Genomic DNA, 452,461 nt, shown 5'->3' on the forward strand with positions numbered 1-452,461 from the left:
CGGCACACGTTTGGAGTCGCCGCGAAACAGTTTGTCATGATATTTCCAGCACCAGGAAGGCGTATTCTCAATGAATATCGGGTCGGCTCCGGGGACATTCCGGGCAACATCGGCCCTCAAGATTTGAAGTACGGAGGAGCCGAACTGTTTCGATTCCTCCGCGTCTTTTGTTGCGTCCCCATTGCCGTTCAGGATCGACTTCCGGAGAGGGTCAAGCCGATGCGATTGATCAGGTTTGTGCTGGCGCTGATTGTGCTGGGGCTAGGTGCGTTGTGGTCGCTGCAAGGCCTCGGCTTCGTCAAGGGCAGCTTCATGACCGGCCAGACGCAATGGCTCTATATCGGGCTCGTCACCATGCTGGTCGGCGTGGTCGGGCTGCGCTGGGCAAGCCGCACCCGCGTCTGACCGGCATTGATGGCAAGCAGTGGCGTGCGTGCCGTACGATCAAGCCCGGCCGAACAGATGGTCCAGGATGGTCCCCTCGATATGGGCGAGCTCCGCCGAGCCGTGCCGGCGGGGCCGCGCCACGGGCACGTCGAGATCGAGGGCGATCCTGCCGGCGCCGATCACCACGACGCGGTCGGCGAGCGCCACGGCCTCGCCGACATCGTGCGTCACCAGCACGGCGGTGAACTTCTGGTCGAGCCATATCCGTTCCAGGAGCTGCTGCATCTCGATGCGGGTCAATGCGTCGAGCGCGCCAAGCGGCTCGTCGAGCGCCAGGATCTGCGGCTGGCCGACCAGGGCGCGGGCAAGCGCCACGCGCTGCTTCTGACCGCCCGACAGCACCGAAGGCCACTCGTCGGCGCGATCGGCCAGCCCGACCTCGTCAAGCATGGCAAGTGCCCGCTGCCTGGCCTCGATGCCGCCGGCAATGCCGGTGAGGCCGATCTCGACATTTTTCACCACGCTCATCCACGGCAGCAGGCGCGGTTCCTGGAACATGAAGCGCGTGCGGCTGTGGCCTTCCTCGCCTGAGAAGGTCAGCGAGCCGCTGCTCGGGCGGTCGAGCCCGGCCAGCAGCCGAAGCAACGTGCTCTTGCCGCAGCCGCTCTTGCCGATGATGGCCACGAATTGTCCGGCCCGCACGTCGAGGCTGATGCCGTCCAGCACGACCTTGTCGCCGAAGCGTTTTCCCACCTCCTTGAACGCGAAGGCCCGGCGGCCCTCGACCGAGCCGATCGTCCGGGCTTGCGCTGGCGTGGAGACGAGGGAACGTGCGGCGGTTAAGGTGGCGGCCGGCATCTTGTTCTCACCCTTTCTGGAAGGCGGGATGCCAGCCGAGCGACAGGCGCTCGAGCAGGCGGGCCAGGCTGTCGGCGAGCTTGCCGAGCAGCGCGTAGATCAGGATCGACAGCACCACGACGTCGATCAGCAGGAACTCGCGCGCCTGCATGGCCATGTAGCCGAGGCCGGAACTCGCCGAGATCGTCTCGGCGACGATCAGCGTCAGCCACATGATGCCCAGCGCGTAGCGCAGGCCGACGAAGATCGACGGCAGCGCGCCGGGCAGGATCACCCGGAAGAACAGCGCGCGCCGGTCGAGGCCGTAGACGCGGCCCATCTCGACCAGCTGCGGGTCGACGCTCTGGATGCCGAGCAGCGTGTTGACGTAGATCGGGAAGAAGACGCCGAGGGCCACCAGGAACAGCTTCGCCTCCTCGTCGATGCCGAACCACAATATGACCAGCGGGATCAGCGCCAGATGCGGGATGTTGCGGATCATCTGCAGCGTCGTGTCGGTCAGGCCCCGGCTCAGCGCCGACAATCCGTTGGCGAGGCCGAGCGCGAACCCGATCGCGCCGCCGATGGCGAAGCCGGACAGCGCGCGCAGGGTGGAGACGCCGATGTTGCGGATCAGCTCGCCCGACAATGTCAGCCGCCAGAAGGCCTCGGCCACCGCGCTCGGCGCCGGCAGCACATTGGCCGGGATCAAGCCCGCGCGCGAGGCGGCTTCCCAGCCGGCGATGATTGCCGCCGGCAGCAGCCAGCCGGCCGCGCCGTTGCGGGCGACGCGGGCGGCCAGGCTCATGACGCCGCCTGCAGGCGGCCGGCGCCGTGGAATCCGACGGAGAACTCGTTGGCGATATCCTTGTGCGCCCGCTGCCGCTGCGTGCCGAGGCCAAGACGCGGGAATAGCAATTCGGCCACGCGGTAGGCCTCCTCGAGATGCGGGTAGCCCGAGCCGATGATGGTGTCGATGCCGATTGCCTGGTATTCGCGGATGCGTTCGACGATCTGCTCGGGTGTGCCGACCAGCGCCGTGCCGGCGCCGCCGCGCACCAGCCCTACGCCGGCCCAAAGGTTTGGCGAGACGACGAGCCTGTCGCGCCGGCCGCCATGCAGTTCGGCCATGCGCCGCTGCCCGACCGAATCCATCTCCTTGAGGAAACGGGCCTGGGCATTTTCGATCTGCGCGTCGGTGACATGGCTGATCAGCCGCTCGGCGGCGCGCCAGGCCTCGTCCTCGGTTTCGCGCACGATGAAATGCAGCCTGATGCCGAAACGCAGCTTGCGGCCGCGCCGCGCCGCCTTCTCGCGCGCCGATGCGATCTTTGCGGCAACCTGCGCCGGCGGCTCGCCCCAGGTCAGGTACATGTCGACGAGGTCGGCCGCGAGCTCCTGGCCGGCATCGGAAGAGCCGCCGAAATAAAGCGGCGGCCGCTCCTGCAGCGGCAACAGGTCGAGGCGGCCGTTCTCGACGCGGTAATATTTGCCTTCGAAATTCACCCGCTCGCCAGAGACCAGCCCGCGCCAGATGCTGAGGAACTCCTGCGCCTGCGCATAGCGTTCGTCATGCGGCAGGAACACGCCGTCGCCGGCAAGCTCGGTCGGGTTGCCGCCGACCACGACATTGAGCAGCAGCCGGCCCTTGCTCAGCCGGTCGAGCGCCGCGGTCTGGCGCGCCGCGAAGGTCGGCAGCGTCACGCCGGGTCTCAGCGCGACCAGGAATTTCAGCCTTTCGGTCAGCGTCGCAAGGCCGGTGGCGGTGATCCAGGAATCCTCGCAGTTCTGTCCGGTGGGCAAGAGCACGCCGGGGAAACCAAGCCTGTCGACCGCCTGCGCGATCTCCTTGAAGTAGCCGAACTCGGGCGGACGCTGCTGCTTCTCGGTGCCGAGATAGGAGCCGTCGCCATGCGTCGGGATGAACCAGAAGAAATCGAGCGGGCTGGCTGATGCGGTCATGGCTGATACCCTGGAGAAGGCGGGAGAAAACGCGGCGGCGCCGGGCGTTCGCCGCCCGGCGCGTCAAGGAAAATCAGTTGCCCGGCGCGGTCCAGATGGCGTCGGAAATCCGGACCGCTTTCGGGATCAGGCCGAGCTTGAAGAAGCGATCGGCCGTCGCCTGCTGGCCGGCGACGATCTCGTCGGTGATCGGGAAGATACCGAACTTGGTCCGGTTGGCGGCGATCGTCTGCGCATCGAGCGGCACGCCGGTCACCTCATGCAGCGCCTCGGCCACCTTGTCGCGGTTCTGGTCGGCCCATTTCGCCGCGTCGCCGAGCGCGGCGATCGTCGTCGAGACGACATCCGGATGCGCCTTGGCGAAATCCTTGTTGGCGAGGAAATAGGTGTTGACCTTCAGCACGTCGCTGGAACGGACGAGCACGCGCGGCTGGTAACGGGTCTCGGCGATGGCGAAGAACGGATCCCACACCGCCCAGGCGTCGATCTGGTCGCTGGCGAAGGCGGCGGCCGCGTCGGCCGGACTGAGATAGACCGGCGTGACCTGATCGAAGGCGATGCCGGCTTTCTCCAGCGCCGCGACCAGGAGATTATGCGCGCTGGTGCCCTTGCCGACGCCGATGCGCTTGCCTTTGAGATCGGCCAGCGACTGGATCGGCGAGGCCGGCTTGACGAAGATCGCCTCGCCGTCGCCATTCGACGGCAGCGCCGCCGCATAGACGATGTTGGCCCCGGCCGACTGGCCGAAGATCGGCGGCGCGTCGCCCGTCCAGCCGACGTCGATGGCGCCGACATTCAAGGCTTCCACCAGCGGCGGGCCGGCGGTGAACTCGACCCATTTCACCGTGACGCCCTTGCCGGCCAGCGCCTTTTCGATGATCTGCCGCTGCCTGGCGATCACCGGCAGGCCGGTCTTCTGGTAGCCGATGTTGAACGCCTTGAGCTCTTGCGCCGCGGCGCCGAAGGATGTCGTCGCAATGGCAAAGGCCGCCGCTGCGAGCAGGCCGGTACCGAAAACGCGTCTCGTCAGATTGAACATGACCCTCTCCTTCGATGGCCCGGGGCTGCCGGGGGTTTGGAATGGGGTCAGGCTAGGTAAATCTATAAAATTAGTAGAGGAACGATCTTGCGAGTTCGACGGAATGGATGGAATTATTTTCTGCGTGTAACCCGGTGTCGTCATCCTAGTTGACGCCGCACAGGGATTTTGGCCGGTCGGCTCTGTTTGCATTGGCAGGTGGCATGCCTTGGAGATTGGCCGAAACGCCCATCGCGATCGTCATTCTAGGGCGGAGCAGCCGCGAAGCGGCGTCGCGTAGACCCTAGAATCCATGCCGTTACCTTCGCCAAGAAGTGCAACGGAGCAAAAATTCAGCACCGTGGCGGTGCTTCCAAGTCATGGCATGGATTCTATGGTCTGCGCGCGTCGCTTCGCTCCTTGCTCCGCCATAGAATGACGAGGTTCGGGCGGCTGCAACCAATCGACGCGGCCCAGACCCCAGGGTGACGAAGACGCGAGGGCTGGCGCAAAATTGCGACCCGATCATTGCGACCAGTACTGCCAGGCCCAGTAGAAGCTCTCGTCGCGCGGCGGCAGGCGGTCGCGTTCGCCGGCAAGCAGCACCGGCGTCGGCGATTTCGGCTCCTCCTCGGGCCGCTTGTCGCCCGGCGGCAAACGCAACAGCCATGTCCCGACATGGGCGAACAGCACCGCGGTGGAATGGGTCATCGTCCTTCTCCTTCGCTTCCTTTCATTCCCGACTCGCCCATGGCACCAGCACCCGCTCGATCCGGCGGATGATGAACTCCAGGGCAAAGGCGATGATCGCGATCACCAGGATGCCCATCACCACCACGTCGGTGACCAGGAACTGCGCCGCCGACTGGATCATGAAGCCGAGCCCGCGCGTCGCCGCCACCAGCTCGGCCGCCACCAGCGTCGACCAGCCGGCGCCGAGCGCGATGCGCAGGCCGGTGAGGATCGAGGGCAGGGCGCTCGGCAGGATCACGTGGCGGATGAGCTGGGCGCGGGTGGCGCCGAGCGATCGCGCCGCGTCGACGCGCTCGCGCGAGACGCCGCGCACGCCGGCGGCGGTCGACAGCGCCACCGGCGCCAGCATGGCGATGGCGATCACCAGGATCTTCGACGGCTCGCCGATGCCGAACCAGATGATGATCAGCGGCAGATAGGCGAGCGGCGGGATCGGCCGCAGGAACTCGAGCAGCGGATCGAACACGCCGCGCCCGATCCGGCTGATGCCGATGGCGAGGCCGACCGGGACGCCGACGACGATCGCGGCGATCAGCGCCGCGAAGACGCGCCAAAGCGACGCCAAGATATGCTGGAGCAGCGTCGCATCGACGAACCCGTCGCGGGCGGCGACGACGAACTTGGCCCAGACCGCGGCCGGCGAGGGCAGGAAGACTGGCGATACCAGCTGCAGCGAGGCTGCCGCCGTCCAGGCGGCCAGCAGCGCGAGGATGGTGACCGCGCTGACCAGCCGGGCCGAAATCGCCCGTCGTGGCTTTGGCCGCGGCCGCGACCACGGCACGGAAAACCCGTCATTCTCGCCGGCCTTCGCTCTCGCGCGTTCGCTATAGGCGCCGACGCTCATGCCGCCTCTCCTTCGAAGATCGCATCGGTCAGCTCCGCGCGGGAAGCGGCGAAGGCGGGATCCGCCTTGATTGCGCGGATAGGCTCGCCGGCCGCGTAGCGGCGGCCGAAATCAGTCTCGAAGGTCCGCACCACATGGCCCGGCCCCGGCGCCAGCACGACGATGCGGGTCGCCAGCACCAGCGCCTCCTCGATGCCATGCGTCACCATCAGCACGCCGACCTGGGCGGCGGCCCACAGATCGAGCAGCGTCGTCTGCATGCGCTCGCGCGTCAGCGCGTCGAGCGCGCCGAGCGGCTCGTCCAGCAGAAGGAATTCGGGTTCGGCGGCGAGCGCCCGGGCAAGGCCGACGCGCTGGCGCATGCCGCCGGAAAGCTCCCAGATGCGCTTGTCGCCGGCGCCGCCGAGCTTGACCAGCGCCAGCAATTCGTCGGCGCGCCGCGCTCTGCTGCCGGCCGGCACGCCGCGCAGCCTGAGCGCGAAGGCGACATTTTCCCGCGCCGTCAGCCAGGGAAACAATGCATCGTTCTGGAAGACCACGGCGCGGTTCGGCCCGGGCCCTGTGATCGGCCGGCCGCCGACCGTGGCCAGGCCGCCCGCGGGCTCGACCAGGCCGGCGGCGACGTTGAGCAGCGAGGTCTTGCCGCAGCCGGAACGGCCGACCAGCACGACGAAATCGCCCCTGCCGGAATCACCTTTGCCGACGTCGATCGAAACGCGCTCGACCGCCGGCGCCGGCTGGCCGTCATAATGAACGCTGACCTTGTCGAGGATGAGATGCGTCATCGGGATCTGGCCTCACTGCCAAGCAATTCCAGGAAAGCGGCTTTCCGTCCGGAATTGCGTCAAAAGAGAAAGGGAGCCTGCCCCGAAGTCGCGCCTCGTAAGCGGCTTCGGGACAGGCAAGCGCAAAGCCAGGGAAGAAGGCGCCGCGCTTCCGAGCAACCCCGGAAAGGCGGTCATCCTTCCGGGTATTGCATGGAGAAAGCTCAGTTCGAGGCGAGCGCCTCGCTGGCGTATTTCGCCGTCACATATTTCGAATAGTCGGGCAGCACCGCGTCGACCTTGCCCTGCTCCTTGAGGAAGGCGGACGTCGCCGCGACGGCCTGCACCGTCGCGCCGCCGAGGAACTTGTCCGAGGCCTGCTCCTCGAGCGAGGGGAAGACGTAGCCCTTGAGCAGCTCCGGCACCTCTTCCAGCTTGGCGCCGGTGAGCTTGGCGATCTTGCCGGCCTCCGGTGAGGACACCGACCAGGCCTCGGGCTTGGCGAGGAACTGCGCATAGGCCTCGCCGGTCACCTTGACGAAGTCGCGCACGGCCTCGGGGTGCTTGTCGGCAAAATCGGTGCGCACGATCCAGGCGTCGAAGGTCGGCGCGCCCCAGGCGGCCACCTGCGAGGAGTCCAGCACCACCTTGCCGGTGGTCTTGACCTGGCCGAGCGCCGGATCCCAGACATAGGCTGCGTCGATGTCGCCGCGCGCGAAGGCGGCGGCGATTTCCGGCGGCCTGAGATTGAGGATCTGGACCGACTTCGGGTCGACGCCTTCATGCTTCAGCGCCGCAAGCAGGCTGTAATGCGTGGTCGAGACGAACGGCACGGCGACCTTCTTGCCGGCGAGGTCGGCGACCTTCTCGATGCCGGCGCCGTTGCGGGCGACCAGCGCTTCCGACGGACCGATCAGGCCGACGACGAAGATGGTCTCAATCGGCAATTCGCGGCTGGCGGCCGCGGCCAGCGGGCTCGAGCCGACATAGCCGATATCGACCGAGCCGGAGGCGATCGCGGCGATGACGTCGGCACCGGAATCGAACTTGCGCCAGTCGATCGTTGCCTTGGTTGCCTTTTCATAGGCGCCGTCGGCCTGCGGCACCTTCGAGGGCTCGACCACCGTCTGGTAGCCGATGGTGATCTTGAGGCCCTCGGCGCTGGCCGGGCCGAGCAAGGCGGCGGCCGTAAGCGCCGCCGATGAGAAAAGCAGGATGCGTCGTGAAAGGATTGACATTGAAAGGCTCCATAAACCCCAACAAACTGGATTGCCTTTCTATCGTCCGTTAATTCTATCGGGTTTGTAGAGTTAAATCCTTCCAACGAAGGCCGCTTTGTTGGAAAAGTGTCGCCGGGTACCGGCGGCGGAAGCGCAAAAGGACAGTCGCGTTGGGGTTGGTGGGTGAGCCTTCGGGTTGCCCTCGGCCACTAGCGGAGCCGTCCGTCCGTTCGTCATTCCAGGGCGGAGCAAGGAGCGAAGCGACGCGCGCAGACCCTGGAATCCATGCCGTGACATAGAAGCGATGCTGCGGTGCAGACCTATCTTTCAGTGGAGTTGGACAAGGTTCCATTCTTTACCGCTGCATCTCTCGCGAAGGTCACGGCATGGATTCCAGGGTCTATGCGCCGCTTCGCGTCGCTCCGCCCTGGAATGACGAAGGTAGGTAGGCAGCCGCTCTCAGCTGAAGGAGTTTCCATGCTGTGACATAGAAGCGATGCTGCGGTGCAGACCTATCTTTCAGTGGGGTTGGACAAGGTTCCATTCTTTACCGCTGCATCTCTCGCGAAGGTCACGGCATGGATTCCAGGGTCTACGCGCCGCTTCGCGTCGCTCCGCCCTGGAATGACGACCGCGCGGGTGCGGCCCTCTCTCCAGCACCTCCGGCCGAACAAAAATTCTCCTGTCATCCGATCTCGGCAAATCCATGCTTCAAAAGGCAGTCGAATTGGAACCCGGGTTTCGTGCCCGGCGTGGTTAGTATAGTAATCTTATCAACATTGGGAGTGAGAGAACGATGCGCGACCTTCTGAAAACCGTTCCGGCGATCGTTCGTGGCTTGCGGCCGAAGCCGTCCGCGGCGGCGGCCGCGCGCTGATCGCCGCGTCAAGTTCCCGGCTCGCAACCATGGTTGGACGCGGCAACTCCATCATCATTGTCGGCGGCGGCGCCAGCGGCGTCGTGCTCGCCGCGCATCTGCTCAAATCGCCCAATCCGGACCTGCGCGTCACGCTGATCGAGAAGCGGCCGCATTTCGGCCAGGGCATGGCCTATTCGACGCTGCTTTCGGCGCATGTGCTCAACGTCAACGCCTCCGGCATGAGCGCCTATGCCGACGACCCGACGCATTTCGCGCGCTGGGTGCTGGAGCGCGGCCTGGCCAAGCCGGACCAGGGACCGTTCTATGCGCCGCGCAGCCTCTATGCCCGCTACCTGCAGGAACTGCTCGACGGCCTGATGGAGCGCGAGCGCGAGACCGGTCGTCTGCGGCTGATCCGCGAGGAGAGCCTGTCGATCGCGCCGACGCCGGCGGGCGTCGAGGTGGTACTCGCCAACGGCACCAGCGTCGTCGCGCATCTTGCCGTCCTGGCCACCGGTCACGACGAGCAACCCGGCGCCTTCCAGGGCCACGCCGTCCGCATGGGAGCGGAGGCCGACACCACGCTCGATCCGCAGGCCCAAGTGCTGCTGCTCGGCACGGGGCTGAGCATGGTCGACGCGTTTCTCTCGCTGGAACAGCGCGGCCATCGCGGCGCCATCGTCGCGGTGTCGCGGCGCGGGCTGCTGCCGTCGCCGCACCGCAAGGGCAACCCGATCAAGCTCGATATCGCCGACATTCCGCTCGGCACCCAGCTTTCCTATTTCGTCGGCTGGTTCCGCAACCTGATCCGCGAGACCCAGAAGGCCGGCGGCGACTGGCGCGACGTGGTTGATGGGCTCAGGCCCTTCAACCAGACGATCTGGCAGAACTGGCCGTCCTCGGCCAAGCGCCGCTTCGTCGAGCACACCAAGGCCTGGTGGGACATCCACCGCCACCGCATGGCGCCGGAAGTCTACGCGCGTGTCACCGAGGCGGTCAGGTCTGGCCGCATCCGCCTCGTCGCAGGTAGGGTCGTGAACGTCGAGGCGAACGGCGGCTTCGTCGTGAAAATCCAGCCGCGCGGCACGCAGGCTGTCGAGACCCTGCACGTCGCCCGCCTCTATGACTGCATGGGCATCGCCCGCGACATTTCGAGGACGTCGAACGGCGTCGTGCGCTCGCTGCTCGAACGCGGCGTGGCGCGTCCCGATCCGCTGCGCCTCGGCCTCGACGTCACCGGCAAATGCGAGCTGATCGCGGCCGACGGCACGGTGTCGTCGAAGCTGCTCGCCGTCGGCCCGCTGACGCGCGGCACCTTCTTCGAGATCGACGCTATTCCGGATATCCGCGTGCAATGCGCCAAGCTCGGCAAGCTGCTGCTGGGGTGAGCGCAGCTTTCTCGCTGCGACAAGAAATTTCTGAAACGCCGGCGGGACAGCACCCCCCTCTGCCCTGCCGGGCATCTCCCCCGCAAGGGGGGAGATTGGCAGCTCCGCCGGCGGCTCCTTTCCTGCAACGTCGATGATTGGCGAAAGCGGCCGCGACACCCGATCTCCCCCCTTGCGGGGGAGATGGCCGGCAGGCCAGAGGGGGGTGTGCAGGAACTCGACATCCAAGGTTTACGGCAACCCGCCTAGAATTCCATTCCCCCTCTCCCCGCCGGATTGGCACGATCTATCTTCTTTCCAGATGAAAAGGGCTGGAAAAGACACCTCGCGCCATCCGCGAAACCGGAATGGATTCCGGCGGTTCGGTGCGCGAGATTGCGGCTACCCGCATCGAACTGCTTCCACGGAGCATTTGAGATGAGCGAGCAGAAGAAAGCAGCGCCCGACAGCGCGGAAGGCGCCCTCTCCCGGCTGCGTCCGCCTTACGCCTCGGTGCTCGACCTGATCGGCCAGACGCCGGTCGTCGAGCTGACCAAGTTCGACACCGGCAAGTGCCGGCTGTTCATCAAGCTCGAAAGCCAGAATCCCGGCGGCTCGATCAAGGACCGCATCGCGCTGTCGATGATCGCGGCGGCGGAGAAATCCGGCGCGCTGAAGCGCGGCGGCACGATCGTCGAGGCCACCGCCGGCAACACCGGCCTCGGCCTTGCTCAGGTCGGCATCCCGAAAGGCTACCGCATCATCCTCGTCGTGCCCGACAAGATGTCGCGCGAAAAGATCCAGCACCTGCGCGCTTTGGGCGCCGAGGTGCGCATGACCCGCTCCGATGTCGGCAAGGGCCATCCCGAATATTACCAGGACATGGCCGAGAAGATCGCCGCCGAGCTGCCCGGCGCCTTCTATGCCAACCAGTTTGCCAACCCGGCCAACCCGCTGGCGCATGAGACCACCACCGGCCCGGAAATCTTTTCGCAGCTCGAGGGCGATGTCGACGCGGTGGTGGTCGGCGTCGGCTCCGGCGGCACGCTCACCGGCCTCGGCCGCTACTTCGCGAAGCACTCGCCCAAGACCGAGATGGTGCTGGCCGATCCTGTCGGCTCGGTGCTGGCGCCGCTGATCAAGACCGGCAAGATGGAAGAGGCCGGCTCATGGACCGTCGAAGGCATCGGCGAGGATTTCGTGCCGACCAACGCCGATCTCTCGCTGGTGAAAAAGGCCTATTCCATTACCGACAAGCAGAGCATGCTGGCGGTGCGCGATCTCTTGTCGCGCGAAGGCATCCTCGCCGGCTCGTCCTCGGGCACGCTGTTGTCGGCGGCCCTTCGCTACTGCCGCGAGCAGACGGTCCCGAAGCGCGTCGTCACCTTCGTCTGCGACAGCGGCAACAAATACCTGTCGAAGGTCTTTGACGATATCTGGCTGGCCGAGCAGGGCCTTGCCGACCAGGAACAGCATGGCGACCTGCGCGACCTTGTCATGCGCTCGCCGCGTACCGGCGACATCGTCACCGTCGGCCCGGACGAAAGCCTGCTCAACGCCTATGGCCGCATGCGCCGCTCCGACGTCTCGCAGCTGCCGGTGCTGGACGATGGCAAGCTGATCGGCATCGTCGACGAGAGCGATATACTGGCCAAGGTCGACGGCCCCTATGACGGCCGCTGGGACCGCTTCAACGGCCCGGTGCGCTCGGCCATGACCTCGAACCTGCATACGCTGCAGGCCAGCCAGACGCTCGACGCGCTTTTGCCTGTCTTCGACCGCAACGAGGTCGCCATCGTCTTCGATGGCGACGAGTTTGTCGGCCTGATAACCCGTATCGACCTGATCAACCATCTGAGGCGCCGCGCAAAATGACTTCGAACGGCAAGAACCGCCTGGCCTTTTCCACCCGCGCCATCCATGGCGGCCAGAGCCACGACCCGCTGACCGGCGCGGTGATGGTGCCGATCTACGCCACCTCCACCTACGGCCAGCAGTCGCCCGGCGTGCACAAGGGCTTTGAATATGCCCGCAGCCAGAACCCGACGCGCTTCGCCTTCGAGCGTGCCGTGGCCGATCTCGAAAGCGGCTCGGCCGCCTTCGCCTTCGCCTCCGGCCTGGCGGCGATCGGCACGGTGCTGGAGCTGCTCGACGCCGGCGCCCACATCGTCGCCACCGACGACATCTATGGCGGTTCGTTCCGGCTGATGGAACGGGTGCGCAAGCGCTCCGCCGGCCTGCAGGTCAGCTTTGCCGATTTCACCGACCTTGCCGCGGTCGAGGCGGCGATCCGTCCCGAAACAAAGCTGCTCTGGGTCGAGACGCCGACCAACCCGCTGCTGCGCATCGTCGATCTCGAAGGCCTTGCCGCGCTGGCGAAGCGCAAGGGCCTGCTCACCGTCGCCGACAACACCTTTGCCAGCCCTTACATCCAGCGGCCGCTGGAGCTCGGCATCGACATCGTCGTTCATTCGACGACGAAATATTTGAACGGCCATTCCGACATGGTCGGCGGCGTGGCGGTCGTCGGCGACAACAAGGACCTCGTCGCGCAACTGAAATTCCTGCAGAACGCCATCGGCGGCATCTCCGGCCCGTTCGACAGCTTTCTCGCGCTGCGCGGCATCAAGACCCTGGCGCTCAGGATGGAGCGCCACTCGGCCAACGGGCTGAAAATCGCGCAATGGCTGGAAACGCGAAAAGATGTCCGCCGGGTCATCTATCCCGGCCTCGCCAGCCACCCGCAGCACGCTATCGCCGTCCAGCAGATGCACGCCTTCGGCGGCATGATTTCCGTCGACCTCGACCGCGACCTGGCGGGAACGAAACGCTTCCTCGAACGCACGCAGCTCTTCACGCTGGCCGAAAGCCTCGGCGGCGTCGAAAGCCTGATCGAGCACCCGGCGCTGATGACGCACGGCTCGATCCCGGCGGAAAAGCGCGGGGCGATCGGCATTACGGATTCGCTGGTGCGGCTGTCCTGCGGGATCGAGGACGGCGACGATCTGATCGCGGATCTGGAGCAGGCGCTGGGCGGGTGAATGGGCTTCGTCATGTATGGACGGCCCCTCTTGGGCAAGAGGCAAAATAGCGGCGACGGCTTAAGTCTGGAGCGGTCATGTATTCGGCCTTTGATGCGGTCGATTTGATGACCGCTGGCCCTCAGGGGTTACGCGGATCGAGTTCCAATCATTCTAGCGCGCTTTTTAATCGCGATGACGAAGGCGGAGTGTCTCGACCCAGGTCCTGACCATTTTGCCGTGCTGCTATTTGCTCCTTACGCTGTTAAGGGCCTCGCTTTGCGGGTTATGCCGCAGCCGGCGCCCTGTATTGTTGTCCCGAGCTCAGCATTGCCCAGATGATGCGCGCGGTCTTGGCTGCCTGCGCCACGACCGCGACCTTGACCGGGCGCCTGGCCAGCAGGCCGCGTATCCAGGGCGAGCCTCTGTCGGGCTTGGCCCTGACCTGGCGCAGCCAGGAACTGGCGCCGAGAATGAGCAGCCTTCGCAGGTCTCTGTCGCCGGCGCGACTGATATGGCCCGTCAGCTTGTGCTTGCCGCCGGTGTCATGACTCTTGCGGGTCAGGCCGAGCCACGCCGCGAAGTCCCTGCCCGAGGCGAACTGGCGGCCGTCGCCAATGGCCGCGATGGTTGCATGTGCGATGATCGGGCCGACGCTCGGGATCGTCGTCAGCCGCAAGGCCGCTTGCTGCTGCCTGACCTGAGCCAGGATCTGCTTGTCCAGCTTGCCGATCTCGCCATCCAGCGCCCGCCATTGTCCGGCCAGCGGCGCCAGGCAGATCAGCAGCGCCGCGGGGATGGCCTCATCCGAGGTCTCGATGCGCTGCAGCAGCGCTTCCAGGCCCGCAGCCCCCTGGGCGCTTGTCTGGCCCATCTCATAGAGCAGGCCACGCATGGCGTTGGCCAACTGCGTGCGCTGGCGCACCAGAAGGTCACGCGTGCGGTGCAGGCCCCTGGCCCATTGCTGTTCGACCGTCTTGATCGGCACGAAGCGCATGTCGGGCCGGCTTACCGCCTCGCAACAGCCGTGCGCGTCGCGCACATCGTTCTTGTTGCGCGGAACATAGGGCTTCACATAGGCCGGCGGCATCAGCTTGACCTCATGGCCAAGCGCGCTGAGCGTGCGGGCCCAATGATGAGCCGAGCCGCAGGCCTCCATGCCGATCAGCGCCGGCGGCTGCGCGGCGAAGAACTTCTCCACCTGCGCGCGGCGCAGCTGGCGCTGCACCACCACGCGCCCGGCAGCATCCACGCCGTGCACCTGAAACACATTCTTGGCCAAATCGATACCAAATCTGATAGCTTGCATGACGGACGGTCTCCTTCCGCTGGAGTTAATCACAGCCCAGTTTGGCACATTCGATGCCGCAAGGGGCCGTCCACCCATCATTCTAGGGCGGAGCAAGGAGCGAAGCGACGCGCGCAGACCCTAGAATCCATTCCGTGACGCTAAGGCGTTGCTGCGGTTGCAGAATTCTGCACCGTTGCACCCTACGGCAGAGGTCATGGCATGGATACTCGGGTCAAGCCCGAGTATGACGACGTCATGGAGGGCTCGGGCTAATCTCCAACGTCGTCGCCAGAAGCGCTCACTACCCCACCGGCGCCTTCAACCAGAGCGCCTTTTTCGCCCAGCGTCGAGACGTCAGGGATTAGCGACGACATTCGTTCGATGCGCCATTTGCGATCGTCCTGCCGACGAGCGGCGCTGTCCCGCCGACATCTCCGCATGTGTGCCATTGCACACTGCAGTCCACCCTCTAAACTGCCCCCAACTTGCGATCTCCGGAGGCGCCATGCGCGTGATCGTGTTGGGTGGCGGCGTGGTCGGCGTCACCACCGCCTATCAGCTGCAGAAGGACGGGCACGAGGTCGTCATCCTCGAGCGCCAGCAACAGGTCGCCGCCGAGACCAGCTGGGGCAATGCCGGCATGATCGCGCCGGGGCATTCCTTCGTCTGGTCGTCGCCCAGGGCGCCAATGATCCTGCTTAAATCGCTGGTGTTGAAGGATCAGGCGCTGCGCTTCAGGCTCTCGGCCGATCCCCGGCTCTACAGCTGGTCGTGGCTGTTCCTGATGGAATGCACGGCGCAGAAGGCCCGACGCAACACGCTGCTCAAGCATCGCCTCGCCGTCTACTCGCAATCGATCCTGCACGAGGTCGTCGCCGATGAGGCGATCGACTACGACCGCAACGATCGCGGCATCCTCTATTTCTACCGCAGCCAGCAGGCGCTCGACAAAGGCGTCGAGCATATGCGGCTGCTCGAATCCGACGGCCAGCTGATCAAGGTGCTCGCCCGCGACGCCATCGTCGCGCTCGATCCGTCGCTGGCCTCCGCACGTGAAAAGATCGCCGGCGGCATCCATTGCCCGACCGACGAGACCGGCGACCCGGCGAAATTCACCCGGGCGCTTGCCGCCAAGGTGGTCGAGCGCGGCGGCGAGATCCGCACCGGCACCACCATCACCGGCATCGAGACGTCCGGCGACGGCGTCGCGCAGGTGATGACCGACAAGGGCGGGGTCAAGGGCGACGCCTATGTGCTGGCGCTCGGCTCCTACAGCCCGCTGATAGCCAAGACGGTCGGCATCAGCCTGCCGATCTATCCGATCAAGGGCTATTCGCTGACCATTCCTGTCGGCAATCGCCCGGCGCCGCCGACCATCGCGGCCATCGACGAGCACAATCTGGTCGCCGTGTCGCGCTTCGGCGACCGGCTGCGCGTCACCGCCACCGCCGAGTTCGCCGGCTACGACACCAGCCACAAGCCAGCCGATTTCGCCTTCATGAAGGGCGTGACCGAGGAGCTTTATCCCGAAGGCGCCGATTACGACCGCGCCGAAATGTGGGCGGGTCTCCGGCCGATGACGCCCAACAACCTGCCCGAGTTCGGCCAGCGGCGCCTGCGCAACCTCTATTTCAACACCGGGCACGGCCATATCGGCTGGACCATGTCGCACGGCTCGGCCCGCATCACCGCCGACCTGATCGCCGGCCGCAAGCCGGCGATCTCGATGGACGGACTTTTGAACTGAGAACATGATCCCGACGGGGTCGACCAGGAAAGGGAATGCCATGTCTGTCAGCGCGGCTGCCACCCGCCCTCAATCTTCGGGGCCTGTCGATTTGGGCGTGCTTCCATCCGAGATCGACGGCGGCCTCGCCTCGCGCGCGGCGATCGGGCTCGCGATCCTCGCCACCGACCAGACGCTGGAGCATGAGTTCCGTGCGCTGGTGCGCATTCCGGGCGTCGCCTTCTACGAGGCGCGCCTCTTCAACGACAACGACATCACGCCGGAAACACTGCGCGCCATGGGCCCACGCATCGCGCCGACCGTCGACCTCATCCTGCCCAGCATCCCGCTCGACGTCGTCGGTTTCGGCTGCACCTCGGCGACCATGACGCTCGGCGAGGAAGCCGTCTTCGCCGAGATCAGGAAGGCGCGGCCGGGCGTCGCCTGCACCACGCCGGTCACCGGCGCCTTGGCCGCCTTCAAGGCGCTCGGCGTCAAGGGCATCGGCCTGCTGACCCCTTACGCGCCCGAGATCAACCAGGGCCTTGTCCGCTATTTCACCGGACGCGACCTCGACATATCAGCCGTCGCCACCTTCGACCGGCGCGACGACCGCGAGGCGGCCCGCATCTCGCTCGCCTCGATCGAAGCGGCCGCCGAACGCATGGCGAAAGTCTCGGGGGTGGAGGCGATCTTCATCTCCTGCACCAGCCTGCGCGTCGCCGAGGCGGTGGCGGAGCTGGAGCGGCGCATCGGCGTTCCCGTCACCTCCTCGAACCACGCCATGGCCTGGCACTGCCTGCGCCTCGCCGGCATCGACGACGTCGTGCCGGCGGGTGGGAGGCTGTTCGCGCTGCCGGCTGTTTGATCGGCGGAGGCGGACTTTCAGGGGGATAGGAAGCGCATCCAGCGGGTCATCCCATAGGGCGCTCCCCTCTCCGTCTCGGCTTCGCCGAGCCACCTCTCCCCGCCTTTTGGCGGGGCGAGGAACCCAGGCTTGCGGAGACGCGGCCTTGGCGATTGGCGTTCCTCGCCCCCGCAAAGCGGGGGAGAGGTGTCCGCGCAGCGGACGGAGAGGGGGCTGCGCTGCCATGGGCGATTGATCTCGGCAGCCGCAGACGTCACTTACTCTCCCATGGCTGCGGGGTGTTCATGAGTCTGGACAGCTTCTCGTTGGATTGGGCCGGCGCATCGAGCAGAGCCAGGAATTCCGCATAGACCTCGAGCGGAACCTCGATACGGTTCATCAATGTCTCCCTGGAGGGAGGCTCGTCCTTACGATCGTTTTTCATGATCTCACAATAACAGATCGCCGCCCGTTAACCGAATCGGAAGGAGATGTTTAACGCTTCGTCTCTATGTCCCTCCCTGGGAGGCGCAGACAGAGCGAGCATGATGAAGGACGAAAAGCGAAACGAATGGCGTGCCATCTTCTACGTGCAGGCGCGCGTCGCCATCCTGTTTGTGCCGGTCGTGCTCAGCCTTCTCTTGATCGGCATCCTTGCCGGCAATGAGCGCAAATCCGTGCCCGACGCCGTCGATCCGACCGTGACGAGCTCGGTGCGCTAAACCGGACGCTTGGCCGCGCCGGCTTGCCCTGCACGCTCAAACAAACTTTGGGATAGGCCCGTTCTGCGGCGTGGTATCACCCTCGAGGTCGACAAAAACCTCGTCGACGAAGCACCAGCCCCAGCCTTCCGGCGGGTCGTAGCCTTCGATGATCGGATGCTGCGTGGCATGGAAATGCTTTGTCGCGTGGCGGTTGGGCGAGTCGTCGCAGCAGCCGACATGGCCGCAGGTCCGGCAGAGCCGCAGATGCACCCACCAGGACCCGCTCTTCAGGCATTCCTCGCAGCCGAGCGCGCTCGGCGTGACCTTTTTGATGTCCTTGGTATGCCTGCATTCGTCCATCACGCTCTCCTCGCCGGTTCATCGTTTCGCGCCAGATAGGCATGCAGCGCCGCGACCACCTGCGCGCCTTCGCCGACCGCTGCCGCGACGCGTTTGGTCGAGCCGCAGCGCACGTCGCCAATGGCGAACACGCCGCTTCGGCTCGTCTCCATCAGCCCGTGCCCCGGTGTGGTGTCCGGTCCGGTACGCACGAAACCCTTGGCGTCCAGCGCCACGTTGCAATTCGCCAGCCAGTCGGTGTTCGGATCGGCGCCGATGAACAGGAAGAGGTGATGGATGGCGCGCGTCGTCTCTTCACCGGTCGCCCGGTTGCGCCAGCGCAGCCGCTCGAGATTGCCTTCGCTGCCGTCCAGCGCCGCGACCTCGGTCTCGGTCAGCACCTCGATGTTGGGCTGCGCCGCGATGCGCTCGACAAGATAGCGCGACATGGTGGCGTCGAGGCTGTCGCGGCGCGCCAGCAGCGTCACCTTGCGCACCTGGCTCGCCAGATAGACGGCCGCCTGTCCGGCCGAATTGCCGGCGCCGACCAGCGCCACCTCCTGGTCCTGGCAAAGCCTGGCCTCGATCGGCGAGGCCCAGTAATGCACCGAGGTTCCCTCGAACTGCGCCAGGTTGGCGATGTCGAGGCGGCGGTAGCGCGCGCCGCTGGCGATCACCACCGCGCGCGAGCGCACCGTTTCTCCATCGCCGATGGAGAGCCTGTAGCGGGCGCCGTCGCCGGCGTCGTCGAGCAGCTTTGCCTCGTCGGGGATGACCATCTCGACGCCGAATTTCTGCGCCTGGTTATAGGCGCGCGCCATCAGCGCCATGCCGGTGATGCCGGTCGGGAAGCCGAGATAGTTCTCGATGCGAGCCGAGGCGCCCGCCTGGCCGCCGAAGGCGCGGCAATCGAGCACGATGGTCGACAGCCCTTCCGAGGCGGCATAGACCGCCGCAGCCAGCCCCGCCGGTCCGGCGCCGACGATCGCCACGTCATAGACCTTATCGGCATCGATCGGCCGCAGCAGCCCGACGCAGCGGGCAAGCTCGGTCTCGCCCGGATTGTGCATGAGCTTGCCGTTCGGGCAGAGCACGATCGGCAGATGGTGCGGATCGACATGGAACCGCTCGATCAGCGTTTTCGCGCAAGGGTCGGTGTCGGAATCGAGCGCCCGGTGCGGCAGCCCGCTGCGCCGCAGAAACCCTTGCAGTCGCAGCACGTCGCCATTGCCGGGCGGGCCGATGACGACCGGCCCGCCGGCGCCGCTTTCGAGCAGGCCGACGCGGCGCAGGATCAGCGCCCGCATGATGCGCTCGCCGAGGTTCGCCTCCTGCACCATCAGGTCGCGCAGCCGCTGCGAGGGGATGACGATGGCCTCGACCGGCGAGGCCGCCTCGGCATTGACCAGTGACGGCCGGTTCGACAACTGCGCCAGCTCGCCGACGAAATTGCCCGCGCCATAGCTGATGATCGGCTCGCGCGGCCCGATCCCTCCGGCCTGGGTGATGTCGACCTTGCCCGACAGGATGAGGATCACGCCTGGCGAAACCGCACCAGCCGTGACGATATGATCGCCGGCGGCATAGGCGCGCGCCTCGCCGAAGCGGCGCATGCGCTCGATATCCGCGTCGGTCAGGATGGGAAACATCTGGTCGCGGCGCGCGGCAATGGTCGGGCTGACGGAAGGGGCCATGGGCGGACCGTAGCGTCCGGGGCGGCGGGTTTGAAGCGGTTTGTTGGGGGACTGGCCGGAAGGGGAGGTGGATGGCGGCGCCCATCCGGTCGTCATCCACGGGCGGAGCAAGGAGCGTAGCGACGCGGCGCAGACCCGAGGATCCATGCCGTGACCTTGGCCTTGTCGTGCCACGGAGCAGAATTCTGGAATGCCGCAACGCTTCGACGTCACGGCATGGATCCCAGGGTCTCCGCGACGGAGCTTCGCTCCTGCTTCGCCCTAGGATGACGAAGCTCAGAGGCTACGGCCAATCGAACGTCGTAAATCTGGGAAGCGCTATCCCGTTGGCAGTCGGGATGAATGGCGACCCCTTCGCTCTTGGAACTTCGGGATGGCCTGCCATCCGAAGCTCGAAGAGCGAAGGATGGTGCCCAGAAGAGGACTCGAACCTCCACTCCTTGCGGAACACGGACCTGAACCGTGCGCGTCTACCAATTCCGCCATCTGGGCTGGTGGGCGCTCATGTAAGCGGGCAAACGATATGTGTCAACGCGCTTTTTTTCACCGGCGGCGATGCTGGATAGCCGGGGCTCCGGTTCTGGCTTTGAGCCCCGGACGAGTTAATTGCGGAAGCTGGCGCTGCCCCTCATCCGCCTGCCGGCACCTTCTCCCCGTATAGTGACGGGGAGAAGGAGGCTTGCCTCACCCCTCGAGCACGTCCTTCGACGCCACGGTGGAATCGGCGTTGAGCTTGTAGATGACCGGCACGCCGGTGCCGAGCTCGAGCTTGACGATCTCCTCGCCGCTCTTGCCGTCCAGCGCCATGATCAGCGCGCGCAGCGAATTGCCGTGCGCGGCGACCAGCACGGTCTCGCCGCGCAGCACATGCGGCTGCACATCGTGCAGGTAATAGGGCCACACCCGCGCGCCGGTGTCTTTCAGGCTTTCGCCGCCGGGCGGCGCGATGTCGTAGGAGCGGCGCCAGATATGCACCTGCTCCTCGCCCCATTTCTTGCGCGCGTCGTCCTTGTTGAGGCCGGAGAGGTCGCCATAGTCGCGCTCGTTGAGCGCCTGGTCGCGGATCGTCTTGAGATCGCTCTGGCCGACGACGTCGAGGATGTGCTGGCAGGTCACCTGGGCCCGCTTCAGCGCCGAGGTGTAGGCGATGTCGAATTTCAGGCCGCGCGCCTTGAGCTTTTCGCCGGCGGCCAGCGCCTCGGCGGTGCCTTGCTCAGTCAGGTCGACGTCGCGCCAGCCGGTGAACAGGTTCTTCAGGTTCCATTCGCTCTGGCCGTGGCGCACGAGCACGAGAGTTCCCGACATGTCAGCTCCTCTAGGGGTTGGGCAATTCCAACGGTTTCGTCCGGAACTGCCTAAGAAGGAAATACTTCAGGCTTGTGTCAGGAAAGTCCGAGCACATCCCGCATGGAATAGAGGCCCGGCTTCTTCGCGCGCGCCCAGAGTGCCGCCTTGACCGCGCCGCGGGCAAAGATCGCCCGGTCCTCGGCATGGTGGGAAAGCGTGATGCGCTCGCCGGTGCCGGCAAGGATCACGCTGTGGTCGCCGACCACCGAGCCGCCGCGCAGCGCCGCGAAGCCGATGGAGCCGGTCTTGCGCACGCCGGTGTGGCCGTCGCGCACCCGCACGCTGTTGTCCGCAAGATCGATCCCACGTCCCTTCGCCGCCGCTTCGCCGAGCAGCAGCGCCGTGCCGGACGGCGCGTCGACCTTGTGCCGGTGATGCATCTCAAGGATCTCGATGTCGAAATCCTCCGGGTCGAGCGCCTTGGCGGCCTGCTCGACGAGCACGGCAAGCAGGTTGACGCCGAGGCTCATATTGCCGGATTTGACGATCGTGGCATGGCGCGCGGCGGCGCCGATCCTGGCATTGTCGTCGGCCGAGCAGCCGGTGGTGCCGATGACATGGACGATGCGCGCCTGCGCCGCATAGCCGGCGAATTCGACGCTCGCGCCTGGAGCCGTGAAATCGAGCACGCCGTCGGCCTTGGCGAAGGCTGGCAGCGGATCGTCGACGATCGGCACGTTGATGATGCCGATGCCGGCAAGCTCGCCGGCATCTTTGCCGAGATGGGCCGAGTCCGGCCGCTCGATCGCGGCGGCGACGCGCGCGCCGGGCATGGTGTGGATGGCGCGGATCAGCGTCTGGCCCATGCGGCCGGCGGCGCCCACCACCACCAGGCCCATATCGCCGGCTTCACTCATGCGCTTCTCCTGACGGTCTTCTTGGCGCGGCTGCGCGGCGCCGGAGTTTGGCCCGAAGTTTGGCTTGCCTTGACGTCGTCGACAAGCCCCAGCCCCTTCTTGCCCTGGATCCGGTGGAAACGGGCATAGACGCTGTGCGGATCGGCCATCAGCGAGGCATGCGTGCCTTCCTCGACCAGCCGGCCCTCCTCCAGCACGATGATGTGGTCGGCATTGACCACCGTCGAAAGCCGGTGCGCGATCACGAGGGTGGTGCGCCCTTCCATCACATGGGTCAGCGCTTCCTGGACGCGCGCCTCTGCCTCGTTGTCGAGCGCCGAGGTCGCCTCGTCGAGCAGCAGGATCGGCGCCTGGCGCACGATGGCGCGCGCGATCGAGACGCGCTGGCGCTGGCCGCCGGAAAGGGTCGAGCCGCCTTCGCCGACCGGCGTGTCGTAGCCTTCTGGCTGCTGGCGGATGAACTCGTCGGCCGCCGCCTGTTTCGCCGCCTGCTCGATCTCGGCATCGGTGGCCGACAGCCGGCCGTAGCGGATATTGTCGCGGATCGTGCCTTCGAAGAGATAAGGCGCCTGCGCCACATAGGCGATCGATTGGCGCAGCGAATGCTTGGTCACCTTGGCGATATCCTGACCATCGACCTCGATCGAGCCCCTGTCGACGTCGTAGAAGCGCTGCAGCAGCGCCACCATCGTCGACTTGCCGGCGCCCGAGGCGCCGACCACCGCCGTCACCTTGCCGGCGGCGGCGGTAAAGCTCAGGTCCCGCAGCACCGGCGTGTCGGCGTTGTAGCCGAAGGTCACATTGTTGAAGCGCACCTCGCCGGTGGTGACCTTCGCCTCGACGGCGTCGGGGGCGTCACCCTGCTTCGGCTCGAGGTCGAGCAACTCGTAGATCATGCGCGCGTTGACCAGGGCGCGTTCCATGCCGACCTGCGTGCGCGCCAGGCGTCTTGCCGGGTCGTAGGCCAGGATCAGCGCGGTGATGAAGGAAAACACCGCGCCCGGCGGCTGCCCGAGCACCAGCGCCCGATAGCCGGAATAGGCGAGCACGGCGGTAACGGCAAGGCCGCCGAGGATTTCGGAAATCGGCGACAGCCGCTCCGCGACGCGGGCGATCTTGTTGTTACGCTGCTCGGCCGTGTCGGCCATGATGCCGATGCGGCGCGCCAGCTCGTCCTCCAGGGTGAAGGCCTTGACGATGGCGATGCCTTGCGTGGCCTCCTGCACCGACCCGTTCAGCCGTGAGTTGATCAGCACGGATTCCCGGTTGATCTTGCGCAGGCGGCGGGTGATGTAGATGACGGCCCAGATCAACGGCGGCCCGATCAGCAGCGAGCTGAGCGACAACACCGGATCCTGGTAGATCATCACGCCGACGAGGGCGACGAGCGAGACCGCGTCGCGGCTGATGGAGGTCAGCGTCAGCGACAAGAGGTCGCGAATGCCGCCGACATTCTCGTTCACCTGCGCCGCCAGCCGGCCGGAACGGGTCTCGTTGAAGAAGTTGACGCCGAGCTTCATCAGATGGTCGAAGCTGCGCTTCTGGTAGCGGGCGACCAGGTTGTTGCCGATCCTGGCCAGCGCCACCGCCTGGCCATAGCCGGCGAAGCCGCGCAGCACGGAGGCGCCCATGAAACCGGCGCAGATCCAGACGATCATGTCGCTGCGCCGTTCGTAGAAGATCTGGTTGATCATCGGGGCCATGATCCACGCCGTGAAGGCGGTGGTGCCGGAAACGATCAGCAGGCATACGACGGCGACGACATAGGTCCAGCGATATTCCTTGCCGTTTTCGGCCAGGATGCGGCGCAGCACCGCACTGACCTCGGTGGGCTGGACTTTCAGTTTGAGGGAACTTTGAACAGTCAAATCAGGGGCGCTTCGTGGTTTTCCGCGTGCAGGATGGGCCGCATTTCGGCATCCTCTTAGAGCAATTCCAGGAAAAGTGTGAGCGGTTTTCCGTCCGGAATTGCGTCAAAACAAAGGGATAGCCCCGGCTACGGCTTGCCTATGGCAAAACTTCGTCGCGGCGGCCGATCGCTACCCCCAAAGCCGGCGCGATCACGCCCGCCAGTGGCGTCCCGCCGTGTTCACGCCGAACAGCGACGGCGTCCTGGCATAGGCGGCAAGCCCGAGCAGCGCCGCCAGCGGATGGGTGATGACATAGACCGGCATTTCGCGCATCAGCGCGCTGTGCGGCGCCTTGTCCTCGAAGGCGGCGCGGAAATTGCCCGCTTTCAGCGCCGGCACGATCTTTTGCGCGATGCCGCCCGTCAGGAACACGCCGCCGCGGCCCATGAACACCAGCGCCAGGTCGCCCGCGGTGCGGCCGAGGCAGGTGACGAAGAGCGTCAGCGCTTCTTCAGCCACCGGATCGGATTTCGAAAGTGCGGCCGCAGTGACCTCGGCCGGCGTCGTCAAAGGCGTCGGCTTGCCGTCGGTCTTGGCCACGGCCCGATAGACGTTGACCAGCCCGCGTCCGCACAGGATCTGCTCGCCCGAGATGCGGCCTTCGAGCTTGTCGATATGCGGGAACACCTCGAAGTCGCGCGGCGTGCGCGGGCCGATGTCCATATGCCCGCCCTCGCCCGGCACCGGGATCCAGTGGTTGAGCGCATAGATCAGCCCGGCGACACCAAGACCCGTTCCGGGGCCGAGCACGACCCGGCTCGCATTGGGCTCCGGCGTGCCGCCGCCGATCTTTTCCATATGCTCCTCGCCGAGCGCCACCACGGCCAGCGCCTGCGCCTCGAAATCGTTGAGCACGACGACCTCGCCCAGGCCCAGATTGGCGAACATCTGCCGGGGCTTCACCACCCAGGGGCAGTTGGTGAGCGGGATCTCGTCGCCGTCGACCGGCCCGGCGATCGCCAGCACCGCCGAATTCGGCTGGATGGACGAGCGGTCGAGCACCGCCGCCTGGATCGCCTCGTCGATGGTCTTGAAATTGGCGGTCTGGACGATCTGCGGCTCGGTCGCTTCCGAATTGGCGTCGCGCACGATCGAGAAGCGCGCATTGGTGCCGCCAATATCGCCGATCAGGACCGGGAACCGCAGCCCCGTCTCGTTCTCGCCTGACATGCTCTTGATCGTCCTCGTTGCGGCGCCACTGCGCCGTTTCAATCGATTGACTAGCGCATGGCCCCGGAAAGGGGAAGCCCGCTTGCGCGTCAGTTCCCGGGCCGTGGGCGCGGCAGCGGGATGCCGATCTTTGGCGTCGGCGCGAAGGCGCTCGCCGCCGACGGCATCGCGGCGTTGCCGCTGGAGATCGTTTCCGCCGGCTCGCTCGGCTGCGGCTCGGCCACGGCCACCGCGGCGGCGCTGCCGCCATGATAGGTCACCGCCTCCAGCGAGGGCGCGTCCGGCGCATTGACAACATCCAGGCACTGCTTGGGCAGATTGGCCATCGTCATCAGGTCGCGCGCCTTGGGCGCGTCCGGGTTCTTGTTCGGCCGCCAGGGCTCCTCGGTGAACCACCAGGCCAGCGGCTTGCCGCAGCCATCGTCGTCCGGCGTCGTCTCCTGTGCCTTGCAGAAGGGCGAGCCCGGCTGGCAGCCGATGCGCATATGGAAATGATAGTCGTGGCCCCAGAACGGCCGGACCTTGCGCAGCCAGGAGCGGTCGCCAGTAACGGTGTCGCAGAGCTTCTTCTTGATGCCCGGATTGACCAGGATGCGCTCGACCTCCGGATAGCTTGCCGCGCGCTTGAGCAGCCTGGTGTGGGCCGGCGTCCACAGCGCGTCCTTCACCAGATGCGTCTTCTCGTCGACCATCAGCGTCGCGCTCATCGATTCGCGCTGCGCCATGCTCAGCGGCCGCTTCGGCATCGGCGTCAGCCAGATGTCGGCGTCGAGACCGATCTGGTGCGAGGCGTGGCCGGTCATCATCGGGCCGCCACGCGGTTGCGAGACGTCGCCGACCAGAAGGCCCGGCCAGCCATCGGCCTGGGCGTCGCGCGCCAGTTTTTCGATCAGCGCGATCATGGCCGGATGGCCCCAGCGTCGATTGCGCGACGGGCGCATCACTTCCCAGCCCGGACCCTCCATCGGCAGCGCCACGCCGCCGGTGAAGCAGCCTTTCGAATAGAAGCCGAAGGATTGGGCGGGCGCCACGGCCGGCAGTTTTCGCGCGCCGAACAGGTCCTTCGCTCGGGGTTCGGCCGAGATGGCGACAGCCGCCAGCGCGGCCAGCGTCACCAGCGCCAGGGCTGCGGTCAGGAACGGTTTGCGGTCAGGCAGAGATCGCAAATTCATCAGGCTGGGGCCCCTCTCCAGTCTATCCGTTTTGCCGCGCGGTCAGGCGAACCTGATCGGGAACGAATCATACCACGCCGCGCGTCCCGCATCGATCATGCGGCTCCAATCGAGGAAGGATGATGCCGAAAACCGCTTCACATTTTTCGGCATCATCCTCTCATCGGGCTGCGCGGCGCGCCGTCCCGCCAGTTGCCGCCGGCCCACATCCGCTCCAGCGCCACCCGGTAGTTCGGGAACCGGAAGCGATAGCCGGCCGCCTTGATCGCCTGATTCGCGACGCGCTTGTTCTCGCCATAGAAAGACCGCGCCATGGGCGAAAGTTGGGCGGTCTCGAAAGGAATTTCGGGCGGCGGTGTGAGGCCCATCAGCCCGGCGGCATAGGTAACGACGTCCTGCGGCGGCGCCGGCTCGTCGTCGGTGACGTTGAAGATGCCGCCGAGATTGTTTCCAGCCAGAAGCCAAAGCGCGCCTGCGATGTCGTCGCAATGGATGCGGTTGAACACTTGTTCCGGCTTGACCAGCCGCCGTGCCGTTCCGTCCTCGAGATTGGTGAGCGCGTTGCGGCCCGGCCCGTAGATCCCGGAAAGCCGCAGGATCGCCACCGGTTTGCCGATCTCGCGGCCAAGCGTCAGCCATTCCTGTTCGGCCGCCACCCGCATCACCGAGCGCTTCGACACCGGCCGGCAGTCGCTGGTCTCGTCCACCCAGGCGCCGCCATGGTCGCCATAGACGCCGACGGTCGAGAGATAGCCGATCCACTCAAGCGCCGGCATCTTTCTTCGCAGCGCATCGCCGGCGGCGTTGAGCACCGGGTCGCCGGCCTCGTCGGGAGCGACCGAGACGATGAGATGCGTGGTCTTGGCGAGCGCATCGCCGAGCTCGGGCGGCAGCGCGCCGTCGAATTGCAGCGGTTCGATGCCGGCCGATCGCAGCGCCTCGAACTTTTCCGGCGCCCGGGTCGTGCCGGAGATCGGCTCGTGGTGCGCGTTGGCCCGCGCGAAAGCCCTGGCCGAATAGCCGGCGCCGAAGATGAAGAAGCGTCTTTCGCTCATCGATGAACCTCCTTCAATCGGCCTTTGCCGGATGTGCCGGTGCCGCCAGCCATTCCTCGCGGACCACCGCGTCCATCTCGGACTTCGAGGCTGTGGCGGCAAGCTCGCCAAATTCGCGGTCCGAGAGCAGTCGCGACAGGGCCCAGATTGCCGCACCCCGCACCAGTGGCGCGGCGTCGCCGAGCAGACCGCGCACAATGGCGGCCAGCGACGCATCGCCGGAATTGCCGGCGGCGATCAGCACGTTGCGGATGAAACGGTCCCGGCCGATGCGCTTGACCGGCGAGCCCGAGAAGAAAGCGCGGAATGCCGGATCGTCGAGCGCGAGCAGCTGCGAAAGCGACGGCTCGCGCAAATCGGCGCGCGCGGCAAGCTTCGCCTCGGAAGCAGCACTTGCGAACTTGTTCCACGGACAGGCGGCCAGGCAGTCGTCGCAGCCATAGATGCGGTTGCCGATCGCCTCGCGGAACTCGCGTGGGATCGGCCCCTTGTTCTCGATGGTCAGGTAGGAGATGCAGCGCCGCGCGTCGAGCCGGTAGGGCGCCGGGAAAGCGTCCGTTGGGCAGGCGTCCAGGCAGGCGCGGCAGGAGCCGCAATGATCGATCTCGGCCTGGTCCGGCTCCAGCTCGGCCGTGGTGAAGATCGTGCCGAGGAACAGCCACGAGCCATGCGCGCGGCTGACCAGGTTGGTGTGCTTGCCCTGCCAGCCGAGCCCGGCCGCTTCCGCCAGCGGCTTCTCCATCACCGGCGCGGTATCGACGAACACCCTCACGTCGCCGCCTGCCTTGGCCACGATCTTGCCGGCGATCTCCTTCAGCCGGCCTTTCATCACATCGTGATAGTCGCGGTTTTGCGCATAGACCGAGATCGCCCCGCGGTCGGGCTTGGCGAGGATATCGCGCGGGTCGCGGTCCGGGCCGTAATTCATGGCGAGCACGATGATCGAGCGGACTTCCGGCCACAGCGTCGAGGGCTCGGCGCGCCGCTGAAGCGTCTCGGCGATCCAGTCCATCGAGCCGTGGAAACCGTCGGATACGAATTCGGCGAGCCTTGCCGGCGCCAGCGGGATCGCATCCGGCCGGGTCACGGCGACGGCCTCGAAGCCGGCGCGGCGCGCCTCCGCCTCGATCAGCGCGCGTAAGGTTTCAGAAATCGAGGTCCGCATAATGCGATACCGGCGACAAGCCGCGCACCCGGTCGGAGAGCAGCGGCCGGAATGACGGCCGCGATTTCACCCGCGTGTACCATTCGCGCGCGGCCGCATGTTCGCGCCAGTCGATCTCGCCCAGATAATCGAGCACCGACAGCGTCGCCGCCGCCGCGAGGTCGGCATAGGTCACCTTGCTGCCGGCCAGCCAATGGCGGGTGCCGGCCAGCCAGTTGGTGTATTTCATGTGCTGGCGGATGTTGGCGCGCGCGGCGCGGATCGCCGCCGAATCCGGCGAGCCGCCGCCGGCAGTTTCCGGCATGACCGGCTTCAGCACGCGCTCGCGCACCAGGTGCCGGGTGACCTCGCTTTCGGCCTTGCTGAGATACCAGTCGGTCAGCCGACGAATCTCGGCGCGCTGCATCGGGTCCTCGGCGAACAGCCGCTTGTCGCGCTTCAGCACCCCGCGCGTCTCGTCGAGATATTCGGCGATTACCATGGCGCCGACGATCGGCACGTCGCCTTCGGCCAGCAGGATCGGCAGCGTTCCGGCCGGGTTCAGCGCCAGAAACTCCTTGCGCCGCGTCCACGGCTTTTCCTCGATCAGCGCCAGCTCCTCGCCATACTCGCCGAAGGCGAGGCGGACGAACCGGCAGGTGGCGAACATGGGATGATGGAAAAGCGTCAGCATGGTTCCGCGATGATAGGGCGCACTGGCGAATCGCTAACGGCGCCGGTAAGTCTTGGCCGCCCGATTCCAGGGACTGTCATGGTGTTGCGACCTATAGGGGGACTTCCGCCCCATGACAAGCAAACCCTTCCCTTAGCCGTCATTCGAACCGAGAGGTTGCCATGGAAAGCCAGACCATCGTCGAAGCGCTGCTGCTTGGGCTGCTGGAGGGCCTGACCGAGTTCATCCCGGTGTCGTCCACCGGCCACATCCTGCTTGCCGGCCATTTCCTCGGCTTCCATTCCACCGGCAAGGCCTTCGAGATCCTGATCCAGCTCGGCGCGATCCTGGCCATTTTGAGTGTCTATTTCAGCAAGCTCTGGCAGATGCTGATCAAGCTGCCCAGCGATCCGCAGACCCGGCATTTCGTCATCGGCATCCTGATTGCCTTCCTGCCGGCCGCGGTCATCGGCGCGCTGGCGCATGATTTCATCAAGACCATCCTGTTTGAATCGCCCAGGCTCATCTGCATCATGCTGATCATCGGCGGCGTTGTGCTGCTCGTCGTCGACCGCATCAATTTCAAGCCGATCCATCACGACGTCGAGCGCTTCCCGTTGAGCGTTTATCTCAAGATCGGCCTGTTCCAGTGCCTGTCGCTGATCCCCGGCACCTCGCGCTCCGGTTCGACCATCGTCGGCGCGTTGCTGATGGGCGTCGACAAGCGCGCGGCAGCCGAATTTTCCTTCTTCCTCGCCATGCCCACCATGGTCGGCGCCTTCGCCTTCGACCTGTTCAAGAACCGCAACGTGCTGACCTCTGCCGACCTGCCGATCATCGCCGTCGGCTTCATCGCCGCCTTCGTCACCGCGCTCATCGTGGTGCGCTTCCTGCTCGATTACGTCTCGCGCAACGGCTACGCGCTGTTCGGCTGGTGGCGGCTTGTGGTGGGTGGCGTCGGGCTGGTGGCGTTGATGGTCTGGGGGTGAGGCGGGCTTCGCCCACACCGCTTTGTCGAGTTCCCGCCAACCCCCCCTCTGGCCTGCCGGCCATCTCCCCCGCAAGGGGGGAGATCAGACGCCATCGCGGCTTTTCGCCAATTATCGACGTCGAAGAAGGGCGCGGCGCCTAAGCTGCCAATCTCCCCCCTTGCGGGGGAGATGTCCGGCAGGACAGAGGGGGGTGCTGTCCCGCCGACGGTCCCGGAAGTAATCCTCAATTCCGTCCATAAAACGCGTTCTCGACATGCACCGGCCAGCGCCAGGGCAGCACGGCCACCATGTCGAAACGCAGCGAAAGCCGCCCGTAATCCGGTTGGCGCGACAGCCACAGATCCGCGGCGCCCTCGATGCGTCGCTCCGATGCATGGCCGATCGCTTCCATCGCCTCGATCAGCGTGCGGCGCGCCTTGACCTCGACGAACAGCACGAGGTCGCCGCGCCTGGCGATCAGGTCGATCTCGCCGAGCCTGGTACGATGGCGGCGGGCGAGGATACGGTAGCCTTTCAGCATCAGCGCCAGCGCCGCCAGCCATTCCCCGCGATGGCCGCGCCGATAGGCTTTTCGCCGATGGCCGGCCGTGCGCTCAGCCATCTTTTTGTTTGACCCTGATCTTTTCCAAAAACCGGTTTCCACTTTTTGGAATCATGGTCTGTCCCTAAGCTCCAGCAGCCGCCGGTAAAGCGCCTGCTTCTGCCCACCGGTCATCTTCGCCGCTTCCGCCGCCGCCTTGGAGGCCGGCATTTCGGCGGCGAGCGACAACAACAGCCGGTCGATGTCGGCCGGCTGGTCCGCCACGGCCTCCGCCGGACCGACGCAGATGACGATCTCGCCCTTGGGCGTGTCGGCGGCCGCATAATGGTCCGCCAACTCGGCCAGCGTTCCGGTGCGCATCTCTTCAAAAGTCTTAGTCAGCTCGCGGCCGATCGCGGCATTTCGGGCGCCGCCCAGCGCCTCGACCATGGCGCCAAGCGTCTCGGCCAGCCGTCTGGGCGATTCGAAGAAGATCAGCGTCGCCGGCACCGCCTTGAACGTTTCCAGCTTGGTCAGCCGCTGCCCGGTCTTCACGGGCAGGAAGCCGGCGAACAGGAAGGCATCGGAAGGCAAGCCGGAAGCTGTCAGCGCCGCAAGGGCGGCCGAAGGTCCCGGGATCGGCACGACGCGAATGCCGCGCTCCAGCGCCTCGCCGACCAGCCGGTAGCCCGGATCGGAGACCAGCGGCGTGCCGGCGTCGGAGATCAGCGCCACGCTCTGTCCGGCCGCCAGCGCCTCGATCAGCTTCGGTCCGGCCTCGCTCGCATTGTGCTCGTGATAGGCGGTGGTGCGCCGCCGGATGCCGTAGCGTTCGAGCAGCACGCGCGAGACGCGCGTGTCTTCGCAGGCGACGATGTCGGCGGCGGCAAGCGTCTCCAGCGCGCGCAGCGTGATGTCGGCGAGGTTGCCGATCGGCGTCGCCACCAGATAAAGCGCCGGCGCGAGCGGCCGCGCCGCGATCTCCGTCTGCCCGATCAGATAGCTGCGTTTGTCGCCGATCACCGAATGCCCCTCATTCCGAGCAATTCCAGGAAGAGCGGTTAGGCTCGGCGACTTCGCCGTAGCCTTCCGTCCGGAATTGCGAAAGAACCAAATCTGTTTCGCATGGCTGACGCCCCGTTGCAAAACGTGAGGTCGGCATAAAGGAAATCGCCATGCCTTTGCCACAGTGCGGAACGAAACCCACATCGGCGAATTTAACCCCTGATTCCCCGGGAGGAGGCAGGACCGAACGATGCCCAATCGCTTCGACATTTTTATCAGCCGACTTGAAAGCAAAACCGCCCGCGAGGGCATGCCCCCACATTCGATCGCCGCCCAGCCCGGCGCGCGCCGCGACAAGGCCGACCAGAAGCAGGCTCGCCACGGCGAGGCGCATGGCGAGAAGACCCGCGGCAAGCACCGCCAGAAGCACGACGCTTAAGATAACCAGCACCCTTCGCGATCTCGCGCCTCGTCATTCCAGGGCGAAGCAAGGAGCGAAGCGACGCGCGCAGACCCTGGAATCCATGCCGTTACATCGAAGCGCCGCCAACGGTGCAGGATTCTGCATCGTCGCGCCCTTCGCACAGGTCATGGCATGGATTCTCGGGTCAAGCCCGAGAATGACGAACGTGCTGGATTACCGCGCCAGATCCGCCACCACCGCATCCAGCACGATCATGCCGGCGGTTGTGGCACGCAGCCTCGCATTGCCGACCGGCGCCACCAGACCTTCCTCCTGCAGCACCGAAAGCCGCGCGCTGGATAGACCGCGCCCGGCGAGCGTCTCGTAACGCTGCAGGTCGATGCCTTCGGCAAGCCGCAGCCCCATCAGCAGGAACTCGTCGGCTTCCTCCGTGCGGGTCAGGATCTCCCCATCGGTGACGCCATGCCCTTTGGCCTCGACCAGATTGGCCCAGGTCTCCGGCATCCTTTCCGCTATCGTCACCGTGCGGCGGCCGTTCTCGACGAAACGGCCATGCGCGCCCGGTCCGACGCCGACATACTCGCCGTAGCGCCAATAGGTGAGATTGTGCCGGCTTTCCGCGCCCGGCCGGGCGTGGTTTGAAATCTCATAGGCCGGCAGCCCATGCGCCGCCGTCACTTCCTGCGTCAGCGCATAGAGGTCGGCGGCGTGGTCGTTGTCGGGCAGCGTGAATTTGCGCGCCGCGTAAAGCGCATGGAAGGGCGTGCCTTCCTCGATGGTGAGCTGGTAGAGCGACAAATGGTCGACGGCATAGCCGATCGCCTGCTCCAGTTCCGCGCCCCACGCCTCCGGCGTCTGGCCGGGCCGCGCATAGATCAGGTCGAAGGACAAGCGCGGAAAGATTTCGCGAGCGAGTCCGATGGCGTGCAGCGCTTCATCGACATTGTGCAGCCGGCCGAGGAAGCGCAGATCCTTGTCGCTCAGCGCCTGCACGCCGAGCGAGACGCGGTTGACGCCGGCGGCGCGATAGCCGCGGAAGCGCTCGGCCTCGACCGAGGACGGATTGGCCTCCAGCGTCACCTCGATGCCCGTCGGCACGGTCCAGTTCCTCGCCACCGCCTCCAGCACGGCGCCCACCGTTTCCGGCTTCATCAGCGACGGCGTGCCGCCGCCGAGGAAGATGCTGGTCACCTCGCGCGGGCCAGTGCGGTCGCGCATGGTCGCGAGCTCGGTTTCGAAGGCGCGGGCAAAACGCTCCTGGTCGACCGGCTGGTGGCGGACATGGCTGTTGAAGTCGCAATAAGGGCACTTGGCCGCGCAGAACGGCCAGTGGATATAGACGCCGAAGCCGGGGCTCCGGTCGAGCGGTATCGTAACCGAGCTCATGCCGATCCTGTTCGCGCCAGATCCAGTCGCGCCAAATCCAGACGTGCCAAATCCAGACGTGCCTGCGCGAATTTCTGGAAGGCGCGGGCGCGGTGCGACAGCGCCGTCGCCTGGCCGGGCTTCCAGCCATGCTTTTCTTCGGCGCTCATCTCGCCAAAAGTCTTGTCGAAACCATTGGGCAGGAACACCGGATCGTAGCCGAAGCCAAGCGTGCCGCGCGGCGGCCACACCAGCGTGCCTTCCGCCTCGCCGCGATAATATTCGGCCTCGCCGTCGGGAAAGGCCAGGCAGATGACCGCGACGAAGCGGCCGGTGCGCTCCGAGGGATCGGTCGCGCCGGCCTCCTCGAGCGCCGTTTCGGTCTTTTGCATAGCCATGCCGAAATCCCGGCTGCCATCTGGCTTCTCGGCCCAGTTGGCAGTGTAGACGCCGGGCGCGCCGTCGAGCGCGTCGACGCAAAGGCCTGAATCGTCCGACAGCGCCGGCAGGCCGGTCGCCTTGGCGGCCGCGTATGCCTTGATATAGGCGTTCTCCTCGAAGGTGGTGCCGGTCTCGTCGGGTTCGGCCAGGCCGTATTCCTTGGCCGATTTCGCCTCGAAGCCGAACGGCGCCATCAGGTCGGCGAATTCGCGCAGCTTGCCTTCATTGTGGCTGGCGACGACGATTTTCTGTCCGTTGAGGGAATGCATCAAAAACCCCAGATCCTTGGCTCGGCGAATTCGATCGAATTGCCCGATGGGTCCCGGATATAGATCGAATGCCCGCCCTGCGGCCACTCGAAATCGCTTTCGATGGCGATGCTCCTGGCCGTGAGATGCTTGCGCCATGCGGCGATCTCATCGGCGCTTGCGGCGAAGCAGAGATGTCCCTCGCCGGCCGTGCCATGCGGCGGCACTTTCAGGCGAGCGTCGGGCGCCGGCGGGATCCTCGTCGCCTCGGCGTTGAAGAGAAGCAGCACGCCATTGCCGCAGCGGAAGAAGACATGGCGGCCTTCGACCTTGCCGAGCGCCTCGAGGCCGATGATGTCGCGATAGAAGGCTTCCGCCGCGTGCAGGTCCGTGACGTAGAGGGCGGATTCGAGGATTGCGGAGGGTATCACGAGGCCCCCCTCTCTGCCCTGCCGGGCATCTCCCCCTCAAGGGGGGAGATTAGCTGCGGCCGCGCCGGCACCTCTCCTGCAACATTGGCGATTGGCGAAGGCCGTCGTGACATCCAATCTCCCCCCTTGAGGGGGAGATGGCCGGCAGGCCAGAGAGGGGGGCCCAGGCTCGGCATCCGAAAACCTACGCCACCGCCATCTGCTGCAGGCTCACCAGCCGCGAAATACCCTTCTTCGCCAGGCCCATCAGCGCCGCGAACTGCTCCTCGGAGAAGGGCTCGCCCTCGGCGGTGCCCTGGATCTCGACGATGCCGCCCTTGCCGGTCATGACGAAATTGGCGTCGGTGCCGGCCGAGGAATCCTCAACGTAATCGAGATCGATGACCGGCTGGCCGTCATGGATGCCGCAGGAAATCGCCGCGACATGGTCCTTCAGCACCTTGGCGACGCTCACCATCTGGCGCGCTTCCATCCAGCGCAGGCAATCGTAGAGCGCCACCCAGCCGCCGGTGATCGAGGCCGTGCGGGTGCCGCCATCGGCCTGGATGACGTCGCAGTCGACGGTGATCTGCTGCTCGCCCAGCGCCTGCAGGTCGACCACGGCGCGCAGCGAGCGGCCGATCAGCCGCTGGATCTCCAGCGTGCGGCCGCCCTGCTTGCCGGCGGAGGCCTCGCGCCGCATGCGTTCGCCGGTCGAGCGCGGCAGCATGCCGTATTCGGCCGTCACCCATCCCTTGCCGGAATTGCGCATCCAGGCCGGCACCTTTTCCTCCAGGCTCGCCGTGCACAGCACATGCGTGTCGCCGAACTTCACCAGGCACGAGCCTTCGGCGTGCTTGGAGACGCCGCGCTCGAAGGAGATGGCGCGCATTTCGTCGGCTTGGCGTTTGGAAGGACGCATCGAGGCCTCTTGTCTTTCTTCTTATTTCGGAATCGTGGCCGGCTTGTAGACGCATGCGACGCAAGTCGCAAAGGAAAATGGGGTCGCAAAGGAAAACGGGCCGGTTGACCCCAAACGCAGCACCGTGACCGCAACGCGGCACTGTGACCGCAGCGCGGCACCGGGTTGCGCCGGTGTGGCTTAAGTCTATATCTTTCAACAGGAGGTTTCTCGCCGGTATGAACAAACCAGTCGATCCGACGTCCCAGAGTCCCGGGTTTCAGTCGCCGGTCCTTCAGTCACTCGACATGCGCTCGCGCGATATTTTCCGGCGGATTGTCGATTCCTATCTGCGCGACGGCGAGCCGGTCGGCTCGCGCAGCCTGTCGCGCATCCTGCCCTCCTCGCTGTCGCCCGCCACCATCCGCAACGTGATGAGCGACCTCGAGCATCTCGGCCTGATCTACGCGCCCCATGTTTCCGCCGGGCGGCTGCCGACTCAGACCGGCCTGCGCTTCTTCGTCGACGCCTTCATGGAGCTCGGCGACCTTTCCGACGAGGAGCGCCGCGTCATCGAGGCGCAGGTGCGCGCCTCCGGCTCGGGCGCGACGCTGGAGCATATGCTGACCGAGGCCAGCCAGATGCTGTCCGGCATGTCGCGCGGCGCCGGCCTCGTGCTCGCCTCCAAGAACGAGGTGGCGCTGAAGCACATCGAATTCATCCAGCTCGAGCCCACCAAGGCGCTCGCCGTGCTGGTGTCGCAGAACGGCGATGTCGAGAACCGCGTCGTCGACCTGCCGGCCGGCACCACCGTGTCGCAGCTGCACGAGGCCTCGAATTTCCTCAACGCCCATATCCGCGGCCGAACGCTGGCCGAGGCGCGGGCGGAAATCGCCCGCATCAAGGACGAGACCAGGGCGGCCCTCGACACGCTGTCGCAGGATCTGGTCGAGAAGGGCCTCGCGGTCTGGGCCGGCGCCGAAAGCGGGCTGCCGGCGCGCCTCATCGTGCGCGGCCGCGCCAACCTCCTGGAAAACGTCACCGCCCAGGCGGACATCGAATTGCTTCGCCATCTGTTCGAGGACCTGGAAACCCAGGACGGATTGCTGCAGCTGCTCGACCTCGCCGAGGAAGGGCCGGGCGTGCGCATCTTCATCGGCTCGGAGAACAAGCTGTTTTCGCTGTCCGGCTCGTCGCTGGTCGTCGCCCCCTATCGCGACAAGGACGCCCGCGTCGTCGGCGCGCTTGGCGTCATCGGCCCGACCAGGCTGAACTACGCCCGCATCGTGCCGATGGTCGACTATACGGCACAGCTGATTTCGCGCATGCTGCGCTAGGTGTATCGATATCCAGGTGAGGCCGGCCTGACCTGAATCTCAACGCAGCTGAGGGCGCAAAGGAGAAAAACATGGCGCTGGAATCGCTCAAGGCCCAGATCAGCCTGCTGCTCGAGGAGATGGTCAATCAGCCCGAGGACGAGCACGAGATCCAGGAACAGTTGCGCGAGAAATTGCGGGAGCTGCGCGCCATGGGCCTGCCCTTGCCGGCCGACCTCGTCGAGCTGGAAAAGCGGCTCGACGACGACCTGGATGGCGAAGAGGTGACGGATCGCGAGGCGCCATGAAATCCGTTCGCCCCTCTTTTCAGAACACCCGTCGATCCTAGTTTCCTGACACGGAAATTGACGGGTCGGGCGGTGTTGCCTTGGCTGAGACGCTTTTAGCTTCGTCATCCTATGGCGGAGCAAGGAGCGAAAGCGACGCGGCGCAGACCATAGGATCCATGCCGTGACTTCCAAGCGTTGCAACGGTGCAGAATTCCGCTCCGCTTCGCTCTTCGGGCAAGGTAACGGCATGGATTCCAGGGTCTCCGCGACGGAGCTTCGCTCCTGCTTCGCCCTGGAATGACGACGGCGGGCAGGTGCAAGAAGACGGAGAACAGCATGATGCGGATCGCCGGCCTTGCGGGCCTCGCGCTGGTCCTTGCCACCGGCGCCTTCGCGCAGCAGGCCGATCAACCCTTGCTCAGCGGTGAAAAGGCCTTCGGCGACTGGAAGGCCGACCGTCCGGGCGTGCGCCGGCTGCTGAAGCCTCAGGACCTGCAGAAACCCTATGTGACGGAGTCCGCCACGAACGGCGGCGACGTCATCGATCGCCCCGAAGGCGCCAAGCCGAGACTTCCGCCGGGCTTCTCGGCCGAGCTGGTCGCTTCCGGCATCGACAGTCCCCGCGTCGTGCGCGTGGCGCCGAATGGCGACCTCTTCGTGGCCGACAGCCGGGCGAACCAGGTCCGCGTCTATCGCCTGGCCGAAGGCAGCGCCAAGCCCGCCGAGACGTCGACCTTCGCCAAAGGACTGACCCGGCCCTACGGCATCGCCTTTTATCCGCCGGCCGGCAAGCCGCAGTGGGTCTATGTCGCCAACAGCGACAGCGTCGTCCGCTTCCCCTACCGCGACGGCGACCTCGAAGCTTCGGCGAAGCCGGAGACCATCGTCGCCAAGATCCCGGCCAACCATCACTGGACGCGCGACATAGTCTTCTCGCCCGACGGCAAGACGCTCTATCTGTCGGTTGGCTCCGGCTCCAACATCGCCGAGGATATGGGCGCGAAGCCGACGGGCGGTGTCGAGGCGTGGGCGAAATCGCAGCCGCTGGGCGCGGCCTGGGGCTCGGAGGAAGGCCGCGCCGACGTGCTGGCCTTCGACCCCGACGGCAAGAACCGCAGGACCGTCGCCACCGGCCTGCGCAACTGTTCCGGCATGACCGTGCAGCCGGCGACGGGCGCGCTTTGGTGCGTCGTCAACGAGCGTGACGAGCTTGGCGACAATACCCCCTTCGAATACGCCACCGCCGTGAAGGACGGCGCCTTCTATGGCTGGCCCTGGTATTATATCGGCGACAACGAGGACCCGCGCCACAAGGGCGCGCGCCCCGACCTCGCCAGCAAGGTCACCGTTCCGGATGTGCTGATGCAGGCCCATTCGGCGCCGCTCAACATCGCTTTCTACGAGGGCGGCAATTTCCCTGCCGACTACAAGGGGGACGCCTTCGTCGCCTTGCACGGCTCCTGGAACCGCGATGTCCGCACCGGCTACAAGGTGGTGCGGCTGAGATTCAAGGACGGCAAGCCGACCGGCGAATACGAGGATTTCGCCACCGGCTTCGTCATTGCCGACGACGCGGTCTGGGGCCGGCCGGTCGGCGTCGCCGTGGCCAGGGACGGCGCGCTGATCCTCACCGAGGACGGCAACGGCACCATCTGGCGCATTAGCTATGGTGGGTAGCTGTTTGGGATGACTGCCGTTGTCGAGCGGCAAGGCATTCACCGCTCATTTCCATGAAATCAGCGCAAACGCTGGCGATTTGCCGAAGCCTCCCCAACCTCGTCATGTATGGACGGCCCCTCTTGGGCAAGAGGCAAAATAGCGGCGACGGCTTAAGTCTGGAGCGGTCATGTATTCGGCCTTTGATGCGGTCGATTTGATGACCGCTGGCCCTCAGGGGTTACGCGGATCGAGTTCCAATCATTCTAGCGCGCTTTTTAATCGCGATGACGAAGGCGGAGTGTCTCGACCCAGGTCCTGACCATTTTGCCGTGCTGCTATTTGCTCCTTACGCTGTTAAGGGCCTCGCTTTGCGGGTTATGCCGCAGCCGGCGCCCTGTATTGTTGTCCCGAGCTCAGCATTGCCCAGATGATGCGCGCGGTCTTGGCTGCCTGCGCCACGACCGCGACCTTGACCGGGCGCCTGGCCAGCAGGCCGCGTATCCAGGGCGAGCCTCTGTCGGGCTTGGCCCTGACCTGGCGCAGCCAGGAACTGGCGCCGAGAATGAGCAGCCTTCGCAGGTCTCTGTCGCCGGCGCGACTGATATGGCCCGTCAGCTTGTGCTTGCCGCCGGTGTCATGACTCTTGCGGGTCAGGCCGAGCCACGCCGCGAAGTCCCTGCCCGAGGCGAACTGGCGGCCGTCGCCAATGGCCGCGATGGTTGCATGTGCGATGATCGGGCCGACGCTCGGGATCGTCGTCAGCCGCAAGGCCGCTTGCTGCTGCCTGACCTGAGCCAGGATCTGCTTGTCCAGCTTGCCGATCTCGCCATCCAGCGCCCGCCATTGTCCGGCCAGCGGCGCCAGGCAGATCAGCAGCGCCGCGGGGATGGCCTCATCCGAGGTCTCGATGCGCTGCAGCAGCGCTTCCAGGCCCGCAGCCCCCTGGGCGCTTGTCTGGCCCATCTCATAGAGCAGGCCACGCATGGCGTTGGCCAACTGCGTGCGCTGGCGCACCAGAAGGTTGCGCGTGCGGTGCAGGCCCCTGGCCCATTGCTGTTCGACCGTCTTGATCGGCACGAAGCGCATGTCGGGCCGGCTCACCGCCTCGCAACAGCCGTGCGCGTCGCGGGCATCGTTCTTGTTGCGCGGAACATAGGGCTTCACATAGGCCGGCGGCATCAGCTTGACGTCATGGCCGAGCGCGCTGAGCGTGCGGGCCCAATGATGAGCCGAGCCGCAGGCCTCCATGCCGATCAGCGCCGGCGGCTGCGCGGCGAAGAACTTCTCCACCTGCGCGCGGCGCAGCTGGCGCTGCACCACCACGCGCCCGGTCGCATCCACGCCGTGCACCTGAAACACATTCTTGGCCAAATCGATACCAAATCTGATAGCTTGCATGACGGACGGTCTCCTTCCGCTGGAGTTAATCACAGCCCAGTTTGGCACATTCGATGCCGCAAGGGGCCGTCCACCCATCATTCTAGGGCGGAGCAAGGAGCGAAGCGACGCGCGCAGACCCTAGAATCCATGCCGTTACCTTGGCCGAAGGATGCAAACGGCGTAGAAATCTGCACCATTGCGGCGCGTCGAAGTCATGGCATGGATCCTCGGGTCTGCGCGCGTCGCTTCGCTCCTTGCTCCGCCCGTGGATGACGACTGGGTGGGCGTCTCGGCCAATCTCCAAGGTATGCCACGCCACCAACGCAGACATAGCCGACCGGTCAAAATTCTTCTCGCTGCGGAAACCAACTCCTTACATCGCTGGCGCAACGAATCCCGCCGTGAGGGAATTACCGTCGAACCGACATCATGATAAAAGCCCGGCTCTAAATCGGTTCCTACGGCCAGTTTCCAAAACCATGACACTCACCGGATTCCTCGCTTACAGCGCCGCGCTCGGCGTCGCCGCCGCCATTCCAGGCCCCGGCGTCACCGCCCTTGTCGCTCGCGCTCTCGGCTCCGGCTTCCGCTCGTCGCTGGCCATGTCGTTCGGCCTGATGCTCGGCGACCTCACCTATCTCACCGCCGTCGTGCTCGGGCTTGCTTTCGTCGCGCAGACCTTCGGCATGGTCTTCCTCGCCATCAAATGGGCCGGCGTCGCTTACCTGGCCTTCCTTGCCTGGCGCTTCTGGACCAGCGGCATCACGCCCGAGACCGTCGAGGCGCGAAAGGCCAAGGGCGGCCTGTTGTCGAGCTTCATTGCCGGGCTGACGGTAACGCTGGGCAATCCCAAGACGATGATCTTCTATCTCGCCATCACGCCGACCATTGTCGACCTGAAGACGATCACGCTTGCCGACTATGCCATCCTTGCGATGCTCACCGTGGTGGTGCTGTTCGTGGTGCTGGTGCCTTATCTGGCGTTGGCCGCCAAGGCGCGCTGGTTCCTGAAATCGCCGCGCGCGCTGAAGGTCCTGAACCGCACCGCCGCCGGCTTCATGATGGGCGCGGCAGCAGCCATCGCCGCCCGCCAGTAAGCTGTGTTGATATTCGGGTGAGGCCGGCCTGACCTGAATCTCAACACACCTTGGCGCGTGATCGCTTTAATTTCAGCCAAGCCATTCCGAAATCGGGCCATTTCGGAAAATGCATTTCCGGTCACGGGCGCTTTTGAGCAATCGCCCCACTCGGATATTTTCGGGCGCCGGCCTATCTTGCGCGGCTGAAAACCCTATTCTGTCTGCCTGTGCCTTTGCCTTGGGAGTGAAACCAATGAACAAGCCCGTCTCTTCCGCGCGCGTGCCCGGTCGCGGCCGCGTCTTCAATTCGATCACGGAGACGATTGGCGACACGCCGCTGGTCAGGCTGGACAAGTTCGCCAAGGAGAAGGGCATCGTCGCCAACCTCATGGCCAAGCTCGAATTCTTCAACCCGATCGCTTCGGTCAAGGACCGCATCGGCGTCGCCATGATCGAGGCGCTGGAGGAAGCCGGCAAGATCGCGCCCGGCAAGACCACGCTGATCGAGCCGACCTCCGGCAACACCGGCATCGCGCTCGCCTTCGCCGCCGCCGCCAAGGGCTACAAGCTGATCCTCACCATGCCGGAGACCATGTCGGTCGAGCGCCGCAAGATGCTGGCGCTGCTCGGCGCCGAGCTGGTGCTGACCGAAGGCCCGAAAGGCATGAAGGGCGCCATCGCCAAGGCCGACGAGCTCGCCGCGACGCTGCCCAACGCCATCATCCCGCAGCAGTTCGAGAATCCGGCCAATCCCGAGATCCACCGCCGCACCACGGCCGAGGAAATCTGGAACGACACCAATGGCGAGGTCGACATCTTCGTTTCCGCCATCGGCACCGGCGGCACCATCACCGGCGTCGGCCAGGTGCTGAAGAAGCGCAAGCCCTCGCTGCAGGTCGTGGCGGTCGAGCCGGAGGCCTCGCCGGTTCTGTCGGGCGGCCAGCCCGGCCCGCACAAGATCCAGGGCATCGGCGCCGGCTTCGCCCCGAAAATCCTCGACACCTCGATCTATGACGAGGTCGTCAGGGTCTCGAACGAGGATTCGGTCGCCAATGCCCGTCTGGTCGCCCGCCTCGAAGGCGTGCCGGTCGGCATCTCGTCGGGCGCCGCGCTCCAGGCGGCCATCGTCGTCGGCTCGCGGCCCGAGAACAAGGGCAAGAACCTCGTCGTCATCATCCCCTCCTTCGCCGAGCGCTATCTCTCGACCATCCTGTTCGACGGGCTGGGCGCTTAGGCGCGCATACCTCGGAGAGTGACTGCAACGGCCCCTCACGGTCGTCATCCCAGGGCGAAGCAGGAGCGAAGCTCCGTCGCGTAGACCCTGGGATCCAGTCCGTGACCGTGGCCAGGGAATACCACGGTCCAGAATGGATACCGTCTGTCGCCACAGTTTGCGGACACTAGCGGAGCTGCTGTTCGTCACAGAAAGATCCGCAACGCTGTGACGCCGAGACGTCACGGCATGGATCCTCGGGTCTGCGCGCGTCGCTTCGCTCCTTGCTCCGCCCGTGGATGACGAAGTCGGGGACTCCTCGGTCAATCCCAAGAGCTTGCGGACAAGCGGCACTCTCCGGATGATCCCTGGCTGGACTGTTCAAAAAGAACCCGTGGCCGGCGCTGCCCGGCTTGAGGCGGGCGCCGCTTCCGGCTCATATCGCCGCCGGCCCAATCGGCCGGCGGGAGGATTTCTCATGTACAAGCTTTATACGCGCCCGGGCAGCGGCGGCTTCGTCGTCGAGGCGGCGCTTGCCATGGCCGGCCTGCCCTTCGAGCAGATCGATGTGCCGAAGAAAGATCCACCCGATCCGGCCTTCCTCGCCATCAGTCCGCTGAACCAGGTGCCCGTGCTGACGCTGCCCGATGGTCATTCGCTGACCGAATCGGCGGCAATCTGCATCCTGCTCGCCGAACGTCATCCGCGGGCCGGCCTCGCGCCGGAAGCGGGCTCGCCCGGCCGCGCCGATTTCCTGCGCTGGCTGGCCTTCATGTCGTCGGTGCTCTATCCGGCGGTCCTGCGGCTCTATTACGCGCACCGCTACACCGCCGATGGCGAAGGCCTGCAGCCGGTGAAGCAGGCGGCGGTCGCCGAGATGGATCGCGGCTTTGCCATTCTCGACCAGGCGCTGGCCGGCCGCGACTGGCTGGCCGGCGAGACGCTGTCGCTGGCCGACATCTACCTCGTCATGCTGGTGGCCTGGCATCCCGAGATCGAGAAAGCGCGGGCCGCCTGGCCGAACATCGAACGCCTGTGGGCGAGGCTGCGCCAGCACGAGCTGATGCGCAAACTGAACGCAACGCATGAGATGTGGGCTTGAAAGTGCGCGGCGAATAGAGTCCGCGATGGCAGGCGGCACGCCTTGGAGATTGGCCGCAACGCCCATCACCTCGTCATCCACGGGCGGAGCAAGGAGCGAAGCGACGCGCGCAGACCCGAGGATCCATGCCGTGACTTCGAGGCACCGCAACGGTGCGGAATTCTGCTCCGCTGCGGTCTACGATCAAGGTCACGGAATGGATTCCAGGGTCTCCGCGACGCCGCTTCGCGGCTGCTCCGCCCAGGAATGACGAGGCTGAGAGGCTTCCGCCAATCCCCTCAATTCCCAACAAGCCTCGCCTTCTCGCCCTGCAGGAAACGCCGCAGCGCCGGGTCGCGCTCGAGGCCGATCGCCCGGTCGTAGGACTGGGCCGCCTGCTTCGTATTTCCCAGCCTGGCCAACAGCCCGGCGCGGGCGGCCCAATAGGGCTGGTAGTCCTGCAGCCGCTGGTCCTCGCCCAGCACGTAGAGCGCCGCCAATCCGGCCGTTGCGCCCTCGGTCTCGGCGATCGCCACCGCGCGGTTGATCGCCACCACCGGCGAGCCGGCCACGGCCTGCAGCGCGTCGTAAAGCTGGCGGATCGCCGCCCAGTCCGTGCCGCCGCCGCGCCGGCGCGCCGTATGGGCGGACTGCACGGCGGCCTCCAGCTGGTAGCGGCCGATGATGCCCCTTTGCGCGGCACGCACCAGCAGGGCTTCCGCCTCGTCGATCAGGCCGTCGTCCCAGAGCGCGATATCCTGCTCGGCCAAGGGCACGAAATCCCCTTGCGGGCCGCGCCGCGCCGAGCGGCGCGCCTCGGCGAACAGCATCAGCGCCAGGAGTCCCAGCGCCTCCGGCTCGTCCGGCATCAGCGAGGCGACCAGCCGTCCAAGCCAGATGCCTTCGGTGGCGAGGTTGCGGCGCCTGGTATCGGTGCCGGTCGCATCGGACCAGCCTTCGGCGAAGGTGGCGTAGATCGCCTCCAGCACGGCGCCCAGCCGGTCGCCGAGCTCCGCCTGCTCCGGCACGCGGAACGGAATTCCGGTCTCGCGGATGCGCGCCTTGGCCCGCACCAGTCGCTGCCCCATCGTCGCCGGCGAAACCAGGAAGGCCGAGGCGATCGTCGCAGCGTCGAAACCGAGGATGGTCTGCAGGATCAGCGGCGCGCGCACGCCGGCTTCGATCGCCGGATGGGCGCAGGCGAACATCAGCCGCAGCCGGTCGTCGGGCAGCTCCTCGCCGCTCATGCGCGCCTCCATCTCCTCGGCGATCAGCTGCAGATGATCGCGGGCCGCCTCGCCGGTCAGCCGCCGCCGCACCGCGTCCACGTCGCGCCGCCGCGCCACCGAAAGCAGCCAGGCCTCCGGCTGCGCCGGCACGCCGGTCCGCGGCCAGCGTTCGAGCGCCGCCGCGAAGGCGTCGGCCAGCGCGTCCTCGGCGCCGGCAACGTCGCGCGTGCGGGCCGCCAGCCAGGCGACCAGCTTGCCGTAGCTGCGCCGGGCGGCCGCCTCGGCCGCCGCCCGCGCGATCTCCGAGCGATCATCCATCACAAAGTTCGCTATGCGGCGGCTATGTACTCGGCCATTTCCCATATGGGCCGCACCTCGACCGTGCCGCTGCTGGACGCGGGGCAGCGCGCACCCCATTCGATGGCCGTGTCGATGTCGGCTGCCTCGATCATGTAGAAACCTGCCAATTGCTCCTTGGTGTCGGCATAGGGGCCGTCGAGCACATTGGTCTTGCCGTTCGCCATCCGCACCGCGGTGGCCGCCTGGGTCGGACGCAGCCGCTCGCCGGCGATGTAGGCACCGGATGTCTTCAGCGCCTCGGTATAGGCGCCATAGGCCGCGAGCACCTGCTGGGTCTGCTCCTTCGGAGCGTTCGCCATCGCGGCTTCGTCATTATAGATCAAAAGCATGTATCGCATGGTCTTCTCCCGTTTCTTGAAGGCCGCATCGTCGCGTGCCGGTCTATGTCGTGCGGCATCGGCCGATTTCGACAGGCGTCGGAAAAATCTTCGTCTTCGTCGCGCGATTCCGCAAGAACCAGGCTCTCGAGGCAACCACGGCCGATCGCGGAATGCTTGGAGCAACTGGCAGCGCCGCCGCTCGGCACTATCCTTATCTCTGGGTCGGGACGGATCGCGCGCGAGACGGGAGAAAGACCATGGAACTTGTGACCCACAAGAAATTCAAGAACGGCCGGCTGATGCCTTGGGGAAAAGGAACGGTCGTCAGCGGAGCGAAGGGGACCGTCTATCTGTGCGGAAACACGGCGACGTCGGACGACTACGATCCAATGGGCAAGGCCGGCGGTGGCTTCGTCGGCGATGCGGCAGCGCAATGGCGCGCCGTGCTCGGCAACATCAAATCCGATCTGGAGGAACTCGGCAGCGGCCTCGAACATCTCATCAGGCTGACTTTCTTCGTCAGAGGGCCGTTTCCCGATGGCGGCGTTCTCGATTCGCCCAATTTTCGCCTGGACGTGCTGGACGAGTTCTTCGCCGAGCATTGTCCCAAGCACTGCAGCTACAACAATCCGCCGCCCTCGGAGGTGATCGGGGTTGCGGCGCTTGCTCAAGCCGATATCGTCATCGAAATCGTCGCTGTCGCGGCGCTGCCGGATTGAGCTTCGCGACAGCCAGCTGCCAGCACAGGCTCGAGCCAGCCGCGGTAGCGCACGATCGGCCCGGCGAGCGGGTGCGATATCTCGACATGGAAGCGGAAGCGGCCGTCCTCCACGGTTTCGTATGCGTTCGAGCGCGGGCAAAGCCACATCGGCAATGGCAGGCCGAGAAGGCTCCAGCGGCGCAGCACGAGCGACAGGCGGTTCTCCCCGGCCACCAGCGCCATGGCGAAGGTCAGCGGTCCGAAACCCTCGCAAAGCAGCCGCTCCGATCGGCCGCGCCCGGCGAATTGCCGGCTCGAAAAGCCGTGCGTTCCAAAAGTCCGCGTCCAGGTCTCGCCATCCGCGCCGATGTCGAAGCGCACCTTGACCGCAACATCCGTCCCGGCGGGAGGAAAACCGATCAGCCGCGCGGCAAGCCGGCTAAGCAGGCCATCGCCGCGCTCCACGCTGGCGCGCCCTTGCGCCATAACCGCTCCCTCATGCATGGCGCGGATCTCGGCCGGAAGGTTTTTCCACGCATCGCCGAGCAGATCGGGATAGAGCGCCTTTCCCTTGCCGGTATCGTCCCTGAAGCCGCTATGGATCGTCTTGCCGGCGAAGAGCGCTTCATAGTCCTCCAGCTCGACGTCGCCCACCGCCGCCCGCGCACCCGGCGCCGGCATGCGGCCGTCGAGCGCCTTGCGGACGATCGCCGCGACCGCCATGGACGGGATCAGCGGCCCGTCATCGCCCTCGGCCAAAAGGTGCCAGGACCGCTTGATCGGCTTGCCGGCTTCGTCCGCGCCTTCGGCCGCGACGAACATGCCGCCGCGATGCTCGCCCCATGACAGCCGGTTGGTCGCCCAATGCATCAGCGGCGCCAGCGGCGACAGCGAGCGGATGAGGCCGATACGCGCCAGCCATGCCAGGCCGATCAGCGCCCGGTGCAGCACCTCGGGCACCGGCCCGGCGCCCATCCAGATCGTGCTCGCTTCCGGCCACAGCGCCTGCAGCGCGCGCAAATCTGGCACGTCGACCAGCGAAAACAGCGTGTTCCTCACCGGCACGCGTCCGGGCGGCGCGATCGTGTAGCGCATCTGCTCGGTGAGAGGGTAGCCCTCGGCCGGCCTGTCGTCGCGCAGCAGCCGCACCGGCCGGCCGGCATAGCTCGCGATGGCGCGGATGACGTTCTCGCCGACGCCGGCGAAAGGCGACGGCGCGATGCCACCGCGGATCGTGTCGACGCGCGCCATGCCGGCCGAAAGGCGCCGCACCACCCCTGCCGTCAGCACCGGGAAGCTCGACACGCCCGAGAGCACAAGGATACCGGCCGCCCTGGCCGCCGCATCGAAGCCGGCAACGCCGGCGACGAACTCCGAACCGTCGGCAAGGTCGAGATAATGGATGCGCGCTTCGATACAGGCTTCGATCAGCCGGTAGCGACCCTCGCCATAGGCCTGGAATGGGCCGCTGGCGTCGACGACAATGTCGGGCGCCAAGGCGAGTTGCGCGCCGAGGTCGCCGTCGCGGTCGAACGCCGCCGGCGCCAGCCGCGCCTTGGTATCGCCTCGACCCTTGCAATAGGCCGCTGCCTTGGCGAGCGACCGGCCGGCGATGATGAGCTCGAGGCGAGGCTCGTTCTCCAGGAGCTGGACGATGCGTCCGCCGAAGGTGCCGTAGCCGCCGACGATGAGAAGCTTCATAGCCTTGCCCCCAAGCCAGTCCTGCCGCAATTCCGGACGGAAAACCGTTTCACACTTTTCTGGAATTGCTTTAGCCGATCAGCCGCTCCCGCAACTCGGCCGAAGGAATGTCGCAACTGTCCTTGCGGCCGAACAGCGCGTAGCGGTTCTTGGCGATGCGGTCGTAGAGCCAGTCGCGCAGCGGCCGCGGCAGGATGAGCAGCGTGTTGGTCGCGCGCCATGGCCAGCCGAGCGTGGACATGACCGCGACGAAACTGTCGAGCTTCGTGAAGGCCGCGCCGTCGATGATGGCGAGGTTGCTGTCGTAATCGTCGGTCGGCAGGCCGTGCTGGCGAAACAGCGCCTCGCCGAGCGGCGATTGCGCCGTGGCGAAGCGGAAGCGTTTTTCCCGGTCGAGCCTGAGGATAAGCTGGACGAAGCCCGAGCAGAACACGCAGACGCCGTCGAAGACGATCAGCGGCAGGCTTGCGTCATAGGCCTGGCTTGGAGAGGCGGGACGGTTCGGTTCGGGCAGGTCGGTCATGGCGGCCCCGGCTGCTTGTGTCCCTAAAGCAATTCCAGGAAAAGTGTGAGCGGTTTTCCGTCCGGAATTGAGTCAAACTAGAGGGAGACACTAAGCCAGCCGGCGGCGGCGTCAAAGCCGCGGCGTTGTCGCACGCCAGTTGGCGGCGAGCGTCAGGCGCTCGGCGCGATAGGTGGTGGCGCGCTGGTCGGCGGCAGGCCGGCAGATGCGACTGTGGTGGGCGCGTTCGCGGGTCATGATCAGTTGGCGCTGACGCCCAGCGAGTTGCCGCGGCGCGCGCAAGCCGGGCCCGGGCCGCGCATGTAATAGCGCTCCGGCCGATAGGTCGGCGCGACGAATTCGCGAATGGCGGCGGCGTAGCCGGCGATGTGATTCCAGAAGTTCATTTTACTTGGTCCCTGTCCCGCTTTCGGATGTCCCGTCCGAATTGATCGAGAGCATAGCGTCGAGGCGTGAATAGTCGGTGAACGTGATGTTAATTTCTGGTCCGAAAGTCGTTGCATCGTGGCCGGATTGCGGCTGATTCGGGGTCTTTCGGTGCCTTTCGTCGCGATTCCGTTCCGTGTGACTTTTGCATCACATATGTTTCGTTCCGATGTCGCTTGGACGCGCTTCCGTTTCACGTTCGTCCGGCCCGGGGAAATTTCCTTTCGCGCGGCCCGATGGGCTGGAACCTGTCAAAGAAGACAACGTTGAGCCCGCAAGGCCAGGGCGAACCTGGCCATGTTGACGGCTGTCCGCCGCGCAACTTTCCCACAACGCGAAACATGGAAGGCAACCGCCATGGGCTTCTTTTCGAAAGACATCAAGACGCTGGACGACCTCTTCATCCACACGCTGCGCGACATCTATTATGCCGAGAAGCAGATCGAGAAATCGCTGCCGAAGATGATCGACAAGGCGACCGATCCCCAATTGAAGGCCGGCTTCGAGAAGCATCTCGCGCAGACCAAGGGCCACATCGAGCGGGTCGAGCAGGTGTTCGAGCTGCACGGTGTCAAGGCCAAGACTGTCAACTGCCCGGCCATCGACGGCATCCTTGCAGAGGCTGACGAAGTCAGCGGCGATGTCGACGACAAGGAAGTTCTGGATGCAGCGCTGATCGCCTCCGCCCAGTCCGTCGAACATTATGAGATAACGCGCTACGGCACGCTGATCGCCTGGGCCAGGCAGCTCGGCCGCAGCGACTGCGCCAACGTGCTGGCCAAGAACCTCAAGGAAGAAGAGGCGACCGACCGCAAGCTCACCGAGATCGCCGAAAGCAAGGTCAACCTGCAGGCCGCCGAATAACAGGCCGCGTGGCCAGCCTCCCCGGAACCCAAGCGAACCCCTGTCCGTTGCGGTTGAAACCGCATCGCGCAGGAGTTCGCAATGGCACCACGTCCGGCCTGGAAGGGCTATCTCAAGCTGTCGCTGGTCACATGTGCCATCGAGCTGACCAACGTCGTGACCCATGCCGAGAAAGTCTCGTTCCGCATCCTCAACCGAAAGACCGGCAACACCGTCAAACGCATCTATGTCGATGCCGGGACCGGCAAGCCGCTCGAAGAGGGCGACGAGATCAAGGGTTATGAGGTGAGCGACGGCGATTTCATTCATATCGAGGAGGACGAGATCGAGGCGGTGCAGATCGAATCCTCGCACACGATGAGCCTCGACGGTTTCGTCGAGAAATCGTCGATAGAGCAGATATATCTCGACACGCCCTATTATGTCTCTCCGGCCGACAAGGTCTCGGAAGAAGCCTTCGCCGTCATCCGCGACGCCATGGCGGCGAGGAAAATGGCCGGCCTCGCGCGCATCGTGCTCTACCAGCGCGAGCGCCCGGTGGTGATCGAGCCGCTCGGCAAGGGCATGGTGCTGACCACCTTGCGCTATGACGACACCGTGCGCCGGCCGGCGACGGTGTTCGAGGACATAGCGGCGGCGAAGACCGACAAGGAGATGATCGATCTCGCCCAGCATATCATCGACGGCAAGAAGACGAAGTTCGATCCGTCGAAATTCGAGGACCGCTACGAGGACGCGTTGCTCGAGCTGATCCGCGCCAAGAAGGCGGGCAAGAAGGCGCCCAAGGCCAAGGCGCCGCCGAAGCCCTCCAATGTGGTCAACCTGTTCGACGCGCTGAAGAAGAGCCTCAACGCGGAAGGCGGCGGCAAAGCCACATCGAAAGCGGCGGCCGGGAAAAGCAAGAGCAAGCCCGCGCCAAAACGTAAATCCGCATAGGAGAATGGCGCCATGGCCGGCCTCGAGCAATATCACGCCAAGCGCGATTTCAGGAAAACCGCCGAGCCGGCCGGCAAGGTAACGCGCGGCAAGCAGGCGGGCGGCATCTTCGTCGTCCAGAAGCATGCCGCCACACGGCTTCACTATGATTTCCGGCTGGAGCATGACGGCGTCTTGTGGAGCTGGGCGGTGACGCGCGGGCCGAGCCTCGATCCGCATGAGAAGCGGCTGGCCGTTCATGTCGAGGATCACCCGATCGACTATGCTTCCTTCGAAGGCACCATTCCGAAGGGCCAGTATGGCGGCGGCTCGGTCATCGTCTGGGACGAAGGCAGGTGGACGCCGGACGGCGATCCGGCCCAGGGCATGAAGAAGGGCCATATCGACTTCGAGCTCGAAGGCCACAAGCTCAACGGCCGCTGGCATCTGGTCAGGCTGAGGCCGCGCCCCGGCGAGAAGCGCGACAACTGGCTGCTGATCAAATCCGACGATGCCGCTGCCCGTCCCGGCGAGGATGTTCTTGCGGACGAGCCGAAATCGGTGAAGTCGGGTCTGACCATCGAGGAGGTCGGCGAAGGCAAAGCCGCCAAGGGCGAGAAGCCGAAGGTGTGGCAATCCAACAGGCCTGCCGCCGGCAAGGCCAAGGCCGGGCATGGCAAGCGTCTCGAATTCATTGAGCCGCAGCTGGCGACGCTGGAGAAGGATGCGCCTGCCGGCGAAGACTGGCTGCATGAAGTGAAGTTCGACGGCTACCGCATGCAGGCGCAGATCGAAGGCAGCGACGTCAGGCTGCTCACTCGCGCCGGCCTCGACTGGACCGGAAAGTTCGACGGTCCGGTGACGGCAGCGCTTGCCAAGCTGAAATGCCGCAACGCCATCATCGACGGCGAGGTCGTGGTGCTGGCTGACAGCGGCGTGTCGTCCTTCCCCTTGCTGCAGGCGGATCTGTCGGCCCGCCGCGCCGACCGCTTCGTCTATTACGTCTTCGACCTGATGCGGCTCGACGGCAGGGATTTGCGCCGCGAGCCGCTGGTCGAGCGCAAGCAGGCGCTGGCCGAGCTGCTCGGCAAGCAGCCCGAAAATTCGGCGCTGCGCTTCAGCGATCACTTTCATGAACCGGGCAAGGTCATGCTGCAGCATGTCTGCCGCATGGGCCTGGAAGGCGTGGTGTCGAAGCGGGCCGACGCGCCCTATCGCAGCGGGCGGGGGCTCTCCTGGATCAAGTCGAAATGCACGCTCAGGCAGGAATTCGTCATCGGCGGCTATCTGCCTTCCGACAAGACGGGACGCGGCGTGCGCTCGCTGCTGGTCGGCTTCAACGAGGGCGGCAAGCTGCATTACGCCGGCCGCGTCGGCACCGGCTTTTCCGGCAAGGTGTTGACGGATTTGAAAAAGAAGCTCGACGGGCTCACGGCGAAGACGTCGCCCTTTTCGGCCGCCGTGCCGAAGGGCAAGGGGCTCACCTTCGTCAAGCCGGAACTTGTCGGCGAGGTGGAGTTCCGCAGTTGGACATCCGACCGTATAATCCGCCACGCCTCGTTCCAGGGGCTTCGCGAGGACAAGCCGCCGGAGGAAGTCGTGCAGGAACAACCGAAGAAAGCCGGCAAGGCCGAAGGCGAAGCAAAGCCGGCCGCAAAGGCCGCGCCGAAATCCTCGGCCGGGGCGGCCAAGACGGCGATAAAGCTCTCGCATCCCGAGAAGCTGCTGTGGCCCGACGAAAAAGTCTCCAAGCAGGACCTGCTCGATCACTACGCGCTGGTCTGGCCGCGCATGGAGCCATTCGTCGTCAACCGGCCGCTGAGCCTCGTGCGCGCGCCGGACGGCATCCACGGTCAGCGCTTCTTCCAGAAACACGCCTCGCCCGGCATGAGCGACAAGATCGCCAGGATGAAGGATCCGACCGATGGCGAGGAGATCCTTTATATCAAGGATTTCGACGGCCTTGCCGCGCTTGTCCAGTATGGCGTGGTCGAGGTGCATATCTGGGGCTGCACGCTCGATGCGTTGGAAAAGCCGGACCAGATCATCTTCGACCTCGATCCGGACGAAGGTGTCGATGTCTCCAAGGTGCGCGAGGCAGCGCTCGACATCCGCAAGCAGCTCGACGAGCTGTCGCTGCCGAACCTGGTCAAGACCTCCGGCGGCAAGGGCTATCACGTGCTGGTGCCGCTGAAACCCTCGGCGGAGTGGGACGCGGTCAAGGATTTCGCGCATGATTTCGCCCGCGCGCTGGAGCAGGCGGCACCCGATCGCTACACGGCGACGCTGTCGAAGAAGGCGCGCACCGGGAAAATCTTCGTCGACTACCTGCGCAACGGTCGCGGCTCGACGACGGTCGCGCCCTATTCCTCGCGCGCCAAGAAGGGCGCGACGGTATCGATGCCGGTGACGTGGGCGGAGCTCGAGAAGGGCTTGGCGCCGAATGCTTTCCCGCTTGGCGATGCTTCCACGCTGGCACAGGTGAAGAAGGCTGATCCGTGGAAGGAGTTCTTCAAGCTGGGGAAGGTGTTGAAGCGGGGGTGATTCTTTCAACGTCGGCGGGACAGCACCCCCCTCTGGCCTGCCGGCCATCTCCCCCGCAAGGGGGGAGATTGGCAGTTTCGGCGCCTCGCTTGTCCTGCAACGTTGAAGGTTGGCGAAAGCCGGCGTGACATCGATCTCCCCCCTTGAGGGGGAGATGCCCGGCAGGGCAGAGGGGGGTGCCTCGCGCCGACATTGCGAGGTTATCGTTGCACCCGCCTACGCCAGAAACACCCTCTCGAACTCCTGCCTGCCCTTGGGCGAGAACACCACGGCGCGACTGTCCTTCTCGCGGCGCGCCCATTTCTCGGCAATGATCTTGTCGAGGATGGCGGCGCCCAGCGTGCCGGCGAGATGCGAGCGCCGCACGCTCCAGTCGAGGCAGGCGCGGCACACCGGCCGCCGCGCCTTGGCATGGGTCTCGATGCCGAGCGCGGAAAAATGCGAGGCGCCGGATGACGACAGCCTGATCTCATTGTCGTCGCGCAGCAAAAGCTTCCTGTCGAAGAGCCGGTCGAGCATCGCCACGGCCTGCTCGCCGGCGAGGTGGTCGTAGCAGACCCGCGCCACGCGCATGGCCGCATCGCGCGGTCCGGGCCGCACCCGCTTCGGGCCGACCGCCTCGGCGACGCCGATGATCGCCTCGATCATGCCGGCCACCTGCGCGCTGGCCAGGCCGTAGTAGCGATGCCGGCCCTGGCTGGCCAAGGTCAGCAACCCGCCATCCATCAGCTTCGACAGATGCGAGGAAGCGGTGGGCAGCGACACGCCGGCCTCCAGCGCCAGCTCCGACGCCGTCAGCGCCGTGCCGCCCATCAGGGCGTTCAGCATATTGGCGCGGGCCGGGTCGCCGACCAGGCTGGCGATGCGGGCGATGTCGGGTCCTTCACGCATGGTTCGATCCTCATCGAAGCATTCCCGTCAGGGAAGCACTATTCTGCGGTCATCTCAAGCAGCGCGGCAAGCTCTCCTGACAGGAAGATGCCTAGCACAATGACGCAAGCGATGTTTCGACCGGGATCGAACCGTCGTCGTCGAAAACCAACCAGACGAGGAGACCGACAATGACCATCACCTGCTTCATCCGCTACGAGATCGACCCGTTCGGCAAGGCGGCCTTCGAGCAATATGCGCGGGCCTGGGGCCAGGCTATTCCGCGCTGCGGCGCCGATCTGATCGGCTACTACGCCCCGCATGAAGGCTCTGCCACCACGGCCTACGCCGCCTACGACATCGAGAGCCTCGCGGCCTACGAGGCCTATCGCGCGCGGCTTGCCGCCGACCCGGCCGGCAAGGCAAATTACGAGTTCGCGCGGCGCGAGAAGTTCATCCTCAAGGAGGACCGCGTCTTCCTGAAGCTGGTGTCCGGACGGCATGGTCCGCGGCAGGTCTTTCGCACCGACGTGACGGTCAAGGAGGGAATAGAAGCATGATCGCTGTCATCTTCGAAGTGGAGCCGGCGGAGGGAAAGCGCGATGCCTATCTCGGAATCGCCGCCAATCTCCGGCCGCTGCTCGACGGCATCGACGGCTTCATCTCGGTAGAGCGCTTCCAGAGCCTTACCGATCCGAAGCGCGTGCTGTCGCTGTCATTCTGGCGCGACGAGGAAGCGGTGAAGGCCTGGCGCAACACCGAGGAGCACCGGCAGGCGCAGCAGGCCGGCCGTGGCGGAATCTTTGCCGGCTACCGTCTGCGCATCGCCCATGTCGTGCGCGACTATGGGCTGACAGAGAGGACGGAGGCGCCTGGAGATAGTCGCGCCGTGAATGGGTGAAGCGTGTCTCTCCTTCTCCCCTTGTGGGAGAGGTGTCGCCGAAGGCGACGGATGAGGGGTGCTCCAGCTTGGCGACGCCGGAGGAGACGGCAAGTTTGCCGGCGTCTCACTCCGCTGGAACACCCCTCATCCGTCTCGGCGCTGACGCGCCGATCCACCTTCTCCCACAAGGGGAGAAGGGGACGCCAGCCCTACGCATTCCCGATCAGCACGCCCGCGCCAAACACCAGCGCGCCGCCCAGCACCACCTGGAAGGCGGCGCGCCAGAAGGGCGTCTGCATGTAGCGGTTCTGGACGAAGGCGATCGCCCAGAGCTCGAAGAACACCACCACCGCCGCCACGGCGGTGGCCGTCCAGAAGTGCGGGATCAGATAGGGCAGCGCGTGACCGAGGCCGCCCAGCGTCGTCATCAGGCCGACCGTCAGTCCGCGCTTGATCGGCGAGCCGCGCCCCGACAGCTTGCCGTCGTCGGAGGCGACTTCCGTAAAGCCCATCGAGATGCCGGCGCCGATCGAGGCGGCGAGGCCGACCAGAAGCGTCTGCCAGGTGTCGTGCGTGGCGAAGGCGGCTGCGAAGATCGGCGCCAGAGTCGACACCGACCCGTCCATCAGCCCGGCCAGCCCGGGCTGCACGTAGGTGAGGATGAACTGGCGCTGCTCGGCGCTCGCCTCCTCGACCTGGACCGTCCCCGGCACGTGCTCCTGCTGCAAGTCATGCGCCGAGCTCTCATGGCCCTGTTCGGCCACGGCGAGATCGTCGAGCAGTTTTCGCGTCGAGGCGTCGGTGGTGCGCTTGGCCGCCTCGACATAGAAGCGATAGGCCTGTTGCTCCATCGCCTCGGCCTGTCGCCGCACATGCTCGATGCCGAGCGGCTTCACCAGCCAGTCGGGCTTGCGCTCGAAATAGCCTTTCACATGCTCGCGCCGGATCAGCGGGATGCGCTCGCCGAAGCGCCTGCGGTAAAGCTCGATGAGCGAATCGCGATGCCCGTCCTCCTCCTCGGCCATCGCCTCGAACACTTTTGCCGATTGCGGAAAGTCCTGCGCCAGGCCATCGGCATAGGCGCGATAGATGCGCCCGTCATCCTCCTCGGAAGAGATCGCCAGCGCCAGGATCTCCTGCTCCGACAGTGAATCGAACGAACGGCGGCCGAAGCCGAAAACACGGGAAAGCATGATGGGATCACTCTAGTTTAGAATAATTCTAAACTAGAGTCTTGGCCGTCGAACGTCAATTGTGAACGGCACGACTGCGCGCGCGAAAGAGTGATCCAGCGGAGCCGCGCCGCCTCTTCATTATCACCAAATGTTAGCCTATATAGTCGGCAACAGCCGAAATTGAAGGAACCAAAGGAATGACGCACAAGAAGCCTCCGCACGGATTCGATGCGAAGCCCGTTCTCGATCTCATCGCCAGCATCGAGGCCGACCTGCAGCGCCTGAAGGGCCTTGTCGAGGAGCAGCTCGAAAAATTCGACCCGGCCAACCCACACAACAAGACGCCGGACGGCAAGCTGACCGAGGAAGGCGCCGAGTGCTGTTACCGCATGTTCGACGAGGGCAAGTCGCGCTACACGGTTTCCCAGCAGATGAAGATATCCTTCGCTGCCGCCACCCACCGCTTCAACTCCTGGCGCAAGCTCGGCGGCAGCAAAAGGACGAAGACGCTGCTGGGGTGAGCCTCAGCCGTCACCGCCGCCAAGCAGGTCATCAGGGCGCCGGCCGAAGCTGCTAACCTCCCCCTTGGGCGGGCAGGGCAATCGCATCTGACAGCGTCAGCCCCCTGGAGACGTCGCCAAGGCGACAGAGGGGCATTGCGCGCGAGTGGCGCCCTATTCTTCGTCATGTATGGACGGCCCCTCTTGGGCAAGAGGCAAAATAGCGGCGACGGCTTAAGTCTGGAGCGGTCATGTATTCGGCCTTTGATGCGGTCGATTTGATGACCGCTGGCCCTCAGGGGTTACGCGGATCGAGTTCCAATCATTCTAGCGCGCTTTTTAATCGCGATGACGAAGGCGGAGTGTCTCGACCCAGGTCCTGACCATTTTGCCGTGCTGCTATTTGCTCCTTACGCTGTTAAGGGCCTCGCTTTGCGGGTTATGCCGCAGCCGGCGCCCTGTATTCCTGTCCCGAGCTCAGCATTGCCCAGATGATGCGCGCGGTCTTGGCTGCCTGCGCCACGACCGCGACCTTGACCGGGCGCCTGGCCAGCAGGCCGCGTATCCAGGGCGAGCCTCTGTCGGGCTTGGCCCTGACCTGGCGCAGCCAGGAACTGGCGCCGAGAATGAGCAGCCTTCGCAGGTCTCTGTCGCCGGCGCGACTGATATGGCCCGTCAAGTTGTGCTTGCCGCCGGTGTCATGACTCTTGCGGGTCAGGCCGAGCCACGCCGCGAAGTCCCTGCCCGAGGCGAACTGGCGGCCGTCGCCAATGGCCGCGATGGTTGCATGTGCGATGATCGGGCCGACGCTCGGGATCGTCGTCAGCCGCAAGGCCGCTTGCTGCTGCCTGACCTGAGCCAGGATCTGCTTGTCCAGCTTGCCGATCTCGCCATCCAGCGCCCGCCATTGTCCGGCCAGCGGCGCCAGGCAGATCAGCAGCGCCGCGGGGATGGCCTCATCCGAGGTCTCGATGCGCTGCAGCAGCGCTTCCAGGCCCGCAGCCCCCTGGGCGCTTGTCTGGCCCATCTCATAGAGCAGGCCACGCATGGCGTTGGCCAACTGCGTGCGCTGGCGCACCAGAAGGTCACGCGTGCGGTGCAGGCCCCTGGCCCATTGCTGTTCGACCGTCTTGATCGGCACGAAGCGCATGTCGGGCCGGCTTACCGCCTCGCAACAGCCGTGCGCGTCGCGCACATCGTTCTTGTTGCGCGGAACATAGGGCTTCACATAGGCCGGCGGCATCAGCTTGACCTCATGGCCAAGCGCGCTGAGCGTGCGGGCCCAATGATGAGCCGAGCCGCAGGCCTCCATGCCGATCAGCGCCGGCGGCTGCGCGGCGAAGAACTTCTCCACCTGCGCGCGGCGCAGCTGGCGCTGCACCACCACGCGCCCGGTCGCATCCACGCCGTGCACCTGAAACACATTCTTGGCCAAATCGATACCAAATCTGATAGCTTGCATGACGGACGGTCTCCTTCCGCTGGAGTTAATCACAGCCCAGTTTGGCACATTCGATGCCGCAAGGGGCCGTCCACCCATCATTCTAGGGCGGAGCAAGGAGCGAAGCGACGCGCGCAGACCCTAGAATCCATGCCGTGACATTGGCCGTAGAATGCAACGGTTGAGAATAGCCGTTGGCAATGGTGCCAACTGAGATCGCCACATGACAGGCTATGTTTACATGACCGCGAGCCAGAAAGGCGGCACGATCTATATCGGCGTCACCAACGACCTTGCTCGCCGGATGCCCGAGCACAAGACCGGCCAAGGCTCCAGCTTTCGACATCACCGACGCCATCCAGCGTGAGACGTCATTGAAGCGCTGGCCACGGCAATGGAAGATCGAGCTCATCGAGAAGACCAATCCGGAGTGGTTCGAGCTGTTTCGCGGAATTGGCTGGTGAGCGTTTTGCACCGTGGCGGCGCTCAACCGTCACGGCATGGATTCTAGGGTCTGCGCGCGTCGCTTCGCTCCTTGCTCCGCCCTAGAATGACGAAGGACAGGCCGGCGGGACAGCACCCCCCTCTGGCCTGCCGGCCATCTCCCCCGCAAGGGGGAGATCAGCACTTCGCCGCAGTCGCCATCACCGCCAAACCTTGTCTCCATCACATTTTTTCGTTGGCGCGACGCCTCGATTTGCGTGCACCATGCCGGGATCCATCCTGCGAGGCCCGCCATGACCACCCTCCCCGGCATCTCCGACATCCGCGCCGCCGCCGCGCGGCTTTCCGGCCTGACCGTCGAAACGCCGCTGATCGAATCGCCCGAGCTCAACAAGCGCTATGGCGGCCGCATCCTGTTCAAGCCCGAGACGCTGCAGCGCACCGGCTCCTTCAAGATCCGCGGCGCCTACAACAAGCTGTCGAGCTTGAGCGAGGAGGAGCGCGGCCGTGGCGTCGTGGCCTTCTCCTCCGGCAACCACGCGCAAGGCGTGGCGGCCTCGGCCGCCATGTTCGGCGTCAAGGCGGTGATCGCCATGCCGGCCGACGCGCCCGCGCTCAAAGTCGGCAATGTCCGCAAGATGGGCGCCGAAGTGGTGCCGTTCGACCGTTTCAAGGACGACCGCATGGCGGTCGTACGCCCCTATGTCGAGAGGGGCATGGTGCTGGTGCCGCCCTTCGACGATCCCGCCATCATTGCCGGCCAGGGCACGATCGGCCTGGAACTGATGAAGCAGGCGAAAGCGCTCGGCGTGGCGCTCGACGCCGTCGTCGTGCCTTGCGGCGGCGGCGGCCTGTCGAGCGGCATTTCCGTCGCCGTCAAGGACGCTTCGCCGCAAACCGCCGTCTGGGCCGTCGAGCCAGAGCATTTCGACGATACGCGCCGCTCGCTGGCCAAGGGCGAGCGGGTCTCGAACGAGCCGGGCCATAGCTCGATCTGCGATGCGCTGCTGACCGCCGAACCCGGCGCCATCACCTTCGAGATCAACCGCCGCAATCTCGCCGGCGCCATCGCCGTTTCCGACGAGGCCGCCGCCCAGGCGATGCGCGACGCCATGGCCTATCTCAAGCTTGTGGTCGAGCCTGGCGGCTGCGTCGCCTTCGCCGCGCTCTCCACCGGCGAGATCGACCTCGCCGGTAAATGCGTTGCCGTCGTCCTGTCAGGCGGCAATGTCGATTTCGGCACCTATGCGCGGATCATGGCTGCTGCGTAGAAGTGGCGATTGGTATCGCGGCACCCGGATGCGAATGCCTAGAGTGGTTCTCCGTTTCACGGAAACAGCTAACCCACTCTATCTCTTTGTTTTGACGCAATTCCAGACGGAAGGCTACGGCGAAGTCGCCGAGCATAACCACTCACACTTTTCCTTAATCACCCGACCGGCTGGCCTGCTCACTCACCGGTCGGGAGGAAGGCCGGATTGTGCAGGATTTCCCAGAGATGACCGTCGGGATCCTGAAAATAACCGGCATAGCCGCCCCAGAAGGTCTTGCGCGCTGGTATCGTGATACGCGCTCCCGCAGTTTCGGCCCGCGCCATCACTCGATCGACCTCGGCTTCGCTGGACACGTTGTGACCAATGCTGAATTCGGTGGGGCTGCGTGGTGTAGGATCGATGCCCGCGTCGAGCCCAAGGTCGCTGCGAGGAAACAGGCTAAGCACCATGCCGCCCTCCAAATGGAAGATGGCGATAGCTCCGTGCTCAAACTCTTGCCCGACGATGCCCTCCGTGGGCAATCCAAGGCCATCGCGGTAAAACTTCAGCGACCGCTCAAGATCGTCCACGCCGAGCGTCAATATTCCAAATCGCGCTCTCATTGCACTTCTCCTTTATTGTGTTCGTTTTGCGCTCGCTGACCGCGACCCGGTCGCGGCGCGGGCCATATGTCTGTCAAGATATCGAATGCGGGCTGTGCGGCGATTGAACGAATCGGCCAAATCAAGCCCAAACCGGAAGTGTGATTTGGGCGCGAACAAGCGCTGGAGCTGCTATCTCGGCTCGTGAGCTTCTTGCCTGTCTATGAATGCGATCAGTCCAGCGTCCGCCTGAACCGCACCAGCGCCACGCCGGCAAACAGCGCCACGAACACCACCAGCCAGCCGATCTCCGTCGCCACCGCCGGCAGCGCCGCGCCCTTCAGCATGACCGCGCGGGTGATGCGCAGGAAATGCGTCAGTGGGAAGATCTCGCCGAAAGTCTGCGCCCAGCCCGGCATGCCGCGATAGGGGAACATGAAGCCGGAGAGCAGCAGCGATGGCAGGAAGAAGAAGAAGGTCAGCTGCATCGCCTGCATCTGGGAGCGGGCCATGGTCGAGATCGTATAGCCGAGCAGCACCAGCGAAAGCACGAAGACCAGCACCGAGGAGAGCAGCAGCGTCAGGCTGCCGACGAAGGGGATGCCGAACAGGAGCTTCGCCGCCACCAGCACCACCACCACCTGCACGGCGCCGACGACGAGGAAAGGCAGCACCTTGCCCAGCATGATCTCGGCGGGACTGGACGGCATGGCGAGCAGGTTCTCCATGGTGCCGCGCTCGGTTTCGCGGGTCAGCGCCATCGCCGTCATCATCACCATGGTCATCTGCAGGATGACGCCGAGCAGGCCGGGCACGATGTTGTATTGCGAGACGCCTTCCGGATTGTAGCGTCGGTGCACGACGACATCGAGCTGGCCGCGCGCCGCTTCCCTGGCCGCGTCCTGGGTGCCCTGGGCTCTCAGCAGCGCCTGGCCGGCAATGGTGCCGAGCGTGGAGATGGCGCCGCTGGCAACGGACGGGTCGGTGGCGTCGGCCTCGATCAGGATCTGCGGGTTGTCACCGCGCTCCACCCGCCGGGCGAAATCGGCGGGAATGGTGACGACGAAAGAGACGTCGCCGCGCGCCATCAGGAATTCGGCTTCCGCCGCACTTTGCGCGACATGGTCGAAGCGGTAGTAGCCGGTGGTCTGCAACGCCGAGACCATGGCGCGCGTGTAGGGATCGCTGCTGGTCGCCACGAGTGCGGCCGGCAGGCTCTTCGGGTCGTTGTTGATCGCAAAGCCGAACAGCACGAGCTGCATCAGCGGCACGCCCAGCATCATGGCGAAGGTGATGCGGTCGCGCCGCATCTGGATGAATTCCTTGATCAGCAGCGCGCCAAGCCTGGCGAAGGAGAAGACCGCGTTCATGTCATGTTGTCCTTCGAGCCGGACATGAACTGGATGAACACATCCTCCAGGCTGGTCTCGCCCGGCGTCACCGTCACGTCCTTGTGCTCCTTTTCGACATCGGCCAGCGCCTTTTCCAGCGCCGCCTTGTCGGAGCCGACGACATGCAGCGTCGCGCCGAACGGCGCCACCTGGTCGACGCCGGGCCGACCTTGCAGCGCTTCGGCCACCTGGTCGAGCCGCGGCCCCTGCAGCACGAACGTCGTCAGCCCGGCATTCCTCACCACCTCGTCCACCGTTCCGGTGGCGAGCATCTTGCCGTAGGAGATGTAGCTGATGCGGTGGCAGCGCTCGGCCTCGTCCATGTAATGGGTGGAGACGAGCACGGTCAGCCCGCCGCCGGCCAGCCGATGGATCTCGTCCCAGAACTCGCGCCGCGCCTTGGGGTCGACGCCGGCCGTGGGCTCGTCGAGCAGCAGCAGCTTCGGCTTGTGCATGATGCAGGCGGCCAGCGCCAGTCGTTGCTTCCAGCCGCCGGAAAGCGTGCCGGCCAGCTGGTTGCGGCGGCTCGCCAGGCCGAGCTCCTCCAGCGTCCTCGCCACATACTGCTCGACCGGCCTCAGCTGGTAGAGCCGCGCCACGAATTCGAGGTTCTCGCCGATCGTCAGGTCCTCGTAGAACGAGAATTTCTGCGTCATGTAGCCAACTTCGCGCTTGATCTTGAGCGCGTCGGTGCGGATGTCGAAGCCCAGCACCGTGCCGTCGCCTTCATCCGGCGTCAGAAGCCCGCACATGATGCGGATCGTCGTCGTCTTGCCCGAGCCGTTCGGCCCGAGGAAGCCGACGATCTCGCCTTCGGCGACCGTCATCGTCACGTGGTCGACGACGGTCTTGTCGCCGAAGCGCTTGACCAGGCCGCGGACGTCGATGACGTTCATTGCCCGAGATCCGCGAGATCGACATCGACGATCTGGCCGGGCTGCAGCGGTCCCGCATTGCCCTCCGGTCGCGCCTCGACGAGATAGACCAGCTTCTGCCGGTTCTCGAGCGAATAGATCACCGGCGGCGTGAACTCGGGATCGGGCGAGACATAGCTGACGCGCGCTTTCAATCCTGCCCCGCAACCGTCGCAATGGACGTCGAGCTCGGTGCCGACCTTGACCGCCGAGAACGCCCTTTCCGGCACATAGACGCTGAGCTTCACGGCGCCGTCCGGCAGCATCGAGATCACCGGCGCGGCCGGCCCGGCGGTGTCGCCGGGGTTGCGGATGACGTCGTTGACGCGGCCGGGCGAGGGCGCGGTCAGCACCCGCTTCGACAGCCGCCACCGGGCCTGCTCCAGGCTCGATTGCGCCTGCTTGACCTGGTTGTCGGCGGCCTTGATGGTCTCGGCCCGCGCCGGCAGGTTGCCGACGGCGAGATTGGCTTCCGCCTGCCCGACCTGGGCGTTGGCCGTCTCCAGCGAAGCCGAGGCGGTGTCGTAGTCGGCCTGGGTGCCGGTGCCGCGTTTGTAGAGGTCGCTGGCGCGGTCATATTTGCGCTTGGCGTCGGCGGCCTGGGCTTTCGCCATGTCGACCTCGGCCTTGAGCACGGCGATTTCCTCGGGGCGCTTGCCGACCTGCAAATCGGCGAGCTGGGCCTGCGCCTGCGCCAGCGCGGCCTCAGCCTGCGCCACCTCGATCTTGGCGTCGGCGTCCTCGAGCGTCGCCACCGCCGCGCCGGTCTCGACGCGGTCGCCGCGCTTGACCGTCACCGTCGCCACCTGGGCCACTTCGATCGGCGCCATCAGCACATATTCGCCCTCGACATAGCCGACGGCCAAAGGTGCTGTCGGCGCGCAGGCGCCGAACAGTTGCGCCGCGAGCGGCAGCGAACAGAGGAAACTCATGATTTGCCCTTCTTGCCGGCGGCCGGCCCGCGCGCCGCCAGCATTGCCCTGAGGTTGTCGGTCGTGACCGCCACCACCTTGGCGGCCTCTTCATTGCCGATCCCGCGCCATCCCATCCGGCGCATCACCGCCTCGCGGCCGATGCGGAAATAGATGACCTGGCCGATCATGGTGAAGACGGTGAGCTTGGTCGCCTCGCTCTCGGCCGGTTCGCCGGTCGCCTGTTCCCAGATCTGGCACAGCCGTCGGTGCGTCGGCTCGAACACGCCGGCATAGATGCGGTCGAGCGCGGCGGTCGGATGCGAGAGCTCGCGAAGTACGAATTGTACGATCTCGCCGGCCTGCGGACTGGCCACGACGAAACCCACCATCCGCTCGAGCGCCGCGAAAAGCTGGGCCCGGGCCGCCTCGGGGTCGAGGGGTGCGGCTGCCTGCGCGCCGCCCAGCGCCTGGCCGGCAACCCCCTGGATGGTGTCGACGATAAAGTCGGCGGCTGCCGCGCGCAGGCCCTCCTTGCCGCCGAAATGATAGGCGATGGAGCCGATATTGGCCTTGGCCTCGGCCGCGATCTGGCGCGTAGAGGTGCCGTCGAAACCCTGCCGTCCGAACAGCTTGAGCGCGGCGTGCACAAGCGCCGTTCGCGTTTGCTCCGCAGTAGTGGCCTCGCGCTGCTGCCTTTTTATGCCTGGTTGCCTGTTCATGTCTCAACTTTAATCAATCGATTGATTAAAGTCAAATTTGACCCCTGAGTCGGCTTGCCTTCTCGGTCCTCACAGGCTTTAGTGCCCGGCCATGGGCAAGGAAGTCGAGCGTAAGTTCCTGGTCTCCAGTTCGGCCTGGCGCGACGGGATCGAGGCGGAGATCCGCATTCGCCAGTTCTATGTCGCCGCCCAGCCTGGCCGCACCGTGCGCGTGCGCATCAGCGACGGGCGTTCCGCCAGGCTGACGCTGAAGTTCGGCGACAGGGCGCGCGAGCGCGACGAGTTCGAATATTCGATCCCGCTTGCCGAGGCCGAGGAATTGACGGCGTTTGCCATCGGACGTGTCATCGAGAAGACACGCCACCATGTTAGACACCGCGGCTATCTCTATGAAGTCGATGTTTTCGGCGGCAAGCTCGCGGGGTTGGTGATCGCGGAGCTGGAGACGCCGGAGGACGTATCTGACGAAATGCTGCCCGACTGGCTCGGTCGCGAGGTCACCGGCGAGTCGAGATTCTACAACGCGTCGCTGGCCCTCGGGGGGATTCCGGAGATCGCCGCATGAGCTTCCGCATCGATCCGCGCTTGCCGCTGACCGGCGAGGTCAGGCGCATTTTGGCCGACGAGATCGGCAAGGCAATCGCCCATCTCGAGATGGCGCGCGAGAAGCCGGAGCAAGGGCTGCACAAATGCCGCAAGCGGCTGAAAAGCGTGCGCGCCTTGCTGCGCCTGGTTCGTTCCGGAGACGAACCGTTCTGCCAGACCGAGAACGAATGTTATAAGCAGGTATCGGCGCTGCTGGCCGGCCCGCGCGAGGCGACCGCCTTGATCGAGACCGTCGACCGCTTGGCCGATGCCTTTCCGGAGCAATCCGCGGGCGGCGGCCTCGACCCCGTGCGCGAGCGGCTGGTGCTGCGCCAGCATGAGCTCCATGCCGGTCCCGGCCTCGACGCCGCCATCAATGCGGCGATAGCCGCTTGCCGGGAGGGTCTGGAGCGCATCGACAGGCTGGCCCTGCCCGACCAGCCCGAGCAGGCGGCCGACATCCTCGCCGACGGCGCCCGCGCCACCTTGCGGCGGGCGAAGAAGGCGCTGGACAAGGCGGAGGCGCGCGGCGAGGACGAGGATTTTCACGATTTGCGCAAGGCGGCCAAGACGCATTCCATGCATCTGTCGCTGCTCGGCCGCTTGTGGCCGTCGCCGATCAAGGCGCGCCGCAAGGCGGTCGACAGGCTCGGCGAACAGCTCGGCGAATTGCACGACGTCTTCGTCATGCGCGCGCTGCTCGGTGCCGAAGGCGAGCCAGTCGGCCCGGCCGACGACACGAAGCTTCTGCGCAAGCTCTTGAAGCGCTCCGAAAAAAGCCTCACCAAGGCCTGCCTTGCCGAGGCCGCCGACCTGTTCGGCGACAGCCCCAAGCGCTCGGCCAAGAGGCTCGCCCGCAAGGCGCGCGACGACCTCGCGGGATCCCAGGAAGAAGCGAAAGCGGCGTGACGCCTTTACCTTCTCCCCTTGTGGGAGAAGGTGGATCGGCGCGCAGCGCCGAGACGGATGAGGGGTGCTCCAGCTTGGCCAGCGCGCTCGTCTAGAGTTGCAATCGCCAGCGTCTCATTCCCTGGAACACCCCTCATCCGTCCGAGCTTCGCTCGGCCACCTTCTCCCACAGGGGGAGAAGGAAAAGGCGCTCTGCTACGCCGGCAGCGGCCGTTTCCCCTTCGCAGGTCCGTTCGCCACCCGCGCCCCCGCATCCCTCGGGTGCGGGCCGATCGGCATGATTGCCGGAAACGGCGTCGCGCCGAAGGCGAAGGTCCATTTGTAGCCGGTGAGCTGGTCCTCGGGCGTGGTGTGCTGGTCGTGGTGGGCGAGCAGCCTGGCGCGTTCGGCGATCTCCTCGGCTTCGCGCCGCAGCATCTCCGCGGTTTGCGGCCGCATGCGCCTGGAAAAGCTGATGAAAGTCGCGCCCTGCTCCATATGGCCGAGCGCCCAGCCGACGAAATTCTTGTTGGTCATCTCGAAATGCGGCTTCAGCGGCCCCTCGAAATCCCACTGGATCGGCGTGTCGATCAGCAGCCTTGCCGACAGGCCGCGACCCAGCGCCACCAGCCCGAGCTCCTCGAGATCGCGCAGATAGAGGAACATCGAAGCTTCGCTCAAGCCCTGCGAGCGCATGATGCCCTCGGCCGTGAATTTCTCCGACAGCATGATGAAGACGAAAAGCAGCGCCGGCCGCGCCGCCAGGCGGCGCTCGATCTCCGGCCCGACGCGGTTGGCCGGGCCTGGCCCCCGGTTCATCGCGCCGAGCACGTTCTCCAGCTCGACATCGGCCGCGGCGCAGATCTCCATCAGCCGGTCGAGCTTGCAGTTCTGCTCATGGAAGATACGCTTCACCGTCGGCTCGGAAACGCCCATGCGCTCGGCCAGCGTCCGGTAGGTCAGGCCCTTGGCCTTCAGCGTCCGTTTCAGCGCCTCGAAGATCGGACCGTTCATGGAATGCGCCTCGTTCATCCGATTTGGTATCGAAGACCGATACTAGTCTCGTTCCACCTTCCAGGAAAGTATCGGAAATCCTAGCTCTCCGGCGTCATCACAGGAGAGCACCATGAAACATCTCATCGCTTCAACCGTCTTCGCCGCCATCGCCGCGGTGTCCGCCGCGCAGGCCGGCGAACTCTGGCGCGCCACCGGCTTCGAGCAGCCGGAATCGGCGCTTGTCGATGCCGCCCACGACCGCATCGTCGTCTCCAACATCGTCGGCAATCCCGGCGCGGCGGACGGCAATGGCTACCTGTCGCTCCTGTCGATGGACGGCAAGGTCATCTCGAGCCACTGGGTGGACGGCATGGACGCGCCCAAGGGCATGGCGATTTCCGGAGGCAGGCTTTATGCCGCCGACATCACCAAGGTGCGCGTCGTCGATCTCGCCAGTGGCAAGCTGGTCGAGACCATCGATGTGCCCGGCGCCGTGTTTCTCAACGATATGACGCAGGACAACGCCGGCAAGGTCTATGTCAGCGACATGCTGGCCGACGCGATCTACCGCATCGACGGCGACAGACCGGAGCTGTTCGTCAAGGACGCGTTGCTGGCCTCGCCGAACGGCGTCTTCGCCGATGGCGATAGGCTGATCGTCGCGTCCTGGGGCAAGGGCATCAACAAGACCGACTTCAGCACCGCGGAGCCCGGCGGCCTGCTGTCGGTCGACCTCGCCACGAAGAAGGTCACGCCGCTGCTGGGCGCGCAGAAATTCGCCGATCTCGACGGCGTCATCGCCATAGGCGACACCATCTACGCCACCGCCTACATGACCGGCACGCTCTACAGCTACAAGTCCGGCGGCGCGCCGACTGCGGTGGCGCACTTCAAGCCCGGCAGCGCCGACATCGGCACCGACGGCAAGCGCATCTTCGTGCCGCTGATGGGCGAGGGCGAGGTCGTGGCACTGGCGCTGGATTGAGAGGTGCAGCTGCGAATGTCAGAAAAGTGCTTAGGAGAACCGGCAAGGGTGCAGGCGACGGTCGCGCATCGTCCTCGACCACAGAGGGGCAAGACGGCCGCAGCCGCAATCGCTCTGAGCCATCGCTGATTGAAAGGTGGCGTTGGGCACGGCCTTCCGGCGCGAGAGAAGATAAAGCCCACCCGCGGCGACAACCACCAAAGCCAAGCCAAGCCGGCCGATCGATGCCAAGCCAACACCGACGGCCGCGAGGGCGGCGGTGATCGGCAGCGCAATCAGGGTTCCACAGCAAACTGCGCAGGCCACCAGAACAAGGCTGGTGCCTGCTGTTGTCTTGCCAATATTCATTGCGTGTCTTTCTCCATTCCTGGACCGGAAGCGGCCTGCCAGGCCAGCACGGCCAGGATAACGACCGCAGCGTGAGCAAGCGCCGTCAGCCCGGCGAGGCCGGAGACGCTTGCGTTGCCCCGAGCGAGTTGCAGGAAGACCTCGCGGCCGTCGAGAATTGCAGCAACACCCGCCAGCAGGATGGCCAGCAAGAGCGCCGCGTTGCCAGGCCGTGCAATGGACCCAAACCGGCTGACGGCGGCGGCGAGTAAGATTGAGACGCCGACGAACCCCCATACCAGCCAGGGGTTTTCGAGGTTGATGCCAAGGATCGTTTCTTCGGTGCGGCTGTCGGGTTCTCCAGCCTCAGCGTGACTACCCGTTTCACCGGCCTCAGCGCTCTTACGAGCTTGGTCCTCAGTAGGGCCTTCGGCCGCTTCATCATGGCCGCCCTGTTCCTGGGCTTTCACGCCCTCCTTTTGCGCGGCGATGCTCGCGGGCTCCCGATGCTCGCCCCCTTCCATCAAGACGGCGGCGGCAAATAGGAGCGCCGAGATGGCTAGCATTGCCGCCGTCCAACGGACGAGGACGACACGATTTCCGAAAAAGCCCATCAGCGAACTTTCCTCTCGCATCACCTTGAAGGCAGCGTACTCCTTCAAGTAACTTTAGGTTCAAGGAGTATTTTTGCGATGAATCTTCACGTCCGCGTGTTCACCATCGGGGCGCTTGCCAAGGCCACTGGCGTCACCACACCCACCATCCGCTACTATGAGGAGATCGGATTGCTGCCTCCGGCACCACGCACGGCAGGAGGTCAACGCACCTATGACGATGATGATCTGGGGCGGCTGACCTTCATCAAGCAATGCCGAGATTTCGGCTTCGGGATCGATCAGGTCAGGGTTTTGCTGGACCTGTCGATCAGCAGCAGGCGCGATTGCGTGGAGACGCGCGACATCGCCCAGGCCCACCTCGACGAAGTCCGCCAGAAACTCAACGAACTTCGTTTGCTTGAACGGCGGCTGGAGAGCTTCGTAACACGGTGCAACGCCGCGTGCGCAGGAGGACCCGGCCAAGACTGCGTGATCTTCAAGGATATGGCGACGTCGGCCAAAGGTGGCGGCTGCTGCGGACAGTAGCTAGCTGGCTGCAGGGATGCTGATATACGTCGTCACGGCGGCAACGACGCCGATCGGGATTGGACCGGCATATCCTCCCAGACTGCCTCTGGTTTCGCCGCTTGCGCCGGAATATGCGGCGGCAGATGAACCACGTGAAGACATCCAGCCTGAACGGCGCCGTTTCGCCGATGATCCCCGTGCTCATATGCGCGCTGGCGATATTCCTGCTGTCCGGCATGGATGCGGCAATGAAGTCTCTGGCCATCGCAGTCGGCGTTTATAACACGCTGCTGTGGCGCAGCGTGGTCGCCACAATGGTCGCCGGCGCGGCATGGTCGGCGGGGTCGCGTTCCAAGCCGGCCCTTCCGGTGCTGGGCCTGCATGCGCTGCGCGCCGCGATTGTCGGCATCGTCCTGGTCTTGTTCTTTTGGGGGCTGGCCAGGCTGCCGCTCGCCGAGGCGATCGGGCTCAGCTTCGTCGCGCCGCTGTTTGCGCTTTTGCTCGCGGCATTGCTGCTGGGCGAACGCATAAGGCGGCAGGCGGTCTGGGCGTCGCTGGCCGGCATGGCGGGCGTCGCGATCATATTGGCCGGCCAGTTCGGGGCGGCCAGCCATTCGCAAGATGCCCTGCTCGGCACGGTCGCGGTGCTCGTCTCGACGGTGTTCTATGCCTACAATCTGATCCTCTCGCGGCAACAGGCGCTGCTGGCCAGGCCGGTCGAGATCATGCTGTTCCAGAACCTCTTCGTCGCACTCATCCTTGGTCTCGCGGCACCTTGGCTCGCCGTTGCGCTGCCGAGCGATCTCTGGCTTCCCCTGGCGGGGGTGGCGCTGCTGTCGCTCGCCGGGCAATTTCTGATGAGCTGGTCCTACGCCCGTGCCGAAGCGCAATATCTGATCCCGACCGAATACTCGGCCTTCATCTGGGCGATCGCGCTTGGCTGGTTCTTCTTCGGCGAGAAAGTGGCCTGGACCACGCTGGCAGGGGCATGCCTCATCGTTGCCGGCTGCCTGATTGCCGCGCGCGCCAATCCGAAGCTTGCCGAGCCGATCGAAGCGGCGGTGTGAAGGATGGCTTAGACTAGCCTTGCGGGCTCTGCGCCGCGGTCGCCTTGAGGCGCACGCCCCTGCCGCCGCGCTCGCTGGCCTGGTTCTCGCCGATCAGCTCCACGCCGACCGCGTCGAGCGCCTGGATGACCTTCATCAGCGTGTCGACCACGCCCCGGACGACGCCGTCGCTCGCTTCCATGCGCTGGATCGTTGGAAGCGAGACCCCGGCGCGCTCGGCGAGCGTCTTCTGGTCGATGCCGGTCAACGCCCGCGCGGCGCGCATCTGTGCGGCAGTGATCATCGGCCGGAATCCGTTTTTGAAGCTATGGAAGATGTAAATTGTAAATATTACAATGTCTAAAGCGTCAATTTACATGCGTCAACCATCGGTCAATCGCTGTCGGCCACCACTTTGCGCCGCTGCAACAGCCGCGCCGCGAGCCAGCACAGCATGGCCCAGGCGAAGCCCGCGCACCAGCCGGCAAGCACGTCGGACGGCCAGTGCACGCCGAGATAGACGCGGCTGGTGCCGACCAGCACCGTGGTGAGGACGGCAAGGCCAAGCACGAAGACTTTCGACCTGCGGTCCGGCAGGAAGCGGGCCGCCAGCGAGCCGAGGGTCAGATAGGTCACCGCCGACAGCATCGCGTGGCCGCTTGGAAAGGACAGCGACGTCTCGGTGACGAGATGCGAGACGAGGTCGGGGCGCGGCCGGTCGACCTCGAGCTTGAGCAGGCTGGAAAGCACCTGCCCGCCCGCTACGGCCGCGAACATGAACAGGGCTGTCGCCGGTCTGCGGATCAAGAGCAGATAGACGATCGTCGCCGTCGTGATCAGCACCAGGACGGCGGTGCTGCCCAGCGCGGTGATGTCGCGCACCGCGCCCTCCAGCCAGGGCGGGCCGATCGGACTGTCCGGCTGCCCGGCGTGGCGGAAGGCAAGCAGGATTTCCGTATCGAAGGCGTGCGGGGTCGTGGCGCGCGCCACTTCCATCAATTCCTCGAAGCCCCACAGACAGCCGGCGATGGCCAGCCCGGCCAGGAGCAGGGGGAATTCTATCTTTGCAAACAGCGCGCCGGAGGATGGCTTCATGAGAGGCTCGAGGGTTAGAGCTTCTGCATATAGGGCCCGAGCGTGATCAGGGCGACGGCGGCGATCGCCAGAACCACCCCGGTCGCCTGGAGCGTGTTCAGCCGTTCGCCGAAGAAGACGAGCGCCACGGCATTCACCGCGACAAGCTGGATCACCGCCGACAGGCTGAACGATACCGACATGCCGAACTCGCGCACCAGCCGCAGCATGATCAGATTGCCCGCCGTGTAGAGCGCCAATGTCAAAAGCAGTTTGGCCAGGCTCGGCGCCATCCCCCAGTGCTTGGCCACCATCGCCGCCAGCAGGAACATCACCGTCGAAATGCCGAGCTGCGCCAGTCCCCAGAAACTCACTTGCCGTCCCTTCTTGAACGCCGTCGCCGCGCCGGCCGCCGCCCTTGTTTCCGAAGCGGGCGAAGCCGTCAAGCTGATCGCGGCGAAGCCTCCTTCTCCCCGTCACCGTACCTACGGCATGCACAGATTTCCAAGCGGCTGGTCTTTGGCGAGGTGGCGCTGCGAAGCAGCGACGGATTGGGGGAACCACGTGGCAATCAAGCCTCGGCCTGATCAGGCACGCCAATCACAGAAGATGTGTGCACGGTAGGCTACTGTACGGGGAGAAAGGGGCCGGCATCGACCACCAGCGATGGGCTACGCCGAATCCATGTCACGAAAATGTGATCGGCGCGCTTTAGGGGTCGAAAGGTCAAATCCCCAGCCACCTCAAGAAGCCAGAGGAACAACATGACCGTGACCCCTGAGACCCGTTTCCGGACCAGCCAGCTCGAGGAAAATGACGGCCCGCCCGTCAACCCGACCGACAACCGCACCATGGGCGAGATCATCGCCGCGCGTTTCTCGCGCCGCGGCTTCCTCATGGGTTCGCTGGCTGTCTCGGCCATCGCCGCCACCGTCAGCCCGCTGGCCCTGGTCGCCGCCGACGAGGCGCGCGCTGCCGAAGGCTCGGCCTTCAAATTCGACGAGCTCGAGACCGGCATCGACGACAGGCACCATGTCGCGCCGGGCTATGACGCCGACGTGCTGTTGCGCTGGGGCGATCCGCTCTTCGCCGACTCGCCGGAGTTCGATCCGACAAAACAGTCGGCCGAGGCACAGGCCAGGCAGTTCGGCTACAACAACGACTATGTCGGCTATATCCCGATCGACGGCTCGGCCGAGCACGGCATTTTGGTCGTCAACCACGAATACACCAACCCGCATCTGATGTTCCCCGGCATCGTTTCGGTCGTCGAGAAGGACGGGAAGAAGAAGGCCGAGGTCGCACCGCTTTCGAAGCAGCAGGTCGATGTCGAGATGGCCGCGCATGGCGGCACCATCGTCGAGATCCGCAAGCAGGACGGCAAGTGGCAGGTGGTGCGCGACGGCAAGCTCAACCGCCGCATCACCTCCAACACCGAAATGGCGCTGTCCGGTCCGGCCGCCGGGCATGATCGCCTCAAGACCAATGCCGATCCGTCCGGAACGAAGGTCATCGGCACCATGAACAATTGCGCCGGCGGCGTCACGCCCTGGGGCACCTATGTGATGGCCGAGGAGAACATCCACGGCTACTTTTCCGGCGACCTGCCGGCGGGCCACAAGGAGGCCGCCAACTACAAGCGCCTCGGCATTCCGGAAGGCGCTTATGAGTGGGGCGCGCATTACGATCGCTTCAACCTCGCCAAGGAGCCGAACGAGCCGAACCGTTTCGGCTGGATCGTCGAGGTCGACGTCAACGATCCCAACTCCGTGCCGCGGAAGCGCACCGCCATGGGCCGTTTCAAGCATGAGGGCGCCGAATCGATCGTCGCCAAGGACGGCCGCGTCGTCTTCTATCTCGGCGACGACGAGCGCTTCGACTATGTCTACAAATTCGTCACCGCCGGTAAGTTCAATCCCGATGACCGCGCGGCCAACATGAACCTGCTCGACGACGGCACGCTGCATGTGGCGAAGTTCGCCGAGGACGGTTCGGTCGAATGGATGCCGATCGTGTTCGGGCAGGGCCCGCTGACGGCGGAGAACGGCTTTGCGTCCCAGGCCGACGTGCTGATCGAGACGCGGCGCGCCGCCGACCTGCTCGGCGCCACCAAGATGGACCGGCCGGAGGATATCCAGCCCAATGCCGGCAACGGCAAGGTCTATGTCATGCTGACCAACAATTCCAAGCGCAAGGCCGAGCAGGTCGACGCCGCCAACCCGCGCGCCGACAACGCCTTCGGCCACATCATCGAGATCGTCGAGGATGGCGGCGACTTCGCCGCTGCCAAGGGCAAGTGGGAAGTGCTGTTGAAATGCGGCGATCCGTCGGTGGCCGATGTCGGCGCCACCTTCTCGACCGCGACCACCGCCCATGGCTGGTTCGGCATGCCGGACAACTGCGCCGTCGATTCCGCCGGGCGGCTGTGGGTCGCCACCGACGGCCAGGGCCCGAAGGCCACCGGCCGCACCGACGGCCTCTGGGCGGTCGACACCGAAGGCCCGGCGCGGGCGACTTCGAAACTGTTCTTCCGTGTGCCGATCGGCGCCGAAATGTGCGGCCCGCTCTTCGCGCCGGACGACCAGACGGCTTTCGTCGCCGTCCAGCATCCGGGCGATGGCGGCGAGGACTGGGAAGGCTTTGGCCGTCCGTCCTACTACGAGGATCCGTCGACCCGCTGGCCGGACTTCAAGCCGGACATGCCGGTGCGGCCTTCGGTCGTCGCGATTACGAAGCAGGGCGGCGGCAAGATCGCGGTGTGAGTTGCTGCCGCATCGGCATGCATGATCACGGACGTTGGGGATTGGCCGAAACCTCCCCAACGTCGTCATTCCAGGGCGAAGCAGGAGCGAAGCTCCGTCGCGGAGACCCTGGAATCCTGTGTGTTGGTTCTGGTGTATGGTTGAAGTGGGAAGGAGACCGAGTGGATCCTGGTCGTCCTTTCGGACAGGCCGTGGCATGGCCCGGTCCCTTCCCACAGGTGAACCATCAACCTGAACAGTTGCACGGGGCTGTTCGAAGCAGACCCCGCACCACAGGAAGAGGCGTGGACATGATAGCCCAGAACTATGTCGGCTGCGACATCTCCAAGCAGTGGCTCGACTTTTTTGATGAGACAAGCGGCCGTCTTCGGCGCATCGACAACCAGGCCGATGCGATCGCGGCCTATGTGGCGGGTCTTGATCCCAGTCGGGACTTCGTCGTCATGGAGGCGACAGGGGTGCATGACCGGCTCCTGCGCCATGCGCTGGCCAAGGCCGGCGTGCCGTTCTCGCGGCACAACCCGGCCCATACCCACCACTATTCGAAGTCGACGCGCCGGCGCGCCAAGACCGATCCTCTCGATGCCAGGATGCTGAGCGACTACGGCCGTCGCTATAGCCCTGAAGCCGAGCCGGCGCCGAGCGAAGAAGTCGAGCGGCTTCAATCGCTTGCCGGCCACCGCGATCACTTGGTCAATATGCGGGCAGCGCTGAAGAAGCACCTCGCCGAGGCTTTCGAGGAGGTCGTCATTGCCGATCTGGAAGAGACGATCGCCTTCCTCGACACGCGCATCAAGGCGTTCGAGAGCCAGATTGCCGAAGTCATTCGTCAAAACCAGGACACCGCTCGCGACCATGCGCTGATGGTCTCCGTGCCCGGTGTCTCCAAGGTCGGCGCGCTCTCGCTGCTGGCGCTCCTGCCCGAGCTCGGCCAGCGCTCACCCAAGGCGATCGCAGCACTCGTCGGCCTTGCCCCGTTCGACAACAAGAGCGGCAAGCTCAACCGCAGGAGCCAGATCCAAGGCGGGCGATCACGCGTGCGCCGCGCCCTCTATATGGCAGCCCTCACGGCCATCAGAACCTGCGACCGGTTCAAGTCCTTCTACACAGCCCTTGCTGCCCGGTCGGGCTCCAAGAAGCTCGCCATCATCGCCGTCGCAAGGAAGCTCTTGGTCGTCCTCAACGCTATCATTCGCGACAAAACTGCGTTTGCGTGAACACAGTTGCCATGCCGTTACCTTGGTCGTAGAGTACAGCGGAGCAGAATTCTGCACCGCTGCAGCGCCGCCTTAGAGTCACGGCATGGATCCTCGGGTCTACGTGTCCGCTTCGCTCCCGCTCCGCCCGTGGATGACGAAGTCACGGCGCCTTGAGCCAATCTCCTACGTCAATTATCCGGCGCGTTGAACCACCGCCATGTTCATTCTGTTCCTCGGGCGAAACCGATCGATTCGTAAAGCCGGTCGCCGCTGCATAGGCATGCGGGAACGCAACCTCGCCGCGTGCCGCGATCCGGCCCGCGACGAAGCTCGCGCCCTGTTGCGGTGGCCGACGGACGATACGGACGCTTTCGGACGTTTGCCCTTCATTCGCCGCCAATTGCATCCTATATCGCGCTGACGCGACGTGGCCGGCAGCGGTCACCAGCGATTCGCGACCTGAGGGCGGCAGGTCATCACTTCTTGGCACGCGGAGCTCATGGCGCCCCTGCGCATCTATTTTGACAGGCTTCTCGATGCCGTGGCGCCCAAGGTTCCGCGGCGCGAACTGGCCGATGAGGAGCGCCTGGCGCTGGTGCGCCGCCACGGCGATTTCTCGCTCGCCTATTCCACCGCCGTGCAGAAGAAACTGTCCTATTTCAGCGATGGCGACGGCTACATCGCCTTCGGCACCAAGATGAGCCGTCATTTTGCGCTGGGCGACCCGGTCGCCGATCCGGCCGACCGCCCGGCCTATATCAAGCGCTTTGTCGAGGCCGCCGGCCGCCCCTGGTTCGTCCAGATCGGCGCCGACACGGCCAAGGTGCTGGCCGGCCTCGGCTACCAGGTCAACCGCCTCGGCATCGACACCAGGCTGCTTTTGCCGGCGCATGATTTTTCCGGCAAGCGCAACGAGACCGTGCGCTATTCCGAGCGCTGGCTGACCAAGAAGAGTTTTACCCTCGCCGAGGCCAGGGGCGACATCCTGCAGGACGAGATCAAGCAGCTGTCCGCCGACTGGCGCAAGGAGCGCATCATCAAGCGCTGGGAGATGGGTTTCCTCAACCGCCGCTTCTCCGAAGAGCTCGGCGCCGACATGCGCCGCTTCTTATTGCACAGCCCCGAGGGTCGGCTTCTCGCCATTCTCGATTTCGACCCGCTGTTTCGCGACGGCAAGGTGATCGGCTACACCACCTCCTTCAAGCGCAAGCAGGTCGACGCGACGCCGCATGCCGAAATCGGCCTGACCAAATTCGCCGTCGACCGCTTTCGCGAGGAAGGCATCTCACAGGTGACGCTCGGCCTCTCGCCGCTGCTCGACATCGAGCCGAGCGGCTTCGCCGAATCGGATTTCTGGCGCAACGCCTTCCAGCGCGCCTACAACTCGCCCTGGGTCAACCGCTCGCGCTTCAACCTGCAGGGCCAGGCAGCCTTCAAGCGCCGCTTCCACGGCGTCGAGGAGCCGACCTATATCGCGTTCCGCAAGGGGACTTTCGTGGAGATGCTGGGGCTGTTGAGGTTGATCAAGGCGATCTAGCGGAGCTACTAAGAGAAGATCACTAGGCGCCGCCGGCATTTCGGATTTTCCTGGAACCACAGCTACGACGAACGTCGGTCCGGTCAGTTCCTCAACCGATACCCGGTCTTGAAGATCCAGGCCACGATCGCGATGCAGATGGCCAGGAACACCAGGGTCATGCCGAGGCTGACGCCGACCGAAACATCGGCCTTGCCATAAAAACTCCAGCGGAACCCGCTGATCAGGTAGACGACCGGGTTGAACAGCGTGATCGTCTTCCAGATGCCGGGCAGCATGTGGATCGAATAGAAGCTGCCGCCGAGGAAGGTGAGCGGCGTGACGATCAGGAGCGGCACCAGCTGCAGCTGCTCGAAGGTCTTTGCCCAGATGCCGATGATGAAGCCGAACAGGCTGAAGGTCACCGCCGTCAGCACCAGGAAGGCGATCATCCAGAACGGGTGCTCGATCCTGAGCGGCACGAACAAGGCCGCGGTGGCGAGGATGATCAGGCCGAGCATGATCGACTTGGTCGCCGCGCCACCGACATAGGCGATGATGATCTCCAGATAGGAGACCGGCGCCGACAGGAGCTCGTAGATCGAGCCGACGAATTTCGGGAAATAGATGGCGAAGGAGGCGTTCGAGATCGACTGCGTCAGAAGCGACAGCATCATCAGGCCGGGCACGATGAAGGCGCCGTAGGGGATGCCGTCGATCTCGTTGATGCGCGAGCCGATGGCCGAGCCGAAGACGACGAAATAGAGCGATGTCGAGATGACCGGCGAGATGATGCTCTGCAGCACCGTGCGGAAGGCGCGCGCCATCTCCACCCGGTAGATCGCCCATACCGCGCGCAGGTTCATGGCTCTTGCCTCAGGAGATTGACGAAGATCTCTTCGAGCGAGCTGTTCTTGGTGTCGAGATCGCGGAACTGGATGCCGGCCGCCTCGAGGTCGCGGATCAGTGAGGCGACGCCTGGACGGTCGCTCTGGTTGTCATAGGTGTAGGTGAGCTGGTTGCCGTCAGCGGACAGCTCCAATGAATAGCGGGAAAGCCCGTCGGGCATGGCGGCAAGCGGCGCGCGCAGCTCCAGTCTCATCTGCTTGCGGCCGAGCTTGCGCATCAGCTCGGCCTTGTCCTCGACCAGGATGATCTCGCCCTTGTTGATGACGCCGACACGGTCGGCCATCGCCTCGGCTTCCTCGATATAGTGCGTGGTGAGGATGATGGTGACGCCGTCCTCGCGCAGGCGCCTCACCATCGCCCACATGTCCTGGCGCAGCTCGACGTCGACGCCGGCCGTCGGCTCGTCGAGGAACAGCACGCGCGGCTCGTGCGCCAGGGCCTTGGCGATCATCAGCCGGCGCTTCATGCCGCCCGACAGCGTGATCGCCTTGGAATCCTTCTTGTCCCACAGCGACAGGTCGCGCAGCACCTTCTCGACGAACGCTGTGTTGGGCGCCTTGCCGAACAGGCCGCGGCTGTAGTTCACCGTCGCCCAGACCGTTTCGAAGGCGTCGATGGTCAGTTCCTGCGGCACCAGCCCGATCAGGCTGCGCGCCGCGCGGTAATCCTTGGAGATGTCGTGGCCGTCGACGCTGACTGAGCCCGACGAGCGGTTGACGATGCCGCAGACGATCGAGATCAGCGTCGTCTTGCCGGCGCCGTTCGGTCCGAGCAGTGCGAAGATCTCGCCGCGCTCGATGTCGAGATTGATTTCCTTCAGCGCCTCGAAACCGGTGGCATAGGTTTTCGTGACACCGGAGATCGAGATGATGGATGACATGCTGAAATTCGGCCGGCTGGAAAAGGTGACTTGATATAGGGCGGTTGCCGCCCGGTGCAACCGTGAATCGACGCCGCTGCTGACAGTTCTGGACAGTGACAGCCTGTTTCTCCCCGCATGCAGGGAGAAGGAAACTAACCCTGCGCCGTCCAGAACGCGATTTCCTGCGCCTTGGTCCTGAGCTCGGTCTTCAGCCACTGGTCGTCGTCGTCGAGGTAGCTCCACGGCGTCTTGCCTTGCGCCCGCATCTCGCGGATGTAGGAGCGGTAGCGATAGTGGCTGTAGACCGACATCGCGTAGGTGGCATAGGCGGCGGCGAGCTTCCGGTGGCCGCGCACGATCACCAGGTTCTCGTCGTTCTTCTCGCTCGCCGGCGCCGAGAAATTGTGGCTGCCGGTCACCACCACGCAGTCGTTCGAATGCGGGTCGGTCACCAGGATCTTCGAGTGCACGATGGCGTGGCCGATCTGCGACAGGAAGGTGCGCCGGTTGACCTCGGCGATCCACGGCCCGAGCGGCGCGTCGAGGCCTTGCGGCTGCGCCACCGCGTAGCGGTCGGGCGTGAATGTCCGGTCGCTGCTCACCAGGTCGATGTCGAGGAAGTTCTGTTCGGTGCCGCCCTCGTCCGCGCTCAGCGTCGAGACCACGCCGCGCACATACATGCCTTTTTCCCGGGCGCGCTGGCCGGCCAGCGTATGCAGCCCCTGCTTGCCCGGCGTGAACATCAGGAAAAGCACCGCTTGCTTGGCCGATGTGATGACGTCGCGCAACGCCGCCATGTCGGCGCCGTCGGAGGTGCGGGTGAACCAGACGGTCGTCTTGGCTGTCCCGACGGTGAAGGTCTTGGGGGCGTCGTTGTCCGCCATCAGCGCCGGCGTAAAATTGGCCGGGTCGGTCTTCGGCGGCGAGGCGTCCTTCAACAGGTCCCAATGCGTGCGGAAATGCGCCGCCACCGCCGCGTCCTCGATCAGCAAGCCGTTGTTGACCTGCGTGCACAGGCCCGTCGTGCTCCAGTTGGTGCTGCCCGTCCACACCATGTTCGGCTCGCCGTCCTTGGACACGACGACGAACTTGTTGTGGCCGAGGCCTTTCGATTTCAGCATCCGGTCGATGGTTGGAATGCCGTGATCGTTGAGGTTCTTGCGCGCATCCTGGTTGCCGTCGCCGCTCTTGTCGGAGCCGTTGGCGAGGATCAGGTTGAGCCGCGGCCCGAGCCCGATCAGCGCCGTCTCCAGCGTCGCGTCGCCGAGCTCATAGAGCGCGGCATGCAGCTCGTCGCCGGCGCCTTGCGTCAGTCCGACCATGCGCAGCCCGAGATCGCCTTCCAGGAAAGCGCGGAATTTCGCGTCGCCATTGGTCTGCAGGCTCTTCTTGAACGCCGCCGGCGAGAGCTTGTTCTTGGCCATGTAGCGGGCGACGAATTGCGACAGCACCAGGCCGCGGTTGAAATAGCAGGAGAAGCCGCCGCCGGCGTCGGTGGCAAGCGTGTGCCAGTCCGTCCAGTCGCTCGACACCCCCTTGGTCAGCGGCTTGCCGGGTCCGGCGCTCATCATCGCGGTCACCCGGTAGCGCACGACATTGCCGACATCGGCCGCATGGTCGGTCCAGTTGAAGCGTTGGAACGGCCACACGTCCGACGGCCGGTGGTCGCCCGATTTCGGCTTGTCCTTGGTGAAGCCGACGCGGTTCTCCACCGGCTCGATCTTCTCGGTGGCGCCGGCCTTGCGGCCGCGCTCGAGCAGAAAACCCCGGCATCCGGCGATGAAGTCGCTCGGCGCCCAGGCGACGAAGGCGTCGTCGCCATTGGTGTAGACGGATACTTTTATCTCGACAGCCATTTGTCGTTCCTCCGCATCTGCCGTTGTTCCCAAAGCGCGGCCGGCATGTCCGGCCCACCAATGCAGCCAACAAGTATCCGTGCCGGAAGCAGGGCCCTGAAACAGAATGTTCGAAAGGTGACAGCGATGATTATGCGGCGGCAGAAGATCGGATGTCAATGTTTTGCAGCGTCAAGTATAATTCTATGAACTGCTTCACACTGTGTTCTGTTTGCCAGCAAAACAAAGGGCGGATAGCTTTCCAAACCGAAAGTGCGAGCGGCTAGCTTGCCGTTTGTCGGCGGGGGGATTTTCACCGTTCCTTTTCGTGAAGTCGGCGCAAACCTCGGAGATTGGCGCAAGCCCCTCAGCCTCGTCATTCCAGGGCGGAGCAGCCGCGAAGCGGCGTCGCGCAGACCCTGGAATCCATGCCGTGACCTGAACTGCGGAATGCAGCGCAGCAGGATCTGCACCGCGGCAGCGCTCGGAAGTCACGGCATGGATCCTCGGGTCTGCGCCGCGTCGCTTCGCTCCTTGCTCCGCCCGTGGATGACGACTGGGTGGGCGTTTCGGCCAACCGCCAATGCAAGCCGCCGGCCAGCACAGGCATGGCCGGCGGTCGAAATCCCTGTGCCGGGAGACCAGCCTTCGTCAGCTCTTGCTGGAGGCCAGCACCAGCACCGGCTTCTCGCTGTAGAGCTGCGGGAACAGCGACTTCAGATTCTCGATCTTGGGCAGGTCGTTGTAGACGATATAGGGATAGGTCGGGTTCAGCGTCAGGAAGTCCTGATGGTAATCCTCGGCGGGGTAGAAGGTCTTGCCGGTCTCGAGCGTGGTGACGATCGGCTTCGGAAACACCTTGGCCTTGTCGAGCTGGGCGATGTAGCTCTCGGCGACCTTCTTCTGCTCCTCATTCTCGGCGAAGATCGTCGAGCGGTACTGGGTGCCTGAATCCGGCCCCTGGTAGTTGAGCTGCGTCGGATTGTGCGCGACCGAGAAATAGACCTGCAGCAGCTTGCCATAGGTGATTTTCGACGGATCGTAGGTGATCTCGACGGATTCGGCGTGCCCGGTGCGGCCGGTGCCGACCACTTCATAGACGGCGTTTTCGGCGCTGCCGCCGGTATAACCGGATACCGCCTTGCTGACGCCCTTGACGTGCTGGAACACGCCCTGCACGCCCCAGAAGCAGCCGCCGGCGAAGATCGCCTTCTCACTGCCGCTCGCCGCCTTTTCGTCCACTGACGGCGGCGGGATCACCACCGCGTCCTCGGCCGAGCGGGCCGGGCTCTGCCAGAAGACGGCCGCCGCCGCGCTCAGCGCCAGCGCCGCCAGCGCGCCACGGGTCAAGAATGGCCGCGCGGCTTTTGTCGTTATGCCGTTCATGTTGCGTCTCCTTGTTGTTGTTCCATTATATACGACTTGAAGCCGCCGGAAGGTTCTCACTTTGCCGTGCGGCGGTGTGTAACCGCCGACGGCGCTCCCCCTCTCCCCCGCCTTTGGCGGGGGAGAGGAACCAGGATGCGGAGGCCGCGCGCCCGGCGATTGGCGTTTCCTCGCCCCCGCAAAGCGGGGGAGAGGTGGCTCGGCGCGTAGCGCCGAGACGGAGCGGGGGCTGCGCTGCCCTATGCGATTTGCCCGACTTACTGTGCCGGCTTCATGGCGTCCGTGGCCGGCTTCATCGCATCCGTCGCGGGCTTCATCGCCTGGGTGCTCATCGCGTCGGGCTTCATGGCGTCGGCCGGTTTCATGGCGTCCGCCGCCGGCTTCATGGCGTCGGTCGCCATAGCGTTGGCGGGCTTCATGGCGTTGGTCGCGTCGTCGGCGCGGGCGCCGGCCACGAAGACGGCGGCGGAAAGCGCGAAGGCCAGCGCCGGCAGCGTGAGGAACTTGGTCATGATAGTCTCCTTGGGTTTTGGCGCGCGCGTATGCGGGCCTTGGTGAAGCGTTGCCGCTCCAATGCGGCCCCGCGCGAAGGGAAAAGAAAGATCAGTTGGCGGCCGCGGCCAGGATCGGCCCGCCGCCTTGCGCCTGCACCAGCACCGCGGTGCTCAAGCCGCCCGTGGCCGCCGGCAGCGGCAGCGTGGTGGCCGCGCCGTGCCAGCTGCCGAGCTTTGTCAGCGCATGCACGACATTGGCGTGCGGCAGCGTGCGGCCGGTGTTTTCGCCGCGCGCCACAGGCACCTCGACGACGCCTCTCGTGTAGCGCACCAGCCAGATGTCGGCGCCGCCGCCCGGCGCCTTGCCGGCGCCGATGCTGACCTTGGCCTTGTCGAGCGAAAGCTCGGGGCCCCGCGTCTGACCGCCTTTGGCGATCAGGCTTTGGATCTCGCCGGGCGCGGCGCCCACGCCGTCGCTTCTGCCGTTCACCACCACTTGCGGCGTGAACGGTCCGTCATGGCCGAGCGACGGCTCGTAGGTTACCTGGCGGTCGGTGAACTCCTTGCGGCCGAACGTGTCCTTCCAGCCGAGGTAGTCCCAATAGGTGACGTTGAACGACAGCGCCAGCACGCCGGGCTGGTCCTTGACCTTGATCAGGTTGGCGTTGGCCGGCGGGCAGGACGAGCAGCCCTGGCTGGTGAACAGCTCGACCACGGTCAGCGGCTGCGCGGCCGCGGCGCCGAGCGTGGCCGCAAGCATCGCGCCGGCGAGCAGGCTTGTCTTCAATCCGGTCATGGGAAGCAGTCTCCACTGTGGGGTCATGCTCCCATTTCGCCGCGGTGGAAGGCTTCGTTACAGCTTCACCGGTTTGTGATGGGGGCAGCGCTTCCCCTTCTCCCCTTGTGGGAGAAGGTGGCTCGGCGCGCAGCGCCGAGACGGATGAGGGGTGCTCCAGCTTGGCGTCGAGGTTGACCCAGCTCACCGCCAGGGCTGCAAGCCAGCATCTTTTACATACGCGATAATCGTATCACAGACGCCGTCCATATCCTTCAGGACATCGCCGTTCCAAAAGCGCAACACCCGAAACCCTTTCGCCTTCAGCTCAGCTCCGCGAGCCAAATCCGGTTCCGAGTCCGCGTGCTGGCTACCGTCAAGCTCGACGATGAGACGCGCCTCGAGGCAAGCGAAATCGGCGACGTATTTTCCAATGGGCACTTGCCGGCGAAACTTGATCCGATCAAGCCTACGGTCGCGCAGCTCCTGCCATAGCTTGTGCTCCGCTTCCGTCATTTCACGACGAAGCGTGCGGGCAAAACTGCGTTTGGCTTGAGTGACGGGTTGGTGCGGCATTGCGCCAGATTAGCTGGACGCTGAGCTCCGTCCAACACCCCTCATCCGTCTCGGCGCTGCGCGCCGATCCACCTTCTCCCACAAGGGGAGAAGGAGAGGGCGCCGCTACTGCGTCAGCACCGTCTCCGACGGGCGCTGGTTGTAGTCGCATTTGCCTTGCACGGTGTAGAAGAAGTCGGCGTTGGAGACCGGCGTCGGCACCGCGCTGCCGCCGTCTTCCCAGGCCTGGTAGCCGGTCTGGCCGCAGGGCACGGCGGTGAAGATATTGACGGTCTGGCCGGTCGCCACTTCCGGCATGTCGGTCGGGCTTGTGCCGATATAGAGCCGGTTCGAGGTGGTCGGATCGTTTGACTTGAGCACCTTCGGGTTGCCCGACGGCACGTCCATTTCGAGATAGAGCTGGTCCATCTGGCTGACGTCGATCACCGCGCCCGCGCCATTGGCCGGGGTGAATGTATCGACGCAGTAATAGGTCGTGCCGTAACCGTCGGTCTGGATGGTCGTCCCGGACGGCACGCTCTTCTGCAGGCTCTTCAGCGTGCCGGTGGTGCACGCCTGCGTCTGCACCGTCGTCGAGGTCGACCCGTTGACGGTGTTCACCACCGTGGTGCCGTAGCCTTTCGGATCGCCGTAGCCATTATAGGTGTAGCTGATCGTCATCAGCTTCTGGGCGGTGGTCTGGCCGAACTTGGTGCCCCACAGGATCATCGTCTTCGCCCAGTAGCCCGACACCTTCGTCACCTTGAACGAGGTCTGCACCAGCGCCGGGGTCTTGCGCACCGAGGAGCCGACGCCGACCTGCACGTTGTTGATGCGCGCGACCTGCATGAAGGTGGTCGGCATCGGGTAGCTGGCCGTGGCGGTGAAGGTCGCCGTGCCGAAACTGTCGACATTGACCCCGGTCAGCGTCGCCGTGCCCTGCCCGGCATTGGCGGCATAGGCCTGCTGCAGCGACGTCTGCCGGTCGGAAAAGCTTGTCGTGGTGGGCAGCGTGGTGATCGAGATGATTGCGGCGTCGAGCGCGTTCTGCATGTCGCTTCGGGTCGTCACCGCCGAGGTATAGTCGACCGAAAAGCCGATTGCCGCCACGATCGGGATCGTCAGGATGGCCATCATCGGCATGATCGAGCCGTCGCGGCATGCGAGGAATTGCATCGCCGCCCTGGCAAGCCGGAATCTTTGCACAAAACTGAACATTTCGAGGGCCTTCGTCATCTCGGGCGGCAAGCCGGTCTACCATCCGGAGCATCCGCCAAAGCGGTGCATGAATGTTTAAGCGCGTTTGAATATTTCGTGAGCGGTGCGTGATCTTCCCTTCCCCCCTTGTGGGGGAAGGTGGATCGGCGCGTCAGCGCCGAGACGGATGAGGGGTGTTCCAGCGGAATGGGACGTCGGCGAACTCCGACTGGATAAGCGGCGCCGCCAAGCTGGAACACCCCTCATCCGTCGCCTTCGGCGACACCTTCTCCCACAAGGGGAGAAGGGGGAGATTGCCCCGCCGCTTGCCCCTCAACCCCGCCCCTGCTAAAGCGCGCCGCATGACGACGCCCCTCGACCACATCCGCAATTTCTCCATCGTCGCCCATATCGACCATGGCAAATCCACGCTTGCCGACCGGCTGATCCAGCTCACCGGCACGCTGGAGGAGCGCGACATGAAGGAGCAGATACTGGATTCGATGGATATCGAGCGCGAGCGCGGCATCACCATCAAGGCCCAGACCGTTCGGCTGAACTACCGCGCCAGGAACGGCGAGGACTATGTGCTGAACCTCATCGACACGCCCGGCCATGTCGACTTCGCCTACGAAGTGTCGCGTTCGCTCGCCGCCTGCGAGGGCTCGCTGCTGGTGGTCGACGCCTCCCAGGGCGTCGAGGCGCAGACGCTGGCCAATGTCTACCAGGCCATCGACAACAACCACGAGATCGTCGTGGTGCTGAACAAGGTCGACCTGCCGGCGGCCGAGCCCGAGCGCATCCGCGAGCAGGTCGAGGAGGTGATCGGCCTCGACGCCTCCAACGCCGTGCTGATCTCGGCCAAGACCGGCCTCGGCGTGCCGGACGTGCTGGAGGCGATCGTCCACCAGCTGCCGCCACCGCGCGAGGGCGACATCAACGCCCCGCTGAAGGCGATGCTGGTCGACAGCTGGTACGACGCCTATCTCGGCGTCATCGTGCTGGTGCGCATCATCGACGGCGTGATGAAGAAGGGCCAGACCATCCGCATGATGGGCACGGGCGCAAAGTATCTCGTCGAGCGCACCGGCGTGTTCAAGCCGGCCCGCGTCAATGTCGACGAGCTCGGCCCCGGCGAGTTCGGCTTCTTCACCGGCTCGATCAAGGAAGTGGCCGACACCCGCGTCGGCGACACCATCACCGAGGACCGCCGCCCGACGCAAAAGGCGCTGCCGGGCTTCAAGCCGGCGCAGCCGGTGGTGTTCTGCGGCCTGTTCCCGGTCGACGCCGCCGATTTCGAGGACCTGCGCGCCGCCGTCGGCAAGCTCCGCCTCAACGACGCGTCCTTCTCCTACGAAATGGAAACCTCCGCCGCGCTCGGCTTCGGCTATCGCTGCGGCTTCCTCGGCCTGCTGCATCTGGAAATCATCCAGGAGCGGCTGGAGCGCGAGTTCAACCTCGACCTCATCGCCACCGCGCCCTCCGTCGTCTACCGTCTGAACCTCAATGACGGCTCGGTGAAGGAACTGCACAACCCGGCCGACATGCCCGACGTGGTCAAGATCGCCTCGATCGAGGAGCCGTGGATCCGCGCCACCATCCTCACCCCCGACGACTATCTCGGCGGCATCCTGAAGCTCTGCCAGGACAGGCGCGGCATCCAGGCCGACCTCTCCTATGTCGGCAAGCGCGCCATGCTCACCTACGATTTGCCGCTCAACGAGGTGGTGTTCGATTTCTACGACCGGCTGAAGTCGATCTCCAAGGGCTACGCCTCCTTCGACTATCACCTGACCGACTATCGCGAGGGCGACCTGGTCAAGATGTCGATCCTGGTCAACGAGGAGCCGGTCGACGCCCTATCCATGCTGGTGCACCGCACCGCTGCGGAAAAGCGCGGCCGCGCCATGTGCGAGAAGCTGAAGGAGCTGATCCCGCACCATCTGTTCAAGATCCCGATCCAGGCCGCGATCGGCGGCAAGGTCATCGCCCGCGAGACCATCTCGGCGCTGCGGAAGGACGTCACCGCCAAATGCTACGGCGGCGACGTGACCCGCAAGCGCAAGCTGCTCGACAAGCAGAAAGAGGGCAAGAAGCGGATGAGGCAGTTCGGCAAGGTGGATATCCCGCAGGAGGCGTTTATCCAGGCGCTGAAGATGGGGGATTGAGACGGGACGGCCTTCGGCCGGACGCATCGACACACCAAGTTGATGCGTCCGTAAATCCGGGTGGCATCTGCCGGAGGCAGAGGGTCGTCCCATCCCGGGGGCTGGGGCAGTGCGGTGATTTGATCTGACGTTCGCTCTCAGTACTCCTGCGACAACAGACTACCTGCCGATGCCCATGCTGCGCAGAGGGTCCATGAGTAGGTCTAGCGGCCCAAAAGTATCCTCTCTCATCCAGATATTGATGGGTTCGATGTCATCTGTTGGGAAGTAACTCACCATTGCCCAGCCTGAGTCGTCCCGGCGGACATACACGGGCCTATGTATGTCTAGGTCCAAGACCTCCATCGTTCCAAGGTGAAGTGCAGTGGGCGTGTCCCACATGACACCATGCAAAATGGAGCCGCCATTAATGCTCTCGATTCTTCTCACGATTAGCGGCAGGAAACCGTTCTCTTGTAGTACGGTTTTGAGCACCCTCAACTTTGGCCGGCCAGTACGCCCGAAGGGCGAATATTTGAGCCTTTTGTTGGTGCAAGGGTGTAACGTCCATGGTGGACCAAGGCAGTCGAAAAAAGCACCCCCGCCGCGCGACCCAGAAATGTAGTAGACGCCAACTTGACAGACCGGACACTTGGACCAAGGGCGATTGCCGTAACTGCGGATGGTGGCGCGCTTCCATCCTTTCCATTGGAATGTGTGTGATCGCGAATGTCGCCCACCGCTAAAGCCGCATGTGCAGTTAGGTTTGTGGTTCCGACCGTTGCAAGGCATGCTCGCCTCCAATCAAGCTCAGCGTACGCGAGTCGAGCACCAAGGGAAAATACTATAGCTATAGATCCGCATCATCTGGAGGCGCTTATCACGCCAAGTGACGTTATCAGAGGCGGCAGGGCCTTATATGGATGGGACCGTTGCCCGATCGGGTTTGATCGGACCCACTAACCAACAAGTCTACAGAGAACAACGCCCTCCACCTGAACTGCAGCGTCAATTGCCCGATGCCCTCCCGACAGTAGTACATGACACATCGTCGTCGGTTATCTAGAAATAGGAAATCGTGTCCGGGTCAATATCGGCCGAGTGTATTAACGTCGGCAAAGATGCGTCGGGCAATCTCATTGCAGCTAGAGCCAGCTTACCTTGTGCCACGGACTTCGATAGCGACTGCCCCTCAGCCAAGGCAACATACATGAATCGTGAGAAATACGTCGCAGCTAAGTCGTCTATATTTGATGACATCGCAACGACCGCCTTAACGGTTTTCAGAAATATTCGAGCACCTTTGACCGTGTCGCAGGCGTTGAGAACCAACAGATCCGGCTTGCTACCGGTTGCACCGATAAAACTGTTAAGGAGCTTGTAATCAATTTCTATCCCGCCGTCGTCATAGACGCTCTCATTATCGAAAAGAACTCCTTGGTCACCACCATGACCCGAGAAATGCACGATGTGAGGCTTAAATTCGTTCATCGTTGCCAAAAGATCAGCCCACTCTGCGGCCGGCACGTAGCGAATTTCAATTGAGTCGCGATTGGTAGTTGCTTTCAAAGCACGAGCTAAGTTTCGAGCCTCGATATCCGTCCGCAGAGGTCTTGATGATTCTGGGTTGGTCCCCAGGAAGGCGACTCGCAGAGCGGCCACCTTGACCTTTAAGCGGCCGCGAGTTCCTTTGACCGGCACAACTGGCTTTGCTTTGATAAAGGACACAATTTTGCTGGCTGACGTGCTAGGCCGCCTCATAGTAACTAACGTTGAAAGAGCGGATGGATTGTTCCTCAGACGGATTATTTTTCCCTTTAGAACGTCAATATCATGACGCTTTTCGTAGTAATTTTCAGTTCTTCCAGTATTAGGATTCTTGCCTCTACCCTTACTGATTATCCCTAAATTGGCCAAGCGAGCAGCAACTTGAGAGACTCTCACACTCGAAATTTTCATTTGAGCGGCTAGCTCGCTGACAAATTTCGGCTTTTTGTGGCCTTTGGACACAGTAAGGAACATGCTGTAAGCGTCATCCCCGCGAAGCGCTTTGGCAAAGAATTCAAGCTTTTCTGGAAGATGGCTCGCAGTCTGCGATGACACGACTTGCTCGATCATCTATTGGAATTTCCTTGCTTCGTGAGACCCTGCAAACTGACGCCTCAAAGTTCGGCTTCACCTGAGCCCTTTGAAATCGCAGGAACTTTCAACTTCTTCGCATTTACCCCTTTTGGAATCATTCTGCTCATGGTGGCTTCGCTAATTTCAAGCATGGATGCGATCTGCCTCTGAGAGATATCAGTTCTTAGCAACTGGAGAATAAGCAGCTTCTTTATCGAGCGCATCTCGGAGAGAAGATCATCCGCTTGCTTCTTGTCCATCATCGATATCCTGATTTCTGCTGAGTTTTTTGCTGGCTATTTCAGCTAATAGACCTTTGGGGAAGCAACGGCTAAGGCTGGTTCGATGCATACCAAGGGCGGAAGCTACTTGAGATTGTTTCAAGCCTTGCCTTACAAGGCCGAGAACTAAGAGTTTCTCTATCGAACTCAGTTTGCTGATCTCAGCATCATTCTTGGCCATTTTTCTCTCCAGTCCCTCGATTGGCCTTTGCGGCCGACCTCCTAAGGGCGCCATCCTTGCGCGCGTTTGAAAGCGCCACGCTAACGGTGTTTACTGTTGTTCCCAAAATATCAGCAATCTCGGCTGTACTGAGGCCCACTCGACCCAGAAACAAAATCTTCTGGTGCTGCGACCCTAATCCGGCAATCGCGAGGTGCGCTTGAAGGCGAATTAGCGTATCGATCTTCGCTGCAAGCGCGTCCTCAGCCATCTTTTTTCGTCCCATCTTTCTTCTTTGCGCTTTGTATGAAACGATCGGGAACCGGATAGACATGGACTGGCCTGTCCTTGCCACCTTCTGTCACCCTGATCATAACGCCTTCATCGATCCACCTCTTAATTGACTTACTGAGCTGGCCTGCATCTGTTTTGAGCAAATTTACTATTTCGGATTGGGTGCGCGTTCCGTCGCAAAGATTAAAAGCCTCATATGTCTTTGCGTTGGAAACTGGCGTCACAATCTCTGCCAACCGCTCTGGTGAGAATGTTTGCCGAGCCACCAGCGACATCATCGCCCGCAGATAGACCTCACTGTTTTCCATAGAACCCTCCGCTTCTGGAGGGAACATATGGGGAATATCGAATTTCAAACAATAGGCATTTTCTCGTAGTTTTCTCGAACGAGTTGGATGATAATCGGTGGTCAGTATCCGGTCAGTGAATTTCAGAGGATTATCATACGGTTAGGTGGGGAGACTTGAATCTCTCTTATCGGAGGGGCTGCCTGTGGAATCTGGGGATAGTTAAGGCCAAGACAATTAAATAACTTCTACGATTCCAAATTGCGCGGCTGATCTGGGGTACTAACCCTATGAGTCGAGTGATTCGATAGTAGGTTGAATGTTCGCTTATTCGACCCTCGATGATGCATCGCCAATATCGCCTGATTGACGAAGAGCGATCGGCTACAGAGAACTGTTGAGCCACAACTGTGATGGGCAAAGGAAACGCGGAACGCGCGATCCGCTGCATCCGGACAACTGACCACCCATTGAAAACGTCTCACCCTGGCGTATCCTCTCCCCGGCTAGGGGAGACATCACATGCGCTCCACTCTGGACACCATCTCCGCAATCGGCCTCGCCATCGGCGGCGCGCTGGGCATGGCGGGCACTTTCGTTGGCAGCGACGCGCTGCGCGAGACGCTGTGGGCCATCGATGGCGTGGCGATCGTTGTTGCCGCAGCACTCCTCACCATGAAATACCAGCGGCTGGGCAATGATCTCGTCGCGGCCGGCTTCCTGACTTTCCTGGCCGGCGAAAGCCTGCTTCTGGCCGGCAATGCGGCGGGGCTGCAGGCGAGCGTGCCTTCCTATGCCGGCGGCATTGCGCTGTGGGCGGCGGGGCTGGTCATGGTCAGCGCGCAAGCGACCTTCGCGCTCTGGATGCGGCTGACCGCTTTCGTCGCCGCGTTGCTCTTCGCCGTCTCGGTCTTGATGATCCTGTGGGGCGCGCCGCTTCTGCCCACCTCGGCGCCGCTGCCGGCGCTCGGCTATCCGTTCCTGGTCCTCACCTTCACCGGCTGGATCTGGACGCTGCTGAAAGCGGAGCGTTGAGTGGGAAGGCGATGGCCGCGCCGCTCGAAATCCGCAACAGCCCTTCGGGAAAGATCCTCCCCGCCCTCGGTCCATTTCTGCTTGGCGGCATTTTCGGCTTCGGCGCGCTGCAGGGCGTGGCGTCGGGCGCGGATGGCGGGCATGTGCTGTGGATCGCGCTGCTTAGCGCCGCCTGCCTGGGGCTCGGCGTCTTCATCGCGCGCGGCGCCTTCGACACGTCGGTCAAGGTGACGCTGAACAGCCAAGGTTTCCGCGATAGTCGCGCCGGCGATGTGCTGGTGCCGTGGAACAAGGTGCGCAGCGTGCGGCTCGCCGCCGGCGGCAAGGGCGCGGCGATGCTCAATTTCGAGCTCACCGAGGAGCCGCCCGACGCAATCCGTTACTCCTCCGCCAACGCCTTCGGCCTGATGCCCTTCGGCAAGACCACCGTGCACATGGAAATCTCCTCGCTCGACGTGCGCGGCGAGGATCTGGTGGATGCCGTGAAGACATTCGCGCCGCATGTGGTGGTGAGAAGGTAGGGCTCCCCCTTCTCCCCTTGTGGGAGAAGGTGGCCGCGAAGCGGCCGGATGAGGGGTGTTCCAGCGGAGTGAGGCGTCGGCCATGCGCACGTTGCGGCGAACGTCTTCGCCAAGCTGGAGCACCCCTCATCCGTCTCGGCGCTGCGCGCCGATCCACCTTCTCCCACAAGGGGAGAAGGGGAGGTCGCGCGGCTTCGCCACCCGTGCTCTACTCCCCGCGGGGACCTCGCCATGATTCGCGCTTTGCTCGCCGTTCTTTTCCTCACCTCGCCGGCCTTCGCCGCCGACATGTCGGTCTTCGTGCGCAACCAGCGCTCGGATGGCGTCGCGGTGGAGCTGTTCAGCCGCGACAGCGACAAAGTCTGGCCGGGCGACGACAAGGTGTTCCTCATCCGGCCGAAGGCGCGCAAATCCGTGCCGATCTCCTGCGAGCCGGGCGAGCGCATCTGCTGGGGCGCCTGGGTGGTCGGCAACGACCAGGTCTCCGCCGGCGTCGGCCCCGACAACGACCAGCCCTGCGACACCTGCTGCTTCATCTGCACCGAGCATTCCACCGAGACTGTAGATCTGGCGGAGTAGGCGAGGGCGCTGAAGAGCGTTTCACCGTTTCACGGAAACGGCGAACCGCTCTATCCCTTTGTTTTTACGCAATTCCGGACGGAAGGCTACGGCGAGTCGCCGAACCTGGCCGCTCACACTTTTCCTGGAATTGCTCCAGGCGGCCACTTCGAAACCAGCTTGACGGATCGTCATCTACCTTCTAGTAGGTAGGTAGCAAAACCAAAGGAAGATTATCGTCATGTCTGCACGAACGAACGGTCAGAACCGCGCCCAGTCCTCAAACGGCTGGCTCAAAAGCTACTATTATCTGCGCTTTGCCGTATCGGCTGCCTGGGTCCTGGCGGCCGTTACCGTCGCGAGGACAGTCCCGCCGCTCGCCGCAATCATGCTGGTCGCCTACCCCTTATGGGACGCGCTTGCGAACTACGTCGACGCGCGGCGCAGCGGAGGGCTTCGCGGCAACGGATCGCAGCTGCTCAATTTCGTCGTCAGCATCGTCACCGCGATCGCGGTCGCCATCGCGCTTGGCCGCGGCATGAACGCGGTGCTCGCGGTCTATGGTGTCTGGGCCGTCGTCTCCGGCGCATTTCAACTGCTGACGGCGGTTCGTCGCTGGAAGACCAACGGCGCGCAGTGGGCGATGATACTGAGCGGCGCCCAGTCGGCGCTGGCCGGCCTCTTCTTCGTCAAGATGGCGGGCGGCGCGGAAGCCATCGGCATCGCCAATGTCGCGCCCTATGCCGCGTTCGGCGCCTTCTACTTCCTGCTGTCCGCCGTGTGGCTTTCCGTCGGCGATATGCTTCGCAAGTCGCGGCAGGTCGCGAGTTGAGCTTTCTTCCGCCGGGCGTTAGGCATGATCCTGAAAAGTGGGAGCCGGTTTTCGGAGAAAGATCATGCCCCAACAAAAAGTTGGATCGTGATGGCGATTCAACGAAACGCCATCACGATCTAGGCATGTCCATGGATAAGCCCTCGAACACCGCCGATGACATCCTGGCCGCCGCGCGAAGCTTCATCGTCGCCGGCGGCTACAACGGGTTCAGCTATGCCGATATCGCCGAAGTGGTCGGTATCCGCAAGGCGAGCATCCACCACCATTTCCCAAGCAAGGTCGACCTCGTGCAAACCCTGGTCCGGCGCTACCTCGAGGATGCCGTGACGGGCATGACGGAGCTTGAGCGCAACGTGCCTGAGCCGCCGGAATTGCTGCGAACCTATGCCGGCTTCTGGGCGCAGTGCATCGAGGACGCGAGCAGGCCGATCTGCGTCTGCGCGCTGCTTGCCAGCGAGCTTCCCGCCCTTCCGCCGGAGGTTGCCGTGGAGGTCCGGGCGTATTTTCAGTTTCTGTCGGGTTGGCTGACCGGCGTCATCGAGCGCGGCGCCGCGCAAGGCTCACTGACGATCGCCGCCGCGCCGCGCGTGGAAGCGGAGGCCTTCATGGCGACCGTGCACGGAGCGATGATTTCCGCGCGGGCCTATGGCGACGTCCTGACGTTCGGCATGATCCTGGCGCCGACGCTGCAGAAGCTGATCCCCACGACCGATTGACGTGGGATCGGTCGGGGCGATCTGGCGTGGCTGCGGATGCGGCCCGACTAGAAACGCATAGGTCTAAAGCATGTCTCCCGAAAGTGGTCCCGGTTTCGGGACAAAGACATGCTTAAGATCAAAGACTTAAAGCAGGTTGCGTGAATCCTTTTTCACGCGACCTGCTTTAGGCCGCCTGCGCCATCCGCTCGGCGCTCATCCGGTAGGAAATCGCCTCGGCGAGATGGATGCGGCCGACCGTCTCGCTGGCGTCGAGGTCGGCCAGCGTGCGCGCCACCTTCAGCACGCGGTGATAGGCGCGCGCCGAGAAGCCGAGCTTTTCGCTGGCGTCCTTGAGCAGCGTCAGGCCGGCATTATCGGGCTTGGCGATCTCCTCGATGATCGAAGGCGGGCAATGCGCGTTGGTGGTGGCGCCGGCTCCCAGTCTTTCCAGCCGCTCGCGCTGCATGGCGCGCGCTCGCGCCACGCGCTGCGCAACCGCGCTACTCGTCTCGGCCTTGTCCGGCCGGATCAGGTCGCTTGCCGAGACCGCCGGCACCTCGATCCGAAGGTCGATGCGGTCGAGCAGCGGGCCGGAAATGCGCGCCTGGTAGTCGGTACGGCATCGCTCGCCGCGCAGGCAGCGATAGCCGGGCTCGCCCGACATGCCGCAGCGGCACGGATTCATCGCCGCCACCAGCTGGATGCGCGCCGGGTAGGTGACGCGGTGGTTGGCGCGTGCGATCATGCAGTCGCCGGTTTCCAGCGGCTGGCGCAGCGCATCGAGCGTCTGCGGCGTGAACTCCGGCAGCTCGTCGAGGAACAGCACGCCGTGATGGGCGAGCGAGACCTCGCCTGGACGTGCGCGCAGACCGCCGCCCACCATCGCCGCCATCGAGGCGGAGTGATGCGGGGCGCGGAACGGCCGCCGGTCGGTCAGCTTGCCCTCGCCAAGCTCGCCGGCGACGGAGGCGATCATCGACACTTCGAGCAGCTCCTTCGGCGCCAGCGGCGGCAGTATCGAGGGCAGGCGCTGCGCCAGCATCGATTTGCCCGAGCCGGGCGGCCCGACCATCAGAAGGTTGTGGCCGCCGGCCGCCGCCACTTCGACCGCCCGCTTGGCGCTTTCCTGGCCCTTGATGTCGGCGAGGTCAGGCAGGTCGCGCGCGGCGAGCTTTATGCCGGCCTCGGGCCGCGACAGCACCTGCGTGCCGCGAAAATGGTTGGCGACGGCGATCAGGCTGCGCGGCGCCAATATGTCGAAATCCTTGCCGGCCCAGGCCGCCTCCGGTCCGCAGGCGAAGGGACAGATCAGGCCCTTGCCTTCGGCATTGGCGCCGATCGCCGCCGGCAGCGCGCCGGCAACGCCTGCGATGGTGCCGTCGAGCGACAATTCGCCCAGCACCACATAGCCGGCCAGCATGTCGCCGGGTATGGCGCCCAGCGCCGCCATCAGGCCGAGCGCGATCGGCAGGTCGTAATGGCTGCCTTCCTTGGGAAGATCGGCCGGCGCGAGGTTCACCGTCACCTTCTTCGACGGCATCGACAGACCCGATGCGTGCAGCGCCGCCTGCACCCGCTCGCGGCTCTCGGCCACCGCCTTGTCCGGCAGGCCGACGATCTGCATGCCGACCTTGCCCGGCCCGACCATCACCTGGACATCGACCGGAACGGCCTCGATGCCCTGGAAAGCGACCGTGCGAACCCGCGCCACCATTTGTCTCAAGCCCCCGATATCGGCTCGCGTGATCCTGCGATCAGGCCGCGAGCGAAATCAGGCTAGACAACCACAGATTTTCGCCTTGGGCAAGAACATTACGAGAACGCGAGCAACTGCGCGCCTCGTTATTCTCCGGCGGCATTGACAAGCCCGATGCTTGGAGCGCCGCCTGCGTCGTGGCGAGAACTACCCCCGCTTCCCCTCCACGCAATCCCAGAACAGGGCAGCGATATCCGCGCCGCCGAAGCGCTGCACTTCGCGCACGCCGGTCGGCGAGGTCACGTTGATCTCGGTCATGTAGTCGCCGATCACGTCGATGCCGACCAGGATGAAGCCGCGTTCTTTCAGAGAAGGCCCGATGCGGGCGCAGATCTCGCGCTCGCGCTCCGTCAGCTCGGTCTTCTCGGCGCGGCCGCCGACATGCATGTTGGAGCGGGAATCGTGCTCGGCCGGCACACGGTTGATGGCGCCAACCGGCTCGCCGTCGATCAGGATGATGCGCTTGTCGCCCTTGCGCACGTCCTTGAGGTAGCGCTGCACGATATAGGGCTCGCGGAACAGCTGGCCGAACATTTCGAGCAGCGAGGCGAGGTTTCGGTCGGCCTCGTGCAGATGGAAGATGCCGGCGCCGCCATTGCCGTAGAGCGGCTTGACGATGATGTCGCCGAATTCCTTGCGGAAGGCCGCAACTTCCAGCGGATCCTTGGTGATCAGCGTTTCCGGCATCAGGTCCGGGAATTCGGTGACGAAGATCTTTTCCGGGCTGTTGCGCACCCAGGCCGGGTCGTTGACCACCAGCGTCTTCGGATGGATGCGCTCCAGTATGTGCGTGGTGGTGATATAGTTCATGTCGAAGGGCGGGTCTTGCCTCAGCAGCACCACGTCCATCGCGGAGAGGTCGGTGCGTACTTTTTCGCCCAGCGAATAGTGGTTGCCCTTCTCGTCGCGCACCTGCATCTCCTCGATGCGCGCGAAAACCTTGCCGTCCCGCAGCGACAGCCGGTCGGGCGTATAGTGGAAAAGCTTGTGGCCGCGCCGCTGCGCCTCAAGCGACAGCGCGAAGCTCGTGTCGCCGGCGATCGACACGGTGGAGACATGGTCCATCTGGACGGCGATCTTCAGCGGCATTTTTTCTCTCCGGCGTGCTCTGCCGCCGATATAAGGAAATCGGCGGCGTCTGCCAATCGTGCTCGCTTGGTGCAGACGCTTAGCGGTCGAAGACCAGCCTGGAATATCCGAGGAAGGACAGCGCCATCGCGACGATCGAGGCAAAGGCGAGCGCCGCCAGCGGCGGCAGCGCCGGCATTGCCAAGAGCAGCGCGCAATAGACCAGGTAGTTGACGATGCCGGTGGCGATGCCGACGCCGCCATAGCGCGCGCCTTCCTGCGCGATGCCCCGGCTCGACGGCGAGAAGGTCATATGGCGGTTGATCTGCCATGTGACGCAGAGCGCGAAGCCGATCGACAGCACGCGCGCCGAAAGCGGGCCGAGCGGCGTCGCGGCAAGCAGCAGCCAGAGCGCCGCCGCGTCGGCGACGAAGCCGATGCCGCCGGTAAGGGCGAAGCGGAGGAGGCGGCCCACTATGCCGCCCACTAGATCGTGATGGCGTTTCGTTGAATCGCCCTCACGGATCTAACTCTTTGTTGGAGCATGATCTTTCTCCGAAAACCGGTTCCCACTTTTCGGGATCATGCTCTAGGCCGCCCTTGGGGCCTTGCCCGGCTCGCTCTTCGGCGCGGCCTGCCCGGATATCCCGCGCTCGGCCCGGCCGGAGGAAATCGACAGGTAGAAGATGCGCTTCTGCTCGGCCCGGCCGCGCGATACCGAATCGAGGATGAGGCCGGTCATCATCGAGAGCATGGCCAGCAGCAGCATGCCGATCGACAGCACCCAGGTCGGCATGCGCGGCACCAGTCCCGTCTCCGCGAATTCGACCAGCACGGGGATCATCAGGCCGATGCTCGCCGCCAGGAAGAACAGCGCGAACGTGCCGAAGAAGCGCAGCGGCTGCGTCTCCTTCACCAGCATGGCGAACATCCACAGGATCCTGGCGCCGTCGCGGAAGGTCGACAGCTTCGACGACGAGCCTTCCGGGCGGCGGCCGTAATCGAGCGCCATCTCGCTTACCGGCAGCTTGAGCTGCGAGGCGTGCACCGACATCTCGGTCTCGATCTCGAAGCCGCCGGAAACGGCGGGGAAGCTCTTGACGAAGCGGCGTGAAAACACCCGGTAGCCGGAGAAGATATCGGTGAAGTCGGTCCCGAACAGGCCCTTGTAGAGGCGGTTGAAGACGCGGTTGCCGAAGGCGTGGCCGTTGCGGCCGGCATCGTCGGTCACGCCGCGCCTGGTGCCCACCACCATGTCGCAGCGCTCGGTCTGCAGCACGTTGATCAGCTGCGGCGCATCCTCCGGCGCGTAGGTGCCGTCGCCGTCGGCCATCACATAGATGTCCGCGTCGATGTCGGCGAACATGCGCCGCACCACATTGCCCTTGCCCTGGCGCGGCTCGCGCACGACGGTGGCGCCGGCGGCGCGGGCTTTCAGCGCCGTGAGGTCCTTGGAATTGTTGTCGTAGACGTAGATCGCGGCCGAAGGCAGCGTCTCGCGGAAGCGCCGCACGACATCGCCGATCGTCAGCTCCTCGTTGTAGCAAGGCAGGAGCACGGCGATGACCGGCTCGTGGCGGACTGCATGCGGCATGTCTGTCTCCGGACGCTCGATCAGCCTCCGGCCGCCTTTGTGCCGGCCCCTTCGAGCCGTTTTACTATTTATTGAAGCCGTTAAGGCTAGGTTTAAACCCGATCCTCTCCCTTCAAAGGCCATGGCAATGGGCACAGCCGAGAACGGCGCCGCCACCTGGAAGTCCGATCTGGTGCTGGCGCTGCTGGCCGCCCTGCTCGGCTTCGCCTTCAATGCATGGGCCGGCTTTGGCCAACTGACCGATGCGGGCGGCGACAACGACAACCTGCTGCGCCTCGTCGAGGTCCGCGACCTGCTGGGAGGCCAGGGCTGGTTCGACCTGCACCAGTACCGGATGGGGCTGGAAGGTGGTTTCGTCATGCACTGGTCGAGGCTGGTGGATGCGCCGATCGCCGCCATCGCGCTTGCCGCCTCGGCGCTCACCGGCAGCAGGCCGCTCGGCGAGGACGTGGCGCAGGTGCTGTGGCCGGCGCTGCTGCTTTGGTCGACCTTGTTCTTCACCGCCCGCGCCGCGCGCAGCTTCGGCGGCGGTGGCGCGGTGCTGCCCGCCATCCTGATCGGCGCGGCCGGCTATTATTTCATCGGCATCTACGACCCCGGCGCGCTCGATCACCACAACGTCCAGCTGATGCTCACCATGGCAAGCCTCGCTTTGCTGCTCGAAGCGCCCGCGCGGCACTGGGCCGCGCTATGGTCCGGCCTCTGCGCCGCGCTGACGCTCGCCGTCGGCATGGAAACCGCGCCCTACGTCGCCACCATCGGCCTTTGCGTGGCGCTGCTGTTCGTCGCCGATCCAAACGGCGAGCGGGCGATCGCCCGGGATTTCGGTCTCGGCTTCGCCGGCGTTGCGGCACTTGTCTTCGTCACCACCGTCTCGCCGTCCGCGTGGGGCGTGGCACAGTGCGATGCCTTCTCGGTCGCGCAGTTCGTCGTCGCGGCCATTGCCGGCGCGGGGCTGGCGGCAATCGCCTCCGTCGAGCCCGCCGCCGGCAGCTTGCGGCGCAGGTTGGTGTCGCTTGCGGCGCTGGGCGTCGCCCTCGGCGTGGTCGTGGCGGTTCTGTTCCCGCAATGCCTCTCAGCCCCCTACGCCTCCCTCGATCCGCGCCTCAAGGAACTGTGGCTCGACCATATCGACGAGGCCCAGTCGCTGTTCACGCTGCTTGTCCGCGATCCGGCGCGCGTGGCGGCGCGTTACGCCACGCCGCTGGTCGCGATCATCCTGATGGCGCTGCGTTTCCGCCGCGGCGGCTGGCGGCGGCAGGACAGCCTCGTCACGGCACTGCTCGCCGTCGCTTTCGCGGTCGGCGCCTGGCAGGTGCGCGGCACCACCTTCTCGATCGCCTTTGCGGTCGTTCCGCTGTCGGCCTGGATCGCCAAATGGCGGGCGCGGGCCGAAACCAGTTCCTCGCTCGGCGTGGCGCTGCGCCTTGCGGCCGTCTGGCTGGTCTCGATCAATCCGGTCTGGACGGGCGTCGCCGCGGCCGCCTCGGTGGCGTTGGAAAAAGGCAAGGCCGTCGCCGAGGGCGGCGCTGTAGACAAGACCTGCGAGAAGAAGGTCACCTTCGCGCCGCTCGGCGCCATGGCCGACACCACCGTGCTGACGATCTCCAATCTCGGGGCGCCGGTCCTCGCCTATAGCGGCCATCGCGCCTTCGCCGGCCCCTACCACCGCAATGTCGCCGGCAATCTCCTGGCGCTGGACGCCTTTCTCGGCTCGGCCGATGATGCGCGGGCAATCGTCGAGGCACATCGCGTCGGCGTCGTCGCCGTCTGCCCCGGCAATGTCGAGACCCTGATCCTGACCCGGAAGGCTCCGCAAGGCTTCCTCGCCGGCCTGCTGCGCGGCTCCGTGCCGGACTGGCTCGAGCCGGTCGGCGAGAAGGGCGGCCCGATCGAACTCTATCGTGTCAGGCAAGCCGGCTAGGCAATTCCCGAAAGCTCGAAACGGCCTTTCATCTGCAACTGCTTGAACGGAAGCTATATCTCGGGAAAAGACCGTTCGATATTTCCATTAGAAATTACGCATAAACGAATATTTGGGCTGGGTTGCCCTCTCTTGCCGTTAAGCTGAACAGCCGCCGGCGAGCCAAGCAACTCCCAGACGATGGAAAATCGATTTTCCGATACGTTTCCTAAACGCTTTGCTGCCAGTCTGGCCGAAAATACCGACATCAGAACAGAGGCATGATGCAAACGACGTTTGGCACCGGTCAGCCAGGCAAGGAAAACACGGATCTGGCCTTCACGGATTCGTTGACCGGGCTCGGCAACCATCGTCGCTTCTTCGACAAGGTCGATCGCCTGATAAGCGACCGCGCCGACGATCCCGCGCCCTTCACCGTCGGCATCCTCGACCTCGACGGCTTCAAGCCGATCAACGACCTGTTCGGCCACAAGGCCGGTGACGACATCCTGATCCAGGTGGCGATGCGGCTGCGCGCCTCGATGGATGGCTATTCCACCGTCTGCCGTATCGGCGCCGACGAATTCGCCTATCTCTACCCGATGGTGTTCTCGGAGGAGCAGGCGGCCGAGAAGTCGCGCATGCTGATCGAGATACTGTCGGCGCCCTATGATGTCGGCGAGCGCACCGCGAGGCTTTCGGCCTCGGTCGGCTGCTCGCTGTTCTATTCCGGCGACGAGACCACCGAGATACTCGTCAACAAGGCCGAGACCGCGCTCTATCACGCCAAGCGCTCGGGCCGCGGCCGCGTCGTCGTCTATACCCGCGAGATGGAGGAGGCGGCCAAGCGCGTCACCCGCATCGAGCAGGCGCTGCGCCGCGCCGTCTCGGCCGGCGAGGTCGAGCCGCATTTCCAGCCGATCGTCGACTTGAACAGCCGCCGCACCATCGGCTTCGAGACCCTGGCGCGCTGGACCGATCGCGACCTCGGCGTCGTGCCGCCATCCGTCTTCATCCCGATCGCCGAGGAACGCGGCATCATCGGCCCGCTGTCGCAGCTGGTGCTGCGCAAGGCGACCGAGGCGGCGCGTAGCTGGCCGAAGGAACTGTTCTTGTCCTTCAACCTGTCGCCCTCGCAGCTCGTCGACCAGAACACCGGCCTGCATATCCTGGCCATCCTCGACCGCACCGGCTTCGATCCGCGCCGGCTGGAGATCGAGATCACCGAGACCGGCCTGATGAACGATCCGGCCTCGGCCGAGAAGATCGTCGAGGATCTGCGCCGCGTCGGCATCCGCGTCTCGCTCGACGATTTCGGCACCGGCCAGTCGTCGCTCGGCCGCCTGCGCGAGTTCCATTTCGACAAGCTGAAGATCGACCGCGCCTTCGTCTCCTCCATCCTCGACGACCGGCCCTCCGAGCACATCATCCGCGCCATCCTCGCCATGTGCGAAGGGCTCGGCATGGATGTCGTCGCCGAAGGCATCGAGGACGAGGCGCAGGCCGATCGCCTCGTCCAGTTCGGCTGCGCCGGCGGGCAGGGCTATCTGTTCGGCAAGCCGGCCGACGCCGACGCTACGCTCGGCTATCTGCGCGATTCCTATCGTGGTGCGCTGCACGCCAAGGCGATCTGACTAAAGCATGTCCCCCGAAAGTGGGAACCGGTTTCGGGACAAAGACATGCGTAGAATCAAAAACCTAAAGCGCAGGGGAGCGAATCTGAAAGATCGCGACGCGCTTTAGTTCCCCAGCACAGGGATTTTGACCGGTCGGCTCTTTTTGCTTGGGCAGGTAGCATGCGTTGGAGATTGGCCGAAACGCCCCATCGCGATCGTCATTCTAGGGCGGAGCAGGAGCGAAGCTCCGTCGCGGAGACCCTAGAATCCATGTCGTTACCTTCGCCGAAGAGCGCAGCGGAGCAGAATTCTGCACCGCAGCAACGCTTCCAAGTCACGGCATGGATTCTATGGTCTGCGCCGCGTCGCATCGCTCCTTGCTCCGCCATAGAATGACGAGCTTGGGGCGGCTTCAACCAATCCCCGGCGTTTGCGCTGATTTCACGGAAATGAACGGAAAATCTTGCGCCAAAATAGCATTTCGCTGTTTCCGTGAAACGGAGAAAACGCTCTGGAGCTTTTCGACGGTTCGGAAGACCGGCGGCCGCTATCGTGGCGACGCGTCGATCATTTTGTCAGACATAAGCGAGGGAATCCGGCTTTTCGCCCTTGCCCCCTCGACCTGTCTGGCTAGGATGCGCGCCGGCCAAACGGGAGAAACAGATCATGATGCCATCGGCGCGTTTCGCCGACCTCGACGGCGCCTCGGTGCTGATCACCGGCGGTGGCTCCGGCATCGGCGCGGCGCTGACCGAAGGTTTCATGCGACAGGGCGCCAGGGTCGCCTTCATCGACATCGCCGACAAGCCAAGCACCGCCCTTGCCGACCGGCTGGAGAAGGAGCTTGGCCGCCGCCCGCTCTATCTCAAGGCCGATTTGCGCGACATCGAGGCGCTGCGCGCCGCCGCGGCCAGGGCGGCCGAGGCGCATGGCGACGTGACGACGCTCGTCAACAACGCCGCGCTCGATGACCGCCACGCGGTCGAGGACGTCACGGTCGAGTTCTGGGACAACAACCTCGCCATCAACCTGCGGCCGCATTTCTTCACCGCGCAGGCCGTGGCGCCCGGCATGAAGCGCGCCGGCGGCGGCTCGATCATCAACTTCACCTCCACCTCCTATCTGATCAACCACCCCGATATGCCTGCCTACACCGCTGCCAAGGCGGGCATACTCGGTCTCACCAAGGGCCTCGCCGGCAAGCTGGGCGCCGACCGCATCCGCGTCAACGCGGTGGCGCCGGGCTGGGTCATCACCGAGCGGCAGCGCGAGCTCTGGGTCACGGATCAAGGGCTTGCCGCCCATGTCGCCAAGCAATGCATCAAGGACGTCATGCAGCCCGACGACATGGTGGGCACGGTGCTGTTCCTGGCGTCGGACGCCTCGCGCATGCTCACCGCGCAGATGCTGATCGTCGATGGAGGTTTCCTGTGAGCCCGGCGCCCGCGGTTGCCGCGCTCGACTGGGGCACGACCAGGCTCAGGGCATGGCTGCTCGACGGCTCGGGCAAGGTGCTTGCAGAGCGGCGCGGCGACGACGGGCTGATCACCGCGCGCGAAAAAGGTTTTGCCAAGGTGCTGGAAGGCCATCTTGCCGCCATGGGCGCGCCGAAAACGCTGCCGGTCATCATCTGCGGCATGGCTGGTTCCCGCCAGGGCTGGATCGAGGCGCCTTACGTCACCGTGCCGGCGCCGATCGGCGCCATTTTGCGCGGCGCTGCCCGCGTCGACGGTGCGAGCCGCGACATCCGCATCGTGCCCGGCCTCGCGCAGCGCCTGACCGAGGCGCCGGATGTCATGCGCGGCGAGGAAACCCAGCTTGCCGGCGCCGGTTTGCCGGCAAAGGGACGCCATCTCGTCTGCATGCCCGGCACGCATTCCAAATGGGTCGCGGTCGCGGACGGCGCGGTCGAAGGTTTTGGCACCTGGCCGACCGGCGAATTGTTTTCGGTTTTAGCCACGCACTCGATCCTGAAACATTCGCTGGGCGAGCATCCCGCTCCGGTCGCCGCGGACAGTCCGTTCTTCCGCCAATGGTGCGAACGGGCGCTCGGCGAAGGCGGCGACGTCACCTCGAAACTGTTTGCCATCCGCGCCGCCGGGCTCTTGCAGGATCTGCAGCCCGCCGATGCGGCGGCATGCCTGTCCGGCCTTCTGATCGGCGGCGAGATCGCCTCGGCAAGGCGCCGCTACGGCGCGAGCGACGCGCCGGTTGCTTTGATCGCCTCCGGCGCGCTGGCGACGCTTTATGGCGCGGCGCTCGGCTTTGCCGGCCTTGCTTTTCGCACTGTCGACGCCGATGAAGCGGTGCGCGCCGGTCTCGTCGAGGCCGCGCGCGAGAACGGCATGACTGGAGGCGCTTCATGAGCCAGACCGCACCCTTCCCGAAATTGAAACGCGGCCTTGTCGCCATCCTGCGCGGCCTCAAGCCGTCCGAGGCCATGGCGATCGGCAGGGCGGTTTATGACGCCGGCATCGAGGCCATCGAGGTGCCGCTCAATTCGCCGGAGCCGTTCGTCTCTATCGCCGATCTGGTCAAGGCGCTTCCGCAAACCGCGCTGGTCGGCGCTGGGACGGTGCTGACCGCCGCCGATGTCGATGCCCTGCACAAGGCCGGCGGCAAATTGCTGGTCAGCCCCAACATCGATGTCGAGGTCATGGGTCGCGCCATGCACCACGGCATGGTGACGATGCCGGGCGTGTTCACGCCCACCGAGGCCTTCCAGGCGATCCGGTTAGGGGCCTCGGCGCTGAAATTCTTCCCGGCCAGCGTGCTTGGATCGAGCGGCATCGCGGCGATCCGCGCGGTGCTGCCGGCGGCGACTCTGGTCGGTGCCGTCGGCGGCGTTTCCGACAAGGATTTTGCCGGCTACAAGGCGGTCGGCGTCAGCGTCTTCGGGCTTGGCTCGAGCCTCTACAAGCCCGGCGCGACGGTCGAGGACGTGGCGCAGCGCGCCCGCGCCGCGGTCGCCGCCTGGGATGAAGCTTTCGGAGTGGCGTGATGGACGGCGTTTCGGTTTTTTCCGACCATATCTGCGAGCTTGGCGAAGGCCCGAGCTACGATCCCGCCACCGATACGCTGTTCTGGTTCGACATCGTCAACGGCAAGCTCCTGGAAAAGCCGCTCGCCGGCGCGCTGAAAGTTCATGACCTGGGCGTCATGGCGAGCGCAATCGCGGTCATCGACGCCGATAGCCAGCTCATCGCAACCGAGATCGGCCTTCAGGTACGTGACGTCAAGACCGGCAGGCTGACGCTGCACACGCCGATCGAGGCCGACAACCCGCTGACGCGCTCCAACGATTCCCGCGTCCATCCCTGCGGCGCCTTGTGGACGGGCACGATGGGCAAGGACGAGGAGAAGGGCGCCGGCTCGATCTACTGGTTCTTCAAGGGCGAATTGCGCCGGCTGTTTTCGGGCATCACCGTCTCGAACTCGATATGCTTCTCGGAAGACGGCAAGATCGCCTACTACACCGACACCGCGACCGGGCTTCTGATGCGTGTGGCCTGCGATCCGGCGACCGGTTTGCCGGCAGGCGAAGCGAAAGTGTTCGTCGATCATCGCTCCTCGAAAGGCTATGTCGACGGTTCGGTCGTCGACCGCGACGGCGTGCTGTGGAATGCCGTCTGGGGCGGCAGGGCGGTGAAGGCCTATGCGCCGGACGGCACGCTGCTGCGCGAGATCGCCATGCCGGTGACGCAGGCTTCCTGCCCGGCCTTTGTCGGCCAGAAAGCCGACCGCCTGGCGGTGACCTCGGCCTGGAAAGGCAAGGACGAGAAGCAGCGCGCTCTTGATCCGCAGGCCGGCATGACCTTCCTGCTCGATATCCCGGTCAAAGGCCGTTTCGAGCCGCGCGTTCTGATCGCTTAAAGCGCGTCGCGCCGAAACGGCTTCAGGCGACGCGCTTTAAGTCTTTGTTTTGATGCATGTCGTTGTCCCAGGAACCGCTGCGCACTTCTGGGCGACATGCATTAATTCTTCGATAGAGAGATTTTGAAAGATCGCCGTTTGTCGAGGGGCAAGGCTTTCACCGATCATTCCATGAAATCAGCGCAAACGCTGGAGATTGGCCGAAGCCTCTCAACCTCGTCATTCCAGGGCGGAGCAAGGAGCGAAGCGACGCGCGCAGACCCTGGAATCCATTCCGTGACCTCGGCCGAATGGCACAACGGAACAGAATTCTGCACCGTGAGCGGTGCTTCGACGTAACGGAATGGATCCTCGGGTCTGCGCGCGTCGCTTCGCTCCTTGCTCCGCCCGTGGATGACGATCGTGATGGGCGTTTCGGCTAATCTCCAAGGCATGCCGCCCCCAAGGCAAACATAGCCGGCGGTCAAACCCGTGCTGGGGAATTAGAGCGTTCCGGCCGGAATTGCATCAAACAAGAGAGGCGGCGGCCGGCTTACTGTCGCGCAACCGCCCGGCCCGGTCGGTTTCCCGCAAGCCGATTGCAGCAGCCATGCGATGGTACGCCTGATTTCGCCCGGAGCTTTCGATGCCGCAGCCGACGCTGATCCTTGTCTACGAACCGGAAAAGCCCTGTTTCGACCGGCTGGTCGCACAGGGCTACCCGACAGAGCGCGCCATCGAGATTTCGTCCTACCTGGCGCAGTCGACCGACCTTAAGCCGGAATTCAACCTCCTCGCGGCAGCTTGCGAGAAGTGCGGCCTCGCTTTCAAGCCTGTCGAGCTCGACGATGCGGCGCCGGTTCTGGCGAAAGCCAATCCCGAGACGACGCTGGTCTGGACGCTGACCGACGGCATCGCCTATTTCCGCGGCGGGGCGGCACCCGCAATGGCGCGGCTGAATGGCTTGCGCACCATCGGCGCCGACGATTCCCTTTTCGCGCTCTGCCAGGACAAGCTCCGCTGCGGCGCCGTGCTTGGCGCGCTCGGTCTTCCGGCGCCGCAAGCCGGCCTTGCCCGCAATGGCGAATGGCTCGTCGAGCCGCCGGCCTCGCCCAAAGGCTGGTTCGTCAAGCCCAACCGGCTCGGCGCCAAGATCGGCATCTGGCCGGATTCGCGCATCAGCGATCTCGGCCATGCGCTGGAGCTTAGCCGGCGCGTCTTTTCCCATTATCGCGACGATGTCGTCGTCCAGCCCTATGTCGCCGGCCGCAACGTGCGGGCGAGCTTCCTTGGGCTCAAGCACGAAACCGGCACCGATGCGCTCGGCATCGTCTTCGTCGATTCCGGCGGCGATTTTCAGACAATGGCCGATAGCATGGCGCTCTATGGCGAGACCGGCCAGGCCGCGAAGGATGCAGGGACTTATGTCGAGCCGGAGCTTGAGGCCGTGGGCGCCAGTCAGCCGGAGGCTGATCGGAAAATCCGCGCCATCGCGCAGAAACTGATAAGCGGTCTCGGCCTGAAAGATGTCTTTTCCGTCGATTTCAGGGTCGAGGCCGACGACACCGCGCACCTCATCGAGTTCGAAGTCTGTCCGGGCCTGCCTTGCTTCGATTTCCGCGATTATTGCCGGAGGCAGTGGGGCATGGAACTCGCCGACGCGATGGCGCAGACGGCGGCCAACAGGCTGTCGTTGTGACATTCATGATTGGCTAAGGCCTAACGGCTTCGTCATTCCAGGGCGGAGCAAGGAGCGAAGCGACGCAGCGCAGACCCTGGAATCCATGCCGTTACCTCGGCCGTGGAGTGCAGCGGTGCAGAATTCTGGACCGTAGCGGCGCGCTGAAGTCACGGCATGGATCCTCGGGTCTGCGCCGCGTCGCTACGCTCCTTGCTCCGCCCGTGGATGACGACAAGGTGGACGCCCGCGACGAACTAAACCCCCTCGACCAGGACGATCTCGCCGTCGGCCACTTTCTGGCGGATGGCGACGGCGCGCTGATATTCTGGCGAGTGGTAGCACTCATGCGCCGCCGCAAGCGATTCGAACTCGATGATCACGTTGCGGGCGCGTCCAGGTCCCTCGGCCTTTTCATGCTCGCCGCCGCGCGCCAGGAACTTCCCGCCGAAGCGCTCGAAAGCCGGCTTCGCGGCGGCGACATAGTCCTTGTAGCCCTCGGCGTCGCGCACATCGACACGCGCGATCCAATATCCCTTCGGCATTCTTTTTCTCCTGTTTGTTTTTTCGCGACCGAGGACGGGTCCTCAGGCGGATTGCATTTCGGCGAGTATCGCCTCGGCCGCGGCGCGGCGGTCCGGCGCCGCGACGATCGGCCGGCCGACGACAAGGTGGCTGGAGCCATTGCGGATCGCCTGCGCCGGCGTCACCACGCGCTTCTGATCGCCATGGTCGCTGCCCGACGGTCGGATGCCCGGCGTCACCACCGCCATGTCGGGTCCGACGATCCGGCGCACCGCCTCGGCTTCTTCAGCCGAGCAGACAATGCCGCCCATGCCGGCATGCAGCGCCTGTTCGGAGCGCCTGAGCACCAGCGTGTGCGGGTCGTATTCATAGCCGGCGTCGATCACGTCCTGCTCATCCATCGAAGTCAGCACCGTCACCCCGAGCAGGCAGAGCTCGCTGCCCCTGGCCGCCTCGACCGCCGCTCTCATGGTTTTGGGATAGGCATGCAGCGTCAGCATCGTCATGCCCATCTTGACGATGTTCTCGACACCCTTGGCCACCGTGTTGTCGATGTCGAGCAGCTTCATGTCGAGGAACACTTTCGTGCCGCCGCTGGCGAGTTCCCGCGCGAAATCGAGCCCGCCGGCGAAGGCGAGCTGGTAGCCGATCTTGTAGAAGGAGACTGCGCCCTCGAGCTCGCGCACCGCCTTCTCGGCCTCCTTGAGCGTCGGCAGGTCGAGCCCGACGATCAGCCGGTCGCGCATCGTGTCGGCCTCCGCGAAATTGATCACGCCTCGATCCGGGTGGACAGCATGCGCGAGGTTTCGATCAGTGTGCGGCATAGGCGCTCCATCGATTGGTGTAGTCTGGCGTCCCTGAATTGTCCGTCCTCGGCGAACGCCGTGTCGGCCTCGGCGACCGAGCATTCCGGCGTGATCACCTCCATCTGGCAGCGCACCAGCACCGCGCGCAGATGGTTGATGCAGCGTATGCCGGCGAATTTGCCCTCCGAGGACGAGCAGAGCCCGACCGGCTTGCCGGCAAGCGGCCTGAACGCGCGGCTGCCGTCGCGCCGCATTCGGCTCACCCAGTCGATCGAGTTCTTGAGCAATGGCGGGATCGAGCCATTATATTCGGGCGTCGCGATCAGCAGCCCGTCATGCGCCGCGATCTGGCGGCCGAGCTTGACCGCGTTCTCGGGGATGCCTTTTTCCTTTTCCAGGTCCTCGTCCATGATCGGCAGCGCATAGTCGCCGAGCGAGATGCGCGTCACCTCCGCGCCCTGCATGGCGAGTTCCTTCTGCGCCACATCGGCGGTCCGTCCGCTATAGGCGCCGGTCCGGACGGAGCCGGCGAAGACGAGGATTCTTGGGATCAATGCCATCGGCTCGCTTCGCTAAGGGAATAGGGGAGTAAGGGAGTAAGGCAGTAGGGATATCGCGGAAGCTGAACCGTTCATTCCCTATTCCCATACTGCCCTACTCCCCTATTCCCTTATCCCTAATGCGCCTCGCGCCGATAGATCCACAGCTGCGTCGGCGGGATGTTGCGGATGATGAAATCGAAATGCTTGACCGTGTAGTCGCCGCGGCCGGGCGGGATCGGCGACAGCGGGCCGTAGGTCAGCTGCACGATCGGCCTGCCGGCGGGAATGCGGTCGAGCAGGCTTTCGATATAGGCGATGCGCTGGGCGACCGGGAAGTTGAGCAGCGGCACGCCGGAGACAACCGAATCGAACACCATGTCGCGCTTGTCGCCGAGCGTGGCGTTGAGATTGAAGGCATCGCCCTCGATCACGTTGACGCCGGGATAGAGTCGGCGCAGATGGCGCACGAAGTCGGTCGAATATTCGACCGCGTAGAGGTTTTCCGGCTTCACGCCCTGGGCGAGGATGGCTCGGGTGATGACGCCGGTGCCCGGCCCGACCTCGAGCACAGGCAGGCCCGATCTCGGATTGACGATCGAGGCCATCTTGCGGGCGGTGATGGAACTGGTGGGAACGATCGAGCCGACCGTTTTCGGCTTGTCGATCCAGCCTTTGAAGAACTTCAGCTCGTCGTCGAATTTTTCGGCCAGCGCTTTGCGCAACCCGGGACTACGTGCCATGCGAGCTCTCCTCAATGCTCAGCCCCCGATCCGCTACTTAGCAGGTGGGTGGGACAAGGCAAGGCGTCAAGCTGGCATAAGATGTTGATGACGCTTGGGAACCGTCCGCACCGAAACGCGGGGCCGTAGTGATCAGCTCTCGCCGAACGACTCGAAAAAGTCCTTCATGCGCGCGAAAAAGCCGCTCGACTGGGGCGAATTGTCCTTCGAGGAGAGCTGCTCGAACTCCTCCAGCAATTCGCGCTGGCGGCGCGTCAGGTTCTGCGGCGTCTCGACCGCCGTCTGGATGTAGAGGTCGCCGACATTGGGCTGGCGCAGCACCGGCATGCCCTTGCCCTTGAGCCGGAACTGGCGGCCGTTCTGCGTGCCTTCCGTCACCTTGACCTTGGTCTGGGTGCCATCGAGCGTGGTGACCTCGAAGGAGCCGCCAAGCGCCGCCGTCGTCATCGAGATCGGCACCTTGCAATAGAGATCGGCGCCGTCGCGCTGGAAGAATTCGTGCGGCTTGACCGCCAGGAAGATGTAGAGGTCGCCGGAAGGTCCGCCGCGCAGGCCGGCCTCGCCCTCATTGGCCAACCGGATGCGGGTGCCGTCCTCGATGCCGGCCGGGATGTTGACCGACAGCGAGCGCTCCTCGGTGACCCGGCCTTGTCCGGCGCATTTCGGGCAAGGATCCTTGATCGTCTGGCCGCGACCCTGGCATTGCGGGCAAGTGCGTTCGATCGAGAAGAAGCCTTGCGTGGCGCGCACCTTGCCGTGGCCATGGCACATCGAGCAGGTCACCGGCTGCGTGCCGGGCTTGGCGCCGCTGCCGGAGCATTCCGAGCAGGAGATCGAAGCCGGGACGCGGATCTGCGCCGTCTTGCCGGAAAAGGCTTCTTCCAGCGTGATTTCCATGTTGTAGCGCAGGTCGGCGCCGCGTTCGCGGCCGCCGGAAGAACGGCGTTGCCGGCCGCCCATCATGTCGCCGAAAATGTCCTCGAAGATGTCGGCGAAGCCGCCGGCGCCAAAGCCGTGCGCAGCGCCGTTCATACCGCCTTGCTCGAAGGCGGCGTGGCCGAAACGGTCATAGGCGGCGCGTTTCTGCGGGTCCTTCAGCGTCTCGTAGGCTTCGTTGATTTCCTTGAACTTGTGCTCGCAGGCACCGTCGCCGGGATTGCGGTCGGGATGGAACTGCATGGCGAGCTTGCGGAAAGCGCTCTTGAGTTCCTTCTCGTCGGCGCCTTTTTGCACGCCCAGCGTTTCGTAGAAATCAGCTTTCATTTTTTCCCGCTGTCCGGATGCTCAATGTCTTCAAGCATTGTTGGCGACGTTTGCCGGCATGGTCTTGGATTTAGGAGCGATGTTTCCCGGATGCTAGTACCAAGCCGGGCTCGCTCCGGGTTTTTCCGTCACTTTTTCAGGCAAGGTTGCAAAAAAGCCCGGCTTCGCGCCGGGCTTTTGCACTTATTCGCCGTCAGCCGGCTCAAGCCGACTTCTTCTTGTCGTCGTCTTCGTCGATTTCCTCGAAGTCGGCGTCGACCACGTCCGAATCCTTGGCGGCATCCGCCTTGGCGTCAGCTTCGGCCGCTTCCTTCTGCGAGGCTTCGTACATGGCCTGGCCGAGCTTCATCGAAGCTTCGGCGAGCGACTGCGACTTGGCCTCGATGTCAGCCGGGTCGTCGCCCTCCGCAGCGGTCTTCAGCGCGGCGATCGCGTCGGAGATCGCGGTGCGGTCAGCTTCCGAGACCTTGTCACCATAGTCCTTGAGCGACTTCTCGGACGAATGCACCAGCGCTTCCGCCTGGTTGCGGGCCTCGACGAGGGCTCGGCGCTTCTTGTCCGCGTCGGCATTGGCCTCGGCGTCCTTCACCATCTTCTCGATGTCGGCATCGGACAGACCGCCCGAAGCCTGGATGCGGATCTGGTGCTCCTTGCCGGTGCCCTTGTCCTTGGCCGAGACGTTGACGATGCCGTTGGCGTCGATGTCGAAGGTGACCTCGATCTGCGGCACGCCGCGCGGGGCCGGCGGAATGCCGACCAGGTCGAACTGGCCGAGCATCTTGTTGTCGGCCGCCATTTCGCGCTCGCCCTGGAAGACGCGGATCGTCACCGCCGACTGCGAATCCTCGGCGGTCGAGAAGGTCTGGCTCTTCTTGGTCGGGATCGTCGTGTTGCGCTCGATCAGTCGGGTGAACACGCCACCCAGCGTCTCGATGCCCAGCGACAGCGGCGTCACGTCGAGCAGCAGCACGTCCTTGACGTCGCCCTGCAGCACGCCGGCCTGGATGGCGGCGCCAAGTGCGACGACCTCATCCGGGTTGACGCCCTTATGCGGCTCCTTGCCGAAGAACTGCTTCACGATCTCCTGGATCTTGGGCATGCGGGTCATGCCGCCGACCAGCACCACCTCGTCGATCTCAGCCGCCTTCAGGCCGGCATCCTTGAGCGCCGCCTTGCAGGGCTCGATCGTGCGCTGGACAAGGTCGTCGACCAGCGTCTCGAACTTGGCGCGGGTCAGCTTCATCGTCAGGTGCTTCGGCCCGGTGGCGTCGGCGGTGATGAAGGGCAGGTTGATCTCGGTCTGCGTCGTCGACGACAGCTCGATCTTGGCCTTCTCTGCCGCTTCCTTGAGGCGCTGCAGGGCAAGCTTGTCGTTCTTAAGGTCGATGCCCTGTTCCTTCTTGAACTCGGCCGCCAGATACTCGACCAGGCGCATGTCGAAGTCCTCGCCGCCGAGGAAGGTGTCGCCATTGGTCGACTTCACCTCGAAGACGCCGTCGCCGATCTCGAGCACCGAGATGTCGAAGGTGCCGCCGCCAAGGTCATAGACGGCGATGGTCTTGCCGTCCTTCTTTTCCAGGCCGTAGGCAAGGGCCGCCGCGGTCGGTTCGTTGATGATGCGCAGCACTTCCAGGCCGGCGATCTTGCCGGCGTCCTTGGTCGCCTGGCGCTGGGCGTCGTTGAAATAGGCCGGAACCGTGATGACCGCCTTCTCGACCTTTTCGCCGAGATAGGCTTCCGCCGTCTCCTTCATCTTCTGCAGGATCATGGCCGAGATCTGGCTGGGCGACTGCTTCTTGCCGCCGGCCTCGACCCAGGCGTCGCCATTGTCGCCCTTGACGATCTTGTAAGGGACAAGCTTCTTGTCCTTCTCCGTCACCGGGTCGTCATAGCGGCGGCCGATCAGGCGCTTGACCGCGAAGATGGTGTTTTCCGGGTTGGTGACCGCCTGGCGCTTGGCCGGCTGGCCGACGAGACGTTCGCCGTCATTCGAGATGGCGACGATCGAAGGCGTCGTGCGCGCGCCTTCAGCGTTCTCGATCACCTTGGGGTCCTTGCCATCCATGATGGCGATACAGGAATTGGTAGTGCCGAGATCGATACCGATAACTTTTGCCATTGTTCTAGTCTCTCCTCTAAGCAGGCTCTCAGGACCCTTCAAAAGGCGTTCCGACGAAAGCCCCTGTTCACAAGAAATCCCATCGCGGTCCCCGCTTTTCGGAGCCGGACGGCTGGCGCGTATATAAGAACAGGCGACACAAGGCGCAAGCATTCTGCGCAAGGTGTCCGTCGTCTCGGCGCGGGCCGGAAAGCGACACGCGGCGCCTGGCGGCGGGATCGGCGCGCTATCGCGCTATCGCGTTGTTCCAGATTGCTTTTTTGGGACAGGCGCCGTCGACGACGCGCAAAGTTGCCTTGCGGGAAGGGCAAGGCTCGCCCTGTCGGGCGTGACTTTCGGTCGCGAAAGGGCCGGAAATCCGCGTCGCCGCCATGGTTTTGGCACTTGGCGACGGGACTTGAGGAGCGCCCGGCGCTTGGGCAAAGCCCTGCCGGGCGCGTGGCCCGGCAGGGTATCCTCAGCTTAGAGCCCGTTGTCCTTGAGGATCTTGGCCGCGTTCTCCTTGGTGATCCTTTCCGTCGGCAGCGTGATGGTCTTCTCGACCTTCTCGCCGTTCAGGAACTTGATCGCCTGGCGCAGGCCCTCGGCGCCCGGCGTGACATAGGTGAAGGTCGCCGTCAGCTCGCCCTTGTTCACCATCTGCACGCCTTCGTTGGGCAGGCCGTCGATGCCGATGAACTTGATGTCCTTTTCGCGCCCGACGTCCTTGGCCGCGAGATAGGCGCCATAGGCCATCGGATCGTTGTGGCCGTAGACGAGATCGATCTTCTCGTTGGTCTTCAGCGCGTTGGCCATGATGTTGTAGGCCTGGTCCTGCTTCCAGTCGCCCGATTGCTGGTCGAGCAGGTATTTGATGCCCGGCTCCTTGTCGGTGAATTCATGGAAGCCGTCATGGCGGTCATGCGCCGGCTGTGTGCCCATGCCGCCCCAGATCTCGACAACGTTGCCGGCGGCCTTGCCCTTGCCGCCCAGGAGCTCGACGGCATATTCGCCCGCAGCCCGGCCGATCAGCGCGTTGTCGCCGCCGACGAACTGCGTGTAGTCCTTGGTGTCGACATTGCGGTCGAGCACGAAGACCGGGATCTTGGCGTCGATCGCCTGCTGCACCACGCCGGTGAGACCGGCCGATTCCTTCGGCGACACCAGCAGCGCGTCGACCTCCTGGCGGATCAGGTTCTCGACATCGGCGACCTGCTTTTCGGTCTTGTCCTCGCCGTCGGTGATGATCAGCTCAACTTCGGGATGCTTGGCGGCCTCGGCGATGATGTCCTTGTTGAACTGGGCGCGCCAGGGTTCGATGGTGGTCACCTGCGAGAAGCCGATCTTCCACTTCTTGCCATCGGCAAAGGCATGGTTGCTGGAAAAGAGCGCTGTCGTCGTCAGAAGTGCGGCTGCGAAAGTCGCAAGCTTCAGCATGTCACGTCGTTTCATGGTCCTGTTTCCTCCGGATTATAGAGACGAGGTCTCCTGTGACGGCCGCTTGGCCGCGGCCGTTTCCTTTTGCGCCGCCCGTCCGTTGGGCAGGCGCAGATAGCTGAGAAGGTCGCCGGCGTTGCGCTCCTGCACGAGCACGGTGCCGATGATGATCGCCCCCTTGAGCACCAGCTGAAGGTTCGAATTGATGTTGTGCAGTTGCAGGATGTTGGACAGCAGCCCGAAGATCAGCACGCCGCAGAAAGTGCCGATCAGGCTGCCGCGCCCGCCCATCAGGCTGGTGCCGCCGATGACCACTGCGGCGATGGCGTCGAGCTCCAGCCCGGCGCCGGCGTCCGGCTTGCCTTGCCGGTATTGCGCCACGTAAAGCACCGCCGCGATGCCGGCGAGCAGGCCGGAGACCGCATAGGTGGCGATCTTGACGCGCCCCGCGGCGATGCCCGAAAGCCGCGCCGCCTCCTCATTGCCGCCGATGGCGTAGACGTAGCGGCCGAAGGGCGTGAAGCGCAGCACCGCGCCGTAGATCACGATCGCGCCGAGGAAGAACAGGCCGGGCATCGGCACGACGCCGAACACCAGCGAGCGCAGGATCTCGAATTCGGCGGTGGCGTTGGAGCCGGTATAGACCGGCAGCACTGCATTGTTCTGGCCGGCGGTCAGCCTGGCGACGCCGAGCGCCGTCACCATCATCGCCAGCGTGACGATGAAGGGCTGCAGCCGCCCGGCGACGATGATGAAGCCGTTGATGGTGCCGAACAGAAGGCCGACGCAAGGCGCCACCAGCAGCACGCCGAGCACGCCGAACTTGGTCTCGACCTGCGGCAGCAGGTACCACAGCGAAAGGCAGCAAAGGATCACGCCGACCACGCCCGGAATGACCAGCCCGCGCACCCTGTCCAGCCGCAGCTCGCGGCTGGCGCCCGCCCCGGCGCGGGACTTCTCGACGTTGAGCAGGATGAAGCGGGTGAGAAGCGCGCCGAGGCAGAGAGCCACCAGCGCGGTTGTCGGCACGCCGAGCGCGGCCGACGGCGTGATGCCCGGCACGGTCAGCAGCATGGCGCAGACCACCGAGCAGATCGCCATCAGCGAGCCGACGGAAAGATCGATGCCGCCGGTCAGGATCACCGCCGTCATGCCGGTGGCGATCAGGCCGGTGGTCGACACCTGGCGCAGCACGTCGAGCAGGTTGCCGTAAGACAAAAAGATGTTGTTGCCCTTGGAGCTGATCGGCGAACCGAACACGCCGATCAGGAAGATGGCGATCAGCCCCCAGTAAAGCTTGGTGCGGGAGAGAAGGCTGATGAGGCTCATGCGGCAGGTCTCGCGGTCCTTCGTGGCGCGGCAAGCCGCATGATCGCCTCCTCGCTGGCTTCCGCTCGGGACAGGATTCCGCGCTGGCGGCCCTCCGCCATGACCAGGATGCGGTCGGCCAGATGCAAAAGCTCGGGCAGTTCGGAGCTGATCACGGCGATCGCCAGCCCATCGCCGGCCAGCTTGAAGATGAGGTCGTAGATTTCGCGCTTGGCGCCGACATCGATGCCGCGCGTCGGCTCGTCGAGCAGAAGCACGCGCGGCTGCGTCGCCAGCCACTTGCCGATCACCACCTTCTGCTGGTTGCCGCCCGACAATGTGCCGGCGGCCTGCTCGATGCTTTCGCAGCGTATGCCGAGCGCGCTCACCGCCTCGCGGGCCAGGCCCTGCTCGCCCGCCCGCGAGCGCAGCCCGAAGCGCGCCAATGCGCCGACCAGCGGCAAGGCGACGTTGTCGGTGATCGAGGCCTTGAGATGCAGGCCTTGCGTCTTGCGGTCCTCGGTCACCAGGGCGATGCCAAGCCGGCGGGCCTCGCGCGGCGAGCCGATCTCGACCGGCGCGCCGTCCAGCTGGATTTCGCCGCCGGTCCGGCCACCGCTGGAGCCGAAGATCGCTTCCAGGATTTCGGTACGGCCGGAACCCAGCAGCCCGCCGATGCCGAGGATCTCGCCGGCGCAGAGGTCGAAGCCGACGCCGTCGATCGCCGTGCGCCAGCCATGCCGGTCGGGCTTCGAAAGCGACAGGCCCCTGACCGAGAGCACCGCCTTGCCGCCGGAGCCGCGTTCGTGGCCGGAGGAAGCCAGAAGATCGCGCCCGACCATGGCGGAGATGATGGCGTCTTCGCTCAGTCCCGCCATGTCCTGCGTCAGCACATGGCGCCCGTCGCGCAGCACCGTCACCCGGCTTGCCAGATGCATGACCTCGTCGATGCGATGCGAGATGTAGACGATCGCAACGCCGCTTGTCGCGAGCTGGCCGATGATGCGGAACAGTCTCTGGCACTCGGCCGGCGACAGCGCCGAGGTCGGCTCGTCCATGATCAGGATGCGCGCCGACTTCGACAGCGCCTTGGCGATCTCCACCAGTTGCTGCTCGCCCACCCTGAGCGCGCCGACCCGCGCTTCCGGATCGAGCTCGATGCCCAGCCGCTGCAGCAGCGCGCTGGCCGTGCGGCTGCTCGCCTTGCGGTCGACGACCAGCCCGGCGATCAGCTTTTCGCGGCCGAGGAAGATGTTGTCGGCGACGCTGAGTTCAGGGACGAGGTTGAGCTCCTGGTGGATGATGGCGATGCCTGCGTCCTCGGCGTCGCGGACACCGGTGAAATAAACGGTCTGGCCGTCGATCGCCACGGCGCCTTCGTAGTCGGTATAGACGCCCGAGAGGATTTTCATCAGCGTCGACTTGCCGGCGCCGTTCTCGCCCATCAGCGCATGCACCTCGCCGGGCCTGAGATCCAGCTTCCCGTCGGACAACGCGGTGATGCCGCCAAATCGCTTGGAAATGCCTGTCGCGCTCAGGACGACGGCGGGACCGTCGGCGGCCGCATTGCCAGTCGTGTTGGAATCAGCGCGCTGCATGGCAAAGGACGGCCTCCCTCCGTCGTCTTCGATTGCCTGAACGCTAATCGAAACGTTTCGAACGTGTCAAGCGCATATCTGGTTGTTGAGGATTGGTGCATTTCAATTCTTGCGAAAAACGCCGGGTTTACGTAGGTTTAGCCAAATAAGGGTGGCTAAACGTTTCGAAAATGACGATGTCAGGGCGGAAAAAACAGCGGAAATCCACGGCGCCGACCATGCTGCATGTGGCGGAGGCGGCGCGCGTGTCCGTGGCCACAGTGTCGGCATTGCTCAACGGCACCGCCACCGTCAGTCCCGAGCTTACCCAGCGCATCGAGCAAGCGATCCGCGACATCGGCTACAAGCGCAACGCCATTGCCCGCAGCCTCAAGATGGGCACCACGCGAACCATCGGGCTGACCGTCCCTCACATCACCAACCCGTTCTTCACCGATGTCGTTTCGGTCATCCAGCAGGCGTTCGACCGCGCCGGCTATGCCGTCATGCTGTGCTGCACGGACGAGGACCTGAACACGCAGGACGAGCAGATCCGCCTGCTGCTCGATCGCATGGTCGACGGGCTGATCGTGGCGCGCGTCGGCGACGGCGGCATTTTGAAGGGCATCGTCGAGGACGCCAATGTGCCAGTGGTGCTGCTCGACCGCCTCTGCGAAGGCGTCGACACCGATGCGGTGGTGCTGGACAACCAGCGCGCCGTGTTCGACGCCATCACCTATCTGATCCATCTTGGCCACAGGCGCATCGGCTACATTACCGGCACCTCCGACATATCCACCATGCGAGACCGCATGACCGGCTACCGCGAGGCGCTGCAGGCGGCTGGCCTGCCGGTGGCGGAGGAGCTCGTGCGCTCCGGCAATTTCCACGAGATCGACGGCTACAACGCGACCATGCAGCTCTTGTCGCTGCACGACCGGCCGAGCGCGATTTTCTCGGCCAACAACCCGATGGTGATCGGCACCATGAAGGCGATCCGCGACATCGGCCTTAGCTGCCCCGAGGACATTTCGGTCGCTTGCTTCGACGATTTTCCGTGGTCGGACGTGTTCGTGCCGCAGCTGACCACGGTGGCGCAGCCGGTGCAGGCGATCGGCGAGCAGGCGGCGAACCTCCTGCTCGACCGGCTGGCCGGCAACCGCGACGCTCCGCCGCGCAAGCTCGTGCTGAAGGGCCGGCTGATGATCCGCAATTCCTGCCGGCCGCTCGGCGCGGTCGCGCAGACCGTCAGCGCGTAAATCCGAAGGAGGTCTCGCAAAGCAGCTGCAACCTGGGGAAGATGCGTCGGCCGCCGGCGATCACTTGCGTGCCCCGGCCGAGCACCGTCTTGGGGTCGGCTTTCAGCACAGTGCCGCCGGCCTCTTCGACCAGCAGCATGCCGGCCAGGCAGTCCCAGGCGTTCATATGCTCTTCAATATAGCCGAGCAGCCGGCCGGACGCCGCATAGGCAAGCATCAGCGCGCCCGAGGCGTTGCGGTAGAAGACGCCGCCCTCGAACATGATCCTGCCGATGAGCACGGCGACATGCTCGGTCGACGCCCGGTTTGAAAGCCCGGTGCCGACCGAGCCTTCGGACAATGACGCCGCGTTGCTGGCCTTGATAGGCTTGCCGTTGAGGAAGGCGCCGCCGCCGCGGCGGCCGTAGAACGTCTCGTCGGTCGAAGGCTCATGGATGACGCCGACCATCGTCTCGCCATCCTTGGCGCAGGCGATCACCACGCACCAGGCCGGAATGCCGCGCACGAAATTGGCGGTGCCGTCGATCGGGTCGATCACCCAGACATGACCGGTTGTTCCGGTTACCGCCGCGTGCTCCTCGCCGATGATGCCGTCGCCGGGATAGGCCTCGGCGATCGCCGCGCGGATGAACAGCTCGACCTCGCGGTCGCCCTCGGAGACCAGGTCCTGATGGCCCTTGCTCTCGACGGTCAGATTGTCGAGGTCGCGAAAATATTTCAGCCCCAGCTCGCCCGCGCGCCGCGCCAGGTCTATGGCGAAATGCATGCGGTCGTCGAGGTCGTGGGTCACGGGAAACTCTTGGCTGAGAACGGACGCCTGTGCCCTTAGCAGACCAATATGTCAGGCAAAAGCCGTGCGCGATCAGGCGGCCTTCGACATCGATTTGTGGACGTCGGCGAGGATCTCGAAGGAACGCACGCGCGCCGCGTGATCGAAGCACTGCGCCGTCACCATCAATTCGTCGGCGCCGGTGCGGCGTACGAAGGCGTCGATGCCCTGGCGCACCGTCTCCGGCGAACCGACGACGGCGCAGGACAGCGCCTGCGCAAGCATGCTCTTCGCCATCGGATCGAGATCGCGGTCGTAATTCTCGACCGGCGGCGGCAACTGGCCGGGCCGGCCGCTGCGCAGATTGACGAAAGCCTGCTGCAGCGAGCTGAACAGAAGCTTCGCCTCGGCGTCGGTCGGTGCTGCAAAGACGTTGAGGCCGAGCATCACATAGGGCTTGTCGAGCTGCGCGGACGGCTGGAAGCGCGTGCGATAGACGTCCAGCGCATGGTCGAGCTCGGCCGGCGCGAAATGCGAGGCAAACGCATAGGGCAGGCCAAGCAGTGCTGCGAGCTGCGCGCCATAGAGGCTGGAGCCGAGGATCCAGACCGGCACGGTCTGGCCCTCGCCGGGCACGGCGCGGATGCGCTGGCCCTCCTCGGCCGGCTGGAAATAGCCCATCAGCTCGACCACGTCCTGCGGGAAGTTGTCGGCGCTTTCGAGGTTGCGGCGCAAGGCGCGGGCCGTCAGCATATCGGTGCCCGGCGCGCGGCCGAGGCCTAGATCGATGCGGCCGGGGAAAAGGGCGGCCAGCGTGCCGAATTGTTCGGCGATCACCAACGGCGCATGGTTTGGCAGCATGATGCCGCCGGCGCCGACGCGGATCGTCTTCGTCCCTCCGGCGACATGCGCGATCACGACGGACGTCGCGGCGCTCGCAATGCCCGGCATGTTGTGGTGCTCGGCCAGCCAGTAACGCTTGTAGCCCAGCCGCTCGGCATGGCGGGCAAGGTCGAGCGAATTGGCCAGCGACTGTGTGGCAGTGCTGCCTTGCGTGATCGGCGACAGGTCGAGAACCGAAAGGGTCGTCATTGGTCAGGTCTCCACGATGCGTTTTTCCCGCAGCCTCGCCTCGAAGGCGGGGCGGTCGGGAATGACGATGGCGAGCTGGTTCTCCAGCACGTCGGCGAGTTCGTTGGCCGTCGCGATCTCGCGCTGCTCGCTGCGGCCGCCGGCATGGTGCGTCGACAGCCGGTTGTTGCGCAGCGCATAACGCCGGTCGGGCAGCGCCAGCGCGGCCACCAGTGTCGACAGGAAATGCGAGCTTGGATGCGTCGACAGGAAGTGGCTGGCGACCCGGTAGTCGACCTCATAAGCCTGGCTCATGTCGAAGCGGTAGAGCGTGCGCCAATCATCGCCGATATTGGCCTGCAAGCGGAAATGGTCGCCGGTCTCGACAATGCGAAAAGCTTCGTGCGGCGTGTCTTGCTCCAGCCCGGGTTCCAGCAGCAGCGGCGCCGTCAGCGTCAGGCCGCCGAAGCCGACATCGGCGATATAGATGCGGCCGCCAAGCTCGATGCGCAGCAACATGTGGCTGCGCGCGGTAATAGTGTCATCCGGCTGGCCCCACAGCACACGGGCGGCGAGCCCGCTGACGGCGAAGCCCAGCGCTTCAAGCGCGTGCATGAAGATCAGATTGTGCTCGAAGCAATAGCCGCCGCGACCCTGGCGAAAAATCTTGTCCTGCAGCGAGGCGATGTCGAGCCCGACCGAAACGCCCATCAAGGCATCGATGTTCTCGAACGCGATCGCCCGCGGGTGGGTGGCGTGCAGCGCCTGCATCGTGCCGAGCGAAACCTCGGTCGGCCCGCCGTAGCCGATGCGGGTGAAATAGCCATCGAGATCGAAGTCGCTCATTCAGGGGACAGGTCCGGCTTGACCGGTCCCATATAGGCACTGGTCATCGGTGTCGCAAACAACGGCCGAGGTTTGAGATTGGGCCAGTGTCAGGCTGTGGAAGTGTCAGGGTGTGGATTTGTGATTGTTTTCGGCCGGCTCTTCCTCGATGGCCATGGATTGCTGCGCCGCGAGGAAGTTGCCGACATGGCTCAAGCCCTCGAAATGGTCGCAGAAGACCTTGATGACGACCAGCAACGGCACCGCCATCAGCGCGCCGACGAAGCCCCATAGCCATGACCAGAAGGCGATGGCGATGAAGATCGCCACCGCGTTGATCTCGAGGCGCCGCCCGACCACCATCGGCGTCACGAACTGGCCCTCGACGATGTCGCACAACACCACGAAAGCCGGCGCCAGCAGCGCATAGGCAATCGTGTCGAAGCTGATCAGCGCGATGACGGCGACGAGCAGGATAGTCGTCAGCGCGCCGACATAGGGCAGGAAATTGAGCAGCGCCGCCGTCGCGCCCCAGACCAGCGGATTGGGCATGCCGAGCCCCCACAGGCCCAGCCCGATGACCGTGCCGAGGCCGGCGTTGATGACGGAGACCGTGAGCAGATAGTGCGAGATCTCGCGCTCGACGTCATAGACGACGCGCAACGCCCGCTTCTTCTGGGTCATGCTGGTGAAGGACTGGACGATCTTCTCGTAGAACAGCGTCCCGGAGGCGAGCAGGAACAGCGACAGCACGAAGACGATGGTGATCGAGGTGCCCGCTTCCAGAATATTGCTGGCCGCCGTGGACAGGAAGCCGGAAGGCGCCACCGTCACCCGCTGCACGCCCGGCTCCTGCGAGGTCTCGGTCAGCGCCTCGAGCTGATGCGCGAGATCCATTACCCGCTCGAGCGGCCGCTTGAACGGCGCCAGCCGCTCGGTCAGCTGCTGGCCGATCGAATAGGAGTTGTTGATGAGATCGATGACCGGGCCGCTGAGCAGATAGCCCGCGGCGGCGAAGACGAAGATGGAGAAGAGCACCAGAAACGTCGCCGAAACCACCTCCGGAACGCCATGCTTGCGCAGGAAGCGCACGATCGGTGTCAGCGTCAGTGCCAAAAGGAAGGCCAGCATCACCGGCATGAAAAATGCGCGGGCGAAATAGAGCGCTGCGATCGTCATCAGAATGAAGATCCCGATCACCAGCGACCGCGTGAGGCGCATGTCCGCGCGCGCATCGGCACGCGCATCAGGGCTTTCGGCAACGCTCGCGCCCGAAGCGATCGGTTCGGCTTTCATCGGTTCCCTCAGGAGCACCGCACCCGGTGCAATCGCCGAAGAAAACGTGCCCGCCGCGCCAAGGTTCCGTTAGCCGGCGGTCCTCACAAGGCCCGCGGCAGCCGCCGATCAGGCGGCCGGCGCCGCAATGGCGGGCGCGGCCTTGGCCGTTTCCTTGCGCACGATCGGCGCCACCCTGGTGCCATAGAGCTCGATCGCCTTCATGATCTTGGCGTGCGGCATGGTGCCGATCGCCATTTGCAGCAGGAAGCGGTCGTTGCCGAAGATCTTGTGCTGGGCGACGATCTTTTCCGCCACAGCCTCAGGATTGCCGACGAAGAGTGCGCCGTTCGGTCCGCGCGACTGGTCGAAATGCGCGCGCGAGGTCGGGCCCCAGCCGCGCTCGCGGCCTATGCGGTTCATCACCTCGGCCTGCGGTCCGTAGAAATCGTCGGCCGCCTGTTCGGTCGTCTCGGCGATGAAGCCGTGCACGTTGATGCTGGTGGCAAGCGTTGCCTGATCGGTGCCGGCGCGCCGCGCCGCCTCGCGATAGATGTCGAACAGCGGCGCGAAACGCGCCGGCTCGCCGCCGATGATGGCCAGCGCCAGCGGCAGGCCGAGCACGCCGGCGCGGGCGGCGGATTGCGGTGTTCCACCGATGGCGATCCAGATCGGCAGTTTTTCCTGCAACGGACGCGGATAGACGCCGCGGCCGTTGATCGGCGCGCGCAGCTTGCCCTGCCACGTTACTGTCACCTGATCGCGGATGGCGAGCAAAAGGTCGAGCTTCTCGGCGAAGAGCTCGTCATAGTCCTCGAGATTGTAGCCGAACAGCGGGAAGGATTCGATGAAGGAGCCGCGGCCGGCCATGATCTCGGCGCGGCCGTTGGACAGAAGGTCGAGCGTCGCGAATTGCTGGAAGACGCGCACCGGATCGTCGGAGGAAAGCACCGTGACCGCGCTGGTCAGGCGGATGCGCTTCGTGCGTTCGGCCGCCGCGGCCAGCGCCACGACCGGCGCCGAGGCGGCATAGTCGGGGCGGTGATGCTCGCCGAGGCCGAACACGTCGAGGCCGACCTGGTCGGCCAGCTCGATTTCCTCGATTAGGTTGCGCAGCCGCTCCTGCGGGCCGATCGCGCCGGCACCCGGCTCCGGGCTGACATCCGCGAAAGTATAAAGGCCGAGTTCCATTGCCGGTGTCCTTAGCTGTCATGTTCGCTTGGTGTTTCGGCGCTAGAGGTAGCGCCGCGCCGCGCCGCCCACCAGTGGCGCGAACGGTGAACAGTCCATCGACGCTGGGCGTAGCTCCACGGCAACAGCTCAGATTTTCATGGCTGGCATACCGTTTTGGCGCTTGAACTCCCCGGTTTCGCGCGTATGTAAGCGTCGCGAATAGACTGCAAGGAAGTGGACTTGGCTATCTACAGGGAAAAAGACATTTTCGAGCGGCGCAATGCCGCGAACGAGGCAAAGAAGGCGCTCCTGGAGCGCTTCAAGGCAAAGCCGGCGGCGGATGATCCCGCAGTGTTGGCCAAGCAGGCCGAACGCAAGGCGATCCTCGAGGCCCGCGCCATCCGCGAGGCGGAAAAGGCAAGGCTGAAGCAGGAAAAGCTGGCGCGCGAGGCGGCTGAGAAGGCCGAACGCGAGGCAGCAGCCGAAGCGGCGCGCATTGCAGCCGAAGAGGCGGCGCAGGCCGAGGCCAAAATCCGCGAAGCCGAGGAGAACGAGCGTATCTCCCGTCTGCTTTCGGATGAGGCTGAACGCAAGGCCAAGCGTGACGCACGCTACGCCGCCCGCAAGGCACGCGTCGGCCGCACGCCTCCGGGCTTCTCCGCCCGCTAAGTTCGGGTTCGTCCGGAAAAATGGTTCAGGGTCGCCCAAAGCGGCCCTGAACGCGTTTGTGCTACGGATAGCGAGCTAATGCATGTCGCCCAGAAGTGCGCAGCGGTTCTGGGACAACGACATGCATCAAAACAAAAACTTAAAGCGCGTCGCCTGAATCCGTTTGAGCGCGACGCGCTTTAGGCGACCAGTTTCAGGCCGACGATGCCGCAGACGATCAGGCCGATGCAGGCGAGCCGGACAATCGTCGCCGGCTCGCCGAGCAGCCAGATGCCGAGCAGCGCCGTGCCGACGGTGCCGATGCCGGTCCATACCGCATAGGCCGTGCCGACGGGCAGCGTCTTCAGCGCCAGGCCGAGCAGCCCGAGGCTGACGATCATCGAGGCAATGGTGAGAAGGGTCGGCAGCAGCTTGGAGAAGCCGTCGGTATATTTGAGGCCGATCGCCCAGCCGATCTCGAACAAGCCGGCGAAGAAAAGAAAAATCCACGACATCGAAAACACTCCGTCATTCCAGCATCGCTTGAGATGCTTGGTGGCGGGTCGTCCCGGCCGGTTTTTCGGGGAAGCGAGGTCGTCCTCGCTCCTTTGATATAGGGCGGCCTGTTTTCCGATCAACAAAACACCGGCAGCATTGTCATGCCGCCGGTTCAAAAGTCTGCCTTGAGCCGGATCGACCGAATTCGGCCGCTTACTTTTCCTTGATGCGCATCGCCTTGACCGGCGGCGCTTTCGGAGCCGGGGCCGCAGCGGGCTTCTTGGCGTCCTTCTTCGGCTTGCGGGCTTCCTTGCCCGCCTTCATCGCACCTTTAGCCATGATTCGCTCCTCCGATTATGGACGTGCAAGTGAAACAAGAGAAATGCTGGACCGCAAGAGGGTAGCGCCTGTCGCAGCCGACAGCCGCGCGCTTTCAACCGGTTTCTAATTTGCTCGTAAACCGCGTCGGTCCGTGCAATGGTCTTCTTCGCACTGCAGCAGCATCAGCCGGCCTTCGCCGGAGCGATGATCAAGCAGCCGGTCAGGGAGAAAATGCGAATTCACATCGGCTGCGAGATGGCCTTCGACTTTCCGCAAGAAGCGCCACTGATCGCCATGCTCAACGTCCACTACTCCCGCGCCTCCGATCTTGAGCGGCCGGATTTCCTGACCTCTACGCCGCCAGTGCCGATCCAGAGCTACCGCGACAGCTTCGGCAATTGGTGCAACCGACTGGTTGCCCCTTCGGGACGTTTTACCTTCGGCACCGATGCCGTCATCCGCGATACCGGTACCTTCGAGATGGGTGACCTGTTGGCCTCGCAACACGAGGTGCGTGACCTGCCATCGGACACACTCTTGTTCCTGCTGCCCAGCCGTTATTGCGAAAGCGATGTGCTGGCAAACGACGCCTGGCGGTTGTTTGGCCACACCCCTCTCGGCGTTCCGCGCGTCCAGGCAGTCTGCGACTTCGTTCACAACCATATCGTCTTCAATTACGGCAATGCGCGGCCCACGCGCACCGCGGCGGAGGCCTACCGCGAGCAGAGCGGCGTCTGTCGCGATTTTGCCCATCTCGCTGTCGCCTTTTGCCGTGCGCTTAACATTCCGACCCGCTATTGCACTGGCTATATCAGCGACATCGGCCTGCCAAAACCCTGGGCTTCGATGGATTTCGCCGCCTGGATGGAGGTCTATCTCGGTGGGCGCTGGCACGCTTTCGATCCGCGCAACAATGCCCCGCGCATCGGCCGCATCCTGATTGCCTCCGGCCGCGACGCGGCTGATGTGCCGCTGACCCATATCTTTGGACCGGGCACGCTTGCCGGTTTCAGAGTATGGACCGACGAAGTCGTCGAATAACAGTTTCGCGTCACGAGCCGCCTCCCGCTTTGAACGACCGGACCGTCAGCGCGTTGTGCATATCTGTGGAGCTTTGGCCGGCAGGCCACTAAGGTCGGTCGTATCGGACAGGTCAGGAACAGATGGCAGGCCACGCCGGCTCGAAAAAAGTGATTTACGCAGCGCTAGCCGGCAATCTGGCGATCGCCGTGACCAAATTCGCGGCGGCCGCCTTCACCGGTTCGTCCGCCATGCTGTCGGAAGGCGTGCATTCGCTGGTCGACACCGGCAATGGCGCGCTGCTTCTCTATGGCATGCACCGCGCCGCGCGGCCGCCCGACCGCACCCACCCGCTCGGACACGGGCGCGAGCTTTATTTCTGGAGTTTCATCGTTGCGCTCCTCGTGTTCGCGCTCGGCGCCGGCGTTTCCTTCTACGAAGGCGTCATCCACATCATGGCGCCGGAGCCGGTCGTCAACGCCAAGGTCAACTATGTCGTGCTTGGCCTGTCTTTCCTGTTCGAAGGGAGCTCCTGGCTGGTGGCGCTGAAGGAATTCCGACAGCAGAAGGGCGGCCAGGGCTGGTTCGAGGCAATTCACCGAAGCAAGGATCCGAGCGTCTTTACCGTGCTGTTCGAGGACAGCGCCGCCTTGCTTGGCCTGATCGTCGCCTTCGCCGGCATACTGGCGGCCGAAATCATGAAAATGCCCGAGCTCGACGGCGTCGCCTCGATCGGCATAGCGCTGATCCTGGGCGCGACGGCGATCTTCCTGGCGCGCGAAAGCAAGAGCCTGCTGCTCGGCGAGCCGGCCTCGCCGCAGGTGCAGAAGCGGGTGCTGGCGATCGCCCAGCAAGACCCTGCGGTGCAGCGGGCGAACGGCATATTGAGCGTCCATATCGGTCCGGAGGAAATCGTCGCCGGCTTGAGCATCGAATTCGAGGATCACCTCACCGCACCCGAGATCGAGGCCTGCGTCGAGCGCCTGGAGGCAAGGCTCAAGACGGAAATGCCGCAAATCTCAAGGCTCTTCGTCAAGCCGCAGGCGACTGGCACATGGGAGCAGCGGCGCAAGGCCATCGCCGAGGTCTCGCGGGAGGGTTAGGTTCAATGCAGCGAGTTTGTGAGGAGAAGGAACGATGAAGATCGACGGCGGATGCCATTGCGGCGCGATCGCCTACGAGGCGGAGGTCGATCCGGAAAAGACCTCGATCTGCCACTGCACCGACTGCCAGCAACTGACCGGCACCGCCTTCCGGGTTACCGTCCCGGCGCCGGAAAGCGACTACCGGATCACCCGGGGCGCGCCGAAGATCTACATCAAGGTCGTGGCAAGCGGCGCCAGGCGCGCCCAGGCTTTTTGTGCCGAGTGCGGCTCGCATCTTTACGCGACGTCAGTCGGCGATGGTCCGAAGGTCTATGGGATCAGGGTCGGGACCGCGAGGCAGCGTCAGGATTTGGTCCCGAGACAGCAGAAATGGCACCGATCGGCCCTGCGCTGGCTTCCGGAATTCGTGGGCATGGCGACGACGGAAGAGCAGTAAGGGCTATCGGATCGGCCCGCTGGCGCAAGCCTTGGCGATTGGCCGAATCCTGCGCGCCTTCGTCATCCTCGGGCTTGACCCGAGGATCCATGCCGTGACAGTAGCCGATGGTGCAACGGTGCCGAATTCTGCAACAGTTGCAACGCCTTAGTGTCACGGCATGGATTCTAGGGTCTGCGCGCGTCGCTTCGCTCCTTGCTCCGCCCTAGAATGACGAAGCGATGGGCGTTTGGCCAATCTCCGAGGTATGCGACCTTGCAAGCGAAGGAAGAATCGCTCGTTCCAACGTCCGCGTCGAGCAACTACTCGTCGCCTTCGACGACGCGCAGCCTCAACTGGCCGGCCTTTGAATCGGCCACGCGCGGACTGCCCTCTGCCTTTGGCGCCGCACTTCGCGCGGCCTCGGTCTCGCCCTCGGCGAATTCCAGCGCCTCGATCTTCTGGCCGCGCTTGGTCACCTTCGATGTCGAAACCAGGATGTCGTCGATGTCCCGCGCCGCCTGGCCGAAATGCGTCTGCAGCCGGCGCACGCGCTCGTCGACGCGCCCCACGTCCTCCATCAGCCGAATGACCTCGCCCTGGATCAGATGTGCCTGCTCTCGCATGCGGGCGTCCTTGAGGATCGCCTGGATGACCTGGATCGACAGCATCAGCAACGAGGGCGAAACGATGACGACGCGGGCGCGATGCGCCTTCTGCACCACCGCCTCGAAATTCTCGTGGATTTCGGCGAACACCGATTCCGACGGCACGAACATGAAGGCGGTGTCCTGCGTCTCGCCCTGGAGCAGGTATTTTTCGGCGATATCGCGGATATGCACCTCGATGTCGCGCCGGAAAGCCTGCGCCGCCGCCTTCTGCATGTCGGCGCCTTCGGCGGCACGGATGGCGTTCCAGGCTTCGAGCGGGAACTTGGCGTCGATGGCCAGCATCGGCGCGCCGTTGGGCATCCGCACCAGGCAATCGGGCCGGCTGCCGTTGGAGAGGCTCGCCTGGAATTCATAGGCGCCATGCGGCAGGGCGTCGGCGACGATCGCCTCCATACGCGACTGGCCGAAGGCGCCGCGTGTCTGCTTGTTGGAAAGGATCGCCTGCAGCTGCACGACCTGGCCGGCCAAGGACTGGATGTTGCCTTGCGCGGTGTCGATCACCGCCAGCCGCTCCTGCAGCTTGGCAAGGCTTTCATGCGTCGACTTGGTCTGCTCGGCCATGGTCTGGCCGAGACGGCCGGTCATGGCGTCGAGCCGTTGTCCGAGCGACTGGGTAAGCTCGGCCTGCCGCGTCCCGAACACCTCGGCGATCGCGCCCATGCGTCCGTGCATCTCGGCCTGCGACCGCAGGACGTCGGCGATGCGCGCCTCGGTGTCCCGGGCATGGTCGGCCGCTTCGGCCGCGGCCACCGCGCGCGCCTTGGCCGCGCGCCACAAGGCCACGGCCAATCCTACAAACAGCGACAGCAGCAGCAACACGCCGAAACCCAGCGCCTGGCCGAGCGTGATCGTGGAGGCGCCGAGCCGCGCGATCGGTTGTGAAAGGATGGTGGTCATGTCGTTCATTTGGCCAGCATAACCGATTCGGCCGCGTGGCACAGATCAAAACGTGAACAGGCCGATTCCACACCGGTTGACGCTTTTCCAACGACGTCTTAGGTGAGACGCCATGTCGATCAAGCCGCTCATCATTCTCCCCGATCCCGTCCTGCGCCAGCTTTCCAAGCCGGTCGAGCGCGTCGATGCCGATTTGCGCAAGCTGGCCGACGACATGCTGGAAACCATGTATGACGCGCCGGGCATCGGCCTTGCGGCCATCCAGGTCGGCGAGCCGCGACGGCTGCTGGTCATCGACCTCGCCAAGGAAGGCGAGGAGCCTCAGCCGCACGTCTTCATCAATCCGGAAGTGCTCGAGAGTTCCGACCAGCGTTCCGTCTATGAGGAAGGCTGCCTGTCGATTCCCGACTATTACGCCGAGGTCGAGCGCCCGGCCTCGGTGCGGGTGAAGTATCTCGACCGCGACGGCAGGCTTCAGGAGATTCAGGCGGAGGGGCTGATGGCCACCTGCCTGCAGCACGAGATCGACCATCTCAACGGCGTGCTGTTCATCGACCACATCTCGAAGCTGAAGCGCGACATGGTGGTGCGGAAGTTCAAGAAGCTCGCCAAGGACAAGGCGCCGGGCAAGATGGTAGGCTAAGGGCCGTTTCGGCCGCGCGAGCACCTGAGCCTACCGCAAGACAGGATCGCAGGACATCATGCCGCTTCGCGTCATCTTCATGGGCACGCCGGATTTTTCCGTGCCGACCTTGCGCGCCATCGCCGAGGCCGGCCACGAGATCGCGGCCGTCTATACGCAGCCGCCGCGAGCCGCTGGACGGCGCGGGCTGGAACTGACGCCGTCCCCGGTGCAGCGCGAGGCCGAGCGGCTGGGGCTCGACGTGCGCACGCCGACATCGCTGAAAAGCGACGCCGAGCAACAGGCTTTTGCCGCCTTGCAGGCCGATGTCGCGGTCGTCGTCGCCTATGGCCTGCTGTTGCCGAAAGCGGTTCTCGAGGCGGCCAGGCTCGGCTGTCTCAACGGCCATGCCTCGCTTTTGCCACGCTGGCGTGGTGCTGCTCCCATCCAGCGTGCGATCATGGCCGGAGATAGCGAAACCGGCATGATGATCATGAAGATGGAAGAGGGTCTGGACACCGGACCGGTGGCATTGGTTGAAAAAGTCGCCATCGCACCCGATATGACGGCCGGCGAATTGCATGACCGCCTGATGGCACAAGGCGCTTCGCTGATGGTCGAGGCCCTCGCGCAGTTGGGGATAAATTGTCTGACATTTACCCCGCAGGGGACGGCAGGGGTGACCTACGCCCGAAAGATCGATAAATCGGAGACACGCGTAGACTGGACGCGGCCTTCTGGCGAAGTCCACAATCACATTCGCGGCCTCTCGCCCTTTCCGGGCGCGTGGTGCGAGGTCGAAATTGGCGGCCGCATGGAGCGGCTGAAACTGCTTCGCTCGACGCTCTCGGATGGCGTCGGCGAGTCGGGAGGAATTCTCGATGACCGGCTGACGGTTGCCTGCGGGGCAGGCGCGGTCAGGCTGGTCGAAGTTCAACGGGCGGGCGGAAAGCCTGCCGCCGCGCAGGAGTTTTTGCGCGGAGCCAAGATCGAAAAAGGAATGAAACTCACATGAGCATGATGTCGATACGCGCGGCGACGCCGCGGGATCGCGAGGCGATCCGCCTCGTCGAAGAGCATGCCTTTGGCCAGCAGGCGGAAGCCGGCCTGGTCGACGCCCTTGTCACCGGCGGCGATGCCGTCGTCGAGCTGGTTGCCGAGGAAGACGGCCAGGTCGTCGGCCATATTCTTTTCTCGCGGCTTTTCGTGCGAAACGGCGCCAAAGAGTTCGCGGCTGTCGCGCTGGCGCCGCTGGCGGTCGAGCCCTCCTTTCACGGCACCGGCATCGGCGGCGCGCTGATCCGCGAGGCGCATGTGCGCCTCAAGGAAGCCGGCGAGAAATTGGCCGTGGTTCTGGGCGATCCGGTCTATTACGGCCGCTTCGGTTATAGCCATGCCCGCGCCGGGAAGTTCGAGAGCGAGTATCAGGGCGAGGCGCTGCAGGCGCTGGCCTGGGGCGACGCGCCCGAGACCGGCAGGCTGGTCTACGCTTCGGCCTTCACCGCTTTGGCCGCCTAGAGCATGATCCCGAACCGAAGGTCCGCGTTCGCGAAAAGTGGGAACCGGTTTTCGGGCAAGATGATGCTCTACCGAGAAAACACGGTCTCGTCTCAGACATCGGTCATTGTCTGAACATGCCGCGTTTTCGGCTCGATATCGAATATGACGGCAGCCAGTTCGCCGGCTGGCAGCATCAGGCCGACCAGCCCTCGGTGCAGCAGGCGATCGAGCAGGCGATCGAAAAGTTCTGCGGCGAAGACCTGAGAATACGTGCCGCCGGCCGCACCGATGCCGGCGTGCACGCCACCGCCCAGGTGGCGCATGTCGACCTCAGCAGGGACTGGCCGGCCGACAAGGTGCGCGACGCCGTCAACGCCCATCTGCAGGCGGCCGGCGCGCGCGTCGCCATCCTGAAAGCGGCCGTCGTCGCCGACGATTTCGACGCGCGCTTTTCGGCCACCGGCCGCCACTATCTCTACCGCATCCTCAACCGCCGGGCGCCGGCGGCGCTGGAAAAGGGCAAGGTCTGGTGGGTGCCGAAGCGCCTCGACGCCGAGGCCATGCACGAGGCGGCCAAGGTGCTGCTCGGCCGGCATGACTTCACCACCTTCCGCTCCACCCAGTGCCAGGCCGAAAGCCCGGTCCGCACGCTTGACCGCCTCGACGTCAGCCGCGTTGGCGATTTCATCGAGGTCCACACCTCGGCGCGCTCCTTCCTGCACAACCAGGTGCGCTCGATGGTGGGCTCCTTGCGGCGCATCGGCGACGGCTCCTGGGGTGCGACCGATCTCAAGGCGGCCCTCGAAGCGCGCGACCGCGCCGCCTGCGGCCAGGTGGCTCCGCCCGATGGGCTTTTCCTCGTCGGAGTCGACTATCCAGAAGACGTCTAAGCCGCGCTGCGTTTCACGGTTTCTTCTGCGACGTCGCGTGGCGCTTGCGCGCCCGTTCGGCCATTTCCTCCGGCGAAATGCCTTTGCCGGGAATTGCCTTCCACGCATCATAGGTCGAAGCGACTTCCTCGCGCAGCCAGCGCTCCACTGCGGCGTCACGCTCCTGAAGGGCGCGAAGCCCGGCGCGGATGACTTCGCTGCTGGTTGCATAGGTGCCGGAGCGCACAAGCTGATCGATGAAGGCGGCTTGCTCCGCCGGCAGGCTGAAAGTGCGTTTTTCGGTGGCGGACATGGGTTCGCGCTCCGCGAGGACAGCAGTATGAAATTATCATACCATTCCGGCTCGAAAATGAGAGGCGCCATCTGTTGGGCAAAGATCAGCCCGTGGTGCCATCCGGGAAGTCGATGCCGAGCAGCGCCTGCAGGCCGAACAGGACGAGCAGCGAGGCGATGAACATGCCGACAAAGACGGCTGTGCCCACGGCGGCGCCCTTGCCGATCGATGCATTGGTCATGCGCCACGTCAGCACCATCGACAGCGCGAACAAGAACAGCGACACCAGGCTGTTGACGTCGCTGGTGGAGGGCAGGAAAAGCCTAAGCAGCGCCGAGGGCAGCATCAGCCAGGCGATGATCGCCGATGTCCAGTTGGACGCGACGACATAGTGGACGAAGCGGCCGCCGATGCCGGCACGCGGCGCGACCAGCGCCAGCGCCACCAGCGGCAGCACCCAGGAGCCGATATCGACGGTCGCCAGCCGTATCAGCATGCCGAGACGCCCGGCGAAGGCGTCAGGGTCGCCGATCTCATTGGCGATGCCGACCCAGCCGACGATCAGCGCCGGCGCCGCCACGACGATGGCGAAGAAGGAATTCCAGAAACCGTCGGCCGAAAGGTCGAGCAGGCGCAAGCCGTCGGCCTTGCCGAACATCAGCCGCCAGGCGCCGGCCAGCGAAGCATAGGTTTCGTCCGCCGAAAGCATGGTCACGAAAGGCCTTGTCCGAACCAGTCTTCGATGAAGCGTTCGTAGATTTGCGTCAGCGTCTCGAGGTCGGCAAGAGCGACGCGCTCGTCCACCATATGCATGGTCTTGCCGACCAGGCCGAACTCGACCACCGGGCAATAATCCTTGATGAAGCGCGCATCCGACGTGCCGCCGGAGGTGGAGAGTGCCGGCGTCTTGCCGACCACCGCCTTGACCGAACCGCTCAGCTTATCGATCAACTTGTCGTCGCGGGTGAGGAAGACATGGCTCGGCCGGTCGCGCCAGACGAGCTCGTAGTCGACCGGCGTCTTCTTGTCCGGCCGGTATTTCTTGCGGCCCGCTGCCTGGTCGAGCCGGTTGTGGATCTCGGCTTGGACCGATTCGGCATCCCAGGTGTCGTTGAAGCGGATGTTGAAAATGGCCGTCGCCTTGGCCGGGATGACGTTGGTCGCCGGATTGCCGATGTCGATCGACGTCACTTCGAGATTGGTCGGCTGGAAATCCTTCGTGCCCTCGTCGAACACCGGATGGAGCAGCGCGTCGACCAGGCTCATCAGCCCGCGCACAGGGTTGTCGGCAAGCTGCGGATAGGCGGCATGGCCCTGGCGTCCGTTGACGGTCACGCTGCCCGACATCGAGCCGCGCCGGCCGATCTTGATCATGTCGCCGAGCGCATCCGGATTGGTCGGCTCGCCGACGATCGAGGCGTCCCATTTCTCACCCTTGGCCGCCGCCCAGTCGAGCAGCTTGGTGGTGCCGTTGATGGCCGGTCCTTCCTCGTCGCCGGTGATCAGCAGCGACACCGAGCCTTTCGGGCCGCCATTCTTCGCGACATGGCGCGCCACCGCGGCGATGAAGCAGGCGATGCCGCCCTTCATGTCGACGGCGCCCCGGCCATACATCTCGCCATTGGCGATTTCGGCGGCGAAGGGCGGATGCGTCCAGGCCGCCTCGTCGCCCACCGGCACGACGTCGGTATGGCCGGCAAACATCAGATGCGGGCCGTTGCCCGAGCGCCGCGCATAGAGGTTTTCGATGTCCGGCGTGCCGTCTTCCGAGAAGACCGGTCGCTCGATCGAGAAGCCGAGAGGCTTCAGCATAGCCTCCAGCGCGACGAGCGCCCCACCTTCGGCGGGCGTCACGGAAGGACAGCGGATCAGGGCGGCAAGATTGGCGGCGGGATCGGTCGGCAATGTCATGGGCAAAGCGATAGTCGAAAGCGTTTGTCGTGTCACGATGGCAGATCATCGCCGGTCATGCCGCCGACAATATGGTTTTCATGGCGTATAAATGCATGCCGCCCAGAGGTGTGCAGCGGTTCTGGGAGAAACGACATGCATCATGGCAAGTCGTGAGCCAAGCGAGGACGAATGCATGGGCGGTGCAACAAGCACGATCGCGATAGCTGGCGCCGGCAGCATCGGCTGCCATGTCGGCGGCTGCCTGGCGCTCGCCGGACGCAAGGTCGTCTTCCTCGGCCGTGGCCGCGTCGTCGAAGCGATGCGCGAAAACGGGCTGCGCGTCAGCGATCTTGACGGCCGCGACCGCCGCGTCGAGGCGCAGGCGATTTCGGCGACCGACGATCCGGCAACCGCGCTGCGCGACGCGGACGTCATCCTGGTGACGGTAAAGAGTGGCGCGACCGGCGAGATGGCCGGGCTGATCGCCGCCCACGGGCGCCCGGAAGCCGTGGTGGTCAGCCTGCAGAACGGCGTCGACAATGCCGACAGGCTGCGCGCCGCGCTCCCTGGACGGCGGGTGCTGACCGGCATGGTCATGTTCAACGTCGTCCAGTCGCCCGACGGCGAGACGCCGTTGCGTGCGCATCGCGCCAGCCAGGGCGAGGTGATGATCGACGACGGCGTCGATGGCCTTGTCGGTCTGCTCGACGTCGACGGGCTTGCCGTCGAAGCGCGCGCCGACATGAAGGCGGTGCAGTGGAGCAAATTGCTGATGAACCTCAACAATGCCCTGGTGGCGCTCTCCGACCTGCCGCTGGCAAGGCAACTCGCCGACCGAAGCTGGCGCGCCATCCTCGCCGCCGAGATCGACGAGGCGCTCGCCGCGATGCGGGCGGCGGGCATAGCGCCGGCGCGCATCACCGGCCTGCCGCCGTCGCTGCTGCCGAAAGTGCTGCGCCTGCCCGACTGGCTGTTCGGGATTCTGGCGCGCCGCATGCTGGCGATCGACCCTCAGGCGCGCTCGTCGATGTGGGACGACCTCAAACGCGGCCGCCCGACCGAGATCGACGAATTGCAGGGCGCGGTCATTCGCCTGGCCAAGCAAGCGGGCATCCCGACGCCGCTCAACGAACGCGTGACCGCGCTGGTGCGTCAGGCGGAAGCGGCAAAGCGCGGTCCGCCGGGGCTGACGCCGGACGAGGTCAGCGGCGGTCCTCGATCAGCGTGATCTTCTGCCAGATCTTGCGCGACAGGTTGGAGGACAGGTTTTCGATATCGTTGACGGCATTGACGACGACATCGTCATTGACCGACTGCGCGAACAGCGCCGCGATCTTGCCGGTGATCGACAGCATTTCCGAGCAATAGTCGAGATAGCGTGCCAGATCGGCCGCGTTGGTGATGCGGGCGGGCGAGTGCGAGGTCGGCTTGAAGTCGGCCGACAAGGTCGCCGGATCCTTGGTCAACTGGTGCATGTCGATGACATGGATCAGCGAGCGCAGCCCGTGCAGCTGCCGGAAAACCTGCTTGCGCTTGATCCGCTCTTCCGTGCGGATCAGCGCCAGCAGCCCGAGCACCGCCAGGATCACCGTATTGATCGTCGCCTCGATGCCCTGCATCGACTGCACGGCATCGTCGGCGCCCGAAATGCGGTCGAGCGGCAGGATGGTGCCGACGAACAGGAACATCGCCACGCCGGCGATGAAGGCCGCGACGATGACGCCGCGCAGCCACCAGATCGGCGCTTCCAGCTCCTTGGCGGCCTTGGCGAGATCTTGCGACAGCGACACCAGTTCGGCGGCGACGGCGCTGAGGCCTCTTTCCGGGAACCGCTCGGCGACACGCTCCTCCAGCCTTTGGGCGGTCTCGATGATCCGCGTCGGATCGAGCGTGCGGTAGCGCATGGCGACCTCAGCTATCGCCCGGCGCGTTGGTGCGCCTGCCATAGCGGTTCGGTCCGGGATCGCTGCGGAAACAGGCGAGGATGATGAGCAGGATCGGACCGATGATGAGCGAGATCAGCGCGAAATAGGTCGGCTTGCCGAAATCATGGAAGCGCTTTGCCGTAACCGCGAAGGTGGCCCAGGCCGAGATCAACAGCACGCCCCAGCATATCATGGCCCAGTTCTGGCTGGCGGTCGTGTTCAGCTCCACCCGCGCGAACTGGTAGAACGGGAAGAACTGGACAAGCACCAGCAAGATCCCGGCCAGCGCATAGGCGACCGGGCTCAGCCGCCCCGAAAGGCTGAAGAACAGCCAGAGGAATTGCGATCTCTCAGACAATCGCGTCCGCTCCGTTAAAGCAATGTCTCCCGAAAGTGGGAACCGGTTTCGGGACAAAGACATGCGCAAGAAAACCTAAAGCGCAGGGAGCGAATCTGAAAGATCGCGACGCGCTTTAGGCAGGATCAATCGCGCAGTAGTTCGTTGATCGAGGTCTTCGAACGCGTCTTGGCGTCCACGCGCTTGACGATGACGGCGCAGTAGAGGCTCGGGCCCGGCTCGCCATTGGGCAGCGGCTTGCCCGGCAGCGATCCGGCGACAACCACCGAGTTCGGCGGCACTTCGCCGTAAAACACCTCGCCGGTGGCGCGGTCGACGATCTTGGTTGACTGGCCGATGAACACGCCCATGCCAAGCACCGAGCCCTCGCGCACGATGCAGCCTTCGACCACTTCGGAGCGCGCGCCGATGAAGCAATTGTCCTCGATGATGGTCGGGCCGGCCTGCATCGGCTCCAGCACGCCGCCGATGCCGACGCCGCCGGAAAGATGCACGTTCTTGCCGATCTGGGCGCAGGAGCCGACCGAGGCCCAGGTGTCGACCATGGTGCCCGAATCGACATAGGCCCCGACATTGACGAAGGACGGCATCAGCACGGCGCCCGGCGCGACATAGGCCGAGCGGCGCACGATCGAGGACGGCACGGCGCGGAAGCCGGCCTTCTCGAAGTCGACGGCGCTCCAGCCGTCGAATTTGGACGGCACCTTGTCCCACCACACGGCCTGACCCGGACCGCCCTTGATGATCTCCATCGGATTCAGCCGGAAGGAGAGCAGCACCGCCTTCTTCAGCCACTGGTTGACGTGCCACTTGCCGTCGTCCTGCTTTTCGGCGACGCGGGCGATGCCGCGATCGAGCAGGTCGAGCGCCGCCTGGATGGCCTCGCGCGTCTCGCCGCGCGTCGCTGCCGAAATCGTGTCGCGCTCCTCGAAAGCCTTTTCGATGGTCTTTTCGAGGCTCGCCAGATCAGGCTTCGACATGATTTCGCTCCATTACCAAGCTGTTAAGGGGCTGCGCCTTAACCTGTTTAAAAGTCGCGCGGACCCTATGTTAAGGCTGAATGAGGGTCAATCGCGCCAGCGTCACGGGACGGCGCAAGTAAGGGAATTGGACGGGTGGATTCGATGACTCCCATGGAAAAGGCGGGATGGACGCCGCTGCCGCATTCGGACGAGGACCTGGAACGCTCGAAAAGCGTGCCGGATACCCCGCAGACACGAGCCGAAACCTACCGGCTGGCCTGGAACGATCCAGACTTCATGACCAGGCGCGAATTGCGCGCCGTGCGGCTGCAGCTCGAGCTGCTCAAGCCGGAAATGATCCTGGCCGAACGCGGCATCCGCTCGACCGTCATCCTCTTCGGCGGCGCCCGCCTGCCCGAACCGGGCGGCGAGGCCTGGGCGGCGAAGAACGAGACGCAGAGGAAGAACCTCGAGGCGAACAGCAAATATTACGAGGAGGCGCGCAAATTCGCCCGCCTGTGCTCGCAGCAGTCGGCGACGTCCTATTATCGTGAGTATGTCGTCGTCACCGGCGGCGGGCCCGGCGTCATGGAGGCGGGCAACCGCGGCGCCGACGACGTCGGTGCGCCGTCGATCGGCTTGAACATCGTTTTGCCGCACGAGCAGGCGCCCAACGCCTATGTCACGCCGGAGCTCTGCTTCAACTTCCACTACTTCGCCATCCGCAAGATGCATTTCGTCATGCGCGCCAAGGCGGTAGCGGTGTTTCCGGGCGGCTTCGGCACGATGGACGAATTTTTCGAGACGCTGACGCTCATCCAGACGGGACGCATGGAGCGCGTCCCGGTCATCCTGTTCGGCAAGGCGTTCTGGCAAAGGGCGATCGATCTCGACTTCCTCGCCGAGCAGGGCACGATCTCGCCCGGCGATCAGGACATCATCGATTTCGTCGACACGGCCGACGAAGCGTGGGACATCATCCGCCGCTTCTACAAGTTGGGGGAGTAGGAACTGATGAATTGAAGAATTGGAGAATTGGGGAAAAAGGACGTCCAGATCGTTCGCCTGTTCTCCAGCTCTTCAATTCCTCAGTTCTCCAATTCCTCTAGCCCGGAACGGCATCCGGCTCGGTCTGCTCATACGGGCAACTCGGCCAGCCAGCCATTCGAATGCGCGAAGCGCACGATGGCCGCCCGTGAGTGCAGCGCGAGCTTCTCGGTTGCCCTGGTGCGATAGGTCTCGATCGTCTTTATGCTGAGGTTGAGCCGGGACGAGATCTCCTTGTTGCTGTAGCCCTGCGCCACCAGTTGGATGACCGACCGTTCCCGTTCGCTGAGATTGCCGGGATCGCCCTGCGTGGCGCTGCGTGGACTCAATATGCGCGCCGCAAGCGCCGGATCGACATAGTTGTCGCCTGCCAATACGCACCGGATGGCCTGCAGCAGGTCCGTCGCCGTCGACCGCTTGACCACGAAGCCGCGTCCGCCGGCCGCAAGCACCTGGCGCAGGCAGCCCGGGTCCTCATGCGCCGTGAGCGCTATGCAGCTGACCTCGGGAAAGCGTTCGCCGAGCCGTGCGATCAGCGTCACCCCGTTGACGCCCGGAAGCGATATGTCGACCACCGCGACATCGGGCAGCGCCTTGCCGATCCCTTCAAGGGCATCCTCGGCGTTTCCGGCCAGTCCGACGATCGTCAGATCGTCCTGGCTGTTGATCATCGCGCCGACCCCCGACAGGATGATCGGATGGTCGTCGACCACGAATATGCGCCTGGAGCACACCTTAACCTCCATCAGTCTGCCAAAGGCCCTGTCACGCGGAAAGGGTCCTCTTTGTCCTTGATGGTCTAGGCAACTGCCCCGCCTGGCGCGGGACGCCCGTCTGTCTCAGGCCCTAAACGGCCGCAACGGGTAAGCCATCCCCCGCCTAATCCCATGAGGCCGAATTGTAAGTCGTGACTAATGTCCGGGATGTGCAGCGCTTCACGTAGACGAATTTTAAGAAAGGTGCGTCGCGGTTCTGCCATCCGGAACTGTGCAAAAACAGACACTTGGCAAAACGCGATGAACAGGCCCGAAGCCGAAGCGACCATTTCCCCACCCCTTCAGACTTTCGTTGGAAGGCGCAGCCTCCCACCCACTTTTCAGTGTGCCAACGGCACATCCGCATAAATGGTAGTTCCTTTCATCCTGGCGGTTTCGACCGTCAACTCACCGCCGACCAGCGCAAGCCGCTCCCGCATTCCGGCAAGTCCCAGGTGACCCGGGCCTGGTTCGGCGCGGCCGTCAAAGCCGCGGCCATCATCCTCGATCGTCAGGCGCATCCGGTCGGCCTGGATATGCGCCGTCACGCTTACCCGGCTTGGCTGGGCATGCTTGCCGATATTGGTAAGCGCCTCCTGCGCGACACGATAAAGCGTGAGCGCGGTCTCTGCGGGCAGTGGGTTCGAAAGGGCTTCGAGGTCCATCTCGCATGCAATGCCGAGCTGGCCGCAAAGCATTGTCGCCAGATCCTCGACCGAAGCGCGCAGGCCGGTGCGATCGAGGTCCGCGGGCCTCAGGTTCCAGGCCGCGTCATGCACCTTGGCGCTCAGCCGATCGATAAGCATCGCGGCACGCGCGAGACGCCCGTCCATCCCTTGCGTGCCGGCACGGACGTTGTGCAACTCCAGCGCGACACTGGCCAGCATCTGGCCGAGGTCGTCATGCAACTCCCGCGACAGCCGCAGGCGCTGCTCTTCCTGCACGGCGACCAAGCGCCGCGCAAGGCTACGGCGCAGGGCCCTATTGTCCTTGCTTGTAGTCATACCCGCCCACATCAACCTTTCTCTTCCCATTGCCGTCGCGGGGGTCGCAAGCCACCTGCGGGTCGGCGAGAAAAGGCATGAATGTCCGCGCAATATACACCCGCCAGATGCCTTTATGCCTGTCAGTTTTTTCCTGATTACTTCAAATTTTCCTGACATGGCGATCAGCAGAAAAACCGACAACCTCCGCTGAACATCCCGAATGTCTCGCCGCTATTTCTGCGTGCATCCTTAGAGCGTCCTCCCGGTCATCTTGAACTGGCCGGGAAGCTCAACACAAACCAAGGAGAACGTCATGAGAAAGATCATCCTGGCCGCGGCCGTCCTGTCGGCTCTGACTGGATCGGCATCCGCAACGTCGGTCGGTAGCGGCAATGGCAACGGCAATGGCAACGTCGGCGTCGGCAACGGCAATGGCAACGGCAACGCCAATACCGGCGCCTTCAACGGCAACTTCAACGGCAACGGCAATTTCGGCATCGGCAACGGTAACGGAAACGGCAACGGCAACTGGGGCGCCTTCAACGGCAACTACAACGGCAACCTGAATGCCGGCATCGCCAACGGCAATGGCAACGGCAACGGCAACTTCGGGTTCGGCAACGGCAACGTGAACGGCAACGGGAACCTCGGCCTCGGCAACGGCAATGCCAACGGCAACGGCAACTGGGGAGCCGGTAACGGCAACGGAAACGGCAACGCCAACCGCTAGCGCCGGTCCAACCGACAGCGTCGCCAAGCCGACGCTGACGTCTCTGGGATCGCCGAGCCACGCGCCCGTCCCCCGCGCAAGGCTATCGCGACATGTCGCCGGCGGTCCCAGTCCTTTTCGAAACAGGGGTCAATTTCAAAAGCCCAATTTCAAGCTTAGCCATGGAAGGAGCTCGCAGATGAAACGCTACGTCATATCGGCGCTATGCCTGGGGTTGTTGAGTGCAACCGCGGCGAAGGCCGACACCACGACGGGCAGCCAGGCCTTCGGCATGTCGGCCGTTCAGGGGGCGGTCGGCAAATACGGCAAAGCCATCGGCTCGGACGTCAGGGGCATGAACCCGCTCGGCAACTTCGGCGGCAATCTCGGCTACAAGAACAGCGGCACCGGCAATGTCGGCGCCTTCAACAGCGGCACCGGCAATGTCGGCGCCTTCAACGGCAACTCCAACACCTCGCCGACAAGCGGCAACGGCAACATTGGCGCCTTCAACGGCAACTCCAACACCGGCCAATACAACGGCAACAGCAACATCGGTGCCGGCAACGGCAACTTCAACGGCGGCAACTTCAACGGCAACGGCAATGTCGGCGCCTTCAACGGCAACTCCAACGGCCGGGGGAACCGCTGATGACCAGCGTGAGATCAGCCGCGTCCGTTCGGCTTCGCCGGTGCAGCGTGGCGGCGAGGCTGCTTGATGGAAACGGCCTCGCGCTCGGCACGCTGCTTGCCGCGATCCTTGTTGCCGACGCCTCGACCCTGGTCAGAATTGCCGACCTTCCGATCGGCGCCGGCGTGACCAACGGGCTCGGCAATACCGGAAATTTCAACGGCAACGGAAATTCCGGCAACTTCAACGGCAACGGCAACAGCGGCAACTTCAACGGCAACGGTAACGCCGGAAGTTTCAGCGGCAACTTCAATGGCGGCAGCTTCAACGGCAACGCCAATTGCGGCAATGGCCACGGCAACGGCTACTCGTCCGACGGCAATGGCAACGGCAGCGGAGCCGGAGGCACGCCGGCCTGGTGCCGGTATCTGAAGGAGCTAAATGGCCGATTGGGGCTGCCGCCCGGCACGATTCCGGATTTCGACTAGATCCTCAACGCAGAAGTTTTGACCGGTTGGCTGGGGTGCGTTGGCAGATCCCAGGCCTTGGCGATTGGCCGAGACGTTTATCGCGGTCGTCATCCACGGGCGGAGCAAGGAGCGAAGCGACGCGCGTAGACCCGAGGATCCATGCCGTGACTTGGAAGCGCCGCGGCGGTCCAGAATTCTGCACCGTTGCACACTTCGGTTTCGGTAACGGCGTGGATTCCAGGGTCTGCGCGCGTCGCTTCGCTCCTTGCTCCGCCCTGGAATGACGAGGTTCAGGAGCCTCCAGCTCGTCACCAGCGTTTGCGCTGGCTAGCCTTGCCCGACAAGCCCGCAATCTTTCAAAATCACTGGGGCAGAGGAACTAGATTCCGTCGTCCGCGCTAACAGTGCCCGTTGCGCGCGGACGGCGTACCGACAATCCAGGGTTGGTTCAGGCCATGACGTCGACGATCGCGGTCAGGAAGCCGGCGAGGTCGTCGGTGACGAAATCGACATCGTCCTCGTTTGCGGGGTCGCGTTCCCAGATCTCCGAAAAGGTCGGCTCGAAATTGCGCGGCACCACCAGCACGGTCGTCATGCCGAGCGTTTTCGGCACGGCCAGATTGCGCGCCAGATCCTCGAACATCACAGCATTGTGGCCGGTCACCGAGTGCAATTCGGCAAAACGCTCATAGGTCTGGCGCTCCGGCTTGGGATTCAGCCCCGCCGCGACGATGTCGAATATGTCGTCGAAATGCTCCAGTATGCCGAGCTGGCGCGCGGTGCGTTCGGCATGCCTGCGGTCGCCATTGGTGAAGATGAATTTGCGCCCGGGAAGCTGGCGGATCGCCGCGCCAAGCACAGGGTCCGGCACCAGCCGCGAATAGTCGATGTCATGCACCTTCTCGAGGAAATCGTCGGGGTCGATGCCGTGCCGCTTCATAAGCCCGTTCAGGGTCGTGCCGTACTCCAGGTAGAGTTCCTTCTGCAGCTTGCGTGCGTCGTCGCGCGAAAGCGTCAGCAGCTCGCCGACATAGGCGGTCATCTTCACGTCGATCTGCGCGAACAGGTTCGAGTGATGCGGATAGAGCGTGTTGTCGAGGTCGAACACCCAGTCAGTAACATGGGCGAAGCGGGCGGGATCGGGTGTCGTTGTCATGGTTTTCTTATGGCATGCCGACGCTGAGTTTATCCACAACTTATGCGCGTCACGAATTGTGAAAATGGCGGGTCACTTCAAATTTTATAAGTCCCGGAAAGGTCGCCTTTAACGCTTGCTGGCACAGAGGTTTTCCGTTGGGAGCAAGTGATGAGTCGCATATTTCTGAAGGCCGCTGCCGTGGCGTTCGCTTCGGTCGCCGTCTCGCTGTTGTTGACGCTGATTGTGGTTCCGGCAATGGGCTTTCCGATGAGCCGCACTGTCTGGCTGGCGTCGACGGTTTGCCCGCTCGTGCTCGCCTGGGCTGCCAGCGCCAGCAGCTTCTGGCAGAGCGACCGGTTGCAGAATGCCCATCGCGAGCTTGCCCGGGCCCACGCGCAGCTCGCGGCGGCGCACAGGCGCCTGTCGGACAAGGCAAGCCGCGACGACATGACCGGCATGCTCAACCGCGAAACCTTCTTCGCCGCGCTCGACGGGTCGCGGCGCAAGAGCGATCGCGGCGCGCTGCTCATCATCGACGCCGATCATTTCAAGCGGATCAATGACAGCTACGGTCATCTGACGGGAGACGAAGCGCTGCTTCTGATCGCCGGCGCCATCGAACGCGGCATTCGCAGTGGTGACGTGCTCGGCCGCATCGGCGGCGAGGAATTCGCGGCCTTCCTGGTCGGTGCCAGCGAAGTGGAAGCCAAGCATATCGCCGAGCGCATCCGCCGCGAGGTCGAGCTGATCCGTTTCCGCCCCATCGACGAGCGGACCGTGCCGCTTACGGTCTCGATCGGCGGCATAAGCTGCGGCGAGAGCGCGACCGTTTCCGATCTGATGCGCGCCGCCGACCGCAGGCTTTACGAGGCGAAGAACCGCGGCCGCAATCTTTCGATCCTCGACCGCGAACTCCCCGAGGCGGCATGAAGCCTGCCGCGGGCGTCATGCATGTCGCCCAAAGTGCGCAGCGGTTTGGGACAACGACACGCATCAAAACAAAGACTCGAAAAGCGCGGCGCCTGAATCGGGTTCAGCGCGACGCGCTTTAGGAAAGCCCTAACCATGTCCATATTCAACCGCGCTAAACTTCCGGGTGTAACGCCGTTTTCACCTAGGTTTGGCACGGAATTGGCCTCCTCGGCGCCACGTGTGCCGTTCAGGAACGGCATGCGTGGATCGAGGCCCCTATCGAGAGACGTGTCATGAGCAGGATCATAAGAAAGATGTCGCGCCGCGCGATCGTGCAGTCGCTGCTCGCGCTGCCCGCGCTGTCGCTGTTCCGCAGCCAGCAGCCCGTGGCCGACCCCGATGAAATCGTCGAGATCAATGGCTGGATCCTGCGGCGGAGCGATCTCGCATGATCTTCGACAGCTATGAGGCCTACAAGCAGGCTGGCTTCAAGCCCAAGGCATGCATCCTCGGCTCCGGCCCGGCCGGCACGACGATCGCCAGGAAGCTCGGCGCGGCCGGCATCCCGGTCGTCGTCCTGGAGGCGGGTTCGCGCGAATTCAGCGACGAGTCGCAGGATTTCTATCGCGGCAAGACGGTCGGTGATTTCTATTTCGACCTCGACATCACCAGGCTGCGCTTCATGGGCGGCTCGTCCAACCACTGGGCCGGTTGGTGCCGCGTGCTCGACAAGCAGGATTTCGAGCCCAAGGCCTGGGCGCCGGACACCGGCTGGCCGATCAGCCGCGCCGACATCGAGCCCTATCTGCCGGAAGTCCACGATATCCTCGAGCTTCCCGACTTCCGCCCCGATGTGCCGGTTTCGGACGACATCCGCTGGGTGCAGTTGATCAAGAGCCCGGCGGTGCGCTTCGGCGAGAAGTTCGCCGACGAGCTCGACCAGAGCAAGAACATCGCCGTGGTGCTCAACACCTACGCGACCGAGCTTGCCGGCGACGGCAAGCGCGTCACCGGCGCGAAGCTCTGGTCGAACGGGCAGGACGCCGGTACCTTCAGCGCGGACTATTTCGTCACCTGCACCGGCGGGCTGGAAAACTCGCGGCTGCTTTTGTGGTCGAATGAGCGCTCGAATGGTGGCGTGGTGCCGAACGCAGCGGCGCTCGGTCGCTACTGGATGGAGCATCCGACCTTCGAGGGCGGCAACGCCATCCTCGCCAACTACTCGGAGTTCGAGGTCGACGGCTCGAACGAAGCCTTTTTCTCGCCGACGCTTGCAGCGATGGAGCGGCTGCAGATCATGAATTTCGGCGTCCGCCTGATCGAGAGCCCTTATCCCAATGTGAAGAAGCTGATCGCGGATCTCGCCTGCACCGCGCCCAACATGGCGGAGTGGATGTCGTCCCAGCTCGACCAGAAGCTGCGCTGCGCCGCCCAGCTCTACGTCGCCTGGGAACAGGCGCCGCTTGCCTCGAACCAGATCGAGCTGTCGAAGGCCGATGTCGACCACGCCGGCGTGCCGCGCATCGAATTGCACTGGAAGAAGTCGCCGCTCGAACGCCGCACGCTGCTCGAGGGCCTCAGGCTGTTCGGCACGACCATGGCGCAGAAGAATCTCGGCCGTGTCCGCATCGACGACTGGATCAGCAATGGCGGCGACTATCCGACCAATGAGGAGACGGCCGGTCACCACCATATGGGCGGCACCCGCATGGGCGCCGATGTCTTGAAGAGCGTCGTCGATGCCAACTGCAAGGTGCACGGCATGGACAACCTCTATGTCGGCGGCTCCTCGGTGTTCTGCACCTCCGGCCAGTGCAACCCGACGACGACCATCACCGCGCTCGCCTGCCGCCTGGGCGAGCATCTCGGCAAGGTGATCGCCGTCTGATCTCCGAACGCCAGCGGCACCGGCGCCTGGAGTGGCAACCGGCCCTGTCTTAGCGCTCTTGGGGGATTGCGACCTCGCTCAAAGGCCGTAGACGGCGATGCGCACCAGCACGGCCGCGGCGGCCAGCGCCACCAGTAGGATGCCGAGGCCGATGGGCGAACCCCAGCCATACCATTCCATCGCCAGCTTGGCGTATTTGTACTCCTCCTCATTGGAGAGCGGGGTGCGTTGCTTGATCATGCTCATTTTATCACTCCTTGCCGGCGACCTGGCCCTTGCTTTGCAAAGAGCGTCGTCGCATATTTATACGATGGCCTGAATGTTAGGCAAATTAATAATTAGATGATCGAAACAAATCCGTCAAGCACGAAACGCGATGAAATGACCCGGGACCTCGGCCTCGCCGTCATGCGCTGGCAGGACGCTACGCAAGCCTATGACGAGGCGGTGGGGGCGCGGCTGGGCCTGATCGCGGCCGAGCGGCATTGCCTGGGCCTGCTCCATGCCGGACCGCAATCGGCGGGCGCCGTGGCGGCTGCGACGGGGTTGACGCCGGCGGCGGTGACGGCGCTGATCGACCGGCTGGAGGCGCGCGGCTACGTCACCCGGACGCGCAGCCTCGAGGACAGGCGCAAGGTGGTGATCGAGGCGACCGAGCGGACCAGGGAGCTGTCGGAGCGCTACTACGGCACGATCGCGCGCGAGGGCGAGAAGGTGGTGGCGAGCTTCAGCGATGCGGAGCTCGCAACCGTGCTGCGCTTCATCAACGCCGCGCTCGAGCTGCAGAGCGAGCAGCTGGCCAGAATCAAGGCCGAGCCCGGCAAAACGTAAACATCCAAAGAAGCAAAGCGGCTCAGCCGCCTGTCGGCAGCTGGACCGCCCTAGAGTATGATCCCGAAAAGTGGGAACCGGTTTTCGGAAAAGATCATACTCCAACAAAAAGTCAGATCAGGATGACGGTTCAACGAAACGTCATCCTGATCTAATGTCGGTTGGGCGAAAACCGACCACAGAGCAATTCCAGGAAAACTGCGTTGCGGTTTGGGCTCGGCGACTTCGCCGTAGCCTCTGTCCGGAATTGCGTAAACAACAATCAGACCGTCGCCGGGTCGAGCGCCGGCTGGCCCTTGAACCGCGCCACGATGCCGGCGAGATCGCCACTGGCGAACGCATCGCGCAGCGCATCGAAGGACGGCAGCACGAAATAGGCGCGCTGGAACTTGTCGATCTCATAGCCGGTGCGCATCACCGTCGCGAGATCGAACGGCACATGGTGGGCGTCCTTGCTCTCGACCGCGAACTGCAGCTCGGTGAAGGATGACATCAGCCCGGCGCCGAAGGCCTTCACCGGCTGGCCAGGCTCCTGGATGAGGCCGTATTCGGCGCTGTACCAGTAGAGCCTTGTGATCATCTCGTCGCCGCCGAGCGCGATCATGCCCTCGGCCTTCTCGCCATACATCTGCATGAAATCGGCGAACACCGGCTGGGTCAGGATCGGCACATGGCCGAAGAAGTCGTGGAACATGTCCGGCTCGACGATGTAGTCGAGCTCCTTCCTCGTCCGCAGCCAGTTGGTGACCGGGAAGCGCCGGTTGGCGAGATGATCGAAGAACGGGCCGGCCGGAATGAGCCCAGGCACCGCGACGATCTCCCAGCCCGTCAGCTTGGTGAGCTTTTCGCTGACGGCATCGAAATCTGGAATCTTGTCGAGCAGGCCGAGCGCCGCGACGCCGTCGAGATAGGAACGGTGCGCGAGCTTCCGGGTCAGCTTCGTCTGGCGATCGCACAGCGTGCGCCACACCGCCTGTTCCTCGGCCGAATAGTCGTAGCCCTGCGCCACGGTGAAATCGGTGCGGCACACCGAATAGTCGCCGCGAAGGCCCTGCGCCGCGCATTCGGCGGCGTAATCGGCAACGCTGATCGTCATCATGTCCTCCTCGAAGATAGTGATCCGCGGATCGTGAAGAGGAGTTTAGGAGCGATCGCTGAGGCAAATCAGCCTTGTTTGTAGCTCGCCGGCTGATTTCGAGGTAAAAGCACTCGGATCAATGTGAGATCGAGAAGACATGCCTCAGTTCGACGATTTCGAGATAAAGATGCTCGACATCCTGCAGCGCGATGGCCGCAAGCCCGTGTCGGAGCTGGCGCAGGAGATCGGCCTGTCGACCACGCCCTGCGCGCGCCGCTTCGAGGCGCTGCAGGAAACCGGCATCATCAAGGGCTTTGCCGCCGTGCTCAGCCGCCGCGCCGTCGGCCTGACGGTCGAGGTGTTCATCCAGGTGCGGCTGGTCAGTCACAGCGACGGCTCGCCAGAAAGCTTCATCGCCGCCGTGCAGCGTATGGACGAGGTCTCGTCCTGCTGGACGATGACCGGCGACCACGATTTCCTGCTGCATGTCATGGTGCCGTCGGTGGACGAGCTGAACGCCTTCGTCATGCACCGGCTGATGCGGCTGCCCGGCGTGCGCGATGTCCACACGCAACTGGTGCTGCAGAACATCAAGGGCCCCGGCCATGTGCCGCTCAGCCATCTGCGGCGCTGATTCGGTCAAATCTGGCCAAAAGCTGCGTGGAAACTGCTGAACCGCGCCAAGGCGACTTCGACATCGCCGGTTAGCAAAGCGGACCAATCTGGAGGTCCGCCATGAACATCGTGCTGATCAATCCGCCGCACACGGCCATCGGCAGCCGCGTGCCCGACGACCATCTGCCGCCGCTCGGGCTGTTGGCGATCGGCGGTCCGCTGATCGATTCCGGCCATGAGGTGCGCCTTGTCGACGCCGAGTTCGGGCCGATGCCGCTTGCCGTGCTTGTCGACGAGGCCCTGCGCCGCGATCCGGATTTCATCCTGATCGGTCATTCCGGCTCGACCTCGGCGCATCCGACCGCCTTGCGCATCGCCGAAATGATCAAGGCGCGCGCGCCGGGCGTCATCGTCATCTACGGCGGCGTCTTCCCGACCTATCATTGGCGCGACATCCTCGTCGCGATGGACGTCTTCGATTTCATCGTGCGCGGCGAGGGCGAGGCGACCGCGACGGCGCTGGTCGAGGCGATCGAGATGCGCCAGCCGGTGGCGAGCGTCGCCGGCATCGCCTATCGCGACGACCTTGGCCGCGCTGTCGCCACGCAGCCGGCGATGACCATCGCCGATCTCGACGCCTACCGCGTCGGCTGGGAGCTGATCGATCATCGCCGCTACTCCTATTGGGGCGGCAAGCGGGCGGTGGTGATGCAGTTCTCGCGCGGCTGTCCGCATCTGTGCAACTATTGCGGCCAGCGCGGCTTCTGGACCCGTTGGCGTCACCGCGACCCGGTCAAATTCGCCAGGGAGATCGCCTGGCTCCATCGCGAGCACGGCGTCGAGCTGATCAACCTGGCCGACGAGAACCCGACCTCCTCGAAGAAAGCCTGGCGCGCCTTTCTCGACGCCATGATCGCCGAGAACGTGCCGGTGCTGATCGTCGGCTCGACCCGCGCCGACGATATCGTGCGCGATGCCGATATCCTGCATCTCTATCGCAGGGCTGGCGTCATCCGCTGGCTGCTCGGCATGGAGAACACCGACGAGGAGACCCTGTCGCTGATCCGCAAGGGCGGCAGCACCAAGTCCGATCGCGAGGCGATCCGGCTGCTCAGGCGACATGGCATCCTGTCGATGGCGACCTGGGTGGCCGGCTTCGAGGACGAGACCTTGCGCGATCTCTGGCGTGGCTTCCGCCAGCTCATCGCTTACGATCCCGACCAGATCCAGGCGCTTTATGTCACGCCGCACCGCTGGACGCCGTTCTTCCGCATCGCCCGCGACCGCAAGGTGATCCAGAAGGACGTCCGCCTATGGGACTACAAGCACCAGGTCCTGCACATGACGCGGCTGAAACCCTGGATGCTGTTCTTCGCGGTCAAGCTGATCGAGGTCGCCGTGCAGTCGCGGCCGAAAGCGCTGGCGCGCATCCTGTTCCACCCCGATCCCGAGCAGCGCCATTCGATGCGCTGGTACACGAAGATGGGCCGCCGCGTCTGGTTCAGCGAGGTTTGGGGCTTTCTTGCCCGCGATCGCCGCGTGACGGACGGGCCGACGCTAGCCGAATTCTGGGGCGCGCCGCAGGACGCCGAGGAGGAATCGATGGCCGTCCGGCAGCCGGCCCGAAGGCCGGTCGCGCCCGCTATTGAAGACCGGCGCGCACCGAAGGAAGAAAAGTTAGCCGGCTGATTATGGCAGTTCACCGAAACGGTGAACTTGCCCTTTCTTACGGAACGATCAGTGTGCCGGCGCCGTGCTCGGTGAAGAGTTCCAGCAGCACCGAATGCGGCGTCTTGCCGTTGAGGATGACGACACCCTCGACGCCGCGCTCGATCGCCTCGATGCAGGTCTCGACCTTCGGGATCATGCCGCCGGACACCGTGCCGTCCTTGATCAGCGCCTTGGCCTCGGCGACCGTCAGCTCGTCGATCAGCTTCTTGTTCTTGTCGAGCACGCCGGGCACGTCGGTGAGGAAGAGCAGGCGCGAGGCGCGGCAGGCGCCCGCGATGGCGCCGGCGAACGTGTCGGCATTGATGTTGTAGGTGTGGCCGTCGCGGCCCGGCGCCACCGGCGCCAGCACCGGGATCATTTCGGAGCGCGCGAGAAGATCGAGCAGCGTGCGGTCGACCTCGACCGGCTCGCCGACGAAGCCGAGATCGAGCACCCGCTCGATGTTGGAGTCGGGGTCGATCATGGTCTTGCGCGCCTTTTCGGCGAACACCATGTTGCCGTCCTTGCCGCAGAGCCCGATCGCCCACTCGCCCTCGGCGTTGATCAGCGCCACGATCTCCTTGTTGATCGAGCCGGCCAGCACCATTTCGACGATCTCGACCGTCTTCTGGTCGGTGACGCGCAGGCCGCCCTCGAACCTGGATTCGATGCCCATCTTGCTCAGCATCGCGCCGATCTGCGGCCCGCCGCCATGCACGACGATCGGGTTGACGCCGGATTGTTTCAGCAGCGCGATGTCGCGGGCGAAGGCCTTGCCGAGCTCGGTATCGCCCATGGCATGGCCGCCATATTTCACCACCACCGTCTTGTTCTCGTAACGCTGCATATAGGGCAGCGCGCGCGAGAGCAGCGCGGCCTGCATTTCGGCGGTGGCGGCGATGTCCGTCATCGGTATCGATCCCAGTTGAGCATGTCTCCCGAAAGTGGGTACCGGTTTCGGGATGAAGACATGCTTGAAATCAGAGTTAAAGCTTGAATGGCGGCCTCTTAGCGGGAATTGCCGCAGGCCGCAAACGGCTTTCCGGTCACAATGACGAAATCGTGCGTGGGAGGTTCTAAGCGGGGCACCTTGAGCGGCGCGCGCCGCTTCAGCCATCCGACAGCTTCTCCATCTGCGCGGCGAAGGAACCGCGAGATAGAGTGGTTCGCCGGTTCCGTGAAACGGTGAAACGCTCCAGCGGCGCAGGATTTGCTTGGCAACGACCCAGCGCCGAACCGTCTCGGATCGGCCCGCAGCCGCTGCTGGACAACGCTTCCGGCACCCGTTGCAAATAAATCGCAATCTTCTAATTTGCCGCTATGGCGCCGCAGGACATCAGCAAGCTGATCGTCCGGACTTCGATGAAGGACCGGGCCGCGTTCGATCTGCTCTACAAGCAGACCAGCGCGAAACTTTTCGGCGTCTGCCTTCGTGTATTGCGGGACAGGGGAGACGCGGAAGAAGCGCTGCAGGAGGTCTTCGTCAAGATATGGACGAAGGCCGATCGTTTCGCGGTTTCCGATCTGAGCCCGATTTCCTGGCTGGTGGCCGTTGCGCGCAACCATGCGATCGATCGCATCCGGGCGCGGCGCAGTCCTTCTGCCAACATCGATACGGTCCTCGACGTCGCCGATCCGACGCCGGGACCCGAGGCCATGGCTGTGGCGGGCGGCGAGACCGAACGCATCTACCATTGCCTCGACGAACTGGAGAAAGACCGGGCGGCGGCCGTCCGGGGCGCCTATTTGAGCGGCGAAAGTTATGCCGAGCTGGCGGAACGCTTCAAGGTTCCGCTGAACACGATGCGGACTTGGCTGCGGCGAAGCCTGCTCAAGCTTAGAGAATGCCTGGAAAGATGACTCTGGCGGAAGACAACGGACCGGAACGTGGAGGCGACGACCTGCTCGCCGCCGAATACGTTCTCGGCGTTCTGGCGGCCGACGAACGCCAGATCGCTTCCCGTCGCATCGACTCGGAAACGGCATTCGCCCGCCTGGTCGATGCCTGGGAGGTCCACTTCGCGCCGATGGCCGCTGCCTATGTCGCGGTCGAGCCGCCGGCTTCCGTCAAGGTGGCGATCGACCGCCGCCTGTTTGCCTCGTCCGCGTCGACATCCATCGCGCCCAGTAGCAGCGTTTGGGCGAGCCTTGCTTTCTGGCGCGGCCTCGCTGCCGCAGCAATGGCCGCTTTGGCCGTCTATGTCGCCCTGCCTTATGTCAATCCGCCGGCGCCGCAGGCCGAGACCAGGCTGGTCGCCTCTCTGGCCGCCGACAACAGCAACGTCAAATACCTTGCCGTCTATGACGCCGCCCGCCACGAGGTCGGCCTGTCGCTGGTTTCCGGCGATCGCGGCGCCGGCAAGGATTTCGAGCTGTGGATGATCGAGGGCAAGAACGCGCCGGTCTCGATGGGCGTCATCCCCGCCGGCCAGACCGCGCGCATGGCCGTCACCCCGGCCGTCCAGCAGAAGCTGGCGCAAGGCGCCGTGCTTGCCGTCAGCCTCGAGCCTTCGGGCGGTTCGCCGACCGGCCAGCCGACCGGTCCGGTCGTCGCCGCGGGTGACCTCAAGGGCATCTGATACCGGCGGCACATTCTAAAAGTCTAATGAAAGTCTATCTCCTGACTTTGCCAGTCGGATAAAGTTCGCTGTCATCGTTGGCGGGGCGAGCGAAATAGATCGATCGAAGAAAAAATCTCCCGACGTTCGTGAAACTAACTTTTTCCGGGCCCGTATCTCCTCGCGTTCCCAAGGACGGGAAGAAACAACCCGAGGAGACTGACATCATGCGTAAACTCGTCACCCTTTTGCTCGCTTCTACGCTCGGCCTTTCGGCGCTCGGCGCCGTCGCCTATGCCGCCAATCCGATGGTCGGCGGCGCGCCGATGTATGCCAAGAAGAACATCATCGAGAACGCCGTCAATTCGAAGGACCACACCACGCTGGTCGCTGCGGTCAAGGCCGCGGGCCTGGTCGACACGTTGCAGACCCCTGGTCCTTTCACTGTCTTCGCGCCGACCAACGAGGCCTTTGCCGCGCTCCCCGCCGGCACGGTCGACACGCTGCTCAAGCCCGAGAACAAGGACAAGCTGACCAAGATACTCACCTGCCATGTCATCGCCGCCAAGGCGCTGGCCGCCGATGTCGCCAAGATGGCCAAGGCCGATGGCGGCGCCCACCAGGTCAAGACGGTCGGCGGCTGCGAGCTGACGCTCAAGGCGGAGAAGGGCAAGGTCACCGTCACCGACGAGAACGGCAATGTCGCCCACGTCACCATCGCCGATGTCCGCCAGTCGAACGGCGTCATCCACGTCATCGACAAGGTTCTCTTGCCGAAGATGTAACAAAGCGGACCTGGCCGGCGAAGACATGGCTGAGCGCCGGCCGCGACATCCAAGATCCGCGCCGCCGGCAAGGGTGTGCTCCGCGTCGTGCCGCAAGGGCGGCGCGGAGCAGCATCCGAGCAAGGAAACGGACAGAGCGTCACCGGCTTTTGATTTCCGGGCGGCGCTCTATCTTGGCAAAATGCATCAGGAGGAACGGCCATGAACCGTCGCGATTTTCTCTGGAGCGGGGCTGCCGCCACCGCTCTCATCGTCGGATCCGGGGCGATGCTGCGCGCCGGTGGACCAGGACCCGCTCTCGCCGCCGAGACCTTCGAGGTCACCAAGACCGACGCCGAATGGCATGCCATACTGTCGGACGAGGCCTTCGACGTGCTGCGCAAGCAAGGCACGGAATATCCCGGCACCAGCCCGCTGCTCAACGAGCACCGCAAGGGCATCTTCGCCTGCGCCGGCTGCGACCTGCCGGTCTATTCGTCGGAGACGAAATTCGATTCCGGCACCGGCTGGCCGAGCTTCTACCAGGAGATCGCCAATTCCATCGGCAAGACCGTGGACACTTCGCTCGGCATGACGCGCACCGAGGTGCATTGCCGGCGCTGCGGCGGCCATCTCGGCCATGTCTTCGACGATGGCCCGCCGCCCACCGGCCTGCGCCACTGCATCAACGGCGTGGCGCTGAGCTTCAAGCCGGCCGCCGCCTGAAAACTTCGATCTCTCTAAAAGAAATGACCCCGGAAATCGTCGCCGATTTCCGGGGTCACGCGTTGAGGAAGCCAGGCGGGGGTTCCGGCTCCTCAATGGCCTCCGCCGCCACCGCCGCCCTGCTGGGCCGGCTTGTTGATGAACAGCACGAAGAATCCGAGCGAGGCGAACAGCACCGTCAGCATCATGAACACGTCCATGAAGGACAAAAGCGCCGCCTGCTGATGCACCATGCCGGACAGTTTCGAGATCGCGGCGCTTGTGGCGTCGAGGCCGGCGGTCTGCCCGAAATTCTGCGTCATGTTCTGCAGCTTGGTCTGCGCGGCGGAACTGCCCCACTGCACATGCTCGGCGAGCCGCGCGTAGTGGAAGGCGTTGCGGTCGATCAGCACCGTGTTGATCAGCGCCAGGCCGACGGCGCCGCCGAGATTGCGGGTCAGGTTGAACAGGCCCGATGCGTTCTTCAGCCGTTCCGGTGGCAGCGTGCCCAGCGCGATGTTGTTGATCGGCACCATGCACAGCATCATCGAGCAGCCGCGCAGGATCTGCGGGATCAACAGCTCATAGAAATCCCAGTCGGCGGTGAGATGCGTCATCCACCAGGTGCCGGTGGCGAAGCCGAGGAAGCCGATCATCATCATCAGCCTGAGATCGATCTTGTTCGACAGGATGCCGGCAACGGGCGCGGTGAAGAACATCGCCATGCCGCTGACGAACAACGCCTCGCCGATCATCATCGAATCGTATCCGCGGATACGCCCCAGGAACACGGGATAGAGATAGGTGAGCCCGTAAAGCCCTATGCCGACGACGAAGGAGAACAGCGAGCCGAAGGCGAAGTTGACGTTGCTGAACGCCCTCAAATCGACGATCGGCTCCTCGGCGGTGAAGACGCGCCAGAAGAAGATGATGCCGCCGATGGTCATGATGACGGCGCAGGCGAACACCGCCGGCTCCTGCAGCCAGTCATGGTTCGGGCCTTCCTCCAGCACATATTCCATGCAGCCGAGGAAAGCGGCCATGCCGATCAGGCCCCACCAGTCGAACTTCGAGAACAGCTTCAGGTTGGGCTTGTCGAAATCGATCAGCGCCCAGGCCGCCGTCGCCACCAGGATGCCGGGCACGACATTGATCAGGAACAGCCAGTGCCAGGACATGGCGTGGCTGATATAGCCGCCCACCGTCGGGCCGATCGTCGGCGCCAGCGTCGCCACCAGGCCGATCATCGGCGAGACGACGGCGCGCCTGGAGGGTGGGAAGATGGTGAAGGCGGCCGCGAACACGCTGGGGATCATGCCGCCGCCGATGAAACCCTGGATGGCGCGGTAGACGATCATCTGGTCGATATTGGTGGCGGTGGCGGCGAGCGCGCTGGCCGCGGTGAAGCCGGCCGCCGCGGTGGTGAACAACACGCGCGTCGACAGCATGCGGCTGAGGAAGCCCGACAGCGGGATCATCACCACCTCGGCGATCAGGTAAGCGGTCTGCACCCACGGGATCTCGTCGGAGCTGGCGCTCAGCCCCGCCTGGATTTCCGAAAGCGAGGCCGAGACGATCTGGATGTCGAGGATCGCCATGAACATGCCGAACACCATCGCCAGGAAGGCGACGACGCGGCGCACCGGCATATGGTCCGCGGGCAGGGCCGGCGCGGCGGCAGCGACGGAGCGTCCCGGCGCTGATCCTGCGGTGATGGTTGCGGTTGCCATGTCATGGCCTCCCTAAGCAATTCTTGGCACAGCGCGCTTGGCGGTCCCGAATTGCGTCGAAACGGATAAAGCAGGCTGGGCGGCTCGGCGCTCGATTGGCCACCGAACCGCCCCCCAATTAGTTGGTCGTCGAGGCCGGCGCGGTGCGGCTGTCGACCGCGACGACGACGCTCAAGCCGGCGCGCAGCTTGCCGGTCTTCAGCACGTCGGCCGGCACGTCGATGCGCACGGGCACGCGCTGCACCACCTTGGTGAAGTTGCCGGTGGCATTTTCCGGCGGCAGCAGCGAGAACACCGCCCCCGAAGCCGGCGCCAGCGAGGAGACCGTGCCCTCGAAGGTCTGGCCGTCGATCGCGTCGACGGTGATGCGGACCTTCTCACCGGGCACCATGCGGCCGAGCTGCGTCTCCTTGAAGTTGCCGACGATGTAGAGCTTGTCCATCGGCACGACGACGGCGAGCTTCTGTCCGGGGCTGACGAGGTCGCCCTGTTCGACAGAACGGTTGCCGACGACGCCGTCATAGGGCGCCTTCAGCACGGTGAAGGACAGGTCGCGCTGCGCCTTGTCGCGGGTGAGCTGCAGCGAGGCGAGCGTCGAGGCCGATTCCGCGCGCTGCGCTTCCAGAACGCCGATATTGGCCTGCGCCGCGGCGATCTGTGCATCGGCGCCGACAAGCGCCGCCTTGGCCTGGTCGAGCGCGGTCTGGGCGTCGTCGAGCTGGGCCTGCGTGCCGACATGGGTCTTGAGCAGCTGCGCGGCGCGGTCCTGCGCGCGCGCCGCATTGTCGGCTGCGGCCTGGTCCGCGAGCTTCTGCGCATCGGCCTGCGACAGCGAGGCCTGGGCCGCCTTTGTCTGGGCGTCGATGCGGTCGAGCGTCTTCGCCAATGTGGCGATCTGCGCCTCGGCCTGGGCGACGGCTATTCTGTAGTCGCCATTGTCGATGGCGAACAGCGGATCGCCGGCCTTGACCTGCTGGTTCTCGCTCACCAGCACCTTGTCGATATAACCGGATATTTTCGGCGACACGAACGACATATCGGCCTGGACATAGGCGTCGTCGGTGGAGATCATGAAGCGGCCGTCGGTCCAATAGTTATACCCATACCAGGAGCCGGCGCCGAGCAGGGCAAGGCCAATGATCGGCAAAAGGAAAGAGCGCACCGAACGCTTCTTCTTGGCAGGCGCTTCGGCCGCCGGCGGCGCTACCGGGGTGGCGGGCTGTACGGGAATTTCCGGCGCTTCGGTCGAGGGTTGGACCTTGGCGTTGGGAAACGTGCGGACTTCGGCGGTGGCGGGCGCGTTCGAGGACATGGCGATCTCTCTGGAATGTCAGTCAGACTGAACCGTTCGGTTCGAATTGGTGATTGACATAGCGCGGAAAGAGGACCATATCAAGAGGAAATCGAACCGAGCGGTTCGAAATATTTTCTAAGGAATGACTTCCATGGTCGAAACGACAGCCGATAGCGATCTGCTCGACTTACGCAAGGGCCGTCCGGCCGCCGGACAGGACCCGGTCAAGCGCGCCCAGATCATCGAGGGTGCCCGCCGCGTCTTCATAGACAAGGGTTTCGAGGCCGCCTCGATGAATGACATCACCCGCGAGGCCGGGGTCTCGAAGGGCACGATCTACGTTTATTTCGAAAACAAGGAAGAGCTGTTCGAGGCTCTCATCGAGGAAGAGCGCGGCACCATCTTCAAGAACTTGTATGAGGTGCTCGACCACTTCGACGACTTGCGCAAGACGCTGGTGAAGTTTGGCATAGCGCTTTCGGTGAAGATCACCTCGGTCAAGGTCATCCAGGCGCAGCGAACCGTAGTCGGCGCCGCCGACCGGATTCCCGAGCTTGGCGCGCGCTTCTACGAGCGCGGTCCGAAGCGCGGCCACGACAGGATGATGGTCTTCCTCGATGAAGCCGTCGGGCGCGGCCTCTTGCAGATCGATGACGTTGATCTCGCCGCCTATCAGTTCACCGAGCTCTGCCTCGCCGGCCTGTTCCGCCAGTGTATCTTTTCCTACCGCACCAAGGCGCCGAGCCAGGCCGAGATCGAACATGTAGTGCGGTCGGGCGTCGACGTCTTCCTCAAGGCCTACGCCACGGAAAAATTCCTCGCCGAGGAAAAGGCGTTACAATCGGCCTGACTGCCCCGGGCACTTGAATCCCAAAGCGTGCGAAAGCAAGGCTGAAGGGCCTCGGCGCGCCTTTGTGACGTCGTCGAGATCGTCCGCAGACCCCTCTGAAAATATCGATAGGCATCGCTGCGGCATGCGCTTTCGGAAGGACCTGTTAACCATCGCTTCCTATGTCTCGGGAGACGTTCAATCGGCGAGTCTCGAGAATGACATCCATGCGTTTTCCCCGTGCCAATCTTTCCGGCGCTTCCGCCGAAGACGATCATCGCGCGGAGGATGTCGGGCGCCGTGGCGGGGTCTCGCAGCCGCAGGCGCAACCGGGGCAGGTGGTCGCCTTGCGCGCTGTCCCGGCAGGCGGATCGGACGCGGCTCGTGCCGGGTCGTCCGAATCGGCCGACGGCGGCGAATTCAACCGTCCCGCCTGGCAGAACTATTTCTTCCTTGCGCCCAATGTGCGTTTCACGCGCACGCCGGACACCGACCTCAAGCGCACTGCCTCTCATGCGGAAGATGTCACGCAGGGCAATGCATCCGCATCCGAACCCGTCCGGCCCGCGCCGCCGGCCCCGGCGGTTGCCAATCCAGTCCGTGCGATTCCCGCAGCGTCCGCGGCTCGCGCCGCTGCGCCGGCGCAGGCCAGACCGGTCCGCGCACCTTCCATGGTCGCTCCAGCTGCGGTCTCGGCCTCTCCAGCCGCGCCCTCCCAGGTTGCCGCCGCTGCGGCGCCCAAGCCGCGACCAAGCGGATTGCGCTGGTCCTATCTTTCCGACCACGCCTTTTTCGAATTCGGCATGCCCTTCCTCGCCGAGCGCCTGGCGCGGGCGCGTTTGAACGAAGCCGGTCAGGCGCCCGCCGTTCCGGCGCAACCGCAGGTCAAGCCGATGCCGGCGCATCGTCCGGCGGCCCAGTCAAGCCAAGCCCCCTTCATGAGCGAGGCGACCTCGTTTTACCGGGTCATCGAATGGCGCTCCAACGTGGCGAACACCGGCCCTGCTTCGACGCCGGCCCCGGCAGCCGTCCAGCCGACGCCGGTCGAGCCACCGGTTTCCGCCCCGCCGAGCGTAAGGACGGCCAGGCAGGCGCCTTCGCTGCCGATGGCCGGCGAGGTCATGCCGCTATCGGCGATGGTCGGCTACGAGCTGCCCTCCGAGGACCTTTTGCAGATGCCGCCGGAAGGCCAGGGCTTCTACATGTCGCAGGAGCGGATGGAGCAGAACGCCGACCTGCTCGAAAGCGTGCTCGAGGATTTCGGCGTCAAGGGCGAGATCATCCATGTCCGCCCCGGTCCGGTCGTCACGCTCTACGAGTTCGAGCCGGCGCCGGGCGTGAAATCCAGCCGCGTCATTGGCCTCGCCGACGACATCGCCCGCTCGATGTCGGCCATCTCGGCGCGCGTCGCCGTGGTGCCGGGCCGCAATGTCATCGGCATCGAATTGCCCAACGAGACACGCGAGACCGTCTATTTCCGCGAGCTGATCGGATCGGCCGGCTTCCGCAACACCTCCTGCAAGCTGGCGCTCGGCCTCGGCAAGACGATCGGCGGCGAGCCGGTCATCGCCGAGCTTGCCAAGATGCCGCATCTGCTGGTGGCCGGCACCACCGGCTCCGGCAAGTCGGTCGCCATCAACACCATGATCCTGTCGCTGCTTTATAGGATGAAGCCGGAGGAATGCCGCCTCATCATGGTCGACCCCAAGATGCTGGAGCTCTCCGTCTATGACGGCATCCCGCATCTCCTGACGCCGGTCGTCACCGATCCCAAGAAGGCCGTCACGGCGCTCAAATGGGCGGTGCGCGAGATGGAGGACCGCTACCGCAAGATGGCGCGCCTCGGCGTGCGCAACATCGACGGCTACAACCAGCGCGCGGCAAGCGCCCGCGACAAGGGCGAGGTCGTGACCATGCAGGTGCAGGCAGGCTTCGAGAGGAGCACCGGCGAGCCGCTGTTCGAGGAGCGCGTGATCGACCTCGCGTCCATGCCCTATATCGTCATCATCGTCGACGAGATGGCCGACCTGATGATGGTGGCCGGCAAGGAGATCGAGGGCGCCATCCAGCGCCTGGCGCAGATGGCCCGCGCCGCCGGCATCCATCTGATCATGGCCACACAGCGCCCGTCGGTCGACGTCATCACCGGCACCATCAAGGCCAATTTCCCGACCCGCATCTCCTTCCAGGTGACGTCCAAGATCGACAGCCGCACCATCCTTGGCGAGCAGGGCGCCGAGCAGCTGCTCGGCCAGGGCGACATGCTGCACATGGCTGGCGGCGGGCGCATTTCGCGCGTGCATGGTCCCTTCGTGTCCGACCTGGAGGTCGAGCAGGTCGTGGCGCACCTGAAGGCGCAGGGGCGTCCCGAATATCTCGACACCGTCACCGCCGACGAGGAAGAGGTTGAGGAAACGGCTGAAGCCGGCCCCGTCTTCGACAAGAGTTCGATCGCCGAGGAGGATGGCGACGCGCTCTACGAGGAAGCCGTCAAGGTGGTCAAGCGCGACAAGAAATGCTCGACCTCCTACATCCAGCGGCGCCTCGGCGTCGGCTACAACCGCGCCGCCTCGTTGGTCGAGCGCATGGAAAAGGAAGGACTGGTCGGCGCCCCCAACCATGTCGGCAAGCGCGAGATCCTCACCGGCCGGCGCGATCGTGAGCCCGAACGCGAGGAGACGGATTGAGCGGGGGAGTTTGGAGTTGGCCGAAACGCCTCCCCCAACATCGTCATCCACGGGCGGAGCAAGGAGCGAAGCGACGCGGCGCAGACCCGAGGATCCATGCCGTGACCTAGAAGCGCCGCGGCGGTCCAGCATTCTGCACCGTTGCACATTCCGGTCGATGCAACGGCATGGATTCTAGGGTCTGCGCCGCGTCGCTTCGCTCCTTGCTCCGCCCTAGAATGACGAGGTTGGGGAGCCTTCAGCTCATCGCCAGCGTTTGCGCTAATTACCCCAACGGACTTTGACAAACTTGCCCACGGTTGGGCCAGCGCGCCTTTCAAAATCCTGCACAGAGTCCTGTCTTATCTGACGCGGTTTCGGCGGACCTCAGCCGCCGTTCGCCACCAGGGCGATGGCCGCGCGCAACTCGTCCAGCCCTGCGGCTTTCTCCGATGAGGTGGCCAGCACGACCGGAAACGCCGCTGGCCGCTTCTTGATCTTGGCCAGCGTTTCCTCGATCAGCCTCGGCACGCCGGCGGCCTTGATCTTGTCTGTCTTGGTCAGCACCACCTGGTAGGACACCGCTGCCTTGTCGAGCAGGGTCAGCACTTCCTCGTCCTTGGCCTTGATGCCGTGGCGCGCATCGATCAGCACATAGACGCGCTTCAGCGTCACGCGACCCTGCAGATACTCGTAGATGAGTTTCGTCCACTCATCGACCTTGTCCTTCGGCGCGCTGGCATAGCCGTAGCCCGGCATGTCGACCAGCGCCATCGGCGGCAGGTCGGCGCCCTCGCCGGAAAAGCCGTCGGGCACGAAATAGTTGAGCTCCTGCGTGCGGCCCGGCGTGTTCGACGTGCGCGCCAGGCCCTTGTGCCCGACCAGCGCGTTGATCAGCGACGACTTGCCGACATTGGAACGGCCGGCAAAAGCGATCTCCGGCGGTCCTTCCGGCGGCAGGAATTTCATCGACGGCACGCCGCGGATGAAGATCCAGCCGCGGGTGAACAGCTCCGGGCTTACCGCAGTTTCGTTCGGGGTCTTGTCCGGCGCGTTCAAACCGCTGCCTCCAGCCTGGAAATATCGGCGCCGCGAATGGCATTGAGGTTGCGGCTGATCTTATCGACCGGCCAGTCCCACCAGGCCGCCTTGAGCAGCCGCCGCACCGTGAATTCGTCGAAGCGCATCTTCACCACCTTGGCCGCATTGCCGGCGACGATCGCATAAGGCGGCACGTCGTGCGTGACAACCGATTTCGCCGCCACGATGGCGCCGTCGCCCACCGTCACGCCCGGCATGATCACCGCATCCATGCCGATCCACACGTCATTTCCGATGATGGTATCGCCGCGGATCTCCTTCGACCACGTCTCAGGGTCGAAGCCTTCCTCCCAGCCATGGCCGAAGATATTGAACGGATAGGTCGAGAAGCCGGACATGGCGTGGTTGGCGCCGTTCATGATGAAGCGCGCGCCTTCGGCGATGGCGCAGAACTTGCCGATCACCAGCCGGTCGCCGATGAAGTCGTAGTGATGCAGCACGCATTTCTCGGCGAATTTGTCGGGGCCGTCGGGGTCGTCGTAATAGGTGAAGTCGCGGATCTCGATGTTGGGCGACGTCACCAATCCCTTCAGGAAGCCGACGCGCGGATGCATCGCGACAGGATGCTTGATGTTGGGATTGGGCCCGGTCATCGCCGTCCCTCCATGGTTCCATAGGCATGTTCTGGGCGCGGCCCGCACGCCCGCGCCCGATCAAACTAACGTGATCCTTTGATAGCACCAACCGTTCAATGGTTGCCGCGGCAGATCACGACCGGATTGGAAAGGGCGCTGTCGAAGCCGCTGCCCTGATAGACCTGGACGTTCGATGCCCCGGGCGGCAGCGAGAAGCTGCCCTCGACGATTTTCTGGTCGCCGGCCGTCGTGTGCAGCGCCCAGCTGAAGGTGCAGAATTGCGGCCGCGCCTTGGGTTGCACGTGGCTGCAGTTGAGCTGCGCGCCGCCCAGCATCGCCGCTCCGCTGCAGCTCACCGCGTCCTTCGCGGCGGCCGGAAAAGCGTATCCCATGAGCAGCGCCAGCATGATGATCTTGAGCCGGTTCATCGTCTTGTCCTTGCCGCAAACCAGGCCGGTCCGGCCGGGTTGTGGCCTATGCGATATTTTTACCAAGCGCCTTAGTCGGTCTTGCGCTCGGCGTCCAGCCGGATTATGTGCATGATGATAATAAGCATGCTCATGAAAGTTTGTCCGCCGACTCCGAAGTCCTCCCATGTCCGCCTCGCCCAATATCAGCTTCGTCCTGCACGATGTCGCGCGCCTGCTCAGGAAGCGGTTCGAGCAGCGGTCGCGCGCCTTTGGCCTGACCCGCGCGCAGTGGCAGGTGCTGGCTTATCTTTCGGTGCATGAGGGCATCCACCAGAACAAGCTGGCCGACCTCATCGAGATCATGCCGATCACGCTCGCGAGGCTGCTCGACAAGATGCAGGCGCGCGGCTTCATCGAGCGGCGGCCCAATCCGGCCGACCGCCGGGCGTGGCTTCTCTTCCTGACCCCGAAGGCCCATCCGCTCGTCGAAGTGATGCGCGGCAACGGCCAAAAGACGCGCGAGGAGGCCTTCACCGGCCTGTCCGCGGATGCGCAGCGGCAATTGCTGCAAACCCTTTGCCTGATCAAATCCAATCTGCTCGAGGCCTGCACCCAGCCGGCCATCGACCGGGAGAAAGTCCATGTCTGAAGGAACCTCACCCAGAAAGTCCGCCGACGGAGAAAATGCCGGCGAAAGAGCAAGCGACCAGGTCATCCGCCTGGACAGCCAGCGCGAGCAGAGGCGCGCCAATCCGCCTGTCGTCGAAGACGATGAGCTGGAAGCGCCCGTAGCGCCGGAGCCGGTAGCCGAGGCTCCCTCGGCCCAGCCGAAGCCGGCCGCCGTCACGGTGGCTGCGCCCGCTCCCGCCAGGCCGCGCCGCAGCCGGACGCGGCCGATCCTGTTTGCGCTGCTGCCGGTCGCGCTGGTCGCCGGCGGCTACTATTACGTCGTCGGCGGCCAGATCATGACCACCGACAACGCCTATATCCAGGCGCAGTCGCTCGGCGTTTCGACCGATGTCTCCGGCACCGTGCAGGAGATCGACGTGCAGGACAACCAGGCGGTGAAGAAGGGCGACGTGCTCTTCCGGCTGCGGCCTGCCTCCTTCGAAACCGCGCTTGCCGGCGCCAAGGCGCAGCTCGGCACGGTGCGCAACCAGGTGCTGACGCTGCAGGCGAGCTACCGGCAGTCGCTGGCATCGATCGACCAGGCGCAAGCGGACATTCCCTATTACGAGTCCGCCTTCCAGCGTCAGCAGGACCTGCTCAAGACCTCGACCGCCTCCAAGGCGACCTTCGACAGCGCCCAGCACGACCTCATAGCGGCCCGCCAGAAGGTGACCGTCGCCAAGGCGCAGGCGCAGGCGATGCTTGCCCAGCTTGGCGGCGACGCCAGCCAGCCGGTCGAGCGGAACCCGTTCTATCTGCAGGCTCAGTCGGCGGTTGACGACGCACAGCGCAACCTCACCGATTCCATCGTCAAGGCGCCGTTCGACGGCATCGTCACCAATGTGGACGCGCTGCAGGTCGGCAAGTACCTGCCGGCCTCGCAGCCAGCCTTCAGCCTGGTGTCGTCGAGCGACATCTGGATCGCGGCCGAGCCCAAGGAAACCGAGCTCACCTACGTGCGCCCCGGCCAGACGGCGACGATCAGCATCGACGGCTATCCGGGCGAGGTCTGGCACGGCACCGTCGGCTCGATCAGCCCGGCTTCCTCGTCGAGCTTCTCGCTGCTGCCGGCGCAGAACACCAGCGGCAACTGGGTCAAGGTCGTGCAGCGCATCCCGATGCGGGTGACGATCGACGATCCCCAAGGCAAGCCGCCGCTGCGCGGCGGCATGAGCGCCGTCGTCAGCATCGACACAGGCCACGCCCGCGGCCTGCCGGACTTCATCGCCGACCTCTTCAAGCAATCCGGATCAAAGTCATGACAACGGCTTCCGCGACAGGCGCGCCCGTGGTCGCCAATCGCGGCGCCATCACCGCTTGCGTGATCCTGGCGGTCATCATGCAGGCGCTGGACACCACCATCGCCAATGTGGCGCTGCCCTATATCCAGGGCAGCGTCTCGGCGAGCGCCGACCAGATCAACTGGGTGCTCACCTCCTATATCGTCGCCGCCGCGGTGATGACGCCGCCATCCGGCTATCTTGCCAACCGCTTCGGCCGCAAGCGCATCCTTTTGGTGGCGATCACCGGCTTCGTGGTCGCCTCGGTGCTGTGCGGCTTCGCCCAGTCGCTGCCGCAGATCGTCGGCTTCCGCCTGCTGCAGGGGCTGTTCGGCGCGGCGCTGGTGCCGCTGTCGCAGTCGATCCTGCTCGATATCTACAGCGTCGAGGAGCGCGGCTCGGCCATGGCGCTGTTCGGTGTCTCGGTCATGGTCGGTCCGGTGCTTGGCCCGGTCATCGGCGGCTGGCTGACCGAGAACGTCTCCTGGCGCTGGGTCTTCTACATCAACGTGCCGATCGGCGCGCTGGCTTTCATCGGCGTCTCGATGTTCGTCCAGGAAACCAAGCTCGACTTGAAGGCCAGGCTGGACTGGCTGGGCTTCGGCATGCTCTCGATCGCCATCGCCTCGCTGCAGATGTTCCTCGACCGCGGCGAGCAGCTCAACTGGTTCTCATCGGCCGAGATCATCGTCGAGGCCCTGGTCTGCGCGTCGGCCTTCTACATCTTCATCGTCCACACCTTCACCGCGCGCGATACTTTCGTGAATCCACGGCTGTTCCTCGACCGCAACTTCGCCGTCGGCATGGTGTTCATCTTCATCATCGGCATCACCTATCTCGCCTCGCTGGCGCTGATGACGCCCTATCTGCAGACGCTGATGGGCTATCCGGTGGTGACGGCCGGCATCGTCATGGGGCCGCGCGGCCTCGGCACCATGGCCTGTATGTTCGTCGTCGGCCGGCTGGTCGGCAAGGTCGACACGCGCTGGCTGCTGTTCATCGGCCTGGCGATCACCGCCTGGGCGATGTACGACATGACCGGCTGGACGCCGGACGTCTCGCAATGGACGATCATCAGCACCGGCTTCATCCAGGGCGCCGGCTTGGGCTTCCTGTTCGTGCCGCTCACCACCATCACCTTCGCCACGCTGGCGCCGGAGCGGCGCTCGGAAGGCACTGGTCTCTACAATCTGTCGCGCAACATCGGCTCCAGCGTCGGCATCTCGGTGGTCTCCGCGCTTCTGACGCAGAACCAGCAGATCAACCACGCCAACATCGCCGCCTATGTGACGCCCTACAACCCGGCCTTCAGCGATCCGGCGGTCTCGCAGGCGCTGAGCCCCTACACCGCCGCCGGCCGCGCCGCGCTCGACGGCCTGGTCACGCTGCAGGCGACGATCATCTCCTATGTCGACGACTTCAAGCTGATGATGATCCTGTCCTTGGCCGCCATCCCGCTGGTGCTTTTGCTGCGCAAGCCGGGCACGCCGGCCAAGGTCGATCACAGCGCCGTCATGGAATAAGGCTCGGAACCGTATCAGCCGCCGCCTGCGCGCGGCGGCGCGGATGCCTGCGGCATGGGCCGCTTCATTTGTAATAATCACCGGAGAATCTGACATTCGCGCCGCCGCAAATGCCGCCGTCCGTGACGTTGTCGCTCACGACGAGGGCCGCATTGTCCAACGCGACGATGACGCGGCAACTGTCAGGACCATGATCATCAGGATACGCAAACACGGCGACGTTGTTGTGCGGCGCCGCCGGCCCGGGCGGCATGTCGCCGGTATTGGGACCGCCGGGAGCTTCTTCTTTGGACGGGTGCGCCGAGGGATAAAATGCTTCGCCCTCGGCCCCAAGGGCATCGCCTTCGACGCGCAGCTTGATCCAGTTGCCGAATGCTTCGCGCCATTTGCCTTTCCACGCCTTAAGCGGCAGCGGCGGGCGCGGCGCGATGTCGGTCTGTTTGACATAGCCGCCGACATCCATGCTCGAGCCGGCAACATAAACGCAGACATAGGGTCCGCTGATACGGCTCGTCGTGAGCACCAGTTCGTTTTTCTTGAGATGTAACGACGACTTGCACAGGCCGCTGTCATCGGGGCAGGGCGCTTCTGTCTTGCGCAGATCGATGCCCTTCGAAGGTCTGACCTCCGCCAACCCCAAGCCGGCATTGGCAGGATCCCCGACCTGACATATGTCGGAGGCTTGAGCGGCCGCGGACAAAAGCGCACCCACGATAACCGCGCCGACAGCAGCGAAGCGCCACGCGGATCGGGGCAATCCGGCGGCGCGCGGCATCGAAGACATGTTCATCTCCCTGTTGAGCCGCTCTATGCCGGCTGAAGCACCGGCTGTTGCGATTTAGAGTATCGCTCCTGACGTGCGAGGTCTGCTGTTATATTCGACCGCCGCGTGCCATTTTTCATTGCAGCTTCGATGGCTGTTGCGATTTCGGATTTCTGTTCCCTCGCCTGTGGCTTGCCGGACCTGCGACGCAGCCGCCGACCTGTTTGGCAATGCATCATTCACAGATATCAGACATCGATCCGCGGAGAGGACCGGGGTCCCGCCGCGGGACCCCGGCCTGCCGGACAGCCTCCCAAACACCGGCGTCATTGCGCCGGAAGCCATCCGGCCTTTTTGGGGAGGACCAGAATGATACGAGGCTAGCCGGCGCGGAGTTTCAGGAATTCCGAATAATTTCCCGAAAAGCATTCTCGCCCCAGTGCATCGAAGGCAATAACGTATGGGTTTATCGGCGGCCCAACGCCGATCAAGGCATGCCGGCTATCTGAACGCGGAAAGCCGTACGCGATCACCTTGCCCGAATGGCGCCGACGTTGGAGATTGGCCGAAATCCCCCGGGACGTCGTCATCCTAGGGCTTGACCCGAGGATCCATTCCGTGACCTCTGCCGCAGAGTGTGACGGTGCAGAATTCCGTAACCGTCGCAATGCCTTAGCGTAACGGCATGGATTCCAGGGTCTGCGCGCGTCGCTCCGCTCCTTGCTCCGTCCTGGCATGACGATCGGGGTGTAGGCCACGGCCAATCGCGAATGTTGGCGCTGTCTCGTTGGCATCTCCAACAAAAAACCCGGCCGAGGCCGGGTTTTTGGTTTGGAGCTCGCGGAGCCTTCTATTCCGCCGGCGATGGTTTCTTGCGGAATAGCGCCGCCAGATTGTCCCACAATTCGATCTTGGCGCCCTGGCGCTTCATGATCACGCCCTGCTGCAGGATCGACAGCGTGTTGTTCCAGGCCCAGTAGATGACGAGGCCGGCCGGGAAAGAACCCATCATGAAGGTGAAGATCACCGGCATCCAGGTGAAGATCGCCGCCTGCGTCGGGTCCGGCGGCGCCGGGTTCATGCGCATCTGCAGGAACATGGTGATGCCCATCACCACCGCCCAGGCGCCCATATGCGGCAGGAAGGCGGGCGCCGCGAACGGCAGCAGGCCGAACAGGTTGAAAATCGACGTCGGATCGGGCGCCGCAAGGTCGTGGATCCAGCCGAAGAATGGCGCATGCCGCATCTCGATGGTGATGTAGAGCACCTTGTAGAGCGAGAAGAAGACCGGGATCTGCAGCGCCACCGGCCAGCAGCCGGCGAGCGGATTGATCTTCTCGGTCTTGTAGAGCTCCATCATCGCCTGCTGCTGCTTCATCTTGTCGTCCGCGTATTTCTCGCGGATCTCGACCATCTTCGGCTGCACCTTCTTCATGTTCGCCATCGAAGCGTAGGATTTGTTGGCCAACGGGAAGAAGATCGCCTTGACGATGACGGTGGTGGCGAGGATCGCCAGGCCGAAATTGCCGAAGAATTTGTAGAGCGTGTCGATGAGCCAGAACATCGGCTTGGTGATGAAATAGAACCAGCCCCAGTCGATCATCAGGCTGAACTGGCGGATTTGCCGGTCCTTTTCATAGGCGTTGATGGTCGAGACTTCCTTCGCTCCGGCGAAGATTTCGGACTCGACCGTCGTCGACTGGCCGGGCGCGACGCTGATCGCGTCGGACAGGTAGTCGGACTGGTAGCTGTGGCTGTGCGGTCCGTCCTTGAACTCGAAATAGGAGAATTTCGGCTGGAAAGGCTGCTTTTCCGACGGGATGAGCGTCACGGCCCAGTATTTGTCGGTGATGCCGAGCCAGCCATTGGTCGACTTGCTGGGCGTGTATTCCTTGTCCTTCTCGATCTTGGCGTATTTGTATTCCTGCAGTCCTTCGCTGCCGGTGACGCCGATCAGGCCCTCATGCAGCACATAGGTGCTGGCGACGGCCGGCTTGTCGAAACGCGTGACGCGCCCGTAATTGTAAAGCGAGACGGCGGCCGTTCCCGAATTCTGCACCGTGTCGGAAACGGTGAACATGTACTCGTTGTCGATCGAGATGGTGCGCTTGAACGTCAGGCCCTTGTCGTTGGTGAAGGTCAGCGTCACCGGGCTCGACGGCGTCAGCGTCGAATTGCCGTCGACGCTCCACACCGTGTCCGCGCCGGGAACAGTACCGGTGGTGTCGTTGCCGACGAAGCCGATCTCGGCGAAATAGCCATTGGGCAGCGACGAGGGGTTGAGCAGCTCGATCTCGGGCGAGTTCTTGTCGACCGTCTCGGTGTAGTGCTTGAGCTTCAGGTCGTCGAGGCGCGCGCCGGTCAGGTTGATCGAGCCTTCGAGGCTCGGCGTGTCGATCTTGACGCGCTTGGTCGCGGCGATCGCCTGGTCGCGGCTGGCCGCCGTCACGGTATCGCCACCGGGCGCGCCGGGAACGCTGCCGGCGGTCGGCGCCGGCGTTCCGGCCGCGCCGGAATTGGCGCCGCCGCCCGCTTCCTTCTTCTGCGCTTCGACGCGCTGCTGCTCTATGCGGGCCTGTTCGCGTTGCTGCTCCATGCGCGGGTTCATGTAGAACACCTGCCAGAGCGTCAGGATCAGCACCGACAAAGCGATGGTGATGAAGAAATTGCGGTTGTTTTCCATCGAAAGCCCTGGCCTATCGTGTTCCGCGCAGCCGGCGGGAGAGCTCGGCCTTCAACTGGCCGAACGGAATGGCAAGCACGTCTTCACGCCCGACGATGACATAGTCATTGCCGGGCGCCATGTCATCGGCGGCATGAACGCGCACGGCTTCCCGCAGCCGCCGCCGGACGCGGTTGCGCACCACGGCGTTGCCGACCTTCTTCGTGACGGTGTAGCCGACGCGCGGCGCAAGGTCGTCGCCGCGGTCGAGAACTTCAACGAGAAAAAGCCGTCCGCGGCGTTTCTCGCCGCCGCGCACAGCCAGGAATTCCGCGCGTTTCAGAAGCCGCCCGGGAGTTTTCCCCTTTGGCTTGCCGGTTGCGGGCAACGATCTCGTCTTTCGTTCAGGCGCTGAGCCGCTTGCGGCCGCGATTGCGGCGGGCGGCAACGACGCCACGGCCACCCTTGGTGGCCATGCGGGCACGGAAACCATGCCGGCGCTTACGGACGAGCTTGGACGGTTGGTAGGTACGCTTCATTTGTTTTAATACCGCGGGGTGCGGCCCTTCTTGATTCTGTCACTCTGTAACAGGAGCTTTGCCGGGCCGGCTTAGGCGCGATCGAAACCGCGCCGGGACGAATGGCCCGAGCGTGAGCGGCTTATAGAAAGAAGGTTTTTGGAAGTCAATCCGGGGTGCTCGCGAGGGCTTTTTTTGCTGGTCCAAGGTTGAAATTGGCAAAAAAGCCGCAAATCGCATAATCTTGGCCGATCAAGCCTTTGTGAATGCGCGTCAATGACGAGTGAAACTCTGCCCACGAACGAGAAGGCAAGGCCGGCGGCGAATTCGACGCGCCGGGTGCCGCTGTCGCGCGGCCTGTCCACCAAGCTTCTCTTCCTCACCATCGCCTTCGTGCTTCTGGCTGAAATCCTGATCTTCCTGCCCTGGATCGCCAGCTACCGGGTCAACTGGCTGAAGGAGCGGCTGAGCACCGCCGCCGCCGTGTCGATCGTGCTCTTGCAGGGCGAGCCCAACTCGCTGTCGCACAATGCCCAGAACGACGTGCTGATGGCGATCGGCGCCAAGGCGATCGCCGTGCGCGACGGCGGGGTGTCGCGGCTGCTTGTCGTTTCCGACATGCCGCCCCAGGTCGACGAGCATATCGACATCGCCGATGTCGGCCTGGTCAACGGCATGACCGGCGCGCTCGATACGCTGTTCTTCGGCGGCAAGCACATGCTGCGCGTCTTCGGCCCGGTCGGCGACAGCGACAAGGAATTCGAGCTGATCATGCCGGACTACCGGCTGCGCGACGCCATGCTTCGATATTCGCGCAACGTCGCCGTCGTCTCGCTGCTGATTTCGCTGTTCACCGCCATGCTGGTTTACGCGGCGATCGACCTGATCATGATCGGGCCGATCCGCACCATGACGCGCTCGATCCTGGCCTTCTCCGAGGCGCCCGACGATCCCGGCCGCGTCATCCGGCCCGCCGACCGCGCCGACGAGATCGGGGTGGCTGAGCGCGAGCTGTCGCAGATGCAGGACCGGCTGCAGAAGATGCTGTCGGAACAGAAGCATCTCGCTGACCTCGGCCTGGCCGTCTCGAAGATCAACCACGACATGCGCAACATCCTGGCGTCCGCGCAGCTGATGTCGGATCGCCTGCGCCAGGTGAAGGACCCGACCGTGCAGACCTTCGCGCCGAAGCTCTTGCGCGCCCTCGACCGCGCCGTCGCCTATTCCGAAGGCGTGCTTCACTATGGCCGCACGCAGGAGCCGGCGCCGTCGCGCCGCCGTGTGCGGCTGCGCCAGCTGGTCGACGACGTGCACGGCCTGCTCGACATCGAGGACGGCATCGAGTTCATAAACGGCGTCGAGACCGCCTTCGAGGTCGACGCCGATTCCGACCAGCTGTTCCGGGTGCTCACCAATCTGTGCCGCAACTCCGTGCAGGCGATGGCCGCCGATACCGAAAGCGCGGTGGTGCGCCGGCTGGCGGTCGCGGCCGAGCGCCACGGCAGCGTCAGCCGCATCATCGTCACCGACACCGGCCCCGGCCTGCCGCCCAAGGCGCGCGAGAACCTGTTCGCCGCCTTCCGCGGCTCGGCGCGCAGCGGCGGCACCGGACTTGGCCTGGCGATCGCGCACGAGCTGATCCGCGCCCATGGCGGCACGGTCGAGCTCGTCGAATCGATCGGCGGCCGCACCGTCTTCGCCGTCACCATCCCCGACCAGCCGGTGCGGCTCGACCAAGCGCGCAACGGCCTGCGCCGTCCGGCCTGAGGTGTGCCGATATTCAGGTGATGCCGGCCTGCGAACGGCGGCTTCCTGCGCTTCCGGCCTTCGCCGGCCGAAGCAATCATGATAGTGACGGGTGAGCAGATTAGGCTTCGGCCGGCATAGGCCGGTGCTCAGGTACTTCAAGTACGCTCCGCTCCGGCCTTCGCCGGCCGAAGCCCTCATAAGTGTTTCCGCTCTATGAAGGCTACGGCCGGCGTAGGCCGGTTCTCGTAAGCCACCATTCTCGGCTCGGCCTGACCTGAATCTCGACCCACCTCGACGCCGTTGAAGGGGCTGCGACAAAACTTTTGCCGGATCGACTTGCTTTTCGCAAATTCAGTCGTTAGGGAACACTCCACATCGCGGCCGGCCGTCTCGACCGGATCGCGGGGCCTGTTTCATGCACGGCCTGTTGCGCGCCCGTAGCTCAGCTGGATAGAGCACCAGACTACGAATCTGGGGGTCAGGAGTTCGAATCTCTTCGGGCGCGCCACTCCCACCCAGAGGCCTGGCCTAGAGGGTTGAGCGATCGCTCCCTCCGTCTTAGGTTTCCGTTGTCTATTCGCACTTACGCTTAACCGCTATCCAAGGACGCAACGTAAGCGCGGTACAGTGCTCGGCCGCGACTGGCGCCTCCCCGGTGGGCGTCGGCCAGATCTCATCCAGCTTCACCAACGTTTCATCCGAGAGCTTGAGCGATGGCGCCTTCAGGTTCTGCTGGAGTTGCTCGACGGTGCGCGGACTGCTGCCGCCATATCGTCTTCTTCATGCCGTTATGGGGAACTTGACTCATCTGCATTCTCCTCAAGCATGTTCTATGAGGTAAAAGAAAGCGATAGATCACGATAGGTGGAAAGCCTCATTTGATGCGGCACCGGGAGGGATGCTCGATTTGCCTCGCAACGACAGGTTCGAATTTTGAGAGGGTTTAGGGGCAAGCCACTTTCCGCCGAAAGTACGCTGATGCGCGGCGCAGACAAAATCGCTGAAGGAGAGACAGGGTAGACGCGGGGAATGGAAATAGTGAATACCTTCAACCTTTGTGTAGATGCCGTCCTCCTGGCAGCGCTTTATTGCGCGCGCTTGGAGGTATTGCGGTGAGCTTTGTCGTGCCGCGTTCGATCGTCGGCTGGTTCATCGTCTGCTGGAGCGCCTTCTTGCTGGCCGCCGTCACAGTGGGGGTCCTGCTTTGGTCGCTCTATCAAGAATCCGCCGTCGAGCAGGTTCGCCGCGCATCCGCGACGGTGACACTTGGCTGCGACATGATTGCCGACCGATACCAGTTCTTTATTGCCGGGACGTCCCGGACGCCAGCCGATCTGCGCGATCCCGCTCTTGCCCAAGGGCTGGCGGATGTCGTTCGTCTTGCCCTGCGCGACCTCCAGGGTGTCGAGGGCGGCGTCTGGCAGGCCGAGGCCGGCTCGCTTGCTTATGCCTTTCCGACCTATGAGGGCAGCGGAGAGAAGACCGATCTGCCGCAGGCAGAGCAGCCGAGCATCAAGGAGGCTGCGGAGGCCGCGGCACTCGATGGGTCTGCGGTCGAGCGGCGCCAGGAGGCCCGTTCGCAAGTCCTGCTTCTGCGAGCCTGCCCGCTTCCAGGGCCGATCCCCGATCTCGCCGGCTGGACGATGACGCGCGTGGTGACGACGGATGGCCGTGCCTATGGTTTGGCGATGGGCGGGCTGTCGGTGCTCCTTGTGGTGCTCGCTGGGTCGGCTACCTGGCTCGGCTACCTCCTTCTCGGCTGGTCGTCGCGTCTCAAGCGGCTCGAAGGCGCGCTCGCGAGAGGGGCGGGTGACCTGCCCAAGCTTGCGCCGACCGGTCAGCGCGATCTCGACCGCATCGTCGAGGCTATCAATGGTGCCGGCGCCCGCCTCGCCGAAGCACGTCAGAGGGAGGAAAGCCTCGCGCGACAGGTCGCGCAGAGTGAACGCCTTGCTGCCCTGGGTCGCGTGACGGCTGGCGTCGCCCACGAGATTCGCAACCCGATCGGCGCCATGCGTCTCAAGGCCGAGAATGCGTTGGCGGCAGACACCGACCCGTCCCGCAAAGAGAGTGCCCTGCGGATGATACTGACCCAGATCGGTCGGCTCGATACGCTGCTGCGCAACCTCCTGAACTCCGTGCAGAGCTCGCCGCCCAAACCCAGGCCGGTCAGCGACATTGGCGACTTTCTTCGGGAGCGCGCGGAATTCTTCCGTGAGCAAGCTGCCGCACAGGCAATCGACATCATCGTCGACACGGATATGCGGGAAGCTGGTTGCTTCGATGAAGAACAGGTGGCCCAGGCCCTTGGCAACCTTATCCTCAACGCGATCGAGAATACGCCGGCCGAAGGCACCGTTCGGCTCGCCGCGGAGCGGCATGAGAGCTCTCTCGTCCTTTCCGTCGCGGACACCGGGCGCGGTGTCCCTCAGGCATTGCGCGCGAATTTGTTCGAGCCTTTTGCAACAGGGCGGGCAGAAGGCACTGGTCTTGGCCTTGCCATCGTCCGCGAGATCATCGAGGCCCATAAGGGAACGGTGCGCGTCATGCATCGAAACGATGGGACGACTTTTGTGGTGGAGTTGCCATGGCGACCGTCCTGATCGTTGATGACGATGCGGCGATGCGCGAAACCCTTGCCGAGACCATCGCCGATCTCGGCCATCGCCCGGTCACGGCAAATGGCGGGCATGCCGCTCTTGCCATCGTCGAGCGGCAGCCGGTCGAGGCGGTTCTGCTCGACCTGCGCATGCCGGACCTGGACGGGCTTGAAGTTCTCCGCCGCCTGCGGGCAAGCGGTCCGGGAAGAGCGCTTCCCGTTGCCATTCTCACGGCCCATGCCGGCACAACGAACACGATCGAGGCGATGCGGCTCGGCGCTTTCGACCATCTGACCAAGCCAATCGGGCGTGACGACCTGGTCTCGCTCCTCGCCCGGATGGCGCGAACCGGGCCTTCGGCGCCGTCTGAGATCGCCGCACCCGGCGAGGAGGACATCGGCGAGGAACTGGTCGGCTCAAGCGGTGCCATGCGCGAGGTGCAGAAGACGATTGGCCTTGTTGCCGATAGCGATGCAACCGTCTTGCTGACAGGGGAGACCGGTACCGGCAAGGAGGTCGTTGCCCGCGCGATTCATCGATACGGCCGCCGAGCCGATGGACCGTTCATCCCTGTCAATTGCGCCGCGATTCCAGCGGATCTTCTTGAAAGCGAACTCTTCGGCCACGTCCGCGGCGCCTTCACCGGCGCGATCGCCGAGCGCCATGGTGCCTTCCGCGATGCGGACAAGGGCACGTTGTTCCTCGACGAAATCGGCGACATGGACTTTGCGATGCAGGCCAAGATCTTGCGCGCGCTCCAGGAACGGACGATCACGCCCGTTGGCGGCCGTCCGGTTCGGGTCGACGTTCGTATTGTCGCGGCCACCCATCGCGATCTCAGCGAGCGCATCGCCGCCGGTCGGTTCCGGGAAGACCTCTACTACCGGCTCACCGTGGTGCCGATCCATCTGCCAGCTTTGCGCGAGAGGCTTGCCGATATTGTGCCGCTCGCAGAGCACTTCCTGCGCTCGGCGGGAATGCCCTCGAAGCGACTGACGCCGCAGGCGGCGGTGCGATTGCTGGCTCATTCGTGGCCGGGCAACGTCCGCGAACTCAAGAACGCGATCGAACGTGCCGTGGTGCTGAGCCGGGGCGAGGTGATCGACGCCGCTGACTTCGATTTTCTCGGTGAGCTGCCTCCAAGCGATTCGGCGGCCGAGGACGATTGGATGGCCGGCGACCTCCCGGGCGCGGTTGCGCGGCTCGAGGCGCGAATGATCACGCGGGCGCTCCAGGAAACCTGCGGCAACCGCACCGAGGCAGCCCGTCGCCTCGGCATCCACCGGCAGCTCCTCTACACCAAAGCCGAAAAGTACGGGATTGCGATTGGAAGCCCGTCCGAAGACCAGACGACAGGTGTCGGGAAAGCGGACGTCGGCATACGGGTGGCCGACAAAAAAGATAGTTGATTCAATAACTAACAATCTGGCACGGCGCTTGCTGATGGTCCTCCGAAGCCAATGGTGGCTTTTGACGGAGAACCATATGGAAGCCCTGCTCAGAAAGTTGCTCATAGCCGGCTCGGCGTTAGTGGCATGCGAGTTCGCTGGACCTGCTTCGGCCCAGCCCGCGCCACCGCCTACCCCGCCCATCAGTGCGTTCCGGGGCACAGTGGCGCACTACACGCTCACGCCCCGCGGCGATGTCGACGGCCTGATCCTGGCCGACGGCACCGAGGTCCATCTGCCGCCGCATCTATCGACAGCGCTCGTTTTCGCCGTGAAGCTAGGCGATGCGGTTACCGTGAGGGGGCTACGCGCCTACAGCATCCCTATGATCGAAGCCGTGAGCGTCACCAATGATGTCTCGGGCCAGAGTGTCGTCGACACAGGTCCGCAAGGAGGCCCCGGCAGGCCGGGAGCGCCCGGCCAACCGATGAGCGTACAGGGCCGCATCAAATCTGCATTGCACGGCCCAGGTGGCGAGATCAACGGGGCTGTGCTGGACGACGGCACCATCCTTCGCTTGCCTCCGCATGAGGCCCAGGGCCTTACGGCGCTGCTGGCGCCCGGACAGAACGTGGTTGCTCAAGGCGACGGCCTGACGACTCCAATGGGCCGGGTCGTTGACGTTCGCGCCTTGGGGCAGGCCGCCGCAGCACTCACCAACATCCAGCCCCCCTTGCCGGGTCCTGTCCCACCCCCGCCGCCCCGGCCCTGAAACCCACTATCGCCAATCATAGAGGAAGCCATCATGCACCGGCTTGCGCCGCAATGCTGAGCGTTGCAAAAGGAGAAAGTACGGCGGTTGCGAAGGGCCGGGGACGCGGAAAGCGTTCTCGGTCCGGCGGCGCCCTGAAAGTGCTTGCGACTGCGATGTTGCTTGCCGCCGGTGTTTGGGCCGGCCGCCATGTCCAGGCCGGAGGGCTGATCGACGCGATCGGTGGTGCGTCCTTCAGGACCTTTGCAGCTGTCGCGATTTTCGTTGGGACCTATACCGTCGTGGCGCTCGGCAAGATCCCCGGCTATCACCTCGATCGCGCCGGAGCAGCGCTTTTAGGCGCGAGCCTCATGTTGGGGATTGGCATTCTCTCGCCCCAAGAGGCTTACAGCGTGATCGATTTCGATACGATCGTGCTGCTGCTCGGCATGATGATCGTCGTGGCGAATCTGCGCCTCTCCGGAGTCTTTCGCATCATCACCGCCTGGGTTGCGCGCCATGCGCGCCATCCCTTCGTGCTGCTCGCCGGAACAGTTCTTGTCGCCGGCGCTTCCTCCGCCTTTCTCGTCAACGACACCGTCTGCCTCGTCATGACGCCCCTCGTGCTCGACCTCGTTCTGCGGCTGAAGCGAGATCCAATGCCCTATCTCCTCGGCCTCGCGACCGCATCGAACATCGGCAGCGTCGCGACCATCACCGGCAACCCTCAGAACATGATCGTCGGCACCTTGTCGGGAATTTCCTATGGCCACTTCGCAGCAACGCTCGCGCCGGTGGCGGTGATCGGTCTCGTGCTCGCGACTGGTCTTCTGGTCCTGCTGTTCCCCGGCGAGTTCATGACGCGCGACGTCCTCACTGTCGAAGACGAAGCGGTTCGTTACCATCCCGCTCTGGCCGTCAAAGCGCTGGCTGTCACGGCGGCCATGATCCTGTTCTTCTTTCTCGGACAGCCCGTGGCCAAGGTCGCGATACTGGGTGGCGCAACGCTGCTGGTGACACGCCGGGTGCGGCCCGAAAAAATCTATCGCGACATCGACTGGCCGCTGCTCGTCATGTTCGCGGGCCTGTTCATTGTGGTCACGGGACTGGGGAAGACGGTCGTCACGACAGACGTCGTGGCTTGGGTCGGCGCGCTGCACCTCGACAATGTCGGCATGTTGAGCATCGTGACGGCCGCGTTGTCGAATATCGTCAGCAACGTCCCCGCGGTGCTCGTTCTCAAACCCTTCGTCGCCGGTCTTGCAGATCCTCAGCGGGCCTGGCTCGTCATCGCGATGGCTTCGACGCTTGCCGGCAATCTCACCTTGGTCGGTTCGGTCGCCAACCTGATCGTCGCCCAACGCGCCCGCGCGATCGGAATTGAAATGACCTTCTTAGGTTATTTGCGCGTGGGGGTGCCGCTCACCCTGGCGACCCTGCTTGTCGGCGTCCTCTGGCTGGGAGCCCTCTGACATGACCGGCCGAACCCTGAGGCTCCAGCCGCTCGATCTCATCAATTTCTTCCTTGCCGATGTCCGTGGCGCATTTGGCCCCTATCTCGGAATCTTCTTGCTGACCGAACAGCAATGGAGCCCGGCCTCGATTGGCCTGGTCATGACGATTGGCGGTCTCGCCGGCCTTGTCGTCCAGACGCCGGTCGGCGCCTTCATCGATGCGACCCGGTACAAGCGCGGCGCGATCGTTGCGGCCTGCGCTATCCTCGCAATTGGCGCCCTGGCGGTTGTCCTGATGCCAAGCTTCACGGTCGTGCTCACGGTCAACACCGTGATGGCCATCGTTGGCGCGGTGTTCGGGCCGGCCGTCGCCGCCATCACGCTCGGCCTCTATGGCCATGCCCAACTCGCTCGCCGCTTCGGCCGCAACGGCGCGTTCGACCATGCTGGTAACATTGCGATCTCGCTTCTCGCCGGGGCGATTGGCTGGATGGCCTCGCAAAGCACCGTCTTCCTGCTTGTTCCGGTCTTCGCAGCCCTGACCTCCTGCGCCGTATTGGCCATTCCGGCCCGCCAAATCGATCATGAACGCGCGCGAGGTTTGGATCACGCGCGGCGCGACGGCGGCGGATCTCCGTCGTCACTGGGGGTTCTCGTCACCTGCCGGCCGCTCCTGGTCTTCGCAGGCTGTGCGGCTCTGTTCCATTTCGCCAATGCCGCGATGCTGCCGCTCGTAGGGCAGCAGCTCGCGCTCGCACATCCCGGCAATGAAACAGTGTTGATGTCGGCCTGCGTCATCGCAGCCCAACTGGTCATGTTGCCCATTGCCCTCATTGTCGGTGCGAGAGCCGATCGTTGGGGTCGCAAGCCGCTCTTCCTCGCGGCCTTTGCCATTCTTCCTGTGCGCGGCGTTCTCTACATGCTCTCGGATAACCCCTACTGGCTCGTCGGGGTGCAACTTCTCGATGGCGTCGGCGGCGGACTGTTCGGGGTACTGACGCCGCTGCTTATCGCCGATCTCATGAAAGGGACCGGACATTACAATCTCAGTCAAGGTGTCGTTGGAACGGTTCAAGGTGTTGGAGCTTCGTTGAGCAACGTTGTTGCCGGCATGATTGTAACTCTCGCGGGGTATGACGTGGCGTATCTTGTCCTCGCGGCCACCGCTTTCGTTGCGTTCGCTGTTTTCTTCTTCGCAATGCCGGAGACATGCGAACCTTTGACCTCCAGGGAGCCTTCGGGTTTCCGCCAACAAGCTATGGCCCCATTCGATGGCGCGGACGCATCAAGGGAGCGTGCTTGAAAACCCGATCAGAGGACAGACGCGCTCGACGTTTGACATGGCGTTGCGTGTGAAGCGCTTAGTTCAATCGCCCTTGCTGCCGTTCGGAGGGTGACGAGTTAAGCAACCGCGTTCTCTGTACGATCCAATCACGTTCACAACCGACATGTTTCTTCAAGCATCGGTCCAGGCGTCGAGCGCCTCTACTGGTGAAGATGGATAACAGCTTCGTTGCTTTGGTCGTTCCAAATCCTCTACTCAACAGGAGGGAGGTCCTGGGATAGATTTGCGTCATCTTCGTTGCGTAGTTGCAGCCGCCGAGCACGGGAGCTTTCGAAAGGCGGCGATCGCGCTGGACGTTTGTGACCCGCGATCAGCCGACGCACTCGAGATATTGAAGACGAGATCGGCGCGGCGCTGTTCGTTCGCAAGCATAGCGGTGTTGTGCCGACCGGGGCGATTTCCGCTGGCATGACCGGACAACTTGCCATCGGCCTCATCTCCTCCACCGCCGGTAGCTTCCTCGCCGACCTGCGCGTCCTCCGCGCAGTCGCGAATATCGCCGCCAGTTTGGAGAACCGCTGCTGCGCGACATAGCCCGCCTGCGCGCTTCCCTGGGCTTGGCTGTGGTGGCCTGAGCAAAGCCCGCCGACGTCGGCGCATTAACGTTGTCCGGATATCGCCCTTAGGGCCGTTATTTCATAGGGTTGTGGAGTGGACATAATTGTCGCTTTCGTCCCGTGAGGTGTCATTCCTACGCTACGGGCACGCCAAGCCTTCGCGGCAACCGGAAGCCGCACGGGGCAGAGGCCGGGAAGTTGACGGGCGACGCGGGCCTCGAGTTGCTGGCTGGTCCAAGCTTCGCGCGGGCCAGCCAGGTTTCGCCTTCCGGTTCAACAGGACAGCCCCGGCCGTTAGGCCGAGGTCGCGATCTCGGTCGCGAAGTTGCGATAGGAGTGTAGCGGGCGGCCCAGGACCTTGGTCAGACGCTCGACGTCGCCAACCTCCGGGATCATGCCGTCGCTGACATAGCGTTCGGCCATCAGGCGCATCTCGTAGGCCATCCACTTCGGCATGAAGGTCGCCAGGTTCTGCTCGAACCCGGTGGGGTCATCGCCGCCGTAGTTGACCGGGCGGCCCAGCACATCCGACCAGATCGCGGCCACGTCCGCACCCGTGAGCGTGTCGGGACCGACCAGGTTGATGGTTTCTATCGGCAGCTTGCCTGGCGCCTGCTCGCGACGGATCAGCTCGATCGCCGCGACCTCGGCGATGTCGCGGGCGTCGACCATGGCAACACCCTTGCTGCCGATCGGCATCGGATAGACGCCGTAGTTGAAGATGACGTCCTTGATCATGTGCTCATTGTCGATGAAGTAGGACGGACGCAGGATCGTGGCGCTGAAGCCCATCTGCTGGATCATTCGCTCGGCGCCTGACTTCACCGCGAAGTGCGGCACGTTGACGAAGCGATCGGCATGGATCACCGACAGATAGACGACCCGTTCGACGCCGGTTTCACGCGCGACGTTCAGGGTGATGATCGCTTGCGTGAATTCGTCGCTCGCGACCGCATTGAGCAGGAACAGCGTGCTGACGCCGGTGAATGCGCTGCGCAGCGAGTCGATGTCGAGCAGGTCGCCTTGCGCGACCTCCACACCGGCCGGGAAATCGGCCTTCGAGGCATCGCGGGTGAGCACACGCACATTGGCGCCGCGCTTGACGAGTTGATCGACGACATGGCGGCCGACACGCCCGGTGGCGCCGGTAACAAGGATAGTCATGAGAGTCACTCCTGGTTGGGGTCGAAAGACACCCTGTAATTTATCGTTCCACATTCACCGCAGTAGGCGGTATATTTGGACAGGTCGTCTCACTGGTGGAACATATGGATCTGCTTGCTCTCGCCGATTTCAATCTCGTCGCCCGACACGGAGGGTTCGGACGGGCCGCTCGCGCAACTGGGCGCCCAAAGGCGACCCTGTCCCGCCGGGTCACGGAACTTGAAGCCGCGCTCAACCTGCGTCTGCTGGAGCGCGGCGCGCGTGCGCTGAGACTCACCGAGGAGGGGCGTGCGCTCCATGAACGAACGGGGGCATTGCTTACCGAGCTCGAAGAGACGGCGGCGGCGATCGCCTCGGGCGGAGAAAAGCCGCGAGGCAGGTTGCGGATCAGCGCGCCCCTGCTTTTCTCCCAGACCGCGATGGGGAAGCTGGCCGCCGGGTTCGCCTTGAAGTATCCGGAGGTAAGGCTCGAGGTCACGACGGAAGACCGGGCCGTCGATATGATCGAGGAGGGATTTGATCTGGTGATCCGGGTCAATCCGGATCCGGATGACGGCCTGGTCGGGCGAATCTTTCTCCGTGACCGGCTGGTGGCCGTGGCAAGTCCCGACTTTGTCCGGCCGACCGGGGATCTCGCTGTGCCCGCTATTGTGCGCTCGGAAGGCGATCGGCTGGCTTGGGACGTGAAGACGCCTACTGGCCTGTCGACAATTGCGATCAAGCCGGTTCTTGCCCTGTCATCGCTCCTCATGGTCCGTGATGCGGTCCGGGCGGGCGTTGGCGCCGGTCGTCTCCCCATATCGCTGGTGAGCCACGATCTGGCCGACGGCACCCTGGTCCACTGGGGAGATATCGACGGATCCGACATTGCCCTGTGGACGCTTTACCCCTCCAGGCGCCTGCTGAGCGCTCGGGTATCGGCATTCCTCGATTATCTGAAACGGGCCTTTCCCAAGGGGACGCCGGATGAGCTGGCGGCCTATATCGGCGAATGAGCAGGAAAACCGCGATCGAAGCACCGCCGACGGCGTTCATGATTCCAAAAACCAATTGCAAAACAAAATCGGTCGACCTAACCTGAACCGATTGCATAACGCAATCAGATCGCGCACATGCCATTTGAGGAACAGGCGATGGCCAAGCTCGTGTTCGGAATGAATCAGTCGCTGGACGGCTATGTCGACCATACGAAGTTTGGGCCGAGCCCCACGCTCTTCCGCCACTTCATCGAGGAGGCGCGGGGGCAGGCCGGCAGCATCTACGGTCGCCGCATGTATGAGATCATGCGCTACTGGGACGACGAGCATCCTGAATGGGATGCGGAGCGGCTAGCCTACGCGACGGCGTGGCGGAACCAACCGAAATGGGTCGTTTCGCGTTCGTTGCAGTCGGTCGGTCCCAACGCCACGCTTGTCGAGGGCGATCTCGCGGACGCGATCCGCAAGTTGAAGGCCGAGCGCGACGGCGAGATCGAAGTCGCCGGCCCGGATTTGGCGCGAAGCCTCACCGAACTGGGCTTGATCGATGAATATCGGATCTACCTGCATCCCGTGGTGCTCGGTCACGGCAAGCCCTATTTCGCAGGACCCCGGCCGCCGCTCCGCCTCGTGGCGCATGAGCGGATCGACGAGGATGTGATCAGGTTGACCTACGTCCCCGCCTGATCTTGCGGCCCTTGGGTCGAAATCGCAGAGGAACAGGGGGCTTGGACCCCAAGCGGCGGGAAGGGCCATCTCGCAGCGAAACCCAATGGCATGGCGTCGATGATTCTCTCGTTGACATATATTCAGTATAGATATATGTAGTGTGCATATTAGTAAGGCACATATCGATGAACGAGACCGATTTCCTCAAGGACTACGACCCCGCCGCATTCCAGCGCCCGTCGGTGGCGGTCGACCTCGTTCTGCTGGGAATTCGCGATGGTCGGCCGGCTGTGCTGCTCCTCAAGCGCGACCAGCACCCGCATGCTGGCCGCTGGGCGCTGCCGGGCGGCTTTATCGGCATCGATGAATCGCTCGATGCCGCGGCCGCGCGGGTTCTGCGCGAGAAGGCCTCCATGGCGCATGCGCATCTCGAACAGCTTTACACTTTCGGCGCGGTGGACCGCGATCCACGCATGCGCATCATCAGCGTCGCCTATCTTGCGCTGCTCACCGAGCAGGCCTTCGAAGCCGCGCTGAGCGCGATGCCCGCCTTGCTGCCGGCGGTGATCCAGGTGCCCTGGGCCGGCGAGGCCGGCGGCCCTGTCGACGCGCTCTCACCGGAAAACGAAAAGCTGGCGCTTGCCTTCGACCATGCCGGCATCCTGGCGACGGCGATGCTCAGGCTGCGCGGCAAGCTCGATTATTCCGACGTCGCCTTCGCGCTGCTGCCCGAGCTTTTCACGCTGCGGCAGCTGCAGGATGTGCACGAGGCGATCCTGGGCGCCGCGCTCAACAAGCCGGCCTTCCGCCGGCGCCAGCTCGACAAGGGCTGGCTGGCGCCGACCGGCGCCTATGAATCGGGCGCTGCTTTCCGCCCGGCTGAGCTTTACCGTTTCCAGCCTTCCACGGCCGATTGAGGGAGAAACCATCATGGCCACCATCCGCAGTTTCGGCTTCGTCGCCCAGCTTCGCAGCGAGGCAAGCAGCCACGTCATCCGCTACCGCAACGGCCGTGCCGTGCAGAGCGGCCGCGGCCTGGTCTTCTGGTTTGTGCCGGAGACCGCCAGCATCGCCGAGCTGCCGATGGACGACCGCGAGATGACCTTGTTCGTCAAGGGCCGCAGCCAGGATTTCCAGACCGTTGCCGTGCAGGGCACCATCGGCTGGCATGTGGTCGACCCGGCGCGGCTCGCCGAGCGGGTCGACTTCAGCATCGATCTTGGGAACGGCAAGCTGCGCGGCGAGCCGATCGAAAAGATCCAGGCGCGCATTGCCGGCATCGCCAACCAGGCGGTGCAGCAATATCTCGGCCAGGCGCCGGTGCGCGCGCTGCTCGATGCCGGCCCGGCGCCCTTGCGCGAGCGGCTGCAGGCGCTGGTCGCGGCCGATCCGGCGCTGACCGACATCGGCGTCGCCGCCGTCGCCGTGCGTCTCACCAATCTGACGCCGACCAGCGAGCTCGAGCGGGCGCTGCAGACGCCGACCTTCGAGGCCCTGCAGCAGAAGGCCGACGAGGCGACCTTCCAGCGCCGGGCGCTTGCGGTCGAGAAGGAGCGCGCCATCGCCGAGAACGAGCTGGCGAACAAGACCGAGCTGGCGCGGCGCGAGAAGCTGCTCATTGCCGAGGAGGCCGAGAATGCTCGCAACCGCGCTACCGGCGCGGCCGAAGCGCAGCAGATCGAGGCCGGCGCCGAGGCCGAGCGCATCCGCACCATCGAGAGCGCCAAGGCCGAGACCGAAAGGCAGCATATCGCCATCTATCGCGACCTGCCGCCCGCGATCCTGCTCGGCCTTGCCGCCCAGCAGCTCGCCGGCAAGCTGGACAAGATCGAGCACGTCAATGTCACGCCCGACCTGCTTGCCACGGTGCTCAGTGAATTCCGCAAAGGCCCGGCGGTGATCGAGCAGCGCTGAGGGGGTAACGATGGCCGCGAACCGTCCCCGCGCGGTGTTCGTGACGCGCGAGACCGACTACGAGCTTCTGATCGCGCATCACGCGACCCGCGGTCAGGCCCGCTTCTTCCTCGAGACGCGCGGCCAGCGGCTGGAAGACGTCGAGGCCCGGCACGACCGCTTCCACACGGTGTTGGGCACCGCCCGCGCAGCGGTGCCGGCCGACTGGCGCCAGACCCTGGTGAGCCGCGCCGACCTCAACCGTTTCCTGTTCGCGCCCGACGATGTCGTTGTCGCCGTTGGGCAGGACGGGCTGGTCGCCAACGTCGCCAAATATCTGAACGGCCAGCCGGTGTTGGGGGTCAATCCGGCGCCCGACCTCTATGACGGCGTCCTGGTGCGGATCGGCGTCAGCAGGCTGGCCAGGCTGCTTGTCGCCAGCACGGCCGGCGATGTCGACATGGAAGCGCGCACGATGGTCCAGGCCGAGCTGGGTGAGGGCGAGACGCTTCTCGCGCTCAACGAGATCTTCGTCGGCCACCGCAGCCACCAGTCGGCTCGCTACCGCATCGAGGCGGAAGGCGAGACGGAGGACCATTCCTCCAGCGGCCTCATCGTCGCCTCCGGCACCGGCGCGACCGGCTGGGCGCGCTCGATCATGGAAGCCACGCATCTGGAACTGTCGCTCGGCCGCGAGGAGCACGCGGTCGGCTTCTGGGTGCGCGAGCCGTTCCCCAGCATCGCCACCGCCACGAAATTGCGGGCCGGCAAGATCACCGAAAAACCGCTCTTCATCACCTCGCGCATGAATGATGGCGGCGTCATTTTCGCCGACGGCATCGAACAGGACTTCATCGCCTTCGACTGGGGCAGGCAGGTGCGGCTTTCGCCGGCGTCAAGGGTGCTGCGCCTGGTCGTCGACCGGTAACCGCGGGGCGACGGCTCAGGCAGAATTCGGCACTCTCATGCCGTATAAGCCAGCGCCAGAATTCTCGCGGAGACGGAAAAGCGCACCGTCAGACGACGGCCGAATGACGTGACTGCTTCGCCCGATTTGAAATCGACGGCGATGTCTTCAAAGCCAAGCACCAGACCGTCGAGCGGAAACGATGCCTTGTAGGCGGCTTCCTTCGCCGCGAACAGTATGCGGCCACCTATGTCCGGATCGAGATTGCCCAGGCGATCTTGCGGCGTGGTCACGATGGGCAGCAGGTCGGTCGGCAACGGCACGACGGGCTCGATGTCCACGCCGACGCTTCTTATGGCATTGGTTTGCGCAACCACCGCCACAGCCAGTTCGTCGTCATGCGCGATTGAACCGACGACATCTGCCGGCCAAACCGGGTCTCCCATCCGGCCTCTCGTTACGGCGAGATCCGCCCACCCCAGACGCTGCAGCAATTCATGTGCGATCTTGCGGCCCGCCCCACTGGCGTCGCGCGCCCTGTGTTCGCGCGTGGCGATGGAAGCGCGCTCAGCTGGAAGAAGAAATTGTTCGTCTCCGACCTGAATGGGGCGGCAGCCGGTCAGCAGGCCGGGTGGAGCAAGGCCGATCAGCGCCCGATCCAGGGCAGTCTCGATCGCTGGGGGAAAGCTGTCCGGCCGGGTGTGCAACGCGTTATCGGCTCAATTCGAGCGCGGCGATCATCTCGTCGTCCTCGTCCAACCCCTGCTCGATGAAACCGAAGCTTGCATAAAGGCGACGCGCTGCCTCGTTTCCCGGCTCATAGCAGATCGAAACGCGGCTTATGTGGCTAAGGCGCGCAATCTCTTCCAGTACCTTGGCGACAGCGGCGCGGCCGAAGCCTTTGCCCTGTTCGCGGCGGTCGATCATGAAACGATAGATGATCGCCTCGTCATCGTCTTCGGGCGCGCTGTACATCAGGAATCCGACGACGCGCCCTGCAGCGACCACGGCGCGAGGGACGGCCTCGTCATCCTGGCGAGCCTCGGCCAGCGATTCTGCGTTGGAGGCGACGAAGCTTTGTTGGTCGGGCGCGAGCTTCAGCGCCAGGATCGCCGCACGGTTGCCCTTGCCGACTGGCTCCAGGGCAACCGGCTGGTCACTCATGCCGGCGGCGCGCGTCACGGGGCATGCCCGATTTCCATCGCGCGGGCATCGATCGGCGTCACCACGCCATAGAGCTTCGCCGGATTGCCGCGCCAGACCGTGTTCGGCTCGAGCACCTCGCCCTTCATGACGAAGCAGTCGACGTCGGCCACGGATCCCTCGCCCATCACCACCGCGTAGTGGACGAAAGAGGAAGGCGCCAGCGTGCAGCCATTGCCAATACGGATGTAGTCGGACTTGAACGCGCCTTCCTCCAGCGAGTGCGGCTGGATCACGCAGCCCTCGTTCAGCGTTACATCGTCGCCGATCTCCACCAGCGAGCGCTCGGTTATGATGCAGCCGCCGTCATAGAGGCGAAGCCCGACCTTCACGCCCAGCATGCGCAGGATGATCGGCCGGAACGGCGTGCCGGTGAACAGGCCCATGATCGGAGAATCGGACAGCTTCCAGTGCCGCTCATGCCGCCAGAAGACCGGGTCGTAGATCGTGGCCATCCTTGGCTTCAGCCGGCTGAAGCCGAGGCTGGCGCGCTCGAGGAAGATGTAGAACGGAACACCGATCGCGGTCGTCAGCATCACCGCAACGAATAGGGCCGTCGCCCCCCATTCGGTATAGTAGTTGAGCGCCCGGTCCCAAATGGCGAGCGTCAGGAAGAGGATCAGCCACTGCGCGGCCACGAACATCAGCGCTGTGACGAGATTGTGCAGGTTCTTCAGCGGCAGGCGGCGGTTGCGCTCCTTGTCGGAGATCAATCCGAGAAGCTCCTTGTCGCGATTGACCATGCGCGGAATTTCGAAGGGTGGGGAGCCGAGAAGCCCGACATTCTCGCGCATCGGTCCGTCCACCGGAACGTGCACCTTGGTGCCGAGAAGGCAGTTGTCGCCGGCGCGCGAATCCGGCGAATAGACGATGTTGTTGCCGAAGAAGTTGCGTTCGCCGACCCGCGTGTGCTCGAGGCGGAAAGAATTGGCCGACTTTTGCATGTTGACCATGAACAGTCCGTCGGACACCATCGTGTGCGAGCCGATCTCGCTCAGTTGCGGGTTTTCGTGCCGCTGGTTGGTGCCGAAATTCGACCCGGTCTGGTCCACCTTGTTCAGCTTCCAGCCGATGGCGCGCAGATAGTAGACGACGGCCGAGCTGTCGCCGAACAGCACGTTGAGCAGCCGCACATTGCTGACCAGCTCCAACATCGTCTGCAGCCAGTAGTGGAAGCCGTAGAGCGAATAGTTCCGGCCGGGCTTCAGCACGAGGTTGAACAGCCGCGGCACGATCGCAGCCAGGAGCACGCCGCCGATGATGAAGCCGACCACTGTGACCGTCGTGCCGATCGCCACGATGCCGATGGTCTCGTCATAGTCGTCGCCGACATTTTCCCAGTAGCTGTGGAACAGAAGCGGGAATGGCGTGACGATGGCGAACAGGATGAAGAGCTGGATCGTCTCGTAGATGACGCGGCGCGCCCGCGACAGCGGCACGTTGGGGACGGTGCAATAATTCGCCTCGGTCGGGATCGCCGGCGATCCGTGCCAGCGCTCGCCGGCCGGGATCGACTGCCCGCGATGCAGCGACGAGGCATGGCCGAGCTGGGAACCGTCGCCCATGCGGGTGTCGATGTCGAGCGTCGATCCGACACCGACGAAAGCGTTGTTGCCGATGTCGACGGGGCCGGTATGGATGTAGCCCGCCTGCGCGCGGAAACCGAGGATCGTCGAATCCTTGCGCAGGATCGAGTTGTCGCCGATGGCAATCAGGTCGGTGCAGACCGGAACGGCCCGGCACTCGACGACCGCACGGCTCCCGAGCCGCGCGCCGAGCAGGCGCAGATAGAGACTGTAAAGCGGACTGCCGCGGAACAGCACCACCGGGGCGCTGCGCACCAGTGTCTTGACGATCCAGAAGCGGTAGTAGCGCCAGCCCCAGATCGGAAAGGATTCGGCCTTCCAGCGGCCGACCAGCAGCCATTTGGCGACGATGGCGAAGCCGCTCAACCCGAAGAACACGCCGGCGGACAGAAGAACGCAGCGCAGATAGAGAGACGCCGGGTCGTCCAAGGCGTCATAGACCCAGCTGAGGCCGTCATTGATCGCCCACAGCGCGAGATAGCTGTAGGCCGCATAGAAGAGCAATTGGCCGAACCCCGTTGCCCAGATGGCAAGATTGGAGGCCCGATGCGTCAGCATGGGCTCGCTCGCGACAACCGCGGCCATCTGCGGCGCCCGCAGGTAGTCGGCGAGCTTCGCCACCGTCGGGTGCAGGTAGATGTCGCGCATCGAAGTCGTCGACCAGGCCTTGCGCGAGCGGATGCGCGCGCAGAACCTGGCCATCAACAGCGAGTTCGCGCCGAGATCGTCGAAGAAGTGATCCTCGATCGAGATATCGTCGAACTTCAGCACATCCTGCAGCGTATCGACGAGGAACTTCTCGTCGTCGTTGCGCGGGTCGATCATCGCATGACCGGCGGCGACGCGGGCGCTCGTCGGCTTAGGCAGCTTCCGCAAATCGACCTTGTTGGAAACGGTCATCGGGATTGCAGGCAGCTGTTCCAGATAGGCCGGAACCATGTAGTCGGGCAGCCGCCGCTTGAGCTCCTGCACCAGCACGGTGCGGTCCACGCCATCGCCGCCGCTCTTGGGGGCATAATAACCGACCAGCTCGGTGCGCTCGGGCTCGATCTCCCATGTCGTGACCGCCGCCTGCGCGATACCCGGCTGATCCAGAAGCACGGCTTCGATCTCGCCCAGCTCGATGCGATAGCCGCGGATCTTCACCTGCGTGTCGATGCGGCCGTGATATTCGATATCACCATTGTCGTTGATGCGGCCAAGGTCGCCGGTCCGATAGATGCGGCCGCCGGGATTGTTCGGCAGGCCGATGAAATCCTCGATGAACCGCTGTTCGGTGAGTTCCGGTCGATTGAGGTAGCCGATCGCCACGCCCATGCCGCCGATGCAGACCTCGCCCAACTGGTCGCCGGTCAGCACCTGCGGCTTTTCGGGATCGAGAATGGCGATCGAATAGGTGGGCAGTGGCTTGCCGATGGTCACCGGCTCGTCGGGGGTCAGCAAGGCCATCGTGGCAGTGACCGTCGCCTCGGTTGGTCCGTAGGTATTGAGAATCTTGCGGCCGGGCTTCGCCCAGCGGGTGACGAGCTTCTGCGAGCAGGCTTCGCCGCCGACCAGGATCGCGCGCAGGCTTGGCGCATCGCTCTCGATCGATGACAGCAGCGTCGGGCTGCAGGCCATGCAGGTGATGTTATGCTCGCGCAGGAAGCTCGCCAGTTCCTCGCCGACCAGCGGTTGCTGGCCCGGCGCCGGCACGACTGTGGCGCCGGCGGCGAATGGCACCCAGATCTCCTCCGAGGAGAAGTCGAAGGCGATCGTCATGCCCTGGTACACGCGGTCGCCCGGCTGATAGCCATAGGACGCCGCCGCGACACGGATGAAGTTGCAGAAGCTCGGATGGGTGATCACCACGCCCTTGGGCTTGCCCGTCGTGCCCGAGGTGTAGAGGATATAGCAGGTCTGATCCTGGTCGCCGTCCGGCAAGGGCGCCGTTTCTGGCTGCAGCGCGATTTCGGACTCCGCCGAATCGATCGAGATATGCGGAACTGGCAGGCGCGCCACACGCGCCGCATAGCTGGAAACGCTGATCACCATCGTGACGCTTGCGTCCTCGATGATCATCACCATGCGATCTTCCGGGAACGCCGTGGCCAGAGGCACGAATGCCGCTCCGGCCTTCATCACGGCAAGCACGGCGATATAGGTTTCGGCGGAGCGGTCGAGCAAAAGGCCGATCCGGTCGCCCGGCTTCACGCCGCGCTCGATCAAGAGATGCGCGAACTGGTTGGCGCGGTTGTTCATCTCGCGATAGGACCAGGCACGGCCGTCGGAAATGACTGCGGTCGCGGCGTCGAAGCGGCTCGCCAGGTCGCCGAAGAAACGGTCGAGCCTCTCGTTCGGCTCACCCTTGTGAATGAAATCGGGGCCGACAAGAACCTGGTCGCGCGCCGGTGAGTTCGCTGCTGCTTTGGCGGTGCGAGAGCTTTGCCTGGCGGGCTTGCTTGCTTCATTAAGAGACATTGGAGATTCCCGCGAGCTCGTATTCGCTCGCACTATGCCGCCATCGGCGAAAAGACAATAAGCTGTGATATTGGGCCAGTTGATCTGCCTTTGCGGCCGAATTGAGATGCGGTGCGCTTTGATGTCGTCGCCCGAAAGTGCGCGGCGATTTCTGGCAGACGACATGCATCATGGGTCGCCGCCAGTGCGACACTTCAGAGCCAAGGAGGGTTCCACGACGCTCTCTGCTCAGCCCTTGGCGGTGCCCGCCTTCCCATTCGCCCCATCGAGCAGCGCGATCAATCCCTTGAGGATGTCGATCGGCGGAGGCGGGCAGCCTGGGATGTGCAGGTCGACCGGCACCACGTCGGACACGCCGCCCACGACGGCGTAGCTGCCGGCGAAGCAGCCGCCGTCCTTGGCGCAGCCGCCGAGCGCCACCACCCATTTCGGGTTGGGCGTTGCGTCGAATGTCCGCTTCAGCGCCTCGCGCATGTTTTTCGTCACTGGCCCGGTGACCAGAAGCACATCGGCATGGCGCGGCGAGGCGACGAAGCGGAAACCGAAGCGCTCGATGTCGTAGAAGGCGTTGTTGAGCGCGTGCATCTCGAGCTCGCAGCCATTGCAGGAGCCGGCGTCGACCGCGCGGATCGACAGGCTCCGGCCGAGCCGCTTGCGGGCAAGTCCGTCGAGCGCGCGCGCCAGCTCGTCGACGGCAGCATTGCTCGCTTGCGGCGGACGCTCGGTCAAGGGCGGGCGGATCAGGCTTTCGAAGAGCAGTTTTCGCATGGCGGTGTGCCTTGGCCCGGTTTGGAGCAGTTCAGCGTCTGATAGAATCGCCGACCTGCTCCAACTCTTTGTTTTCGCGCAATTCCGGACGGAAAACCGCTGCGCACTTTTCCTGGAATTGCTCTAGAGATCATGGCCGGAATAGGAGCAGTTGAACGATTTGTTGCAGAGCGGGAAGTCGGCGACGATGTTGCCTTCGATCGCCGCTTCCAGCAGCGGCCACTGGAACCACGAAGGATCGCGCAGGTGGCAGCGCTCGATCGAGCCGTCCTCGCCGATGCGCAGCCAGACCAGTATGTCGCCGCGAAACCCTTCGACCAGCGCCATGCCCTCGCGCGGCCCTTCCGGCGCAGCGATATCGACGCGGATCGGGCCGGCGGGCAGCCGCCCGAGGATCTGTTCGACCAGCGACAGGCTCTGCTCGACCTCCCGCACGCGGATCCAGACGCGCGCGTTGACGTCGCCTTCCTGGAGGACCGGCACGTCGAAGGTGAGTTCGTCATAAGGCGCGTAGCCCGGGGCGCGGCGCGCATCGAAATCGCGGCCCGACGCCCGCCCGACATAGCCGCCGGCGGCATATTGCCGGGCAAGCTCGACCTTGAGCCGGCCGGTCGCCACCGTGCGGTCCTGCAGCGAGGCGGTGTTGTCGTAGAGTTCCACCAGATGCGGGAAGCGCCACCTGATCTCCGCGACCAGCGATCGGATGGCGCTGGTCCCCGCCTCGCTCAGATCGCTTGCCGTGCCGCCGGGCAGGATGCGGTCGCGCATCAGGCGATGGCCGAAGGCCGCGTCGGCGGCGCGCAGGACGCGCTCGCGCAGCACGCCGCAATGCGCGTGCATGATCGCGAAGGCGGCATCGTTGCAGATGGCGCCGATGTCGCCGAGATGATTGGCAAGGCGCTCCAGTTCGGCCATCAGCGCCCGCAGCCAGATTGCGCGCGCGGGAACCTCGATCCCGAGCGCGGCTTCGACGGCGCGGGCAAAGGCCAGCGAATAGGCGACCGTGCTGTCGCCCGACGTCCTGCCCGCGAGTTTTGCGGCGCGGTCGATCGGCGCGCCGGCCATCAGGCCTTCGATGCCCTTGTGCACATAGCCCAGCCGCTCTTCCAGCCGCACCACCGTTTCGCCACCGGCCGTGAAACGGAAATGCCCCGGCTCGATGATGCCGGCATGCACCGGCCCGACCGCGATCTGGTGCAGGCTTTCGCCCTCCGCCGCCAGGAACCGGTAGGAGGCGGCGGCCGCCGGTCCGCCAGGCCGCGCGGCCAGCGGATGCGAGACGCCCCATTGGCCATGGTCGAGCCAGCGGCGGGTGTCGGGAAGGCCTTGCGGCGCCAGTCCGAACAGGTCCGCCGCGGCGCGCTCCAGCCGCAGGGCCGGCGGATGGTATTGGCCGACCGACGGGTAGCGGCCGCCGCGGCACTCCAGGCTGATGACGCCGATGTCGAGCGCGTCGTCGAGAAGCGCCATGTGCACCTTTTCCGGCTCCCCCCACAGGTCGAGCAGGCTCCAGCGCCCGCCGGCGAGCTGCTCGACGGCGATATTCCAGGCCTTCGGGGCCACCACGGCGCGCCGCCAGGGGGCGTGACGCTCGATCCGGCGGCCGGCTTCGATGAGATCGGCGAGCGCGGGCATGTTTTTCCTCGCCATGCGCATCACCCCAATATCCCGGCGACATGCTGGAACCACGCCACCAGCGGCGCCGGCAGGTAGATGCCGGCGGCGAACACCAGAGCGAGGTGTGAATACATCGGCACGTAGGATGCCTCGACCGGCGCCATGCCGCCGCGCGGCTCGCCGAAGGCAAGGCCGCTCAGCCGCAGCAATAGCGCCCCGAAGGCGATGAGCAGCCCGAACACCAGCGGGATCGCCAGCCACGAATGCCTGGCGAAGGTCGAGCTGACGACCAGGAACTCGCTCATGAAGATGCCGAGCGGCGGCAGGCCGGCGATCGCCACGACGCCGATGACCAGCGCCCAGCCGAGCCCGGGATGGCTTTCCGTCAGCCCTCTGATCTCGGAGATCTTCTGCGTGCCCTTGACCTGCGCGATATGGCCGACGGCGAAGAAGATCGCCGACTTGGTCAGGCTGTGCATGACCATGTGCAACAGGCCGGCGAAGTTGGCGAGCGGGCCGCCCATGCCGAAGGCGAAGACGATGATGCCCATATGCTCGATCGAGGAATAGGCGAACAGGCGTTTGATGTCGCGGCGGCGGTAGAGCATGAAGGCCGCGAAGATCAGCGAGGTCAGGCCCATCGTGACCATCAGCGGTCCAGGCCCGATCGCCTGCGGGCTTGCCGCGAGCAAAAGCTTGAAGCGCAGCACGGCGTAGAGCGCGACGTTGAGCAGCAGGCCCGACAGCACCGCCGAGATCGGCGTCGGGCCTTCGGCATGCGCGTCGGGCAGCCAGGCATGCAGCGGCGCGAGACCGACCTTGGTGCCGTAGCCGAGCAGCAGGAAGATGAAGGCGACGCTGAGCAGCGCCGGGTCGAAATGCGCCGCCTTCTCGATCAGCACCGACCAGACCATGGCGTTGGTGCCCTCGCCGACGACCGGCTGCGCGGCCATGTAGACGAGGATGGTGCCGAACAGCGCGAGCGCGATGCCGACGCTGCCGAGGATGAAATATTTCCAGGCCGCCTCCAGCGCCTCATGCGTGCGGTAGATGCCGACCATCAGCACGGTGGTCAGCGTGGCGAGCTCGACCGCGACCCACATCAGGCCGATATTGTTCGACACGAAGGCCAGGTTCATGCCGAACATCATGATCTGGTACATCGCGTGGTAGAACCGCAGGTTCGGCGCGGTCAGCCGCCCGGTTTCCAGCTCATGCGCGATATAGGACGCGCTGAACACGCTGGTGGTGAAGCCGACGAATGTGTTGAGCACGATGAAGACGATGTTGAGATCGTCGACGATGAGATATTGCCCCGGCGCCGGCCGGTCGGTGACGAACAGCGACAGCGCCGCGAGCAAGGTGAGCAGGCTGGCGATGACGTTGACGACGGACGATATCTTGTAATTCGGCAGCGCCGCCAGGATGGCCGCGGCGCCCGCCGGGATGAAAAGGATCGCGGCCACGGCGTCGAAGGAGAACCCGCTCACCGGCGTTCTCCCCGATAGTCGTCGAGCGCGCCGACATCGACCGAATCGAAGCGTTCGCGGATGCGGAACAGGAAGACGCCGATGACGATGAAGGCGATCAGGATCGAGAAGGCGACGCTGATCTCGACAACCAGCGGCATGCCCTTGGCGCCGGTGGCGGCCAGCACCAGGCCGTTCTCCAGCGACATGAAGCCGACGACCTGGCTGACCGCGTTGCGCCTGGTCACCATCACCAGCAGGCCCAGCAGGATGATCGACAGCGCGAAGGCGAGATCCTCTCGGGCGAGCGGGTCGGCCTCGGGCGTCACCCGAAGCATCAGCACCATGGAAAGCGTCACCAGCCCGATGCCGGCGAGCATGGTCGGGCCGATGCCGACGGCGGTCTCGATGTCGCGGTGGATGCCGAGCCGCTGGATGATGCGATGCAGCCCGACGGGAATGACGATCGCCTTGAAGACCAGAGCGATGCCGGCGGTGATGTAGAGGTGGTGCGCGTCCTGGATATAGGCCTGCCACGCCACCGACAGCGCAAGCACGACCGCATGCAGCGCAAAGACGTTGATCAGCGCGAACAGCCGGTCCTGGTAGAGCATCATGAAGGAGACCAGCACCAGGCTGCCGGCGAGCAGATGGGCGATGTCGAAGGTGAGACCGTTCATCACAGGCTCCGTGAGACGAACAGCAGGAGCGTGCCGAGCAGCGCCAGCATCAGCGCCGCACCCAGGAAGTCCGGCACGCGGAAGACGCGCATCTTGGCGACTGCTGTCTCGAACACGGCAAGCAGGATGGCGAGCACCGCGAGCTTGCCGAAATAGGCGGCGGCGCCGATGGCGAGTGCTTTTGGCCCGGTTCCAGCGGCCGCCAGACCCCAGGGCAGGAAAACGCAGGAGATCAGCGACATGTAGAGCAGCAGCTTGATGAAGCTGGCGAGCTCGATCATCGCCAGATGGCGGCCGGAATATTCCAGGATCATCGCCTCATGCACCATGGTGAGCTCCAGATGCGTGGCGGGATTGTCGACCGGTATGCGCGCATTCTCGGCGATCGCCACCATCACCAGCGCGATCAGCGACATGCCGAGCGACACGCGCAATCCGACCTCAGGCGAACCCATGAAGGCGGCGACCGTCGAAAGCTGCGTGGCGCCGGCCACCAGCGCCAGGCTGAAGACGATGAGCAGCATCGCGGGTTCGGCGAGCGAGGCGATCATCACCTCGCGGCTGGCGCCGATGCCGCCGAAGCTGGTGCCGATATCCATTCCGGCCAGCGCCTGGAAGAAGCGCGCGCTGCCGAGCAGCGCCACGATGACGATGAGATCGGCGGCCCAGCTGAACTGTAGGCCGGCGGCGAAGGTTGGAACCAGCGCCGCCGCGACCCATGTGGCGGCGAAGATCAGGTAGGGCGTGACGCGGAACAGCCAGGACGCGTTGTCCGCCAGCACGACCTCCTTGCGCATCAGCCTGACCAGATCGCGATAGGGCTGGATCACCGAGGGTCCCTGCCGCCTGACCAGCCTCGCCTTCACCTTGCGCACGAAGCCGATCAGAAGCGGCGCCAGCAAAAGCACCGAAAACATCTGGGCGCCCTGCACGGCGAGATCCAGGATCACGGCCATAGCGCAAGCACCAGGAGCAGGGTGACGAGGTAGAGGAAGACCAGCGTCAGGTAGCGGCGGATGGTCAGGAACTGCAGGTGGTTCAGTCGCTCGGTGGCGAAATCGATCGCGCCGGTGATCGGCTGATAGAAGATCTCCCAGGCCACGTCATGCATATCCACCTTGAGGCGCGCCGGCTCGAGGGAGCCCGGCGCCGGCATCTCGACGGTTTCGCGGGCGCGGAACGCGAAGCCACCGAAGACGCGGCGGATGGGCTGCGCAAAGCTGACCGCCGTGTATTGCGCGGCCGGTACTGCGTCGGCGAAGCCGCACCCCCATGCAATGCCCCGGCGCAACGCGTGCGAGGCGAAGCGGTGGATGAAGAAGGCCGCGAGCGACGCCGAAATGGCGATGAAGGCGAAGACCAGCAGGCCGTTATAGGAGCTGCGGCTCTCGGCGATCGGCACGATCGACAGCCAGGGCTCGGCCATCTGCACCGGCATGCGGTCGCCGATGAGCGAAAGCGTCACCGCCGACAGGCCGTCGAGGATGAAGCCGGGCAGGATGCCGGCGAGCAGGCAGAAGGCGGCAAGCACGGCCATTGCCGCCAGCGACCAGCGGTCGACCTCATGCGCGCGTTCCACCGCCGCCGATCGCGCCCGGCCAAGGAAGGTGATGCCGAAGGCCTTGACGAAGCAGGCCGCGGCCAGCGCCGCCGACAGCGCCAGCATGCCGCCGACCGCGGGCACGATGACCTTCAGCCCCCATTGCGGCAGCTCGGGGCTGCGCAATATGGCCTGGAAGACCAGCCATTCGGAGGCGAAGCCGTTGAAGGGCGGCAGCGCCGAGATCGAGACGCAGCCGACGAGGAAGACGAAGCTGGTGACCGGCAGGCGATGGATGAGGCCGCCGAGCTTTTCCATGTCGCGTTCGCCGGTCGAAGTCAGCACCGCGCCGGCGCCGAAAAACAGCAGGCTCTTGAAGAAGGAATGGTTGAGCACGTGGAAGAGCGCCGCGGTGAAGGCCAGCGCCGCGGCCGAGGGCATGGCGTTCGCCTTGAAGGCCAGCGCAAGGCCGAGGCTGGCGAAGATGACGCCGATATTCTCGATGGTCGAATAGGCGAGCAGCCGCTTCAGGTCTTTTTCCATCAGCGCATGCAGGATGCCGAGCGCCGCCGTCACGCCGCCGATGAGGAGCACGGCGACGCCCGACCACCATGTCGGCGCGCCAAGCAGGTCGAACACCACGCGGATGAAGCCGTAGATGGCGACCTTGGTCATGATGCCGCTCATCAGCGCCGAGACGTGGCTGGGTGCGGCCGGATGGGCAAGCGGCAGCCAGGCATGCAGCGGCACCAGGCCGGCCTTGGAGCCGGCGCCGAGCAACATGAGAACGAGCACCGCGCCGGCCGCGAGCGGGCCTGGATGCGCCATCCGCATCGCGTCGAACGCGTAGGTTCCCGCCGGTCCCGCCAGCAGGCCGAAGGCAAGCAGCAGCGCCATCGTGCCGAAGCTCGCCATCACCAGGTAGATGTAACCGGCGCGTCGGTTGGCCTCGTCGCGGTGGTGCGCCATGACCAGCGCCCACGAGGCGAGCGACATGAATTCCCAGGACAAAAGGAAGCTGAAGGCGTCGTTGGCCAGCACGACGAGGTTCATGCCGGCGAGGAACGCCGGATAGAACGGCAGCACGCGATGCGGCTGGGATTCGTGCCGGCCGTAGCCAAGAGCATAAAGGCTGGTGATGGTGCCGCCCAGATTGACGACGATGAGGAAGAACGCCGACAGGCCGTCGAGGCGGAACCGGGCGCCGGTCCAGGGCAGGCCGAGCGGCAAGGTGGCGGACGCCTCGCCGGGATTGCCGACGAGATGGCCGGCAACGATCGCGAGCAAGGCGGCTGAAATGACGAACGCGGCGCCATAGACAAGACGCGTCGCGGCGGTGTGCCGGCTGAAGGCTGCGGCCAGGATGGCTGTTGCCAGAAGCGCGGCAGGACCGCACAGCAGAAGCGCCACGATCGAGATCACGACAGGCTCCCACCGGACGCGGCATCGCCGGCATTGGATGCCCGGGCCGGATCGAATCCGGTCTTCAGCCTCACCCCGCGTCCGCCGCCCTGGCTGACCGCGCCTTCGCCGATCAGCTCGATGCCGGCCACCTCAAGCGCGGCGATCAGCTTCATCAGCGAATCGACATTGCCCCGGATGATCGAGCCGCTGGCTTCCATGCGCTGGATTGTTGGTACCGACAGGCCGGACAATTCGGCAAGCCGGCGTTGATCGATGCCGAGCAGCGATCGGGCGGCGCGCAATTGCGGTGCGGTTATCACCGAGGACTCTCTCGTTCAGTTCTGAGATATGAGGTCTCGGTGCTGTAGCCTACATTAAAATGTTCTATCGTCAAGGATTGATGTCTGAAACATGTATGTTGATGGCGAACGACCGCGAGTCTGGCGCTCAATTCGTTACGGGACGAAGCTCTGGTGTTCCGTCCAATGCTGTGCGCGGTGAATGCTGGCAGCGAGGGTGCCGCTTGGGTCAATCGGCAAAACGAATATCCGCGTCAGCCGCACAATAAGGCACATGGCGGAAATCGCGGATGCGCACGACCTCTTCGCCGCGCCAGTCGATCAGCACGAAGCCGCCCAAGGCATTGTCCGCTTGCGGGTTGCGGATCAGGATCGCCGGCCGGTCCTCGACGAAGCCCAGCGCCAGCGTCCAGTCGTTCATACGGTCGTAGTTGCCGAAATAGGTCGAGGCTTCCTTCTTGCCGCTGAGGCGGGCGCGGTTGACGACGTCGACCTGGATGTCTTCGGCGATCAGCATCCTGACACCGTCGAAATCGCGTGCATTGAACAGGTCGACATAGCGGCGCAGCCGGCGCTCCTCCTCAAGGTCGAGCTTCGGCATGGTCATGTCGTCGGGCAAAGCCGCCAACGCCTTCAACTCCGCCCGGCCGCGATGCAGCGCCGCCTTGCTGGCGGCTAAAGTCGCGCCCGTCACCTCGCAGGTTTCATGCAGGCTAAGGCCGAGCACGTCGACCAGGATCACGGCGCTGCGCTGCGCCGGCGTCAGCCGCATGAAGCTGCGCAGGCTCGCGGCAGTCGCGAGCCTCGTCTCGGCGCTGGCGGAGAGGTCCGCTATCGCGGTCATGTCGGCCTCGCTCATTCGCGAACGCTCCCGCTGGCGGCGGCGCAGATGATCCTGCGCCGCATTGTGGGCGATGCGGAATAGCCACTGCTCCGGTCGCTCGACCTGAGCGCCGCCGTCATATGCGGCAAGCGCCTTCACCACTGCTTCCTGCACGATGTCCTCGCCCTCGATCGCCGAGCCGGCCATGCGGGCGGCATAGCGGTGCAGTTTCGGCCGCAGGCCGACGAGCATGGCTTCAAGTTCCGCTCGGCCGAACCCTGCTGAACTCATCGTCCTCTTTCTCGCCTCGCCGATCACAAGCCGTGCCTCGGTCAGGCGGGCGCGGCTTCATCGGCCTTGGCCAGCATACGATAATTGCCGATGATCTTCGCCGGCGACCTAGCTAGCGGCGTCGACCGCCGATCGGCGTGATTGGCGCCGAAAACCTTGAAAGCGTCGAGTTCGGTCAGCGCCGAACTATCCCTGTCGTAGCCGACAAGGTGGACGAACTCGCCATTCTCCAGTTCGAGCACCAGATAGCGCACGGATTGCGGCTGCGTTTCGTCCAGCGCTTCGAACACCTTTGCCACCAGCGCCCGGTTCTCGGCGATGCCGGCATCCTTCACGCCGTAGCGGATGAGATTGTAGGTCATGGTCGTCTCCTGTTTGCGGATCTGCTTGAGGAAGACGTTCCACGGGCTCGAAAGGATTCTCGGGATCGGGTCGATCTTTTTGATCGTCTCCAGCTATCAGCCGGGTCCGCCGATCATGGAGACGATCATGTCGTCGCCGGCCGATTGCGGTCGCATCCGGCCGCTGGCCAGCTCGACCGACAGTTTGCATAGGGCCGAGTTGACGGGCGTAGCCATGCCGTGAAACCGCCCGAGAAGGACGATCTCGCCATTGAGGAAGTCTGTTTCGAGGGAGCCGGTCCCGCGCACGATGCTTTGCAGCGTCGAGGAACCCACGCGCGTTCGACCCGAGATGGCGGTTATGGTCAATTCTTCACGGGCCATGGCATCGGTCTTGTCCCAGTCGATCCCGGCCGCGCTTAGCACGGCCTCGGCCTCGGCGCGTGCCTTCGCATACCATTTCCGCTGAAGCTCGGTGTCGCCCAGCGCCGCGTCGATGATGTTTCGAAGGTTGGCCAGCAGCTTGCGGTATTTGCTGCTCATCACATTGTCCCTGGGGTCGACGATGAAACCGGACGCCTTGAGAACCCCGCACAGTTTCTCGACGGTGTCGTCGGTTCCGGACGGATAGCGGCCGATGTCGAAGGCGCCGATCTTGGGCGCGAAATAGGCAGCGACCTCGCCGGGCGTGTCGTAATCGGCCGGCAGCATGACCGTCGCGCCATAGACATTGGCGAAGAAACGCAAGGCCAGCGGCTCGTTGGCGACGCCGTTCTGGAAACAGAACAACGGCAGCGTCGCCGCACCGGCGGCGTTGAGCCGCTGCAGCGCGCCGAGCGTATCGGGGGTCTTCATCGTCAGGAGCACCACATCTTCCGGCCTGAAGGAAATCTCCGCCGGGTCGGCATGGACGGGAAAGCGCGCGGTCCTGGTGCTTTGCGGGGTGGAAAGCGTCAGCCCCGAGGCGCGAATGGCGTCGAGCTGCCTGCCGCGGGCAATGCCGATGACTTCATGTCCGGAAAAGCTCAGCTGGGCCGCGATGGCGCCGCCGATTGCGCCAATGCCATAGACGATGATGCGCATTCTATTCTCGTTTTGATTGGGACTTCGGTCGACAGCAGTTGATCGAAAAAGCCTACAGCGTTGTCGCTCAACCGGCGATCACCCGTACCCTCCATTCACGCAATCGTGGCCGCTGCCGCCCGTCCCGCGCTGCGCCCCGAAAAAATGCAGCCGCCGAGGAAGGTGCCTTCCAGCGCCGCATAGCCATGCACGCCGCCGCCGCCGAAGCCGGCGGCCTCGCCCACGGCGTAGAGTCCCGGCACCGCTTGTCCGGCGGCATCGAGCACGCGGCTGTCGAGGTCGGTCTGCAGGCCGCCCAGCGTCTTGCGGGTGAGGATGTTGAGACGCACGGCGATCAGCGGGCCGTTGGCCGGATCGAGCATCTTGTGCGGCTTGGCCGTGCGGATCAGCCTGTCGCCGAGATAGGCGCGCGCGCCGCGCAGCGCGGTGACCTGCGCATCCTTGGAGAACGGATTGTCGAGTTGCCTGTCGCGGGCGCGGATCTCGCGCTCGACCTGGGCGACCTCGAGCAGCGGCTCGCCGCCGGCCAGAGCGTTCATGCGCGCCACCAGCTTCGAGAGATTGGCCTCGACAATAAAATCCTCGCCCTTTTCCATGAAGGCTTTCACCGGGCCGGGAATGCCCGATGTCGCGCGGCCCAGCACCTGCCGCCAGCTTTTGCCGGTGAGGTCCGGGTTCTGCTCGGAGCCCGACAGCGCGAACTCCTTCTGGATGATCTTCCTGGTCAGGATGAACCAGGAATAATCGAAGCCGGTGCCCATGACGTGGCTGAGCGTGGCTAGAGTGTCGAAGCCCGGATAGAGCGGCACCGGCAGCCTTTTGCCGCGCGCGTCGAGCCAGAGCGAGGACGGGCCGGGCAGGATGCGGATCGCATGCTCGGTCCAGATCGGCGCCCAGTTCTTGATGCCCTCGACATAATGCCACATGCGGTCGCGGTTGATGATCGAGCCCCCGGCCTGTTCGGTGATCGCCAGCATGCGGCCGTCGACATGGTCCGGCACGCCGGTGATCATCCGCTTCGGCGGCACGCCCAGGCGCTGCGGCCAGTTTTGGCGCACCAGCTCGTGATTGCCGCCAATGCCGCCGGAAGCCACGATCACCGCCTGCGCATGGAGCTCGAAGTCTCCGACGACTTCCCGCGAGCTCTTGCGGCCGCGCTCGGCGCTGCTGGCTTCGAGAACGTCGCCGCGCACGCCGGTCACGGTATCGCCGGCGCGGATGATCTCGTTGACCCGGTGGCGGAATTTGAACGCGACCAGTCCGCGCGTCTGCGCCTCGCGCACGCGCTGCACGAAAGGTTCGAGTACGCCCGGCCCTGTGCCCCAGGTGATGTGGAAGCGCGGCACAGAATTGCCGTGACCGGTCGCATTGCCGCCGCCGCGTTCGGCCCAGCCGACCACGGGGAAGAATTTCAAGCCGCGCTCGATGAGCCAGGAGCGCTTCTCGCCGGCGGCGAAGCCGACATAGGCTTCGGCCCATTTGCGGGGCCAGAAATCCTCTGGGCGGTCGAAGGCGGCGGTGCCCATCCAGTCCTCGAGCGCCAGGTCATACGAATCACGGATGCGCATGCGCCGCTGCTCCGGCGAATCGACCAGGAACAACCCGCCGAACGACCAGAAGGCCTGGCCGCCCAGCGACTGCTCCGGCTCCTGGTCGACGACGATGATTTTCTTGCCGGCGTCGGCCAGCTCGGCCGCGGCGACGAGGCCGGCCAGCCCCGCGCCGACAATGATCACGTCCGCGTCAGCCATCTATTCCTCCCAGAAATTAGCCGGCAGCTTGTTGCGAAAACTCAGACGGGCTCCCAGCCGTCCTTTTCGCCGGCGCGGAAGATGGCGTCGATGACCTTCTGGTTGAGCACCGATTCCTCCAGCGTGAAGACGCGGTCCTTGCTGCCCTGGGCGGCGCGCACGAAGGCCTCGCATTCGAGCCGGTATTGCTGCGTGCCGGGGAAGCGGAACACCTGCGCCTCGGTGTGGTTCTGGTTGTGCAGCTCGATGCGGTGGTGCTCGTAGAGCCCGGCATTGAACGGCCCGAACACCTCGATGAAGCCCTTCTCGCCGTGGAACACCATCACCTGCCGCGCCGCCATCTGCGTCGAGAGATAGAAGGACAGTTCGAAGTCGCCGAAATCGGCGCGGATCGAGGAATAGATGTCGGTGCCGAAGGTCTTGTCGCGCTCGATCGTCGCCTGGACGCGGAGTGGCTCCTTGCCGGTCGAAAAGCGCGTCGACACGGTCGGATAGACGCCGATGTCGGGCAGCGCGCCGCCGCCGAGGTCGAGCTGGTTGCGCATGTTCTTGGGGTCGACATTGTAATAGGAGAACGCGCCCTGCACGTGGCGCAGCCGGCCGATGGCGCCGCCGGCGATAAGATCGCGTACCTTGATCCATTGCGGGTGGTAGACGACCATGAAGGCCTCGCAGACCAGTACCTTCTTTTCGTCGCGCAGCTTGATCAGCGGCGGGATGTCCTTGGCGTCGAGCGCAAGCGGCTTCTCGACCAGCACGTGTTTTCCCGCCTCGATCGCCTTCGCCGTCCACTCGACATGCTGCGATGTGGGCAGCGGGATATAGACGCCGTCGACCTCCTTGGAGGCGAGCAGTTCCTCATAGGAGCCGAAGGCATGCCGGGCGCCGAACCGCTCACCCAATGCCTTGGCCTTCGCTAGGTCGCGGCTGGCGATCGCCGACAGGATGCCGTTCTCCGACTCCACGATTGCCGGCAAAAGCTGCTCGCGGCCGATCTTCGCCGTCGACAGAACACCCCATCGGAACATCACGCTTCTCCATGTCGGTTACATCGATGGAGGTGTGCCCCAATTCTGGGGAAAAGCCAATCGCAGACGCTCCGTGCAGCTTGGCGCATGCATTGTCTGATGTAGCGCTGGTCGACCCCCACTCCGTCTCGGCTTCGCCGAGACACCTCTCCCCCGATCGACGGGGTAAAGGAAAGGCACCAAACTTTTTGCCGTCAACGCTCGTCCAGCAACGCTCCCTTCCTTTCCCTCCGGAGGGGGGGAAAGGTGGCGCTGCGAAGCAGCGACGGATTGGGGGAACCACGTGGCAATCAAGCCTCGGCCTGATCAGTCATGCCAGTCACACAACGTGAGTTCGTAGCGTAGCCCGCCTTCGCGGGGGCGAGGAAAAGGGCTGTGCCTACCCCCTCTTCCCCATCAGCGTCATGTCGAAGTCGACGACGTTGGAATAGAGCGGCGTGCCGACATCCATGCCGTAGCGCGACCGCAGCACCTTGCCGGTGACATGGAACTTGATGGTTCCGCCTTTCAATCCACCCAACTCGGCGGTGAATTTTTCAGGAAACGTCTTGCCGCGCGCCGTCAGCCGGCCGGTCACCAGCGCCGTCGTGTCGCCGGTGCGGGTGACGCTGGTCGAGCGGAACTGGATTTCCGGATTGTTGGCGGCATCGAACACCGCGTCGGAGCGCAGGAAGGCGTCGATGCGGCCCTGTCCGGTGCCGACGCTTTCGGGATAGATGGTGAGGTCGACCTTCGAGCGGCCGACATCGCCATTGTCGATGCGGATCGTGCCCTTGAAGCGGCCGAAGGCGCCGTCGAAGCCGCCGCCGCCGGCCTTGCCGATGGTGAAGCGGATCGAGGAGCCCGACGGGCTGATCGTGTAGCTGCCGGCGGCGTCGCTGAGCGCCACGGCGGCAACGGCAGGCACGACAAGGCTAGCGGCAAAAGCCGCCAATGCGAGGATGCGCGCTTTCATGGGTTTCTTCCTTCCGCAGATACGCTTCTTCTGCGTTCTCGCCCCACCAACGAAGGACGGGGCGGTTCTATTCCCCACCTGACGAAGGTGTGATCATGCGCCTGAGCACGCTGTCGCGCAGCAGGAAATGGTGGCGCAGTGCCGCCGCCACGTGCAACGCGACCAGCGCGATGCCGGCATAGGCGAGATACCAATGCGCGGCCGACCAGAAGCTTTCCGCGGCATCGGATTCGGCCAGCGGCAAATTGGGCATCACGAACAGGTCGAACGGCATGGTTGGGATTTCCAGCGTCGACACCGAGACCAGCGCCCAGCCGGATAAGGGGAGCGCGATCTGGAAAGCATAGAGCGCGAAGTGGGCGAGGGGCGCGGTCCGGCGCTCCAGCGTTCCGACAGAGCGCGGCAGAGGCGGCGCCGCATTGCCGAGCCGCCAGGCGATGCGCAGGACGATCAGCCCGAGCAGCAGGAAGCCGAAGGATTTGTGCAGCTGGATCAGCTCGAAGGACGTCCGCTGGCTTGTCGTGCGCACCATGACGAAGCCGAGCACGAACTGGCCGATGAAGACGATACCGATCAGCCAGTGGAGGACGATCATCGCCCAGCCATAGCGGGTTGGGGTGTTGGTGAGGGATTGCATGGCGGAAGAACGCCGCCGAGTTGGGCTTTCTTCCGAGATGCGCGATCCAATTTCGGATGCCGGCGCCGCCCCTCATTGCCCTGCCGGGCATTTCTCCCCGTAAACGGGGCGAAAGAGGCTCGCGCCGATGGTTTCGCCAACCTTCAGCGTTGCATGAAGGGCGCTGGCGTGCGGCCAGCCCCTTCTCCTCGTTCAACGGGGAGAAGATGCCGGCAGGCAGATGAGGGGCGGCGCTAACGTCGGTAGAGTGGATACGAGCCGTAGCGACGGCTTCCTTCCGCCATCGCCTCTCAGCCGCTCACCTTGAAGAAGTCCACGAACGCCCTCAGCGCCGGCCGCATTTGCCGGCGGCTCGGATAGTAGACGAAAAAGCCGTCGAAGGACGGGCACCAGTCCTCCAGCACGCGGATCAGCCTGCCGTCGGCGAGCGGCGCCCGCACATAGGGCTCGAAGACGAAAGCAAGCCCGGCGCCGTCGACCGCCGCTTGGGCGATCAGATGGTCCTCGTCGAGGATCAGCGGCCCTTGCGCGGCGATCTCGATCTCCTCGCCGTCCTTCTCGAACTCCCAGCGGTAGAGGATGCCGCTGGAGAAACGGAAGCGGATGCAGCGATGGTCCGCCAGCTCGCGCGGATGGCGAGGCTTTGGCATAAAAGCGAAATAGGATGGCGCCGCGACCACCGCGCCGCGAAGATCGGGGCCGATGCGTACCGCGATCATGTCGCGCTGCAGGCTTTCGCCGAGCCGCACGCCGGCGTCGAAGCCGCCTTCGACCACGTCGGTGAAGCGGTCCTCGATGACGATCTCCAGCACGATCTCGGGATAGGCGGCGGCAAAGGCGCCGAGCCGTGGCGTCAGCGTCAGGTGCGCAGCCGTGCGCGGCACGGTCAGCCGCAGATTGCCGGCCGGCCGGTCGCGCGCCTCGACCGCCGTTTCCAGCGCCAGGTCGATCTCGGACAGCGCGGGCCGCAAGCGTTCGAGCAGCTGCGCGCCCTCCTCGGTCGGCGCGACGCTGCGCGTGCTGCGGGCAAGCAACCGCACGCCGAGCCGCGCCTCCAGGCTGGAGACCGCGTGGCTGACCGCCGACGGCGCGATGCCGAGCTCGCGCGCGGCGCCGCGAAAGCTGGCGCATTGGGCGACGGTGGCGAGGACCGCGAGCTGCGAAAGATTGGTTCGGTTCATTGTTCTATTTTATAGAGCAAGCCGTGCGAAAGAGAACCGATTATCGAACGGAGTGCAAGAGGCTATCTCCTTGTCATCGCAACAAGGAGATGCGTGATGAAAACCCGCAAACTCGGAACTGAACTCGAAGTCTTCCCCGTTGGCCTCGGCTGCATGGGCATGAGCTTCGCCTATGGCGGCCAGCCGGAAGCGGAAGCCATCGCCACGCTGCGCCGCGCCGTCGAGATCGGCGTCACCTTCTTCGACACGGCCGAAGTCTATGGCCCATTCGAGAACGAAATCCTGCTCGGCAAAGCCCTGAAGCCGGTGCGCGATCATGTCACGATCGCCACCAAGTTTGGCTTCAAGATTTCCGAGCACGGCTCGGGCATCGACCGCATGGTCGGCGTCGACAGCCGCCCCGAGCACGTCAAGGCGGTAGCGGAAGCCTCGCTGAAGCGGCTCGATACCGATGTGATCGACCTCTACTACCAGCATCGCATCGATCCGAACGTGCCGATCGAGGACACGGTTGGCGCGATGGCCGAGCTGGTGCGGGAAGGCAAGGTGCGCGCGCTCGGCCTGTCGGAAGTGAGCGGCGCGACGCTGCGCCGGGCCCACGCCGTGCACCCGATCGCCGCTGTGCAGAGCGAATATTCGCTGTGGAGCCGCGATCCGGAAGACGAAGTCATCGCCGTTTGCCGCGAGCTCGGCATCGGTTTCGTGCCCTACAGCCCGCTCGGCCGCGGCCTGCTCACCGGCGCGATCGCCAAGCCCGACGCGCTCGGCGCCGACGACTGGCGCCTCACCTTGCCGCGCTTCCAGGCGGAGGCGATGGCAGCCAACAACGCCGTCATCGCGATGCTGGAGAAGATGGCGGCCGAAAAGGGCGTGACACCGGCGCAACTGGCGCTCGCCTGGGTGCTGCACCAGGGCGATTTCATCGTGCCGATCCCCGGCGCAAGGAAGATACGACACCTGGAGCAGAACACGGCGGCAGCCGGGATTGAGCTGAGCGTGGCGGAGGTCGCGGCGATCGGTGATGCACTGTCGCCCGACAAGGTGGTCGGCAAGCGCTATACGGAGGAATTGCTGGCGCTGGTGAATGGGTGAGCGGAAGGGACGTCGCCCTTTTTGTTGAGAGGTTAGCGCGAGACCCCCCTCTCTGGCCTGCCGGCCATCTCCCCCTCAAGGGGGGAGATTGGATGTCGCCCACGCTTTCGCCAATCACCGGCGTTGCAAGGGGAGCGCCGTCATCGAAACTGCCAATCTCCCCCCTTGAGGGGGAGATGTCCGGTAGGACAGAGAGGGGGGCCTCGCGCTGACGTATCTTATCTCCGCACCCCTACCACGGCACCACACTAATCTCCGGCCAATACTCCCGCGCCCGCTTCCCCTTCACCTCATGCGTCCGCTGATTATCCAGAGCCCGGTTCGGCGTGATGCGGAACGAAAAAATATCGTCGAGCCCGAACGGCGCCACCAGATCAAGATACCCGCTGGAATCGAACCGCACCCCGACCGCATGCGTCTTCGACGCAAAATAGCTCACCGACTCGCTGGAACTCGCGTATCTCGGGCATTCCTGCCCGAACTTCACCGGATACCACAGATGCACCCGCGCCTGGTTGCGCACCTCGACCGGCAGCTTCAATCCCTCGAAATGCCTCGCTGCCCGTCGGATCACCGCATCCTCGGCCTCGTAGGACAAATCGGCATCGTCGAAATAGAACAGGTCGACATCCTTGATGCCGTATCCCGGCGGCTTGCCGGTCAGATGGTTCCAGATGCTGTTGTAAAGCGCGCCGGAAACCACCAGCCAATCCGGCAGCGCAAGCTTCCGCACGCGCGCAAGCGCCTCGGCCAGCAGCGGATCCGCCGCGACGATCCTCAAGAACGCCGCGCGCTGTGCTTCGAAGGGAAGGCCGGAATAGCGGAGATGGTCCATCGCCCTTTGGAGGGCGATTCGCCATGCTCCGGCAATCCCAGAAAGCGTTAAGCCCGCAGCACGCCGCCCGTCTGCTTGTTGACGTTCTCGACGATCCGCTTGGCCAGCGCCTCGAAATCCTCGTCGGTCAGCGTCTTTTCGACCGGCTGGATCGACACTTCGATGGCGATCGACTTCTTGGCCGCGCCCAGTGCCGCGCCCTCGAAGACGTCGAACACCGAAACGCCGGTGACCAGCTTCTTGTCGGCGGCCAAAGCCGCCCGCACCAGCGTGCCGGCCTCGACCGTCCGGTCGACGACGAAGGCGAAATCGCGCTTCACCGCCTGGAAGGGCGACAGCTCCAGCTTCGGCTTGGTGCGCGTCGGCTTTGCCTTCGGCTCCGGCACGGCGTCGACGAAAACCTCGAAGCCGCAGATCGGACCCGATGCGTCGAGCCCGTCCAGCGTCTTCGGATGGAACTCGCCGAATGTGCCGAGCACCGTCTTCGGACCGAGCTTGATCGTGCCGGAGCGGCCCGGGTGATACCAGGCCGGGCCGCCGGGCTCGATCTGCAGCCGGTCGACCGGCGCGCCGCAGGCTTCAAGCGCCGCGATCGCGTCCGCCTTGGCGTCGAACACGCCGACAGGCCCGGCATTGCCGGCCCAACTGCGGCCGGAACCATCGAGCTTGGCGGTGCCGCGCCGCACGCCGGCGGCGACACGCCGCTGCTGGTCGGCGCCGTCGCCTTCATAGGTGCCCGAAACCTCGAACAGCGCCACGTCGCCGATGCCCTTGTCGGCATTGCGCTGCGCGGCCGCGATCAGCCCCGGCAGCAGCGAAGGCCGCATGTCGGACATGTCGGCGGCAATCGGGTTGGCGAGCTTCAGCGCCGCCTGGCCGCCGCCGAACAGCTCGGCGTGTTTCGCCGGAATGAACGACCAGGTGACGGCCTCCATCATGCCGCGCACGGCAAGCGCGCGCTTGGCCGCGCGGGTGCGCACCTGCAGCGTGGTCAGGATCTTGCCGTTGACCGCGTCATGCGAGGTCAGCGGCTGGGCCAAGATGTTGTCGACGCCATGGATGCGCATCACCTCTTCGACCAGGTCTGCCTTGCCGTCGACATCCGGCCGCCAGGACGGCACCTTCACCTTGACCGTGTCGCCCGAGCCCTGCGGCTCGAAGCCGAGGCGGGTCAGGATGCGCAGCGCCTCGGCCTTCGGCACCTCGATGCCGGTCAGCCGCTTCACTTCCGACAGCGGGAAGGTGACGACCTTCGGCTTGTGGCCGGTATAGCCAGCCACCTCGATTTCGCTCGGCGTGCCGCCGCAGAAATCGAGCACCAGCTTGGTCGCCAGCTCGATGCCCGGCACCATGAATTCGGGATCGACGCCGCGCTCGAAGCGGTAGCGCGCATCGGTGATGATGCCGAGCGCGCGGCCGGTGCGGGCGGTCGTGATCGGATCCCAGAGCGCCGATTCGATCAGCACGTCGGTGGTGTTCTCGTCGCAGCCCGAATGCTCGCCGCCCATGATGCCCGCGATCGATTCCACGCCATTGTCGTCGGCAATGACGCACATCTCCGGCGTCAGCGTGTATTCGCGCCCATCGAGCGCCAGCACGGTCTCGCCGTCCTTCGCCCGGCGCACCACGAGGTTGCCGGCGACCTTCTTCGCGTCGAACACATGCAGCGGCCGGCCGCGATCGAAGGTGACGTAGTTGGTGATGTCGACCAACGCGCTGATCGGCCTGAGCCCGATGGCGATCAGCCGCTGCTGCAGCCATTTCGGCGACGGGCCGTTCTTCACGCCCGTCACCAATGCCAGCGCGAAGCCCGGGCAGAGTTCCGGCGCCTCGATCGTGACCTTGATCGGGCAGAGGCCTTCGCCGGCATGCGGCATGATCCCGCCGCCGGTAAGCCGGCCGAGCCCGCTTGCCGCGAGGTCGCGCGCGATGCCGTAGACGCTGGTCGCATCCGGCCGGTTCGGCGTCAGGTTGATCTCGATCACCGGATCGTCGAGATGCGCGTAGGCAGCGAAGCTGGTGCCGACCGGCGCGTCTTCGGGTAGGTCGATGATGCCGTTATGCTCGTCGGAGATTTCCAGCTCGCGCTCCGAGCACATCATGCCATGGCTTTCGACGCCGCGTATCTTGCCGACCGAGAGCGTCACGTCGATGCCGGGAACATAGGTGCCGGGCGCAGCGAAGGCGCCGATCAGGCCCGCGCGGGCATTCGGCGCCCCGCATACGACTTGAACAGGCGGCGTGCCGTCGCCGGTGTCGACGGTCAGCACGCGCAGCCGGTCGGCGTCGGGGTGCTGCACCGCCGTCAGCACTTTGGCGATGACGAAGGGCTTCAGGCCGGCCTTGTCGTCGACATGTTCGACTTCGAGGCCGATCGCGGTCAACCGCTCGACGATCTCGGCAAGCGAGGCGTCGGTCTCGAGATGGTCCTTGAGCCAGGAGAGGGTGAATTTCATGACTGTCTTCCGTCGGGTCTTTGTTCTTCGGGCCGGGGTACGCTGGTCTTCAGATGTCTGGGCAGATCGTCCGGCATGTGCAGGAAGGGCAATTGCTCACGCACATAGGCATGCAGCGTCGGCTTGAAATAAGCCGGCATGTCCATGGCGCCGAGCATGAAATAGATCTGGTTGTCGAGCCGCTTGTCGGTATAGGCGATCGGCGAGCCGCAGATACCGCAGAAGCTGCGCTCCACCGGACCGTTGCGGTAGCTTTTCAGCGATTTGCCATTGAGCGCGGCCTGGTCGGCCAGGAAGCCGACAAAGGCCGACACCGGCGCGCCGCTGGCGCGCCGGCAATCGCCGCAATGGCAATAGCTGATGTGGTGCGGCTCGGCTGATGCCTCGAACCGCACCGCGCCGCAACGGCAGCCGCCGGTGTGAGGTGCCGTCATGCAGAGAGGCCCCCGAACAGCGTCGGCAGGTCGAGCGGCCTGAAGCCGTAATGCGACAGCCAGCGCACATCCGCGTCGAAGAAGGCGCGCAGGTCCGGCATGCCGTATTTCAGCATGGCGATGCGGTCGATGCCCATGCCCCACGCAAAGCCCTGATATTCGTCGGGGTCGAGCCCGCCGGCGCGCAGCACGTTCGGGTGCACCATGCCGCAGCCCAGGATCTCCATCCAGTCGGAGCCTTCGCCGAAGCGCACTTCGCCCGGGCGCGAGCGGTCGCACTGGATGTCGACCTCGAGGCTGGGCTCGGTGAACGGGAAGAAGGACGGGCGGAAGCGCATCTTGACGCTCGGCACCTCGAAGAAGGCCTTGCAGAACTCCTCCAGCACCCACTTCATGTTGGCGACGTTCGCGGTCTTATCGACCACGAGCCCCTCGACCTGATGGAACATCGGCGAGTGGGTGGCGTCGGAATCCTGCCGGTAGGTCTTGCCGGGGATGACGATGCGGATCGGCGGCTTCTGCCGCTCCATGGTGCGGATCTGCACGGGCGAGGTGTGCGTGCGCAACAGCTTGCGCTCACCCTTCTCGTCCGGCTGGAAGAAGAAGGTGTCGTGCATCTCGCGCGCCGGATGCCCTTCGGGGAAATTGAGCGCCGTGAAATTGTAATAGTCGGTCTCGATGTCCGGACCTTCGGCGATCGAGAAGCCGAGGTCGCCGAAGATCGCGGCGATCTCATCGATCACCTGGCTGATCGGATGGATGCGGCCGCGCTCGGCCGGCGACTGGCGAACGGGCAGCGTGACGTCGACCTTCTCGGCCTCGAGCCGGGCGGCGATCGCCACGTCCTTCAGCTCCGCCTTGCGCGCGGTCAGCGCGTCGGTGACGCGGTTCTTCAGGCCGTTGATCGCCGGGCCCTTCACCTGGCGTTCCTCGGCGCTCATGGCGCCCAGCGTCTTCAGCATTTCGGAGACCGAGCCCTTCTTGCCCAGCGCCGAGACGCGCACCGCCTCGATCGCGGCCTCGTCGGCCGCGGCCGCGATTTCGGCCATCAGCGAAGCTTCAAGGGTTTCAAGATTTCCAGCGGTGGCGTTCACGGCGAAACTCTCTCGATTGGATGACTGGCATTGCAGAGTGCGTCACCATTTTGGTTACGCGGGTGCCATTTTGGTTACATCAGGGGCAAAAAAGAACCCGCGCCAGCCGTGCCAGCGCGGGTTCCCCAAATCAGTACTAAAAATGCTTGGGAAGCGCTGGGCTCGGAGCCCGATCCCGAAAAGTTGCAGACTTTTCGGAAAAGATCGCGCTCCTCGCTAAATTCCCCTGGAGCATGATGTTGTCCAAAAAGTCAGAAACTTTTTGGCATCATGCTCTAGGCGACAGCGCTCTCAAAAGCATTCGGCGTGGTGTTCTTCAGGTATTCGAGCGCGACCTTGGCCTTGGCGACCAGCGCGGCGAAAGCCTGCGGCTCGTGGATGGCCATGTCTGACAGGACCTTACGGTCGATCTCGATGCCGGCCTTGTTGAGACCGTCGATGAAGCGGCCATAGGTCAGGCCGTGCTCGTGGGTCGCCGCGTTGATGCGCTGGATCCACAGCGCGCGGAACGAGCGCTTGCGGTTCTTGCGGTCACGGTAGGCGTACTGCAGCGACTTCTCCACCGCCTGCTTGGCGATGCGGATGGTGTTCTTGCGGCGGCCGTAGAAGCCCTTGGCGGCTTTCAGGACCTTCTTGTGCTTGGCGTGGGCGGTAACGCCTCTCTTTACGCGTGCCATGTCATGATCTCCTTAAAAACGCTGTTCCGGAACCGAATGCTCAGAGGCCGTTCGGCAGAAAATTCTTGATGACCTTCTTGCCGTCCGGTTCAGCCAGAACCATCGTGCCGCGGGCATCGCGAATGAACTTGTTGGAACGCTTGATCATGCCGTGGCGCTTGCCGGCGGCAGCCGACAGCACCTTGCCGGTGGCAGTAATCTTGAACCGCTTCTTGGCGGCCGATTTGGTCTTCATCTTGGGCATTTTGCTACTCCGTATTGGTGGCGCACCATCGCGCTTCTTTTCTCGCTTCGGGCCGACCAAAGCCCGAAAAGCAAATGAAACCGCCACGGCATGCCCTGCCGGGCGGTTTTTGTTTTTTGCTCTGCGTATCGTGCTTTCCGTAAATCAGGGATGACTTCCGGGCCGATACGCGGAACGGCGGTCCTATAGATCAAAGACGGCGCGGGCGCAACACCCCAGGCCAGGTCGTTGCGCCGAAGCCCGGCGACCCTCAACAAGAAGCAATTGCCCAATGATCGTGGCCAGCCGGACCTATGCGTTTGCGGGTACGACCTTAGGCATAAGAATTAGAGGTACCTAATATGCTATAAGCATAGATCGAGGGGTCTAATCCATGTCTTGGGTTCAACCGAACTTAGCCGTTATGTGCCTTGTATTGGCTGGTGATGCGTGCGCTCACGGTTGGTACACGGGCAAGACCGATCCTATGCTTCATCTCAAATGCTGCGGCGATCACGATTGCCATCCTGTCAATTCCAATGATGTCAGATCGACTGTAGAGGGCTACTACGTCAGACAACCGAAGCCCTATTCCCGCAACGATCCGCCAACCGGAGAGTGGTTTATCCCAAGAGATCGCGTTCAGGCTGCGCCGGATGATCAGTATCATATCTGCGAAACGCTATACCCGACGTTTCGAGTTGGCAGATACAGGATGCGCTGGACGTGCTTCTTCGCGCCGCGCGGGACCAGTTCAATTTCAAACTGAGGCACTACCGGCCATGCGACGCTCTCGTTCAGGGCAGGGTGAACCACACCGGCAGCATCCCCGACTGCTGCATGCCGTCGATCAGTTCGAAGGCCGGCAGCGCCACCAGGAACACCAGCCCGTCGAGCAGCGTGTTCAAGAGCAGGCGCGGCTTGAAGCTGCCGGTATCGCCTTCCTGGTAGAGCCTGAGGTTCGGGAAGAAACGCGGCACGCCGGCCAGATAGGCCGCGTAGGGCGCGCCGAGCAGTTCCTTGAGGTAACGCTCCTCGCGCAGGATGACGATATGGAAGGCGCCGGCGCACAGAAGCGAGAACAGGATGACGCCGCTAAACGAGCCGATCTGCGCGCCGACGCCGGCGGCGGCCACCGTCGAAAACAGATAGAGCGGGTTGCGGGTGATCGAGTAGGGACCGCCGGTGACCACTTCGGCCGATTTGCGCCCGCCTATATAGAGCGTCGACCACAGCCGTCCGACAATACCGAGGAAGATCAAGAGCACGCCGAACATCTCGATCGACTCGTGCACGGGCGTGTCCGGCGGAAAGGACGACTGGCCGAACAGCAGCGCGCAGAACAGCACCACGATCAGCATCGCCAGCACGATCCGGCGCATGTGCTGATAGCCGCCCAACCCTTCATTTCGGTTGTCGGCCGGGACCTTCACTTCATCGACCATGACCCATCCGATCGTCGATTTGCTCGCGATCGAGGAACTCGATCGTCGATTTGCTCGCGATCGGGAGGCCCCGATCGTCGAGGTTACTGGCGATCGGATAGAAAACAGGCGCCCCGCCGATCGTCGGGACGCCTTTCACCATGATTTTGGCGGGATTTTAGCGCGGCGCCAGAACCATCATCATCTGGCGGCCTTCGAGCTTCGGCTCCGCCTCGACCTTGGCGATCGTCGCCACTTCCTCGCGCACCTTGTTCAGAAGCTGCATGCCGAGTTCCATATGCGCCATCTCGCGGCCGCGGAAGCGCAGCGTCAGCTTGACCTTGTCGCCTTCCTCGAAGAAGCGCCGCACGGCCTTCATCTTGGTCTCGTAGTCATGGCTGTCGATGTTCGGGCGCATCTTGATCTCCTTGATCTCGATGACCTTCTGGTTCTTGCGCGCTTCGGCCGCCTTCTTCTGGTTGGCGTATTTCAGCTTGCCGAGATCGAGGATCTTGACGACAGGCGGCACCGCATTGGGCGATATCTCGACCAGATCGAGCCCGGCCTCTTCGGCGAGCAGCAATGCGTCGTTGATGGAAACATCGCCTCGGTTCTGGCCCTCGGCGTCGATAAGCTGGACCCGGGGCACCCGGATGTCTCGGTTGGAGCGCGGCCCGTCCTTGGTGGGTGCCGCTGCTTTGAAAGGTCTGCGAATGGTCGTGGTCTCCTCGGCCGTTTCGTTCAGGGTTTCGTTAGACAAAAATACGTGGACGCGCCTATGTGGTGAGCGCGGGGCGGGAGTCAATAGCATAGCCGCGCCGCAAAATCACCTGCCGCTTGGCAATTGTCTGCACCAAGCAATCAAACGCCGCGAGCACTTTTCGTTGAACCCCCGCCTGTGCCAAAAGACCGGCGGGGAAGGACAAGCTCATGGCCGCCAGCGCTCCGGTTTTCATCGATGTGGACGGGTCGAACATCGCCGTCAGGCAGATAGCGGGCGCGGCGCCCGGCATCGTCTGGCTCGGCGGCTACAAGTCCGACATGCTGGGCACGAAGGCGGAGACGCTAGCCGCCTGGGCCAGCGGCGAAGGCCGAGCCTATCTGCGTCACGACTATTCCGGCCATGGCGAGTCGGGCGGCGCGTTCGCCGACGGCACGATCTCCAGATGGCTGGCCGAAAGCCTTGCCGTCTTTAGCCGGTTCAGCAAGGGCAAGCAGATCCTGGTCGGCTCCTCGATGGGGGCGTGGATCGCGCTGCGCATGGCGCAGGAATTGCGCAAGGCGGGCGACACAAGGGTTGCGGGCCTGGTGCTGCTCGCCCCGGCGCCGGACTTCACCGTCGAGCTGATCGAGCCGGTGCTGACTGACGCGCAGCGCCGCGATCTTGAAGAAAAAGGCTTCTTCGCCGAGCCGTCGCACTATTCGGACGAGCCCTACATCTACACGCGCGCGCTGATCGAGGATGGCCGCGCCAACCGGATCATGACCGGGCCGATCGACACGCATTGCCCGGTGCATATCCTGCAGGGCTTGGCCGATCCAGACGTGCCTTCGGGCCACGCGCTGAAGCTGGCTGCGATGCTGCCCGCCGACGACGTGACGCTGTCGCTTATCCCGGATGGCGACCATCGCCTGTCCCGCCCCGAGGATCTCGACCTGCTCAAGCGGGCCGTCGGCGACATGGTCAAGCGGGCAGCCGCATAATGCGCATCTCCATCCCGGTATCCGCCTTCGTCGCGGCGATTGTCGGTTTCGGCGGCACGCTGGCCCTCGTCATCGCCGCCGCTCACGCGGTCGGCGCCACGCAGATCGAGACCGCAAGCGGCGTGACGGCGATCTGCCTCGCCATGGTCGTTGAATGCCTGTGGCTCTCCTGGCGCACCAAGATGCCGGTCATCACCGCCTGGTCGACGCCCGGCCTGGCGCTGATCGGGGCCTCCAGCGGTTTCACGATGCCGCAGGCCGTCGGCGCCTTCATGGTCACCGGCATCCTTTTGGTCGCCACCGGCCTGTTCAAGCCGCTGACCCGGCTGATCGCGCAGATCCCGGCCTCGGTCGCGTCCGGCATGCTGGCCGGCATCCTGGTCAGCTTCGCCGTCAATGCGGTGAAGGCCATTCCCGCCGATCCCTGGCTGATCCTGCCGCTGATCGCCGCCTTCTTCGTCATCCGCCTGTTCAATCCGGCTTTGTCGGTGCTGATGGTGCTGATCGGCGGCGGTCTCGCCGCTTTCCTCACCGGCCGCGTCGGCAGCCTGCCGGCGCCGGAACTGTCGACATTGACGTTCATCGCGCCGCAATTCACCGCATCGGCGGTCGTTGGCCTTGCCCTGCCGCTCTATCTGGTCACCATGGCTTCCCAGAACCTTTCCGGTCTCGCTGTGCTGCGCGCCGCGGGCTACCATCCGGAGCCCGGTCCGCTGATCGGCGTCACCGGGCTGTTTTCGCTGCTCTCGGCGCCGTTCGGTGCCGCCACCACCAATCTTGCGGCGATCTCAGCCGCTATCTGCACCGGCCCCGATGTCCATCCCGACCCGGCCGAACGCTGGAAGACCGGGCCGTTCTACGCGCTCGCCTATCTGGTCTTCGCGATCTTCGGCGCCTCGCTGGTGGCGATCTTCGCCGTCCTGCCGCAAAGCCTGATCGTGCTGGTCGCCGGGCTCGCCTTGACGGCGCCCCTGGCCAACGCGCTGTCGATCGCGCTGAAGGACGAGGCCGAGCGCATGCCGGCCACCGTCACCTTCGCCGTGACGGCTTCGGGGCTCACGCTCTTCGGCGTCGGCGCGGCATTTTGGGGGCTGGTTGCCGGAATGGCAGTGCTTTTCCTCGAGAAACTCAAAAAGCGATAATCATTTCAGGCGCTTCGCCGGTTTTGGCGGGATTTGCCTTGAATCGCCGATTTCGCCTTCCCATTTCGATTCCACGCAGCCGGTTTGGCTGTCTCCAACGGAAGGATTGGGAGAAATGAATACGAGTGCATTGATCCGTCCGGCCTGGACGCCGGCCACCATCGCGCTGATGGTCATCGGCTTCATGGTGTTCTGGCCGCTCGGCTTCGCCATGCTCGCCTACATCATCTGGGGCGACCGGCTGGAAGGCTTCAAGCGCGACGTCAACCGCGCCACGGACGGCATCTTCGCCGGCTGCCGCCGCGGTTCCGACAAGGCGGCCCGCTGGGGCCACGGCTCGGCCCGCACCGGCAACGTCGCCTTCGACGACTGGCGCGAGAAGGAGCTCGAGCGCCTCGCCGAGGAGCGTCGCAAGCTGGACGAGATGCTGAGCGAGTTCGACGATTACGCTCGCGAACTGCGCCGCGCCAAGGACCAGGACGAGTTCGACCGCTTCATGGCGAACCGCAACAAGTCGACCGCGCCGACCACCACCGGCTCGACCGAAAAACCCGCTTCCAAGCGCGGCAAGGGCACGAACCTGCTCGACGACTGAGATCCTGCGCATGGCCCCGAAAATCGACGCCGATTTTCGGAAAAGGTCATGCGCAAACTCAAAGCGCTGCAGCGTCCTTTGCGCGTCCAAAGGACGCGCGGCCTGCAGGGACAGGTCTCAGGATGATACAACGGCGTCGCGCGAGCGGCGCCGTTTCTTTTTTGTTCTCTTTGTAGCTTCCCTCCCACTGGCCGTTTTCTTCGAATCGCGTATCGTCCAGCCATGACCCTCGGCTTCTTTCGCAACCTGACCAAGCCCAAGGCCGCGCCTGTCGTGGAGCGCGAACATTGCGTCGCCGGCCGCACGCTGCCGCTGAAAATCGTCGAAAGCGCCCGCGCCAGGCGGCTTACGCTGCGCATCGATTCCGGCGGCCAGGGCCTGCGCATCACCGTGCCGCCCGGTCTGCGCCGGGGCGAGGTGGAGAAATTCCTCGACCGCCACCAGGACTGGCTGGAACAGCGGCTGGCCAAGGTGCCGACGAGGCCGCAGGTGCGGCCGGGCATCAGGATCCCGATCCGCGGCGTGCCGCATCGCATCGTGCATGAGCCTTCGAAGCGCGGCACCGTCACCGTGGCGCGCGACGAGCGCGGCCCGCTCCTGATCATCCATGGCGAGCGCATCCACCTGCCGCGCCGCATCGCTGACCACCTCAAGCGCGAGGCCAAGAAGGAGATCGAGAGGCTGGTGGTCAAGCACACCGAGGCGATCGGCAAGCGTGCCAAGGCAATAAGGTATAAAGATACCTCCAGCCGCTGGGGGTCATGCACCTCGGAGGGCAATCTCTCCTTCTCCTGGCGCATCATGATGGCGCCGCCGGCGGTGATAAACTACCTGGTGGCGCATGAGGTGGCGCATCTGAAGGAGATGAACCACGGCCCGAAATTCTGGAAGCTGTGCGAAAAGCTCTGCCCGGACACCGACCGCTGCAAGGACTGGCTGAAACGCAACGGCGGGGCCCTGCAGGCGATTGTGTTCGAGTAGAGTGTCTGGCGAACGGGGCACCGCCGCTAGCCAAGCAACACTGGAGATTAGCCGGGCCATCTCAGCATCGTCATTCTAGGGCGGAGCAAGGAGCGAAAGCGACGCGCGCAGACCCTAGAATCCATGCCGTGACGTGAGAGCGCCGCAACGGTTCAAGAAACAGCTATGTCTTTGGAGAGGAACGCTAATATCCTCCATCGTAGCGCCCCCCGGCCGAGGTAACGGCATGGATCCTCGGGTCAAGCCCGAGGATGACGACAGCGTGGTTGCCTCGCCCTGCGTAACCCCTCAATCGTCATTCGCCGCGTTCAGTTCCTCCGGCCGCAATCCTTCCTCTGAATGCGGCCACGGCAAAAAATTCCGGTCAAACGCATCGCTGCCGAAATAATCCAGCGCCCGGTGCGCCTCGGCGCCATTGTAGGCGGCCTTGTCCATCAGATGCGCGATCACCTCGCGCGCCTGCGCGATCTTCTGCCTGAGTTCGGCGACGGTCTGGTCGGCCATGCTTATCGTGCTCCCGCCTGTGGTTCCTATATCAACGTAGTGTTTTCCGCAGAGCCGGCAACAGCATGCTTTTTCTCGACTCTTTCCCCGTTTCGTGCCAATCCCGCGCCATGACGCCCGACATCAAGATCTGCGGATTGAAGACCGACGCCGCGATGGCCGCCGCGCTTGCCGGCGGCGCCAGCCATGTCGGCTTTATTTTCTTCGCCAAGAGCCCGCGCTATGTCGAGCCTGTCGAGGCCGGGCGCTTGCGCGAAGCGGCGCGCGGCAAGGCCAAGGCAGTCTCCGTCACCGTCGATGCCGACGATGCCTTTCTCGACGAGATCGTCGCGAAAATGCAGCCCGATATGCTGCAGCTGCATGGTTCGGAGACGCCCGGGCGTGTGGCCGGGATCAAGGCGCGCTACGGCCTGCCAGTGATGAAGGCGCTGTCCGTCAGCGAAGGGGCGGATCTCGACCGCATAAAGCCCTTCGTCGGCATTGCCGATCGCTTCCTTCTGGATTCCAAGCCGCCGAAGGGATCGCAACTGCCGGGCGGCAACGGCGTCGCCTTCGACTGGCGCGTCCTTGCCGGCCTTGACGCCGGCGTCGATTACATGCTTTCCGGGGGGCTCAACGCCGCCAATATCGGCGATGCCCTGAGACAGGCCAATCCGCCCGGAATAGACATCTCGTCCGGCGTGGAAAGCGCTCCGGGTGTCAAGGATCCGGCGCTGATCGAGCAGTTTTTCCGGGCCGTCGGAGCCGCGCGGGATAATCGCGCTGCCTGAGGAGTTTTCGAACCCGAGCATGCCCCGGAAAAGTGGGAACCGGTTTTCCGACAAGGACAGGCTCGCAAGTCAAGATTTAGGAGATCGGCGATGAACAAGCCGGCAATGCCCAATTCCTTCCGCACCGGACCCGACGAGCAGGGCATGTTCGGCATTTTTGGCGGCCGCTTCGTCGCCGAGACGCTGATGCCGCTGATCCTCGATCTGGAGGACCAGTGGAACAAGGCCAAAACCGATCCCGAGTTCAAGGCCGAGCTGCAGAACCTGTCGACCCACTATGCCGGGCGGCCGTCAAAACTCTATTTCGCCGAGGGCCTGACGAAACATCTTCGTGACGTTTCCTCGGCGAAGGGCCTCGGGGGCGGCGCCAAGGTCTATTTCAAGCGCGAGGACCTGAACCACACCGGCTCGCACAAGATCAACAATTGCCTCGGCCAGATCCTGCTCGCCAAGCGCATGGGCAAGAAGCGCATCATCGCCGAGACCGGCGCCGGCCAGCATGGCGTCGCCTCGGCCACTGTGGCGGCGCGCTTCGGCTATCCTTGCGTGGTCTACATGGGCGCCACCGACGTCGCCCGCCAGAGCCCCAACGTGTTCCGCATGAAGCTGCTCGGCGCCGAAGTGCGGCCGGTCACCGCCGGTCACGGCACGCTGAAGGATGCCATGAACGAGGCCCTGCGCGACTGGGTCACCAATGTCGAGGACACCTATTACCTGATCGGCACCGCCGCCGGCCCGCATCCCTATCCGGAGCTGGTGCGCGACTTCCAGTCGGTGATCGGCACGGAAGCCCGCGCCCAGATACTGGAGCAGGAGGGCCGGCTGCCGGATGTCATCATCGCCGCCGTCGGCGGCGGCTCCAATGCCATCGGCCTGTTCCATCCCTTCCTCGACGACAAGGACGTCCGCATCATCGGCATCGAAGCCGGCGGGCGCGGCCTCGACGGCGTCGAGCATTGCGCCTCGATGAACGCCGGCAAGCCGGGCGTGCTGCATGGCAACCGCACCTATCTCCTGCAGAATGCCGACGGCCAGATCCTCGACGGTCATTCGATCTCGGCCGGCCTCGATTATCCGGGCGTCGGTCCGGAGCATTCCTGGCTGCGCGACAGCGGCCGCGTCGAATATGTGCCGATCCTCGACGACGAGGCGCTGGAAGCCTTCCAGCTCACCACCCGGGTCGAAGGCATCATTCCGGCGCTGGAATCGGCGCATGCCATCGCCCATGCGGTGAAGATCGTGCCGAAGATGGACAAGGACCAGATCGTCATCGTCAATTTGTCCGGTCGCGGCGACAAGGACGTGCACACGGTGGCGAACATGCTGGGCATGGAGATCTGACAATGACCACCCGCATCGACCGCCGCATGGCCAAGCTCAAGGCCGAAGGCCGCCCGGCCTTGGTCACCTATTTCATGGGCGGCGACCCGGATTACGACACCGCCTTGGCCATCATGAAGGCTCTGCCGGGCGCAGGCTCCGACGTCATCGAGCTCGGCATGCCCTTCTCCGATCCGATGGCCGATGGTCCGGCGATTCAGGCGGCGGGTCTTCGGGCGCTGAAGGGCGGCCAGACGCTGGCCAAGACGCTGAAGATGGCGTCCGAATTCCGCGCCGGCGACGACGAGACGCCGATCGTTTTGATGGGCTACTACAATCCGATCTACATCTATGGGGTCGACCGCTTCCTCACGGATGCCAAGGCAAGCGGCATCGACGGCCTGATCGTCGTCGACCTGCCGCCGGAGATGGATGAGGAGCTTTGCATTCCGGCGCTGAAAGCCGGCGTCAACTTCATCCGCCTGGCGACGCCGACCACCGACGACAAGCGCCTCCCCAAGGTTTTGGAAAACACCTCCGGCTTCGTCTACTACGTCTCGATGACCGGCATCACCGGCTCGGCCCTCGCCGACACCACCAAGGTCTCGGCGGCGGTCACGCGCATCAAGGGCCATACCGCACTTCCGGTCTGCGTCGGCTTCGGCGTCAAGACCGCCGAGCAGGCGCGTGTCATAGGCGCCTCGGCCGACGGCGTCGTGGTCGGCACGGCGATCGTCAATGCGATCGCCAATGTGCTGGGGCCGAAAGGCGAGAAAACAGCCGATCCGGCGGAGGCCGTCGCCACTTTGGTCAGCGGCCTCGCCCAGGGCGTCCGCTCGGCCCGCCTTGCTGCCGCCGAATAGCCTGACTATTTGTTCTCAAGCAATTCCGGCCGGAAAACCGCCACAGACTTTTCCTGGAATTGCTTGAAGTCCTTTCCAGGACAGGAGCCGAAGCCATGAACTGGATCACCAATTACGTCCGCCCGAAGATCAATTCGATGCTCGGCCGGCGCACCGATATGCCGGAAAACCTCTGGATCAAGGATCCCGAGACCGGCGAGATGATCTTCCACAAGGATCTCGAATCCAACCAGTTCGTCATCCCGGCGTCCGGCCACCACATGAAGATCTCGGCCAAGGAACGGCTGAAATACTTCTTCGACGACGGCAAATACGAGGTGCTGGAAAACCCCAAGGTCGTCCAGGACCCGCTGAAGTTCCGCGACGAGAAGCGCTACACCGATCGCCTGAAGGAGGCCAAGGCCAAGACCAGCCTCGAGGATGCGATCCTCAATGGCGCCGGCACCATCGACGGGCTGCCGGTCATCGTCACCGTGCAGGACTTCGCCTTCATGGGCGGCTCGCTCGGCATGGCCGCGGGCGAAGCCATCGTGCATGCCTTCGAGGTTGCGCTGCAGCGCAAGCGGCCGCTGATCCTGTTCGCCGCCTCCGGCGGCGCCCGCATGCAGGAAGGCATCCTGTCGCTGATGCAATTGCCGCGCACCACGGTCGGCGTCGACCGGCTGAAGGAAGCCGGCCTGCCCTATATCGTCGTGCTCACCAACCCGACAACCGGCGGCGTCACCGCCTCCTACGCCATGTTGGGCGATGTCCAGATCGCCGAGCCCGGCGCGCTGATCGGCTTTGCCGGCCCGCGCGTCATCGAGCAGACCATCCGCGAGAAATTGCCCGACGGTTTTCAGCGCGCCGAATATCTGATGGAGCACGGCATGGTCGACATGGTCGTGTCGCGCCTCGAGATGCGCCAGACCATTTCCCGGCTGTTGAAGATGCTGCTCAAGATGCCGGAGGCCGAGAAGCCGCTGGAGCCGGAGATCCTGCCGCCGGCGATCGTCAATGCCGAGGCACGGCCGCAAGCCTGAGCCGAGGTCGGCCCGACGCGACATCGTTCGCCGCGAACCGAGATTTGCGCCGTCCGTTCTGTGCTGTAGCCTCTGATTTGCGCATGGCCGTTCCGAAACCGATTCCCGGTTTCGAAGCCGTGCGCCAAAGCAATTCCAGGAAAGTGTGAAACGGTTTTCCGTTCGGAATTGCGTCAACAAAAAGAGAGAGCGGTTCTGCATTCCATGAAATGATGAACCGCTCTAGGATTCCGCCATGACAACGCTTTCCGCCGAACGCGAAATCGAACATCTGATGACGTTGCATCCGAAAGGCTTCGACCTTTCGCTGGATCGCGTCACGCGGCTTCTCGAACGCCTCGGCAATCCGCAGGACCGGCTGCCGCCGGTCATCCACATCGCCGGCACCAACGGCAAGGGCTCCTGCGCCGCCTTCTCCCGCGCGCTGCTGGAAGCGGCCGGCCATCTCGTCCACGTCCACACCTCGCCGCATCTGGTGAACTGGCATGAGCGCTACCGGCTGGCGGCCGAAGGCGGCGGCAAGCTCGTCGACGATGACGTTTTCGCCGAGGCCATTGCGCGCGTCGCCGAGGCCAATGGCGGCCAGAAGATCACCGTCTTCGAGATCCTCACCGCCGTCACCTTCGTCCTGTTCTCGGAGCATCCAGCGGAGGCGGCGATCGTCGAAGTCGGCCTCGGCGGCCGTTTCGACGCCACCAACGTCATCAGGCAGCCAGCGGTTTCGGTGATCATGCCGATATCGATGGACCACGAAGCCTATCTCGGCGACCGCGTCGAGCTGATCGCCGCCGAGAAGGCCGGCATCATGAAACGCGGCTGCCCGGTGGTGATCGGCGCCCAGGAAAGCGATGTCGCGCTCCAGGTGCTGATCGAGACGGCCGAGCGGCTGGATTGCCCGACCGTGGTCTATGGCCAGGATTTCCTCGCCTTCGAGGAGAACGGCCGCATGGTCTATCAGGACGAGGATGGGCTGATGGACCTGCCCTCGCCGCGCTTGCCCGGGCGCCATCAATACGCCAACGCGGCGGCGGCGATCGCCGCCGTCAAGGCGGCCGGCTTCGAGATCAGCCATCGCGCCGCCGAACGGGCGATGACCCATGTCGCCTGGCCGGCGCGCATGCAGAAGCTGACGCAGGGCAAACTGGTGGACCTCGCGCCGAAGGGCGCGGAGATCTGGCTGGACGGCGGCCACAATCCCGGCGCCGGCATCGTCATCGCCGAGGCCCTGGCCGAGCAGGAGGAGAAGAACCCGAGGCCGCTGGTGCTGATCTCCGGCATGATCAACACCAAGGACCAGACCGGCTATTTCAGCGCCTTCAAGGGCCTCGCCCGCCATGTCTACACCGTGCCGGTGACCAGCAGCGATGCCGGCGTGCCGAATGACGAACTGGCCTTGCGTGCCGAAGAGGCCGGCCTGTCGGCCGAGCCGGTCAGCTCGGTCGCCAGCGCGCTGATGCTGTTGCGCGACTCTTGGGACGGCCCGGCGCCGCGTATCCTGATCGGCGGATCGCTCTATTTCGCCGGCGCCGTGCTGGCCGAGAACGGCACGCCGCCGACTTAAAGCCAATTCAAGATAGCGCTGCGGATTCGGCGGGGGCCGAAAGGAACCGGCCATGATCAAGGTGAAGCAGCTCGCCCATGTCTGCATTTTCGAGCATGACCTGGAGGCGACGCGACGCTTCTACAGCGACGTGCTCGGCATGGACACACGGTTCAATTTCCTGCGCGACGGCAGGATCTTCGGCTTCTATCTCGATTGCGGCGGCCGCAGCCATGTCGAGGTGTTCGAGAAGAGCGAGGCCCGCTACAGCGAGGCGAACCAGATCAATCACTTGTGCCTTGAGGTGGAAGACATCGATGCAGCCATCGCCCATATCCGATCGAAAGGCGTGGAGGTCACGCCGAAGAAGTTCGCCTGCGACGACACCTACCAGGCCTGGGTCCGCGACCCCAACGGCGTGAAGATCGAGCTGTTCGAGTATACGGACAGAAGCGCCCAATTCACCGGCGGCGATCGCATCGCCGACTGGTGAGCGACAGCTATTTCAGCTCGATCTCGATGAATGCGTATTCGCCGTCATTGGCGTTGATGACGTCGTGCTCGACGCCCTCCCGGCGGAAATAGGGCGCCCCCTGCTTCATCTCGGCAAAGGATTCGCCGTCCTTGGTCACCAGCCTCACCTTGCCGTCCATCAACGGCACGACGACATAGTCGTGGCCATGGCGGTGCCAGCCGGTGTTGGCGCCCGGCGCGAACCGGTACTCGGTGACGATGACGCGCTCATTGTCGACGTGAACTGTGGCCTTGGCTGTCCCGGTCATGGCGCTCTCCTTTTTTCTGAAGCAGAGAGTATGACGTGCCTGCGTGCGAGGGCCAGAGCGCCATGAGCGATGGCGCCAAAGAAAAGCCCGGCGCGACGGCCGGGCTCGTTCATTGAATATTCGGATTGGCTCAGGCGAGGTTGCCGTTGATCCAGTGCGACAGCGCGGTCTTCGGCGCGGCGCCCACCTTCATGTCGGCCAATTCGCCGCCCTTGAAGATCATCAGCGTCGGGATCGAGCGCACGCCAAACTGGGCGGCAAGCTCGGGATTCTCGTCGATGTTGAGCTTGGCGATCTTGACCTTGGAGCCGAGCTCGTTGGCGATCTCTTCCAGCGACGGACCGATCATCTTGCACGGACCGCACCACTCGGCCCAGAAATCCACCACGACCGGCTCCTTGGCGTTGAGCACATCGGCCTGGAAATTGCCCTTGTCGACCTTGACGGTGGCCATGCTGAAATCCTTTCGAAAACTCGGGTTGCACCAAATGTGGTGGTTGTGGTGGCGATGTTCAAGCAGTTCTTGTGTCACGCTCCCGTGAGTCGGGCAAGGGCGTCGTCCATGGCCGCCGCCGGCAGCTCGATCAGGCGTGGCGCCTCGGTGAACAGCAGCGCCGCCGTCACCTCGCGGCCCGGATAGAGCGGCTGAAGCAGCGCGCGGTAGAGCGCAAGCTGCAGCATATAGGCCGGTGGTACTTCGGCCAGACTGGTCGGCGCAGGCCGGTTGGTCTTGTAGTCGACGATCGACACTTTTTGCGGCGTGACGGCCAGCCGGTCGATCTTGCCGGAGATCGAGCGCAGCTTGCCCTTCACCTCGAGGCTGCCCATCACCGCGACTTCCGCGCGCGAGGACGGCGAGAACAGCGTGCCGAAGCGGCTATCGGACAGGATCGACAGCACCGCTTCCAGCGCCTTGTCGCGCTCGCCGTCGGGCCAGCCGGCGCCGGCGCGCGCCAGATAGCGTTCGGCCGCGCTCCGCCTATCCGCCTCGGCGATGCCGGGCAGCATCTGCAGCAATTTGTGCAGGGCAAGGCCGCGCATGACCGCGAAGCCGGGTTCGGCGGCGGCGTCGAGCACCGGCGAGCGTGTGTCGGGGACAGCGTCCTTCGCTTCGTCGATCAGCGCTGAGGCGCCGGAAGGCGAAAGCGGCCGCGGCAGCTCCTCATAGGGCGGCAGCGGCCGGAATAGGCCGTCCGGCAATGGTGCGGTATACTGGAACGGGCCTGCTTCGTCGACGCCGGTCGGCGCCACTGGCGGCAATTCGGTCATGTGGAAGCGATGCACCGTCACATCGGCCGTCGCGGGATGCCGTCGCTCGGAACTCTCGGGCGCACCGAGCAACGCGCGGCTGACGATCGAATGCCAGGTGCCGGGGCTGGGCTGACGCTTGCCGTGGTAGCCGCAGACGACCAGCCGGTCCTCCGCGCGCGTCATGCCGACATAGAGCAGCCGCCGGTATTCGTCGTCCGCCAGTTCGCGCGCTCGGACCGAAGCCGCCCTCGAGATGCCGTTGGCGACGTCACTGGCCGAGCGCCACAGATAGCCCTTGCCTTTCCATTGCCCGCCCGAGCTCTCGAACGGCATCAGCCGCGGCAGGTGCTGGTCGCTGAACGGCGCCGAGCCGCCATCGACCAGGAAAACCACCGGCGCCTCCAGGCCCTTGGCGGCATGCACGGTCATCACCCGCACCTCGTCGCGCGTCTGGTCCATCTCGCGCTTGATCTCGGGGCCGGCATTCTCCAGCGTCGACAGGAAGGATTCCAGCCCCGGCAGTCCGGTGCGTTCCTCGGCCAGGCAAAAACTCAGGAACTCGTCCAGAATGTCGCCGGCTTCGGGTCCGAGCCGCGCCGTCATCTTGCGGCGCAGGCCGTCACGCGCCAGCACCGCGGCAAAGAATTCGAACACCGGCTTGAACGCCACTTCGCTCGCCCAGCCGTCAAGCCGGCTAACGACAGCGGCGAGGGCCACGTCCTCGGCCGTATGCTGCCGCAGCGAGGAAATCAGCGACTGGCCTTTCGGCCTCGAGCCAGCGAGCGCCAGCAGCGTTTCCTCGGAGATTTCGAAGATCGGGCTGCGCAACACGGCAGCCAAGGACAGATCGTCTTCCGGCTGGATCAGCAAATGGCCGAGCGCGATCAGGTCCTGCACGGCGATATGGCCGGGCAGGCTCAGCCGGTCGGCGCCGGCGACCGGGATCTGCCGGTTCTTGAGGCTGCGCGACAGCGCATGGACGAAGCGGTCGCGCTTGCGCACCAGGACGAGTATGTCGCCGGCGGTCAGTTTCCTGCCCTTGCCTTCGATCGCCTCGCCATTGCGCAGCCAGTTCTGGATGGTCGTCGCGACATGCTCGGCGACGCGCACGGCCGGCGCGCTGGCATGGTTGACCGGCAAGGTCCAGTCGTCAGGCTCCTCGACCATTTCGGCGCCGACCGAGGGCCACACCTCGACATAGCCCGGCGCGTCATTGCGGATCGCCTTATGGCTCAATGGGTCGGGATCGTGGCTGATGCCGCGCCTGACACCCGGTTCGGCGAAGACACGGTCGACCGCGGCCAGCACGTCGTCGCTCGACCGGAACGACCAGGTGAGCTTGAGATTGGCGAAGGCGGCTTCTGCATCGCGCACGCGCCCGGCAAACAAAAGCCGGCTTTCGGCAAAGGAATCCGGCGCCGCGCCCTGGAAGGAATAGATCGACTGCTTCTCGTCGCCCACGGCAAAGATCGTGCGCGTCACCGCCTCGCGCTGGCCGAGCCCGGCAAAGAACTCTTCCGTCAGCTTCTTCACCACCTCCCACTGGTCCGGGCTGGTGTCCTGCGCCTCGTCGAGCAGGATGTGGTCGATGCCCTGGTCGAGCTTGAACTGCACCCAGGGGCCGGCATCGGGCCGCGACAACAGGCTGACGGTGCGGGTGATGAGATCGTTGAAGTCGAGGAAGCCCCGCCCACGCTTCAGCTGCTCGTAGCGCGCGATCAGCCAGCCGGCGACGGTCAGCGCCGCGGCAGTCCCTTCCAGCATGCGGAACAGCGCCAGCCGGTCGGTTACCTCGAGGATCGCCTTGGCCGCGGCCAGATAGCGGTCCGGCAGATCCGGCAGCCGGTCGACAAGCGCCTTCTTGAAGATCTTGGGCGGCTCATAGGGGTCGCCGTCGGCCTTGAGAAAGGCCTTCGCCAGCAGCCGCAACCGCCGGATCGGGTCGGCTTCGGCGAACGCTCCCTGCGCATAGGGGACGACATTGTTCAGCACCTGCCGCGCGTCGGAGGCCTCGGCGGCCTGGGTGAATTCGGCGAACTGGCCGGGGCCAAAGCCAGGCAGCGGCCACAGCGAAGCGGCGATGTCCTCGGCGCTCTGTCCAGGTTTGAAGCCGAATTCGGCGAAGAGCGGTCGAAAATCCCGGTCCTTGCCGAGCCTGGCGATGAAATCGCGCAGCTCGTCGCGCTTGCCGACGATTTCACCAAGCAGCGTGTCGAGCCCGAACTCGCCGCCGCGCTCCAGCACGGTGGCGAAGGCCTCCGCCAGGCCCTCGACGCCGGCGCCCGCCCCCGAGATCATGTCGCGGCGGGCATCGCCGAACAGCGAGGCTTCCATCTGCGGATCGAGCATCTCGAAATGCGCCGGGATGTTGGCTTCGAGCGGGAACTGGTGCAGCACGGATTCGCAGAAGGCATGGATGGTCTGGATCTTCAGCCCACCCGGCGTTTCCAGCGCCTCCGCGAACAATCGCCGTGCGCGCCGCATCATGTCGCGGTCGGCGCCGTGGCTGTCCAGCGCCGCGATCCTGATCGCCAGCTCCGCATCCGGCAGCGCCGTCCATTCCGACAGGGTCGAGAACACGCGGTTCGACATGTTGGCGGCGGCCGCCCGCGTATAGGTCAGGCACAGGATCTTCGACGGATCGGTGCCGTTGAGCAGAAGCCGGATGACGCGCTGCGCCAAGACATGCGTCTTGCCCGAGCCGGCATTGGCCGACACCCAGGCGGAGTAGGCGGGATCCGAGGCGCGCGCCTGGCTGGCGGCGGTATCGGAGGGGATCGGATATTTCATCCGTCCGCCTCGTCTTCGCTGGCCCCACCGGCCGACCATTCCAGCACGCGCGCCAGATGGTCGTAGTCGCCGTCCGCCTCGCCCTCGCGGAACGGCAGCGCGCGCGACAGGTAGCCGGTGGTCGGGTCGGCATAATGGAACAGCAGCCGCTCCAGCCGCGCCCAGGCTTCCTCGGACAGATCGTTGGCGGTGCGGGGCTTGCGGTTGTATTCGAGGATCGATTCCTCGAACACCTCGCCATTCGGCTTCAGCCGCACGAAGGCAAGCTGCGATGGCTCGCGAATGCCGAGCTCCTTGAAGGCGCCGCGCCTGAGCAAGGCGCCTTCCAACGCAAGCTGCGGCGCCAGCAGCGTATGCGCCTGCGCCTTCGAGGGCGAGGAGCCGGTCTTGTAGTCGAGTATGTCGGCCATGCCGCCGGCAAGCAGGTCGACGCGGTCGGCATAGCCGGACAGCGTCACGCCGGTGCGGCCGACCACCGTCTTGTCGGCACGTTCCTCGGCGTAGCGTCGCGTGACCGCATCGGCGCGGCCATGCTCCCATTCGATGATGTTTTCGGCGAGCTTTTCGAAACGCGGCCACCAGACAGCCTCGATATCAGGCGGAAGCTTTGCGTCGGCAAAGCAAATCCGTCCGGCTTCGATAAGGCTTGCCAGTGCATTCGGCGCCCTTGGATCCTCGACCTGCCGGGAGAACAGATGCAGGATTTCGTGGAACAGCGTTCCACGCTCGGCGGCGCCTGGATCGCGGATCAATGGCTCGAGCGGCGAAAGCCCCAGGATGCGCCGCGCGTAGACCGCGTAGGGGTCGCGGCGCAGCGTCTCGATCTCGGTGACCGAAAAATGCTGCGGGCGCATGCTGAGCGGCGGCTTGGGCTGCGGTCGAGGGGCAAAATCCTTCTTCTCGCCGGCATCGAGAGCGCGCGCCCAGCCAAGCAGCGCGTCGCCACGCCCGCGCAGCGCTGCCGCCGGTTCCTTGCCGATGAAGGTCAGGATGCGCTGCAGCCAGCGTGACGGCACCGCCGGCGCGTCGCCCGAACGGGCCGACCGCGTCAGCACCACTTCGCCGGCGCCCGTCGCCATCTGGAAATCATGCGCGGCAAGGCCGATGCGCCGTTCCGGCGGCTCGAGGTCGATGCCGGTCTTCATCAGCCGCGACATGAAGCGGTCGCTCTCGGGCTTGCGCGGCCAGATGCCTTCATTGAGCCCGCCGATGACCAGCGTGTCGACATTCTGAAGCCGCGCCTCCAGCGCGCCCCAGATGGCGATGTTGCGGTCCGTGCCTTGCGCCGGCTTCACCGTCTCCGGCGCGATCAGCGCCTCCATCACGTCGGGCCATTCCGAAGCGGCGAAGGTGAAGGGCGAGGCCGCCGCCACCAGTCCGCGCAGCAACTCGGCCAGCTTGTCGCCGGCATCGCCGGCATAGAGGCCGGCCAGACCGCCATCGGCCGTGCGGCCCAAATCCTCCAGCGCGACGACGCTCGCCCGCGTCAGCGTCGCGATGTCGGCGCCGTTCTCGTCGCGCATCGCGGTGAGCGGCAACAGCGCATCTGTAAGGCGGCTAAGCATGCCGCGCGCCTGCTCGATGCCGCGCACGGTCAGGCGCGAAAACCAGAAAGGCTGCCTTGTGTCGCCGCTCAGCTCGGCGAGCCGTGTCTCGAAAAGCGCGCCGAGCGAGGCGACATCGGGCCGGCCGGTGCCGCCGCGCAGCGCGACCAGTTCGACGAGTTCGGCCGCCTTGCGCACGATCTCGCGTTCCAAACCGAGCCCAAGCAGCGGATGCTTGAGCAAGGACAGCAGGCTTACCGGATCGCCGGGCCGGAACGCCGCGCTCAGCGCGAGCCTGAGCAGGCTGGCGGCCGGCGTGTTGATGAGCGGCGCGCCGCCGGAATCGTCGGCAACGACACCGAAACGCAGAAGCTCGGCCGAAACTCGCCGCGCCAGCGCCCGGTCGCCGGTGACGAGTGCGGCGCGCCTGCCCGGGATCTCCACGGCGCGCTTCAACGCGATGGCGATTGCCGCCGCCTCGTCGCGTTCGTTCGCCGCTTCCACCAACGTTACGCCGGCAAGCGCCCGTTCGATGTCGTGTGCCGTGAAGCGGGGCCGCGTCTCGGTCCAATATTCGGTGGTTTCGGCCGGCCGCAGCGCCTCGCCGACAAGGGCCGCGCGCAGCGCAAGCGGCGGCGGCGCGGCGGCGACGTCCTCGACATCGCGGCGCGCGATGCCAATGCCGCCGATCAGCTTGGCGAGGCCGTATTGCGGATGGCCGAGCGTTGCCGGGCGCGCGTCGGGTGCGGTGATCGCCGCAAAGGATGCGTCGTCCAGCTCGCGGTCGAGCCCGGGCAGCACGACCGCGCCATTGGGCAGTCCGGCGATCACGCCAAGCAGTTCGGCGGTGGCGGGGATCGAGCCCGTCGAACCGGCGGCGATCACCGGTCCGGCCGGTGGATTGCGCTTCAGCCGCGCCGCTTCCAGCCGGATCAGCGCGCTGCGATGCGCGGCCGGATTGGAGCGGTCGCGCTCCTTGAGCAGTTCCGGCCAGTTGTCGGTGACGATGCCGAGGAAATCGAGCGTCACCTGCCACCAGCCGGCGAGATTGCCGGTGACCAGCGTCGCGAGCTTCGCCCAGTCCGTGCCTTCGGTCTCGATCTCGTCCATCAGCCGAGCGAGGTCGCGCGCCAGCCAGATGGCGTCGGCGGCCGAGGTCGGCACCACGAATTCCTCGTTGAACCGCTCTCTGACATGCGCCGGCAGGTTTTCCTTCCAGGCGCGCACCAGCGGCGCCAGCAACAACAGCCGCTCCTGCGCGGCGATCGGCGGCGCAAGCTCTATTGCAGGTGCCGCCTCGGCGTCGAAGGCCGCCTCGTCCTCGTCGAACTCGCCGAGCGGCCGCACCGTCGGCAGGATGGCCGAGCGTTTTTTCCCGCCCATTTCAGAGAGAATGTCGACGAAGGCGCCGCGCAGCGCCCGCGCCGCGCGGCGCGTCGGCACATAGATGGTGGCGTCGGCGAGCTCCAGCGGATCGCCGTCGAAGCGGAAGGCGGGGATCAGACGCCCGTCGAGCAATGCTCCGGCCAGCGTCGGCAGGAACGGCGCTCCGGGCGGGATGGAAAGAACGCGGCGCGCGCCGCTCATACCGCTTTCGCGAGCGCGCCGGCCACCGCCGCTTCGGCGGCGGGGATCGCGTCCGGCGTGCCGACGGTGATCCAGCGGCCGTTCATCTTCATGCCGAACAGGCGCCCGGCGGCGATCGCCTTATCGAAATAGACATTGAGCGAATGCGACCCGATAGGAGCATCCTTGAAGATGCGCGGATGGATGATGGCGGCGCCGGCATAGATCAGGCCGGCGGGGTCGCCTTTCGAGCGCGTGAGCGCACCGTCCGGCGCCGCCAGGAAATCGGTGCCGACGCAATGCCCGGTGGCTGAGTCGAGATCGGTAAGCATCAGCAGAATATCCATTCTGGCGGCGTCCCATGCAAGGGCAAGACGCTCGAGGCTGGGTTGGCCGCTGTCGATCCAGAAGGTGTCGGCATTGATGATGTAGAACGGTTCGCTGCCCAGTAGCGGCAGCGCCTTGACGATGCCGCCCGCCGATTCCAGCAGCGCCTCGCGCTCGTCGGAGATGACGATCTTCGGTGCGCGCCGAGCGGCGACATGGGCGACGATCTGTTCAGGCAGGTAGTGCACGTTGACGATCGCCTTGGCGACGCCGGCGGCCTCCAGGCTGTCCAGCCCCCAGTCGAGCAAGGTCTTGCCGGCGATCTTCACCAACGGCTTCGGCATCGTGTCGGTGATCGGCCGCATGCGCTTGCCAAGCCCAGCCGCCAGCACCATCGCGGTCGTCGGCTTCATGGGACCCGTTCCTCGAGCAGGCCGTGGGCCATGTAGAAATCCTTCAGGCCAGCCAGCGCCGGATGCGCCAGAGCCCGCCTCAGATAGTCGCGGATGCGCGGCAGGTGCTTCAGATAGTAAGGCTTGCCGTCGCGCTTTTCGAGCCGCACGAAGATACCGAGGATCTTCGAATTGCGCTGCGCCGCCATGATCGCATACGCCTCGGCGAAGCCGGCCTCGTCGAACGCGCCGGCCGCGTGCCGGGCCGCGACATAGGCCGCGACCGTCCGTCGCTCGATCTCGGGCGAGACGGTGACGCGCGCATCCATGGCCAAGGAGGCGACGTCATAGGCCGCCGGCCCGATCAGCGCATCCTGCACGTCGACGATGCCGAGCCGGTCGAGGCCGGATCGCTCCGCCCGCCAGATGATGTTGGGCGAATGGAAGTCGCGCAGCATCAGCGTGTATTCGCTGCCGGCAAGGCGGTCGAGAAGGGCATTCCATATCTTGTGATAACCTGCCCGCAAAGCGTCGTTTGCCGGTTTGCCGGTGATCCATGGCACATACCAGTCGACCAAAAGGTCGGCCTCGATCAGCATGGCTTCCCGATCGAAAGGCGGCACGTCGTGGAACACGCCCGGTGCCGCTTCCATGCGCGTAAGCCAGGCCTTGCCATGCATCATGGCCAGCAGTTCCGCCGCCGCTTCGTAGCGCTTCGCGATGGGCTGGCCGTCGTGGCCGAGGAAACCTTCCGAGCCGAGATGTTCGATGAGCAGAAAGCCCTGGTCGAGGTCCTGGGCATGGATCGCCGGCACGCTGACGCCGGCCGCAAGCAGCGCCCGGTCGATGGCGACGAAGGCGGTGACGGACTGGGCCGTATGGGCGATCACGGCATAGGGCTTGCCGTCGCGTACCGGCGGCCCGAGCACGAGGCGCGGCGAGTTCATCAGCACGCGCGGCGCCTTGCCGGGCAACGAGACGATCTCGTAGGAGCGGGCGGAGGCATCGCCGACGAAATGGCGGCGGCTGGCTTCGCCCCATCCGGCCGAGGCCAGGAAATCGCGCATGGCCAGCGATCGAGCGACGCGTTCGTAGACCGGCCCCTGCCCCGACAGCCTTGCCACGCGGCCCTCGCCATGTTCGGCAAGGTCGACCCACAGCGCGCTTGCCGGCAATCGGTCTGCGGCCCGTTCCGGCCATTCGACCAGCGCCGCGCCCTGGCTGAGCGCATCGTCGAGGCCGAGCTCGTCGAGCTCGTCCGGTGAGGAGAGGCGGTAGAGGTCGAAATGATGCACCGGAACGCGCGTCTCGTAGCTCTGCACCAGCGTGAAGGTCGGGCTCGGCACTTCGAGGCCGGTATCGTCGGCAAGCGTCCGGATCAGCGCGCGGGCCAGCGTCGACTTGCCGGCGCCGAGATCGCCGTTGAGCGCGATCGCGTCGCCGGCGCGCAAAGCCATGGCGAGGTCCTCGCCAAGCCTTGCCGTTGCCGACTCGTCGGCGAGAAAACGCTCCACCACCGTTCCTGCCATCGGGCCGCGCTACTCGGCCGCGTCGCGGATGCCCGCCGGCGTATCCGGGATTCCGGAAGGCTTGTCCGGGAAGGTACAGATCACCGTGGTGCCCCTGTCCTCGCCGGTCTCGATGCGCACGGTTCCGCCATGCAATTCGACGAAGCTCTTGACGATCGAGAGGCCCAGCCCGGCGCCGCGCCGCCGTCCGCCATTGGCGCGCGGCTCGAAGCGGCGGAAGACCGATTCCAGCACGTCCGGCGGCATGCCGGGGCCGTCGTCATGCACCGAGAACTCGACGCTGTCGGCCAACCGGCGGCAGGTAAGCGTGATCGTGCTTGCCTCCGGCGCGTAGTTCGCCGCGTTGCTAAGCAGGTTGTAGAGGATCTGGCGGATACGGATCTCATCGCCATGGAAGCTCGCCGGCGCCTCCGCCGCATCGATATCGAGCTTGATCCGGTGCTCGTCCAGCCTGTCGGCGACCAGCTCGGCGGCCGCGGCGATGGTCCGGTCGATGTTCATTTCGGAGATGTCGAGCTGCATGATGCCGGCATCGACGGTGGCCAGGTCGAGGATATCGTTGACGATGGTGAGCAGCACCGACGACGACGAGCCGACATGCTCGACATATTCGCGCTGCTTCGGTGTCAGCGGCCCTGTCGCGGGCAGCGACAGAAGCTCGGTGAAGCCGATGATGTTGGTCAGCGGCGAGCGCAGCTCATAGGACACATGCTGCACGAATTCGTTCTTCAGCTGGTCGGATTTCTCCAGCGCCTCGTTCCTGTCCTTCAGCGCCCGCTCGACATTGACGGTGTCGGTGACGTCGACGAAGGTGATCATCACCTGGCCGTTGGGCAGGTGGATCACCGCGTAGCTCAGCACCGTGCCGTCGACGAGTTCGATCTGGCCGCGGCGGTCGCGGCGCTCGTCGTCGAAGCCGGTGATCGCGGCGACGAAGCCGCCCCACGGGCTGTTCGCGGCGCGCTGGTTGCACAGGTCGCGGATCGCCGAGACATGGACGTTCGGCTTGACCGCTTCCACCGTCAGGCCCCACAGCGCGACGAAGGCCGGATTGGAAAGGCGCAGCCGGCCGTCGGGACCGAACACGACCACGCCTTCGGCGAGGTTGTCCAGCGTCTCGCCCTGCACCCGCACGGCGGTCTGGTAGCGGCTTTCGAGGTCCATCTTCTCGGTCAGGTTCTCGAACACCCAGGTGACGCCGCCCTTCGGCTGCGGGTTCGCCACGACGCGGATCGTCTTGCCGTCCGGCAGGTGCCACCAATGCTCCTGCGATTCGACGGCGCGGTAGGCGCTGAGCAGGTTTTCCTTCCAGCGCCGCCATTCCGGCTGCTCGGCAATCCTGCCTTCTGAGCGCAGCCGGTCGAGCAGCAGCGTGTTGGAGGGAGCGCTGAGCAGGAAGCCCGGGTCGAGACCCCACAGCTTCTGGAAGGCCTGGTTGAAGAAGCGCAGCTTTTCCTCGGTGTCGAAGATCGCCACCGCGGTGTTCAACTGGTCGAGCGTGTCGGCATGGCTGCGGACGGTCCGCTCATATTCGGCGCGGATCGTCTCGGCCGCGCTGGTGTCGCAGGCAAGACCCGCCGAGCCGTCGGCGCCGGCAAAGTCGGTGACCGCGAACATGCGGCGGTCGCCCTCGATCACGGTGGAAAGCGTCTGCTCGAAGACTGCGCGCGTCTTGTGCTGCTCGGCGATCTGCTCGCGCGCCTGGCCGCCGAGGAATTCCTTGGCGTCGCGCAGGGCGGCGGCCGGGCTTTCGGCTTCCACCGCCTCGGCATAGGCGCGGTTGACCCATTGCAATCGCCCGTCCGCGCCGCGCAACCATGCCGGCATTTTCAACGCGTCGAGCAGGCCGACCAGCGTGTCGTGGTCGGCGCTAAGCCGCTGGTTCTCGATCTTCAGCCTGGCCTGGTTGCGCAGTGTCTCCGACAACGAGACGAAACGCACCAAGACATGCGCCGCGCTCTTGCGGCCATGCACTTCCAGCGGCACGCCGGCCTGCGTTTCGATGACCAGGTCGAAGGCCTTCGACTGTTCGCGCAGCGCCGCAACCGCGTGTTCCAAAGCCGCCGCCGAGCGTGGCATCAGCCAGCGGCCGAAGGCGAGGAAGGCCGACCTGTCGTCGGGCGCGCCGCTTTCCAGCGGCAGGTTGCCGATGAGTTCGGGTTTCTTGTTGTCCATTGCCCAGACGATCAGCCGCTGGTCGCGCAGGTTGAGCAGCGCCTCGGAACGCTGCAGCGCCGCGTTGACGTCCGCGATGCGGCCCCTGAGCTGGACATTTTGCGCGGCGGTGCGCGCGCGCTCGCGGATCAGGAAGATGGCCGAGACAAGTGCCGCGCCCATGACACCGACGAACATGGCGAGCTGCATGACCTCGACGGTGCTGACCGGCGCCGTGGCTTTTCCTGGAAGGCTTGTCTCGGCGTGCGCGGCAAACGCGAGCAGCGGGCTGGCGAGCGCCGAGGTGGCTAGCAGCGAGGCCAGCCGCAAGCCGCCACGAAAACCGCCGCCGCTCACGGCGGGGCCGGCCTCGTTCGAATCCTCATGGCCGCCGGAAACGGCCTTTCCCGCGCGTAGCGGGTAATCCCCCGGCATGTCTTGGTCCTCTTCGCCGCTTGAATGCAAGACCGCCCTGAATGCGTCCCCGGCCCAACATGTCCCCGGACCGCGAATCACAACAATAACGCCTGCCGGAATCGGCGTGAAGAATCATTGGCGCAAAAAATAAAGCCGGGCGGAAAGTCAACCGCCCGGCTTCAATATCTGGTAGATAATTTCGCTTTGGTTAATAGCGGTAGTGTTCCGGCTTGTACGGTCCCTGCGGCGTCACGCCGATATAGGCGGCCTGTTCGCCCGACAGCTCGGTGAGCTTGGCGCCGAGCTTGTCGAGATGCAGCCGCGCCACCTTCTCGTCGAGGTGCTTGGGCAGCACATAGACCTGGTTCTCATACTGGCCGTGCTTGCTGAAAAGCTCGATCTGCGCCAGCACCTGGTTGGTGAACGAGGCCGACATGACGAAGCTCGGATGTCCGGTGGCGTTGCCGAGGTTGAGCAGGCGTCCCTCGGACAGAAGGATCATCCGCTTGCCGTCCGGGAAGGTGATCAGGTCGACCTGCGGCTTGACGTTGGTCCATTTCAGGTTGCGCAGCGACGCCACCTGAATCTCGTTGTCGAAGTGGCCGATATTGCCGACGATCACCATGTCCTTCATCGACCGCATATGGTCGAGGGTGACGACGTCCTTGTTGCCGGTGGTGGTGATGACGATGTCGGCGGTGGGGGCCGCGTCTTCCAGCGTCACCACCTCAAAGCCGTCCATCGCCGCCTGCAGCGCGCAGATCGGGTCGACCTCGGTGACCTTGACGCGGGCGCCGGCGCCGCGCAGCGAAGCCGACGAGCCCTTGCCCACGTCGCCATAGCCGCACACCACCGCGACCTTGCCGGCCATCATCGTGTCGGTGCCGCGGCGGATGCCGTCGACCAGCGATTCCTTGCAGCCATACTTGTTGTCGAATTTCGACTTGGTGACGGAATCGTTGACGTTGATCGCCGGGAAGGGCAGCAGGCCCTTCTTCTGCAGCTGGTAGAGGCGGTTGACGCCGGTGGTGGTCTCCTCGGTGACGCCGCGGATCGCTTCGCGCTGCTTGGTGAAGAAGCCGGGTGAGGCCTTCAGGCGCTTCTTGATCTGGGCGAACAGGATCTCTTCCTCCTCGCTGCCGGGATTGGACAGCACGTCCTCGCCGGCCTCGGCGCGGGCGCCGAGCAGGATGTACATGGTGGCGTCGCCGCCGTCGTCCAGGATCATGTTGGAGGTGCCGCCGTCGGTCCACTGGAAGATGCGATCGGTGTAGTTCCAGTAGTCCTCGAGCGACTCGCCCTTGATGGCGAAGACCGGGATGCCGGCCTCGGCGATCGCGGCGGCCGCGTGGTCCTGCGTCGAGAAGATATTGCACGAGGCCCAGCGGATGTCGGCGCCCAGCGCCTTCAGCGTCTCGATCAGCACCGCCGTCTGGATTGTCATGTGCAGCGAGCCGGTGATGCGCGCGCCCTTCAGCGGCTTCTTGGCGCCGAACTCCTCGCGGCAGGCCATCAGGCCCGGCATTTCGGTTTCGGCGATCTCGATCTCCTTGCGGCCCCAGCCGGCAAGCGAGATGTCGGCGACCACATAGTCCTTGCTACCCGTCATGGCAGTGCTCCGGTGTGATTTTTTCTCAAAGGCGCGCCAACGCCGGGAGGCGCATGGGAGGGCGCGATTGCCGGCCTGACTAGCAGATCGGCCGTGACACGACAATGGGATATAAAGAAATCTTTATGCGCGCATGTCTTGGGAGGGCATGATATTCCCTGAAATCGGCGCAAACGCTGGGGATTGGCTGAAGCCGCCCCAACCCTCGTCATTCTATGGCGGAGCAAGGAGCGAAGCGACGCGCGCAGACCCTAGAATCCATGTCGTGCTTTCGAAGCGCCGCCAGGGTTGCAGAATTTTGCTCCGCTACACTCTTTGGCGAAGGTAACGGCATGGATTCCAGGGTCGCTGCGACGGAGCTTCGCTCCTGCTCCGCCCTAACGCATGTCGCGCAAAAGTGACCTCGGTTTTGCGGCAACGACATGCATCAAACAAAGGACCTAAAGCGCGTCGACTGAATCCTTTTCAGCGCGACGCGCTTTAGAATGACGATCGCGATGGACGTTTCGACCAATCTCCAACGCATGCCACCTGCCAAAGCAAAAAGAGCCGGCCGGTCAAAATCCCTGTGCTGAGAAACTAGATTTCCTCGCCGAAGCGCGAGGCAACAAGCCGCTCCAGCGCGTCCATCGCCGGCACGGCTTCGGGGCCGCTGGCGATGACGCGGATCGAATAGCCCGGGCTCGCCGCCAGCATCATCAGGCCCATGATCGAGGTGCCGCCGACCTTCACGCCGTCCTTCTCGACGTGGATGGTGGCGTCGAAGCCGCTGGCGACCTGGACGAACTTGGCCGAAGCGCGCGCGTGCAGACCGCGCTGATTGATGATCGGGAACTCCCGCACCACCTCGTCCGTCTGCGACGCCGATACGTTCATTTGCTGCTCAGGAGCTGGCTGGCGACGTTGATGTATTTGCGGCCCGCCGCCTGCGCTTCGTCGAGCGCGGCGGCCATGTTGTCGCCCTTGCGGATCGAGGAGAGCTTGATCAGCATCGGCAGGTTCATGCCGGCGATGACCTCGGTGCGGCCGGATTCCATCACCGAGATGGCGAGGTTGGAGGGCGTGCCGCCGAACATGTCGGTGAGCACGATGACGCCGGTGCCTGTGTCGACGCGCGCCACGGCGTCGACAATGTCGGCCCGGCGCCGCTCCATGTCGTCATCGGCGCCGATCGCCACGGTTTCGAAATTGTCTTGCGGCCCGACGACATGCTCGACTGCATGCCGGAACTCGGTGGCGAGTTGACCGTGCGTCACGAGCACGAGTCCGATCATTCTCTGGTGGCTCCCGTCATCGCCGCTTCACAGGCGTATCTTATGTTCGCCGGCCATTCCAGGCGGCGGGAGCGCTATCTTGTCGACGCGCGGCCGGTTGACAAGCCCAAAATTGCGGCAGCCCGGGCCATTTTGACGCATCGCAACAAAAAAACCCCGGCCCGATCATGAAAAAGGCTGGATCGACAACCGCGCCATTATCGCCGGCAAGGCGGTGGCTGCGTTGCGTTCGGCAAGGTCGATACGCGGCACCGGGCAGCCTGCCACCGGCTCGCTGGTTTCCTCCTGGAAACGGGACATCTCCGTCTTCGGCACCAGCCGCACATTGAGGTCGATTACGCCGCCCGGTTCGAACGGCAGCCGGCGCGGCATGAAACCTGGCACTTCGGCGAGGCCCGCTATCGTCGTCGGCACGCGGCAGACAAGCCGGCCGGCATGGGCCACGGCAAGCACTCTGTCGTCGCCGATCAGCCGCGAGAACAGCCCGCGCGTGCGGCAATGGTCCAGGAGGGTCAGCGCCAGCGTCGTTTTGCCGGCGCCGGACGGCCCGGTGATAAGGATGCCGCGATCGCCGATCAGGATTGCGGTTCCATGGATGTTTTCAGGCTTCGCGGCGGGGTCGGACATCATCGGGTCGGCGCCTGGGCTCAGCCTTCGGCCGGCAGCGTCACCACGAAACGCGCGCCCTTGATCTCGCCGGGCTTGGTGCCGGGGATGTTCTCGGCCGTCAGCGTGCCGCCATGCGCCTCGACGATCTGGCGGCTGATCGACAGCCCGAGCCCGGAGTTCTGGCCGAACGCCTCGCCGGCCGGCCGGTCGGTGTAGAAGCGCTCGAAGATGCGGTCGATGTTCTCGGCCCGGATACCCGGGCCGTTGTCGTCGACGGTGATGATGTTGAACTTGCCCGCGCGCGCCAGCGAAATGGCGATGTGGCCGTGCTCGTCGGGCACGAAGGAGCGTGCGTTCTCGATCAGGTTGGTGATGACCTGGCCGATCCTGAGGTCATGGCCGACGACGAAGAAGCCTTTTGCGCCGGCCGGCAGCTTTGCCACCTTGAACTCGATCTCGACTGCCTTCTTGTTGCGCGTCGTCTCGCGTGACACGGCGACGAGGTCGGTGATGAACTTCTTCAAATCCACGGTGCCGGCATCCTCGCGCGCCAACTCGGCGTCGAGGCGGGAGGCGTCGGAGATGTCGGTTATCAGCCGGTCGAGCCGCCTCACATCGTGCTGGATGATTTCCATCAGACGCGCGCGAGAAGCATCGTTTTTCGCCAAAGGTAATGTCTCGACGGCGCTGCGCAGCGACGTCAGCGGGTTCTTCAATTCATGCGACACGTCGGCGGCGAAACTCTCGATCGCCTCGATTCTCGCGTACAGCGCATTCGTCATGTCGCGCACGGCAATGGACAAATTGCCGATCTCGTCCTGGCGGTCGGAGAAATCGGGGATTTCCTCGCGGCTCTTGACGCCGCGCCGCACCCTGACGGCGGCCGCGGAAAGCCGGCGCAGCGGATTGGCGATGGTGGATGCCAGAAGCATCGACAGGATCGCGGTGACCAGAGCCGCCACGCCGAACACGCGCAGGATCGCCTTGCGCTCGGCCGCCACGATCTTGTCGATGTCGCCGCCTTCGGTGGACAGCATCAACACACCGAGCACGGCGCGGAAACGCTGGATCGGCACCGCGACGGAGACGATCTGCTCGCCTTGCTCGCTCACCCGCACGATGGTCGAGGGGCTACCGGTCAGCGCCTTGACCACTTCCGGGAAGGCCGCGCCATTGCCACCGGGCTGCTCGTGGTAGACGGGCAGGTCCTTGTTGCGGAAGAAGTCGAAGACGAATTTCTCGACCCGTTCCAGGAGGTCCGGCTGTTCGTCCTCGACCGGCGGCAGGTCGTAGCGCAGGATCTGGCCGCGCGAATAGAGATGGCGCGAATCGAGCAGCAGGTTGGCGTCGCGGTCATAGATGCGGGCGCGGGTGCGCGTCGGCGAGATCAGACGCCTCAGCACCGGCGCGACGCGCTCCGGATTGATCGGGAAATCGAGGTTGTCGAGCTGGTCGGAACCCGGCCCAAGGCTCTCGCCGGCCTGCAGCTCCAGCAGCTTTTCCGGGTCGATGCTGATCGAATCGGTCTCGACTGTCGCCGAGGCCGCGATCGCGCCGGCGATGATCTCGCCCTGCGTCATCAGGCTCTCGACGCGCGCGTCGATCAGCCCGTCGCGGAAGGTGTTGAGATAAAGGATGCCTGTCACCAGCACGGCAAGGCCGGCCAGGTTGAGGAACAGGATGCGCCGCGTCAGGCTGGAGAAGATGTGATGGCCGAGAAACCGGCGCATCGGCACCGTGAACTTCGACACGAAGGCGGGCACGATCCGCGACGGGCGCCTTGCCGCGCCCGCCCGTCTGCCTCGCTCTACTTCCACTGCCATCGAATAGCAGGCCCTGCTTAGTTAGTGAGTAGTGAGTAGGCAGTAGGGAAAGGTTGGCTGACTGCGGCTATGACTGGCCGCTCGCATCATTCAAAACTGACTACTGACTATTCACTACTGCCTACTGCCTATCTCATGCTTCCCGGAACCGGTACCCGACTCCGTAAAGGGTTTCGATCATCTCGAAGTCGTCGTCGACAGCCTTGAACTTCTTGCGCAGCCGTTTGATGTGGCTGTCGATGGTGCGGTCGTCGACATAGACCTGTTCATCATAGGCTGAATCCATCAGCGCATCACGGCTTTTTACCACGCCGGGGCGCTGCGCCAGCGAATGCAGGATGAGGAACTCGGTCACTGTCAGCGTCACCGGCTCGCCCTTCCAGGTGCAGGTGTGGCGTTCCTGGTCCATCACCAGCTGGCCGCGTTCGAGCGAGCGGGCCTGCTGGCTCGGCGCCTTGGCCGCCGCCTCGCGGGCGCTGGTGCGGCGCAGCACCGCGCGCACGCGTTCGACCAGAAGGCGTTGCGAGAAGGGTTTGCGGATGAAGTCGTCGGCGCCCATCTTGAGGCCGAACAATTCGTCGATCTCGTCGTCCTTCGAGGTCAGGAAGATGACCGGCAGATCCGACTTCTGGCGCATGCGGCGCAACAGCTCCATGCCGTCCATGCGCGGCATCTTGATGTCGAGGATGGCGAGATTCGGCGGCCGCGCCGCCAGGCCTTCCAGCGCCGACGCGCCGTCGGTGTAGGTTTCGACCCGATAGCCCTCGGACTCGAGCGCGATCGACACCGAGGTCAGAATGTTGCGGTCGTCGTCGACAAGCGCGATTGTTGCCATTTCAAGTGGCTCCCTCATGAGCTGTCCCTTCTGTCGTCGAGAAGGGGCTTTTGCAGGACAAATTGGGTACAAAATGTGGCACGGGCCTTGTCCGAAGTCACGCTCGGCCTGCCGTCACACGCCATCGCACCCATATTGGGATTGGACGAACCAAGCCTGCCAATCCTTTGGGCAACCTCTGCGGTTTTTTGCACATATAAACGATTTAAACAACTTTCAAATTTTTTAAATCGATTAATGATTTGATATCATTCGCCTTTTCTGGTTCTGAACCTGGCGGCCCCAGCGCGGGCTCCGGGAAATCACCCGTCAGATGCGGCCAATCCAGAGAGGAAATTTGATGTCGGAAGCCGGCAAACGCAACCCCGACTGCGCCATTGACGCGATCGGCCTGAACACCACGGGCATGGTCCGCTACAATTTCGGCGCGGCCGAACTCTATGAGGAAGCGATCCGGCGTGGCGAGGCGAGGCTGACCGCGCAGGGCGCGCTGGTCGCCGAGACCGGCCAGCACACCGGCCGTTCGCCGAAGGACAAATTCGTCGTGCGCGACGAAGCGACCGAGCCGCATGTATGGTGGGACAACAACAAGGCGATCTTGCCCACCCAGTTCGAGGCGCTGCTTTCCGACTTCCGCGCCCATGCGGCGGACAAGGACCTCTATGTCCAGGACCTCGTCGGCGGTGCCGACGCCGATCTGAACCTGCCGACCCGGGTCATCACCGAATTCGCCTGGCATTCGCTGTTCATCCGCAACCTCCTGATCCGCCCCGACGCCGCGGAGCTCGAGCGCTTCGCGCCGCGCATGACCATCATCGATCTGCCCTCCTTCCGCGCCGATCCGGCACGTCACGGCACCCGCACGGAAACGGTGATCGCGGTCGACCTCACCCGCAAGATCGTGCTGATCGGCGGCACCTCCTATGCCGGCGAGATGAAGAAGTCGGTGTTCACCATGCTGAACTATCTGCTGCCGGCAAAGGGCGTCATGCCGATGCATTGCTCCGCCAATGAAGGTCCGGACGGCGACACGGCCGTCTTCTTCGGCCTCTCCGGCACCGGCAAGACGACGCTTTCCGCGGATCCGTCGCGCACGCTGATCGGCGACGACGAGCATGGCTGGGGTCCGCACGGCATCTTCAATTTTGAGGGCGGCTGCTACGCCAAGACGATCAGGCTGTCGGCCGAGGCCGAACCGGAGATCTTCGCCACCACGCAGCGCTTTGGCACGGTGTTGGAGAACGTGGTGCTCGACGCCGGTCGCGTTCCGGATTTCAACGATGGCAGCCTGACCGAAAACACGCGCTGCGCCTATCCGCTGGACTTTATCCCCAACGCCTCGAAGACCGGCCGCGCCGGTCATCCGAAGAACATCATCATGCTGACCGCCGACGCCTTTGGCGTCATGCCGCCGATCGCCAGGCTGACGCCGGCGCAGGCGATGTACCACTTCCTGTCGGGCTATACCGCGAAGGTTGCCGGCACGGAAAAGGGCGTCACCGAGCCGGAGGCGACCTTCTCGACCTGCTTCGGCGCCCCGTTCATGCCGCGCCACCCGTCCGAATACGGCAATCTGCTGCGCGAGCTGATCGCCAGCCATGGCGTCGACTGCTGGCTGGTCAACACCGGCTGGACCGGCGGCGCCTATGGCACCGGCCGCCGCATGCCCATCAAGGTGACGCGCGCCTTGCTGGGCGCCGCGCTCGACGGCTCGCTGAACTCGGCCGAGTTCCGCACCGACGCCAATTTCGGCTTCGAGGTGCCGGTGGCGGTCCCGGGTGTCGAGAGCGCCATTCTCGACCCGCGCTCGACCTGGGCGGACAAGGCCGGTTACGACCGCCAGGCCGCGAAGCTGGTCAACATGTTCGCGACCAATTTCGAGAAGTTCGAACGCCACGTCGACGCCACCATCCTGGGCGCCGCGCCGCGCCTGCAGGAAGCAGCGGAATAGGTCGCCGTCTCAGGCATCGTTCCTCCAGGGCCCGGCCAGCGCAATTCCAGGAAAAGTGTGAAACGGTTTTCCGTCCGGAATTGCGTCAACAGAGAAAGCCAGAGAGGTCACCGTTTCCGTGAGGCGGTGAACCGCTCTGGCGCCGGGCCTTTTCTTTTTGCCGCAGCCGCGTCATGAGTGCAGGCATGGCGAGCGACGACGACATCATCATCTCCGGCGAAGCGGTCATCCGTGCGGGCGACCTGCATGAGGACTTCATCCGCTCGTCCGGCCCGGGCGGCCAGAACGTCAACAAGGTAGCCACCGCCGTGCAGCTGCGCTTTGACGCGGCGAACGCTTCCGGCCTGTCCGAGCGGGTGCGCGCGCGTGCCATCAGGCTTGCCGGCCAGCGCGCCACCAAGGACGGCGTCATCGTCATCGAGGCCGGCCGCTTCCGCACCCAGGAGCAGAACCGGGCCGACGCGCGGACGCGGCTGACGGCGTTGATCGCCAAGGCGGCCGAGCCGCCACCGCCGCCGCGCAAGAAGACCAGGCCGTCCAAGGGCGCCGTGGAGCGCCGCCTCAAGAGCAAGGCGGGCCGATCGACGGTGAAGAAGCTGCGCGGCCGGGTCGACAGCGACTGAGGCCGGCATACGGGAAGCGAGCGGCCGTTTTCGGGTCGCGGAGCTGTTTCTTCGGTGGCATGCTCTCTGGCCAATTGATCGGATCGATCCATGCTCGTTCTGCCCAAAGGCGTTCGCCATATGCCGGGCTACATTACCCGCCCGGCCCAGGAAATGCTGGTCGAGGAGATCAGGCGCGTCGTGCAGGCGGCGCCCCTCTACGTGCCGGCCATGCCGCGCACCGGCAAGGAGATGAGCGTGCGCATGACCAATTGCGGCGCGCTTGGCTGGGTGACCGACAAGGAGCGCGGCTATCGCTACCAGCCCACGCATCCGGTGACGGGCGAGCCCTGGCCGCCGATCCCGGAAGCCTTGCTGCAACTGTGGCGCGAGGTCTCGGCCTATCCGCATCCGCCCGAGGCATGCCTGGTCAACTTCTATTCGGCGGACGCCAGAATGGGCCTGCATCAGGATCGCGACGAGCAGGATTTCGCCGCGCCCGTGGTGTCGGTCTCGCTGGGCGACGACTGCCTGTTCCGGGTCGGCCAGGACAGGCGCGAAGACGGCACGAAGTCGTTCAGGCTGAAGAGTGGCGACGTCGTCGTGCTCGGCGATGAAGGACGCCTCGCCTTCCACGGCGTCGACCGCATCTATCCCGCGACGTCGGCGCTTCTGAAGAATGGCGGCCGCATCAACCTGACGCTGCGCCGGGTGACGGTCCCGGCCTGAGCTGCTTGGCGCCGAGGCAACGCGATCTTAAGGACACCGCGACTAAAAGGTCGGTTGCGAAATCGAGGTCGCCATGCAGCCGGACTGGATCAGGACCAGAAGCCTCTTGGACGTAGCCATCGTCACGGTGGTGTCGATCGTCGCGCTTTGGATGACCGAGGTTTACCTGAGCAGTTTGTGGACCCTGAACAGCAAAGGATTTTCCGAACTTTCGCACAGGCTTCCCTATTGGGACTTCACCAATCTCTGGGCTGGTTCGCGCATGGCCATCGACGGCCATGTTGCTACCCTCTTCGATGTGGACGCCTACCGCGCGGCGCTGCGCGCCATGCTCTCGCCCGATCTTCCCAATCAGGAATGGAGCTATCCGCCGAACATCCTGTTGCTCGGCGTTCCGCTTGCCACCTTGCCGATCTTGCCTGCCTATCTGGTCTGGACGGTTGGGACCGTGTTCTGTCTGTGGCTGGCGATCCGGCCGCTGAAGCTCGGAGCGGCCCTCGAACTGGCGATTGTCTTGAGCCCCGCGGTGATCTGGAACTCGGTATTCGGCCAGAACGGCGCGCTGACCACCGCGCTGTTGATCGGCGGCCTCGCCGTGGCGCCCAGGCGTCCGCTGCTGGCCGGGATCCTGTTCGGCCTGCTGACGATCAAGCCGCATCTCGGCATCCTTGTGCCCTTCTGCCTGCTCGCCAGCGGCAACTGGCGCGCCATTTTCGCGGCCATCGGGACCGCGGTCGTGATCGCCGTCGCCACCGGCCTGTTCTTCGGCTTTGATGTCTGGCGTCTGTTCCTGACCGAAACCCGTCCCTTGATGACGGCGATCATGCAGGCGCCATATCCGCAACCCTATCAGTACAACGCCATAACGGTGTTCTTCACGGCAAGGGCTGTCGGCCTCGGGCTGGCCCCCGCCTATGGCATCCAGGCTGTCGCGACCATCGCTTCCATCGCCGCGGCGATCTGGCTCTGGTGGCCGCGGCGCCTGGTCTCGCATCAGGAACGCGTGGTGCTTACCGCTGTCCTTGCGATCCTTGCCACGCCCTATGGCTACACCTACGACACGATCGGTGTGGCCGTAGCGGTCGCGATGCTCGCCGCGATGGTTTCGAGGCCGCCTCGACTGATCCTGGCGATTTGCTGGCTCGGGCCTTTCGTCGTGCATTTTTTCACCTGGGGCGGATATTGCGTCGCCGTCCTGATCCCGCTGTTTGTTGCCGCGTGGATGCTGCATTCGATATGGACGACAGGCCGCAAGGCTGAACTCTCGGGAGAACCGTCCCTGGCCTAAAGCATTCCAGGATACGTGCGCAGCGACGGGCTCGGCGACTTCGCCGCAGCCTTCCGTCCGCCGCGGGAATTAAAGCATGTCTCCCGTAAGTGAACCCGGTTTCGGGACAAAGACATGCTTAACATCAAAAACTTAGAGCAGGTCGCGTGCGCGCAAAAGTGACCTCGGTTTTGCGATGACGACGTGCATCAAACAAACACCTAAAGCGCGTTGTGTGAATCCGTTTTCACGCGACGCACTTTAGACGCGTCGCCTGAATCCGTCTCAGCGCGACGCGCTTTAAACCTTCCGCAGCGCTACCTCTTCGACCAGGTGGTTGGCGCCCTTGCGAAGGATGAGGTCGCCGCGCCCGCGTCGCTTCGGCGAAGTTGCCGAGACTGACCGCTCATACTTTTCCTCGCGACCTACCCAAAAAGGGCGGCAACGGATCACTCGGCCTGGCCAGTTCCTGGATTGCGCAGCAGCACCTGAAGGTCGTCATTCTCGGCAATCTGCTGGTAGCCGCGCAGGAAGTTAACGTAGTCCTGCCGCCGGACAAGCTCCGCAATCCAGCCCCTGTCTTTTTTCTCGATGATGATCACGGCGGGCTGTTTGGTTTCGAGTTCGGCGAGCTTGCTCTCGACGTAGCGATCGACGATCTGCCGGTAGTGCGATGCCGTCTCCCTGTCGCCCTCCAGGGTTGCGAGGCCCGAAAGATAACGCGCCGAATAACCCAGCCAATCGCTGCAATCGCGTGAAATCCACGTCCCGCCGAGCATGCGGGTAAGTGGATGGCCCCCCGAGATGTCGGCGCCGACAAGCGCGACAGTCGGCCGATCGGTCGCCGCCTCGATCTTGGCGACAAACTCGGCATTGAGCTTCTGTGTTTGCATGAACGGGATGGCGGCGGCGGCAATGATGGCAGCCAGCAGCGTCTTGCACCCCAGTTCCATTGCCGTCCCCGGCGACTTGTAGGTTGCCGGGGCCGCTTGCGCCATCCTCAACAGGAGCGCCGCCAGAATCAGGCTGAAGGCCGGAAATGCGTGATAGGCCCAGCCTTTTGCCTGGTAGATCAGCGGCACGGTCGCAGCCAGCGAAGCAAGCGTGAATACGCTGACCAGAGGCGACAAAGGCAATCCCGGCCGAACGAAGCGCAGCGCCACGAGCGCGACCACATAGATCGGCACATAGGTCGTCAGCAACGCATACATTTTCTGCATCCGCATATAGGTGTCGGCCAGCACCGGGTAGATGACGCTCAGGAATTCCGGATGGAAATACTGCACGGCGACGACATACGCGACGCACACCAGGCCGATCACCCAGTACTCGACGGCGAAAAGCGTCCGGATCGACCGGCGGCTCCACGCTGCGTAGAGAGCCGGAACGAGCACGACCAGTGCATAATAGGGCTTCACCAGAACCAGGATGCTGCCGCTCAATCCGGCAAGGAGGGCCACCGGCAGGCTGGGTGTTCGACCGTCAATTGGCGCCGCGCGCCAGGCCGTCAGCATGAGCAACGGCAAATACAGCGCGATCCCAAGATGCTCCCGCTCGCTGAAGGCATTGCCGGGGAAGATGACCAGCAGCGCCAGAAACAGGGGCAACATCGCAAACAGAGCGCGGTTCTCGGCAAGACCGGCCTGCCTGGCGATCCATGCGGCAAGGCCCAATCCTGCCAGGCAGATCGCATAGCTGTAGACATGAACCGCGATTTCCGGCGAGATACCGATCTTGTGCGCGAGCGCCACGGCCGGCATGAACATCCAAGGCGTGAAAGGCGGATTGACTTCGAAAATGTCGACATAGAGCCGTGACCCGGCAAGCATCTTCTCGCACAAGGTGATCACCCAGCTCGTGTCGGGTATGACGCCCCATCGCATCTGCCAGGGAACGGCGGCTGCCAGCACCAGCAAGCAAAGAACCACCGTCCATGTCCGCGTCTTGCGCGCTTCGCCGATTGGCGCGTCCGCAGATGAGCTGTCCAGAAAGGCGGTCATCGGCTCCTTCCTTTGGGGCAGGGGGAACTGCTGGAGCTCATGGGACCGCTTCCCGTGAAGACAAACTTGCGACGTTCAGCACCGGCACCAGGATGGAAGCCAGCGCCAGCACCGTCTCCCAGTTGGAGTCCGGCTGGCGAAGCTAGTCGGGATTGCCTAAGACGCCGTTAAGCGGGTCACAATTTCCTTAACGCCACTTCCTCGATCAGGTGGTTGGCGCCTTTGCGCAGGATGAGATCGGCGCGCGCCCTGGTCGGCAGGATGTTCTCGCGCAGGTTCTTCAGGTTGATGTTGGCCCAGAGCCCTTCGGCGATGGCCCGCGCGGCATCCTGCGAAAGCTGCGAATAGCGGTGGAAGAAGGAGTCCGGATTGCGGAAGGCGGTTTCGCGCAGCCGCATGAAACGCTGGATGTACCACTGATGGATCAGCTTCTCGTCGGCATCGATATAGATGGCGAAATCGAAGAAGTCGGACAGGAACGGCACGATCTTGCCGTCCTTCGGCAGCTTTCCCGGCTGCAAGACGTTGATGCCTTCGAAGATCAATATATCCGGACGGTCGATGGTGACGAACTCGCCGGGGATGACGTCATAGGTCAGGTGCGAATAGACCGGCGCGATGACGCTGCTTTGTGCCGACTTGATGCCGGACAGGAACCTGAGCAGCGCGCCGACGTCGTAGCTCTCGGGGAACCCTTTGCGCTCCATGAGGTTCTCGCGGCGCAGGATCTCGTTGGGCAAGAGGAAACCGTCGGTGGTGATGAGGTCGACCTTCGGGCTCGACGGCCAGCGCGCCAGAAGCTCCTTCAGCACGCGCGCCGTGGTCGACTTGCCGACCGCGACCGAGCCGGCAATGCCGATGATGAAGGGCGTCTTGACGACGTCCTGCGCCTTGAAGAAGGCCTGGCGCTGCCGAAACAGCAACTGGCTTGCCTCGACATGGGCCGAGAGTAGCCGCGACAGCGAGAGGTAGATGCGCTTGACCTCTTCGAGGTCGACCGGGTCGTTGAGCGAGCGCAGCCGGTCGATCTCGTCTTCCGTCAGCGTCAGCGGCGTGTCGGCGCGGAATTGCGACCATTGCTCGGCGGAGAAGAAACGATAGGGGGAATACTTCTCGGTCGGAGCCAACTGGTCCATCGGGTTTCCTACCCTCTTACCGGTCAGCCCTTTGACCGGGACGCCTTTTCGACAATGCCCGAGCGGCTGGTGCGGCCTTCGAGCTCTTTCAGCACGTCGTCCAGCGGAATGCCCGCTATGCCGAGGACGACCAGCCAATGATACAGAAGATCGGCACTTTCCGAAACGAGCGCCTGCCTGTCGCCACGGATGGCGGCGATCACGGTCTCGACCGCTTCTTCGCCGAGCTTCTGCGCCGCCTTGTCCATGCCCTTGGCGAACAGTTTCGCCGTCCATGAGTCAGCGTCGCCGGAATGGGCGCGCTGATGGATGATCGTTTCCAGCTCGGCGAGCGAAAATTGAGCCATAGCAGTGGTTTAAGTCCGATGGGCGGCCGAGTCCAGCCGCATCGGCAGGCCGGCTTTGGCCATATGCGCCTTGGCCTCGGCGATCGTGTAAGTGCCGAAATGGAAGATCGAGGCGGCAAGCACCGCACCGGCATGGCCGTCGCGGATGCCTTCGACCAGATGATCGAGCGTTCCGACGCCGCCGGAAGCGATCACCGGCGCGCGCACGGCATCGGCGATCGCGCGCGTGAGCGCAAGGTCGTAGCCGGCCTTGGTGCCGTCGCGGTCCATCGAGGTCAGCAGGATCTCGCCGGCGCCGCGATCGACCATCGTCTTGGCGAATTCGACCGCGTCGATGCCCGTCTTCTCGCGCCCGCCATGGGTGAATATCTCCCAGCGGTCGGTCTCGCCTTGCGCCGAGACCTTCTTGGCGTCGATCGCCACGACGATGCACTGGTTGCCGAACTTGTCGGCGGCTTCCGCGACGAAGTCCGGATTCTTCACCGCCGCCGTGTTGATCGACACCTTGTCGGCGCCGGCCAGAAGCAGCTTGCGGATGTCGGCCACTTGGCGCACGCCGCCGCCGACGGTGAGCGGCATGAAGCACTGCTCGGCCGTCCTGGCGACCACGTCGAAGATCGTCTCGCGATTGTCGGACGAGGCGGTGATGTCGAGGAAGCAGAGCTCGTCGGCGCCGGCCGCGTCGTACGCCTTGGCGGCCTCGACCGGGTCGCCGGCGTCGATCAGATCGACGAAATTGACGCCCTTGACCACGCGGCCGTTCTTGACGTCGAGGCAGGGGATGACGCGGGCCTTGAGCATCACTTGCCTTCCAGGGTCGAGAGCAGGTCGACCACCAGCTCGCCGACCAGCGGCGGCACGTCGCCCTTGGGGTCGAAGGCCGGATCGTAGGCGGAAATGGTCAGCCCGGCGATGGCGAGCGGCCCGGCGAGGCCGCACATCGCCATGCGCATCTGCTCCGGCGCCGGGCCGCCGGGCGTGGTGTAGCGGTTGGCTTGCAGCTTTTCGGGGTCGTGCACGTCGAGGTCGACATGCATATGCACCCGGGTTGCGCCGTCGACCTTCAGCCGCTGCGCAGCAGCCTTCCAGTCCGGGCACTCGGTCCGGATGACGGGCAGCGTGTTCAACAGCGCCTTTTCGGCCTCGTCGAGGTCGCGCGCATTGACCAGAACGCAGCGTGATGGATCGACCGGCTTGAAGCCGGGGATCTGGTTGGCCATCGGCCGCCAGCACAGGCCCAGCGCGACAGCCAGCGCCATGCCGTCGAGAAAGCCCGTCGTGGTGGTTTCCGGCGTGTTGAGGTCGCCATGCTGGTCGGCCCAGATGATAGCGTCGGCGCCGGCGCCGGCCACGGCGCCCGCGGCAGTCAGGCAGTTGCCCGCCAGCACGATCGGAAACCGCTTCCTGTCCAGCGCAATGCGGACCTGGCCGGAAACGGCGTTGCAGACGGCGAATCCGGTGCTGATCTCGCGCTCGTCTTCGTCCTCGACCACCTTGCCGATGTCATGCACCTCGACGTCATGGCCGGCGAGCTTCAGCGCCTCGGCCAGTCCGCCTGAGATCAGCGCGTCCGGGCCCTGGCCGCAGCCACCGTGGAAATGGCCGCTGTCATAGGAGGCCAGGATGATGGAAATGTTCACGCTCTTGCCTCCGCCCGCTCGCCGCGCAGGATCGCCAGCGCCTCGGCCGGGTCGATACGTCCGTCATATAGGGCGCGGCCGGAGATCGCGCCTTCCAGTTTCTTCGCGTCGGGCATGGTCATGCGCACGATGTCGGCGATCGAGGCGAGGCCGCCGGATGCGATCACCGGAATGGACACCGCCTCGGCGAGGTCGATGGTCGAATCCCAGTTGATGCCGGTCAGCACGCCGTCGCGATCGATATCGGTGTAGACGATGGCGGCAACGCCGGCCCCCTCGAATTTCTTCGCCAGCTCGACGACGCCGAGCTCGGAGGCTTCGGCCCAGCCCTCGACGGCGACCTTACCGCCCTTGGCGTCGATGCCGACGGCGACCTTGCCCGGGAAAGCCTTGCATGCTTGCTTCACCAGCTCAGGTTCGCGCACCGCGACCGTGCCGAGGATGACGCGGGCGAGACCGCGATCCAGCCAATCCTCGATCTGCGGCAGGGTGCGGATGCCGCCGCCGAGCTGCACCGGGTTTTTCGTCGCCTTGAGGATGGCGCCGACCGCGGCGGAGTTGACGCTCTGGCCCTTGAAGGCGCCGTTGAGGTCGACGACATGCAGCCACTCGAAACCTTGGTCCTCGAAGGCCTTCGCCTGCGCGGCGGGATCGTCATTGTAGATGGTGGCGGTGGCCATATCGCCGTGCTTAAGGCGCACGCATTGGCCGTCCTTGAGGTCTATCGCCGGAAACAGGATCATGGATCAGGCGCCCTCGACGATGACGAAATGGCCGGTCGAAGCGGCGAGCCGGAATTTTGAGGCTTCCTGGTATTCGGGCGACTCGTAGCAAGCGAGCGCCGTCTCATAGGACTCGAATTCCACCACCACATGGCGGTTGCCTGTCGGCCCCTCCGGACTGGTGTAACGACCGGGCCGGACCGGGAACTTCGCGCCATACTTGGCGAAGGCCTTCCCATTGGCCTCGATGTATTGCCTGTAGACGTCTGGATCGTGGACATCGATCAGCGCGATCCAATAGCCCTTCTTGCTCATCTCTAGGGCCTCCATTTCAGGAAATTGGTGATCAGAGCCAGGCCAAGCGCCTGGCTCTTTTCGGGATGGAATTGCGTGCCGGCAAGGTTGTCGCGGGCAACGGCGGCCGTCACCGGCCCGCCATAGTCGGCGGTCGCCAGCACTTCGGCGGGATTCTTCGCTTCGAGATGATAGGAATGGACAAAATAGGCATGCAGCCCCTTCGGGCCGGTCTCGATGCCGGAAAACAGCGGATGCTGCCGGGCAAGCTCGATCGTGTTCCAGCCGATCTGCGGGATCTTCAGCGCCGGATCCGACGGCGTGATCTCCTTGACGTCGCCGGCGATCCAGCCGAGGCCCCTGGTGACGGTCTTTTCGAGGCCGCGTTCCGACATCAGCTGCATGCCGACGCAGATGCCGAGGAAAGGCCGCCCCTTGGCGATGGCCGCCTCCTCCACCGCCTCCCACATGCCCGGCACCGCGTGCAGGCCGGCGGCGCAGTCGGCATAGGCGCCGACACCCGGCAGCACGATGCGGTCGGCGGAACGCACGCGCTCCGCGTCGGCCGTCAGCTCGATGGTCGCGGCAAGACCCGCCTCATGCGCGGCGCGCTCGAAGGCCTTGGTGGCCGAGCGCAGATTGCCCGAGCCGTAATCGATGATGGCTACCCGCATGTCAGGGCCTTCCAGGCGTATGGGTCAGCCCCAGCGCCATGCCGGTTTGCGGCGGACGGGCGAGCGATGCGTCCGGCACGATGCGCGGCATCGGTGCCGCCTCCTCGCCTTCCTCGCCGGCTTCCAGCGCCTGGCGCGTCTCGGCATCGCCAAGATTGCCGGCTTCGACGACGCCCCATTCCCGCCAGCCGCGCCGGCGCAGTGATGCGATGCGCAGGGCCTGGCCTTCGAACCCGACATAGAGCGAGACCAGCAGCGACAGCAACGACCCGGCCCCTTCGAGTCCGAGCTTCTCGCCGGTCACCGACAGGATCGCCATGACGACGAAGGTCAGGGCCGCCTCGATCCACAGACGGTGCCAGGCGAACCAGAGCGGCGCGGCCAGGAAGCCCAGCCAGGTGAAGCTGTCGCGCACGAAAATTGCGTCCCTGGCTTTGTTGTCGCCGGCCGGCGGCTGCATCACGACATAGATCGCCATAGGGCTAGCCTTTCAGGGATCCCTTGGTGGACGGCACCGCGTCGGGCTGGCGCGGATCGGGCTCCAGTGCTGCGCGCAGCGCCCGCGCCACCGCCTTGAAGCAGGTTTCGGCGATATGGTGGTTGTTGGCACCGTAATGATTGGTCACATGCAGCGTGATGCCGGCATTCTGCGCCAGCGCCTGGAAGAACTCGCGCACCAGTTCGGTGTCGAACGTGCCGATCTTCGGCGACGTGAAGGCGACGTTCCAGACCAGGAAGGGCCGGCCGGAGACGTCTATCGCCGCCCTGGTCAGCGTCTCGTCCATGGCAAGCTCGATCGAGGCATAGCGCATGATGCCGCGCCGCTCGCCCAGCGCCTTGCTCAGCGCCTGGCCGATCGCGATCCCGGTGTCCTCGACCGTGTGGTGGTCGTCGATATGCAGGTCGCCCTTGGCCTTGATCTTCATATCGATCAGCGAATGCCGCGATAGCTGGTCGAGCATATGGTCGAAGAAGCCGACGCCGGTCGAAATATCGGCTTTGCCCTTGCCGTCGACATGGACCGAGACCGAAATCTCGGTTTCCTTGGTCTTGCGGCTGACTTCGGCGGAACGCGTCATCGCTCTGTCCTTGTTGCCCGTTCGGAGCCCCGGGGCTTGAAAACGAGAGCCTTCTATCAGCATGATCCGGCGATTGCCAGTTGCCATTCCGGTCGTTATCGCCCTTGCCGGACGGCGGTTTGCAATCGTTCGCCCTATGCATACATATGGCCGATCAAAACTCACTCGTACCGCGCCAATCGCCTTCAAGGGATAGCGCGAATCGGAGCAGAAAATGTCGAATGAACTCACCATGCACGCCACGACCATCATCAGCGTGCGCAAGGGCAACAAGGTGGTGATCGCCGGCGACGGCCAGGTCAGCCTCGGCCAGACGATCATGAAGGGCAATGCCCGCAAGGTGCGCCGCATCGGCAAGGGCGGCAGCGTCATTGCCGGCTTCGCCGGCGCTACCGCCGACGCCTTCACCCTGCTCGAGCGGCTTGAGGCCAAGCTCGAACAATATCCCGACCAGCTGACGCGCGCCTGCGTCGAGCTCGCCAAGGACTGGCGCACCGACCGCTATCTGCGCCGCCTGGAAGCCATGATGCTGGTCGCCGACAAGTCGGTCTCGCTGGCGCTGACCGGCAATGGCGACGTGCTGGAGCCCGAGCATGGCGTCATGGCCATCGGCTCCGGCGGCAATTACGCGCTGGCCGCGGCCCGTGCCCTCATCGACACCGACAAGGATGCCGAGGAGATCGCCCGCAAGGCCATGCAGATCGCGTCCGACATCTGCGTCTACACCAACAACAATTTTGTCGTCGAAACGCTCGATGCCGCTTGAGCGGCTATGATCCCGAAAAGTGGTCACAGGTTTTCGGAAGAGATCATGGTCAATCAGGAACATAGCTACGAATTTCGGCCGGTGACCGAAGAAGACTTGCCGACGATTGCCCGGTGGCTGCGCGAGCCGCATGTCGCCCAGTGGTGGGACGATCCCGGCAAGGAGATCGCCGAAATCAGAGAGCATATGGATTCGGTCTCGGTGGAGCCGCTGATCGTCGAGCTGGACGGCAGGCCGATCGCCTACCTGCAGAGCTACGATCCGCATATGGAGGACGATCATCCCTATGCGGACCAGCCCTTCGGCACGCTGGGCATCGACCTCACGATCGGTCCGCCGGAGCTGGTCGGCATCGGCCATGGCTCGGCCATCGTGCGCCAGTTCGTCGAGGAGCTTTTCGAGGAAGGCGCGCCGCGTGTCATCATCGATCCGCATCCCGACAATGGCCGCGCCATCCGCGCCTATGAGAAGGCGGGCTTCAGGCCGATCGGCCGCAGGCAATCGCAATATGGGGACGTCGTGCTGATGGCCGTCGACGCCGATGACGACGACGAAAATCTGGGGGACTGACTGGATGATCGCGCCTGAAGGGGACAAGACGCTTTCCGCTTACGAAGACAGCTGGCGCATGGGCCTGCTGCTGGTGCTCGCCCTGGTCGTTTTCCAGGCCGGCGTGCTCTACGGCATGGGCCATCCGCCGATCTGCACCTGCGGCTACGTGAAACTCTGGCACGGTGTGGTCAACAGCCCGGAGAATTCCCAGCACATCGCCGACTGGTACACCTTCTCGCATATCATCCACGGCTTCCTGTTCTACGCGCTGGCGACATTCCTGTTTCCACGTTCGCCGGTGGGCTTAAGGCTCGCTTTCGCCGTCCTCATCGAGGGCGGCTGGGAGATCCTGGAGAACAGCCCCTTTATCATCGATCGTTACCGCGCCGGCACGATCTCACTCAACTATTACGGCGACTCGATCATCAACTCGGTGTCCGACACGCTGTTCATGGCGCTGGGATTTGTGATGGCGCGAAAGCTACCTATATGGGTGATCGTGGCCCTGGCGCTCATCTTCGAGCTCGGCACGGGCTACATCATCCGGGACAATCTGACGCTCAACGTGATCATGCTGCTGCATCCGTTCGAGTCCATCAGGCAGTGGCAGAGTGGAATTTGAGTCTTATGAGCACCTTTTCTCCCCGCGAAATCGTTTCGGAACTCGACCGCTTCATCATCGGCCAGAAGGACGCCAAGCGCGCCGTGGCGATCGCCTTGCGCAACCGCTGGCGCCGCCAGCAGCTGGAAGGCCAGATGCGCGAAGAGGTGATGCCGAAGAACATCCTGATGATCGGCCCGACCGGCGTCGGCAAGACCGAGATCTCGCGCCGCCTGGCGCGGCTGGCCGGCGCGCCCTTCGTCAAGGTGGAGGCCACCAAGTTCACCGAGGTCGGCTATGTCGGCCGCGATGTCGAGCAGATCGTGCGCGACCTCGTCGAGGTCGCCATCGGCCTGGCGCGCGAAAAAATGCGCGGGGATGTCGGCGCGCGCGCCCAGGTCAACGCCGAGGAACGCGTGCTGGAAGCCCTCGTCGGCAAGACGGCGAGCCCGGCCACCCGCGACAGCTTCCGCAAGAAGCTGCGCGACGGCGAGCTCGACGACAAGGAGATCGAGATCGAGGTGGCCGACACCGGCACCGGCGGCATGCCCGGCTTCGAGATTCCCGGCATGCCGGGCGCCAATGTCGGCGTGCTCAACATCAACGACATGCTGTCGAAGGCGATGGGCGGTCGCAAGACCAAGACCCGCAAGACCACGGTGCGCGATTCCTACGCGCTCTTGGTCAATGACGAGTCCGACAAGCTGCTGGACCAGGACGAGGTGGTGCGCAGGGCGCTGGAATCGGCCGAGAATGACGGCATCGTCTTCCTCGACGAGATCGACAAGATCGCGGCCAGGAGCGACATTTCGGGCGGCCCGTCACGCGAAGGCGTGCAGCGCGACCTGCTGCCGCTGGTCGAAGGCACCACGGTTGCGACCAAATATGGGCCGATCAAGACCGACCATATCCTGTTCATCGCTTCGGGCGCCTTCCACGTCTCCAAGCCGTCCGACCTTTTGCCGGAGCTGCAGGGCCGCCTGCCGATCCGTGTCGAGCTGCGCGCGCTGGAGAAGGCGGATTTCATCCGCATCCTCACCGAGACGGAAGCGAGCCTCATCAAGCAGTATATCGCGCTGATGAAGACCGAAGGCGTCGAGCTGACCTTCACCGACGACGCCATCGATTCGCTTGCCGGCATCGCCGTCGACCTCAATGCCAGCGTCGAGAATATCGGCGCGCGGCGCCTGCAGACCGTGATGGAGCGCGTGCTGGACGAGATTTCCTACGACGCCCCGGACCGCAATGGCACCGCCGTCACCATCGACGCCGCCTATGTCGAGAAGCATGTCGGCGACCTGTCGCGCAACACCGACCTGTCGCGGTTCATCCTTTAAGCCTGGTGCCGATTTCGGGCTGGCCTTCGAGCTGGCCCGAAAAACGCGCACACCATCAAGGTGTGGCCAAATGGAAGCATCTGGCCACCATTTTTGGTCGCCGTCGGCAGCCTTCTCTCGACTCTGGCGGGCGCTTTACCTAGGTTGCCGCGCATTCCGAAAGCAATTTCAAGAAAGCGGTTTTCCGTCTGAAATTGCGTTCAATCAAATGGTTGGGGTGGATCGGCGATAGCCGAGCCGCCCCAAGGCGGCGGCGAATGAAGAAGTACCTGTTTCTCCTTGTTGGTCTTGCGCTGGCGGCGGCGGTGGCGATCGCCGATGCCGCGACCATGGTGCCGCCGGGCAACCGCAACGCGGTGCAGCCGGATATTCCGGGCGCCTCCAGCCGGCGCACCCAGGCCACCAACACCACCTTCCAGGCCAAGTACCGCAAGGTCTACGCGCTGCTGCAGAACGATGCCGAGCTGCGCGGTAAGATCAGGAAGGTGGCTGCGGCTTACGGCATCGATCCTATGCATATCGTCGGCGCCATCGTCGGCGAGCACACCTACAATGTCGACGCCTATGACCGGCTGCAGACCTATTACGTCAAGGCGATGTCGTATCTGTCGAGCAAGCTCACCTTTGCCTATGACGGCGAGGATGTCAGCGATTTCGTCCAGCGGCCGGAATTCAAGAAATGCGCCGGCACGGACGACAGCTACGACCTTTGGGAATGCCGCGAGCAGGTCTGGAACCGCTCCTTCCGCGGCAAGACCGTCGGCGGCGAGGATTTCCCCAACGACCGCTTCGGAGCCACTTTCTTCCAGCCTTATTATGCCGGCCAGACCTTCGGCCTCGGCCAGTTGAACCCGCTGACGGCGTTGCAGATGAGCGACCTGGTGCACAAGGTCTCGGGCCTGCCCAGGCTCGACGTCGGCGATCCCAACACGGTCTACAAGACCATCATGGACCCGGATCTGACGCTGCCCTACGTCGCTGCGACCATCAAGAAGTCGATCGACGCTTACCGCAACATCGCCGGCTTCGACATCTCTAAAAATCCGGGCCTGACCGCCACGCTCTACAATGTCGGCAACCCCGAGCAGCGCGCCTATGCGCTGAAGGCCGAGAACGAAAAACGCCGCGCTGCCGGTGAACCGGAAAAGCTGCCCGAAGAGAACTATTACGGCTGGCTGGTCAACGACAAGCTGGATGAGCTGAAGGCGCTGTTTTAGAGCGTCAGGCTTCGGGAGGGAAGCCAGGTTTGAGCTCAGTTCAACCGTGTTTGCGCTGTCCCGCCAACCTTTCCTTCGTCATTTCTAGGGTCTGCGCGCGTCGCTTCGCTCCTTGCTCCGCCCCAGAATGACGAAGGATAGGTCGCCGCCTTACCTACGGCGCCCCCTGTCGACCTTTGACGATATCTCCAAGATGTTGGCACCGCGTATGCAATTGTCACGCCGGGGAGAAGATACCTGCAGGCAGACGAGGGGCAGCGCCGAGATCAACAGTTGGCGCGACAGCTTACGCCGCCAGCAGCGACTTCAGCTTGACCGCCTGCGAGCCGAGCGCCTCCGGCGCCGGGCTGGCCCGCTTGGCGATCAGCATTTCCGCCAGGCGGATGTCGCGCGCCACCGCATTGCCGGGGCCGATGCCGCTGGCCGCGACCAGCCTGCCGTTCTCGGCAAGGTGGAACAGGATGAAGGCGCCGTCATCGAGATCGCGCCTCACCGTCGAGCGGCCTTCGTCCGACAGCCCGGCGATCTGCAGCGTCAACCCGTACTGATCCGACCAGAACCACGGCACGGCGGCATGCGCCTCATCGGCGCCCAGCATGTTCTTTGCGGCGAGTGCGCCCTGCTCCTGCGCGTTGCGCCAGGCTTCCAGCCGAACCCGCCGCCCGCCATAGACCGCAAGCGGGAAGGAGCAGCAATCGCCGGCGGCGAAGATATCCGGGTCGGCGCTGCGCAAATGTTCGTCCACGGCGATGCCGTTGTCGACCGCAAGTCCGGCTTCGGCGGCAAGCGCCGTCACTGGCACCGCACCGATGCCGATCACCGCGAGATCGGCGACGACCTCCTGCCCGTCGGCAAGCGCGATGCGAACCTCGGCGCCGTCATCGGCAATCGCGGCGATCCCCTGGCCGATGCGGATCGCAACGCCCTCGGCCTCATGCGCCTTGTGGATGATTTCGGCGATCTCGGCCGGCACGCCGCGCATCAGGATGCGCGGCTGCGCCTCGATGACCGTGACCGCGACGCCAAGCCTGCGCGCCGCGGCGCCAAGCTCGAGACCGATGAACCCGCCGCCGATGATGGCGACACGGTTGCCGGCGCTGAGATGCGCACGGATGGCCAAAGCATCGTTGAAGGTCCTGAGATAGACGCAGCGGCCGCCCAGGCCCGGCATCGGCAGCTTGCGCGGCACGGACCCGGTCGCCAGCAGCAGCTTGTCGTAGGAAAGGGAGGATCCGTCCGACAGCTGCACGACATGCGCGGCGCGGTCGATCGCGACGGCCCGGACGGAATGGATGTGGCGGATCGAGCGATCGGCGAAAAGCGCGTCGCTGGCGATCGCCTTGATGGCCGGCGCCTCACCGGTCATCGCTTCCTTCGACAGCGGCGGCCGCTCATAAGGCAGATGCGGCTCGTCGCCCACCAGCGTCACCGGCCCCTCATAGCCGAGATCGCGCAGGGCGAGCGCCGCGCGCCCGCCGCACTCGCCCGCTCCGATGATCACCATCCCGGCCATTGTCTCACCGGACCTGGATCAGGACTTTTCCGGCGTCGACCCTGACCGGATAGGTTTTCAGGTTGACGCAGACCGGTGCGCCGCGCGCGTCACCGGTCTTGTAGTTGAAGCGGCCATTGTGCTTGGGGCATTCGATGATGTCGTCCATCACCAGACCGTCGGCCAGGTGCACCTTCTCATGCGTGCACAGGCCGTCGGTCGCGAAATATTCGTCGTCCGGGCTGCGGTAGATGGCGAAGGTGCGGCCACCATGGTCGAACCGCATCACATCCTCTTCGTCGATATCCCCGGCCGCGCAGGCCTCGACCCAGTCGCTCATCTCGTTCTCCTGGAATTCATGGTCAGTTGGTCGGGCCGCTCACTCGGCCGCTGCCGCAACCGGATTGTCGTTGTGCAGTTCTTCCCGGTAGGGCTTTGCCGTTGGCGGCAGCGCGCGCTTGAGGAAATAGTCCTCGTTGCGCAGCTGGCGCAGGAAGGCCGGGATCATCTCGCGATAGCCGGCCAGGATCGAAGGCGTCGGCGCCGGCAGGTCGTGCTTGATCATCGCATGCAGCTTCGGCAGCGCATGATAGGGCACCATCGGGAACATGTGATGTTCCACATGGTAGTTCATGTTCCAGTAGATGAACCGGCTGATCGGATTCATGTAAACGGTGCGGCTGTTCAGCCGGTGATCGGTGACGTTCTCGGCAAGCCCGCCATGCTGCAGCAGGCCGGTCAAGACGTGGTGCCAGGCGCCATAGAGCCGGGGCAGGCCGATCAGCATCAGTGGCAGCCAGGAGTGCAGGTAGAGGGCCAGGGCGATGGTCGCGATGTAGATGGCGAGCCATATGCGGGCCACGCGGATCGCCTTCGGCTGCTCCTGCTCGGGAATGAATGTTTTTTCGGCGGCGCTGATGACGCCGGCGGCGTTGCGCACCATGTCGACCATCGCGTGCCAGGCGTCGAGAATGCCGAAGAAATTCAGCACCACGCGCGCAAGGTCCGGCGGCCGCATGACGGCGATCTCGGGGTCGCGGCCGACGATGATGGTATCGGTATGGTGGCGCGTGTGGCTCCAGCGCCAGGTCACCGGGTTGCGCATGATCATGAAGCAGGCGAGCTGGTAGACGGCGTCGTTCATCCACTGCGTGCGGAAGGCCGTGCCATGGCCGCATTCGTGCCAGCGGGAATCGGTCGAGGAGCCGTAGAGCGTGCCATAGACGAACAGGAACGGCACGCACCACCAGCTGCCCCAGAACCAGATGCCGCCCGCGGCGCTGACGATGAAGGCGGCCAGCCAGATGATGGTGTCGCGGATCGCCGGCTGGTCGGAGCGCTGCATCAGCTCCTTCATCTGCTTGCGCGGGATCTCGGTGTGGTACCACTCGGCCGCCGCCAGCCCGTTCTCGACCGCGCGTTTTGCATCGCGGCCGGTCAGGCTGTAGTCGCGCGGCGACGCCGCCGAAGACGTCATGGCCGTCATTGAGGTTCCTCCAACAGCGCCTGGCGAACGGCTCCCGCAAGTCCGGGCTCGTCCATAGCCGGCTTCCACTTCAACATACCGCCAGCCTATGATAGTCTCAACATCAGGAAGATAGTTTCTATCATTTCCTATCAGATTGAGCTATCCTGAGCCGGATAAGCGATGGAGCATTCATGGCAAAGCGGCCGACCATTACCGATCTCGCGCGCGTCTCGGGCGTCAGCGTCGCCACCGTCGACAGAGTGCTGAACAGCCGCCTGCGGGTGCGCGAGGAAACGGCGCGCCGGGTCTACGAGGCGGCCACCGAGATCGGCTATCATGCGGCCGGGCTGATCAAGCAGCGCATGCGCCAGGAATTGCCGGAATACCGGCTCGGTTTCCTGCTGCTGAGGGGCAATGATGTCTTCTATGGCGATTTCGCCAGGGAGCTCGAGCTGGCGGTTTCGCAGTCGCAACGTTTCCGCGGCACCGCTGCGATCGACTTCGCCACGTCGCTGGCGCCCGATGAGATCGCCGACCAGATGCGCAAACTGGCGGCCAAATCGAGAGCCGTCGCCGTCGTCGGCCCGGATCACCCGACGCTGACGGCGGTCGTGGAGGCGCTGAAGGCGAGGGGGCAGCCGGTCTTCTCGCTGCTGTCCGATTTCGCCGCCGGCATCCGTGAGGGTTATGTCGGTCTCGACAACCGCAAGGTTGGGCGCAGCGCCGCGTGGATGATCGCCAAGGCGGCCAGGAAGCCGGGCAAGGTCGCGCTCTTCGTCGGCAGCCACCGCTTCCACGGCCATGAACTGCGTGAGATCGGCTTCCGCTCCTATTTCCGCGAGCACGCGCCGGATTTCACCGTGATGGAGACGCTGGTCAACCTCGAGGCCAATGACGTGACGCATGACGCCATGCTCGATCTTCTGGCGCGCCATCCCGATCTTGCCGGTTGCTACGTCGCCGGCGGTGGCATGGAAGGCGCCGTCTCGGCGCTGAGGACGGCGCGCCCGGCCGAGATGCCGGTCGTCATCTGCAACGAGATCAACGCCGTCTCGCGCGCGGCGCTCGCCGACAACATCCTCACCATGGTGATCTCGACGCCGCTCGCGGCGCTCTGCCGGGAACTCGTCGGGCTGATGGCGCATGCCATCGAAAGCGGCGCGGCCAATGCGCCCGGACAGACGTTCCTGCCCTTCGACATTTACCTGCCTGAAAACATCTAGGTCTCCAGCACAGGGGTTTTGATCGGTCGGCTCTGTTTGCGTTTGGCAGGCGGCATGCCTTGGAGATTGGCCGAAGTGCCCATCGTGATCGTCATTCTAGGGCGGAGCAGGAGCGAAGCTCCGTCGCGAAGACCCTGGAATCCATGCCGTTACCTTCGCCAAGGCGTGCAACGGAGCAAAATTCTGTACCGTGGCAGCGCTTCCAAGTCACGGCATGGATTCTATGGTCTGCGCCGCGTCGCTTCGCTCCTTGCTCCGCCATAGAATGACGAGGTTGGGGCGGCTTCAGCCAATCCCTGGCGTTTGCGCTGATTTCACGGAAATGAACGAAGAACCTTACACCAAGACAAACGGCAACCTTTCAAAAATCCCTGCGTCTGGGAACTGACCCCGGAGCAATGTGAAAGAATCCATCAGACTGATGGATTCTTTCATGGCGGTTTGCGGCGAATCCAGCCCATCATGGTCTTCGTCACGTCGATAGTGATCGAAAAACCGGCCGCCTCGGTCGGAATCACCCTTGACGTTTCCAAACGAAATGGAATAAATATTTCACTAGCTAGGCTTTTTGGTTCTTTCGTTCCGAAGCGTCTGTTTCGAGCGGAGGACGAGGCGCTCCATCGAATTGGCAGCGCCGCATGGCCGCAGGGAGAGATTCCCCGGGCAAACCGGGGATTCCGGTTCAAAATGGGTGCAGCCGGACACCAAGTGGAGGAGAGATAAAATGAAGAAACTGCTTTTGGGCGTCGCGCTTTCGGCGCTGATGTGTTCATCCGCCTTCGCCGCCAAGATCGGCGTCTCGATGGCGCGCTTCGACGATAATTTCCTGACCGTGCTGCGCAACGGCATGATCGCGCAGGCTAAGGGCATGAGCGGCGTCGAGCTTCAGGTCGAGGACGCGCAGAATGATGTAGCCAAGCAGCTCGACCAGATCAAGAACTTCGCCGCCTCCGGCGTCGACGCCATCATCGTAAACCCGGTCGACACCTCGGCCACGCAGGCGATGTCGGACGCGGCCGCCGCTGCCAAGATCCCGCTGGTCTACGTCAACCGCGAGCCGGTCAACGTCAACTCGCTGCCGGACAACCAGGCCTTCGTCGCTTCGAACGAGGCCGATTCCGGCACTCTCGAGACCAAGGAAGTCTGCCGCCTCTTCAAGGAAGCCGGCAAGAAGGAAGCCAATGTCTATGTGATCATGGGCGAGCTTTCCAACCAGGCCGCGGTGCAGCGCACCAAGGACATCGACAACGTGATCGCCACGCCGGAGTGCAGTTTCATCAAGATCATCGACAAGCAGACCTCGAACTGGCAGCGCGACCAGGCGCAGAACCTGATGACCAACTGGCTGTCGACCGCCAAGCCGTTCGACGGTGTCATCGCCAACAACGACGAAAGCGCCATCGGCGCCATCCAGGCGATGAAGGCCGCCAATATCGACATGAAGACCATGATCGTCGGCGGCGTCGACGCCACGCAGGACGCGTTGGCCTCGATGCAAGCAGGCGACCTCAAGGTGACCGTATTCCAGGATGCGGCCGGCCAGGGTGCTGGCGCGCTCGACGCGGCGCTGAAGCTCGCCAAGGGCGAGAAGGTGGACCACAAGGTCTACATTCCGTTCCAGCTCGTCACGCCGGCGAACATCGACAAGTTCCTGAAGAAGAACTGAGGCCACGGGCCGGTTCATAAGGAGCGGCGCTTCAGGATGGCGGGCCGAACCAGGCGTCCGAAGCCGATACACGAAGAACAGTGCCGCTCCTCGCTTCCACCCGCCCTCCCGGGCGGGTGGGCGAACGCGGCCCAAGGAGGAGAAAATCGTGGCACAGACATCGCATGGCGTTGGTGGGCTCACCTATGATGCCAAGAAGCGCCCTTGGCCGCCCGAGTTCAACGTTCTCCTGGCGCTCGTCATCCTGGTGGGCCTGTTCGAACTGATTGGCCGGGTCTTCCTCGGCGACAGCTTTCTGTTCAACACGCGTCCGAACGTCGACGCGATCTTCAACGAGCAGCGCCTGCAGATCATCATCCTGCAGGTGTCGATTGTCGGCATCATCGCCATCGGCGTCACGCAGGTCATCATCTGCGGCGGCATCGACCTTTCCTCCGGCTCGGTCGTCGGCGCCACCGCCATGATCGCCATGAGCTTCGCCCAGGTGGCGACGGTCAACGGCAACCCCAACCCCAAGGCCATGTTCCTGTCGTATGGCTGGATCGACCTTCCGGTCATCGTGCCGTTGCTGGTCGCGATAGGCTGCGGCCTCATCGCCGGCCTGGTCAACGGCCTGCTGATCGCCTACACGCGCATCCCGCCCTTCATCGCCACGCTGGGCATGATGGTCACCGCGCGCGGCATAGCGAAGTGGTGGTCCAAGGGCGAGCCGATCTCGTTTCCGACCGAAAGCTTTGCGGCAATCGGCAAGGGCCTGATGCCGGTCGTCATCTTCATTTCGCTGGCAATCCTGTTCCAGCTGATCCTGACCTACACCAAATACGGCAAGCACTGCTACGCCATCGGCTCCAACGAGGATGCCGCGCGCATGTCGGGCATCAAGATCGCCAACCACAAGGTGCTGGTCTACGTCATCGCTGCCATCCTCGCCTCGCTCGCGGCAGTGGTGCTCTGTTCCAAGAACCTCACCGCCCAATCCGGCATGGGCGTGATGTATGAGCTCGACGCCATCGCCATGGCGGTCATCGGCGGCGTTTCGCTGTCGGGCGGCCGCGGCTCGATCATCGGCACCGTGATCGGCTCGCTGATCTTCGGCGTCATCATTTCCGGCTTCACCTTCCTGCGCCTCGATGCCTACTATCAGGAGATGGTCAAGGGCGTGATCATCGTCGGCGCGGTCGTTCTCGATCAATGGCGCCAGCGCCGCCGCGCGATAGGAGCTTGACCATGTCCGACATCGTTCTGAAGACCGAAAACCTCACCAAGCACTATGGCGGCGTGCACGCGCTCCAGGAGGCGAATTTCGAGCTGCGCAAGGGCGAGCATGTCGCCATCATGGGCGACAACGGCGCCGGCAAATCGACCTTCGTGCGCCAGATCACCGGCGTCGAGCAGCGCACAGACGGCAAGATCTGGTTCGACGGCAAGGAAGTGAACTTCGCCGGCCCGATCGAGGCGCGCGAGGCGGGCATCGAGACCGTGTTCCAGAACCTCGCGCTGGCCGACGATCTCGACGTGCCGTCGAACCTGTTCCTCGGCCGCGAGAAGGTGCTTTTCAATCTCGGGCCCTTTTCGATCCTCGACCGCAAGGCGATGCGCAAGGCGACGGAGGCGGCACTTGTCCGCACGGCGGTGAAGATCCCGAACCTCTCCAGCACCATCCGCCACATGTCTGGCGGCCAGCGCCAGTGCGTCGCGATCGCCAGGACCGCGACCTTTGCCTCCAAGCTGATCATCATGGACGAGCCGACGGCGGCACTCGGCGTGCAGGAGACGGAGCAGGTCGAAAACATCATCCGCACGTTGAAGGAAAACGGCGAGCCGCTGATCCTGGTCAGCCACAACATGCGCCAGGTGTTCGACCTGGTCGACCGCATCGTCGTCTTCCGCCGCGGCAAGATCGTCGCCAACCTGCGCAAGCAGGACACCGACGGCAACGACATCGTCGCCTACATCACCGGCGCCAAGACCGGGCAGGCGGAGCTGCAGGCCGCCTGACGGGCGCCGCGACGGGATCACCAATCATCCGCGCCAAAAGGCGCGGACATCTTTCAGAACCGCCCTCAAAGGACATTCCATGACACTCCGCTTCGCTCTTCTCGGCGCCGGCCGCATCGGCAAGGTGCATGCCCGCGCCGTCGGCTCAAATCCGCGGGCCAAACTGGTCGCCGTGGCGGATGCCTTCGAGAAAGCGGCGACGGAACTGGCCTCCGCCTATGGCGCTGAGGTCCGCAGCATCGACGTCATCGAGAAGTCCGAGGACATCGACGCCGTCATCATCTGCACGCCGACCGACACGCATGCCGATCTGATCGAGCGCTTTGCCAAGGCCGGCAAGGCGATCTTCTGCGAGAAGCCGATCGATCTCTCTGTCAAGCGCGTCGAAAAATGCCTGGCGGTGGTGGAGAAGACCAAGGCCACGCTGATGGTAGGCTTCAACCGCCGCTTCGACCCGCATTTCGCCGCCGTGCGCAAGGCGATCGACGACGGCGCCGTCGGCACGGTCGAGATGGTCACCATCACGTCGCGCGATCCCGGCGCCCCGCCGCTCGACTACATCGCCAGGTCCGGCGGCATTTTCCGCGATATGACCATCCATGATTTCGACATGGCGCGCTTCCTGCTCGGCGAGGAGCCGGTTGCCGTCAGCGCCCACGCCTCGGTGCTGGTCGACAAGAAGATTGGCGAAGCCGGCGATTTCGACTCGGTCAGCGTCATCCTCGAAACCGCCTCCGGCAAGCAGGCCGTCATCTCCAATTCGCGCCGCGCCACCTATGGCTATGACCAGCGCATCGAGGTGCATGGCTCCAAGGGCATGGTCGCGGCCGAGAACCAGCGGCCGGTGTCGATCGAGCTCGCCAACGACAAGGGCTACACCCGCCCGCCGCTGCACGACTTCTTCATGACCCGCTACATCGATGCCTATGCCAACGAGATCGCCTCCTTCATCGCCGCGGCGACTGCCGGCAAGAAGGCGGCGCCGAGCGGCAAGGACGGGCTGGTCGCGCTCAAGTTGGCCGATGCGGCGCTGAAGTCGGCGAAGACCGGCAAGACCGTACGCGTCGATTGACCCGACGAGGCAGGTATTTCGATGGCGGTCGGATTGTCTGTCTCTAACGGTTGGCGATTAGCCGGAACGCTTATCAGGTCGTCATCCACGGGCGGAGCAAGGAGCGAAGCGACGCGCGCAGACCCGAGGATCCATGCCGTTACATCGAAGCGGTGTTAACGGTGCAGAATTCTGCTCCGCCGGGTTCTTCCGCCGGGTCACGGCATGGATCCTCGGGTCTTCGCGACGGAGCTCCGCTCCTGTTTCGCCCTAGGATGACGAAGTTGAGGACGCTTCGACCAAGTTAACGACGTTGCGGCAAGACATCGGGCAACCGATCGGAATCTCAATGAATCTTGAAAATGCACTGGTAGTCAAAAACACAGGAGCACAGCGATGAGCGGTTTGGCCGGTCGCAATTCACAAACGCGCGCCATCGTCACCGGCGGCGCGCAGGGCATCGGCTTCGCGGTTGCCGAGGCCTTGGCGGATGAGGGCTGCCGCGCGCTGGCGCTGATCGGCCGCTCGCAGGAGAAGGGCGACAAGGCGGTTGCAGTGCTCAAGAAGAGTGGCGTCGACGCCATCTTCATCAGCGCCGATGTCGCCAAGGTTGCCGACTGCAAGCGTGCCGTCGAGACAGCGATCAAGCATTTCGGCACGCTGAACGCGCTGGTCAATGCCGCCGCCACCTCGGCGCGCGGATCGCTGGTCGAGACGTCGGAAGAGCTTTTCGACCAGATATTCGACACCAATGTGCGCGGGCCGTTCTTCCTCATGCAGGGCCTCGTCGCGCATCTCCTTGAGCGCAAGGCGCCGGGCTCGATCGTCAATGTGCTGTCGATGTCGGCGCATGCCGGCCAGTCGTTCCTGACGCCCTATTCGACCAGCAAGGGCGCGCTGATGACGCTGACCAAGAATGTCGCGAGCTCGTACCGGAAGAACCGCATCCGCTGCAACGCCGTGCTGCCCGGCTGGATGGACACCGAGGGCGAGGATATCGTGCAGAAGAAGTGGCACGATGCGCCCGACGACTGGCTGGCAAAGGCCGAGGCCGCGCAGCCCATGGGCCAGTTGGTCAAGCCCGCCCAGCTTGCCCGGCTGATCACCTATATGGTCAGCCCTCAGGCTGGCGTCATGACCGGCTCGCTGGTCGATTACGACCAGAACATCGCTGGCGTGATTGGCGAGTAGTGACAAACATCTCCGCATCGACTATATGAGCCGCATGATCCACCTGACCGCCTCGTTTTGGTACTTTAGCTACGGTAGCTCGCTGGCGGCGGGAGGATTGCGCTCGATCTGAAAATTCCAGATCAAAATCCGACAAGCCGCCAGACCTGGCGGCTTTTTTGTTTCAGCCGGCAGGTCTCCTAACCAGGAGCAGAAAGCCGTGTTGACCACCACAGACGACCTTCGGGTCAGAGAACTCAAAGTCCTGAGCACGCCGGACGAGGTGATGCGCGAGATCCCGCGCTCGCTTACGGCGACACGCACCGTTGCCGCTTCGCGCAACGCCATCCATTCCATCCTCACGGGGGCCGACGATCGACTGGTAGTCATCGTCGGCCCTTGTTCCATCCACGATCCGGTCGCCGCCGTGGACTACGCCAGCCGTCTGGCGGCGCTGCGCGAGGCCCTGGCCGACCGGCTCGAGATCGTCATGCGCGTCTATTTTGAGAAGCCGCGCACCACGGTCGGCTGGAAGGGTCTCATCAACGATCCCGACCTCGACGGCAGCTTCAACATCGACAAGGGCTTGCGCATGGCGCGCAACGTTTTGTCGGCCGTCAACAATCTCGGCCTGCCGGCAGCGACCGAATTCCTCGACATGACCACGCCGCAATACATCGCCGACCTCGTCGCCTGGGGCGCCATCGGCGCGCGCACCACCGAAAGCCAGATCCATCGCGAGCTGGCCTCGGGCCTCTCCTGCCCGGTCGGCTTCAAGAACGGCACCGACGGCAATCTCAGGATCGCCGGCGAAGCCGTGAAGTCGGCCGCCCAGCCGCATCATTTCATGGCGGTGACCAAGGACGGCCGCAGCGCCATCGCGGCGACCACCGGCAATGAGGATTGCCACGTCATCCTGCGCGGCGGCATCACGCCGAACTACGATGCGGCAAGCGTCGAGGCCGCGGCTGCCGAGCTCGGCCGCATTGGTGTTGCGCCGCGGCTGATGATCGATGTCAGCCACGCCAACAGCGCCAAGAAGCCTGAGAACCAGCCCAAGGTCGCGCATGACGTGGCGGGGCAGGTGGCGGCGGGGGACGAGCGCATCATCGGCGTCATGATCGAGAGCAATCTCGTCGCCGGCCGGCAGGATGTCGTGCCCGGCAAGCCGCTCACCTACGGCCAGAGCATCACCGACGGCTGCATCGACTGGGCGACCACCGAGACCGTGCTGCACGGCCTTGCCGGCGCCGTCGAATGGCGCCGGTCGGTGAAGCGCGAGCTGCTCGCCAGCCGGCAGGGCGCGGCCTGAACAAAATCGAGAGGGCGGCGCTCACGCCGCCCTCAATCCTTCCCAGGCCGTGAATACCGAAACCGAGAACAGCAGCAAGCCCGCCGCGCGGCCTGCGAGTATGGTCGCTTGCGGATTGTCGACCAACAGCCCCCGGCTGCGCCCGGCCGTGACGGCAAGTCCGCCATAGACCGCGGCCTGGGTGGCGACGGTCAGCAATCCCATGATGGTCGCCTGCATCCAGATCGGACCGTAAGCCGGCTTCAGGAATTGCGGATAGACGGCAAGGATGAAGAGATAGGCCTTGGGATTGATCAGGCAGGTGATCATGCCTTGCCGAAAGGCCTTCCAGGCCGAGCGGCTCCCCGCGGGTCCGTTGTCGCCGACGGTGATCGAGCTGCGCATCAGCGAAATGCCGATATAGGCCATATAAGCGGCGCCGGCGAGCAGCAGCGGCGTGAACAGCATCGGCACGAAATGCATGAGCAGGCCGACGCCGATCGCGCCGTTCAACGTATGCACCGCGCCGCCGAGCATGATGCCGGCGGTCGCCGCCAGGCCTCGGTTGCTGCCGCCGGTCAGCGCGTTGGCGAGCACGAACAACATGTCCATGCCCGGCACGGCGATGATGCCGAACAGAAGCACGAAGAACAGCCAGAGGTTTTCGGCATAGCTCATGTCAGTTGCCCGTCGCATGACCCGCTTGCGCAAAAAGGAATCTGTTGATTTTCAAGCCGGTAGGCGGCCCTATAGGTCACCCCAACTGACGGGGATGTGTCAGTTGCGTTTCGTCGGATGGAAAAATGCGCAAGGCCTCGCGCCTGTTCGAGATCATCCAGATCCTGCGGCTGGCCCGTCAGCCGGTGACGGCGGCGACGATCGCCGGACAACTGGAGGTGACGGTGCGCTCGGTCTATCGCGATATTGCGGCGCTGCAGGCGATGCGCGTGCCCATCGAGGGCGAGCGCGGCATCGGCTACATACTGCGCTCCGGCTTCGACCTGCCGCCGCTGATGTTTTCCATCGAGGAGATGGAAGCGATCGTATTGTCGCTGGCGCTGCTCGAACGCACCGGCGACCAGGAGCTCAAGCAGGCCGCGAAGCGCGTCGGCGCCAAGATCGCCGGCGCCGTGCCGCCGCCTCTACGGCAGACGCTCGATGCCAACGCAATCCATGCCTGGGGCTTTGCGCCGCCGTCAGCCGCCGCTGTCGATCTTGCGCTGGTCCGCCGCGCCATCCGCGACGAGGAGAAGCTCGACCTTTCCTATCGCGACGAGTCGGGACGAGCGACCGACCGCATCATCCGTCCGGTCGCGCTGATCTACTATGCCGAGACCGCCAACATCGTCGCCTGGTGCGAATTGCGTCAGGCCATCCGCAATTTCCGCAGCGACCGTATCGAAGACTGCCGGCCAACGAACCTGTGGTTCAAGGGCGAGGGCGACCGGCTGCGGCAGGTCTGGGTCGACGGCTGGGAGATCAATGCCTCGACCGGCGGCAACTGATGCTTTGCCGGCTTAGCGATACTGCACGGTCGAGGTGGATTCAGGGCGCGATGCCGCGACAGGCCCAGGCGACATTGGCGAAGGATCGCGGGCCGTCGGGCCGGCCGGCCTGATAGGCATCGCGGACGGCGGCCTCGATGCGGTCCCGCTCGGTGGCATCCAATGTCATATATCTGCCGAGCGGGCCTTCCCCAGCGCCGATCGGCGCCCAGAAGTCGTCGAAATTCTGGTAATCCATGCGGATCATCAGCTCGACTTCGCTGACGTCGGCCAGGCCTTGCTCGACAAAGGTCCGCTTCATCTCGCCCGGCTGCATCATCGGCTGGAAGCAATAGCGGCTGCGCATCTGGCGCCCGCTTTCGCTGAGCGCCGCCACCGTGTCGATCATCATGCGCATGCCGGTCATGCCGCCGTAATGATCCCAGACCACGGCCGCGACCACGCCGCCAGGCCGCACGACGCGGCGCATCTCGGCCACAGCCTTGCCGGCCTCCGGCACGAAGTGCAGCACCAGCAGCGCCAGCGCGCGGTCGAACGCATTGTCGGCGAATGGCAGCGCCGTGGCGTCGGCCTGGCTGATGGTGACGCGCGGATCGCTGTTTTTCTCCTTAGCCGCCTCGACGAACACCGGTGAAAAGTCGATGGCCTGGATTTCCGCAAGATCGGCGGATTTTGCCAGCTCGAAGGTAAGACTCCCCGTGCCGCAGCCGACATCGAGGATCTTTTCGCCACCGGCCAGACCGGCGAAGTCGATGAACTTGGGCGCGAGCCTGCGGCTCCAGCGCCCCATGAGCTGCTCGTAACCGGATGCCGCATGGACGGTGAAGGTGGACGTCATCGGAGCCTCCCATTGATGAGCTTAGGCTAAACGACGGCGCAACTGCTGCATAGGCGCCGGGTGATCTGTAACATCGGCAGCAAAGGTAGCCTGACTGGGTCGGCGCTTTATGTGGGCGATCTCACGGTCGCGACCGACTCCCGCTCCACGAGCGGGCACTCCAGCTTGGTGATGGGATACCGGCCGCGGCCGGGCGTCGGCGGCGCTTCGAGCTGCTCGATTGCCCACTGCCCCATCGCCAGATGCGGCAGGATGGAGGTGGTCAGCGGCGGGAAGAGGTGGCGGGCGATCTCCTCGTCGTCATAGCCGACCACGGAAATGTCCTGCGGGATGTGCAGGCCGGCCTCCTTCAGCGCCTCGTAGCAGCCGATCGCGGTGCGGTCGTTCTGGCAGAAGATGGCAGTGGGCCGCTCCTTGAGTCCCAGCAGCTTGACCGTCGCGGCATAGCCGGCGCTGGCCGACCAGTCGCCCTCGACCACCAACTCGGGGTCGAACGGGATGTCGGCGGTGGCCAAGGCGCGGCGATAGCCTTTCAGCCGATCTTGCGCGGCCTGCATCCACGGCTCGCCGGTGATGGTGGCGATGCGGCGATGGCCATGGCCGATCAGGTGCCTTGTCGCGCTCTGGCCGCCGGCGATCTCGGAGGGAACCACCGCCGGGAAGGCATAGTCGGCCGTATAGCAGTTGAGCAGGATGACCGGGATATCGAGGCTGTAGAGGAAATCCGGCGCCGTGATCTCGCGCGTGAAGATGGTCATATAGATCAGCGCCGAGATGCCGCGCCGTGTCAGCGCTGAAATCGCGCGCGGCTCCATCACCGCGTCGCCCATGGTCTGCGCCACCAGAAGCACATTGCCCGCGTTCCACGAGGCCTGCCGCGCGCCCTCGATGGCGACCACCGCCTCGGGGCTGGTGGCGAGCTGGTCGACCGCGAAGCCAATGACGCCGTCCAGGCCTTCGAATGGCGTCACGGGCGGCCTGAGCGCCGAAAAGACCGGCGGCGAATAGCCCAGCGCCCGCGCCGCCTCGATCACCCGGTCGCGTGTCTGCTGCGACAGCCTGATACCTGGCGAATTGTTGAGCACGAACGAGACCGTAGCCTGCGAGCAGCCGGCGGCGCGCGCAATGTCGGTCATGGTGACGCGCCCCTTCGGCTTGGCCCCCGGCTTGCGGCGCCTGGAGGCTCCGGGGGGATCGCGCAGGTCCGTCGGTTCGCTCATGGTCGTTTCCCAAAACCCAGCCGGCTCTAAAGCAAAGGCGGCGGTAACGGCAAGATGGTCCAGGCCGTTGCGTTTATCGAGGCTGCGCCAGACTAATACATATTAGCAGGCAACACATGCAAATCGCCGGCTAAGCCGCTGCGCGACGAAACCAGTCAGACAAGGTCAGCAACGCTGACAATTCAGGTATTTCCCGCGCGGCCATAGACTCTGTCGCGCTCGCTCTCCTCACTCCCGGCGCGTCCTTCGACAAGCGTCTCCTCCGCATCGAAATCGCGCCTGGCGGCTTCATAACTAATAGTATTTACTAATAGCCGTAAGCGTTCTACTGTCAACTCGTCGTAACCGTCCGGGCTTCCGCTCGGTGCCGGCAGTGCGAAGGACGCTTGCCCGGAACTCGGCGGCATGCCGGATCGGGCGCGCACTCCATCTCACGAAAATGTCAGACAAATCGGACTATTTACGAACGCCACATGAGTGTCTAGTGTCTCGACCGCGGCCGGATCGGCACCGTTCTTAAGTCGGCGGACCTTTGCGCCACACCCTTGAGGAGGAGGGTTATCCAGGCCGCAGCCGAGACATCAGCGACGAGTTCCACAAGGCAAGTTCTACAAGGGAGGTTGAACTATGAAATCCACGATCCGTAACGCATCTGTCGCCGCGGCGGCCTTGCTCATCGGCCTGTCGGTAAGCGCCAGCGTGCGCGCCGACGACAAGCCGACGCTGGCCTTCGTCGTCAACGGTGCGTCAGACTTCTGGAAGGCGGCGGAAGCCGGCGTCAAGAAGGCGCAGGGCGAACTGCCCGACTACAATCTCGAGCTCAAATATCCGGAACAGTCCTCGGTCGCCATCCAGCAGCGGCTGATGGACGACCTGGTGACGGCAGGCGTCAAGGGCATCATGGTCTCGGCCGTCGATCCCAAGACCTCGACCGACGGGCTGAACAAGATCGCGTCGCAAACGGCGCTGTTCACCACCGACTCCGACGCCCCGCAGACCAAGCGCGTCGCCTATATCGGCTCGTCCAACGTCGACGCCGGCAAGCAGGCGGCCGAGATCGCCAAGAAGGCGATGCCGAACGGCGGCAAGTGCCTGGGCTTCGTCGGCCTGCTCGGCGCCGACAACGCCAAGGAGCGCATCCAGGGCATGAAGGACGGGCTCGCCGGCAGCAAGATCGAGCTGGTCGACGTGCGCGGCGACGACATCGACCAGGCGCGCGCCAAGAAGAATGTCGAGGATGCGCTGGTCGCCAGCCCCGACATCACCTGCATGGTCGGCTTCTACTCCTACAACACGCCGCGCATCTATGAAGCGCTGCGCGACGCCGGCAAGCTCGGCCAGATCACCGTCGTCGGCTTCGACGACGATCCGATCACGCTGGGCGGCGTCAAGGAAGGCACCGTTGCCGCCACCGTGGTGCAGCAGCCGTTCGAGTGGGCCTATCAGGGCATGAAGCTGATGGCCGCCTATCTCAAGGGCGACAAGTCCGGCATCCCGGCCGGCAACCTGATCATCATCCCGACCAAGATCATCGGCAAGGATGACGTCGACGCCTACGCCGCCAACCTGAAGGCGATGCAGGGCAAATAAGCCCAAAACAGTCGCGCCGGCTCAAGGGTCCGCCTTGAGCCGGCGTTCGTATTGACGGACCTGCCAAGGCCCGTCAGTCTGTGGGCCACCGGCTGCTGCCCCGTGCGGTAAACTATGGCGTGATGACCTCAACCGACACCACTCAACAGATCGCCGCTCCGTTCCTGAGCCTGGAGGCCGTGCGCAAGACCTATCCGGGTGTTGTGGCGCTGGACAGGTTCTCGATGGAAGTCCGTCCCGGCGAGGTCATCGGCCTGGTCGGCGAAAACGGCGCCGGCAAATCGACGCTGATGAAGATCCTCGGCGGGGTGACGCGGCCGGACAGCGGCACCGTCGCCGTCGATGGCGTGGCACATGACGGGCTGACCGTCGAACAAAGCATCGGCTCCGGCATCGCCTTCGTGCACCAGGAGCTCAACCTCTTCGAAAACCTCGACGTCGCCGCCAACATCTTCTTCGGCCGCGAGCCGCTGCGTGCCGGCCTGCTGAAGCTGGTCGACCGCGCGAAACTGCGCGAAATGGTGGCGCCGCTTTTGAAGCGGGTCGGCGCCAATTTCTCGGCCGACGCGCCGGTCGCATCGCTGTCGCTCGCCCAGCAGCAGATGGTCGAGATCGCCAAGGCGTTGTCTATCAAGGCCCGCCTGGTCATCCTCGACGAGCCGACCTCCAGCCTACCGATGGCGGAGACCGAAAAGCTGCTCGACGTCATCAAGGGGCTGAAGGCTCAAGGCATAAGCGTCATTTTCATCTCGCACCGCCTGCATGAGATCGAGCGCGTCGCCGACCGTGTCGTGGTGCTGCGCGACGGCACGTTGGCCGGCACACTGGCGAAGGACCACATCAATCACGACGAGATGGTCAGGCTGATGATCGGCCGCATGCTGAAAGAGCGCGAGAAGGCCGGCGAAGCCGCCCGCGCGCCGGGCAGCGTGGCCCTGTCGGCGGACGCGATCCGCACCAGCACCTATCCGGATCGTCCGGTCAGCCTGGAACTGAGGCGCGCAGAGATCCTCGGCCTCGCGGGCCTGGTCGGCTCCGGCCGCACGGAGCTGGCGCGCGTGCTGTTCGGCATCGACGAGCGGCTGGCCGGCAGCGTCACGCTCGACGGCAAGCCGCTGAACGTGACATCGGCCGCCGACGCGGTGGCGAACGGCATCTTCCTGGTGCCGGAGGACCGCAAGCTCACCGGCATCCTGCTCGATCTCTCGATCGCGCAGAACATCTCGCTGCCCAACCTGCCGGCCCACGCCAGGCGCTCGCTGGTTTCGACCGGCGCCGAGCTCGCGACGGCCGAAAAGCAGAAGAAAAACCTCGGCATCAAGGCGCCGTCGGTGCTGACCCGCGCCGGCACGCTGTCGGGCGGCAACCAGCAGAAGGTGGTTCTGGCCAAATGGCTGGCGATGAACCCCAAGGTGATGATCCTGGACGAGCCGACGCGCGGCATCGACATCGGCGCCAAGGCCGAGATCTACGGGCTGATGCGGGCGCTGGCCGATGCCGGCGTCGCCGTGCTGATGATCTCCAGCGACATGGAAGAAGTGATCGGCGTGTCGGACCGGATCGCGGTCATGCATGAGGGTCAGATCTCCGGCATCCTCGACAAGGACGATTTCAGCCAGGAGAACGTGCTCTTGCTGGCGGTCGGCAAGAAGCCGAAACTGCTGCAAGCGGCGGGAGGAGTTGAATGAGCAAAAAAGATCTCGGCCTGCTGATCCTGATCCTGGTGGTCGGCGCGGTGGTCACGGCCATCAACCCGCGCTTCCTGTCGGCGATCAATCTCGCCAACACCTCGAACCTGGTCGCGCTGTTCGGCATCCTGTCGATCGGCCAGGCCTTCGTCATCATCACCGGCGGCATCGAATTGTCGGTCGGTTCGCTGATCGCCCTGCTCGGCACGCTGTTCATCGACTTCATCGCGGTGCGCGAGGTGAGCTGGCCGCTGGCCTTCGTGCTGATCCTCGTGCTCGGCGCCGTCATCGGCTTCGTGCATGGCTGGCTGATCACGCGGCTGAAACTGCAGCCCTTCGTGGTGACGCTGTGCGGCCTCTTGATCTATCGCGGCGTGGCGCGCTTCTACACCGCCGACGGCACGGCGGGTTTCGCCTTCGGGCAGAATTTTCCGACGCTCGAATTCCTGACCGCCGGACGGTCGGGCGGCCTGCCGAACAGCTTCATCGCGCTGGTCGTCATCGCCGTCGTGATGTGGGTGGTGCTGCACCGCTCGGTGTTCGGCCGCTATCTCTATGCGATCGGCAAGAACGAGGAAGCGGCGAAATATTCCGGCATCCGCACGGGCCGCGTGATCATCGCGGCCTATGTCATCTGCGGCGTGCTGACGGCGCTGTCGGCGATCTATTTCGCCATGTACACGCGCTCGATCTCGCCGGCGAGCCACGGCCAGTTCTACGAGCTCTATGCCATCGCCGCGGCGGTGCTCGGCGGCTTCTCGCTGCGTGGCGGCGAGGGCTCGCTGGTCGGCGTCATCCTCGGCACCGTGCTGCTGCAGGAGTTGCAGAACCTCGTCAACCTGCTCGGCATCCCGTCCTCGCTCAACTTCGCCGTGATGGGCGGCGTGATCCTGATCGGCGTGCTGGTCGATCAGCAATGGGGCGTCTTCCGCGCGCGGCGCCGCATGATCGAAGCGACGCGCCAGAACGTTGCTGGCGCGCCGGCGGAGTAGCTTCGCTTCTCCATTCACGGTCCCGATTGGATCGATGCTCGCGGTGAAGCCGCCGGGCAAGCCCGGGCTCGTGGGCGGATTGCAACAACGCGTGAACCGGAAAACTGCCCTTGTCGCAGAATTGGGGCTGGGCTAAGCAATTGGTATCAGAGGGTTCCAAGAACAAAATAGGGGAGACACACCTGTGACATCATCACGTTGGATCGCGCTCGCAGCGCTGGCGTTGACTTGCTCGACCCCGGCACTGGCCAAGGACTGGAAGACCGTGACGGTCGCCATGGAGGGCTCCTACGCCCCCTGGAACCAGACCGATGCCAGCGGCAAGATCGTCGGCTTCGAGGTGGACATCCTCAACGACGTCTGCGCCCGCGCCAAGCTCGAATGCAAAATCGTCGCGCAGGATTGGGACGGCGTCATTCCCGGCCTCACGGCGGGCAAGTTCGACGTCGTCATGGACGGCATGTCGATCACCGAGGAGCGTATGAAGACGATCGACTTCTCGATCCCCTACGCCTCGTCGCCGGTCGCCTTCCTGGCCGACAAGAACGGCCCGCTGGCCAACCTGTCCAACAGCGGCAAGATGATCGACCTGTCGAAGGACGACGCCGAATCCAAGGCGGCGCTCGACACGCTGCGCAAGGAGCTCACCGGCAAGAATGTCGGCCTGCAGGTCTCGACCACCGAGGCGACCTTCGCCGACAAATATCTCAAGGACGTCGCCAACGTCCATGAATACAAGACCACCGACGAGCACGACCTCGACCTGATGGCCGGCCGCATCGACGTGGCCTTCGCCGACACCACCTATTTCCTCGGCACGCTGGCCAAGCCCGATGCCAAGGACCTGGAATTCGTCGGCCCGCAATTCAAGGGCGGCCCGATCCTCGGGCCGGGCATCGGCGCCGCTTTCCGAAAGACCGACAAGGACCTGCAGGACATCTACAACAAGGCGCTCAAGGCCGCGCTCGACGACGGCTCGGTGTCGAAATACTCCATGCAATGGTTCAAGATCGACATTACCAAGTAATGTCGCAACGGGAGCAGCCAAGGCTGCTCCCGTTTTGCATTGCATGTCGGCCAAAAGTGCGCAGCGGTTTTGGGAGAACGACATGCATCAAGGCAAGGCCTAAAAGCGCGTCGCCTAGTCCGTTTTGACACGCGCTTTAAGGCGGGCAACCCGTCGATGCCTATCTCGGCGCCCGCAGGAGCCGTAAGTGGAGTTTCTCAACGATCTCAAGGACCAGATGTCGACGGCCTATGAGCTGTTGGCCGCCGGCTGGGGCGTGCAACTGCTCTGGGGTATCGGCTGGACGCTCGCCGTTACCCTCGTGTCGATGCTGATTGGTGCGGTGCTGGGCTCGCTGGTGGCGGCGGCCAAGCTTTCGCATCGCGGCGGACTGAGGTTCATCGGCGAGAGCTACACCACCGTGTTTCGCGGCGAGCCGGAACTGCTGATCATCTACCTGTTCTACTATGGCGGCACGCAGGTTCTGACCGGCGTGGCGAGGTCCACCGGATCGATCGGCTCGACCGACATCTTGAACATGCCGAGCTTCCTCGGCGGCGTTCTCGCGGTCGGCATCATTTCCGGCGCCTACCAGGCCGAGGTTTTTCGCGGATCGTTCCTGGCGATCCATCGCGGCGAGCTGGAAGCGGCCCGCGCCTACGGCATGTCGGCCTGGCTGCGGTTTCGCCTGGTGATCGTGCCGCAGGTCCTGCGCCTCGCCGTGCCGGGGCTGGGCAATGTCTGGCAATTGACCATCAAGGATTCGGCACTGATCTCGGTCACCGGCGTCGCCGAGCTGATGCTCACCGCGAACAAGGCGGCGCGTTCGACGCATCATTCGCTGCTTTTCTACACGGTCGCCGGCATCCTCTACCTGGTGATGACCTCGGTCTCGACGCCGATCTTCGAGAAGGCCGAGCGCTACACCTCGCGCAGTTTCACGCGGCCGAAGTGAGAGGTGGCGGTGGATTTCGACTTCTACCTTTCGACCATGTGGAGCGTGCTCAAGGCGCTGCCGCTGACGCTCGAGATCTGGTTCTTCGGCATCGCCTTCGGGCTCATCATCGCCTCCGGCCTGACCTGGCTGCGGGCTTCCGGCTACAAGTTCGGTGAATATTTCACCCGCGCCTATGTCTTCGTCTTCCGTGGATCGCCGCTCTTGGTGCAGCTCTATCTGATCTATTTCGGGCTCTCCCAGTTCGATTTCGTGCGCCACAGCCCGATCCTGTGGCCGATCCTGCGCGATCCGATGTATTGCACGATCGTCGCCATGGCCTTGAACACAGCCGCCTATGAGAGCGAAATCTTCCGCGGCGCGCTGCGGGCGGTGCCCGTCGGCCAGATCGAGGCGGCCAAGGCGTTCGGCATGTCGGCCTTCACCCGCTTCCGCCTCGTGACGCTGCCGATCGCGCTGCGGCTCGCCTTGCCGGCCTATTCGACCGAAATCATCCTCATGACCAAGGCGACCGCGCTCGCATCCGTCGTCACCATCATGGAGATGATGGGAACGGCGCAGAAGATCCAGCACGACACGTTCCGGCCGATCGAGGTGCTGACCTGCGCCGGCGTGATCTACCTCCTGCTCAACCTGTCGATCGCCCGGCTGTTCGCCTGGGTCGAATACCGGCTTTCACCGCATCTGCGCCCGCCGCCTGAGCAGAGCCAGCAAATCAAACCCGTCCCGGAGGTGTTGTGATGTCGGCAAATGTCGCCGCTGCCGCGCAAGCGGCATCGTCTCCGGACGACAAGGCAGCCATCAGCGTCAAGGACCTGCGCAAGTGCTTTGGCGATCATGAGGTGCTCAAGGGCATTTCGCTCGAAGCCCACAAGGGCGACGTGATTTCGATCCTCGGCTCCTCGGGCTCCGGCAAGAGCACGATGCTGCGCTGTATCAATCTCTTGGAGACCCCGGATTCCGGCGAAGTGCGGGTGGACGGCGAGCTCATCCAGATGAAGCGGAGCCGCGACGGCCACCAGTTGCCGGCCGACATCCGCCAGGTGGAGCGGATCCGCGCCAATCTCGCCATGGTTTTCCAGAGCTTCAATCTCTGGTCGCACATGACGGTGCTGGAAAACCTCGTCGCCGCGCCGACGCATGTGCTGAAGCGGCCGCGCGCGGAGTGCCTGGAACAGGCAGAGGCCTTGCTGAAGCGCGTCGGCATATGGGAGCGCCGCAACTACTATCCGCCGCATATGTCGGGCGGCCAGCAGCAGCGCGCGGCGATCGCCCGCGCGCTGGCGATGAATCCCAAGGTGATGCTCTTCGACGAGCCGACATCCGCCCTCGATCCGGAACTGGTCGGCGAGGTGCTGCGCGTCATGCGCTCGCTTGCCGAAGAAGGACGCACCATGCTGGTCGTCACCCATGAAATGGGCTTTGCCCGCGACGTGTCGAGCAAGGTGATGTTCCTGCATAAGGGTGAGGTGGATACGGTTGGCGAACCGAAGGAGATGTTCGCCAGGCCGCCAACGCCGCAGTTCAAGCAGTTCATCGCCAACTTCAACAAGTGAGCGCGCCTTCCCTTCTCCCCCTGTGGGAGAAGGTGTCGCCGAAGGCGACGGATGAGGGGTGTTCCAGGGAACGCCGGCGTCTCACTCCGCTGGAACACCCCTCATCCGTCTCGGCGCTGCGCGCCGATCCACCTTCTCCCACAAGGGGAGAAGGACAAGGCGCTAGATCATGTCCGACAGGTCTGAGAACGCCATCGCCCTGCGCAGCACCTCGGCGAAGCGTTCGCCGGCGACCTCCTTGTCGCCGCCATTGTCGATCGACGTGACGTCCGGTCCCGTCAGCTTGACGTTCGTGCTGCGCGCCAGACGGGCAAGCACTTCGCCGCGCGATTCGCGGCCGCGCGCCGCCAGCCGCTCGGCGAGGATCTCCGGCGCCGCCGTGATCTCGACCACGGCCAGATTGGCGTAGCGTTCGCGCAGCGCCGGGATGACCGCGCGCGACACGTTGGCGACCGCCACATGGCCGTTCGCCACGGCCCAGTCGACATCGGCCGGCAGGCCGTAGCGCAGGCCGTGCGCGTCCCAGCACAGCGAGAAGGCGCCGTCGGCCTCGGCTTCGGCGAAGGCGGCATCGGCCAGCGTGTCGTGGTCCTCGCTTGCCGTGTCGCTCGGCCTGGTGATGACGCGGCGCACGAATTCCAGCCGCGTCTCGTCGGCAAAGCGCTGCTTGGCGTAGCCGATCACCGTATCCTTGCCGGCGCCACTCGGGCCAACCACCGCCACGAAGACGCCGTTGCGGATCGGCAGGCTCTCGGCCAGCTCGCGCTCGATGAGGGCCGACACCATCATGCGACCCGGCGGCCCTGGCGCCACACGGTGCGCACGACCGGCACGTGGTCGTCGACGCGCACCCGTACCAGATCGGCGCGTCGGCCCGGCTCGATGACTCCGCGATCGGCAAGGCCGACCGCTTCGGCCGGGTTCTTGGAGACCATGGCGACCGCCTGCGGCAGCGAAATCCCTTCGACGACGTCGCCGAGGAAGAAGGCCGACTGGATCAGGCTGAAGGGGATGTAATCGGAGGACAGGATGTCGAGCAGGCCGTCGGCGGCGAGCGTGCGCGCCGAAACGTTGCCGGAATGCGAGGCGCCGCGCATGACGTTCGGCGCGCCCATCAGCACGCCGAGGCCTGCGGCCTTCGAGGCCTTGGCCGCCTCTTCCGTCGTCGGGAACTCGGCGACCCGCACACCTTGCTCGATCGCTTCGTTCACATGGCCGGTGGTGGCATCGTCATGGCTGGCCAGCACGATGCCGCGCTCCTGGCAGGCGGCCGAGATGAAGACGCGGTTCGGACCGGAATTGCGGGCCGATTCCGCCATCCGCTTCTCGCAGAATTTCTTGAAGTCACGGTCCGTCAGCTTCAGTTTGCGCTGGTAGTAATAGGCATAGGTCTCGAGATTGACGAACTGGCGCTGTCCGGGCGCATGGTCCATCAGCGAGGCGAGCTTCACCCGGTCGTCGGTCTCGAAATTGGCGAAAGCCTCGAGGCAGTCCGGCGCCGAGACTTCGCAGCGCAAGTGGATGAAATGGTCGGCCCTGAGCCGATCGTGGCGCACGCTGTCCTCGATCGCGTCGGCCAGCTTGCGAACGTCGTCGGATTTCAGGTCGGCGTCCTCGTCCATGCCGACGCGCAAGGCGTCGAGCACGGTGGTGATGCCTGCGGTCGCCACCTGCGCATCATGGGCGAGCACGGCGGCGATCGGGTTCCAGCGTACTTTCGGGCGCGGCGCGTAATGACCTTCGAGGTGATCGGTGTGAAGCTCGACGAGGCCCGGGATGATATAATCGCCGCCCATGTCCTCGCCGGTTCGGGCAGCGCCCGGCTCGACGGCGGCAATCAGGCCGTCGCGCAACAGAAGCGAACCTTCGACGATTTCGTCGGGCAGCACGATGCGGGCATTGGTGAGAACGGTTTCGACGGTCATCTCAGGCGGTCCTATCTCAAGCGGTCGGTCGGCGGTCATCCAGAGCAATTCCAGGAAAAGTGTTTTTGCGGTTTTCCGTTTGGAATTGCGTAAAACAAAGAGATAGGGCGGTTCAGCGTTTCCGCTGATCCGCCCTAGGCGGTCTTGCGGGCAGGGCTGCGGCCAAGCGCATGGTGGGAAAGCGCCATGAACGGCGCACCGGGCTCGCTTTCGACGAACAAGGTCAGCGCATCCACCGGCACCGGCTGGCGCAGGATGTCGGCGAACAGGCCGTCTATCGCTGCCCGAAGACGTGGGCTTTCCTGTGGCCCGACGCGCCCCGACAGCGTCATGTGGAAGCGGAACGTGTCGAAGACGTAAGGATAGCCCCATTGGCAGAGGTTGCGGAACTCGTCCGGCTTCAGCGCATCGGGGCTGCGGCGCTCGATCTCGGTCTCGGTCAGCGGCGCGCGGAACGGATCGAAGGCGCGCACCACCTCGCCGGCAAAATCGTTGAGCGGCGCAAACTGCGTTTCCGGCACCAGCGCGAAGAAGCCGTCGATCTGCCCGACGACCAGACGCGGGATGACGACCGGCGGCGTCGCCTCGGCGAAAGTGTCGAGCGCGGCGCGCAGCGAGGCTTCCGTCTCGTTCGCCGCCAGCCGGAACGGCGCCTTCAGCGTCGCGTGGAACCCGTAACGCCTGGCGGAGGCGGTGTGGAAGGCGACTTCCGCGGCCGACAGGTCGCCCACGGCCTCGACCGGCCGCGTCGCCGCGCCGAACGGGTCGCGGCCCAGCCAGTTGGCGGCAATGCGCGCCAGCTTCTCGTCCTGTCCCGGGGTGTAGTAGATGGCGTAGCGCATGGGCGTTCCTCGTCAAGCGCTGCGCGCCCCGAAGGATCATGCGACACGCTTCAAGTCATTGTCCTGGCAGGTCGTGGCCCAAAAACGCCGGAGCGTTTACGGCGACATGCACCGGAACCGCTGCCATAGGTGATTTCCATGACGGATTGACGAAGCTTTCATGGGTTTTCGAAGGCAAGTCCAGCCGCCAGGTGCTTAGCCGACGATTTTTCTCAACTGGACCAACGGCTTTGCCGGCCTGCCGGTCAGGCCTTCATCAGCCACTCATGCTCGGCCGCGTTGTGGAATTTCCACGTCCGCTTCGGTCCGGCCATGACATTGAGGTAATAGAGGTCGTAGCCGTGGCAGGCCGCGCAGGGGTGATAGCCCTTCGGCACCAGCACGACGTCGCCGTCCTCGATGGCCATCGCTTCGTCCAGCTCGCGCACGCCGTTGCGGTCGGCATCCGTGTAGACGCGCTGGAAGGCAAAGCCCTGCGGCGGGTTGAGCCGATGGTAATAGGTCTCCTCGAGATAGGATTCCGCCGGCAGATTGTCCTGGTCGTGCTTGTGCGGCGGATAGCTCGACGTGTGGCCGCCGGGCGTGATCACCTCGACCACCAGCAGCGAATCCGCCGGCTTGCCCTCGGGCAGGATGTTGGTCACGTAGCGCGTGTTGGTGCCCTTGCCGCGCACCTCCTGGCCGAGATCGTCAGGCCCGATGACGCGCACCGGCAGGCTGCCGCTTAAGCCAGGCGCCGAGCAGACGGCGAGCTCCAGCTCGGTGTCGGCGGTCACCGACCAGTCGGCGCCTTGCGGCACATAGACCGACCACGGCTTGCCTTCGAAGGGCGACATGCGCTCGCCGAGCAGGCCAAGATCCTTGCCGCCGGCCGAGGCCTTGCCCTTGCCGGTGACGAAGACCAGGCAGACCTCGCGGTCGCCGGTCTTGCCGGACACCGTCTCGCCGGGCTTCAGCCGATGCAGATCGAAACCGACATAGGTCCAGCCGGCGCTTTGCGGTGTGACGTGAGCGACGTGGCCGTGGCCCTTGTCGGCCTTGACGAGCAGTTTCGACATTTTTTGTCTCCTATTCCTGGACGCCCGATTGGCGCAGCTAAGAATCCGATGGGCTATCGCGAAAACCTTGGAGATTAGCCGGTTCCCTCGCGACGTCGTCATTCTAGGGCGGAGCGACGCGAAGCGGCGCGCAGACCCTAGAATCCATGCCGTTACCTCGGTCGTAGAATGCAGTGGTGCAGAAAGAGGCTGTCTGGGCCGGCGTTCCGGCGCCATTGTCTACACCGTCGCAACACTTCAAAATCACGGCATGGATCCTAGGGTCTGCGCTGCGTCGCTTCGCTCCTTGCTCCGCCCTAGGATGACGAAGCGAGGGGCGTTCCGGCCAATCGCCGACGCATGCGATCCGTCATGCACGTAGCATCCGGTACACAAAACCTCCGCGCCGTGCATCCCAATCATTCCTTCGGCTCGGCCGGAGGTTTGGCCTCCTCCGCCGGCTTGTAGAGATAGAAAAACTGCCACACCGCATAGCCGGCGAAGCCGAGCGCGATGACGCCCCAGAACGGCGTGCCGGAGGCGAACTCGATCGCCGACCAGACCAGGCAGACCGCGACGACCGCGATGCGGCGCCACAGCGGCCGGAAGAAGGGATGCTCATAGTCTTTCATTGCGCCAATCCAGGATTTGTCCAAAGCGCAACGGATAAACCGAGCGCGCCGACTAATCCATCATTCATGACAAATCACCGTTCAGGCCGGAAACCCTTGTGTCTCCACCGTGTAGCCGGCAGCCGTCATCACCCGCATCAGCTCCTCGTGGCCGACCTGCGCCATCTTCAGCGGCGGGTTCTTCTTCGGATCCTGCTCGGCTTCCACCACGAACCAGCCTTCATAGCCGTGATCGGCGAAGCGCTGGACGATGGCGCCGAAATCGAGCGAGCCGTCGCCGGGCACGGTGAAGGCCCCGAGCGCCACCGCATCGAGGAAGGACTGCTTGGTACGATCGAGCCCCTCGATCACGCCCATGCGCACGTCCTTCACATGGACGTGGTTGATGCGCTTGTGGTGGTTGTCGATGGCGCGCAGCACGTCGCCGCCGGCAAAGGCGAGATGACCGGCATCGAGCAGAAGCGGGATGCCTTCGCCGGAATGGCGCATGAAGGCGTCGAGCTCCGGCTCGGTCTCGACCACGGCGGCCATGTGATGGTGGTAGGAAAGCGGCATGCCCTGTTCCGCGCACCATTCTCCGAATTCAGTGACGCGGCGGCCATAGGCCTTCATCTCGTCACCGGTGAGCTTCGGCTTGGTGGCCAGAGGCTTGGAGCGGTCGCCCTGGATGGAACGGCCGACCTCGCCATAGACGATGCAGGGCGCGGCGACCGCCTTGAACAGGTCGATCATCGGCTGGATGCGGTCCTTGTTCCTGGCCAGGTCCTCATTGACCAGCGTGCCGGAGAACCAGCCGCCGCAAAGCGTGACGTCGGCTTCCTTCAGGATCGGCAGCATCACCTTCGGATCGTTGGGGAAGCGGCGGCCCATCTCCATGCCGGTGAAGCCGGCCGAGCGCGACTGCGCCAAGCATTCCTCCAGCGACACGTCATCGCTCAACTCCACGAGATCGTCGTTCCACCATGCGATGGGGGACATGCCCAGTTTGGCTTTCAAGTCGTCACTCCACTGTCGGTTCGTTGCGAGCCCGGTTCAGCCCTTTCGGCTGCCCACGGCTTCCTCGTATTTCTTGCGCGCGGCGTTGACCTGGGGCCGCGACGAGACTTCCGGTACGGCGACGTCCCACCAATGACCGCCGGCATCGGTCGAAACCAGCGGATCGGTGTCGATGACCAGCACGGTCGTCTTGTCGTTCTTCTTCGCCTTGGCCAGCGCCGTCTCCAGCTCGGCGATGGAGGCCACCTTCTCGGCGATGGCGCCGAGGCTCGCCGCATGCGCGGCGAAGTCGACGTCGGGCATCACCTCGTGACGGGCGTCCTTCAGGAGATTGTTGAAGTTGGCGCCGCCGGTCGCCATCTGCAGCCGGTTGATGCAGCCATAGCCGCGATTGTCGAGCAGTACGACGGTGAGCTTCAGGCCAAGCATAACCGAGGTCGCGATCTCGGAATTCAGCATCAGATACGAGCCGTCGCCGATCATGACGACGACCTCCTCGTCCGGCTTGGCCATCTTCACGCCGAGCCCGCCGGCGATCTCATAGCCCATGGTCGAGAAGCCGTATTCGGCGTGGTAGGAACCCGGCGCGCCGGCCTGCCAGAGCTTGTGCAATTCGCCCGGCAGACCGCCCGCGGCATGCAGCAGCGTGATGCCCGAGCCCATGGCGCGCTGCACAGCGCCGATCACCTGCGCGTCGGACGGATAAGCGGCATTGGTCGAGGCCGTCACCTTGGCGGCGGCCGCCTGCCACTCCGTCTTGCCCTTCAGCGCATTGTCGGTCCAGGCGGCCGGCGCCTTCCAGCCCTTCAGCGCGGCGGAAAGTTCGGCAAGCCCTTCGGCCGCGTCGGCGACCAGCGGCAGCGCCCAGTGCTTGCCGGCGTCGAAGACCTGGCTGTTCAGGCCGATGATGGTGCGGCCGGCATTCTTGAACAGCGCCCACGACCCGGTGGTGAAGTCCTGCAGCCTGGTGCCGACGGCAAGCACCACGTCGGCCTCTTCCGCCAGCCGGTTGGCGGCGGAGGTGCCGGTGACACCGACAGCGGCCATGTTGAGCGGATGGTCGTCCGGCAGCGAAGACTTGCCGCCCTGCGTCTCGCAGACAGGAATGCCGGCGCCCTGCACCAGCTTGGCGAGCTCGTCCGAGGCCTGCGAATAAAGAACGCCGCCGCCGGCGATGACCAGCGGCTTTTTGGCCCCTTTCAGCGCCGCGACCGCCGCCGCCAGCTCATTGCGGTCCGGGCGCAGCCGGCGCGGTGTCCAGATGCGCTCGGCAAACAGGCTTTCGGGATAATCATAGGCCTCGGCCTGCACGTCCTGGCAGAGCGAGAGCGTCACCGGGCCGCATTCGGCCGGATCGGTCAGCACCTGCATGGCGCGGTTCAGCGCCGGGATGATCTGCTCGGGCCGCGTGATGCGGTCGAAATAGCGCGACACGGGGCGGAAGCAGTCGTTGACGCTCGCCGTGCCGTCGGAGAAATCCTCGGCCTGCTGCAGCACCGGGTCCGGCAGGCGGTTGGCGAAGACGTCGCCGGGCAGGAACAGGACAGGCAACCGGTTTACATGCGCAAGGGCCGCTGCCGTCACCATGTTGAGCGCGCCCGGGCCGATCGAAGAGGTCGCGGCCATGAAGCGGCGGCGGAAATTCGCCTTGGCGTAGGCGATCGCCGCATGCGCCATCGCCTGCTCGTTATGGGCGCGGAAGGTCGGCAGCTCGTCGCGCACCTGGTAGAGCGCCTCGCCGATACCGGCGACATTGCCATGGCCGAAGATCGCCCAGACGCCGCCGAAGATCGGCACTGTCTTGCCGTCGATCACGGTCATCTGCCGGCTAAGGAAGCGGGTCACGGCCTGCGCCATCGTCAGGCGAACGGTCTTGCTCATTGTCGTTTCCTCCGGCTTTCGTTGACGCCGTTTTCTTATGCTGCCCGTGTTTCTTATGCTGCTTTACGGCCGCGCGCGGCAAGCCAGGCCTCGGTCAGCTGCTCGAAGCGCGCGGCCATGTCGGCCACCGCCTCGTCATCCGACATCTTGCCGGCCAGCCATTGTTCGGCGGCGTTGATGAAGATGGTGCGACCGACCGCAAATCCCTTGACGATCGGCGCATTGCTCGTCGCGGCAAAGGCCGCGACCAGCTCGTCCTGCGGCGCCTCCAGCCCGAGCAGCACGACGCCGCGGCACCATGGATCGTTCTTGACGATCACCTGTTCGATCTTTGCCCAGGCGCCTGCCGAAGCCTGCGGCTCCAGCTTCCACCAGTCGGGCTTGATGCCCAGCGCATAGAGCTCCTCCAGCGCGCGCGGAATGGTGGTGTCGTCCAGCTTGCCATGCTTGCCGGCGATGATCTCGACCAGCAGCTCCCGGCCGACCTTCCGCGCCGCCTCGAACAGCGCGCGCAGCTTCTGCTGCTGCTCGACTTTAAGCGCTTCCGGGTCGTCCGGGTGATAGAAGCACAGGCATTTGATGCAGTGGTCGACCGGCCATTCGGTAAGCTGCGAGCCGATATCCTGCGAGAACTCGAAGCGCAGCGGCCGCGATCCGGGCAATTCGACCGGACGGCCGAGCCAGGCAAAGGGGTGGCGGGCGAATTCGAACATAGCGTCGCGGCCATATTTCTCGTCGATCAGCATGCCGTAGCCGTCGCGGCCAGCGGCGACCTTGGCCGCAGCCTTGACCGTCAGCACCTTGAAATCGGGAATGCGTGCAACGTCGGCGCCGACTTTCGCCGCGACGTCTTCCAGCTGGACGCGATGGTCGCAGGCCAAAGCCATCAGCGAGGGTATGTCCCGCCGCCGCGTCGTCGCCCAATGGATGTGGTTGATCGCCTCGTCCTTGCGCAACGCCAGATGCTTGCTGCCGTGCTTGAGGAAGAACTGCAGCTCCTCGAAGGTCGGATATTCCGGCGCGCAGAGCAGGCGCGAGACGGCAAAGGCGCCGCAGGCATTGGCCCAGGTGGCGGCGGTGGCAAAACTCTCGCCGCCCAGCCAACCGCGCAGGAAGCCGGACATGAAGGCGTCGCCGGCGCCCAGCACATTGTAGATCTCGATCGGAAAACCCTTGCCGACGATGCCGTCCTCGAGGTCGTCGCTGATCGGCCCGTCATAGACGATGCAGCCCTTGGCGCCGCGCTTGAGAACGATGGTGGCCGAGGACAGCGCGCGGATCGTCTTCAGCGCGCTCAGGCAATCGTCGGCGCCCGACGCGATCATGATCTCTTCCTCGGTGCCGACGATGAGATCGCAATCGGGCAGCACCGTCTTCAGCTGCGCCGATACCCGGTCCGACTTGACGTAACGCTCGAAACCCTCGGCATGGCCTGCAAGGCCCCAGAGGTTCGGGCGGTAGTCGATGTCGAACACCACCTTGCCGCCCTTGGCTTTCATCAGGCGGATCGCCTTGCGCTGCGCGGCATCGGAATTGGGACGCGAGAAATGCGTGCCGGTGACGACCACCGAGCGGGCCGAGGCGATGAAGGCCTCGTCGATATCCTCTTCGGCGAGCGCCATGTCGGCGCAGTCCGAGCGGTAAAAGATCATCGGCGAGACGCCTTCGCTCTCGACCGAGAGCAGCACCAGCGCCGTCAGCCGTTCCTTGTCGGTCTTCAGCCCGTCGACCGAGACGCCCTCGCGCCGAAGCTGTTCGCGGATGAAGCGGCCCATCTGCTCGTCGCCGACGCGCGTCAGCAGCGCCGAGCGCAGGCCGAGCCTCGCCGTGCCGACGGAAATATTGGCCGGGCAGCCGCCGACCGACTTGGCGAAAGAGGCGATGTCCTCCAGCCGCGAGCCGATCTGCTGGCCATAGAGATCGACCGATGCGCGGCCGATGGTGATGACGTCGAGCGGCGGGTATTTCCCTTCCACGGCTTCGCCCATTCGAACCTCCCATCAGCCTTGTTGTGCAGAGCAGCGTCGTTTTGGACAGCACGCGCCAAGGGCGGCGTGGTGCCGTCAATATGAAATATTAATTCCAATCCGTAGTCAATATGGAATGAGCGTTCCCGTGCCGAAAAGCGCTTCCCGGCGAGGGCTCAGCCCTTGCGCCGGCGCCCGGCTTCGCGGCGCTTCTCGCCGACGGCGACGGTTAGCGCCATGGCCAAAGCCATCGTCGCCGAAATCGAACGGAAGCCGCCGAAATCGGCCTCGGCGACCTCGAACCAGACCTTGGCGAACTGCGCCAGCGGCGAGAAGGACGAGTCGGTGATCGCCACGATCGGCACGCCCTGCTCCGCGATCGAGCGCGTCTCTTCGATGGTCGCGGGCGCATAGGGCGAGAAGCTGATGGCGATGACGGCGTCGCGCGGCGTGGCGAAGCCGATCATCTCGGCATTCAGCCCGGCGGCCGATTCCACCAGCTGGTTGCGGATCTTGAGCTTGCCCAGCGCATAGGCGATGTAGGAGGCGACCGGATAGGAGCGGCGCTTGGCCAGCACATAGATGGTCTCGGCTTTCGCCAGAAGCGCCACCGCCTCTTCGAAATGCGCATCGTTGAGCGAGCGCGAAATGTCGCCCAGCGAGGTGCTGGCAGCGGCGACGAAGCCGTCGAAGATCGCCCGATGGCCGCCGCCGTCCTCGGCCTTGGCGCGCAGCGCCGCCAGCCGCTCGTCATAGGAGGAATTGCGCTCGCGCAGGCGCTCGCGGAAAACCTGCTGCAGGCTGGTGAAGCCGTCGAAGCCGAGCTGCTGGGCAAAACGGATCAGCGTCGAGGGCTGAACGCCGGCCGAGGCGGCTATGCTTGCCGCCGTGCCGAACGCGATGTCGTCGGGGTTGTCGAGCGCATAGGCGGCGATCTGCGCGATGCGCTTGGGCAGGCTCGCGCGCCTGTCCAGGATCGTCGCGCGCAGTGTTTCGAAATCGCGAGGCACCCGTTCGTCCATCGTCGCTCCGCCTACGCCCATAAAGATCTATCCCTCTCCTGCCTCATCATAGCGAGTTCACGCAAGAACACCATAAAAAATGATTTGGATGTTCCATTCTCAGGTGAAATGGACTAATTCATCCATATAGACTCCTCTATTCTGGAGACAATCGACATGGTCGCAGTGGGCCTCATCGGCACGGGCTTCATGGGCAAGTGCCACGCCATCGCCTGGAACGCGGTGGGCACGGTCTTTCCCGATGTCGAGAAGCCGCGACTGGTGCATCTGGGCGAGGTCAATGACGAGCTTGCCCGGCGCAAGGCCGGCGAGTTCGGCTTCGCCAAAGGCTCCGGCGACTGGCGCGCCGTGGTCAACGACCCGGAGGTCGACGTCGTCTCGCTGACCACGCCCAACCAGTTCCATCCCGAGATGGCGATCGCCATCCTGGAAGCCGGCAAGCATCTGTGGTGCGAGAAGCCGATGGCGCCGAGTTTCGCCGAGGCCGAGACCATGGCGGCCGCGGCGAAGAGATCCGGCAAGGTCGCCGTGCTCGGCTACAACTACATCCAGAACCCCGCAATTCGCCACATCGGCGCGCTGCTCGAGGAGAAGGTCATCGGCGACGTCAACCTCGTGCGCATCGAGATGGACGAGGATTTCATGGCCGATCCGGAAGCGCTGTTCTTCTGGAAGCACGAGGCTTCGTCCGGCTATGGCGCGCTCGACGATTTCGCCGTCCATCCGCTGTCGCTGATCAAGGCGCTGTTCGGCCGTGTCAGCCGCGTCATGTGCGACATGGTCAAACCCTATGCCGATCGCAAGACCGCTTCCGGCGCCCGCCGCGCGGTCGAGACCTACGATATCGCCAGCGTCTTGATGCATCTCGAGAACGGCGTTGCCGGCACGCTGCTGGTCAACCGCTCGGCCTGGGGCCGCAAGGGCCGCATCGCCATCCAGATATTCGGCTCGAAGGGCTCGATCCTCTACGACCAGGAGCGGATGAACGAGTTCCAGCTCTACCTCACCGCCGACCGGCCGACCGAGCAGGGCTACCGCACCATCCTGGTCGCGCCGCATCACAAGCCCTATGATTCGTTCCTGCCGGCACCCGGCCATGGCCTCGGCTTCAACGACCTCAAGATGATCGAATGCCGCGAGCTCCTGATGCGCATCGCCGGCAAGCCGGCCCGCATCATCGACTTCGACGAGGGGCTGGAGATCGAGCGCACCGTGCATGCCATGGCGCGCTCGTTCCAGAAGCAGCGCTGGGTCGATGTGAGGTGATAGAGCCAGGCGTTGCCGCCGCAACCGGCGCCGGTGGCCAACCAATGCAAGATTGGACCCGAGCATTCAGGCCAGGTTGATGGCGACGTTGCGCAGCAGCGCCACGGATTTGCGCATGCCTTCCATCGGCGACAGCATCATGTCCTCATGCTCGATCGACAGCACGTCGTCGTAGCCGGCCTGCTTCAGCGCGGTGCAGAACTGCCGCCACCAGGTCTCGCCATGGCCGTAGCCCAGCGTGATGTAGTTCCACGCCCGTTCGGCATAGTGATTCGGCGGACGCGCATCGAGCACGCCGTCGATGCCGGCCGGCACCGGCTCGACGCGCGTATCCTTGGCGTGGACATAGTAGATCGCGGAGCCAAGCTTGCGCACCGCGGCGATGGGATCGGCGCCCATCCACATCGGATGGCTCGGATCGTAGTTCGCGCCCACGGTCTCGCCGACGGCATCGCGCAGCCGGAACAGCGTCTGGACATTGTAGACCGCCTGATGGCCGTGTAGCTCCAGGCAGAGTTTGCCGATGCCGAGATTGTTCGAAAATCTCACCAGATCCAGCCAGTAGGGGATGATGCAATCGTCCCACTGGTAGCGCTGGATGTCGGCGCATTCGGGCGGCCAGTCGGTGATGATCCAGTTGGGGTTGGCGTCGCCGGGGCCGCCGGGCAGCCCGGACATCATCACCACCCGGTCGATGCCCATCAGGCTCGCCAGCCGGATCGTATCCTCGGTCACCTGGCGGTGCTTCTTGCCCTGCGGCCCAGGATGCAGCGGGTTGCCCGAGCAGTTGAGCGCCGCGATCGTGAGCCCGTGGTCGCGGACCTTGGCGACGAATTCGGCGCGGGTCGCAGCGCTGTCCAGCATTGCCGCGAGGTCGATATGCGGCGCGGACGACCAGTTGCCGCAGGCGAACTCCAGCGTCTCCAGCCCGAGCTCGGCCGAGGCGCGCAGCATCTCGTCGAAGGACAGGTTGCCCAGGCTGTCGGTGATCATGCCGATCTTCATTTTGAGGACTCCCGCTTGCCTTCAGACCATCCGCTCACAGTTTTACCGGCTCGAACCTGCCGGACCGGGCCGACGCCAGGGCCGCCTCGCAAAGGATCATTGCCTTGCGGCCGTCGCTGGCGGTGACCGCCGGCGTCCTGCTCGTTTCGACGCAGGTGATGAAGTGATCGATCTCGGCGGCGTAGGATTCCGCATAGCGTTCGACGAAGAAGTAATAGGGCCTGTCGCGCGATATGCCCTTGCCGCCATGCATTTCCACCGAGGTCGGCAGCCGGTTGCCGGCCTGCAGCATGCCGTCGGCGCCATGCACCTCGATGCGCTGGTCGTAGCCATAGGCGGCCCTGACGCTGTTGTTGATGTGGCATTGCCGGCCCGACGCCGTTCGCAGGATGAACATCGCGGTGTCGTAGTCGCCGAGCTTCCTGTATTGCGGCGCCACCAGCGAGGAGCCGGTCGCGAACAGTTCCACCGGCTCCTCGCCGAGCATGTTCCGCGCCATATCGAAGTCGTGGATGGTCATCTCGCGAAAGACGCCGCCGCCTCCTGCCAGCGCTTCCTCGGTCTCGGGCTCGGGGTCGCGGCTGGTGATGATGACCTGCTCGACCGCGCCGATCTCGCCGCCGTCGAGGCGCTCCTTCAGCGCCCGGAAGCTCGGATCGAAGCGGCGGTTGAAGCCGATCTGGAACGGCACGCCGGCTTTCGCGACAGCGGCCAGGCACTCGTCCGTGCGCTTGAGGTCGAGATCGATCGGCTTTTCGCAGAAGATCGCCTTGCCTTTCGCCGCCGCGGCCATGGCGAGCTCGGCATGGGTGCGCGTCGCCGAGGCGATGAACACCATTCTCACCGACGGATCGTTCATCACTGTCTCGGTGTCCGCGATCTCGGCGCCGGTAACGGCGGCGACCTTTTCCGCCGCCTCGCGATTGGGATCGACGATGTAGCGCAGCCGCACCTTTGGATGGCGCGCCAGATTGCCCGCGTGCACGCGGCCGATCAGCCCCACCCCGAACAGACAGACATCCATCATGCGTTCGACTTTCCTATCGGGCCGCGCCATCGCGGCACGGCCGGTTCAGTGTTGCCCGCGCGGTGTTCATTTCACCGCGCCCATGGTCAGCCCGCGCACCAGATGCCGCTGCACCAGGAGCGCGAAGAAGACGATCGGCAGCGCGCCGATGACGCCGGCCGCCGACATCGACGCCCAGTCGGTATCGATGCGGCCGATCAGCGTCGCGGTGCCGCGCGGCATGGTCATGGCGCGCGGCGTCGCCGTCAGCGCCAGCGCGAAGAGGAACTCGTTGAAGGTGACCAGCACGGCGAAGATGGCGGTGGCCGCGAGCCCGGGTGCCGCCAAAGGCAGCGTGATGCGGCGGAAGGCGCCGAAGCGCGAATCGCCGTCGACCATCGCGGCTTCCTCGAGATCGACGGGGATCTCGCGGAAGAAGCTCTCCATCATCCAGACGCAGAAGGTGACGTTGAAGGCGGTGTAGGTGGCGATCAGGCCGAGCCAGCTGTCGAGCAGGCCGAGGCTGAGCATCAAGAGATAGACAGGGATCAGGATGACGACCGGCGGGATGATGCGCAGCGTGAGCAGGAACAGGCCGACCTTGCGCTCCGCGGCGAAGGGCAGGCGGAACCTGGCGATCGCATAGGCGCCCATCGCGCCGACGATGAGCGCGATGGCGACCGAGAAGAAGGTCACCACCAGCGAGTTCGTCAGGTAGGAGCCGAACTGCTTTTCGGTGAACAGCCGCACGTAGTTGTCGAGCGTCGGCACATGCGGGTAGAGCGTGCCTTCCTGGGTGATCTCGCGGTTCGATTTGAGCGAGGTCGAGACCAGCCAGTAGATCGGCAACAGCACGACGGCCAGCACGAAGACGGTGGTGAGGATGCGGGCCAGACGGTTGCTCATGACGCGTCGATCCTGCGCAGGAGCCTGATGGCGCTGAAGGCCAGCGCGAGCACGACGAGGCCGATCGTCACGAACAGCGCCGCCGCGTATCCGGTCTGCTGGAACTTGAATGCGGTGTCGTAGCCGTAGATCGAGATCAACCTCGTCGCTTCGCCCGGCCCGCCGCGGGTCAGCACGAAAACCTGGTCGAAGGTGCCGAAGGCGTCGATGGTCCTGAGCACGATCGCCACCGCCAGCACCGGCCGCATCATCGGAAAGGTGAGGTCGGCAAAGACGCGCCAGGCACCGGCGCCATCGACGCGCGCCGCCTCGAACGGCTCGTGCGGCAGCGATTGCAGCCCGGCAAGCAGGATCAGGAACATCAGCGGCGTCCATTCCCAGACGTCGAGCGCGACCAGGCCGATGAAGGCATTGAGCGGATTGCCGAGGATCTGCACCTCGCCGCCGCCCATGGCCTTAGACAGCGCGGTCAGCATGCCGGCGTCGCTGGCGTAGATCAGTCGAAAGACGATGGCGACGACGACGGGCGTGACCACCATGGGAATGATCAGCACGGTCCTGAGCAGCCGGATGCCGCGAAATTCGTTCAGGCAAAACAGCGCCAGCGCGAAGCCGAGCACCGCCTCGAAAGACACCGACAGCGCCACGAACTTCACCGTGACCCAGAGCGCGTTGAGAAACTGCGCATCGCTCCACAGATGCAGATAGTTCTGCAAGCCGACATCGGCGACCGGCGAGCCATAGCGGTAGGCCCTGGTGCTGGCGCGCAGCCCATCCCAAAGCGGATAGACCAGCACGCCGAGCACGATCATCAGGCCCGGCGCCAGCATGAGATAGGGGAGGGCGAGGTCGAGCCCCGCCCCCTGCAGGCGATATTTGCGCGCCTGCGTTGCCCCTTGCATCAGTAGTAACCGGCCGTGGTCAGGTAATCCTTGACCTGCTTGGCCGCCGTGTCGAGCGCGGCGCCGCCGCCGGAACCGGCCTGCAGCGCCTTGTTGAGTTCGATGCCGAGCAATTCCTCGACCTTCGCCCAGTCCGGCGTGCGCGGCCGCGGCAGCGCGCCGGCGTCGAGCTGCTGGAGCGCAACCGGGATCAGCCGGTTGCCCGGCTTGGCGATGCCGAAGGCGCTGCGCTTGACGGGAATAGAGCCCGCTTCCGAGAGCTTGGCCTGGGTTTCTGCGCTGACATACCACTTCAGGAACTCGATCGAGTTCGCCTTGTTGGGCGCCGATTTCGGCACCCCGGCGATGAAGATGCCCATCTGCGCGATCGCCTTCTGCTGCTTCGGCACGACGCCGAAATCGAGCTTGCCGGCGACCTTGGTCTGCGCCGGATCGTCGGCTTTCAGCGCATTGCCCGAATACTGGATGATCGCGCCGGCATCGCCGCCGAGGATCGCAGCGCCCTCCTGGTCGGAGTCGAACTCGACCACCCCGCTCGGCGCGTTCTGCTTCATCGTGCCGACGAAGAAATCGGCTGAAGCCTTGCCTTCGGCCGAATTGAAGATCGGGTTCCACTTGTCGTCGAAGAACGAGCCGCCGAACGACAGGAAGATCGGGTACCAGCTGGTGACGATCGGGTTGCCCGAGACGCCGCGGAAGACGACCGGGTATTTGATCTTTCCGGCGGCCACGCCTTCCTTGCCCTTGGCGATCACCTCGTCCCAGGTCTTGGGCGCGCCGCCGGTGAAGACGTCGTTGCGATAGGTGAGCGTCTGCAGGTCGCCGACGAAGGGTACGCAGATCAGCGTCGGCTTGGCCTTCTCGAAGCCCTTGACGCGCGGCCCCTGCTGCGGCGGCCAGTAGCCCATGTCGATCATCGAGCCGATCCAGTCCTTGTCGGACCCGTCGATGCCGCCGGCGCCGAGATCCTCGAGCACGTTGGCGGCGCCAAACTGCGGCACCCATGGGTCGTCGAGCAGATAGAGGTCATACTGGCCGGCGCCGCTCTGGGCATCGGCGAACCACTTCTCCAGCGTCACGCCATATTCGTCCTCGAGGAACTGGATGTCGAAACCCTGCTCCTTCGCCAGCGGTATGATTTTTTCCTTGAACGGCGTCAGCCCGCCATCGGCAAAGGCGCCGATGATCACCTTCTTGCCGGCGGCGCGGGCCGGCATCGGCAGGCCGAGCGTGGTGAGGGCGGTGGTCGCCAAAGCCAGGCCAAGCCCGCCCTTGATGACGGAGCGGCGAGTAAGTCTGCTGGAATGCATCATGTCACTCTCCCATTGTTGTTGACCCTGTGGACGGCGGTGAGGCCGGCCGAATTGAAGAAACAGGCGTTCGCCGGGTCGAAGGCGACGCCGATGCTTTCACCCACCACACCCCTGAAATCGCGGCCGGCCCGGACCGAGACGTTGCCGCCTTGGAGGCGGACATTGACCAGCGTCTCGTTGCCCATTGGCTCGACGACATAGATTTCGCCGGGCAGCGCATCCGGCGTGTCGGCCGGGGCGACGCTGCAGTCCTCCGGCCGCAGGCCGATTTCAGCGATGGAGGCGGCATGGCAGGCGGCGAGCCGCGCGGCCTCTAGCGGGATGGTCTTGCCAGCCACCATAACGCCTTGCTCGGAGAGCCCGGCCGGCAGGATGTTCATTGGTGGATTGCCGACGAAGGTGGCGACGAAGCGGTTGGCCGGGCGGTCGTAGATGTCGATGGGCGGCGCCATCTGCTGCAACTCGCCGCCATGCATGACGGCGACGAGGTCGGCCATGGTCAGCGCCTCGACCTGGTCATGGGTGACGTAGATGGTGGTGGCGCTGAGACGCTGGCAGAGCCGCTTGATCTCGCCGCGCATGGTGAGCCGCAGCCGCGCGTCGAGATTGGACAGCGGCTCGTCCATGAGAAAGGCCGCCGGATCGCGCACGATGGCGCGGGCCAGCGCCACGCGCTGGCGCTGGCCGCCGGAGAGCTGCCGCGGCCGGCGGTTGAGCAGATGGCCGATTTCGAGGATGGCGGCGACCTCGCCGATCTTGGCCTTGCGCCCGGCGTCCGGCGTGCCTCGGATCCACAGCGGGTAGCCGATGTTTTCGGCGACCGTCATCTGCGGGTAGAGCGCATAGCTCTGGAACACCATGGCGATGTCGCGGTCGCGCGGTTGCAGCCGGGTGACGTCGCGCTCGCCGATGAAGACCTTGCCCGCGGTCGGCATGTCGAGCCCCGCCAGGATGCGCAGCGCCGTCGTCTTGCCGCAGCCCGATGGACCGAGCAGGGCGAGGAATTTATGGTCCGGCACGGCGAGGTCGAGCGATCGCAGCACGTTAAGCGCGCCGAAATTCTTGACCACGTTTTGATACAGGACCGAACTCATCGCCCTCCCCGGCCCTCCATTCCGCCTTCAGGCCTTGCGCTCGTGCGCGTAGAAGCCCGCGCCCTCGGCCAGCCTTTTCAAATTGCGATACCCCATCGTGGCATAGGTCAAGGGGTGCGCTTTGGCCGGGTCCTGCTCGGCCTCCACGACCAGCCAGCCGGAATAGCCCTGGTCGGCGAGGATCTTGAGCAGCGTCGGGTAGTCGATCGCGCCGTCGCCAGGCACCGTGAAGATGCCTTCCATCACCGCGCCCATGAAGCTCATGTCGGCCTCGCGCGCCTTCTTCAGCATCGCCGGGCGCACGTCCTTGCAATGGACATGCACGACACGCTCGACATGCCGGCGCAGCAATTGCTCCGGGTCGCCGCCCGAAAAGGCGCAGTGCCCGGTGTCGTAGAGCAGGCCGACCGCCTCGCCGGTCGTATGCAGCAGCCTGTCGATCTCCGCGTCGGTCTCGACGATCGTGCCCATGTGATGGTGGAAGGCCATGCCGACGCCGAAATCGGAAAAGCGCTCGGCGAGCCTGGTGATCTTGGCGCCATAGGCCTTCCATTCCCCGTCCAGCAGCTTCGGCCGCTGCGAGATCGGGTCGTGGATCGCGCCATGCCGGCCGCGCGAGGTATCGGCATAGACGACGTGCCTGGCGCCGAGGTCGCGCAATAAAGTCAGATGCGGCCGGATCGCCTCGAATTCCTCGTCCACCTCTTTCTCGCAGATGCGCCCGTCATACCAGCCGGAGACCAGCGCCAGCCCGTAATGGTCGAGGATAGGCCTGAGCTGGCGGGCTTCACGCGGAAACTTCCCGCCAAGCTCGGTGCCGGCATAGCCGGCTTCCGCGGTTTCGGCGAGGCAGGTCTCGAGCGGCGTGTCGCCGCCCAGTTCCGGCACGTCGTCATTGGTCCAGGTGATCGGGTTGATGCCAAGTCGAACTGTCGTCATTGCTCGCTTTCCGCCCCGCAGCCGGGATGGCTGCGGGGTGTCTGGTCTCGGGAGGAGATGGCTGCGATTGCTGGCGACAGGGCGAAAACCCTGCCGTCTTCGTTCGGCAGGACGCCCTCCAAGCATTCCGCCTCACATGTCTTTTGTCGACGTCTTACCCCAACGTCAGTCAGCGAAGTCTACGCCGCTCTGTCTCCCTCGCGAGGGCCAGTTTTGCGGAAAATGAAGGAACCAGTTTGTGCTGGAAGGTGGGTATGGCAGGATGGGGGGATGGGAAATCTGGAAATCATCAAGCGGTGGCGCGAGGCCCCCTCTCTGCCCTGCCGGGCATCTCCCCCTCAAGGGGGGAGATTGGCAGCTTCGCCGTCGCGCCCCCCTTTGCGACGTAGGCGATTTGCGAAGGCCTCCGCGCCATCCGATCTCCCCCCTTGAGGGGGAGATGTCCGGCAGGACAGAGAGGGGGGCGAAGGAACTCGACCATGCCAGCCAAGCGTGTCTCGACAAGCCATTGCCAGCGCACCTATGGGCGGGTGTGAACCATGCGCCCCCACCCCAAACCGCAACCCTTCCCGCTCGACATGCTCACCGTGAACCGCGCCAGCCCCGAGCACCTGTCGCGCCAGCTCTATCACGGCCTTGTCGCCATCATCCGCGGCCGCGCGCTCCCACCCGGCTCCGAGCTGCCCTCAACCCGCGCCCTGGCCGCCGAGCTCGGCCTTGGCCGCAACACCATCGTCGCCGCTTACGACCAGCTCGTCACCGAAGGCTATCTCGCCAACCGCCAGGGCGCCCGCCCGGTCATCGTCGACCTGCCCGAAGGCCCGCGCGAGACGCCGGCGCAGGAGCCGCCTGAGCCGCTGCGCCCACCGTCGCTGCGCGGCCAGCTTCTGCTCAGCCAGCCCTATCATCACGGCAGGCCGGGGCACGTCGCCTTCCACCCCGGCATGCCGGATGCGGGAAGCTTTCCCTTCGGCGTCTGGGGCCGGCTGGTCGCGCGCCGCGCCAGCCATGGCGGCGAGACGCTGTTCGGCACCTATGACGTCACCGGCCACCCGGCGCTGAAGGACGCGATCGCCGGTTATCTCTATTCCGCGCGCGGCGTGCGCTGCCGGCCGGAGCAGATCGTCATCACCACCGGCGCGCAGGCCGCCTTCGATCTTCTGGCACGCCTGCTGCTCGACCCCGACGACACGGTGTGGATGGAGGAGCCCGGCTATTACGGCGCCAAGGCCGCCTTCACCGTGGCCGGGGCAAGGATCCTGCCCATCCCGGTCGACCAGGAGCGCGGCTGGTATCTCGAGCCGCCGGACCCGTTGCCCCGTCTCATCTATGTGACGCCGGCCTGCCAGCATCCGCTCGGCATCACCATGCGCATGGAGGAGCGGCTGCGCCTGCTCGACATCGCCGAGACCGCCAATGCCTGGGTGATCGAGGACGATTTCGACGGCGAGTACCGTTTTCAGGGCCGCCCCGTGCCGGCGATCCAGAGCATGGACCGCTCCGGCCGCGTCATCTATGTCGGCACCTTCGCCAAGCTCTTGTTCCCGGCGCTGCGCATCGGCTTCATGGTGCTGCCGCCGGAACTCGCCGGCCGCATCGTCAACGCGCTCTCCACCACCGGCCAGTTCGCGCCGCTGCTCTTGCAGGCCGCCCTGGCGGATTTCATCACCGAAGGCCATATGAGCCGGCATCTGAAGCGCATGCGCCGCATCTACGCCCAGCGCCGCCAGCTCTTCCGCGACATCGTGACCGAGCGCCTGCGCGACGAGATCACGCTGTCCCCCGCCGAAGCCGGCATCCAGGTGGTGGGCTATCTCAAGGCTGGCATCGACGACATCAAGGTCAGCCAGGCGGCGGCAAAAAGGGCCATCAACGTCTCGCCGCTGTCGAAATATTTCCAGAACACGGCGGCGACGCAGGGGCTGGTGCTGGGGTATGCGGCGTGTGACGCGGCGCAGATGAGGGATGGGGTGGAGAGGTTGGCGGCGGCGATAGGGGAGACGCTGGGGTGAAAGTTTCGCGGCACAGTAAGTGGCGCACCCGACAAGATTCGAACTTGTGACCTCTGCCTTCGGAGGGCAGCGCTCTATCCAGCTGAGCTACGGGTGCTTCCAGGCAGTCCGGAAACGAACCAGCCGGTAGGCCGGCCAGTAACGGCTTCTTAGCGGAAGCCGCCACGGGCTTCAACGGTCAATCGGAAGGAAACGAGGCCGGTAGTGCTCAGGCATACGACTGCCGAGGAGCGAACTTAGAACACGCGATGATCGTCTAGTCGCATAGAGGGCTCGATCCCCTCGTCAAAACGAAATTCCTATTCCACCACTATTGCCATTTTATCGATTTGCCCGGTATTTAAGCTATAAAGCACAATCGCGGCGCCAATTACTTAAGTCTGAAGTTTCAGATATGAATGACAGTGAATTGCGTGAGTTACAAAAACATGCCGAAGGAGCCTGCAAAGCCTTCGGATGGAAGTTCGGACTACTCCTGGGGTCGGGCGGGAGTTCGGCAGTTTTCCGGGTTGAAAGAACGAATGGCCCAGCCGCGCTAAAGGTCTATCTTCCACGCTTCATTAAAGGAAAGGAGGGTGAGGTTACAAGAAATCGTCTAAATATAGTAAAAAACAAAATAATAGGGCACAAATGCTCCGGCCTGGTTCAGATATATGAAATTGATGAATTTGACGATTCACCATTTATGCTCATGGAAGCTGTCCCGGGGGATATGTTAACGAGCGTCCTTAAGTTAGTGCCGCCAAATAAAATTGAAAGCGTTGTCCGACAAATCGCAGAAGCGGCCAGGTATTTAGACGAAATTGACGTTACTCACAGAGACATTAAATCGGATAATATTATAGTTAATTCAGATTTTTCGAAGGCCACCCTGGTCGATCTTGGCGTAGTTAGAATTGTCGATGACCAAATTGGGTCCGGAACTGATGATGACGGCCAACTCCCCTTCGTTGCAACTGCGCGCTACAGCTCTCCGGAATATATGTTCCGACTGCTGCCTCAAGGCCAGGAGCTATGGAGAGCCCTCAATTTCTATCAGCTTGGCGCGCTAATTCACGATCTCATCGTCGGAGAACCGCTTTTCGAAGAAATTGTAAGGCAGTCGACCAACAACAGATATTTGATAGCCTACGCGGTAGCTACCAAAATCCCACTTGTGCCATCCAGGAGCGAGGTACCAGACCGCCTAGTTACGTTGGCTCAAAAATGTTTGCAAAAGGACCCCACGGTACGCTTGGCGGCGGTAAGTTGGGAAGACTTCCTAACCCAGGACAGGCAGCGTGATAATGAGTCTTTTTTGGGCCTCCGAGGAAGAGCTGCACCAAGACGAGCGATAGGGTTGGTAGATGTTTCTGAACTTGCGCGCTTCATAAAGGTTTCTATAGATGAAAGACTTATGGCCAGAAAGGCGAGCTGCAGATACTCTATTGAGGTGCTCAATTACTCGAGTGCCCTCATTAACATAACCTGGAAGCCTGCAACCGACGAGCCCGCAACTAGCACCGAAATTGTGGTGGGGATAGAAATTAAAATATTGAATGAAAACATCCAAATTATCGGCAAGGCATCTTTTCTGGATGATGGGGAAATTTGCGCCAAAACAGGACCAGTAGACATTCCAGTTGGTCGCACTGAAGCCATCGAAGCGATCTGTATCCAGGCTTACGACTCGTTCTTAGAGGCGTCTGCGGAGTTGTTAAAGGCGTCGATGTCGGGGGAGACAAATGAGCCTGTTGTGGAGGCGTAGGCGGGATTTACATCCCGATCAAATAAGGGCAATTGAGGGGCTGTCTCCGCAAGGAAAATACCTCCTCCTTGGTCCGCCCGGGTCTGGCAAGACCAGCATTCTTCTTCACCGAGGGCAGTACCTCAGACTGCCACCTCACAGACTTGCGAACGTGAGGTTAGTTACGTTCTCTCGAACGCTACGAGAGTTCATTTCTATGAGTGGAGACGATCGATTCCCTTCCGAATTGATTGTAACAGTCAAATCGTTCGTTGATAATATATTCAGAGCTTATGGCGTTAGCCCACCCGTTGTAGAAGGTGATCTTAGCGATCAGAATCGGACTAGAGCGGTAACCGCGAACGAGTTAATTAGGGAGAAAGGGCGCCTCGTCAGATATGATGCTCTGCTAATTGATGAGATTCAGGATTTGTGCGAGGAGGAGATACGCCTGATGCTGTCCCTCTCTGACAGAGTTATGCTTGTCGGGGATGCGCGCCAACGCGTCTACTTGGACTCAGACTGTCTGGACGTGGCAGCATCCCTCTGTCAGCAGACAGTGGAGCTGAAACATCACTTCCGAATTTGCCGAGACATATGTTTGATCGCAGATCGAATCCTTCAGAATGACGATTTCTCCCTTGCGGAATACGAGCATTATCTGGGGCCTGCGCCGGCAGCCCCTTCGATCATTGGGCCGATATCGTATGAGCGGCAGATAGAAGCGTTGGTAGACGGTCTAGACCTGCAATTGGACACCTATAATGAGCCCTCTGATTTGATAGGTGTGATTGTCGGGCGTACAGACGACTGTGACGCTATCTATGAGCAACTGTCGAGCCTGCCGAGATTGGCCGGTCGGTGCGCCGTTTTCCACTCAGGTGTGGCAAACCGCCATTTTGATGGCGATTGCAAGATATGCATAACAACGGTTCAGTCATGCAAGGGCTTGGAATTTCGAGCTCTTCATTGGCTATTCGCCGATGAAACAGCCTATCTCACCCGTCAAAAGGCATATACGGTCGTAACAAGGGCCAAAACCTCCCTGACCTTGTATCGCTCCGGAGCGCTCCCAGCGATCTTATCTGGTGCATTTCCGCCATCACCGCAGAGGCTTTTTGAGGACGATGACTGAGACAGAGCTAGCTTTTGCACTGATTGAGCGCGAGCAATTAGGGGCTGCTCTGAGAGGAGAGGCTACGGCCCGTAAAGGCGCCTGGAGCGTGAGGCGTCCATTGTCTCGGCTCCATGACGGGCAGGTTCTGCTGGTCTGGGCTGGGGAATCGTTACAGCCGAATTTAGTTGTAGTCGCGGACCATGACAGGGAAGACCTGCTGTCATGGCTGATTACCTTCCACAGCGATCTGTCTCCTTTGTCGAGCTGGTGTCAGGTTATGACGCCCGCTGAATTTGATCGTTCTAGCATAGAAAGTCCAATCATTCCTCGATTGTTTGGTATGGAGGCAGCGTGGATTGGAGCAATATTTGCAGAAGCGATGATACTTTCGGGGCGTTCGTACGAAGAACTATCTTTGAATGCTCTTCTCGCGACTGAGAGCTTTGCCACCGCTCGAGCCGCCGCAGTATACGGTGCGAGAGCAGCAGCTACACTTATACCAGAGAGGTTCGAAAACATCCGCCGCCAGTTTCAGCGGTCCCCCGAAAAGAGAGAAGGTGGGTCGCGGGTGGTTGGGGAAGTTTTGCTGGGGCTTTTGCCAGATTCCGCGCGAGAAATGCAGGGAAATAAACGAATTCTTGTCGATGCATGCCGAGACTTACTATCTTCAGGCGAAGAAGACACAGATATTTTGAAAAATTCTGGTTACAGCTTTAAATCAGTTTCTCCCGAACTGGGGCCTATTACAGGGCTTTCGAGCATGTCGGCTGAAGAGAGAGTTCGCTACCTGAGATATATTCAAGATCGAATTTCCTACTCGTCGGCTAGCGACCGTGTTCTCTACACTTTTGCGGCCGGCTATGTGATAAGCCGAGTTGGAGGTGGAGAAAGAGACTTTCGTCTTGCCGATAGTTTCGGAAAGGACCGAGGGGAGATTCTTTCGTGGGCAGCTGTAACCGGTGGTTTAGGCGCGAACACTTTCTGGACCGATGCGTTCGCTGGACTCGGCAGATTTGTGGGGAGAGAACTTATACGCCCTGTCCATCTGCTTGATCCTCCTTTGTGCGATGCCTCCTATGACGAAGTCGGCCTTTTTGATGAGCGTCTAACACGACTCAAGATCAGGTCGGCTAACAGATCTGCGGTTGCGGTGTCACTGCTGCCCGGAGTAGTGGTGCACTTTAGTGCCGGTGAAGTTGAGCGCCCCGCCTCTCGACCTACGGATTCGGCACGGAGTGCGAATTCCGGCATTGATTTTTCATTAGTGACGATTGATCAACTTGATATTTTAGCAGAGCGTTTGCTTCCATTAATTCGATCACGGCTCCAACCAGCGGCAAAATCTGCCGCGAAGGATCGTCGAGGTCCCAAGGCGCCTCGCCTCCCTTTTAAGCCTGACTAGAAAGCTATATCCCTCACCCCTCCGCCCCGCTCTTCGCCGCCTTGCGCCGCACGGCCCGCCTTGCGGTGTGCTTCTGCTTCTTCGCGGTCAGCTCGTTCATCGCGTCGAGCTGCATCTGCTGCATTTCGGCCAGCCGCGTCCATTGGCGCGAGATCAGGTAGTCGAGCTTTTCGTGCAGGTGGCGCACTTCGAGCTCGGCCTTGAGGTTGACGCGGTATTCGTTGAAGGAGCGCAGGCGGTCTTTCACCTCCTGGCGCTTCTGGCTCATCATGATCACCGGCGCCTGGATGGCGGCGATGCAGGAGAGCATCAGGTTGAGCAGGATGAACGGGTAGGGGTCGAACGCCTTGGATTCGCCCTGGACGAGGTTGAGGCCGATCCACACCAGCAGGATGGCTGCGAAAGAGATCAGGAACCACCAGCTGCCGCCAAAGGCGGCCATCGAGTCGGAGACGCGGTCGGGAAACGTCCGGTGTTCCTCGAACTCCTCTTCCGAGTTTTCCGAGATCGTGTCCTGCTTCGCGATCGATTCCACCACCTGGCGGTCGAGCTCGGAGAATTCGCCGTGCTCCTGCTGCAGCAGTTCCTCCATGTAGCGCATGCGGTAGCGGCCGAGCTCCTCGCGGCTGACGCGGGCGCCGCGCGGCAGGTCGGGATGGTCGGAGCGGATGCGGTCGGCGAGGCTGGGTCGCAGATCATCGATGCGCACCAGGTCGCGCTTGCGGAACTTGCGGCCGCTGATCGCCGAGGGCTTCTTCTTCGGCTTGACCCTGGTCGTGCCCGGAACATGCGGTTCGGAATCCGGCACTTCCGGCGCTTCGAGGATTTCGTCGGCGGCGGCTTGCGCATCCTCCGGCACGGTTTCCGCCTCGAGATATTCGCCGGCGATGTCGTTCTCATTGTCGGCCTGGACTTGCGCGGATGTCTTCGGGTCGCCTGCCATGGTCGGTGCTCCTGTTCGCGGGCTTTGCGAGGTACGATACGCCAAGCCGGCGCGGCATATCCATGCTGAGTGTGAATCTCGTGTGACAGAACAAGTTCTTGTGATGGGGGCGGGGCGGACTGAGGCAACGCACAGGTCGGCGCAGCCCCCTCATCCGGCCGCTACGCGGCCACCTTCTCCCCGGCGGGGAGAAGAGACTGGCGCCGGCGCCGACAATCTCCTCTCCCCGCCGGGGAGAGGTCAGCCGAGCGAAGCGGAGGCTGGGTGAGGGGGAGCGCCGTTGGCGATTTCTCGCCCCCTGGCGCAATCGTCGCCCTCGCCTGGCCTTGATCCACATCAAACTGGCCCCTGTGGGAGGCCTGGTAGGCTGACTATATCGAAGCCAGGCCTGAGCGTTCAGGCTCCCGCCACCTGGGGCGCGTCGCCCCGCAAATGAGGGATCGCCACCATGTACAAGAAAATCCTGATCGCCACCGACGGCTCGGAATTGGCCCAGAAGGGCGTCGCCCACGGCCTCGAGCTGGCCAAGGGCCTCGGCGCCGCCGTCGCCTTCGTCACCGTCTCCGAGCCGTTCCCGGCGCTGGCCTGGGGCGGCGCCATGGCCGGCTATGTCGCCGCCGACGAACTGGTCAATTACGAGGAAAGCGCGCGCAAATACGCCCGCGAGGTGCTCGACAAATGCAAGGCCGAGGCCGCTGCGAAGGGCGTCGAGGCGAAGACCCTGCATATCGAGAACCGCACGCCCGCCGAGGCGATCCTCGAGGTCGCCGGTGCGGAAGGCAGCGACCTCATCGTCATGGCCTCGCACGGCCGCCGCGGCATCGGCCGCCTGGTGCTGGGCAGCCAGACCGCCGAAGTGGTGTCGCTGACGCAGATCCCGGTGCTGGTGGTCAGATAGAACGGTTGGTGGGGCGACGCCTCCCCATGAGGTCGTCATTCTAGGGCGGAGCGCCGCGAAGCGGCGCGCAGACCCTAGAATCCATGCCGTTACGCCGGCCCTGGAATGCAGCGGTGCAGAAAAGGCTGCCTAGGCTGGCGTTCCGGCGCCATTGTTTGCACCGTCGCGACGTTCGCAGGTCGCGGCATGGATTCTAGGGTCTGCGCGCGTCGCTTCGCTCCTTGCTCCGCCCTAGAATGACGAGCCGACAAGGGCGCCGCTACTGCGCCGGCAGCAGTGGCGCGCCGGGCGATGCCAGGTCCGGCGACGGAAAATCGGATGCCGGCTGGCTGGGCTGCGGCGACGCGGACGCCACGGAACCGGGTGGAGGCAACCCTGGCAAAGCCGAATCCGCCTGCGGCAAGCCGGGAAGCGGCGCGGCAGAGGGCTGTTGTCCGGAATACATGAGCTTGGGCTGGCTTGCATCGGCGATCGTCGGCCCCAGGCTCCTCTGGATCAGCGCCTCGACATGGTCGTTGCGCTGCCGCGCTGAGTCGGCGCCCATCACCACCACGATCAGGTGCCGCCCGTCGGCATTGTAGGAGGTGACGATGTTGTAGCCGGAGGCGCGTATATAGCCGGTCTTGATGCCGTCGACGCCGCGCACGCGCCCCAGCATGTCGTTATGGCCGCGCACCAGCCGGCCGCGGAACATGAAGTCGCTTTCGGAGAAATAGTGGAAATGCTGCGGGAAGCGCTTTTCCAGCGCCATGCCCAGCACCGCCATGTCGTGCGCCGTCGTCACCTGGCCGTCGTCGGGCAGGCCGCAGGCGTTGCGGAAACTGGTACCGCTCATGCCGAGCGAGCGCGCCTTGGCGGTCATCATGGCGGCGAACTGGTCCTCCGAGCCGCCGCCCAGATATTCGCCCACGGCCACCGCCACGTCGTTCGCCGACTTCACCACCATGGCGCGGATGGCGGAATCGACGTCGATCGTCTCGCCGCGCCTGAAACGCAGTTTCGTCGGCGGCTGTGAGGCGGCGTGGTCGGAAACCGGGATCCGCGTTTCCTTGCTGACACGGCCGCTCTCCATCACCTCGAACAGCATGTAGAGCGTCATCATCTTGGTCAGCGACGCCGGATAGCGCTGCGATCTCGAATTGACCTCGAACAAGGTCTTGCCCGACGAGGCGTCGACCACGATCGCGGCATATTTCTGCGGCTGCGCCGGCACGGCGAGCACGCTTTCCGGCGGCGCGGCCGTCGTGCAGCCGGCGACCAGCGCGAGCAATGCCAATATGGCGATGAGTTTCTGGAGGAAAGGGAAGGGACGGGGCAAGAACGTTTCTAAAGCTGTTGCTGAGACGCGGCGAAGCTAACGTAACCCATGTGCCGCGTCCAACTGGTTAACGGGGGGCAAGAAGGCATTTGCCCAGCTTTCGGAGGTTCGCGCCGCTGGCAACGCTGTCAATCTCCGCTCCTTGCGGGCCCTCAAGGGATGGCCGACGCCGCGCTACCGCTCTCGCTCCTTCAGCTCCAGCCGCCGCGCGTGCAGCACCGGCTCCGTATAGCCGTTGGGCTGCACCGTGCCCTTGAACACCAGGTCGCAGGCGGCCTGGAAGGCGATGGAATTGTCGAAGTCAGGGGCCATCGGCCGGTAGAGCGGGTCGCCGACATTCTGGCGGTCGACGATGGCGGCCATGCGCTGCAGCGAGTCACGCACCTGGATCTCCGAGCACACTTTGTGGCGCAGCCAGTTGGCGATGTGCTGGGAGGAGATGCGCAGCGTGGCGCGGTCCTCCATCAGGCCGACGTCGTTGATGTCAGGCACTTTCGAGCAGCCGACGCCCTGGTCGATCCAGCGCACGACGTAACCCAGAATGCCCTGCGCATTGTTGTCGAGCTCGCGCTGGATCTCATCCGGCGTCCAGTTCGGCCGCACCGCGACCGGCACCGAGAGAATATCGTCGAGCTTCGCCTTCGGCCGGCTCTTCAGCGCCGCCTGCACGGCGTGCACATCGACCTTGTGATAGTGCGTGGCGTGCAGCGTCGCGGCTGTCGGCGACGGCACCCAGGCGGTGTTGGCGCCGGCCTTGGGGTGCGCGATCTTCTGCTCCAGCATCGCCGCCATCAGGTCGGGCATCGCCCACATGCCCTTGCCGATCTGGGCGTGGCCGGCCAGCCCGCATTCGAGGCCCGTATCGACATTCCAGGCCTCATAGGCGGAGATCCAGGCGGCCTGCTTCATGTCGCCCTTGCGGATCATCGGGCCGGCTTCCATCGAGGTGTGGATCTCGTCGCCGGTGCGGTCGAGGAAGCCGGTGTTGATGAACACCACGCGCTCCTTCGCGGCGCGGATCGCTTCCTTGAGGTTGACGGTGGTGCGCCGTTCCTCGTCCATGATGCCCATCTTGATGGTGTTTTTCGCCATGCCGAGCAGCGCCTCGACGCGATCGAAGATCTCGACGGCGAAGGCGACCTCCTCCGGCCCGTGCATCTTCGGCTTGACCACATACATCGAGCCGGCGCGGGAATTCGCGCGCTTGCCGTTCTCCCCGACGTCGTGCAGCGCGATCAGCGCGGTGAGCGCGGCATCCATGATGCCTTCCGGCACCTCGTTGCCGTTGCGGTCGGTGATCGCCGGATTGGTCATCAGGTGGCCGACATTGCGCACCAGCATCAGCGAGCGTCCGGGCAAAAGCAGCTGGCCGCCATTCGGCGCCGTGTAGCGGCGGTCCGGATTGAGGGTGCGGGTAAAGCTCTTGCCGCCCTTGGTGATCTCTTCCGCGAGGTCGCCCTTCATCAGGCCGAGCCAGTTGCGGTAGACGACGACCTTGTCCTCGGCATCGACGGCCGCGACCGAATCCTCGCAGTCCTGGATGGTGGTGAGAGCCGATTCCAGGATGACGTCGGCGATGCCCGCGGCATCGGTCCTGCCGATCTGGTTGGCGCGATCGATGACGATCTCGATGTGCAGCCCGTTCTTCACCAGGAGCACGGCTTCGGGATTGGCGGCATCGCCGCGATAGCCGGCGAACTGTTTCGGGTCGGCGAGCGTCGTGGCGCCGGCGCCCTCGCCCAGCTTCAACGCGCCGTTCTCGACCGTCAGCCCATTGACGCCGGCCCATCTGCCCGTGGTCAGCGGCACCGACTGGTCGAGGAAATCCCTGGCCCAGGCGATCACCTTGGCGCCGCGCGCGGGGTTGAACCCCTTGCCCTTCTCGGCGCCGCCGGTCTCGGGAATGGCGTCGGTGCCGTAGAGCGCGTCGTAGAGCGAGCCCCAGCGCGCATTGGCGGCGTTCAGCGCATAGCGCGCGTTCATCACCGGCACGACGAGCTGCGGCCCCGCGACGACGGCGATCTCGGGGTCGACATGATCCGTGCTGACGCTGAAGGCCGGGCCTTCCGGCACCAGATAGCCGATCTCTTTCAGGAAACTCTTGTAGACTTCCATGTCAATCGGCGCGCCGTTTTCGCGATACCAGCCGTCGAGCTTTTCCTGCATGGCGCCGCGCTTGGCGAGCAGCGCGCGGTTCTTCGGCGCGAGGTCGTGGACGATCTCTGAAAAGCCTTGCCAGAACTTTTCTGGGTCGATGCCGGTGCCGACTGCGGCCTCTTCGGCCACGAAGTCATGGAGCTCCCGGGCAATCTGCAACCCGGCGATCTCGATGCGGTCGGTCATCTGCACGTCTCCAGATAGGTAGCTTGCCGGGCCTTTGGCATGTTTGGGGTTGCGGGGTCAATTCGGCTTAGGGTGTAGGGAGCGCTGCCTTCTCCTTCTCCCCTTGTGGGAGAAGGTGTCGCCGAAGGCGACGGATGAGGGGTGCTCCAGGGAAAACCAGCGTCTCACTCCGCTGGAACACCCCTCATCCGTCTCGGCGCTGCGGGCCGATCCACCTTCTCCCACAAGGGGAGAAGGAAAAAAGGCGCCCTCACACCGCGATCCGCGGCCGTCCCGACGCCACGGCCACCACATGCGCCTCGATGAACATGCGCTGGCCCTCGATGGTCGAGACCTTGAACTCGGTGGCGACGTCGATCTCGGCGCTGTCGGTGCCGGCATCCTTCGCGCGCTCGGCCGCGATCGCGCGTACATCGGCCTCGGCCGCCGCTATCGCCTTGTCCTCGTCGATGAAGTCGCGCACCGTCTGGCCGGAGGCAAGGCGGAAGAGGCCTTCCTTGGGCTGGCTGACGCGGGCTTCGGCCGAGACGCGCACCTGGCCGACCACGGCGCCGAGCGCGTTGGCGACGTCGGTGTCTTCCGGCACGATGCAACCATTGCCGACCAGCGGCGGCAGGCCGGCATAATGCAGCGGCGCCGACGCCCCGAGGCCGATGACCGGACGGTCGAGCGCGACGGTGAAGCGGGCGATGCCCGGATGGGCGTCGACCGCGCGCTGCACCAGCGCGTGCGCGACGGTGGCGGCGCCGTCCAGCCCGTCCTCGGCGAAGGCGGTTTCGAGGATGTATTCGGCCGACCAGCGGGTCAGCGTGACCAGCACGCGCTCGGCCAATGCTTCAGGTGTCGCCGCGATTGCCTGGCCGCGGCCGTCGCGGCGGCGCGCGAAGAGCTCGGCGCCGAGGCGGGCGGCGGCGGCGTCCCAATTGGCCTGTTTACCCACGACATGGGCGGCATCCGACGGGGTGAAGCCGCTGATGTGCACCAGCCCGCGCGCGACCAGCCGGTTCAGCGTGGCGTTCTGCGCATTGGAGGCGAGCAGCCTATCGAGCGCCAGCGGGGTGGCGCCGATCGTCTCGTAGAGTTTTGCTTCCGGCGCGGTGAGGCCGGCGGCGAGCCGGTCCGGCACGCCGGTGCGGACGGCAAAGCGCCCGTCCATGCGACCGGGGTTCGGCGCGCGCAGCTGGCGCTCCAGTTCCGACGTTACCGCCTCGCCATGCACCATGCCGGAAAGCGCCAGCGGCACCAGGCGGCGCGGCCCAAGCAGGATTTTCGGGTCGAGCGCGCCGTCTTCCAGCGCCACTTCCGAGTCGCCGCCGAGGCCGAAGGTGCGCATGGCGACCGCTTCGACCATGGTGCGGAAACCGCCGACCGTGGCGCCTTCCGGGTCGAGGCGCGGGCGGCCGCCATCGAGCACTGCGACGTCCGTGGTGGTGCCGCCGATATCCGAGACCATGGCGTCGTCCAGCCCGGTCATGTGACGGGCCCCGACAAGGCTGGCGGCGGGGCCGGAGAGGATCGTCTCGATCGGCCGCTGGCGGGCGAAGGCCGCCGACACCAGCGCGCCGTCGCCGCGCACCACCATCAGCGGTGCGGCAATGCCGCGCTTGGCGAGGAACCCTTCGGTCGCCGCGACCAGCCGGTCGATCATCGAGATCAGGCGGGCGTTGAGCAAGGTGGTGAGCGCGCGGCGCGGGCCGCCGAGCTTGGCCGAAAGCTCATGGCTGGCGGTGACCGGCAGGCCGGTCTTCTCGCGGACGAGATCGCGGGCCGCAAGCTCATGCGCCGGGTTGCGGGTGGCGAAATAGGCGCAGACGGCGAAGCCCGACACCGAGCCGCCGAGTTCGGGGAGCGCCGCCTCGAGGCCTGAAAGGTCGAGTTTTGCGGCATTGCCATGCACGTCATGGCCGCCGGGGCAGAACACCACGGGATCGGTGCCCAGCGCGGTCTTGAGCCCATCACGGGCAAGGTCGGCCTCGGAAAAGCCGATCATGACCAGCGCCACCCGCCCACCCTGGCCCTCGACCAGCGCGTTGGTGGCTAAAGTCGTCGACATCGAGACCAGCTTGATGGCGGCCGGGTCGGTGCCGGATTGCTGAAGCACCGCGTCCACCGCTCCGGAAATGCCGACGGCGAGATCGTGGCGCGTGGTGAGCGACTTCGCCTTGGCCAGAACTTTTCCCTTGGGCCCACCTTCCTCGGACCACAGCACAGCGTCGGTGTAGGTGCCGCCGGTGTCGATGCCGAGGAAGAGAGGGTGAGGTTTGGCGGTCATTTGGGGCGGCAGTCCGAGGTCGAGGGCTTTGTTGCGAAGCCCTTAGCCGATACGGGCTGCCGGATAAAGGTGGGAGGGATGGGCCAGGGGCGCTAAGAGACGCCGGCGCGAGGCCCCCCTCTCTGTCCTGCCGGACATCTCCCCCTCAAGGGGGGAGATTGGCAGCTTCAGCGCCGGCGCTCCCCTTGCGACGTTGGGGATTAGCGAAAGCCGGCGTGACATCTGATCTCCCCCCTTGAGGGGGAGATGGCCGGCAGGGCAGAGAGGGGGGCCTCGCGCCGGCGTCTCAAGGCTTGGGTTGCGGGCGCCCTCAGCGCCGCCTACTTCGCCGTGACGGTGCCCTTCATCGAGCTGTGGATGGCGCAGTGGAATGGGTGCGCGCCGGCGGCTGTTATCTTGACCTTGGCGCTCTTGCCCGTGGCGAGTTGGCCGGTGTCGAAGGAACCATCGAGCGCGGTGGCGGTGTGCGTCATCGGATCGGCATTGGTGAAGGTGATGGTGTCGCCAACGGCAACGCTGACCTTCGACGGGTTGAATTTCATGCCCTTGATCTGGACCGCGTGATTGGCGGCATAGGCGGGCATGGCCAAGGCAAGCAAAGCAAGGACGAGCATGGTGCGCATGATGGATATCCTCCCGAGCGCGAAACCTCATCCTTAACTAACGCCGGCGCGGCGCTTGTCATCCCACGAACCCCACCTTTTTATGGCTCCCATCGCAAAACGGCTTGTTGGCCGAATGCCCGCAGCGGCAGAGGAAGACCTTGGTGGTGCGGGCGATGGTGTGGCCGGTGCCGGTGACGATCTCGGCATTGCCTTCGACCTTGAGCGGGCCGTTGACGGTGGGCGTGACCTTCAGCGGGCCATCCCGTGCTTCCAGCACCTGCGCTTCCTTCGGCGGCGGCTCGCCGGTGGCGGTGAAGCCGCCCTTGATGTGGCTGTTGTCGCAGAACGGCTTGTTCTGCGACAGGCCGCAGCGGCAGAGCGTGGCGCGCAAGAGGGTTTCGTCGCCCAGCACGATCTCGGCATGCACCGCCAGCGGGCCGTTCTCCCTCAACCGCACGGTGTTGACCACCGGCGGCTTCTCCTGCGGGCCGCCGTCCTTACGGTTGTAGGTGATGGCGCCGGACGGGCAATTCTGCGCCAGCGCCACGACCTGCTCGACGCTGGCCGCCTCCGGGTGGATCCACTCGCCCGGAGCGTTGGGCACGAAGACATGCGGGTTGCCGAGCACGCAATTGCGCGAATGGATGCAGCGCTTGCCGCTGAAAGAAACGTCGATCTTCTCGCCTTCGACCGTGCCTGCCATGGGGCTCTCCTCTGGTGGGTTGAGGCAAGGCTAGGGCGGCGGTGCGAAGGGCGTCAAGCTGGGAGGATGGGCAGCCTTTCCCTTCTTCCACAAGGGGAGAAGGGGAAACGCCTCCCGCTACTGCTCCAGGTCGATCTCCTCGGTCTGGCCGCCACTGCAGGTGTAGCAGCAGTCTTCGCAGGTTTCCTTGTTGTTCGGGCCGACGCCCCAATAGGTGCTCTCGTCGCCGTCGACCCAGGCGCCGTAGCAGATCTTCTCGCCCTCGTTGCAGGAGATCGGCAATTGCTTGGTCTCTCCGTCGTCGAGGTAGAAATCCTTGCCCTCGCCCGGCCAGACATAGTCGCGGTCCTGGCTGTAGAGCTCGACGCGCATGGCGTTGGGATGGTTGTTCTTGATCTGGAACGTGACGTCGCCGGCATGCGCGGCGGGTGCGAACGGCACGGCAAGCAAAAGCGCGACGGCAGCGCGGCGCGCGAAAGAGATGGACATGAAGACCCCCGAGGTAGAATCGGCCTCCACAGCCGATGCGCGATGATGGCATGGCGCCAGCCAATGCCAAGGGGTGGGGATGAAAATAGCTGAGTGAATTTGGTTGGCGAGGCGGAGGCGCCGGCTGATCTCCCCTTGTAGGCCCCTTGGGGAAGATCGGATGCTGGTTAGGCTTTCGCCAATAGCCAGCCCCCGCTTTGCCATCCCCGCCCCCTTGCCGCTATGATGGCGCATCGATTTGGGGGGATCGGCATGTCGGAAATCGCCACGGGTACGACTTCGCTGCTCAGGGCCTCGCTCAACCGCACCGGCAAATGGGCGGCGAGCTTTGCCTTCATCAGCGGCGCGGTCGGCGACGTGCTCAACCCGCTCGGACCCTTCGCCGCCTATATCGCGCTCGGCGCCGCGGTCGCGGCTTTGATCATCGCCATCGCCATGGTGCTGCGCCTGGTGCTGGCGGCCAAAGCCATGCCGGCGCTGATCTTCGCCACCAGCGCCGCGACGATCGCCGGCGGCATCTACGGTATCCAGCAGGAAACCAATTCGCAGAACGGCGTGATCGCCAATCTCGTGCCGGCGGTCGCCGAGCTGCAGCAGTCGCTGGGCATCGTCTCCGAAAAAGTGGCGAAGATCGAAAAGACCGTCACCGAAACGCAAAAGACCGTCGAGGACGTCAAGAAATCCACCGACACGGTGGCAAAGACGACCGAAGAGATCGCGCAGACGCAGACCAGGCAGACCGCCCAGGCCGCTGAGACGCAGAAGACCGTCGAAGCGGTGAAGCAGGCGACCGATACGGTCGCGCAGAAAACCGAGCAGATCGCCTCCGCCCAGCAGCAGCAGGCTGGGCAAGGCGCTCAGACACAGAAAACCGTCGAGGCGGTCAAGCAAACCACCGACACGCTCGCCGCGGGCCAGCAACAGCAGCAGGCGCAGGCCGAAAAGCTGCAGGCGACGACCGAGCAGATCGCCGCTTCGATCGACACGATCGCCAAGGGCTTTGCGCAGCTTTCGGCCCAGGGAGGGGCGATCGCCGATCCCAAGCGCCCGGACGAGTTCTACCACAATGCCCGCGTCTATGAGCTGGCCGGCGACATGCTGAACGCCCGCCGTTCCTATCTCGCCTTTGCCGGCTTCGATGTCGACGCCATCGATCCCTATACGCGCTTCGCCACGCTGCTGAGGGTCCAGGACGGCAAGGCCGGCGCCCGCGAAGTGTTCGGCACGCTCGCCGAGAAGGCCAAGGCGCCGTCGATTAAGCTCGTCCATCTCCTGCAGTTCGACGATGCCCAGCGGCTCGACAAGCTCAACGCTTTCATTTCAGCCAATCCGGATTACGCGCCGGCTTACTTCCTGCTGGCGCAGGAGTTCTCAGAGGACCGCCTGGGCAGCCAGACGCTCGCCTACAAGCGCAGCGAGGCGCAGGCGTTGACCAAATTCGCCTCCTACGAGAAGGACGGCGGCCTGCTCAAATATTTCGTCGACCAGACGCAACTGGCCGACTGGCTCGACCGCAGCCGCAGCCGGCTGACCGCGCTTGGCGACGTGCTCGACCCATCGCGCTTCGTGCCGACGCTGACGCCGACCCGCTCCAACGCCGGCTGGTCGATGACGATCTCGCTGCCCGAGCCGGCGACGGCGATTTCCTGGCGGCTCGGCGATAGCGGCTCGTTCACCGATACCGGTCTGATGGCGATGAACGACCAGCGCACCGGCAAGCCGATGCCCAATCCGAGCTTCGAATTGCCGGACAGCACCGCGGCCACCAATATCGCCATCAAATATATCGACTCCAGGGGCCGCGAAACCGGCCCGTTCGACATCCGCTTCGACCCGGATTCGGCCCTCCAGCAGGGCAACAAGCAGATCCTCGACCAGTTCTGGACGTCGTGGATCGCCTTCGACGCCGGAGGCAATCGCGGCCTGGTCTATTTCACCCAGATGCTCTCCTTCCGCTGCGCCATCAAAGAAGTGCACTACAGCCTGAACGGCACGACGCTGGACAAGGAAATCAAGATGCCGCCCTGCGACGCCAAAGATCCCTACGCCATTCCCTCCGACTACCAGCCCTATTTCAAGGTGAAGGACGACGTGAAGTCGATGGCGGTGCAGGTGACCTATACCGACGGCACGAAATCGCCGGTCAGGGAGTATAAGAGGCAGTAGTATGCCTCTTTCTCCCCGTTTACGGGGATAAATGCCCGGCAGGGCACTAAGGGCAAGCGTCTGCGACCACAAGTGGCGGCTCCGGCCGCGTCTGATGCAAAATGCCGATTGCCCCGCTTGCGCGCCCTCCATCGGACAGGCTTTGCTACCCTCAAAGATTCGCGGGAGGCATTCATGGATACGGTCACGATCGGCGCAAAAGGCATCTCGGTCTCGCTCGATCTCGCGGTCGGCCATATCGCCGCGATGGATATCGAGGCCGACGGTCGCGTTCTAAAACCCCTGCATCGCGCCCCCTGGGTCGGATCGCCGCGCGAAAGCCTGCCGGAAAACCTGCCCGAAGGCACGGTCCGCCTGTCCGGCGATTTCCTCTGCGCGCCGTTCTCCACTAGCGATGTCGAGGCGGCACCCCTGCATGGGTGGTCGGCCAACAGTGCGTGGGACGTCGTCGAGAACGGCGCCATCGCGGGCGGCTGGCGCGCCGTCTTCCGGCTGCGCCGCAAGGTCATAGGCGCCACCATCGACAAGGTCTTCACGCTGCGCGACGGCCACCCCTTCCTCTACCAGGAACACATCTTTTCCGGCGGCTCCGGCGCGATCTCCGTCGCCCATCATCCGATGACGGTGATGAAGGGCGGCGGCCGGCTAGCCTTCTCGCCCAAGCGCATGGCGGTCACGCCCCCGACGCCGCCGGAGCCGGATCCGGCGCGCGGCCGGTCCATGCTGGCCTATCCGGCCCGCGCCGGCGATCTCGCGCGGTTCCCGCTGGCCGCCGGTGGCACCACCGACCTCACCGATTACCGCATGGAAGACCGGCGCGAGGACTTCATCACCCTGGTCGAGGCGGATCACGGCGGCCCGGGCTGGACGGCGATCGCCCGCCGCGCCGAGCAGGACCTTGTGCTGGTGCTGAAGAACCCGGCCGAACTGCCGGTGACCATGCTGTGGTTCTCGAATGGCGGCCGTGACTACGCGCCCTGGAGCGGCCGCCATATCGGCGTGCTCGGCGTCGAGGACGGCCGCACGGCCGTCGGCCACGCCGCCTCGCTCGGCGACAACTGGCTGAAGCATGAAGGCGTGGCGACGGCCTTCGCGCTCGCCGAGGGGCGGTCGGTCTCGTTCCGCCACGTCATCGGTGGGGTTCCGTTCGCCGAGGCCGAGCCGCCGGGCGGCCTGGAATCGGCGCCCGACCGCCTGCGCGTTCTCGCCGCCGGGGGCGCGGCGCGGGAGCTACCCTTCGACGGCGGGTTCCTGCGCATCGGGCGCACGGTTCCTGCCTGAGAGGTCGGGCCAGAGCGCCTGAGAGTTCGTCATTCCAGGGCGGAGCAAGGAGCGAAGCGCTTCGCTCCTTGCTCCGCCCGTGGATGACGATGGGATGGGCGTCTCGGCTAATCTCGAAGGCGGGAAAGCGGTCGAAACTTCGGCATCAAGAAACCAGGTTTGAAATTTCCATCCATACCCGCCAAGATGCCAGCCGAACCGCAGCCGGAAAGCCGCCGATGTCCGAGATCGCCCATATCACCGCCGCCATCTTCAAGCGCGCCGGCAAGGCCAAGCGCTTCGTCGTCGCTATCGCCGGTCCGCCCGGCTCCGGCAAGTCGACACTGTCCGCTTCACTGCATGAGCTTTTGCCGGAGGGCTCATCCGAGGTCGTGCCGATGGACGGCTTCCATTATGACGACATCATCCTCGACCGTCGCGGCCTGCGCCCTCGCAAGGGCGCGCCGGAGACTTTCGATTTCGCCGGCTTCGAGACGCTGTTGAAGCGCATCCGCTCGGGCGAGCCCGACATCGCCATTCCGGTCTTCGATCGCAGCATCGAACTGTCGCGTGCGGCCGCCGAAATCGTCGGCGCCGACGCCAAGTTCATCCTGGTCGAGGGCAACTACCTGCTGCTCGACGAGGAGCCGTGGTCGCGGCTGGCGCCTCTGTTCGATTTCACCATCTTCGTCGACGTGCCGCGGGCTGAGCTCGAGCGCCGCCTGATGGAGCGCTGGCGCGAGCATGGCAAGTCCGACGAGGACGCCCGCGCCTGGATCGCCTCCAACGACATGCCCAATATCGAGCGGGTGCTGGCGCGGCGCCGGCAGGCCGACATGGTCATTGGTTAATGACTGGTCATTGGTTAACCTGCTCAATTTTCAATAGTTTCCGGCGGGAACTTTAAGGTTTTCACGCCGTTATGCCCCTATCCCGAATTGTCCGGCGCCGGAGCAATTCCAGGAAGGCGAGCAGCGCTTTTCGTCCGGAGTTGCGAAAAGAAAAGAGCAGGAGCCGTCAGATGGCAACCAACAGCAGAAAACCCGCGCCCAAGAAAGGCAAGGCCAACCAATCCAGGACGACGCAGGCCAAGGCTGGCGCCGGCCCCGCAATCGCGGAGCGATCAAAAGACGCCAAGCCGAGTTTCGGCAAGGCGACGCCCAAGAGAGTGACGCCCGGCGCGGTCCACAAGGTCGCGGCCAAGGCCGCGAAGCACCCCAAGCCGGCGGCAAAGAAGTCAGGGCCGATCCGCACCGTGGCAGGCGTCGCCACAGGAGCGGTCGTTGCTACCGCACGCCTCGCGGCGTCCGTGTTCGGCCGCGGTGGCGCCAAGGCCAAGGCGAAATAGCCCTTTTACGCGATTCCGGACGGCGAAGTCGCCGAGCCGGACCTTCGCGATTGGCCGCCACGACAGCTCGGTCGTGATTCTAGGCGGAGCAAGGAGCGAAGCGACGCGCGCAGACCGTGGAATCCATGCCGTGACGCTAAAGCATTGCTCTGGTTGCAGAATTCTGCACCGTTGCCCTCTACGGCAGAGGTCACGGCATGGATACTCGGGTCAAGCCCGAGTATGACGACGGGGGTTTCGGCTAGTCTTCAACGTGAGCGCTAGCCGCGCCCACCGCCACCTTCCAGCCAAAGCGCCTTTTTGCCGAGCGTCGAAACCAGTCCGGCATGGGCCGCGCGATCGACCTCGGTCAAGTGCGCCCGCAGGGCTTTTTTGTTCCCACCACCGCACGCCTTTACCGGAACCGCCTTCAGCCCTTCGCCGGGATGGTGAGGCCCCGCTTCACCGCCGGCCGCGCCAGGCCGCGCTCCAGCCACTCGGCAACGATCGGGAAATCGTCGAAGCCGACCAGTTCCCGCGCCTCGTAGAAGCCGATCAGGTTGCGCACCCAGCCCAGCATCGACACGTCCGCAATGGTGTAGTCGTCGTCCATGATCCACTTGCGGCCCTTGAGGCGCGTCTCCAGCACGCCGATCAGGCGCCGCGATTCGTCGCGGTAACGCTCCAGCGGCCGCTTGTCGGCAATCTCGCGCCCGGCGAATTTGTGGAAGAAGCCGACCTGTCCGAAGATCGGGCCGATCGCCGCCATCTGGAAGAACACCCACTGGATCGCCTCGTAGCGCCGCGCCGGATCGGCGGGAATGAGCTTGCCGGTCTTGTCGGCCAGATAGAGCAGGATGGCGCCGGATTCGAACAGTCCGATCGGCTTGCCGCCAGGGCCGTCCGGGTCGATGATCGCCGGTATCTTGCCGTTCGGGTTGAGCGACAGGAATTCCGGCGTCCAGCTCTCATTCTTGCCGATGTCGACGTAATGCGGCTCATAGGCAAGGCCGATCTCCTCCAGCGCGATCGAGACCTTCACGCCATTGGGCGTCGTGGCGGAATAGAGCTGCAGGCGGTCGGGGTGCTTGGCCGGCCAGCGCTTGGCGATCGGAAAGGCGGACAGGTCGGTCATCGGAAACTCCGGATGCGGATCGGCGCCGGGCGGCGCTCATGGCGGGTGAGCAAAGAGTTAGGGTCCCGCCCGGCCCGGATCAATACACCGGCAAGCGGCTTGCCATGCACGCACAGTCGACGGACCGGCTGCGATCAGACCGCCTTGAAGGCCAGCACCGCATTGGTTCCGCCGAAGGCGAAACTGTTGCTGAGCGCGGCGCGCACCTTGCGTTCGCGCGCCGTGTTCGGCGTCACGTCGAGGTCGCATTCCGGGTCCGGCTCGCGGTAATTGGCGGTCGGCGGCACGATGCCGTCGCGGATTGCCATCACGCAGGCGATCATCTCCAGCCCGCCGGAAGCGCCGAGGCAATGCGCATGCATCGACTTGGTCGACGACACCGAAAGCGAACGCGCATGCTCGCCGAAGACGCGCTTGATCGCCGCGGTCTCGATCTGGTCGTTGGCCTTGGTGCCGGTGCCGTGCGCGTTGAGATAGTCGACATCTTCGGGATTGAGCCCGGCATCCGCCAGGCAGAAACGCATGGCCGCCTCCGGTCCCTCGACAGTCGGCGCGACGATGTCGGAGGCGTCGGCCGAAAGCCCGACGCCGGCGATCTCGGCCAAAATGGTGGCGCCGCGCGCCATCGCGTGATCGTAGCTTTCAAGCACCGCCATGCCGGCGCCTTCGCCGAGCACCAGGCCTGCGCGATCGGCCGAGAACGGCCGGCACGTGTCGGGCGAAAGCACCCTGAGCGCCTCCCAGCCCTTGAGCACGCCCCACACCAATGGCGCTTCGGTGCCGCCGGCGACCATCACGTCGGCGCGGCCGAGCCTGATCTGGTCGACGGCCGAGGAAATCGCATGGTTGGCCGAAGAGCAGGCTGAAGTGGCGCCGAAGACGGGGCCGCGCAGCCCGAGCGCCATGCTGACCTGGCCGGCGGCCGCGCCCGGCATCACTTTCGGCACGGTGAAGATGGCGGCGCGGTTGCGCCCCTCGAGCAGGATGGCGCGGTAATTCTCTTCGATGGTCTCGAAGCCCGCGACGCCGATACCGACGATTGCGCCCATCCGGTAGGTGTTGTCGGCATGCGCCGTCAATCCGGACTGCCGCATGGCCTCGCGCGCGGCGATCACCGCCAGCAGGCTGAAGCGGTCCATCGACACGACCTGCTTGCGGTCGATGCCATGGTCAGGCAATTCCTTGATCTCGCAGCCGGTCTTGACCTTGAGGTCATGCAGCGACGGGTTGTCGATGGGGCCGATGGCCGAGCGGCCGGCGCGCATGGCGTCCCACATCGCCGGCACGCCATTGCCAAGCCCGCAAATCCCGCCAATGCCGGTGATGACGACGCGTTTCTGCATGAAGTCAGGCTTTTTTCGCGATCAGTTCGCGAACCGCCTCGACCATGTCGCCGACGTTCTTGAGATTGCTCCAGGCGTCGACCGTGTTCATCTCGATCTCGATGCCGTATTTTTCCTCGAGATCGAAGATGATCTCGGTCAGCTCCAACGAATGGATGCCGAGCGTGCCAAGATCGGTGCTGGTGGTGATTTCCTCGCCGCCGGTATCGGCGTGTGCTTTGATCTTTTCGATGATCTCGGTCGTCAGTTGGTCAGCCATTCGGTTCCTTCCCCTGTCGTTGCCCGACGCCAACTGATCAGCGCCCCTTTTTGATTCCCGGACCCAACAAACACCGTCGCCCTTACCTCGCCAGGTACCGCGCGACCGCTCCAAGGTGGCTTCCCTCTATAGAAACCGAAACGATGTCAAGCAACAAGCGATATCGACAAAGCCGCCGGAGTGCTTAACCTGGATCATGGACATGATCGACGACACCTTGACATCCCAACCTGCCTCGCCCTTGGCACCCCTTTCCTTGCTTGCCGCGCAACGTGTTGCCGGCCTGGGCAGGCTTTTCTGCGGCAAAAACGACGGTCGGACGCGCCTGCAGCGGCTTTACCAGGACGGATCGGCCAAGATTCGCCTGCCGGCGGTAGAAGGCGATCCGCTCGAGGCGGTGCTGATCAACACGGCTGGCGGGCTGACCGGCGGCGATCGTCTCGGCTGGACGGTCGAGGTCGGCGCCGACGCCTCCGCCGCCATCACCACCCAGGCCTGCGAGAAGGTCTATCGCGCCGCCGCCGACAGGGCCGAGACAAGCGTCCGCCTGCGGGTCGGTCCGGGCGGCCGCTTGGCCTGGCTACCGCAGGAAACCATCGTTTTCGACCGCGCCGCCTTCGCCCGTACGCTGGATGTCGAGCTTGGCGACGATGCCGAGGCATTGGTGCTGGAAGCCGCGCTGTTCGGCCGGCTGGCGATGGGCGAGCGGACGGTTCGAGGCCGTTTCCATGACCGCTGGCGGGTCCGCCAGGGCGGCGCGCTGATCCATGCCGAGGATTTCCGGATCGGCCCGGATATCGCGGCAACGCTCAAGCGGCCGGCGGCGACCGGCGGCGCGCTGGCCGTCGCCACGTTGCTGCTCGTTTCGCCGCGGGCTGAAAGCCTGCTGGAGCCGGCCCGCGCCATCATCGGCGATCCCGCCATCGGTGGCCCCGTTATCGGCGGCGCCAGTTTCTGGAGCGTCGGCCGATCTGGCAAGCTTCTTGCGAGGCTTTGTGCCGGCGACGGTTACCTGCTCCGCAAGCGGCTGGTTCCGCTCGTCGAACTGCTCAATGGGCGGGCGGGTCTGCCTAAATTGTGGTCACTCTGATTTGGAATACCGGGACATCGCATGAACCTGACGCCGCGTGAAAAAGATAAGCTGCTCATCGCCATGGCGGCGATGGTGGCGCGCAAGCGGCTGGAGCGCGGCGTCAAGCTCAACCATCCCGAAGCCATCGCGTTGATCACCGACTTCGTCGTCGAGGGCGCGCGCGACGGCCGCCCGGTCGCGGAACTGATGGAGGCGGGGGCCCATGTCGTCACCCGCGCCCAGGTCATGGACGGCATTGCCGAGATGATCCACGACGTCCAGGTCGAGGCGACGTTTCCCGACGGCACCAAGCTGGTGACCGTGCACGAACCGATCAGGTGAGGAGAACGACCCGTGCTGGAGCTCAGGCCCAATTGCGAATGCTGCGACAAGGATCTGCCGCCGCAGGCGACCGATGCGCTGATCTGCACCTTCGAATGCACCTTCTGCGCCGACTGCGTCGACAATGTGCTGGGTGGCGTCTGCCCCAATTGCGGGGGCAATTTTGCGCCGCGGCCGATCCGGCCGGCGGCCAGGCTGACGAAGTATCCGCCATCGACCAGGCGCGTGCTCAAGGCCGAAGGCTGCGGTCCGCGCAAGGCCGCTTGAACAGGTCAATTGGAAGGGCAGAAAGATGATCCCCGCTTCGACGAAACGTGCCACACTTGCCGCGATCCTTTTCCTGGCGGCCGCCATGCCGGCCTACGCCCATGTCGGCGTCGGTACAACCTCGTCTTTCGCCGCCGGCTTCGCGCATCCGCTGTCCGGCCTCGACCACATGACGGTCATGATCGCCGTCGGCCTGTGGGCTGCGCTCAAGGGCGGCAAGGCGATCTGGGCCTGGCCGCTTGCCTTTGTCGGCGTGATGCTGCTCGGCGGTGGGCTCGGCATGCTGCATGTGCCGGTGCCCTTCGTCGAGCCGGGCATCCTCGCTTCCGTCGTGGCGCTCGGCCTGCTCGTGGCGCTGGCGATCGACATGCCGGTCTCGGCCGGTGTCGCCGTCATCGGCCTGTTCGCGTTATTCCACGGTCACGCCCATGGCACGGAAGTGCCGGAAAACGCCGGCGGGCTGGACTATATGGCGGGCTTCGCGGTGGCCACGGCGCTGCTGCACGGCATCGGCATCGCGGCGGCTCTCGGCCTCGGCCTGCGCTTCCGCCGCCTGGTGCGCGCCGCAGGTGCGGCATGTGCTGCGGTCGGCGTCGGCCTCGCCTTCGGCGTGTTGTGAGGGCGCGATGATCCCCGGCGAAGTCATTGCGGCCAAAGGCGAGATCGAGCTCAACAAGGGGCTGCCGAAGGTGACGCTCAAGGTCGCCAACAGCGGCGACCGGCCGATCCAGGTCGGCAGCCACTATCATTTCTTCGAGACCAATGAGGGCCTGAAATTCGACCGCGAACGCGCGCGCGGCATGCGGCTCGACATCGCCGCCGGCACCGCCATGCGCTTCGAGCCGGGACAGGAGCGCGATGTCACGCTGGTGCCGCTGGGCGGCAAGCGCGAGGTCTATGGTTTCCAGCAGAAGGTGATGGGCAAGTTGTGACGGTGGCCGGCGCGCTCAAATCACTTCGGCGGCCATCACTTCGGGGGTTTGGCGGCGGCATAGATGACGATCCTGCCGGGATTGTCGAACTCCACCGCGAGCACGTCCTCGGCCTGCAGGCGCCGCGAATCGATCGCGTTGAAGAGCAGGGCATTCGCCTCGATCTCCTGGCGCAGTTCGGCCACATCGTGATTATGCTGCTTGACCTTGTTCTCGATGGCCGGCGGCGGCCCGCCTTCGCTGCGCGCCGCATCGGTCAGGAACACGATGTCGACCGTGTCGAGCTTGGTGGTCTTGCGCACCGTGCCGATATTCTCGCGGGTGCGGTCGATAGCCGTTATGACCTTTCCGGCTTCCGTGCTGGAGAGCGTCTCTTCCTGACGGATGTGGGAATCGACGATCACCGCGGCAGGCTTGCCGCTGTCCAACGGCTGCGCCGCGGGTGCCGCGTGGGGCGCGGTCACCAAAAGCGCGGCGGCAGCCACGCAACTCCATTTTGCACGGCACTTCGCCATCGCTCGCTCCTGACTGAACTCGTGACGGGGCGAAAACAGCGAAACGGTCCTGCTTGGCCGCAGGTTCCCTTCAAAAGCGGGCAGGCGGCCCGCATTCCCTTCAAGATATGGTTGGCGGACCGCGATGCGGCCCGCCTGGGCGCGCAATCAGCTCGCCTTCTTGGTGATCAGCGTCAGCGCGCCGTTGGGCTGCATGCTGGCCGCGATCACCTGCGCGGAGGTCACGCCCTTGGCTTGAAGCGCGGATTTCACCTTGGGCGTCGAGTCGATCGACTTGCGCAAGGTCTGCAGGCCTGCATCGCCGCGCTGCGCCACGATCTGGTTGACCTGTGTCTGTGTGTCCTTGGGCAGTTCGGTGATGTCGACGACGTTGACGCTCTGGATCGCCGGCACCGCGGGCTGAGCTTTCGGTGCAGCCGGAGCGGTTGGCGCCGGGCTGGGCTGCGGCGTCGGCTGCTGCTGGGCATTCGCGGCGCCCGCCATCATCAGGGTGGCGGTCGCGGCGAGAACTATCGCTTTGCGCATGGATATTCCTTCCATCGGTTTTGGAGTGGTTTCGCCCGCCTCAAGCGCCCGAGAGGAACGTCCAAATGGGCGCTCAAGGTGTCGCCGAGCGGGTCATTGCGTGACCATTGGGTGGCGACAATGTGCAGCCCGCGCCCAAACAACGTTGGTTTTGGCAAGCTGAATTTCGGGAGCAATCGCTGATGGCCAGGATTAGCCGTGTCGCCTACGCGCAGATGTATGGACCGACGGTCGGCGACAAGGTGCGGCTTGCCGACACCGAGCTGTTTATCGAGGTCGAAAAAGACCTCACCGTTTATGGCGAGGAAGTGAAATTCGGCGGCGGCAAGGTCATCCGCGACGGCATGGGCCAAAGCCAGGTCACGCGGGCGGGCGGCGCGGTCGATACCGTCATCACCAATGCGCTGGTCGTCGACGCGCTCCTCGGCATCGTCAAGGCCGATATAGGCCTCAAGGACGGCCGCATCGCTGCGATCGGCAAGGCCGGCAATCCGGACACGCAGGCTGGCGTCACCATCATCATCGGCCCGGGCACGGAGATCATCGCCGGCGAAGGCAAGATACTGACCGCCGGCGGCTTCGACGCGCATATCCACTTCATCTGCCCGCAGCAGATCGAGGAAGCGCTGATGAGCGGCGTCACCACGATGCTGGGCGGCGGCACTGGCCCGGCGCATGGCACTTTAGCCACCACCTGCACGCCCGGCCCCTGGCACATGGCGCGCATGATCCAATCCTTCGATGCCTTCCCGATGAACATCGGCCTGTCCGGCAAGGGCAACGCGTCAAAGCCGGCGGCGCTGGAAGAGATGGTGCTGGCCGGCGCCTGCTCGCTGAAGCTGCATGAGGACTGGGGCACGACGCCGGCGGCGATCGACTGCTGCCTGTCGGTCGCCGACGCCTACGATGTGCAGGTGATGATCCACACCGACACGCTGAACGAATCGGGCTTCGTCGAGAACACGGTGGCGGCCATCAAGGGCCGCACCATCCACGCCTTCCACACCGAAGGCGCCGGCGGCGGCCATGCGCCCGACATCATCAAGGTCTGCGGCCTGCCCAACGTCATCCCGTCCTCGACCAATCCGACCAGGCCCTACACGGTCAACACGCTGGCCGAGCATCTCGACATGCTGATGGTCTGCCATCATCTGTCGCCGTCGATCCCGGAGGACATCGCCTTCGCCGAAAGCCGCATCCGCAAGGAGACGATCGCCGCCGAGGACATACTGCACGACATCGGCGCCTTCTCGATCATCTCCTCCGACAGCCAGGCCATGGGCCGTGTCGGCGAGGTGGCGATCCGCTGCTGGCAGACCGCCGACAAGATGAAACGCCAGCGCGGCGCGCTGCCCGGCGAGACCGGCGACAACGACAATTTCCGCGTCCGCCGCTACATCGCCAAATACACCATCAATCCGGCCATCGCGCATGGCCTATCGAAGGAGATCGGCTCGATCACGGTCGGCAAGCGCGCCGATCTGGTGCTGTGGAATCCGGCCTTCTTCGGCGTCAAGCCGGAGATGGTGCTGGTCGGCGGCTCGATCGCCGCGGCCCCGATGGGCGATCCCAACGCCTCGATCCCGACGCCGCAGCCGATGCACTACCGGCCGATGTTCGGCGCCTATGGCAAGGCGCTGACCAATTCATCGGTCACCTTCGTCTCGAAGGCCGCCCTCGACGCCGGACTGCAGGGCAGGCTGGGTGTCGACAAGGCGATGATCGCGGTCGAGAACACGCGCGGCGGCATCGGCAAGCGCTCCATGGTGCTCAACGACGCGACGCCGCATGTCGAAGTCGATCCGGAAACTTATGAGGTTCGCGCCGACGGCGAGCTGCTGACCTGCGAGCCGGCGACCGTGCTGCCTATGGCGCAGCGGTATTTCCTGTTTTGAATGTCCACCTGTCCTGTGCGGCATTTCTTTGCGATTTTCGCGAATTGGGGCATGATGCGCAGATGAACAGGATTGATCGTCTCAGGGCGTCGACGCCCTACGAAGCGGACTTCGTCCAGTGGTGTGCGGAGCAGGGCGCCCTGCTGCGCGAAGGACGTCTTTCCGAGCTTGACCGCGAGAATTTGGCCGAGGAGATCGAGAGCTTGGGGAGGAGGGACAGGCGCGAGATTCGCAGCCGTATGGAGGTATTGATTGCGCATCTCCTGAAATGGGAATTTCAGCCGGGGCACAGATGCCACAGCTGGCAGGCATCAATCTCCGAGCAACGCACCTGGATTCGCAATATCGTCAAGGATAGCCCAAGCCTTCGCCGATTTCCCGCTCAAGTTTTCGAAGAGGCGTACAAAGACGCTTTGCCCGTTGCAGTGCGAGAAACGGGATTAAGAAAGTCGCACTTCCCGATTGAACCTTCTTTCACGGCCAAGCAAGCGCTCGACGACCGATTTTGGCCCGGCGGACCGCTTTCGATGGATGATTTCCTGCGAGACTGACCTACCCGTGTCTCTCCTCCGCATTCCCAGCTAAGGCCATGGCCACCGAAATCGCCTCTCCGCACGATATCTTCCCGCATATCCGCATCGTCATGGGCATGGTTATCGGCCTCGGCGTCACCCGACTGCTTTCGGGAACCGCCCGTATCGTCCAGCATCCCGGCCAGTACCGGATCTACGCGGTGCACCTCGCCTGGGTCGGCTCGGTGCTGCTGATGCTGGTGCATTTCTGGTGGTGGGAGTTCGGGCTCTACGCCATCGAGACCTGGACCTTCGGCAAATACCTTTTCATCATCTTCTACGCCATCACGCTGTTCCTGCTCTGCGCGCTGCTGTTTCCGGATTCGATGCTCGATTACACCAGCTACGAGGACTATTTCTACTCGCGCCGTGCCTGGTTCTTCGGCCTTCTGGCGGCGACCTATCTGCTCGATGTGATCGACACGCTGCTGAAGGGGCCGGAGCATTTCGCCCGTTTCGGCAATGAGTATCTGTTCCGCACGCCGGTCTTTGTCGCGCTCTGCGTCGCTGCGATCCTGGTCCGCGACCGCCGCTTCCATATCGCCTTCGTCGCGGCGACGCTGATCTACCAGATATCGTTCATCCTGCGGCTGTTCGACACCATCGTCTAAGTGGGATTGGGCCGATGCCTGCGTTGGTCTAGGATTGGGAGATGCAGGATTCAATCATGTACAAGGCCGTCGGATCGCGCGGCTCCCGCGTCAGCAGGGTGCTCTGGATGCTCGAGGAACTCGGGCAGCCCTACGAGTTCGTCGAGGTCAAATTGCGCTCGCCCGAGGCCTTTGCGCTCAATCCTTCCGGCAAGGTGCCGATCCTGATCGACGGCGACCTTGAGATTACGGATTCGGCGGCGATCTGCGTCTATCTGGCGGACAAGCACGCGGAGCAGGGCATGGGCGCCACTCCCGGCCTTGCCGGCCGCGCCGAGATGGATTCCTGGATGCATTTCGCCCAGAGCGAATTGGAAGCGCCGCTATGGAACAAGCTGCGCCATCGCTTTCTTTTGCCCAGGGACGTGCGTGTGGATGTCGGGCCAGCCGCGGCCTATGACTTCGCATCCGAAATAAAGGCGCTGGACCGCCGGCTCGGCGACAGGCCCTTTGCGTTGGGCGACCGGTTTTCCGCTGTCGATGTACTGCTCGGCGACATGGGCGGCTGGGCGCGCGCCGGCCGTTTCCCGATCGAATCCGAACGGGTCGATGCCTATTTCGACCGTGTCCTTCAGCGTCCCGCCCGTGCCAGGGCGCAAGCCAATGCATCGGCCCGAAAATCGGAATCGATTTTCGGAAAGCACGATGCATAGATTCAAAAAGTGTTAGAGCGTCCTTTTGCGCGTCCAAGAGGACGCGCGGCGCTCTAATGGCGGAGCCATGAAATGAAGCTCAACATCAACACCGATTTCACCAAGTTCCCGCGCGCTGTGTCGGTTCTTGCAGCCGGCCAAGCCGGGGCAGCGAAGCCCTACGACAAGGCCGTGCTGCCGCATGACGAGCGGCATCTGCGCCGACGTGCTATCGAGACCGCGAGCGGCGACAAGGTGCTGGTCGACCTGCCCGAACCGGTCGCTTTAGCCAATGGCGACCGGCTGGTGCTGGAGGACGGCCGCCAGCTCGAGATCGTCGCGGCGCCGGAAGAGGTCTACGACATCCGCGCCCGCGACGCGGTTCATCTCACCGAGCTTGCATGGCACATCGGCAACCGCCATCTCGCGGCGGCGATCGAGGCGGACCGCATCCTCATCCTGCGCGACCATGTCATCAAGGCGATGCTGGAAGGCCTCGGCGCCACGGTAAGCGAGGTTTCGCAACCGTTCAGCCCGGTGCGCGGCGCGTATTCCGGCCATGGCCACGACCACGGCCGTTCGCATGATCACCACGATCATGACCACCATGACCATGATCATGACCACTCGCATGACCATGACCATCACGATCATGAGCACGGCCACGAGCATCATGATCACGACCACCACGACCATGGTCACCACCATCGCCATGACTGAGCAGCCTACCACCGTCGCGCTGCTGCGCCTGATGGCCTGGCTGTCGCCGGCCTTTCCGGTCGGAGGCTTCGCCTACAGTCATGGGCTCGAGCGCGCCGTGCATGACGGACTGATCGCTGATCGGAAAGATCTCGCCGGCTGGCTGGAGACGCTGGTCGAGCTGGGGTCGGGCTGGAACGACGCCGTGCTCTTCGCCGAAAGCTGGCGGCGTGCCCGCGACGGTGGCGGTCTCGGCGAAGTTGCCGCGCTGGCCGAAGCGCTTGCCGGGTCGCGGGAGCGGCACATGGAAACCATGCTGCAGGGCGCGGCCTTTCTGCGGGCGGCGTCTGCCTGGTCGTCTCCGGCTTTGGAGCGTTTGCCGGCCGATTGCCCCTATTGCGTTGCGGTCGCCGCCGTTGCCGGCAGCAGCGGCATCGATCTTTCGCAAGCGCTGTCCGCCTTCCTGCAGGCTTTCTTCTCCAATCTCGTGCAGGCGGCGATCAGGCTCGGCGTCGTCGGCCAGGTCGACGCCGTCACATTGTTAGCCGGCTTCGAACCTCTGGCGCTGGCGACCGCATCGCGCGCCGCAGCTTCCAGTCTGGACGATCTGGGCGGCGCGGCCTTCATGTCCGACATAGCGGCGATGAGCCACGAAACGCAATATTCGCGGCTGTTCCGCTCATGACCGTCCTTGCTGTCATCCTCTCTTTCGTCCTGCTCTTGATCACCACCTTGCATGTCTACTGGGGCATAGGCGGCATCTGGCCGGGTACGGACCAGGCATCCTGCGCGCGCGCCGTCGTCGGCTTCCGTGGCGTCGACGAGATGCCCTCGACGGTCGCGAGCTTCGCCGTCGCCGCTTGCCTGGCATTGGCGACGCTCTGGCCGTTGGCGCTCGCAGGCGTCTTTGCCACGCCCTTTCCAAGAGAAGGCCTGGCCGCCACGGCGCTGATGATCGGCCTCGTCTTCCTCGGTCGCGGCATTGCCGGCTTCACGCTCTGGTGGCGCCGGCTTGCGCCCGAGCAGCCTTTCGCGCGGCTCGACCAGCGCCTCTATTCGCCGCTCTGCCTGCTGATCGGGGCAGGCTTTGCAATCCTTGCCATCACGGAGTTCCCGGCATGACGTCGAAAAACGGTCCTCTTCGCATCGGCATCGGCGGCCCGGTCGGCTCCGGCAAGACCACGCTGACCGAAAAGCTCTGCAAGGCGTTGCGCGACGACTTCTCCATCGCCGTCGTTACCAACGACATCTACACCAAGGAAGATGCGATGATGCTCGCGCGGCTACAAGCATTGCCTGAAGAGCGCATTGTCGGCGTCGAGACCGGCGGCTGCCCGCACACCGCCATCCGCGAGGACGCCTCGATCAATTTGCGGGCGATCGCCGAGCTGAACAAAAAGTTCCCGGACCTCGACATCATCTTCATCGAATCCGGCGGCGACAATCTCGCCGCCACCTTCTCGCCCGACCTCGCCGATCTCACCCTCTATGTCATCTCGGTCTGCCAGGGCGAGGAAATCCCGCGCAAGGGCGGCCCGGCCATCACCCGTTCGGATTTCCTGATCATCAACAAGAGCGATCTGGCGCCCTATGTGAACGTCAACCTCGACGTCATGGAGTCCGATGCCGGCCGCATGCGCGGCAAGCGGCCCTTCGGCTTCACCGATCTGTCGCGGGGCAAGGGTCTCAAGGAGGTCGTCGACTTCATCGTCGAGCAGGGCGGGCTGCAATCGGAACGGCCTGCCGCCTGAAACCGCTGACCTACCAGTTTGCGGTTGCTGGCAGCCGTCAGGCACGGCATTCTCAGCCAAACAGGAGGATTTTCGATGAGCCTTGCCCGCCTGCACAAGGAACCGCTGAGCAACCTGCCCTATTACGAGGAGCGGGTCGATCTCGCCGCCGCCTTCCGCTGGACCGCCCGGCTCAACATGCATGAAGCGGTGGCCAACCACTTCTCGCTGTCCGTCAACGAGGACGGCACGAAATTCCTGATGAATCCCAACCAGGTGCATTTTTCGCGCATCAAGGCGAGCGACCTGCTTCTGATCGACGCCAACGATCCAGAAACGCTGTCCGGCCCCAACGCGCCGGACCCGACCGCCTGGGGCCTGCATGGCGCCATCCATCGCAATGTCCCGCATGCGCGCTGCGCCATGCATGTCCATTCGATCCACGCCACAGTGCTCGCTTCGCTCGCCGACTCGACGCTGCCGCCGGTCGACCAGAACTCGGCCATGTTCTTCAACCGCCATGTCGTCGATGCCAATTATGGCGGCCTGGCCTTCGAGGAGGAGGGCGAGCGCTGTTCGCAGCTTCTCACCGACCCCAAGGTCAAGGTGATGGTCATGGGCAATCACGGCGTCATGGTCATCGGCGACACTGTCGCCGACGCCTTCAACCGCATGTTCTATTTCGAGCGCGCCGCCGAGACCTACATCAAGGCGCTGTGGACCGGCCGCCCGCTGCGCACGCTCTCCGACGAGATCGCCGAGAAGACCGCCCGCGAGATGGACGATTATCCCGGCCAGGCCGAGCGCCATCTGGCCGAGCTGAAGGCGATCCTCGACGAGGAAGAGCCGGTCTATAGGAATTGACTTCGGCTTGTTCCTTCTCCCCCAGTTACGCTATGCACATCTTCTGTGACTGGCGCGACTGATCGGGGCCTGAGGCTTGATTGCCACGTGGTTCCCCCAATCCGTCGCTGCTTCGCAGCGCCACCTTTCCCCCCCTCCGGAGGGAAAGGAAGGGAGCGTTGCTGGACGAGCGTTGACGGCAAAAAGCTTGGCGCTTTCCTCTACCCCGTCGATCGGGGGAGAGGTGGCTCGGCGAAGCCGAGACGGAGTGGGGGTCGATCAGCGCGGCATTAGACAATGCACGCGCCAAGCTGAAGGGCGGATGGGGCGGCCCGGAATTAGAGTCCGAGCTGCGCCCGCAATTCCGCCGCGCTGTTGATGACGATGGCGCCGGGCGGACCTTCCATCGGCGCTTCCGGCCAGAAGATCGTCTTCATGCCCGCCGCCAGTCCGGCCATGGCGCCGGTCAGGCTGTCGTCGACGGCAAAAGCATCCGCCGGATCGACGCCGGCGAGATAGGCGGCGCGCAGGAAGGGTTCGGGAAGCGGCTTGCCGTCGATCACGTCGTTGCGGCTGACCGTCATCATGCCCGGATAGATGAGGCCGACGGCGCGCAGATTGGCATCGACGATCAGCCGGTCGGAGTTGGACACCACCGCCTGCTCGACGCCGAGCGCGCGCAATTCGTTGAACACTTCGATCGCGCCCGGGCGTGGCTTCAGCGTTTCGGCCAGCGGCAGATAGTGATCATATTTGCGCACGATCCAGTCGTCGAAGGGCAGGCCAAGGCCGAACTCGTCGCGCAGCATCTCGTAGACCGGCCATGCGGCGACGCCAAGCACACGCTCGTGCAGGTCGACCGGCGGCGCGACGCCGACGCTGCGCAGCGCCGCCACAAGCGCCGCCTCATGCAGCGGCTCGCTGTCGACCAGCGTTCCGTCCATATCCCAGAAAACGGCTTTCGGCGTCATGTGCGGCTCCCTTCGCCGATCCCCTTAATGGGTTTCCCGGTTGAGATAAACCGTCCCGTCGGCAAATGGTTGGGCAAGCGGCGGATTGGTCCTTCGGCAGCCTGCGACACTCCCAAGCAATTGCCCTTTCGATAGACAATTGCGCGCTGGCATATTCGCTGTAAGCTATGGCGCCCGTTTCAGCATCGCGCGGGCTGGAGGCAGGACGTGAATTCGCGACAGGAAACCGGCAGCACCAGGTTGGACGACGCCGCGCGCGCCGGCTGGCTTTATTATGTTGCCGGCAACACGCAGGACCAGATCGCGGCCAAGCTTGGTATCTCCAGGCAGACGGCGCAGCGGCTGGTGTCGCTCGCCATGTCGGAGGGGTTGATCAAGGTGCGCGTCGATCATCCGATCGCCAACTGCCTGGATCTTGCCGCGCGGCTCAAGTCACGCTTCGCGCTCGACCTTGTCGAGGTGGTGCCGAGCGACCCGACATCGAACTCGACGACGATCGGCATCGCCGAGGCTGCAGCGGCCGAAATCGAACGCCGGCTGCGCTCGGAGGCGCCCATCGTCATGGCGATCGGCACCGGGCGCACGCTGAAGGCGGCGATCGAGCAGCTGCCGCCGATGGAATGCCCGCAGCACAAGGTCGTGTCGCTGACCGGCAACATCTCGCCCGACGGTTCGGCCGCTTTCTACAACGTCATCTTCACCATGGCCGACCGCGTCAAGGCGCGGTCCTTCCCGATGCCGCTGCCGGTCATCGCGTCCTCGCCGGAAGAGCGCGAGATGCTGCTCAACCAGCCGATGATCCAGCCTACATTGGCGCTGGCGGCTGAGGCCGATGTCACCTTTGTCGGCATCGGCGATCTCGGGCCCAAGGCCCCGCTCTATGAGGACGGCTTCATTTCCGAAAGCGAGCTGAAGGCGCTGCAGAAGGCCGGCGGCATTGCCGAGATCGTCGGCTGGGTCTTCGACCGCGAAGGCCGCATGATTGAAGGCATCACCAACGACCGCGTCTCTTCCGCCGCGCTGCCGTCGCGGGAACGGTCGCTGGTCATCGCTTTGGCCATGGGCGAGCGCAAGCTGCCGGGCATCCTGGCCGCCGTGAACCGGCGGCTGGTCAACGGCCTCATCACCGACGAACGGACGGCCGAAGCCTTGCTTGCCGGCTGACTGCCCATAAAAAGAATGGGCTATTGCGAGGGGCCGCGCGGGTCGTTGCCGTCGAGAAAACCCATGTCGCGCTGCAGATGCTCGGATAGTTCCCGAACATCGATATAACCGCGCCTGCGGCCCGAAAACCGTGCAAATTCCCGCACGAGCGTGAAAAGCCAGCCGCGTGCCGGGGTGGAAACGAGTTTTTCCTGTACCGTGACCATGATCGTCAGCCTTCGTTGGAGCAATTCCAGGAAAAGTGTGAGCGGTTTTCCGTCCGGAATTGCGTAAAATCAAAGAGTTAGAGCGATTTGCCGTTTCCGTGAAACGGCGAAGCGCTCTAGCGCTTGAACTGGATTGATCGTCGACCCCAGATATCGGGTTGGCCGGTTCGTGCTTCCAATTAAACCTCAATCATGACCCATAAGGAGGCCTTATGCCCGATCTCAGCTCTCCGCAGCTTGCGCCGCTGCCGCCACTGCAGGCGATCCGGGTGTTCGAAGCGGTGGCAAGGCACCTGTCGTTCACCAAGGCGGCGCAGGAATTGGGCATGACCCAGGCGGCTGCCAGCTACCAGATCAAGCTGCTCGAGGAGCGCATTGGCGCGCCACTGTTCCTGCGTCGTCCACGGCAGATCGAGTTGACCGAGCCCGGCCAGCGCCTGGCGCCTGCCGTCAGCGAGGCCTTCGCCATCCTGGGCCAGGCCTATGCCGCGGCGCGCGGCGGCGCCGACGGCCTGCTCTGCGTCACCACCGTGCTGACCTTCGCCTCGAACTGGCTGGCGCAGCATCTGGGCTCGTTCCAGATCGCCCATCCGGCACTTGCCGTGCGGCTCGACACGTCGAGCCGCCTGACCGATTTCGCGCGCGAGGATGTCGATCTCGCCATCCGCTCGGGCGGCGGCAAATGGCCGGGCCTCGAGGCGCACAAGCTGCTCGACGCCGATTTCACCCCGATGCTTAGCCCCAAGCTCGCGGCGAGCATCGGCGGCGTCAACGAACCGGCGGATCTGCTGCGATTGCCGATCCTCGACCCCGGCGACATCTGGTGGACGCAATGGTTCGAGGCCGCCGGCGTGAGCGGGCATGATCTCGCCAAACGGCCGGGCTCAAGCATGGGCGCGCAGGCCTATGAGGCGAACGCGGCGATGGCTGGCCATGGCGTGGCGATCCTGACCAGGGCCCTGTTCAAGAACGAGATCGCCGACGGCCGCCTGGTCCAGCCCTTCGATCTGGTTGGCGACGACGGCCATGCCTATTGGCTGGTCTATCCGACGGCACGCCGCAACGTGCCGAAGATCCGCGCTTTCCGCGACTGGATCCTGGCCGAGATCGCCTGCCCTTAAGCCGACTGCCCGTACCTTCCACCGCCAAAGTGACCGGCCGCGTCGCCGGGCAGGGTCACGTAGCGTCATTTCTGCTGCGTTGCAGCATAGATTCAGGGTTGACATAAATCACGGCAGGTGAGTAATTGCTCAAAGCCAAGGCAAATGCTCATCTTGGTTTATGGGAGGAATTTGATGAAACTTCGCACGCTCACCCTGGGCCTGTTGTCGGCAAGCGCTCTCGCTTTCGCCGCGCACGCCGAATCCATCACCATCGCCACCGTCAACAATGGCGACATGGTCCGCATGCAGAAGCTGACGGACGACTTCACCAAGGCCAACCCCGACATCCAGCTCAACTGGGTCACGCTTGAAGAGAACGTGCTGCGCGAGCGCGTCACCACCGACATCGCCACCAAGGGCGGCCAGTACGACGTCATGACCATCGGCACCTACGAGGTTCCGATCTGGGCCAAGCAGAGCTGGCTGCTGCCGCTCGACAAGCTCGGCGACGACTACGACGTCAAGGACATCATCCCGGCCATTGCCGGCGGCCTTTCGGTCGACGGCAAGCTCTATGCCGCGCCCTTCTACGGCGAAAGCTCCTTCGTCATGTACCGCAAGGACCTGATGGAGAAGGCGGGCCTCAAGATGCCCGACGCGCCGACCTGGGACTTCATCAAGCAGGCCGCCGACAAGATGACCGATCGCGCCAACGGCGTGAACGGCGTGTGCCTGCGCGGCAAGGCCGGCTGGGGCGAGAACATGGCTTTCCTGACCGCCATGTCGAACTCCTTCGGCGCGCGCTGGTTCGACGAGAACTGGAAGCCGCAGTTCGACCAGCCCGAGTGGAAGAAGACGCTGCAGTTCTATGTCGACCTGATGAAGGCCGACGGCCCGGAAGGCGCTTCGTCCAACGGCTTCAACGAGAACCTGGCGCTCTTCCAGCAGGGCAAGTGCGGCATGTGGATCGACGCCACCGTCGCCGCGTCCTTCGTCTCCGATCCGAAGGCCTCGAAGGTAGCCGACAAGGTCGGCTATGCGCTGGCGCCCGACAATGGTCTTGGCAAGCGCGGCAACTGGCTGTGGGCATGGTCGCTGGCGGTCCCCGCCGGCACCCAGAAGGCCGCCGCCGCCGAGAAGTTCGTCTCCTGGGCAACCAGCAAGCATTATGCCGAGCTGGTCGCTTCGAAGGAAGGCTGGGCCAACGTTCCTCCGGGCACGCGCTCCTCGCTCTACGCCAATCCGGAGTACCAGAAGGCAGCGCCTTTCGCGAAGATGACGCTGGACTCCATCAACGCCGCCGACCCGACGCATCCGACCGTCAAGCCGGTGCCCTATGTCGGCGTGCAGTTCGTCGCCATTCCTGAATTCCAGGGCCTCGGCACCACCGTCGGCCAGCTCTTCTCGGCCGCCCTTGCCGGCCAGTCGAGCGTCGACGATGCGCTGAAGCAGGCCCAGGACGCAGCCACCGCGGCGATGACCGAAGGCGGCTACATCAAGTAAGGCTCCTCCCGGTGCCGAACGCCGGTCGCGCATCATGACCGGCAGGTGGCCGCCCGAAACCCAGTTCGGGCGGCCACTTCTCAAAACCAGGAAAATTCTGGCACAACTCTTAATCCGGCTGACCTTGGGAGGGTGACCGTCATGGCTACTCAGCAAACCCGTTCGCTTGCGCGCTTCATGATGGCGCCATCGGTGATCCTGCTGTTTGTCTGGATGATCGTGCCGCTCGTCTTCACGCTGTGGTTCTCGTTCCAGCAGTACAATCCGCTGAACCCGATCCGTGACGGCTTCGTCGGTTTCTCCAACTACGCGCTGTTCTACTCCAACCCGGCCTTCCTCTCCTCGATCCTCAACACGCTGACCATCGTCGTCAGCGTGCTGGTCATCACCGTTGTCGGCGGCATCCTTCTGGCGATGCTGCTCGACCAGCCGATCTGGGGCCAGGGCATCGTGCGCATCCTGGTTATCTCGCCGTTCTTCGTCATGCCGCCGGTCGCGGCCCTTGTCTGGAAGAACATGATCATGCACCCGCAATACGGCGTCTTCGCCGATATCGCGCGCTTCTTCGGCGCCGAGCCGATCGACTGGTTCGGCCAGCATCCGCTGACCGCCATCATCCTCATCGTCGCCTGGCAGTGGCTGCCCTTCGCGACGCTGATCCTGCTCACTTCCTTGCAGTCGCTCGACGGCGAGCAGAAGGAAGCGGCCGAGATGGACGGCGCCGGCTTCCTCAGCCGCTTCTGGTATCTGACGCTGCCGCACATGTCGCGGGCGATCACCGTCGTCATCCTGATCCAGACGATCTTCCTGCTCTCGGTCTATGCCGAGATCCTGGTCACCACCAATGGCGGCCCGGGCTACGCCTCCACCAATCTGCCCTTCCTCGTCTACCAGAAGGCGCTGCTGGAGTTCAAAATCGGTCAGGCATCCGCCGGTGGCGTGATCGCCGTCATTCTGGCCAACATCGTTGCCTTCTTCGCCATGCGCGCCGTCGGCAAGAACCTGGACAAATAAGGGAGGACAAGATGGCCCGCGCAGTCACCACCCAGCACAAGACCATCGCCACGGCCGCGGCCTGGATCGTCGCCCTGCTGATCTTCTTTCCGATCCTTTATACGATCATCACCTCGTTCAAGTCGGAGCAGGAGGCGATCCAGGGCTTCAACCTGATCCCCTCCGGGACCTTCGAGAGCTATTCCGAGGTGCAGGCGCAGAGCGGCTACTTCAAGTTCTTTTTCAATTCTGTGCTGCTCTCGGTCGGCTCGACCATTCTGGCCTTGCTGGTCGCGATCCCGGCGGCATGGTCGATGGCTTTCTCGCCGACCAAGCGCACCAAGGACATCCTGATGTGGATGCTGTCCACCAAGATGATGCCGGCGGTCGCGGTGCTTTTCCCGATCTACCTGATCTTCCGCGACACCGGCCTGCTCGACAGCCGCATCGGCCTGATGGTCATGCTGATGCTGATCAACCTGCCGATCGTGGTCTGGATGCTCTACACCTATTTCCGCGAGATACCGGGCGAGATCCTGGAAGCGGCGCGCATGGACGGCGCCTCGCTGTGGAACGAGATCATCTATGTGCTGACGCCGATGGCTGTTCCCGGCATCGCCTCGACCATGCTCTTGAACATCATCCTGGCCTGGAACGAGGCGTTCTGGACCATCCGGCTCACCACCACCAATGCCGCGCCGCTCACCGCCTTCATCAGCTCTTTCTCCAGTCCGCAAGGCCTGTTCTGGGCCAAGCTCTCCGCGGCCTCGACGCTGGCGATCGCGCCGATCCTGATCATGGGCTGGTTCAGCCAGAAGCAGTTGGTGCGCGGCCTGACCTTTGGCGCCGTGAAGTAAGAGCGCCCAAGCGGCGGACGACGAAGACCATCCCCGGGAGGAAACCATGGGAAACATCACGCTCAAGAACGTCTCCAAGTCCTTCGGGTCGACGGTGATCATTCCGAACATCGACCTCAACATCGAGGACGGCGAGTTCGTCGTGTTCGTCGGCCCATCGGGTTGCGGCAAGTCCACGCTGCTCAGGCTGATCGCCGGGCTCGAGGATACCAGCGGCGGCACCATCTCGATCGATGGCCGTGACGTCACCCGCGAGGCGCCGGCCAAGCGCAAGCTTGCCATGGTGTTCCAGTCCTACGCGCTCTATCCGCACATGACGGTCGCCAAGAACATCGCCTTCCCATTGAAGATGGCCGGCGAGGACCAGGCGACCATCGACAAGAAGGTGAAGGACGCCGCGCGCGTGCTCAACCTCACCAACTACCTCGAGCGCCGCCCCGGCCAGCTCTCCGGCGGCCAGCGCCAGCGCGTCGCCATCGGCCGCGCCATCGTGCGACAGCCCTCGGCCTTCCTGTTCGACGAGCCGCTGTCCAACCTCGACGCGGCTCTGCGCGGCACCATGCGGCTGGAGATCAGCGAGCTGCACCATCAGCTGAAGACGACGATGATCTACGTCACCCACGACCAGGTCGAAGCCATGACCATGGCTGACAAGATCGTCGTGCTCAACGCCGGCAACATCGAGCAGGTCGGCTCGCCGATGGAACTCTACAAGACGCCGAAGAACCTCTTCGTCGCCGGCTTCATCGGCTCGCCCAAGATGAACCTCATCGAAGGCGCGCCGGCAGACAAATACGGCGCCAAGACCATCGGCATCCGGCCCGAACACTTGAACATCTCGACCACGGCCGGCGACTGGAAGGCGACGGTGGGCGTTGCCGAGCATCTTGGCTCCGACACTTTCCTGCATGTCCAGACCGACGGCATCGGCACGATCAATGTCCGCGCCGACGGCGAGGTCGCGGTGAAGCACGGCGACACCGTCTACCTGACCCCCGACAAGACCAAGCTGCATCGCTTCGGCGCCGACGGCAAGGCGCTGGCCCAGTGACGACGGCAAAGTGAGGACGGGACAGTGAGGTTGAAAGGCAAATCGGCGCTGATCACTGGATCGGCGCGCGGCATCGGCAGGGCTTTCGCCGAGGCCTATGCGCGCGAAGGCGCGACGGTGGCGATTGCCGACATCGACCTCAAAGCGGCGGAAGCGACGGCGAAAGCGATCGGTCCACAAGCTTACGCTGTCCAACTCGACGTGACCGATCAGTCTTCGATCGAGGCGGCGGTGAAGGCGGTCGAAGCGAAGACCGGTGGGCTCGACGTGCTGGTCAACAACGCCGCGATCTTCGATCTCGCGCCGATCGTCGAGATCACCAAGGCAAGCTACGAAAAGCTGTTCTCCGTCAACGTTGCCGGCACGCTGTTCATGCTGCAGGCGGCGGCCCGTTCGATGATCGCGCGCGGCAAGGGCGGCAGGATCATCAACATGGCGAGCCAGGCCGGCCGCCGCGGCGAGCCATTGGTCGCGGTCTATTGCGCCACCAAGGCCGCCGTCATTTCGCTGACGCAGTCGGCGGGTCTCGACCTCATCAAGCATCGCATCAACGTCAACGGCATCGCGCCCGGCGTCGTCGACAGCGACATGTGGGACCAGGTCGATGCGCTGTTCGCCAAATACGAGAACCGCCCGAAGGGCGAGAAGAAGCGCCTGGTCGGCGAAGGCGTTCCCTACGGCCGCATGGGCAAGCCGGAAGATCTCGCCGGCATGGCGGTTTTCCTCGCCAGCGACGAGGCCGAATACATTGTCGCCCAGACCTACAATGTCGATGGCGGCCAATGGATGAGTTGACGGGGATGGGTTGAGGGGGGAGGCGCTTCTCTTCTTCCTCCGGAGAAGACGCCGCGGGGCAGGTGAGGGGCAGCATACTGGAACACCGGGTGTTGCCCCTCATCCTCGCTCTCCCGAAGGAGGCGTTAACAGTCGGGCTGCAGATCGGCCAAAGGGTGAATGAGATGACCGTGAAACTCTCCTCCTCGAACCTCGCCAGGCTGCCGGCCAAGGTCGCCGGCCCGAAATATGACCGCTCCGTCCTGAAGGCCGGCATCGTCCATTTTGGCGTCGGCAACTTCCACCGCTCGCACCAGGCGGTCTACCTCGACGACCTGTTCGGCACCGGCGAGGGCCATGACTGGGCGCTGATCGGCGCCGGCGTGTTCGAAGGCGAGAAGATCGGCCGTTCCAAGCTGCAGGAACAGGACTGGCTGACCACCGTCGTCGAGCAGGACCAGGGTCATATGAGCGCCCGTGTCACCGGCGCCATGATCGATTTCCTGACGCCCGGCGATGCCGCTGCGATCATCGAGCGGCTTGCCGATCCGGCGATCAAGATCGTGTCGCTGACCATCACCGAAGGCGGCTATTTCATCGACCCGGCCTCCGGCAAGTTCAACCCGGCTCATCCCGACATCGTCGCCGACGCGCAGCCTGGGGCCGTGCCGAAGACCGTCTTCGGCATCATCCTTGCCGGGCTGCTGCGCCGGCGCGCCGACGGCATCGTGCCGTTCACCGTCATGTCCTGCGACAACATCCCCCATAACGGCCACGTCACCTCCGACGGCGTCATCGGCCTAGCCCGGCTGATCGACGAGGACCTCGCCAAATGGGTGGAAGACAAGGTCGCCTTCCCGAACGGCATGGTCGACCGCATCACGCCGGCCACCAGCGACCGTGAGCGCAAGATCCTCGCCGACGATTTCGGGCTGGAGGACAACTGGCCGGTGTTCTGCGAGCCGTTCAAGCAATGGGTGCTGGAGGACCATTTCACCGCCGGCCGCCCGGCGCTGGAAAAGGTCGGCGTGCAATTCGTCAAGGATGTCTCGCCCTACGAATTGATGAAGATCCGCATCCTCAACGGCGGTCATGCCACCATCGCCTATCCTGCCGGGCTGATGGACATCCATTTCGTCCATGAAGGCATGCAGGAGCCGCTGGTGCGCGCCTTCCTGTCGAAGCTCGAGCATGACGAGATCATTCCGACCGTGCCGCCGGTGCCTAACACCGACCTGGAGGATTATTACCAGCTCATCGAGCGCCGCTTCTCCAACCCCAAGATCGGCGACACCATCCGCCGGCTCTGCCTCGACGGCTCCAATCGCCAGCCGAAATTCATCATCCCGACGATCGCCGACCGGCTGAAGGCGGGTGAGGGCGTCGCCGGTCTCGCGCTGGAATCGGCTTTGTGGTGCCGCTACTGCTTCGGCACCACCGACAGCGGCGCCGTCATCGAGCCGAATGATCCCAGCTGGGATCGCATGCAGGCCACCGCGAAGGCGGCGAAGGGCGATCCGAAGGCCTGGCTGGCGATGGAGGACATCTATGGTGATGTCGGCCGCTCGCCCGTCTTCGCCGAGGCCTTCGCCCATGCCTTGAAGGCGCTGTGGGCGAACGGCGCGCGCGAAACCCTGACGCGCTATCTCGCCGGCAAGCTCTAGAGCGTGATCCCAAAAAGTGGGAACCGGTTTTCGGCAAAGATCACGCTCCGACAAAAAGTTGGATCAGGATGACGATCCAACGAAGCGTTATCCTGATCTAACCGCGCTGGAAGCAACGCCGCGATGACGCCTGAGCTGGTCATCTTCGACTGTGACGGCGTGCTGGTCGACAGCGAGGCGCTTTCGGTCTCGGCGCTGCTTGGCATGATCGAGCTCGCCGGCGGCACGGTCAGCGAGGACGCCGCCTACGAGCATTTCCTCGGCAAGAGCATGAAGAGCGTGCGCGAGATCCTCGGCCAAGAGTTCGGGCTGGAGATCAACGACCAGCATCTGACCGCCATGCGCGTCGACCTGATGCGCAAATTCCGCGAGGAGTTGAAGCCGATCCCGGGCGTCAAGGAGGTGCTGCCGAAGCTCGGCCTGCCTTGCTGCGTCGCCTCGTCCGGCACGCTGGAGCGCATCCGCTACGCGCTCGACGTCACCGGCCTGCTCCCCTTGCTGGAGCCGCATCTGTTCAGCGCCAGCATGGTCGAGCGCGGCAAGCCGGCGCCCGACCTGTTCCTGCACGCCGCCGCCAGCATGCGGGCGCATCCGCGCGCGTGCCTGGTGATCGAGGACAGTCCCGCCGGCGTTGCCGCCGCCCGCGCGGCGGGCATGCGCGTCCTCGCTTTCACCGGCGGCTCGCATGCCTCCAATCCCGCCCTCAAAGCGCGGCTTGCGTCGACGGAACCGGACTTTATATTCGCTGACATGCTGCAATTGCCCGATCTGATTGCAGGCCTGGGAGCGAGAGTAAAAGCATCTTGACGAAAAGTTTCGTTTGCGCGGTCGATGTCGGCACCGGGAGCGCTCGCGCGGGCATTCTCGACTCCGAGGGCAACCTGCTCGGCCGCGCCGATCATCCGATCGCCATGCATCAGCCCAAGCCCGATCATGCCGAGCATGATTCGGAAGATATCTGGTCGGCGGTGTGCAAATCCGTGCGGTCCGCCCTGCAGAAATCCGGCGTCGCCGCCGGCGATCTCGCCGGCATCTCCTTCGACGCGACCTGCTCGCTGGTCGCGCGCGACAGACAAGGCGACCAGATCAGCGTCTCGGTCAGCGGCGAGAAGCGCTGGGACACGATGGTTTGGCTCGATCACCGTGCCATCGCCGAGGCCGACGAATGCACGACGAGCGGCCACGCCGTTCTCGATTACATCGGCGGCGTGATGTCGCCCGAGATGGAAACGCCGAAGCTGATGTGGCTGAAGCGTCATCTGCCGAAGACATGGAATGAAGCCGGCTATCTGTTCGACCTTGCCGATTTCCTGACCTGGAAGGCATCGGGCTCGCTCGCCCGTTCGCAATGCACGCTGACGGCGAAGTGGACCTATCTCGCCCACGAGGAAAAAAGCTGGCGGCACGATTTCTTCGAGCTGGTCGGCCTCGGCGATCTTTTCGAGCACGGCAATCTGCCGGAAAAGGCAAGCCCGGTCGGCGCCGATATCGGACCGCTGACGGCGAAAGCCGCCGCCGCGCTCGGCCTGACCGAGAAATGCCGCGTGGGCGCCGGCGTCATCGATGCCTATGCCGGCGCGCTCGGCGTTTTGGGCGGCTTTGCCGGCGACGAGAAGGACATCAGCCGGCATCTGGCGCTCATTGCCGGCACATCGTCCTGCGTCATGGCGATGTCGCTCGACCCGCAGCCCTTCGCCGGCGTCTGGGGTCCCTATTACGGCGCGGCCTTGCCGACGCTGTGGCTCTCGGAAGGCGGCCAGTCGGCCACCGGCGCGCTGCTCGACCATATCATCCGCTGGCATGGCGCCGGCGGCGAGCCGGACGCGGCCATGCACATGAAGATCGCCCGGCGTGTCGCCGAGCTGCGCGCCGAGGATGGCGATGCGCTTGCTGCAAGGCTGCATGTGCTGCCGGATTTCCACGGCAACCGTTCGCCGCTCGCCGACCCGCACGCGGTCGGCGTCATCAGCGGCCTGACGCTCGACGCCTCCTTCGACAGCCTGTGCAAGCTCTACTGGCGCACCGCCGTCGGCATCGCGCTCGGCGTGCGCCATGTGCTCGAGGCGCTGAACGAGAACGGCTATCTGATCGACACGCTGCATGTCACCGGCGGCCACACCAAGAACCCGCTTTTGATGGAGCTCTATGCCGACGCAACCGGCTGCACGGTGGTCGAGCCGCTGGCCGACGAGGCGGTGCTGCTCGGCACCGGCATGGTGGCGGCGACCGCCGCCGGGCTCTATCGCGACCTCAACGCGGCCTGCGTCGCCATGCAGCAGGGCGGCAAGACCCGCGCGCCCAACAAGGAAGCCGGCGCCCGCTTCGACCGCGACTACCGGATCTTCCTCGAAATGCACCGCCAGCGGCAGATGCTCGACGCGATCGGGTAGAGCGCTTCCAGCGACGCTCTGGCCGTCTTATTGTCGGCGCAGCGACTTGCCGGTCTCGGCGGCGAACAGATGGATGCTGTCCTCGTCAAACGTGTAGCGGACAGGCGCGCTCTGCTCAGGGCATTCGCGGGCCGGCACCAGTGCGCTGATCTCCTTGCCACCGGAGCCGAACGTCACCAGCGCGTCATTGCCATGGAACTCGATGAGGTCGGCGGTGCCTTGCAACAGGTTTCCTGTGCCGGCTTCCGCCGTCTTCAGATCCGGGGGCCGGATACCGAGCACCACGCGATCGCCATGCTGCAGATGGAAGTCGCCGCCTTGCAGCGATAGCACCGTCCCGGCGCCGGTCAGCGTCCAGCCATCGCCCTTCCGGCCGACCATGGCCTCGATGAAATTCATGTTCGGCGTGCCGATGAAGCCGGCGACGAACAGATTGCCGGGACGGCGATAGATCTCCGCCGGCGAGCCGATCTGCTCGATCACGCCGTCCTTCAGAAGCACGATGCGGTCGGCCAGCGTCATCGCCTCGAGCTGGTCATGCGTGACATAGACGGTTGTCGTCTTCAGCGACTGGTGCAGCCTGGCGATCTCGACCCGCATATGGTTGCGCAGCTTGGCGTCGAGGTTGGACAGCGGCTCGTCGAAGAGAAAAACTTTCGGCGTCTTGATCATGGCGCGCGCGATCGCCACGCGCTGCTGCTGGCCGCCGGAAAGCTCGGTCGGCTTGCGGCCGAGATAGGGTTCGAGGCCAAGCGTCTTCGCGACGGCTTCGACGCGCTTCTTGATTTCGGCCGCCGGCACCTTCTGCCGCTTCAGTCCGAAGGCGACATTGTCGAAAATCGTCATATGCGGATAGAGCGCATAGTTCTGGAACACCATGGCGATGCCGCGGTCACCGGGATCGAGATCGTTCACCACCTTGCCGCCGATCGACACCTCGCCGCCGCTGATGTCTTCCAGACCCGCCAGCATCCGCAGAAGCGTGGACTTGCCGCAGCCGGAGGGCCCTAGGAACACGACGAATTCATGCTCCTCGATCGCGAGGTTGAGGTCGCGGATGACGGACGTGGCGCCATAGGCCTTGTCGACATGGGAGCAGGTGATCGCGGACATCCCTTAATCCTTCTCGCCGGTCAGCAGGATCTGCAGCTTCACGTCCTGCGGCTGGCCTTGCGCGGCGCGCTCGAACGCCTTGATGCTCTCGGAAAAATCATAGGTGCCGGTGATCAGCGGCTTGAGGTCGACCTTGCCGGAGGCGATCAACTGCAGGGCACGATCGAAGATGTTGGCGTAGCGGAACACGGTCTCGATGCGCACTTCCTTGGAGATCGCCGCCGGCACATTGAGCTCGACCGTTTCCACCGGCAGCCCGACCAGCACCACCGCGCCGCCCGGCCGCACGATGTCGAACAGATTGGCGAAGGCCTTCGGGCTGCCGCTCGCCTCGAACACGATGTCGGCGCCCCAATTGTCGGTCGCCGACCGCACCGCCTCGACCAGGGACTGCTCGCCGATATTGACCGGCACGATGCCGGTATACTGTGCGGCGATCTCCAATTTGGGGGTGGAAAAATCGGAGATCAGAACCTTGGAGCACCCGCCCGCCAGCGCCGCGAGCGCGATCATGATGCCGATCGGGCCGCAGCCGACGACGACGGCGACATCGCCCGGCACGATGCGGGCGCGCGCCGCCGCCTGCATGCCGATGGCGAAGGGCTCGACCATCGCGCCTTCGGCAAACGAGACATTGTCCGGCAGTTTGTAGGTGAAGGCCGCGGGGTGCACGGCGTAGGGCGCGAGCACTCCATGCACCGGCGGCGTCGCCCAGAAGCGGACGTCCGGATCGACATTGTAGATGCCGAGCTTCGTCGCGCGTGACGAAAGGTTAGGCACGCCGGGTTCCATGCAGACGCGGTCGCCAACCTTCAGGCTCGTGACATTGGCGCCGACCTCGACGATCGTGCCCGACGCCTCATGGCCGAGCACCATGGGCTGGCGCACGATATAGCTGCCGATGGCGCCATGCGTGTAGTAGTGCACGTCGCTGCCGCAGACGCCGACCGTATGGATGGCGATCCTGACGTCGTCCGGCCCGACATCTTGCGGCAACGCGATCTCGCGCAGCGACAGTTCGCCTTTTTTCTCAAGCACCAGTGCTCGCATCGGGATAAGCCTCACTTCAACTTTTCTTTTGCCGGAACACGGAATTCAGGAAGCCGCTCAAGACGCCGAGGAACAGCAGCGGTGGCAGCGACAGGAGCACGACCGAGGCGTTGAGGATGCCCCACGGCACGTTCATGCCTTGCTGGGAGAGTTCCGAAGCGACGATCGGCAGCGTCTTGGCGTTGGAGCTCGACAGCATCAGCGCGATCAGGAACTCGTTCCAGACCAGCACGAAGCTGAAGGCGATGGCGCCTATGAGCGAGCGCGCCGCCACGGGAAGCGCGATCCGCCAGAACACCGAATAGGCGCCGTAGCCGTCGACGAAGGCAGCTTCCTCGATCTCCTTAGGCACGCCCTGGAAGGCAGGAATCGCCAGCCACATGATCACCGAGATGGTCAGCAGCGAATAAGTGACGATCAGCGCCGGCAAAGTGTCGTAGAGCCCGACCTGCAGCCAGATCACCATCAGCGGGATGGCCACCGCCACCGGCGGCAGGAAGCGCAGCGACAGCACGAAGAACTGGATGTCTCCGGCAAAGCGATTGGGATAGCGCGCCACCGCATAGGCCGCCGGCAACCCCAGTACGATGCCGATCAGCACCGCCGAGCCGCAGGCGACGACCGAATTGTAGAGGCCGGTCAGCACGCTGTCGCGGCCGAGGATATAGGTGATGTTGGCCAGCGTCGGCGTGAAGATCACCTTCGGCACGCGCGTGATGATGTCGACATTGTTCTTCAGCGCGTTGAGCGCCGTCCACACCAGCGGGAACACGGCCAGGAATCCGGCCAGCGCCAGGATGGCCTTGGCGATCAGGCGGCCCGGTCTTGCCCGAAACTGCCTCATGCCTGCACCCGCTTCCAAAGCATTGTGAAGGTGATGACGGTCGCGATCATCATCAGCACCGCCATCGCCGAAGCGTAGGAGACCTTGCCGGACTCGATGAAGCCTTGCGAGAAGGCGTACATGTCGAGCGTCTCGGTCGCGACGCCGGGACCGCCGCGCGTCATCACATAGATCAGGTCGAAGGAGCGCAGCGACTCGATCATCTTGACGAACATCAGGCTGATCAGCGGCGCTTTCAGCATCGGCAAGGTGACATAGGCGTGGATCTGCCAGCGCTTGGCGTGATCGAGCCGCGCCGCCTCGATCGGTTGCGGCGGCAGGGTTTCGAGCAGCTTCAGCACGATGACCGCGAAGAACAACCCCCATTGCCAGACATCCACCGATGCCACGGCAAACAACGCGGTCGCGGGCTTGGACAGCGGATCGAAGATGAGGCCGCCCGTCAGCAGCCGGTAGGGATAGGTGGCGATGCCGTAGAGCGGGTGGTAGGCGAACTTCCACACGAAGGCGGCCGAGACGCGCGGCAACAGCACCGGGATGATGAACAAGAGGCAATAGAAATTGCGCAGGCGTGGGCCGGCCACCTCGAACATCAAGACGCCCAGCCCGATCGCCACCACCATCGTCGCCACCACGGTGACGATCTCCCATTTCACCGAGACCCAGACGGCGTTGAGGAAGCGGCGGTCGAGGAAGAGATCGGCGAAGTTCGAGAACCAGACCCAGGAATAGCCCGTCGTGCTCAGCTCGCGGTTCTGCAAGGCGATGACGACGGCGTAGAGCGTCGGCACCATCGACAGCACCAGCAGGATGGCTAAGGTCGGAACCAGAAATGTGACCGGCAGGGAAGAGCGTCGGCGCATTGCCTATCCTCGGATTGGTGCTGCTGTCTGGCGAAGGTCCCGCGGCGCGCAGATCCGGCATTCCTTCGAATGCCGTGGACCGCGCGCCGCGGGCGGGAGGATTACTTCTTCTTCACCAACTCGTTGGCATAGGCCTCGAGCTCGTTGAGGCCGCCCTTGATGTCGGTGCGCGTGCCGGTGACGAGCTCTTCGAGGATAATGCCCCAGCGGTCGCCGAGATCGGGCCAGCGCGGATCCTGCCAGAAGTTCACTGCCGTCACCTTGCCGGTATCGGCCAGCGCCTTGCCGAGATCGGCGCCGTAGATGTCGGCGAATTCCTTGCTGGTGAGGATGCTGGTGCGGTTCAACTCGCCGAACTGATGCGCGTCGAGCCGGCGCTTTTCATTTTCCTTGGACGTTGCCCAGGCGATGAACAGGCCGGCGCATTTCTTGGCGGCGTCATCCGCATTGGCCTTGGTGCCGATGGCGAGCCCGTGGCCGTAGCCGCCGCCGGGCAGTGGCGAGGGCGGCGGCAGGAAGCCGACCTTGCCGACGACCTGCGAGGTCTTCGGGTCCACCGCCATGCCCGACAGCGGCGTCGATTCGACGAGGATGGCGACCTGGCCGGACAGGAAAGCGCCGGTCGATTCATCCCAGCTGCCGGTCTGCGTGCCGGGCGCCGAGTCCTTGAACAGCTTCAAATAGGTCTCGGTCGCCTTGACGGCAGCGTCCGAATTGAAAGCCGGCTTGTCGCCGTCGAACCACTTGCCGCCATAAGCCTTGAAGAACGGCATCCAGCGCCAGACATTGGCGCCCGAGCCGCGCGCGCCGCGCAGCGCAATGCCGTATATGCCCTTGTCGGGATCGTTCAGTTTCTGGACGTCGGCAATCAGCTCGTCCAGCGTCGTCGGTGGCTGGATGCCGGCGGCCTCCAGCACGTCCTTGCGATAGACCATCAGGTCGCCGCCGCCAGTCAGCGGCGCGAACCACACCTTGCCGTCATAGGTGGCGACCTTCTGGCGGCCGGGATCGAAATCGGCATAGTCGTAGTCAGCCGGATAATAATCGGTCAGCGGCGCGATCCAGCCGGAAGACGCGAACAGCGCCACATTGGCCTCGTCGACATAGTAGACGTTGTAGTTGCCGACGGTGGAGGCGTCGGCGCGCGACTTGGCGCGACGGTCGTTCTCGTTGAGGTAATCGATCTGGAAGGAGGTGCCGGAGAGTTTTTTGAACTCATCCTTGGAGTCCTCCAGAAGCGTCAGGCCGTCGCGCGGCTGCGCCAGTACCTTGACCGGCGCCGAGCACACCGGCGCCTGGGCAAGTGCTGCGGTTGATACGGAAGCGGTAAGCACGAAAGCTGCACCGAGGCTGGCAGCGAGCCGTGTTGATTTCATTGATGTTTCTCCTCCAGGAACAAGCAAGTCTGTGGGCTAAGCGATCCTCACCGTCGCCCGCATGACTGCGACCCGCCGCCAAAATGAGGAGTTGGAAGGGGCGAGACTAGAAGCCCCGTTGCAGCAGACCTGTACTTTTATGCATTGTGCGGCGCAAAAAATGGCACGGGCAGAGTCTGCCCGTCACACGAGTATCAGTGCCATCAGAAGTGGCCGGACTCCGGCCAGATCAGGCTCGCAGCGTCAACCGCTGCCGCGACAGTTTGCGGTAGGAGGAAGGCGTCATCTTGTGCTTGCGCAGGAAGGCACGGTTGAAGTTCGAGATGTTCATGTAGCCGACCTGGAAACAGATGTCGGTGATCGGGATCTCGGTATCGGCGAGCAGCTTGCAGGCCTGCCAGAGCCTGAGCTTGGCGACATGGTCGCTGAACGAGTTGCCGGTGTTCTTCTGGAAAAAGCGTGAGAACGTGCTTTCGCTCATCCCGGCCAATGCCGCCACGTCCGGCAGCTTCAAATCCTCGGCGAAATGCTGGAACAGATAGGTCAGCGAGCGCTGGATGATATCGAGTGATTCCGCGTCGAGCAGCGGGGAAAAATCCGGCGACGACAAAAGCGCGTATTCGTCGGTGGTGGCCAGAAGGTCGAGCAGTTCGAGGAACAGGCGGAACCTCGCCAGCCCATGCACCTCTCCCATCCGCTCCATCAGCTCGGCGCCGTCGAGCGCCGTCTGGCCGTGGAAGACCATGCCGCGCAGCGAGCGTTCCAGGAACGGTTCCAGCTCGCGCAGCTCCGGTAGCAGCCCGGACGAGCCGCGCAGTCGCTCGGGATCGAATTGCAGAACGATATCACGACCCTTGATCAGCTCGCCCGGCTGCACCGCGGTCACCCAGTCATGCGGCAGGCCGCCGCCGACGATGGTCAGGTAGCCCGGCCCGAATTCGCCGATATGATCGCCGACCAGCACCACGCCCGATGATTTCCGGAGCAGATGGATTTCATATTCGGGATGGAAATTCCAGACATTGCGCTCCCACGGATAGTCGTCCAGCCGCCATAGGAAACTGTCGCTTGCCTCGGTCACGATGTGCTCGAATGCGGGCACCGTGCGCGGGATCGCGGCGGTGTTCTTTCTGCGCCTGAACGGCATCATTTCCTCCCGGCACGGTGCGCCGGCTGCGCATGCCAAGGGCATCCGTAGCAGCCTGCGGCCGGCAAATGAAAGAGGCGTCGGGGATTCCCCGGCTCCGGCTGGATCAATCGCTAGCCGGACCTCCTCCCTTGCCAACATGTCGCATTTCGTTCACAAGGCGACGCAAATGGCGCCATTTTGCGCCGTTGTTGTACGGCTTCCGGCCCTTTGGCCGACGCGCCGTGTTCTGAAAGAGCGGAACAATGTCTGCGATCGAAGCCGGCGCTCGCGCGCCGGAAAATCTTTGGCGTCAGGAAATCAGGGCGACGATCGCGCTCGCCTGGCCGATGGTGCTGACCAATCTCGGCCAGACTGCCATGACCGCGACCGACGTCATGATGATGGGCCGCCTGGGGCCTGATACGCTGGCCAGCGGCGCGCTCGGCGCCAACCTCTATTTCATGCCGCTGATCTTCGGCCTCGGCCTGATGCTGGCGACCTCGCCGATGATGGCGACCGAGCTCGGCCGCCGCCGGCATTCCGTGCGCGACCTGCGCCGCACCGTGCGCCAGGGCCTATGGCTGGCGATCCTGATCTCGATCCCGATCTGGCTCGTCCTCTGGCATGGCGAAGAGGTGCTTTTGGCCATGGGCCAGAAGCCGGAGCTCGCGCGGGAAGCCGGCATCTACCTGCACTGGCTGCAATGGGCGGTGCTGCCCTTCTATTTCTATATCGTGCTGCGCTCCTTCATCTCGGCGTTGGAGCGGCCGGGCTGGGCGCTGATCATCGTTTTCGTCGCGGTCGCCTGCAACGCCGTCTTCAACTGGGTGTTCATGTTCGGCAATCTCGGCGTCAAGTCGATGGGCATCGCCGGCTCCGGCCTCGCCACCACTTTGTCCAGCACGCTGATGTTCGTCGGCATGGCGGCGGTGGTGATCAAGGAGAAGAAGTTCCGCCGCTACCATCTGTTCGGCCGCTTCTGGCGTTCCGACTGGCCGCGTTTTCGCGGCCTGCTCAGGCTCGGCATGCCGATCGCCGGCATCCTCGCCTTCGAGGTGACGATCTTCAACGCGGCGGCTTTGCTCATGGGCCTGATCGATGCGGATTCGCTGGCAGCCCACGCGATCGCCATCCAGATCGCCTCGATCTCCTTCATGGTGCCGCTCGGGCTCAACCAGGCGGTCACGGTCCGGGTCGGCCTGGCGCATGGCGCCGGCAACCCGGAAGGCGTTTCGCGCGCCGGCTGGACAGCCTTCGTCATCGGCGTCTCCTTCATGGCGCTGATGGGCCTGGTGATGGTCCTGTGGCCGCATGCGCTGATCAGCGCCTTCATCGATCTCACCGATCCGGCCAATGCCAGGGTGATCACGCTTGCCGTGTCGTTCCTTATGTTCGCGGCGCTGTTCCAGATTTTCGACGGCGCCCAGGCGGTTGCGGCCGGCATGCTGCGCGGCTTGCACGACACCAAGGTGCCGATGATCTATGCGGCGATCGGCTATTGGGGCGTCGGCCTGCCGCTCGGCGTGGCGCTCGCCTTCCATTTCGGCCTGAACGGCGTCGGCATATGGATCGGCCTGGCCTCGGGGCTGGCGGTGGTGGCGGCATTGCTGCTGGCGCGCTGGCTCAGGCGCGACCGCATCACGCCGGCGCTCTCCTTCGGGCATTGAAGCGGCGACGGTTCACGCTGCCTACTGCTTCAATACGGCGAGAAATTCCGGCACGTCCTTGAGCGCGGCCGCGCGGGCGGCCGGATTTAGGCCGGCATGGGCAATGCCGTTGTCATTGGCCGTGTAGGCCAGGCCATGCAGCTCGTGCAGCTTCTGCGCCTCATTGTCGAAGTCATGATAGGCGCCTGGATAGAGGATGAGTTTCACCTTGTCGGGATTGGCGTCCGCCAGTTGCTTGCACGGCGCGGCCGGCGTCCAGTCGTCCGCCTCGCCCATCACGATGAGCAGCGGCACGCGTGTCGCCCAATCGCCCTTGTCGGCCATGGCGGTGCAGCCCGGATAGAAGGCGACCGCCGCGCGAAAATCCGGCGAGCCAGCCTTGGGCCTGTCCTTGGGACGGACCGTATAGAGCACGCTGGAGCCGCCATTCGACCAGCCGAGCAGGGCGATCGCGTCGGGTTTTACATAAGGCAGCGTCTGCAGATAGCGGCGGGCGGCGTTCGCATCTTCCACGCGTTCGCGAAAAGGTTCGACCCGCCGGTCGTCGTTTTTGCATTGCGGGCCGAGGTCGCGCGAGCCGTAGCTGTCGGGAAAGAGCACGACGTAACCGAGGGCGGAGAGCCGTTTGCCCCAATCGGCATGGCGCGGACTGAGTCCTATGTTCTTGCTGCTCCACAGCCCGCTGCAGCCATGCATGGCGACGATCGCCGGAAATGGCCCCTGTCCCTGCGGCTTGAACAGCATCGCGTCCAGCTTCGCCGGCTGGTTCTCGCCGTCGGCCGGGATGCTGACGCTTTCCGGTGTCGGTTCGGCGGCCGTGGCCGGCTGTGCAGTCCAAAGGGCTAACAGGCCCGCAAGCGCGACCAGATGTTTCGTCCACATCGCCGGATGCTCCCCCGAAAGCGGTCGGTGAGGCTCAGAGTGAGATGCATCGCGGCCGGACTGCAAATCACAGTTGCGTGGCGAATGGCCCGCGCACTGGCGAGCATTGCCTAGGTCTAGCGGGCGGCCGCACGCTCGAGCCGCCGCGCATATTGCGTCAGCGGGAAGCACAGGGCGAAGAAGATCAGCGCCACCAGCCCGTAGACCTTGAACGGCTCGAAGGTCGCGTTGTTGATGGCGTTGGAGGTCCTGACCAGCTCCTCGAAGCCGATGATCGAGGTCAGCGCCGTCGATTTGATGAGCTGCACCAGGAAGCCGACGGTCGGCGCGCGGGTGATCGCGAAGGCCTGCGGCAGGATGATCAGCCTGAGCTCCTGCAGATAATGCAACCCGAGGCTGGCGCCGGCGTCCCATTGGCCGCGCGGCAGCGCGTCGACGCCGCTGCGCCAGATCTCGGCCAGATAGGCGCTGGCGAAGAAGGTCAAGCCCAGCGCCGCCGCCGTCCATGGCTCGATGCGCAGCCCCAGCATCGGCAGGCCGAAGAACATCAAAAAGAGCTGCATCAACAGCGGCGTGCCTTGGAACAGCGCGATGTAGCCCGAGGCGATCCGCTTCACCCATTTGTTCTTGGCGATGCGGAAGAACAGCACCACCAGCCCGACCAGCGCGCCGCCGATGAAAGCGGCGAGCGACAACAGCACCGTCCAGCGCGCGGCGAGCAAAAGGTTGCGGACGATGTCCCAGAAGGTGAATTCGATCATGATACACCTGCCCCCAGCGCCCGGCGTCCGCCGGCAACCAGCAGCCGGCGCAGCCCCATCGACAGGCCGAGATAGACCATGGTCACGACGAGATAGGTCTCGAAGGCGCGAAAAGTGCGCGCCTGCAGCATGTCGGCCTCATAGGTCAGCTCGCGCACCGCGATCTGCGACACCACGGCCGATTCCAGCATCATGATGACGATCTGGCTGGTCAGCGCCGGATAGATGACTTTCAGCGCCTGCGGCAGCACGATCTTGATGAACACTTGCCGGGGCCTGAGGCCGAGCGCCAGTGCGGCTTCCGTCTGGCCGCGCGGCACGGCGTCGAGCCCGGCGCCGACGATCTCGATCGTATAGGCCGCCATGTTGAGCGTCATCGCCAGCATCGCGGCCAGGATCGGATCGAGCCGGACGCCGAGGCTGGGCAGGCCGAAGAAGATGAAGAAAAGCTGCACCAGGAACGGCGTGTTGCGCATCACCTCGACATATGTGGCGATCGCCAGTTGAAGCGGCTTGGGGCCGTTTCTTTTGCCGGCAGCGCCCAGGATGCTGAGAACGGTTCCCACCAGCGTAGTGACGGCGATCAGCAAAACCGTCGTCGCCGCGCCGCGCGTGATCGCGCCCACGGCATCCGCAAGCCAGCCGAAGTCCAGGCTGTAGCCCATCGCGATTGACCTTGTTGGAACAGTCGGAGCGGTTCAGCGCTTTGTGCGAGCCGAACCGCTCAAGAGATCAATCCTTGAGGTTGTCGGGATTGAGCGGCGTCTTCAGCCAGGCCTTCGAGCTCTCGTCGAGCTTGCCGTCGGCCAGCATCTTGGCGACGGCGTCGTTCACCGCCTTCTTCAGCCTATCCTCGTTCTTGTTGAGGCCGATATGCGAGGGCGAGGTGAGCAGCTGGAATTTCTGCTCCGGCTTCAGCGCGTCCTGCTTGGCCAGCACCTGGGCGCCGACATCGTTGCCGACCACCATCAACTGGGTCTGGCCGGAGATGAAGGCCTGGATGACGGAGTTGTAGTTGTCGAAGCGGCGGATGTCGGCCGAGGCGGGCGCTGCCTGCGTGAGCGAGGTATCCTCCAGCGTGCCGCGATTGACGGCGATCGACTTGTCGGCAAGGTCTTCCTTGCCTTTGACGGCAAGCGCGGCCGGGCCGATGACGGCGATATAGTAGGGCGCGTAGGCGGCGGCGAAATCGATCACCTGCTCGCGTTCCTTGGAGTAGCCGACGCTCATCAATATATCGACACGCTTGTCTGTGAGATAAGGGATGCGGTTCTGTCCGGTGACGCTGACCAGGTTGAGCTTCACCTTCAAGGCATCGGCGATCGCCTGCGCGACGTCGATGTCATAGCCCTTGATGCTCATGTCGGCGCTGGCCGAGGAGAAGGGCGGGAAGTCGGAGAAGATGCCGACATTGATGGCGCCGGCCTTGGTGATGTCGTCGACGGCGTCGGCTTTTGCTGCTTGGGTGGCGAGACCAAACCCTGCCGTGGCGAGCATCATCGCAGCGGCAATGGATGATTTGAACTTTGCATGAAGAGTCATTGTTATTCCCCTGCTGGAAGCTTGTTGTTGCATCCGGCCGCCGGCTCCAGCGCGGCGGCCGTGTTGGTAGAGCAATTCCAGGAAAAGTGAGACCCGGTTTAGGCTTGGCGACTTCGCCATAGCTTCCGTTCGGAATTGCGTGAAAATAAAGAAATGCCAGTCTCAGTCCTTCTTGATTGCCGGGCTGAACACCATCAGGCTCAGGATCTCGAACAGGACCTGGGCGCCGACATGGGCGGTGTTGGTGGTCGAGTCATATTGCGGCGCCACCTCGACGACGTCGCCGCCGACGATGTTGAGGCCTTTCAGGCCACGCAGCAGCTCGAGCACCTCGCGCGTCGTCAGCCCGCCGACTTCCGGCGTGCCGGTGCCGGGCGCGAAGGCCGGATCGATGCTGTCGACGTCGAAGGAGATATAGGTCGGGCCGTCGCCGACGATCTTGCGCGCTTTCTCGATGATGGCGGGAATACCGAGCCCGGTCACCTCCTCGGCATGCACGACCGTCATGCCGGACTCGTAGGTGAACTCCCACAGATATTCGGCCGAGCCGCGGATACCGATCTGGATGGTGCGCGAGGGATCGAGCACGCCGTCCAGCACGGCGTTGCGGAACGGTCCGCCATGGTGGAACTTGGTCATGTCGAACAGCCCGCTGGTGTCGCAATGGGCATCGATATGGATCATGCCGACGGGAGCTTGTCTGCCGACCGCCTTCAGGATCGGATGGCTGATCGAGTGATCGCCGCCGACCGAGAGCGGCAGCACGCCGGCATCGACGATCTGGTTGGTGCGCTTTTCGATGTCCTCATGGCTGATCTCCAGCCGGTAGCGGCTGCGGAACGGCGTGTCGCCGATGTCGGCGACCCGCAGCTCATGCGTCGGCGCGCATTCCAGCACATGGTTGTAGGGCCCGATGCGCTCGATGGCGCGCAGCGCGCGCGGTCCAAAGCGCGAGCCGGGACGATTGGTGACGCCGAGATCCATCGGCACGCCGATCATCGCCACCTGCAGGTCGCCGAAATCCGGGTTCTCGGCGGCGATTTCGCGGTAGGGTGCGGCGAGGAAGGTCGGGATGCCGGAATAGGGCGCCAGCCTCGTGCCCGATTTGTTGAAGATCTTGTCGGCGACCTTGCGGAATTTCGGGTCGAACATCTCGCCGCCATGGCTCTCGCCATATTTGCGGCGCAACGCTTCGAGCTTGCCGCGATCGTAACCCATGTCCGGTCTCCTCTTCTTGCCTGCTTGCAGCGCTGTCCGCATGGACGATTTGCCAAGCCAGCCTGGTGTCCGGCTGGATCGTTGCCCGCCGGCTGCGCTGCGGATTTCACGTCTCTTGAAGCTGTTCCGGGCAAAAGTGTCGGGCAGCCGCATTGAAAAATCAATTGATATTGTTAGGGTCTTTTCTGTGAGAAAATCTCACAAAGTAGGAGCCCTTCATGGCCAAGCGCCTGCCGCCGCTGAACCCGTTGCGCGCCTTCGAGGCCGCGGCGCGGCACGCCTCGCTGACCAAGGCTGCGGGCGAGCTGAATGTCACGCATGGCGCCGTCAGCCACCAGATCAAGGCGCTCGAGCAATCGCTTGGCGTGAAACTCTTCGAGCGTACCGGTCAGCGCGTGAAGCTGACGCCGCATGGCGCCGAGTTCCTGCCGGCGGTCTCGGCTGCCTTCGACGGCATCGCCGCCGCGACCCAGCGCATGACGCGGCCGGCAAGCGCCGGCGCGTTGTCGGTATCCTGCGTGCCGGCGCTGTTGCTGCTCTGGATGACGCCGCGCCTCGGCTCCTTTACCGCGCAATATCCGGATATCCAGCTGACGCTGATCCCGTCCAACGACGCCCGCGACATCCGTGCGCCGGATATCGATGTCTGCGTGCATTATGGCGACGGCAGCTGGAGCGACTGCTGGATACGCAAATGGTCCGGGCTGGAACTTTTTCCCGTGGTCAGCCCGACGCTGATCAACAACCGGCCGATCCGCAGCGTCCGCGACCTTGCCGACCACGTCTTCCTGCACGGCGACGACGGCCGTGAGTGGCACACCTGGCTCGCCGCCGCCGACGCGCTCGATCTGGAGCGCGGCCGCCGCCATCATCTGGGCGATGCGCGCATGGCGACCGAGGCCGCCGTGCACGGCCATGGCGTGGCGCTCGGCGATTCCGTCACCGCGCGCGCCTTGCTGGCCAGGGGCATGCTCGTCGCGCCCTTTACATTGTCGGTGCCGGCGGTCGACGATTTCTACGTCGTCTGCCGCAACGAAATGCGCTCGACGCCGATCGTCCAGCTGTTCATCGACTGGCTGTTCGCCGAGAAGGAGCAGGACGAGGGCCGCGCCGACGCCCCGGTGGCCGGCCGCGTGCCCAGCCGGAGAAAACGCCCGGCGCTAAAGGTGATAGGGGCCAGAACGGCCTCTTGAAGGCTGGACTTGCATCGCTGCTTTTTGTCGGGCCAGCTTGCAAAGCGACAAGCGCGTTCGAAAATACAGTGCTAAGAGGCAGTTGGCTGAGGCAATTCCAGGAAAACCGCGCGAGGGTCTTCCATCCGGGATTGCTCGAACGAGGACTTGAAGCGTGGCGCCTGCGTTTCCGTGCGTCGTGCCTTATGGGTGAGGAAGAATGGCAAAGACCGATATAGCGCGGCGCGTCTACAACCACACCTGGAAGCTGGACCCGATCGTCCGCAGCCTGCTGGACACCGACTTTTACAAGCTTCTTATGCTGCAGATGATCTGGGGCATGTACCCCAAGGTCGACGCCACCTTCACGCTGATCAACCGCACCACCTCGGTGCGCCTCGCCGACGAGATCGACGAGGGAGAGTTGCGCGAGCAACTCGACCATGCCCGCACGTTGCGCTTCTCCAAGAAGGAGATGATCTGGCTGGGCGGCAACAATTTCTATGGCCGCAAGCAGATCTTCGAGCCGGAATTCCTAGCATGGCTGGAAGGTTTCAGGCTGCCCAATTATGAGCTCACCAGGCGCGACGGCCAGTACGAGCTCTCCTTCCCGGGTCCGTGGATGTACACCACGCTCTGGGAGATCCCTGCTTTGGCCATCATCAACGAACTGCGCTCCCGCGCCGCCATGCGCTCTTATGGGCCGTTCGCGCTCGACGTGCTCTATGCCCGCGCCAAGGCCAAGATGTGGGCCAAGACCGAGCGACTGAAGGCGCTGCCCGGCATCCGCATCTCCGATTTCGGTACCCGCCGCCGCCATTCGTTCCTGTGGCAGCGCTGGTGCGTCGAGGCGCTGAAGGAAGGCATCGGCGATGCCTTCACAGGCACCTCCAACGTGCTTCTGGCCATGGACAACGACCTCGAAGCCTTGGGCACCAACGCGCATGAACTGCCGATGGTCTTTGCAGCCCTTGCCAATTCCGAGGCGGAACTGCGCGAAGCGCCCTACAAGGTGCTGCAGGACTGGCAGCGCTATTATGGCGGCAATCTCCTGATCGTGCTGCCTGACGCCTTCGGCACGGATTCCTTCCTGCGCGACGCCCCCGACTGGGTCGCCGACTGGACCGGCTTCCGCCCCGACAGCGCCCCGCCGATCGAGGGCGGCGAAAAAATCATCGACTGGTGGCGCAAGAAGGGCAAGGACCCCAAGCAGAAGCTGCTCATCTTCTCCGACGGGCTGGAGGTCGAGACCATCGAGGAGACCTATAGGCATTTCCGCGGCAAGGTGCGCATGTCCTTCGGCTGGGGCACCAACCTCACCAACGATTTCGAAGGCTGCGCGCCGACCGAGACCGACAGCCTCGATGCGATTTCGCTGGTCTGCAAGGTCACCGAGGCCAATGGCCGGCCGGCGGTGAAGCTGTCGGACAACCCCGCCAAAGCAACGGGGGATACGAAGGAGATCAAGCGGTATCTGAGGATATTTGGCGAGAAGGGTCGGGTGGAGCAATTGGTGAAGGTGTGAGGGTCTTTCCCTGTGACCTGTGCGTATCCCGCATCGTCGAGCAATGCTGCGTGGCTGGATAGGTCGAGTTCCTTCGCCCCCCTCTCTGTCCTGCCGGACATCTCCCCCTCAAGGGGGGAGATTATCTTGCCGCCTCCGCTTTCGCCAATTGCCAACGTTGAAAACGGGGAGCCGGCGCCGAAACCGCCAATCTCCCCCCTTGAGGGGGAGATGTCCGGCAGGACAGAGAGGGGGGCCGTAGAACGCCGTCGCCACAGGTTAGCCCTCCCTCTAGCAGCCCTCGCCCTCCTCCCCACCCCCGCCTTCGCCCACGCCTCGGACCGCGGCCACGTCCTGCTTCTCCCGACCGGCTACTACCTCGTCGGCGGCGCGCTGGCGGTCGCCGTCAGCTTCCTCGTCCTGGCGCTGCTGCCGCCCGCCACCCTCGACAATTTCTGGCGCCGGCGCCTGCCGCTGTCCACCTTCGGCGACGCTCCGCGCACCCTCATCAGCCTGCTTTCCTTTGCCGGCTTCGCGCTGCTCGTCGCCGCCGGCGTCCTCGGCAGCCGTGATCCGCTCTCCAACCCGCTGCCGCTGATGGTCTGGACGCTGCTTTGGGCCGGCTTCACCCTGCTGCAAGGCATCTTCGGCGACCTCTGGGCGTGGCTCAACCCGTGGTATGGACCGTGGCGCGTCGTAAGCCGGCTCTTCGGCCGACACGGCGATGAAACACAGCCGTCGCGCCTGCCCAACGGGCTCGGCTTCTGGCCGACCTTCGTGCTGTTCTTCGCCTTCGCCTGGTTCGAGCTGATCGATCCCGCCCCCGACGATCCCGCGCGGCTGGCATACGCTGCCGGCATCTATTGGCTGGCCAGCTACATCGCCATGCTCGTCGTCGGCTACGACGATTGGAGCAAACGTGGCGAATTCCTGACTGTCTTCTTCGCCATGGTCGCCCGCTTTGCGCCCTTTGAGCGTCACGAAGGCCGCCTCTCGCTCGGCTGGCCCGGCGCCAAGCTGCTGGCAGCCGAGCCGCTGCCGCCAAGCGGCACGGCCTTTCTCCTCCTGGCGCTATCCTCGGTATCCTTCGACGGCCTGTCGAAGACCTTCTTCTGGCTGGGTCTCTTCGGCATCAACCCGCTGGAGTTTCCCGGCCGCACCGCGCTGATCGGCATCGGCAGCTTCGGCCTCGTCCTGACCTTCATCCTGCTCGCGGTGGTGTTCGCGTTGGCCGTATTTCTCGGCCAGCGCCTCGCCGGTGATGCGCAGTCGTTCGGAAAAGCCGCCGGCCTGCTGGTCTGGTCGATCGTGCCGATCGCGCTTGCCTACCACATCGCGCATTACCTCACCGTGCTGCTGGTCGACGGCCAGTACGCCCTGGTCGCGCTGTCCGACCCGTTCGCGCTTGGCTGGAACCTGTTCGGCACGGCCAACAGGATGGTCGAGGCCGGCGTCGTTGCCGGCGCCGAATCCGCCTGGTGGCTGTGGAATGTCCAGGCGGGTGTCATCATCGCCGGCCATGTGCTGGCCGTGCTCGTCGCGCACGGCCTCGCCTGGCGTCTGCACAAGCAGCCGTCGCGCGCGGCGCTCAGCCAGCTCCCTCTCACCCTGTTGATGATCGCCTACACGATATTAGGCCTTTGGTTGCTTGCCACGCCGACCGCCGGATGAGACAAGGGCGCGCCTCCGGTGCCGTCAGGTAAGCTCGCTTGCCACGTCGCGGCTTTGGTGATTTAGTTTGTACACATGCAATTTTTCCATCCTTCGGAAGGGGATGGTTTAGCCGCCTTATCGCTGGTCAAGACTGAAAAACAGGGGAACGGACATGGCTGACAAGAACGGATTTTTCGACCTCTCCAAGACGACGCTGTCGCGCCGCACGGCGCTGAAGGGCATGGCCGCCGGTGCCGGTCTCGCGCTGGCGCCGGGCTTCGTCCGCTACAGCCAGGCGCAGAGCTCGGCGCCGATCAAGATCGGCTTCCAGTCACACCGCACCGGCATCGGCGCCGCCTATGGCCGCTGGTATGAGAAGACGAGCGCCGCCGCCGTCAAGGCGATCAACGATGCCGGCGGCATCAGCGGCCGCCAGGTCGAGCTGGTGATCGAGGATGACGGCACCGATCCGGCGCGCGGCGCCGAGGTGGTCGCGAAATTCGCCAAGCAGCACAAGACCGACATCGTCTTCGGCACTTTGTTCTCGCATGTCGTGATAGGCTCGGCGCCCGCCGCCGGCGAGAACAAGATCCCCTATTTCGTGGTCAGCGAGGGCCACCACGTCGCCTCCACCAAGCTCAACCGCTACGTCTTCCAGCCCGGCATCACCGACGTGAAAAGCCAGATCCAGTCGATGGCCCCGTGGATCGCGACGAACGCCGGCAAGAAGGTGACGCAGATCTTCCCCGACTTCGCCTTCGGCTACGATCACCGCGACTACCTGCCGCCGGCGCTGAAGGCGCAAGGCGCCGAGGTGATCGCCCAGATCGCCATCCCGCCGACGGAGAGTTCCTTCACGAAGTACTTCCCGCAGATCCCGGCCGAGACCGAGGTGATCTACCACGTCATGGTCGGCCCAGCCGTGCTCACCTTCGTCAAGGAACTCGGCGAATTCTACGGTTCGCAACGGCCGCAGCTCTTCGGCTTCATGGATTCGCTGGAGGCCACCGACATCAACAGCCCCGGCCTCGAATTCCTCGACGGCAGCCATTTCTGGGAAGGCTCGCCGCGCTATGCGCAGCCGGATGATTCCGCCGCGCAGAAAGCCTATCGCGCCGCCGTCGGCATCGATGACAATGGTGCTGCCGTCGGCGATGCCAAGGACGTTTCCACCGCCTCGCATATGTTCGGCTGCTGGGAGACGCTCTACGTCGTCAAGAAGGCGATGGAAGATGCCGGCTACAAGGGACCGGAGGACCGCGCCAAGCTGGTCGAGGCGACCGAGGCGCTGAAGGAATTCGCCGAAGGGCCGGAACATCCGCAGGGACCGAAGACCTTCAACGGCAAGATCCACCAGTGCTTCGGCATCCAGAACATCTCCAAGGTCGAAGGCGGCAAGCTCAAGGTCGTGCACAAGACCAAGATCGAGGACGGCCTCTACGAGCCGGAAGGGGATTACACCACGCAGGCGCTGTAGGGTCATTCCAACCAGCGTGCGCGCCCAGGCCCCCCTCTCTGTCCTGCCGGGCATCTCCCCCTCAAGGGGGGAGATCAGCAGCTCATGCGAAGGCGGCCATCTGTCGGCCTTTGCGATTGGCGAAAGCGGTAGGGACAGCCAATCTCCCCCCTTGAGGGGGAGATGCCCGGCAGGGCAGAGAGGGGGGTCTCGCGCCTCCGTTGGCGTATAGTCCATGCACTTCGGACCCCATCTCCTCCTCGCCGCCCTCGAAGGCCTCGTCACCTCCGCCGTATTGGCGCTGACGGCGCTCGGCCTGTCGCTGGTGTTCGGCGTCATGCGCGTCGTCAACGTCGCCCATGGCGAGTTCTTCATGCTGGGCGCGGTGCTGGCCTGGGCAGTCTCGACGGCAATCGCGGGCCATCCGGCGATCGGTTTCGTGGCAGCACTTGTGATCGCGCCCTTGCTCGTCGGGCTGGTCGCGCTGATCGCCGAATGGCTGGTGCTGCGCCGGCTCAACTACAACCCCGAGAGCACCATCGTTGCCACCATCGGCATGCTCTACATCATCCAGCAGCTGGCGCTGACCTTCTACGGCCCGGAAGCGCGCCCGGTGGAGCCGCCCTTCAGCTACCGCATCCTTTTGCCGTGGTTCGGCTATTCCGGCTACAAGCTGTCAGTGGTTGCCGCTTCCGCCATTCTGCTCGTCATCACCTGGCTGGTGCTGACGCGCACGAAGATCGGCCTGATCATGCGCGCCACGCAATATGACCGCGAGACGGCGCAGGCCTTCGGCATTCCGGTCGAGCGCGTTTATGCCGGCGTCTTCGCCATCGGCGCCATGCTGGCGGCGATCGCCGCGGTGCTGATCGTGCCGATCAGCCAGGCACATTACCTGATGGGGCAGGACCCGCTGCTTTTGTCCTTCATCGTCGTCATCATCGGCGGCCTCGGCTCCCTGCGCGGCACGGTGGTCGCCGCCATCCTGATCGGCCTTTCCGACGGCATCATCTCGATGTTCTTCTCGCCGACCCTGGCCAAGATCATCGCCACGCTGGTGGTAGCCATGGTGCTGGTGTTCCGGCCGCAAGGCCTGTTCGGGACCACGTCCAGATGAAGGATGCTTCGCCGGCAAAGACCTACGCGCTGCATATCGGCGTCATCGCGCTTCTCTTCGCGCTGAACTTCGTCCTGCCGGACTACCACCAGGGCCTGTTCGCCCGCATCATGGCGCTGGCGGTCTTTGCCATGGGCTACAATCTGCTCTTCGGCTATGTCGGCCTGCTCAGCCTCGGCCACGCCATGTTCTTCTCGGCCGGCCTCTATGGCGCGGGCTTGACCGTCTATCACCTCGGCTGGGGTGTGCCGGAAGCCTTCGTCGCAGGGGTCGCCTGCGGCGCGCTGCTCGCTCTGGCCGTCGGCGTGCTGGCGCTGCGCACCTCAGGCGTGGCGTTCATGATCGTCACCATGATGTTCGCGCAGGTCTTCTTTCTGCTCATCCTCTATTTCGCCGCCTGGACTGGCGGCGACCAGGGCCTGGTCATCCAGCAGGCGTCACGAGTGATTTCGATCGGCGGCGCCTCCCTCGACCTGACGAATTCGACCGTGCGCTACATGAGCGCGCTGGCGCTGTTCTCTGTCGTGCTTCTCATCACCTTAGCCATCGTCCGCTCCCGCTTCGGCCGTGTGCTGGTCGCCATCCGCGAGAATGAGGAACGGACAAAAATGCTTGGCTACGACACAGTCGCCAACAAGCTCGCGGCGGTCGTGGCCTCCGGCGCCATCTGCGCGGCCTCGGGCGCGGCCTATGCCTTGCTGTTCGGCTATGTCGGATCGAGCTTCGCCTCGGTGCAGTATTCCATCCTGCCGCTGCTCTGGGTGCTGCTCGGCGGTGCCGCGTCCACGCTCGGGCCGCTGATCGGCACGCTGTTCATGTATTACGTCACCGACATCACCAGCGGATTCACTTCCGCCTATCTCCTGATCGTCGGCGTGGCGCTCATCCTGCTCGTCCTGTTTGCCCCGAAGGGCATCATGGGCAGCATTCGTGAGCGCTGGCTGGGGTGGCTGCCATGATGCCGCTGCTCACCACCAAAGGCCTGTCGCGCCAGTTCGGCGGCCTGCGCGCGGTCGACGGCGTCGACTTCACGCTGATGCCGGGCGAAATCCGCGCCATCATCGGCCCGAACGGCGCCGGCAAGACCACCTTCGTCAGCCTGCTCTCGGGCCGCATCCGGCCGTCGTCGGGCGCAATCGTCTTCGACGGCGCCGACATCACGACGATGCCGGCTTACAAGCGGGTTCGCCTCGGCGTCGCCTATACTTTCCAGATCACCAGCGTCTTCGCCAACCTCACCGCCTTCGACAATGTCGCGCTGCCGGTGCAGCGCACGCTGACGGACGGCCGCACGAAGGGGCAGGTCAGGACCGGCGTGATGGCGGCGCTCGAACGCACCGGCCTTGCCGACCGCGCCGGCACGCCGGCGGGGCAGCTTTCCTATGGCCACCAGCGCCTGCTCGAAGTCGCGATGGGCTTGGCGCTGAAGCCGCGCCTGCTGATCCTCGACGAGCCGACGCAAGGCCTTGCCGACAGCGAGATCGACAATTTCATCACGCTGGTGCGCGAGATCGCCAAGGGCGCAACGGTGCTCCTGATCGAGCACAACATGCCGGTGGTCATGCAGCTTGCCGGCCGCATCACCGTCTTCAATTCGGGAAAGATCCTCGCCGAAGGCACGCCGGAGCAGATCCGCGCCGACCGCCAAGTCCAGGACGCCTATCTCGGAGCGACCCATGGCTGAGTCCGTTAGAGCCGATGGCGGATTGCTCACCATTTCCGGGCTCGACTGCTTCTATGGCGAGGTGCAGGTGCTCTACGGCCTCGACCTGGCCCTGAACAAGGGCGAGGTGCTGTGCCTGTTCGGTCGCAACGGAGCCGGCAAGACGACGACGTTGAAGGCGATCATGGGTCTGGTGCCGGCGGCTGCCGGCTCGATCAGGCTGGACGGCAAGGAGCTGACCGGGCTCGCCGCGCATGAGGTGCCGAAGGCCGGCGTCGCCTATGTGCCGCAGGGCAGGCGGCTGTTCGCCGAGATGACGGTGGCGGAAAACATCGAGATCGGCCTGATGGCGCGTGGCAAGGGCAAGCAGACCCGCGAGAGCGTGCTCGATCTCTTCCCGCTGCTCATGGAGCGGCTGAGGCAGCGTTCCGGCACGCTCTCGGGCGGCGAGCAGCAGATGCTGGCGATGGCCCGGGCGCTCTGCCTCGAGCCGCAGGTGCTCTTGCTCGACGAGCCGACCGAAGGGCTGATGCCGTCGATGATCGCCAAGATCCGCGAGACGGTGGCGAAGCTGCGCGATCTAGGCGTCTCGACCATCCTGGTCGAGCAGCGCGTCGACGCGGTGCTCTCGGTCGCCGATCGGGTTTGCTTCATCGAGAACGGCCGCAACCGCGAGACGGTCGATGTCGAGGCTTTGCGGGCAGACCCGTCAGCCGTGCGCCGCTATGTCGGCGTGGGCTAGAGCAGTTCCAGGAAAAGTGTGAAACGGTTTTCCGTCCGGAATTGCGTAAAAACAATGAGATAGAGCGGTTCGGCGATTCTGTGAAATGCTGAACCGCTCTAGGCGCCCAGCGCGCCGACCGATTTCGCGCGCAGAAATGCAAGGCCGGCGATTGCGAGATCGCCTACCGCGATGCCGCGGAACGCGAAAGCGGTTCGCTCAGCTGCACTCTGGCGACCCGGCACATCGCCTCCAACCAAACCTGTCAGGTCGCCCACAATGAGTTCGGGCTTCACCATCGGTTTGCTCATCTGCGCCTCTTGCGCCAGGTCGTCTATGACGATGCGATCGAAGGCAGCCATGCTTTCCGGCAGCCAGGGCAGGGCCAGATCGGTCATGGTCACAAAAACGCCGGCCTTCAGCCAGCGCGCATCCAAAAATGGAGCGGGCTCAGGCACCAGGGTGACCGTCGTCACCACGATGTCTGCTGCTTCGACCGCCGCCTTGGCGGTATCGCAGGACGTCGCGGTAAGGCCGCGCATCTCAGCCATACGACAGAATGCGTCGCGGCTGGCTTTGCCCCGACTGAAGGCCCTGATCTCCTGCAAAGGGAAAAGGTCGGCCAGGACCTCGAGATGGCCGCGCGCCTGAACGCCGCATCCGATGAACGCGACGCTTGTCGAGCCGGCCCGGGCCAGTCGCCGTGCCGCCACGGCGCTCAGGCCGGCCGTGCGCTTCTCCGTCACCCAATTGCCGTCGACCACGGCAAGCGGCAGCCCCGTCTCGGCGTCGAGAAGGGTGACGATCGAGTTAAGGGTTGCAAGTCCGCGCTCGGCATTGCGAGGGTTGACCACCAGCGATTTGGTCGCCAGCACCCGGGGCTCGGTCGCGACACCGAGTGTGGCCATGATGTAGCGGTCGTCGCCTGGCCGCACCACCGCCTTCGGCGCGCACCATACCTCGCCTCGCCTTTGACCGCTGATCTGCCGCTCGATTTCGTCGACCACATCGGCGGTCGAAATCGCCAGGCGGTCCAGGAACCCGGCTGACAGATAGGGCAGGCTTTCAGCTTGAATGGTCATTATCGCCCCCACGAATGGCTTGCCTTGGATAAGCACTCCCCGGCGATGGTTTCCCAGCTCACCTGAAAAACAAGAACCCGGCAATCAAGAACGTCGGGATCAGCACCAGGCCGGACCACATCATATAGCCGAAGAAGCCCGGCATCTTGAAGCCGCGGTGCCTGGCGATGGCAAAGACCATGAAGTTGGGCGCGTTGCCGATATAGGTGTTGGCGCCCATGAACACCGCGCCGGCCGAGATTGCGGCCAGCGTCGAGGCGGCCTCCGTCATCAGGTGCCTGGCATCGCCGCCGGCAAGCTCGAAGAACACCAGATAGGTCGGCGCGTTGTCGAGGAAGGATGACAATGCCCCGGTCAGCCAGAAATAGGCGAGGTTGTTCGGCTGGCCGTCGGCGGAGGTGACCAGCGACACCAGCGGCGCCAGCGCACCGTCGTGGCCGGCGCGCAGGATGGCGATGACCGGCACGATGCAGACGAAAATGCCGGCAAAGAGTTTCGCCACCTCGGCGATCGGCCCCCAGGTGAAGCCATTCGCTTCGCGATGGCTCTTGTACGAGACTTTTAGCGACAGGAAGGCCAGCGCCAGGATGATGGCGTCGCGCACCAGGTTCTGCAGCTCGAGGCTGACGCCGAGGATCGGGATGCCGATGCCCGGCTTCCAGCTCGCCGAAAGCAGGATCGCGCCGATGACGCCGGCGAGCAGGGGCAGGTTGGCCAGGCCGCGCAGGCGCACTTTCGAATCAGGCGTCGGATCCTTGATCTTCGGCATGCCGCCCTCACGGCGGTGCAGCACGATATCGAGCGCCAGGAAGACGATGAGCACCAGTCCGCCGGTGAACAGCGTCTCGCGCCACAGGCTCGCGGTCGTCCAGAAGAAGTCGACGCCGCGCAGGAAGCCGACGAACAAGGGCGGGTCGCCGAGCGGGGTCAGCGAGCCGCCGATGTTGGAGACCAGGAAGATGAAGAAGATCACCACATGCGCGTTGAACGGTCGGTTGTCATTGGCGCGCAGCATCGGCCGGATCAGGATCATCGAGGCGCCGGTCGTGCCGATGACCGAGGCAAGGAGCGCGCCGATCAGCAGCAGGCCGGCATTGGTGAGCGGCGTGCCGTGGATGTTGCCGGCAAGCAGGATGCCGCCCGAGATCGTGTAGAGCGCGAACAACAGGATAATGAAGGACAGATATTCGGTGAGCAGCGTGTGCAGCACCGCTTCGCCTGCCGAAGCAAGGCCGAAGGCGACCGCCAGCGGCACGACCACCAGAGCGGCCCAGGCGGCGGCGATCTTGCCGTAGTGATGTTCCCAGACATGATGAAAGAGCAGTGGCCCGGTCGCGATCGACAAGAGCAGGCCGGCGAAGGGAAGTGCCCACCACAGCGACATCGCGGCGCCGGGCAGCTCGTGGAGCTCGGAGGCCGCCGCTTGTGCTGGAGATAGCAGCGCCATGGCGAGCGCGGCGAACGGAAGAAACCGGCTAATCCGGCCCCCGTGGGCCTTCCCTTCTCCCCTTGTGGGAGAAGGTGGATCGGCGCGATAGCGCCGAGACGGATGAGGGGTGCTCCAGCGGAGTGAGACGCTGGTGGCATCTGGAGCCCCCCTCATCCGTCGCCTTCGGCGACACCGCCCGGCCCTTCGCAGGCTCAGGGCGTTCGAAGCTCGAAAAACCAAGCAATTGGCTTTTCGTCCGCTGCGCGGACCGCTTCTCACCCCACAAGGGGAGAAGGGGGAGCCCGCATCCCGGCGCTGCAAGTTGACAATCCGGGTGAGGGGGTCTCCCCACGCGGAAGGAATCTTCGCCTTCCCCACAGCCCGGTCAGTCCGCCGAATGGTCTTCGAGCGTCACGCCGGCTTCGTCCATCCGCTTCAGCATCATCTCGACCGAACCGTTGAGGTCGATGCCGCGGCAGGCGTCGAGCCGCACCGTTGTCTTAAAGCCCTGCTTCACCGCGTCGAGCGCCGAGAAGGCGACGCAGAAGTCGGCGGCGAGGCCGACCAGGGTGATCGTGTCGATGCCGCGTTCCTTCAGATAGCCTCCGAGGCCGGTCGGCGTCGTGTGATCGTTCTCGAAGAAGGCCGAATAGGAGTCGATCGCCGTGCGGAACCCTTTGCGGACCACCAGTTCGGCCTTGGTCCAGGCAAGCCCGGAATGGAAATCGGAGCCGAGACTGCCCTGGATGCAATGATCCGGCCACAGCGTCTGCGGCCCGTAGGGCATCTCGATCGTTTCAAAGGCCTGCTTGCCGGGATGGCTGGAGGCGAAGCTCGAATGGCCGGCGGGGTGCCAGTCCTGCGTCAGGATCACATGCTCGCTGCGCCGGATCAGGTCGTTGACCAAAGGCACGATCTCGTCGCCGCCGGCAACCGCCAGCGCGCCGCCGGGACAAAAATCGTTCTGCAGGTCGATGACGATGAGCGCTTCTTCGGCCATGCGGCTCCCTCTCGTTTCAGCCCTCTCGTCCGGCTTGGGCTCCAGTCAAAAAGCCGCTCACGCGACCGGACACGGAACCTTGACCAGATGGCCGGCGGCGTCAACCTCCGGCGCCATAACAATCGCGTTGAGGTCTTGGCGGCGCAAACTCCGGCTTTGACAATTGCGACCGGCCTGATATCATTTGCATACGAATGAATTTGACCGGTCTGGAGACCGGCAAGAAGACCCGAAGCCGGCACTTCGGGAGGCCACGGGAAGGCCTAAGCTCTGGGAAGGCCCTTTTCGGGAAGGCAAAGCGTGATCCGTTACGCGAAACCCACCACGGTCGACGAGGCGCTCGCTTTGCTTGGCGAGGATCGCTGGCGCATTCTGGCCGGCGGCACGGATTTCTATCCGGCGCAGGGCGCCAAACCCTTCCGCGACAACATCCTCGACATCAACGGTCTCGCCGAACTGCGCGGCATCGCCGAGACGGGCGATCATTGGCGGATCGGCGCCCGCACGACCTGGACCGACATCGTGCGCCACTCCTTGCCGGCGTCATTCGACGCGTTGAAATCGGCCGCACGCGAGGTCGGCTCGGTCCAGATCCAGAATGTCGCTTCCGTTGCCGGCAATCTCTGCAACGCCTCGCCTGCGGCCGACGGCGTACCGGCGCTGCTGACGCTCGACGCCGACATCGAATTGCGCTCGGCGAAAGCCATCCGCCATCTGCCGCTCGGCGCGTTCATCCTCGGCAATCGTCGCACGGCGCTGCAGCCCGGCGAGATGGTCACCGCCATTCGCGTGCCGAAGCGTTCCGGCATCGGCGCCTCAGCCTTCGTCAAGCTCGGCGCCCGCCGCTATCTTGTCATCTCGATCGCCATGGCCGCGGCGCGGCTCGTGGTCGAGAATGGCGTCGTCGCCGAAGCGGCGATCGCCGTCGGCTCCTGCTCGGCGGTCGCCCGCCGTCTCGCCGGGGTCGAAGCGGCCCTGCGCGGGCGCCCGATCGATGAGGCACTCGCCGAAGCGGCGCTGTCCGCGCCGATCGACGAACTGTCGCCGATCGCCGATGTGCGCGGCAGCGCCGAGTACCGGGAGCAAGCGGCGCGCGAGATCGTCGCTCGCGCGGTGCGCGCCGCAATCGACCCCGGTGAAGGCAAGGTGGCCGCATGAGCATTGCCCAGTCCGGCATGACCCGATCCGGCGTGGCCCAGTCCGGGGTGGCCCAGTCCGGCATGGCCCAATCCGGCATGGAGCGCGCCGACATTGCCTTCGAGGTCAACGGCGCTGCTGTCAACGTGTCGGTGCCGCCGGTGCGCCGCCTGTCGCAGGTTTTGCGCGACGAGCTGCGGCTGACCGGCACCAAGGTCGGCTGCGATGCCGGCGATTGCGGTGCCTGCACCGTGCTGGTCGACGGCAATCCGGTCTGCGCCTGCCTGATGCCGGCGGCCTCGGTGTCCGGCGCTTCCGTCACCACCGTCGAAGGCCTTGCCAATGGCCGGCTGTCCGCCCTGCAGGCCTCGTTCCTAGAGCATGGCGCCGCGCAATGCGGCATCTGCACGCCTGGCCTGCTGGTCGCGGCCACCGCGCTTCTAGAACGCAACCCCACGCCGAGCGAGGCCGAGACGCAGGACGCGCTGGGTGGCGTGCTTTGCCGCTGCACCGGCTACAGGAAGATCGTCGCGGCGGTGATGGGTGCCTCGCGGCATATGAACGACATCGATCATCGTCTGCCCGAAGCCGGGCGTGCGGTTGGCGCCTCTCCCATCCGTCTCGACGGCGTGCCGAAAGTCACGGGCGACGAGATGTTCGGCGGCGATTCCTTTCCGGCCGATGCCCTGGCGGTGCTTGTCGTCCGCTCGCCGCATTATCATGCCCGCTTCAGCTTCGGCGACCTTGACGCCTGGACCAAGGCGCATCCCGGCATCGCCGGCGTCTTCACCGCCGCCGACATTCCTGGCAAGAATTGCTTCGGCGTCATCGGCCCCTTTGCCGACCAGCCGGCGCTGGCCGAGGGCTTTGCCCGTCTGCGTGGCGAGGCGGTGGCGCTGGTGGCGGGCGAACGCGAGGCGATCGTCGATCTCGACCTGACGGATTTTCCGATCTCATGGACGGAACTGCCGCATGTTCTGCAGCCTGGCGAGGCGAAGGCCGAGGGGGCCGCGCTGATCCACAGCCACCGGCCGGCGAACCTGCTCACCTCCGGCTATGTCGAGCGCGGCGATCCTGAAGGAGCGCTGGCGGCTTCCGCTGCCACCGTGTCGGGGACCATCGAGACCTCCTTTGTCGAGCACGCCTATATCGAGCCGGAAGCCGGCTACGCCTATATGGATGGCGACACGCTGGTCGTCGTCGCCTGCACCCAGGCGCCCTATATGGACCGCGACGAGACGGCGAAGGTGCTGGGCCTTGCCGTCGACAAGGTGCGCATCGTGCCGACCGCCACCGGCGGTGGCTTCGGCTCGAAGCTCGATGTCTCGCTGCAGCCGCTCATCGGCCTCGTGGCGATGAAGACCGGGCGGCCGGCGGCACTTGCCTACACGCGCAACGAATCGATGATGTCGACCACCAAGCGCCACCCGGCCGAGATGAAGGCGACCATCGGCGCCGATGCCGAAGGCCGCGTCACCGGCATGGTCTTCGAGGGCGATTTCAACACAGGTGCTTACGCAAGCTGGGGGCCGACAGTCGCCAACCGCGTACCGGTGCATGCCTCCGGCCCCTATCTGACGCCGAACTACCGCGCCGCCGGCTATGCCATCCACACCAACGGCCCGATCGCCGGCGCCTTCCGCGGCTTCGGCGTGCCGCAGGCGACCATCATGCAGGAAACGCTCTATGACGAGCTCGCCGGCAAGCTGGGCATCGATCGGCTGGATTTCCGCCTGAAGAACTGCCTGCGCGACGGCTGTGAAACGGTCACCGGCCAGCGCCTCGACTCGGGCGTCGGCATCGGCGAATGCCTAGAGCAGCTTCAACCGCATTGGGCACGTGCGCTGGCCGACGCTGAGACCTTCAATGCCAACAACACGGCAAGCAAGCGCGGCGTCGGCGTCGCCTCCTGCTGGTATGGCTGCGGCAACACCTCGCTGCCCAATCCCTCGACCATCAAGGTCGGCATCTCGGCCCTCGGCGACGTTGTCCTGCACCAGGGCGCCGTCGATATCGGCCAGGGCTCCAACACGGTCATCTCCCAGATCTGCGCCGACGCGCTCGGCCTGCCGCTGGACAGGTTCAGGCTGAAGAGCGCCGACACCGCCATCACGCCCGACGCCGGCAAAACATCCGCCTCTCGGCAGACCTTTGTAACCGGCAAGGCGGCGGAGAAGGCAGGCCGGGCGCTGCGCGAAAAAATCCTGCGCTTCGCCAATGTCTCCGATCAGGCGACGATCACGCTCGACGGCGCGAACCTATCCATCCGCGAAGGCGATGCCGCGCGGCGCATCGATCTTGCGGCGCTAAAGGCCGATGCCGACGGCCTGGTGTTCGTCGCGGAAGAAACCTACGACCCGCCCACGCTGCCGCTCGACGCCAAGGGGCAAGGCAAACCCTATGCCGTCTATGGCTATGGCGCGCAGATCGCCGAGCTCGAGGTCGACCTCAAGCTGGGCACGGTGAAACTGATCAGGATCACCGCCGCGCATGATGTCGGCAAGGCGATCAACCCGGTGCTGGTCGAAGGTCAGATCGAAGGCGGCATCGCCCAGGGCATCGGCATGGCGCTGATGGAGGAATACATCCCCGGCCGCACCGAGAACCTGCACGATTACCTTATCCCGACCATCGGCGACGTGCCGCCGGTCGAGCATATTCTGGTCGAGGTTCCGGATCCGGAAGGGCCCTTCGGCGCCAAGGGCCTGGGCGAACATGTGCTGATCCCGACGGCACCGGCGATCCTCAACGCCATCCGCCACGCCACCGGCGTCCTGGTCACCAAGGTGCCGGCGACGCCGAGCCGCATCCTGGCGGCGATCCGCGAGAAGGAGGCGCGCCGATGAGCGAGCTTGCCGAACGTTTCGAAACCCACGATCCCGGCGAGAAGCAGGTGGCGGAAAAGATCCGCTGCGATGCCTGTCCGGTCATGTGCTACATCGCCGATGGCCGCACCGGCGCCTGCGACCGCTACGGCAATGTCGGCGGCCGCATCGTGCGCATGGACCCGCTGACCATCCTCGATCACGCGGCCGAAACCGGCGGCGCCGTCGTGCCTTTCGTCGCCGAGGGCGAAGCCTGGAATGGCGAGCTGGTCAACACCGGCCGCCGCTTCGTCACGGCGATCGGTGCCGGCACCACCTATCCGGATTATAAGCCGGCGCCCTTCATCGTCAGCCAGGAGGTCGAGGGCGTCGATCTCGTCACCGTCGTCACCGAAGGCATCTTCTCCTATTGCGGCGTCAAGGTGAAGATCGACACCGATCGCCATATCGGCGACGAGACGGCGATCGTGCGCTCGCAAGGCGAAGCGATCGGCCATGTGACGACCGGCGAATATGGCTCGCAGATGCTGTCGCTCGGCGGCGTTCATCACCTCACCGGCGGCTCCAAGGCCGAGGGGCGCGCCACCTGCGACGCAATGCTCAATCTTTGCAACAGGAAGCCGGTCGAGCTCACTATCGACGGTGGCGCGACGGTCATCGTCGAGGCCGGCAAGGCGCCGGTCATCGATGGCAAGGTCGAGCACCGCATGCGCGTCGGCTGCGGCTCGGCCACCATCGGCATGTTCGCCACGCAATGGCGCGGGCTGGTCAACGAGGTCGTGGTGGTCGACGACCACATCACCGGCGTCGTCTCCGAGCATCAGGCCGGCAAGGTGCTGGGCTGGGAGGACACCGGGATAAAGATCATCGGCCGTCGCTCGACCCCCGGCCGCTATTTCAAGGTCTCGGAACCCGGCCTCGGCTGGGGTGGGACGACGATCTCCGACCCGCTGTCGATCCTCGGCGACTGGAACGCCAAGAAGGGCGCGCGTCCCGGCCTGTCCATGCTGATGGTGTCGACCACCGGCGAGCAGTTCGCCTATTACGAGCTGGACGACCAGTTGAAGCCGGTCCAAAAGCCATTTCCCGAGCGGCTGCAAAAGTCCGTCGGCCTGATCGAGGACAATTGCGAGCCGGCTTTGTGCACGGTTCTCTTCATCGGCGGCGCCGGCGGCTCGCTGCGCGCCGGCGTAACCGAAAACCCGGTCAACCTCACCCGCTCGGTGCAGGGCCTGAAGACCTATGTGACGGTCGGCGGCGCGCCGGTCTATGTCTGGCCGGGCGGCGGCATCACGCTGATGGTCGACGTCACCCGCGTGCCGGAAGGCGCTTTCGGCTATGTGCCGACGCCGGCGCTGGTGGCGCCGATCGAGTTCACCATGCGCCGCGACGACTATGTCCGGCTCGGCGGCTATGAGAGCGAGATACGCAGCGTCGAGGATATCCTCGCCAAGGGCGGCGAGTATCTCAATCCGCGCAGCAACACCGGCGCGCCGGCCGGCAATCCCTGGCCGCCGCTGGCGCAACTGCGGCGTTCAGCGGCGAACGGTGCCGGCTGATGAACGGCCCGCAGGCGCATTGGCTTGCCGACGGCAGGCGACTCCATCTCAACCACGGGCCGATCGACCTGGTCGTCGAGGCCTTTGGCGATGCGGATGAATGCCGCGCCGCTTACGAACAGGCAGTCGCCCGCTTTCAGACGATCCTGATCGAGGTGGTCGAAGAGCTGCCCGAACTGCGGCTTCCCGCCTTCTTCCTGGCGCCGCGCAGTTTTGCCGGCCCTACGGCGCGCCGCATGGAAGCGGCCGTCACGTCGCTGGCGGAATGCTTCATCACGCCGATGGCCGCCGTTGCCGGTTCGGTAGCCGACGAAATTCTTGGGGCCCTGCTCGCCGGCCGCCGGCTCGATCGCGCCTACGTCAACAATGGCGGCGATTGCGCCCTCCATCTCGGTGGAAGTCAGTCGATGACGGTCGCGATTGCCGGCACCGGCAATGGCATGGCCGATCGTGTCACCATTCGTGCTCAGGATGGCGTGCGCGGCGTAGCCACCAGCGGCTGGCGCGGGCGCTCGTTTTCGCTGGGCATCGCCGACGCCGTCACGGTGCTGGCGCGCACCGGCGCGGAGGCCGACGCGGCGGCGACGCTGATCGCCAACGCCGTCGACCTGCCTGGACATCCCGCCATCGCCCGCGCCGCGGCGCGCGACCTGGCGCCCGACAGCGATCTCGGTGAGATGCTGGTGACGCAGAGCGTCGGCGCGCTCACGCCCGGCGAGATTGCGCGGGCGCTGGACAACGGCCTTGCCGTCGCCGAAGATTTTCGCCGGCGCGGCCTGATCGCCGCATCGGCGCTGTTCCTGGCGGGCGAGGCCCGCATCAGTGGTTCGGTGGCGCTCGCCGCGCCCAACAAACATAAAGCGAAGGAAACTGCCCATGCCTGACTTTCCGATCCGCAAGGTCGCGGTCCTGACCGAGGAGATTTTTCATGATGGCGGCCCCGTGGCTAAAGAGCCGCGCTTGCGTGCCGCAGCCATGGCTGTGGTGAAAAATCCCTTCGCCGGCCGCTATGTCGAGGATTTGCAGGGCGCGATGGAGGACTTGAAGCCGCTCGGGCTGCTGCTCTCCGACAGGCTGGTCGCGGCGCTCGGCGGCGATGTGAAGAAGATCGACGGCTACGGCAAGGGCGCCATCGTCGGCTCCGCCGGCGAACTGGAGCACGGCGCGCTGTGGCATGTGCCCGGCGGCTACGCCATGCGCGAGCGCCTGGGTGACGCCAAGGCGATCGTGCCGTCGGCGAAGAAGGTCGGCGCCTTCGGCTCGCGGCTCGACGTGCCGCTCGGCCACATCAATGCCGCCTATGTGCGCAGCCATTTCGATGCCATGGAAGTGGGCATCAGCGACGGCCCGCGCCCCGACGAGATCCTGTTTTGCCTCGCCATGACCTGCGGCCCGCGCGTCCACGACCGCATGGGTGGCCTGGCGGCTGAGGACATCAAGGCATGGGACGGCCTGAGATGAGCGGCGAGGACAATCTGCTGCGGCTGGTGGAGGCCGAAGACGGCGACGAGAACAACTACCATCTGCAGGACCAGGTCGGCTTCATCCTGCGCAAGGCTCATCAGCGCCATGTCGCGATCTTCGCCTCGCAGATCGGCGACCTGACGCCGCCGCAATTCGCCGCTCTGGCCAAGCTTCACGATATTGGCGAGACCTCGCAGAACCAGTTGGGGACGCTCATCGCGATGGACGCCGCCACCGTGAAGGGCGTCATCGACCGGCTGAAGGCGCGCGGGCTGGTCGAGGTTTCCAAGCACGAGGTCGACAAAAGGCGGCTGCTGGTCAATCTGACGCCGGAAGGCCGCGCAGCGATCGAGCGGCTGATCCCTTTAGCCCGCACCATCACCGAGGAAACGCTGGCGCCGCTCACGGCCAAGGAAGCGGCGACTTTTCTCAGGTTGCTGGCGAAGCTTGCTTAGCCCCCAACTTCGTCATTCCAGGGCGAAGCAGGAGCGAAGCTCCGTCGCGAAGACCCTGGAATCCATGCCGTTACCTCAGCCGAAGAAAGCAGCGGAGCAGAATTCTGCACCGTGAGCGGCGCTTCTGCGTAACGGCATGGATTCTATGGTCTGCGCGCGTCGCTTCGCTCCTTGCTGCGCCATAGAATGACGACGCGATGCGCGTTGCAGCTAACCTCGAAACAGGCGGATCCAGCGGCGCAGGCATGTTCGCCAGCGCGTCGCCTACACCTCCACCCCAAACATCTTCCTGGCCTGCTCGGCCGTATAATAGCCGAGCCTGACATCTTCTGCGACCTGCTTCGGGTCGCGCTGGCGCGGATCGCCATAGCCGCCGCCGCCCGGCGTGCCGACGCGCACGCGGTCGCCGGCCTTAAGCGCGATGTCCTGCTCCTTGGAAAGATGGGGCGGCACATGCGCTTCGCCGCCCCGGAACACGGTCACGCTGTTCGGCGCGCCGTCCCGGCCGCCCAACGCGCCCTGCGGCCCGAAGCGGCCATGATCCATGACGAAGGACGCGCGCGCCTCGCCGCGCAATATCTCGACCTCATAGGCGAGCCCGAAGCCGCCGCGATGCTTGCCCGCGCCGCCGGAGCCTTCGCGCAGCGCATAATGCCGGTAGAGCACCGGAAAAGCCTGCTCCATGATCTCGACCGGCGGCGACTTCGAAATGCCGATCGTCGAGCAGCCATTGCTTAGTCCGTCGTGGTCGGCATTACCGCCATAGCCGCCGCCGGAGATCTGGTACATGACATAGTCGCGGCCGCGCGCCGGATCGTTGCCGCCAAGCGCGAAATTGCCGCTGGAGCCGGCGGGCGCCGCCGTCACCTTTTCCGGCAGTGCCTGCACCATCGCTGCGAACACCGCTTCGGCGATGCGCTGCGACACCTCGGCCGCGCAGCCCGACACCGGTCGCGGATATTTGGCGTCGAGGAACGTGCCTTCCGGCCGTTTGACGTTCAGCGGCTCGAAAGCGCCGGCACTGATCGGCACTTCCGGGAAGATGTGGCGCATGGCGAGGTAGACCGACGACAGCGTGGTCGCCAGCACGCTGTTCATCGGCCCGGCGCAGGGTTTCGACGAGCCAGCAAAGTCGAAGGTCAGCGTATCGCCCTTCTTCTCGACGGCAAGATCTATGGTCAGCGGCTCGTTCACCACCCCGTCGGAATCGACGAAAGCCTGCGAGCGATAGACGCCGTCCGGAATGGCAGCGATCGAGGCGCGCATCTGCTCCGCCGCGCGGCGGCGCAGTTCGGCAATCGCTTCGACGACGGTTTCGTCACCGTAACGATCCAGGATTTCGTTGAGTCTGTCCTGACCGATCAGCAACGCGGCGGCCTGCGCGCGGATATCGCCGATGCGCTGGTCGGCGACCCGGATGTTCGAGCAGATAATGGCGTAGATCTCAGGATCGAGCACGCCCTTCTTGAACAGTTTCACCGGAGGCAGCCTGAGCCCTTCCTGTTCGACCGCGGTGGCCGAGGCGGAGAAACCACCCGGCACCGAGCCGCCGATGTCCGGCCAATGGCCGGTGTTGGAAAGCCAGCAGAAGATCTTGCCGCCGCGGTAGACCGGCATGACGAAGCGCACGTCCATCAGATGCGTGCCGCCGAGATAGGGGTCGTTGACGATGTAAATGTCGCCCGGCTCAGGAGCGAGGCATCGGCCGTCGGCGATCATCTCGATCACGGTCTTCGTCGAATATTGCATGACCCCGACGAATACTGGCAGGCCCTGGCTACCTTGCGCGATCAGCGAGCCGTCGACGGCCGAATAGATGCCATCGGAGCGGTCGTTGGCTTCCGCGATGACCGGCGAGAAGGCCGCTCGGGAAAAGGTCAGGTCCATCTCGTCGCAGACCTGCTGCAGGGCGGCCTGCAACACCGAAAGCGTGATCGTGTCGAGCTTCGCCATCTTAGGCCTCGCCGATGTCGATGATGATGTTGCCGTCGGCGTCCGAGCGCGCCCGGTCGCCCGGTTCGAGCACGGTGGTGGCGTCCATCTGCTCCAGGATCGCCGGTCCCTCGATCACGGCGTCGAGCGGCAGCTTTTCGCGGGCATAGACCGGCGTGTCGTGCCATGTGCCGTGATACCAGACCGGCCGGATCTCGCGCCGCGCCTCCTCGAGCGTCGCCGTGCGGCCAGCCGGGTCGATCAGCTTCGACAGGTCGATCTGCGGCCGCACGCCGGTGACCGATGTGTTGAGGTTGACGAGATTGGCGCGGATCTCCGGCAGCTCGACCTTGAAGCGCGCGAAATAGGCTTTTTCGAACAGAAGCTGCAGCGTTTCTCGTGAAACCGATGAGGAGGGCAGCGGCACGTTGATGATGTGTGTCTGGCCGACGAACTGCATGTCGGCGGAATGCGTCACGCGGATCGCGTCCGGCTTCACCGCTTCCTTGGCGATCAGCGCCTCGCCTTCGTTTCGGTGCCGTTCCAACACCTCGCGAAGCGCAGCTTCATCGAGCAACTTGACCGGCTGGTTGATTGTGTTGACGAAGTCGTGGCGTAAATCCGCGACGACGCAGCCGAGCGCGTTGGTGATGCCGGGGCGCGCCGGCACCAGCACCCGGGGCAGGCCGAGCTCGCGGGCGAGCGCCGTCGCATGCAGCGGCCCGGCGCCGCCGAAGGCGAACAGCGCGAAATCACGCGGGTCGTGGCCGCGCGACACCGACACCATGCGGATGGCGCCCGCCATCTTCATGTTGCCGAGCCGAAGCACGGCACCCGCGGCCTCGACGCCGGAAAGGCCGGTACGCTTGCCGATCTTGTCCTCGAAAATGCCGGTCACGCGTTCAACGGTCACAGGGTTGTCGACCGCGAGCAGTTTCTTCGGCGCCAGCCGGCCAAGCACCAGATTGGCGTCGGTGATGGTCGGCTCCAGGCCGCCGCGCCCGTAGCAGATCGGACCCGGATTGGCGCCGGCGCTTTCGGGGCCGATCTGGATCAGCCCGGCCGCGTCGACGCGCGCGATCGAGCCGCCGCCGGCGCCGACCGTGTGCACCGCCACCATAGGCACATGGATCGGCATCGCATATTCGATCTCGATCTCGTTCGACACCGCGGGCTCCGCATTGCGGATTAGCGCCACGTCAGTCGAGGTGCCGCCCATGTCGTAGGTGACGAGATTGCCGAAGCCGGCGCGCTTGCCCGTGTAGGCGGCGGCGATGACGCCGGAAGCCGGGCCGGACATCACGGTCTTGGCCGATTCCAGCGTGACGAAGCGGGCCGAGATCATGCCGCCATTGCCGTTCATGATCAGGAAGTCGCGCGCGTAGCCTTTTGCCGCCAGCTCCTTGCGCAGCCGTTCGACATAGCGCTCCAGGATCGGCTGCACCGAGGCGTTGACGGCCGCCGTCACGCCGCGCTCGAACTCGCGCGCTTCCGAAAGCAGCGCATGTCCAGTGGTGATGTGGCCGTTCGGCCAGAGCTCCGCCGCGATCTCCGCCGCCCGCCGTTCATGCGCGGGGTTGGCGTAGGAATGCAGGAAGTGGATGACCAGCGACTCGCAACCGGCGTCGAGCAGCTTTTTCACCGCGTCGCGCATTTCGGCTTCGTCGAGCTGAATGCGCACCGCGCCCGAAGCCTCTACCCGCTCCGATACTTCGAGCCGAAGGTCGCGGGGAATGACGGGGACAAAAGTGCCCGTCATGCCATAGGCCTGCGGCCTTGTGCGCCGGCCAAGCTCGATCACGTCGCGAAAGCCGCGCGTGGTGATCATGCCGGTCCTTGCCAGCCGGCGCTCCAGCACGGCGTTGGTGGTGGTCGTGGTGCCGTGCACGATGAGGTCGATGCCGTCGATCGGAAAGCCTGTCGCGCCAAGTGCTGAGACCACGCCAAAGGCCTGGTTTTCGACCGTGGTCGGCGTCTTGGCGATATGGACTTTTCCGCCCGCCTTGCCGTCTATCAGCAACAGATCGGTGAAGGTTCCGCCGACATCGATGCCGGCAACGACACTTCCCGCCGATGCCGAAAATTTCTCATTCATTGCCGAAACCCGAAATGCCAGGACTACGGATATGCCTTGGTTTGGAAAGGCGTTTTACGCTGCCATCTTGACCTGGAGATCATTTGTATACTAATAAATTCCGGACACAAGAGCTTACCGCTTGGCAGTGTGCAGGGAGCACGCCGGAACCTGACCGTTCGGGCGCGCAGGAAAAGTTTGGCGCCCGGTGCGTTCCATCTGGGCCGGAAAGTTGGGTTGGAATGAACACGACATCCGCGTTGAACGTCGCCGGCTCGAAGCCGCTGCAGTTCCCCGTCCCGGCCAATGTCTATGCCGAGACCGTGGTGTCGGTGAAGCATTACACCGACCGGCTGTTTTCCTTCCGCATCACCCGGCCGCAGTCGCTGCGCTTCCGCTCCGGCGAGTTCGTCATGATCGGCCTGCCCAATGCCGAAAAGCCGATCTTCCGCGCCTACTCCGTCGCCAGCCCCTCCTGGGACGACGAGCTCGAATTCTTCTCGATCAAGGTGCCGGACGGTCCGCTGACCTCCGAGCTGCAGAAGATCCAGGTCGGCGATACCGTCATCATGCGCCAGAAGTCGACCGGCACGCTGGTGCTCGACGCGCTGACGCCCGCCAAGCGCGTGGTCATGATCTCGACCGGCACCGGCATCGCGCCCTTCGCCAGCCTGCTGCGCGACCCCGACACCTACGAGAAGTTCGACGAGGTCATCCTCACCCACACCTGCCGCGACAATGCCGAGCTCACCTACGGCCAGGAGCTGGTCGCGGCGCTGGAGAGCGATCCGCTGATCGGCGAGCTGACCGGCGGCCGCGTCACGCTTTACAATTCGACGACGCGGGAAGAGTCGGCGCGCATGGGCCGCATCACCGCGCTGATCGGCTCGGGCAAGTTCTATTCCGACCTCGGCATCGACAAGCTCAATCCCGAGACAGACCGCATCATGATCTGCGGCTCGATGCATATGCTGAAGGACGTCAAGGAACTCGCCGAGAGCCTTGGCTTCCAGGAAGGCTCCTTGAGCCATCCCGCCAGCTTCGTCGTCGAGCGCGCCTTCGTCGGCTGAGGCGCGCCGCCAGCCAGCTCTGTTGAAGCGTCTGAGATTAGCGACGACATTCGCGCTTCGTCGTTCTAGGGCGAAGCAAGGAGCGGAGCGACGCGCGCAGACCCTGGAATCCATGCCGTTACGCTAAGGCGTTGCGACGGTTACAGAATTCTGCACCGTTGCGCTCTGCGGCAGAGGTCACGGCATGGATACTCGGGTCAAGCCCGAGTATGACGAAGGAATGGGCGTTTCGGCCAATCTCCGACGCCGGCGCCTACCCAGCATGCTGCTTTGACCATATGGTCAAAAACAGGCTGCTTCCGCCGCCTTTTTCCGCTATGACCCACTGAAGGACTCGTGAAGGACAACTTCGCGGGTTATCTTCGGCTGAAGTCGCTGAGTGAAAGGGCAGGAGATGAGCACGATCCGCGAAGCAGGCGCTGGCGCCTCCAAGGTGATGCCGCTGCCGGCACGCGCCGCCGCCAACACGCCGCTGCCGCTGGAGCATGGCATTGCCCGCAATCCCGGCATGAAGCTCGATCTCGGCTTCCTGGAATCGGTGCGCAGCGTCAACCGCTCGGCGCTGGAGCGCCGGGTCGTCACGCTCACCAAGCGCCGCTCGATCAAGGCCGACAACCAGGCCGCCTGGCTGCTGCGGGCCATCGCCTGCATGGACCTGACCACGCTGAACTCCAACGACACGGACGAGCGCGTGCGCCGGCTCTGCGCCAAGGCGATCAACCCGCTGCGCCGCGATATTGTCGAAGGGCTCGGCATATCAGGCGAAACCATCCGTCCGGCGGCCGTCTGTGTCTACCATCCCTTCGTCGCCACCGCGGTCGACGCCGTGCGCGGCACCGGCATCCATGTCGCCGCCGTCTCCACCGCCTTCCCGCATGGGCTTGCGCCGCTGTCGACCCGCCTGCAGGAGATCGAGGCCTCGGTGAAGGACGGCGCCGACGAGATCGATGTCGTCATTCCGCGCGGCCTGGTCTACGGCGCCAAATGGCGCGAGCTTTTCAACGAGATCGTCGCCATGCGCGCCGCCTGCGGCGAGGCGCATCTCAAGGTCATTCTCGGCACCGGCGACCTTGCGACACTGCGCAACGTGATGCTCGCCTCCATGGTTGCGATGATGGCGGGCGCCGATTTCATCAAGACGTCGACCGGCAAGGAAAGCGTCAACGCCACGCTTCCCGTCGGCCTTGCCATGGTGCGCGCCATCCGCGCCTATTTCGAGGAGACGGGCTACCTCATCGGTTTCAAGCCGGCCGGCGGCATCTCAACCGCCAAGGTCTCGCTCGACTGGCTGGTGCTGATGAAGGAAGAGCTTGGCCGGCCCTGGCTCGAGCCGGACCTGTTCCGCTTCGGCGCCTCCAGCCTGCTCACCGACATCGAACGCCAGCTCGAACATCATTTGACCGGCCATTATTCGGCCAACCATCGCCACGCGATGGCGTGAGGCGAGTGAAGGCCGTGAACGCCGAGTTCCTTCGCCGGCTTCGCTAAAAATCCTCTCTTGCGAGTGCGCCCCATGAATATCCTCGAACGTTATCACGCCATGGAATACGGCCCTGCGCCGGAAGCCCGCAATGAGGCGGATGCCTGGCTGTCCGGGCGCGATTTCTCCAAGTCTTTGTTCATCGACGGCGCTTGGAAATCGGCGGCCAGCGGCAAGACTTTCGACACCAGCGAGCCGTCCTCCGGCAAGCTGCTCGCCAAGATCTCGGATGCGGGCGCCGCCGATATCGACGCCGCGGTGGCGGCGGCGGCCAAGGCGCTGCCGAAATGGAGCGCCAGTTCAGGCTATGCCAGAGCCAAGGTGCTCTACGCCGTTGGCCGGGCCATGCAGCGCCATCAGCGCCTGTTCGCGGTGCTGGAATCGATCGACAATGGCAAGCCGATCCGTGAGAGCCGCGACATCGACGTGCCGCTGGCGATCCGCCATTTCATCCATCACGCCGGTTGGGCACAGACGCTCGAAAAGGATTTTCCCGACCACAAGCCGGTCGGCGTCGTCGGCCAGGTCATTCCGTGGAATTTCCCGCTGCTGATGCTGGCCTGGAAGATCGCGCCGGCCCTGGCCGCCGGCTGCACCGTGGTGCTGAAGCCGGCCGAATTCACGCCGCTCACCGCCATCCTGTTCGCCGAGATCTGCGAGCGTGCCGGCGTGCCGAAAGGCGTCGTCAACATCGTCCAGGGCGGCCCTGAGGCGGGCGCTGCCATCGTCAATCATCCCGGTGTCCAGAAGATCGCATTCACCGGCTCCTCGGAAGTCGGCAAGATCATCCGCAAGGCGACGGCCGGCTCCGGCAAGAAGCTGTCGCTGGAGCTCGGCGGCAAGTCGGCCTTCATCGTCTTCGAGGATGCCGACCTCGACAGCGCCGTCGAGGGTCTGGTCGACGGCATCTGGTTCAACCAGGGCCAGGTCTGCTGCGCCGGCTCGCGCCTCCTGGTCCAGGAAGGTATCGCCGAAGCCCTCATCGCCAAGGTCAAGGTCAGGATGAGCCGGCTGCGGGTCGGCAGCCCGCTCGACAAGAACACCGATATCGGCCCGCTCGTCGACCGCACCCAGCTCGACCGCGTCAAGGGGCTGATTGCCGAGGGCGCGAAACAGGGCGCCGTCTGCTGGCAGCCGGACGCCACCTTGCCATCCTCCGGCTACTATCATCTGCCGACGCTGGCGACATCTGTTTCGCCGGCTAACATTCTGGCGCAGGAAGAGGTCTTCGGTCCGGTGCTGGCGGCGATGAGCTTCCGCAACACCGAGGAAGCAATCGAGCTCGCCAACAACACGCGCTATGGCCTTGCCGCCTCGGTGTGGAGCGAGAACATCAACCTTGCGCTGCATGTCGCGCCCCAGCTGAAAGCCGGTGTCGTCTGGGTCAACGGCACCAATATGTTCGACGCCGCCTGCGGCTTCGGCGGTTATCGCGAAAGCGGCTTTGGCCGTGAGGGCGGTCGCGAGGGCATGTTCGAATATCTGGCGGTAAAACTGCCGGTCGGCCCGGCCATCAAGCCGGCCGCGGCCGGCTCGACCCAGCCGGTCGAACAGGCCGACGGCTTGGCCATCGACCGCACGGCAAAGCTGTTCATCGGCGGCAAGCAGGTACGCCCGGACGGCAATTACTCGCTCGCCATCGCCAGTGCCAAGGGCAAGCTGGCTGGCGAAGTCGGCCTCGGCAACCGCAAGGATATCCGTGACGCCGTCGCCGCCGCGCGCGCCTGCAAGGCCTGGCCGGACGCGACGGCCTTCAACCGCAGCCAGGTGCTCTATTATCTCGCCGAAAACCTGTCCGGCCGCGCCGACGAGTTCGCCGCGCGCCTTGGCCTGCTGACCGGCGTTGCCGCCAAGGCCGCGCGCGAGGAGGTCGAGCAGTCGATCGAGCGGCTGTTCCTCTATGCCGGCCTCGCCGACAAGTTCGAGGGCCGCGTCCATCAGCCGCCGGCCCGCGTCGTGACACTTGCCCTGCATGAGCCCGTCGGCGTCGTCGGCATCGTCGCGCCGGACAACCAGCCGCTGTTGGGCTTCATCTCGCTGGTGGCGCCGGCGCTCGCCATGGGCAACACCGTGGTTGCGGTCCCGTCGGAACGGCACCCGCTTTTGGCCACCGACCTCTACCAGATGATCGAATATTCCGACATTCCGGCCGGTGCCATCAACATCGTCACCGGCCGCAGCGCCGAGCTCGCCGGCGTGCTGGCCAAGCATGACGATGTCGACGGGCTCTGGGTGTTTGCCGATGCCGACACCTGCGCCAAGGCGGAGGCCGACTCCATCGGCAACTTGAAGCGCGTCTGGACCGGCAATGGCCGCACGCTCGACTGGTCGTCGGAGGAGGCCGCCGGCGGGGCCTTCCTGCGCCGCGCCGTCGAGGTCAAGAACGTCTGGGTTCCCTACGGCGACTGATGCCTCTTGCCTGACGCACGCCGCGCCGGCGCCATTTTGGCTGCAGTGGCGAAGGTCATGGCGTTCGGGCTTGACGCTTGTGCGCGTGTTCTTTAACGAGAAAAAACATCTTTATCTGTGAAGCGGAAAATCTGACCGCATGATGCCCGGCTGTCTGGCACACGACGCCGAGGCCGGCCATGGATAAGGCGGACGCATCAGGCAGGCAGGAGAAAAGCATGGCGGATCTGACGGGCAAGGTGGTTGTGATCACCGCGGCGGCGCAAGGCATCGGCCGGGCGAGCGCGCTGGCCTTCGCCAAGGCTGGCGCGACCGTTCACGCCACCGACATCAACGAGGCGGCCCTGGCCGAACTTGGCAAGACCCCCGGCATTGCGACGCGAAAACTCGATGTGCTGAACGATGCGGCCGTCGCTTCAGCCTTCGCCGAGATCGGTCGCGTCGACGTGCTGTTCAACTGCGCCGGCTTCGTCCATGCGGGCTCCATCCTCGAAATGAAGGACGAGGATCTCGACTTCGCTCTCAACCTCAACGTCCGTTCGATGATCCGCACCATCCGCGCCGTGCTGCCCGGCATGCTGGAGCGCGGCGACGGCTCGATCATCAACATGGCGTCGCTGGCAAGCTCGCAAAAGGGCGTGCCGAACCGCTTCGCCTATGGCCTGACCAAGGCAGCGGTGGTCGGCCTCACCAAGGCGGTCGCCGCGGACTATGTCGCCAAGGGCATCCGCTGCAACGCCATCTGCCCGGGCACGGTCGAAAGCCCGTCGCTGCAGGACCGCATGCATGCGCAAGGCGACTATGAGGCGGCGCGTGCGGCTTTCATCGCCCGCCAGCCCATGGGCAGGCTTGGCACGCCGGAGGAAATCGCCGATCTGGCGGTCTACCTTGCCGGCGCCACCTACACGTCAGGGCAGGCCTATAACATCGACGGTGGCTGGTCGATCTGACGAAAGGCTCGGAAGGACTGTCGGCGAGGATCGGAGCCGATCCTGTGTCTGGGTGGATCGAAGCGTCTGAAAATCCTCCCGGTTGGCCGGCCCGAACAGATGGCAAGCTTGCCGCCGGCAGGGTCGGCGACTACGGTCCGCTGGCTTTGACGGAATTTGTGAAAACGGCCATTGGCCGCAAGGTGGAGAAGTTGAGATGAAGTTGTTGCGTTATGGCGAAGTCGGCAGTGAAAAGCCCGGCCTGCTCGATGCGGATGGGACGATCCGCGACCTTTCCGCTCATGTCGCCGATATCGCCGGCACGACGCTTCATCCGGCCTCGCTGGAGATGCTCTCCAAGCTCGATCCGAAGTCGCTGCCGGCGGTCTCCGGCAAGCCGCGCCTGGGCGCCTGCGTCGCCGGCACCGGCAAATTCATCTGCATCGGCCTCAACTATTCCGACCACGCCGCCGAGACCGGCGCCACCGTACCGCCGGAGCCGATCATCTTCATGAAGGCAAGCTCGGCGATCGTCGGGCCGGATGACGACGTGCTGATCCCGCGCGGTTCGGAAAAGACCGATTGGGAAGTCGAGCTCGCCGTCGTTATCGGCAAGACCGCGAAGTATGTCTCGGAAGACGACGCGCTGGATTATGTTGCCGGCTACGCCGTTGCGCATGACGTGTCCGAGCGTGCCTTCCAGGCCGAGCGCCAGGGCCAGTGGACCAAGGGCAAGTCCTGCGACACGTTCGGCCCGACCGGCCCGTGGCTGGTGACCAAGGACGAGGTCGCCGATCCGCAGAACCTGAAGATGTGGCTGACCGTCAACGGCAAGACCATGCAGAACGGCTCGACCAAGACCATGGTCTACGGCGTGAAGTATCTGGTGTCATACCTCAGCCAGTTCATGTCGCTGCATCCCGGCGACATCATCTCCACCGGCACCCCGCCCGGCGTTGGCCTCGGCATGAAGCCGCCGGTGTTCCTGAAGGCCGGCGACGTTGTAGAGCTCGGCATTGAAGGGCTCGGCCAGCAGAAGCAGACGTTCAAGGCGGACGTGTAGCGCAGACCTGGCCTTCTCCCCTTGTGGGAGAAGGTGGATCGGCGCGCAGCGCCGAGACGGATGAGGGGTGCTCCAGCGGAGTGCGACCTTCAAGATCGAAGGAATCCCGCGCGCTTATTTCTGCCGCGCCGCGATCCTTCCAACACCCCTCATCCGGCCGCTTCGCGGCCACCTTCTCCCACAGGGGGAGAAGGGGAAGCCGGCTCTACTTCAACACCTTCCCATCCGCGCCGAACCGGTACGTCTTCGCCGCATCCGGCGTTGCATAAAGCGTCGCGCCCGGCTCGGCATTGTAGACGCCGAAGATGCGCACCGTGATCAGCCCGGCCTTCTCGCAATCGAGATAGAGGTTGGTGTCGGCGCCGAGATGCTCGGCATGCACCACCGTGCCTTTCCAGGCGCCGGACTTCGTGTCGACCGTCAGGTGCTCCGGCCGCACGCCGATGGTCTTCGCCGTCTCGCCCAGCTGCGCGCCGTCAATGAAATTCATCTTCGGCGAGCCGATGAAGCCGGCGACGAATTCGTTGGCCGGCGAATTGTAGAGCTCCATCGGGCTGCCGATCTGCTCGATGCGGCCGGCATTGAGCACGACGATCTTGTCGGCCAGCGTCATCGCCTCGACCTGGTCGTGGGTGACATAGATCATCGTCGCCTTCAGCCGCCGGTGCAGCTGCGCGATCTCAAGCCTGGTGTTGACGCGCAGCGCCGCGTCGAGGTTCGACAGCGGCTCGTCGAAGAGGAAGAGCTTCGGCTCGCGCACCACGGCGCGCCCGATGGCGACGCGCTGGCGCTGGCCGCCCGACAATTCCGCCGGCCGGCGCTCGAGATAGGGTTCGAGCGACAGCATCGCGGAAGCGATCTTGATGCGCCGCTCGATCTCGGCCGCTGGCGTGCCGGCCTGCTTGAGGCCCAGCGCCATGTTGTTCTTCACCGTCAGATGCGGATAGAGCGCGTAGGTCTGGAACACCATGGCGATGCCGCGCTTCGCCGGCGGCGTGACCGAAACGTCCGCGCCGTCGATCAGCACGCGGCCGGAGGTCGAATCCTCCAGGCCGGCGATCACGCGCAGCAGTGTCGATTTTCCGCAGCCCGACGGGCCGACGAAGACGACGAATTCGCCGTCATTGACCTGAAGGTCGATGCCCTTCAGCACCTCGACCGGCCCGAAAGCCTTTTTCACATTCTCGATCTTCAGCGAGCCCACGGCAGTCCTCCAAATTGATGAGCAGGCGCCAAGGCACCCCCCTCTGTCCTGCCGGACATCTCCCCCTCAAGGGGGGAGATTGGCAGCTTCGAGGCCTCGCGCCACTCTGCGGCGCTGACAAGTTGCGAAGGCCGTGGCGACATCTGATCTCCCCCCTTGAGGGGGAGATGGCCGGCAGGCCAGAGGGGGGCGCCGTAGAGCGCAACCCCTGATGACAATTCCTTTGTCATAACCGCACCGCCTTGCCGCTGCGCACGCTCTCATCCGCGGCAAGGCAGACGGCGAGCGATTTGACGGCATCGTTCATGTGGCGGGTGAGGTCGATATCCTCGCGGATGGCCTTGAGCAGGAAGGCCTGTTCGAGGTCGCAGAGCTCCTGGTGGCCCGGCTCGCCTTCCATCGACAGCAATTGGTCTTCCCTGGCGAATTTACCGTCAGGGCCCGTCTCGGCGCTGTGTAGTCGGATCGTCGAGGTCTTGGTGTGGGTGTCGATGTCGTCGGACTTGACGCCCTCCTTCATCACGATCGAGACGCAGCCCTTTGGCGACATCACGTCCTTCACGAAGAAGGCCGTCTCCGAGATCATCGGCCCCCAGCCGGCTTCATACCAGCCGACCGAGCCGTCCTCGAACAGCACTTGCAGGTGCCCGTAATTGTACATCGAAGGCGAAACCTCATTGCTCAGCCGTACGCCCATGCCGCGCACTTCGACCGGACTGGCGTCGGTGATCTGCAGCATCACGTCGAGGTAATGCACCCCGCAGTCGACGATCGGCGATGTGGTCTGCATCAGCTGCTTGTGCGTGCCCCAGGTATGGCCGGAGGACTGCTGGTTGAGGTTCATGCGGAAGACGTAAGGGCCGCCAAGCTTGCGCGCCTCGGCGATCAGCCGGATCCAGGACGGGTGGTGGCGCAGGATATAGCCGATCACCAGCTTCCTGCCGTTGGCCTTGGCCGCATCGACGACGCGCTGCGCGTCGGCAACCGTCGTCGCCAGCGGCTTCTCGACGAAGACATGGCAGCCGGCCTCGAAGGCCCGCACCGCATAGTCGGCATGGCTGTCGGAATAGGTAGCGATCGCGGCGACGTCCGGCTTCTCGTCGCGCAGCGCATCCTCGAAGGAGCGCCTGATGCCGTAACGCCCAAGCCCCTCCGGCAGCGGCACGTCGGAGCGGTTGATCAGCGCCGCGATCTCGAAGCCTGGATTGGTGTGATAGGCCAGCGCATGGCTGCGGCCCATGTTGCCGAGGCCGGCGACCACAACGCGAAGGGGTCTCTCTGTACTCACTTCACAGCTCCCGACGTGATACCGCGGATCAGCTGCCGCGAGAAGATGACATAGAGGATCAGCACCGGCAGGATCGCCAGCGACAGCGCCGCCAGGATCGCGTTCCAGTTGGTGACGAACTGGCCAAGGAAGAGCTGGGCGCCGAGCGTCACGGTCTTGGTCTCTTCCGACGGCGCCAGGATCAGTGGGAACCACAGGTCGTTCCAGATAGGGATCATGGTGAAGACGGCAACCGTCGCCATCGCCGGCCGCACCAGCGGCAGCACCAGCCTGAAGAAGATCGTGTATTCCGACAACCCGTCGATGCGCCCGGCGTTCTTCAGGTCGTTGGACACCTGCTTCATGAATTCCGACAGGATGAAGATCGCCAGCGGCAGCCCCTGCGCGGTGTAGACCAGGATCAGCGCCGTCAGCGTGTTGACCAGCCCGCTCGCCACCATCAATTGCAGGATGGCGACGGTGCCGAGCCTGATCGGGATCATGATGCCGAGCGCAAGGTAAAGCCCCATCAGCGTGTTGCCGCGGAAGCGGTATTCCGACAGCGCGAAGGCGGCCATCGCGCCGAACAACAGCACGAAGAACAGCGAGGCGACGGTGACGACGAGGCTGTTCTGGAAATAGTGGAAGAAATCGCCCTGGCCGATCACCGTGGTGTAGCCGATCAGGTCGAAGGTTTTCGTCGTCGGCGGCGTCAGCGGCGCGCCGAAGATGCCCGCGCGGGACTTGAAGGAGTTCATCACCACCAGGATCACCGGAAACAGCGCGATCGCCGTGTAGGTCAGAAGGATCGCATGCGCGCCGATGGAGCGGGGGAGCGAATGGGTAGCTGTGCTCATGGCGTGCCTCAGAACTGGTAGCGACGCAGGCGCGTCTGCACGAGGAACAGGTAGACGCAGACGCCGGCGAGGATGATCAGAAACATGATCGTGGCGATCGCGGCGCCCATGTTGGGATCGCCGACCTGCAACTGGAAGCCGAAGAAGGCGCGGTAGAGGAAGGTGCCGAGGATATCGGTCGAATAGTTCGGCCCGGCCAGCGCGCCCTGCGCGGTGTAGATCAGGTCGAAGGCGTTGAAATTGCCGACAAAGGTCAGGATCGAGATGATGCCGATCGAGGGCAGGATCAGCGGCAGCTTGATCTTCCAGAACTGCGCCATGCCGGTGACGCCGTCGCATTCGGCGGCCTCGATCACCTCGTCAGGGATCGACAGAAGTGCTGCATAGATCAGCATCATCGGGATGCCGACGAACTGCCACACCGAGACCAGGCTGAGCGCGGTGAGCGCATATTGCTCCTTGCCGAGCCACGGCGTGAAGAAGCTCTTCAGTCCGACGAAATCCATCAGATGCGGCGCCACGCCCCAGATCGGCGACAGGATCAGCTTCCATGCGAAGCCGACGATGACGAAGGAGAGGATCGTCGGCACGAAGATCGCCGTGCGGTAGAACGCGGTGAAGCGCAGCCTGGGGCTGGAAAGCAGCGCCGCCAGCAGGATGCCGATCGGGTTCTGCACCAGCATGTGGATGATGAAGAACCAGACATTGTTCCTGAGCGCATTCCAGAAATTCACCGACCAGTTCGGATCTCCGAACAGCGTGCGGAAATTGCTAAAGCCCACAAAGACCTGGGACTGCTCGATGTTGCGGAACAAGGACAGCTGGAGCGTGCCGACCAGCGGCAGGATCATGAATGCGGTGTAGACCAGCACCGCCGGCGCCAGGAAGACGCCGACATGCCAGCGGATCGGTCTTTTCGCTCGCGTTTCTGCAGCCATAGTTTCGGTAGCCATGAGTTCGGTTCCCCGCCGTCTCTGGGTTCCAGTTCAGTCGATGCTAGCTGATGCCTCGATGCACGGCCCGCTTGTCCCCTGTGGGGGTAAGACAAGGCCAGCGACAGATCGGCTCCGTCTTCCCCGCAAGGTGAGGGTAAGACCGGGAGGCTGCGCCGACAATCGCTATCTGGAACTGTTTGAATGCCGGCCGGGCATGCGCCCGGCCGGTCCGTTGCCTGAGCTCTTACTTCGCCGGCTTGTACCAGCTGTCGAGGCCGGTCTGCAGCTTCTTGGCCGCGGCTTCCGGCGTATCGGTGCCGTTGATCACATTGGCCGATTCAACCCAGGTCTCGTTCTCGAGGTTCGGCGTGCCGCGCGACAGGATCTGGTAGGTCGAACGGATCGTCGACTTGCACTTGCCGCGCCAGGAGACGAATTCCTGAGCCAGCGGGTCTTCCATCTTCACCGGCGCGGAGTTCAGGCTGAAGAAGCCCGGCAGCGCGTTGGCGTAGATGGTGGCGAAGTCCGGCGAGGCCACCCAGGACAGGAATTTCTTGGCCGCATCCGCGTGCTTCGACGCCGCATTCAGGCCCATGCCGATGTCGGTATGGTCGGAGATGTAGCAGGTGTCGCCGGCCTTCTCGACCGGCGGCGGGAAGGCGCCCATCTTGAACTGCGCCTGGGTGTTGAACAGGCCGATCTCCCACGAGCCGGCCGGGTAGATGGCGGCGCGGCCGAGCGTGAACAGGTTCTGGCTGTCCGGATAGGTCTGCGCCTCGAAGCCGTCGCCGAGATAGGGTTTCCACTTCGCCAGTTCCTTGAAGGGTTCGACCCATTGAGGATCGGTGAGCTTCTGCTCGCCCTTGATCAGGGCAGCGCGGCCTTCCTCGCCCTTCCAGTAGTTCGGGCCGATGTTCTGGTAGCCCATGGTCGCGGCTTCCCAGAGATCCTTGGTGCCCATGGCCATCGGAATGTAGGTGCCGTCGGCCTTGATCTTGTCGAGCACGGCGAAGAACTCGTCCCGGGTCGTCGGCACCTTGAGGCCGAGCTTGTCGAAGGCATCCTTGTTGTAGATGAAGCCGTGGATGACCGAGGCCATCGGCACGCAGAAGCTCGACTTGCCGTCATCGGTCTGCCAGGCGGACTTGGCGACGGGCGAGAAGTTCTCCATGCCCGGCAGCGAGCTCAGGTCGGCGAGGTTGCCCTTCTTGAACAGCTCGAGCGACTTGTCGAAGGGGCGGCAGGTGATCAGGTCGCCCGCCGAGCCGGCGGCGAGCTTGGCGCCCAGCGCCGCGTCATACTCGGTCGGAGCCGAAGGCGCGAACACCACCTTGATGCCGGGGTTCTTGGCTTCGAAAGCCGGGATCAGCTTGTCCTTCCAGATGGTCAGGTCGTCGCCGCGCCAGCTTTCGATGTTGAGCGTCACGTCCTCGGCCAGCGCCATCCCGGTCGTGCCGAGGATGCTTGTGCCGAGCAGAAGGGCCGTCAGTAGTTTGGTCTTCATCTTCAGTCTCCCTGTTGACCTTTTTCAGGTTCCGTTTTGAGGACAGAGGCTCAGCGCCCCTTGCTCCCCTCGATCGCGGAAAGCGCCGGCCTGAGCTTCTGGCCGGTTCCTTCCAGTATCTTCTCGGCCGCGTCGGCGTTGGCAGCGCCGGCGGCGAGCAGAATGGCTGTCTTGACGACTCCGCCGCTTTCCTCGAGCAGGCGGGCGGCGTCGTCGCGGCTCTTGCCGCTGATGGCGGCGACCATGCGCACGGCGCGGTCGCGCAGCTTGATGTTGTCTGCGGTCAGGTTGACCATGTAGCCGTCATGGACATGGCCGAGATGGATGGCGGTGAGCGTCGAAAGCATGTTGAGCGCGATCTTCTGCGCCGTGCCCGCGCCCATGCGCGTCGAGCCGGCGATCAGCTCCGGCGGCGTTTCGAGCAGGATGGCGACATCGGCTCGGCTGAACAGCGCCGCACCCCGGTTGTTGGCGATGGCGATGGTGGCGGCGCCCCGGCGCCGCGCGTCCTGCAGCGCCTGGACCGCATAAGGGGTCGAGCCGCTGGCGGAAATGGCGATCAGGCAGTCGCCCTTGCCGATATCGGCCGCGGCAACGGCCTCCGAAGCCTCTTCGGTGTCGTCTTCCGGTCCGCCGGCCAGCGTGCGGAAGGCGTCGTCGCCGCCGGCGATCAGGATGGCGATGCGGTCACGTGCGATGCCGAAGGTGCCGGGCAGTTCCAGCGCGTCGGCCACCGCCATCAGGCCGGAGCTGCCTGCCGCCGCATAGGCCAGCTTGCCGCCGCTCTTCAATTGCTTGGCGATGAGTTCGGCGGCGACGGCGATCGCCGGAATGGCGCCGTGCACGGCCTTGCTGGCCTCGATCTGGGCATTGGCGAGGAACGCAAGGATGGCTTCCGGGGTCTGGACATCCAGCCCCTCGGCATTCTGGTGGAGCGCTTCCGTGCGCGTCTCGGCCATCCGTTTTCCTCCAACTGAGCGAACAATACCAAAAAAATACCACTTGTCCATACGCATTAACGAACTTCAGGCGGGGGAACTCGCTTGCCGGCAAATTACCGTGGGTTTTCAATAAAATACGGCATAATCTTTTTTGAACCGAAATTAACTCTTGGCTATTGGTATTTTATTGGTATTATCTCGGCCGAGGAGAAAATCGCGTGAAATTTGTGCTTGGTATCGATGGCGGCGGCACCAGCTGCAGGGCGGCCCTTGCGACCGTCGACGGCACCGTCGTCGGCCGCGCCAAGAGCGGCGCCGCCAACATCCGCACCGACCTCACCGGCGCCCGCGCCAACATCGTCGAGGCGGCCAGGCAGGCTTTCCTCGCCGCCGGCCATGATCCGGAGCTGATCCCGCGCACGCCTGCCATCCTTGGTCTGGCCGGCGCCAATGTCGGCACCTACCGGCAGCAGCTCGAAGCGATCCTGCCGTTCAGCAAAAGCCGCGTCGAAACCGACGCCGAGATCGCGCTCGAGGGCGCGGTCGGTGCAGGCGATGGCGCCATGGCCATTTTGGGTACCGGCACCGCCTATATGGCGCGCAAGAATGGCAAGTCGCGCGCCATCGGCGGCTGGGGTTTCCAGGTCGGCGACCAGGGCAGCGGCGCCCGTATCGGCCGCGACCTGCTCGAGCAGACGCTGCTTGCCTATGACGGCATCCGTCCGGGCTCGCCGTTGACGGACGCCATGCTCGCAGTCTTCCGCAACAATCCCGAAGACGTCGTCGAATTCACCACCAACGCCAAGCCGGGCGATTTCGGCGGCTTCGCGCCAAAGGTCTTCGAGCATGCCGAAAAGGGCGATCTCATCGCCAATTGGATCCTCGCCAAGGCGGTGGCCGATGTCGAGGCTTCGCTCGGCGCGCTCGATCTTGCCGACGATGCTCCGCTCTGTCTGCTCGGCGGTCTGGCGCCGCTCTACGCGCCGCGCCTGTCGGCGCGCTATCAGGCGCTGCTTAAAGCCCCGCTCGACGATGCGCTCGGCGGCGCCGTGCAGATGGCCCTGCGCATCTTCGCCAGGGGTTCGGAGGCCGGCCGATGAGCGCTGCCGACCAGATCTTCGCCATGCTGCGGGAATCTTCGCAGAGCGGCGCGCCGCTCTATTTGCAGCTGAGGAGAAGCATCGAGGAAGCGGTCAATCGCGGCCTCATCGGCCCCGGCGATGCGTTGCCGTCCGAGCGCGACATCGCCAGCAAGGCCGATATCTCGCGCGTCACCGTGCGCAAGGCTGTGCAGGACCTGGTCAAGGGCGGCATCCTCGTCCAGCGCCATGGCTCGGGCACCTTCGTCGCGCCGCGCATGGAGCGCGTCGAGCAGTCGCTGTCGCGGCTCACCTCCTTTACCGAGGATATGGCGCGCCGCGGCATGAACGTGCGCTCCGTCTGGCTCGACCGCGGCCTCTATGCGCCGTCGCCGGACGAGATGATGGTGCTTGGCCTGTCCTCGACCGAGCTGGTCGCGCGTGTCGCGCGCCTGCGCATCGCCAACGACACGCCGCTGGCGATCGAGCGCGCGGCGCTCTCGGCCAGCGTGCTGCCCGATCCCGAGGCGATAGGCTCCTCGCTCTATGCGGCGCTGGGCACGACTGGCAATCGGCCGGTCCGCGCCGTGCAACGTATCTCGGCCACCAATCTTGGCGACGCCGATGCGCGCCTGCTGGAAGTGCCGCCGGGGGTTGCCGGCCTGCAGATCGAGCGCATTTCCTATCTGGCGAGCGGCAAGGTGATAGAGTTCACCCGCTCGGTCTACAGGGGCGACGCCTATGATTTCGTCGCGGAACTCCGGCTGACCGGGCCGGGAGAGGAGATCCGGCCATGATGGCAAACATCACCCATATGCGGCGCGAAATCGATGAGATCCCCGAAGCCGCCGCCCGCCTTCTCGACGGTTCGGCCGTGGCGCTGGCCGAGGCGGGTCGCGGCCTGCGCGAACGCGACCCGCATTTCGTCGTCACAGTGGCGCGCGGCTCGTCCGACCACGCCGCGACCTTCATGAAATATGCCGTCGAACTGACCGCCGGCCTTGCGGTCGCTTCGGTTGGCCCTTCGATCGCGTCCATTTATGGCGCGAAGCTCAGGCTGCGCGGCTCCGCCTGCCTGGCGGTCTCGCAGTCGGGCAAGAGCCCCGACATCGTCGCCATGGCCGAAACGGCAAGGGCAGGAGGAGCGCTGACCGTCGCCATCACCAACACGGCCGACTCGCCGCTGGCGCGCGCTTCCGACTATGCCATCGACATTCTGGCAGGGCCGGAACGCTCCGTCGCGGCCACCAAGACCTTCGTCAATTCGGCCGTCGCCGGCCTTGCGCTGATGGCGCACGCCACCGACGACAAGCCGTTGCTTCAGGCGCTCGCCGGCCTGCCCGGCCATTTCGAGAAGGCGATCGCCTGCGACTGGATGGCGCTCGCCGGCGCGCTGGAAAATCCGCAGTCGCTGTTCATCCTCGGCCGCGGCCCGTCCTTCGCGATCGCCAGCGAGGCGGCGCTGAAGTTCAAGGAAACCTGCGCCATGCACGCCGAAGCCTACAGCGCCGCCGAGGTCATGCACGGGCCGCTGGCGCTGGTCGGACCGAGCTTCCCGGTTCTGGCGCTTGCCGCGCGCGATGCGTCCGAACTCTCGGTCGCCGAGGCGGCTGACGGCCTGACGGCCAAGGGCGCCGCCGCCTTCATCACCTCCGACAAGGCGAAGGCCGCGAGGCTTCTGCCGTATGTCGCCACCGGCCACCCGCTGACCGATCCGCTGCCGCTGATCGTGTCCTTCTACGGCTTCGTCGAGGCCTTCGCACGCCATCGCGGCCTCGACCCCGACACGCCGCGCAACCTGCGCAAGGTGACGGAAACCGTATGAGCGACCGTTTCGCACTCACCGGCGCCCGCATCTTCGACGGCGCCGACTGGCATGACAACGCCGCCCTTGTCGTCAAGGGCGACGCGGTCGAGGCCATCCTGCCCGAAGGCGCGATTCCGTCCGGCGTTCCGGCGGTCGAGACCGGTGGCGGCCTGCTGGTGCCCGGCTTCGTCGACATCCAGGTCAATGGCGGCGGCGGCGTCATGCTCAACGACCATCCCGACGTCGCCTCGATCGAGACCATCTGCCGGGCGCATGCGCCTTTCGGCACTACGGCACTGCTGGTGACGCTGATCACCGACACGCCGGCGATCACCGCCGCCGCCATCGCCGCCGGCGCCGAGGCCACCAGGCAGAAGGCGCCGGGCTTCCTTGGCCTGCATCTGGAAGGGCCGCATCTTTCCATAGCCCGCAAGGGCGCGCATGATCCGGCGCTGATCCGGCCGATGACCGATGCCGATCAGGCCGCGCTCATGGCCGCGCGCAAAGAGCTTCCCGTGCTGCTGACCACGGTCGCGCCGGAATCGGTCGAACCGTCTCGCGTCGCGGCGCTGGCCAAGGCCGGTGTCGTCGTCAGCCTCGGCCACAGCGATACCGATTACGCGACAGCCAGCGCCTTTGCCGAGGCGGGCGCCACGGTGGTGACGCATCTGTTCAACGCCATGAGCCAGATCGGCAACCGCGAGCCGGGCCTGGCGGGTGCTGCGATCGACACCGGCGGCTTGTATGCCGGCATCATCGCCGACGGCATCCATGTCCATCCGGCAACGATGATCCTTGCGCTGCGCGGCAAGCAGGGGCCGGGCAAGATCGTGCTGGTCACCGACGCCATGGCGACGATCGGCACCGACATGACGTCGTTCACGCTCAACGGCCGCACCATCTACCGTAAGGATGGCAGCCTCAGGCTTGCCGACGGCACGCTGGCCGGCGCCGATCTCGACATGATCTCCGCCATCCGCTTCGTCCACCGCGTCGTCGGCCTCGATCTCGACGAGGCCCTGCGCATGGCCTCGCTCTATCCGGCCGAGGCAATCGGCCAGGCGCACCGGCTTGGCCGTTTCCACAACGGCACAGCCGCTGATATTGTTGGTCTTTCCGACGATCTGGATGTCAGGAACGTCTGGATCGGCGGCAACAAGGTGTTTGGGGCTTAGGCCTTTCGGTCGTCATCCTTGGGCGTAGCGACGCGAAGCGGAGCGAAGACCCGAGGATCCATGCCGTGACGCCGGCAGAAGAAGACTGTCGACGCCGTCGTTCCGGTGCCATTGTTCGCACCGCTGTGACGCTCGCAGGTCACGGCATGGATTCTAGGGTCTGCGCGCGTCGCTGCGCTCCTTGCTCCGCCCTAGAATGACGATGTCAGGCGTCTTAGCTAATCTCCCACGTCCGCGATGCTCTCCCGGCAAGCCAGTCCAGATTCGGCCAACCGGTTATCCATTAGCCGGCTTTAGAATAGATATCCTTATATGCATCGCGCAGCACATTCTTCTGCACCTTGCCCATCGTGTTGCGCGGCAGTTCGTCGACGAAGATCACTTGCTTCGGATGCTTGTATTTCGCCAACCGGCCGGCGATGGCGTTCGCAATGTCGGCAGCATCGATCGCCGAGTCCGGCTTGCGCACCACGACCGCGGTGACGCCTTCGCCGAAATCTGGGTGGGCGACGCCGATCACCGCGCTTTCGCTGACGCCGTCGAGCGCGTCGATCTCGCTCTCGATCTCCTTCGGATAGACGTTGTAGCCGCCCGAGATGATCAGGTCCTTGCCGCGCCCGACGATGTGGACGTAGCCGTCGGCGTCGACGAGGCCGAGATCGCCGGTGATGAAGAAGCCGTCGTCTCGAAATTCGGCCCTGGTCTTCTCGGGCATGTGCCAATAGCCGGCAAAGACGTTCGGGCCCTTGACCTCGATCATGCCGATCTCGCCCTGGGCCAGCGGCTTGGCCGTCTCGGGCTCGGTGACGCGCAGCGAGACGCCGGGCAAGGGGAATCCGACCGTGCCGGCGCGCCGCTCGCCGTCATAGGGGTTGGACGTGTTCATGTTGGTCTCGGTCATGCCGTAGCGCTCAAGGATGGCGTGGCCGGTCCGGTCGCGCCAGGCCTTGTGCGTCTCGGCCAGCAGCGGCGCCGAGCCGGAGATGAAGACCCGCATGGCGCTGGCCGCCTCGCGCGTCAGGCCGTCCTGCTGCAACAGCCGCACATAGAAGGTCGGCACGCCCATCAGCGCGGTCGCACGCGGCATCAGCGAGAGGACGCGCGCGGGGTCGAATTTCCGCTCGAAGAACATTGTCGCGCCGGCCATCAGGATGACGTTGGTGGCGACGAACAGGCCGTGCGTGTGGAAGATCGGCAGCGCATGGATCAGCACGTCGTCGACGCCGAAGCGCCACTGCTCGACCAGCACGCGGGCATTGGAAGCAAGGTTCTCGTGGCTGAGCATCGCGCCCTTCGAACGGCCGGTCGTGCCGGAGGTGTAGAGGATGGCGGCAAGATCGTCCGGCCCGCGCGCGACATCGCTGAAGTCCGTCGCCTGCCGCGAAGCTTGGCTGGCCAGCGTTCCCTGCCCGTCGCGGCCGAGCGTGAGCACCGTCGCGCCGATTGCCGCGGCAAGCGGCTCGACGCCCGAAAGATGGTCCGGATCGCACACGATCAGCCTCGGCTCGGCGTCGCGGAAGAAATATTCGAGCTCCGGCAGCGTGTAGGCGGTGTTGAGCGGCAGGAAGACCGCGCCGGCGCGTAACGAAGCGAGATAGAGCAGAGCCGCCTCCGGGCTCTTCTCGACCTGGACGGCGACACGGTCGCCGGGCTCGACGCCGGCCTGCGCCAGCGCATGCGCCAGTTGCGCCGACTTCGCCAGCATGTCGCCATAGGTGATCGAACGGCCGTCATCCGCCTCCATCAGCGGCCGGCCGGGCGCCGGCATGCGGGAACGGAAAGCATCGAACAGATGGTTGGTCATGAATGTCCTCTAGAGCAATTCCAGGAAAAGTGTATGCGGTTTTCCGTCCGGAATTGCCTCAAGACAAGGAGATAGAGCGGTTCGCCGTTTTCGTGAAACGGTGAACCGCTCTAAGCGCATGCCGAATGGCGCATGCGTTGCGCTGCCTGAGCGAATACCAGATTTGGCGGCCGGAGCAAAAACTGCGCGGCAGTTTTCAGTCGCTATCTACGGCGCGGCTTGCTGATGCCGGCCCTCGGGTCATAGCCCTGTGCGAAGCGTTCCATGCACATCGCCGCGGTGAGGCGGTAATGATTGAGAAGCGCCTCGACCGCGCCGTTGGCGTCCCCATCCAGCGTGCGTTCGGCAATGATGCGGTGCTCGCTGAGATCGTCGCGTCCCATCCCCGGCGCGGTTTGCGAGATCAGGCGGTAGCGCGAGGCCTGATCGGAAAGCTGATCGCAAAAGCCGATCAGCCAGTGCGACCGGCACGCCGCGATCAGCGCACGATGAAAGGCGCGGTGCAGCTTCTCCCATTCCGGATTGTTGGTTGCCGGGTCGTCCGGCAGGCGGCGCTCGGCGCGCGCAAGGCGGTGCAGGGCAAGCACCAGCTGCTCTTCCCATTCGGCGGTGCGGTGGGCAATGGATTCGCGCAGCGCCCGCTCCTCCAGCCAGCAGCGCGTGCGCGTCAACTCCTCCAACTCCACGGCGCTGACCGGCATCAGGAAGAAGCCGCGTTGGTCGTGGCGGCCGAGCAGGCCCTCGGCGGCCAGGCGGTTTAACGCCTCTCGCACCGGCGAGGCGCCGGCGCCATAGCGGGAAACGACCCACTCGACACGCAGTTTCGTCTCGGACTCCAAGGCCCCGCGCAGCAAGTCGTCGCGGAGTTGCTGGTAGACCGAACTGGCAAGCGTGCTTTTGCCGCCCTTGCTCTCACCCGGCTCGGTACTTCCGTTTGTCAATCGAGCTCCTGTTGCTTTGCCCCTGGTTTGCCAGGGCTCCGCGGCGAAGCAATTCCCCTACATATATCATACAGCCGGGCAACGACGCCTCAAAGCGGAAGATGACGATATTCGACTTTAAGACGAGGCGGACCGTCTATTTATCGGATGAAGTAGATTCTCGGTGAAAAGCCGATATTCCTGCGCCGCTTCGTATATTGAACAGTCGTTCAATCGACCCGCGATTGTGCAACTTCCGCTAGAGGTCGGACGATTATACGTTTAACCGGCGGCTCTGTCGGCGGCCGTTCGAATTGCTTCGATATTTGCCCTATAGGCTTCGACGTTGCCGCCCTTGAAGACGGCGGCGCCCGCCACCAGCACATTGGCGCCGGCCGCGGTCACCAGCGGCGCCGTTTCGGCCGAAACGCCGCCGTCGATCTCGATATGGATCGGCCGGCTGCCGATCAGCGCCTTGACCCGTTTCACCTTGTCGACGATCGCCGGGATGAAGGCCTGCCCGCCGAAGCCCGGATTGACGGTCATGATCAGGATGAGGTCCAGCCGGTCGAGCACATATTCGATCGTCGTTTCCGGCGTCGCCGGGTTGAGCGAGACGCCGGCCTTCTTGCCAAGGCTCTTGATGGTCTGCAGCGAGCGGTCGAGATGCGGCCCGGCCTCGGCGTGCACGGTCATGCCGTCGCAGCCGGCTTCTGCAAAGGCCGCCAGGTAAGGATCGGCCGGCGCAATCATCAGATGGCAGTCGAAGAACGCCTTGGTGCGGTTGCGGATCGCCTTGATCACCGGCGGGCCGAAGGTGATGTTGGGCACGAAATGGCCATCCATCACGTCCAGATGGATCCAGTCGGCGCCGGCCGCCGCGACAGCCTCGACCTCGTCGCCGAGCTTGGAGAAGTCCGACGCCAGCACTGACGGCGCGATCAGGGTTTTGTTGCTCATGACGGTCTCACCCTTCCTCCAGACGCAATTTGAAGACTTCCTAGAGGAGGATGCCGGAAAGGGAAAGCAGCGGGCAAGAAAAACCCGCCGGATCGCTCCGGCGGGTCTGGGTCTTCAGCCGCAAGATTACGGCTTGAAGTTCTGGATGTTGGCGCCCGCCGGATCCTGCAGCACGCGCCGCGGCTGGCGCTGCGGCACCAGTTGCTGCAGCACGTTCGGGTTGAGCAGGATGCCGGGGTTGATCTCGACGCCCGGCCGCCTGCGGATCGGCGTGCAGTCCGGGAATAGTCCGGTCGTCCCGACCGGGCAGCGCCGCCTGGTCAGTATCGGCTGGCACTGGCCGTCGACAACGCGCGAGCCCGGCGCGCATTCCTGCTGCGGCTTGCGGCAGGCGCCGTCGCGGATTTCGGTCCCGCGCGGGCAGACGCAGTCGCCCCGCTTGTTGTGGACCTGACCGCGAATGGTGCACTGCTCCTGCTTCGGCCTTGGCGGCCTGCAGGCTTTGCCCTGCACCTCCAGGCCGTCGGGGCAGGCGCAGTTGCCGTTGGCATCGCGCACCTGGCCGCGTATCGGGCATTGCCTCGACACGACCGGCCGGCAGGCGCCGTCACGGACTTCCATGCGGTTCGGGCAGACGCAATCGCCATCGGCATTGCGGAACTGACCGCGGATGCGGCACTGGGCGGGCGGCTGCCTGTCGGGCACGCAGGCCTTGGCTACCCGGTCGAGATGCGTGCCGTCGGGGCAAGTGCAACCATTGCCGTCCGAAGTCGGCACCGCGCCGCGCACCGTGCATTTCGGCGGAACGACCTGGCAGATGCCGTCCACCAGCTCGCCACGGCGGCACACGCAGTTGCCGTCCTGGTCGCGGTACTGGCCGGGACGCAGCGTGCACTGCGGCTCCTGCGGCTGTTCGCCCCGCACGCATTTGCCGTTTTCCAGCTCCGTGCCGCGCGGGCAGACGCAGCGTCCGTCCTCGGTCCGGATCTGGCCCTGCAGCAGGACGCAGCGCGGTGGTGGCGGGAGAGGCAGGAGCTTGGTGCCGCCACCCGTGCCCCCAACACCCGAACATTGGCCGTTGCGGAAGATAGTACCTTCCGGGCAGACGCAGCGGCCGGCCGAGTTCAGCACCAGCCCAAACGAGCACTGGTTCTTCACCTCGTGCCTGATGGTGAAGGGGTGGCACGCATAGGCCTTGCCGCGATCGCCCTGGTTGGTGGTCAGGTCGCGCGACAGCACCTCGCCGCCCTGCACCGGTGTGTTCGGGGGCAGCACGCCGACGCAGTTCTGCCCGTTGACCGTTCCCTGCAGATTGGCGAGGCGCCCGTCATCGGGAAGGATCACGGTGACGTGGTGGGTGTGGCTCTCGCCGGCCCCCAGCGTCAGGTTGGCGATGCAGGACGCCGGCAGCGTCGTCGGTTCCAGCGAGCAGCCGAACGGCGGATCGATCGAGCTGATCTCAACGCCTTCCAGCCGGCCGAGGCCCTCCACGCCGATCGCATCGCCGATGCGGACCGGACCGGAGAAGGGATTCGGCCCGTCATTTGTGATGGTGATCTCGAACGAGCATGGCTGGCCGGGCTGGCACTCGGCATCGCCGGTCTTCTCGACGCGGATGGTCGAGGCGCCGCCGCCCTTCGCGCAAGCCTGGCCGATCGGGTAGACGATGTCGTCGCCCGGCGCCGGCCCGTAGGAGCCGCGCGCGCAGTTCTCGAACGCGCCGTTGCCGCTTACCGTCACGTCGAAGTGCCTGGAGGTTCCGGGCGTCATCACGGCGCCTGGAATCTGGCACGACAGCGTGTTGGCAGGCACTGGTCCGCAGCTCCACTCCGCGCCGTCGGGGGCCACGGTCTGGATTTGCACCGGAGCACCCCCCGACACCAGCGTCGCGGCGTCATTGACCCGCACCGGTCCGGTGGGGGCCGCGGTGCCGGCATTGGTGACGGTGATGCGGCAAGAGACCCGCCCGGCGGCAATGAGTCGATCGCCGCCGCATTCCTTGGTGATGCGCAGGCCGGGCCGGCCGCCATTCGGATGGCGGATGCGCTCGGTGGCGCAGGCCTTGTTGTTGGCGAGGTCGACCTCGCCGGGAATGGCCTTCACCTCGGCGCAGTTCTCCACCGTATCCGGCCGGTAGTTTGCCGGCATCACCGCCTTGACGACGATCGGCGTCGAGGCGCCCGGAGGCAGCGAGATGCCCGCATTGTCGCAACGGAACTGTCCAGGCCCATTCGGTCCGCAGGTCCATGGCGGGCTCGGCCCGAAGGTCGACGAGGTGGGTGCGCCGCCGGGGTAGTTGTCGATCACCGTCAGCGGCCCGTTATAGGTGTTGGTGCCGTTGTTGATGATGTCGATCACAAAGTAGCAGACGCCGTCGGCCGTGCAGACCGGGATGCGGGCGCGCTTCTTCAGGATCAGGTCCACCTTCTTTTCGACCGGGTTGCACTGCGGATCGCGGTCGCCACGGCGGCAGATCGGGATCGAGGCGCAGCCGCGGTCGTTGAGCTGGCTGCCGAACAGCGGCTTGCCGCTGGCGTCGTAGTCATAGGCGGCGCAGTTGCGCAGCACGCTGCCCTGCCATCCGCCTGCCGGCTTGAAGCCGAGCTTGAGGTTGACGGAGGCGCCGGGGTTGAGCGTCGTCACCGGATAGGTGCAGGTCATCGGCGTCGTGCCGGGCACGCAGACCCAGGGCGCATTCGGCCCGGAGGTCAGCACGGAGCCTGCCGGCAGCGTCACCTCGTCGAGCACGATCTTGCCGTTATAGGGCGCGTCGCCGACATTGGTGACAGTGATGGTGAAGTCGCAGCCACCGGCCATCGTGCATCGCGGCACGTCGGCATGCTTCTCGACCTTGAGGTCCGGCTCCTTGTCCTTCGGCGGGCACCTCAGGTCGCGCGGGATGACGATGTCTATCACCTGCGTGCAGCAGAGCCCCCAGCCTTCTTTCGGTCCGGCGTAACCCTCTATGCCGGTGACGATGAGGTGGATGGCCTCGCCGGGCGAAGCGCCGATGATCTTCCAGTTCAGCACGCCGCCGCCGACCGGCACTTTCTGCATGGCGGGCACGATGGTGATGCCGGGCGTCGTCGTCGACACCTGCACCCATTTGCCGCCGATCTCGGGACCGACCGGCATGTGGTAGATGAAGGCGCCCCCGCCGGGCACGCAGTCGACCGTGCCGTGCTCGACCTTGAAGCATTCCTTGCCGGGGGGTGGAGGCGGCGGGTTGCACTTGGTGACGTCGATATGGATCGTCGTCTTGGCGCCGGTCAGGATGTTGCCGTCATCGGGCTTGCTCGGGTCCTGCGACGGGATGATGGTCCCCGGGCCACCTCGCATCGACACCTTGATCTGACCCTGGTTGTCGACATTGGCCGGCGCGGGAAACGCCGCCTGGTCGATCTTGGCCAGGATCTGGAAGGTGATGACGCGTTCGTTCGGCGCGCCCAAGCCGTCGAGATCGGAGGCGGAGATCCGGAAGTCGGAAACCGTCGCCGTGTCATCCGGATTGGCCGAGCTGCTGATCGTGGCCGCCGGCAGCGCGCCGCCGGAGCCGTCCGTGCCGTCGCCCGTCACATGCACGCTGACGATCTTCAGGCCATGCGGTAGCTGGTCCTTGAACTCGATCTTGGCGTTCTTCAACGCGTTGACCAAAGCCGGATTGGCGAAAGCCTGTTCGTTGCCGCGCAGACCGAAAGTCAGCGTGTAGGAAACATAGTCGCAGCTTCGCTGGCCGCCCGTCTTGGTGAAGAAGGGCACGATGCGGCCGGGTTCGGGGTTGACGATGCGCGGGTTGTCCAGGTCGAGCCTGGGCTCCGGCCCGGCAACTTCCACAAGCTTGGCCGGCGCGGTGTCGTCGGCAAGCGCCGGCAGGGCCGGCATCATGGCGACCGCGATACCGGCCGCCATCAGCCAGCGCGCGCCGCGCCTGGCGTATGACAGGGGTTTCATGATCGTCTCCATGACGGTTTTGCGTGAGGCGAGGCGGGAAAGGGCGAGATTGTCCATCTGTCCCTCCCTCAACGTTCGCAGCTGACGGCTGGCGTTCTGAGCGGCAGCGTCATCTTGCAGCAAGGGTAGTAGCCACCCTTGTCCTGGTCGGACTTGCGATAGAAGCAAAGCCCGACATTGACGGTGTCGCCAGGATAATGGCCGGTGATATCGATCGTGTAGGGCCTGCCCGGAACATGCGACATGGGGGTTGTCACCCCGACGCCGGGCGTCCCGGACTGCGCCTTGATCGAATCGCCGCCAAAGCCGGCATGGTCATGGAGATAGAGATCGGCCTGGAGTCCGCGCGGCGTGCAGTAATAGTGCACGTCCTCGACATCCACGCAGGGTGGCAGGTTGCCGGGCGGTGGGAAGTCCGGCGGGTAGAAGGGAGGCAGATAGCCGCCCGGGATTTCCTCATAGTAGCCGGCGCGGCCCTCGCAGGGGCGCCAGACCCTGACGTCGCCGACATGGCCTTCGACCTCAGGGTCTTCGAAATAGCCGTCGAAATCGACGAACCAGGAGCCGAAGGGCGGCACGTTGGCCGGCTTGACCAGCGCGCTCGGCGTCAGCTGCACGCCATGCACGGCAAGCGGCCCGCCGGCGGCGAGCCGCTCGGCAAGCTCGGGGTTGTCGCGCAGCTTGTCGCCGGTGTTGACGACGGTGTCGGTACAGACGGAGGTGTCGAGATTGCCTTCGGCGTCATAGCCATATTGCAGATCGACCCCGCCGGCCGACTGGCGGTTGCCTTGCGGGAAGCCGACCGCATATTCCTGCGGCACCTCGACCCAGGCCGATTCCGTCGCCGGATCATCCGGGTCCTCGCGCCAGTAGCGGATCAGCTCGCCTTTGCCGGAATCGGCGAAGCGGCTGTAATCGTAACGGTTTTCGACCGGGCCGCGCTGGGCCAGATACATGAAGCCCTTGTTGTCGAAGGCGATGTCGGTGACGGCATAGTCCTTGTCGGCCTTGACCGTCAGTTCCCAGCGCGGATCGCCGGCGAACGTGCCGTCGCGCGCGATGCCGACCGACCAGATCTCGGACTTTTCGCCGACCGAATAATAGAGCCGGCCGCCATGATAGGAGACCGCCCAGACGCGGCGCTCGTCCTGCGTATAGCCCCAGGTCTCGGGATCTTCGGTGTCGAAGGCGGCGCCCTGGATGTCCATGACGGCGCCGTCGTCGGCGACGGGACCAAGCCCATGCGCCGGGCGGCCGGCGACACCATGGTCGAACGTGTCGATCAGATGGCCGTTGGCGTCGATGCGGTGGATGAGGCCGGTGTCGAGGTCCGAGGCGAAGAATTGGCGGTGGATCGGGTCGAAGGCGAGGTTGCCGATGCCCGGCCCGCTGTTGGTGTCGATGTCGGCGAATTTCGAGACGGCGCCGGTGATGCCGTCGATCTTCCAGATCGTGCCTGGTCCGCCGCCATTCTCGGTGCCGAACTGGCCGTCCATGAAGGCAGCGCCCGCGGTGCCGCGACGCTGCCGCTCCGGACGCCCGTCATCGTCGGCGTCGGGCGTGACGATCTCGACGCCATGCAACGAGGTCGCGGCGGCATAAAGGTTGGGGATGCCCGACGGCACGCCATCGCGCACGCCGTCGTCATAGGTGAGGCCGAACACCTCGCCGATCTGGCCGGCCGTCACCTCGAAGGGCGGCGGCGTGTTGACGAGCTGGCCCGAGGCCGGGCCGCCCAGATGCGAGACGTCGAAAACGCGCAACGTCGCGCGCGATGTGTCGATAAACGTTTCATCAACCGGGTCGACGCCGGGCGGCAGGCCTTGGTCGAAACCGGGGATAACGGTGCCCGGGAAGCCGGTGACCGCCATCGAGCCGGGATAGATGATCTGGGTTTCCTGCGCCTGGGCGGCGCTGCCGAACCAGAGGCCGGCGCTCAATGCCAAAGCAAGAATTCCGCTGGTTGCCTTGATTGCGCGGCGCAAACGGGATGCGCGCGTGGGCACGAACGAGCAAGACATTGAACTCCCCCCGAAGCCGCTGGGAGGGACATCCCGCCCTACCGCGCCAACCAGGGCAAGTCGCGGCGTTGCGGCACGTTCTTCCCCGATCGAATTGTCTGCTTTCCTCTGCGTAACGATACGCCTGCTCCTGGGCAGGGTCAACGGAATCAGCCGAAAGCCCAGCGCGTCGACCCCGTCCCGAAGGCGGTGATCGCGCTGGGCTCCCGTTGTTCCCGGAGACCGTGGAGTCTCTGGGTTTCTGGTCATGGGGCTTTCCCTTTCCGGGCCGCATCATTGCGGCGCCTGGCCATCAGTCGCCGGCCGGCGTGGAAAGGTTCATGTCAGGATAGCGGAGCGGAACGCGTTCCCGGCCGCTAGAGCAATTTCAGGAAAAGTGTGAGCGGTTTTCCGTCCGAAATTGCGCCAAAAGGAGATAGAGCGGTTCGCCGTTTCCGTGAAACGGTGAAAAGCTCTAGCGGCGTTACCAGATCCAGTCGCCCCGGCCGAGGGCCGATACCGCCTCGACGATGCGGGTGAAGCTCGTCCGTGCCCGGCCGACCATGTGCCGGGCTCTGAGGTAGCCATGCACCAGGCCCGGCTCCTCGAACCAGGTGGCGTGTCCGCCGGCTGCGACGATGCGGTCGCGATAGGCCTCGCCGTCGGACGACAGTGGGTCGCACTGCGCGGTGATCAGCACCGTCGGCGGCAGATAGGCGAAGTCGGCATCGGCAAGCGGGTAGAGCGTGATGTCGCCGGTACGGTCCACGCCGCCGGTGCGGATATGCTTGTAGAAGTCGAGGTCGCGCACGGTGAGCATCGGCGCCTCGGCATGCGTGACGTAGGAGCCGTTTGAGTGGTCGCCGCCGAGGCCGGGATAGATCAGCATCTGGCCGGCTGGCTTCTTCACATGGCCGCGCGTGGCGTGAGCGACCGCGGCGCAGAGATTGCCGCCGGCGCTGTCGCCGCAAAGCACGATCGCGCAGTCATAGGTCCTGGCAGCCCATTCGAAGGCGTCCATCGCGTCGTCGAAGGCGGCCGGATGCAGATGCTCCGGCGCCAGCCGGTAGTCGACCGAGACCACCTCATAGCCGGTGCGCGCGCAAAGCTCGGCGCAGACATCGTCATGGCTGTCCAGCCCGCCAAGGATGAAGCCGCCGCCATGGATGTAGAGCACCATCGCGGCTTTGTTCGGCGCCGCGTTGCGGTAGATGCGGACCGGCACGCCGTCGGCGATGGTCGTTGTCTCGGCGCTCACGCCTTGCGGATAGCCGGCAAAGAACTCCCGGCACATCCGGTCGTAGATGGCACGCTGCTGGGCGATCGTGTAGTCGATCGTATCAGGCGGATAATAGGAATTGGTCTTCTCGATGAAGGCCCAGGTCTCGGCGTCGATCAGGGTTTTGTAGTCGGTCATGAAGGGTGGCCAACTCTAGATGACGGCGCCCAGGCCCCCCTCTCTGTCCTGCCGGACATCTCCCCCTCAAGGGGGGAGATCAGATGTCGCCAAGGCTTTCGCCAATCTCCTACGTCCCAGGAAATGCGCCGGGTCAGAAGCTGCCAATCTCCCCCCTTGAGGGGGAGATGCCCGGCAGGGCAGAGAGGGGGGCCTGGCGCCGTCATCTCCGACGTTATCGACCCTTCCACACCGGGTCGCGCTTCTCCGCGAACGCTCGGAACCCCTCCATGTTGTCTTCCGACCCATAGAGGATATCGACCGTCGGCAACTGCCGGCGCGTCACCTTGTTCATGGCGTCCTGGAAGGTCAGTGCCTCGGCCACGCGCGCCGTCTCCTTGATCGACGCGAAAACCAGCGGCGGGCCGCCGGCGAGCAATCTTGCGATCTCCCAGACACGCTCCTCGAGCTTGTCCTTGGGCAGCACTTCGTTGACCAGGCCCCAGCGATGCGCCTCGGCGACATCCATCCAGCGGCCGGTGAACAGGAGGTCCATGGCGATGTGGTAGGGAATGCGCTTCGGCAGCTTGATGGTGGCTGCGTCGGCCAGCGTGCCGGCGCGGATCTCGGGCAGCGCGAAGGAGGAATGGTCCGAGGCATAGATGAGGTCGCAGGATAGCGCCAGCTCGAAGCCGCCGCCCACCGCCATGCCGTTGACGCAGGCGATCACCGGCTTGTTGAGGTCGCGCAATTCCTGCAATCCGGCAAAACCGCCGACGCCATAGTCGCCGTCGACGGCGTCGCCGGCGGCGGCCGCCTTCAGGTCCCAGCCGGCGCTGAAGAACTTGTCGCCGGCCGTCTTGACGATGGCGACGCGCAGGTCGGGATCATCGCGGAATGCCTTGAACGTCTCGCCCATCAGCCGCGAGGTCTTGAGGTCGATGGCGTTGGCCTTCGGCCGGTCGAGCGTGACCTCCAGGATCGTGCCTTCGCGGCGGGTGGTGATGACGTCAGCCATTCTTCTTTTCTCCAAGCACCAGCAGGGCGTCCGCGATCCAGGCGCCCTTGCCTTCGGCGCAGACGATCAGCGGGTTGATGTCTAGTTCCTCGATCTCGCCTTCGTTCTTCTGCACGAAGTCGGCAATGCCGGCGATGGCGTCGATGGCGGCGTTGACGTCGGCCTTCGGCCGGCCGCGATAGCCTTCGAGCAAGGGATAGAGCTTAAGCCCACGCAATGCCGCCTCGATGTCGTCGCGCGTCGCCGGCAGCATCAGGGTGACGCTGTCACGCAGGAGCTCGACCAGCACGCCGCCGGTGCCAAGCGTCATGACGGCGCCAAACATCGGGTCGCGGGTGAAGCCGACGATCAGCTCGGCGACGCCGTCGCGCACCATGCGCTCGGCATAGAGCCCGGTGCCGAGCGGCAGAAGGTCGTGCGCCGCGGTGCTGACGGATTCGGCGTCCTTGAGGTTCAGCCTGACCGCGCCGACCTCCGACTTGTGCGTCACGCCGAGCGCCTTCAGCGCCACCGGGAAACCCAGCGCCATGGACGAGATCACCGCCTCGACCGCGTTGGAAGCGCGCTCGCCCTTCGGCACCGGCAGGCCGGCCTTGATCAGCCTGTCCTTGGCCTCGGCCTCGTCCGGCGTCACGCGCTTGGCTTCAGTCACTCCCGCCGCCGTGGTGTCGACCGGCTGCGCCTGCGGCTCGCGCCAGGCCCAGCCGATGAAGGCGGCGGCCTGGGCAGCGTCCAGCGCTTCGGAAATGCCGAACAACGGCACCATGCCGCGCGCCATCAGGCCGGCTGTGTATTCCTCGGGCAGGTTTTCCGGCAGCGAGGAGACGATCGCGCCTTGCGCCTTGTTGGTCTTCAGCGCCGCCTCGAAGGCGCGCAGCGTCGCCCACCAGTCGACGTCCGAGCAGCGGTCGGGGCGCGGAAAGTCGAGCACCAGCATGTTGAGGTCGAAGCCGCCCGACACCATGGCGGTGAAGGTGGCGGTCATCGCCGGTTCGTTATTCCAGATGAAGGTGTGGTAATCGAGCGGGTTGGCGACCGCGACCAGCGGTCCGAGCGTCGATTTGACGTGCGCGCGGTGGTGATCGGTAAGCGTCGGGAAATGCACCCAGCGGCCTTCGGCGCTGTCGGCCATCACGGAAGCCTCGCCGCCGGAGCAGCTCATCGAGGACAGCTTGTAGCCAGGCAGTGGTCCGGTGATGTGCAGCAGCTTCAGCGCCTCGATGAAGGCCGGAATCGAATCGACACGCGCGATGCCGAGCCGCTTCAGGAACGCGCCGGAGGCGGCGTCCGAGCCGGCGAGCGAAGCGGTGTGCGATACGGTCGCCTGCCGCGCCTGTTCGGACCGCCCGACCTTCATGGCGATGATCGGCTTCTTCAGCTCGCGCGCTCGTGCCGCCAGCCTCTCGAAGCCGGCTACCGAGTCGAAAGCCTCGATATGCAGGCCGAGCGATGTGACGCGCTCGTCCTCTATCAGGCCCAACGCCATTTCCGAAAGGCCGGTCTGGGCCTGGTTACCGGCCGTCATCAGGAAGGCGATCGGCAGCCCGCGCTTCTGCATCGTCATGTTGATGGCGATGTTGGACGACTGGGTGATGATGGCCACACCCTTGCCGCCTTCGGCCAGCCGGATGCCGCCATGCTGGTCGGGCCACAAAAGAGCGCCGTCGGCATAGTTGATAAGGCCATAGCAGTTGGGGCCGATGATCGGCATATCGCCTGCAGCGGCGACGAGCTCCGCCTGCAGCCGCTCGCCGTCCTCGTCATAGGCCTCGGTTTCGAGGAAGCCCGCGGCAAAGCACACGGCGCCGCCGGCGCCGCGCTCGGCCAGCGCCTTGATCACCTCGATGGTCAGATGCCGGTTGACGCCGACAAAGGCGGCGTCCGGCGCTCCAGGCAGGTCGGCGACGGAGCGGTAGGCCTTGCGGCCGGCGACTTCGTCCTTGGTCGGATGCACCGGCCAGATTTCGCCGGCAAAGCCCATCTTGATCGATTGCGCCACGACGGCGGCGGCCTGCGCCCCCCCGAACACGGCGATCGATTTCGGGCGCAGGAGACGTTCGAGTTTATGCATGGTCATCTTTTCGTTTGAGCACGATCCCGTCCAAAGCCAGATCCTGGCTTTGGCGCATCATGCCCTAGGCTCCGAACGGACGCAGCAGCGCCCGCGAAATAATATGTCGCTGAATCTCCGACGTGCCTTCCCAGATGCGCTCGACGCGGGCGTCGCGCCAGATGCGCTCCAGCGGCAGGTCGTCCATCAGCCCCATGCCGCCGTGGATCTGGATGGCTTCGTCGGCGACGAAGGCCAGCATCTCGGTGGCCTTCAGCTTGGCCATCGCCATGTCCTGGTCGGTGACGGTGCCCTGATCGTACTTCCAGCCGGCTTCGAAGACCATCAGGTCGGCGGCCTTCAGTTCCGTCGCCATGTCGGCGAGCTTGAACGAAACGCCCTGGAACTTGCCGATCTGCTGGCCGAACTGCTGGCGCTGCGCGGCATATTCGATGGCGTGCGACAGCGCCCGTTCAGCGCGGCCGAGGCAGGTCGCGCCGACCTGCAGCCGCGTGGCGCCGAGCCAGGAATTAGCGACGTCGAAGCCCTTGTGCACTTCGCCGAGCACCTGTGAAGCCGGCAGCCGGCAGTCGTCGAACTCCAGAATCGAGTTGGTGTAGCCGCGATGCGAGACATTGCGGTAGCCGTCGCGCACCGAAAAACCCTTGCTGCCCTTGTCGACGAAGAAGGCGGTGATCTTCTTGCGCTTGCCGCGCGGCGAATCCTCTTCGCCCGAGGCCATGAACACGATGGCGAAGTCGGCGATGTCGGCATGGGAGATGAAGTGTTTGGTGCCGTTGAGCACCCAGTCGGACCCGTCCTGCACCGCGGTCGCCTTCATGCCGCGCAGGTCGGAGCCGGCGCCCGGCTCGGTCATCGCCAGGCAGTCCCATTTCTCGCCGCGGATGCAGGGGAAGAGGTACTTCTCGCGCTGCTCCGGCGTGCCGGCGAGCAGGATGTTGGACGGGCGCGCCACGCAGGTCCAGTGCAGCGCGTAATTGGCGCGGCCGAGCTCCTTCTCATAGAGCAGCCAGCTTACCGTATCGAGGCCCGCGCCGCCGACATCGGCCGGCATGTTGGCGGCGTAGAGCCCGGCTTCGATCGCCTTGGCCTTCAATTCGTCGATCAGCTCGCGGCGCAGTTCGCCGGTGCGCTCCACCTCGCGCTCATGCGGGTAAAGCTCGTTCTCGACGAAGGCCCGTGTCGTCTCGACGATGAGCTTCTGTTCTTCCGAAAGACCGAAATCCATCGCCTCAGCCCTTCTTCTTGCTCTTCTTCGCCTTGTCGGCCTTGGCGGGTTTTTCAGCCTTTGCCGGCTTTGCGGCTTTCTTCGCCGGCTTGGTCGCCTTGGTCTTTGCGGGAGCCGTGGCGGGGGCTTTCTTCGCCGCCAGCTTGGCGAGCTGCCTGGTATAGTCCTTGTGCAGCGCGCCGGCGCCCCAGCCCTTGCCCTTGTTCTGCTTCGACAGCGCTTCCATGATCGCGACCAGATTGTCGTCGCGGATCTTTTCCAGCTCGCGGATCGACAGGCCGTGCGCCTGCTCGTCCGACTGGGTGGCGATCAGGTCGACCAGCTCGTCGTTGAACTCCGGCACGTCCATCAGCTTGGTCCACGGCCATTTCAGGCACGGCCCGAACTGCGCCATGAAGTGGCGCATGCCGGCCTCGCCGCCGGCGACGCGATAGACCTGGAACATGCCCATCTGCGCCCAGCGCAGGCCGAACGAATAGCGCATGATGTCGTCGAGTTCCTCGACGGTGCAGATGCCGTCCTTGACCAGCCACAGTGCCTCGCGCCAGGCGGCTTCGAGCAGGCGGTCGCCGACGAAAGCCTCGATCTCCTTGCGCACCACCACCGGCTTCATGCCGATCGAGGCATAGAGCTCCTTGGCGACCTCGATCGCCTCCGGGAAGGTCTGTTCGCCGCCGACGATCTCGACCAGCGGCAGCAGATAGACCGGGTTGAACGGATGGCCGACCACCAGCCGCTCGGGATGCTTCTTCATCGCCACCTGCATGTCGGTCGGCTTGATGCCGGAAGTGGACGAGCCGACGATGGCATTGGCCGGCGCATGCGCGTCGATCTCGGCCAGCACCCTGTGCTTGAGGTCGAGCCGCTCCGGCACGCTTTCCTGGATGAAATCGGCATCGGCCACCGCCTCGGCGATGGTCTTGGCGTAGGTGAGCTTGCCTTCCTTGGGCAGGCCGCCGGGCAGCATCTGCTTATAGGCGCGGCGCGCGCCCTTCATCACCTCGCCTACTTTGCGCGACGCTTCCGGATCGGGATCGAAGATCGATACGTCGATGCCGTTCAAGAGCAGCCGCGCCACCCAGCCGGCGCCGATGACACCGCCGCCGATTGCGGCCGCCTTGTTGATGATGCTCATGCTTGTCAGGCTCCGGTTCTGATCTTGGCTGTATCGAGGTTGGTGAGGGCCACGCGCTCGCCGGCGCGGATCACCGCCGGGTCGTAGGCCTTGCGGGCGAAGACTTCGAGCACGAAGGGCCGGAAGAACTCGACCGGCAGCGTCTCGTAGTCGGGATCGAAACTCGACTGGTCCCAGCGCTCGCAGAACCGGTCGCAGTCGTCGAAATAAGGATGGCCGGCGCAGCGCTCGCGCGCGTGCCGGTTGCCGCCCAGGTGGTGCGCGTAATAGAGGCGCTGGAAGTCGCCGTGCTTTTCCACCACCCAGGTGCATTGCTCGCGCACGAAGGGTTTCAGGATCGCAGCCGCATATTCGTCGTGATTGTAGGGCGCGTAGATGTCGCCGATGTCATGCAGCAGCGCTGAGACGATCCAGTCGGTGTCGGCGCCGTCCTGCCAGGCGCGCGTCGCCGCCTGCAGCGAATGGCCGAGACGGGTGATCTTGTAGCCGGAAAGACCCTCGTCCAGCTGCACGAGCGCATCGAGCAGCCGATCGCCGGTCCTGGCGGCGTAGTCGATCTCATGGGCGGTCAGGAATTCGTAGTCTTCCTTGTCGCCGTCCTTCATCGCGGTGAATTTGACGGTAGCCATTCTCAGCTCCCGCTCAAGCCGCGACAGCTAGGGGCGCCCGCTTGGTGAGGTTGAGCTTCTTGCGCACTTCCTCCGGCCCGAGGATGCGGGCGCCGAGATTGGTGACGATGCTGGCCGCGCGTTCGACCAGCTGCGCGTTGGTCGCCAGCACGCCCTTGTCGAGCCACAGATTGTCTTCCAGCCCGACGCGGACATTGCCGCCGGCAAGCACGGCCGCAGCGGCATAGGCCATCTGGTTGCGGCCGATCGAGAAGGCCGACCAGTTCCAGGTCGAGGGCACGTTGTTGACCATCGCCATGAAGGTGTTGAGGTCGTCCGGCGCGCCCCACGGCACACCCATGCAAAGCTGCACCAGCGCATCCGGGTTGAGTACCTTTTCCTCGACCAGCTGCTTGGCGAACCACAGATGTCCAGTGTCGAAGGCCTCGATCTCCGGCTTGACGCCCAGCGCCGTCATCATGCCGCCCATGGCGCGCAGCATGCCGGGCGTGTTGGTCATCACATAGTCTGCCTCGTTGAAATTCATCGTGCCGCAATCCAGCGTGCAGATCTCCGGCAGGCACTGGCGCACATGCTCGATGCGGTTGGTGGCGCCGCCCATGTCGGTGCCTTTTTCGTTCAGCGGCAGCGGCGCTTCCGTCGAGCCGAACACCATGTCGCCGCCCATGCCGGCGGTGAGGTTCAGCACCACGTCGACATTCGCCTCGCGGATGCGCTCGGTCACCTCGCGGTAGAGATGCACGTCGCGCCTGGGCTTGCCGGTCTCCGGGTCGCGCACGTGGCAGTGGACGATCGCGGCGCCAGCCTTGGCCGCGTCGATCGCCGAATCGGCGATCTGCTTGGGCGAGCGCGGCACATGCGGGCTGCGGTCCTGCGTGCCGCCGGAGCCGGTCACGGCACAGGTAATGAAGACCTCGCGGTTCATCGCAAGCGGCATCTTGATCCTCCCAGATTCGATCGGCCAAGCATGCCACCCAGAAGCGGGAGCCGACAACGGCACGGCATGCACAGGAATTCATCAAGAATGCCCGACTTGCCGGAAACTGTTTTGCGTTTTACGAAGGCCTCATGATCAAAAGCGAAAAACCGACCATCTTTCGATCCGAACGCGAAACACTCAAGGTGACGTTCCTGGTGTTTTCGGGCTCGTCGATCATGTGCGTCGCTTCCGCTGTCGACCCGTTGCGCGCCGCCAACCGCATTTCGGGCGAGACGCTGTTCGATTTCAAGCTGGTCTCGGTCACCGGCGAGGCGCCGGTGACCACCTGCGGCCTGCCGGTGGCGGTCAGCGGCCGCTTCGATGCCGCCGAGCCGACCGACATGCTGGTGGTCGTCGCCGGCTTCGGCACGCAGAACTACGCTACGTCGGCATTGCTGGCGGGCCTGCGCAGGGCCGCGCGCGCGGCCCGCGCCTGCGGCGGTGTCGAGGCTGGCACCTGGCTGGTGGCGCGCGCCGGCCTGCTCGAAGGCCGCAGCGCCACAACGCATTGGGAGGATATGGAGGATTTTTCGGCTGCCTTTCCCGGCGTCGACGTGCGGCCGGACCGATATGTCATCGATGGCCCGGTCTTCACCTCCGGCGGCGCCTCGCCAACCTTCGACCTGATGCTGCATCTCGTCCGCACAAGGCTCGGCATGGCCGCCGCGCTCGATGTGGCGAGCGTCTTCATCTACGACCAGGCGCGCGCCGCGACCGACGCGCAGCCGCTGGTCTCGCTCGGCCGGCTCGACGGTTACGATCCGCGCCTTGCCCAAGCGATCCGGCTGATGGAAGCGCATGTCGATGAGCCGCTCACCATCGACGCCGTGGCGAAACGCGCCGGCGTGACGGCGCGGACGCTGGAAAGCATTTTCCGCAAGTCGATCGGCGAAACGCCTGGCGCCTATTATCAGAGGCTGCGCCTCGCCGCCGCCCGCCGCCTGGTGGTGGATACGCGTATCGCCATGGCGGATATTGCCGGGCGTACCGGCTTTTCGTCCGCCGCGGCATTTTCCAGGGCATTTTCAAGAGCGTTCGGCGAAGCGCCGGTCAGGCTGCGGCGCGGCTAATGCATGTCGCCCAAAAGTGCGAAGCGGTTTTGGGACAACGACATGCATCAAACAAAGGCTTAAAGCACGTCGCCTGAATCCGCTTCAGCGCGACGTGCTTTAAGTATCCAGTCGGTCGCTGCCGCAAGATCGTCGACCACAGCGGTAGGCGCCGGATCGAAGCGCGTTTCGTCGCCCGGGCGGTACTTGCCGGTCCGCACGAGCAGTGCCGCACCGAGCCCGGCGCGCAGCGCACCGGCGACGTCGCTCTCCGCATCGTCGCCGACCATCACCGCATCGGCCGCCGGGCAGTTCAAACCGGTAAGCGCCGACAGGAAGAAATCCGGCGACGGCTTGCCGAGCACGACAGGGCTGCGGCCGCTGGCGAATTCCAGTGCCGCGACGAAGGCGCCGGTGTCGAGGCTGAGCAGGCCATCGGCGTCCTTGAAGGTGCGGTTGACGGCAAGCGCCAGGAAATCAGCGCCGGCGACCAGTTCACGGAAGGCGCGGTTGAGGCTGGCATGGTCGAAGGCCTCGCCGGCATCGCCGACGACGACGGCGCGGCCGCTTCCGCCTTCAAGGCCGGAGAACTCGACCTCGAGATCGGGATGAACGAGCAGATGTGGCTGGCGGTCATGCTTGCGCAGCCATTCGACGGCGGCGCGCGCCGGCGTTAGCAATTCCTCGTCCTCTACCTTGATGCCCAGCCCGGCCAGCTGAGCGATGATCACGTCACGCGGCGAGCGCGTCGTGTTGCTGACGAAACGCAGTGGCAAGCCTGCGTTTCGCAGACGCTCGATAGCTGCGGCAGCGCCGGGAACCGGGGTGTCGCCGTTGTAGACGACACCCAGAAGATCGAGCAGCACCGCGCGTATCATCAATGCAGGATGGAGAAACAGTCTCCCTTCGTCAAACCAAGGAAGAACCAGGTCACTGAAGAATCAGGCCATGGAAGAGTCAGGCGGCGTCGCGGCCTTCGCCGACAATGCGCGAGCGCATGCTCCTGGCCAGCGCCGTCTCCAGCCGCGCGGCGACCGCGCGGTCCCATTCATTTGTTTTGCGGGCGCCGTCGTTCGAATGGGGCAGCGCCATCAGCCGATCGATGATCGAACCAGTCTCGCCGGGCGAGAGCAGAGCGTCGATTTCGCGTTCGTGCTGCATATCGGTTCGCCTCCTTCTTCTTCACCCGCCACAGGAGCCACGTTTATACGAGTTCCGTGACGGCTGTTTGAAGGCAAGAGCGAGGCGATTGAGGGGCAGGGCGGGGCAAAGTTTTGTCGCGTCATTCCGCCCTCGCGAATGCAATTTTCAGGCCTGCCCCGCGTCCCGATTGCTCGGGCGCGAGGCGGCCTGCCGTTGTTTAGACATACCTGTTGACGATGTTTTCGAGCAGTTCCTGCCGGCCGGAGCGCGGCTGCGGCTCGATCTTCTTCTTCACCACGCGTTCGGCGATTTCCTCCAGCGTGCGCTTGCCCGACAGCATCGCCTTGCCTTCGGCCGTGTTCCACCCGGCATAGCGTTCGGCAAGCGGGCCCGACAGCGCCTTGTCCTCGATCATCTTGGCCGCGGCCTTGAGGCCGCGCGCGCAAGCATCCATGCCGCCGATATGGCCGATCAGGAGATCGTCCGGGTCGAGCGACTGGCGCCGGAGCTTGGCGTCGAAATTGGTGCCGCCGGTCTTGAAGCCGCCGGCCTGCAGGACCTGGTAATAGGCCAAAGCCATTTCCGGCACGTTGTTGGGGAACTGGTCGGTGTCCCAGCCCGACTGGTAGTCGTTGCGGTTCATGTCGATCGAGCCGAAGACGCCAAGCGCATTGGCCAGGGCCAACTCATGCTCGAAGGAATGGCCGGCGAGGATCGCGTGGCCCTGCTCGATGTTGAGCTTGACTTCCTTCTCCAGCCCGAAGCGCTTGAGGAAGCCGTAAACCGTGGCGACGTCGTAGTCGTACTGGTGCTTGGTCGGCTCCTGCGGCTTCGGCTCGATCAGGATCGTGCCCTTGAAGCCGATCTTGTGCTTGTAATCGACGACCATGTTGAGGAAACGGCCGGCCTGCTCCTGCTCACGCGCAAGGTCGGTGTTGAGCAAGGTCTCATAGCCCTCGCGCCCGCCCCACAGCACATAGTTCTCGCCCTTGAGCTTCTTGGTGACGTCGATGCAGCTCTTCACCGTCGCCGCCGCATAAGCGAACACATCCGGATCGGGATTGGTGGCCGCGCCCGACATGAAGCGGCGGTGCGAGAAGAGGTTCGCCGTGCCCCAGAGCAGCTTGACGCCGGTCTCTCTCATCTTGGTTGCGAAATAGTCGGTGATCTCGTCGAGCCGCGCGGCGCTCTCCGAAAAATCCTTGCCCTCCGGGCGCACGTCGGCGTCGTGGAAGCAGAAATAGGGCGCGCCGAGCAGCGAGAACATTTCGAAGGCGACGTCGGCCTTGAGCTTGGCCAGTTCCATCGTGTCGACGCCGCCTGGCTTGGCGAACCAGGGCCGGTCGAAGGTCTGGCCACCGAACGGGTCGCCGCCCGGCCAGGCGAAGGAATGCCAGTAGGCGACGGCGAAGCGCAGATGGTCCTCCAGCCGCTTGCCGGCCACCACCTCGTCCGGATTGTAGAACCGGTAGGCCAGCGGATTGGTCGAATCCGGCCCCTCATATTTGATTGTCTTGATGTCGCCGAAAAATCCGCTGCTCATGGTTTCCTTCCTCTCCGAGTGCTTTTGCCCGATTACCTCAGGCGTAATTGGTTTCGCTCTTTTGCGGGGCGAAAAGGGTCATGTCGAAACGATCCAACGAAGGACCAAGACCATGACCGACCTCAACACGATCGCCCGCAACTACATCGCCGCCTGGAACGAGAGCGATGCGGCCCGACGCAAGACGTTGCTCGAAGCGGCCTTCACCAAGGATGTCAGCTATCGCGACCCTGTCATGCAGGGCGACGGCCACGCCGGCGTCGCGGCACTTATCGACGGCGTGCAGCAGCGCTTTGCCGGCTTCCGTTTCTCGCTGAAGGGTCAGCCGGACGGTTTCGCGGACCAAATCCGCTTCTCGTGGAACCTGGGGCCGGAGGGTGTCGAGTCCGTCATCGAAGGCACCGATATCGGCGTCATCGAGAACGGCCGGTTGAAGAGCGTCACCGGCTTCCTCGACAAGGTGCCGGCGCAGTGAGGCCAATTTCGGAGGGGCGGTGCGAGGCCCCCCCATCTGGCCTGCCGGCCATCTCCCCCTCAAGGGGGGAGATCGGCTGTCGCTTCGGCTTTCGCCAATCTCCCACGTTGCAGGAATGAGCGGGGCGCCCCAACTGCCAATCTCCCCCCTCGAGGGGGAGATGCCCGGCAGGGCAGAGAGGGGGGCCTCGCGCATAGTCACGCAGTTACCGACCTTACCGCCGGATAAAGCGCGCGATACCTCTGATAGGCATCCGCGAAAGCCCCACCCAGCCCGGCGTCCGGCTCGATCGTGGCGTCTGTCGCGGGAGCCGTGCACACGCCGAGCGGATCGGCGCCTGTCGCGGCAATCAACCCCAGCCTTGCCGCACCAAACGCCGCGCCAAAATCGCCGTCGGCGGGAATGTCGACCGGAACCTGCAGCGCGGTGGCGATCGCCTTCAGCCAGTAGCGCGAGCGCGAGCCGCCGCCGATCGCGGTCACCCGTGTCAGCATCGTGCCGGCTGTCTTCAGCGCTTCCAGACTGTCGCGGAAGGCGAAGGCGACGCCTTCCAGCACCGCCTGCGTCAGCACGGCCCGGCTCGACTGATGCGCCAGCCCGGTGAAGGAGCCGCGGATGGCGGAATCATTGTGCGGCGTGCGCTCGCCCGAAAGATAAGGCAGGAAAGTGACGCCCGTCGGCGCCTTCAGCGTATCGCCGAGCTCGCCGGTCAGGTCGCCTGCACTCTTTCCGGTGATTTCCGATAGCCAGTTGAGCGAATCGGTGGCCGACAGGATCACGCCCATCTGGTGCCATGTGCTGGGCAGCGCATGGCAGAACGTGTGCACCGCGCTTTCCGGATTGGGCAGATAGGAGGCGTTGGCGGCGAAGAGCACGCCCGACGTCCCGAGCGAGACGAAGGCGTGGCCGGCGCCGACAGTGCCCATGCCGCAGGCCGAAGCCGCGTTGTCGCCGGCGCCGCCGGCAATTGGAATGCCCGCCGCGATGCCCCATTTCGAGGCGAGCTCGCCGCGCAAGCCGCCGGCCTTCTCAGTGCCTTCGACCAGCGAGGGCATGTGCTTTTCGTCGAGCGACGTCGCTGCAAGCAGTTCGGGCGACCAGCGGCGCTTGCCGACATCGAGCCACGAGGTGCCGGCCGAATCCGACATTTCGGACATGTGCTCGCCAGTCAGCCAGAGCCGCAGGTAGTCCTTGGGCAGCAGCACCTTGGCGACGGCGGCAAAGATCCTGGCTTCGTGTTCCTTCACCCAGGCAAGCTTCGGCGCGGTGAAGCCCGGGAAAACGATGTTGCCGGTGAGCTGGCGGAAACGCGGATCGGCATCGAGCGCGGCCGCCTCGACATGGCTGCGCGTGTCGTTCCACAGGATGCAGGGGCGCAGCACCTTGTCCGATGCATCGAGCAGGGTAGCGCCATGCATCTGGCCGGAAAGGCCGATGCCCTTGACCGCCGCCAGCTCTTTCGGATGAGAAGCCTCGAGTTCGGCAATGGCCGTCTCGCAGGCCTCGATCCAATGCGCCGGATCCTGCTCCGACCAGCCCGGATGCGGCCGCGAGACGTCGAGCGATCCATGGCCGGAGCCGATGACCTTCTGGCCGTCGTCGATCAGCAGCGCCTTGACGCCCGAAGTGCCCAGGTCGAGGCCGAGATACATGATTTCCTCCCAATGCCGTTAATTTTTTCGGATCTCGAAAAAATCTGGCTTGGCCAGTTTTTAGGGCAAGATCCGTCCCGGGTCAATTCTCTGACAAATCGGCGGCGCGCCTCGAGAACAGCGCCGACAGCGGGCTGTCCGGCCGGGCCAGTTGCCGTTCGGCGGTCAATGCCCGCGCGAGCGCGGTATCGCCGGCGCGCAGAGCGGCCTCGATCAGCGTCAGGTCGATCACGTCGCGTTGCGCGTGGCTGCCGCCGAAACGATGCGCGATCGAGCGGATCGGCCGGATCAGCCGTGCCGCCTCGTCGTGCTTGCCCTCGCCGAAGGCCTTGATCGCAAGCGTCAGCGGATGGCCGACATCGCGCGTGAAGGCGGCATTGTCGTCGCTGCCGCGCATCGCTTCGCGCTGCGCCTCGAGCAGCGTCCCGGCTGGCGCCTCCAGCCCCGCGCCGACAAAGGCCATCATCGCATGCGCGTCGTTGAAGGCGTAATTGCCGGCGGCGGCTTTCGGGATCCAGTTGGCGGCAAGCGTCGCCCAGCGGTCGCCGACATCGACGCCGCCGAGGCTGAGGCGCCACAGGATCGCCGAGGCATCGACCATGTTGAGCGCCAAGGTCGAGCGGTCGCCATAGATCGGCCCGTCATAGAGCTTGAGCACCTCGTCGGTTTCGCCGAGATCGTAATGGAACAGCGCCAGGTGCCACCAATTGTGGATCTGGAGAAAGCTCTCCTTCGTCCATGCATCCGGATTGGCCCGCATCCAGGCGATACCGTCTCGCTGCCGGCTTTGCATTTCCATGACGTGGGCTACCGCGTGTTGCGCCCAGCCGTCGCGTGGCTCGATCTCGACGGCCTGCCGTCCGAGCGATTCGGCGCGCCCATAGTCGCCCATTTCCTCCAGCCCGAAGGCCTGCATGCCGAGAATGGCGTGGTAGCCCGGCATATCCTTTTGCCAGGCCGGCAGCGCCCGACCGATGCGGTCGCGCAGCATGCGGGCGTTGCCGGTGAAGAAATCGATCTGATGCCCCACCTGTAAAGCCAGCGCATCGTGCGGACTGTCGATCGCGATATCCTCGAGGATGCGCGCGGCCTCATGCCAACGCCCTTCGGCGAGATGGCCGAGCGCCGCGACATGCGCCTGTTCGCGCGTGGTGCCGGCCAGCGGCTGCGCCGCCGCATGACAGGATCGCACGACGGCCATCGCCTCCCGCTCCGTGGCAAGGCCGAACAGATAGCCTTTGAACACATGCGCCATCACGAAGCCGGGATCGTCGGCAATGGCGCGGTCGATCGATCCGACCGGGTCGCCGATGAAGCATTGCAGTTCATGCACGGCCCGGGCGTAGGACGAAAACCCGGCTTCGGTCGCGCCCGAATAGGTGAGGCCGAATGCGTCCTTCATAGCGTCAGTTGGCCGACCGCATCGCCACCGTAGCGATGCCGGCGCCGACCAGCAGCGTGCCGCCGGTGCGGTTGAAGATGCGGATCGCCTTTGGGTTGCGCACGATCGCGCGGGCCCTGGATGCGATCAGCGCGTAGCCGAACGCGTTGGCGAAGGCCAAGGTCAGGAACGTCGTCTCGAAGATCAGCATCTGCGACCAGAAGTCGGCGTGCCGGTCGAGGAACTGCGGCAGGAAGGCGACAAAAAAGGTGATGCTCTTCGGGTTGAGCGCCGTCACCAGCCAGGCATGCGCCATCATCTTTGCCGCCGAAACCGCGTCGGTGCGCGGCTCCGCCTTCAGCGCGCCGCCGGCGCGGAACAGCTTTATGCCGAGATAGATGAGATAGCCGGCGCCGATCACCTTGAGCATGGTGAACACCGTGGCCGAAGCCGCGAGCAGCGCGCCGATGCCGAGCATCGACAGCGTCATGGCGGTGAAGTCGCCCAGCGCCACGCCCACCGCCATCGGCAGCGCGGTGCGCCAGCCTTGCCCAAGCGCGTAGGAGACGACCAGCAGGATCGTCGGGCCCGGAATGACGAGAAGGATGGAAGAGGCGGCGGCGAAGGCGGCCCAGTTTTCGAAGGACATTTCCCTGCTCCTTGAGCGCAAAGAAAAGGATAAATCCTGGGGCCGGCGGTAATGTAAAGGGCCTGTTGGAAAAATCTTCGGGGGCCGTGCCGCAGGCCCACTGGCCGCCGCAACGATCCGTTAGGGTTAAGCCCGGCTTCCGCTCTTTCACCCTTTTTCAACCATGCGTGGCGAAAATGCCTGCGATCCGGCCGGACCGTGCTTCCCGCCGGCAGCGTAGGGTTTGGTGCATGCGCGAGTTGCCGCAACGTCTGACGCCGCCTTCCAACGGCGCCGCAATCGATACCGAAATTCAGTTCTCCCGCCGCGCCGTGCTTTCGGGCGCCGGCGCCATGGCGTTGCTCGGCCTGGCCGGCTGCAGCACCACCGACACGCTCGACCTGCCGCAAATGCAACTCGACAACACCGTCACCGGTTCCGTGCCGCCCATGCGCCCGGCGATCAGCGTCGACAAGAACATCACCGGCCCTGATGTCATGTACGCCTCGCTCACCGATGGCGGCTTCCAGGTGCCGGAGGTGCCGTGGCAGAAGGTCAAGCCGCAGTTTCGCCGTCAGATCGTCGTTGACAAGACCGGCGAGGCGCCCGGCACCATCGTCGTCCATTTGCAGGAGCGCATGCTCTATCTGGTCCAGCCCGGCGGCGACGCCATCCGCTACGGCGTCGGCATCGGCAAGGATGGCTTCCGCTGGTCGGGCCGTGCCAACATCCAGTACGGCCGCGAATGGCCGGTGTGGACGCCGCCGCCGGAAATGATCCAGCGCAAGCCCGAACTGGTGAAATGGCAGGGCGGGCAGCCCGGCGGCCTCACCAATCCGCTTGGGGCCCGGGCGCTGTACATCTACCAGAACGGCAAGGACACCGGCTACCGCATCCACGGTTCGCCCGAATGGTGGAGCATCGGCCAGGCGATGTCGTCGGGCTGCGTGCGCCTGATCAACCAGGACATCATCGACCTCTACAGCCGCGTCTCCAAGAAGAACCCGGTCGTCGTGGTCTGACGCACGCCGTCGGTCGTCTCTTCTGGCGCGTGCCGCCCAAAAACCGCTGAGCATTTTTGCGCGGCAGGCATGAGTTTCTTCCGTTGCGCGATGCCGCAAGACAGGCGAAGGTGCCATGAAAACCTTCGCCTGGAGCCGGATGACTTCAGGTCCAATGGACCTGAAATCTGAATCCGCCTCTACATCAAAGAGATAGAGCATGATGTCGCCCGAAAACCGCTTCTCACTTTTCGGCATCATGCTCTAGGGAGAGAAAAAGCATGGCTGGAACCTTCGTCATCGCGCAGGGCGGCGGCCCGACCGCCGTCATCAACCAGACGGTCGTCGGCGCCACGCTGGAAATCCGCAAGCGTCATCCCGGCGCCAAGGTGCTGGGTTCGATCCACGGCGTGCGCGGCATCCGCGACGGCAATTATGTCGACTTGTCAGGCATCCCGGAGGACAGGCTGCGGCTGATCGCCGGCACGCCGAGCGCCGCCCTCGGCTCGACCCGAGACAAGCCGGACGCCGCCTATTGCGAGGTCATCCTCAACGGCTTGAAAAAGGCCGGCGCCGACGCCTTCATCTATATCGGCGGCAACGACACGTCGGGCACCCAGCAGATCCTGACCGATGCAGCCGGCGGCTCGATCGCCTTCGTGCACGCGCCGAAGACCATCGACAACGACCTCGAGGAGAACGACCATACGCCGGGCTTCATCTCGGCCGCCGAATTCGTCGCCGGCGCCTTCCTCTCGGTCGATCTCGATTTCCGCGCGCTGCCCGGCATCTATGTCGGCATCGTCATGGGCCGGCATGCCGGCTTCCTCACCGCCGCCGCGGCCGCCTGGCAGCTCGATCCCGACAGCGGGCCGCATCTGATCTACGTGCCGGAGCGCGCCTTCTCGGCGAAACGCTTCATCGATGAAGTGCGCGAAAAGCTGGACCGCCACAAACGCTGCATCGTCGCCGTCTCCGAAGGCGTCAGCACCGCCGACGGCAAGGCGCTGGTCGAAAGCCTTGTGCCACCGGAAAAGCTCGAGCGCGACCAGCACGGCAATGTCAAGCTGTCCGGCAGCGACCTGCCGGCAGCGCTGGAGCGGGCTTTGGCCGAAGGCCTGCCGGGGAAGCGCGCGCGGGTCGACGCGCTGGGCTACATGCCACGCGGCTATGTCGGCGCGATCAGCGCTGTCGACGCCAGAGAGGCCTTCGACGCCGGCGCCTTCGCGGTTGCCGTCGCCGGTGAAGGCGGCGGCTCGGTCGCGATCCAGTATGACGGGTCGAAGACCGTGCTGAAGAAGGTGCCGCTGAAGGCGGTGGCCGGCAAGACACGGCATATGCCCGACGATTTTATGAAGCCGGACGCCAACCAGCTTTCGGAAGCCGGCATGGCCTATCTGAAGCGGCTGGTGCCGGAAAAATACAAGGTCGGGAAGCCGTTCGTCTGATGGGCGGTGGCCCGATGCCCGAGCTTGAGGTTGGCGACTGGTTCGGCAAGGCGAAAGTCGATGCCGGCACGACGATGCTGACCGAACCCTTCGTGCATGATTTCGTGCGTGCCAACATGTGGCACTTGAAGGGTCGCGACGCGGACCTGCTGGTCGACACCGGCATGGGCATCCGGCCGCTGGCACCCGAGATCGACACGCCGGCCGGCAAGCCGCTCATCGTCGTCGCCACGCACATCCATCTCGACCATGTCGGCTCGCTGCACGAATTCCCGCTGCGCATGGGGCCGAAGATGAGCGCGGCGCGGTTCGACGACATGGATGATGCCGTCACCTACGCCTACATGTTCCACAATCTCGACGGCGCCGTCTCGAAGCTGCCGGCGCCGGACTGGAAGGCGGCCGATTACCGCATTCCCTCCGCCCCGCTGATCCGCGCGCTGGACGAGGGCGATATCGTCGATCTCGGCGACAGGAAATTCCGCGTGTTGCATCTGCCTGGACACTCGCCGGACTCGATCGCGCTTTTCGACGAGGCCGACGGCCTCTTCTTCGCCGGTGATGCCATCTATGACGGCATGCTGATCGACGATCTGCCGGATTCGGATCGTACGGCCTATTGCCGCACCATGCAGCGCCTGCTCGACCTGCCGATCCGCATCGGCCATGGCGGTCATGGCCCGAGCTTCGATGCCGCCCGCATGCGCGAAATGGCTTCGTCCTACCTGCGTCGGCGGGAGCGTTTCGTAAGCGCCCTCTGAATTAAATCTTCGTAAGGTCGCCCAAAAACCCTAATTCGGGCCATTCCACGACCTAGATGCTTGTCTGTCGAGACGGCCGGCTGCCATGCACGGCGAGACAGGCAAATCCGGCCATCGGCACGTCGACGGACGATCCCGTGGGAGCGCCCGCGACGCTGGATCAACTCTCGCCCGGACAGAACGACCATGTCACCCTCAAGCATTCTTCGCAGACATCGCGTCGCCGCCCTGCTGGGCGCCGCGCTGATCATTTCGCCCGTCGTCGTTTCCTTCGCCCAAAGCAATGCCGGCCTCAGCACCGTGGCCGCGACGACGCAGACCCCCGTCCCCGGCATCACGGCCCCGAACGGCTCTTTTGCGCCGGTCATCGCCGTTACCAAGCCGGCCGTCGTCACCATCACTTCGGTGATGAAGGCGCAGGCCGAAGATGGTTCGCCGATGGGCGGCAATGTGCCTTTCGACCAGTTCTTCCAGCAATTCTTCGGCGACCAGGGCATGCCGATGCCGAAGACGCCGCCGCAGCAGCAGCCGCAGCGGCAGGAGGCCCTGGGCTCCGGCTTCATCGTCGGCGCTGACGGCACCATCGTCACCAACAACCACGTCGTCGACGGCGCAAGCTCGATCAAGGTGACGCTCGACGACGGTACCGAGCTTCCCGCCAAGCTCGTCGGCCACGACGCCAAGAACGATCTGGCGGTGCTCAAGATCAAGGCCGACAAGCCGCTGCCGACCGTCAAATGGGGCGATTCCGACAGACTGATGACCGGCGACCAGGTGCTGGCGATCGGCAATCCGTTCGGCATCGGCACCACGGTCACCGCCGGCATCGTTTCGGCGCGCGGCCGCGACCTGCATAGCGGGCCGTTCGACGACTTCATCCAGATCGACGCGCCGATCAACCACGGCAATTCCGGCGGTCCGCTTGTCGACGTCAACGGCAATGTCATCGGCATCAACACCGCCATCTATTCGCCCAATGGCGGCAGTGTCGGCGTCGGCTTCGCCATCCCGTCGGACCAGGCTGAGAAGGTCGTCGCCAAGCTGATGAAGGGCGGCGACATCGAATACGGCTATCTCGGCGTGCAGATCCAGCCGGTCACCCCGGATGTCGCCAGCGCCATCGGCCTCGATCATCCGGCCGGCGCGCTGGTTTCCCAGGTCACCGACGGGTCGCCGGCGGCCAAGGCTGGTATTGAAACCGGCGACGTCATCACCGGCTTCGGCGGCCAGGAGATCAAGGATCCGAAGGACCTGTCGCGCGCCGTGGCCGACGTGTCGCCGGGCGCCAAGGAAACCGTCGATGTCTGGCGCAAGGGCAAGGCGATGCAGATCTCCGCCGATGTCGGCCGCAACGCCGATGATCAGAAGACCGCCTCGAACGGCAATGAAGGCCGCAGCCCATCGGCCGAACAAGGACTTCGCGTTCCTTCGCTCGGCCTCGGCCTGACCGACCTCACGCCCGATATCCGCGACCAGCTCAATCTTGCCAACAACCAGCACGGCGCGGTGGTCGCGCGCGTCAATCCGGACAAGGCGGCCTCGGCCGCCGGCCTCCAGCCCGGCGATCTTATCGTCGCCGTCGACCAGACGCCGGTGAAGAATGCACGGCAGGCCAACCAGGCGATCGCCGAGGCCGGCAAGTCCGGCAAGAAGTCGGTGCTCTTGCTGGTCGATCGCGGCGATGCGCAGATCTTCGTCGCCGTGCCCTTCGCCACCGGCTGAGCGCGCGTGGCGACCCGCCGGATACTGGCGGGTCGCCGAGATTCCTGTTGCCCGCGGCGACATCTTCGAGAACACTGCGCCGATCGTTTCCGCCGGCGCAGGAGATGTCTCGATGGTGACCCGTGGTTTCTTTTCCGGACGGCGTCCTCCTTCCGACACCGACGCGCGCATTCCGCCCGGCCAGTATCTGGAGCAGGGTTTCCCGGTTCTGTCGGCCGGGCCGACGCCGCGGGTGCGCACCGAGGACTGGTCCTTCACCCTCAAGCAGGGGCCGCGGCCGATCAAGAAATGGAACTGGGCAGAGTTCAACGCCCTGCCGCAGAGCAAGATGACGCGCGACATCCATTGCGTCACGGCCTGGACCAAGTTCAACACGCCCTGGCAAGGCGTAATGGTCGACGACATCCTCGCCGACGCCGGCATCGAGCCGCCGACTGCCTACACGCTGGCGCTGTCTTTCGACGGCTATTCCACCAATGTGCCGACCAAGGACCTCGTCACCGGCAAGGCGATGGTGGCGCTGCTCTATGAGGGCAAGCCGATCACATCGGACCATGGTGGGCCGGCGCGGCTTTTGGTGCCGCATCTCTATTTCTGGAAATCGGCCAAATGGGTGAACGGGCTGCAGTTCACCGAGCGCGACGAACCGGGCTTCTGGGAGCTGCGCGGCTATCACATGTATGGTGACCCCTGGCGCGAGCAGCGCTATTCGAGCGATCCATGAGGGGCGATCTCCATGAGGGGCGATCCGTGAGCAGCAATCGATGAGCGTCGAGCCATCGCCGCAATCGCCCTGGCAGGCAGCCACGATCGCCCGCATCGAAAAGCGCACGCCGCGCGTCACCAGCTTCTGGTTCCGACCGTCGCGGCCCGTCGCCCATCTGGCCGGGCAGCACGTCGACATCAGGCTGACGGCGCCGGATGGCTATCAGGCGCGCCGCTCCTATTCCATCGCATCGGCGCCGGTAGCCGGTGCTGCTATCGAGCTGGCGATCGAGCGGCTAGACGACGGCGAGGTCTCGCCCTTCTTCCATGACGTGGCCGCCGTCGGCGACGAGATCGAGTTGCGCGGGCCGCTCGGCGGCCATTTCATCTGGCAAGAGAGCGACGGCGGGCCGATCCTGCTGGTCGGCGGCGGCTCGGGCGTCGTGCCGCTGATGGCGATGGTGCGCCATCGCACGCTGCGCAACAATGCGGTGCCCGTTGCGCTGGTGTTCTCGGCGCGGGTCTGGGACGAGGTGATTTTCCGTGACGAGCTGATCGGCCTCGACGATCGCCGCGACGGGTTCGATCTGGTGCTGACGCTGACCCGCGAACCGGCGAGGCGGCCGTCCGATTATTCCCGGCGCGTCGACGCCCGCATGATGGCGCAGGCTATCGAGCGCCTGCCGAAGGCGCCAAGGCTCGCTTATGTCTGCGGCTCGAACGCGTTCGTGTCAGCCGCCGCCGATGCCCTGATCGGCGCCGGCGTTCCGGCGGAAATCATCCGCACCGAGCGTTACGGAGTTTGAATTGCAATTGCGAGCCGTTGAAATTCGATCCAGAAAGTAATACCTTACTTGTATCTGGTATTACCGAGGGGGCGAAGATGGCCACCACCGTTACAGCAAAGGGGCAAGTGACCATCCCCAAACCGGTCCGCGACCTGCTGGGGATCGTTCCCGGAAGCAGGGTCGATTTCAGGCGCGCCGCCGATGGAAGCGTCGTGTTGGCTCCTGTCGACAAAAAACGGCCGGTGAGCCGATTTGCCAAGCTGCGCGGCCATGCTGGTGAGGGACTCACGACCGACGCAATCATGGCTCTGACGCGCGGCGAAACGTGACGCTTGTCGATACCAATGTTCTGCTCGACCTCGTTACGGACGATCCAAACTGGGCGGATTGGTCGCTTGCGCAGCTTGAGGCGGCAAGTCTCAATGGACCATTGTTGATCAACCACGTGATCTATGCCGAGCTTGCCGTTCGCTACGCCCGCATCGAGGATCTTGAGGCGTTTCTTGATGTGGCCGGTCTTGAAATGACTGCCATGCCAAGGGCGGCTCTTTTCCTTGCCGGAAAGGTATTCACACAGTACCGCCGGTCAGGAGGACACAAAACCGGCGTGTTGCCTGACTTCTTCATCGGAGCTCATGCCGCGGTCGGCCGCCTCCCGCTTCTGACCCGCGATGTCGGCCGATATCGGACCTACTTCCCCTCCTTGGAACTGATCACTCCGGACTCCTGAGCAACTGCCAGGCTGCCCTCGCCGAGCCGCCGACGCCGTAATCAACGCCAGCGGCCCGCCAGGGCTCATCCGGTCGGAGAAAATTTTGCTGAAACGAGCTGGAATGGCAGCGCGCCATAGGTGGCGACGGCCTGCTCGTTGTCCCAGACGCGAAACTGCCGTGACGGCCGTGCCTCCAGCACCAGGGCCTGTCCCGTCCGGTCAAGCATCAGTTTGCCGCGAAAGCGCAGCATCCGCTCCCCACCGGAACGACTGATCATCATCGAGCGCAGCCGCGCCACGTGCCGGTCGCCCGCATTGATCTCCATTTCGATGCGTCGCCTGACCGGCGGGACGACGATGCGCACGACGAGATCGAGCATCATCTCGCTGATTTCGCCCTGCGGCTCATCCAGCGCCTGGGAAAGCACGAACGGCGGCGGCGCGCCGGTTGCCTTCGCCGTTATGGACTTCCCGCGCCACACGATGTCCGGCTCGGTCTGCTTCAGCCGGCCTTTCTTGCGCCGCAGGCGCAACTGCTTCGCAAATCCCCGCGACAGCCAGGTCAGCGCGCCGAAATCAGTGCGCGGCTTGGCCTGCAGGACCGACGACAGCCGCGCCGCGCCGCGCCGGTCGGCCATATCCACCACCTTGGTCAGGATGGCCTCCGGCACCGCGATGCCGATCTCAAGCGCAAGGTAGGAAAGCGCCACGGCCGCGGCCACGGCGAGGCCGCGCCTGGCGATGACATCGAGGAATATGCCCCAGTCGACATCGCCGCCTTCGATGGCCACGGCGCAGTCGACCAGCCAATCGCTATGCGTATGCGCGTCGAGGCCGCCATGCGCGATGGCCAAAGCGATGCGGTCGGCGGGCGAGGGCACGACCACGCCGACGTCGCTGAATTTGGCGGCAATCGCGCGGTGCCAGATCGCCAGGTCGTCCTCGGCATTCTGCTGCGAGCCATCATAAGCGAGCTGATGCAGGTCGATGTCGCCGTAATTGCCCTTGAAGAAATTCATCGAGCGCAGCGACGCCAGCCTTGTGCGCAGATATTGCGGGGAAACGCCAGTGGCGATCTGCCAGCCACGGTCGCGCAGCACATCGAAAGCCGGCTGCATATCGTCGGGCCGCACCAGGATATCGATGTCATGCGCCACGCGCCCGCGCTGCGCGGCGGCGTCGAGCGCGATGCGGCTGGCGCCTTTGATCAGCATCACAGTGCAACCGGCATCGACCATCGCCTTCAGCGCCGGCTCGGCCTCCCGCATGGCCATGCGCGACTTGGTCCACAGCATCTTCTGCAGGCCGACTAGGCGCGGATAGGCGGCGTGGCCGGCAAGCTTGCGTCCGAACCTGTCGGAGATCGCGGCAAGCAACCGGTGTTCCCGGAAGGAGACATGGTCGATGTCGTTCTCGTCCAGCCAGCGTTCGGCGCAAAGGCGCGCCGCCTCTTCGTCGGGCAGAAGCGCTGCCTTGAGCAATTGGTCGAGCGAGCCGGTCGGCCACGACCAGCCATAGTCGGGAAAGCGCCTGCCGATGCGGCGGATTTTCGCCATCAGCTGGAGCCGGCCTTGCTTTGCGCCCGTCGCAGCATGGCGAGCCGTGCCACTTCCAGGTAACCGCGGTCGCGTGCCGCATCGCGCCCGTAGGACAGGCTTCCCGGTCTGATGCGCCGCAGCGCCAGGATGTCAGGCATCATGTCGAGGACAAAACCGCTTTCCCGCGCACGGGCGATCCAGTCGATCATCTCGCCACGGCCGCCCTGCGGGTCGACCATCGGTCCGACGCCCTGCGCGGCCGCCCGGCGTATCAGCATCGTCGAGCGCGACCAGCCGGGCGTCGCGGTCGGGGCCATCGCGGCGGGCTCTCCGTCGCGGAAACTGCGTATATGGGTGAAGACCCCGGATGTCGCCGGAAGCCGTTCGAGATGGGCAAGCTGCGCCGCTATCTTTCCGGGCAGCCAAAGGTCGTCGGCATCGAGCGTGGCGATGAAGTGCGTCGACAGCGCGGCGATGCCGCGCGTGGTCGCGCTGCCGGGCCCTGCATTGTCCTGGCGCAAAAGCTCGAGCGGCAGGTCGATGCCGCCGATCGCGGCGGCGAGATCGTCCGTCGAGCCGTCATCGACCACCACGACCAGTTCGGGGCGCGCCGTCTGCGCCGCTACCGACCGCAGCGTCTCGGCGATCGTGGCGCTGGCGTTGTAGGCCGGAATGACGACGCCGTATCCGCTCATCACATGAACCGCCAGTCCGCGAGTTTCTTCAGTTCGAAGATGCCTTCGATCGGCTTCAGCGACGGGTCGGCCCTGCGGCGCTTCATCGATTTGTAGATGGCGCGCATGAACTCGCGCGCCTGGACGTCTTCCTGCCTTGTCATGTTGCCGGCGTGCCGCCGGTAATAAAGCGCCAGCGTGTCCGGCAGCACGTATCGGGGGCCGACCTCGAAGCTGCGCAGCAGGAAGTCCGTATCCTCGGCCTGGGCGAAGTCCTCGTCGAAACTGCCGATCCGGTCGACCAGGCGGCGCGAGAAGATCGCCGCCGAGAGATGGATGCCGCGCACGGTGATGCTGTTGCTGTCGCGGGTTGGTTCGAGCGTCTCGTCGTCGAGCCTGTCGACCAGCATCATCCTGGAATAGGTGAGCTCGAGCGAGGGATCCCGCCTGAAAAGGTCGAGGTCCGCCGCGAAGCGCCCGGCTGGCGAGATGTCGTCCGAATCGAGAAAGGACACCAGTTCCGTCTCCGGCCTGAGCCGCCCGAGCCCGCTGTTGCGCGCCCTGGTCACGCCCATGTTTTCCTGCCGGAACAGCCGGATGCAAGATGCTTCGCCCATCATCGAGCGCACCGCTTCGGCCGAACCGTCGGTCGAGCCGTCATCGATGACGATGATGTCGAGGTCGGCGGCGTCGCGCTGCCTGATGAGCGAGCGAAGCGCCGCGCCGACATAGGTCTCGCGATTGTGGACCGGCATGATCACGGAGAGCTTCATCCGAAGCTCCTCGTTGGTCTTGCGCTGTCTCGCCCCCCGGCGCTCATCACATGACCTGCCAGTCGGGCGGGCTCTTGAATTCGAAAATTCCCGGAGCCTCGCGCAGCGAAGGATCCGCCCTGCGCCGTCTGATCGATTTGTGGATCGCCCGCAGGTGGTCGCGCAACCTGCCGTCATTCTCCCTGGTGGTGTTTCCCGCATGGCGCCGGTAGTAGATCGCGACGCTATCCAGCAGCTCGTAACGGGGGCCCGTTTCGAAGACGCGCAGCAGATAGTCTGTGTCCTCGGACAATTCGAACTCCTCGTCGAACCAGCCGATGCGATCGACAAGCGCCCGGCTGAACAGGGCGGTGCTCAAGGAGAGCCCGCGAAGCGTCATGATACGGCTGTTCGCGGCCGGCTCCAATGTCTCGTCGTCGATCCGGTCGGCCAGCGTCATAAGCGAGTAAGTCAGGTCGAGGGCGGGATGCGTTTCGAAATGGACGAGGTCGGCCTTGAACCGGCCGGGAAGCGAGATGTCGTCGGAATCGAGGAAGGACACGAAGCTGGCATCCGCCGGCAATTGCCGCAGACCTGCATTGCGGGCGCCGGCAACACCCGTATGAGCGTGCCGGAACAGGCGTATGCAGCTGTTTTCGTCCATCATCGAGCGCACCGCCTCGGCCGATCCGTCCGTCGAGCCGTCGTCGATGACGATGATGTCGAGGTCGGCGGCGTCGCGCTGCCGCAGCAGCGAGCGCAGGGCCGGGACGACGAAGCGCTCGCGGTTATAGACCGGCATGATCACGCTCAGCTTCATCGGGCACCCGCGCTAGGAAATCCGCAATCGTACCGGCAATCTCCTCCGGATGCGTCCCGAGGAAAAGCCGGTAGCACGGCAGCAAGCGTGTGAGATCGCTGAAGAAGCGAAAGCCGCTTTCCCGCTCGCCAGGCATCTGGGCAATGCCGGAGGGCGCCAGCGCGATGATGGCATCCTTGCGCGAAATCGGTGCGATCGAACTCGTCTTTCCGCCACTGACATGTGGCACCATCAACGCAGAAATGTCCAGAGTCGCACGCATTGGCCGAGGTGCTATCTCGTTAATGTGAAAGGCGTGCTTGCCTTGCCAGTTGATCGGGCGGTCTCCGCCCAGTCGTCTTTCCAACCCGAGCCGGGCAAAACCTTGGGGGTCCTGCTTCAGGACTGAAAACAGCGGCCGCGCGGTCACGCCGTTATCGAGGTCGATCAGCACATAGTCGTCGCCGACGCTGTCCAGCCCGTTGAGCAGGCCGGCAACGACGGTTCCGGATTTTCCCGCGCCCCCGGCGCCGGCCAGCAGCACGCCCTTGCCGTCGAGGCCCAGCGTGCCGGCATGGGCCAGGCGCATGCCGCGTGCGGCGTATTCCCAGTGCAGGAACGCGCGCAATGGCGCCCCCTGCTCCCAGGGTGGAAACGCGTCGGCGGACCGCATCAGCTGGACGCCGACCCGTCGGTCGGGATCATAGACCTGCCAGAAATCCAGATCGTGGAAATGATGGCCGCGCAGCCCCGCCTCGGCGAGTTTCTGGGCAAAGCCATGTTCGGTGAAATGCGCATCGCCCCAGCTTGCCGGCACCGGCATGTCGCCGACGCCCGGATGGCCGATGAAAATGCGGCATTGGCGCAAGTCCCGCCGACCGCCGTCGGCTTCCACGAACGCGTGGCCAAGGGCATCCGCGAGCGTGCCGGAATCGAGGTGCGCGATCAGTTCCAGCCCGGGCAGGCGGATGGTTCGCTGGACCGGGAATTGCGCGGCCGCGCTTTCGGCGGCGGCGAGGAGAAAGCGGGCGTAGTCCGGCAGGGTCTCGATCGTGACGCGTGGCATGGTCTGTTCCAGCCTGACCTGGCCCGTCGCCGGTCGCTCAGGAAACCTGCTTGACGGCGGGCCAGCCGAGCGGTTCCTCGACTTCGTGGATCGGGTCGACGGTGATGAGGTCGGCAAGATCGTCGTGGACGCTGACATTGAGCGGCTCGCGCGCCGACGCCAGCGCCGCCGGCAAATCGTCGGAAGAGGGCAGCGGCATTGCGTCGGAAGGGGCCAGCAGCCCAAACTCGACCAGCTGCCCAATGAAGGACTCGAGCGTTGCGACGTCGATCATGGCAGCGCCCGCCGCGGATCGGATCAGCGCCTCGGTGCCGACACCCGAGGACAGCGCCTGCCACACCTTGCTGCCGGAATCGGAGAAGCCGAAATACTTGCCATTGGAGAGGTCGAGCACGACGGCTTCGCCGTCGAAGGATTCGAAGACGATGTCCCTGCTCGCAACGGCATAGACGTCGGAAAGAGGCATGTCCTTGACCCCGCTCTGCAATTCCAGCCGGCCGGCTGCGCCGGTCGTATCATTGCCTGACCCCTGGACAACGCCTGTAAACGCTCGATCCTTGCTTGGCAAGGCAAGGGGTGCCGGCGCCGTCTCGACCATTTTGGGGTTTGGTTGGCGGATCGAGACTTGATTTCCAGCATGGACAAGCAGGCGGCTGCAACCTCTTCCGGCGCGAACGCGCTCTTGGTTCTCAGCCAGAACACGATCCCGCAGCGGGCCGAATCGGTCTTTGAAACAGGGGGTAGGATGATTAACAGTATCGAAAAGTGACTATTAGGAGATTCTAAAATCGAACTGAACGGTTCGTTTCTGTTGACGGTGCGTGCAGGACGGTGTGAACGTCGGGGCTCCGATACATTTTGTGAGCCAACTGCCGGATGCGCATAAGAGTATGACTTCATTCGATAAAAATAAAATCATAGGCATGCTTATCAAAATTTCAAGATGCGGAATCATGGTCCAGACGGAAAAACTTCGTGATTGGAATCAGGCAGCCGGTTCACCCAAATCAGCGTTGTCCGAACGACGCGATTTCATTCCCAAGACACGCCGCTAGACGGACTGAATAATGATACTGGAGTAGCAAAAAATGAAAAAGATTGTTCTCACTGCCGCAGCCCTTCTGGCAATTTCCGGCAGCGCCTTCGCTGGTAGCGACCATTACAACCCGAACGAAGCCAATCAGGCGGCCGCCAAGGTCGACTCGTCCTACACGGCTTCGGTCCACCAGTCCGCGCCGGCCACTCAGCAGCCTGCGACCACGGGCGCCGACCACAACCTTTTCGGCAACAACTAACAGCCGACCTTGAACCGGCGGCGGGCTTGCCCGCCGCATCGGTCGGATTTGAAATTCAGGAGTACTAAAATGAAGAAGATTGTTCTTGCCACTGCGGCCTTGCTGGCCGTTTCGGGCGCCGCCTTTGCCGGCAGCGACAACTACGGCAACAGCGGCGTCAACCAGCCGGCCCCGGCTGTCGACACCACACGCACGTCGTCGATCGGCACCGATTCGCCTGTCTACAAGCTGCTGAACTCGTCGCGCGACGCGCAGAAGTCGGCCCCTCAGGGTAGCGACCGGGACCACTTCGGCAACCGGTAACCAGTCGACTGTGGTTTGAAGGAAGGAGCGGCGGGCTTTGCCCCGCCGCTTTTTTATTTGCTGGGAAAGGCCAGTCATCCGAGAGGTGTCAGGCGGCCTTCGCTTCCTCGCGATGCAGCGTAAAGGAATGGCCGTCGGCGTCGAAGATGTGCAGATCGCCGCCGCCGGCGTTGAGCCGCAGCGTCTCGCCGCGCTTGACCTCGACATTGCCCGGCAGCTTGGCCACCAGCGGCAGGTCGGTCCGGCCGATATCGACATAGACGAGCTGAACCTCGCCGAGCTGCTCGATATAGTCGACCTTGCCTTCGAACAGATAGTCCGCACCGGTCGCGATGGCGAGGTCCTCCGGCCGCACGCCGAAGCTGACCGCGGCGCCATTCGCCGAGGCAGGCGTCGCGATCGGCACCGTCGCCTTGCGGCCGCCGACATGGCTGACCACGGTCGGATTGCCGGCCTTGTCTATCTTCGCCGGCAATATGTTCATCGCCGGCGAGCCGATGAACTGGGCGACGAACAGATTGCCTGGACGCTTATAGAGTTCCATCGGCGTGCCCACCTGCTCGACGACGCCTTCCTTCAGCACCACGATGCGGTCCGCCAGCGTCATCGCCTCGACCTGGTCGTGCGTGACGTAGATCATGGTCGTATTCGGCATCGATTCCTTGAGCTTGGCGATCTCGATGCGGGTGGCGACGCGAAGTGCCGCGTCAAGGTTCGACAACGGCTCGTCGAACAGGAACACCTTCGGGTTGCGCACGATGGCGCGGCCGATGGCGACGCGCTGGCGCTGGCCGCCCGACATCGCCTTGGGCAGGCGGTCGAGATATTTGGTCAGCTGCAGGATCTCCGCCGCCTGGCGCACGCGCTTGTCGATCTCGGCCTTGCTTTCCTTGCCGATCTTCATCGAGAAGGCCATGTTGTCGTAGACCGTCATATGCGGATAGAGCGCATAGGACTGGAACACCATGGCGATGCCCCGCTTCGAGGGCGGCACGTCGTTCACCACCTCGCCGTCGATCTTCAGCTCGCCCGAGGTGATTTCCTCGAGGCCGGCGATCGACCGCAGCAAGGTGGATTTGCCGCAACCCGACGGCCCGACAAAGACGATGAACTCGCCCGATTTGATATCGAGGTCGATGCCGTGGAGAATGTTGAGGTTGCCGTATGATTTCTTCACCTGGTTCAGCGTGACATCGGCCATGTTTTTCCTCTCCCGTTGATCTCTGTTTTAGAAGTTCAGTCGATGCGCCCGAACCAGGCGCCATATCCGCCGAGGCGGACCGGCCCGGTGCCAGTCTGTCCCGAAAAGCCATGCCCGGGCAAGGGTTGCAGCGAGCCTTTACCGAGATCGACCTCGGCGGGCTTGCCGCCGAGGTTGAAGGCGCAGACGATCCGCTCATTGCCTTCGCGGCGCGTGAAGGCGACGGTATCGCCATCGCTTTCGATGAAGGTGATGTCGCCCTTGGCCAGCGCCGGATGCTGGCGCCGGAAGGCGAGGAAGCGCCGGTAATGTTCGAGCAGCGAGCTTGCGTCGCCCTGCTGCACGTTGACGGCCTGCGACAGGTGCTTGCCCGGCACCGGCAGCCACGGCTTGGCGCTCGAGAAACCGCCATTCTTGGCGGCAGCGTCCCACACCATCGGCGTGCGGCAGCCGTCGCGGCCCTTGAACTCCGGCCAGAACCTTATGCCGTAGGGGTCCTGCAGGTCTTCGAACTTCAGCTCTGCCTCGCCAAGGCCGAGCTCTTCGCCCTGATAGATGCACACCGAGCCGCGCAGCGACATCAGAAGCGCCGAGATCACCTTCAGATAGGCGGTCGGATCCGCCTCGTTGGCGGCCCAGCGCGAGGCGACCCGCATCACGTCATGGTTGGAGAAGGCCCAGCACGACCAGCCGTCGCTGGCGACCGTGCCGAAGGCCTCCAGCACCGCGCGCACTTTCGCCGCGCTGATCTTCTCCGGCGCCAGGAAATCGAAGGAATAGCACATATGCACGCGCTTGCCCTCGGCGGTGTAGGCGGCGACCACCTCCAGGCCGCGCTGGGAGTCGCCCACCTCGCCGACTGCGGCCTGCGCCGGATATTCGTCGAGCAGCGCGCGGAAGCGCTCGAGGAAGCCGAGGTTCTCCGGCCGGCTCTTGTCGTAGAGATGGTCCTGGTAATTGTAGGGATTGACCGCCGGCGCCGTCTGGTCGTTGCGCTGTTCCGGCGGCAGCGGCGGATTGTCCTCCAGCCCCAGGCTGTGGAAGTAGAAATTGATCGTGTCGAGGCGGAAGCCGTCGACGCCGCGCTCCAGCCAGAAACGGGTGATGTCGAGCAGCGCGTCCTGGACTTCGGCGTTGTGGAAGTTGAGGTCGGGCTGTTCGGCCAGGAAGTTGTGCATGTAATATTGCTGGCGGCTGGTATCCCACTGCCAGGCCGAGCCGCCGAAGATCGACAGCCAGTTGTTGGGCGGCGTGCCGTCGGGCTTGGCGTCGGCCCACACATACCAGTCGGCTTTCGGATTGTTGCGGCTGGAGCGGCTTTCCTTGAACCAGGGGTGGATGTCGGCGGTGTGCGACAGCACCTCGTCGATCATCACCTTGAGGCCCAGCCGATGGGCTTCCGTCACCAGCGCGTCGAAATCGGCGAGCGTGCCGAACATCGGGTCGACATCGCAATAATCCGCCACGTCGTAGCCGAAATCCTTCATCGGCGATTTGAAGAAGGGCGAGATCCAGATGGCGTCGACGCCGAGCGAGGCGATGTAGGGCAGCCGCCGCACGATGCCTTTCAGGTCGCCGATGCCGTCGTCGTTGGAGTCCTGGTAGGAGCGCGGATAGATCTGGTAGATCACCGCGCCCCGCCACCAGTCGCGGTCGATGGCAGGGTCTGGGGCGGGGTCTGGTCTCGAAGTCGCCTTCAAAGCCGATTGCATGTCTTCAACCTCCTTTCACCGAGCCGGCAAGCAGCCCGCGGACGAAATAGCGCTGCAGCGAGAAGAAGACGATCAGCGGCACGATGATGGTGATGAACGCCGATGTCGTCAGGATTTCCCAGTTGCCGCCGCGCGAGCCGAGCAGCGCGTTGAGCTTGGCCGTCAGCACGATCTGATCGGGCGCCGTGCCGAGGAAAACCATCGCCACCAGCAGATCGTTCCATACCCACAGGAACTGGAAGATGGCAAACGAGGCAAGCACCGGGAAGGACAGCGGCAGCACGATCTTGACGAAGATCTCGAAGTCGCTGGCGCCGTCGATGCGCGCCGATTCCATGATCTCGCGCGGCAGGCCGGCAATGTAGCTCCTGAGCAGGTAGATGGCAAAGGGCAGGCCGAAGCCGGTATGCGCCAGCCAGATGCCGAGATAGGTCTTGGACGGCACGCCGAAGAAGGTGCCGACGCCGTTGTAGAGCTTGAGCAGCGGGATCAGCGACATCTGCAGCGGCACGACCAGCAGGCCGATGATGACGGCAATCAGCAGCGCCCGGCCCGGAAACCGCATCCAGGCCAATGCATAGGCCGCGAAGGCTGCGATCAGGATGGGGATGATCGTTGCCGGGATGGTCACCGTCAGCGAGTTCATGAACGAGCGGCCGATGCCCTCGGAAAACAGCACGGCATCGTAGTTGTCCGTGGTGAATTTCGGCGGCGCGGAAGAGGCGAAATAGACGCGCTGGCCGCGGTCGCCCTCGAAGGCTTTCGCGGAGGACAGGACAAACGTGCCGTCGGCATTCATCTGCAAGGCGACACCGTCGCCGAGATCGGCAGCCGTTCCGGCCTTGTACTGCGTCGGCGCGGACGATTTCACGCCGAAGGCGCTGATCTCGCGCTTGGGCCCGTCGCCGAAGATGTTGCCCTCGATGACGTATTTGCCGTCCTTCTGGGTTTGCGCCGACGCCGCGGGAAGACGCCCGGCCTCGCTCTGGCTGGAACTGGCGAAGGAGTTCCACCAGCCCGATGCGACGATCTGGTCCTTGTCGCGCAGCGACGAGACGAGGATGCCGAGCGTGGGGATGGTCCAGATGACCACGAAGACGAGCACGGCGATATGGACGCCGAAGCGGCCGGCGAAGGACTTTCCGGTGGACGCAGCCATCTCAATGCCCTCCCGTCTCTTTGTTGGCCTGGCGGATGTTCCAGACCATGATCGGGATGACCGCGATCATGATGATGATGGCGATGGTGGCGCCGCGGCCGAAATCGCCGCCGCCGCGGAACATCCAGTCGAACATCAGATTGGCCAGCACCTGGCTGTTCCATTGGCCGTTGGTCATGGTCAGCACGATGTCGAACACTTTGAGCACCAGGATGGTGATGGTGGTCCAGACAACGGCGATGGTGCCCCAGATCTGCGGCACCATGATCTTCCAGAAGATCTGGAACGGGTTGGCGCCGTCGATCACCGCGGCCTCGAGCGTCTCTTCGGGAATGCCGCGCAGCGCCGAGGACAGGATCACCATGGCAAAGCCGGTCTGGATCCAGATCAGGATGATCATCAGGAAGAAGTTGTTCCAGAACGGCAGCGATATCCACACCTGCGGCTGGCCGCCGAAATACTGGATGATGGCGTTGAGCAGCCCGATCTGCACCTGGCCCTCGCCGCGATACTCGTAGATGAACTTCCAGATCACGCTGGCGCCGACGAAGGAGATGGCGAGAGGCAGGAAGATAAGGCTCTTGGCGATCGTGCCCCACCAGATCTTGTCGGTGAGTACGGCGATGATCAGCCCAAGGAAGGTGCAGGCCGCCGGCACCACCGCCAGCCAAAGCACATTGTTCAGGATCGAATTGCGGAAATCGTGATCGCCGAGCGCCCATTCATAATTGGCGAGGCCGACGAAATTCGTGCCGCCGCGATCGAGGAAGGAGAGCCTCAACGTCTCGATGACCGGGTAGATCAGATAGATGGTGAGGATGATCATCGCCGGGCCGACGAACAGCCAGGGCCGCACCAGTCCCTGCCGGCGCAAATTGTCGACGGCGGCGGTCCCCGAGACGCCGCGCGACGGGAAGACGAGGTCGAGCAGTTTGTTGGCGCCCCAGAAATAGGCGACACAGCCGCCGACGCCGATGATGATGACGAATATGGCCGAGAAAATCTGAGCCGCCATGGGTCCCTCTCCCTGCGCATGACCGGCCAGCCGAGGCTGCCGATCGGATGCACCGACTTTCGGTTATTCGGAACAATCGAAACGCGAAGGCTTCCGGCGTCGACCGCCGGTCGGATCCGGGCCGTAGCCCGGATCCAGGTGGAGGATTAGGAGGATTTCAGGACGCCTACTTGATGGCATCCCAGCTTTTCTGGATGTCGGCGGCGACGTCCTGCGCGGACTTGCCGCCGACCAGGTCGATCATGCCGGTCCAGAACGAGCCCGCGCCGACCTTGCCGGGCATCAGATCGGATCCGTCGAAGCGGACCGTCGTTGCGCCGACCAGGATCTCGCCCTGCTTCTTCAGCGCGTCGCTGCCATAGGCGTCCTTGTTGGCCGACTTGAACGGGGTGACGAAGCTCTTCTGCGCCATCCACAATTCATGCGCGAGCGGCATTTCGAGGAACTTGATGAACTCGCGCGAGGCCTTGGAATCCTTGGTGATCATCACCAGCGTTCCCGCCACTTCCAGCGGCGTGCCCAGTTCCGGCTTGGAGGCGTAAGGCGGATAGGGGAAGAAGTCCGCGTCCTGGCCGAGCTTCACGTTTTCCGGGAAGAAGGAGGGGATGAACGATGCCTGATGGTGCATGTAGCACTTGGGCGGCACGGTGAAGAGGCCCTTCGGGCTGTCGCGGAAGTCGGTCGCCGCGACCGCCTTGGCGCCGCCATCCACCATCTTGTCGTCGGTGGCGATCTTGCCGAAGATGTCGATGGCGTTGACCACGGCCGGGTCGGTGAACGGGATCTCGTTCTTCACCCACTTGTCGTAGACTTCCGGCGGCTGCGTGCGCAGCATGATGTCCTCGACCCAGTCGGTCGCCGGCCAGCCGGTGGCGCCGCCCGAGCCCAGCCCGATGCACCACGGTTTGCCGCCGTCGGCGACGATCTTCTTTTCGAGATCGGCGAGCTCTTCCTGGGTCTTCGGCACCTTGTAGCCGGCTTCCTGGAAGTTGTCGGGCGAGTACCAGACCAGGCCCTTCACGTCGATCTTGTAGGGGAAGGCGTAGAAGCCCGGCTTGCCGTCCTTGCCATTATAGGTGCCGAGCTTGGCCCAGGAGTCGCCGGCGGCGTAGTTTTCCTTGATCCAGGCGGCAACGTCGTCGCCCAGCGGGGTCAGCACGCCCTTGGAAGCAAGATCCTGAATGAGGCCGGGCTGCGGCAGGACGGCGATGTTGGGCGGGCTGCCGGCCTGGGTGTCGATGACGATCTGCTGCTCATAATTTTCGGACGAGGAATATTTGACCTCGGCGCCGGTCGCTTCCTGGAAATAGTCGAGAACGGACCGCACAAGCGTCTCGTCCTCGCCACGCCACGGTCCGAAGATCGTCAGCGTCTCGCCCTTGAGGTCGACCTTCTTGAGGTCGTCGTAATTCGCCCAGTGAAACTTCGGATCCTCGCCCGGCTTGAATTTCAGCTCGGCATGTGCCGGCAGGCCAAGGGTGAGCGCAGCGAACGCGGCACCCAAGAGAAGCATTTTCTTCATCGCAGTCCTCCCAGTGTTGAAACAGTTCGGACGAAACCTCCATTTCGTCCGCCGACGCCCGCGGAACTGTGACTCAGCGAAAGGGCAACCGCAACCTTTCGAAGAGACTTCCAAAGCGCTTTGGCTGCTTTGATCTCGCCATTGAATTGCCTGGGAGTCAAGTAGGGGAGTTTATTAATCGATTTAAATCCGGCCGGATTGAGTAAAAAAGTGCGCTGCAGCATAGTTTTTTGGCGCCGCAGCAGCAATTTTGCTTCAAACGGCGCTGATCGCGCTCTAAGGTCATGATACTTGGCGATCACGCCAACAATCATCGGATCGATTCCTGTTTGAAAGCGCTTTGAGGCTGGAGGGCCTCCGATGAACCTCAAGCAACTGTCGCACATGCTGTCGCTTTCGCAGACTACGGTGAGCCGGGCGCTCAACGGCTATCCCGAGGTCAGCGAGGAAACCCGGCGGCGGGTCATGGACGCCGCCAAGCGCCACGGCTACCGGCCGAACCCCAGCGCGCGTCGGCTCGCCACAGGCAAGTCGGGAATGATCGGCTATGTGCTGCCGACCGGCGCCGCCGTCGACATCGATCCGCATTTCGTCGAATTCCTCTCCGGCCTCGGCGACTATGCCCGCGCGCACGAGCTCGACCTCGTGCTTTCGCCCGCCGATGCCGACGACGAGGAAACCACCTACCGGCGCATCGTCGCCAACCGGCAGGTCGACGCCGTCTACCTTTCCTCGCCGCGTCCGGCCGACAGGCGGCTGGCGCTGGTCAACACGCTGGGCATTCCCTTCATCGTCCATGGCCGCAGCGAAGGCTTCGACTTCGACTATCCCTATCTCGACATCGACAATGAGGGCGCCTTCCACGAAGCGGCGCGGCTGCTGATCCAGCTCGGCCACAAGCGCCTGGCGCTGATCAACGGCAACGAGCGCGAGACCTTCGCCATCCACCGCGAGCGCGGTATGCGCCGCGCGCTCGCCGCGAGCGGCCTGACGCTCGGCGAACGCCACATCCGCTCGATGACCATGACCGAGGAAAACGGCTATCGCGCCGCCCGCCGCCTGCTCGAGGAAGATGAGCCGCCGACGGCTATCGTCTGCTCCAGCCTGATCATGGCGCTGGGCGTCGTGCGCGCCGTGCGCGACCTTGGCCTGACCATTCCGGGCGACCTGTCGCTGGTCGCGCATGACGACGTCTTCCCCTGGTTGCGGCCGGAGAATTTCCCGGTGCCGCTGTCGACGACCCGCTCCTCGATCCGCCTTGCCGGCGCCCGCGTCGCCGAGCGCCTGGCGGCGCGGATATCGGGATTGGAAGAGGGCGCGCGCGGCGAGGTCTGGCCGGTGGATCTGGTGGTGCGGGGATCGGTGGCTGGGGCGCCGGTGTAGGTCACGATCCGACAGCTTCGCCGAGCGCTCCCTTCTGGACTGCCTTTGTCGTCGTGGGACAACGATCCGCCTTCGGCTGCTCCTGATCTCGGACGGTGACAACCGGTAAGCCATAACCGTCAACCAGTCCTTCAGAGTGCGCCATTTGCTCACGTTCCCGTTCACCGAAGCGGATCCAATCCAATACCCCGGGCCGCCGCCGAAGACGTCGCAGGTGGTGATTGTCGGTGGCGGCATCATCGGCGCAACCACGGCGCTCTTCCTTGCCTCCCGCAACATTCCGGTGACGCTGCTGGAGAAGGGCCGCGTCGCGGCCGAGCAGTCCTCCCGGAACTGGGGCTGGATCAGAAAGCAGGGACGGGACGAGGACGAGCTGCCGATTGTCATCGAGGCTATTCGTCTGTGGCGGCAACTGGCCGAGGAATGCGGCGAAGACATCGGGCTGAACCAGACCGGCGTGACCTATCTGGCGAATGCCGACAAGGACATGGCCGGCTTCGAGGCGTTCATGAAGATCGCCGCGGTCCATGATCTCGACACGCGCCTCCTTGACGCGAACGAGACCGCGAAACTCATTACCGGCATGTCGCGCAGGTTCGCGGGCGCGATGACGACGCCCTCCGACATGCGTGCGGAACCTTGGCTGGCGGTGCCAGCGCTGGCCAGGCTCGCCGTGCGAAAAGGCGCCAGGATCGCCGAGAACTGCGCGGCGCGAGGCCTCGACATCGCGGCCGGCAGGATCAAGGGCGTGTGGACCGAGGCGGGATATATCGAGACCTCCACCGTGCTGGTCGCGGGCGGCGCTTGGTCGGCCCTGTTCCTGGCGCGGCACGGCGTGTCCATCCCCCAGCTCAGCGTTCGGGTGACTGTGGCCGCAACGGAACCCCTGCCCGAGATCTATGCAGGTGCGGCCGCCGACAATCACATCGCTTTCAGGCGCAGGCAGGATGGCGGATACACGCTCGCAGGAGGCAGCAGCCATCTGCT

At 64.5% G+C, this 452,461-nt stretch carries 432 protein-coding genes, 3 tRNA genes and 1 pseudogene (1 of these 436 cut by a window edge); 193 read left to right on the forward strand and 243 right to left on the reverse strand.

The window, feature by feature from the left end:
* Window positions 1–219: 219 nt before the first annotated feature.
* The gene (locus WDX12_RS08920) at window positions 220–405 is read left to right on the forward strand and encodes a hypothetical protein (RefSeq protein WP_320298242.1); all 186 of its coding nucleotides are present in this window, start codon (window positions 220–222) and stop codon (window positions 403–405) included.
* Between the two features lie 39 nt (window positions 406–444).
* Here the strand turns inward: WDX12_RS08920 and WDX12_RS08925 are convergent, their stop codons facing one another.
* The 8 genes from WDX12_RS08925 to tauA form a co-directional block, all read right to left on the reverse strand.
* On the reverse strand, window positions 445–1,245 hold the full coding sequence (locus WDX12_RS08925; RefSeq protein WP_434724617.1) for an ABC transporter ATP-binding protein: 801 nt from the start codon (window positions 1,243–1,245) through the stop codon (window positions 445–447).
* Between the two features lie 7 nt (window positions 1,246–1,252).
* Window positions 1,253–2,032 (reverse strand): ABC transporter permease subunit, encoded by a 780-nt coding sequence (locus WDX12_RS08930; RefSeq protein WP_320298244.1) that lies wholly within the window; start codon window positions 2,030–2,032, stop codon window positions 1,253–1,255.
* Window positions 2,029–3,186, reverse strand: coding sequence for an FMNH2-dependent alkanesulfonate monooxygenase (gene ssuD, locus WDX12_RS08935; protein ID WP_434724618.1), 1,158 nt, complete (start codon window positions 3,184–3,186; stop codon window positions 2,029–2,031). The genes WDX12_RS08930 and ssuD overlap by 4 nt, the downstream gene beginning before the upstream one ends.
* A 73-nt stretch (window positions 3,187–3,259) precedes the next feature.
* Window positions 3,260–4,225 (reverse strand): sulfonate ABC transporter substrate-binding protein, encoded by a 966-nt coding sequence (locus WDX12_RS08940; protein WP_320298246.1) that lies wholly within the window; start codon window positions 4,223–4,225, stop codon window positions 3,260–3,262.
* A gap of 504 nt (window positions 4,226–4,729) precedes the next feature.
* Entirely contained in the window at window positions 4,730–4,915 is a 186-nt protein-coding gene (locus WDX12_RS08945; protein ID WP_434724619.1) for a hypothetical protein, read from the reverse strand.
* Between the two features lie 22 nt (window positions 4,916–4,937).
* Window positions 4,938–5,801, reverse strand: a complete 864-nt coding sequence (locus tag WDX12_RS08950; protein WP_434724620.1) for an ABC transporter permease subunit — start codon at window positions 5,799–5,801, stop codon at window positions 4,938–4,940.
* On the reverse strand, window positions 5,798–6,586 hold the full coding sequence (locus WDX12_RS08955) for a taurine ABC transporter ATP-binding protein (protein WP_434724621.1): 789 nt from the start codon (window positions 6,584–6,586) through the stop codon (window positions 5,798–5,800). The genes WDX12_RS08950 and WDX12_RS08955 overlap by 4 nt, the downstream gene beginning before the upstream one ends.
* 203 nt (window positions 6,587–6,789) lie before the next feature.
* Window positions 6,790–7,803 (reverse strand): taurine ABC transporter substrate-binding protein, encoded by a 1,014-nt coding sequence (tauA, locus tag WDX12_RS08960; RefSeq protein ID WP_434724622.1) that lies wholly within the window; start codon window positions 7,801–7,803, stop codon window positions 6,790–6,792.
* Between the two features lie 888 nt (window positions 7,804–8,691).
* On the opposite strand from tauA, the gene WDX12_RS08965 reads away from it, so the two are divergent.
* The 3 genes from WDX12_RS08965 to WDX12_RS08975 all read left to right on the forward strand — a co-directional run bounded on the left by WDX12_RS08965 (window position 8,692) and on the right by WDX12_RS08975 (window position 13,052).
* Window positions 8,692–10,032, forward strand: coding sequence for an FAD/NAD(P)-binding protein (locus WDX12_RS08965; protein WP_434724623.1), 1,341 nt, complete (start codon window positions 8,692–8,694; stop codon window positions 10,030–10,032).
* Window positions 10,033–10,449: 417 nt separating this feature from the next.
* The gene (locus WDX12_RS08970; protein ID WP_434724624.1) at window positions 10,450–11,886 is read left to right on the forward strand and encodes a pyridoxal-phosphate dependent enzyme; all 1,437 of its coding nucleotides are present in this window, start codon (window positions 10,450–10,452) and stop codon (window positions 11,884–11,886) included.
* Complete coding sequence (locus WDX12_RS08975; protein ID WP_434724625.1) at window positions 11,883–13,052, forward strand: trans-sulfuration enzyme family protein; 1,170 nt, start codon at window positions 11,883–11,885, stop codon at window positions 13,050–13,052. The genes WDX12_RS08970 and WDX12_RS08975 overlap by 4 nt, the downstream gene beginning before the upstream one ends.
* Before the next feature lie 265 nt (window positions 13,053–13,317).
* Here WDX12_RS08975 and WDX12_RS08980 read toward each other — a convergent pair whose 3' ends face one another.
* Complete coding sequence (locus WDX12_RS08980) at window positions 13,318–14,340, reverse strand: IS110 family transposase (protein ID WP_434724626.1); 1,023 nt, start codon at window positions 14,338–14,340, stop codon at window positions 13,318–13,320.
* Between the two features lie 487 nt (window positions 14,341–14,827).
* Between WDX12_RS08980 and WDX12_RS08985 the strand changes: the two genes are divergently transcribed.
* Both WDX12_RS08985 and WDX12_RS08990 read left to right on the forward strand, forming a co-directional pair.
* Complete coding sequence (locus WDX12_RS08985; RefSeq protein WP_434724627.1) at window positions 14,828–16,069, forward strand: D-amino acid dehydrogenase; 1,242 nt, start codon at window positions 14,828–14,830, stop codon at window positions 16,067–16,069.
* Between the two features lie 97 nt (window positions 16,070–16,166).
* Entirely contained in the window at window positions 16,167–16,916 is a 750-nt protein-coding gene (locus WDX12_RS08990) for a maleate cis-trans isomerase family protein (protein ID WP_434725597.1), read from the forward strand.
* Window positions 16,917–17,169: 253 nt separating this feature from the next.
* Here the strand turns inward: WDX12_RS08990 and WDX12_RS08995 are convergent, their stop codons facing one another.
* On the reverse strand, window positions 17,170–17,295 hold the full coding sequence (locus WDX12_RS08995) for a DUF1778 domain-containing protein (protein ID WP_320293787.1): 126 nt from the start codon (window positions 17,293–17,295) through the stop codon (window positions 17,170–17,172).
* Window positions 17,296–17,440: 145 nt separating this feature from the next.
* Between WDX12_RS08995 and WDX12_RS09000 the strand changes: the two genes are divergently transcribed.
* Window positions 17,441–17,617, forward strand: coding sequence for a hypothetical protein (locus WDX12_RS09000; RefSeq protein ID WP_434724628.1), 177 nt, complete (start codon window positions 17,441–17,443; stop codon window positions 17,615–17,617).
* A gap of 36 nt (window positions 17,618–17,653) precedes the next feature.
* On the opposite strand, the gene WDX12_RS09005 is transcribed toward WDX12_RS09000, so the two are convergent.
* The 11 genes from WDX12_RS09005 to WDX12_RS09055 all read right to left on the reverse strand — a co-directional run bounded on the left by WDX12_RS09005 (window position 17,654) and on the right by WDX12_RS09055 (window position 28,981).
* On the reverse strand, window positions 17,654–17,959 hold the full coding sequence (locus tag WDX12_RS09005) for a UBP-type zinc finger domain-containing protein (RefSeq protein ID WP_140681002.1): 306 nt from the start codon (window positions 17,957–17,959) through the stop codon (window positions 17,654–17,656).
* Complete coding sequence (locus WDX12_RS09010) at window positions 17,959–19,632, reverse strand: FAD-dependent oxidoreductase (protein WP_434724629.1); 1,674 nt, start codon at window positions 19,630–19,632, stop codon at window positions 17,959–17,961. The genes WDX12_RS09005 and WDX12_RS09010 overlap by 1 nt, the downstream gene beginning before the upstream one ends.
* A 407-nt stretch (window positions 19,633–20,039) precedes the next feature.
* A tRNA-Leu gene (locus WDX12_RS09015) sits at window positions 20,040–20,124 on the reverse strand.
* 192 nt (window positions 20,125–20,316) lie between these two features.
* Window positions 20,317–20,937: a 2,3-bisphosphoglycerate-dependent phosphoglycerate mutase gene (locus WDX12_RS09020; RefSeq protein ID WP_320293790.1), complete on the reverse strand. Its 621-nt coding sequence runs from the start codon at window positions 20,935–20,937 to the stop codon at window positions 20,317–20,319.
* A gap of 77 nt (window positions 20,938–21,014) precedes the next feature.
* A complete protein-coding gene (dapB, locus tag WDX12_RS09025) occupies window positions 21,015–21,836 on the reverse strand; it encodes a 4-hydroxy-tetrahydrodipicolinate reductase (RefSeq protein WP_434724630.1) in 822 nt (273 codons plus the stop codon).
* Window positions 21,833–23,704 carry an ABC transporter ATP-binding protein gene (locus WDX12_RS09030; RefSeq protein ID WP_434724631.1) on the reverse strand — a complete coding sequence of 624 codons (1,872 nt, stop codon included), beginning with the start codon at window positions 23,702–23,704 and terminating at the stop codon, window positions 21,833–21,835. Before WDX12_RS09030 ends, dapB begins: the two co-directional genes overlap by 4 nt.
* A 192-nt stretch (window positions 23,705–23,896) precedes the next feature.
* On the reverse strand, window positions 23,897–24,916 hold the full coding sequence (locus WDX12_RS09035; RefSeq protein ID WP_434724632.1) for a glucokinase: 1,020 nt from the start codon (window positions 24,914–24,916) through the stop codon (window positions 23,897–23,899).
* Between the two features lie 89 nt (window positions 24,917–25,005).
* The gene (gene mepA / locus WDX12_RS09040; RefSeq protein WP_434724633.1) at window positions 25,006–26,088 is read right to left on the reverse strand and encodes a penicillin-insensitive murein endopeptidase; all 1,083 of its coding nucleotides are present in this window, start codon (window positions 26,086–26,088) and stop codon (window positions 25,006–25,008) included.
* Window positions 26,089–26,240: 152 nt separating this feature from the next.
* Complete coding sequence (locus WDX12_RS09045; protein ID WP_434724634.1) at window positions 26,241–27,143, reverse strand: SDR family oxidoreductase; 903 nt, start codon at window positions 27,141–27,143, stop codon at window positions 26,241–26,243.
* A gap of 13 nt (window positions 27,144–27,156) precedes the next feature.
* Window positions 27,157–28,308 carry a tRNA epoxyqueuosine(34) reductase QueG gene (gene queG, locus WDX12_RS09050; RefSeq protein ID WP_434724635.1) on the reverse strand — a complete coding sequence of 384 codons (1,152 nt, stop codon included), beginning with the start codon at window positions 28,306–28,308 and terminating at the stop codon, window positions 27,157–27,159.
* Entirely contained in the window at window positions 28,289–28,981 is a 693-nt protein-coding gene (locus WDX12_RS09055; protein WP_320293796.1) for a glutathione S-transferase family protein, read from the reverse strand. Before WDX12_RS09055 ends, queG begins: the two co-directional genes overlap by 20 nt.
* Window positions 28,982–29,142: 161 nt before the next feature.
* On the opposite strand from WDX12_RS09055, the gene WDX12_RS09060 reads away from it, so the two are divergent.
* Window positions 29,143–29,949, forward strand: a complete 807-nt coding sequence (locus WDX12_RS09060) for an undecaprenyl-diphosphate phosphatase (protein WP_434724636.1) — start codon at window positions 29,143–29,145, stop codon at window positions 29,947–29,949.
* Between the two features lie 226 nt (window positions 29,950–30,175).
* On the opposite strand, the gene WDX12_RS09065 is transcribed toward WDX12_RS09060, so the two are convergent.
* From WDX12_RS09065 to rph, 7 genes are all read right to left on the reverse strand, one after another.
* Window positions 30,176–30,553 (reverse strand): YraN family protein, encoded by a 378-nt coding sequence (locus tag WDX12_RS09065; RefSeq protein ID WP_434724637.1) that lies wholly within the window; start codon window positions 30,551–30,553, stop codon window positions 30,176–30,178.
* A gap of 51 nt (window positions 30,554–30,604) precedes the next feature.
* On the reverse strand, window positions 30,605–31,495 hold the full coding sequence (gene rsmI / locus WDX12_RS09070) for a 16S rRNA (cytidine(1402)-2'-O)-methyltransferase (RefSeq protein ID WP_434724638.1): 891 nt from the start codon (window positions 31,493–31,495) through the stop codon (window positions 30,605–30,607).
* A 10-nt stretch (window positions 31,496–31,505) separates the two neighbouring features.
* Entirely contained in the window at window positions 31,506–31,928 is a 423-nt protein-coding gene (locus WDX12_RS09075) for a hypothetical protein (protein ID WP_434724639.1), read from the reverse strand.
* A gap of 186 nt (window positions 31,929–32,114) precedes the next feature.
* A complete protein-coding gene (gene hemW / locus WDX12_RS09080; RefSeq protein ID WP_434724640.1) occupies window positions 32,115–33,287 on the reverse strand; it encodes a radical SAM family heme chaperone HemW in 1,173 nt (390 codons plus the stop codon).
* Entirely contained in the window at window positions 33,284–33,976 is a 693-nt protein-coding gene (gene rdgB / locus WDX12_RS09085; RefSeq protein ID WP_434724641.1) for an RdgB/HAM1 family non-canonical purine NTP pyrophosphatase, read from the reverse strand. The genes hemW and rdgB overlap by 4 nt, the downstream gene beginning before the upstream one ends.
* On the reverse strand, window positions 33,976–34,386 hold the full coding sequence (locus WDX12_RS09090; RefSeq protein WP_434724642.1) for a VOC family protein: 411 nt from the start codon (window positions 34,384–34,386) through the stop codon (window positions 33,976–33,978). The genes rdgB and WDX12_RS09090 overlap by 1 nt, the downstream gene beginning before the upstream one ends.
* A 184-nt stretch (window positions 34,387–34,570) precedes the next feature.
* Window positions 34,571–35,287: a ribonuclease PH gene (gene rph, locus WDX12_RS09095; RefSeq protein ID WP_434724643.1), complete on the reverse strand. Its 717-nt coding sequence runs from the start codon at window positions 35,285–35,287 to the stop codon at window positions 34,571–34,573.
* Window positions 35,288–35,505: 218 nt separating this feature from the next.
* Here rph and hrcA point away from each other — a divergent pair, with 218 nt between their 5' ends.
* The 3 genes from hrcA (at window position 35,506) to WDX12_RS09110 (ending at window position 38,549) form a co-directional block, all read left to right on the forward strand.
* A complete protein-coding gene (hrcA, locus tag WDX12_RS09100) occupies window positions 35,506–36,603 on the forward strand; it encodes a heat-inducible transcriptional repressor HrcA (RefSeq protein ID WP_434724644.1) in 1,098 nt (365 codons plus the stop codon).
* Window positions 36,604–36,674: 71 nt separating this feature from the next.
* A complete protein-coding gene (locus WDX12_RS09105) occupies window positions 36,675–36,890 on the forward strand; it encodes a hypothetical protein (protein ID WP_434724645.1) in 216 nt (71 codons plus the stop codon).
* Window positions 36,891–37,208: 318 nt separating this feature from the next.
* Entirely contained in the window at window positions 37,209–38,549 is a 1,341-nt protein-coding gene (locus tag WDX12_RS09110) for a PQQ-dependent sugar dehydrogenase (RefSeq protein WP_434724646.1), read from the forward strand.
* 357 nt (window positions 38,550–38,906) lie between these two features.
* Here the strand turns inward: WDX12_RS09110 and WDX12_RS09115 are convergent, their stop codons facing one another.
* Window positions 38,907–39,929 carry an IS110 family transposase gene (locus WDX12_RS09115; RefSeq protein ID WP_434724615.1) on the reverse strand — a complete coding sequence of 341 codons (1,023 nt, stop codon included), beginning with the start codon at window positions 39,927–39,929 and terminating at the stop codon, window positions 38,907–38,909.
* Window positions 39,930–40,390: 461 nt separating this feature from the next.
* Here WDX12_RS09115 and WDX12_RS09120 point away from each other — a divergent pair, with 461 nt between their 5' ends.
* From WDX12_RS09120 to WDX12_RS09130, 3 genes are all read left to right on the forward strand, one after another.
* Window positions 40,391–41,008, forward strand: a complete 618-nt coding sequence (locus tag WDX12_RS09120) for a LysE family translocator (protein ID WP_320293808.1) — start codon at window positions 40,391–40,393, stop codon at window positions 41,006–41,008.
* A 235-nt stretch (window positions 41,009–41,243) separates the two neighbouring features.
* The gene (gene cysK, locus WDX12_RS09125) at window positions 41,244–42,224 is read left to right on the forward strand and encodes a cysteine synthase A (protein ID WP_320293809.1); all 981 of its coding nucleotides are present in this window, start codon (window positions 41,244–41,246) and stop codon (window positions 42,222–42,224) included.
* A 457-nt stretch (window positions 42,225–42,681) separates the two neighbouring features.
* On the forward strand, window positions 42,682–43,305 hold the full coding sequence (locus tag WDX12_RS09130; RefSeq protein WP_434724647.1) for a glutathione S-transferase family protein: 624 nt from the start codon (window positions 42,682–42,684) through the stop codon (window positions 43,303–43,305).
* Between the two features lie 278 nt (window positions 43,306–43,583).
* Here the strand turns inward: WDX12_RS09130 and WDX12_RS09135 are convergent, their stop codons facing one another.
* Together WDX12_RS09135 and WDX12_RS09140 are read right to left on the reverse strand one after the other, a co-directional pair.
* A complete protein-coding gene (locus WDX12_RS09135; protein WP_434724648.1) occupies window positions 43,584–44,831 on the reverse strand; it encodes an RNA polymerase sigma factor in 1,248 nt (415 codons plus the stop codon).
* Window positions 44,832–44,842: 11 nt separating this feature from the next.
* Window positions 44,843–45,211, reverse strand: a complete 369-nt coding sequence (locus WDX12_RS09140) for a YciI family protein (protein ID WP_320293812.1) — start codon at window positions 45,209–45,211, stop codon at window positions 44,843–44,845.
* Between the two features lie 239 nt (window positions 45,212–45,450).
* Here WDX12_RS09140 and WDX12_RS09145 point away from each other — a divergent pair, with 239 nt between their 5' ends.
* Complete coding sequence (locus tag WDX12_RS09145) at window positions 45,451–45,912, forward strand: RidA family protein (protein ID WP_434724649.1); 462 nt, start codon at window positions 45,451–45,453, stop codon at window positions 45,910–45,912.
* Here WDX12_RS09145 and WDX12_RS09150 read toward each other — a convergent pair.
* The 3 genes from WDX12_RS09150 to WDX12_RS09160 form a co-directional block, all read right to left on the reverse strand.
* Entirely contained in the window at window positions 45,861–47,594 is a 1,734-nt protein-coding gene (locus WDX12_RS09150; protein ID WP_434724650.1) for a DUF4166 domain-containing protein, read from the reverse strand. The two genes, WDX12_RS09145 and WDX12_RS09150, sit on opposite strands and share 52 nt — an antisense overlap.
* A gap of 70 nt (window positions 47,595–47,664) precedes the next feature.
* On the reverse strand, window positions 47,665–48,117 hold the full coding sequence (locus tag WDX12_RS09155) for a thiol-disulfide oxidoreductase DCC family protein (protein WP_320293815.1): 453 nt from the start codon (window positions 48,115–48,117) through the stop codon (window positions 47,665–47,667).
* A 239-nt stretch (window positions 48,118–48,356) separates the two neighbouring features.
* The gene (locus WDX12_RS09160; protein ID WP_108702809.1) at window positions 48,357–48,503 is read right to left on the reverse strand and encodes a hypothetical protein; all 147 of its coding nucleotides are present in this window, start codon (window positions 48,501–48,503) and stop codon (window positions 48,357–48,359) included.
* 397 nt (window positions 48,504–48,900) lie between these two features.
* On the opposite strand from WDX12_RS09160, the gene WDX12_RS09165 reads away from it, so the two are divergent.
* From WDX12_RS09165 to ligD, 3 genes are all read left to right on the forward strand, one after another.
* Entirely contained in the window at window positions 48,901–49,407 is a 507-nt protein-coding gene (locus WDX12_RS09165) for a ferritin-like domain-containing protein (protein WP_434724651.1), read from the forward strand.
* An 81-nt stretch (window positions 49,408–49,488) separates the two neighbouring features.
* On the forward strand, window positions 49,489–50,343 hold the full coding sequence (locus tag WDX12_RS09170) for a Ku protein (protein WP_434724652.1): 855 nt from the start codon (window positions 49,489–49,491) through the stop codon (window positions 50,341–50,343).
* Between the two features lie 12 nt (window positions 50,344–50,355).
* Window positions 50,356–52,866 carry a DNA ligase D gene (ligD, locus tag WDX12_RS09175; RefSeq protein WP_434724653.1) on the forward strand — a complete coding sequence of 837 codons (2,511 nt, stop codon included), beginning with the start codon at window positions 50,356–50,358 and terminating at the stop codon, window positions 52,864–52,866.
* Between the two features lie 216 nt (window positions 52,867–53,082).
* Here ligD and WDX12_RS09180 read toward each other — a convergent pair whose 3' ends face one another.
* Window positions 53,083–53,757 (reverse strand): ArsR/SmtB family transcription factor, encoded by a 675-nt coding sequence (locus WDX12_RS09180; RefSeq protein ID WP_434724654.1) that lies wholly within the window; start codon window positions 53,755–53,757, stop codon window positions 53,083–53,085.
* A gap of 170 nt (window positions 53,758–53,927) precedes the next feature.
* On the opposite strand from WDX12_RS09180, the gene WDX12_RS09185 reads away from it, so the two are divergent.
* A complete protein-coding gene (locus tag WDX12_RS09185; RefSeq protein ID WP_434724655.1) occupies window positions 53,928–54,296 on the forward strand; it encodes an NIPSNAP family protein in 369 nt (122 codons plus the stop codon).
* The gene (locus WDX12_RS09190; RefSeq protein WP_434724656.1) at window positions 54,293–54,637 is read left to right on the forward strand and encodes an antibiotic biosynthesis monooxygenase family protein; all 345 of its coding nucleotides are present in this window, start codon (window positions 54,293–54,295) and stop codon (window positions 54,635–54,637) included. Before WDX12_RS09185 ends, WDX12_RS09190 begins: the two co-directional genes overlap by 4 nt.
* Before the next feature lie 191 nt (window positions 54,638–54,828).
* Here the strand turns inward: WDX12_RS09190 and mbfA are convergent, their stop codons facing one another.
* Window positions 54,829–55,812, reverse strand: coding sequence for an iron exporter MbfA (mbfA, locus tag WDX12_RS09195; RefSeq protein WP_320293822.1), 984 nt, complete (start codon window positions 55,810–55,812; stop codon window positions 54,829–54,831).
* A 179-nt stretch (window positions 55,813–55,991) separates the two neighbouring features.
* Between mbfA and WDX12_RS09200 the strand changes: the two genes are divergently transcribed.
* Window positions 55,992–56,315 (forward strand): hypothetical protein, encoded by a 324-nt coding sequence (locus tag WDX12_RS09200; protein WP_320293823.1) that lies wholly within the window; start codon window positions 55,992–55,994, stop codon window positions 56,313–56,315.
* A 418-nt stretch (window positions 56,316–56,733) separates the two neighbouring features.
* Here WDX12_RS09200 and WDX12_RS09205 read toward each other — a convergent pair whose 3' ends face one another.
* Window positions 56,734–57,756, reverse strand: a complete 1,023-nt coding sequence (locus WDX12_RS09205) for an IS110 family transposase (protein WP_434724657.1) — start codon at window positions 57,754–57,756, stop codon at window positions 56,734–56,736.
* Window positions 57,757–57,958: 202 nt separating this feature from the next.
* On the opposite strand from WDX12_RS09205, the pseudogene WDX12_RS09210 reads away from it, so the two are divergent.
* Window positions 57,959–58,199 (forward strand): annotated as a pseudogene (locus tag WDX12_RS09210) (GIY-YIG nuclease family protein).
* A 273-nt stretch (window positions 58,200–58,472) separates the two neighbouring features.
* Window positions 58,473–59,450 carry a threonine/serine dehydratase gene (locus tag WDX12_RS09215; RefSeq protein ID WP_434724658.1) on the forward strand — a complete coding sequence of 326 codons (978 nt, stop codon included), beginning with the start codon at window positions 58,473–58,475 and terminating at the stop codon, window positions 59,448–59,450.
* A 179-nt stretch (window positions 59,451–59,629) separates the two neighbouring features.
* Here the strand turns inward: WDX12_RS09215 and WDX12_RS09220 are convergent, their stop codons facing one another.
* The 5 genes from WDX12_RS09220 to WDX12_RS09240 form a co-directional block, all read right to left on the reverse strand.
* A complete protein-coding gene (locus tag WDX12_RS09220; protein ID WP_434724659.1) occupies window positions 59,630–60,055 on the reverse strand; it encodes a VOC family protein in 426 nt (141 codons plus the stop codon).
* A 212-nt stretch (window positions 60,056–60,267) separates the two neighbouring features.
* Window positions 60,268–61,404 carry an ABC transporter permease gene (locus WDX12_RS09225; protein ID WP_434724660.1) on the reverse strand — a complete coding sequence of 379 codons (1,137 nt, stop codon included), beginning with the start codon at window positions 61,402–61,404 and terminating at the stop codon, window positions 60,268–60,270.
* Window positions 61,401–62,321 carry an ATP-binding cassette domain-containing protein gene (locus WDX12_RS09230; RefSeq protein WP_434724661.1) on the reverse strand — a complete coding sequence of 307 codons (921 nt, stop codon included), beginning with the start codon at window positions 62,319–62,321 and terminating at the stop codon, window positions 61,401–61,403. Before WDX12_RS09230 ends, WDX12_RS09225 begins: the two co-directional genes overlap by 4 nt.
* On the reverse strand, window positions 62,318–63,271 hold the full coding sequence (locus WDX12_RS09235; RefSeq protein ID WP_434724662.1) for an HlyD family secretion protein: 954 nt from the start codon (window positions 63,269–63,271) through the stop codon (window positions 62,318–62,320). Before WDX12_RS09235 ends, WDX12_RS09230 begins: the two co-directional genes overlap by 4 nt.
* Complete coding sequence (locus WDX12_RS09240; RefSeq protein ID WP_434724663.1) at window positions 63,268–63,972, reverse strand: CerR family C-terminal domain-containing protein; 705 nt, start codon at window positions 63,970–63,972, stop codon at window positions 63,268–63,270. Before WDX12_RS09240 ends, WDX12_RS09235 begins: the two co-directional genes overlap by 4 nt.
* A 91-nt stretch (window positions 63,973–64,063) precedes the next feature.
* Here WDX12_RS09240 and WDX12_RS09245 point away from each other — a divergent pair, with 91 nt between their 5' ends.
* A complete protein-coding gene (locus WDX12_RS09245; protein WP_320293831.1) occupies window positions 64,064–64,537 on the forward strand; it encodes a CYTH domain-containing protein in 474 nt (157 codons plus the stop codon).
* Window positions 64,534–65,466, forward strand: coding sequence for a CHAD domain-containing protein (locus tag WDX12_RS09250; protein WP_434724664.1), 933 nt, complete (start codon window positions 64,534–64,536; stop codon window positions 65,464–65,466). Before WDX12_RS09245 ends, WDX12_RS09250 begins: the two co-directional genes overlap by 4 nt.
* Before the next feature lie 195 nt (window positions 65,467–65,661).
* Here WDX12_RS09250 and WDX12_RS09255 read toward each other — a convergent pair whose 3' ends face one another.
* Entirely contained in the window at window positions 65,662–66,459 is a 798-nt protein-coding gene (locus WDX12_RS09255; RefSeq protein WP_434724665.1) for a helix-turn-helix domain-containing protein, read from the reverse strand.
* Window positions 66,460–66,571: 112 nt separating this feature from the next.
* Here WDX12_RS09255 and WDX12_RS09260 point away from each other — a divergent pair, with 112 nt between their 5' ends.
* Window positions 66,572–67,426 carry an SMP-30/gluconolactonase/LRE family protein gene (locus WDX12_RS09260; protein WP_434724666.1) on the forward strand — a complete coding sequence of 285 codons (855 nt, stop codon included), beginning with the start codon at window positions 66,572–66,574 and terminating at the stop codon, window positions 67,424–67,426.
* Window positions 67,427–67,456: 30 nt separating this feature from the next.
* On the opposite strand, the gene WDX12_RS09265 is transcribed toward WDX12_RS09260, so the two are convergent.
* On the reverse strand, window positions 67,457–67,774 hold the full coding sequence (locus WDX12_RS09265) for a hypothetical protein (protein WP_434724667.1): 318 nt from the start codon (window positions 67,772–67,774) through the stop codon (window positions 67,457–67,459).
* On the reverse strand, window positions 67,771–68,415 hold the full coding sequence (locus tag WDX12_RS09270) for a hypothetical protein (protein ID WP_434724668.1): 645 nt from the start codon (window positions 68,413–68,415) through the stop codon (window positions 67,771–67,773). The genes WDX12_RS09265 and WDX12_RS09270 overlap by 4 nt, the downstream gene beginning before the upstream one ends.
* 30 nt (window positions 68,416–68,445) lie before the next feature.
* Between WDX12_RS09270 and WDX12_RS09275 the strand changes: the two genes are divergently transcribed.
* Together WDX12_RS09275 and WDX12_RS09280 are read left to right on the forward strand one after the other, a co-directional pair.
* A complete protein-coding gene (locus WDX12_RS09275; RefSeq protein ID WP_434724669.1) occupies window positions 68,446–68,895 on the forward strand; it encodes a MerR family transcriptional regulator in 450 nt (149 codons plus the stop codon).
* A 125-nt stretch (window positions 68,896–69,020) separates the two neighbouring features.
* Entirely contained in the window at window positions 69,021–69,944 is a 924-nt protein-coding gene (locus WDX12_RS09280) for a DMT family transporter (protein ID WP_434724670.1), read from the forward strand.
* Between the two features lie 13 nt (window positions 69,945–69,957).
* Here the strand turns inward: WDX12_RS09280 and WDX12_RS09285 are convergent, their stop codons facing one another.
* The 3 genes from WDX12_RS09285 to WDX12_RS09295 all read right to left on the reverse strand — a co-directional run bounded on the left by WDX12_RS09285 (window position 69,958) and on the right by WDX12_RS09295 (window position 71,371).
* On the reverse strand, window positions 69,958–70,227 hold the full coding sequence (locus WDX12_RS09285) for a helix-turn-helix domain-containing protein (protein WP_434724671.1): 270 nt from the start codon (window positions 70,225–70,227) through the stop codon (window positions 69,958–69,960).
* A gap of 89 nt (window positions 70,228–70,316) precedes the next feature.
* Window positions 70,317–71,018: a phosphatase PAP2 family protein gene (locus WDX12_RS09290; protein ID WP_434724672.1), complete on the reverse strand. Its 702-nt coding sequence runs from the start codon at window positions 71,016–71,018 to the stop codon at window positions 70,317–70,319.
* Window positions 71,019–71,032: 14 nt separating this feature from the next.
* Window positions 71,033–71,371, reverse strand: a complete 339-nt coding sequence (locus WDX12_RS09295) for a hypothetical protein (protein WP_434725598.1) — start codon at window positions 71,369–71,371, stop codon at window positions 71,033–71,035.
* Between the two features lie 390 nt (window positions 71,372–71,761).
* Between WDX12_RS09295 and WDX12_RS09300 the strand changes: the two genes are divergently transcribed.
* The 3 genes from WDX12_RS09300 (at window position 71,762) to WDX12_RS09310 (ending at window position 76,495) form a co-directional block, all read left to right on the forward strand.
* Window positions 71,762–73,759, forward strand: a complete 1,998-nt coding sequence (locus tag WDX12_RS09300) for a PhoX family protein (protein ID WP_434724673.1) — start codon at window positions 71,762–71,764, stop codon at window positions 73,757–73,759.
* 290 nt (window positions 73,760–74,049) lie between these two features.
* Complete coding sequence (locus WDX12_RS09305; RefSeq protein WP_434725596.1) at window positions 74,050–74,976, forward strand: IS110 family transposase; 927 nt, start codon at window positions 74,050–74,052, stop codon at window positions 74,974–74,976.
* Window positions 74,977–75,457: 481 nt separating this feature from the next.
* Window positions 75,458–76,495, forward strand: coding sequence for a phosphatidylglycerol lysyltransferase domain-containing protein (locus tag WDX12_RS09310; protein WP_434724674.1), 1,038 nt, complete (start codon window positions 75,458–75,460; stop codon window positions 76,493–76,495).
* Between the two features lie 83 nt (window positions 76,496–76,578).
* On the opposite strand, the gene WDX12_RS09315 is transcribed toward WDX12_RS09310, so the two are convergent.
* From WDX12_RS09315 to WDX12_RS09350, 8 genes are all read right to left on the reverse strand, one after another.
* Window positions 76,579–77,340 carry an ABC transporter permease gene (locus WDX12_RS09315; RefSeq protein ID WP_320293843.1) on the reverse strand — a complete coding sequence of 254 codons (762 nt, stop codon included), beginning with the start codon at window positions 77,338–77,340 and terminating at the stop codon, window positions 76,579–76,581.
* The gene (locus tag WDX12_RS09320; RefSeq protein ID WP_434724675.1) at window positions 77,337–78,263 is read right to left on the reverse strand and encodes an ABC transporter ATP-binding protein; all 927 of its coding nucleotides are present in this window, start codon (window positions 78,261–78,263) and stop codon (window positions 77,337–77,339) included. The genes WDX12_RS09315 and WDX12_RS09320 overlap by 4 nt, the downstream gene beginning before the upstream one ends.
* A 134-nt stretch (window positions 78,264–78,397) precedes the next feature.
* Window positions 78,398–80,101 carry a phospholipase D-like domain-containing protein gene (locus tag WDX12_RS09325; RefSeq protein WP_434724676.1) on the reverse strand — a complete coding sequence of 568 codons (1,704 nt, stop codon included), beginning with the start codon at window positions 80,099–80,101 and terminating at the stop codon, window positions 78,398–78,400.
* A gap of 630 nt (window positions 80,102–80,731) precedes the next feature.
* Window positions 80,732–81,466, reverse strand: a complete 735-nt coding sequence (gene msrA, locus WDX12_RS09330; RefSeq protein ID WP_320293847.1) for a peptide-methionine (S)-S-oxide reductase MsrA — start codon at window positions 81,464–81,466, stop codon at window positions 80,732–80,734.
* Between the two features lie 257 nt (window positions 81,467–81,723).
* On the reverse strand, window positions 81,724–81,978 hold the full coding sequence (locus WDX12_RS09335) for a hypothetical protein (protein ID WP_434724677.1): 255 nt from the start codon (window positions 81,976–81,978) through the stop codon (window positions 81,724–81,726).
* Between the two features lie 91 nt (window positions 81,979–82,069).
* Window positions 82,070–82,756: a DUF1223 domain-containing protein gene (locus tag WDX12_RS09340; RefSeq protein WP_434724678.1), complete on the reverse strand. Its 687-nt coding sequence runs from the start codon at window positions 82,754–82,756 to the stop codon at window positions 82,070–82,072.
* A gap of 183 nt (window positions 82,757–82,939) precedes the next feature.
* On the reverse strand, window positions 82,940–83,311 hold the full coding sequence (locus WDX12_RS09345; RefSeq protein WP_434724679.1) for an endonuclease domain-containing protein: 372 nt from the start codon (window positions 83,309–83,311) through the stop codon (window positions 82,940–82,942).
* 105 nt (window positions 83,312–83,416) lie between these two features.
* Window positions 83,417–84,508, reverse strand: coding sequence for a TadE/TadG family type IV pilus assembly protein (locus WDX12_RS09350; RefSeq protein WP_434724680.1), 1,092 nt, complete (start codon window positions 84,506–84,508; stop codon window positions 83,417–83,419).
* Window positions 84,509–84,849: 341 nt separating this feature from the next.
* On the opposite strand from WDX12_RS09350, the gene lepA reads away from it, so the two are divergent.
* Complete coding sequence (lepA, locus tag WDX12_RS09355) at window positions 84,850–86,655, forward strand: translation elongation factor 4 (protein WP_320293852.1); 1,806 nt, start codon at window positions 84,850–84,852, stop codon at window positions 86,653–86,655.
* Between the two features lie 1,041 nt (window positions 86,656–87,696).
* On the opposite strand, the gene WDX12_RS09360 is transcribed toward lepA, so the two are convergent.
* Genes WDX12_RS09360 through WDX12_RS09380 form a run of 5 tightly spaced genes read right to left on the reverse strand, consistent with a single transcriptional unit; the run spans window position 87,697 to window position 89,798 of the window.
* Window positions 87,697–88,752: a CHAT domain-containing protein gene (locus tag WDX12_RS09360; RefSeq protein ID WP_434724681.1), complete on the reverse strand. Its 1,056-nt coding sequence runs from the start codon at window positions 88,750–88,752 to the stop codon at window positions 87,697–87,699.
* A gap of 44 nt (window positions 88,753–88,796) precedes the next feature.
* Complete coding sequence (locus tag WDX12_RS09365) at window positions 88,797–89,015, reverse strand: hypothetical protein (RefSeq protein ID WP_434724682.1); 219 nt, start codon at window positions 89,013–89,015, stop codon at window positions 88,797–88,799.
* Window positions 88,993–89,217, reverse strand: a complete 225-nt coding sequence (locus tag WDX12_RS09370; protein ID WP_434724683.1) for a helix-turn-helix domain-containing protein — start codon at window positions 89,215–89,217, stop codon at window positions 88,993–88,995. The genes WDX12_RS09365 and WDX12_RS09370 overlap by 23 nt, the downstream gene beginning before the upstream one ends.
* A complete protein-coding gene (locus tag WDX12_RS09375) occupies window positions 89,204–89,467 on the reverse strand; it encodes an RNA polymerase sigma factor (protein WP_434724684.1) in 264 nt (87 codons plus the stop codon). Before WDX12_RS09375 ends, WDX12_RS09370 begins: the two co-directional genes overlap by 14 nt.
* Complete coding sequence (locus tag WDX12_RS09380) at window positions 89,460–89,798, reverse strand: MarR family transcriptional regulator (RefSeq protein ID WP_434724685.1); 339 nt, start codon at window positions 89,796–89,798, stop codon at window positions 89,460–89,462. The genes WDX12_RS09375 and WDX12_RS09380 overlap by 8 nt, the downstream gene beginning before the upstream one ends.
* 501 nt (window positions 89,799–90,299) lie before the next feature.
* Between WDX12_RS09380 and WDX12_RS09385 the strand changes: the two genes are divergently transcribed.
* The 5 genes from WDX12_RS09385 to WDX12_RS09405 all read left to right on the forward strand — a co-directional run bounded on the left by WDX12_RS09385 (window position 90,300) and on the right by WDX12_RS09405 (window position 93,442).
* Window positions 90,300–90,812 carry a hypothetical protein gene (locus WDX12_RS09385; RefSeq protein WP_434724686.1) on the forward strand — a complete coding sequence of 171 codons (513 nt, stop codon included), beginning with the start codon at window positions 90,300–90,302 and terminating at the stop codon, window positions 90,810–90,812.
* 11 nt (window positions 90,813–90,823) lie between these two features.
* The gene (locus WDX12_RS09390; RefSeq protein WP_434724687.1) at window positions 90,824–91,333 is read left to right on the forward strand and encodes a hypothetical protein; all 510 of its coding nucleotides are present in this window, start codon (window positions 90,824–90,826) and stop codon (window positions 91,331–91,333) included.
* 231 nt (window positions 91,334–91,564) lie between these two features.
* Entirely contained in the window at window positions 91,565–91,912 is a 348-nt protein-coding gene (locus tag WDX12_RS09395) for a hypothetical protein (protein ID WP_434724688.1), read from the forward strand.
* A gap of 220 nt (window positions 91,913–92,132) precedes the next feature.
* Window positions 92,133–92,723 (forward strand): DUF308 domain-containing protein, encoded by a 591-nt coding sequence (locus WDX12_RS09400; protein ID WP_434724689.1) that lies wholly within the window; start codon window positions 92,133–92,135, stop codon window positions 92,721–92,723.
* 131 nt (window positions 92,724–92,854) lie between these two features.
* On the forward strand, window positions 92,855–93,442 hold the full coding sequence (locus tag WDX12_RS09405) for a TetR/AcrR family transcriptional regulator (protein WP_434725599.1): 588 nt from the start codon (window positions 92,855–92,857) through the stop codon (window positions 93,440–93,442).
* A gap of 166 nt (window positions 93,443–93,608) precedes the next feature.
* On the opposite strand, the gene WDX12_RS09410 is transcribed toward WDX12_RS09405, so the two are convergent.
* The 4 genes from WDX12_RS09410 to WDX12_RS09425 form a co-directional block, all read right to left on the reverse strand.
* Window positions 93,609–95,138 carry a YifB family Mg chelatase-like AAA ATPase gene (locus tag WDX12_RS09410; protein ID WP_434724690.1) on the reverse strand — a complete coding sequence of 510 codons (1,530 nt, stop codon included), beginning with the start codon at window positions 95,136–95,138 and terminating at the stop codon, window positions 93,609–93,611.
* Between the two features lie 189 nt (window positions 95,139–95,327).
* Window positions 95,328–96,269, reverse strand: a complete 942-nt coding sequence (gene gshB, locus WDX12_RS09415; protein WP_434724691.1) for a glutathione synthase — start codon at window positions 96,267–96,269, stop codon at window positions 95,328–95,330.
* 79 nt (window positions 96,270–96,348) lie between these two features.
* The gene (locus tag WDX12_RS09420) at window positions 96,349–96,723 is read right to left on the reverse strand and encodes a GtrA family protein (protein ID WP_434724692.1); all 375 of its coding nucleotides are present in this window, start codon (window positions 96,721–96,723) and stop codon (window positions 96,349–96,351) included.
* Between the two features lie 114 nt (window positions 96,724–96,837).
* Window positions 96,838–97,842 (reverse strand): glycosyltransferase, encoded by a 1,005-nt coding sequence (locus WDX12_RS09425; protein WP_434724693.1) that lies wholly within the window; start codon window positions 97,840–97,842, stop codon window positions 96,838–96,840.
* Between the two features lie 127 nt (window positions 97,843–97,969).
* On the opposite strand from WDX12_RS09425, the gene WDX12_RS09430 reads away from it, so the two are divergent.
* From WDX12_RS09430 to WDX12_RS09460, 7 genes are all read left to right on the forward strand, one after another.
* Window positions 97,970–99,766 (forward strand): GtrA family protein, encoded by a 1,797-nt coding sequence (locus tag WDX12_RS09430; protein WP_434724694.1) that lies wholly within the window; start codon window positions 97,970–97,972, stop codon window positions 99,764–99,766.
* A gap of 263 nt (window positions 99,767–100,029) precedes the next feature.
* Entirely contained in the window at window positions 100,030–101,379 is a 1,350-nt protein-coding gene (locus WDX12_RS09435; RefSeq protein ID WP_217578399.1) for a putative bifunctional diguanylate cyclase/phosphodiesterase, read from the forward strand.
* A 648-nt stretch (window positions 101,380–102,027) separates the two neighbouring features.
* On the forward strand, window positions 102,028–102,795 hold the full coding sequence (locus WDX12_RS09440) for an SDR family NAD(P)-dependent oxidoreductase (protein ID WP_434724695.1): 768 nt from the start codon (window positions 102,028–102,030) through the stop codon (window positions 102,793–102,795).
* Entirely contained in the window at window positions 102,792–103,727 is a 936-nt protein-coding gene (locus WDX12_RS09445) for a 2-dehydro-3-deoxygalactonokinase (protein WP_434724696.1), read from the forward strand. The genes WDX12_RS09440 and WDX12_RS09445 overlap by 4 nt, the downstream gene beginning before the upstream one ends.
* On the forward strand, window positions 103,724–104,362 hold the full coding sequence (locus tag WDX12_RS09450) for a 2-dehydro-3-deoxy-6-phosphogalactonate aldolase (protein ID WP_434724697.1): 639 nt from the start codon (window positions 103,724–103,726) through the stop codon (window positions 104,360–104,362). Before WDX12_RS09445 ends, WDX12_RS09450 begins: the two co-directional genes overlap by 4 nt.
* Window positions 104,362–105,234, forward strand: a complete 873-nt coding sequence (locus WDX12_RS09455) for an SMP-30/gluconolactonase/LRE family protein (protein WP_434724698.1) — start codon at window positions 104,362–104,364, stop codon at window positions 105,232–105,234. The genes WDX12_RS09450 and WDX12_RS09455 overlap by 1 nt, the downstream gene beginning before the upstream one ends.
* Before the next feature lie 625 nt (window positions 105,235–105,859).
* The gene (locus tag WDX12_RS09460; protein ID WP_434724699.1) at window positions 105,860–106,912 is read left to right on the forward strand and encodes a D-alanine:D-lactate ligase-like protein; all 1,053 of its coding nucleotides are present in this window, start codon (window positions 105,860–105,862) and stop codon (window positions 106,910–106,912) included.
* Between the two features lie 236 nt (window positions 106,913–107,148).
* On the opposite strand, the gene WDX12_RS09465 is transcribed toward WDX12_RS09460, so the two are convergent.
* From WDX12_RS09465 to WDX12_RS09505, 9 genes are all read right to left on the reverse strand, one after another.
* On the reverse strand, window positions 107,149–107,436 hold the full coding sequence (locus WDX12_RS09465) for a DUF1330 domain-containing protein (protein ID WP_320293877.1): 288 nt from the start codon (window positions 107,434–107,436) through the stop codon (window positions 107,149–107,151).
* 42 nt (window positions 107,437–107,478) lie between these two features.
* Window positions 107,479–108,162 (reverse strand): orotidine-5'-phosphate decarboxylase, encoded by a 684-nt coding sequence (pyrF, locus tag WDX12_RS09470; protein WP_434725600.1) that lies wholly within the window; start codon window positions 108,160–108,162, stop codon window positions 107,479–107,481.
* Window positions 108,163–108,185: 23 nt separating this feature from the next.
* A complete protein-coding gene (locus WDX12_RS09475) occupies window positions 108,186–108,782 on the reverse strand; it encodes an NADPH-dependent FMN reductase (protein WP_434724700.1) in 597 nt (198 codons plus the stop codon).
* Between the two features lie 116 nt (window positions 108,783–108,898).
* The gene (gene pmtA, locus WDX12_RS09480; protein ID WP_434724701.1) at window positions 108,899–109,504 is read right to left on the reverse strand and encodes a phospholipid N-methyltransferase PmtA; all 606 of its coding nucleotides are present in this window, start codon (window positions 109,502–109,504) and stop codon (window positions 108,899–108,901) included.
* 132 nt (window positions 109,505–109,636) lie between these two features.
* Window positions 109,637–110,767, reverse strand: a complete 1,131-nt coding sequence (dnaJ, locus tag WDX12_RS09485) for a molecular chaperone DnaJ (RefSeq protein ID WP_320293880.1) — start codon at window positions 110,765–110,767, stop codon at window positions 109,637–109,639.
* 202 nt (window positions 110,768–110,969) lie between these two features.
* A complete protein-coding gene (gene dnaK, locus WDX12_RS09490) occupies window positions 110,970–112,886 on the reverse strand; it encodes a molecular chaperone DnaK (RefSeq protein WP_434724702.1) in 1,917 nt (638 codons plus the stop codon).
* Between the two features lie 462 nt (window positions 112,887–113,348).
* Window positions 113,349–114,317 carry a substrate-binding domain-containing protein gene (locus tag WDX12_RS09495; RefSeq protein ID WP_320293882.1) on the reverse strand — a complete coding sequence of 323 codons (969 nt, stop codon included), beginning with the start codon at window positions 114,315–114,317 and terminating at the stop codon, window positions 113,349–113,351.
* A gap of 18 nt (window positions 114,318–114,335) precedes the next feature.
* Window positions 114,336–115,631 (reverse strand): ABC transporter permease, encoded by a 1,296-nt coding sequence (locus WDX12_RS09500; RefSeq protein ID WP_434724703.1) that lies wholly within the window; start codon window positions 115,629–115,631, stop codon window positions 114,336–114,338.
* Window positions 115,628–117,208, reverse strand: a complete 1,581-nt coding sequence (locus tag WDX12_RS09505) for a sugar ABC transporter ATP-binding protein (RefSeq protein WP_434724704.1) — start codon at window positions 117,206–117,208, stop codon at window positions 115,628–115,630. Before WDX12_RS09505 ends, WDX12_RS09500 begins: the two co-directional genes overlap by 4 nt.
* 218 nt (window positions 117,209–117,426) lie before the next feature.
* On the opposite strand from WDX12_RS09505, the gene WDX12_RS09510 reads away from it, so the two are divergent.
* Window positions 117,427–118,446, forward strand: a complete 1,020-nt coding sequence (locus WDX12_RS09510; RefSeq protein WP_434724705.1) for a LacI family DNA-binding transcriptional regulator — start codon at window positions 117,427–117,429, stop codon at window positions 118,444–118,446.
* On the opposite strand, the gene WDX12_RS09515 is transcribed toward WDX12_RS09510, so the two are convergent.
* The 5 genes from WDX12_RS09515 to WDX12_RS09535 form a co-directional block, all read right to left on the reverse strand.
* Entirely contained in the window at window positions 118,436–119,236 is an 801-nt protein-coding gene (locus tag WDX12_RS09515; protein WP_434724706.1) for an inositol monophosphatase family protein, read from the reverse strand. The genes WDX12_RS09510 and WDX12_RS09515 overlap by 11 nt on opposite strands.
* Before the next feature lie 72 nt (window positions 119,237–119,308).
* Window positions 119,309–120,307 (reverse strand): LLM class flavin-dependent oxidoreductase, encoded by a 999-nt coding sequence (locus tag WDX12_RS09520; protein ID WP_434724707.1) that lies wholly within the window; start codon window positions 120,305–120,307, stop codon window positions 119,309–119,311.
* Between the two features lie 3 nt (window positions 120,308–120,310).
* Window positions 120,311–121,132, reverse strand: coding sequence for an arylamine N-acetyltransferase family protein (locus WDX12_RS09525; RefSeq protein ID WP_434724708.1), 822 nt, complete (start codon window positions 121,130–121,132; stop codon window positions 120,311–120,313).
* Window positions 121,133–121,237: 105 nt separating this feature from the next.
* A complete protein-coding gene (locus WDX12_RS09530; RefSeq protein WP_320293889.1) occupies window positions 121,238–122,407 on the reverse strand; it encodes an AI-2E family transporter in 1,170 nt (389 codons plus the stop codon).
* A 108-nt stretch (window positions 122,408–122,515) separates the two neighbouring features.
* Window positions 122,516–123,577: an LLM class flavin-dependent oxidoreductase gene (locus WDX12_RS09535; RefSeq protein WP_434724709.1), complete on the reverse strand. Its 1,062-nt coding sequence runs from the start codon at window positions 123,575–123,577 to the stop codon at window positions 122,516–122,518.
* A gap of 222 nt (window positions 123,578–123,799) precedes the next feature.
* On the opposite strand from WDX12_RS09535, the gene WDX12_RS09540 reads away from it, so the two are divergent.
* Window positions 123,800–124,228, forward strand: coding sequence for a DUF6481 family protein (locus WDX12_RS09540; RefSeq protein ID WP_320293891.1), 429 nt, complete (start codon window positions 123,800–123,802; stop codon window positions 124,226–124,228).
* A 179-nt stretch (window positions 124,229–124,407) separates the two neighbouring features.
* Here the strand turns inward: WDX12_RS09540 and sugE are convergent, their stop codons facing one another.
* Entirely contained in the window at window positions 124,408–124,722 is a 315-nt protein-coding gene (gene sugE, locus WDX12_RS09545) for a quaternary ammonium compound efflux SMR transporter SugE (protein ID WP_320293892.1), read from the reverse strand.
* Window positions 124,723–124,918: 196 nt separating this feature from the next.
* Complete coding sequence (locus WDX12_RS09550) at window positions 124,919–125,044, reverse strand: hypothetical protein (protein ID WP_095819016.1); 126 nt, start codon at window positions 125,042–125,044, stop codon at window positions 124,919–124,921.
* Window positions 125,045–125,257: 213 nt separating this feature from the next.
* Between WDX12_RS09550 and WDX12_RS09555 the strand changes: the two genes are divergently transcribed.
* From WDX12_RS09555 to WDX12_RS09565, 3 genes are all read left to right on the forward strand, one after another.
* The gene (locus tag WDX12_RS09555) at window positions 125,258–126,067 is read left to right on the forward strand and encodes a transglutaminase-like domain-containing protein (RefSeq protein ID WP_434725601.1); all 810 of its coding nucleotides are present in this window, start codon (window positions 125,258–125,260) and stop codon (window positions 126,065–126,067) included.
* Between the two features lie 122 nt (window positions 126,068–126,189).
* Window positions 126,190–127,149, forward strand: coding sequence for a cation diffusion facilitator family transporter (locus WDX12_RS09560; RefSeq protein ID WP_434724710.1), 960 nt, complete (start codon window positions 126,190–126,192; stop codon window positions 127,147–127,149).
* A 34-nt stretch (window positions 127,150–127,183) separates the two neighbouring features.
* The gene (locus WDX12_RS09565; RefSeq protein WP_320293894.1) at window positions 127,184–127,588 is read left to right on the forward strand and encodes a GFA family protein; all 405 of its coding nucleotides are present in this window, start codon (window positions 127,184–127,186) and stop codon (window positions 127,586–127,588) included.
* A gap of 302 nt (window positions 127,589–127,890) precedes the next feature.
* Here the strand turns inward: WDX12_RS09565 and WDX12_RS09570 are convergent, their stop codons facing one another.
* The gene (locus WDX12_RS09570; RefSeq protein ID WP_434724711.1) at window positions 127,891–129,144 is read right to left on the reverse strand and encodes a DNA recombination protein RmuC; all 1,254 of its coding nucleotides are present in this window, start codon (window positions 129,142–129,144) and stop codon (window positions 127,891–127,893) included.
* 103 nt (window positions 129,145–129,247) lie between these two features.
* Between WDX12_RS09570 and def the strand changes: the two genes are divergently transcribed.
* The 4 genes from def (at window position 129,248) to truA (ending at window position 132,147) form a co-directional block, all read left to right on the forward strand.
* Window positions 129,248–129,778 (forward strand): peptide deformylase, encoded by a 531-nt coding sequence (gene def / locus WDX12_RS09575; protein WP_434724712.1) that lies wholly within the window; start codon window positions 129,248–129,250, stop codon window positions 129,776–129,778.
* Window positions 129,779–129,836: 58 nt separating this feature from the next.
* Window positions 129,837–130,772 carry a methionyl-tRNA formyltransferase gene (gene fmt / locus WDX12_RS09580; RefSeq protein WP_434724713.1) on the forward strand — a complete coding sequence of 312 codons (936 nt, stop codon included), beginning with the start codon at window positions 129,837–129,839 and terminating at the stop codon, window positions 130,770–130,772.
* On the forward strand, window positions 130,769–131,275 hold the full coding sequence (locus WDX12_RS09585) for a GNAT family N-acetyltransferase (RefSeq protein WP_434724714.1): 507 nt from the start codon (window positions 130,769–130,771) through the stop codon (window positions 131,273–131,275). The genes fmt and WDX12_RS09585 overlap by 4 nt, the downstream gene beginning before the upstream one ends.
* Window positions 131,276–131,391: 116 nt before the next feature.
* The gene (gene truA, locus WDX12_RS09590; protein WP_434724715.1) at window positions 131,392–132,147 is read left to right on the forward strand and encodes a tRNA pseudouridine(38-40) synthase TruA; all 756 of its coding nucleotides are present in this window, start codon (window positions 131,392–131,394) and stop codon (window positions 132,145–132,147) included.
* A 13-nt stretch (window positions 132,148–132,160) separates the two neighbouring features.
* Here truA and WDX12_RS09595 read toward each other — a convergent pair whose 3' ends face one another.
* The 3 genes from WDX12_RS09595 to dapE all read right to left on the reverse strand — a co-directional run bounded on the left by WDX12_RS09595 (window position 132,161) and on the right by dapE (window position 134,332).
* Window positions 132,161–132,439 (reverse strand): type II toxin-antitoxin system ParD family antitoxin, encoded by a 279-nt coding sequence (locus WDX12_RS09595; protein ID WP_434724716.1) that lies wholly within the window; start codon window positions 132,437–132,439, stop codon window positions 132,161–132,163.
* An 85-nt stretch (window positions 132,440–132,524) separates the two neighbouring features.
* Window positions 132,525–133,130, reverse strand: coding sequence for a transporter (locus WDX12_RS09600; RefSeq protein ID WP_320294442.1), 606 nt, complete (start codon window positions 133,128–133,130; stop codon window positions 132,525–132,527).
* 2 nt (window positions 133,131–133,132) lie between these two features.
* Window positions 133,133–134,332, reverse strand: coding sequence for a succinyl-diaminopimelate desuccinylase (gene dapE / locus WDX12_RS09605; RefSeq protein WP_434724717.1), 1,200 nt, complete (start codon window positions 134,330–134,332; stop codon window positions 133,133–133,135).
* 175 nt (window positions 134,333–134,507) lie between these two features.
* On the opposite strand from dapE, the gene WDX12_RS09610 reads away from it, so the two are divergent.
* Window positions 134,508–135,542, forward strand: a complete 1,035-nt coding sequence (locus WDX12_RS09610) for a 2-dehydropantoate 2-reductase (protein WP_434724718.1) — start codon at window positions 134,508–134,510, stop codon at window positions 135,540–135,542.
* Here WDX12_RS09610 and WDX12_RS09615 read toward each other — a convergent pair.
* From WDX12_RS09615 to dapD, 3 genes are all read right to left on the reverse strand, one after another.
* On the reverse strand, window positions 135,517–136,260 hold the full coding sequence (locus tag WDX12_RS09615) for a hypothetical protein (protein WP_434724719.1): 744 nt from the start codon (window positions 136,258–136,260) through the stop codon (window positions 135,517–135,519). The two genes, WDX12_RS09610 and WDX12_RS09615, sit on opposite strands and share 26 nt — an antisense overlap.
* On the reverse strand, window positions 136,226–136,597 hold the full coding sequence (locus WDX12_RS09620; RefSeq protein WP_320293905.1) for a DUF805 domain-containing protein: 372 nt from the start codon (window positions 136,595–136,597) through the stop codon (window positions 136,226–136,228). Before WDX12_RS09620 ends, WDX12_RS09615 begins: the two co-directional genes overlap by 35 nt.
* Before the next feature lie 125 nt (window positions 136,598–136,722).
* Window positions 136,723–137,577 carry a 2,3,4,5-tetrahydropyridine-2,6-dicarboxylate N-succinyltransferase gene (gene dapD, locus WDX12_RS09625; RefSeq protein WP_320293906.1) on the reverse strand — a complete coding sequence of 285 codons (855 nt, stop codon included), beginning with the start codon at window positions 137,575–137,577 and terminating at the stop codon, window positions 136,723–136,725.
* A 144-nt stretch (window positions 137,578–137,721) separates the two neighbouring features.
* Here dapD and WDX12_RS09630 point away from each other — a divergent pair, with 144 nt between their 5' ends.
* On the forward strand, window positions 137,722–138,567 hold the full coding sequence (locus tag WDX12_RS09630) for an LOG family protein (RefSeq protein WP_320293907.1): 846 nt from the start codon (window positions 137,722–137,724) through the stop codon (window positions 138,565–138,567).
* Window positions 138,568–138,695: 128 nt separating this feature from the next.
* Here WDX12_RS09630 and WDX12_RS09635 read toward each other — a convergent pair whose 3' ends face one another.
* Entirely contained in the window at window positions 138,696–139,340 is a 645-nt protein-coding gene (locus WDX12_RS09635; RefSeq protein ID WP_320293908.1) for a response regulator transcription factor, read from the reverse strand.
* A 362-nt stretch (window positions 139,341–139,702) separates the two neighbouring features.
* On the reverse strand, window positions 139,703–140,305 hold the full coding sequence (locus tag WDX12_RS09640; protein ID WP_320294443.1) for a sensor histidine kinase: 603 nt from the start codon (window positions 140,303–140,305) through the stop codon (window positions 139,703–139,705).
* A 355-nt stretch (window positions 140,306–140,660) separates the two neighbouring features.
* Here WDX12_RS09640 and WDX12_RS09645 point away from each other — a divergent pair, with 355 nt between their 5' ends.
* The 3 genes from WDX12_RS09645 (at window position 140,661) to WDX12_RS09655 (ending at window position 142,175) form a co-directional block, all read left to right on the forward strand.
* The gene (locus WDX12_RS09645) at window positions 140,661–141,077 is read left to right on the forward strand and encodes a hypothetical protein (protein ID WP_320293909.1); all 417 of its coding nucleotides are present in this window, start codon (window positions 140,661–140,663) and stop codon (window positions 141,075–141,077) included.
* Window positions 141,078–141,255: 178 nt separating this feature from the next.
* Complete coding sequence (locus WDX12_RS09650; RefSeq protein ID WP_434724720.1) at window positions 141,256–141,708, forward strand: hypothetical protein; 453 nt, start codon at window positions 141,256–141,258, stop codon at window positions 141,706–141,708.
* Window positions 141,708–142,175 (forward strand): hypothetical protein, encoded by a 468-nt coding sequence (locus WDX12_RS09655; protein WP_320293911.1) that lies wholly within the window; start codon window positions 141,708–141,710, stop codon window positions 142,173–142,175. Before WDX12_RS09650 ends, WDX12_RS09655 begins: the two co-directional genes overlap by 1 nt.
* 430 nt (window positions 142,176–142,605) lie before the next feature.
* Here WDX12_RS09655 and WDX12_RS09660 read toward each other — a convergent pair whose 3' ends face one another.
* Window positions 142,606–143,313 (reverse strand): pyrimidine 5'-nucleotidase, encoded by a 708-nt coding sequence (locus WDX12_RS09660; protein ID WP_320293912.1) that lies wholly within the window; start codon window positions 143,311–143,313, stop codon window positions 142,606–142,608.
* A gap of 150 nt (window positions 143,314–143,463) precedes the next feature.
* Between WDX12_RS09660 and WDX12_RS09665 the strand changes: the two genes are divergently transcribed.
* The 3 genes from WDX12_RS09665 (at window position 143,464) to WDX12_RS09675 (ending at window position 146,095) form a co-directional block, all read left to right on the forward strand.
* Window positions 143,464–144,225 carry a GGDEF domain-containing protein gene (locus tag WDX12_RS09665; protein ID WP_434724721.1) on the forward strand — a complete coding sequence of 254 codons (762 nt, stop codon included), beginning with the start codon at window positions 143,464–143,466 and terminating at the stop codon, window positions 144,223–144,225.
* A gap of 275 nt (window positions 144,226–144,500) precedes the next feature.
* Window positions 144,501–144,659, forward strand: coding sequence for a hypothetical protein (locus WDX12_RS09670; RefSeq protein WP_320293914.1), 159 nt, complete (start codon window positions 144,501–144,503; stop codon window positions 144,657–144,659).
* Window positions 144,656–146,095, forward strand: coding sequence for a GMC family oxidoreductase (locus WDX12_RS09675; protein WP_320293915.1), 1,440 nt, complete (start codon window positions 144,656–144,658; stop codon window positions 146,093–146,095). Before WDX12_RS09670 ends, WDX12_RS09675 begins: the two co-directional genes overlap by 4 nt.
* 78 nt (window positions 146,096–146,173) lie before the next feature.
* Here the strand turns inward: WDX12_RS09675 and WDX12_RS09680 are convergent, their stop codons facing one another.
* Entirely contained in the window at window positions 146,174–146,341 is a 168-nt protein-coding gene (locus WDX12_RS09680; RefSeq protein ID WP_434724722.1) for a hypothetical protein, read from the reverse strand.
* Window positions 146,342–146,437: 96 nt separating this feature from the next.
* On the opposite strand from WDX12_RS09680, the gene WDX12_RS09685 reads away from it, so the two are divergent.
* On the forward strand, window positions 146,438–146,926 hold the full coding sequence (locus WDX12_RS09685; RefSeq protein ID WP_434724723.1) for a MarR family winged helix-turn-helix transcriptional regulator: 489 nt from the start codon (window positions 146,438–146,440) through the stop codon (window positions 146,924–146,926).
* Window positions 146,927–147,188: 262 nt separating this feature from the next.
* Here the strand turns inward: WDX12_RS09685 and phhA are convergent, their stop codons facing one another.
* Window positions 147,189–148,025, reverse strand: coding sequence for a phenylalanine 4-monooxygenase (phhA, locus tag WDX12_RS09690; RefSeq protein ID WP_434724724.1), 837 nt, complete (start codon window positions 148,023–148,025; stop codon window positions 147,189–147,191).
* 136 nt (window positions 148,026–148,161) lie between these two features.
* Here phhA and WDX12_RS09695 point away from each other — a divergent pair, with 136 nt between their 5' ends.
* Together WDX12_RS09695 and bchE are read left to right on the forward strand one after the other, a co-directional pair.
* Entirely contained in the window at window positions 148,162–148,638 is a 477-nt protein-coding gene (locus WDX12_RS09695) for an Lrp/AsnC family transcriptional regulator (protein WP_320293919.1), read from the forward strand.
* 101 nt (window positions 148,639–148,739) lie between these two features.
* Window positions 148,740–150,308 (forward strand): magnesium-protoporphyrin IX monomethyl ester anaerobic oxidative cyclase, encoded by a 1,569-nt coding sequence (gene bchE / locus WDX12_RS09700; protein WP_434724725.1) that lies wholly within the window; start codon window positions 148,740–148,742, stop codon window positions 150,306–150,308.
* A gap of 37 nt (window positions 150,309–150,345) precedes the next feature.
* Here the strand turns inward: bchE and argB are convergent, their stop codons facing one another.
* Window positions 150,346–151,239, reverse strand: a complete 894-nt coding sequence (gene argB / locus WDX12_RS09705) for an acetylglutamate kinase (protein ID WP_320293921.1) — start codon at window positions 151,237–151,239, stop codon at window positions 150,346–150,348.
* Window positions 151,240–151,649: 410 nt separating this feature from the next.
* On the opposite strand from argB, the gene WDX12_RS09710 reads away from it, so the two are divergent.
* The 4 genes from WDX12_RS09710 (at window position 151,650) to msrB (ending at window position 154,377) form a co-directional block, all read left to right on the forward strand.
* Entirely contained in the window at window positions 151,650–152,189 is a 540-nt protein-coding gene (locus WDX12_RS09710) for a sigma-70 family RNA polymerase sigma factor (protein ID WP_320293922.1), read from the forward strand.
* On the forward strand, window positions 152,186–152,908 hold the full coding sequence (locus WDX12_RS09715; protein WP_320293923.1) for an anti-sigma factor: 723 nt from the start codon (window positions 152,186–152,188) through the stop codon (window positions 152,906–152,908). The genes WDX12_RS09710 and WDX12_RS09715 overlap by 4 nt, the downstream gene beginning before the upstream one ends.
* Window positions 152,909–153,114: 206 nt before the next feature.
* Window positions 153,115–153,672, forward strand: a complete 558-nt coding sequence (locus WDX12_RS09720) for a fasciclin domain-containing protein (protein WP_434724726.1) — start codon at window positions 153,115–153,117, stop codon at window positions 153,670–153,672.
* 201 nt (window positions 153,673–153,873) lie between these two features.
* Window positions 153,874–154,377, forward strand: a complete 504-nt coding sequence (gene msrB, locus WDX12_RS09725) for a peptide-methionine (R)-S-oxide reductase MsrB (protein WP_320293925.1) — start codon at window positions 153,874–153,876, stop codon at window positions 154,375–154,377.
* A 92-nt stretch (window positions 154,378–154,469) separates the two neighbouring features.
* Here msrB and WDX12_RS09730 read toward each other — a convergent pair whose 3' ends face one another.
* Window positions 154,470–156,086 carry a DHA2 family efflux MFS transporter permease subunit gene (locus tag WDX12_RS09730; RefSeq protein WP_434724727.1) on the reverse strand — a complete coding sequence of 539 codons (1,617 nt, stop codon included), beginning with the start codon at window positions 156,084–156,086 and terminating at the stop codon, window positions 154,470–154,472.
* A gap of 118 nt (window positions 156,087–156,204) precedes the next feature.
* Window positions 156,205–157,398: an HlyD family secretion protein gene (locus WDX12_RS09735; protein ID WP_434724728.1), complete on the reverse strand. Its 1,194-nt coding sequence runs from the start codon at window positions 157,396–157,398 to the stop codon at window positions 156,205–156,207.
* Window positions 157,399–157,531: 133 nt separating this feature from the next.
* On the opposite strand from WDX12_RS09735, the gene WDX12_RS09740 reads away from it, so the two are divergent.
* Together WDX12_RS09740 and WDX12_RS09745 are read left to right on the forward strand one after the other, a co-directional pair.
* On the forward strand, window positions 157,532–158,230 hold the full coding sequence (locus WDX12_RS09740) for a TetR/AcrR family transcriptional regulator (protein WP_320293928.1): 699 nt from the start codon (window positions 157,532–157,534) through the stop codon (window positions 158,228–158,230).
* Between the two features lie 206 nt (window positions 158,231–158,436).
* Entirely contained in the window at window positions 158,437–160,896 is a 2,460-nt protein-coding gene (locus tag WDX12_RS09745) for a DNA translocase FtsK (protein ID WP_434724729.1), read from the forward strand.
* Window positions 160,897–161,262: 366 nt separating this feature from the next.
* Here the strand turns inward: WDX12_RS09745 and yihA are convergent, their stop codons facing one another.
* From yihA to WDX12_RS09760, 3 genes are all read right to left on the reverse strand, one after another.
* Window positions 161,263–161,844, reverse strand: coding sequence for a ribosome biogenesis GTP-binding protein YihA/YsxC (gene yihA, locus WDX12_RS09750; protein ID WP_245442178.1), 582 nt, complete (start codon window positions 161,842–161,844; stop codon window positions 161,263–161,265).
* 86 nt (window positions 161,845–161,930) lie between these two features.
* Window positions 161,931–162,569: a CatB-related O-acetyltransferase gene (locus WDX12_RS09755; RefSeq protein ID WP_434724730.1), complete on the reverse strand. Its 639-nt coding sequence runs from the start codon at window positions 162,567–162,569 to the stop codon at window positions 161,931–161,933.
* A gap of 95 nt (window positions 162,570–162,664) precedes the next feature.
* On the reverse strand, window positions 162,665–162,979 hold the full coding sequence (locus tag WDX12_RS09760) for a hypothetical protein (protein WP_434724731.1): 315 nt from the start codon (window positions 162,977–162,979) through the stop codon (window positions 162,665–162,667).
* A 166-nt stretch (window positions 162,980–163,145) separates the two neighbouring features.
* Between WDX12_RS09760 and WDX12_RS09765 the strand changes: the two genes are divergently transcribed.
* The 3 genes from WDX12_RS09765 to WDX12_RS09775 are packed head-to-tail and all read left to right on the forward strand — an operon-like array spanning window position 163,146 to window position 166,433.
* Entirely contained in the window at window positions 163,146–163,610 is a 465-nt protein-coding gene (locus WDX12_RS09765) for a MarR family winged helix-turn-helix transcriptional regulator (protein ID WP_434724732.1), read from the forward strand.
* Window positions 163,603–164,892, forward strand: a complete 1,290-nt coding sequence (locus WDX12_RS09770; protein ID WP_434724733.1) for an HlyD family secretion protein — start codon at window positions 163,603–163,605, stop codon at window positions 164,890–164,892. Before WDX12_RS09765 ends, WDX12_RS09770 begins: the two co-directional genes overlap by 8 nt.
* The gene (locus WDX12_RS09775) at window positions 164,889–166,433 is read left to right on the forward strand and encodes a DHA2 family efflux MFS transporter permease subunit (protein ID WP_434724734.1); all 1,545 of its coding nucleotides are present in this window, start codon (window positions 164,889–164,891) and stop codon (window positions 166,431–166,433) included. Before WDX12_RS09770 ends, WDX12_RS09775 begins: the two co-directional genes overlap by 4 nt.
* Before the next feature lie 64 nt (window positions 166,434–166,497).
* Here the strand turns inward: WDX12_RS09775 and WDX12_RS09780 are convergent, their stop codons facing one another.
* The 4 genes from WDX12_RS09780 to rpmH all read right to left on the reverse strand — a co-directional run bounded on the left by WDX12_RS09780 (window position 166,498) and on the right by rpmH (window position 170,397).
* Window positions 166,498–167,217, reverse strand: a complete 720-nt coding sequence (locus WDX12_RS09780) for a hypothetical protein (RefSeq protein ID WP_434724735.1) — start codon at window positions 167,215–167,217, stop codon at window positions 166,498–166,500.
* An 829-nt stretch (window positions 167,218–168,046) separates the two neighbouring features.
* Window positions 168,047–169,879, reverse strand: a complete 1,833-nt coding sequence (yidC, locus tag WDX12_RS09785; protein WP_434724736.1) for a membrane protein insertase YidC — start codon at window positions 169,877–169,879, stop codon at window positions 168,047–168,049.
* A gap of 13 nt (window positions 169,880–169,892) precedes the next feature.
* A complete protein-coding gene (rnpA, locus tag WDX12_RS09790; RefSeq protein WP_140708569.1) occupies window positions 169,893–170,246 on the reverse strand; it encodes a ribonuclease P protein component in 354 nt (117 codons plus the stop codon).
* Between the two features lie 16 nt (window positions 170,247–170,262).
* Window positions 170,263–170,397, reverse strand: coding sequence for a 50S ribosomal protein L34 (gene rpmH / locus WDX12_RS09795; protein ID WP_008833937.1), 135 nt, complete (start codon window positions 170,395–170,397; stop codon window positions 170,263–170,265).
* A 255-nt stretch (window positions 170,398–170,652) separates the two neighbouring features.
* On the opposite strand from rpmH, the gene WDX12_RS09800 reads away from it, so the two are divergent.
* From WDX12_RS09800 to WDX12_RS09830, 7 genes are all read left to right on the forward strand, one after another.
* Entirely contained in the window at window positions 170,653–172,143 is a 1,491-nt protein-coding gene (locus WDX12_RS09800) for a HAMP domain-containing sensor histidine kinase (protein ID WP_320293937.1), read from the forward strand.
* Window positions 172,144–172,556: 413 nt separating this feature from the next.
* A tRNA-Arg gene (locus tag WDX12_RS09805) sits at window positions 172,557–172,633 on the forward strand.
* A 604-nt stretch (window positions 172,634–173,237) separates the two neighbouring features.
* The gene (locus tag WDX12_RS09810; RefSeq protein WP_434724737.1) at window positions 173,238–174,728 is read left to right on the forward strand and encodes a sensor histidine kinase; all 1,491 of its coding nucleotides are present in this window, start codon (window positions 173,238–173,240) and stop codon (window positions 174,726–174,728) included.
* Entirely contained in the window at window positions 174,713–176,134 is a 1,422-nt protein-coding gene (locus tag WDX12_RS09815; protein WP_434724738.1) for a sigma-54-dependent transcriptional regulator, read from the forward strand. The genes WDX12_RS09810 and WDX12_RS09815 overlap by 16 nt, the downstream gene beginning before the upstream one ends.
* A 76-nt stretch (window positions 176,135–176,210) precedes the next feature.
* Window positions 176,211–176,885 (forward strand): hypothetical protein, encoded by a 675-nt coding sequence (locus tag WDX12_RS09820; protein ID WP_434724739.1) that lies wholly within the window; start codon window positions 176,211–176,213, stop codon window positions 176,883–176,885.
* A 155-nt stretch (window positions 176,886–177,040) separates the two neighbouring features.
* A complete protein-coding gene (locus WDX12_RS09825; protein ID WP_434724740.1) occupies window positions 177,041–178,336 on the forward strand; it encodes an anion transporter in 1,296 nt (431 codons plus the stop codon).
* A 1-nt stretch (window position 178,337) separates the two neighbouring features.
* Window positions 178,338–179,621 (forward strand): MFS transporter, encoded by a 1,284-nt coding sequence (locus tag WDX12_RS09830; RefSeq protein ID WP_434724741.1) that lies wholly within the window; start codon window positions 178,338–178,340, stop codon window positions 179,619–179,621.
* A gap of 893 nt (window positions 179,622–180,514) precedes the next feature.
* Here WDX12_RS09830 and WDX12_RS09835 read toward each other — a convergent pair.
* Window positions 180,515–181,384, reverse strand: coding sequence for an SDR family oxidoreductase (locus WDX12_RS09835; RefSeq protein WP_434724742.1), 870 nt, complete (start codon window positions 181,382–181,384; stop codon window positions 180,515–180,517).
* 104 nt (window positions 181,385–181,488) lie between these two features.
* On the opposite strand from WDX12_RS09835, the gene WDX12_RS09840 reads away from it, so the two are divergent.
* The 5 genes from WDX12_RS09840 (at window position 181,489) to WDX12_RS09860 (ending at window position 185,851) form a co-directional block, all read left to right on the forward strand.
* Window positions 181,489–182,379, forward strand: a complete 891-nt coding sequence (locus tag WDX12_RS09840; protein ID WP_434724743.1) for a LysR family transcriptional regulator — start codon at window positions 181,489–181,491, stop codon at window positions 182,377–182,379.
* A 138-nt stretch (window positions 182,380–182,517) separates the two neighbouring features.
* Window positions 182,518–183,048 (forward strand): dihydrofolate reductase family protein, encoded by a 531-nt coding sequence (locus tag WDX12_RS09845; RefSeq protein WP_434724744.1) that lies wholly within the window; start codon window positions 182,518–182,520, stop codon window positions 183,046–183,048.
* 167 nt (window positions 183,049–183,215) lie between these two features.
* Window positions 183,216–183,947: an NUDIX hydrolase gene (locus WDX12_RS09850; RefSeq protein ID WP_434724745.1), complete on the forward strand. Its 732-nt coding sequence runs from the start codon at window positions 183,216–183,218 to the stop codon at window positions 183,945–183,947.
* A gap of 13 nt (window positions 183,948–183,960) precedes the next feature.
* Window positions 183,961–184,944 carry an SPFH domain-containing protein gene (locus tag WDX12_RS09855; RefSeq protein ID WP_434724746.1) on the forward strand — a complete coding sequence of 328 codons (984 nt, stop codon included), beginning with the start codon at window positions 183,961–183,963 and terminating at the stop codon, window positions 184,942–184,944.
* 10 nt (window positions 184,945–184,954) lie between these two features.
* Window positions 184,955–185,851 (forward strand): hypothetical protein, encoded by an 897-nt coding sequence (locus WDX12_RS09860; RefSeq protein ID WP_434724747.1) that lies wholly within the window; start codon window positions 184,955–184,957, stop codon window positions 185,849–185,851.
* Between the two features lie 35 nt (window positions 185,852–185,886).
* Here WDX12_RS09860 and WDX12_RS09865 read toward each other — a convergent pair whose 3' ends face one another.
* The 18 genes from WDX12_RS09865 to WDX12_RS09950 all read right to left on the reverse strand — a co-directional run bounded on the left by WDX12_RS09865 (window position 185,887) and on the right by WDX12_RS09950 (window position 206,946).
* Entirely contained in the window at window positions 185,887–186,537 is a 651-nt protein-coding gene (locus tag WDX12_RS09865; RefSeq protein WP_434724748.1) for a 4'-phosphopantetheinyl transferase family protein, read from the reverse strand.
* 4 nt (window positions 186,538–186,541) lie between these two features.
* On the reverse strand, window positions 186,542–187,012 hold the full coding sequence (locus WDX12_RS09870; protein WP_434724749.1) for a GNAT family N-acetyltransferase: 471 nt from the start codon (window positions 187,010–187,012) through the stop codon (window positions 186,542–186,544).
* Window positions 187,009–191,079, reverse strand: coding sequence for a Pls/PosA family non-ribosomal peptide synthetase (locus WDX12_RS09875; protein WP_434724750.1), 4,071 nt, complete (start codon window positions 191,077–191,079; stop codon window positions 187,009–187,011). The genes WDX12_RS09870 and WDX12_RS09875 overlap by 4 nt, the downstream gene beginning before the upstream one ends.
* Window positions 191,080–191,307: 228 nt before the next feature.
* Window positions 191,308–191,847 (reverse strand): NADH-quinone oxidoreductase subunit B family protein, encoded by a 540-nt coding sequence (locus tag WDX12_RS09880; protein ID WP_320293948.1) that lies wholly within the window; start codon window positions 191,845–191,847, stop codon window positions 191,308–191,310.
* A gap of 123 nt (window positions 191,848–191,970) precedes the next feature.
* Complete coding sequence (locus WDX12_RS09885; protein ID WP_434725602.1) at window positions 191,971–193,482, reverse strand: NADH-quinone oxidoreductase subunit C; 1,512 nt, start codon at window positions 193,480–193,482, stop codon at window positions 191,971–191,973.
* Between the two features lie 20 nt (window positions 193,483–193,502).
* On the reverse strand, window positions 193,503–194,954 hold the full coding sequence (locus tag WDX12_RS09890; protein ID WP_320293949.1) for a hydrogenase 4 subunit F: 1,452 nt from the start codon (window positions 194,952–194,954) through the stop codon (window positions 193,503–193,505).
* A complete protein-coding gene (locus WDX12_RS09895) occupies window positions 194,951–195,613 on the reverse strand; it encodes a hydrogenase-4 component E (RefSeq protein WP_434724751.1) in 663 nt (220 codons plus the stop codon). Before WDX12_RS09895 ends, WDX12_RS09890 begins: the two co-directional genes overlap by 4 nt.
* The gene (locus tag WDX12_RS09900) at window positions 195,613–196,569 is read right to left on the reverse strand and encodes a respiratory chain complex I subunit 1 family protein (RefSeq protein WP_434724752.1); all 957 of its coding nucleotides are present in this window, start codon (window positions 196,567–196,569) and stop codon (window positions 195,613–195,615) included. The genes WDX12_RS09895 and WDX12_RS09900 overlap by 1 nt, the downstream gene beginning before the upstream one ends.
* Complete coding sequence (gene hyfB, locus WDX12_RS09905; protein WP_434724753.1) at window positions 196,560–198,575, reverse strand: hydrogenase 4 subunit B; 2,016 nt, start codon at window positions 198,573–198,575, stop codon at window positions 196,560–196,562. Before hyfB ends, WDX12_RS09900 begins: the two co-directional genes overlap by 10 nt.
* Window positions 198,572–198,877: a helix-turn-helix domain-containing protein gene (locus WDX12_RS09910; protein ID WP_434724754.1), complete on the reverse strand. Its 306-nt coding sequence runs from the start codon at window positions 198,875–198,877 to the stop codon at window positions 198,572–198,574. The genes hyfB and WDX12_RS09910 overlap by 4 nt, the downstream gene beginning before the upstream one ends.
* Window positions 198,878–199,085: 208 nt before the next feature.
* On the reverse strand, window positions 199,086–199,970 hold the full coding sequence (locus WDX12_RS09915) for an RNA polymerase sigma factor (RefSeq protein WP_434724755.1): 885 nt from the start codon (window positions 199,968–199,970) through the stop codon (window positions 199,086–199,088).
* Window positions 199,971–200,011: 41 nt separating this feature from the next.
* Window positions 200,012–200,332, reverse strand: a complete 321-nt coding sequence (locus WDX12_RS09920; protein WP_434724756.1) for a hypothetical protein — start codon at window positions 200,330–200,332, stop codon at window positions 200,012–200,014.
* A gap of 96 nt (window positions 200,333–200,428) precedes the next feature.
* Window positions 200,429–201,394 (reverse strand): ketopantoate reductase family protein, encoded by a 966-nt coding sequence (locus tag WDX12_RS09925; RefSeq protein ID WP_434724757.1) that lies wholly within the window; start codon window positions 201,392–201,394, stop codon window positions 200,429–200,431.
* A gap of 95 nt (window positions 201,395–201,489) precedes the next feature.
* Window positions 201,490–203,145 carry an FAD-binding dehydrogenase gene (locus WDX12_RS09930; protein ID WP_434724758.1) on the reverse strand — a complete coding sequence of 552 codons (1,656 nt, stop codon included), beginning with the start codon at window positions 203,143–203,145 and terminating at the stop codon, window positions 201,490–201,492.
* Between the two features lie 41 nt (window positions 203,146–203,186).
* Window positions 203,187–204,173 (reverse strand): Gfo/Idh/MocA family protein, encoded by a 987-nt coding sequence (locus WDX12_RS09935; protein ID WP_434724759.1) that lies wholly within the window; start codon window positions 204,171–204,173, stop codon window positions 203,187–203,189.
* Between the two features lie 379 nt (window positions 204,174–204,552).
* On the reverse strand, window positions 204,553–205,128 hold the full coding sequence (locus tag WDX12_RS09940; protein ID WP_434724760.1) for a YceI family protein: 576 nt from the start codon (window positions 205,126–205,128) through the stop codon (window positions 204,553–204,555).
* A 67-nt stretch (window positions 205,129–205,195) separates the two neighbouring features.
* Window positions 205,196–205,765, reverse strand: a complete 570-nt coding sequence (locus WDX12_RS09945) for a cytochrome b (RefSeq protein WP_434724761.1) — start codon at window positions 205,763–205,765, stop codon at window positions 205,196–205,198.
* Window positions 205,766–206,055: 290 nt separating this feature from the next.
* A complete protein-coding gene (locus WDX12_RS09950) occupies window positions 206,056–206,946 on the reverse strand; it encodes a LysR family transcriptional regulator (protein ID WP_434724762.1) in 891 nt (296 codons plus the stop codon).
* A gap of 96 nt (window positions 206,947–207,042) precedes the next feature.
* On the opposite strand from WDX12_RS09950, the gene WDX12_RS09955 reads away from it, so the two are divergent.
* Window positions 207,043–208,038 (forward strand): aldo/keto reductase, encoded by a 996-nt coding sequence (locus tag WDX12_RS09955; RefSeq protein ID WP_320293961.1) that lies wholly within the window; start codon window positions 207,043–207,045, stop codon window positions 208,036–208,038.
* A 232-nt stretch (window positions 208,039–208,270) separates the two neighbouring features.
* Here WDX12_RS09955 and WDX12_RS09960 read toward each other — a convergent pair whose 3' ends face one another.
* The 8 genes from WDX12_RS09960 to infC all read right to left on the reverse strand — a co-directional run bounded on the left by WDX12_RS09960 (window position 208,271) and on the right by infC (window position 215,896).
* Window positions 208,271–208,873 (reverse strand): nucleotidyltransferase family protein, encoded by a 603-nt coding sequence (locus tag WDX12_RS09960; RefSeq protein ID WP_434724763.1) that lies wholly within the window; start codon window positions 208,871–208,873, stop codon window positions 208,271–208,273.
* Window positions 208,874–208,920: 47 nt separating this feature from the next.
* Entirely contained in the window at window positions 208,921–211,329 is a 2,409-nt protein-coding gene (pheT, locus tag WDX12_RS09965; protein ID WP_434724764.1) for a phenylalanine--tRNA ligase subunit beta, read from the reverse strand.
* Complete coding sequence (locus tag WDX12_RS09970) at window positions 211,326–211,763, reverse strand: GFA family protein (RefSeq protein WP_320293964.1); 438 nt, start codon at window positions 211,761–211,763, stop codon at window positions 211,326–211,328. Before WDX12_RS09970 ends, pheT begins: the two co-directional genes overlap by 4 nt.
* Entirely contained in the window at window positions 211,760–212,812 is a 1,053-nt protein-coding gene (pheS, locus tag WDX12_RS09975) for a phenylalanine--tRNA ligase subunit alpha (protein ID WP_434724765.1), read from the reverse strand. The genes WDX12_RS09970 and pheS overlap by 4 nt, the downstream gene beginning before the upstream one ends.
* 320 nt (window positions 212,813–213,132) lie before the next feature.
* Entirely contained in the window at window positions 213,133–213,534 is a 402-nt protein-coding gene (gene rplT / locus WDX12_RS09980; RefSeq protein WP_042637600.1) for a 50S ribosomal protein L20, read from the reverse strand.
* A gap of 40 nt (window positions 213,535–213,574) precedes the next feature.
* Window positions 213,575–213,778, reverse strand: coding sequence for a 50S ribosomal protein L35 (rpmI, locus tag WDX12_RS09985; RefSeq protein WP_027166935.1), 204 nt, complete (start codon window positions 213,776–213,778; stop codon window positions 213,575–213,577).
* A 776-nt stretch (window positions 213,779–214,554) separates the two neighbouring features.
* Window positions 214,555–215,202 (reverse strand): methyltransferase family protein, encoded by a 648-nt coding sequence (locus WDX12_RS09990; RefSeq protein ID WP_434724766.1) that lies wholly within the window; start codon window positions 215,200–215,202, stop codon window positions 214,555–214,557.
* A gap of 157 nt (window positions 215,203–215,359) precedes the next feature.
* The gene (infC, locus tag WDX12_RS09995) at window positions 215,360–215,896 is read right to left on the reverse strand and encodes a translation initiation factor IF-3 (protein ID WP_010912915.1); all 537 of its coding nucleotides are present in this window, start codon (window positions 215,894–215,896) and stop codon (window positions 215,360–215,362) included.
* 215 nt (window positions 215,897–216,111) lie between these two features.
* Here infC and WDX12_RS10000 point away from each other — a divergent pair, with 215 nt between their 5' ends.
* From WDX12_RS10000 to WDX12_RS10015, 4 genes are all read left to right on the forward strand, one after another.
* Window positions 216,112–216,885: an alpha/beta hydrolase gene (locus WDX12_RS10000; protein WP_434724767.1), complete on the forward strand. Its 774-nt coding sequence runs from the start codon at window positions 216,112–216,114 to the stop codon at window positions 216,883–216,885.
* Complete coding sequence (locus WDX12_RS10005; protein ID WP_434724768.1) at window positions 216,885–218,027, forward strand: benzoate/H(+) symporter BenE family transporter; 1,143 nt, start codon at window positions 216,885–216,887, stop codon at window positions 218,025–218,027. Before WDX12_RS10000 ends, WDX12_RS10005 begins: the two co-directional genes overlap by 1 nt.
* 115 nt (window positions 218,028–218,142) lie before the next feature.
* On the forward strand, window positions 218,143–218,622 hold the full coding sequence (locus WDX12_RS10010; RefSeq protein ID WP_434724769.1) for a DUF2852 domain-containing protein: 480 nt from the start codon (window positions 218,143–218,145) through the stop codon (window positions 218,620–218,622).
* A gap of 222 nt (window positions 218,623–218,844) precedes the next feature.
* The gene (locus WDX12_RS10015) at window positions 218,845–219,603 is read left to right on the forward strand and encodes a M48 family metallopeptidase (protein ID WP_320293971.1); all 759 of its coding nucleotides are present in this window, start codon (window positions 218,845–218,847) and stop codon (window positions 219,601–219,603) included.
* A gap of 288 nt (window positions 219,604–219,891) precedes the next feature.
* Here the strand turns inward: WDX12_RS10015 and WDX12_RS10020 are convergent, their stop codons facing one another.
* The gene (locus tag WDX12_RS10020) at window positions 219,892–220,107 is read right to left on the reverse strand and encodes a hypothetical protein (protein WP_320214843.1); all 216 of its coding nucleotides are present in this window, start codon (window positions 220,105–220,107) and stop codon (window positions 219,892–219,894) included.
* A 110-nt stretch (window positions 220,108–220,217) separates the two neighbouring features.
* On the opposite strand from WDX12_RS10020, the gene WDX12_RS10025 reads away from it, so the two are divergent.
* From WDX12_RS10025 to WDX12_RS10050, 6 genes are all read left to right on the forward strand, one after another.
* On the forward strand, window positions 220,218–220,877 hold the full coding sequence (locus tag WDX12_RS10025) for a phosphoribosylanthranilate isomerase (protein WP_320294446.1): 660 nt from the start codon (window positions 220,218–220,220) through the stop codon (window positions 220,875–220,877).
* A 90-nt stretch (window positions 220,878–220,967) separates the two neighbouring features.
* On the forward strand, window positions 220,968–222,218 hold the full coding sequence (gene trpB, locus WDX12_RS10030; protein ID WP_320293972.1) for a tryptophan synthase subunit beta: 1,251 nt from the start codon (window positions 220,968–220,970) through the stop codon (window positions 222,216–222,218).
* 2 nt (window positions 222,219–222,220) lie between these two features.
* Window positions 222,221–223,060, forward strand: coding sequence for a tryptophan synthase subunit alpha (gene trpA / locus WDX12_RS10035; RefSeq protein WP_320293973.1), 840 nt, complete (start codon window positions 222,221–222,223; stop codon window positions 223,058–223,060).
* A 95-nt stretch (window positions 223,061–223,155) separates the two neighbouring features.
* Window positions 223,156–224,082 carry an acetyl-CoA carboxylase, carboxyltransferase subunit beta gene (gene accD / locus WDX12_RS10040; protein WP_320293974.1) on the forward strand — a complete coding sequence of 309 codons (927 nt, stop codon included), beginning with the start codon at window positions 223,156–223,158 and terminating at the stop codon, window positions 224,080–224,082.
* A 235-nt stretch (window positions 224,083–224,317) separates the two neighbouring features.
* Window positions 224,318–225,643 (forward strand): bifunctional folylpolyglutamate synthase/dihydrofolate synthase, encoded by a 1,326-nt coding sequence (locus WDX12_RS10045; protein ID WP_434724770.1) that lies wholly within the window; start codon window positions 224,318–224,320, stop codon window positions 225,641–225,643.
* 52 nt (window positions 225,644–225,695) lie between these two features.
* Window positions 225,696–226,115: a VOC family protein gene (locus WDX12_RS10050; protein ID WP_434724771.1), complete on the forward strand. Its 420-nt coding sequence runs from the start codon at window positions 225,696–225,698 to the stop codon at window positions 226,113–226,115.
* Between the two features lie 7 nt (window positions 226,116–226,122).
* Here the strand turns inward: WDX12_RS10050 and WDX12_RS10055 are convergent, their stop codons facing one another.
* The 13 genes from WDX12_RS10055 to WDX12_RS10115 form a co-directional block, all read right to left on the reverse strand.
* Complete coding sequence (locus WDX12_RS10055) at window positions 226,123–226,404, reverse strand: cupin domain-containing protein (RefSeq protein WP_320293977.1); 282 nt, start codon at window positions 226,402–226,404, stop codon at window positions 226,123–226,125.
* A gap of 130 nt (window positions 226,405–226,534) precedes the next feature.
* On the reverse strand, window positions 226,535–226,858 hold the full coding sequence (trxA, locus tag WDX12_RS10060; protein WP_320293978.1) for a thioredoxin: 324 nt from the start codon (window positions 226,856–226,858) through the stop codon (window positions 226,535–226,537).
* Between the two features lie 74 nt (window positions 226,859–226,932).
* Window positions 226,933–230,445, reverse strand: a complete 3,513-nt coding sequence (gene addA / locus WDX12_RS10065) for a double-strand break repair helicase AddA (RefSeq protein ID WP_434724772.1) — start codon at window positions 230,443–230,445, stop codon at window positions 226,933–226,935.
* The gene (gene addB / locus WDX12_RS10070; RefSeq protein WP_434724773.1) at window positions 230,442–233,576 is read right to left on the reverse strand and encodes a double-strand break repair protein AddB; all 3,135 of its coding nucleotides are present in this window, start codon (window positions 233,574–233,576) and stop codon (window positions 230,442–230,444) included. The genes addA and addB overlap by 4 nt, the downstream gene beginning before the upstream one ends.
* The gene (locus tag WDX12_RS10075; protein WP_434724774.1) at window positions 233,573–234,295 is read right to left on the reverse strand and encodes a nucleotidyltransferase family protein; all 723 of its coding nucleotides are present in this window, start codon (window positions 234,293–234,295) and stop codon (window positions 233,573–233,575) included. The genes addB and WDX12_RS10075 overlap by 4 nt, the downstream gene beginning before the upstream one ends.
* Window positions 234,292–235,803, reverse strand: a complete 1,512-nt coding sequence (gene tsaE / locus WDX12_RS10080) for a tRNA (adenosine(37)-N6)-threonylcarbamoyltransferase complex ATPase subunit type 1 TsaE (RefSeq protein ID WP_434724775.1) — start codon at window positions 235,801–235,803, stop codon at window positions 234,292–234,294. Before tsaE ends, WDX12_RS10075 begins: the two co-directional genes overlap by 4 nt.
* Before the next feature lie 9 nt (window positions 235,804–235,812).
* Window positions 235,813–238,392, reverse strand: coding sequence for an ATP-binding protein (locus tag WDX12_RS10085; protein WP_434724776.1), 2,580 nt, complete (start codon window positions 238,390–238,392; stop codon window positions 235,813–235,815).
* 190 nt (window positions 238,393–238,582) lie between these two features.
* On the reverse strand, window positions 238,583–239,983 hold the full coding sequence (gene ahcY, locus WDX12_RS10090; RefSeq protein WP_320293984.1) for an adenosylhomocysteinase: 1,401 nt from the start codon (window positions 239,981–239,983) through the stop codon (window positions 238,583–238,585).
* A gap of 579 nt (window positions 239,984–240,562) precedes the next feature.
* Complete coding sequence (locus WDX12_RS10095; protein ID WP_320293985.1) at window positions 240,563–240,859, reverse strand: HPr family phosphocarrier protein; 297 nt, start codon at window positions 240,857–240,859, stop codon at window positions 240,563–240,565.
* Window positions 240,856–241,257, reverse strand: coding sequence for a PTS sugar transporter subunit IIA (locus tag WDX12_RS10100; RefSeq protein WP_320293986.1), 402 nt, complete (start codon window positions 241,255–241,257; stop codon window positions 240,856–240,858). Before WDX12_RS10100 ends, WDX12_RS10095 begins: the two co-directional genes overlap by 4 nt.
* 165 nt (window positions 241,258–241,422) lie before the next feature.
* The gene (locus tag WDX12_RS10105; protein ID WP_320294447.1) at window positions 241,423–241,884 is read right to left on the reverse strand and encodes an HPr kinase/phosphorylase; all 462 of its coding nucleotides are present in this window, start codon (window positions 241,882–241,884) and stop codon (window positions 241,423–241,425) included.
* A 20-nt stretch (window positions 241,885–241,904) separates the two neighbouring features.
* Window positions 241,905–243,689, reverse strand: coding sequence for a stimulus-sensing domain-containing protein (locus tag WDX12_RS10110; RefSeq protein ID WP_434724777.1), 1,785 nt, complete (start codon window positions 243,687–243,689; stop codon window positions 241,905–241,907).
* 133 nt (window positions 243,690–243,822) lie between these two features.
* A complete protein-coding gene (locus WDX12_RS10115) occupies window positions 243,823–244,524 on the reverse strand; it encodes a response regulator transcription factor (protein WP_006201274.1) in 702 nt (233 codons plus the stop codon).
* A 340-nt stretch (window positions 244,525–244,864) separates the two neighbouring features.
* Between WDX12_RS10115 and WDX12_RS10120 the strand changes: the two genes are divergently transcribed.
* The 4 genes from WDX12_RS10120 (at window position 244,865) to WDX12_RS10135 (ending at window position 249,094) form a co-directional block, all read left to right on the forward strand.
* On the forward strand, window positions 244,865–246,475 hold the full coding sequence (locus WDX12_RS10120; RefSeq protein ID WP_434724778.1) for a phosphoenolpyruvate carboxykinase: 1,611 nt from the start codon (window positions 244,865–244,867) through the stop codon (window positions 246,473–246,475).
* Window positions 246,476–246,660: 185 nt separating this feature from the next.
* Window positions 246,661–247,098: an alternative ribosome rescue aminoacyl-tRNA hydrolase ArfB gene (arfB, locus tag WDX12_RS10125; RefSeq protein ID WP_320294448.1), complete on the forward strand. Its 438-nt coding sequence runs from the start codon at window positions 246,661–246,663 to the stop codon at window positions 247,096–247,098.
* A 90-nt stretch (window positions 247,099–247,188) separates the two neighbouring features.
* A complete protein-coding gene (locus WDX12_RS10130) occupies window positions 247,189–247,806 on the forward strand; it encodes an alpha-ketoglutarate-dependent dioxygenase AlkB family protein (protein WP_320293989.1) in 618 nt (205 codons plus the stop codon).
* Window positions 247,807–247,912: 106 nt separating this feature from the next.
* Window positions 247,913–249,094: a glycosyltransferase family 87 protein gene (locus tag WDX12_RS10135; protein WP_434724779.1), complete on the forward strand. Its 1,182-nt coding sequence runs from the start codon at window positions 247,913–247,915 to the stop codon at window positions 249,092–249,094.
* Window positions 249,095–249,522: 428 nt separating this feature from the next.
* Here WDX12_RS10135 and WDX12_RS10140 read toward each other — a convergent pair whose 3' ends face one another.
* From WDX12_RS10140 to hisB, 10 genes are all read right to left on the reverse strand, one after another.
* Window positions 249,523–251,073 (reverse strand): hypothetical protein, encoded by a 1,551-nt coding sequence (locus WDX12_RS10140; protein ID WP_434724780.1) that lies wholly within the window; start codon window positions 251,071–251,073, stop codon window positions 249,523–249,525.
* 176 nt (window positions 251,074–251,249) lie between these two features.
* Entirely contained in the window at window positions 251,250–252,209 is a 960-nt protein-coding gene (gene coaA / locus WDX12_RS10145; protein ID WP_140801608.1) for a type I pantothenate kinase, read from the reverse strand.
* 23 nt (window positions 252,210–252,232) lie between these two features.
* Entirely contained in the window at window positions 252,233–252,556 is a 324-nt protein-coding gene (locus WDX12_RS10150) for a phosphoribosyl-ATP diphosphatase (protein ID WP_320293992.1), read from the reverse strand.
* Between the two features lie 9 nt (window positions 252,557–252,565).
* Window positions 252,566–253,360 carry an imidazole glycerol phosphate synthase subunit HisF gene (hisF, locus tag WDX12_RS10155; RefSeq protein ID WP_434724781.1) on the reverse strand — a complete coding sequence of 265 codons (795 nt, stop codon included), beginning with the start codon at window positions 253,358–253,360 and terminating at the stop codon, window positions 252,566–252,568.
* The gene (locus tag WDX12_RS10160; RefSeq protein ID WP_434724782.1) at window positions 253,357–254,196 is read right to left on the reverse strand and encodes an arginase family protein; all 840 of its coding nucleotides are present in this window, start codon (window positions 254,194–254,196) and stop codon (window positions 253,357–253,359) included. The genes hisF and WDX12_RS10160 overlap by 4 nt, the downstream gene beginning before the upstream one ends.
* A complete protein-coding gene (hisA, locus tag WDX12_RS10165; RefSeq protein WP_320293995.1) occupies window positions 254,193–254,939 on the reverse strand; it encodes a 1-(5-phosphoribosyl)-5-[(5-phosphoribosylamino)methylideneamino]imidazole-4-carboxamide isomerase in 747 nt (248 codons plus the stop codon). Before hisA ends, WDX12_RS10160 begins: the two co-directional genes overlap by 4 nt.
* Before the next feature lie 3 nt (window positions 254,940–254,942).
* Window positions 254,943–255,233 carry a DUF1330 domain-containing protein gene (locus tag WDX12_RS10170; protein ID WP_320293996.1) on the reverse strand — a complete coding sequence of 97 codons (291 nt, stop codon included), beginning with the start codon at window positions 255,231–255,233 and terminating at the stop codon, window positions 254,943–254,945.
* A gap of 2 nt (window positions 255,234–255,235) precedes the next feature.
* A complete protein-coding gene (gene hisH / locus WDX12_RS10175; RefSeq protein WP_434724783.1) occupies window positions 255,236–255,886 on the reverse strand; it encodes an imidazole glycerol phosphate synthase subunit HisH in 651 nt (216 codons plus the stop codon).
* Between the two features lies 1 nt (window position 255,887).
* Window positions 255,888–256,364, reverse strand: a complete 477-nt coding sequence (locus WDX12_RS10180; RefSeq protein WP_434724784.1) for a DUF2628 domain-containing protein — start codon at window positions 256,362–256,364, stop codon at window positions 255,888–255,890.
* A 4-nt stretch (window positions 256,365–256,368) separates the two neighbouring features.
* Window positions 256,369–256,965: an imidazoleglycerol-phosphate dehydratase HisB gene (gene hisB, locus WDX12_RS10185; RefSeq protein ID WP_434724785.1), complete on the reverse strand. Its 597-nt coding sequence runs from the start codon at window positions 256,963–256,965 to the stop codon at window positions 256,369–256,371.
* 214 nt (window positions 256,966–257,179) lie between these two features.
* Here hisB and hslV point away from each other — a divergent pair, with 214 nt between their 5' ends.
* The 5 genes from hslV (at window position 257,180) to WDX12_RS10210 (ending at window position 261,438) form a co-directional block, all read left to right on the forward strand.
* Window positions 257,180–257,731 carry an ATP-dependent protease subunit HslV gene (hslV, locus tag WDX12_RS10190; protein ID WP_040986886.1) on the forward strand — a complete coding sequence of 184 codons (552 nt, stop codon included), beginning with the start codon at window positions 257,180–257,182 and terminating at the stop codon, window positions 257,729–257,731.
* Between the two features lie 45 nt (window positions 257,732–257,776).
* Complete coding sequence (locus tag WDX12_RS10195) at window positions 257,777–258,301, forward strand: GNAT family N-acetyltransferase (RefSeq protein WP_320294000.1); 525 nt, start codon at window positions 257,777–257,779, stop codon at window positions 258,299–258,301.
* Between the two features lie 4 nt (window positions 258,302–258,305).
* Entirely contained in the window at window positions 258,306–258,905 is a 600-nt protein-coding gene (locus WDX12_RS10200) for a DUF2585 domain-containing protein (RefSeq protein WP_434725603.1), read from the forward strand.
* A gap of 5 nt (window positions 258,906–258,910) precedes the next feature.
* The gene (gene hslU / locus WDX12_RS10205; RefSeq protein WP_320294001.1) at window positions 258,911–260,221 is read left to right on the forward strand and encodes an ATP-dependent protease ATPase subunit HslU; all 1,311 of its coding nucleotides are present in this window, start codon (window positions 258,911–258,913) and stop codon (window positions 260,219–260,221) included.
* 257 nt (window positions 260,222–260,478) lie between these two features.
* A complete protein-coding gene (locus WDX12_RS10210; protein ID WP_320294002.1) occupies window positions 260,479–261,438 on the forward strand; it encodes a DUF1402 family protein in 960 nt (319 codons plus the stop codon).
* Window positions 261,439–261,724: 286 nt separating this feature from the next.
* Here the strand turns inward: WDX12_RS10210 and WDX12_RS10215 are convergent, their stop codons facing one another.
* Genes WDX12_RS10215 through WDX12_RS10225 form a run of 3 tightly spaced genes read right to left on the reverse strand, consistent with a single transcriptional unit; the run spans window position 261,725 to window position 264,407 of the window.
* Window positions 261,725–262,951, reverse strand: coding sequence for an NAD(P)/FAD-dependent oxidoreductase (locus WDX12_RS10215; protein WP_434724786.1), 1,227 nt, complete (start codon window positions 262,949–262,951; stop codon window positions 261,725–261,727).
* A gap of 4 nt (window positions 262,952–262,955) precedes the next feature.
* Complete coding sequence (locus WDX12_RS10220) at window positions 262,956–263,270, reverse strand: MocE family 2Fe-2S type ferredoxin (RefSeq protein WP_434724787.1); 315 nt, start codon at window positions 263,268–263,270, stop codon at window positions 262,956–262,958.
* Window positions 263,271–263,309: 39 nt separating this feature from the next.
* The gene (locus WDX12_RS10225) at window positions 263,310–264,407 is read right to left on the reverse strand and encodes a fatty acid desaturase family protein (protein ID WP_434725604.1); all 1,098 of its coding nucleotides are present in this window, start codon (window positions 264,405–264,407) and stop codon (window positions 263,310–263,312) included.
* 182 nt (window positions 264,408–264,589) lie between these two features.
* Here WDX12_RS10225 and WDX12_RS10230 point away from each other — a divergent pair, with 182 nt between their 5' ends.
* The 7 genes from WDX12_RS10230 (at window position 264,590) to WDX12_RS10260 (ending at window position 272,818) form a co-directional block, all read left to right on the forward strand.
* Entirely contained in the window at window positions 264,590–265,621 is a 1,032-nt protein-coding gene (locus WDX12_RS10230; protein ID WP_320294005.1) for a LacI family DNA-binding transcriptional regulator, read from the forward strand.
* Window positions 265,622–266,345: 724 nt separating this feature from the next.
* Window positions 266,346–267,287: a sugar ABC transporter substrate-binding protein gene (locus WDX12_RS10235; RefSeq protein ID WP_320294007.1), complete on the forward strand. Its 942-nt coding sequence runs from the start codon at window positions 266,346–266,348 to the stop codon at window positions 267,285–267,287.
* Between the two features lie 148 nt (window positions 267,288–267,435).
* Window positions 267,436–268,512 (forward strand): ABC transporter permease, encoded by a 1,077-nt coding sequence (locus WDX12_RS10240; RefSeq protein WP_320294008.1) that lies wholly within the window; start codon window positions 267,436–267,438, stop codon window positions 268,510–268,512.
* A 2-nt stretch (window positions 268,513–268,514) separates the two neighbouring features.
* Window positions 268,515–269,285, forward strand: coding sequence for an ATP-binding cassette domain-containing protein (locus WDX12_RS10245; protein WP_434724788.1), 771 nt, complete (start codon window positions 268,515–268,517; stop codon window positions 269,283–269,285).
* Between the two features lie 79 nt (window positions 269,286–269,364).
* Window positions 269,365–270,357, forward strand: coding sequence for an inositol 2-dehydrogenase (gene iolG, locus WDX12_RS10250; RefSeq protein ID WP_434724789.1), 993 nt, complete (start codon window positions 269,365–269,367; stop codon window positions 270,355–270,357).
* A gap of 375 nt (window positions 270,358–270,732) precedes the next feature.
* Window positions 270,733–271,527, forward strand: coding sequence for an SDR family oxidoreductase (locus WDX12_RS10255; RefSeq protein WP_320294010.1), 795 nt, complete (start codon window positions 270,733–270,735; stop codon window positions 271,525–271,527).
* A 199-nt stretch (window positions 271,528–271,726) separates the two neighbouring features.
* A complete protein-coding gene (locus WDX12_RS10260) occupies window positions 271,727–272,818 on the forward strand; it encodes a 3-deoxy-7-phosphoheptulonate synthase (RefSeq protein WP_320294011.1) in 1,092 nt (363 codons plus the stop codon).
* A gap of 21 nt (window positions 272,819–272,839) precedes the next feature.
* Here the strand turns inward: WDX12_RS10260 and WDX12_RS10265 are convergent, their stop codons facing one another.
* The gene (locus WDX12_RS10265; protein ID WP_434724790.1) at window positions 272,840–273,475 is read right to left on the reverse strand and encodes a LysE family translocator; all 636 of its coding nucleotides are present in this window, start codon (window positions 273,473–273,475) and stop codon (window positions 272,840–272,842) included.
* 125 nt (window positions 273,476–273,600) lie between these two features.
* On the opposite strand from WDX12_RS10265, the gene WDX12_RS10270 reads away from it, so the two are divergent.
* Window positions 273,601–274,302: a helix-turn-helix transcriptional regulator gene (locus WDX12_RS10270; RefSeq protein ID WP_434724791.1), complete on the forward strand. Its 702-nt coding sequence runs from the start codon at window positions 273,601–273,603 to the stop codon at window positions 274,300–274,302.
* 40 nt (window positions 274,303–274,342) lie between these two features.
* Here the strand turns inward: WDX12_RS10270 and WDX12_RS10275 are convergent, their stop codons facing one another.
* Complete coding sequence (locus WDX12_RS10275) at window positions 274,343–275,140, reverse strand: class I SAM-dependent methyltransferase (RefSeq protein ID WP_434724792.1); 798 nt, start codon at window positions 275,138–275,140, stop codon at window positions 274,343–274,345.
* A 107-nt stretch (window positions 275,141–275,247) separates the two neighbouring features.
* Window positions 275,248–276,360: a LacI family DNA-binding transcriptional regulator gene (locus tag WDX12_RS10280; RefSeq protein ID WP_320294015.1), complete on the reverse strand. Its 1,113-nt coding sequence runs from the start codon at window positions 276,358–276,360 to the stop codon at window positions 275,248–275,250.
* Between the two features lie 627 nt (window positions 276,361–276,987).
* Between WDX12_RS10280 and WDX12_RS10285 the strand changes: the two genes are divergently transcribed.
* The 7 genes from WDX12_RS10285 (at window position 276,988) to WDX12_RS10315 (ending at window position 284,147) form a co-directional block, all read left to right on the forward strand.
* Window positions 276,988–277,950: a sugar-binding protein gene (locus WDX12_RS10285; protein WP_434724793.1), complete on the forward strand. Its 963-nt coding sequence runs from the start codon at window positions 276,988–276,990 to the stop codon at window positions 277,948–277,950.
* Window positions 277,951–278,072: 122 nt separating this feature from the next.
* Window positions 278,073–279,638, forward strand: coding sequence for a sugar ABC transporter ATP-binding protein (locus WDX12_RS10290; RefSeq protein WP_434725605.1), 1,566 nt, complete (start codon window positions 278,073–278,075; stop codon window positions 279,636–279,638).
* Window positions 279,635–280,630: an ABC transporter permease gene (locus tag WDX12_RS10295; RefSeq protein WP_434724794.1), complete on the forward strand. Its 996-nt coding sequence runs from the start codon at window positions 279,635–279,637 to the stop codon at window positions 280,628–280,630. Before WDX12_RS10290 ends, WDX12_RS10295 begins: the two co-directional genes overlap by 4 nt.
* A 184-nt stretch (window positions 280,631–280,814) precedes the next feature.
* Window positions 280,815–281,657, forward strand: a complete 843-nt coding sequence (locus tag WDX12_RS10300; RefSeq protein ID WP_434724795.1) for a transporter substrate-binding domain-containing protein — start codon at window positions 280,815–280,817, stop codon at window positions 281,655–281,657.
* Window positions 281,658–281,874: 217 nt separating this feature from the next.
* Window positions 281,875–282,591, forward strand: a complete 717-nt coding sequence (locus tag WDX12_RS10305; RefSeq protein ID WP_434725606.1) for an ABC transporter permease — start codon at window positions 281,875–281,877, stop codon at window positions 282,589–282,591.
* A 3-nt stretch (window positions 282,592–282,594) separates the two neighbouring features.
* Window positions 282,595–283,332 carry an ABC transporter permease gene (locus WDX12_RS10310; protein WP_320294020.1) on the forward strand — a complete coding sequence of 246 codons (738 nt, stop codon included), beginning with the start codon at window positions 282,595–282,597 and terminating at the stop codon, window positions 283,330–283,332.
* Entirely contained in the window at window positions 283,332–284,147 is an 816-nt protein-coding gene (locus WDX12_RS10315) for an ABC transporter ATP-binding protein (RefSeq protein ID WP_320294021.1), read from the forward strand. The genes WDX12_RS10310 and WDX12_RS10315 overlap by 1 nt, the downstream gene beginning before the upstream one ends.
* A 162-nt stretch (window positions 284,148–284,309) precedes the next feature.
* Here the strand turns inward: WDX12_RS10315 and phnN are convergent, their stop codons facing one another.
* From phnN to WDX12_RS10360, 9 genes are all read right to left on the reverse strand, one after another.
* Entirely contained in the window at window positions 284,310–284,936 is a 627-nt protein-coding gene (gene phnN, locus WDX12_RS10320; RefSeq protein WP_320294022.1) for a phosphonate metabolism protein/1,5-bisphosphokinase (PRPP-forming) PhnN, read from the reverse strand.
* On the reverse strand, window positions 284,933–286,072 hold the full coding sequence (locus tag WDX12_RS10325) for an alpha-D-ribose 1-methylphosphonate 5-triphosphate diphosphatase (protein WP_434724796.1): 1,140 nt from the start codon (window positions 286,070–286,072) through the stop codon (window positions 284,933–284,935). The genes phnN and WDX12_RS10325 overlap by 4 nt, the downstream gene beginning before the upstream one ends.
* 134 nt (window positions 286,073–286,206) lie before the next feature.
* Window positions 286,207–286,914: a DUF1045 domain-containing protein gene (locus WDX12_RS10330; RefSeq protein ID WP_320294024.1), complete on the reverse strand. Its 708-nt coding sequence runs from the start codon at window positions 286,912–286,914 to the stop codon at window positions 286,207–286,209.
* A 245-nt stretch (window positions 286,915–287,159) separates the two neighbouring features.
* Window positions 287,160–287,972: a 5-deoxy-glucuronate isomerase gene (gene iolB, locus WDX12_RS10335; protein WP_434724797.1), complete on the reverse strand. Its 813-nt coding sequence runs from the start codon at window positions 287,970–287,972 to the stop codon at window positions 287,160–287,162.
* Window positions 287,973–288,370: 398 nt separating this feature from the next.
* Window positions 288,371–288,583, reverse strand: a complete 213-nt coding sequence (locus tag WDX12_RS10340) for a DUF3329 domain-containing protein (protein ID WP_140786137.1) — start codon at window positions 288,581–288,583, stop codon at window positions 288,371–288,373.
* 81 nt (window positions 288,584–288,664) lie between these two features.
* A complete protein-coding gene (gene iolE / locus WDX12_RS10345) occupies window positions 288,665–289,579 on the reverse strand; it encodes a myo-inosose-2 dehydratase (protein ID WP_434724798.1) in 915 nt (304 codons plus the stop codon).
* Window positions 289,580–289,615: 36 nt separating this feature from the next.
* The gene (gene iolD / locus WDX12_RS10350) at window positions 289,616–291,460 is read right to left on the reverse strand and encodes a 3D-(3,5/4)-trihydroxycyclohexane-1,2-dione acylhydrolase (decyclizing) (RefSeq protein ID WP_434724799.1); all 1,845 of its coding nucleotides are present in this window, start codon (window positions 291,458–291,460) and stop codon (window positions 289,616–289,618) included.
* A 53-nt stretch (window positions 291,461–291,513) separates the two neighbouring features.
* Window positions 291,514–293,448: a bifunctional 5-dehydro-2-deoxygluconokinase/5-dehydro-2-deoxyphosphogluconate aldolase gene (locus WDX12_RS10355; RefSeq protein ID WP_434724800.1), complete on the reverse strand. Its 1,935-nt coding sequence runs from the start codon at window positions 293,446–293,448 to the stop codon at window positions 291,514–291,516.
* Window positions 293,449–293,603: 155 nt separating this feature from the next.
* On the reverse strand, window positions 293,604–294,449 hold the full coding sequence (locus WDX12_RS10360) for a MurR/RpiR family transcriptional regulator (RefSeq protein WP_224586284.1): 846 nt from the start codon (window positions 294,447–294,449) through the stop codon (window positions 293,604–293,606).
* 156 nt (window positions 294,450–294,605) lie between these two features.
* Here WDX12_RS10360 and WDX12_RS10365 point away from each other — a divergent pair, with 156 nt between their 5' ends.
* Window positions 294,606–295,715, forward strand: a complete 1,110-nt coding sequence (locus tag WDX12_RS10365) for a Gfo/Idh/MocA family protein (RefSeq protein WP_434724801.1) — start codon at window positions 294,606–294,608, stop codon at window positions 295,713–295,715.
* A gap of 66 nt (window positions 295,716–295,781) precedes the next feature.
* On the opposite strand, the gene WDX12_RS10370 is transcribed toward WDX12_RS10365, so the two are convergent.
* From WDX12_RS10370 to iolE (WDX12_RS10400), 7 genes are all read right to left on the reverse strand, one after another.
* Window positions 295,782–296,720, reverse strand: a complete 939-nt coding sequence (locus tag WDX12_RS10370) for a sugar phosphate isomerase/epimerase family protein (RefSeq protein WP_434724802.1) — start codon at window positions 296,718–296,720, stop codon at window positions 295,782–295,784.
* Window positions 296,721–296,754: 34 nt separating this feature from the next.
* Window positions 296,755–297,747, reverse strand: coding sequence for an inositol 2-dehydrogenase (iolG, locus tag WDX12_RS10375; protein ID WP_434724803.1), 993 nt, complete (start codon window positions 297,745–297,747; stop codon window positions 296,755–296,757).
* Window positions 297,748–297,813: 66 nt separating this feature from the next.
* Window positions 297,814–298,632, reverse strand: a complete 819-nt coding sequence (locus tag WDX12_RS10380) for a carbohydrate ABC transporter permease (protein WP_320294032.1) — start codon at window positions 298,630–298,632, stop codon at window positions 297,814–297,816.
* Window positions 298,629–299,534, reverse strand: a complete 906-nt coding sequence (locus WDX12_RS10385; protein ID WP_320294033.1) for a carbohydrate ABC transporter permease — start codon at window positions 299,532–299,534, stop codon at window positions 298,629–298,631. Before WDX12_RS10385 ends, WDX12_RS10380 begins: the two co-directional genes overlap by 4 nt.
* Window positions 299,534–300,847: an extracellular solute-binding protein gene (locus WDX12_RS10390; protein WP_320294034.1), complete on the reverse strand. Its 1,314-nt coding sequence runs from the start codon at window positions 300,845–300,847 to the stop codon at window positions 299,534–299,536. Before WDX12_RS10390 ends, WDX12_RS10385 begins: the two co-directional genes overlap by 1 nt.
* A complete protein-coding gene (locus WDX12_RS10395) occupies window positions 300,844–301,941 on the reverse strand; it encodes an ABC transporter ATP-binding protein (RefSeq protein WP_434724804.1) in 1,098 nt (365 codons plus the stop codon). The genes WDX12_RS10390 and WDX12_RS10395 overlap by 4 nt, the downstream gene beginning before the upstream one ends.
* 27 nt (window positions 301,942–301,968) lie before the next feature.
* Window positions 301,969–302,880: a myo-inosose-2 dehydratase gene (gene iolE / locus WDX12_RS10400; protein WP_434724805.1), complete on the reverse strand. Its 912-nt coding sequence runs from the start codon at window positions 302,878–302,880 to the stop codon at window positions 301,969–301,971.
* A 539-nt stretch (window positions 302,881–303,419) separates the two neighbouring features.
* Between iolE (WDX12_RS10400) and WDX12_RS10405 the strand changes: the two genes are divergently transcribed.
* Entirely contained in the window at window positions 303,420–304,892 is a 1,473-nt protein-coding gene (locus tag WDX12_RS10405; protein ID WP_434724806.1) for a PLP-dependent aminotransferase family protein, read from the forward strand.
* A gap of 20 nt (window positions 304,893–304,912) precedes the next feature.
* Here the strand turns inward: WDX12_RS10405 and WDX12_RS10410 are convergent.
* Window positions 304,913–304,989 (reverse strand) — tRNA-Arg (locus tag WDX12_RS10410).
* A 297-nt stretch (window positions 304,990–305,286) separates the two neighbouring features.
* Here WDX12_RS10410 and WDX12_RS10415 point away from each other — a divergent pair.
* Genes WDX12_RS10415 through WDX12_RS10425 form a run of 3 tightly spaced genes read left to right on the forward strand, consistent with a single transcriptional unit; the run spans window position 305,287 to window position 309,137 of the window.
* Window positions 305,287–306,639: a serine/threonine protein kinase gene (locus tag WDX12_RS10415; RefSeq protein ID WP_434724807.1), complete on the forward strand. Its 1,353-nt coding sequence runs from the start codon at window positions 305,287–305,289 to the stop codon at window positions 306,637–306,639.
* Window positions 306,617–307,753, forward strand: coding sequence for an AAA family ATPase (locus tag WDX12_RS10420; protein WP_434724808.1), 1,137 nt, complete (start codon window positions 306,617–306,619; stop codon window positions 307,751–307,753). The genes WDX12_RS10415 and WDX12_RS10420 overlap by 23 nt, the downstream gene beginning before the upstream one ends.
* Window positions 307,746–309,137 (forward strand): hypothetical protein, encoded by a 1,392-nt coding sequence (locus tag WDX12_RS10425; protein ID WP_434724809.1) that lies wholly within the window; start codon window positions 307,746–307,748, stop codon window positions 309,135–309,137. The genes WDX12_RS10420 and WDX12_RS10425 overlap by 8 nt, the downstream gene beginning before the upstream one ends.
* Window positions 309,138–309,150: 13 nt before the next feature.
* Here WDX12_RS10425 and WDX12_RS10430 read toward each other — a convergent pair whose 3' ends face one another.
* The gene (locus tag WDX12_RS10430) at window positions 309,151–310,080 is read right to left on the reverse strand and encodes a DUF1003 domain-containing protein (protein WP_434724810.1); all 930 of its coding nucleotides are present in this window, start codon (window positions 310,078–310,080) and stop codon (window positions 309,151–309,153) included.
* 448 nt (window positions 310,081–310,528) lie between these two features.
* On the opposite strand from WDX12_RS10430, the gene WDX12_RS10435 reads away from it, so the two are divergent.
* Window positions 310,529–310,978, forward strand: a complete 450-nt coding sequence (locus WDX12_RS10435; RefSeq protein WP_320294044.1) for a universal stress protein — start codon at window positions 310,529–310,531, stop codon at window positions 310,976–310,978.
* Between the two features lie 259 nt (window positions 310,979–311,237).
* Here the strand turns inward: WDX12_RS10435 and WDX12_RS10440 are convergent, their stop codons facing one another.
* From WDX12_RS10440 to WDX12_RS10465, 6 genes are all read right to left on the reverse strand, one after another.
* A complete protein-coding gene (locus WDX12_RS10440) occupies window positions 311,238–312,296 on the reverse strand; it encodes a serine hydrolase (RefSeq protein ID WP_434724811.1) in 1,059 nt (352 codons plus the stop codon).
* 174 nt (window positions 312,297–312,470) lie between these two features.
* Complete coding sequence (locus WDX12_RS10445) at window positions 312,471–314,639, reverse strand: malate synthase G (protein ID WP_434724812.1); 2,169 nt, start codon at window positions 314,637–314,639, stop codon at window positions 312,471–312,473.
* Window positions 314,640–314,889: 250 nt separating this feature from the next.
* On the reverse strand, window positions 314,890–316,911 hold the full coding sequence (locus WDX12_RS10450; protein ID WP_434724813.1) for a hydantoinase/oxoprolinase N-terminal domain-containing protein: 2,022 nt from the start codon (window positions 316,909–316,911) through the stop codon (window positions 314,890–314,892).
* A gap of 320 nt (window positions 316,912–317,231) precedes the next feature.
* Window positions 317,232–317,534 carry a cupredoxin domain-containing protein gene (locus WDX12_RS10455; protein WP_320294048.1) on the reverse strand — a complete coding sequence of 101 codons (303 nt, stop codon included), beginning with the start codon at window positions 317,532–317,534 and terminating at the stop codon, window positions 317,232–317,234.
* A gap of 58 nt (window positions 317,535–317,592) precedes the next feature.
* Window positions 317,593–318,219, reverse strand: a complete 627-nt coding sequence (locus tag WDX12_RS10460) for a CDGSH iron-sulfur domain-containing protein (RefSeq protein WP_434724814.1) — start codon at window positions 318,217–318,219, stop codon at window positions 317,593–317,595.
* Between the two features lie 117 nt (window positions 318,220–318,336).
* Window positions 318,337–318,708, reverse strand: a complete 372-nt coding sequence (locus tag WDX12_RS10465; RefSeq protein WP_320294050.1) for a hypothetical protein — start codon at window positions 318,706–318,708, stop codon at window positions 318,337–318,339.
* Window positions 318,709–318,960: 252 nt separating this feature from the next.
* Between WDX12_RS10465 and WDX12_RS10470 the strand changes: the two genes are divergently transcribed.
* The 4 genes from WDX12_RS10470 to WDX12_RS10485 all read left to right on the forward strand — a co-directional run bounded on the left by WDX12_RS10470 (window position 318,961) and on the right by WDX12_RS10485 (window position 323,482).
* Window positions 318,961–320,874: a methyl-accepting chemotaxis protein gene (locus WDX12_RS10470; protein ID WP_434724815.1), complete on the forward strand. Its 1,914-nt coding sequence runs from the start codon at window positions 318,961–318,963 to the stop codon at window positions 320,872–320,874.
* A gap of 174 nt (window positions 320,875–321,048) precedes the next feature.
* A complete protein-coding gene (locus WDX12_RS10475) occupies window positions 321,049–322,155 on the forward strand; it encodes a hypothetical protein (protein WP_434724816.1) in 1,107 nt (368 codons plus the stop codon).
* Between the two features lie 218 nt (window positions 322,156–322,373).
* Window positions 322,374–322,985 (forward strand): nucleoside triphosphate hydrolase, encoded by a 612-nt coding sequence (locus WDX12_RS10480; protein WP_320294053.1) that lies wholly within the window; start codon window positions 322,374–322,376, stop codon window positions 322,983–322,985.
* Between the two features lie 170 nt (window positions 322,986–323,155).
* Entirely contained in the window at window positions 323,156–323,482 is a 327-nt protein-coding gene (locus tag WDX12_RS10485) for a hypothetical protein (RefSeq protein ID WP_434724817.1), read from the forward strand.
* A 409-nt stretch (window positions 323,483–323,891) separates the two neighbouring features.
* Here the strand turns inward: WDX12_RS10485 and WDX12_RS10490 are convergent, their stop codons facing one another.
* The 3 genes from WDX12_RS10490 to WDX12_RS10500 form a co-directional block, all read right to left on the reverse strand.
* The gene (locus tag WDX12_RS10490; protein WP_320294055.1) at window positions 323,892–324,596 is read right to left on the reverse strand and encodes a glutathione S-transferase family protein; all 705 of its coding nucleotides are present in this window, start codon (window positions 324,594–324,596) and stop codon (window positions 323,892–323,894) included.
* Window positions 324,597–324,730: 134 nt separating this feature from the next.
* Window positions 324,731–325,939 carry a beta-ketoacyl-[acyl-carrier-protein] synthase family protein gene (locus WDX12_RS10495; RefSeq protein WP_320294056.1) on the reverse strand — a complete coding sequence of 403 codons (1,209 nt, stop codon included), beginning with the start codon at window positions 325,937–325,939 and terminating at the stop codon, window positions 324,731–324,733.
* Window positions 325,940–325,943: 4 nt separating this feature from the next.
* A complete protein-coding gene (locus WDX12_RS10500; protein ID WP_126063251.1) occupies window positions 325,944–326,198 on the reverse strand; it encodes an acyl carrier protein in 255 nt (84 codons plus the stop codon).
* Between the two features lie 202 nt (window positions 326,199–326,400).
* Here WDX12_RS10500 and WDX12_RS10505 point away from each other — a divergent pair, with 202 nt between their 5' ends.
* Genes WDX12_RS10505 through WDX12_RS10525 form a run of 5 tightly spaced genes read left to right on the forward strand, consistent with a single transcriptional unit; the run spans window position 326,401 to window position 328,811 of the window.
* Window positions 326,401–327,288: an urease accessory protein UreD gene (locus WDX12_RS10505; RefSeq protein ID WP_320294057.1), complete on the forward strand. Its 888-nt coding sequence runs from the start codon at window positions 326,401–326,403 to the stop codon at window positions 327,286–327,288.
* Between the two features lie 21 nt (window positions 327,289–327,309).
* On the forward strand, window positions 327,310–327,612 hold the full coding sequence (locus WDX12_RS10510; protein WP_041003069.1) for an urease subunit gamma: 303 nt from the start codon (window positions 327,310–327,312) through the stop codon (window positions 327,610–327,612).
* A gap of 12 nt (window positions 327,613–327,624) precedes the next feature.
* The gene (locus tag WDX12_RS10515; RefSeq protein ID WP_434724818.1) at window positions 327,625–327,879 is read left to right on the forward strand and encodes a DUF1272 domain-containing protein; all 255 of its coding nucleotides are present in this window, start codon (window positions 327,625–327,627) and stop codon (window positions 327,877–327,879) included.
* A 25-nt stretch (window positions 327,880–327,904) separates the two neighbouring features.
* A complete protein-coding gene (locus WDX12_RS10520; protein WP_434724819.1) occupies window positions 327,905–328,498 on the forward strand; it encodes a HupE/UreJ family protein in 594 nt (197 codons plus the stop codon).
* A 7-nt stretch (window positions 328,499–328,505) separates the two neighbouring features.
* Entirely contained in the window at window positions 328,506–328,811 is a 306-nt protein-coding gene (locus WDX12_RS10525) for an urease subunit beta (protein WP_320294060.1), read from the forward strand.
* Between the two features lie 35 nt (window positions 328,812–328,846).
* On the opposite strand, the gene WDX12_RS10530 is transcribed toward WDX12_RS10525, so the two are convergent.
* Complete coding sequence (locus WDX12_RS10530; protein WP_434725607.1) at window positions 328,847–329,326, reverse strand: hypothetical protein; 480 nt, start codon at window positions 329,324–329,326, stop codon at window positions 328,847–328,849.
* A 147-nt stretch (window positions 329,327–329,473) separates the two neighbouring features.
* Window positions 329,474–329,851: a hypothetical protein gene (locus WDX12_RS10535; protein WP_320294061.1), complete on the reverse strand. Its 378-nt coding sequence runs from the start codon at window positions 329,849–329,851 to the stop codon at window positions 329,474–329,476.
* Window positions 329,852–330,033: 182 nt separating this feature from the next.
* Here WDX12_RS10535 and ureC point away from each other — a divergent pair, with 182 nt between their 5' ends.
* The 9 genes from ureC (at window position 330,034) to WDX12_RS10580 (ending at window position 336,893) form a co-directional block, all read left to right on the forward strand.
* Window positions 330,034–331,746: an urease subunit alpha gene (ureC, locus tag WDX12_RS10540; RefSeq protein WP_430699224.1), complete on the forward strand. Its 1,713-nt coding sequence runs from the start codon at window positions 330,034–330,036 to the stop codon at window positions 331,744–331,746.
* A 62-nt stretch (window positions 331,747–331,808) separates the two neighbouring features.
* Window positions 331,809–332,297 (forward strand): DUF29 domain-containing protein, encoded by a 489-nt coding sequence (locus WDX12_RS10545; RefSeq protein WP_434724820.1) that lies wholly within the window; start codon window positions 331,809–331,811, stop codon window positions 332,295–332,297.
* A gap of 38 nt (window positions 332,298–332,335) precedes the next feature.
* Window positions 332,336–332,929, forward strand: coding sequence for a hypothetical protein (locus WDX12_RS10550; protein ID WP_434724821.1), 594 nt, complete (start codon window positions 332,336–332,338; stop codon window positions 332,927–332,929).
* Between the two features lie 41 nt (window positions 332,930–332,970).
* Window positions 332,971–333,621, forward strand: a complete 651-nt coding sequence (locus tag WDX12_RS10555; protein WP_434724822.1) for a glutathione S-transferase family protein — start codon at window positions 332,971–332,973, stop codon at window positions 333,619–333,621.
* 72 nt (window positions 333,622–333,693) lie between these two features.
* On the forward strand, window positions 333,694–334,320 hold the full coding sequence (ureE, locus tag WDX12_RS10560) for an urease accessory protein UreE (protein WP_434724823.1): 627 nt from the start codon (window positions 333,694–333,696) through the stop codon (window positions 334,318–334,320).
* A complete protein-coding gene (locus tag WDX12_RS10565) occupies window positions 334,274–334,984 on the forward strand; it encodes an urease accessory protein UreF (RefSeq protein WP_320294453.1) in 711 nt (236 codons plus the stop codon). The genes ureE and WDX12_RS10565 overlap by 47 nt, the downstream gene beginning before the upstream one ends.
* Window positions 334,981–335,421, forward strand: coding sequence for a DUF3995 domain-containing protein (locus WDX12_RS10570; RefSeq protein ID WP_434724824.1), 441 nt, complete (start codon window positions 334,981–334,983; stop codon window positions 335,419–335,421). The genes WDX12_RS10565 and WDX12_RS10570 overlap by 4 nt, the downstream gene beginning before the upstream one ends.
* Window positions 335,418–336,050, forward strand: coding sequence for an urease accessory protein UreG (gene ureG / locus WDX12_RS10575; RefSeq protein WP_434724825.1), 633 nt, complete (start codon window positions 335,418–335,420; stop codon window positions 336,048–336,050). The genes WDX12_RS10570 and ureG overlap by 4 nt, the downstream gene beginning before the upstream one ends.
* Window positions 336,051–336,125: 75 nt before the next feature.
* Window positions 336,126–336,893: a class II aldolase and adducin N-terminal domain-containing protein gene (locus tag WDX12_RS10580; RefSeq protein ID WP_320294068.1), complete on the forward strand. Its 768-nt coding sequence runs from the start codon at window positions 336,126–336,128 to the stop codon at window positions 336,891–336,893.
* Window positions 336,894–337,210: 317 nt separating this feature from the next.
* Here WDX12_RS10580 and WDX12_RS10585 read toward each other — a convergent pair whose 3' ends face one another.
* Window positions 337,211–337,843 carry an HAD family hydrolase gene (locus tag WDX12_RS10585; protein ID WP_320294069.1) on the reverse strand — a complete coding sequence of 211 codons (633 nt, stop codon included), beginning with the start codon at window positions 337,841–337,843 and terminating at the stop codon, window positions 337,211–337,213.
* A 207-nt stretch (window positions 337,844–338,050) separates the two neighbouring features.
* Between WDX12_RS10585 and WDX12_RS10590 the strand changes: the two genes are divergently transcribed.
* On the forward strand, window positions 338,051–339,007 hold the full coding sequence (locus WDX12_RS10590; RefSeq protein ID WP_434724826.1) for a sugar-binding transcriptional regulator: 957 nt from the start codon (window positions 338,051–338,053) through the stop codon (window positions 339,005–339,007).
* Between the two features lie 20 nt (window positions 339,008–339,027).
* Here WDX12_RS10590 and WDX12_RS10595 read toward each other — a convergent pair whose 3' ends face one another.
* Complete coding sequence (locus WDX12_RS10595) at window positions 339,028–339,213, reverse strand: hypothetical protein (RefSeq protein WP_127883346.1); 186 nt, start codon at window positions 339,211–339,213, stop codon at window positions 339,028–339,030.
* A gap of 212 nt (window positions 339,214–339,425) precedes the next feature.
* Between WDX12_RS10595 and gcvA (WDX12_RS10600) the strand changes: the two genes are divergently transcribed.
* The 9 genes from gcvA (WDX12_RS10600) (at window position 339,426) to WDX12_RS10640 (ending at window position 349,548) form a co-directional block, all read left to right on the forward strand.
* Window positions 339,426–340,334 carry a transcriptional regulator GcvA gene (gene gcvA / locus WDX12_RS10600; RefSeq protein WP_434724827.1) on the forward strand — a complete coding sequence of 303 codons (909 nt, stop codon included), beginning with the start codon at window positions 339,426–339,428 and terminating at the stop codon, window positions 340,332–340,334.
* Window positions 340,335–340,508: 174 nt separating this feature from the next.
* Window positions 340,509–341,819, forward strand: a complete 1,311-nt coding sequence (locus WDX12_RS10605) for an ABC transporter substrate-binding protein (RefSeq protein ID WP_320294072.1) — start codon at window positions 340,509–340,511, stop codon at window positions 341,817–341,819.
* A 141-nt stretch (window positions 341,820–341,960) separates the two neighbouring features.
* Window positions 341,961–342,833, forward strand: a complete 873-nt coding sequence (locus WDX12_RS10610; protein WP_320294073.1) for a carbohydrate ABC transporter permease — start codon at window positions 341,961–341,963, stop codon at window positions 342,831–342,833.
* 11 nt (window positions 342,834–342,844) lie between these two features.
* On the forward strand, window positions 342,845–343,669 hold the full coding sequence (locus tag WDX12_RS10615; protein ID WP_434724828.1) for a carbohydrate ABC transporter permease: 825 nt from the start codon (window positions 342,845–342,847) through the stop codon (window positions 343,667–343,669).
* Window positions 343,670–343,715: 46 nt separating this feature from the next.
* Window positions 343,716–344,720: an ABC transporter ATP-binding protein gene (locus WDX12_RS10620; protein ID WP_320294075.1), complete on the forward strand. Its 1,005-nt coding sequence runs from the start codon at window positions 343,716–343,718 to the stop codon at window positions 344,718–344,720.
* Window positions 344,721–344,744: 24 nt separating this feature from the next.
* Entirely contained in the window at window positions 344,745–345,515 is a 771-nt protein-coding gene (locus WDX12_RS10625) for an L-iditol 2-dehydrogenase (RefSeq protein ID WP_320294076.1), read from the forward strand.
* Window positions 345,516–345,679: 164 nt separating this feature from the next.
* Window positions 345,680–347,158 carry a mannitol dehydrogenase family protein gene (locus WDX12_RS10630; RefSeq protein WP_434724829.1) on the forward strand — a complete coding sequence of 493 codons (1,479 nt, stop codon included), beginning with the start codon at window positions 345,680–345,682 and terminating at the stop codon, window positions 347,156–347,158.
* Between the two features lie 123 nt (window positions 347,159–347,281).
* A complete protein-coding gene (locus tag WDX12_RS10635) occupies window positions 347,282–347,965 on the forward strand; it encodes an HAD family hydrolase (protein ID WP_320294078.1) in 684 nt (227 codons plus the stop codon).
* Window positions 347,962–349,548: an FGGY-family carbohydrate kinase gene (locus WDX12_RS10640; RefSeq protein WP_434724830.1), complete on the forward strand. Its 1,587-nt coding sequence runs from the start codon at window positions 347,962–347,964 to the stop codon at window positions 349,546–349,548. Before WDX12_RS10635 ends, WDX12_RS10640 begins: the two co-directional genes overlap by 4 nt.
* Before the next feature lie 27 nt (window positions 349,549–349,575).
* Here WDX12_RS10640 and WDX12_RS10645 read toward each other — a convergent pair whose 3' ends face one another.
* The 6 genes from WDX12_RS10645 to WDX12_RS10670 form a co-directional block, all read right to left on the reverse strand.
* Window positions 349,576–350,661, reverse strand: a complete 1,086-nt coding sequence (locus tag WDX12_RS10645; protein WP_320294080.1) for an ABC transporter ATP-binding protein — start codon at window positions 350,659–350,661, stop codon at window positions 349,576–349,578.
* Between the two features lie 3 nt (window positions 350,662–350,664).
* Window positions 350,665–351,711, reverse strand: coding sequence for an NAD(P)-dependent alcohol dehydrogenase (locus WDX12_RS10650; RefSeq protein WP_434725608.1), 1,047 nt, complete (start codon window positions 351,709–351,711; stop codon window positions 350,665–350,667).
* Window positions 351,712–351,727: 16 nt separating this feature from the next.
* Window positions 351,728–352,555, reverse strand: a complete 828-nt coding sequence (locus WDX12_RS10655; protein ID WP_434724831.1) for a carbohydrate ABC transporter permease — start codon at window positions 352,553–352,555, stop codon at window positions 351,728–351,730.
* A complete protein-coding gene (locus tag WDX12_RS10660) occupies window positions 352,552–353,418 on the reverse strand; it encodes a carbohydrate ABC transporter permease (protein ID WP_434724832.1) in 867 nt (288 codons plus the stop codon). Before WDX12_RS10660 ends, WDX12_RS10655 begins: the two co-directional genes overlap by 4 nt.
* A 101-nt stretch (window positions 353,419–353,519) precedes the next feature.
* On the reverse strand, window positions 353,520–354,794 hold the full coding sequence (locus WDX12_RS10665) for an ABC transporter substrate-binding protein (protein ID WP_434724833.1): 1,275 nt from the start codon (window positions 354,792–354,794) through the stop codon (window positions 353,520–353,522).
* A gap of 229 nt (window positions 354,795–355,023) precedes the next feature.
* Complete coding sequence (locus WDX12_RS10670; RefSeq protein WP_434724834.1) at window positions 355,024–355,941, reverse strand: AraC family transcriptional regulator; 918 nt, start codon at window positions 355,939–355,941, stop codon at window positions 355,024–355,026.
* Between the two features lie 245 nt (window positions 355,942–356,186).
* Here WDX12_RS10670 and WDX12_RS10675 point away from each other — a divergent pair, with 245 nt between their 5' ends.
* Window positions 356,187–357,590, forward strand: coding sequence for an MATE family efflux transporter (locus WDX12_RS10675; protein WP_434724835.1), 1,404 nt, complete (start codon window positions 356,187–356,189; stop codon window positions 357,588–357,590).
* A gap of 21 nt (window positions 357,591–357,611) precedes the next feature.
* Here WDX12_RS10675 and WDX12_RS10680 read toward each other — a convergent pair whose 3' ends face one another.
* The 5 genes from WDX12_RS10680 to speB all read right to left on the reverse strand — a co-directional run bounded on the left by WDX12_RS10680 (window position 357,612) and on the right by speB (window position 361,993).
* Window positions 357,612–358,472: a dienelactone hydrolase family protein gene (locus WDX12_RS10680; RefSeq protein ID WP_320294085.1), complete on the reverse strand. Its 861-nt coding sequence runs from the start codon at window positions 358,470–358,472 to the stop codon at window positions 357,612–357,614.
* 116 nt (window positions 358,473–358,588) lie between these two features.
* Window positions 358,589–359,233, reverse strand: coding sequence for an amino acid ABC transporter permease (locus WDX12_RS10685; protein ID WP_434724836.1), 645 nt, complete (start codon window positions 359,231–359,233; stop codon window positions 358,589–358,591).
* On the reverse strand, window positions 359,230–359,898 hold the full coding sequence (locus WDX12_RS10690) for an amino acid ABC transporter permease (RefSeq protein ID WP_434724837.1): 669 nt from the start codon (window positions 359,896–359,898) through the stop codon (window positions 359,230–359,232). The genes WDX12_RS10685 and WDX12_RS10690 overlap by 4 nt, the downstream gene beginning before the upstream one ends.
* 67 nt (window positions 359,899–359,965) lie before the next feature.
* The gene (locus tag WDX12_RS10695) at window positions 359,966–360,775 is read right to left on the reverse strand and encodes a transporter substrate-binding domain-containing protein (RefSeq protein ID WP_320294088.1); all 810 of its coding nucleotides are present in this window, start codon (window positions 360,773–360,775) and stop codon (window positions 359,966–359,968) included.
* A 162-nt stretch (window positions 360,776–360,937) separates the two neighbouring features.
* Window positions 360,938–361,993, reverse strand: a complete 1,056-nt coding sequence (gene speB, locus WDX12_RS10700; RefSeq protein WP_320294089.1) for an agmatinase — start codon at window positions 361,991–361,993, stop codon at window positions 360,938–360,940.
* A gap of 218 nt (window positions 361,994–362,211) precedes the next feature.
* Between speB and gcvA (WDX12_RS10705) the strand changes: the two genes are divergently transcribed.
* The 8 genes from gcvA (WDX12_RS10705) (at window position 362,212) to WDX12_RS10740 (ending at window position 371,300) form a co-directional block, all read left to right on the forward strand.
* Window positions 362,212–363,186 (forward strand): transcriptional regulator GcvA, encoded by a 975-nt coding sequence (gene gcvA, locus WDX12_RS10705; RefSeq protein ID WP_320294090.1) that lies wholly within the window; start codon window positions 362,212–362,214, stop codon window positions 363,184–363,186.
* A gap of 199 nt (window positions 363,187–363,385) precedes the next feature.
* Window positions 363,386–364,690: a nicotinate phosphoribosyltransferase gene (gene pncB / locus WDX12_RS10710; RefSeq protein WP_434724838.1), complete on the forward strand. Its 1,305-nt coding sequence runs from the start codon at window positions 363,386–363,388 to the stop codon at window positions 364,688–364,690.
* A 210-nt stretch (window positions 364,691–364,900) separates the two neighbouring features.
* The gene (locus WDX12_RS10715) at window positions 364,901–366,340 is read left to right on the forward strand and encodes a hypothetical protein (protein WP_434724839.1); all 1,440 of its coding nucleotides are present in this window, start codon (window positions 364,901–364,903) and stop codon (window positions 366,338–366,340) included.
* Between the two features lie 154 nt (window positions 366,341–366,494).
* Window positions 366,495–367,799 (forward strand): ABC transporter substrate-binding protein, encoded by a 1,305-nt coding sequence (locus WDX12_RS10720; protein ID WP_434724840.1) that lies wholly within the window; start codon window positions 366,495–366,497, stop codon window positions 367,797–367,799.
* Between the two features lie 214 nt (window positions 367,800–368,013).
* Complete coding sequence (locus tag WDX12_RS10725; RefSeq protein WP_434724841.1) at window positions 368,014–368,895, forward strand: branched-chain amino acid ABC transporter permease; 882 nt, start codon at window positions 368,014–368,016, stop codon at window positions 368,893–368,895.
* A complete protein-coding gene (locus WDX12_RS10730; RefSeq protein WP_434724842.1) occupies window positions 368,892–369,854 on the forward strand; it encodes a branched-chain amino acid ABC transporter permease in 963 nt (320 codons plus the stop codon). Before WDX12_RS10725 ends, WDX12_RS10730 begins: the two co-directional genes overlap by 4 nt.
* A complete protein-coding gene (locus tag WDX12_RS10735) occupies window positions 369,851–370,579 on the forward strand; it encodes an ABC transporter ATP-binding protein (RefSeq protein ID WP_434724843.1) in 729 nt (242 codons plus the stop codon). Before WDX12_RS10730 ends, WDX12_RS10735 begins: the two co-directional genes overlap by 4 nt.
* The gene (locus WDX12_RS10740) at window positions 370,572–371,300 is read left to right on the forward strand and encodes an ABC transporter ATP-binding protein (RefSeq protein ID WP_434724844.1); all 729 of its coding nucleotides are present in this window, start codon (window positions 370,572–370,574) and stop codon (window positions 371,298–371,300) included. Before WDX12_RS10735 ends, WDX12_RS10740 begins: the two co-directional genes overlap by 8 nt.
* Window positions 371,301–371,398: 98 nt before the next feature.
* On the opposite strand, the gene WDX12_RS10745 is transcribed toward WDX12_RS10740, so the two are convergent.
* The 3 genes from WDX12_RS10745 to pncA all read right to left on the reverse strand — a co-directional run bounded on the left by WDX12_RS10745 (window position 371,399) and on the right by pncA (window position 374,790).
* On the reverse strand, window positions 371,399–372,361 hold the full coding sequence (locus WDX12_RS10745; protein ID WP_434724845.1) for an ornithine cyclodeaminase family protein: 963 nt from the start codon (window positions 372,359–372,361) through the stop codon (window positions 371,399–371,401).
* A 58-nt stretch (window positions 372,362–372,419) separates the two neighbouring features.
* Window positions 372,420–373,808, reverse strand: coding sequence for a sodium:proton antiporter (locus tag WDX12_RS10750; RefSeq protein WP_434724846.1), 1,389 nt, complete (start codon window positions 373,806–373,808; stop codon window positions 372,420–372,422).
* 367 nt (window positions 373,809–374,175) lie between these two features.
* The gene (gene pncA, locus WDX12_RS10755) at window positions 374,176–374,790 is read right to left on the reverse strand and encodes a bifunctional nicotinamidase/pyrazinamidase (protein ID WP_434724847.1); all 615 of its coding nucleotides are present in this window, start codon (window positions 374,788–374,790) and stop codon (window positions 374,176–374,178) included.
* A gap of 300 nt (window positions 374,791–375,090) precedes the next feature.
* Here pncA and WDX12_RS10760 point away from each other — a divergent pair, with 300 nt between their 5' ends.
* From WDX12_RS10760 to WDX12_RS10785, 6 genes are all read left to right on the forward strand, one after another.
* The gene (locus tag WDX12_RS10760) at window positions 375,091–375,948 is read left to right on the forward strand and encodes an FAD binding domain-containing protein (protein WP_320294099.1); all 858 of its coding nucleotides are present in this window, start codon (window positions 375,091–375,093) and stop codon (window positions 375,946–375,948) included.
* Between the two features lie 77 nt (window positions 375,949–376,025).
* Entirely contained in the window at window positions 376,026–378,773 is a 2,748-nt protein-coding gene (locus tag WDX12_RS10765; protein ID WP_434725609.1) for a molybdopterin-dependent oxidoreductase, read from the forward strand.
* Window positions 378,770–380,311, forward strand: a complete 1,542-nt coding sequence (locus tag WDX12_RS10770; protein WP_434724848.1) for a 6-hydroxynicotinate reductase — start codon at window positions 378,770–378,772, stop codon at window positions 380,309–380,311. The genes WDX12_RS10765 and WDX12_RS10770 overlap by 4 nt, the downstream gene beginning before the upstream one ends.
* The gene (locus tag WDX12_RS10775) at window positions 380,311–381,195 is read left to right on the forward strand and encodes a UPF0280 family protein (protein WP_434724849.1); all 885 of its coding nucleotides are present in this window, start codon (window positions 380,311–380,313) and stop codon (window positions 381,193–381,195) included. Before WDX12_RS10770 ends, WDX12_RS10775 begins: the two co-directional genes overlap by 1 nt.
* Window positions 381,188–381,772 (forward strand): amino acid synthesis family protein, encoded by a 585-nt coding sequence (locus WDX12_RS10780; RefSeq protein ID WP_434724850.1) that lies wholly within the window; start codon window positions 381,188–381,190, stop codon window positions 381,770–381,772. The genes WDX12_RS10775 and WDX12_RS10780 overlap by 8 nt, the downstream gene beginning before the upstream one ends.
* Window positions 381,769–382,230, forward strand: a complete 462-nt coding sequence (locus WDX12_RS10785; RefSeq protein ID WP_320294459.1) for a MarR family winged helix-turn-helix transcriptional regulator — start codon at window positions 381,769–381,771, stop codon at window positions 382,228–382,230. Before WDX12_RS10780 ends, WDX12_RS10785 begins: the two co-directional genes overlap by 4 nt.
* A 264-nt stretch (window positions 382,231–382,494) precedes the next feature.
* On the opposite strand, the gene WDX12_RS10790 is transcribed toward WDX12_RS10785, so the two are convergent.
* Together WDX12_RS10790 and WDX12_RS10795 are read right to left on the reverse strand one after the other, a co-directional pair.
* The gene (locus WDX12_RS10790) at window positions 382,495–384,183 is read right to left on the reverse strand and encodes a hydantoinase B/oxoprolinase family protein (RefSeq protein WP_434724851.1); all 1,689 of its coding nucleotides are present in this window, start codon (window positions 384,181–384,183) and stop codon (window positions 382,495–382,497) included.
* 1 nt (window position 384,184) lies between these two features.
* Entirely contained in the window at window positions 384,185–386,257 is a 2,073-nt protein-coding gene (locus tag WDX12_RS10795; protein WP_434724852.1) for a hydantoinase/oxoprolinase family protein, read from the reverse strand.
* A 221-nt stretch (window positions 386,258–386,478) separates the two neighbouring features.
* On the opposite strand from WDX12_RS10795, the gene WDX12_RS10800 reads away from it, so the two are divergent.
* The 5 genes from WDX12_RS10800 (at window position 386,479) to WDX12_RS10820 (ending at window position 393,187) form a co-directional block, all read left to right on the forward strand.
* Window positions 386,479–387,306, forward strand: a complete 828-nt coding sequence (locus WDX12_RS10800; protein WP_434724853.1) for a ferredoxin--NADP reductase — start codon at window positions 386,479–386,481, stop codon at window positions 387,304–387,306.
* 394 nt (window positions 387,307–387,700) lie between these two features.
* The gene (gene deoC, locus WDX12_RS10805; RefSeq protein WP_434724854.1) at window positions 387,701–388,747 is read left to right on the forward strand and encodes a deoxyribose-phosphate aldolase; all 1,047 of its coding nucleotides are present in this window, start codon (window positions 387,701–387,703) and stop codon (window positions 388,745–388,747) included.
* Window positions 388,748–388,819: 72 nt separating this feature from the next.
* Complete coding sequence (locus tag WDX12_RS10810; protein WP_434724855.1) at window positions 388,820–391,195, forward strand: aldehyde dehydrogenase family protein; 2,376 nt, start codon at window positions 388,820–388,822, stop codon at window positions 391,193–391,195.
* A gap of 218 nt (window positions 391,196–391,413) precedes the next feature.
* Window positions 391,414–392,145 (forward strand): SDR family oxidoreductase, encoded by a 732-nt coding sequence (locus WDX12_RS10815; protein WP_320294108.1) that lies wholly within the window; start codon window positions 391,414–391,416, stop codon window positions 392,143–392,145.
* A 196-nt stretch (window positions 392,146–392,341) separates the two neighbouring features.
* The gene (locus WDX12_RS10820) at window positions 392,342–393,187 is read left to right on the forward strand and encodes a fumarylacetoacetate hydrolase family protein (RefSeq protein WP_434724856.1); all 846 of its coding nucleotides are present in this window, start codon (window positions 392,342–392,344) and stop codon (window positions 393,185–393,187) included.
* 205 nt (window positions 393,188–393,392) lie between these two features.
* Here the strand turns inward: WDX12_RS10820 and WDX12_RS10825 are convergent, their stop codons facing one another.
* The 6 genes from WDX12_RS10825 to WDX12_RS10850 all read right to left on the reverse strand — a co-directional run bounded on the left by WDX12_RS10825 (window position 393,393) and on the right by WDX12_RS10850 (window position 399,913).
* Window positions 393,393–394,391: an ABC transporter ATP-binding protein gene (locus tag WDX12_RS10825; RefSeq protein ID WP_320294110.1), complete on the reverse strand. Its 999-nt coding sequence runs from the start codon at window positions 394,389–394,391 to the stop codon at window positions 393,393–393,395.
* 226 nt (window positions 394,392–394,617) lie between these two features.
* A complete protein-coding gene (locus WDX12_RS10830) occupies window positions 394,618–395,679 on the reverse strand; it encodes a Gfo/Idh/MocA family protein (protein WP_434724857.1) in 1,062 nt (353 codons plus the stop codon).
* Entirely contained in the window at window positions 395,676–396,515 is an 840-nt protein-coding gene (locus WDX12_RS10835) for a carbohydrate ABC transporter permease (RefSeq protein ID WP_434724858.1), read from the reverse strand. Before WDX12_RS10835 ends, WDX12_RS10830 begins: the two co-directional genes overlap by 4 nt.
* A gap of 8 nt (window positions 396,516–396,523) precedes the next feature.
* A complete protein-coding gene (locus WDX12_RS10840; protein WP_320294460.1) occupies window positions 396,524–397,453 on the reverse strand; it encodes a carbohydrate ABC transporter permease in 930 nt (309 codons plus the stop codon).
* Window positions 397,454–397,694: 241 nt separating this feature from the next.
* On the reverse strand, window positions 397,695–398,954 hold the full coding sequence (locus WDX12_RS10845; protein ID WP_434724859.1) for an ABC transporter substrate-binding protein: 1,260 nt from the start codon (window positions 398,952–398,954) through the stop codon (window positions 397,695–397,697).
* A 50-nt stretch (window positions 398,955–399,004) separates the two neighbouring features.
* Window positions 399,005–399,913, reverse strand: a complete 909-nt coding sequence (locus WDX12_RS10850) for an N-acetylmuramic acid 6-phosphate etherase (protein ID WP_434724860.1) — start codon at window positions 399,911–399,913, stop codon at window positions 399,005–399,007.
* A gap of 200 nt (window positions 399,914–400,113) precedes the next feature.
* On the opposite strand from WDX12_RS10850, the gene WDX12_RS10855 reads away from it, so the two are divergent.
* From WDX12_RS10855 to nagA, 4 genes are read left to right on the forward strand one after another with little or no spacing between them, the layout of a single operon-like run.
* Window positions 400,114–400,995, forward strand: coding sequence for a BadF/BadG/BcrA/BcrD ATPase family protein (locus tag WDX12_RS10855; protein WP_434724861.1), 882 nt, complete (start codon window positions 400,114–400,116; stop codon window positions 400,993–400,995).
* A complete protein-coding gene (locus tag WDX12_RS10860; protein ID WP_040979934.1) occupies window positions 400,992–401,771 on the forward strand; it encodes a GntR family transcriptional regulator in 780 nt (259 codons plus the stop codon). Before WDX12_RS10855 ends, WDX12_RS10860 begins: the two co-directional genes overlap by 4 nt.
* Window positions 401,768–402,799 (forward strand): SIS domain-containing protein, encoded by a 1,032-nt coding sequence (locus WDX12_RS10865; RefSeq protein ID WP_434724862.1) that lies wholly within the window; start codon window positions 401,768–401,770, stop codon window positions 402,797–402,799. The genes WDX12_RS10860 and WDX12_RS10865 overlap by 4 nt, the downstream gene beginning before the upstream one ends.
* Window positions 402,796–403,956, forward strand: coding sequence for an N-acetylglucosamine-6-phosphate deacetylase (gene nagA / locus WDX12_RS10870; protein WP_434724863.1), 1,161 nt, complete (start codon window positions 402,796–402,798; stop codon window positions 403,954–403,956). Before WDX12_RS10865 ends, nagA begins: the two co-directional genes overlap by 4 nt.
* Before the next feature lie 283 nt (window positions 403,957–404,239).
* Here the strand turns inward: nagA and WDX12_RS10875 are convergent, their stop codons facing one another.
* From WDX12_RS10875 to WDX12_RS10930, 12 genes are all read right to left on the reverse strand, one after another.
* Window positions 404,240–405,760 (reverse strand): malonate--CoA ligase, encoded by a 1,521-nt coding sequence (locus tag WDX12_RS10875; protein ID WP_434724864.1) that lies wholly within the window; start codon window positions 405,758–405,760, stop codon window positions 404,240–404,242.
* A gap of 203 nt (window positions 405,761–405,963) precedes the next feature.
* Entirely contained in the window at window positions 405,964–406,701 is a 738-nt protein-coding gene (locus WDX12_RS10880; protein ID WP_434724865.1) for a GntR family transcriptional regulator, read from the reverse strand.
* A 261-nt stretch (window positions 406,702–406,962) separates the two neighbouring features.
* On the reverse strand, window positions 406,963–407,640 hold the full coding sequence (rpe, locus tag WDX12_RS10885) for a ribulose-phosphate 3-epimerase (RefSeq protein ID WP_434724866.1): 678 nt from the start codon (window positions 407,638–407,640) through the stop codon (window positions 406,963–406,965).
* Between the two features lie 126 nt (window positions 407,641–407,766).
* Window positions 407,767–411,648 (reverse strand): hypothetical protein, encoded by a 3,882-nt coding sequence (locus WDX12_RS10890; protein ID WP_434724867.1) that lies wholly within the window; start codon window positions 411,646–411,648, stop codon window positions 407,767–407,769.
* Between the two features lie 11 nt (window positions 411,649–411,659).
* A complete protein-coding gene (locus tag WDX12_RS10895) occupies window positions 411,660–413,612 on the reverse strand; it encodes a hypothetical protein (RefSeq protein ID WP_430699225.1) in 1,953 nt (650 codons plus the stop codon).
* 463 nt (window positions 413,613–414,075) lie between these two features.
* A complete protein-coding gene (locus tag WDX12_RS10900; protein WP_434724868.1) occupies window positions 414,076–415,008 on the reverse strand; it encodes an alpha/beta hydrolase in 933 nt (310 codons plus the stop codon).
* Window positions 415,009–415,222: 214 nt separating this feature from the next.
* A complete protein-coding gene (locus tag WDX12_RS10905; RefSeq protein ID WP_320294124.1) occupies window positions 415,223–416,005 on the reverse strand; it encodes a carnitinyl-CoA dehydratase in 783 nt (260 codons plus the stop codon).
* Window positions 415,998–418,076 carry an acetate--CoA ligase family protein gene (locus tag WDX12_RS10910; protein ID WP_434724869.1) on the reverse strand — a complete coding sequence of 693 codons (2,079 nt, stop codon included), beginning with the start codon at window positions 418,074–418,076 and terminating at the stop codon, window positions 415,998–416,000. The genes WDX12_RS10905 and WDX12_RS10910 overlap by 8 nt, the downstream gene beginning before the upstream one ends.
* 64 nt (window positions 418,077–418,140) lie before the next feature.
* Window positions 418,141–419,304, reverse strand: coding sequence for an acyl-CoA dehydrogenase family protein (locus tag WDX12_RS10915; RefSeq protein ID WP_320294126.1), 1,164 nt, complete (start codon window positions 419,302–419,304; stop codon window positions 418,141–418,143).
* A 4-nt stretch (window positions 419,305–419,308) separates the two neighbouring features.
* Window positions 419,309–420,439 carry a carnitine 3-dehydrogenase gene (locus WDX12_RS10920; protein WP_320294127.1) on the reverse strand — a complete coding sequence of 377 codons (1,131 nt, stop codon included), beginning with the start codon at window positions 420,437–420,439 and terminating at the stop codon, window positions 419,309–419,311.
* A 5-nt stretch (window positions 420,440–420,444) separates the two neighbouring features.
* Window positions 420,445–421,068 (reverse strand): HD domain-containing protein, encoded by a 624-nt coding sequence (locus WDX12_RS10925; protein WP_434724870.1) that lies wholly within the window; start codon window positions 421,066–421,068, stop codon window positions 420,445–420,447.
* 13 nt (window positions 421,069–421,081) lie between these two features.
* Window positions 421,082–422,005, reverse strand: a complete 924-nt coding sequence (locus WDX12_RS10930) for a 3-keto-5-aminohexanoate cleavage protein (protein ID WP_320294129.1) — start codon at window positions 422,003–422,005, stop codon at window positions 421,082–421,084.
* A gap of 131 nt (window positions 422,006–422,136) precedes the next feature.
* Between WDX12_RS10930 and WDX12_RS10935 the strand changes: the two genes are divergently transcribed.
* Entirely contained in the window at window positions 422,137–423,117 is a 981-nt protein-coding gene (locus tag WDX12_RS10935) for a GlxA family transcriptional regulator (RefSeq protein ID WP_434724871.1), read from the forward strand.
* Window positions 423,118–423,176: 59 nt separating this feature from the next.
* On the opposite strand, the gene WDX12_RS10940 is transcribed toward WDX12_RS10935, so the two are convergent.
* From WDX12_RS10940 to xylA, 3 genes are all read right to left on the reverse strand, one after another.
* Window positions 423,177–423,962, reverse strand: coding sequence for a TIGR01458 family HAD-type hydrolase (locus WDX12_RS10940; protein WP_320294131.1), 786 nt, complete (start codon window positions 423,960–423,962; stop codon window positions 423,177–423,179).
* Between the two features lie 91 nt (window positions 423,963–424,053).
* Window positions 424,054–424,257, reverse strand: coding sequence for a hypothetical protein (locus WDX12_RS10945; protein ID WP_434724872.1), 204 nt, complete (start codon window positions 424,255–424,257; stop codon window positions 424,054–424,056).
* 199 nt (window positions 424,258–424,456) lie between these two features.
* On the reverse strand, window positions 424,457–425,782 hold the full coding sequence (xylA, locus tag WDX12_RS10950; protein WP_434724873.1) for a xylose isomerase: 1,326 nt from the start codon (window positions 425,780–425,782) through the stop codon (window positions 424,457–424,459).
* Between the two features lie 112 nt (window positions 425,783–425,894).
* Between xylA and WDX12_RS10955 the strand changes: the two genes are divergently transcribed.
* On the forward strand, window positions 425,895–426,257 hold the full coding sequence (locus tag WDX12_RS10955) for a nuclear transport factor 2 family protein (RefSeq protein WP_434724874.1): 363 nt from the start codon (window positions 425,895–425,897) through the stop codon (window positions 426,255–426,257).
* Between the two features lie 197 nt (window positions 426,258–426,454).
* Here WDX12_RS10955 and xylB read toward each other — a convergent pair whose 3' ends face one another.
* The 3 genes from xylB to WDX12_RS10970 form a co-directional block, all read right to left on the reverse strand.
* The gene (gene xylB, locus WDX12_RS10960) at window positions 426,455–427,909 is read right to left on the reverse strand and encodes a xylulokinase (RefSeq protein WP_434724875.1); all 1,455 of its coding nucleotides are present in this window, start codon (window positions 427,907–427,909) and stop codon (window positions 426,455–426,457) included.
* An 82-nt stretch (window positions 427,910–427,991) separates the two neighbouring features.
* Window positions 427,992–429,311, reverse strand: a complete 1,320-nt coding sequence (locus tag WDX12_RS10965; RefSeq protein ID WP_434724876.1) for a tetratricopeptide repeat protein — start codon at window positions 429,309–429,311, stop codon at window positions 427,992–427,994.
* A gap of 4 nt (window positions 429,312–429,315) precedes the next feature.
* Window positions 429,316–429,939: a LysE family translocator gene (locus tag WDX12_RS10970; protein ID WP_320294137.1), complete on the reverse strand. Its 624-nt coding sequence runs from the start codon at window positions 429,937–429,939 to the stop codon at window positions 429,316–429,318.
* 332 nt (window positions 429,940–430,271) lie between these two features.
* Here WDX12_RS10970 and WDX12_RS10975 point away from each other — a divergent pair, with 332 nt between their 5' ends.
* The 8 genes from WDX12_RS10975 (at window position 430,272) to WDX12_RS11010 (ending at window position 437,073) form a co-directional block, all read left to right on the forward strand.
* The gene (locus WDX12_RS10975; protein ID WP_224610225.1) at window positions 430,272–430,940 is read left to right on the forward strand and encodes a L,D-transpeptidase; all 669 of its coding nucleotides are present in this window, start codon (window positions 430,272–430,274) and stop codon (window positions 430,938–430,940) included.
* 260 nt (window positions 430,941–431,200) lie between these two features.
* A complete protein-coding gene (locus WDX12_RS10980) occupies window positions 431,201–432,367 on the forward strand; it encodes a diphosphate--fructose-6-phosphate 1-phosphotransferase (protein ID WP_434724877.1) in 1,167 nt (388 codons plus the stop codon).
* A gap of 14 nt (window positions 432,368–432,381) precedes the next feature.
* Complete coding sequence (locus WDX12_RS10985; RefSeq protein WP_434724878.1) at window positions 432,382–433,128, forward strand: MBL fold metallo-hydrolase; 747 nt, start codon at window positions 432,382–432,384, stop codon at window positions 433,126–433,128.
* Window positions 433,129–433,314: 186 nt separating this feature from the next.
* Window positions 433,315–434,850 carry a DegQ family serine endoprotease gene (locus tag WDX12_RS10990; protein WP_434724879.1) on the forward strand — a complete coding sequence of 512 codons (1,536 nt, stop codon included), beginning with the start codon at window positions 433,315–433,317 and terminating at the stop codon, window positions 434,848–434,850.
* Window positions 434,851–434,962: 112 nt separating this feature from the next.
* On the forward strand, window positions 434,963–435,574 hold the full coding sequence (locus WDX12_RS10995; RefSeq protein ID WP_434724880.1) for a molybdopterin-dependent oxidoreductase: 612 nt from the start codon (window positions 434,963–434,965) through the stop codon (window positions 435,572–435,574).
* A 40-nt stretch (window positions 435,575–435,614) separates the two neighbouring features.
* On the forward strand, window positions 435,615–436,361 hold the full coding sequence (locus WDX12_RS11000) for a ferredoxin reductase (protein WP_434724881.1): 747 nt from the start codon (window positions 435,615–435,617) through the stop codon (window positions 436,359–436,361).
* A 77-nt stretch (window positions 436,362–436,438) separates the two neighbouring features.
* Complete coding sequence (locus tag WDX12_RS11005; protein WP_434724882.1) at window positions 436,439–436,672, forward strand: AbrB/MazE/SpoVT family DNA-binding domain-containing protein; 234 nt, start codon at window positions 436,439–436,441, stop codon at window positions 436,670–436,672.
* Entirely contained in the window at window positions 436,669–437,073 is a 405-nt protein-coding gene (locus WDX12_RS11010) for a type II toxin-antitoxin system VapC family toxin (protein ID WP_434724883.1), read from the forward strand. The genes WDX12_RS11005 and WDX12_RS11010 overlap by 4 nt, the downstream gene beginning before the upstream one ends.
* Window positions 437,074–437,138: 65 nt before the next feature.
* Here WDX12_RS11010 and WDX12_RS11015 read toward each other — a convergent pair whose 3' ends face one another.
* The 6 genes from WDX12_RS11015 to WDX12_RS11040 are packed head-to-tail and all read right to left on the reverse strand — an operon-like array spanning window position 437,139 to window position 442,350.
* On the reverse strand, window positions 437,139–438,611 hold the full coding sequence (locus tag WDX12_RS11015) for a nucleotidyltransferase family protein (RefSeq protein ID WP_434724884.1): 1,473 nt from the start codon (window positions 438,609–438,611) through the stop codon (window positions 437,139–437,141).
* On the reverse strand, window positions 438,611–439,288 hold the full coding sequence (locus tag WDX12_RS11020) for a glycosyltransferase family 2 protein (RefSeq protein WP_434724885.1): 678 nt from the start codon (window positions 439,286–439,288) through the stop codon (window positions 438,611–438,613). Before WDX12_RS11020 ends, WDX12_RS11015 begins: the two co-directional genes overlap by 1 nt.
* Entirely contained in the window at window positions 439,288–440,040 is a 753-nt protein-coding gene (locus WDX12_RS11025; RefSeq protein WP_320294147.1) for a glycosyltransferase family 2 protein, read from the reverse strand. The genes WDX12_RS11020 and WDX12_RS11025 overlap by 1 nt, the downstream gene beginning before the upstream one ends.
* A 46-nt stretch (window positions 440,041–440,086) precedes the next feature.
* Complete coding sequence (locus WDX12_RS11030) at window positions 440,087–440,839, reverse strand: glycosyltransferase family 2 protein (protein WP_434724886.1); 753 nt, start codon at window positions 440,837–440,839, stop codon at window positions 440,087–440,089.
* A complete protein-coding gene (locus WDX12_RS11035; RefSeq protein ID WP_434724887.1) occupies window positions 440,808–441,884 on the reverse strand; it encodes a serine kinase in 1,077 nt (358 codons plus the stop codon). The genes WDX12_RS11030 and WDX12_RS11035 overlap by 32 nt, the downstream gene beginning before the upstream one ends.
* Before the next feature lie 37 nt (window positions 441,885–441,921).
* Entirely contained in the window at window positions 441,922–442,350 is a 429-nt protein-coding gene (locus tag WDX12_RS11040; RefSeq protein ID WP_434724888.1) for a PqqD family protein, read from the reverse strand.
* 171 nt (window positions 442,351–442,521) lie between these two features.
* Here WDX12_RS11040 and WDX12_RS11045 point away from each other — a divergent pair, with 171 nt between their 5' ends.
* The 3 genes from WDX12_RS11045 to WDX12_RS11055 all read left to right on the forward strand — a co-directional run bounded on the left by WDX12_RS11045 (window position 442,522) and on the right by WDX12_RS11055 (window position 443,482).
* Window positions 442,522–442,653, forward strand: coding sequence for a hypothetical protein (locus WDX12_RS11045; RefSeq protein WP_434724889.1), 132 nt, complete (start codon window positions 442,522–442,524; stop codon window positions 442,651–442,653).
* Between the two features lie 319 nt (window positions 442,654–442,972).
* A complete protein-coding gene (locus tag WDX12_RS11050) occupies window positions 442,973–443,179 on the forward strand; it encodes a DUF680 domain-containing protein (protein WP_434724890.1) in 207 nt (68 codons plus the stop codon).
* A gap of 69 nt (window positions 443,180–443,248) precedes the next feature.
* Window positions 443,249–443,482 (forward strand): DUF680 domain-containing protein, encoded by a 234-nt coding sequence (locus tag WDX12_RS11055; RefSeq protein WP_320294152.1) that lies wholly within the window; start codon window positions 443,249–443,251, stop codon window positions 443,480–443,482.
* An 88-nt stretch (window positions 443,483–443,570) separates the two neighbouring features.
* Here WDX12_RS11055 and WDX12_RS11060 read toward each other — a convergent pair whose 3' ends face one another.
* The 6 genes from WDX12_RS11060 to WDX12_RS11085 form a co-directional block, all read right to left on the reverse strand.
* Window positions 443,571–444,683 (reverse strand): ABC transporter ATP-binding protein, encoded by a 1,113-nt coding sequence (locus tag WDX12_RS11060; RefSeq protein WP_434724891.1) that lies wholly within the window; start codon window positions 444,681–444,683, stop codon window positions 443,571–443,573.
* Between the two features lie 35 nt (window positions 444,684–444,718).
* Window positions 444,719–446,395: an alpha-glucosidase gene (locus WDX12_RS11065; RefSeq protein WP_434724892.1), complete on the reverse strand. Its 1,677-nt coding sequence runs from the start codon at window positions 446,393–446,395 to the stop codon at window positions 444,719–444,721.
* A gap of 4 nt (window positions 446,396–446,399) precedes the next feature.
* Window positions 446,400–447,554: a carbohydrate ABC transporter permease gene (locus tag WDX12_RS11070; protein WP_434724893.1), complete on the reverse strand. Its 1,155-nt coding sequence runs from the start codon at window positions 447,552–447,554 to the stop codon at window positions 446,400–446,402.
* 1 nt (window position 447,555) lies between these two features.
* Window positions 447,556–448,569, reverse strand: coding sequence for a carbohydrate ABC transporter permease (locus WDX12_RS11075; RefSeq protein WP_320294156.1), 1,014 nt, complete (start codon window positions 448,567–448,569; stop codon window positions 447,556–447,558).
* A gap of 166 nt (window positions 448,570–448,735) precedes the next feature.
* Window positions 448,736–450,091: an ABC transporter substrate-binding protein gene (locus WDX12_RS11080; RefSeq protein ID WP_320294157.1), complete on the reverse strand. Its 1,356-nt coding sequence runs from the start codon at window positions 450,089–450,091 to the stop codon at window positions 448,736–448,738.
* Window positions 450,088–450,405 carry a hypothetical protein gene (locus WDX12_RS11085; protein ID WP_434724894.1) on the reverse strand — a complete coding sequence of 106 codons (318 nt, stop codon included), beginning with the start codon at window positions 450,403–450,405 and terminating at the stop codon, window positions 450,088–450,090. The genes WDX12_RS11080 and WDX12_RS11085 overlap by 4 nt, the downstream gene beginning before the upstream one ends.
* A 46-nt stretch (window positions 450,406–450,451) precedes the next feature.
* On the opposite strand from WDX12_RS11085, the gene WDX12_RS11090 reads away from it, so the two are divergent.
* The gene (locus WDX12_RS11090) at window positions 450,452–451,474 is read left to right on the forward strand and encodes a LacI family DNA-binding transcriptional regulator (protein ID WP_320294159.1); all 1,023 of its coding nucleotides are present in this window, start codon (window positions 450,452–450,454) and stop codon (window positions 451,472–451,474) included.
* A 145-nt stretch (window positions 451,475–451,619) separates the two neighbouring features.
* Window positions 451,620–452,461: the 5' portion of an NAD(P)/FAD-dependent oxidoreductase gene (locus WDX12_RS11095; protein WP_434724895.1), read on the forward strand. It continues 505 nt past the right edge of the window; only the first 842 of its 1,347 coding nucleotides appear in the window; it begins with the start codon at window positions 451,620–451,622; its stop codon lies beyond the right edge, outside the window.

Source organism: Mesorhizobium sp. RIZ17 (genome assembly GCF_051127865.1).
GTDB classification, from domain to species: domain Bacteria; phylum Pseudomonadota; class Alphaproteobacteria; order Rhizobiales; family Rhizobiaceae; genus Mesorhizobium; species Mesorhizobium humile.

Coding starts and splice junctions, on each gene's coding strand:
- WDX12_RS08920 (WP_320298242.1), top strand. CDS start 220: ATGCGATTGATCAGGTTTGTGCTGGCGCTGATTGTGCTGGGGCTAGGT.
- WDX12_RS08925 (WP_434724617.1), bottom strand. CDS start 1,245: ATGCCGGCCGCCACCTTAACCGCCGCACGTTCCCTCGTCTCCACGCCA.
- WDX12_RS08930 (WP_320298244.1), bottom strand. CDS start 2,032: ATGAGCCTGGCCGCCCGCGTCGCCCGCAACGGCGCGGCCGGCTGGCTG.
- ssuD (WP_434724618.1), bottom strand. CDS start 3,186: ATGACCGCATCAGCCAGCCCGCTCGATTTCTTCTGGTTCATCCCGACG.
- WDX12_RS08940 (WP_320298246.1), bottom strand. CDS start 4,225: ATGTTCAATCTGACGAGACGCGTTTTCGGTACCGGCCTGCTCGCAGCG.
- WDX12_RS08945 (WP_434724619.1), bottom strand. CDS start 4,915: ATGACCCATTCCACCGCGGTGCTGTTCGCCCATGTCGGGACATGGCTG.
- WDX12_RS08950 (WP_434724620.1), bottom strand. CDS start 5,801: ATGAGCGTCGGCGCCTATAGCGAACGCGCGAGAGCGAAGGCCGGCGAG.
- WDX12_RS08955 (WP_434724621.1), bottom strand. CDS start 6,586: ATGACGCATCTCATCCTCGACAAGGTCAGCGTTCATTATGACGGCCAG.
- tauA (WP_434724622.1), bottom strand. CDS start 7,803: ATGTCAATCCTTTCACGACGCATCCTGCTTTTCTCATCGGCGGCGCTT.
- WDX12_RS08965 (WP_434724623.1), top strand. CDS start 8,692: ATGGTTGGACGCGGCAACTCCATCATCATTGTCGGCGGCGGCGCCAGC.
- WDX12_RS08970 (WP_434724624.1), top strand. CDS start 10,450: ATGAGCGAGCAGAAGAAAGCAGCGCCCGACAGCGCGGAAGGCGCCCTC.
- WDX12_RS08975 (WP_434724625.1), top strand. CDS start 11,883: ATGACTTCGAACGGCAAGAACCGCCTGGCCTTTTCCACCCGCGCCATC.
- WDX12_RS08980 (WP_434724626.1), bottom strand. CDS start 14,340: ATGCAAGCTATCAGATTTGGTATCGATTTGGCCAAGAATGTGTTTCAG.
- WDX12_RS08985 (WP_434724627.1), top strand. CDS start 14,828: ATGCGCGTGATCGTGTTGGGTGGCGGCGTGGTCGGCGTCACCACCGCC.
- WDX12_RS08995 (WP_320293787.1), bottom strand. CDS start 17,295: ATGAACCGTATCGAGGTTCCGCTCGAGGTCTATGCGGAATTCCTGGCT.
- WDX12_RS09000 (WP_434724628.1), top strand. CDS start 17,441: ATGATGAAGGACGAAAAGCGAAACGAATGGCGTGCCATCTTCTACGTG.
- WDX12_RS09005 (WP_140681002.1), bottom strand. CDS start 17,959: ATGGACGAATGCAGGCATACCAAGGACATCAAAAAGGTCACGCCGAGC.
- WDX12_RS09010 (WP_434724629.1), bottom strand. CDS start 19,632: ATGGCCCCTTCCGTCAGCCCGACCATTGCCGCGCGCCGCGACCAGATG.
- WDX12_RS09020 (WP_320293790.1), bottom strand. CDS start 20,937: ATGTCGGGAACTCTCGTGCTCGTGCGCCACGGCCAGAGCGAATGGAAC.
- dapB (WP_434724630.1), bottom strand. CDS start 21,836: ATGAGTGAAGCCGGCGATATGGGCCTGGTGGTGGTGGGCGCCGCCGGC.
- WDX12_RS09035 (WP_434724632.1), bottom strand. CDS start 24,916: ATGTCAGGCGAGAACGAGACGGGGCTGCGGTTCCCGGTCCTGATCGGC.
- mepA (WP_434724633.1), bottom strand. CDS start 26,088: ATGAATTTGCGATCTCTGCCTGACCGCAAACCGTTCCTGACCGCAGCC.
- WDX12_RS09045 (WP_434724634.1), bottom strand. CDS start 27,143: ATGAGCGAAAGACGCTTCTTCATCTTCGGCGCCGGCTATTCGGCCAGG.
- queG (WP_434724635.1), bottom strand. CDS start 28,308: ATGCGGACCTCGATTTCTGAAACCTTACGCGCGCTGATCGAGGCGGAG.
- WDX12_RS09055 (WP_320293796.1), bottom strand. CDS start 28,981: ATGCTGACGCTTTTCCATCATCCCATGTTCGCCACCTGCCGGTTCGTC.
- WDX12_RS09060 (WP_434724636.1), top strand. CDS start 29,143: ATGGAAAGCCAGACCATCGTCGAAGCGCTGCTGCTTGGGCTGCTGGAG.
- WDX12_RS09065 (WP_434724637.1), bottom strand. CDS start 30,553: ATGGCTGAGCGCACGGCCGGCCATCGGCGAAAAGCCTATCGGCGCGGC.
- hemW (WP_434724640.1), bottom strand. CDS start 33,287: ATGAGCTCGGTTACGATACCGCTCGACCGGAGCCCCGGCTTCGGCGTC.
- rdgB (WP_434724641.1), bottom strand. CDS start 33,976: ATGCATTCCCTCAACGGACAGAAAATCGTCGTCGCCAGCCACAATGAA.
- rph (WP_434724643.1), bottom strand. CDS start 35,287: ATGCGTCCTTCCAAACGCCAAGCCGACGAAATGCGCGCCATCTCCTTC.
- hrcA (WP_434724644.1), top strand. CDS start 35,506: ATGAACAAACCAGTCGATCCGACGTCCCAGAGTCCCGGGTTTCAGTCG.
- WDX12_RS09105 (WP_434724645.1), top strand. CDS start 36,675: ATGGCGCTGGAATCGCTCAAGGCCCAGATCAGCCTGCTGCTCGAGGAG.
- WDX12_RS09110 (WP_434724646.1), top strand. CDS start 37,209: ATGATGCGGATCGCCGGCCTTGCGGGCCTCGCGCTGGTCCTTGCCACC.
- WDX12_RS09115 (WP_434724615.1), bottom strand. CDS start 39,929: ATGCAAGCTATCAGATTTGGTATCGATTTGGCCAAGAATGTGTTTCAG.
- WDX12_RS09120 (WP_320293808.1), top strand. CDS start 40,391: ATGACACTCACCGGATTCCTCGCTTACAGCGCCGCGCTCGGCGTCGCC.
- cysK (WP_320293809.1), top strand. CDS start 41,244: ATGAACAAGCCCGTCTCTTCCGCGCGCGTGCCCGGTCGCGGCCGCGTC.
- WDX12_RS09130 (WP_434724647.1), top strand. CDS start 42,682: ATGTACAAGCTTTATACGCGCCCGGGCAGCGGCGGCTTCGTCGTCGAG.
- WDX12_RS09135 (WP_434724648.1), bottom strand. CDS start 44,831: ATGGATGATCGCTCGGAGATCGCGCGGGCGGCGGCCGAGGCGGCCGCC.
- WDX12_RS09140 (WP_320293812.1), bottom strand. CDS start 45,211: ATGCGATACATGCTTTTGATCTATAATGACGAAGCCGCGATGGCGAAC.
- WDX12_RS09145 (WP_434724649.1), top strand. CDS start 45,451: ATGGAACTTGTGACCCACAAGAAATTCAAGAACGGCCGGCTGATGCCT.
- WDX12_RS09150 (WP_434724650.1), bottom strand. CDS start 47,594: ATGAAGCTTCTCATCGTCGGCGGCTACGGCACCTTCGGCGGACGCATC.
- WDX12_RS09155 (WP_320293815.1), bottom strand. CDS start 48,117: ATGACCGACCTGCCCGAACCGAACCGTCCCGCCTCTCCAAGCCAGGCC.
- WDX12_RS09160 (WP_108702809.1), bottom strand. CDS start 48,503: ATGAACTTCTGGAATCACATCGCCGGCTACGCCGCCGCCATTCGCGAA.
- WDX12_RS09165 (WP_434724651.1), top strand. CDS start 48,901: ATGGGCTTCTTTTCGAAAGACATCAAGACGCTGGACGACCTCTTCATC.
- WDX12_RS09170 (WP_434724652.1), top strand. CDS start 49,489: ATGGCACCACGTCCGGCCTGGAAGGGCTATCTCAAGCTGTCGCTGGTC.
- ligD (WP_434724653.1), top strand. CDS start 50,356: ATGGCCGGCCTCGAGCAATATCACGCCAAGCGCGATTTCAGGAAAACC.
- WDX12_RS09180 (WP_434724654.1), bottom strand. CDS start 53,757: ATGCGTGAAGGACCCGACATCGCCCGCATCGCCAGCCTGGTCGGCGAC.
- WDX12_RS09185 (WP_434724655.1), top strand. CDS start 53,928: ATGACCATCACCTGCTTCATCCGCTACGAGATCGACCCGTTCGGCAAG.
- WDX12_RS09190 (WP_434724656.1), top strand. CDS start 54,293: ATGATCGCTGTCATCTTCGAAGTGGAGCCGGCGGAGGGAAAGCGCGAT.
- mbfA (WP_320293822.1), bottom strand. CDS start 55,812: ATGCTTTCCCGTGTTTTCGGCTTCGGCCGCCGTTCGTTCGATTCACTG.
- WDX12_RS09200 (WP_320293823.1), top strand. CDS start 55,992: ATGACGCACAAGAAGCCTCCGCACGGATTCGATGCGAAGCCCGTTCTC.
- WDX12_RS09205 (WP_434724657.1), bottom strand. CDS start 57,756: ATGCAAGCTATCAGATTTGGTATCGATTTGGCCAAGAATGTGTTTCAG.
- WDX12_RS09215 (WP_434724658.1), top strand. CDS start 58,473: ATGACCACCCTCCCCGGCATCTCCGACATCCGCGCCGCCGCCGCGCGG.
- WDX12_RS09220 (WP_434724659.1), bottom strand. CDS start 60,055: ATGAGAGCGCGATTTGGAATATTGACGCTCGGCGTGGACGATCTTGAG.
- WDX12_RS09225 (WP_434724660.1), bottom strand. CDS start 61,404: ATGAACGCGGTCTTCTCCTTCGCCAGGCTTGGCGCGCTGCTGATCAAG.
- WDX12_RS09230 (WP_434724661.1), bottom strand. CDS start 62,321: ATGAACGTCATCGACGTCCGCGGCCTGGTCAAGCGCTTCGGCGACAAG.
- WDX12_RS09235 (WP_434724662.1), bottom strand. CDS start 63,271: ATGAGTTTCCTCTGTTCGCTGCCGCTCGCGGCGCAACTGTTCGGCGCC.
- WDX12_RS09240 (WP_434724663.1), bottom strand. CDS start 63,972: ATGAACAGGCAACCAGGCATAAAAAGGCAGCAGCGCGAGGCCACTACT.
- WDX12_RS09245 (WP_320293831.1), top strand. CDS start 64,064: ATGGGCAAGGAAGTCGAGCGTAAGTTCCTGGTCTCCAGTTCGGCCTGG.
- WDX12_RS09250 (WP_434724664.1), top strand. CDS start 64,534: ATGAGCTTCCGCATCGATCCGCGCTTGCCGCTGACCGGCGAGGTCAGG.
- WDX12_RS09255 (WP_434724665.1), bottom strand. CDS start 66,459: ATGAACGGTCCGATCTTCGAGGCGCTGAAACGGACGCTGAAGGCCAAG.
- WDX12_RS09260 (WP_434724666.1), top strand. CDS start 66,572: ATGAAACATCTCATCGCTTCAACCGTCTTCGCCGCCATCGCCGCGGTG.
- WDX12_RS09265 (WP_434724667.1), bottom strand. CDS start 67,774: ATGAATATTGGCAAGACAACAGCAGGCACCAGCCTTGTTCTGGTGGCC.
- WDX12_RS09275 (WP_434724669.1), top strand. CDS start 68,446: ATGAATCTTCACGTCCGCGTGTTCACCATCGGGGCGCTTGCCAAGGCC.
- WDX12_RS09280 (WP_434724670.1), top strand. CDS start 69,021: ATGAACCACGTGAAGACATCCAGCCTGAACGGCGCCGTTTCGCCGATG.
- WDX12_RS09285 (WP_434724671.1), bottom strand. CDS start 70,227: ATGATCACTGCCGCACAGATGCGCGCCGCGCGGGCGTTGACCGGCATC.
- WDX12_RS09290 (WP_434724672.1), bottom strand. CDS start 71,018: ATGAAGCCATCCTCCGGCGCGCTGTTTGCAAAGATAGAATTCCCCCTG.
- WDX12_RS09300 (WP_434724673.1), top strand. CDS start 71,762: ATGACCGTGACCCCTGAGACCCGTTTCCGGACCAGCCAGCTCGAGGAA.
- WDX12_RS09305 (WP_434725596.1), top strand. CDS start 74,050: ATGATAGCCCAGAACTATGTCGGCTGCGACATCTCCAAGCAGTGGCTC.
- WDX12_RS09310 (WP_434724674.1), top strand. CDS start 75,458: ATGGCGCCCCTGCGCATCTATTTTGACAGGCTTCTCGATGCCGTGGCG.
- WDX12_RS09315 (WP_320293843.1), bottom strand. CDS start 77,340: ATGAACCTGCGCGCGGTATGGGCGATCTACCGGGTGGAGATGGCGCGC.
- WDX12_RS09320 (WP_434724675.1), bottom strand. CDS start 78,263: ATGTCATCCATCATCTCGATCTCCGGTGTCACGAAAACCTATGCCACC.
- WDX12_RS09325 (WP_434724676.1), bottom strand. CDS start 80,101: ATGGCTGTCGAGATAAAAGTATCCGTCTACACCAATGGCGACGACGCC.
- msrA (WP_320293847.1), bottom strand. CDS start 81,466: ATGAACGGCATAACGACAAAAGCCGCGCGGCCATTCTTGACCCGTGGC.
- WDX12_RS09335 (WP_434724677.1), bottom strand. CDS start 81,978: ATGACCAAGTTCCTCACGCTGCCGGCGCTGGCCTTCGCGCTTTCCGCC.
- WDX12_RS09340 (WP_434724678.1), bottom strand. CDS start 82,756: ATGACCGGATTGAAGACAAGCCTGCTCGCCGGCGCGATGCTTGCGGCC.
- WDX12_RS09345 (WP_434724679.1), bottom strand. CDS start 83,311: ATGCCGCACCAACCCGTCACTCAAGCCAAACGCAGTTTTGCCCGCACG.
- WDX12_RS09350 (WP_434724680.1), bottom strand. CDS start 84,508: ATGTTCAGTTTTGTGCAAAGATTCCGGCTTGCCAGGGCGGCGATGCAA.
- lepA (WP_320293852.1), top strand. CDS start 84,850: ATGACGACGCCCCTCGACCACATCCGCAATTTCTCCATCGTCGCCCAT.
- WDX12_RS09360 (WP_434724681.1), bottom strand. CDS start 88,752: ATGATCGAGCAAGTCGTGTCATCGCAGACTGCGAGCCATCTTCCAGAA.
- WDX12_RS09365 (WP_434724682.1), bottom strand. CDS start 89,015: ATGGACAAGAAGCAAGCGGATGATCTTCTCTCCGAGATGCGCTCGATA.
- WDX12_RS09370 (WP_434724683.1), bottom strand. CDS start 89,217: ATGGCCAAGAATGATGCTGAGATCAGCAAACTGAGTTCGATAGAGAAA.
- WDX12_RS09375 (WP_434724684.1), bottom strand. CDS start 89,467: ATGGCTGAGGACGCGCTTGCAGCGAAGATCGATACGCTAATTCGCCTT.
- WDX12_RS09380 (WP_434724685.1), bottom strand. CDS start 89,798: ATGGAAAACAGTGAGGTCTATCTGCGGGCGATGATGTCGCTGGTGGCT.
- WDX12_RS09385 (WP_434724686.1), top strand. CDS start 90,300: ATGCGCTCCACTCTGGACACCATCTCCGCAATCGGCCTCGCCATCGGC.
- WDX12_RS09390 (WP_434724687.1), top strand. CDS start 90,824: ATGGCCGCGCCGCTCGAAATCCGCAACAGCCCTTCGGGAAAGATCCTC.
- WDX12_RS09395 (WP_434724688.1), top strand. CDS start 91,565: ATGATTCGCGCTTTGCTCGCCGTTCTTTTCCTCACCTCGCCGGCCTTC.
- WDX12_RS09400 (WP_434724689.1), top strand. CDS start 92,133: ATGTCTGCACGAACGAACGGTCAGAACCGCGCCCAGTCCTCAAACGGC.
- WDX12_RS09405 (WP_434725599.1), top strand. CDS start 92,855: ATGGATAAGCCCTCGAACACCGCCGATGACATCCTGGCCGCCGCGCGA.
- WDX12_RS09410 (WP_434724690.1), bottom strand. CDS start 95,138: ATGGTGGCGCGGGTTCGCACGGTCGCTTTCCAGGGCATCGAGGCCGTT.
- gshB (WP_434724691.1), bottom strand. CDS start 96,269: ATGCCGCTGAAGATCGCCGTCCAGATGGACCATGTCTCCACCGTGTCG.
- WDX12_RS09425 (WP_434724693.1), bottom strand. CDS start 97,842: ATGCCGCATGCAGTCCGCCACGAGCCGGTCATCGCCGTGCTCCTGCCT.
- WDX12_RS09430 (WP_434724694.1), top strand. CDS start 97,970: ATGGGCACAGCCGAGAACGGCGCCGCCACCTGGAAGTCCGATCTGGTG.
- WDX12_RS09435 (WP_217578399.1), top strand. CDS start 100,030: ATGCAAACGACGTTTGGCACCGGTCAGCCAGGCAAGGAAAACACGGAT.
- WDX12_RS09440 (WP_434724695.1), top strand. CDS start 102,028: ATGATGCCATCGGCGCGTTTCGCCGACCTCGACGGCGCCTCGGTGCTG.
- WDX12_RS09450 (WP_434724697.1), top strand. CDS start 103,724: ATGAGCCAGACCGCACCCTTCCCGAAATTGAAACGCGGCCTTGTCGCC.
- WDX12_RS09455 (WP_434724698.1), top strand. CDS start 104,362: ATGGACGGCGTTTCGGTTTTTTCCGACCATATCTGCGAGCTTGGCGAA.
- WDX12_RS09460 (WP_434724699.1), top strand. CDS start 105,860: ATGCCGCAGCCGACGCTGATCCTTGTCTACGAACCGGAAAAGCCCTGT.
- WDX12_RS09465 (WP_320293877.1), bottom strand. CDS start 107,436: ATGCCGAAGGGATATTGGATCGCGCGTGTCGATGTGCGCGACGCCGAG.
- pyrF (WP_434725600.1), bottom strand. CDS start 108,162: ATGCGCGACCGGCTGATCGTCGGGCTCGACCTGCCGACGCTCAAGGAG.
- WDX12_RS09475 (WP_434724700.1), bottom strand. CDS start 108,782: ATGGCATTGATCCCAAGAATCCTCGTCTTCGCCGGCTCCGTCCGGACC.
- pmtA (WP_434724701.1), bottom strand. CDS start 109,504: ATGGCACGTAGTCCCGGGTTGCGCAAAGCGCTGGCCGAAAAATTCGAC.
- dnaJ (WP_320293880.1), bottom strand. CDS start 110,767: ATGAAAGCTGATTTCTACGAAACGCTGGGCGTGCAAAAAGGCGCCGAC.
- dnaK (WP_434724702.1), bottom strand. CDS start 112,886: ATGGCAAAAGTTATCGGTATCGATCTCGGCACTACCAATTCCTGTATC.
- WDX12_RS09495 (WP_320293882.1), bottom strand. CDS start 114,317: ATGAAACGACGTGACATGCTGAAGCTTGCGACTTTCGCAGCCGCACTT.
- WDX12_RS09500 (WP_434724703.1), bottom strand. CDS start 115,631: ATGAGCCTCATCAGCCTTCTCTCCCGCACCAAGCTTTACTGGGGGCTG.
- WDX12_RS09505 (WP_434724704.1), bottom strand. CDS start 117,208: ATGCAGCGCGCTGATTCCAACACGACTGGCAATGCGGCCGCCGACGGT.
- WDX12_RS09510 (WP_434724705.1), top strand. CDS start 117,427: ATGCTGCATGTGGCGGAGGCGGCGCGCGTGTCCGTGGCCACAGTGTCG.
- WDX12_RS09520 (WP_434724707.1), bottom strand. CDS start 120,307: ATGACGACCCTTTCGGTTCTCGACCTGTCGCCGATCACGCAAGGCAGC.
- WDX12_RS09525 (WP_434724708.1), bottom strand. CDS start 121,132: ATGAGCGACTTCGATCTCGATGGCTATTTCACCCGCATCGGCTACGGC.
- WDX12_RS09530 (WP_320293889.1), bottom strand. CDS start 122,407: ATGAAAGCCGAACCGATCGCTTCGGGCGCGAGCGTTGCCGAAAGCCCT.
- WDX12_RS09535 (WP_434724709.1), bottom strand. CDS start 123,577: ATGGAACTCGGCCTTTATACTTTCGCGGATGTCAGCCCGGAGCCGGGT.
- sugE (WP_320293892.1), bottom strand. CDS start 124,722: ATGTCGTGGATTTTTCTTTTCTTCGCCGGCTTGTTCGAGATCGGCTGG.
- WDX12_RS09550 (WP_095819016.1), bottom strand. CDS start 125,044: ATGGCTAAAGGTGCGATGAAGGCGGGCAAGGAAGCCCGCAAGCCGAAG.
- WDX12_RS09555 (WP_434725601.1), top strand. CDS start 125,258: ATGCGAATTCACATCGGCTGCGAGATGGCCTTCGACTTTCCGCAAGAA.
- WDX12_RS09560 (WP_434724710.1), top strand. CDS start 126,190: ATGGCAGGCCACGCCGGCTCGAAAAAAGTGATTTACGCAGCGCTAGCC.
- WDX12_RS09565 (WP_320293894.1), top strand. CDS start 127,184: ATGAAGATCGACGGCGGATGCCATTGCGGCGCGATCGCCTACGAGGCG.
- WDX12_RS09570 (WP_434724711.1), bottom strand. CDS start 129,144: ATGAACGACATGACCACCATCCTTTCACAACCGATCGCGCGGCTCGGC.
- def (WP_434724712.1), top strand. CDS start 129,248: ATGTCGATCAAGCCGCTCATCATTCTCCCCGATCCCGTCCTGCGCCAG.
- fmt (WP_434724713.1), top strand. CDS start 129,837: ATGCCGCTTCGCGTCATCTTCATGGGCACGCCGGATTTTTCCGTGCCG.
- WDX12_RS09585 (WP_434724714.1), top strand. CDS start 130,769: ATGAGCATGATGTCGATACGCGCGGCGACGCCGCGGGATCGCGAGGCG.
- truA (WP_434724715.1), top strand. CDS start 131,392: ATGCCGCGTTTTCGGCTCGATATCGAATATGACGGCAGCCAGTTCGCC.
- WDX12_RS09595 (WP_434724716.1), bottom strand. CDS start 132,439: ATGTCCGCCACCGAAAAACGCACTTTCAGCCTGCCGGCGGAGCAAGCC.
- WDX12_RS09600 (WP_320294442.1), bottom strand. CDS start 133,130: ATGCTTTCGGCGGACGAAACCTATGCTTCGCTGGCCGGCGCCTGGCGG.
- dapE (WP_434724717.1), bottom strand. CDS start 134,332: ATGACATTGCCGACCGATCCCGCCGCCAATCTTGCCGCCCTGATCCGC.
- WDX12_RS09610 (WP_434724718.1), top strand. CDS start 134,508: ATGGGCGGTGCAACAAGCACGATCGCGATAGCTGGCGCCGGCAGCATC.
- WDX12_RS09615 (WP_434724719.1), bottom strand. CDS start 136,260: ATGGCAGGCGCACCAACGCGCCGGGCGATAGCTGAGGTCGCCATGCGC.
- dapD (WP_320293906.1), bottom strand. CDS start 137,577: ATGTCGAAGCCTGATCTGGCGAGCCTCGAAAAGACCATCGAAAAGGCT.
- WDX12_RS09630 (WP_320293907.1), top strand. CDS start 137,722: ATGACTCCCATGGAAAAGGCGGGATGGACGCCGCTGCCGCATTCGGAC.
- WDX12_RS09645 (WP_320293909.1), top strand. CDS start 140,661: ATGAGAAAGATCATCCTGGCCGCGGCCGTCCTGTCGGCTCTGACTGGA.
- WDX12_RS09650 (WP_434724720.1), top strand. CDS start 141,256: ATGAAACGCTACGTCATATCGGCGCTATGCCTGGGGTTGTTGAGTGCA.
- WDX12_RS09655 (WP_320293911.1), top strand. CDS start 141,708: ATGACCAGCGTGAGATCAGCCGCGTCCGTTCGGCTTCGCCGGTGCAGC.
- WDX12_RS09660 (WP_320293912.1), bottom strand. CDS start 143,313: ATGACAACGACACCCGATCCCGCCCGCTTCGCCCATGTTACTGACTGG.
- WDX12_RS09665 (WP_434724721.1), top strand. CDS start 143,464: ATGAGTCGCATATTTCTGAAGGCCGCTGCCGTGGCGTTCGCTTCGGTC.
- WDX12_RS09670 (WP_320293914.1), top strand. CDS start 144,501: ATGAGCAGGATCATAAGAAAGATGTCGCGCCGCGCGATCGTGCAGTCG.
- WDX12_RS09675 (WP_320293915.1), top strand. CDS start 144,656: ATGATCTTCGACAGCTATGAGGCCTACAAGCAGGCTGGCTTCAAGCCC.
- WDX12_RS09680 (WP_434724722.1), bottom strand. CDS start 146,341: ATGAGCATGATCAAGCAACGCACCCCGCTCTCCAATGAGGAGGAGTAC.
- WDX12_RS09685 (WP_434724723.1), top strand. CDS start 146,438: ATGATCGAAACAAATCCGTCAAGCACGAAACGCGATGAAATGACCCGG.
- phhA (WP_434724724.1), bottom strand. CDS start 148,025: ATGATGACGATCAGCGTTGCCGATTACGCCGCCGAATGCGCGGCGCAG.
- WDX12_RS09695 (WP_320293919.1), top strand. CDS start 148,162: ATGCCTCAGTTCGACGATTTCGAGATAAAGATGCTCGACATCCTGCAG.
- bchE (WP_434724725.1), top strand. CDS start 148,740: ATGAACATCGTGCTGATCAATCCGCCGCACACGGCCATCGGCAGCCGC.
- argB (WP_320293921.1), bottom strand. CDS start 151,239: ATGACGGACATCGCCGCCACCGCCGAAATGCAGGCCGCGCTGCTCTCG.
- WDX12_RS09710 (WP_320293922.1), top strand. CDS start 151,650: ATGGCGCCGCAGGACATCAGCAAGCTGATCGTCCGGACTTCGATGAAG.
- WDX12_RS09715 (WP_320293923.1), top strand. CDS start 152,186: ATGACTCTGGCGGAAGACAACGGACCGGAACGTGGAGGCGACGACCTG.
- WDX12_RS09720 (WP_434724726.1), top strand. CDS start 153,115: ATGCGTAAACTCGTCACCCTTTTGCTCGCTTCTACGCTCGGCCTTTCG.
- msrB (WP_320293925.1), top strand. CDS start 153,874: ATGAACCGTCGCGATTTTCTCTGGAGCGGGGCTGCCGCCACCGCTCTC.
- WDX12_RS09730 (WP_434724727.1), bottom strand. CDS start 156,086: ATGGCAACCGCAACCATCACCGCAGGATCAGCGCCGGGACGCTCCGTC.
- WDX12_RS09735 (WP_434724728.1), bottom strand. CDS start 157,398: ATGTCCTCGAACGCGCCCGCCACCGCCGAAGTCCGCACGTTTCCCAAC.
- WDX12_RS09740 (WP_320293928.1), top strand. CDS start 157,532: ATGGTCGAAACGACAGCCGATAGCGATCTGCTCGACTTACGCAAGGGC.
- WDX12_RS09745 (WP_434724729.1), top strand. CDS start 158,437: ATGCGTTTTCCCCGTGCCAATCTTTCCGGCGCTTCCGCCGAAGACGAT.
- yihA (WP_245442178.1), bottom strand. CDS start 161,844: ATGAAATTCCTGCCGCCGGAAGGACCGCCGGAGATCGCTTTTGCCGGC.
- WDX12_RS09755 (WP_434724730.1), bottom strand. CDS start 162,569: ATGACCGGGCCCAATCCCAACATCAAGCATCCTGTCGCGATGCATCCG.
- WDX12_RS09760 (WP_434724731.1), bottom strand. CDS start 162,979: ATGAACCGGCTCAAGATCATCATGCTGGCGCTGCTCATGGGATACGCT.
- WDX12_RS09765 (WP_434724732.1), top strand. CDS start 163,146: ATGTCCGCCTCGCCCAATATCAGCTTCGTCCTGCACGATGTCGCGCGC.
- WDX12_RS09770 (WP_434724733.1), top strand. CDS start 163,603: ATGTCTGAAGGAACCTCACCCAGAAAGTCCGCCGACGGAGAAAATGCC.
- WDX12_RS09775 (WP_434724734.1), top strand. CDS start 164,889: ATGACAACGGCTTCCGCGACAGGCGCGCCCGTGGTCGCCAATCGCGGC.
- WDX12_RS09780 (WP_434724735.1), bottom strand. CDS start 167,217: ATGTCTTCGATGCCGCGCGCCGCCGGATTGCCCCGATCCGCGTGGCGC.
- yidC (WP_434724736.1), bottom strand. CDS start 169,879: ATGGAAAACAACCGCAATTTCTTCATCACCATCGCTTTGTCGGTGCTG.
- rpmH (WP_008833937.1), bottom strand. CDS start 170,397: ATGAAGCGTACCTACCAACCGTCCAAGCTCGTCCGTAAGCGCCGGCAT.
- WDX12_RS09800 (WP_320293937.1), top strand. CDS start 170,653: ATGACGAGTGAAACTCTGCCCACGAACGAGAAGGCAAGGCCGGCGGCG.
- WDX12_RS09815 (WP_434724738.1), top strand. CDS start 174,713: ATGGCGACCGTCCTGATCGTTGATGACGATGCGGCGATGCGCGAAACC.
- WDX12_RS09820 (WP_434724739.1), top strand. CDS start 176,211: ATGGAAGCCCTGCTCAGAAAGTTGCTCATAGCCGGCTCGGCGTTAGTG.
- WDX12_RS09825 (WP_434724740.1), top strand. CDS start 177,041: ATGTTGCTTGCCGCCGGTGTTTGGGCCGGCCGCCATGTCCAGGCCGGA.
- WDX12_RS09830 (WP_434724741.1), top strand. CDS start 178,338: ATGACCGGCCGAACCCTGAGGCTCCAGCCGCTCGATCTCATCAATTTC.
- WDX12_RS09835 (WP_434724742.1), bottom strand. CDS start 181,384: ATGACTATCCTTGTTACCGGCGCCACCGGGCGTGTCGGCCGCCATGTC.
- WDX12_RS09840 (WP_434724743.1), top strand. CDS start 181,489: ATGGATCTGCTTGCTCTCGCCGATTTCAATCTCGTCGCCCGACACGGA.
- WDX12_RS09845 (WP_434724744.1), top strand. CDS start 182,518: ATGGCCAAGCTCGTGTTCGGAATGAATCAGTCGCTGGACGGCTATGTC.
- WDX12_RS09850 (WP_434724745.1), top strand. CDS start 183,216: ATGAACGAGACCGATTTCCTCAAGGACTACGACCCCGCCGCATTCCAG.
- WDX12_RS09855 (WP_434724746.1), top strand. CDS start 183,961: ATGGCCACCATCCGCAGTTTCGGCTTCGTCGCCCAGCTTCGCAGCGAG.
- WDX12_RS09860 (WP_434724747.1), top strand. CDS start 184,955: ATGGCCGCGAACCGTCCCCGCGCGGTGTTCGTGACGCGCGAGACCGAC.
- WDX12_RS09875 (WP_434724750.1), bottom strand. CDS start 191,079: ATGTCTCTTAATGAAGCAAGCAAGCCCGCCAGGCAAAGCTCTCGCACC.
- WDX12_RS09880 (WP_320293948.1), bottom strand. CDS start 191,847: ATGCGAAAACTGCTCTTCGAAAGCCTGATCCGCCCGCCCTTGACCGAG.
- WDX12_RS09885 (WP_434725602.1), bottom strand. CDS start 193,482: ATGCCCGCGCTCGCCGATCTCATCGAAGCCGGCCGCCGGATCGAGCGT.
- WDX12_RS09895 (WP_434724751.1), bottom strand. CDS start 195,613: ATGAACGGTCTCACCTTCGACATCGCCCATCTGCTCGCCGGCAGCCTG.
- WDX12_RS09900 (WP_434724752.1), bottom strand. CDS start 196,569: ATGGCCGTGATCCTGGATCTCGCCGTGCAGGGCGCCCAGATGTTTTCG.
- WDX12_RS09915 (WP_434724755.1), bottom strand. CDS start 199,970: ATGAGTTCAGCAGGGTTCGGCCGAGCGGAACTTGAAGCCATGCTCGTC.
- WDX12_RS09920 (WP_434724756.1), bottom strand. CDS start 200,332: ATGACCTACAATCTCATCCGCTACGGCGTGAAGGATGCCGGCATCGCC.
- WDX12_RS09925 (WP_434724757.1), bottom strand. CDS start 201,394: ATGCGCATCATCGTCTATGGCATTGGCGCAATCGGCGGCGCCATCGCG.
- WDX12_RS09930 (WP_434724758.1), bottom strand. CDS start 203,145: ATGGCTGACGCGGACGTGATCATTGTCGGCGCGGGGCTGGCCGGCCTC.
- WDX12_RS09935 (WP_434724759.1), bottom strand. CDS start 204,173: ATGTTCCGATGGGGTGTTCTGTCGACGGCGAAGATCGGCCGCGAGCAG.
- WDX12_RS09940 (WP_434724760.1), bottom strand. CDS start 205,128: ATGAAAGCGCGCATCCTCGCATTGGCGGCTTTTGCCGCTAGCCTTGTC.
- WDX12_RS09945 (WP_434724761.1), bottom strand. CDS start 205,765: ATGCAATCCCTCACCAACACCCCAACCCGCTATGGCTGGGCGATGATC.
- WDX12_RS09950 (WP_434724762.1), bottom strand. CDS start 206,946: ATGAACCGAACCAATCTTTCGCAGCTCGCGGTCCTCGCCACCGTCGCC.
- WDX12_RS09955 (WP_320293961.1), top strand. CDS start 207,043: ATGAAAACCCGCAAACTCGGAACTGAACTCGAAGTCTTCCCCGTTGGC.
- WDX12_RS09960 (WP_434724763.1), bottom strand. CDS start 208,873: ATGGACCATCTCCGCTATTCCGGCCTTCCCTTCGAAGCACAGCGCGCG.
- pheT (WP_434724764.1), bottom strand. CDS start 211,329: ATGAAATTCACCCTCTCCTGGCTCAAGGACCATCTCGAGACCGACGCC.
- WDX12_RS09970 (WP_320293964.1), bottom strand. CDS start 211,763: ATGACGGCACCTCACACCGGCGGCTGCCGTTGCGGCGCGGTGCGGTTC.
- pheS (WP_434724765.1), bottom strand. CDS start 212,812: ATGGCCGAAATCGCGGCCGCGGCCGACGAGGCCGCGATCGAGGCGGTG.
- rplT (WP_042637600.1), bottom strand. CDS start 213,534: ATGGCACGCGTAAAGAGAGGCGTTACCGCCCACGCCAAGCACAAGAAG.
- rpmI (WP_027166935.1), bottom strand. CDS start 213,778: ATGCCCAAGATGAAGACCAAATCGGCCGCCAAGAAGCGGTTCAAGATT.
- WDX12_RS09990 (WP_434724766.1), bottom strand. CDS start 215,202: ATGGTCGATGAAGTGAAGGTCCCGGCCGACAACCGAAATGAAGGGTTG.
- WDX12_RS10000 (WP_434724767.1), top strand. CDS start 216,112: ATGGCCGCCAGCGCTCCGGTTTTCATCGATGTGGACGGGTCGAACATC.
- WDX12_RS10005 (WP_434724768.1), top strand. CDS start 216,885: ATGCGCATCTCCATCCCGGTATCCGCCTTCGTCGCGGCGATTGTCGGT.
- WDX12_RS10010 (WP_434724769.1), top strand. CDS start 218,143: ATGAATACGAGTGCATTGATCCGTCCGGCCTGGACGCCGGCCACCATC.
- WDX12_RS10015 (WP_320293971.1), top strand. CDS start 218,845: ATGACCCTCGGCTTCTTTCGCAACCTGACCAAGCCCAAGGCCGCGCCT.
- WDX12_RS10020 (WP_320214843.1), bottom strand. CDS start 220,107: ATGGCCGACCAGACCGTCGCCGAACTCAGGCAGAAGATCGCGCAGGCG.
- WDX12_RS10025 (WP_320294446.1), top strand. CDS start 220,218: ATGACGCCCGACATCAAGATCTGCGGATTGAAGACCGACGCCGCGATG.
- trpB (WP_320293972.1), top strand. CDS start 220,968: ATGAACAAGCCGGCAATGCCCAATTCCTTCCGCACCGGACCCGACGAG.
- trpA (WP_320293973.1), top strand. CDS start 222,221: ATGACCACCCGCATCGACCGCCGCATGGCCAAGCTCAAGGCCGAAGGC.
- accD (WP_320293974.1), top strand. CDS start 223,156: ATGAACTGGATCACCAATTACGTCCGCCCGAAGATCAATTCGATGCTC.
- WDX12_RS10045 (WP_434724770.1), top strand. CDS start 224,318: ATGACAACGCTTTCCGCCGAACGCGAAATCGAACATCTGATGACGTTG.
- WDX12_RS10050 (WP_434724771.1), top strand. CDS start 225,696: ATGATCAAGGTGAAGCAGCTCGCCCATGTCTGCATTTTCGAGCATGAC.
- WDX12_RS10055 (WP_320293977.1), bottom strand. CDS start 226,404: ATGACCGGGACAGCCAAGGCCACAGTTCACGTCGACAATGAGCGCGTC.
- trxA (WP_320293978.1), bottom strand. CDS start 226,858: ATGGCCACCGTCAAGGTCGACAAGGGCAATTTCCAGGCCGATGTGCTC.
- addA (WP_434724772.1), bottom strand. CDS start 230,445: ATGAAATATCCGATCCCCTCCGATACCGCCGCCAGCCAGGCGCGCGCC.
- addB (WP_434724773.1), bottom strand. CDS start 233,576: ATGAGCGGCGCGCGCCGCGTTCTTTCCATCCCGCCCGGAGCGCCGTTC.
- WDX12_RS10075 (WP_434724774.1), bottom strand. CDS start 234,295: ATGAAGCCGACGACCGCGATGGTGCTGGCGGCTGGGCTTGGCAAGCGC.
- tsaE (WP_434724775.1), bottom strand. CDS start 235,803: ATGGCAGGAACGGTGGTGGAGCGTTTTCTCGCCGACGAGTCGGCAACG.
- WDX12_RS10085 (WP_434724776.1), bottom strand. CDS start 238,392: ATGCCGGGGGATTACCCGCTACGCGCGGGAAAGGCCGTTTCCGGCGGC.
- ahcY (WP_320293984.1), bottom strand. CDS start 239,983: ATGACGGGTAGCAAGGACTATGTGGTCGCCGACATCTCGCTTGCCGGC.
- WDX12_RS10095 (WP_320293985.1), bottom strand. CDS start 240,859: ATGAACGTATCGGCGTCGCAGACGGACGAGGTGGTGCGGGAGTTCCCG.
- WDX12_RS10100 (WP_320293986.1), bottom strand. CDS start 241,257: ATGATCGGACTCGTGCTCGTGACGCACGGTCAACTCGCCACCGAGTTC.
- WDX12_RS10105 (WP_320294447.1), bottom strand. CDS start 241,884: ATGTCCGACCCCGCCGCGAAGCCTGAAAACATCCATGGAACCGCAATC.
- WDX12_RS10110 (WP_434724777.1), bottom strand. CDS start 243,689: ATGGCAGTGGAAGTAGAGCGAGGCAGACGGGCGGGCGCGGCAAGGCGC.
- WDX12_RS10115 (WP_006201274.1), bottom strand. CDS start 244,524: ATGGCAACAATCGCGCTTGTCGACGACGACCGCAACATTCTGACCTCG.
- WDX12_RS10120 (WP_434724778.1), top strand. CDS start 244,865: ATGTCGGAAGCCGGCAAACGCAACCCCGACTGCGCCATTGACGCGATC.
- arfB (WP_320294448.1), top strand. CDS start 246,661: ATGGCGAGCGACGACGACATCATCATCTCCGGCGAAGCGGTCATCCGT.
- WDX12_RS10130 (WP_320293989.1), top strand. CDS start 247,189: ATGCTCGTTCTGCCCAAAGGCGTTCGCCATATGCCGGGCTACATTACC.
- WDX12_RS10140 (WP_434724780.1), bottom strand. CDS start 251,073: ATGACCGCCTTTCTGGACAGCTCATCTGCGGACGCGCCAATCGGCGAA.
- coaA (WP_140801608.1), bottom strand. CDS start 252,209: ATGGACCAGTTGGCTCCGACCGAGAAGTATTCCCCCTATCGTTTCTTC.
- WDX12_RS10150 (WP_320293992.1), bottom strand. CDS start 252,556: ATGGCTCAATTTTCGCTCGCCGAGCTGGAAACGATCATCCATCAGCGC.
- hisA (WP_320293995.1), bottom strand. CDS start 254,939: ATGATCCTGTTTCCGGCGATAGACCTCAAGGACGGCCAATGCGTGCGC.
- WDX12_RS10170 (WP_320293996.1), bottom strand. CDS start 255,233: ATGAGCAAGAAGGGCTATTGGATCGCGCTGATCGATGTCCACGATCCA.
- hisH (WP_434724783.1), bottom strand. CDS start 255,886: ATGCGGGTAGCCATCATCGATTACGGCTCGGGCAATCTGCGCTCGGCC.
- WDX12_RS10180 (WP_434724784.1), bottom strand. CDS start 256,364: ATGGCGATCTATGTCGTGATGCAGCCGCCGGCCGGCGACAACAAAGCC.
- hisB (WP_434724785.1), bottom strand. CDS start 256,965: ATGACGCGTTCCGCCGAAGTCAGCCGCAAGACCAAGGAAACCGAGATT.
- hslV (WP_040986886.1), top strand. CDS start 257,180: ATGTCGAATGAACTCACCATGCACGCCACGACCATCATCAGCGTGCGC.
- WDX12_RS10195 (WP_320294000.1), top strand. CDS start 257,777: ATGGTCAATCAGGAACATAGCTACGAATTTCGGCCGGTGACCGAAGAA.
- WDX12_RS10200 (WP_434725603.1), top strand. CDS start 258,306: ATGATCGCGCCTGAAGGGGACAAGACGCTTTCCGCTTACGAAGACAGC.
- hslU (WP_320294001.1), top strand. CDS start 258,911: ATGAGCACCTTTTCTCCCCGCGAAATCGTTTCGGAACTCGACCGCTTC.
- WDX12_RS10210 (WP_320294002.1), top strand. CDS start 260,479: ATGAAGAAGTACCTGTTTCTCCTTGTTGGTCTTGCGCTGGCGGCGGCG.
- WDX12_RS10215 (WP_434724786.1), bottom strand. CDS start 262,951: ATGGCCGGGATGGTGATCATCGGAGCGGGCGAGTGCGGCGGGCGCGCG.
- WDX12_RS10220 (WP_434724787.1), bottom strand. CDS start 263,270: ATGAGCGACTGGGTCGAGGCCTGCGCGGCCGGGGATATCGACGAAGAG.
- WDX12_RS10225 (WP_434725604.1), bottom strand. CDS start 264,407: ATGACGTCTTCGGCGGCGTCGCCGCGCGACTACAGCCTGACCGGCCGC.
- WDX12_RS10230 (WP_320294005.1), top strand. CDS start 264,590: ATGGCAAAGCGGCCGACCATTACCGATCTCGCGCGCGTCTCGGGCGTC.
- WDX12_RS10235 (WP_320294007.1), top strand. CDS start 266,346: ATGAAGAAACTGCTTTTGGGCGTCGCGCTTTCGGCGCTGATGTGTTCA.
- WDX12_RS10245 (WP_434724788.1), top strand. CDS start 268,515: ATGTCCGACATCGTTCTGAAGACCGAAAACCTCACCAAGCACTATGGC.
- iolG (WP_434724789.1), top strand. CDS start 269,365: ATGACACTCCGCTTCGCTCTTCTCGGCGCCGGCCGCATCGGCAAGGTG.
- WDX12_RS10255 (WP_320294010.1), top strand. CDS start 270,733: ATGAGCGGTTTGGCCGGTCGCAATTCACAAACGCGCGCCATCGTCACC.
- WDX12_RS10265 (WP_434724790.1), bottom strand. CDS start 273,475: ATGAGCTATGCCGAAAACCTCTGGCTGTTCTTCGTGCTTCTGTTCGGC.
- WDX12_RS10270 (WP_434724791.1), top strand. CDS start 273,601: ATGCGCAAGGCCTCGCGCCTGTTCGAGATCATCCAGATCCTGCGGCTG.
- WDX12_RS10275 (WP_434724792.1), bottom strand. CDS start 275,140: ATGACGTCCACCTTCACCGTCCATGCGGCATCCGGTTACGAGCAGCTC.
- WDX12_RS10280 (WP_320294015.1), bottom strand. CDS start 276,360: ATGAGCGAACCGACGGACCTGCGCGATCCCCCCGGAGCCTCCAGGCGC.
- WDX12_RS10285 (WP_434724793.1), top strand. CDS start 276,988: ATGAAATCCACGATCCGTAACGCATCTGTCGCCGCGGCGGCCTTGCTC.
- WDX12_RS10290 (WP_434725605.1), top strand. CDS start 278,073: ATGACCTCAACCGACACCACTCAACAGATCGCCGCTCCGTTCCTGAGC.
- WDX12_RS10295 (WP_434724794.1), top strand. CDS start 279,635: ATGAGCAAAAAAGATCTCGGCCTGCTGATCCTGATCCTGGTGGTCGGC.
- WDX12_RS10305 (WP_434725606.1), top strand. CDS start 281,875: ATGTCGACGGCCTATGAGCTGTTGGCCGCCGGCTGGGGCGTGCAACTG.
- WDX12_RS10315 (WP_320294021.1), top strand. CDS start 283,332: ATGTCGGCAAATGTCGCCGCTGCCGCGCAAGCGGCATCGTCTCCGGAC.
- phnN (WP_320294022.1), bottom strand. CDS start 284,936: ATGATGGTGTCGGCCCTCATCGAGCGCGAGCTGGCCGAGAGCCTGCCG.
- WDX12_RS10325 (WP_434724796.1), bottom strand. CDS start 286,072: ATGACCGTCGAAACCGTTCTCACCAATGCCCGCATCGTGCTGCCCGAC.
- WDX12_RS10330 (WP_320294024.1), bottom strand. CDS start 286,914: ATGCGCTACGCCATCTACTACACCCCGGGACAGGACGAGAAGCTGGCG.
- iolB (WP_434724797.1), bottom strand. CDS start 287,972: ATGTCGAAACTGCTCGTCAAGGCCGACAAGGGCCACGGCCACGTCGCT.
- WDX12_RS10340 (WP_140786137.1), bottom strand. CDS start 288,583: ATGAAAGACTATGAGCATCCCTTCTTCCGGCCGCTGTGGCGCCGCATC.
- iolD (WP_434724799.1), bottom strand. CDS start 291,460: ATGAGCAAGACCGTTCGCCTGACGATGGCGCAGGCCGTGACCCGCTTC.
- WDX12_RS10355 (WP_434724800.1), bottom strand. CDS start 293,448: ATGGGCGAAGCCGTGGAAGGGAAATACCCGCCGCTCGACGTCATCACC.
- WDX12_RS10360 (WP_224586284.1), bottom strand. CDS start 294,449: ATGGACGAACGGGTGCCTCGCGATTTCGAAACACTGCGCGCGACGATC.
- WDX12_RS10365 (WP_434724801.1), top strand. CDS start 294,606: ATGGTCGCAGTGGGCCTCATCGGCACGGGCTTCATGGGCAAGTGCCAC.
- WDX12_RS10370 (WP_434724802.1), bottom strand. CDS start 296,720: ATGAAGATCGGCATGATCACCGACAGCCTGGGCAACCTGTCCTTCGAC.
- iolG (WP_434724803.1), bottom strand. CDS start 297,747: ATGATGGATGTCTGTCTGTTCGGGGTGGGGCTGATCGGCCGCGTGCAC.
- WDX12_RS10380 (WP_320294032.1), bottom strand. CDS start 298,632: ATGAGCAACCGTCTGGCCCGCATCCTCACCACCGTCTTCGTGCTGGCC.
- WDX12_RS10385 (WP_320294033.1), bottom strand. CDS start 299,534: ATGCAAGGGGCAACGCAGGCGCGCAAATATCGCCTGCAGGGGGCGGGG.
- WDX12_RS10390 (WP_320294034.1), bottom strand. CDS start 300,847: ATGATGCATTCCAGCAGACTTACTCGCCGCTCCGTCATCAAGGGCGGG.
- WDX12_RS10395 (WP_434724804.1), bottom strand. CDS start 301,941: ATGAGTTCGGTCCTGTATCAAAACGTGGTCAAGAATTTCGGCGCGCTT.
- iolE (WP_434724805.1), bottom strand. CDS start 302,880: ATGACGACAGTTCGACTTGGCATCAACCCGATCACCTGGACCAATGAC.
- WDX12_RS10405 (WP_434724806.1), top strand. CDS start 303,420: ATGCGCCCCCACCCCAAACCGCAACCCTTCCCGCTCGACATGCTCACC.
- WDX12_RS10415 (WP_434724807.1), top strand. CDS start 305,287: ATGAATGACAGTGAATTGCGTGAGTTACAAAAACATGCCGAAGGAGCC.
- WDX12_RS10420 (WP_434724808.1), top strand. CDS start 306,617: ATGAGCCTGTTGTGGAGGCGTAGGCGGGATTTACATCCCGATCAAATA.
- WDX12_RS10425 (WP_434724809.1), top strand. CDS start 307,746: ATGACTGAGACAGAGCTAGCTTTTGCACTGATTGAGCGCGAGCAATTA.
- WDX12_RS10430 (WP_434724810.1), bottom strand. CDS start 310,080: ATGGCAGGCGACCCGAAGACATCCGCGCAAGTCCAGGCCGACAATGAG.
- WDX12_RS10435 (WP_320294044.1), top strand. CDS start 310,529: ATGTACAAGAAAATCCTGATCGCCACCGACGGCTCGGAATTGGCCCAG.
- WDX12_RS10445 (WP_434724812.1), bottom strand. CDS start 314,639: ATGACCGACCGCATCGAGATCGCCGGGTTGCAGATTGCCCGGGAGCTC.
- WDX12_RS10450 (WP_434724813.1), bottom strand. CDS start 316,911: ATGACCGCCAAACCTCACCCTCTCTTCCTCGGCATCGACACCGGCGGC.
- WDX12_RS10455 (WP_320294048.1), bottom strand. CDS start 317,534: ATGCGCACCATGCTCGTCCTTGCTTTGCTTGCCTTGGCCATGCCCGCC.
- WDX12_RS10460 (WP_434724814.1), bottom strand. CDS start 318,219: ATGGCAGGCACGGTCGAAGGCGAGAAGATCGACGTTTCTTTCAGCGGC.
- WDX12_RS10465 (WP_320294050.1), bottom strand. CDS start 318,708: ATGTCCATCTCTTTCGCGCGCCGCGCTGCCGTCGCGCTTTTGCTTGCC.
- WDX12_RS10470 (WP_434724815.1), top strand. CDS start 318,961: ATGTCGGAAATCGCCACGGGTACGACTTCGCTGCTCAGGGCCTCGCTC.
- WDX12_RS10475 (WP_434724816.1), top strand. CDS start 321,049: ATGGATACGGTCACGATCGGCGCAAAAGGCATCTCGGTCTCGCTCGAT.
- WDX12_RS10480 (WP_320294053.1), top strand. CDS start 322,374: ATGTCCGAGATCGCCCATATCACCGCCGCCATCTTCAAGCGCGCCGGC.
- WDX12_RS10485 (WP_434724817.1), top strand. CDS start 323,156: ATGGCAACCAACAGCAGAAAACCCGCGCCCAAGAAAGGCAAGGCCAAC.
- WDX12_RS10490 (WP_320294055.1), bottom strand. CDS start 324,596: ATGACCGACCTGTCCGCCTTTCCGATCGCCAAGCGCTGGCCGGCCAAG.
- WDX12_RS10495 (WP_320294056.1), bottom strand. CDS start 325,939: ATGCAGAAACGCGTCGTCATCACCGGCATTGGCGGGATTTGCGGGCTT.
- WDX12_RS10500 (WP_126063251.1), bottom strand. CDS start 326,198: ATGGCTGACCAACTGACGACCGAGATCATCGAAAAGATCAAAGCACAC.
- WDX12_RS10505 (WP_320294057.1), top strand. CDS start 326,401: ATGATCGACGACACCTTGACATCCCAACCTGCCTCGCCCTTGGCACCC.
- WDX12_RS10510 (WP_041003069.1), top strand. CDS start 327,310: ATGAACCTGACGCCGCGTGAAAAAGATAAGCTGCTCATCGCCATGGCG.
- WDX12_RS10520 (WP_434724819.1), top strand. CDS start 327,905: ATGATCCCCGCTTCGACGAAACGTGCCACACTTGCCGCGATCCTTTTC.
- WDX12_RS10525 (WP_320294060.1), top strand. CDS start 328,506: ATGATCCCCGGCGAAGTCATTGCGGCCAAAGGCGAGATCGAGCTCAAC.
- WDX12_RS10530 (WP_434725607.1), bottom strand. CDS start 329,326: ATGGCGAAGTGCCGTGCAAAATGGAGTTGCGTGGCTGCCGCCGCGCTT.
- WDX12_RS10535 (WP_320294061.1), bottom strand. CDS start 329,851: ATGCGCAAAGCGATAGTTCTCGCCGCGACCGCCACCCTGATGATGGCG.
- ureC (WP_430699224.1), top strand. CDS start 330,034: ATGGCCAGGATTAGCCGTGTCGCCTACGCGCAGATGTATGGACCGACG.
- WDX12_RS10545 (WP_434724820.1), top strand. CDS start 331,809: ATGAACAGGATTGATCGTCTCAGGGCGTCGACGCCCTACGAAGCGGAC.
- WDX12_RS10550 (WP_434724821.1), top strand. CDS start 332,336: ATGGCCACCGAAATCGCCTCTCCGCACGATATCTTCCCGCATATCCGC.
- WDX12_RS10555 (WP_434724822.1), top strand. CDS start 332,971: ATGCAGGATTCAATCATGTACAAGGCCGTCGGATCGCGCGGCTCCCGC.
- ureE (WP_434724823.1), top strand. CDS start 333,694: ATGAAGCTCAACATCAACACCGATTTCACCAAGTTCCCGCGCGCTGTG.
- WDX12_RS10565 (WP_320294453.1), top strand. CDS start 334,274: ATGATCACGACCACCACGACCATGGTCACCACCATCGCCATGACTGAG.
- WDX12_RS10570 (WP_434724824.1), top strand. CDS start 334,981: ATGACCGTCCTTGCTGTCATCCTCTCTTTCGTCCTGCTCTTGATCACC.
- ureG (WP_434724825.1), top strand. CDS start 335,418: ATGACGTCGAAAAACGGTCCTCTTCGCATCGGCATCGGCGGCCCGGTC.
- WDX12_RS10580 (WP_320294068.1), top strand. CDS start 336,126: ATGAGCCTTGCCCGCCTGCACAAGGAACCGCTGAGCAACCTGCCCTAT.
- WDX12_RS10585 (WP_320294069.1), bottom strand. CDS start 337,843: ATGACGCCGAAAGCCGTTTTCTGGGATATGGACGGAACGCTGGTCGAC.
- WDX12_RS10595 (WP_127883346.1), bottom strand. CDS start 339,213: ATGGTCACGGTACAGGAAAAACTCGTTTCCACCCCGGCACGCGGCTGG.
- gcvA (WP_434724827.1), top strand. CDS start 339,426: ATGCCCGATCTCAGCTCTCCGCAGCTTGCGCCGCTGCCGCCACTGCAG.
- WDX12_RS10605 (WP_320294072.1), top strand. CDS start 340,509: ATGAAACTTCGCACGCTCACCCTGGGCCTGTTGTCGGCAAGCGCTCTC.
- WDX12_RS10610 (WP_320294073.1), top strand. CDS start 341,961: ATGGCTACTCAGCAAACCCGTTCGCTTGCGCGCTTCATGATGGCGCCA.
- WDX12_RS10615 (WP_434724828.1), top strand. CDS start 342,845: ATGGCCCGCGCAGTCACCACCCAGCACAAGACCATCGCCACGGCCGCG.
- WDX12_RS10620 (WP_320294075.1), top strand. CDS start 343,716: ATGGGAAACATCACGCTCAAGAACGTCTCCAAGTCCTTCGGGTCGACG.
- WDX12_RS10630 (WP_434724829.1), top strand. CDS start 345,680: ATGACCGTGAAACTCTCCTCCTCGAACCTCGCCAGGCTGCCGGCCAAG.
- WDX12_RS10635 (WP_320294078.1), top strand. CDS start 347,282: ATGACGCCTGAGCTGGTCATCTTCGACTGTGACGGCGTGCTGGTCGAC.
- WDX12_RS10645 (WP_320294080.1), bottom strand. CDS start 350,661: ATGTCCGCGATCACCTGCTCCCATGTCGACAAGGCCTATGGCGCCACG.
- WDX12_RS10650 (WP_434725608.1), bottom strand. CDS start 351,711: ATGCGAGCACTGGTGCTTGAGAAAAAAGGCGAACTGTCGCTGCGCGAG.
- WDX12_RS10655 (WP_434724831.1), bottom strand. CDS start 352,555: ATGAGGCAGTTTCGGGCAAGACCGGGCCGCCTGATCGCCAAGGCCATC.
- WDX12_RS10660 (WP_434724832.1), bottom strand. CDS start 353,418: ATGCGCCGACGCTCTTCCCTGCCGGTCACATTTCTGGTTCCGACCTTA.
- WDX12_RS10665 (WP_434724833.1), bottom strand. CDS start 354,794: ATGAAATCAACACGGCTCGCTGCCAGCCTCGGTGCAGCTTTCGTGCTT.
- WDX12_RS10670 (WP_434724834.1), bottom strand. CDS start 355,941: ATGCCGTTCAGGCGCAGAAAGAACACCGCCGCGATCCCGCGCACGGTG.
- WDX12_RS10675 (WP_434724835.1), top strand. CDS start 356,187: ATGTCTGCGATCGAAGCCGGCGCTCGCGCGCCGGAAAATCTTTGGCGT.
- WDX12_RS10680 (WP_320294085.1), bottom strand. CDS start 358,472: ATGTGGACGAAACATCTGGTCGCGCTTGCGGGCCTGTTAGCCCTTTGG.
- WDX12_RS10685 (WP_434724836.1), bottom strand. CDS start 359,233: ATGATCGAATTCACCTTCTGGGACATCGTCCGCAACCTTTTGCTCGCC.
- WDX12_RS10690 (WP_434724837.1), bottom strand. CDS start 359,898: ATGGGCTACAGCCTGGACTTCGGCTGGCTTGCGGATGCCGTGGGCGCG.
- WDX12_RS10695 (WP_320294088.1), bottom strand. CDS start 360,775: ATGACTCTTCATGCAAAGTTCAAATCATCCATTGCCGCTGCGATGATG.
- speB (WP_320294089.1), bottom strand. CDS start 361,993: ATGGGTTACGATCGCGGCAAGCTCGAAGCGTTGCGCCGCAAATATGGC.
- gcvA (WP_320294090.1), top strand. CDS start 362,212: ATGGCCAAGCGCCTGCCGCCGCTGAACCCGTTGCGCGCCTTCGAGGCC.
- pncB (WP_434724838.1), top strand. CDS start 363,386: ATGGCAAAGACCGATATAGCGCGGCGCGTCTACAACCACACCTGGAAG.
- WDX12_RS10715 (WP_434724839.1), top strand. CDS start 364,901: ATGTCCGGCAGGACAGAGAGGGGGGCCGTAGAACGCCGTCGCCACAGG.
- WDX12_RS10720 (WP_434724840.1), top strand. CDS start 366,495: ATGGCTGACAAGAACGGATTTTTCGACCTCTCCAAGACGACGCTGTCG.
- WDX12_RS10725 (WP_434724841.1), top strand. CDS start 368,014: ATGCACTTCGGACCCCATCTCCTCCTCGCCGCCCTCGAAGGCCTCGTC.
- WDX12_RS10730 (WP_434724842.1), top strand. CDS start 368,892: ATGAAGGATGCTTCGCCGGCAAAGACCTACGCGCTGCATATCGGCGTC.
- WDX12_RS10735 (WP_434724843.1), top strand. CDS start 369,851: ATGATGCCGCTGCTCACCACCAAAGGCCTGTCGCGCCAGTTCGGCGGC.
- WDX12_RS10740 (WP_434724844.1), top strand. CDS start 370,572: ATGGCTGAGTCCGTTAGAGCCGATGGCGGATTGCTCACCATTTCCGGG.
- WDX12_RS10745 (WP_434724845.1), bottom strand. CDS start 372,361: ATGACCATTCAAGCTGAAAGCCTGCCCTATCTGTCAGCCGGGTTCCTG.
- WDX12_RS10750 (WP_434724846.1), bottom strand. CDS start 373,808: ATGGCGCTGCTATCTCCAGCACAAGCGGCGGCCTCCGAGCTCCACGAG.
- pncA (WP_434724847.1), bottom strand. CDS start 374,790: ATGGCCGAAGAAGCGCTCATCGTCATCGACCTGCAGAACGATTTTTGT.
- WDX12_RS10765 (WP_434725609.1), top strand. CDS start 376,026: ATGGAGCGCGCCGACATTGCCTTCGAGGTCAACGGCGCTGCTGTCAAC.
- WDX12_RS10770 (WP_434724848.1), top strand. CDS start 378,770: ATGAGCGAGCTTGCCGAACGTTTCGAAACCCACGATCCCGGCGAGAAG.
- WDX12_RS10775 (WP_434724849.1), top strand. CDS start 380,311: ATGAACGGCCCGCAGGCGCATTGGCTTGCCGACGGCAGGCGACTCCAT.
- WDX12_RS10780 (WP_434724850.1), top strand. CDS start 381,188: ATGCCTGACTTTCCGATCCGCAAGGTCGCGGTCCTGACCGAGGAGATT.
- WDX12_RS10785 (WP_320294459.1), top strand. CDS start 381,769: ATGAGCGGCGAGGACAATCTGCTGCGGCTGGTGGAGGCCGAAGACGGC.
- WDX12_RS10790 (WP_434724851.1), bottom strand. CDS start 384,183: ATGGCGAAGCTCGACACGATCACGCTTTCGGTGTTGCAGGCCGCCCTG.
- WDX12_RS10795 (WP_434724852.1), bottom strand. CDS start 386,257: ATGAATGAGAAATTTTCGGCATCGGCGGGAAGTGTCGTTGCCGGCATC.
- WDX12_RS10800 (WP_434724853.1), top strand. CDS start 386,479: ATGAACACGACATCCGCGTTGAACGTCGCCGGCTCGAAGCCGCTGCAG.
- deoC (WP_434724854.1), top strand. CDS start 387,701: ATGAGCACGATCCGCGAAGCAGGCGCTGGCGCCTCCAAGGTGATGCCG.
- WDX12_RS10810 (WP_434724855.1), top strand. CDS start 388,820: ATGAATATCCTCGAACGTTATCACGCCATGGAATACGGCCCTGCGCCG.
- WDX12_RS10815 (WP_320294108.1), top strand. CDS start 391,414: ATGGCGGATCTGACGGGCAAGGTGGTTGTGATCACCGCGGCGGCGCAA.
- WDX12_RS10820 (WP_434724856.1), top strand. CDS start 392,342: ATGAAGTTGTTGCGTTATGGCGAAGTCGGCAGTGAAAAGCCCGGCCTG.
- WDX12_RS10835 (WP_434724858.1), bottom strand. CDS start 396,515: ATGAGCACAGCTACCCATTCGCTCCCCCGCTCCATCGGCGCGCATGCG.
- WDX12_RS10840 (WP_320294460.1), bottom strand. CDS start 397,453: ATGGCTGCAGAAACGCGAGCGAAAAGACCGATCCGCTGGCATGTCGGC.
- WDX12_RS10845 (WP_434724859.1), bottom strand. CDS start 398,954: ATGAAGACCAAACTACTGACGGCCCTTCTGCTCGGCACAAGCATCCTC.
- WDX12_RS10850 (WP_434724860.1), bottom strand. CDS start 399,913: ATGGCCGAGACGCGCACGGAAGCGCTCCACCAGAATGCCGAGGGGCTG.
- WDX12_RS10860 (WP_040979934.1), top strand. CDS start 400,992: ATGAGCGCTGCCGACCAGATCTTCGCCATGCTGCGGGAATCTTCGCAG.
- WDX12_RS10865 (WP_434724862.1), top strand. CDS start 401,768: ATGATGGCAAACATCACCCATATGCGGCGCGAAATCGATGAGATCCCC.
- nagA (WP_434724863.1), top strand. CDS start 402,796: ATGAGCGACCGTTTCGCACTCACCGGCGCCCGCATCTTCGACGGCGCC.
- WDX12_RS10875 (WP_434724864.1), bottom strand. CDS start 405,760: ATGACCAACCATCTGTTCGATGCTTTCCGTTCCCGCATGCCGGCGCCC.
- rpe (WP_434724866.1), bottom strand. CDS start 407,640: ATGAGCAACAAAACCCTGATCGCGCCGTCAGTGCTGGCGTCGGACTTC.
- WDX12_RS10890 (WP_434724867.1), bottom strand. CDS start 411,648: ATGGACAATCTCGCCCTTTCCCGCCTCGCCTCACGCAAAACCGTCATG.
- WDX12_RS10895 (WP_430699225.1), bottom strand. CDS start 413,612: ATGTCTTGCTCGTTCGTGCCCACGCGCGCATCCCGTTTGCGCCGCGCA.
- WDX12_RS10900 (WP_434724868.1), bottom strand. CDS start 415,008: ATGACCGACTACAAAACCCTGATCGACGCCGAGACCTGGGCCTTCATC.
- WDX12_RS10905 (WP_320294124.1), bottom strand. CDS start 416,005: ATGGCTGACGTCATCACCACCCGCCGCGAAGGCACGATCCTGGAGGTC.
- WDX12_RS10910 (WP_434724869.1), bottom strand. CDS start 418,076: ATGCATAAACTCGAACGTCTCCTGCGCCCGAAATCGATCGCCGTGTTC.
- WDX12_RS10915 (WP_320294126.1), bottom strand. CDS start 419,304: ATGGATTTCGGTCTTTCGGAAGAACAGAAGCTCATCGTCGAGACGACA.
- WDX12_RS10920 (WP_320294127.1), bottom strand. CDS start 420,439: ATGAGCATCATCAACAAGGCGGCCGCAATCGGCGGCGGTGTCATCGGC.
- WDX12_RS10925 (WP_434724870.1), bottom strand. CDS start 421,068: ATGGCTACCGTCAAATTCACCGCGATGAAGGACGGCGACAAGGAAGAC.
- WDX12_RS10930 (WP_320294129.1), bottom strand. CDS start 422,005: ATGCCGCTTGCGATGAACCGCGAGGTCTTCATTACCTGTGCCGTGACC.
- WDX12_RS10935 (WP_434724871.1), top strand. CDS start 422,137: ATGATCAAAAGCGAAAAACCGACCATCTTTCGATCCGAACGCGAAACA.
- WDX12_RS10945 (WP_434724872.1), bottom strand. CDS start 424,257: ATGCAGCACGAACGCGAAATCGACGCTCTGCTCTCGCCCGGCGAGACT.
- xylA (WP_434724873.1), bottom strand. CDS start 425,782: ATGAGCAGCGGATTTTTCGGCGACATCAAGACAATCAAATATGAGGGG.
- WDX12_RS10955 (WP_434724874.1), top strand. CDS start 425,895: ATGACCGACCTCAACACGATCGCCCGCAACTACATCGCCGCCTGGAAC.
- xylB (WP_434724875.1), bottom strand. CDS start 427,909: ATGTATCTCGGCCTCGACCTGGGCACTTCGGGCGTCAAGGCGCTGCTG.
- WDX12_RS10965 (WP_434724876.1), bottom strand. CDS start 429,311: ATGAAGGACGCATTCGGCCTCACCTATTCGGGCGCGACCGAAGCCGGG.
- WDX12_RS10970 (WP_320294137.1), bottom strand. CDS start 429,939: ATGTCCTTCGAAAACTGGGCCGCCTTCGCCGCCGCCTCTTCCATCCTT.
- WDX12_RS10975 (WP_224610225.1), top strand. CDS start 430,272: ATGGCGTTGCTCGGCCTGGCCGGCTGCAGCACCACCGACACGCTCGAC.
- WDX12_RS10980 (WP_434724877.1), top strand. CDS start 431,201: ATGGCTGGAACCTTCGTCATCGCGCAGGGCGGCGGCCCGACCGCCGTC.
- WDX12_RS10985 (WP_434724878.1), top strand. CDS start 432,382: ATGCCCGAGCTTGAGGTTGGCGACTGGTTCGGCAAGGCGAAAGTCGAT.
- WDX12_RS10990 (WP_434724879.1), top strand. CDS start 433,315: ATGTCACCCTCAAGCATTCTTCGCAGACATCGCGTCGCCGCCCTGCTG.
- WDX12_RS10995 (WP_434724880.1), top strand. CDS start 434,963: ATGGTGACCCGTGGTTTCTTTTCCGGACGGCGTCCTCCTTCCGACACC.
- WDX12_RS11000 (WP_434724881.1), top strand. CDS start 435,615: ATGAGCGTCGAGCCATCGCCGCAATCGCCCTGGCAGGCAGCCACGATC.
- WDX12_RS11005 (WP_434724882.1), top strand. CDS start 436,439: ATGGCCACCACCGTTACAGCAAAGGGGCAAGTGACCATCCCCAAACCG.
- WDX12_RS11015 (WP_434724884.1), bottom strand. CDS start 438,611: ATGGCGAAAATCCGCCGCATCGGCAGGCGCTTTCCCGACTATGGCTGG.
- WDX12_RS11020 (WP_434724885.1), bottom strand. CDS start 439,288: ATGAGCGGATACGGCGTCGTCATTCCGGCCTACAACGCCAGCGCCACG.
- WDX12_RS11025 (WP_320294147.1), bottom strand. CDS start 440,040: ATGAAGCTCTCCGTGATCATGCCGGTCCACAATCGCGAGACCTATGTC.
- WDX12_RS11030 (WP_434724886.1), bottom strand. CDS start 440,839: ATGAAGCTGAGCGTGATCATGCCGGTCTATAACCGCGAGCGCTTCGTC.
- WDX12_RS11035 (WP_434724887.1), bottom strand. CDS start 441,884: ATGCCACGCGTCACGATCGAGACCCTGCCGGACTACGCCCGCTTTCTC.
- WDX12_RS11040 (WP_434724888.1), bottom strand. CDS start 442,350: ATGCCTCTTTCCGACGTCTATGCCGTTGCGAGCAGGGACATCGTCTTC.
- WDX12_RS11045 (WP_434724889.1), top strand. CDS start 442,522: ATGGACAAGCAGGCGGCTGCAACCTCTTCCGGCGCGAACGCGCTCTTG.
- WDX12_RS11050 (WP_434724890.1), top strand. CDS start 442,973: ATGAAAAAGATTGTTCTCACTGCCGCAGCCCTTCTGGCAATTTCCGGC.
- WDX12_RS11055 (WP_320294152.1), top strand. CDS start 443,249: ATGAAGAAGATTGTTCTTGCCACTGCGGCCTTGCTGGCCGTTTCGGGC.
- WDX12_RS11060 (WP_434724891.1), bottom strand. CDS start 444,683: ATGGCCGATGTCACGCTGAACCAGGTGAAGAAATCATACGGCAACCTC.
- WDX12_RS11065 (WP_434724892.1), bottom strand. CDS start 446,395: ATGCAATCGGCTTTGAAGGCGACTTCGAGACCAGACCCCGCCCCAGAC.
- WDX12_RS11070 (WP_434724893.1), bottom strand. CDS start 447,554: ATGGCTGCGTCCACCGGAAAGTCCTTCGCCGGCCGCTTCGGCGTCCAT.
- WDX12_RS11075 (WP_320294156.1), bottom strand. CDS start 448,569: ATGGCGGCTCAGATTTTCTCGGCCATATTCGTCATCATCATCGGCGTC.
- WDX12_RS11080 (WP_320294157.1), bottom strand. CDS start 450,091: ATGAAGAAAATGCTTCTCTTGGGTGCCGCGTTCGCTGCGCTCACCCTT.
- WDX12_RS11085 (WP_434724894.1), bottom strand. CDS start 450,405: ATGATTGTTGGCGTGATCGCCAAGTATCATGACCTTAGAGCGCGATCA.
- WDX12_RS11090 (WP_320294159.1), top strand. CDS start 450,452: ATGAACCTCAAGCAACTGTCGCACATGCTGTCGCTTTCGCAGACTACG.